Annotated in this window: 395 protein-coding genes, 1 tRNA gene, 2 rRNA genes and 15 pseudogenes (1 of these 413 running past the window's edge); 140 read left to right on the top strand and 273 right to left on the bottom strand. The window is 60.8% G+C overall.

Features of this window, described 5'->3' with window-relative positions; translation table 11 throughout:
• From JZY08_RS24610 to JZY08_RS24560, 12 genes and pseudogenes are all read right to left on the bottom strand, one after another.
• On the bottom strand, window positions 1-1,066 hold the 5' end (the start) of the coding sequence (locus JZY08_RS24610) for an EAL domain-containing protein (protein WP_216332040.1). The gene continues 1,178 nt to the left of window position 1, outside the view; only the first 1,066 of its 2,244 coding nucleotides appear in the window; its start codon is at window positions 1,064-1,066; its stop codon lies beyond the left edge, outside the window.
• Window positions 1,067-1,262: 196 nt separating this feature from the next.
• Window positions 1,263-2,042 carry a MetQ/NlpA family ABC transporter substrate-binding protein gene (locus JZY08_RS24605; RefSeq protein ID WP_142170202.1) on the bottom strand — a complete coding sequence of 260 codons (780 nt, stop codon included), beginning with the start codon at window positions 2,040-2,042 and terminating at the stop codon, window positions 1,263-1,265.
• 68 nt (window positions 2,043-2,110) lie between these two features.
• The gene (locus JZY08_RS24600) at window positions 2,111-2,779 is read right to left on the bottom strand and encodes a methionine ABC transporter permease (protein ID WP_035226075.1); all 669 of its coding nucleotides are present in this window, start codon (window positions 2,777-2,779) and stop codon (window positions 2,111-2,113) included.
• The gene (locus JZY08_RS24595) at window positions 2,769-3,884 is read right to left on the bottom strand and encodes a methionine ABC transporter ATP-binding protein (protein ID WP_216332039.1); all 1,116 of its coding nucleotides are present in this window, start codon (window positions 3,882-3,884) and stop codon (window positions 2,769-2,771) included. The genes JZY08_RS24600 and JZY08_RS24595 overlap by 11 nt, the downstream gene beginning before the upstream one ends.
• Before the next feature lie 309 nt (window positions 3,885-4,193).
• A complete protein-coding gene (locus JZY08_RS24590; protein WP_082184878.1) occupies window positions 4,194-4,823 on the bottom strand; it encodes an NAD(P)H-dependent oxidoreductase in 630 nt (209 codons plus the stop codon).
• Window positions 4,824-5,238: 415 nt separating this feature from the next.
• Window positions 5,239-6,618, bottom strand: coding sequence for a GH1 family beta-glucosidase (locus JZY08_RS24585; RefSeq protein WP_216332038.1), 1,380 nt, complete (start codon window positions 6,616-6,618; stop codon window positions 5,239-5,241).
• A gap of 726 nt (window positions 6,619-7,344) precedes the next feature.
• Window positions 7,345-8,655, bottom strand: coding sequence for a xylose isomerase (xylA, locus tag JZY08_RS24580; protein ID WP_216332037.1), 1,311 nt, complete (start codon window positions 8,653-8,655; stop codon window positions 7,345-7,347).
• 39 nt (window positions 8,656-8,694) lie between these two features.
• Window positions 8,695-8,862 (bottom strand): annotated as a pseudogene (locus JZY08_RS27650) (riboflavin biosynthesis protein RibD); the annotation flags it as partial.
• Between the two features lie 12 nt (window positions 8,863-8,874).
• The gene (gene xylB / locus JZY08_RS24575; RefSeq protein WP_216333515.1) at window positions 8,875-10,329 is read right to left on the bottom strand and encodes a xylulokinase; all 1,455 of its coding nucleotides are present in this window, start codon (window positions 10,327-10,329) and stop codon (window positions 8,875-8,877) included.
• Between the two features lie 48 nt (window positions 10,330-10,377).
• Entirely contained in the window at window positions 10,378-11,400 is a 1,023-nt protein-coding gene (locus JZY08_RS24570; RefSeq protein WP_216332036.1) for a LacI family DNA-binding transcriptional regulator, read from the bottom strand.
• 348 nt (window positions 11,401-11,748) lie between these two features.
• Window positions 11,749-13,332: a DHA2 family efflux MFS transporter permease subunit gene (locus tag JZY08_RS24565; RefSeq protein ID WP_216332035.1), complete on the bottom strand. Its 1,584-nt coding sequence runs from the start codon at window positions 13,330-13,332 to the stop codon at window positions 11,749-11,751.
• Window positions 13,333-13,353: 21 nt separating this feature from the next.
• Window positions 13,354-14,568, bottom strand: a complete 1,215-nt coding sequence (locus JZY08_RS24560; protein ID WP_216332033.1) for an HlyD family secretion protein — start codon at window positions 14,566-14,568, stop codon at window positions 13,354-13,356.
• A gap of 160 nt (window positions 14,569-14,728) precedes the next feature.
• Between JZY08_RS24560 and JZY08_RS24555 the strand changes: the two genes are divergently transcribed.
• The 5 genes from JZY08_RS24555 to lysS all read left to right on the top strand — a co-directional run bounded on the left by JZY08_RS24555 (window position 14,729) and on the right by lysS (window position 21,831).
• Window positions 14,729-15,415, top strand: coding sequence for a TetR/AcrR family transcriptional regulator (locus JZY08_RS24555; RefSeq protein ID WP_003499109.1), 687 nt, complete (start codon window positions 14,729-14,731; stop codon window positions 15,413-15,415).
• 162 nt (window positions 15,416-15,577) lie between these two features.
• Complete coding sequence (locus tag JZY08_RS24550) at window positions 15,578-16,339, top strand: TerC family protein (protein ID WP_216332031.1); 762 nt, start codon at window positions 15,578-15,580, stop codon at window positions 16,337-16,339.
• 330 nt (window positions 16,340-16,669) lie between these two features.
• Window positions 16,670-18,442 carry an SLC13 family permease gene (locus tag JZY08_RS24545; RefSeq protein ID WP_137039628.1) on the top strand — a complete coding sequence of 591 codons (1,773 nt, stop codon included), beginning with the start codon at window positions 16,670-16,672 and terminating at the stop codon, window positions 18,440-18,442.
• A 226-nt stretch (window positions 18,443-18,668) separates the two neighbouring features.
• Window positions 18,669-20,126 carry a glutamate--tRNA ligase gene (gltX, locus tag JZY08_RS24540; protein ID WP_216332030.1) on the top strand — a complete coding sequence of 486 codons (1,458 nt, stop codon included), beginning with the start codon at window positions 18,669-18,671 and terminating at the stop codon, window positions 20,124-20,126.
• Window positions 20,127-20,331: 205 nt separating this feature from the next.
• Window positions 20,332-21,831, top strand: coding sequence for a lysine--tRNA ligase (gene lysS, locus JZY08_RS24535; RefSeq protein WP_216332029.1), 1,500 nt, complete (start codon window positions 20,332-20,334; stop codon window positions 21,829-21,831).
• Between the two features lie 230 nt (window positions 21,832-22,061).
• Here the strand turns inward: lysS and JZY08_RS24530 are convergent, their stop codons facing one another.
• Entirely contained in the window at window positions 22,062-22,964 is a 903-nt protein-coding gene (locus JZY08_RS24530; protein ID WP_216333514.1) for a hypothetical protein, read from the bottom strand.
• A gap of 316 nt (window positions 22,965-23,280) precedes the next feature.
• Here JZY08_RS24530 and JZY08_RS24525 point away from each other — a divergent pair, with 316 nt between their 5' ends.
• From JZY08_RS24525 to JZY08_RS24505, 5 genes are all read left to right on the top strand, one after another.
• On the top strand, window positions 23,281-24,171 hold the full coding sequence (locus JZY08_RS24525; RefSeq protein ID WP_216332028.1) for a metal ABC transporter substrate-binding protein: 891 nt from the start codon (window positions 23,281-23,283) through the stop codon (window positions 24,169-24,171).
• Window positions 24,168-25,076, top strand: a complete 909-nt coding sequence (locus tag JZY08_RS24520) for a manganese/iron ABC transporter ATP-binding protein (protein ID WP_216332027.1) — start codon at window positions 24,168-24,170, stop codon at window positions 25,074-25,076. Before JZY08_RS24525 ends, JZY08_RS24520 begins: the two co-directional genes overlap by 4 nt.
• A complete protein-coding gene (locus JZY08_RS24515) occupies window positions 25,057-25,917 on the top strand; it encodes a metal ABC transporter permease (RefSeq protein ID WP_003499091.1) in 861 nt (286 codons plus the stop codon). Before JZY08_RS24520 ends, JZY08_RS24515 begins: the two co-directional genes overlap by 20 nt.
• Complete coding sequence (locus tag JZY08_RS24510; RefSeq protein ID WP_003499088.1) at window positions 25,914-26,768, top strand: metal ABC transporter permease; 855 nt, start codon at window positions 25,914-25,916, stop codon at window positions 26,766-26,768. The genes JZY08_RS24515 and JZY08_RS24510 overlap by 4 nt, the downstream gene beginning before the upstream one ends.
• A 109-nt stretch (window positions 26,769-26,877) precedes the next feature.
• Window positions 26,878-27,051 carry a DUF1328 domain-containing protein gene (locus JZY08_RS24505; RefSeq protein ID WP_003499086.1) on the top strand — a complete coding sequence of 58 codons (174 nt, stop codon included), beginning with the start codon at window positions 26,878-26,880 and terminating at the stop codon, window positions 27,049-27,051.
• A gap of 57 nt (window positions 27,052-27,108) precedes the next feature.
• On the opposite strand, the gene JZY08_RS24500 is transcribed toward JZY08_RS24505, so the two are convergent.
• On the bottom strand, window positions 27,109-27,840 hold the full coding sequence (locus JZY08_RS24500) for an SDR family oxidoreductase (RefSeq protein ID WP_003499083.1): 732 nt from the start codon (window positions 27,838-27,840) through the stop codon (window positions 27,109-27,111).
• A gap of 204 nt (window positions 27,841-28,044) precedes the next feature.
• Between JZY08_RS24500 and JZY08_RS24495 the strand changes: the two genes are divergently transcribed.
• Window positions 28,045-28,818, top strand: a complete 774-nt coding sequence (locus JZY08_RS24495) for an IclR family transcriptional regulator (protein ID WP_082184893.1) — start codon at window positions 28,045-28,047, stop codon at window positions 28,816-28,818.
• Between the two features lie 316 nt (window positions 28,819-29,134).
• Here JZY08_RS24495 and tal read toward each other — a convergent pair whose 3' ends face one another.
• Complete coding sequence (gene tal, locus JZY08_RS24490; RefSeq protein WP_003499079.1) at window positions 29,135-30,100, bottom strand: transaldolase; 966 nt, start codon at window positions 30,098-30,100, stop codon at window positions 29,135-29,137.
• Between the two features lie 207 nt (window positions 30,101-30,307).
• On the opposite strand from tal, the gene JZY08_RS24485 reads away from it, so the two are divergent.
• Window positions 30,308-31,294: a sugar-binding transcriptional regulator gene (locus tag JZY08_RS24485; protein ID WP_253204106.1), complete on the top strand. Its 987-nt coding sequence runs from the start codon at window positions 30,308-30,310 to the stop codon at window positions 31,292-31,294.
• A gap of 152 nt (window positions 31,295-31,446) precedes the next feature.
• On the opposite strand, the gene JZY08_RS24480 is transcribed toward JZY08_RS24485, so the two are convergent.
• Together JZY08_RS24480 and JZY08_RS24475 are read right to left on the bottom strand one after the other, a co-directional pair.
• Window positions 31,447-32,319, bottom strand: a complete 873-nt coding sequence (locus JZY08_RS24480) for a bifunctional helix-turn-helix domain-containing protein/methylated-DNA--[protein]-cysteine S-methyltransferase (protein WP_216332026.1) — start codon at window positions 32,317-32,319, stop codon at window positions 31,447-31,449.
• Window positions 32,320-32,584: 265 nt separating this feature from the next.
• On the bottom strand, window positions 32,585-33,067 hold the full coding sequence (locus tag JZY08_RS24475) for a DUF2244 domain-containing protein (RefSeq protein WP_216332025.1): 483 nt from the start codon (window positions 33,065-33,067) through the stop codon (window positions 32,585-32,587).
• A gap of 37 nt (window positions 33,068-33,104) precedes the next feature.
• Between JZY08_RS24475 and nth the strand changes: the two genes are divergently transcribed.
• Entirely contained in the window at window positions 33,105-33,887 is a 783-nt protein-coding gene (gene nth / locus JZY08_RS24470) for an endonuclease III (protein WP_216332023.1), read from the top strand.
• On the opposite strand, the gene JZY08_RS24465 is transcribed toward nth, so the two are convergent.
• Window positions 33,849-34,586, bottom strand: a complete 738-nt coding sequence (locus JZY08_RS24465) for a sulfate transporter family protein (protein WP_216333513.1) — start codon at window positions 34,584-34,586, stop codon at window positions 33,849-33,851. The genes nth and JZY08_RS24465 overlap by 39 nt on opposite strands.
• Window positions 34,587-34,881: 295 nt before the next feature.
• On the opposite strand from JZY08_RS24465, the gene JZY08_RS24460 reads away from it, so the two are divergent.
• Window positions 34,882-35,712 carry a MurR/RpiR family transcriptional regulator gene (locus tag JZY08_RS24460; RefSeq protein ID WP_051032462.1) on the top strand — a complete coding sequence of 277 codons (831 nt, stop codon included), beginning with the start codon at window positions 34,882-34,884 and terminating at the stop codon, window positions 35,710-35,712.
• A 61-nt stretch (window positions 35,713-35,773) separates the two neighbouring features.
• On the opposite strand, the gene JZY08_RS24455 is transcribed toward JZY08_RS24460, so the two are convergent.
• The 11 genes from JZY08_RS24455 to JZY08_RS24405 form a co-directional block, all read right to left on the bottom strand.
• On the bottom strand, window positions 35,774-37,348 hold the full coding sequence (locus JZY08_RS24455; protein ID WP_216332021.1) for an FGGY-family carbohydrate kinase: 1,575 nt from the start codon (window positions 37,346-37,348) through the stop codon (window positions 35,774-35,776).
• Between the two features lie 60 nt (window positions 37,349-37,408).
• Window positions 37,409-38,128 (bottom strand): HAD family hydrolase, encoded by a 720-nt coding sequence (locus tag JZY08_RS24450; protein WP_216332019.1) that lies wholly within the window; start codon window positions 38,126-38,128, stop codon window positions 37,409-37,411.
• A gap of 7 nt (window positions 38,129-38,135) precedes the next feature.
• The gene (locus JZY08_RS24445) at window positions 38,136-39,620 is read right to left on the bottom strand and encodes a mannitol dehydrogenase family protein (RefSeq protein ID WP_216332017.1); all 1,485 of its coding nucleotides are present in this window, start codon (window positions 39,618-39,620) and stop codon (window positions 38,136-38,138) included.
• A 61-nt stretch (window positions 39,621-39,681) separates the two neighbouring features.
• Window positions 39,682-40,458, bottom strand: coding sequence for an L-iditol 2-dehydrogenase (locus tag JZY08_RS24440; protein WP_216332016.1), 777 nt, complete (start codon window positions 40,456-40,458; stop codon window positions 39,682-39,684).
• Window positions 40,455-41,453 carry an ABC transporter ATP-binding protein gene (locus JZY08_RS24435; RefSeq protein WP_216332013.1) on the bottom strand — a complete coding sequence of 333 codons (999 nt, stop codon included), beginning with the start codon at window positions 41,451-41,453 and terminating at the stop codon, window positions 40,455-40,457. Before JZY08_RS24435 ends, JZY08_RS24440 begins: the two co-directional genes overlap by 4 nt.
• A 12-nt stretch (window positions 41,454-41,465) precedes the next feature.
• The gene (locus JZY08_RS24430; protein ID WP_003525171.1) at window positions 41,466-42,290 is read right to left on the bottom strand and encodes a carbohydrate ABC transporter permease; all 825 of its coding nucleotides are present in this window, start codon (window positions 42,288-42,290) and stop codon (window positions 41,466-41,468) included.
• A 12-nt stretch (window positions 42,291-42,302) separates the two neighbouring features.
• A complete protein-coding gene (locus JZY08_RS24425; RefSeq protein ID WP_216332011.1) occupies window positions 42,303-43,175 on the bottom strand; it encodes a carbohydrate ABC transporter permease in 873 nt (290 codons plus the stop codon).
• 166 nt (window positions 43,176-43,341) lie between these two features.
• Window positions 43,342-44,655: a sugar ABC transporter substrate-binding protein gene (locus tag JZY08_RS24420; RefSeq protein ID WP_003499050.1), complete on the bottom strand. Its 1,314-nt coding sequence runs from the start codon at window positions 44,653-44,655 to the stop codon at window positions 43,342-43,344.
• Window positions 44,656-44,799: 144 nt separating this feature from the next.
• A complete protein-coding gene (locus JZY08_RS24415; RefSeq protein WP_080857879.1) occupies window positions 44,800-45,753 on the bottom strand; it encodes a sugar-binding transcriptional regulator in 954 nt (317 codons plus the stop codon).
• Between the two features lie 292 nt (window positions 45,754-46,045).
• A complete protein-coding gene (locus tag JZY08_RS24410; RefSeq protein ID WP_216332008.1) occupies window positions 46,046-47,896 on the bottom strand; it encodes an ABC transporter ATP-binding protein in 1,851 nt (616 codons plus the stop codon).
• 48 nt (window positions 47,897-47,944) lie between these two features.
• Window positions 47,945-49,108 carry a M20 aminoacylase family protein gene (locus JZY08_RS24405; protein WP_216332006.1) on the bottom strand — a complete coding sequence of 388 codons (1,164 nt, stop codon included), beginning with the start codon at window positions 49,106-49,108 and terminating at the stop codon, window positions 47,945-47,947.
• A 305-nt stretch (window positions 49,109-49,413) separates the two neighbouring features.
• Between JZY08_RS24405 and JZY08_RS24400 the strand changes: the two genes are divergently transcribed.
• From JZY08_RS24400 to JZY08_RS24390, 3 genes are all read left to right on the top strand, one after another.
• Window positions 49,414-51,123: a peptide ABC transporter substrate-binding protein gene (locus JZY08_RS24400; RefSeq protein WP_216332005.1), complete on the top strand. Its 1,710-nt coding sequence runs from the start codon at window positions 49,414-49,416 to the stop codon at window positions 51,121-51,123.
• 144 nt (window positions 51,124-51,267) lie between these two features.
• Window positions 51,268-52,278, top strand: a complete 1,011-nt coding sequence (locus JZY08_RS24395; RefSeq protein WP_216332003.1) for an ABC transporter permease — start codon at window positions 51,268-51,270, stop codon at window positions 52,276-52,278.
• A complete protein-coding gene (locus JZY08_RS24390; protein WP_082184910.1) occupies window positions 52,271-53,191 on the top strand; it encodes an ABC transporter permease in 921 nt (306 codons plus the stop codon). The genes JZY08_RS24395 and JZY08_RS24390 overlap by 8 nt, the downstream gene beginning before the upstream one ends.
• A gap of 167 nt (window positions 53,192-53,358) precedes the next feature.
• Here the strand turns inward: JZY08_RS24390 and JZY08_RS24385 are convergent, their stop codons facing one another.
• From JZY08_RS24385 to JZY08_RS24315, 15 genes are all read right to left on the bottom strand, one after another.
• The gene (locus JZY08_RS24385; RefSeq protein WP_035243147.1) at window positions 53,359-53,709 is read right to left on the bottom strand and encodes a ribbon-helix-helix domain-containing protein; all 351 of its coding nucleotides are present in this window, start codon (window positions 53,707-53,709) and stop codon (window positions 53,359-53,361) included.
• Window positions 53,710-53,780: 71 nt separating this feature from the next.
• On the bottom strand, window positions 53,781-54,347 hold the full coding sequence (locus tag JZY08_RS24380; RefSeq protein WP_216332002.1) for a DJ-1/PfpI family protein: 567 nt from the start codon (window positions 54,345-54,347) through the stop codon (window positions 53,781-53,783).
• Window positions 54,348-54,444: 97 nt separating this feature from the next.
• Window positions 54,445-55,842, bottom strand: coding sequence for an amidase (locus tag JZY08_RS24375; RefSeq protein WP_216332001.1), 1,398 nt, complete (start codon window positions 55,840-55,842; stop codon window positions 54,445-54,447).
• A gap of 53 nt (window positions 55,843-55,895) precedes the next feature.
• Window positions 55,896-56,717: an ABC transporter permease gene (locus JZY08_RS24370; RefSeq protein WP_216332000.1), complete on the bottom strand. Its 822-nt coding sequence runs from the start codon at window positions 56,715-56,717 to the stop codon at window positions 55,896-55,898.
• Entirely contained in the window at window positions 56,714-57,664 is a 951-nt protein-coding gene (locus tag JZY08_RS24365) for an ABC transporter permease (RefSeq protein WP_216331999.1), read from the bottom strand. The genes JZY08_RS24370 and JZY08_RS24365 overlap by 4 nt, the downstream gene beginning before the upstream one ends.
• Window positions 57,665-57,839: 175 nt before the next feature.
• Window positions 57,840-58,769: an IS110 family transposase gene (locus JZY08_RS24360; RefSeq protein ID WP_216330675.1), complete on the bottom strand. Its 930-nt coding sequence runs from the start codon at window positions 58,767-58,769 to the stop codon at window positions 57,840-57,842.
• Window positions 58,770-58,996: 227 nt separating this feature from the next.
• Window positions 58,997-60,532, bottom strand: coding sequence for an ABC transporter substrate-binding protein (locus JZY08_RS24355; RefSeq protein WP_216331998.1), 1,536 nt, complete (start codon window positions 60,530-60,532; stop codon window positions 58,997-58,999).
• Between the two features lie 181 nt (window positions 60,533-60,713).
• Window positions 60,714-61,616, bottom strand: a complete 903-nt coding sequence (locus JZY08_RS24350; protein WP_216331997.1) for a LysR family transcriptional regulator — start codon at window positions 61,614-61,616, stop codon at window positions 60,714-60,716.
• Window positions 61,617-61,775: 159 nt separating this feature from the next.
• Complete coding sequence (locus JZY08_RS24345; protein ID WP_216331996.1) at window positions 61,776-62,525, bottom strand: ABC transporter ATP-binding protein; 750 nt, start codon at window positions 62,523-62,525, stop codon at window positions 61,776-61,778.
• A complete protein-coding gene (locus tag JZY08_RS24340) occupies window positions 62,522-63,358 on the bottom strand; it encodes an ABC transporter ATP-binding protein (RefSeq protein WP_216331994.1) in 837 nt (278 codons plus the stop codon). The genes JZY08_RS24345 and JZY08_RS24340 overlap by 4 nt, the downstream gene beginning before the upstream one ends.
• The gene (locus tag JZY08_RS24335) at window positions 63,355-64,287 is read right to left on the bottom strand and encodes an ABC transporter permease (RefSeq protein ID WP_003499027.1); all 933 of its coding nucleotides are present in this window, start codon (window positions 64,285-64,287) and stop codon (window positions 63,355-63,357) included. Before JZY08_RS24335 ends, JZY08_RS24340 begins: the two co-directional genes overlap by 4 nt.
• Window positions 64,284-65,351 carry an ABC transporter permease gene (locus tag JZY08_RS24330; RefSeq protein ID WP_216331992.1) on the bottom strand — a complete coding sequence of 356 codons (1,068 nt, stop codon included), beginning with the start codon at window positions 65,349-65,351 and terminating at the stop codon, window positions 64,284-64,286. The genes JZY08_RS24335 and JZY08_RS24330 overlap by 4 nt, the downstream gene beginning before the upstream one ends.
• Window positions 65,352-65,369: 18 nt before the next feature.
• Window positions 65,370-67,010: an ABC transporter substrate-binding protein gene (locus JZY08_RS24325; protein ID WP_082184915.1), complete on the bottom strand. Its 1,641-nt coding sequence runs from the start codon at window positions 67,008-67,010 to the stop codon at window positions 65,370-65,372.
• A 50-nt stretch (window positions 67,011-67,060) separates the two neighbouring features.
• Window positions 67,061-68,116, bottom strand: coding sequence for a dipeptidase (locus tag JZY08_RS24320; protein WP_082184916.1), 1,056 nt, complete (start codon window positions 68,114-68,116; stop codon window positions 67,061-67,063).
• A 205-nt stretch (window positions 68,117-68,321) separates the two neighbouring features.
• A complete protein-coding gene (locus tag JZY08_RS24315) occupies window positions 68,322-69,029 on the bottom strand; it encodes a phosphoribosyltransferase (protein ID WP_082184917.1) in 708 nt (235 codons plus the stop codon).
• Between the two features lie 206 nt (window positions 69,030-69,235).
• Here JZY08_RS24315 and JZY08_RS24310 point away from each other — a divergent pair, with 206 nt between their 5' ends.
• Window positions 69,236-70,408: a M20 aminoacylase family protein gene (locus tag JZY08_RS24310; RefSeq protein ID WP_216331990.1), complete on the top strand. Its 1,173-nt coding sequence runs from the start codon at window positions 69,236-69,238 to the stop codon at window positions 70,406-70,408.
• A gap of 74 nt (window positions 70,409-70,482) precedes the next feature.
• Here the strand turns inward: JZY08_RS24310 and cml are convergent, their stop codons facing one another.
• The 9 genes from cml to JZY08_RS24265 form a co-directional block, all read right to left on the bottom strand.
• Complete coding sequence (gene cml, locus JZY08_RS24305) at window positions 70,483-71,673, bottom strand: CmlA/FloR family chloramphenicol efflux MFS transporter (RefSeq protein WP_216331988.1); 1,191 nt, start codon at window positions 71,671-71,673, stop codon at window positions 70,483-70,485.
• A gap of 213 nt (window positions 71,674-71,886) precedes the next feature.
• Window positions 71,887-73,680 carry an adenine deaminase gene (locus JZY08_RS24300; RefSeq protein WP_216331987.1) on the bottom strand — a complete coding sequence of 598 codons (1,794 nt, stop codon included), beginning with the start codon at window positions 73,678-73,680 and terminating at the stop codon, window positions 71,887-71,889.
• Window positions 73,677-74,597 (bottom strand): nucleoside hydrolase, encoded by a 921-nt coding sequence (locus JZY08_RS24295; RefSeq protein ID WP_216331985.1) that lies wholly within the window; start codon window positions 74,595-74,597, stop codon window positions 73,677-73,679. Before JZY08_RS24295 ends, JZY08_RS24300 begins: the two co-directional genes overlap by 4 nt.
• 2 nt (window positions 74,598-74,599) lie before the next feature.
• Entirely contained in the window at window positions 74,600-75,625 is a 1,026-nt protein-coding gene (locus tag JZY08_RS24290) for an ABC transporter ATP-binding protein (RefSeq protein ID WP_216331983.1), read from the bottom strand.
• Complete coding sequence (locus JZY08_RS24285) at window positions 75,618-76,397, bottom strand: ABC transporter permease (RefSeq protein ID WP_003499009.1); 780 nt, start codon at window positions 76,395-76,397, stop codon at window positions 75,618-75,620. Before JZY08_RS24285 ends, JZY08_RS24290 begins: the two co-directional genes overlap by 8 nt.
• Window positions 76,394-77,221 carry an ABC transporter permease gene (locus JZY08_RS24280; protein ID WP_216331981.1) on the bottom strand — a complete coding sequence of 276 codons (828 nt, stop codon included), beginning with the start codon at window positions 77,219-77,221 and terminating at the stop codon, window positions 76,394-76,396. The genes JZY08_RS24285 and JZY08_RS24280 overlap by 4 nt, the downstream gene beginning before the upstream one ends.
• Before the next feature lie 174 nt (window positions 77,222-77,395).
• Entirely contained in the window at window positions 77,396-78,418 is a 1,023-nt protein-coding gene (locus JZY08_RS24275) for an ABC transporter substrate-binding protein (RefSeq protein ID WP_216331980.1), read from the bottom strand.
• On the bottom strand, window positions 78,415-79,482 hold the full coding sequence (locus tag JZY08_RS24270) for a LacI family DNA-binding transcriptional regulator (protein ID WP_035227019.1): 1,068 nt from the start codon (window positions 79,480-79,482) through the stop codon (window positions 78,415-78,417). The genes JZY08_RS24275 and JZY08_RS24270 overlap by 4 nt, the downstream gene beginning before the upstream one ends.
• Window positions 79,483-79,617: 135 nt before the next feature.
• A complete protein-coding gene (locus JZY08_RS24265; RefSeq protein ID WP_003499002.1) occupies window positions 79,618-80,538 on the bottom strand; it encodes a LysR family transcriptional regulator in 921 nt (306 codons plus the stop codon).
• A 96-nt stretch (window positions 80,539-80,634) separates the two neighbouring features.
• On the opposite strand from JZY08_RS24265, the gene JZY08_RS24260 reads away from it, so the two are divergent.
• Window positions 80,635-81,822, top strand: a complete 1,188-nt coding sequence (locus JZY08_RS24260; protein WP_216331979.1) for an acyl-CoA dehydrogenase — start codon at window positions 80,635-80,637, stop codon at window positions 81,820-81,822.
• A 319-nt stretch (window positions 81,823-82,141) separates the two neighbouring features.
• On the opposite strand, the gene JZY08_RS24255 is transcribed toward JZY08_RS24260, so the two are convergent.
• Window positions 82,142-84,235, bottom strand: a complete 2,094-nt coding sequence (locus tag JZY08_RS24255; protein ID WP_216331978.1) for a TonB-dependent receptor — start codon at window positions 84,233-84,235, stop codon at window positions 82,142-82,144.
• Between the two features lie 271 nt (window positions 84,236-84,506).
• Here JZY08_RS24255 and JZY08_RS24250 point away from each other — a divergent pair, with 271 nt between their 5' ends.
• Window positions 84,507-85,283, top strand: a complete 777-nt coding sequence (locus JZY08_RS24250) for an IclR family transcriptional regulator (RefSeq protein ID WP_216333512.1) — start codon at window positions 84,507-84,509, stop codon at window positions 85,281-85,283.
• Window positions 85,284-85,285: 2 nt separating this feature from the next.
• Here the strand turns inward: JZY08_RS24250 and JZY08_RS24245 are convergent, their stop codons facing one another.
• Window positions 85,286-86,587: an NtaA/DmoA family FMN-dependent monooxygenase gene (locus JZY08_RS24245; RefSeq protein WP_216331977.1), complete on the bottom strand. Its 1,302-nt coding sequence runs from the start codon at window positions 86,585-86,587 to the stop codon at window positions 85,286-85,288.
• Between the two features lie 200 nt (window positions 86,588-86,787).
• Between JZY08_RS24245 and JZY08_RS24240 the strand changes: the two genes are divergently transcribed.
• From JZY08_RS24240 to JZY08_RS24210, 7 genes are all read left to right on the top strand, one after another.
• Window positions 86,788-87,603, top strand: coding sequence for an ABC transporter ATP-binding protein (locus tag JZY08_RS24240; protein WP_216331976.1), 816 nt, complete (start codon window positions 86,788-86,790; stop codon window positions 87,601-87,603).
• Window positions 87,600-88,613 (top strand): iron ABC transporter permease, encoded by a 1,014-nt coding sequence (locus tag JZY08_RS24235; protein WP_216331975.1) that lies wholly within the window; start codon window positions 87,600-87,602, stop codon window positions 88,611-88,613. Before JZY08_RS24240 ends, JZY08_RS24235 begins: the two co-directional genes overlap by 4 nt.
• Window positions 88,610-89,674 (top strand): iron ABC transporter permease, encoded by a 1,065-nt coding sequence (locus JZY08_RS24230; protein WP_216331974.1) that lies wholly within the window; start codon window positions 88,610-88,612, stop codon window positions 89,672-89,674. The genes JZY08_RS24235 and JZY08_RS24230 overlap by 4 nt, the downstream gene beginning before the upstream one ends.
• A gap of 23 nt (window positions 89,675-89,697) precedes the next feature.
• Window positions 89,698-90,651 carry an ABC transporter substrate-binding protein gene (locus JZY08_RS24225; RefSeq protein WP_216331972.1) on the top strand — a complete coding sequence of 318 codons (954 nt, stop codon included), beginning with the start codon at window positions 89,698-89,700 and terminating at the stop codon, window positions 90,649-90,651.
• 232 nt (window positions 90,652-90,883) lie between these two features.
• The gene (locus tag JZY08_RS24220; RefSeq protein WP_216331970.1) at window positions 90,884-91,717 is read left to right on the top strand and encodes a siderophore-interacting protein; all 834 of its coding nucleotides are present in this window, start codon (window positions 90,884-90,886) and stop codon (window positions 91,715-91,717) included.
• A complete protein-coding gene (locus JZY08_RS24215; RefSeq protein WP_216331969.1) occupies window positions 91,710-91,988 on the top strand; it encodes a phosphopantetheine-binding protein in 279 nt (92 codons plus the stop codon). Before JZY08_RS24220 ends, JZY08_RS24215 begins: the two co-directional genes overlap by 8 nt.
• A 78-nt stretch (window positions 91,989-92,066) precedes the next feature.
• Complete coding sequence (locus JZY08_RS24210; protein WP_216331968.1) at window positions 92,067-94,934, top strand: condensation domain-containing protein; 2,868 nt, start codon at window positions 92,067-92,069, stop codon at window positions 94,932-94,934.
• Between the two features lie 267 nt (window positions 94,935-95,201).
• Here JZY08_RS24210 and JZY08_RS24205 read toward each other — a convergent pair whose 3' ends face one another.
• On the bottom strand, window positions 95,202-96,548 hold the full coding sequence (locus JZY08_RS24205; RefSeq protein ID WP_216331967.1) for a condensation domain-containing protein: 1,347 nt from the start codon (window positions 96,546-96,548) through the stop codon (window positions 95,202-95,204).
• 50 nt (window positions 96,549-96,598) lie between these two features.
• Window positions 96,599-101,038, bottom strand: coding sequence for an amino acid adenylation domain-containing protein (locus tag JZY08_RS24200; protein ID WP_216331966.1), 4,440 nt, complete (start codon window positions 101,036-101,038; stop codon window positions 96,599-96,601).
• Window positions 101,039-101,119: 81 nt separating this feature from the next.
• Between JZY08_RS24200 and JZY08_RS24195 the strand changes: the two genes are divergently transcribed.
• The 6 genes from JZY08_RS24195 to JZY08_RS24170 all read left to right on the top strand — a co-directional run bounded on the left by JZY08_RS24195 (window position 101,120) and on the right by JZY08_RS24170 (window position 108,503).
• The gene (locus JZY08_RS24195) at window positions 101,120-102,295 is read left to right on the top strand and encodes an isochorismate synthase MenF (RefSeq protein WP_216331965.1); all 1,176 of its coding nucleotides are present in this window, start codon (window positions 101,120-101,122) and stop codon (window positions 102,293-102,295) included.
• Between the two features lie 18 nt (window positions 102,296-102,313).
• Entirely contained in the window at window positions 102,314-103,933 is a 1,620-nt protein-coding gene (locus JZY08_RS24190; protein ID WP_216331964.1) for a (2,3-dihydroxybenzoyl)adenylate synthase, read from the top strand.
• Window positions 103,934-104,027: 94 nt separating this feature from the next.
• A complete protein-coding gene (locus JZY08_RS24185) occupies window positions 104,028-104,897 on the top strand; it encodes an isochorismatase (RefSeq protein ID WP_216331963.1) in 870 nt (289 codons plus the stop codon).
• Between the two features lie 13 nt (window positions 104,898-104,910).
• Complete coding sequence (dhbA, locus tag JZY08_RS24180) at window positions 104,911-105,666, top strand: 2,3-dihydro-2,3-dihydroxybenzoate dehydrogenase (RefSeq protein WP_216331962.1); 756 nt, start codon at window positions 104,911-104,913, stop codon at window positions 105,664-105,666.
• A gap of 82 nt (window positions 105,667-105,748) precedes the next feature.
• Entirely contained in the window at window positions 105,749-106,462 is a 714-nt protein-coding gene (locus tag JZY08_RS24175; protein ID WP_216333511.1) for a 4'-phosphopantetheinyl transferase, read from the top strand.
• 127 nt (window positions 106,463-106,589) lie between these two features.
• Entirely contained in the window at window positions 106,590-108,503 is a 1,914-nt protein-coding gene (locus JZY08_RS24170; protein ID WP_216331961.1) for a PhoX family phosphatase, read from the top strand.
• 367 nt (window positions 108,504-108,870) lie between these two features.
• Here the strand turns inward: JZY08_RS24170 and JZY08_RS24165 are convergent, their stop codons facing one another.
• The 3 genes from JZY08_RS24165 to JZY08_RS24155 all read right to left on the bottom strand — a co-directional run bounded on the left by JZY08_RS24165 (window position 108,871) and on the right by JZY08_RS24155 (window position 117,976).
• The gene (locus JZY08_RS24165) at window positions 108,871-110,175 is read right to left on the bottom strand and encodes an HlyD family type I secretion periplasmic adaptor subunit (RefSeq protein ID WP_216331960.1); all 1,305 of its coding nucleotides are present in this window, start codon (window positions 110,173-110,175) and stop codon (window positions 108,871-108,873) included.
• A gap of 3 nt (window positions 110,176-110,178) precedes the next feature.
• Window positions 110,179-111,930 carry a type I secretion system permease/ATPase gene (locus JZY08_RS24160; protein WP_216331959.1) on the bottom strand — a complete coding sequence of 584 codons (1,752 nt, stop codon included), beginning with the start codon at window positions 111,928-111,930 and terminating at the stop codon, window positions 110,179-110,181.
• Between the two features lie 109 nt (window positions 111,931-112,039).
• The gene (locus tag JZY08_RS24155) at window positions 112,040-117,976 is read right to left on the bottom strand and encodes an Ig-like domain-containing protein (RefSeq protein ID WP_216331958.1); all 5,937 of its coding nucleotides are present in this window, start codon (window positions 117,974-117,976) and stop codon (window positions 112,040-112,042) included.
• 253 nt (window positions 117,977-118,229) lie between these two features.
• On the opposite strand from JZY08_RS24155, the gene JZY08_RS24150 reads away from it, so the two are divergent.
• Together JZY08_RS24150 and JZY08_RS24145 are read left to right on the top strand one after the other, a co-directional pair.
• Complete coding sequence (locus JZY08_RS24150; protein ID WP_003498958.1) at window positions 118,230-119,090, top strand: LysR substrate-binding domain-containing protein; 861 nt, start codon at window positions 118,230-118,232, stop codon at window positions 119,088-119,090.
• Between the two features lie 215 nt (window positions 119,091-119,305).
• Window positions 119,306-119,656 carry a DUF488 domain-containing protein gene (locus JZY08_RS24145; RefSeq protein WP_216331957.1) on the top strand — a complete coding sequence of 117 codons (351 nt, stop codon included), beginning with the start codon at window positions 119,306-119,308 and terminating at the stop codon, window positions 119,654-119,656.
• Window positions 119,657-119,711: 55 nt separating this feature from the next.
• Here JZY08_RS24145 and JZY08_RS24140 read toward each other — a convergent pair whose 3' ends face one another.
• From JZY08_RS24140 to JZY08_RS24090, 11 genes are all read right to left on the bottom strand, one after another.
• A complete protein-coding gene (locus JZY08_RS24140; RefSeq protein WP_216331955.1) occupies window positions 119,712-120,107 on the bottom strand; it encodes a cytochrome c family protein in 396 nt (131 codons plus the stop codon).
• Window positions 120,108-120,176: 69 nt separating this feature from the next.
• On the bottom strand, window positions 120,177-120,737 hold the full coding sequence (locus JZY08_RS24135) for a gluconate 2-dehydrogenase subunit 3 family protein (RefSeq protein WP_137039580.1): 561 nt from the start codon (window positions 120,735-120,737) through the stop codon (window positions 120,177-120,179).
• Window positions 120,737-122,422, bottom strand: coding sequence for a GMC oxidoreductase (locus tag JZY08_RS24130; protein WP_216331953.1), 1,686 nt, complete (start codon window positions 122,420-122,422; stop codon window positions 120,737-120,739). The genes JZY08_RS24135 and JZY08_RS24130 overlap by 1 nt, the downstream gene beginning before the upstream one ends.
• A 152-nt stretch (window positions 122,423-122,574) precedes the next feature.
• Window positions 122,575-123,429 (bottom strand): sugar phosphate isomerase/epimerase, encoded by an 855-nt coding sequence (locus JZY08_RS24125; protein WP_216331951.1) that lies wholly within the window; start codon window positions 123,427-123,429, stop codon window positions 122,575-122,577.
• A 128-nt stretch (window positions 123,430-123,557) separates the two neighbouring features.
• Complete coding sequence (locus tag JZY08_RS24120; protein ID WP_137039578.1) at window positions 123,558-124,727, bottom strand: Gfo/Idh/MocA family protein; 1,170 nt, start codon at window positions 124,725-124,727, stop codon at window positions 123,558-123,560.
• Window positions 124,728-124,738: 11 nt separating this feature from the next.
• Complete coding sequence (locus tag JZY08_RS24115) at window positions 124,739-125,788, bottom strand: sugar phosphate isomerase/epimerase (protein WP_216331949.1); 1,050 nt, start codon at window positions 125,786-125,788, stop codon at window positions 124,739-124,741.
• A 33-nt stretch (window positions 125,789-125,821) separates the two neighbouring features.
• Window positions 125,822-126,844, bottom strand: a complete 1,023-nt coding sequence (locus tag JZY08_RS24110) for a LacI family DNA-binding transcriptional regulator (RefSeq protein WP_216331947.1) — start codon at window positions 126,842-126,844, stop codon at window positions 125,822-125,824.
• Between the two features lie 3 nt (window positions 126,845-126,847).
• Window positions 126,848-127,816, bottom strand: coding sequence for an ABC transporter permease (locus tag JZY08_RS24105; protein WP_003498940.1), 969 nt, complete (start codon window positions 127,814-127,816; stop codon window positions 126,848-126,850).
• A 1-nt stretch (window position 127,817) separates the two neighbouring features.
• Window positions 127,818-128,762 carry an ABC transporter permease gene (locus tag JZY08_RS24100; RefSeq protein WP_216331944.1) on the bottom strand — a complete coding sequence of 315 codons (945 nt, stop codon included), beginning with the start codon at window positions 128,760-128,762 and terminating at the stop codon, window positions 127,818-127,820.
• The gene (locus tag JZY08_RS24095; protein WP_216331942.1) at window positions 128,759-130,252 is read right to left on the bottom strand and encodes a sugar ABC transporter ATP-binding protein; all 1,494 of its coding nucleotides are present in this window, start codon (window positions 130,250-130,252) and stop codon (window positions 128,759-128,761) included. Before JZY08_RS24095 ends, JZY08_RS24100 begins: the two co-directional genes overlap by 4 nt.
• Window positions 130,253-130,370: 118 nt before the next feature.
• The gene (locus JZY08_RS24090; RefSeq protein ID WP_216331940.1) at window positions 130,371-131,393 is read right to left on the bottom strand and encodes a substrate-binding domain-containing protein; all 1,023 of its coding nucleotides are present in this window, start codon (window positions 131,391-131,393) and stop codon (window positions 130,371-130,373) included.
• A 308-nt stretch (window positions 131,394-131,701) separates the two neighbouring features.
• On the opposite strand from JZY08_RS24090, the gene JZY08_RS24085 reads away from it, so the two are divergent.
• The 4 genes from JZY08_RS24085 to JZY08_RS24070 all read left to right on the top strand — a co-directional run bounded on the left by JZY08_RS24085 (window position 131,702) and on the right by JZY08_RS24070 (window position 136,634).
• Window positions 131,702-132,097: a cupin domain-containing protein gene (locus JZY08_RS24085; protein WP_216331938.1), complete on the top strand. Its 396-nt coding sequence runs from the start codon at window positions 131,702-131,704 to the stop codon at window positions 132,095-132,097.
• A 214-nt stretch (window positions 132,098-132,311) separates the two neighbouring features.
• Entirely contained in the window at window positions 132,312-133,943 is a 1,632-nt protein-coding gene (locus JZY08_RS24080) for a SulP family inorganic anion transporter (protein WP_216331936.1), read from the top strand.
• Window positions 133,927-134,544, top strand: coding sequence for a ParB-like protein (locus JZY08_RS24075; protein ID WP_137039572.1), 618 nt, complete (start codon window positions 133,927-133,929; stop codon window positions 134,542-134,544). The genes JZY08_RS24080 and JZY08_RS24075 overlap by 17 nt, the downstream gene beginning before the upstream one ends.
• Window positions 134,541-136,634 carry a mechanosensitive ion channel family protein gene (locus JZY08_RS24070; protein ID WP_216331934.1) on the top strand — a complete coding sequence of 698 codons (2,094 nt, stop codon included), beginning with the start codon at window positions 134,541-134,543 and terminating at the stop codon, window positions 136,632-136,634. The genes JZY08_RS24075 and JZY08_RS24070 overlap by 4 nt, the downstream gene beginning before the upstream one ends.
• A 23-nt stretch (window positions 136,635-136,657) precedes the next feature.
• Here the strand turns inward: JZY08_RS24070 and JZY08_RS24065 are convergent, their stop codons facing one another.
• Window positions 136,658-137,422, bottom strand: a complete 765-nt coding sequence (locus tag JZY08_RS24065; RefSeq protein WP_246231422.1) for a UTRA domain-containing protein — start codon at window positions 137,420-137,422, stop codon at window positions 136,658-136,660.
• A 126-nt stretch (window positions 137,423-137,548) separates the two neighbouring features.
• Here JZY08_RS24065 and JZY08_RS24060 point away from each other — a divergent pair, with 126 nt between their 5' ends.
• From JZY08_RS24060 to JZY08_RS24020, 9 genes are all read left to right on the top strand, one after another.
• Window positions 137,549-138,592 (top strand): ABC transporter substrate-binding protein, encoded by a 1,044-nt coding sequence (locus tag JZY08_RS24060; protein ID WP_216331932.1) that lies wholly within the window; start codon window positions 137,549-137,551, stop codon window positions 138,590-138,592.
• A gap of 112 nt (window positions 138,593-138,704) precedes the next feature.
• On the top strand, window positions 138,705-139,511 hold the full coding sequence (locus JZY08_RS24055; RefSeq protein ID WP_216331931.1) for an alkaline phosphatase family protein: 807 nt from the start codon (window positions 138,705-138,707) through the stop codon (window positions 139,509-139,511).
• Window positions 139,508-140,332 carry an ABC transporter permease subunit gene (locus tag JZY08_RS24050; RefSeq protein ID WP_216331930.1) on the top strand — a complete coding sequence of 275 codons (825 nt, stop codon included), beginning with the start codon at window positions 139,508-139,510 and terminating at the stop codon, window positions 140,330-140,332. Before JZY08_RS24055 ends, JZY08_RS24050 begins: the two co-directional genes overlap by 4 nt.
• Entirely contained in the window at window positions 140,329-141,123 is a 795-nt protein-coding gene (locus tag JZY08_RS24045) for an ABC transporter permease (RefSeq protein ID WP_216331929.1), read from the top strand. The genes JZY08_RS24050 and JZY08_RS24045 overlap by 4 nt, the downstream gene beginning before the upstream one ends.
• On the top strand, window positions 141,120-142,121 hold the full coding sequence (locus JZY08_RS24040; protein ID WP_216331928.1) for an ABC transporter ATP-binding protein: 1,002 nt from the start codon (window positions 141,120-141,122) through the stop codon (window positions 142,119-142,121). Before JZY08_RS24045 ends, JZY08_RS24040 begins: the two co-directional genes overlap by 4 nt.
• 120 nt (window positions 142,122-142,241) lie before the next feature.
• Window positions 142,242-143,120 (top strand): hypothetical protein, encoded by an 879-nt coding sequence (locus tag JZY08_RS24035; RefSeq protein WP_216331927.1) that lies wholly within the window; start codon window positions 142,242-142,244, stop codon window positions 143,118-143,120.
• Between the two features lie 131 nt (window positions 143,121-143,251).
• The gene (locus JZY08_RS24030; protein ID WP_216331926.1) at window positions 143,252-144,268 is read left to right on the top strand and encodes a DUF1402 family protein; all 1,017 of its coding nucleotides are present in this window, start codon (window positions 143,252-143,254) and stop codon (window positions 144,266-144,268) included.
• A gap of 17 nt (window positions 144,269-144,285) precedes the next feature.
• The gene (locus JZY08_RS24025) at window positions 144,286-144,483 is read left to right on the top strand and encodes a hypothetical protein (protein ID WP_216331924.1); all 198 of its coding nucleotides are present in this window, start codon (window positions 144,286-144,288) and stop codon (window positions 144,481-144,483) included.
• A 165-nt stretch (window positions 144,484-144,648) separates the two neighbouring features.
• Window positions 144,649-146,205: a TerC family protein gene (locus tag JZY08_RS24020; protein ID WP_216331922.1), complete on the top strand. Its 1,557-nt coding sequence runs from the start codon at window positions 144,649-144,651 to the stop codon at window positions 146,203-146,205.
• Between the two features lie 218 nt (window positions 146,206-146,423).
• Here the strand turns inward: JZY08_RS24020 and JZY08_RS24015 are convergent, their stop codons facing one another.
• The 7 genes and pseudogenes from JZY08_RS24015 to JZY08_RS23985 all read right to left on the bottom strand — a co-directional run bounded on the left by JZY08_RS24015 (window position 146,424) and on the right by JZY08_RS23985 (window position 154,562).
• A complete protein-coding gene (locus JZY08_RS24015; protein ID WP_216331919.1) occupies window positions 146,424-147,050 on the bottom strand; it encodes a dual specificity protein phosphatase in 627 nt (208 codons plus the stop codon).
• 49 nt (window positions 147,051-147,099) lie between these two features.
• Window positions 147,100-148,017: an inositol monophosphatase gene (locus tag JZY08_RS24010; protein ID WP_216331918.1), complete on the bottom strand. Its 918-nt coding sequence runs from the start codon at window positions 148,015-148,017 to the stop codon at window positions 147,100-147,102.
• A gap of 59 nt (window positions 148,018-148,076) precedes the next feature.
• Window positions 148,077-149,189, bottom strand: a complete 1,113-nt coding sequence (locus tag JZY08_RS24005; RefSeq protein ID WP_216331917.1) for an ABC transporter substrate-binding protein — start codon at window positions 149,187-149,189, stop codon at window positions 148,077-148,079.
• A 49-nt stretch (window positions 149,190-149,238) separates the two neighbouring features.
• Window positions 149,239-150,375, bottom strand: coding sequence for an ABC transporter substrate-binding protein (locus JZY08_RS24000; protein WP_216331916.1), 1,137 nt, complete (start codon window positions 150,373-150,375; stop codon window positions 149,239-149,241).
• 24 nt (window positions 150,376-150,399) lie between these two features.
• Window positions 150,400-151,531 (bottom strand): annotated as a pseudogene (locus JZY08_RS23995) (ABC transporter substrate-binding protein).
• 44 nt (window positions 151,532-151,575) lie between these two features.
• A complete protein-coding gene (locus JZY08_RS23990; RefSeq protein ID WP_216331915.1) occupies window positions 151,576-152,709 on the bottom strand; it encodes an ABC transporter ATP-binding protein in 1,134 nt (377 codons plus the stop codon).
• The gene (locus JZY08_RS23985) at window positions 152,709-154,562 is read right to left on the bottom strand and encodes an iron ABC transporter permease (RefSeq protein WP_216331914.1); all 1,854 of its coding nucleotides are present in this window, start codon (window positions 154,560-154,562) and stop codon (window positions 152,709-152,711) included. Before JZY08_RS23985 ends, JZY08_RS23990 begins: the two co-directional genes overlap by 1 nt.
• 518 nt (window positions 154,563-155,080) lie before the next feature.
• Here JZY08_RS23985 and JZY08_RS23980 point away from each other — a divergent pair.
• Window positions 155,081-156,067: a LacI family DNA-binding transcriptional regulator gene (locus tag JZY08_RS23980; protein ID WP_216331913.1), complete on the top strand. Its 987-nt coding sequence runs from the start codon at window positions 155,081-155,083 to the stop codon at window positions 156,065-156,067.
• A gap of 41 nt (window positions 156,068-156,108) precedes the next feature.
• Here the strand turns inward: JZY08_RS23980 and JZY08_RS23975 are convergent, their stop codons facing one another.
• The 4 genes from JZY08_RS23975 to JZY08_RS23960 form a co-directional block, all read right to left on the bottom strand.
• Window positions 156,109-157,752 (bottom strand): Na/Pi cotransporter family protein, encoded by a 1,644-nt coding sequence (locus tag JZY08_RS23975; protein ID WP_216331912.1) that lies wholly within the window; start codon window positions 157,750-157,752, stop codon window positions 156,109-156,111.
• Window positions 157,753-157,849: 97 nt separating this feature from the next.
• Window positions 157,850-159,532, bottom strand: a complete 1,683-nt coding sequence (locus JZY08_RS23970) for a metallophosphoesterase (protein WP_216331910.1) — start codon at window positions 159,530-159,532, stop codon at window positions 157,850-157,852.
• Entirely contained in the window at window positions 159,526-160,134 is a 609-nt protein-coding gene (locus JZY08_RS23965; RefSeq protein ID WP_003498887.1) for a dual specificity protein phosphatase, read from the bottom strand. Before JZY08_RS23965 ends, JZY08_RS23970 begins: the two co-directional genes overlap by 7 nt.
• Before the next feature lie 53 nt (window positions 160,135-160,187).
• Window positions 160,188-161,027 carry an inositol monophosphatase gene (locus tag JZY08_RS23960; RefSeq protein WP_216331908.1) on the bottom strand — a complete coding sequence of 280 codons (840 nt, stop codon included), beginning with the start codon at window positions 161,025-161,027 and terminating at the stop codon, window positions 160,188-160,190.
• A 216-nt stretch (window positions 161,028-161,243) separates the two neighbouring features.
• Here JZY08_RS23960 and JZY08_RS23955 point away from each other — a divergent pair, with 216 nt between their 5' ends.
• Complete coding sequence (locus JZY08_RS23955; protein WP_078052845.1) at window positions 161,244-161,540, top strand: PRC-barrel domain-containing protein; 297 nt, start codon at window positions 161,244-161,246, stop codon at window positions 161,538-161,540.
• A gap of 181 nt (window positions 161,541-161,721) precedes the next feature.
• Window positions 161,722-163,242: a glycine betaine/L-proline transporter ProP gene (gene proP, locus JZY08_RS23950; protein ID WP_216331905.1), complete on the top strand. Its 1,521-nt coding sequence runs from the start codon at window positions 161,722-161,724 to the stop codon at window positions 163,240-163,242.
• A gap of 66 nt (window positions 163,243-163,308) precedes the next feature.
• Here proP and JZY08_RS23945 read toward each other — a convergent pair whose 3' ends face one another.
• The 16 genes from JZY08_RS23945 to JZY08_RS23870 all read right to left on the bottom strand — a co-directional run bounded on the left by JZY08_RS23945 (window position 163,309) and on the right by JZY08_RS23870 (window position 181,344).
• Window positions 163,309-164,034: an SDR family oxidoreductase gene (locus JZY08_RS23945; RefSeq protein WP_216331903.1), complete on the bottom strand. Its 726-nt coding sequence runs from the start codon at window positions 164,032-164,034 to the stop codon at window positions 163,309-163,311.
• A 57-nt stretch (window positions 164,035-164,091) separates the two neighbouring features.
• A complete protein-coding gene (locus tag JZY08_RS23940; RefSeq protein WP_216331901.1) occupies window positions 164,092-165,702 on the bottom strand; it encodes an FGGY-family carbohydrate kinase in 1,611 nt (536 codons plus the stop codon).
• Between the two features lie 25 nt (window positions 165,703-165,727).
• Complete coding sequence (locus JZY08_RS23935) at window positions 165,728-166,459, bottom strand: SDR family oxidoreductase (protein ID WP_082184971.1); 732 nt, start codon at window positions 166,457-166,459, stop codon at window positions 165,728-165,730.
• Between the two features lie 38 nt (window positions 166,460-166,497).
• On the bottom strand, window positions 166,498-167,475 hold the full coding sequence (locus JZY08_RS23930; protein WP_003498875.1) for an ABC transporter permease: 978 nt from the start codon (window positions 167,473-167,475) through the stop codon (window positions 166,498-166,500).
• The gene (locus JZY08_RS23925; protein ID WP_003498873.1) at window positions 167,465-168,967 is read right to left on the bottom strand and encodes a sugar ABC transporter ATP-binding protein; all 1,503 of its coding nucleotides are present in this window, start codon (window positions 168,965-168,967) and stop codon (window positions 167,465-167,467) included. Before JZY08_RS23925 ends, JZY08_RS23930 begins: the two co-directional genes overlap by 11 nt.
• A 70-nt stretch (window positions 168,968-169,037) precedes the next feature.
• Window positions 169,038-169,949 (bottom strand): ABC transporter substrate-binding protein, encoded by a 912-nt coding sequence (locus JZY08_RS23920; protein WP_080600415.1) that lies wholly within the window; start codon window positions 169,947-169,949, stop codon window positions 169,038-169,040.
• A gap of 97 nt (window positions 169,950-170,046) precedes the next feature.
• Window positions 170,047-170,931 (bottom strand): helix-turn-helix domain-containing protein, encoded by an 885-nt coding sequence (locus JZY08_RS23915; protein WP_137039551.1) that lies wholly within the window; start codon window positions 170,929-170,931, stop codon window positions 170,047-170,049.
• A gap of 375 nt (window positions 170,932-171,306) precedes the next feature.
• On the bottom strand, window positions 171,307-172,344 hold the full coding sequence (locus JZY08_RS23910; RefSeq protein ID WP_216331899.1) for an NAD(P)-dependent alcohol dehydrogenase: 1,038 nt from the start codon (window positions 172,342-172,344) through the stop codon (window positions 171,307-171,309).
• A gap of 258 nt (window positions 172,345-172,602) precedes the next feature.
• A complete protein-coding gene (locus tag JZY08_RS23905) occupies window positions 172,603-173,061 on the bottom strand; it encodes a DUF1801 domain-containing protein (protein ID WP_216333510.1) in 459 nt (152 codons plus the stop codon).
• 118 nt (window positions 173,062-173,179) lie between these two features.
• Complete coding sequence (locus tag JZY08_RS23900) at window positions 173,180-174,985, bottom strand: ABC transporter ATP-binding protein (RefSeq protein ID WP_216333509.1); 1,806 nt, start codon at window positions 174,983-174,985, stop codon at window positions 173,180-173,182.
• Between the two features lie 16 nt (window positions 174,986-175,001).
• Entirely contained in the window at window positions 175,002-175,940 is a 939-nt protein-coding gene (locus JZY08_RS23895; protein ID WP_216331898.1) for an ABC transporter permease, read from the bottom strand.
• A complete protein-coding gene (locus tag JZY08_RS23890; RefSeq protein ID WP_035225794.1) occupies window positions 175,940-176,914 on the bottom strand; it encodes an ABC transporter permease in 975 nt (324 codons plus the stop codon). Before JZY08_RS23890 ends, JZY08_RS23895 begins: the two co-directional genes overlap by 1 nt.
• Window positions 176,911-177,891: a nucleoside hydrolase gene (locus JZY08_RS23885; protein ID WP_216331897.1), complete on the bottom strand. Its 981-nt coding sequence runs from the start codon at window positions 177,889-177,891 to the stop codon at window positions 176,911-176,913. Before JZY08_RS23885 ends, JZY08_RS23890 begins: the two co-directional genes overlap by 4 nt.
• Window positions 177,888-178,847, bottom strand: coding sequence for a nucleoside hydrolase (locus JZY08_RS23880; protein WP_216331896.1), 960 nt, complete (start codon window positions 178,845-178,847; stop codon window positions 177,888-177,890). The genes JZY08_RS23885 and JZY08_RS23880 overlap by 4 nt, the downstream gene beginning before the upstream one ends.
• 41 nt (window positions 178,848-178,888) lie before the next feature.
• Window positions 178,889-179,770, bottom strand: coding sequence for a dihydrodipicolinate synthase family protein (locus JZY08_RS23875; RefSeq protein ID WP_216331895.1), 882 nt, complete (start codon window positions 179,768-179,770; stop codon window positions 178,889-178,891).
• 23 nt (window positions 179,771-179,793) lie between these two features.
• Window positions 179,794-181,344 (bottom strand): ABC transporter substrate-binding protein, encoded by a 1,551-nt coding sequence (locus JZY08_RS23870; protein ID WP_216331894.1) that lies wholly within the window; start codon window positions 181,342-181,344, stop codon window positions 179,794-179,796.
• 133 nt (window positions 181,345-181,477) lie between these two features.
• Between JZY08_RS23870 and JZY08_RS23865 the strand changes: the two genes are divergently transcribed.
• Window positions 181,478-182,362: a LysR substrate-binding domain-containing protein gene (locus JZY08_RS23865; protein ID WP_035243114.1), complete on the top strand. Its 885-nt coding sequence runs from the start codon at window positions 181,478-181,480 to the stop codon at window positions 182,360-182,362.
• A gap of 74 nt (window positions 182,363-182,436) precedes the next feature.
• Here the strand turns inward: JZY08_RS23865 and JZY08_RS23860 are convergent, their stop codons facing one another.
• Window positions 182,437-183,030 carry a TetR/AcrR family transcriptional regulator gene (locus JZY08_RS23860; RefSeq protein WP_216331893.1) on the bottom strand — a complete coding sequence of 198 codons (594 nt, stop codon included), beginning with the start codon at window positions 183,028-183,030 and terminating at the stop codon, window positions 182,437-182,439.
• 121 nt (window positions 183,031-183,151) lie between these two features.
• Between JZY08_RS23860 and JZY08_RS23855 the strand changes: the two genes are divergently transcribed.
• Window positions 183,152-184,378, top strand: coding sequence for an MFS transporter (locus JZY08_RS23855; RefSeq protein ID WP_216331892.1), 1,227 nt, complete (start codon window positions 183,152-183,154; stop codon window positions 184,376-184,378).
• Between the two features lie 66 nt (window positions 184,379-184,444).
• Here JZY08_RS23855 and dhaL read toward each other — a convergent pair whose 3' ends face one another.
• The 13 genes from dhaL to JZY08_RS23790 form a co-directional block, all read right to left on the bottom strand.
• Complete coding sequence (dhaL, locus tag JZY08_RS23850) at window positions 184,445-186,133, bottom strand: dihydroxyacetone kinase subunit DhaL (protein ID WP_216331890.1); 1,689 nt, start codon at window positions 186,131-186,133, stop codon at window positions 184,445-184,447.
• 106 nt (window positions 186,134-186,239) lie between these two features.
• Window positions 186,240-188,339 carry an FAD-binding protein gene (locus tag JZY08_RS23845; protein WP_216331888.1) on the bottom strand — a complete coding sequence of 700 codons (2,100 nt, stop codon included), beginning with the start codon at window positions 188,337-188,339 and terminating at the stop codon, window positions 186,240-186,242.
• 66 nt (window positions 188,340-188,405) lie between these two features.
• On the bottom strand, window positions 188,406-190,061 hold the full coding sequence (locus JZY08_RS23840; RefSeq protein ID WP_216331887.1) for a GMC family oxidoreductase: 1,656 nt from the start codon (window positions 190,059-190,061) through the stop codon (window positions 188,406-188,408).
• 92 nt (window positions 190,062-190,153) lie between these two features.
• The gene (locus JZY08_RS23835) at window positions 190,154-191,659 is read right to left on the bottom strand and encodes a GMC oxidoreductase (protein ID WP_216331885.1); all 1,506 of its coding nucleotides are present in this window, start codon (window positions 191,657-191,659) and stop codon (window positions 190,154-190,156) included.
• 16 nt (window positions 191,660-191,675) lie between these two features.
• Window positions 191,676-192,791: an ABC transporter ATP-binding protein gene (locus JZY08_RS23830; protein WP_216331883.1), complete on the bottom strand. Its 1,116-nt coding sequence runs from the start codon at window positions 192,789-192,791 to the stop codon at window positions 191,676-191,678.
• Window positions 192,792-192,794: 3 nt separating this feature from the next.
• Window positions 192,795-193,679 (bottom strand): carbohydrate ABC transporter permease, encoded by an 885-nt coding sequence (locus JZY08_RS23825; RefSeq protein WP_216331881.1) that lies wholly within the window; start codon window positions 193,677-193,679, stop codon window positions 192,795-192,797.
• On the bottom strand, window positions 193,679-194,557 hold the full coding sequence (locus JZY08_RS23820; protein WP_003504335.1) for a carbohydrate ABC transporter permease: 879 nt from the start codon (window positions 194,555-194,557) through the stop codon (window positions 193,679-193,681). Before JZY08_RS23820 ends, JZY08_RS23825 begins: the two co-directional genes overlap by 1 nt.
• Window positions 194,558-194,786: 229 nt before the next feature.
• Window positions 194,787-195,989: an ABC transporter substrate-binding protein gene (locus tag JZY08_RS23815; protein ID WP_253204177.1), complete on the bottom strand. Its 1,203-nt coding sequence runs from the start codon at window positions 195,987-195,989 to the stop codon at window positions 194,787-194,789.
• Between the two features lie 122 nt (window positions 195,990-196,111).
• Entirely contained in the window at window positions 196,112-197,632 is a 1,521-nt protein-coding gene (locus JZY08_RS23810; RefSeq protein WP_216331877.1) for an aldehyde dehydrogenase family protein, read from the bottom strand.
• Window positions 197,632-198,411: an enoyl-CoA hydratase/isomerase family protein gene (locus tag JZY08_RS23805; RefSeq protein ID WP_137039535.1), complete on the bottom strand. Its 780-nt coding sequence runs from the start codon at window positions 198,409-198,411 to the stop codon at window positions 197,632-197,634. Before JZY08_RS23805 ends, JZY08_RS23810 begins: the two co-directional genes overlap by 1 nt.
• Window positions 198,404-200,017, bottom strand: a complete 1,614-nt coding sequence (locus JZY08_RS23800) for an acyl CoA:acetate/3-ketoacid CoA transferase (RefSeq protein WP_216331876.1) — start codon at window positions 200,015-200,017, stop codon at window positions 198,404-198,406. The genes JZY08_RS23805 and JZY08_RS23800 overlap by 8 nt, the downstream gene beginning before the upstream one ends.
• A complete protein-coding gene (locus JZY08_RS23795) occupies window positions 200,014-201,027 on the bottom strand; it encodes a Gfo/Idh/MocA family protein (protein WP_216331875.1) in 1,014 nt (337 codons plus the stop codon). The genes JZY08_RS23800 and JZY08_RS23795 overlap by 4 nt, the downstream gene beginning before the upstream one ends.
• Window positions 201,024-202,070 (bottom strand): LacI family DNA-binding transcriptional regulator, encoded by a 1,047-nt coding sequence (locus tag JZY08_RS23790; RefSeq protein ID WP_216331874.1) that lies wholly within the window; start codon window positions 202,068-202,070, stop codon window positions 201,024-201,026. The genes JZY08_RS23795 and JZY08_RS23790 overlap by 4 nt, the downstream gene beginning before the upstream one ends.
• 411 nt (window positions 202,071-202,481) lie before the next feature.
• On the opposite strand from JZY08_RS23790, the gene JZY08_RS23785 reads away from it, so the two are divergent.
• From JZY08_RS23785 to JZY08_RS23765, 5 genes are all read left to right on the top strand, one after another.
• Window positions 202,482-202,952: a heme-degrading domain-containing protein gene (locus JZY08_RS23785; protein WP_216331873.1), complete on the top strand. Its 471-nt coding sequence runs from the start codon at window positions 202,482-202,484 to the stop codon at window positions 202,950-202,952.
• 317 nt (window positions 202,953-203,269) lie between these two features.
• The gene (locus tag JZY08_RS23780) at window positions 203,270-203,770 is read left to right on the top strand and encodes a spore coat U domain-containing protein (protein ID WP_035243105.1); all 501 of its coding nucleotides are present in this window, start codon (window positions 203,270-203,272) and stop codon (window positions 203,768-203,770) included.
• Between the two features lie 21 nt (window positions 203,771-203,791).
• Entirely contained in the window at window positions 203,792-204,511 is a 720-nt protein-coding gene (locus JZY08_RS23775) for a molecular chaperone (protein WP_035243103.1), read from the top strand.
• Between the two features lie 55 nt (window positions 204,512-204,566).
• On the top strand, window positions 204,567-206,921 hold the full coding sequence (locus tag JZY08_RS23770; protein ID WP_253204104.1) for a fimbria/pilus outer membrane usher protein: 2,355 nt from the start codon (window positions 204,567-204,569) through the stop codon (window positions 206,919-206,921).
• Window positions 206,918-207,871, top strand: a complete 954-nt coding sequence (locus JZY08_RS23765) for a spore coat U domain-containing protein (protein WP_216331871.1) — start codon at window positions 206,918-206,920, stop codon at window positions 207,869-207,871. Before JZY08_RS23770 ends, JZY08_RS23765 begins: the two co-directional genes overlap by 4 nt.
• A 35-nt stretch (window positions 207,872-207,906) precedes the next feature.
• Here the strand turns inward: JZY08_RS23765 and nadE are convergent, their stop codons facing one another.
• The 9 genes from nadE to JZY08_RS23720 all read right to left on the bottom strand — a co-directional run bounded on the left by nadE (window position 207,907) and on the right by JZY08_RS23720 (window position 220,878).
• Window positions 207,907-208,905 carry an NAD(+) synthase gene (gene nadE, locus JZY08_RS23760; RefSeq protein ID WP_137039528.1) on the bottom strand — a complete coding sequence of 333 codons (999 nt, stop codon included), beginning with the start codon at window positions 208,903-208,905 and terminating at the stop codon, window positions 207,907-207,909.
• Window positions 208,902-210,434 (bottom strand): class I adenylate-forming enzyme family protein, encoded by a 1,533-nt coding sequence (locus JZY08_RS23755; protein WP_216331869.1) that lies wholly within the window; start codon window positions 210,432-210,434, stop codon window positions 208,902-208,904. Before JZY08_RS23755 ends, nadE begins: the two co-directional genes overlap by 4 nt.
• Before the next feature lie 19 nt (window positions 210,435-210,453).
• Window positions 210,454-210,717 carry an acyl carrier protein gene (locus tag JZY08_RS23750; protein ID WP_216331866.1) on the bottom strand — a complete coding sequence of 88 codons (264 nt, stop codon included), beginning with the start codon at window positions 210,715-210,717 and terminating at the stop codon, window positions 210,454-210,456.
• Complete coding sequence (gene asnB, locus JZY08_RS23745; protein ID WP_216331864.1) at window positions 210,714-212,666, bottom strand: asparagine synthase (glutamine-hydrolyzing); 1,953 nt, start codon at window positions 212,664-212,666, stop codon at window positions 210,714-210,716. Before asnB ends, JZY08_RS23750 begins: the two co-directional genes overlap by 4 nt.
• A complete protein-coding gene (locus JZY08_RS23740) occupies window positions 212,667-213,791 on the bottom strand; it encodes a hypothetical protein (protein ID WP_216331862.1) in 1,125 nt (374 codons plus the stop codon).
• A 241-nt stretch (window positions 213,792-214,032) separates the two neighbouring features.
• Window positions 214,033-216,822, bottom strand: a complete 2,790-nt coding sequence (locus JZY08_RS23735; RefSeq protein WP_216331860.1) for a bifunctional aconitate hydratase 2/2-methylisocitrate dehydratase — start codon at window positions 216,820-216,822, stop codon at window positions 214,033-214,035.
• Window positions 216,823-217,059: 237 nt separating this feature from the next.
• Window positions 217,060-217,797 carry a siderophore-iron reductase FhuF gene (gene fhuF / locus JZY08_RS23730; protein ID WP_216331858.1) on the bottom strand — a complete coding sequence of 246 codons (738 nt, stop codon included), beginning with the start codon at window positions 217,795-217,797 and terminating at the stop codon, window positions 217,060-217,062.
• 16 nt (window positions 217,798-217,813) lie between these two features.
• Window positions 217,814-218,689, bottom strand: a complete 876-nt coding sequence (locus JZY08_RS23725; protein ID WP_253204103.1) for an ABC transporter substrate-binding protein — start codon at window positions 218,687-218,689, stop codon at window positions 217,814-217,816.
• A complete protein-coding gene (locus tag JZY08_RS23720; RefSeq protein ID WP_216331856.1) occupies window positions 218,683-220,878 on the bottom strand; it encodes a TonB-dependent siderophore receptor in 2,196 nt (731 codons plus the stop codon). The genes JZY08_RS23725 and JZY08_RS23720 overlap by 7 nt, the downstream gene beginning before the upstream one ends.
• 291 nt (window positions 220,879-221,169) lie before the next feature.
• Here JZY08_RS23720 and JZY08_RS23715 point away from each other — a divergent pair, with 291 nt between their 5' ends.
• The 3 genes from JZY08_RS23715 to JZY08_RS23705 are packed head-to-tail and all read left to right on the top strand — an operon-like array spanning window position 221,170 to window position 224,743.
• On the top strand, window positions 221,170-221,916 hold the full coding sequence (locus JZY08_RS23715; protein ID WP_003498755.1) for a helix-turn-helix domain-containing protein: 747 nt from the start codon (window positions 221,170-221,172) through the stop codon (window positions 221,914-221,916).
• Window positions 221,913-222,755, top strand: a complete 843-nt coding sequence (locus JZY08_RS23710) for an ABC transporter ATP-binding protein (protein ID WP_367303912.1) — start codon at window positions 221,913-221,915, stop codon at window positions 222,753-222,755. Before JZY08_RS23715 ends, JZY08_RS23710 begins: the two co-directional genes overlap by 4 nt.
• Window positions 222,752-224,743 carry an iron ABC transporter permease gene (locus JZY08_RS23705; protein ID WP_216331854.1) on the top strand — a complete coding sequence of 664 codons (1,992 nt, stop codon included), beginning with the start codon at window positions 222,752-222,754 and terminating at the stop codon, window positions 224,741-224,743. The genes JZY08_RS23710 and JZY08_RS23705 overlap by 4 nt, the downstream gene beginning before the upstream one ends.
• A 177-nt stretch (window positions 224,744-224,920) precedes the next feature.
• Here JZY08_RS23705 and JZY08_RS23700 read toward each other — a convergent pair whose 3' ends face one another.
• On the bottom strand, window positions 224,921-225,364 hold the full coding sequence (locus JZY08_RS23700) for a MarR family transcriptional regulator (protein ID WP_216331852.1): 444 nt from the start codon (window positions 225,362-225,364) through the stop codon (window positions 224,921-224,923).
• A gap of 85 nt (window positions 225,365-225,449) precedes the next feature.
• Between JZY08_RS23700 and JZY08_RS23695 the strand changes: the two genes are divergently transcribed.
• Window positions 225,450-226,586 carry an NAD(P)/FAD-dependent oxidoreductase gene (locus tag JZY08_RS23695; RefSeq protein ID WP_216331850.1) on the top strand — a complete coding sequence of 379 codons (1,137 nt, stop codon included), beginning with the start codon at window positions 225,450-225,452 and terminating at the stop codon, window positions 226,584-226,586.
• Window positions 226,587-226,648: 62 nt separating this feature from the next.
• On the opposite strand, the gene JZY08_RS23690 is transcribed toward JZY08_RS23695, so the two are convergent.
• The 3 genes from JZY08_RS23690 to JZY08_RS23680 form a co-directional block, all read right to left on the bottom strand.
• Window positions 226,649-227,482, bottom strand: a complete 834-nt coding sequence (locus JZY08_RS23690; protein ID WP_216331848.1) for an aldo/keto reductase — start codon at window positions 227,480-227,482, stop codon at window positions 226,649-226,651.
• Between the two features lie 16 nt (window positions 227,483-227,498).
• Window positions 227,499-228,539 carry an LLM class oxidoreductase gene (locus JZY08_RS23685; protein WP_216331846.1) on the bottom strand — a complete coding sequence of 347 codons (1,041 nt, stop codon included), beginning with the start codon at window positions 228,537-228,539 and terminating at the stop codon, window positions 227,499-227,501.
• Between the two features lie 65 nt (window positions 228,540-228,604).
• Complete coding sequence (locus tag JZY08_RS23680) at window positions 228,605-229,786, bottom strand: MFS transporter (RefSeq protein WP_216331844.1); 1,182 nt, start codon at window positions 229,784-229,786, stop codon at window positions 228,605-228,607.
• A 158-nt stretch (window positions 229,787-229,944) separates the two neighbouring features.
• Between JZY08_RS23680 and JZY08_RS23675 the strand changes: the two genes are divergently transcribed.
• Window positions 229,945-230,868 carry a LysR substrate-binding domain-containing protein gene (locus JZY08_RS23675; RefSeq protein WP_216331842.1) on the top strand — a complete coding sequence of 308 codons (924 nt, stop codon included), beginning with the start codon at window positions 229,945-229,947 and terminating at the stop codon, window positions 230,866-230,868.
• A 97-nt stretch (window positions 230,869-230,965) separates the two neighbouring features.
• Window positions 230,966-232,090 (top strand): zinc-dependent alcohol dehydrogenase family protein, encoded by a 1,125-nt coding sequence (locus tag JZY08_RS23670; RefSeq protein ID WP_216331839.1) that lies wholly within the window; start codon window positions 230,966-230,968, stop codon window positions 232,088-232,090.
• 82 nt (window positions 232,091-232,172) lie between these two features.
• Here JZY08_RS23670 and JZY08_RS23665 read toward each other — a convergent pair whose 3' ends face one another.
• Window positions 232,173-232,613: an Rrf2 family transcriptional regulator gene (locus tag JZY08_RS23665; RefSeq protein ID WP_216333505.1), complete on the bottom strand. Its 441-nt coding sequence runs from the start codon at window positions 232,611-232,613 to the stop codon at window positions 232,173-232,175.
• Window positions 232,614-232,800: 187 nt separating this feature from the next.
• On the opposite strand from JZY08_RS23665, the gene JZY08_RS23660 reads away from it, so the two are divergent.
• Together JZY08_RS23660 and JZY08_RS23655 are read left to right on the top strand one after the other, a co-directional pair.
• The gene (locus JZY08_RS23660; protein WP_216331837.1) at window positions 232,801-233,781 is read left to right on the top strand and encodes an alpha/beta hydrolase; all 981 of its coding nucleotides are present in this window, start codon (window positions 232,801-232,803) and stop codon (window positions 233,779-233,781) included.
• Window positions 233,782-233,877: 96 nt separating this feature from the next.
• The gene (locus JZY08_RS23655; RefSeq protein WP_216333504.1) at window positions 233,878-234,483 is read left to right on the top strand and encodes a class I SAM-dependent methyltransferase; all 606 of its coding nucleotides are present in this window, start codon (window positions 233,878-233,880) and stop codon (window positions 234,481-234,483) included.
• 115 nt (window positions 234,484-234,598) lie between these two features.
• On the opposite strand, the gene JZY08_RS23650 is transcribed toward JZY08_RS23655, so the two are convergent.
• From JZY08_RS23650 to JZY08_RS23570, 17 genes are all read right to left on the bottom strand, one after another.
• Window positions 234,599-236,542, bottom strand: a complete 1,944-nt coding sequence (locus JZY08_RS23650; protein WP_216331835.1) for a methyl-accepting chemotaxis protein — start codon at window positions 236,540-236,542, stop codon at window positions 234,599-234,601.
• A 560-nt stretch (window positions 236,543-237,102) separates the two neighbouring features.
• Window positions 237,103-237,828 carry an alpha/beta fold hydrolase gene (locus JZY08_RS23645; protein ID WP_216331833.1) on the bottom strand — a complete coding sequence of 242 codons (726 nt, stop codon included), beginning with the start codon at window positions 237,826-237,828 and terminating at the stop codon, window positions 237,103-237,105.
• Window positions 237,829-237,854: 26 nt separating this feature from the next.
• Complete coding sequence (locus tag JZY08_RS23640; protein WP_080839458.1) at window positions 237,855-238,550, bottom strand: RraA family protein; 696 nt, start codon at window positions 238,548-238,550, stop codon at window positions 237,855-237,857.
• A gap of 101 nt (window positions 238,551-238,651) precedes the next feature.
• Window positions 238,652-239,623: a cupin domain-containing protein gene (locus JZY08_RS23635; protein WP_216331831.1), complete on the bottom strand. Its 972-nt coding sequence runs from the start codon at window positions 239,621-239,623 to the stop codon at window positions 238,652-238,654.
• A gap of 72 nt (window positions 239,624-239,695) precedes the next feature.
• Window positions 239,696-240,724: a LacI family DNA-binding transcriptional regulator gene (locus JZY08_RS23630; protein ID WP_080839453.1), complete on the bottom strand. Its 1,029-nt coding sequence runs from the start codon at window positions 240,722-240,724 to the stop codon at window positions 239,696-239,698.
• Window positions 240,724-241,488: an SDR family NAD(P)-dependent oxidoreductase gene (locus tag JZY08_RS23625; RefSeq protein ID WP_216331829.1), complete on the bottom strand. Its 765-nt coding sequence runs from the start codon at window positions 241,486-241,488 to the stop codon at window positions 240,724-240,726. The genes JZY08_RS23630 and JZY08_RS23625 overlap by 1 nt, the downstream gene beginning before the upstream one ends.
• Window positions 241,488-242,798: a histidinol dehydrogenase gene (hisD, locus tag JZY08_RS23620; RefSeq protein WP_216331827.1), complete on the bottom strand. Its 1,311-nt coding sequence runs from the start codon at window positions 242,796-242,798 to the stop codon at window positions 241,488-241,490. Before hisD ends, JZY08_RS23625 begins: the two co-directional genes overlap by 1 nt.
• 156 nt (window positions 242,799-242,954) lie before the next feature.
• On the bottom strand, window positions 242,955-244,064 hold the full coding sequence (locus tag JZY08_RS23615; RefSeq protein ID WP_216331825.1) for an ABC transporter ATP-binding protein: 1,110 nt from the start codon (window positions 244,062-244,064) through the stop codon (window positions 242,955-242,957).
• Window positions 244,065-244,067: 3 nt separating this feature from the next.
• Window positions 244,068-245,168: an ester cyclase gene (locus JZY08_RS23610; RefSeq protein WP_142171627.1), complete on the bottom strand. Its 1,101-nt coding sequence runs from the start codon at window positions 245,166-245,168 to the stop codon at window positions 244,068-244,070.
• A 10-nt stretch (window positions 245,169-245,178) separates the two neighbouring features.
• On the bottom strand, window positions 245,179-246,006 hold the full coding sequence (locus JZY08_RS23605; protein ID WP_216331823.1) for a carbohydrate ABC transporter permease: 828 nt from the start codon (window positions 246,004-246,006) through the stop codon (window positions 245,179-245,181).
• Between the two features lies 1 nt (window position 246,007).
• Window positions 246,008-246,880, bottom strand: coding sequence for a carbohydrate ABC transporter permease (locus JZY08_RS23600; RefSeq protein ID WP_216331822.1), 873 nt, complete (start codon window positions 246,878-246,880; stop codon window positions 246,008-246,010).
• Between the two features lie 89 nt (window positions 246,881-246,969).
• On the bottom strand, window positions 246,970-248,304 hold the full coding sequence (locus tag JZY08_RS23595; RefSeq protein WP_208612413.1) for a sugar ABC transporter substrate-binding protein: 1,335 nt from the start codon (window positions 248,302-248,304) through the stop codon (window positions 246,970-246,972).
• A 423-nt stretch (window positions 248,305-248,727) separates the two neighbouring features.
• Window positions 248,728-250,128: a CehA/McbA family metallohydrolase gene (locus JZY08_RS23590; RefSeq protein WP_216331821.1), complete on the bottom strand. Its 1,401-nt coding sequence runs from the start codon at window positions 250,126-250,128 to the stop codon at window positions 248,728-248,730.
• Between the two features lie 13 nt (window positions 250,129-250,141).
• On the bottom strand, window positions 250,142-251,242 hold the full coding sequence (locus JZY08_RS23585; protein ID WP_080839439.1) for an ABC transporter ATP-binding protein: 1,101 nt from the start codon (window positions 251,240-251,242) through the stop codon (window positions 250,142-250,144).
• 15 nt (window positions 251,243-251,257) lie between these two features.
• Entirely contained in the window at window positions 251,258-252,088 is an 831-nt protein-coding gene (locus JZY08_RS23580; protein ID WP_142171635.1) for a carbohydrate ABC transporter permease, read from the bottom strand.
• The gene (locus tag JZY08_RS23575) at window positions 252,088-252,996 is read right to left on the bottom strand and encodes a carbohydrate ABC transporter permease (RefSeq protein WP_080839436.1); all 909 of its coding nucleotides are present in this window, start codon (window positions 252,994-252,996) and stop codon (window positions 252,088-252,090) included. The genes JZY08_RS23580 and JZY08_RS23575 overlap by 1 nt, the downstream gene beginning before the upstream one ends.
• An 83-nt stretch (window positions 252,997-253,079) precedes the next feature.
• Window positions 253,080-254,444 carry an extracellular solute-binding protein gene (locus JZY08_RS23570; RefSeq protein ID WP_216331820.1) on the bottom strand — a complete coding sequence of 455 codons (1,365 nt, stop codon included), beginning with the start codon at window positions 254,442-254,444 and terminating at the stop codon, window positions 253,080-253,082.
• 286 nt (window positions 254,445-254,730) lie between these two features.
• Between JZY08_RS23570 and JZY08_RS23565 the strand changes: the two genes are divergently transcribed.
• A complete protein-coding gene (locus JZY08_RS23565; protein ID WP_035227443.1) occupies window positions 254,731-255,771 on the top strand; it encodes a LacI family DNA-binding transcriptional regulator in 1,041 nt (346 codons plus the stop codon).
• Between the two features lie 11 nt (window positions 255,772-255,782).
• A complete protein-coding gene (locus JZY08_RS23560; protein ID WP_216331819.1) occupies window positions 255,783-257,714 on the top strand; it encodes a DUF5054 domain-containing protein in 1,932 nt (643 codons plus the stop codon).
• A 165-nt stretch (window positions 257,715-257,879) separates the two neighbouring features.
• Here JZY08_RS23560 and JZY08_RS23555 read toward each other — a convergent pair whose 3' ends face one another.
• Window positions 257,880-258,539 carry a hydrolase gene (locus JZY08_RS23555; protein ID WP_216331818.1) on the bottom strand — a complete coding sequence of 220 codons (660 nt, stop codon included), beginning with the start codon at window positions 258,537-258,539 and terminating at the stop codon, window positions 257,880-257,882.
• A 153-nt stretch (window positions 258,540-258,692) separates the two neighbouring features.
• On the opposite strand from JZY08_RS23555, the gene JZY08_RS23550 reads away from it, so the two are divergent.
• Together JZY08_RS23550 and JZY08_RS23545 are read left to right on the top strand one after the other, a co-directional pair.
• Window positions 258,693-259,577 (top strand): LysR family transcriptional regulator, encoded by an 885-nt coding sequence (locus tag JZY08_RS23550; protein WP_216331817.1) that lies wholly within the window; start codon window positions 258,693-258,695, stop codon window positions 259,575-259,577.
• Between the two features lie 319 nt (window positions 259,578-259,896).
• On the top strand, window positions 259,897-260,247 hold the full coding sequence (locus JZY08_RS23545; protein ID WP_216331816.1) for an ethanolamine utilization protein: 351 nt from the start codon (window positions 259,897-259,899) through the stop codon (window positions 260,245-260,247).
• A 69-nt stretch (window positions 260,248-260,316) separates the two neighbouring features.
• On the opposite strand, the gene JZY08_RS23540 is transcribed toward JZY08_RS23545, so the two are convergent.
• A complete protein-coding gene (locus tag JZY08_RS23540) occupies window positions 260,317-261,087 on the bottom strand; it encodes an alpha/beta fold hydrolase (RefSeq protein WP_253204102.1) in 771 nt (256 codons plus the stop codon).
• A 153-nt stretch (window positions 261,088-261,240) separates the two neighbouring features.
• Here JZY08_RS23540 and JZY08_RS23535 point away from each other — a divergent pair, with 153 nt between their 5' ends.
• Window positions 261,241-261,693 (top strand): MarR family winged helix-turn-helix transcriptional regulator, encoded by a 453-nt coding sequence (locus JZY08_RS23535; RefSeq protein ID WP_003498154.1) that lies wholly within the window; start codon window positions 261,241-261,243, stop codon window positions 261,691-261,693.
• A gap of 72 nt (window positions 261,694-261,765) precedes the next feature.
• Here JZY08_RS23535 and JZY08_RS23530 read toward each other — a convergent pair whose 3' ends face one another.
• The 7 genes from JZY08_RS23530 to paaN all read right to left on the bottom strand — a co-directional run bounded on the left by JZY08_RS23530 (window position 261,766) and on the right by paaN (window position 270,049).
• The gene (locus tag JZY08_RS23530) at window positions 261,766-263,811 is read right to left on the bottom strand and encodes a 3-hydroxyacyl-CoA dehydrogenase NAD-binding domain-containing protein (protein ID WP_216331815.1); all 2,046 of its coding nucleotides are present in this window, start codon (window positions 263,809-263,811) and stop codon (window positions 261,766-261,768) included.
• Between the two features lie 4 nt (window positions 263,812-263,815).
• A complete protein-coding gene (locus JZY08_RS23525) occupies window positions 263,816-264,517 on the bottom strand; it encodes an ABC transporter ATP-binding protein (RefSeq protein ID WP_216331814.1) in 702 nt (233 codons plus the stop codon).
• Window positions 264,504-265,289 carry an ABC transporter ATP-binding protein gene (locus JZY08_RS23520; protein WP_216331812.1) on the bottom strand — a complete coding sequence of 262 codons (786 nt, stop codon included), beginning with the start codon at window positions 265,287-265,289 and terminating at the stop codon, window positions 264,504-264,506. The genes JZY08_RS23525 and JZY08_RS23520 overlap by 14 nt, the downstream gene beginning before the upstream one ends.
• Window positions 265,286-266,242, bottom strand: a complete 957-nt coding sequence (locus JZY08_RS23515; protein WP_216331811.1) for a branched-chain amino acid ABC transporter permease — start codon at window positions 266,240-266,242, stop codon at window positions 265,286-265,288. Before JZY08_RS23515 ends, JZY08_RS23520 begins: the two co-directional genes overlap by 4 nt.
• 2 nt (window positions 266,243-266,244) lie before the next feature.
• Window positions 266,245-267,117 carry a branched-chain amino acid ABC transporter permease gene (locus tag JZY08_RS23510; RefSeq protein WP_003498144.1) on the bottom strand — a complete coding sequence of 291 codons (873 nt, stop codon included), beginning with the start codon at window positions 267,115-267,117 and terminating at the stop codon, window positions 266,245-266,247.
• A 73-nt stretch (window positions 267,118-267,190) separates the two neighbouring features.
• Entirely contained in the window at window positions 267,191-268,339 is a 1,149-nt protein-coding gene (locus JZY08_RS23505; RefSeq protein ID WP_216331810.1) for an ABC transporter substrate-binding protein, read from the bottom strand.
• A 45-nt stretch (window positions 268,340-268,384) separates the two neighbouring features.
• Complete coding sequence (gene paaN, locus JZY08_RS23500) at window positions 268,385-270,049, bottom strand: phenylacetic acid degradation protein PaaN (RefSeq protein ID WP_216331809.1); 1,665 nt, start codon at window positions 270,047-270,049, stop codon at window positions 268,385-268,387.
• Between the two features lie 101 nt (window positions 270,050-270,150).
• Between paaN and paaG the strand changes: the two genes are divergently transcribed.
• From paaG to JZY08_RS23480, 4 genes are all read left to right on the top strand, one after another.
• Window positions 270,151-270,939: a 2-(1,2-epoxy-1,2-dihydrophenyl)acetyl-CoA isomerase PaaG gene (paaG, locus tag JZY08_RS23495; RefSeq protein ID WP_216331808.1), complete on the top strand. Its 789-nt coding sequence runs from the start codon at window positions 270,151-270,153 to the stop codon at window positions 270,937-270,939.
• Window positions 270,936-271,376: a hydroxyphenylacetyl-CoA thioesterase PaaI gene (gene paaI, locus JZY08_RS23490; protein ID WP_216331807.1), complete on the top strand. Its 441-nt coding sequence runs from the start codon at window positions 270,936-270,938 to the stop codon at window positions 271,374-271,376. The genes paaG and paaI overlap by 4 nt, the downstream gene beginning before the upstream one ends.
• Before the next feature lie 40 nt (window positions 271,377-271,416).
• Complete coding sequence (paaK, locus tag JZY08_RS23485) at window positions 271,417-272,727, top strand: phenylacetate--CoA ligase PaaK (protein WP_003498138.1); 1,311 nt, start codon at window positions 271,417-271,419, stop codon at window positions 272,725-272,727.
• A 105-nt stretch (window positions 272,728-272,832) separates the two neighbouring features.
• Entirely contained in the window at window positions 272,833-273,429 is a 597-nt protein-coding gene (locus JZY08_RS23480) for a TetR/AcrR family transcriptional regulator (protein WP_142171668.1), read from the top strand.
• 118 nt (window positions 273,430-273,547) lie between these two features.
• Here the strand turns inward: JZY08_RS23480 and paaZ are convergent, their stop codons facing one another.
• From paaZ to JZY08_RS23425, 11 genes are all read right to left on the bottom strand, one after another.
• Window positions 273,548-275,605, bottom strand: coding sequence for a phenylacetic acid degradation bifunctional protein PaaZ (paaZ, locus tag JZY08_RS23475; protein WP_216331806.1), 2,058 nt, complete (start codon window positions 275,603-275,605; stop codon window positions 273,548-273,550).
• A gap of 16 nt (window positions 275,606-275,621) precedes the next feature.
• On the bottom strand, window positions 275,622-276,383 hold the full coding sequence (locus JZY08_RS23470) for a Phenylacetic acid catabolic protein (RefSeq protein WP_216331805.1): 762 nt from the start codon (window positions 276,381-276,383) through the stop codon (window positions 275,622-275,624).
• Window positions 276,384-276,400: 17 nt separating this feature from the next.
• Window positions 276,401-277,477 carry a 1,2-phenylacetyl-CoA epoxidase subunit PaaE gene (gene paaE / locus JZY08_RS23465; RefSeq protein ID WP_142171674.1) on the bottom strand — a complete coding sequence of 359 codons (1,077 nt, stop codon included), beginning with the start codon at window positions 277,475-277,477 and terminating at the stop codon, window positions 276,401-276,403.
• Window positions 277,478-277,503: 26 nt separating this feature from the next.
• Window positions 277,504-278,028 carry a 1,2-phenylacetyl-CoA epoxidase subunit PaaD gene (gene paaD, locus JZY08_RS23460; RefSeq protein ID WP_035243276.1) on the bottom strand — a complete coding sequence of 175 codons (525 nt, stop codon included), beginning with the start codon at window positions 278,026-278,028 and terminating at the stop codon, window positions 277,504-277,506.
• A gap of 12 nt (window positions 278,029-278,040) precedes the next feature.
• Window positions 278,041-278,823, bottom strand: coding sequence for a 1,2-phenylacetyl-CoA epoxidase subunit PaaC (gene paaC, locus JZY08_RS23455; protein WP_216331803.1), 783 nt, complete (start codon window positions 278,821-278,823; stop codon window positions 278,041-278,043).
• A complete protein-coding gene (paaB, locus tag JZY08_RS23450; protein ID WP_003498121.1) occupies window positions 278,823-279,107 on the bottom strand; it encodes a 1,2-phenylacetyl-CoA epoxidase subunit PaaB in 285 nt (94 codons plus the stop codon). Before paaB ends, paaC begins: the two co-directional genes overlap by 1 nt.
• Before the next feature lie 100 nt (window positions 279,108-279,207).
• Window positions 279,208-280,212, bottom strand: coding sequence for a 1,2-phenylacetyl-CoA epoxidase subunit PaaA (paaA, locus tag JZY08_RS23445; protein WP_216331802.1), 1,005 nt, complete (start codon window positions 280,210-280,212; stop codon window positions 279,208-279,210).
• A gap of 24 nt (window positions 280,213-280,236) precedes the next feature.
• Window positions 280,237-281,442, bottom strand: coding sequence for a 3-oxoadipyl-CoA thiolase (gene pcaF, locus JZY08_RS23440; protein WP_216331800.1), 1,206 nt, complete (start codon window positions 281,440-281,442; stop codon window positions 280,237-280,239).
• Between the two features lie 161 nt (window positions 281,443-281,603).
• Window positions 281,604-282,458: a PaaX family transcriptional regulator C-terminal domain-containing protein gene (locus tag JZY08_RS23435; protein ID WP_139009086.1), complete on the bottom strand. Its 855-nt coding sequence runs from the start codon at window positions 282,456-282,458 to the stop codon at window positions 281,604-281,606.
• 171 nt (window positions 282,459-282,629) lie between these two features.
• Entirely contained in the window at window positions 282,630-283,013 is a 384-nt protein-coding gene (locus tag JZY08_RS23430) for a hypothetical protein (RefSeq protein ID WP_216331799.1), read from the bottom strand.
• A 71-nt stretch (window positions 283,014-283,084) separates the two neighbouring features.
• Window positions 283,085-284,008, bottom strand: coding sequence for a helix-turn-helix domain-containing protein (locus tag JZY08_RS23425; protein ID WP_216331798.1), 924 nt, complete (start codon window positions 284,006-284,008; stop codon window positions 283,085-283,087).
• Between the two features lie 375 nt (window positions 284,009-284,383).
• Here JZY08_RS23425 and JZY08_RS23420 point away from each other — a divergent pair, with 375 nt between their 5' ends.
• Window positions 284,384-285,313, top strand: a complete 930-nt coding sequence (locus JZY08_RS23420; RefSeq protein ID WP_216331797.1) for an MYG1 family protein — start codon at window positions 284,384-284,386, stop codon at window positions 285,311-285,313.
• 386 nt (window positions 285,314-285,699) lie between these two features.
• Here the strand turns inward: JZY08_RS23420 and JZY08_RS23415 are convergent, their stop codons facing one another.
• The 7 genes from JZY08_RS23415 to JZY08_RS23385 all read right to left on the bottom strand — a co-directional run bounded on the left by JZY08_RS23415 (window position 285,700) and on the right by JZY08_RS23385 (window position 293,825).
• Entirely contained in the window at window positions 285,700-286,140 is a 441-nt protein-coding gene (locus tag JZY08_RS23415) for a DUF6527 family protein (RefSeq protein WP_051795968.1), read from the bottom strand.
• Complete coding sequence (locus tag JZY08_RS23410) at window positions 286,140-287,315, bottom strand: ThiF family adenylyltransferase (RefSeq protein ID WP_035219753.1); 1,176 nt, start codon at window positions 287,313-287,315, stop codon at window positions 286,140-286,142. Before JZY08_RS23410 ends, JZY08_RS23415 begins: the two co-directional genes overlap by 1 nt.
• Window positions 287,290-288,051, bottom strand: coding sequence for a multiubiquitin domain-containing protein (locus tag JZY08_RS23405; protein WP_035219755.1), 762 nt, complete (start codon window positions 288,049-288,051; stop codon window positions 287,290-287,292). The genes JZY08_RS23410 and JZY08_RS23405 overlap by 26 nt, the downstream gene beginning before the upstream one ends.
• 95 nt (window positions 288,052-288,146) lie before the next feature.
• Complete coding sequence (locus tag JZY08_RS23400) at window positions 288,147-291,527, bottom strand: UvrD-helicase domain-containing protein (RefSeq protein WP_253204101.1); 3,381 nt, start codon at window positions 291,525-291,527, stop codon at window positions 288,147-288,149.
• Between the two features lie 3 nt (window positions 291,528-291,530).
• Entirely contained in the window at window positions 291,531-292,121 is a 591-nt protein-coding gene (locus JZY08_RS23395) for a hypothetical protein (RefSeq protein WP_035219756.1), read from the bottom strand.
• Window positions 292,118-292,891 (bottom strand): hypothetical protein, encoded by a 774-nt coding sequence (locus JZY08_RS23390; RefSeq protein ID WP_035219759.1) that lies wholly within the window; start codon window positions 292,889-292,891, stop codon window positions 292,118-292,120. The genes JZY08_RS23395 and JZY08_RS23390 overlap by 4 nt, the downstream gene beginning before the upstream one ends.
• A gap of 316 nt (window positions 292,892-293,207) precedes the next feature.
• Window positions 293,208-293,825, bottom strand: a complete 618-nt coding sequence (locus JZY08_RS23385; RefSeq protein WP_051795976.1) for a hypothetical protein — start codon at window positions 293,823-293,825, stop codon at window positions 293,208-293,210.
• Between the two features lie 100 nt (window positions 293,826-293,925).
• On the opposite strand from JZY08_RS23385, the gene JZY08_RS23380 reads away from it, so the two are divergent.
• The 3 genes from JZY08_RS23380 to JZY08_RS23370 are packed head-to-tail and all read left to right on the top strand — an operon-like array spanning window position 293,926 to window position 297,298.
• A complete protein-coding gene (locus tag JZY08_RS23380; RefSeq protein WP_051795980.1) occupies window positions 293,926-295,491 on the top strand; it encodes a recombinase family protein in 1,566 nt (521 codons plus the stop codon).
• Entirely contained in the window at window positions 295,491-296,399 is a 909-nt protein-coding gene (locus JZY08_RS23375; protein ID WP_035219761.1) for a plasmid partitioning protein RepB C-terminal domain-containing protein, read from the top strand. Before JZY08_RS23380 ends, JZY08_RS23375 begins: the two co-directional genes overlap by 1 nt.
• A complete protein-coding gene (locus JZY08_RS23370) occupies window positions 296,399-297,298 on the top strand; it encodes a plasmid partitioning protein RepB C-terminal domain-containing protein (RefSeq protein WP_035219763.1) in 900 nt (299 codons plus the stop codon). The genes JZY08_RS23375 and JZY08_RS23370 overlap by 1 nt, the downstream gene beginning before the upstream one ends.
• A 459-nt stretch (window positions 297,299-297,757) precedes the next feature.
• Here JZY08_RS23370 and JZY08_RS23365 read toward each other — a convergent pair whose 3' ends face one another.
• Window positions 297,758-297,982, bottom strand: coding sequence for a hypothetical protein (locus JZY08_RS23365; RefSeq protein ID WP_035219765.1), 225 nt, complete (start codon window positions 297,980-297,982; stop codon window positions 297,758-297,760).
• A gap of 759 nt (window positions 297,983-298,741) precedes the next feature.
• Here JZY08_RS23365 and JZY08_RS23360 point away from each other — a divergent pair.
• The 9 genes from JZY08_RS23360 (at window position 298,742) to JZY08_RS23320 (ending at window position 305,524) form a co-directional block, all read left to right on the top strand.
• Window positions 298,742-299,095 (top strand): helix-turn-helix transcriptional regulator, encoded by a 354-nt coding sequence (locus JZY08_RS23360; RefSeq protein WP_035219769.1) that lies wholly within the window; start codon window positions 298,742-298,744, stop codon window positions 299,093-299,095.
• Window positions 299,092-299,532, top strand: a complete 441-nt coding sequence (gene arsN2, locus JZY08_RS23355) for an arsenic resistance N-acetyltransferase ArsN2 (protein ID WP_035219771.1) — start codon at window positions 299,092-299,094, stop codon at window positions 299,530-299,532. The genes JZY08_RS23360 and arsN2 overlap by 4 nt, the downstream gene beginning before the upstream one ends.
• Before the next feature lie 15 nt (window positions 299,533-299,547).
• On the top strand, window positions 299,548-300,075 hold the full coding sequence (locus tag JZY08_RS23350) for an arsenate reductase ArsC (RefSeq protein ID WP_035219774.1): 528 nt from the start codon (window positions 299,548-299,550) through the stop codon (window positions 300,073-300,075).
• A complete protein-coding gene (gene arsB / locus JZY08_RS23345) occupies window positions 300,075-301,133 on the top strand; it encodes an ACR3 family arsenite efflux transporter (RefSeq protein WP_216331796.1) in 1,059 nt (352 codons plus the stop codon). The genes JZY08_RS23350 and arsB overlap by 1 nt, the downstream gene beginning before the upstream one ends.
• 2 nt (window positions 301,134-301,135) lie before the next feature.
• Entirely contained in the window at window positions 301,136-301,558 is a 423-nt protein-coding gene (gene arsC, locus JZY08_RS23340) for an arsenate reductase (glutaredoxin) (protein WP_035219779.1), read from the top strand.
• On the top strand, window positions 301,533-302,261 hold the full coding sequence (gene arsH / locus JZY08_RS23335) for an arsenical resistance protein ArsH (RefSeq protein ID WP_035219897.1): 729 nt from the start codon (window positions 301,533-301,535) through the stop codon (window positions 302,259-302,261). Before arsC ends, arsH begins: the two co-directional genes overlap by 26 nt.
• A 386-nt stretch (window positions 302,262-302,647) precedes the next feature.
• Complete coding sequence (locus JZY08_RS23330) at window positions 302,648-303,577, top strand: bifunctional enoyl-CoA hydratase/phosphate acetyltransferase (RefSeq protein WP_035219781.1); 930 nt, start codon at window positions 302,648-302,650, stop codon at window positions 303,575-303,577.
• A complete protein-coding gene (locus JZY08_RS23325) occupies window positions 303,574-304,689 on the top strand; it encodes an acetate/propionate family kinase (protein WP_035219783.1) in 1,116 nt (371 codons plus the stop codon). The genes JZY08_RS23330 and JZY08_RS23325 overlap by 4 nt, the downstream gene beginning before the upstream one ends.
• 109 nt (window positions 304,690-304,798) lie before the next feature.
• A complete protein-coding gene (locus JZY08_RS23320; RefSeq protein WP_035219786.1) occupies window positions 304,799-305,524 on the top strand; it encodes a universal stress protein in 726 nt (241 codons plus the stop codon).
• Between the two features lie 21 nt (window positions 305,525-305,545).
• Here the strand turns inward: JZY08_RS23320 and JZY08_RS23315 are convergent.
• The 4 genes and pseudogenes from JZY08_RS23315 to JZY08_RS23300 all read right to left on the bottom strand — a co-directional run bounded on the left by JZY08_RS23315 (window position 305,546) and on the right by JZY08_RS23300 (window position 308,357).
• Window positions 305,546-307,301 (bottom strand): annotated as a pseudogene (locus JZY08_RS23315) (heavy metal translocating P-type ATPase).
• Window positions 307,241-307,432: pseudogene (locus tag JZY08_RS23310) on the bottom strand (VIT1/CCC1 transporter family protein); the annotation flags it as partial. The pseudogenes JZY08_RS23310 and JZY08_RS23315, both read right to left, overlap by 61 nt.
• Window positions 307,433-307,527: 95 nt before the next feature.
• Entirely contained in the window at window positions 307,528-308,079 is a 552-nt protein-coding gene (locus tag JZY08_RS23305) for a cytochrome b/b6 domain-containing protein (protein ID WP_035219899.1), read from the bottom strand.
• Window positions 308,079-308,357 (bottom strand): PepSY domain-containing protein, encoded by a 279-nt coding sequence (locus JZY08_RS23300; RefSeq protein WP_035219788.1) that lies wholly within the window; start codon window positions 308,355-308,357, stop codon window positions 308,079-308,081. Before JZY08_RS23300 ends, JZY08_RS23305 begins: the two co-directional genes overlap by 1 nt.
• A 129-nt stretch (window positions 308,358-308,486) precedes the next feature.
• On the opposite strand from JZY08_RS23300, the gene JZY08_RS23295 reads away from it, so the two are divergent.
• The 4 genes from JZY08_RS23295 (at window position 308,487) to JZY08_RS23280 (ending at window position 311,646) form a co-directional block, all read left to right on the top strand.
• Window positions 308,487-308,819: a PepSY domain-containing protein gene (locus JZY08_RS23295; RefSeq protein ID WP_035219790.1), complete on the top strand. Its 333-nt coding sequence runs from the start codon at window positions 308,487-308,489 to the stop codon at window positions 308,817-308,819.
• The gene (locus tag JZY08_RS23290; protein WP_117371557.1) at window positions 308,819-309,478 is read left to right on the top strand and encodes a response regulator transcription factor; all 660 of its coding nucleotides are present in this window, start codon (window positions 308,819-308,821) and stop codon (window positions 309,476-309,478) included. The genes JZY08_RS23295 and JZY08_RS23290 overlap by 1 nt, the downstream gene beginning before the upstream one ends.
• A complete protein-coding gene (locus tag JZY08_RS23285) occupies window positions 309,475-310,839 on the top strand; it encodes a HAMP domain-containing sensor histidine kinase (RefSeq protein ID WP_035219791.1) in 1,365 nt (454 codons plus the stop codon). The genes JZY08_RS23290 and JZY08_RS23285 overlap by 4 nt, the downstream gene beginning before the upstream one ends.
• A gap of 165 nt (window positions 310,840-311,004) precedes the next feature.
• The gene (locus tag JZY08_RS23280) at window positions 311,005-311,646 is read left to right on the top strand and encodes a YoaK family protein (RefSeq protein ID WP_216331795.1); all 642 of its coding nucleotides are present in this window, start codon (window positions 311,005-311,007) and stop codon (window positions 311,644-311,646) included.
• Window positions 311,647-311,857: 211 nt separating this feature from the next.
• On the opposite strand, the gene JZY08_RS23275 is transcribed toward JZY08_RS23280, so the two are convergent.
• The 6 genes and pseudogenes from JZY08_RS23275 to JZY08_RS23250 all read right to left on the bottom strand — a co-directional run bounded on the left by JZY08_RS23275 (window position 311,858) and on the right by JZY08_RS23250 (window position 317,565).
• A complete protein-coding gene (locus JZY08_RS23275) occupies window positions 311,858-312,241 on the bottom strand; it encodes a hypothetical protein (protein WP_301183738.1) in 384 nt (127 codons plus the stop codon).
• A gap of 397 nt (window positions 312,242-312,638) precedes the next feature.
• Window positions 312,639-313,661, bottom strand: a complete 1,023-nt coding sequence (locus tag JZY08_RS23270) for an FAD:protein FMN transferase (RefSeq protein WP_080722942.1) — start codon at window positions 313,659-313,661, stop codon at window positions 312,639-312,641.
• Window positions 313,642-315,851 (bottom strand): annotated as a pseudogene (locus tag JZY08_RS23265) (PepSY domain-containing protein). Before JZY08_RS23265 ends, JZY08_RS23270 begins: the two are co-directional and overlap by 20 nt.
• Before the next feature lie 12 nt (window positions 315,852-315,863).
• On the bottom strand, window positions 315,864-316,331 hold the full coding sequence (locus JZY08_RS23260; RefSeq protein WP_023513012.1) for a DUF2271 domain-containing protein: 468 nt from the start codon (window positions 316,329-316,331) through the stop codon (window positions 315,864-315,866).
• A gap of 268 nt (window positions 316,332-316,599) precedes the next feature.
• Window positions 316,600-317,115 (bottom strand): cytochrome b, encoded by a 516-nt coding sequence (locus JZY08_RS23255; protein ID WP_023513013.1) that lies wholly within the window; start codon window positions 317,113-317,115, stop codon window positions 316,600-316,602.
• Between the two features lie 54 nt (window positions 317,116-317,169).
• Window positions 317,170-317,565, bottom strand: a complete 396-nt coding sequence (locus JZY08_RS23250; protein ID WP_088016575.1) for a PepSY domain-containing protein — start codon at window positions 317,563-317,565, stop codon at window positions 317,170-317,172.
• Window positions 317,566-317,711: 146 nt separating this feature from the next.
• Here JZY08_RS23250 and JZY08_RS23245 point away from each other — a divergent pair, with 146 nt between their 5' ends.
• The 3 genes from JZY08_RS23245 to JZY08_RS23235 are packed head-to-tail and all read left to right on the top strand — an operon-like array spanning window position 317,712 to window position 321,006.
• The gene (locus JZY08_RS23245; RefSeq protein ID WP_024271189.1) at window positions 317,712-318,371 is read left to right on the top strand and encodes a response regulator transcription factor; all 660 of its coding nucleotides are present in this window, start codon (window positions 317,712-317,714) and stop codon (window positions 318,369-318,371) included.
• Complete coding sequence (locus JZY08_RS23240) at window positions 318,368-319,696, top strand: ATP-binding protein (protein WP_216331793.1); 1,329 nt, start codon at window positions 318,368-318,370, stop codon at window positions 319,694-319,696. The genes JZY08_RS23245 and JZY08_RS23240 overlap by 4 nt, the downstream gene beginning before the upstream one ends.
• 44 nt (window positions 319,697-319,740) lie before the next feature.
• Complete coding sequence (locus JZY08_RS23235) at window positions 319,741-321,006, top strand: MgtC/SapB family protein (protein WP_023513017.1); 1,266 nt, start codon at window positions 319,741-319,743, stop codon at window positions 321,004-321,006.
• A gap of 158 nt (window positions 321,007-321,164) precedes the next feature.
• Here JZY08_RS23235 and JZY08_RS23230 read toward each other — a convergent pair whose 3' ends face one another.
• From JZY08_RS23230 to JZY08_RS23215, 4 genes are all read right to left on the bottom strand, one after another.
• Window positions 321,165-321,404, bottom strand: coding sequence for a YdcH family protein (locus JZY08_RS23230; RefSeq protein ID WP_023513018.1), 240 nt, complete (start codon window positions 321,402-321,404; stop codon window positions 321,165-321,167).
• A gap of 35 nt (window positions 321,405-321,439) precedes the next feature.
• On the bottom strand, window positions 321,440-321,841 hold the full coding sequence (locus JZY08_RS23225) for a hypothetical protein (RefSeq protein ID WP_023513019.1): 402 nt from the start codon (window positions 321,839-321,841) through the stop codon (window positions 321,440-321,442).
• A 316-nt stretch (window positions 321,842-322,157) separates the two neighbouring features.
• Window positions 322,158-324,137 carry a cation-translocating P-type ATPase gene (locus JZY08_RS23220; RefSeq protein WP_035219802.1) on the bottom strand — a complete coding sequence of 660 codons (1,980 nt, stop codon included), beginning with the start codon at window positions 324,135-324,137 and terminating at the stop codon, window positions 322,158-322,160.
• Between the two features lie 2 nt (window positions 324,138-324,139).
• On the bottom strand, window positions 324,140-324,835 hold the full coding sequence (locus tag JZY08_RS23215; RefSeq protein ID WP_216331792.1) for a VIT family protein: 696 nt from the start codon (window positions 324,833-324,835) through the stop codon (window positions 324,140-324,142).
• Between the two features lie 348 nt (window positions 324,836-325,183).
• Here JZY08_RS23215 and JZY08_RS23210 point away from each other — a divergent pair.
• Window positions 325,184-325,765: pseudogene (locus JZY08_RS23210) on the top strand (LysR substrate-binding domain-containing protein); the annotation flags it as partial.
• A gap of 217 nt (window positions 325,766-325,982) precedes the next feature.
• Here the strand turns inward: JZY08_RS23210 and JZY08_RS23205 are convergent.
• The 3 genes from JZY08_RS23205 to JZY08_RS23195 are packed head-to-tail and all read right to left on the bottom strand — an operon-like array spanning window position 325,983 to window position 329,067.
• Entirely contained in the window at window positions 325,983-327,356 is a 1,374-nt protein-coding gene (locus tag JZY08_RS23205; protein WP_035219806.1) for a Dyp-type peroxidase, read from the bottom strand.
• Window positions 327,357-327,359: 3 nt separating this feature from the next.
• Window positions 327,360-327,971 (bottom strand): hypothetical protein, encoded by a 612-nt coding sequence (locus JZY08_RS23200; RefSeq protein WP_035219808.1) that lies wholly within the window; start codon window positions 327,969-327,971, stop codon window positions 327,360-327,362.
• A 40-nt stretch (window positions 327,972-328,011) separates the two neighbouring features.
• The gene (locus JZY08_RS23195; protein WP_046407435.1) at window positions 328,012-329,067 is read right to left on the bottom strand and encodes a catalase family protein; all 1,056 of its coding nucleotides are present in this window, start codon (window positions 329,065-329,067) and stop codon (window positions 328,012-328,014) included.
• 188 nt (window positions 329,068-329,255) lie between these two features.
• On the opposite strand from JZY08_RS23195, the gene JZY08_RS23190 reads away from it, so the two are divergent.
• The 7 genes from JZY08_RS23190 to JZY08_RS23160 all read left to right on the top strand — a co-directional run bounded on the left by JZY08_RS23190 (window position 329,256) and on the right by JZY08_RS23160 (window position 337,251).
• On the top strand, window positions 329,256-329,879 hold the full coding sequence (locus JZY08_RS23190) for a TetR/AcrR family transcriptional regulator (RefSeq protein WP_035219811.1): 624 nt from the start codon (window positions 329,256-329,258) through the stop codon (window positions 329,877-329,879).
• Window positions 329,876-330,373, top strand: a complete 498-nt coding sequence (locus JZY08_RS23185) for a thioesterase family protein (protein ID WP_202903057.1) — start codon at window positions 329,876-329,878, stop codon at window positions 330,371-330,373. The genes JZY08_RS23190 and JZY08_RS23185 overlap by 4 nt, the downstream gene beginning before the upstream one ends.
• Complete coding sequence (locus JZY08_RS23180; RefSeq protein ID WP_035219813.1) at window positions 330,370-331,236, top strand: 3-hydroxyacyl-CoA dehydrogenase; 867 nt, start codon at window positions 330,370-330,372, stop codon at window positions 331,234-331,236. The genes JZY08_RS23185 and JZY08_RS23180 overlap by 4 nt, the downstream gene beginning before the upstream one ends.
• Before the next feature lie 27 nt (window positions 331,237-331,263).
• Entirely contained in the window at window positions 331,264-333,030 is a 1,767-nt protein-coding gene (locus JZY08_RS23175; RefSeq protein ID WP_035219816.1) for an oleate hydratase, read from the top strand.
• A 41-nt stretch (window positions 333,031-333,071) separates the two neighbouring features.
• On the top strand, window positions 333,072-335,561 hold the full coding sequence (locus JZY08_RS23170) for a heavy metal translocating P-type ATPase (protein ID WP_216331791.1): 2,490 nt from the start codon (window positions 333,072-333,074) through the stop codon (window positions 335,559-335,561).
• Between the two features lie 108 nt (window positions 335,562-335,669).
• Window positions 335,670-336,236, top strand: a complete 567-nt coding sequence (locus tag JZY08_RS23165; RefSeq protein ID WP_035219820.1) for a TetR/AcrR family transcriptional regulator — start codon at window positions 335,670-335,672, stop codon at window positions 336,234-336,236.
• A 49-nt stretch (window positions 336,237-336,285) separates the two neighbouring features.
• Window positions 336,286-337,251: a quinone oxidoreductase gene (locus JZY08_RS23160; protein ID WP_216331790.1), complete on the top strand. Its 966-nt coding sequence runs from the start codon at window positions 336,286-336,288 to the stop codon at window positions 337,249-337,251.
• Here the strand turns inward: JZY08_RS23160 and hsdR are convergent.
• The 9 genes and pseudogenes from hsdR to JZY08_RS23115 form a co-directional block, all read right to left on the bottom strand.
• Window positions 337,215-339,645 (bottom strand): annotated as a pseudogene (gene hsdR / locus JZY08_RS23155) (EcoAI/FtnUII family type I restriction enzme subunit R). The gene JZY08_RS23160 and the pseudogene hsdR sit on opposite strands and share 37 nt — an antisense overlap.
• A pseudogene (locus tag JZY08_RS23150) lies at window positions 339,642-340,909 on the bottom strand (IS256 family transposase). The pseudogenes hsdR and JZY08_RS23150 overlap by 4 nt, the downstream one beginning before the upstream one ends.
• Before the next feature lie 621 nt (window positions 340,910-341,530).
• Window positions 341,531-342,280 carry an ATP-dependent Zn protease gene (locus tag JZY08_RS23145; RefSeq protein ID WP_051795991.1) on the bottom strand — a complete coding sequence of 250 codons (750 nt, stop codon included), beginning with the start codon at window positions 342,278-342,280 and terminating at the stop codon, window positions 341,531-341,533.
• Window positions 342,277-344,238 (bottom strand): ATP-binding protein, encoded by a 1,962-nt coding sequence (locus JZY08_RS23140; RefSeq protein WP_051795996.1) that lies wholly within the window; start codon window positions 344,236-344,238, stop codon window positions 342,277-342,279. Before JZY08_RS23140 ends, JZY08_RS23145 begins: the two co-directional genes overlap by 4 nt.
• Window positions 344,231-344,737, bottom strand: a complete 507-nt coding sequence (locus tag JZY08_RS23135) for a hypothetical protein (protein ID WP_051795999.1) — start codon at window positions 344,735-344,737, stop codon at window positions 344,231-344,233. The genes JZY08_RS23140 and JZY08_RS23135 overlap by 8 nt, the downstream gene beginning before the upstream one ends.
• A gap of 185 nt (window positions 344,738-344,922) precedes the next feature.
• Entirely contained in the window at window positions 344,923-346,038 is a 1,116-nt protein-coding gene (locus JZY08_RS23130) for a hypothetical protein (protein ID WP_035219827.1), read from the bottom strand.
• 403 nt (window positions 346,039-346,441) lie between these two features.
• Complete coding sequence (gene istB / locus JZY08_RS23125; protein WP_027677343.1) at window positions 346,442-347,194, bottom strand: IS21-like element helper ATPase IstB; 753 nt, start codon at window positions 347,192-347,194, stop codon at window positions 346,442-346,444.
• 18 nt (window positions 347,195-347,212) lie between these two features.
• Window positions 347,213-348,766: an IS21 family transposase gene (gene istA / locus JZY08_RS23120; protein WP_111794918.1), complete on the bottom strand. Its 1,554-nt coding sequence runs from the start codon at window positions 348,764-348,766 to the stop codon at window positions 347,213-347,215.
• A gap of 268 nt (window positions 348,767-349,034) precedes the next feature.
• On the bottom strand, window positions 349,035-350,228 hold the full coding sequence (locus JZY08_RS23115) for a hypothetical protein (RefSeq protein WP_216331789.1): 1,194 nt from the start codon (window positions 350,226-350,228) through the stop codon (window positions 349,035-349,037).
• A 681-nt stretch (window positions 350,229-350,909) separates the two neighbouring features.
• On the opposite strand from JZY08_RS23115, the gene JZY08_RS23110 reads away from it, so the two are divergent.
• The 5 genes from JZY08_RS23110 to JZY08_RS23090 all read left to right on the top strand — a co-directional run bounded on the left by JZY08_RS23110 (window position 350,910) and on the right by JZY08_RS23090 (window position 355,759).
• Window positions 350,910-351,245: a hypothetical protein gene (locus JZY08_RS23110; RefSeq protein WP_216331788.1), complete on the top strand. Its 336-nt coding sequence runs from the start codon at window positions 350,910-350,912 to the stop codon at window positions 351,243-351,245.
• A 551-nt stretch (window positions 351,246-351,796) separates the two neighbouring features.
• Complete coding sequence (locus tag JZY08_RS23105; RefSeq protein WP_253204098.1) at window positions 351,797-352,789, top strand: hypothetical protein; 993 nt, start codon at window positions 351,797-351,799, stop codon at window positions 352,787-352,789.
• A 223-nt stretch (window positions 352,790-353,012) separates the two neighbouring features.
• Window positions 353,013-353,852, top strand: a complete 840-nt coding sequence (locus tag JZY08_RS23100; RefSeq protein ID WP_216331787.1) for a recombinase family protein — start codon at window positions 353,013-353,015, stop codon at window positions 353,850-353,852.
• Between the two features lie 79 nt (window positions 353,853-353,931).
• A complete protein-coding gene (locus tag JZY08_RS23095; RefSeq protein ID WP_253204097.1) occupies window positions 353,932-354,384 on the top strand; it encodes a recombinase family protein in 453 nt (150 codons plus the stop codon).
• Between the two features lie 208 nt (window positions 354,385-354,592).
• Window positions 354,593-355,759 carry an IS110 family transposase gene (locus JZY08_RS23090; protein ID WP_072495381.1) on the top strand — a complete coding sequence of 389 codons (1,167 nt, stop codon included), beginning with the start codon at window positions 354,593-354,595 and terminating at the stop codon, window positions 355,757-355,759.
• 132 nt (window positions 355,760-355,891) lie between these two features.
• On the opposite strand, the gene istB (JZY08_RS23085) is transcribed toward JZY08_RS23090, so the two are convergent.
• Window positions 355,892-356,797 carry an IS21-like element helper ATPase IstB gene (gene istB, locus JZY08_RS23085; RefSeq protein WP_246669768.1) on the bottom strand — a complete coding sequence of 302 codons (906 nt, stop codon included), beginning with the start codon at window positions 356,795-356,797 and terminating at the stop codon, window positions 355,892-355,894.
• Window positions 356,739-358,298: pseudogene (istA, locus tag JZY08_RS23080) on the bottom strand (IS21 family transposase). The gene istB (JZY08_RS23085) and the pseudogene istA (JZY08_RS23080) overlap by 59 nt, the downstream one beginning before the upstream one ends.
• A gap of 118 nt (window positions 358,299-358,416) precedes the next feature.
• Here istA (JZY08_RS23080) and JZY08_RS23075 point away from each other — a divergent pair.
• Complete coding sequence (locus JZY08_RS23075; RefSeq protein WP_253204096.1) at window positions 358,417-359,757, top strand: recombinase family protein; 1,341 nt, start codon at window positions 358,417-358,419, stop codon at window positions 359,755-359,757.
• 441 nt (window positions 359,758-360,198) lie between these two features.
• On the opposite strand, the gene JZY08_RS23070 is transcribed toward JZY08_RS23075, so the two are convergent.
• From JZY08_RS23070 to cehI, 14 genes and pseudogenes are all read right to left on the bottom strand, one after another.
• The gene (locus tag JZY08_RS23070; protein WP_210205684.1) at window positions 360,199-361,101 is read right to left on the bottom strand and encodes a LysR family transcriptional regulator; all 903 of its coding nucleotides are present in this window, start codon (window positions 361,099-361,101) and stop codon (window positions 360,199-360,201) included.
• A 247-nt stretch (window positions 361,102-361,348) separates the two neighbouring features.
• Window positions 361,349-361,966, bottom strand: coding sequence for an isochorismatase family protein (locus tag JZY08_RS23065; RefSeq protein ID WP_216331786.1), 618 nt, complete (start codon window positions 361,964-361,966; stop codon window positions 361,349-361,351).
• A gap of 160 nt (window positions 361,967-362,126) precedes the next feature.
• Complete coding sequence (locus JZY08_RS23060) at window positions 362,127-362,858, bottom strand: SDR family NAD(P)-dependent oxidoreductase (protein WP_216331785.1); 732 nt, start codon at window positions 362,856-362,858, stop codon at window positions 362,127-362,129.
• 99 nt (window positions 362,859-362,957) lie between these two features.
• Window positions 362,958-363,725, bottom strand: a complete 768-nt coding sequence (locus tag JZY08_RS23055) for a pirin family protein (RefSeq protein ID WP_253204095.1) — start codon at window positions 363,723-363,725, stop codon at window positions 362,958-362,960.
• Window positions 363,722-364,285, bottom strand: a pseudogene (locus tag JZY08_RS23050) (alkene reductase); the annotation flags it as partial. The gene JZY08_RS23055 and the pseudogene JZY08_RS23050, both read right to left, overlap by 4 nt.
• Window positions 364,286-364,375: 90 nt before the next feature.
• Window positions 364,376-365,155: an IS21-like element ISRsp3 family helper ATPase IstB gene (gene istB, locus JZY08_RS23045; protein ID WP_006955904.1), complete on the bottom strand. Its 780-nt coding sequence runs from the start codon at window positions 365,153-365,155 to the stop codon at window positions 364,376-364,378.
• A complete protein-coding gene (istA, locus tag JZY08_RS23040; RefSeq protein ID WP_032490240.1) occupies window positions 365,145-366,665 on the bottom strand; it encodes an IS21-like element ISRsp3 family transposase in 1,521 nt (506 codons plus the stop codon). The genes istB (JZY08_RS23045) and istA (JZY08_RS23040) overlap by 11 nt, the downstream gene beginning before the upstream one ends.
• 104 nt (window positions 366,666-366,769) lie before the next feature.
• Window positions 366,770-368,761 (bottom strand): TonB-dependent receptor, encoded by a 1,992-nt coding sequence (locus JZY08_RS23035; protein WP_032490242.1) that lies wholly within the window; start codon window positions 368,759-368,761, stop codon window positions 366,770-366,772.
• 308 nt (window positions 368,762-369,069) lie between these two features.
• Window positions 369,070-369,525, bottom strand: a complete 456-nt coding sequence (locus tag JZY08_RS23030; RefSeq protein WP_054944279.1) for a hypothetical protein — start codon at window positions 369,523-369,525, stop codon at window positions 369,070-369,072.
• Window positions 369,522-371,906, bottom strand: coding sequence for a carbaryl hydrolase CehA (gene cehA / locus JZY08_RS23025; RefSeq protein ID WP_032490241.1), 2,385 nt, complete (start codon window positions 371,904-371,906; stop codon window positions 369,522-369,524). The genes JZY08_RS23030 and cehA overlap by 4 nt, the downstream gene beginning before the upstream one ends.
• A 102-nt stretch (window positions 371,907-372,008) precedes the next feature.
• Window positions 372,009-372,788, bottom strand: a complete 780-nt coding sequence (gene istB, locus JZY08_RS23020; protein WP_006955904.1) for an IS21-like element ISRsp3 family helper ATPase IstB — start codon at window positions 372,786-372,788, stop codon at window positions 372,009-372,011.
• Complete coding sequence (gene istA, locus JZY08_RS23015) at window positions 372,778-374,298, bottom strand: IS21-like element ISRsp3 family transposase (protein WP_032490240.1); 1,521 nt, start codon at window positions 374,296-374,298, stop codon at window positions 372,778-372,780. The genes istB (JZY08_RS23020) and istA (JZY08_RS23015) overlap by 11 nt, the downstream gene beginning before the upstream one ends.
• A 451-nt stretch (window positions 374,299-374,749) precedes the next feature.
• The gene (locus JZY08_RS23010) at window positions 374,750-375,535 is read right to left on the bottom strand and encodes an IclR family transcriptional regulator (RefSeq protein WP_216331784.1); all 786 of its coding nucleotides are present in this window, start codon (window positions 375,533-375,535) and stop codon (window positions 374,750-374,752) included.
• Window positions 375,532-375,936, bottom strand: a complete 405-nt coding sequence (cehI, locus tag JZY08_RS23005) for a gentisyl-CoA thioesterase (protein ID WP_216331783.1) — start codon at window positions 375,934-375,936, stop codon at window positions 375,532-375,534. Before cehI ends, JZY08_RS23010 begins: the two co-directional genes overlap by 4 nt.
• Before the next feature lie 86 nt (window positions 375,937-376,022).
• Between cehI and cehH the strand changes: the two genes are divergently transcribed.
• The 8 genes from cehH to JZY08_RS22965 all read left to right on the top strand — a co-directional run bounded on the left by cehH (window position 376,023) and on the right by JZY08_RS22965 (window position 384,131).
• Window positions 376,023-377,165, top strand: a complete 1,143-nt coding sequence (gene cehH / locus JZY08_RS23000) for a salicylyl-CoA hydroxylase (RefSeq protein WP_109614505.1) — start codon at window positions 376,023-376,025, stop codon at window positions 377,163-377,165.
• Window positions 377,166-377,281: 116 nt separating this feature from the next.
• Complete coding sequence (gene cehG / locus JZY08_RS22995) at window positions 377,282-378,931, top strand: salicylyl--CoA ligase (RefSeq protein ID WP_216331782.1); 1,650 nt, start codon at window positions 377,282-377,284, stop codon at window positions 378,929-378,931.
• Between the two features lie 51 nt (window positions 378,932-378,982).
• A complete protein-coding gene (locus tag JZY08_RS22990; RefSeq protein WP_109614504.1) occupies window positions 378,983-379,681 on the top strand; it encodes a fumarylacetoacetate hydrolase family protein in 699 nt (232 codons plus the stop codon).
• Between the two features lie 3 nt (window positions 379,682-379,684).
• Window positions 379,685-380,332 (top strand): maleylacetoacetate isomerase, encoded by a 648-nt coding sequence (gene maiA, locus JZY08_RS22985; protein WP_216331781.1) that lies wholly within the window; start codon window positions 379,685-379,687, stop codon window positions 380,330-380,332.
• Window positions 380,333-380,363: 31 nt separating this feature from the next.
• A complete protein-coding gene (locus tag JZY08_RS22980) occupies window positions 380,364-381,470 on the top strand; it encodes a cupin domain-containing protein (protein WP_253204094.1) in 1,107 nt (368 codons plus the stop codon).
• Entirely contained in the window at window positions 381,470-382,078 is a 609-nt protein-coding gene (locus tag JZY08_RS22975; RefSeq protein ID WP_216331780.1) for a maleylpyruvate isomerase N-terminal domain-containing protein, read from the top strand. The genes JZY08_RS22980 and JZY08_RS22975 overlap by 1 nt, the downstream gene beginning before the upstream one ends.
• Window positions 382,079-382,252: 174 nt before the next feature.
• Window positions 382,253-383,122 (top strand): transporter, encoded by an 870-nt coding sequence (locus tag JZY08_RS22970; RefSeq protein ID WP_216331779.1) that lies wholly within the window; start codon window positions 382,253-382,255, stop codon window positions 383,120-383,122.
• A 121-nt stretch (window positions 383,123-383,243) separates the two neighbouring features.
• A complete protein-coding gene (locus tag JZY08_RS22965) occupies window positions 383,244-384,131 on the top strand; it encodes a LysR substrate-binding domain-containing protein (protein WP_216331778.1) in 888 nt (295 codons plus the stop codon).
• Between the two features lie 220 nt (window positions 384,132-384,351).
• Here the strand turns inward: JZY08_RS22965 and JZY08_RS22960 are convergent, their stop codons facing one another.
• On the bottom strand, window positions 384,352-385,098 hold the full coding sequence (locus JZY08_RS22960; protein WP_145206853.1) for an IclR family transcriptional regulator: 747 nt from the start codon (window positions 385,096-385,098) through the stop codon (window positions 384,352-384,354).
• Between the two features lie 175 nt (window positions 385,099-385,273).
• Here JZY08_RS22960 and JZY08_RS22955 point away from each other — a divergent pair, with 175 nt between their 5' ends.
• From JZY08_RS22955 to JZY08_RS22920, 8 genes are all read left to right on the top strand, one after another.
• Window positions 385,274-386,842, top strand: coding sequence for a 4-hydroxyphenylacetate 3-hydroxylase N-terminal domain-containing protein (locus JZY08_RS22955; RefSeq protein ID WP_216331777.1), 1,569 nt, complete (start codon window positions 385,274-385,276; stop codon window positions 386,840-386,842).
• A 97-nt stretch (window positions 386,843-386,939) separates the two neighbouring features.
• Window positions 386,940-387,533, top strand: coding sequence for an FAD synthetase family protein (locus JZY08_RS22950; protein ID WP_145206864.1), 594 nt, complete (start codon window positions 386,940-386,942; stop codon window positions 387,531-387,533).
• Window positions 387,520-388,002: a flavin reductase family protein gene (locus JZY08_RS22945; RefSeq protein ID WP_145206855.1), complete on the top strand. Its 483-nt coding sequence runs from the start codon at window positions 387,520-387,522 to the stop codon at window positions 388,000-388,002. The genes JZY08_RS22950 and JZY08_RS22945 overlap by 14 nt, the downstream gene beginning before the upstream one ends.
• A 42-nt stretch (window positions 388,003-388,044) precedes the next feature.
• The gene (locus JZY08_RS22940; protein ID WP_216331776.1) at window positions 388,045-389,499 is read left to right on the top strand and encodes an aldehyde dehydrogenase; all 1,455 of its coding nucleotides are present in this window, start codon (window positions 388,045-388,047) and stop codon (window positions 389,497-389,499) included.
• A gap of 90 nt (window positions 389,500-389,589) precedes the next feature.
• Entirely contained in the window at window positions 389,590-390,585 is a 996-nt protein-coding gene (locus tag JZY08_RS22935) for a dihydrodipicolinate synthase family protein (protein ID WP_216331775.1), read from the top strand.
• The gene (locus JZY08_RS22930; RefSeq protein WP_216331774.1) at window positions 390,582-391,184 is read left to right on the top strand and encodes a 2-hydroxychromene-2-carboxylate isomerase; all 603 of its coding nucleotides are present in this window, start codon (window positions 390,582-390,584) and stop codon (window positions 391,182-391,184) included. The genes JZY08_RS22935 and JZY08_RS22930 overlap by 4 nt, the downstream gene beginning before the upstream one ends.
• Before the next feature lie 35 nt (window positions 391,185-391,219).
• Window positions 391,220-392,125: a VOC family protein gene (locus JZY08_RS22925; protein ID WP_216331773.1), complete on the top strand. Its 906-nt coding sequence runs from the start codon at window positions 391,220-391,222 to the stop codon at window positions 392,123-392,125.
• Between the two features lie 125 nt (window positions 392,126-392,250).
• Window positions 392,251-393,204, top strand: a complete 954-nt coding sequence (locus tag JZY08_RS22920) for a LysR family transcriptional regulator (protein ID WP_109614526.1) — start codon at window positions 392,251-392,253, stop codon at window positions 393,202-393,204.
• Here the strand turns inward: JZY08_RS22920 and JZY08_RS22915 are convergent.
• The 11 genes from JZY08_RS22915 to trbB are packed head-to-tail and all read right to left on the bottom strand — an operon-like array spanning window position 393,149 to window position 402,779.
• Entirely contained in the window at window positions 393,149-393,382 is a 234-nt protein-coding gene (locus JZY08_RS22915) for a DUF2274 domain-containing protein (RefSeq protein ID WP_109614488.1), read from the bottom strand. The two genes, JZY08_RS22920 and JZY08_RS22915, sit on opposite strands and share 56 nt — an antisense overlap.
• A gap of 2 nt (window positions 393,383-393,384) precedes the next feature.
• Window positions 393,385-394,515: a TrbI/VirB10 family protein gene (locus JZY08_RS22910; protein WP_109614487.1), complete on the bottom strand. Its 1,131-nt coding sequence runs from the start codon at window positions 394,513-394,515 to the stop codon at window positions 393,385-393,387.
• The gene (gene trbG / locus JZY08_RS22905; RefSeq protein WP_109614486.1) at window positions 394,512-395,540 is read right to left on the bottom strand and encodes a P-type conjugative transfer protein TrbG; all 1,029 of its coding nucleotides are present in this window, start codon (window positions 395,538-395,540) and stop codon (window positions 394,512-394,514) included. The genes JZY08_RS22910 and trbG overlap by 4 nt, the downstream gene beginning before the upstream one ends.
• The gene (trbF, locus tag JZY08_RS22900; protein WP_109614485.1) at window positions 395,537-396,226 is read right to left on the bottom strand and encodes a conjugal transfer protein TrbF; all 690 of its coding nucleotides are present in this window, start codon (window positions 396,224-396,226) and stop codon (window positions 395,537-395,539) included. The genes trbG and trbF overlap by 4 nt, the downstream gene beginning before the upstream one ends.
• On the bottom strand, window positions 396,223-397,581 hold the full coding sequence (gene trbL / locus JZY08_RS22895) for a P-type conjugative transfer protein TrbL (RefSeq protein ID WP_216331772.1): 1,359 nt from the start codon (window positions 397,579-397,581) through the stop codon (window positions 396,223-396,225). The genes trbF and trbL overlap by 4 nt, the downstream gene beginning before the upstream one ends.
• Before the next feature lie 3 nt (window positions 397,582-397,584).
• Entirely contained in the window at window positions 397,585-397,872 is a 288-nt protein-coding gene (gene trbK-alt, locus JZY08_RS22890; RefSeq protein WP_109614483.1) for a putative entry exclusion protein TrbK-alt, read from the bottom strand.
• Window positions 397,873-397,888: 16 nt separating this feature from the next.
• Complete coding sequence (gene trbJ / locus JZY08_RS22885) at window positions 397,889-398,644, bottom strand: P-type conjugative transfer protein TrbJ (protein ID WP_109614525.1); 756 nt, start codon at window positions 398,642-398,644, stop codon at window positions 397,889-397,891.
• 8 nt (window positions 398,645-398,652) lie between these two features.
• Window positions 398,653-401,163 carry a conjugal transfer protein TrbE gene (gene trbE, locus JZY08_RS22880; protein ID WP_109614482.1) on the bottom strand — a complete coding sequence of 837 codons (2,511 nt, stop codon included), beginning with the start codon at window positions 401,161-401,163 and terminating at the stop codon, window positions 398,653-398,655.
• A gap of 10 nt (window positions 401,164-401,173) precedes the next feature.
• A complete protein-coding gene (locus JZY08_RS22875) occupies window positions 401,174-401,455 on the bottom strand; it encodes a VirB3 family type IV secretion system protein (protein WP_109614481.1) in 282 nt (93 codons plus the stop codon).
• The gene (locus tag JZY08_RS22870) at window positions 401,455-401,784 is read right to left on the bottom strand and encodes a TrbC/VirB2 family protein (protein ID WP_109614480.1); all 330 of its coding nucleotides are present in this window, start codon (window positions 401,782-401,784) and stop codon (window positions 401,455-401,457) included. The genes JZY08_RS22875 and JZY08_RS22870 overlap by 1 nt, the downstream gene beginning before the upstream one ends.
• Window positions 401,781-402,779: a P-type conjugative transfer ATPase TrbB gene (gene trbB, locus JZY08_RS22865; RefSeq protein WP_216331771.1), complete on the bottom strand. Its 999-nt coding sequence runs from the start codon at window positions 402,777-402,779 to the stop codon at window positions 401,781-401,783. Before trbB ends, JZY08_RS22870 begins: the two co-directional genes overlap by 4 nt.
• A 444-nt stretch (window positions 402,780-403,223) precedes the next feature.
• On the opposite strand from trbB, the gene JZY08_RS22860 reads away from it, so the two are divergent.
• Window positions 403,224-404,510 carry a PHB depolymerase family esterase gene (locus JZY08_RS22860; RefSeq protein ID WP_216331770.1) on the top strand — a complete coding sequence of 429 codons (1,287 nt, stop codon included), beginning with the start codon at window positions 403,224-403,226 and terminating at the stop codon, window positions 404,508-404,510.
• Window positions 404,511-404,566: 56 nt separating this feature from the next.
• On the opposite strand, the gene JZY08_RS22855 is transcribed toward JZY08_RS22860, so the two are convergent.
• The 17 genes from JZY08_RS22855 to JZY08_RS22775 form a co-directional block, all read right to left on the bottom strand.
• On the bottom strand, window positions 404,567-405,019 hold the full coding sequence (locus JZY08_RS22855) for a CopG family transcriptional regulator (protein WP_109614477.1): 453 nt from the start codon (window positions 405,017-405,019) through the stop codon (window positions 404,567-404,569).
• Between the two features lie 4 nt (window positions 405,020-405,023).
• On the bottom strand, window positions 405,024-407,009 hold the full coding sequence (locus JZY08_RS22850) for a conjugal transfer protein TraG (protein ID WP_109614476.1): 1,986 nt from the start codon (window positions 407,007-407,009) through the stop codon (window positions 405,024-405,026).
• Window positions 407,010-407,033: 24 nt separating this feature from the next.
• Window positions 407,034-408,773 carry a VirD2 family relaxase/mobilization nuclease gene (locus JZY08_RS22845; RefSeq protein ID WP_216331769.1) on the bottom strand — a complete coding sequence of 580 codons (1,740 nt, stop codon included), beginning with the start codon at window positions 408,771-408,773 and terminating at the stop codon, window positions 407,034-407,036.
• Between the two features lie 243 nt (window positions 408,774-409,016).
• On the bottom strand, window positions 409,017-409,784 hold the full coding sequence (locus tag JZY08_RS22840; RefSeq protein WP_109614474.1) for a lytic transglycosylase domain-containing protein: 768 nt from the start codon (window positions 409,782-409,784) through the stop codon (window positions 409,017-409,019).
• Window positions 409,785-410,120 carry a DUF736 domain-containing protein gene (locus JZY08_RS22835; RefSeq protein WP_109614473.1) on the bottom strand — a complete coding sequence of 112 codons (336 nt, stop codon included), beginning with the start codon at window positions 410,118-410,120 and terminating at the stop codon, window positions 409,785-409,787.
• A 45-nt stretch (window positions 410,121-410,165) separates the two neighbouring features.
• Complete coding sequence (locus JZY08_RS22830) at window positions 410,166-410,711, bottom strand: S26 family signal peptidase (protein ID WP_109614472.1); 546 nt, start codon at window positions 410,709-410,711, stop codon at window positions 410,166-410,168.
• Window positions 410,708-411,193 carry a DUF2840 domain-containing protein gene (locus JZY08_RS22825; RefSeq protein WP_109614471.1) on the bottom strand — a complete coding sequence of 162 codons (486 nt, stop codon included), beginning with the start codon at window positions 411,191-411,193 and terminating at the stop codon, window positions 410,708-410,710. Before JZY08_RS22825 ends, JZY08_RS22830 begins: the two co-directional genes overlap by 4 nt.
• On the bottom strand, window positions 411,190-411,444 hold the full coding sequence (locus JZY08_RS22820; RefSeq protein WP_109614470.1) for a hypothetical protein: 255 nt from the start codon (window positions 411,442-411,444) through the stop codon (window positions 411,190-411,192). Before JZY08_RS22820 ends, JZY08_RS22825 begins: the two co-directional genes overlap by 4 nt.
• The gene (locus tag JZY08_RS22815) at window positions 411,441-412,184 is read right to left on the bottom strand and encodes a site-specific DNA-methyltransferase (protein ID WP_109614469.1); all 744 of its coding nucleotides are present in this window, start codon (window positions 412,182-412,184) and stop codon (window positions 411,441-411,443) included. Before JZY08_RS22815 ends, JZY08_RS22820 begins: the two co-directional genes overlap by 4 nt.
• Window positions 412,181-412,834, bottom strand: coding sequence for a ParA family partition ATPase (gene parA, locus JZY08_RS22810; RefSeq protein ID WP_109614468.1), 654 nt, complete (start codon window positions 412,832-412,834; stop codon window positions 412,181-412,183). Before parA ends, JZY08_RS22815 begins: the two co-directional genes overlap by 4 nt.
• Window positions 412,831-414,006: a replication initiator protein A gene (locus tag JZY08_RS22805; RefSeq protein WP_109614467.1), complete on the bottom strand. Its 1,176-nt coding sequence runs from the start codon at window positions 414,004-414,006 to the stop codon at window positions 412,831-412,833. The genes parA and JZY08_RS22805 overlap by 4 nt, the downstream gene beginning before the upstream one ends.
• 18 nt (window positions 414,007-414,024) lie before the next feature.
• Window positions 414,025-414,306, bottom strand: coding sequence for a helix-turn-helix domain-containing protein (locus tag JZY08_RS22800; RefSeq protein WP_109614466.1), 282 nt, complete (start codon window positions 414,304-414,306; stop codon window positions 414,025-414,027).
• 140 nt (window positions 414,307-414,446) lie between these two features.
• On the bottom strand, window positions 414,447-414,953 hold the full coding sequence (locus tag JZY08_RS22795; RefSeq protein ID WP_244916211.1) for a DUF2285 domain-containing protein: 507 nt from the start codon (window positions 414,951-414,953) through the stop codon (window positions 414,447-414,449).
• A gap of 43 nt (window positions 414,954-414,996) precedes the next feature.
• Window positions 414,997-415,224: a DUF6499 domain-containing protein gene (locus JZY08_RS22790; protein WP_109614464.1), complete on the bottom strand. Its 228-nt coding sequence runs from the start codon at window positions 415,222-415,224 to the stop codon at window positions 414,997-414,999.
• Window positions 415,225-415,336: 112 nt separating this feature from the next.
• The gene (locus tag JZY08_RS22785; RefSeq protein ID WP_109614463.1) at window positions 415,337-415,615 is read right to left on the bottom strand and encodes a DUF2285 domain-containing protein; all 279 of its coding nucleotides are present in this window, start codon (window positions 415,613-415,615) and stop codon (window positions 415,337-415,339) included.
• 95 nt (window positions 415,616-415,710) lie between these two features.
• Window positions 415,711-415,959, bottom strand: coding sequence for a helix-turn-helix transcriptional regulator (locus JZY08_RS22780; RefSeq protein ID WP_109614462.1), 249 nt, complete (start codon window positions 415,957-415,959; stop codon window positions 415,711-415,713).
• Between the two features lie 458 nt (window positions 415,960-416,417).
• Entirely contained in the window at window positions 416,418-416,960 is a 543-nt protein-coding gene (locus JZY08_RS22775) for a hypothetical protein (protein WP_109614461.1), read from the bottom strand.
• A gap of 339 nt (window positions 416,961-417,299) precedes the next feature.
• On the opposite strand from JZY08_RS22775, the gene JZY08_RS22770 reads away from it, so the two are divergent.
• A protein-coding gene (locus JZY08_RS22770; protein ID WP_109614979.1) for an IS3 family transposase occupies window positions 417,300-418,405 on the top strand; the annotation gives its coding sequence in 2 pieces (ribosomal slippage) (window positions 417,300-417,561 and window positions 417,561-418,405; 1,107 coding nt in all).
• A gap of 240 nt (window positions 418,406-418,645) precedes the next feature.
• Here JZY08_RS22770 and JZY08_RS22765 read toward each other — a convergent pair.
• From JZY08_RS22765 to JZY08_RS22675, 19 genes and pseudogenes are all read right to left on the bottom strand, one after another.
• Window positions 418,646-419,194: a hypothetical protein gene (locus JZY08_RS22765; protein ID WP_216331768.1), complete on the bottom strand. Its 549-nt coding sequence runs from the start codon at window positions 419,192-419,194 to the stop codon at window positions 418,646-418,648.
• Between the two features lie 560 nt (window positions 419,195-419,754).
• Window positions 419,755-420,156 (bottom strand): single-stranded DNA-binding protein, encoded by a 402-nt coding sequence (locus JZY08_RS22760; protein WP_109614960.1) that lies wholly within the window; start codon window positions 420,154-420,156, stop codon window positions 419,755-419,757.
• Window positions 420,157-420,873: 717 nt separating this feature from the next.
• Window positions 420,874-421,290: a hypothetical protein gene (locus tag JZY08_RS22755; protein ID WP_109614959.1), complete on the bottom strand. Its 417-nt coding sequence runs from the start codon at window positions 421,288-421,290 to the stop codon at window positions 420,874-420,876.
• Between the two features lie 162 nt (window positions 421,291-421,452).
• Window positions 421,453-422,388 (bottom strand): DUF2493 domain-containing protein, encoded by a 936-nt coding sequence (locus tag JZY08_RS22750; RefSeq protein ID WP_109614958.1) that lies wholly within the window; start codon window positions 422,386-422,388, stop codon window positions 421,453-421,455.
• A 337-nt stretch (window positions 422,389-422,725) separates the two neighbouring features.
• Window positions 422,726-423,769 (bottom strand): toprim domain-containing protein, encoded by a 1,044-nt coding sequence (locus tag JZY08_RS22745; protein ID WP_109614957.1) that lies wholly within the window; start codon window positions 423,767-423,769, stop codon window positions 422,726-422,728.
• Window positions 423,769-428,118: a strawberry notch family protein gene (locus tag JZY08_RS22740; protein WP_109614956.1), complete on the bottom strand. Its 4,350-nt coding sequence runs from the start codon at window positions 428,116-428,118 to the stop codon at window positions 423,769-423,771. The genes JZY08_RS22745 and JZY08_RS22740 overlap by 1 nt, the downstream gene beginning before the upstream one ends.
• Before the next feature lie 158 nt (window positions 428,119-428,276).
• On the bottom strand, window positions 428,277-428,921 hold the full coding sequence (locus tag JZY08_RS22735) for an antitoxin of toxin-antitoxin stability system (RefSeq protein WP_216331767.1): 645 nt from the start codon (window positions 428,919-428,921) through the stop codon (window positions 428,277-428,279).
• On the bottom strand, window positions 428,914-429,330 hold the full coding sequence (locus tag JZY08_RS22730; RefSeq protein ID WP_109614952.1) for a hypothetical protein: 417 nt from the start codon (window positions 429,328-429,330) through the stop codon (window positions 428,914-428,916). The genes JZY08_RS22735 and JZY08_RS22730 overlap by 8 nt, the downstream gene beginning before the upstream one ends.
• 70 nt (window positions 429,331-429,400) lie before the next feature.
• Window positions 429,401-429,595, bottom strand: coding sequence for a hypothetical protein (locus JZY08_RS22725; protein WP_109614951.1), 195 nt, complete (start codon window positions 429,593-429,595; stop codon window positions 429,401-429,403).
• 9 nt (window positions 429,596-429,604) lie between these two features.
• Entirely contained in the window at window positions 429,605-430,006 is a 402-nt protein-coding gene (locus JZY08_RS22720) for a hypothetical protein (protein WP_109614950.1), read from the bottom strand.
• Window positions 430,007-430,069: 63 nt separating this feature from the next.
• Window positions 430,070-430,627 (bottom strand): hypothetical protein, encoded by a 558-nt coding sequence (locus JZY08_RS22715; RefSeq protein WP_109614949.1) that lies wholly within the window; start codon window positions 430,625-430,627, stop codon window positions 430,070-430,072.
• Window positions 430,628-430,725: 98 nt separating this feature from the next.
• Window positions 430,726-431,094 carry a thermonuclease family protein gene (locus tag JZY08_RS22710; protein ID WP_109614948.1) on the bottom strand — a complete coding sequence of 123 codons (369 nt, stop codon included), beginning with the start codon at window positions 431,092-431,094 and terminating at the stop codon, window positions 430,726-430,728.
• 175 nt (window positions 431,095-431,269) lie between these two features.
• A complete protein-coding gene (locus JZY08_RS22705) occupies window positions 431,270-431,434 on the bottom strand; it encodes a hypothetical protein (protein ID WP_170125248.1) in 165 nt (54 codons plus the stop codon).
• Window positions 431,435-431,859: 425 nt separating this feature from the next.
• Window positions 431,860-432,156: a hypothetical protein gene (locus JZY08_RS22700; protein WP_109614963.1), complete on the bottom strand. Its 297-nt coding sequence runs from the start codon at window positions 432,154-432,156 to the stop codon at window positions 431,860-431,862.
• Window positions 432,153-432,419: a DUF6117 family protein gene (locus tag JZY08_RS22695; protein WP_109614964.1), complete on the bottom strand. Its 267-nt coding sequence runs from the start codon at window positions 432,417-432,419 to the stop codon at window positions 432,153-432,155. Before JZY08_RS22695 ends, JZY08_RS22700 begins: the two co-directional genes overlap by 4 nt.
• 69 nt (window positions 432,420-432,488) lie before the next feature.
• Window positions 432,489-432,965, bottom strand: coding sequence for a hypothetical protein (locus tag JZY08_RS22690; protein ID WP_109614965.1), 477 nt, complete (start codon window positions 432,963-432,965; stop codon window positions 432,489-432,491).
• A 101-nt stretch (window positions 432,966-433,066) separates the two neighbouring features.
• The gene (locus JZY08_RS22685) at window positions 433,067-435,217 is read right to left on the bottom strand and encodes a chromosome partitioning protein ParB (RefSeq protein ID WP_109614966.1); all 2,151 of its coding nucleotides are present in this window, start codon (window positions 435,215-435,217) and stop codon (window positions 433,067-433,069) included.
• Window positions 435,218-435,359: 142 nt separating this feature from the next.
• A complete protein-coding gene (locus tag JZY08_RS22680; RefSeq protein ID WP_109614967.1) occupies window positions 435,360-435,749 on the bottom strand; it encodes a hypothetical protein in 390 nt (129 codons plus the stop codon).
• A 159-nt stretch (window positions 435,750-435,908) separates the two neighbouring features.
• Window positions 435,909-436,403 (bottom strand): annotated as a pseudogene (locus tag JZY08_RS22675) (hypothetical protein); the annotation flags it as partial.
• Window positions 436,404-436,549: 146 nt separating this feature from the next.
• Here JZY08_RS22675 and JZY08_RS22670 point away from each other — a divergent pair.
• From JZY08_RS22670 to JZY08_RS22655, 4 genes are read left to right on the top strand one after another with little or no spacing between them, the layout of a single operon-like run.
• A complete protein-coding gene (locus JZY08_RS22670; RefSeq protein WP_216331766.1) occupies window positions 436,550-437,806 on the top strand; it encodes a tyrosine-type recombinase/integrase in 1,257 nt (418 codons plus the stop codon).
• Entirely contained in the window at window positions 437,803-439,341 is a 1,539-nt protein-coding gene (locus JZY08_RS22665; protein ID WP_183901340.1) for a site-specific integrase, read from the top strand. Before JZY08_RS22670 ends, JZY08_RS22665 begins: the two co-directional genes overlap by 4 nt.
• Window positions 439,338-441,401 carry a hypothetical protein gene (locus JZY08_RS22660; RefSeq protein WP_216331765.1) on the top strand — a complete coding sequence of 688 codons (2,064 nt, stop codon included), beginning with the start codon at window positions 439,338-439,340 and terminating at the stop codon, window positions 441,399-441,401. Before JZY08_RS22665 ends, JZY08_RS22660 begins: the two co-directional genes overlap by 4 nt.
• The gene (locus JZY08_RS22655; RefSeq protein ID WP_183901338.1) at window positions 441,398-441,856 is read left to right on the top strand and encodes a hypothetical protein; all 459 of its coding nucleotides are present in this window, start codon (window positions 441,398-441,400) and stop codon (window positions 441,854-441,856) included. Before JZY08_RS22660 ends, JZY08_RS22655 begins: the two co-directional genes overlap by 4 nt.
• A gap of 265 nt (window positions 441,857-442,121) precedes the next feature.
• Here the strand turns inward: JZY08_RS22655 and JZY08_RS22650 are convergent.
• Window positions 442,122-442,580: pseudogene (locus JZY08_RS22650) on the bottom strand (hypothetical protein); the annotation flags it as partial.
• Window positions 442,580-442,717, bottom strand: a pseudogene (locus JZY08_RS22645) (antirestriction protein ArdC); the annotation flags it as partial. The pseudogenes JZY08_RS22645 and JZY08_RS22650, both read right to left, overlap by 1 nt.
• Window positions 442,718-442,859: 142 nt before the next feature.
• Here JZY08_RS22645 and JZY08_RS22640 point away from each other — a divergent pair.
• From JZY08_RS22640 to JZY08_RS22630, 3 genes are read left to right on the top strand one after another with little or no spacing between them, the layout of a single operon-like run.
• On the top strand, window positions 442,860-444,092 hold the full coding sequence (locus tag JZY08_RS22640; RefSeq protein WP_125302982.1) for a site-specific integrase: 1,233 nt from the start codon (window positions 442,860-442,862) through the stop codon (window positions 444,090-444,092).
• A complete protein-coding gene (locus tag JZY08_RS22635) occupies window positions 444,089-445,453 on the top strand; it encodes a tyrosine-type recombinase/integrase (RefSeq protein WP_125302979.1) in 1,365 nt (454 codons plus the stop codon). The genes JZY08_RS22640 and JZY08_RS22635 overlap by 4 nt, the downstream gene beginning before the upstream one ends.
• Window positions 445,450-446,454 (top strand): site-specific integrase, encoded by a 1,005-nt coding sequence (locus JZY08_RS22630; protein ID WP_125302977.1) that lies wholly within the window; start codon window positions 445,450-445,452, stop codon window positions 446,452-446,454. The genes JZY08_RS22635 and JZY08_RS22630 overlap by 4 nt, the downstream gene beginning before the upstream one ends.
• A gap of 107 nt (window positions 446,455-446,561) precedes the next feature.
• Here the strand turns inward: JZY08_RS22630 and JZY08_RS22625 are convergent.
• A pseudogene (locus JZY08_RS22625) lies at window positions 446,562-446,744 on the bottom strand (zincin-like metallopeptidase domain-containing protein); the annotation flags it as partial.
• Window positions 446,745-447,375: 631 nt separating this feature from the next.
• The gene (locus JZY08_RS22620) at window positions 447,376-448,095 is read right to left on the bottom strand and encodes a hypothetical protein (RefSeq protein WP_253204093.1); all 720 of its coding nucleotides are present in this window, start codon (window positions 448,093-448,095) and stop codon (window positions 447,376-447,378) included.
• A 160-nt stretch (window positions 448,096-448,255) separates the two neighbouring features.
• Between JZY08_RS22620 and JZY08_RS22615 the strand changes: the two genes are divergently transcribed.
• The 4 genes and pseudogenes from JZY08_RS22615 to JZY08_RS22600 all read left to right on the top strand — a co-directional run.
• Window positions 448,256-449,128: a LysR family transcriptional regulator gene (locus tag JZY08_RS22615; RefSeq protein WP_216331764.1), complete on the top strand. Its 873-nt coding sequence runs from the start codon at window positions 448,256-448,258 to the stop codon at window positions 449,126-449,128.
• Window positions 449,129-449,625: 497 nt separating this feature from the next.
• Window positions 449,626-450,846 carry a site-specific integrase gene (locus JZY08_RS22610; protein WP_024897184.1) on the top strand — a complete coding sequence of 407 codons (1,221 nt, stop codon included), beginning with the start codon at window positions 449,626-449,628 and terminating at the stop codon, window positions 450,844-450,846.
• Complete coding sequence (locus tag JZY08_RS22605; RefSeq protein ID WP_149145806.1) at window positions 450,843-451,787, top strand: tyrosine-type recombinase/integrase; 945 nt, start codon at window positions 450,843-450,845, stop codon at window positions 451,785-451,787. Before JZY08_RS22610 ends, JZY08_RS22605 begins: the two co-directional genes overlap by 4 nt.
• Window positions 451,670-452,614: pseudogene (locus JZY08_RS22600) on the top strand (tyrosine-type recombinase/integrase); the annotation flags it as partial. The gene JZY08_RS22605 and the pseudogene JZY08_RS22600, both read left to right, overlap by 118 nt.
• Here JZY08_RS22600 and JZY08_RS22595 read toward each other — a convergent pair.
• From JZY08_RS22595 to JZY08_RS22580, 4 genes are all read right to left on the bottom strand, one after another.
• Window positions 452,544-453,512, bottom strand: a complete 969-nt coding sequence (locus JZY08_RS22595; RefSeq protein WP_367303911.1) for an ArdC family protein — start codon at window positions 453,510-453,512, stop codon at window positions 452,544-452,546. The pseudogene JZY08_RS22600 and the gene JZY08_RS22595 overlap by 71 nt on opposite strands.
• A 160-nt stretch (window positions 453,513-453,672) precedes the next feature.
• Window positions 453,673-454,848: a hypothetical protein gene (locus JZY08_RS22590; RefSeq protein ID WP_146201560.1), complete on the bottom strand. Its 1,176-nt coding sequence runs from the start codon at window positions 454,846-454,848 to the stop codon at window positions 453,673-453,675.
• A gap of 10 nt (window positions 454,849-454,858) precedes the next feature.
• Window positions 454,859-455,368 (bottom strand): GNAT family N-acetyltransferase, encoded by a 510-nt coding sequence (locus tag JZY08_RS22585; protein ID WP_109614970.1) that lies wholly within the window; start codon window positions 455,366-455,368, stop codon window positions 454,859-454,861.
• A 3-nt stretch (window positions 455,369-455,371) separates the two neighbouring features.
• Window positions 455,372-455,671 carry a DUF1778 domain-containing protein gene (locus JZY08_RS22580; protein WP_109614971.1) on the bottom strand — a complete coding sequence of 100 codons (300 nt, stop codon included), beginning with the start codon at window positions 455,669-455,671 and terminating at the stop codon, window positions 455,372-455,374.
• Between the two features lie 295 nt (window positions 455,672-455,966).
• Here JZY08_RS22580 and JZY08_RS22575 point away from each other — a divergent pair, with 295 nt between their 5' ends.
• Window positions 455,967-456,182 (top strand): hypothetical protein, encoded by a 216-nt coding sequence (locus JZY08_RS22575; protein WP_109614972.1) that lies wholly within the window; start codon window positions 455,967-455,969, stop codon window positions 456,180-456,182.
• Window positions 456,183-456,195: 13 nt separating this feature from the next.
• The gene (locus JZY08_RS22570; RefSeq protein ID WP_216333496.1) at window positions 456,196-457,854 is read left to right on the top strand and encodes a recombinase family protein; all 1,659 of its coding nucleotides are present in this window, start codon (window positions 456,196-456,198) and stop codon (window positions 457,852-457,854) included.
• Here the strand turns inward: JZY08_RS22570 and JZY08_RS22565 are convergent.
• From JZY08_RS22565 to JZY08_RS22555, 3 genes are all read right to left on the bottom strand, one after another.
• Window positions 457,811-457,887, bottom strand: a tRNA-Met gene (locus JZY08_RS22565). The genes JZY08_RS22570 and JZY08_RS22565 overlap by 44 nt on opposite strands.
• A gap of 100 nt (window positions 457,888-457,987) precedes the next feature.
• A 5S ribosomal RNA gene (gene rrf / locus JZY08_RS22560) occupies window positions 457,988-458,102 on the bottom strand.
• Between the two features lie 253 nt (window positions 458,103-458,355).
• A 23S ribosomal RNA gene (locus JZY08_RS22555) occupies window positions 458,356-461,151 on the bottom strand.
• Window positions 461,152-461,373 lie beyond the last annotated feature (222 nt).

Here is a 461,373-nt window from a genome sequence, read left to right as displayed (position 1 = left end):
CGAGATCGAGGTAAAGCAGCTTGATGTCCGTCTTGTCCTGCCGGGCCTTGCCCACCATGCGGTTCAGCTTGGAAAACAGGCCGGCGCGGTTGCTGAGCCCGCTCAGGCGATCGCGCAGGGCCTCCTCCCGCGCCGCCGCTTCATCGGCCTTCAGCCGGTCAAGCGTGGCAGAGCCGATGATGAGAAGGACGAGAAAGAACGTTCCCGCAATGCCGAGCGCGGTAAAGACGACCGGGCGCGCATCATGAAAGCTGACATCCCCCGGCAGATGCGAGCGCCAGACGAGCCGCGCCAGCACATCGCCCAGCGGGTTGACGATATCCACATGGTTTTCGGCAGGCCCGTCGCCATATTCCAGTTGCAGCCCGTCGATGACGTAATTGCGGGCGAGCTTGTCCACTGTCGCCTGCGTGAGATGGCGCGCAAAAATCAGATAACGCCGCTCGGAACCGACCGGCGGCAATGCTCCCGATTTCAACCGTACCAGCGCCACGCCTGCGGCGGCGATGCCATCGCGCGTTTTGACGAAACCGGTCACCTGAGAGGTAATGCCTGGCCGCATGGACTGAACGCGCTCGATCATTTCCCTGACGCCGCCAGAGAAATAACTCTGCGACTTCCAGGAGGCTGGCTTGCCGTTCTGATAGGCCATGCGGACCTTGCCGTCCTCGTCGAGCACGACGGCGGTATCGAAAAGCTCGTTGTTGACCGTCATGTCGCCATAATTGCTGGCCACCCAGTCGAAGCGGTCAGGGGCATACACATATTCCGCCGCGTCGTCCCAGGCGGCATAGTCGTTCAGGGTCGCGCCTAGCTGGTCGCGGAAGGTGACGAGGGCGCCGGCCGTCGTCTCGCGCGAACGGGCGTTGTCGAGCAAATTCGCCTTTTCCCTGACCTGGCTCAAGGCGGACAGGACGAGCGCGGTGACGATGAGAAGCACGAGCGCGAATGTGGACAATACGACGCCCACGGCCGTTCTACGCCCGACCGGCAGGTATTCCCCAATGTTTCGCGGCGCAATCCGCATAAAATCCCCTTCGAAAGCATCATCTTGCGAAGGAAACATTCAGAAGCCGTTAAACCGGATTGTGACGCGGCCCCAAAAAACAACGGGTATAAAACGACAGTCAGGGTAAAAACCTGAAAAATCCTTCCCCGAAATCATGGGGGGTTTTCAGAAAACGTGGTTGCACGCGGGCCCAAAAACAAAAAACCTCCCCCGTAACCGGGAGAGGTCGTCATTTTTGCCGTAACCGACAGGATTACCAGGACGGGATGACCGTGCCGTTGTACTTCTCCAGAATGAAGGCCTTCACTTCCGGGCTGTGGTAGGATTCGACCAGCGTCTTCACCCAGGGCTTGTCCTTGTCCTGCGCGCGGACGGCGATGATGTTGGCGTAAGGGGACTTTTCGCTTTCGATGGCGATGGCGTCCTTCTTCGGGTTCAGGCCGGCAGCCGTCGCATAGTTGGTGTTGATGACAGAGGCATCGGTGTCGTCAAGCGAGCGCGGCAGCTGGGCAGCATCAAGCTCGACGATCTGGATGTTCTTCGGGTTTTCGGTGATGTCGGCAGGCGTTACCTTCAGGCCGGCTTCTTCCTTGACCTTGATCACGCCCTTGGAAGCGAGAACCAGCAGCGCGCGGCCGCCATTGGTCGGGTCGTTCGGAATGCCGACGGTCGCGCCGTCCTTCAGTTCGTCAAGGTTCTTCACCTTCTTCGAATAAACGCCCATCGGGGTGGTGATGGTGGTGCCGACGCTGACGAGATCGAACTTGCGGTCGGCGATCTGGTTGTCGAGGTAAGGCTGGTGCTGGAAGGAGTTGGCCTGAAGTTCGCCATCGTTCAGCGCCTGGTTCGGCACGACATAGTCGGAGAATTCGACGATGTCGATGTCCAGACCCTTGGTCGCCGCGATCTTCTTGACCTGCTCCATGATCTGCGCGTGCTCGGCGGGGGTTACGCCGATCTTGATGGTCTCGGCCAGCGCCTGACCGGCGGTGAAGAGAGCGGCGAGCGAAGCCGCGAGGATGATTTTCTTCATGGGTGTCTCCTTGGGTTTGTTATTCTTGGGATTGTTATTCTTGGGATTGTTGTTCTTGAACGGCTTTATCAGTTTTTGCGGGTCCGCTTGTCGAAGCTGCGGGCAAGGCGGTCACCGGCGCTCTGCACCAGCTGCACCAGCACGATGAGCACCAGAACCACAGCCAGCATCACGTCAGGCATGAATCGCTGGTAACCGTAGCGAATGCCGAGGTCTCCCAGCCCGCCGCCGCCGACAGCGCCGACCATCGCCGAATAACCGATAAGGCTGACGAGCGTGAGTGTCAGCGCCAGCGTGATGCCGGGCTTGGCTTCGGCCAGCAGGACTTTCGTGACGATCTGCAACGGTGTCGCGCCCATGGCGCGGGCGGCCTCGATCAGGCCCTTGTCCACCTCGCGGATCGCCGCCTCCACCAGCCTTGCAATGAAAGGCACGGTGGCGACCGTGAGCGGCACGATGGCGGCGCTGGTGCCGATCGATGTGCCGGCCACCAGCCGGGTGAAAGGAATGATCGCCACCACCAGAATGATGAAGGGTGTGGAGCGCGCCGCGTTGACGACGAGGCCGAGAATGCGGTTCGTCATCGGCGCGGGGAACAGTTCGCCCTTGCCGCTGGTGGCGAGGAAAACGCCCATCGGCACACCGATGATCGAACCGACGATGCCGGCGACCGCGACCATGTGCAGCGTTTGCAGAAGGCCCTTCAATAGAAGGTTGAAAATCATATCAGGCGACATAACCGAGCACCTCCGTGTGAAGACCGGTCTCAGTATAAAAGCGGCTGGCGCGGGCGGTGATTTCCGCTGTGGCCGGATAGGAGACAACCAGCGAACCGAAGGGTTCGCCGGAAATTTCCTCGATGGTGCCGGCAAGGATGTTCACATCGGGGCCGATCTCGGCCACAAGCCGGGCGGTCAGCGGCTGGAAAGCCGTTTCGCCGAAGAACACCAGCCGCACGAGAACGCGGTCACCTTCCGCAGCTTCCGGCTTCAAGCCCGAAGTCACCCAATGCGGCAGCTTCACGCCGACCGAGGACGACAGCAGGCTGCGGGTCGTCTCGTGTTTCGGTGCGGTGAAGATATCGAAGGTACGGCCTTGCTCGACGATCAGGCCCCTGTCGATGACCGCCACCTGCGAGGCAATGGTCTTCACCACCTCCATCTCATGGGTAATGAGCAGAACGGTGAGCCCCAGTTCGGCATTGATGCGCTTCAGAAGCTCGAGGATGGACTGGGTCGTCTCCGGGTCGAGCGCCGACGTCGCCTCGTCGGACAACAGCAGCTTGGGTTGCGTGGCAAGCGCGCGGGCGATGCCGACACGCTGCTTCTGACCACCGGAAAGTTCCGCCGGATAACGCTTCGCCTTGTCGGAAAGGCCGACCAGATCGAGCAGCGGTGCAACCCTGGTTTCGATCTCCCTCTTGCCGAGACCGGCGATTTCGAGCGGCAGCGCCACATTGTCGAAAGCGGTGCGCGACGACAGGAGATTAAAATGCTGGAAGATCATGCCGACGGAACGGCGCAGCGTCCGCAGGCTCTTCTCATCAAGGGCTGCAACATCGACGCCATCGACGATGACGCGGCCGGAGGAGGGTTTTTCAAGACCGTTGGCAAGGCGGATAAGGGTGGATTTGCCCGCACCGGAACGGCCGATGATGCCGGTGATGGAGCCCTTCGGCACGGTGTAATCGATGCCGGCAAGGGCTGCGAAGCCCGGCTTGCCATCGGCACCGCCGAATGTCTTGGTCACGCCTTCGAACGTGACCATCGGGTCCTTGACCGCCAGTTCTGAAACCGCCTTCGGCGGGGTCGCGGGCGATGCCGCGCTGGATTGAAAACTCATTGAAAACTCTGGGAAAACGCGTGACGGATCGGGTCTCAAAAAATCCTGTTGCGGCAGACAGCCGCTCTCTTCATGCGGCCGGATGGCACATTCGATGACAGCTGATTTTCCGGGTGACTGTCCGGGTCATTTCGTCAGGCTTTCACTCAAGAGATGCCGGGGATCGGCATTTCGATGGCGCATACTTGCCCGCAGGCGCCATCTTTTAACAGGGATGATTTTTCAATTATCTGAAATCAGAGGAAAAATCTACCGCAAAGCCGTCATTGCGACCTTGCGGCGGTCAAGACTTTGCGAGTGCCCTGGAAATCAGACGCGGCTCGCAAATTCCTCGATCGGGCGGCGGACCTTCTTCAGGTTCACCAGCCAGTCGCCTTCCGACTGACGATATCCGAGCGGCAGGATGGTGACGGAGCGCAGGCCCTTTGCACGAAGGCCAAGGATTTCATCCAGCTTTGCCGGATCGAAACCTTCCATCGGGGTGGAATCGACACCCTCGAAAGCGGCCTGCGCCACGGCCATGCCGAAACCAATATAGGCCTGACGGGCAGCATGTTCGAAATTCACCTGCTCGTCACGCTGCGGATAGGAAGAGAGCAGCATCTGGCGATAGGATTCCCATCCCTCATTCCGGATACCGCGTTCCTCATTGACCAGATCGAACATGTGGTTGATCCGCTCTTCAGTGTAGTTATCCCACGCCGCAAACACCAGAAGATGCGAACCCTCGGTAACCTGCGCCTGGTTCCAGGCGATTTCGCGGATCTTTGCGCGCACTTCCGGATCGGTGACGACGATCACTTCGAACGGCTGCAGACCGCTGGACGTGGGCGCAAGCCGCGCCGCCTCGACGATGCGCTCGACCTTGTCTTCCGCAACAGTCTTGGAAGGGTCCATTTTCTTGGTGGCGTAACGCCAGTTGAGTTTTTCGATAAGCATGTTCGTTTTCCCTGGGAGGACCAACCCGCCCTGCCCCTTGGATGCCAGAACGGGTGCTACGCCTTCGTAGCCCGTCTGACATAGGAGGCGGGATGGCGGACGCAAGCAGGCACCGCGGGGTAACCGATAAAAAAGTTTGGAAAACTGATAATAAGGGGAAAGAACTTTATGGCGGCGGGCGCTGGCACGTCGCCTGCTACCGGATGCGGGGCGTAAAGTTCATGCACGGCCGCCCCCCCAACCCTCATTCCTGTGCTCGTCACAGGAATCCAGCCGACACGCGTCTGCGTGGCGGAAAGACTCCTCTCAGCCCAAGGACTTGGGCTGACTGGATCCCTGTGACGAGCACAGGGATGAGGAGGCGCATTGTTCGAATGCTGACCATGGCGAGAGACCGGTGCCCTAGGGCGTCGCCTCACCCCTTCGCCAAACCGTGATTGCCCTTGGGGAAATTGGACGCCAAGGCGCTGTACCATTTGCCGCTGTTCTTCAGCGTCCGCACCTGCGTGTCATAATCCACATGCACGAGGCCGAAGCGCATGCGATATCCCTCGGCCCATTCGAAATTATCCATCAGGCTCCAGGCGAAATAACCGCGCATCGGGTAGCCGTCCTTCAGCAGATCGGCGACGATGCCGAGGTGTTCGGCATAATAATCCAGCCGCGGCTGGTCATCCACCACGCCATTTTCGACACCCATATTATAGCAGGCGCCGTTTTCGGTGATGTAGCAATCCGGCAGTTCATAGCGCTTGTAGAGGTCTTCCACCAGCGACTTGAGCGCCGGGGCATAGACCTCCCATCCGATATCGGTCTTCACGTCGCTGATAGCGGGGGCCGGTGTGGTGGCAGGGAATTCCGCACCTTCGGTAGCGTCGTCGGCGACGCGCATCGGCGTATAATAATTCAGGCCCCACCAGTCGAGCTTCTGGCTGATGATGGAAAGGTCTTCCGCCTCCACCACCGGCATGCGGCCACCCAGCGCTTCCATCATCTCGGCCGGATATTCACCCTTGAAGACCGGATCGAAGAAGGCGCCATTGTGGAATTGGAATGCCCGCTCAGCGGCCTTGAGATCGGCCTCGCTGTCGGAGGCGGGAATGACTGAATGGGCGTTGAGCACCAGCCCCACAGGCACTTTCGGCGCCACATGGCGAGATGCCTCGACACCGAAACCATGGGCGAGATTGATGTGATGCATGGCGGCAAGGGCGGCCTCCATGTTGCGCTCGCCCGGCGCGTGAATGCCATAGAGATGGCTGAGCCATACCGCACACCACGGCTCGTTGAAGGTCGCCACCGCATCCAGCCGGTCGCCGAGCCTTGCCATGACCGTCTTGGCATAACGCTGGAAAGCATGGGCCGTGGAACGCGAGGCCCAGCCGCCATCACCCATCAGCGTCAGCGGCAGGTCCCAATGGTAAAGTGTCGCATAGGTCTTGATACCGCGCGCCTTGCAGCCATCGACGAGGCGGTCGTAAAAATCCAGCCCCTTCTCGTTGATCGGCCCGAAACCATCCGGAATGATGCGCGGCCAGGCGATGGAAAAACGATAGGCCTCGACGCCCATGTCCTTGATGAGATCGAGATCCTGCTCCCAGCGATTATAGTGATCGCAGGCAATATCGCCATTGTGACGCTCGAAGACGTGACCCGGCATGTTGCAGAAGGCATCCCAGATCGAGGGCTTGCGGCCATCTGCCCTGGTCGAGCCTTCGATCTGAAAGGAGGCAGTTGCGACTCCAAACAGGAAATCCCCGGGGAAACGGGCTGCTAGCGCTTTGGGATCGGTCATCGGAGAGGCCCTTTCATCATCCATCGAGCGGGAAAAGATCAGCAGCGGTTTAGACCATGTGGGGAAATAGGTACAGAAGCGAATGAGCAAAATCTGCAACGTTTCAGCAGCGCGTCGCCGTCAATCCAAAGCGCTTTAGATGCACGGGCGCCACAACAGCGCTGCCGTGGCGGCAGGAGGGAATGGCCCGGCAAATGCGGGTGCAAATCAGTGTGGTGAAAGTTTTGCAATTGCCGGGCCGCATCTTCGGACCGTCGCCGGCCCTTTGGTTTCAGCCTTTTCACGGCACCTACCGGTTCAGCCCCTCCCGCCTCTGGCCCGGCGGGATGCCTTTCCGGAACATGGTCTGCCAGAACCATGCTTGTCGATGCCGGCCGCCGGTCCGCAAAAGGCGCCGCGCGTATCGCCCTTCCGTTCCGGTTGCAGGGGAATGATGCGACGGAATGGGCGGGTGGGAATGGAAGGGGAGATATTTTGCGGCAAGTGATTGGCGAGGAAGGATGTGCGGAGCGAGACTGTCCGCGCCTGACAAAGATGAGGCTCAACTTGGCCCGCGACCTCGACGTCATCCTCGGGCTTGACCCGAGGATCCACAACTCGGCACACCATGGATCCTCGGGTCGAGCCCGAGGATGACGTCGCGTGTGCCGTGACGAGGATCGTCAAACCGAAACGACGAAAGCGGGAGATGTTCCCCCGCCTTCTTTTTTGGAAACAAGGATCCGGTCAAACGTAACGGTTGACCACGTTCTCCAGATATTCCTGACGACCGGATTTCGGCTCGGGATTGATATCCTCGCGCTCCACCAGTGCCGCGATCTCGTCGAGCTTCAGCTCGCCGCGCAGCATCTTCTGGGCCTGAGGGGCGTCCCACCCGGCGTAACGTTCCGCAAGCGGCTTGGACAGCGCGCCGTCCTCGACCATTTTCGCCGCCGCCTTCAGGCCGCGGGCGCAGCAATCCATGCCGCCGATATGGCCGATCAGCAAATCCTGCGGATCGAGCGACTGGCGGCGCAGCTTGGCATCGAAATTGGTGCCGCCATTCTTGAAGCCGCCACCGGCCAGCACGTGGTAATAGGCAAGCGCCATTTCCGGCACATTGTTGGGGAACTGGTCGGTATCCCAGCCGGACTGGTAATCGTTGCGGTTCATGTCGATGGAGCCGAAAATGCCGAAGGCATTGGCGAGAGCCAGTTCATGCTCGAAGGAGTGGCCGGCGAGGATGGCGTGGCCCTGCTCGATATTGACCTTCACTTCCTTTTCCAGACCGTTCTTCTGCAGGAAGGCATAAACGGTGGCGACATCGTAGTCATACTGGTGCTTGGTCGGCTCCTGCGGCTTCGGCTCGATCAGGATCGTGCCTTCGAAACCGATCTTGTATTTATATTCCACCACCAGATTGAGGAAACGGCCCATCTGGTCCAGCTCGCGGGAAAGATCGGTGTTGAGCAGGGTTTCGTAACCCTCACGGCCGCCCCACAGAACATAGTTCGCGCCGCCGAGCTTCTTGGTGGCGTCGAGGCAGGTTTTCACCGTGGCGGCGGAGAAAGCGAAGACATCCGGGTCCGGATTGGTGGCCGCGCCCGACATGAAGCGGCGGTTGGAGAAGAGGTTTGCCGTGCCCCAGAGAAGCTTGACGCCGGTCTGAGCCTGCTTTTCAGCAAAATAATCGACGATCTCGTTGAGATTCTTCGTGTTTTCAGCAAAATTCCGGCCTTCCGGGCGCACATCCGCATCATGGAAGCAATAGAAGGGCGAACCGAGCAGCGAGAAGAATTCGAAGGCGACATCGGCCTTCAGCTTGGCGGCCTGCATGGTGTCTTCGAACCAGGGACGCTGAAACGTCTGGCCACCGAAGGGGTCGCCACCCGGCCAGGTGAAGGTGTGCCAATAGGCAACCGAGAAACGCAGATGATCCTCCATGCGCTTGCCGGCGACGATCTCGTCGGGATTGTAATGGCGGAAGGCGAGTGGGTTGGTGCTGTCGGGGCCTTCATATTTGATCTTGCCGATATCGCCGAAAAAACCTGTGCTCATGGGGATCCTCCTTGGTTGGTTGAAATGATGGAGGGCGTGGTTACCCCCCTCTGTCCTGCCGGACATCTCCCCCTCAAGGGGGGAGATCGAATTGTTGGGCCGTCCCGCCCACCTCTATCGTTGCATCTGAAGTGATGAGCGTAGCGCCTTGCCGATCTCCCCCCTTGAGGGGGAGATGCCCGGCAGGGCAGAGGGGGGGTAAGCGGCGAACGCGAAGCCTCAATGCGAAAGCGCCCTGATCGCCGGGTAAAGCCCGTGATACCGCCGGTAAGCCTCCTCATAGGCGCCGCCAAGCGCCGCCACCGGCTCGATCGTCCGCGCCGTCTCCGGCTGGGAGCAGACCGCCACCGGATTGGCACCGGTTGCGGCGATAAGGCCGAGACGAGCTGCGCCGAAAGCCGCGCCGAAATCACCTTCCGCCGGAATATCCACGGGCACGCCGAGCGAAGTCGCAATCGAGGCCAGCCAATAGGCCGAGCGTGAGCCGCCGCCGATGGCGGTGACGCGGGAAATGGAGGTGCCGGCTGATTTCAGCGCTTCCAGATTGTCGCGGATGGCGAAGGTAACCCCTTCCAGCACCGCCTGCGTCAGCGCCTTGCGGTCGCTTTCATGGGAAAGGCCTATGAAGGAACCACGAATGGCGGCGTCATTATGCGGCGTGCGCTCACCGGAAAGATAGGGCGCGAAGGTCACGCCGGTCGGGGCCAGAAGTTCGTCGCCCAGTTCGCCTGTCAGGTCGGCTGCGGACTTGCCGGTGAGGCGCGAATACCAGTTGAGCGCATCGGTGGCGGACAGAATGACGCCCATCTGGTGCCAGGTGTTGGGCAGCGCATGGCAGAAGGCGTGAACGGCGCTTTCCGGCTTCGGCAAATAGGAGGCGTTGGCGGCAAACAGCACACCGGAGGTGCCAAGCGACACGAAGGCGTGGCCTTCCTTCACCGTGCCCATGCCGCAGGCGGAAGCCGCATTGTCGCCGGCACCGCCGGCAACCACGACCCGGCCAGAAATACCCCATTCGGAGGCGAGTTCGGACCGCAGCACACCCGCCTCATCGGTGCCTTCCACCAGCGACGGCATGTGTTTTTCATCCAGCCCGGTGGCGGAGAGAAGCGCGGCAGACCACTTGCGCGCGCCGGTGTCAAGCCAGGAGGTGCCGGCGGAGTCGGACATTTCGGAGATATATTCGCCGGTCAGCCACAGCCGCAGATAATCCTTCGGCAACAGCACCTTGGCCACTTTCGCGAAGATTTCAGGTTCGTTCTTCGCCACCCAGGCAAGTTTCGGCGCGGTGAAGCCGGGGAAGACGATATTGCCGGTGATCTTGCGGAAGCGCGGATCGGCGTCGAGTTCGGCAGCCTCGGCATAGGAGCGCGTATCGTTCCACAGAATGCACGGGCGCAGCACCTTGCCGGCAGCGTCGATCAGCGTCGCGCCATGCATCTGGCCGGAAAGGCCGATGCCTTTGACGGCGGCCAGCTCCTTCGGAAACTTCTGCTTCAGCCCGGTGATCGCGGTCTGGGCGGCAGCGATCCAGTCGGCCGGGTTCTGTTCCGACCAGCCGTGATGCGGGCGCGAAACGTCCAGCGATCCGTTGGCCGAGCCGATGATCTTCTGATCGCCGTCCATCAGCAGGGCTTTGATGCCGGATGTTCCAAGATCGAGACCGAGATACATGTATTTCTCCATTCCGGCGCTCCATGCGCCAAAGTTCATGCGGTTTTCTCAGGGCAGATTGTCCCTGAGGAATATGTCGATACGGATACGTTCCTGCGCGGCGATGACAGGCTGGCCATCGGCGCGGGCCTTCAGCACCCGGATGGCGCTGCGCACCTCATGACCGGCATCCTGGTTGAGCACGGCGTCGAGCACCCCTTCCCGCAGCGCATTGGCGGTGTTTTCCGTAAGCTCATGTGCAATGACCGAGAGTGGCCTCTCGTCGCCCGAAGCCCTGAGTGCCCGGATGAGACCGCGATTACCCGCGCCAAGGCTGTAGATGCCGGAAAGCGCACCATTGCCCATCGCCTCGGTGACCAGCGCCTCGACGGCTGCGGGATCGTCCCTGCCCTCCAGCACCGGCAGAAGCTGCAATTCCGGAAATTCACTTTCGATGACGGTGCGAAAACCTTCAAGGCGCTCCCGATGGTCGCGCACCAGCATGGAGCCGGCGACCACCGCAATATCGCCGCCGCGCCCGGAGAGGAAACGCCCCATGAGGCTTGCCGCCGTGCGCCCCGCCGCGACGTTGTCAACGCCGGCATAATGGTCGCGCCGCGAGCCGGAGAGATCGGAAACCAGCGTGACGCTGGCGATGCCGTCATCCGCCAGCCGGTCTGCCGCTTCGGCCACATCTTCTGAATCGGTGGCGACGAAAGCGACGCCCGAGGGTTTTTCCCGCCGCGCAACCTCCAGCGCTTCGGTCAGCGCCGCAGCATTGAAGGGCGGCACCTCGATGATGCGGATTGCCGTGCGTTCCAGATGGGCGCGGCTGGCTGCGGCCCGTACCTCGGCCCGCAACGTCGCCATGAAAGAATTGTCGTTGCCGGGCAGGATGAAGACCAGCGAATAGTTGCGGCCCTTGGCCAGATTGGCGGCGGCGATATCGCGCACATAACCAAGCTCGGCAATCGCCGCCTCCACCCGCGCGCGGGTGGCCGCATGCACGCCGGGGCGCATGTTCAGCACACGGTCTATGGTGGCGAGGCTGACGCCCGCCCTCTCGGCGATGTCGTGAACTGTCGGCTTCATGGTTCCTCCCCTCGCCTTTGAATATCCAGCTTTGAGGGCGAGGTAAACCGAAAAATGATGTACGTACCTCATATTTTGCCGAAAGCCGGGATCATGAATTGGGCGTGGTTCCTGTGACGACATTGCGACTGGCTTCTTCTCCCCGCCGGGGAGAAGGTGGCCCGAAGGGTCGAATGAGGGGGCAAGCTCTCGGTCTATCTCTACCGTCGCCCCCTCATACCGCTGCCGCGGACTTCTCCCCGGCGGGGAGAAGAAACAAGCAGCAACCGCTCGCTCCATATTCGAAACAAAAAAAGGGGCCGTCATTTCCGACGGCCCCAGCTCTGCGGTGGATGGGAGGGGATTGTTTTAGTGCGCCGCGTCTGGCGGCGGCGCTGCCTTGGGTCTCTGGATCAGGATCGTCATGAAGATCAGGCTGCCGAACAAAAGCGTCAGCGCGAAAAACACATCCGCGAAGGCCAATATCCATGCCTGCTGCGACACCATGCCGACCAGTTTCTTGATCGCGACGGAAGCGCCATCCAGCCCGTAGGAATCATAGTTGGCGCCGACATTGTTCAGCCATTCCAGCGCCTGCGGGTTGGAATAGCTGACATGTTCCGCCAGCCGCACATAATGGTCGTCAGTGCGCTGCGACAGCATGGTGTTGATGACGGCAAGCCCAACCGCGCCGCCGAGGTTGCGGGTGAGGTTGAACAGGCCGGATGCATTGCGGATGCGGGCGGGCGGCAAGGTGCCAAGCGCAATGTTGTTGATCGGCACCATGCACATCATCAGCCCGAAGCCGCGCAGGATCTGCGGGATCAGAAGTTCATAGAAATCCCAGTCGGTGGTCACATAGGTCATGATCCATGTGCCGCAGCCGAAGCTGATGAAGCCGATGGCCATCATCACCCGAGGATCGAGCTTGGTGGAGACCTTGCCGGCGATCGGCGCGGTGAAGAACATGGCAAGACCGGAAACGAACATGGTCTCGCCGATCATCAGCGCATCATAGCCACGCACCCGGCCAAGATAGAGCGGGTAAAGATAGGTCAGCCCGTAAAGCCCGATGCCCATGACGAAGGAAAACAGCGAGCCGATGGAGAAATTGCGGTCCGCGAAGGCGCGGATATCGACGACAGGGAATTCCACCTTGAAGGCGCGCCAGAAGAACACCACGGCACCGATGACCATGGCGACCGTTCCCAAGACGATATGCTCGTCGTTGAACCAGTCCTTGTTATTGCCCTCTTCCAGCACATATTCCAGCGAGCCGAGGAAGACCGCCATGGAGATCAGCCCCCACCAGTCGAACTTCTTCCAGAGCGACTTTTCCGGCTTGTCGAAATCGATCAGGCTCCAGGTCAGGATGGTGACGATGATGCCGGGGATGATGTTGACGAGGAACAGCCAGTGCCAGGAAAAGGCATTGGAAAGATAACCGCCGACCGTTGGGCCGATGGTGGGCGCAAGCGTGGCGACGAGACCGATGATCGGCGAGACGACCGAGCGCTTCGAAGGCGGGAAGATCGTGAAGGCGGCGGCGAACACGGAGGGGATCATGCCGCCGCCGATAAAGCCCTGGATCGCGCGGTAGACGATCATCTGGTCAATATTGGTGGCAGTGGCGCAGAGCGCGCTCGATATAGTGAAGCCGGCCGCACAGGTGGCGAAGAGCACACGCGTGGACAGGATGCGCGCCAGCGTGCCCGACAGCGGGATCATGATGACTTCGGCGATCAGATAGGAGGTCTGCACCCAGGCGATCTCGTCCGAGCCGGCACCGAGGCCGGCCTGGATTTCCGCTAGCGAAGCGGAGACGATCTGAATGTCGAGAATGGACATGAACATGCCGAAGACCATCGCGAAGAACGCGATGAGCCTGCGCCTGTCCATCGGAGGATCGGCGGGGATGGACGCCCCGCCCGTACCGACAACCGTAGCCGCCATGATCTTGCCCTCAACGAAGCCTTATTTGGCCTGCGGGTTAACTTGCGCTGTTTTCGTGTTTTCCGGCGCCGTACGGGTGTCGACATCGACAACGACGCTCAGGCCCGCACGCAGATTGTGCTTGGCGAGGTCTTCCTTCGAAAAGACGATGCGCACCGGCACGCGCTGGATGACCTTGGTGAAGTTGCCCGTCGCATTTTCCGGCGGCAGCATGGAGAAGACCGAACCCGAGCCGGGCGAAATCGACTGCACCGTGCCTTCAATGGTCGCATCGTCAAAGGCGTCCACATGCACGCGAACCTTCGAACCCGGAACCACGCGCGCAAGCTGCGTTTCCTTGAAATTGGCGTCGATATAAAGCTCGTTCATCGGCACCAGCGATGCCAGACGCTTGCCGACCGAAACCAGATCGCCGTTCTGAACCGCCAGATTACCGATGACGCCGTCATAGGGCGCCTTCAGAACCGTGAAGGACAGGTCACGGGCGGCCTTGTCACGGGAAAGCTGCAGCGAACGGACGGTGCTTTCGGCCTCCTCGCGCTGGGCGCGCAGGAGTTCGATATTGGCCTTTGCCGAAGAAATCGCCGCCTCGCCTGCGACAACATTCGCCTTGGCCTGATCGAGCGCAACCTGGGCGCTATCGGAAGCGGCAACCGTGCCGACATCCTTCGCCTGCAATTCGCTGGCGCGCTTCTGGGTGATTTCCGCGCCGCGAAGGGCGGCATCCAGTGCGCCCTTCTGGGCAACGGCCTGCTCAAGCGATGCTTCGCCGCCGACGATCTGCGCATCAATGCGCTTCAGAGATAGTTCCTCGGTGCGGATCTGCGCTTCGGCCTGCTCAAGCGCGATGCGATAATCGCCGTCGTCCAGCGTCACCAGCGGATCGCCGGCCTTGACTTCCTGGTTTTCGACCACGTTGACCTTGGCGATATAACCGGAAACCTTGGGAGCAATGACCGCAATGTCACCTTCTATATAGGCGTCATCCGTCGAGACCATGAAGCGACCGTCGACCCACCAGTTGTAACCATACCAGCCGGCACCGGCGAGAAGGGCAATGGCGATGACAGGCAGAAGCTTCGAACGCTTCTTCTGCTTCGGTGCGGCGACGGTCTGTGCCGGGGTCTGAGGCGGGGCCTCGACCGGCTTTGCCGGAGAGGTCTCGGCCTTGGCGGAAACATCCGCCTCTTCCGCATCGTTGACGGCGCGAACCGCGCTATTCTTCTGGGCCGACATGAGAGCTTACCGTGATAGATTGAAGAAAGTTTTTCGAACTGAACCGTTCGGTTCGATTGACATAATCTCTTTCCTGACACATATCAAGCGTTATCGAACCGATTGGTTCGACGTCTGGTTAATTTTTTTTACGCCATTGCCGTGCTAGGAGGCGATAACGATGGCAGGGGAAGACATGGATATTGAAACGGACATGGAAACGGGCTGTCCCGGAAGTCCCGCCGGGCGTTTTGCGGCAGGCGAGGACCCGGCAAAGCGCGAACAGATACTTGCGGGTGCCTGGCGCGTGTTCAAGCGCAAGGGCTTCGATGCGGCCAGCATGAACGATATCACCCGAGAAGCGGGCGTTTCCAAGGGCACGATCTATGTCTATTTCTCCAACAAGGAAGATCTGTTCGCCGCCCTCGTCGACCATCACCGGCAGGAATTCGCCACCTCCATGCGCAATATCCTGGCCGGCACCGAAGAGGTGCGCGAGGGGCTGAAGCAATTCGGCAAGGCCTTTGCCAACAAGATGATCTGTTCCGAGATGATCCCCGCCATGCGCTCGGTCATCGGCGTCATCGACCGCATGCCGAAGCTGGCGCAGCGTTTCTTCATCGCGGCACCCAACAATGTCCGCACCGTGCTTCAGGATTTCATCGAGCACCATGTCGCGCTCGGCCACCTGAAAGTGGATGACGTCGAGCTGGCCGCCCGGCAATATATAGAGCTTTCCACCGGCACCTTCTTCAAGCTGCGGCTGTTTGGAGAAATCGACGGTCCGGTGCCCGAAGAGGAGCTGGACCGGGTGATTACCAGCGCCATCAAGGTATTCATGGCCGCCTACGGAACCGACAAGGCCTGAGATCATTCAGCAACGGCGCCAGCGCCGATACGCGGCTTGCGCGAAATTTCGATGAAATCTTGCCTGAAAGGCACTTCATCTCCTTGTTTCTCGCGTATTGCGCTATAAATCTCGTTGACCGAATTCTCGGCCGTCCTTGTTGCTGAAAGGAAATATTCCCTGATGGAGTCCGTTCTCCCTCTCCTGTCCGACCCCGCTGCGTGGGTGGCGCTCGTCACGCTTATCGTCATGGAGGTCGTGCTCGGCATCGACAACCTGATCTTCATCTCGATCCTCACCAACAAGCTGCCGCCCGAACAGCGCGAAAAAGCCCGCAAGATCGGTATCGGCCTTGCGCTTGTCATGCGTCTCGGCCTTCTCGGCACCGTCGCCTGGATAGTGCAGCTAACCACGCCGGTCTTTGAAATCTTCGACCATGCCTTCTCCTGGAAGGACATGATCCTGATCGCCGGCGGTCTCTTCCTGATGTGGAAGGCCACCAAGGAAATCCACCACAATGTCGATCCTGAAGATCACAAGGAAGACATGGTGGGCGGTCCCGTCGCGATGAATTTCGGCGCGGCCATCGGCCAGATCCTGCTGCTCGACCTGGTCTTCTCGGTGGACAGCATCATCACCGCCGTCGGCATGACGCCGCATCTGCCGATCATGATCGTCGCCGTCGTCTTCGCCGTTGCGGTCATGCTTCTGGCCGCAACCCCGCTCGCCAACTTCATCGAGCGCAACCCCACCATCGTCATGCTGGCGCTCGCCTTCCTGATGATGATCGGCACGACGCTGATCGCCGAAGGCATGGGCCTCCATGTTCCCAAGGGCTACGTCTATGCCGCCATGGCGTTTTCGGCGCTGGTGGAACTGCTCAACATGCTCGCCCGCAACGCGCGGCGTCGGAAGAAGGCGGAGGCCGCCGGCGACGTGCATTGATGTTGCCGTGACGTGTCCCTGATTTTCCGAGGCCCGTTTACAGACGGGTCTCGGATTGAGGAAAGACTATTCCTCATACTCCACGTCATCCTCGGCCTTGAGCCGAGGATCCATCATTTCAACGGGTTCGGATCCTCGGCTCAAGACCGAGGATGACGGAGAGCTTTAAGCAGATAAGTGGTTCGCCAAAGCCTTTTGCGCGAAGCACGCCTCCACCAATCGGCATCTTTATTTCCGCCCGGAACCTCAAAGCCGCACCTTGCGTTTCAATGCATCCTCGCCGTACACCCGGCGACGGCGCATTTCTCTCCTTCGAAAGCATAAGCCAGCATGACAACCGACCAGATCCTCGCCTTCACCGTGATCGCCGGCATGATGGTCGCGTTCATCTGGGACAGGTTCCGTTATGATGTTGTCGCCTGCAGCGCCTTGCTGGTGGCCGTCGCGGTGGGGGTTGTGCCTTTCGAGAAGGCTTTCTCCGGTTTTTCGGATGATATCGTCATCATCGTCGGCAGTGCGCTGGTGGTCAGTTCGGCCGTGGCGCGTTCCGGCATCGTCGACATGACCATCAAGAAATATTTCCCCGAAATGCATTCCAAGGGCCTGCAGCTGGCCTTTCTGATGATCGTCGTCGCCATCATGTCGGCCTTCATCAAGAATATCGGTGCGCTTGCCATCATGATGCCGGTCGCTTTCCAGTTCGCCCGCAAATCCGGCAGCCCGGTCTCCTATTATCTGATGCCCATGGCCTTTGCCGCTCTTCTGGGCGGGTTGATGACGCAGATCGGCACCTCGCCCAACATCGTCGTTTCCAGGCTGCGTGAGGAAATGACCGGGCAGAGCTTCTCGATGTTCGATTTCACCCCCGTCGGCCTCGGGCTGACAGTGATCGGCATCGTCTTCCTGACCTTCGGTTACCGGCTGCTGCCGGTGCGCAACCGCCAGCAGGCGTCGGTGGAGGATATTCTCGACCAGTCGGCCTATACCGCCGAAGCGACGCTGCCCGCAGACAGCACCTTTGCCGACAGACCGCTGCGCGAGCTTTTGAAACAGGCGGATGGCGATGTGATTGCCAGCACCATCCTGCGCGGGCCGCGGCGCATCTCCCCCTTCCCCGATGTCAATCTGAAGCCCGGCGATACCATTCTTCTCGAAGGCAACCCGGAAGGCCTCGATCGCATCGTCTCGCAGGCCAAGCTGCTGCTATCAGGCAAGCCGCTCACCGAAAACGGCCAGAAGACCGCCGACCTCATCTCAATGGAAGCCGTGATCAGCAACGAATCCGTTCTCAACGGAATTTCGGCGCGCGAACTGGCGCTGTCCTATACACGCGGCGTCAATCTGATCGCGGTCAGCCGGCGCGGGCACCGGGTCAGCCAGAGGCTCTCCGACCTGACATTGCAGGCGGGCGACGTCATTCTCTTGCAGGGAAGCCGCAAGAACCTGCCGCAGGTGCTGCAGGAATTTTCCCTGTTGCCCCTGGCGCAGCGGGAAATCCTGCTTGGCGTGCAGCGCCGCGCGCTTTTGCCCGTCATCGTGCTTGCCGCCGCCATGATTGCTGCCGGCAGCGGGCTCGTGCCGGTCTCGGTGGCCTTTTTCGCCGCCGCCTTCCTGATGATCGTCGTCGGCGCGATCCCGCTGACCGAGGTCTATAAATCCATCGACGGGCCGATCCTCGTCATGCTCGCCGCCCTCATTCCCGTCAGCGACAGCCTGCGCACCAGCGGGGCGAGCGAGTTGATCGCCGCCTGGCTTGGCCACGCCGCGCAGGGATTACCGCCTTTTGCGGCGCTCGGCATGATCCTGCTTACCGCCATGGCGGTGACGCCCTTTCTCAACAATGCCGCCACCGTGCTGGTCATGGCCCCCATCGCCGCCGGTTTCGCCACCACGCTCGGGTTCCGGCCGGAGGCCTTCCTGATGGCGGTGGCGATCGGCGCGGGCTGCGATTTCCTCACCCCCATCGGCCACCAGTGCAATACGCTGGTCATGGGCCCCGGCGGTTATCGTTTCGGTGATTATCCACGCCTCGGACTGCCGCTGTCGATCATGATCGTCATCGCCAGCATTCCCATGCTGCTTTACGTCTGGCCGGTGAATTGAGGGTGGTTTGGTCCGGGCGGTGCACCGAGGCAAAGACAGCCCAACGTCCTTATTTCCTTGACGCCTGCGGCATAATATGGCCTAAGCCGATGCCGAACGGGAATGTGCAAAAGCGCGCGTGACACGCGCCTTTCGGCATGATTTCCTACCGCATTCAAACGAAAACTTCGTGATGTCAGGGTGAAAAAGCCCTGATCTCACTGCCCCGTCACGACGAGTGAATTTCATGACCACTTCCGGCGTTCGCGTCCGCATCGCACCTTCCCCCACCGGCGAGCCGCATGTCGGCACCGCCTATATCGCGCTGTTCAACTATCTCTTCGCCAAGAAACATGGCGGCGAGTTCATCCTGCGCATCGAGGATACCGACGCCACCCGCTCGACCCTCGAATATGAGCAGAAGGTGCTGGAGGCGCTGCGCTGGACCGGCCTCACCTGGTCGGAAGGCCCCGATGTCGGTGGCCCCTACGGCCCCTATCGCCAGTCCGAGCGCAAGCCGATGTACTGGCCCTATGCTGAAGAGCTGCTGGAAAAGGGCCATGCCTTTCGCTGTTTCTGCACGCCCGAGCGGCTTGAGCAGATGCGCGAGGCGCAGCGCGCCGCCGGCAAGCCGCCGAAATATGACGGTCACTGCCTCAACCTGAAGGCAGAAGAAGTCACCGCCCGCGTTGCCGCCGGCGAGCCCAATGTCGTGCGCATGAAGATCCCGACCGAAGGTTCGTGCGATTTCCATGACGGCGTTTATGGCGATGTCTCGATCCCGTGGGATTCGGTCGACATGCAGGTGCTGATCAAGGCCGACGGCATGCCGACTTACCACATGGCAAACGTCATCGACGACCATCTGATGAAGATCACCCATGTGGCGCGCGGCGAGGAATGGCTGGCCTCCGTGCCCAAGCACATCCTGCTTTACCGTTATTTCGGCTGGGAGCAGCCCACGTTCATGCATCTTTCGCTGATGCGCAACGCCGACAAGTCGAAGCTCTCCAAGCGCAAGAACCCGACCTCGATCTCCTATTACTCCGCGCTCGGCTACCTGCCGGAAGCGCTGATGAACTTCCTCGGCCTGTTCTTCATCCAGATCGCCGAAGGCGAAGAGCTTTTGACCATGGAAGAGCTGGCGGCGAAGTTCGACCCCGAAGCGCTTTCCAAGGCCGGCGCCATCTTCGATATCCAGAAGCTGGACTGGCTGAACGGCCGCTGGCTGCGCGAAAAGCTCACACCGGAAGACTTCATTGCCCGCACGCTGGAATGGGCGATGGAAAATGCCCGCCTGACCGAAGGCCTGAAACTCGCCCAGAGCCGCATTTCCAAGCTCGGCGAATTGCCGAACCTTGCCGGTTTCCTGCTTTCGAGCGATGTCGGCCTGACGCCTGCTTCCTTTGCGGGTCTCAAAAGCAAGCCGGAGGAAATCCACGAAATCCTCACCACCGTTGCCGCCGATCTGGAAAAGATGCCGGATTGGAATGTGGAAGCGATCGAGGCCGAGCTGCGCGATGTTGCCGAACGCACGGGCAAGAAGCTGCGCATCGTAACCCCGCCGCTCTTCGTCGCCGTCTCAGGCTCGTCGCGCTCGCTGCCGCTGTTTGACTCGATGGCGCTGCTTGGCCGCTCCGTGGTGCGCCAGCGGCTGAAGATGGCGATTACCGTTGTGGCCACGATGGTGGGCAGCGGTGTTTGATGCCTGCCGGGGCGGGTTTTAAATCCACCCCTCATTCCTGTGCTTGTCACAGGAATCCAGCCACGGCGCGTCTGCGCCGTGAAAGAATGAATTGAGGTCTCCCGCGCCCAAGGACTTGGGCGCACTGGATTCCTGTGACAAGCACAGGAATGAGGGATACGGGAGGCGATGGTCGCCGCGGCAACGCCGCAACAGGAATTGAACGATGAACGACAAGACAACCGAAACCACCGCCCTCTCCTCCGACGCGACAGAAGTGCGCCGCCAGAAACTTGCGCTGCTGCGCGAGCAGATCGGCGATGTCTATCCGGCGCATTTCCACCGCAGCATGAGCAATGCGGAGCTCGCGGAAAAATATGCCGATATCGAAGCCGACGTCGAAACCGGCGATACGGTGACGGTGGCCGGTCGCGTTTATTCCTCGCGCAATTCCGGCATGTTCATGGATATCCATGATGCCTCGGGCAAGGTGCAGATCTTCTCCCACAAGGATACGACGCCGGAAGCGGCGCGCAACCTTTTGCCGATGATCGATATCGGCGACATCATTGGCGTGACCGGCAAGGTGCGCCGCACCAAGCGCGGCGAGCTGACGATCAACGCCGAAGAAATCACCATGCTGACGAAGTCGCTGCTGCCGATGCCGGAAAAGTGGCACGGCGTCTCCGACATCGAGCTGCGTTACCGCAAGCGCCATCTCGACATTCTCTCCAACGAGGAATCCAAGCTGCGCTTCCTGCAGCGTTCGAAGATTCTCTCCGGCATTCGCCGTTTCATGGAGGCCGAAGGCTTCCTTGAAGTGGAAACGCCGATGCTGCAGACCATCTATGGCGGTGCGACGGCCGATCCGTTCAAGACCTTCCACAATACGCTGAAGATGGACATGTATCTGCGCATCGCGCCGGAACTGTTCCTGAAGCGCACGCTGGTTTCGGGCCTCACCGACAAGGTCTTCGAAATCAACCGCAACTTCCGCAACGAAGGCGTCTCCACTAGGCACAATCCAGAATTCACCATGATGGAGTGCTACTGGGCCTATGCCGACTACGAGGACATCATGGCTCTCGTGGAGCGGCTGTTCGAGACGCTGGCGATTGCGCTGCACGGCACGACCGAAGTTGAATTCCAGGGCCAGACGATCTCCTTCAAGGGCCCGTTCAAGCGCGTGCCTATGCCTGATGCCGTGAAGGAAGCGACCGGTATCGACTTCCTCGCCATCAAGACCGACGAAGAAGCCCGCGCTGCCGCCAAGGCTGCCGGCTTCGCCGTCGAAAAGGACTGGACATGGGGCGAATGCCTTGCCTTCATCTTCGAAGAGAAGGTGGAAGGCACGCTGATCCAGCCGAGCCACGTCACGCATTTCCCGAAGGACATCTCCCCCTTCGCCAAGGAAGTGCCGGGCGAACCGCGCCTCGTCGAGCGTTTCGAAAGCTATTGCAACGCCTGGGAAGTTGGCAACGCCTTCTCCGAACTCAACGATCCGGAAGAACAGCGCCGCCGCATGGTGGAGCAGCTGGAGCAGGCGCATGCCCGCGGCGAAAAGGACAAGCAGCTGGACGAGGAATTCCTCGACGCCATCGACCAGGGCATGCCGCCCGCCGGTGGTCTCGGCATCGGCGTCGATCGTCTGATCATGCTTCTGACCAACGCCCCGTCGATCCGCGACGTCATCCTTTTCCCGGCCCGCCGCAATAAGGCGGATTAAGCAAAGAACGACACGGGAGCTTCATGTGACGAAGTTCCCGATAGTCTCCCTCAGCCAGCCCATCCGTTATCCCTCATTCCTGTGCTTGTCACAGGAATCCAGTCAGCCCAAGTCTTTGGGCCGATAAGGCTTTTTTCGCCGCGCAGACGCGCGTCGGCTGGATTCCTGTGACAAGCACAGGAATGAGAGATGATGGGTAGGCTCGTGCGAAAAATCTTCGCCGCCGTACCCTAATGCCCCGACTTCCCCGCAACCGGCTCTTTCGCCGGTGCACTTTCAGCTGGCTTCCCCTCCGCCGCCTGCGCAGTCGTCGAGCCTTTTCCGAAGATCAGTGATTTCAGATAGGTCAGGCTGAAGATGCTGCCGCCATCGGCTTCCGGTGTGGAGGTGAGAAGCTCATCGGCGCCAGGTTCGCCGTGGGCTTCGGGAGACGAAGCCTCCGGAGAAGGGGTTTCGCCATGGGCGGCTCCGCCGTCATTCGTTGGCTCCGGCGCGGCGTCATGTGCGCCCTCGCCCTTGGTTTCGCCGTGGCCCGATGCCGCTTTTGCGGCCTTGCCATCGTGGCCTTCGGCAGCGGCATCCGAAGCGGGTGTCGCGCAATCGGTCGCATCCGTCAGGCTTGCCGCCATCGCTTCGCTGTCTTCCAGCGGCAGATCGATGCGAAGCCCGTAAAACTGGCCGCTGCCATTGGCGGCGCCATCATAATAAAACGCTGAGTAATGCTGGGCATCGGCGCCCTCGGGCATTTTTGCCGGGTCGGGAATGAAGACCACCTGCGCCGCAATGGCGCGGCCGCGCATTTCCGAGCGCAATTGCGGTCCGTTTTTGTCGAGCACGGAAACCTGCACCAGATCCGGCTTCTGCTTGTCGTAAACCGCTTTGGCGACGCGTAGCGCGGTCTTCAGGCGATCCGTGCCGTCGCCGCCATCGGTGCGGATGAATTTGCGCACCCAAAGGGAGCCGTTCTTGCGGATGTTGACTGTCTGGACTGCGTCGCACGAAAGTCCGTTGGCGGAGGCGTAGGATGGGCCAAGTAGCCGCTCGCTGCCGATGAACACGGCAGCAGAACCGGTCGCACCCGCCAAAAGCAGGATCCCGCCTCCGATCATAACGAGTTTGCGCGAAAACCGCATTCGTCCGAATACAGCCTTCACCCGCAACATCCTGACATCCAGTACCCCGCCTATCGCCTTCACCCCAAAACGTGGCTCGAAGGATGAGGAACACACGCGGGATAAAGCCCAGGACCACGCTGTCCCAAGCCTTGCGATAGTGCCGCTTTCTCATTGAAAAAAGTTTAACCCGCGCGGCATGGCACCGGCAAAAACGCACCATTTTCGGACATTTGCGAATTCCACTAAATTGCGAATGATTTGCAATAGCGTTGACAAGTGTGATTTTATAACAGATGGTATTGAGAATTAATCGCAACAACATTCGGTGACAGACGTGAATTTCCTTAAAATCCGGCATGCCGTTTTCGCTTTCTCCCTTTTCCTGCCCGCCGCCGCCATTGCCCAGGAAAAACCGACGGTGGTTACCACCTTCACCATCATCGCCGACATGGCGCGCAATGTGGCGGGCGACGCGGCCGAGGTGGAGAGCATCACCAAGCCGGGCGCGGAAATTCACAACTACCAGCCGACACCGCGCGACATTCTCAAAGCCCGCAAGGCCGATCTGGTTTTACGCAACGGTCTCAATCTGGAATTGTGGTTTGAGAAGTTCCTGGCCAACCTCTCCGGCGTGCCGAGCGTGACGGTGAGCGACGGCGTGAAACCGATGGCGATCAGCGGCGGCGCCTACCAGGGAAAACCCAATCCGCACGCCTGGATGTCACCCGATAACGCCTTGATCTACGTGGAAAATATCCGTAAGGGCCTGGCCGAGATAGACCCTGCCCATGCCGATGTCTATGCCGCCAATGCCAAGGCCTATTCGGACAAGATCAGAGCCACCATCCAGCCCATCCGCGACGAGCTTTCCGCTCTCCCACAAGACAAGCGCTGGTTGGTCACCAGTGAAGGCGCATTTTCCTATCTCGCCCGCGATTTCGGACTGAAGGAACTGTTCCTGTGGCCGGTCAACGCCGACAGCCAGGGAACGCCGCAGCAGGTGCGCGGCGTGATCGATGCCATGCGCGAACATAATATACAGGTCATCTTCAGCGAAAGCACGGTTTCCGCCGATCCGGCCGAACAGGTGGCAAAGGAAACGGGTGCGGCTTACGGTGGCATACTCTACGTGGATTCGCTGAGCGAGGCCGACGGGCCGGTGCCGACCTATCTCGATCTGCTGCGGGTAACCAGCAGCACGATTGCGAAAGGACTGTCCTCATGAGGATGGGCGGTAAAAAAACCGCAGGCGGCCTGACGGTTCAAAATGCGACAGTGACCTATCGAAACGGCCACACCGCATTAAGAAATGCCAGCTTTTCCATTCCACGCGGTACGATCACTGCACTTGTCGGCGTCAACGGTGCCGGCAAGTCCACGATTTTCAAGGCGATCATGGGTTTCGTGCCGCTGGCCGCCGGTTCCGTCTCGATTTTCGACCTGCCGGTGAAGGACGCTCTGCGCAAAAACCTCGTGGCCTATGTGCCGCAGGCCGAAGAGGTGGACTGGAGCTTTCCGGTGCTGGTGGAGGATGTGGTGATGATGGGCCGCTACGGCCACATGAACTTCCTGCGCATCCCTTCAAAACGCGATCAACAGATGGTGGAGGAGGCGCTGAGACGCGTCAACATGCTCGACTATCGCAAGCGGCAGATCGGCGAACTCTCAGGCGGTCAGAAGAAGCGGGTGTTTCTCGCCCGTGCGCTGGCGCAGGCGGGCCAGGTCATTCTGCTGGACGAACCCTTCACCGGCGTCGATGTGACGACGGAGGAACAGATCGTCGCCCTTTTGAAAGCGCTGCGCGACGAGGGCCGCGTCATGCTGGTTTCCACTCATAATCTCGGCAGCGTGCCGGAATTCTGCGATCGCGCCGTTTTCGTCAAGGGAACTGTGCTGGCCTCCGGCAAGACGGCGGATACCTTCAACGAGGAGAACCTGCAAAAGGCCTTTGGCGGCAGCCTGCGCCACTTCATCCTTGGCGGAGCCGACCTGCATGACGACGCCGATCCGCGCCGCGTGAAGGTCATCACCGATGACGAGCGGCCCTTCGTGATCTACGGAAAGAACGGCCAGAACGGGCACGACCCTGACGCTCCGAAGGAAAAAGTCGATGATAAACAGCCTTCTTGAGCCCTTTACCTATGGCTACATGCTGAACGCCATCTGGGTCAGCGCGCTTGTCGGCGGTGTCTGCGGTTTTCTGTCGGCCTATCTGATGTTGAAGGGTTGGTCGCTGATAGGCGACGCGCTCTCGCACGCCATCGTCCCCGGTGTGGCGGGCGCCTATATGCTGGGCCTGCCGTTTTCGCTTGGGGCATTCCTCTCCGGCGGGCTTGCGGCCGGCTCCATGCTATTCCTGAACCAGAAGACGAGGCTCAAGGAAGACGCGATCATCGGGCTGATCTTCACCTCGTTCTTCGGGCTCGGACTGTTCATGGTCTCGCTCTCGCCCACCTCGATCAATATCCAGACCATCGTGCTTGGCAATATTCTGGCGATCACCACCGAAGACACGATCCAGCTCGCGCTGATCGGCGGCATCAGCCTCCTCGTACTGGCGCTGAAATGGCGCGACTTCATGGTGGTGTTCTTTGATGAAAACCACGCCCGCACCGTGGGTCTGAAGCCGGAAGTGCTGAAGGTGATCTTCTTCACCCTGCTCGCCGCCTCCACTGTCGCGGCCCTGCAGACGGTCGGCGCCTTCCTCGTCGTCGCCATGGTGGTGACGCCGGGTGCAACCGCCTATCTCTTGACCGACCGTTTCGAGCGGCTGATCCTGATGAGCCTCGTGATCGGTGCGGCCACCAGCTTCGTCGGCGCCTATCTCAGCTATTTCCTCGATGGCGCAACCGGCGGCGTCATCGTCGTGCTGCAAACTGCGATCTTCCTTGCCGCTTTCGTCTTTGCCCCGAAACACGGGCTTCTCGCTTCCAGAGCCAAAGCCCGCAAGGCGCTCGGAGAAACGCCATGAGCGAATATCTCGAACTCGCCATCCTGCCGTTCCAACTGCCATTCATGCAATATGCCTTCGTGATCACGCTGATGATCGCGGTGCCGATGGCGATGCTGTCGTGTCTTCTGGTATTGAAAGGCTGGTCGCTGATGGGCGACGCGGTTTCGCATGCCGTTCTTCCGGGCGTCGTCATCGCCTATATTGCCGGAATTCCGCTTTCCATCGGCGCTTTCATCGCCGGAATGATCTGCGCGCTCGGCACCGGTTTCATCAAGGAAAACAGCCGCATCAAGGAAGATACGGTGCTTGGCATCGTCTTTTCGGGCATGTTCGGGCTGGGGCTGGTGCTTTATGTGAAGGTCCAGAGCGACGTACATCTGGATCACATCCTCTTCGGCGACATGCTTGGCATTGCCCCGTCAGACATGCTGGAAACTGGCCTGATTGCGCTTTGCGCAACGCTGTTCCTGACGCTTCTGCGCAAGGACCTGCTGGTCAACGCCTTCGATCCGCAGCATGCCAAGGCGATCGGCCTGCCGGTGCGTGTGCTGCATTACGGGCTGCTGATGGTTCTGTCGCTCGCTGTCGTCGGCGCGCTGAAGGCGGTGGGCATCATCCTGTCTGTCGCCATGCTGGTGGCGCCGGGCGCAATCGCTTTCCTGCTGACGCGGCGCTTTTCCACCATGCTCGTCGTGGCGATTGCGGTGGCGGTCATCTCATCCCTATCTGGCATATGGCTAAGCTTCCTGATCGACAGCGCGCCTGCCCCCACAATCGTGCTCTTCATGAGCCTCGCCTTCGTTGCCACCTTCATCCGCACCACCTGGAAAGCCCATCGCATCAATGCGGCGCATGAAACGGCGATTTAAAACAACGATTTTTGCGGGCGCATGGAACATTTTCGCCTTTTGCGCGTCATTTTCGAGAGTCCGCTGCAAGACGGCAGACTCTTGAAAATTAAGCGAAAGGGGAAGCTCCATGCTGAAATGGGCTCTTATTTTCTTTGTTATTTCTTTGATCGCGGGCGTATTCGGCTTTACCGGCATTTCGGCGGCGGCAGCGGGCGTGGCCCGAATATTGTTCTTCATCGCCGTGGTGATCTTCCTGGTCTTCCTCGTGCTTGCACTGATGGCCGGAAGCGCGGTCGTCTGAATGAAAAAAGGCGACCGGCTTTTACGCCGGTCGCCTCTCGCATTTCCCTTAAAAAAATCAGCCCGTCCAACCGCCATCGATCACATGGATCTGGCCAGTGGTGAAGCCCGCCTCATCAGAAGCGAGATACGTCACAAGAGCTGCGATTTCTTCCGGCGTCGCGATGCGGCCCATCGGCTGGCGGGCGATGAAATCCGCCAGAGCCTGTTCGTAATTGCCGGTGGCGCGCAGCCGGTCATGCAGGGACGGGCTGTCCACCGTGCCGGGGCAGATGGCGTTGCAGCGAATGCCCTTGGTGACGAAATCGGCAGCAATGGCCTTGGTCAATCCCACGACGGCCGCCTTTGATGCGGTATAGGCGAAGCGGTTCGGCACGCCTTTTACACTTGATGCAACCGAGGACATGTTGACGATCGCGCCCTTGCCCTTTTCCAGCATGCCGGGCAGGAAGGCGCGGCAGGTGCGGTACATGGCCTTGGCATTGAGATCGAAGGAGAAATCCCAGTCCTTTTCCTCGCAGTCGAGAATGGTGCCGGAATGAACGAAACCGGCGCAGTTGAACAGCACATCCGCATGGCCGATATCGGCGGCGAAATCCTTGACGCCGTCGCCATCCAGCACGTTCAGAACCCGCGTTTCCGCACCTTTCAGGGTGGAAAGCGCCTGTTCGTTGATATCGGTGGCAATCACGCGCGCGCCGAGCGATATGAACCGCTCCGCCGTCGCCCGGCCGATACCCTGGCCGGCGGCGGTGATCACCACTGTCCGGCCGTTAAAATCCTGCACCATGAATAGCCTCCCGCTATGGCGCGCCCGCCCATCGGGGACCGGACCGCTGAATTTCGATGATCTCAAATATGGATCGACAATTCATATGTAAACGCGGTATTCATATGGCGTCAAGCAAACTTGCGCGGATGGCGGGCATCGGGCAACCATATTTTTAGGTTGCCATATCCGCCCGGCAACCATGCAAAACACCATCGAGGCCAGATGACCGACGACGACAGCGAAAGATACCGCGCTCCTGCCCTCGACAAGGGGCTTGATATTCTCGAGCTTCTGGCCCGCACCGATGGCGGGCTGACGCAGATCGAGATCGCCAAGGCGATCGGCAAAAGCCCGAACGAACTTTACCGCATGCTGGACCGGCTGGTGCGCCGCGGTTACGTGCAGCGGCTGGAGGGCGACCGGTTTTCGCTGACGCTGAAGATGTTCGGGCTGGCGCATTTCCACGCACCGATCCGCCGCCTCGTTTCTTTTGCCGCACCGGTGATGCGCGATTTTTCCGCAAGCGCCGCGCAGGCCTGCCACCTGGCGGTCTATGACCGCGGCAGCGTGGTCGTTATCGCCCAGCAGGAATCCTCCACCTACTGGGCCATGTCCCTGCGGGTGGGGGCGCAGATGAGCCTGTTCCACACCGGTTCCGGCCACGTGCTTCTGGCCTTCCAGACAGACGCCCAACGCGAGATCATGATCACCGAGCAGGTGCGGGGCGGTGGCGAAACAGTGCCTGAAGGCCTTGCCGAGCGGCTGGCGGAGGTGCGCCGACAGGGTTTCGAATCCATGGACAGCCTTCAGACCGCTGGCGTGCGCAATATTTCCGCCCCGGTGCTGACGCTCGACGGCACAGCACTTGCCGTCATCACCTGCCCCTACATCACCCCGCTTGGCGGCAAGGCGCCCACGCGCGAGGCCTGCGAGGCGCTGATCCGCGATGCGGCAAAGCGCATTTCCGAAGTGGCGACGGGAAACGGAAGCGACTGAAACACACAAAAAAACGCGACCGGCAGGGGCCCGATCGCGTTTTGAGTGACTGGAGATTTATGTGGTGTAAACGCGGTGAGAGCGTTGATGGTTCCCGTCGCGGTTGATAACAAAGTCCGAGCAACTCTCCTCCGTCATTCCGGCCTTGAGCCGGAATCCAGCCACGGCGCGTCTGCGCCGTGAGGAATGAGTCTTTTGCGATCAATGACTTGATCGCACTGGACCCCGGATCAAGTCCGGGGTGACGCGGTGGGGATGCTACGCTTTCGCCAAACACCCGAATTATCCAAGGGGAACACAATGTTCCCCTTTTTTATTAGGCAGCAGCCAGCGTCAGTTCCTTGCGGACCATTTCGCGCAGCGTCACCAGATCCTTTGCGAACAGGCGGATGCCTTCCGAAAGCTTCTCGGTTGCCATCGCGTCTTCGTTCATCGCCCAGCGGAACGCCTTTTCGTCAAGCGACTGCAGCGCCTCCGGCTTGGCGTTGTCGGGCGAAAGCTTGCGCTCGAGCGTACCGGTGTCCTTGTCCAGCTCTTCCAGGAGAGCCGGGCTGATCGTCAGGCGATCGCAACCGGCAAGCGCCTCGATCTCGCCGACATTGCGGAAAGATGCGCCCATGACGACGGTGCTGATGCCATTGGCCTTGTAGTAATTGTAGATGCTGCGCACCGACACAACGCCCGGATCGGTTTCGGCGGTGTAGGTCTCGCCGGTCGACTTCTTGTACCAGTCGAGGATACGGCCGACGAAAGGCGAGATGAGGAAGACCTTGGCTTCGGCGCAGGCGATGGCCTGTGCCTGCGAGAACAGGAGCGTCAGGTTGCAGTCGATGCCCTCGGACTGGAGAACCTCGGCAGCCTTGATGCCTTCCCAGGTGGAAGCGAGCTTGATGAGGATGCGTTCACGCTCGATGCCGCGCTCCTTGTAGGCGGCGATGATGTGGCGCGCCTTGGTGATGGAGGCCTGCGTATCGAAGGAAAGGTCCGCATCGACTTCGGTCGACACACGGCCCGGAACGAGGCCGGCGAGAGCCGCACCCACGGAAATGGCGAGACGATCGGCAACGGCAGCGACGACGGCGTCGGACTGGCCGCCCTGCTTCTTGCCCCAGGCGACGGCTTCCTTCACCGCATCCGCAAAAGCGGGCGTGCCGAGAGCTTTCAGAACGATGGTGGGGTTGGTGGTGCAATCCACCGGCTTCAGGCGCGCAACCGCCTCGATATCGCCGGTATCGGCAACGACCGTTGTGATGGCGCGAAGTTGTTCGAGTTTAGACGTCATACCGAATGATCCTTCATGATCTCTTCAAAACTTGCCAAGCCGTCTTTTCGTTCCCGCACCATGGGTGCGCCCAAGGCCGAAATCGCGGTTCTGTCCGGCTCCGACTATCGCAAGCGACAGGGCCAAAAGTCAAGACATTTGCGCATCGCAATTGACATAAGTTTCACGCCTGCGATACTCGGCCGTCCATAAAGAATGGCGGAAACCGTGGCGAAACTGAGAAGAGAAACCCATACGGCCTATTCGGAAGCGGCTTCGCTGAGGCTGCGCGCCGCGTGGCTCTATTATAATCAGGGCATGACGCAGAAAGATGTCGCCGAGAAACTCGGTATCAGCCGCTCCACCGTCATCCGTCTTCTCGACGAGGCGATGAAGCGCTCCGAGGTGCAGATCTGGATCAATGAAGGCATCGAGGATTTCGTCGAGCTCGCCGGCCGGCTGGAGGCGGCTTATGGGCTGGATGAGGCGGTGATCATTCCCTCCCCCGGCTCATCCCCCGGCAAGGCAAGTGCTGAAGGCACCGCCAAGGCCGTGGGCCTGGCGCTCGGGCAATTTCTCTCTGAAGCGGTACCGAATGGCGCCACCATCGGCGTCGGCTGGGGCCGCACCATGACCGCATCGCTATCGAGCTTTCGTCCGCCGCGCCGGGAAAACTGCAAGGTCGTCTCACTGCTCGGCGGCATCGTCGCCGTGCACCAGACCAACCCGCTCGATTACACCTGGCGGCTGGCGAGCGCGCTCGGCGCGGAATGTTACATGTTCCTCGCGCCGCTACTGGTGGATTCCGTCGAGACCAAACGGGCGCTGATCGAAAAATGCGGACTTGCGACGCTTTACGATCTGGCCGAAACGCTTGATCTCGCCATTGTCTCCTGCGGCGATATCGGCCCGCATTCGACATCGCTGTCGGAAGGCTTCATTTCGAAGGCGACGCTTCAGGAACTCATAGACGCTGGCTGTGTCTGCGACACGATGTTCAACTTCATCGACGCGGAAGGCCGTTCCGTCGATCACCCGATCAATCAGCGCGCCATGGCGATCGATCTCGACACGCTGCGCAAGGCCAAGCATATCGTCCTTGCCTCCGGCGGCGCCCACCGCGCCGTCGCCATCCGCGCCACCATCAAACGTATCGGATGTAATACGCTGATTACAGACGAGGCGGCGGCAAGGGCGTTGATGGAGCTGGTTTAGGCCTCGTCAGGCGATTCAGTCTCTTCCTCATTCCTGTGCTTGTCACAGGAATCCAGCCGGCGCGCGTCGGCGCGACGGGAAGAGTCTTTTCGGCCCAAGGACTTGGGCTGGCTGGATCCCTGTGACAAGCACAGGGATGAGGGAGACCAGCCTCACACCTTCCCCGTTTCCCAGCCGAGCATCGCCCGCTTGCGGGTCAGGCCCCAGTGATAGCCGGTCAGCGCCCCGCTTTTACCGACTGCGCGGTGGCAGGGAACGACGAAGGAAACGGGGTTGGCGCCGACGGCCGCACCGACTGCGCGGGAAGCCGTGGGCTGACCGATATCGCATGCGATATGCGAATAGGTGACGGCGCGGCCCATCGGGATTTTCAATAGGCTTTCCCAGACCCGCACCTGAAAATCCGTGCCGAGTAGCACGACGCGCAGCGGCCTGTCCGCCGACCACATGGACGGATCGAAAATGCGCGCGGCATAGGGTGCCGTCGCTTCGCGATCCTCTACATAGCCCGCATTCGGCCAACGGCCGGCCATGTCCTCGAAACAGGCCCGTTCCTCACCGGGATCGGCAAAGGCGCAGCCGGCAAGGCCGCGATCTGTCACCATGACCAGCGCAAGCCCGAAGGGCGAGGTGTGGAAACCGTAACGGATCGTCAGCCCGCCGCCTTTGGCCTTCCACTCGCCCGGCGACATGGCCTCATGGGTGACGAACAGATCGTGCAGGCGGCCCGGCCCCGACATGCCGACCTCGATCGAGGTTTCCAGTAGCGGCAAGTCCTCTTCGCGCAACAACCTCTTGGCATGATCGAGCGTCACGGCCTGCAGGAAAGCCTTGGGCGAAAGACCGGCCCAGCGGGTGAAGGTCTTCTGCAATTGCGTCGGCGACTGGCCGAGCTCTGCGGCGATGGCTTCAAGGGAGGGCTGCTCGCGATAATCCAGCGTCAAAAGCTCGATAACCCCGCGCACCGTATCGTAATCCGATCCGATGGGGGTGATGTCTTCATTCAGCATGATATTGGCGTTCATCGCATTTCTCCTAACGCTTCACAGAAAACCACCAAAGCGCGTCGGTCTCCACCCGTTTCTTGCGTTGCATCACAATACGCAACCTAAATGTTTTATCTGCCGGAATATCCCCACCCCCTCATTCCTGTGCTCGTCACAGGAATCCAGCCGACGCGCGTCCGCGTGGCGGAAAGAGTCCTTTCATCTTAAGGACTTGAGCTGGCTGGATCCCTGTGACGAGCACAGGGATGAGGGCGGCAGAGCGCGTCGACACTTCCTGATCCCCTCACATCCGCCGCCTGGCAGTCGCCAGCGCACCGCCAAACGCCTTGGCGAAACTTTCCCGGTCATCCGGATTGAGAAACGAGCCGACATCGGTCGCCTTGCCTTCGCCCGTGACATGCATGGAGACAATGCCGATTTCGTCGTGCCGCTGAACCCTGAAGCGCGCCCAGAAGGGATTGAAACGGTGCTCCACCATGCGCCCTGCCGGCGAGAACTTGCGGATCGACAGGCTGGTGCGCGAGACGCTGACCTCCTCGCGCGCCTTTGCGGCCCGGTAATTGGCGCGGAAGGCGACATAAAGCAGCAGAAAATCCAGCCCGAAAAACAGGCCGACGGGCCATGCGCCGCTGGCGAGGAAAAAACCGCCATAAAGGAGGCAGGCGAGCCCGGACAAGGCAAGAAGCAGCCGGAAACCTCTTCTGCCAAGCGAACGGTGCGGAACGAGTTCCGCCGCGAAAATCGGCTGGTCGTTGAGCGTATCCACGTTGATTTCCTCAAGGCGGGCTGGCTATAGATAGGTCATGACAGTCGCCAAAAAACGATCCAGCACCCAAACCTTGAAAAAGTCAAATGCGACATCCGCCCGCAAACCGGTTCGGGTGAAGACGGCCTATTCCAAGGACGAGCTGACCGAAATATTCCGACGTTTCTCCATCCAGCGGCCGGAGCCGAAAGGCGAGCTGGAACATACCAATCCCTTCACCCTGCTGGTGGCCGTGGCGCTTTCCGCGCAGGCGACCGATGTGGGCGTGAACCGGGCGACGCGGGCGCTGTTCAAGGTGGCCGACACGCCGGAAAAAATGCTGGCGCTCGGCGAAGAACAGCTGATCGGCCACATCAAGACCATCGGGCTTTACCGCAACAAGGCGAAAAACGTCATTGCCCTGTCGCAGATGCTGATCGACAATTTCGGCGGCGAGGTGCCGAGGACCCGCGAGGAGCTGGTCACCCTGCCGGGCGTCGGCCGCAAGACGGCCAATGTGGTGATGTCCATGGCCTTCGGCGTGCCCACGCTTGCCGTGGATACGCATGTGTTCCGCATCGCCAACCGGCTCTGTCTTGCGCCGGGGAAAACCCCGGACGAGGTGGAAGACCGGCTCGTCCGCATCATTCCCGAAGAATATCTGTTCCATGCCCATCACTGGCTGATCCTGCACGGGCGTTATTGCTGCAAGGCGCGCAAGCCGGAATGCGAACGCTGCGTGATTGCCGATATCTGCAAGTCGCCGGAAAAGACCTTCGATATTCCGGCGCCGCTAGTGGAATTACCCGCGCAGCTGTTCGGTGCGGCCAGCGGCCAATGAAGGATCACGCCGGCTGACGGCCTTGTGCAGATGCACCATCATCGAGGCGGCGAAAAGCGGTGTCAGAAGGTTCAGGAACGGGACGGCAAGAAATGCGGCGATCACCAGCCCGGCCATAAACACGGTGGTGCGATGTTTTGAGCGGAACAGCCTCGCTTCTGCCGGCGAGCGGAAACGCATCGCCGCAAATTCGAAGAACTCCCGTCCCAGCAGATAGCCGTTGACCAGAAAAAACGCGATGAGGTTCACACCCGGCACCAGCAGCAGCAAAAGCGCAATGAGGTTGCCGGCAATAACGACGCCGAAGAACTTGATCGAGGAAAGCACCGCTTCGCCGATCGGCATCGCCTGGCCTGGCGGATCATCGGGATAGGTCTTTTTTTCCACCACTTCGGCGACATCGTCGAGAAACAGGCCGGCAATGACGGCGGTGACCGGCGAAATCAGCAGCGCCAATGCCAGCGCCAGTCCTATGCCGGCGAAAATGGCGAAAACGAACGTCAGCCATCCCGCCCAATCTGGCACGCCGGGGATCAGCGTATCCACCCACGGCAGGGCGAAATAGATGAAGATAGAGCGGATGGCGAACCACAGCGCCGCCAGCACCAGAAGCGTCAGCCCCAGAACCTTCCAGAAAACAGACCGGGTCTCGGCGGCGAAGAGATTTTGAAACGCCAGCCTTGCCGCATCGAATATCATTCGGAACTCCCTTGACGCTTCCGCGTTGAAACTTTCTGACTGAGCGAGAGATAAGAGCTTGCCGCCGGCTCTACAAGAAGCACGGCAAGACGCCAACCGCTTGGAATTAAACCGCAGATGGAATTTCCCTTGAATAAAAGATATCTCTAAAATATAATAAAACATCTATTATAATTCGCATTCCGGTCCGGTGGAGGACATGGCCGGAAAAGCTTCCCCCACCGTCAAAACGCGGTTCGCACGCTGTTTTGCGCGCGCGCATGCATCATCGTTCAATAATCATAAGAATGAGGCGTTGGTGGAAAAGCTGCTGTTGAACCTCACGCGTGCCATGAAGGCTGGCACACCCTCCGAGCGCAAGATCGCCAAATATCTGATCGAGCATCTGGACGAGCTGCCATTCGAAACGGCGCAGACACTGGCTGCAAAGCTCGGCCTCAGCCCGATGACGGTCGGCCGCTTCCTGCGTTCGCTCGGATACCGGCAATTCAGCGATATCCGTGCCGATCTGCGCCATGCGGAGGAAGTGGTTGGTGAGGAACAGCCCGCATCGTCTGGAAGCAGCGAACAGTCCAATCCGTTTTCGCAGCTTCTGTCGCAGCAGATACAGGCCATTCAGACCGCTTTCGACATGACCTCACAGCCGATCTGGCGTCTGGCGATGAACGAGATTGCCTCGACGCCCGACGTTTTTCTGGCCACATCTCCCGAAGGCATGGGGACAGGACGCCACTTTCACGGGCGATTGCTGGAATACCGCAAGCAGGTCCATTATCTCGGCAGCGACAGCGCCGCTTATGTGACGTTATGGGATTTTGAGCCGGCAAAAGCCCTTCTCATCCTCATGGACTGCGGCGGCAGCCTGTCGCCGCTGCAGAACCTCTCATCCACGGCGCGCAAGAGCGGCTACAGAACCCTTTTGATCACCACCCGTTTCTATGAGTGGGGACCTGAAAGTGCCGATATCTGTCTTGCCATGCCGCACGCCCAGAATGGCGGCCAGGGCCTGCTGCAACTCGTCGCACTGATGGAATTCACGCTCTGCAGCCTGATTGCCGGCGCGGACGAGACGCGCAGGGCACGCATGAAAAACCTCACCGGCCTGAAGCGCTCGCTGGGCATCTGATCTGCGTCCTACGGGCATATGGATCGAGCGGGTGCCCCATCGCCAAACATTCTTGCCAAAATCAGAGGCTTTCCAGCTCCTGGCGATGGCGGTACATGGCAAGAAACCGGCGATAATCTCGCTCATAGCGGGACGCAAGCGCCGGATTTCCGGAAATTTCCGCATTGCCCGGATACATGGCGGCCCCCGCCGCCGCAATATCCGCATGGACGCCGCCGGCGGCGGCCGCCGTCATTGCCGTGCCGAGAAGAACGGCGTCAGCGGTGGCGGGAACCACGATGCGTTTGCCGGTCACATCAGCGTAAAGTTCCATCAGGAGCCGGTTTTTCACATGGCCTCCGGTGACATGCAGACTTTCCACCGCATAACCGAAGCGCTCCATGGCATCGAGAACATGGCGTGCGCCAAGCGCGATTGCCACTGCGGTGCGCCAGTAAAGCCGGCAGAGACTGTCGAAAGACGTATCCAGCGTCAGCCCGCTGATGACGCCGACGGCGTGCGGATCAGCCAGCGGCGAGCGGTTGCCGTGGAAATCCGGCAGCACATGCAGCCGATCGGCGAAGGCCTCGCCCTCGAGTGCGCGCAACTCAGCCACCCGTGCAACGATCCGGGCATGCAGCCCCGTATCCGGCTCACCACCCGCCGCATGCATGCGCACGATATGATCGAGCAGCGCGCCGGTGGCCGATTGCCCGCCCTCCACCAGCCAGTGGCCGGGCAGGATCGCCTGCCAGTAGGGACCCCAGAGGCTGTGGCCCGGCATCTGCCGCTCGGACATGGCGACAAGGCAGCTTGAGGTGCCGGCAATCAGCGCCACATGCCGGCCCACATCCCCCGAAAGGCATCCGCCAAGCGCGCCGAGCGCACCCGCATAGGCATCGATCATGCCCGCCGCCACCTGGCAACCCGTATCGAGACCAAGTTCTGCCGCCGCTTCAGGCGACAGAGGACCGATGCTTTCCCCCGGCATCACCGTGGTGTCGGGCAGCCCGGCCCGCTCTTTCAGATCGCCAAGCCCGGCCAGTTCGAGATAATCCGCCTGCCAGCCGGGATTTTCCTGCGCCAGGAAATTCCACTTCGCCGTCTGCGTGCAATTTGAACGCTTCGCCGAGCCGGTCGCTTTCCAGGTGAGGAAATCCGCCAGATCGAAGGCGAAAGACATGCGGGCCCAGCTTGCCGGCAAATTCTTCTTCAGCCACATCAGCTTCGGCATCTGCATTTCCGGCGACACGCTGTTACCGGCAAAATCCAAAACCCGGTGGCCGGATGCCGTCAGCCGGTCGGCCTCGGCGATCGCGCGGTGGTCAAGCCAGACGATCGTGTCGAACTTGTCTTTGCCAGTGACGGAGACCGAAACCGGCTCTCCCTTTTCGTCGCGGATAACCAGCGAGCAGGTGGCGTCGAACCCGATGGCGGCAATGCTTTCGCGGGGAACAGCCGCCTCGGCAAGCGCTGCCCTGACCGCTATGCAGACCGCGTTCCATATGTCGCTGGAATCATGTTCGGCGTGGTTTTCCTGCGGCCGCTGCATCAGGATGGGATGGGTGGAGCGGGCGAGAAGCCGGCCGGCCGGATCGAAAATCCCGGCGCGCGCGCTCGCCGTACCGACATCGACAGCCACGAGATTCTGACGCATCAAGACTTCAATTCCATCCCTTGCGCAACGACTTCCGGGCGGCGGCAGGCATGGTTTCCTTCAGCCCGCGTCACGTGCCACCTGGCTGTCAAAACCGCCCTTCCCCACATAACCGTCGACAAGTTGGACCAAATCCGGCATCGCGTCAAACGTGGCATCGGCCCCAAGTCCTGCGATCTTTTCGCGGAATGCGGGAAACCGCGCATGCGAGCCGCCCGTGAAGGCAAAAACCGCCATGCCGGCTGCCTTCGCCGCCGCAATGCCCGCCGGGCTGTCCTCGATCACGATGCAGTGACGCGGATCAGCGCCCATTTCACGCGCGGCATGCAGGAAAAGATCGGGTGCCGGCTTGCCGTTCTTCACCATGGTGGCGCTGAAGACGTGCGGCTCGAATTTGTCGATCAGGCCGGTCAGCCCCAGCGAATAACGGATGCGCTCCGGCTGGCTGGAAGAGGCAACGCAACGTTTCAGGGCCACAAGCCTGTCCAGCGTTTCGGCAATGCCGTCAATGGGCCTGAGCTCTGTGCGGAAACGCTCGAACAATGTTGCGCGCATATGATCGAGAAAATCGATATCGGTCTCGACACCGTAATCCTCAAACAGCGTCGCCGTCATGCTGGCGACGCTGCGGCCGAGGAAGCGCTCATAGGCTTCCTCCTCTCCCATCGTTACACCGAGATGGGAGAGCATGTCGAGAAGCACTGAAATCGAGACCGGCTCGCTGTCGACGAGAACGCCGTCGCAGTCGAAAATCAGAAGAGGTCCGGTCCCGTCTTGCATCTCTTGGTCACTTTTCAGCCAGCTTGTCATCCAGATAAAGCTGCAAGGTCTTCGCCGTGCCTTCTTGCCACAGCGTTTTCAATGCATGGGCGAAGCGTTTACGGAAAAGCTCCGATTCGGCAACCTCCCCGAAAATATCGCTAAGCGCGAGGAAGGCCATCGGATCGTCCTTGGCCTTGATCGCCGCCGCCTGAAGCCGCTCGGCGCTCGCATCGTTGAAGGCGATTTCCTTGCCGCTGTCGGAGGTGCCCTGGAAATAACGGCACCAGAGCGCCGAAACCAGCGACAGGCCGACAATATCTTCGCCGCGCGCCAGACGGTCGGCGGTGGAGGGCAGAATGAACTTCGGCTGGCGGTTGGAGCCATCCTGCGCCAGACGCGGAATGGTGTCACCGATTTTCGGATTGAGGAAACGCCGTTCGATCAGCCCGAAATAGTCGGCGAGATTCGTATCGGGAACCGGCGGAATGACCGGAATGATCTCTTCCTTTTCGAGCTTTGCCAGAAACGCCCGGATCAGCGGGTGTTCCATGGCCTCATGCACGAAATGAATATCGAGCAGAGCAGCCGGATAGGCGATTGCCGCATGGCCGCCATTGAGGATGCGGATTTTCATATGCTCATAGGGCGCGACATCCTTCACGAACTGCACGCCCGCCTTTTCCAGCGCCGGGCGACCGGCGGGGAAATTATCCTCCATCACCCATTGCTTGAACTCTTCGCAGAAGACCGGCCAGTTGTCTTCGATGCCGAAATCGTCGCGGGCAATATTGCGTTCGCGCTCGCCTGTCGCGGGCGTAATGCGGTCGACCATGGAATTCGGAAAAGCGACGTTTTCGCCGATCCAGTTGGCGAAAGCCGGATCCGAGAGAGCCGCCAGGCCGACCACGGCATTTTTCGTGACCTTGCCATTATGCGGAATGTTATCGCAGGACATGACGGTGAAGGGTTGCAGCCCTTTGTCCCGTCGTGCCTTCAGCCCGGCGACGATGAGGCCGAACACGGTTTTCGGCGAAGCCGGGTTTCTGCCGTCCTCGGCTATGGCCGGATGCTGCGGGTTGAAGGAACCGGAAGCATCGATGAAATACCCGCCTTCAGTGATCGTCATGGAAACGATGCGGATTTTCGGGTCTGCCAGCTTATCGATGATGGCGTTGGTGTCGCCGACCTTCAGAATGTCGATCATCGGGCCGGTGACGCGTGCGCCGGTGCGGTTATTGTCCTGCTCCACCACCGTCGTCAGGAAATCCTGCGCGGCTAGCTTTTCCCGCATCACCGCATCCGACGGCAGAACGCCCGCGCCGATGATGGCGAAGTCATGGTCCGTTCCGGTGTTGAAGAGGTCATCCAGATAGACCGCCTGATGGGCGCGGTGGAAATTGCCGACGCCGAAATGCACGATGCCGGCGGAAAGATCGGTCCGGGAATAGGCTGGAACCGCCGCGGTTTTTCCGGCGTCGTCAAGCGTTGCGAGGGAGAGTTTGCATGTCATGTCACGATCCTCGAAGGGGAAACGTTGTTCGTGCCAAGGCCGGGCGGCAGACGCCCGATACTCAGCTCATCCAGTTGCCGCCGTCGACATTATAGGTCTGGGCGACGATGTATTCGGCCTCATCGGAGGCAAGGAAGATCGCCATGCCGGTCAGGTCTTCGGCACGGCCCATGCGGCCAAAGGGTACGGCCTCCCCGACCAGCCGCTTCTTTTCACCGGCGGGGCGGTTTTCATATTTCGCAAACAGCGCATCCACGCCGTCCCAGTGCTCGCCATCGACCACGCCCGGCGCAATCGCATTGACGTTGATGCCGTGCCTGATGAGATCGAGCCCCGCCGACTGGGTGAGGCTGATGACGGCGGCCTTGGTGGCGCAATAAACCGCCACCAAGGCCTCGCCGCGCCGGCCCGCCTGGCTTGCCATGTTGATGATCTTGCCGCCTTTTCCCCGAGCAATCATTGTTTTTGCGGCGGCCTGCATCATGAACAGCGTGCCGGACACGTTGATCGAAAACAGTCTTTCGTAGCTCTCTCGTTTGATCTCGACAATCGGTGCAAGATCGAACAGCGCGGCATTGTTGATGAGGATATCGAGCCCACCCGCCTGGCCTTCCACCGTGCGGATGGCGGTGTCGATGGAATGCTGTTTGGTCACGTCGAGTTCGACGGCATAGGCATTCTCGCCGATCTCGCGGGCGGTCTTGCTGGCGCGTTCGAAATCGATGTCGGCAATGGCGACGGTTGCCCCCTCACGTATATAGGCTTCGGCAAAAGCACGGCCGATGCCGCGCGCCGAACCTGTTATCAGCGCGGATTTGCCTTCCAGTCTCCCCGTCATATCGCCTTGCCCTTTTCATCGAACCTGTGGATCTTTGTCTCGTCCGGGGTGATGAACACGGTATCGCCGTGTTTGCATTCGAACTCGCCATCGGTCCTTGCGGTAATCGGCCCGATGCCATCGACCTCGAGATGCAGGAAGGTATCCGATCCGAGATGTTCGGCGACGGTGACCTTGCCCTGCCACAGTCCGCTTTCCTTCGACAGCACCAGATGCTCGGGCCGCACGCCGGCGGTGGTCGCACCCTTTTGGCGGGCGTAATCGCCGGTAATGAGGTTCATGCGCGGCGAGCCGATAAAGCCGGCGACGAAGAGGTTGGCGGGGGAGCGGTAAAGCTCCATCGGCGAGCCGACCTGCTCGATATTGCCGCGGTTGAGCACCACGATCTTGTCGGCCATGGTCATGGCTTCCACCTGGTCGTGGGTGACGTAGATCATCGTCGTCTTCAGCGTGTTGTGCAGTTCTGAGATTTCCAGCCGCATGGTGCCGCGCAGCGCCGCATCGAGGTTGGAGAGCGGTTCGTCGAACAGGAAGGCTTTCGGTTCGCGCACGATGGCGCGGCCGATGGCGACGCGCTGGCGCTGGCCGCCCGACAGCTGCGAGGGCCGGCGTTCGAGATAATCGGTGAGGTTCAGCACCCGGGCGGCGTCCTCGACCTTTTTATCGATGATCGCCTTGTCGAGCTTGGCCATCTTCAGCGGGAAGGCGATGTTATTCCTGACACTCATATGCGGATAAAGCGCATAGGACTGGAACACCATGGCAAGGCCGCGCTCGGCCGGGGCCTTTTCGGTGACATCCTTGCCGTCGATGACGATCTTGCCGCCGGAGACGTCTTCCAGCCCGGCGATCAGCCGCAAAAGCGTGGACTTGCCGCAGCCCGACGGGCCGACGAAGACGACGAATTCGCCGTCGTTGATATCGAGATCGATCGACGGGATGACTTTCGCCTCACCGAAGAGCTTGGACACGTTCTGAAGGGAAATGCTGCCCATGTTTGTCGTTCCTTATTTCACGGCGCCGAAGGTCAGGCCACGCACGAGTTGTTTCTGCGAGAACCAGCCGATGACGAGAATGGGGGCGATCGCCATCATCGAGGCGGCCGAGAGTTTTGCCCAGAACAGCCCCTGCGGTGAGGAGAAGGAGGCGATGAAGGCCGTCAGCGGGGCTGCATTGGTGGTCGTCAGCCGGATCGTCCAGAAGGATTCGTTCCAGGCGAGGATGACGTTGAGGAGCAGCGTCGAGGCAATGCCCGGAACCGCCATCGGCGTCAGCACATGCACGATCTCGTTCCACAAGGATGCGCCATCCATGCGGGCCGCTTCGAGGATCTCGCCGGGGATTTCCCGGAAGTAGGTGTAGAGCATCCAGATGACGATCGGCAGGTTGATGAAGGTGAGCATGATGGTGAGCCCGATGCGGGTATCGAGCAGGCCGGCATTGCGGAAGATCAGGTAGATCGGCACCAGCACGGCGACGGCCGGCATCATCTTGGTGGAGAGCATCCACATCAAAATGTCCTTGGTGCGTTTGGTCGGCGAGAACGCCATGGCCCAGGCGGCGGGAATGGCGATGATCAGCGCGATGATCGTCGAGCCGAGCGACAGCACCACCGAGTTCATGAAGGGCTTGAAGTAATCGCGCTGGGTCTGGACCGTCACGTAATTCTCAAGCGTGCCCGAGGGAATGAGGCTGAAGCCGGCGATTGCCTCCGGCTCGGTCTTGATCGAGGTGAGGAAGGCATAGAGGATCGGGAAGAACAGCAACAGCGCCACGGCCCAGGCCGCGATGGAAAAGCCGATCTTCGCACGTGTGGTTGTCTTGCGGGCCATGATGTTTCCCCCTTACCGGTCGAGGTTCTTGCCGACGGCGCGCATCAGGAAGATGGCGACGATATTGGCGAGGATGACGGCGATGATGCCGCCGGCCGAAGCGCCGCCGACGTCGTAACCGAGAAGCGCGGTGCGATAGATGAGGAAGGCGAGGTTGGTGGAGGCATAACCCGGGCCGCCATTGGTGGTGACGAGGATTTCCGCGTAGACGCCGAGCAGGAAGATCGTCTGGATCAGAATGACGACGGTGATGGCGCGCGACAGATGCGGCAGGGTCAGGTAGACGAAGCGGTTGGCGAAGTTGGCGCCATCCATCTCGGCGGCTTCCTTCTGCTCGCCATCGAGCGACTGCAGGGCGGTGAGCAGGATCAGCGTCGCAAACGGCAGCCATTGCCAGGCGACGATGATGATGATGGACAGCAGCGGAAACTGCGCGAACCAGTCGACCGGCTGGAAACCGAAGAAGCGCGAGAGATCGGCAAGCACGCCATAACCGGGATGCATGATCATGTTCTTCCACACCAATGCGGCGACCGGCGGCATGACGAAGAAGGGCGAGATGATCATGATGCGGACGATGCCCTGGCCGAAAATGTCATTGTCGAGCAGAAGCGCAATGGCGATGCCGCCGATGACGGTGATCGCAAGCACGCCGCCGACGATCAAAAGCGTGTTCCAGATCGACTGGAAGAAGGCCGGGTCGGTGTAGAAATACTGGTAATTGAAGAGGCCCGCGAAGCTGACATTGGCCGGGTTGAGGAGATTGTAGTTCTGGAACGAGAACCACAGGGTCATCGCCAGAGGCACGATCATCCACACCAGCAACAGCAGCACCGATGGCGCAAGCATCACCCGCGCAAGACCGCTCGTGTTTCGGGTTGCCATTACACTAACCTCCCCTTGGGCCTGCGCGCCATGACATGCGCCCGGCATATCCGGAAGAACCGGCTCATTCTTGTTTTGATTTGAAAGGCATTAAAGCCGCATCGCGGCTTCCGGCCCGGAGAGTTCGCTGTCCGGCATTGGCGCCGGACAGCGATCTTCGGGAGGATTACTTGATGTAACCGGCGCGGGTCATTTCACGCGTTGCTGTCGACTGGGCACCCGCAAGCGCATCGTCAACGCTGGACTGACCGGCAACGACTGCCGAGAACAGCTGACCGACCGTGGTGCCGAGCGCCTGGAATTCAGGGATCGCCACGAACTGGCCACCCGTATAAGGCACGGGCTTTACGGTCGGCTTGGTGATATCGGCGGCATCCATCGCGGCAAGCGTCGGCTTGGCGAAGGCGGCGGCCTTTTCATAATCGGCGTTCTTGTAAAGCGAGGTGCGGGTGCCCGGAGGCACGTTTGCCCAGCCTTCCTTGGAAGCGACGAGCGTAGTGTAATCCTTGCTGGTTGCCCAGGAGATGAACTTTTCAGCCGCATCGGCCTTCTTCGAGCTCTTCGGGATGGCAAGGTTCCACGACCACAGCCAGTTGCCGTGGTTCTTCAGCTCGCCATGCGTCGGGAACAGCGCATAACCAACCTTGTCGGCAACGGTCGAATCCTTCGGGTTTGATACGAAGGAGGCAGCCACCGTGGCGTCGATCCACATGCCGCATTTGCCCTGCTGGAACAGCGTCAGGTTTTCGTTGAAGCCGTTGGAGGACGCGCCCGACGGACCGGCATCCTTCATCAGATCCACGTAAAACTGCAGCGAGCTCTTCCATTCCGGCTGATCGAACTGCGGCTTCCAGTTCTCATCGAACCAGCGGCCACCGAAGGAGTTGGTGAGCGCGCTGATGAAGGCCATGTTTTCGCCCCAGCCGGCCTTGCCACGCAGGCAGATGCCGTTGATATCGGCCTTGCGGTCGGTAATCTTGCGGGCGGCGTCGCCGATGAATTCCCAGGTCGGGTTTTCAGGCATCTTCAGGCCTGCTTTTTCAAACAGATCCTTGCGATACATGATCATGGCGGATTCGCCATAGAAGGGTGCCGCATAAAGCTTGCCTTCGGCGGAGAGACCACCACGGATCGCCGGCAGGATGTCATCCACGTCGTATTTGTCGCCGAGCTTTTCGAGCGGCAGCAGCCAGCCCTGCTTGGCCCAGATCGGCACTTCATAGTTGCCGATGGTCATGATGTCGTATTGGCCGCCATTGGTGGCAATATCGGTCGTCACACGCTCGCGCAGGACGTTTTCTTCAAGCGTGACCCATTCGACCTTGATGTCGGGGTTCTTTGCCGTGAAGTCGGAGGTCAGCCCCTGCATGCGGATCATGTCGCCGTTGTTCACGGTGGCGATGGTCAGCGTCTCAGCGGAAGCAAGGGTCGAAAAGGCGAGGGCCGAGCATGCGCCCAGCAAAATGGTCTTCAGTGTCATATCTTCCTCCCAGAAGAAAAATGATGAGCATTCGCTTTGCTCTGGGGCATTTACTCACCCGCAGCCAAAAAAAGTCAAGCGACTTCCTGTGCTGCGACGCACATGGAAAAATCAAGCCATTGATTTTATGATATTAATTTTTGCTCAATGCGTGAGCAAATATTCACTTGTCACTTCATCAGTGATGAGGCCGTTCAGAAGTCCACCCCTCAGCGCCGCCAGAATCGAGGCATTCTTGCGCGCGCCCTGCGCCATGCCGATGACGGTGCAGGTCTCTCTTGAAGGGATGGGTACGGAGGCGACGCGCTCGTTGACGGAATGCTCGAGAATGCGGCCATTGGCATCATACATCCAGCCGCAGATCTCGCCGACGGCACCGCTTGCCATCAGCGCCTTCATCTCGTCGACACCGAGAAAACCATCGACGCAGAGCGGCGCGTTCTCGCCGAGTTCGCCGACACCGACGAAGGTGACATTGGCCGCGGAACCCAGCGCCAGCGTGGAGCGCACCATGGACTGGTCGTGCAGCAGTTCCCGCTCTTCCGCAGAGGAGCAGAGGACAGGCAGCGGCATCGGAAAATGCCGCGCCTTGATGGCATCGGCCATGCTGAAGATGACGTTGTAATAAGCGGCGGAGCCATCCGGCCCGATATTGCCCGTCAGTGAGACGATGCGATGCTGCGGGCATTCCATTGGCGGCAACTGGTCGACGGCGGCCTTCAATGTACGGCCAGTACCGATGGCGAGCACGATGGGATCGGCATTCTTCAGCCAGCGTTCGATCTCCGCCGCCCCGGCCTCGGCAATGCCGACAGTGGAGGAGACGCCGGCCGGATCGCTCGGCACCACCTCGATATATCTAAGGTCGAATTTTTCCTTGAGCCGCTCGGCTTTTTCGAGACAGGCGGCGATGGGGTGATCGAGCCGGACCTTGATCAGCCGTTCGGCGACGGCCAACGACACCAGCCGCTGCGCCGACTGCCGGGAAATGCCCATGGCGGCGGCGATCTCATCCTGCGTGCGCCCAGCGACATAATAAAGCCAGCCGGCACGGGCCGCATCGTCCAGCCGTCCATGTGCGTCGTTTCGTCTGGCCATGCCGCTGCCCTCTAGGAATTATGCTTGCGCATTTGCTGGCATTTTTTTGCGTCGGCTGTCAAACGGGGGATGGGCGGAAAGACTATACGGCGCGAAAATCGGCGGATGAGGAACGGTGACTGACGACTTATACGTCCGTGTCGTTATTTTTCCGTCATTCCGGCCTTGAGCCGGAATCCAGCCACGGCGCGTCTGCGCCGTGAGAAGAGTCTCTTGCGATCAAGGACTTGATCGCGCTGGACCCCGGATCAAGTCCGGGGTGACGATGCTGGGTTTATGCCCGTACCCTCAATCACGCCGCTTCCTGCACCAGATGCCCTGCGGAAACCTCGCGATAATGCCGCTGCGGCGGCACATAATCCACCGGCCGGATCGGGCTTTTGATCTCATCCGTCGCCATGTTGCGCCTGATCTGCCGCCGCGCCGGGTCCGGCACCGGAACCGCCGACATCAGCTTTTTCGTATAGGGGTGCTGCGGATTGTCGAAAACCGCCGCACGCGGCCCGATTTCGACGATTTCGCCGAGATACATCACCGCCACACGATGGCTGACGCGCTCCACCACTGCCATATCGTGCGAGATGAACAGGAAGGCCAGATTGAGGCTTTGTTGCAGGTCGAGCAGCAGGTTGCAGACCTGCGCCTTGATGGACACATCGAGCGCAGACACCGCCTCATCGGCGACGATGACCTTCGGGTCGAGCATCAGCGAGCGGGCAATGGCGATACGCTGACGCTGGCCGCCGGAAAACTCATGCGGGAAACGCCGCATCATATCCGGGCTCAAACCCACCTTTTCCATCAGATCCGCGGCCTTTTCACGCGCCTGCGGCTTCGTTCCCAGCCGGTGCTCGATGAAAGGTTCCATGATCGCCGTACCGATGCTCATGCGCGGATCGAGCGAGGCGAAGGGATCCTGGAAGATCATCTGCACGCTGCGGCGCATGGTGCGCAGCGTCGTCTTGTCGAGCTTCAGGACCTCGTAGCCGTCGAGCGTCACATTGCCCGAGGTAGGCTCGATCAGCCGGGTGATCGACCGCCCCGTCGTGGATTTGCCACAACCGGATTCGCCGACCAGCGACAGCGTCTCGCCCTCGGCCAGATCGAAGGAAACCTTTTCCACCGCATGCACGGCGCCGGATTTGCGGCCGAAAAGACCGGAACGGATATCGAAACGCGTGGTCAGGTCCTTCACGGAGAGAATGGGCGTGCGCGAACCGGATACCGTGTCCTTCACCTCCACCACGGGCTGGCTCTCGCCGGTCTTGATATCGATGATCGGGAAACGGGCCGGCAGCACGCGCTCCTTCATCGAGCCGAGCTTCGGCACCGCCGAAAGAAGAGCGCGCGTATAGGGGTGGCGACCGCGGTGGAAGATATCGTCGGTGGTGCCGGTTTCCACCACATCGCCGCGGAACATGACGATGGTGCGATCCGAGACTTCAGCCACCACGCCCATATCATGGGTGATGAAGAGCACGGACATGCCCTCCTCTTCCTGCAATTGCTTGATCAGGTCGAGGATCTGGCCCTGAATGGTCACGTCGAGCGCGGTTGTCGGCTCGTCGGCAATCAGGAGTTTAGGCTTTGAGGCGAGCGCCATGGCGATCATCACGCGCTGGCGCATGCCGCCGGAAAACTGGTGCGGATAATCGTCGAAACGGTTCTTCGCATTGGGAATACGGACCTTTTCGAGCAGGCGAATGACCTCCGCCTTCGCAGCGGATGAGGAAATATTCTGATGTACCGTCAACGCTTCGGCGATCTGCTTGCCGATCGGGAAGATCGGGTTGAGGCTGGTCATCGGCTCCTGGAAGATCATCGAAATGTCCTTGCCGCGAACCTTGCGCATCTCCTCTTCCGGAAGGGCCAGCAGATCGCGCCCGCCAAGCATGACCTTGCCCTCGATCCGGCTGGTCTTCTTATCCAGAAGCCGCATGATCGACAGCGACGTCACGCTTTTGCCAGAGCCGCTTTCCCCGACGATCGCCACCGTCTCACGCGGCGCGATCTCGAAACTCATGTTGCGGACCACGGATTTCCAGCCGCCATCGACGCGGAAGGATGTGGTCAGATTTTCAACCGAAAGAACCGGGCTTACCGAACCGCCGGTCTGTTCCATGGACGTTGCCGCCAAAAGCATGCCGATCTCCTGAAAAGCGAAAGGCGGCCATGAAGGCCGCCGGATGTCTTACGCAGCAAGCGCGGTTTCGGCCATCGAGACCCAGTAGCTGATGCCATAGGGCAAGGCGTCGTCGTTGAAGTCATAGGCGGCATTGTGAAGTCCGGCGGTATCGCCGTTGCCGATGAAGATGAACGCACCGGGGCGCGATTCCAGCATGTAGGAGAAATCCTCCGCGCCCATATGCGGGTTGGGATTGGTGTTGACGGCATTTGCACCGGCCACGCCCATCGCCACGCCGGTCGCGAATTCGGTCTCGTCATTATGGTTGAAAGTGACGGGATAACCGCGATCATATTTCACCTCGGCGGTCGCGCCATGCGCCATGGCGGTGGCGGTGGCCACTTCCTTCAGGCGCTTTTCGGCAAAATCGCGGGTTTCCGGCAGCAGGGTGCGTACCGTGCCCGTCAGCGTTACCGAACCGGGAATGACATTGCCCGCGGTGCCGCCATGGGTGGTGGCGACGGTGACGACCAGCGATTTCAACGGGTCAGTCTCACGCGAGACGATGGATTGCAGGGCGATGATGATATAGGCCGAGGTCAGCACCGGATCGATGGAAAGATGCGGCGCGGCCGCATGGCTGCCCTTGCCGGTAATCGTGATCTCGAAGGCATCCGCCGCCGCCATGGTCGAGCCCTTGCGAATGGCGAATTGCCCGACGGGAATGCCCGGCTCATTATGCATGCCATAGACCTGTGAAATGCCGAATTTCTCCATCATGCCGTCGTTCAGCATGGCGAGAGCCCCTGCCCCGCCTTCTTCGGCCGGCTGGAAGATGACCGCGACGGACCCTTTGAAATTGCGGGTCTCGGCGAGATATTGCGCTGCACCCAGAAGCATTGCCGTGTGCCCGTCATGGCCGCAGGAATGGGCTTTGCCCGGCACCTTGGAAGCCCATGGTTTGCCGCTGGTTTCAAGGATTGGCAAAGCGTCCATGTCGGAGCGGAAACCGATGGTCGGGCCGTCCCCGTGCCGCCCCTTGATGATGCCCACCACGCCGGTCTTGCCAATGCCGGTTTCGACGATGTCGCAGCCGAAGGCTTTGAGTTTCTCGGCCACGAATTTCGATGTTTCGAAGACGTCGTAGAGCAGCTCCGGCGTCTCGTGCAGATGGCGCCTCCAGCCGGCAACTTCTTCCTGCATCTCGGCCACACGGTTCAATATCGGCATTCTCATTTTTCCTTTTTTTGTTCCCCGCCGGGTTGTCGGGAGCCATATTGCGTTTGGAATTTCTGCTTTTGCAAGTATGAATTTTGCTCCATGAGCGAAAAATAGGCCCAAAGTCGAATGGCACAAATTTTGTTCATCAATAAAAGTTTGGGGCTTGCTTTTCAAAAAAACTGACAATAGCATCATCGGGAATGGAGGATTATTCCTCAGCAAAGTCAAATACTTAGAACAAAAGACCTTGCTCATGGCGACAGGAAAAGCGTCAAACATTCAAATAGATAAAATCCAAAAAGGGGAAAACCACAATGAAGAAGCGCAGCGTTCTCTTTGCCAGCACGGTGGCGGCGATGGCTTTGGCAGGCTCTGCCGCCCATGCCGAGCGTGGCAGTGACGGCGAACTGAAAATCCTGTTCTGGCAGGCTGTATCGACACTCAATCCCTATCTTTCCGGTGGCACCAAGGAAATCTACAGCTCGTCCATGGTAATCGAGCCGCTGGCGCGCTACGATGAAAAGGGCGAGCTGGTGCCGATGCTGGTGAGCGAAATCCCGACGGTCGACAATGGCGGCGTCGCGAAGGATCTGCTCAGCATGACGTGGAAGTTGAAGAGCGACGTCAAATGGTCCGACGGCACGCCGCTTACCGCTGACGACGTCATCTTCACCTGGAAATATTGCACCGCACCGGATGGCGGCTGCGCGCAGGCGGCGCAATATGAAGGCGTGAAAAACGTCGAGGCCATCGACGCCCACACCGTCAAGGTCAGCTTCGCCGAACCGAAGCCCTACCCCTATTCCGCATTTGTCGGCGCGCAATCGCCGGTCATCCAGAAGAAGCAGTTTGAAAAATGCATCGGCGCTGCCGCACCCGGCTGCACATCCGCCAATTTCGGCCCCATCGGCACCGGCCCCTTCGTGGTCAAGGATTTCAAGCCGAACGACGTCATCAGCTACGTCGCCAACCCCAATTATCGTGATCCGGCCAAGCCGGCTTTCGCCACCGTGACCCTGAAGGGCGGCGGTGACGCGGCTTCCGCTGCGCGCGCCGTGCTGGAAACCGGTGAATTCGACTACGCCTGGAACATGCAGGTGGAGCCGGAAATTCTGGCCACCATGGTGGCCGCCGGCAAGGGCAAGCTGGAAACCGCCTTCGGCACGCAGGTCGAACGTATCAATCTCAACTGGTACAATGCCGATCCCGCCCTGGGTGACAAGCGCTCCACCAAGGAGGGCGGTCCGCATCCGGCCCTTTCAGACCCGGCCGTGCGCCGCGCACTCTCGCTCGCCATCGATCGCGATATCATCGATGAGACAGGTTATGGCGAGGCGGGCAAGCCGACCTGCAACATCGTGCCAGCCCCGGAGGCTGTCGCTTCGACGAAAAACGACAGCTGGTGCCTGAAGCAGGATGTGGAAGGTGCAAACAAGCTGCTTGATGATGCAGGCTGGGTGAAGGGCGCCGATGGCATCCGTGCCAAGAACGGTGTGAAACTGTCGTTCCTCTACCAGACCTCCACAAACTCCGTTCGCCAGGCGGCGCAGGAACTGGTGAAGGACATGTGGTCGCAGATTGGCGTCGCCTCCGAGCTGCGTAATGTCAGCGCCTCCGTCTTCTTCGGCGGCGACCCGGCAAGCCCGGATACCTTCCAGAAATTTTATGCCGACGTTGAAATGTACACCAACAATTTCGACGGCACCGACCCGGAAAAATATCTGGCTGAATGGCTGTGCGACAAGATCCCCGCCCCCGCAAACGGCTGGCAGGGCCAGAATATTCCCCGTTATTGCAACCCGGAATTCGACAAGCTGGTGGGCGTCCTTTCCAAGACGACAGATTTCGCCAAGCGTGGGGAAATTGCCAAGCAGCTGAACGACATGCTGACGGAAGAAGGCGCGCATATTCCGCTGATCCACCGTGGTAACGTTTCCTCGCATTCGCTGACGCTGGAAGGCGTTCGCATGAATGCCTGGGATTCGGAACTCTGGAACGTCGCGGACTGGTCCCGCAAGAAGTAACACGCAGATGCGCCGGCCTCTTCGAACGTGGAGGCCGGCCTTTTGCATGCCCCTGGACCATGATCTGAAGACACATTTGCAGCGCCTTGGCGAAGGGGCTCCCGGTTTTCGCCATACCGCGCTCAAGGGTCTGGAGACTTCCCGATGTTTACCTTTACGCTCCGGCGGCTTGCCTTTGCCGTACCGACGTTGCTCGTCATCAGCTTCGTCATCTTCGCCCTGCTCGATCTTGCGCCGAACGATCCGACCGGCGACCTGCCGCTCACCATTCCGCCCGAAGTTCGCGAGCAGATCCGCGCCTCGCTTGGCCTCGACCAGCCTTTCTTCATCCGTTATCTGATGTGGCTGCAGCAATTCTTCATCAACGAGCCGCTGAACCTTTTCGAAAAACTCACCGGCTGGCAGATCGGCGATGGCAATCGCATGCGTGTGCTGTCCTGGGCAACGCGCAGCCCGGTGGTTGATCTCGTCATCCAGCGCATGCCGCAAACGCTCTGGGTGGTCGGCCTCGCCTATCTTTTCGGCGCACTTCTGGCGATCCCGATCGGCGTCATTTCCGCCCACAAGCAATATTCGATCTTCGACCAGATCGGCACCTTCGTCTCGATGGTCGGTTATTCGGTTCCCACCTTCTTCACCGGCGTGCTGCTGGTCGTCATCTTCAGCTCTTATCTGCAATGGTTCCCTTCCGTCTATGACACCAACCTGCAGGTGACGGACTGGGGAAGCTTCGTCGCGCAGATCAAACAGATGTTCCTGCCGGTTCTGGTGCTGACCCTCTACAATGTCTCGCAGATCAGCCGCTTCGTGCGGGCCTCCATGCTGGACAATCTGCATCAGGATTATGTGCGCACCGCACGGGCAAAGGGCGTGAAGGAAAAATCCGTTCTGCTCGTTCACGTGCTGCGCAACAGCCTCATCCCGGTCGTGACCGTGATTGCGCTCGGCGTGCCGACGATCTTTTCCGGCGCGATCATTACCGAGCAGATCTTCCGCGTGAACGGGCTTGGCCAGTTGCTGATCACCGCCGTACAGGGCGCGGATATTCCGCTGGTGCAGACACTGACCTTCATTTTCGCGGTGCTTATCGTGCTCTTCAACCTGATTGCCGACGTTCTGTACGGCATTCTCGACCCGAGGATCCGCTATGACTGACGCCACCATCGCAGCGCCGGCCGTCGCCGCCACGCCCGTGCAATCGGCACTTGCCGATATCTGGAAACAGTTTCGCGCCCACAAGGGCGGCGTGGCGGGCCTGTTCGTTTTCATCTTCATTCTGCTTGCGGTCTTTGTCGGCCCCTATATCCACACCGTCGCGCCAAACGCCATCAATGTGAGGGAGCGCAACCAGTGGCCGTCGCTGGCACATCCCTTTGGCACCGACAATCTGGGCAAGGACATGCTGGCGCAGGTTCTGGCCGGCGGGCGCATCTCGCTTGCCGTCGGCATCACCGCCATGCTGCTGGCGCTGTTTCTCGGAACGCTGGTGGGCGTGCTGTCTGGCTATTTTCGCAGGCTCGACGGGCCACTGATGCGGCTGACCGACCTGTTCCTGGCGCTGCCGCTTTTGCCGCTGCTGCTCGTCATCCTGATGCTGTTTCGCGATACGCTGCGCGCGGCCTTCGGGCCGGAAACCGGCATCTTCATCCTGATCGTCTTCGTGATCGGGATAACGAGCTGGATGCATACGGCCCGTATCGTGCGCGGCGATGTGCTCACGATCAAAAGCCAGGAATTCATCATGGCGGCGAAATCGAGCGGCATGCGCGAATACCGCATCATCCTCAGGCATATATTGCCGAATGTGCTGAGTTCGATCATGGTCTCGGCCACGCTCGGCATCGCCTCGGCCATCATCACGGAATCGGCGCTGTCCTTCCTCGGCCTCGGATTTCCGTCGGACTTTCCGACCTGGGGACGGCTGCTGTTCGACGGCGCCAACTTCCTGCAGCTGACACCTTCGCGCGTCCTGTGGCCGGGACTGGCAATCTCGCTGACGGTTCTGAGCGTCAACTATATCGGCGATGCCGTGCGCGATGCGCTTGATCCAAGGGCGCTGAAGAGCTGAGCACGCCCTCCCTCATCTCTGTGCTTGTCACAGAGATCCAGCCAGCCCAAGTCCTTGGGCTGAAACGACTCCCTCCGCCGCGCAGACGCGCGTCGGCTGGATTCCTGTGACAAGCACAGGAATGAGGTGGCGGGGATGCATCGGCATGTAAAAAGCGGCACGCACTGCTAGTGGTAATTCACCTTCTCCGCATCGAGTATGCTGTCGGCATCCAGCGCGGCAATCGGAACGTCGCTGCGCGCCGGAATATCGCCGGAAAGCTGCAGGGCCAGATAGCGTCCGCAGCAGACCCGCAAAAATGAGGTGAAGTTGCCGAGATCGTGCCCGGCATCGATCGATTCATTATAAAGCTTGGCGATGAGCTGCACGCTGTTCATGCCATCGCGGCGTGCAATCTCGTCCAGCGTGGTCCAGAAGAAGTTTTCAAGCCGCACACTCGTGACCATGCCGTCGATCCGCAAAGACCGGGTGTGGCTTTCCCAAAGTGCCGGGTCCGCCTTGATGAAAAGCTTGCACATGGTTTCCTCCCTCACCACGCTCCAAAAGATAGACGGGAAACAGGGCCGGTAAAAGCCCCGTTCCGCGCAGCTTATTTGCCAAGCACCGCCATGAACTGCGAAAGCCATGCCGGATGGGCGGGCCATGCGGGCGCCGTCACCAGCTTGCCGTCGGTCACCGCCGCGTCGATGGCGATATCGGCATAGGTGCCGCCCGCCAGTTCCACCTCGGGGCGGCAGGCCGGATAGGCCGAGCAGGTGCGGCCCTTGAGCACGCCCGCAGCCGCCAGCAATTGCGCGCCGTGGCAGACGGCGGCCACCGGCTTGTCAGCCTCGAAGAAATGTTTCACCGCCGCCAGCACATCGGCATTAAGGCGCAGATATTCCGGCGCGCGGCCGCCCGGAATGACCAGCGCATCGTAATCCGCAACCTTGATATCGGCAAAGGTGGCGTTGAGCGCGAAATTATGGCCGCGTTTTTCCGAATAGGTCTGGTCGCCCTCGAAATCATGGATGGCGGTGGCGATGGTCTGGCCCGCCTTCTTGCCGGGGCAGACGGCGTGCACCGTGTGGCCGACCGCAGCCAAGGTCTGGAACGGTACCATGGTCTCATAATCCTCGGCGAAATCGCCGGTGATCATCAAAATCTTCTTCGGCATGTCTGCTCCTCCCGTTTTCGAATGCCTTTGGGCACCCTAACAGGCAGGATCGAGATGCGGGTATTATGGCAATACTACAGGGCCGATAAAGCTCGGATCAGCGGGCCTGCGGCGGCTGCGGCCAGCGTCTCACACCGCCGCCCCAATCCTCGAAGACCTTGGAGAGCTTGAGCACGAACAAATCCTCATAACGCGGGCCGACGATCTGCAAGCCGATGGGCATTCCGGATTTCGAGAAGCCGCAATTGATCGAGGATGCCGGCTGTTCGGACATGTTCCACGGGACGGTGAAGGCGATATGCTCGAAAGGCCGCTCAGGATCGTTGGTGGGCGAGGCCCAGTCAGCCGGATAGGAGACGATGGGATTGACGGGTGAAATCACCACATCAACCGACTGCATCAACCGCCCGCAACTCCTACGCATTTCCATGGTCTGATTGAAACCGAAAACGGCGCGCGCGCCGGAGACATCAGCGCCCTTTTCCGCCCATTCGTGAATATAGGGAAGGATCGCGGCACGTCGATCCGCGCTCAGCGCCACCATATCGCCCCAGAATTTCGCCCGCCAGAAATCATCCAGCCCATCAAGCATTTCTCGCGTCAGCACCGGCTCGACGGGGATGACGATGGCGCCTGCCTCTTCGAACAGTTTGGCGGCAGAGAGCACGGCATCGCGCACCTCGTTCTCCAAAGGCAGTCCGCAGCCGGCATCCAGCATCAGACCTATCTTCAGGCCCTTCACATTAATGTCGAGGTCCATCCAGTTGATATTGTTGGGCGGCAGCGCGGTGCCATCACGCCAGTCCGGGCGGGAAAGTGTGGCCATCGCATAGGCGGCATCGACAACCGTGCGGGTCATCGGCCCGGCGCAGCGGCCGGTATAATAGGGATCGACGGGTATGCGGCCCTGGCTGGGCTTGAAGCCGAACAGGCCCGTCCATCCGGCCGGCAGGCGCACCGAGCCGCCAATATCCGTGCCGATATGCAGCGTGCCGTAACCCGCAGCACCGGCAGAGGCCGCACCGGCGCTGGAGCCACCGGGGTTCTGCGTCGGGTCCCACGGGTTGCGGCTGAGCTTGTGGAAACTGGAAAGGCCTGATGACAACATGCCGTAATCCGGGCAGGTCGTCTTGGCGTAAAGGATCGCGCCGTCCTCGCGGCAGCGCGCGGCAACCGGCGCGTCTTCCAGAGCCGGCACCAGTTCCACCGCTTTGGTGCCGAGCGGAACCGGCTGGCCTTTGGTGGCGATCAGTTCCTTCAGCGAGACCGGAATCCCATCGAGCGCCCCGAGCGTTTCCCCTTTTTGCCAGCGCTCCGTCGAGGCCAGCGCCTGTTTGCGGGCATCCTCGGGATCATAGGCGTAAAGCGCGTTCACCGTGGGCTCGAATGTGTCGATGCGGGCCTCTACCGCCTGCCAATATTCCGATGGCGATAGCTTCTTTTGCCGGTAAAGCGCCAGGATTTCGAGCGTGTTGAGGTCTATGAGATCGGTCATCAGCGTCGTCTCGTCAGAAAAACAGATAATAGGGCGATATCGGCTAGAAGCGATCAGCTGGTATCGCGCGGGTCCAGCAGGTCGCGCAGGCCATCGCCGAGAAGATTGAGGCCGAAGACGGCAAGCGCAATGGCAAGGCCGGGCATGATGGCGAGCCATGGCGCTGTCCCAAGATAGGTCTGCGCATCGGCAAGCATCCGACCCCAGGTGGCGGCAGGCGGCGGCATGCCGAGACCGAGGAAGGAAAGCCCCGCTTCGGTAAGGATGGCAAGACCGAGCTGGATCGTCACCTGCACGATGATCTGGTTGGAAATATTCGGCAGGATATGAAACAGCGTGATCTTGGCGCGGTTCTGGCCGATGCTGGTGGCGGCGGTGACATATTCCCGCGACCATATCTGCAAGGCCGCACCCAGCGTCAGCCGCGCAAAGACCGGCACCATGAAGGTGGCGATGGCGATGATGGCGGTGAACCGGCCCGTGCCGATGAAAGCGCCGAGCATCGTGGCCGACAGGATCGGCGGCAGGGCGAAAATGATATCGCAGATGCGCATCACCACGGTTTCGGTGAAACCCCGCAGGGCCGCGACCGATACGCCGACGGCGGTGCCTATGAGAGCGCCGATGGCAACGGCGGCGATGGAGGTGGAAAGCGAGTTCCACGCCCCGGCCATCAGCATGGAGAGAACATCCCGGCCGAAATGATCCGTGCCAAGACCGCCATAGGCAAAGGGCGATTTCAGTTTCTGGGCGATCTGCATCTTGGTCGGCAAAACCGGCGTCCAGACCAGCGAGAGCAGCGCAACCGCGACAAGAAAGGTGGTGACGGCGATGCCGACAACGAAAGCGGGGCGGCGGCGGATCAGTCGCATCATCGCGCACCTGCCCGCAGTCTCGGATCGATAAAGAGATAGGCGATATCGACCAGAAAATTCATGACGATGACCAGCGCCGAGAAGAACAGCACGACGGACTGCATGACGACGATATCCCGCTGGGTCAGCGCCTGATAGGCAAGGCGCCCGAGGCCCGGCAGATTGAAGACATTTTCCACCAGCACCGCGCCGGCGATGAGGAAGGTGAATTGCAGGCCGATCATGGTGACCACAGGGATCATCGCGTTCGGCACCGCATGCCGCCACAGCGCCACCCGCTCGCTCAGGCCCTTGGCGCGGGCGGTGCGCACAAAATCCTCGTTCATCACCTCCAGCACCGCCGAGCGGCAGACGCGGGTGAGAACACCCGCCTGCGACAGCGCAAGGGCAATGGCCGGAAGCACCAGCGCGATAAGCCCCGCCGAAAAACTCGGCTGCCAGCCGGGAAACCCGCCTGATGGCATCCAGCCGAGCGTCGTGGAAAAGATGATGATGAGCAGCAGCCCGACCCAGAAACCGGGCACGGCAATGCCCACGTGGGAAAACAGCCCGGCTGCCAAATCCACCGGCCCGTTGCGGCTTCTCGCCGCCGCAACGCCGAGCGGAATGGCGATGGCGACCGAAAGGCAGACCGCCAGAAGCGCAAGCGGCAGGGTGACGGCAAGCCGCTCGACAATCAGCCCCGCCACAGGCACGCCATAGGTATAGGATTGCCCGAGATCGCCCCGAAACACGCCAGCGAGCCACTGGAGATAACGCAACGGCAGCGGCTGATCGAGGCCCATCTGCTTCTGCAGCGCAGCCAGCGTATCGGGGCTCGCCGAGGTTCCAAGCATGATGGCCGCCGGATCGCCCGGCAGCAGGCCCATGACGACATAGATGATGAGGGAAACGGCAAACAGCGTGATGACGAGGCTTAAAAGACGCCGGATGAGGACGGCTAACATCTGGCATTCTTTCCTTGCTTTGTTTCGCTACGGGATGTGGCGGATGGAGTTGCCGTCTTCCTGCGCAAATCTCTCCTCATTCCCGTGCCTGTAACGGGAATCCAGTCGACGCGCGTCTGCGCGGCGGAAAGATTCCTTTCAGCCCAAGGACTTGGGCTGGCTGGCAACTGTATTGTCAGGTTTTAGCAAAGACGGTTTTATCCCTGAGGATTGCGTTTGCGGCGACGAGGATTTTGCGGGCGATGGCAATGATCATGACCTTGAACGGTTTGCCCTTGGTCTGCATGGTTTGCGCCGTGCGGGCGAAGGCGGTCTTCAGCCTGTAAGCCACCAACGCCGCCATGTAGAGGGCATCGCGCACGCGCTTTCGTCCGCCGCGAATATGGCGCTGGCCGCGTTTGATGCCGCTGTCGGCATTGAAGGGAGCAAGTCCCGCCAATGCGGCCATGGCTTTGGAAGAGCTGCCGCCCAGTTCCGGCATATGCGCCATCAGCGTGAATGCGGTGACTGGCCCGACGCCCGGAATGGAACGGAGCCTGGTGCTTTGTTCGTTCAGTTCCGCGTTTTCCCGGACATGGGCGTGACAGGCTTTTTCGATCGCCTCGATCTCGCCGTCCAGCCAGATGAGATGGCGCTCCAGACTATCGTGCTCCATGGGCTCTGCGCTGGAAAGGCGAAGCCGCTCCTGCTGGCGCATGGCAACGAGCTGATCGCGCCTTGTATGGAAGCTGGCAAGCGCCTGCCGGGCCGGATCGGGTGGTGTGCTGGTTGCGGGGCCAAGCGTTTCGCCCATGTGTGCCAGCAGGCGGGCATCGATGGCGTCGGTCTTGGCCAGGCGGCCGGTGGCTCTTGCGAAGTCGCGCGCCCGGGCGGGGTTGACCCGGCAATACGGACGCTGTTGCCGATCGAGAGCCGCGCACAGCTGCCTGTCATAACGCCCGGTCGCCTCCAGAATGACCGTCGCCTCCTGCCCCTCCAGGCCTTGCAGCCATGCATGAATGGCGGCAGCGGTGTTGTCGATGCGGATATGCCGGGATGTCCGGCCGTCGAAAAGATCAAGATGCGCCTTGGCGACGTCGCATCCAATGAAAACAGGGTGTATCATGGCAAGCCTCATCCTGTGCTTCGAGGTCCGCGCTCACGGCCTCAATCAACTGTTCAGGTTGGGATATCAAAGGCGGACGGAGGACCAGAGCCAGCAAGCGGTCTCAAACGACCAGGATCCCGACGGCCTTCCGTCCGCTACCATTCTAGCACAGACGCAATACACAGGATTCCTGTGACAAGCACAGGAATGAGGGGAAGAATGCGCCTCGCCATTCACAACAAACGTCACTCTTCCCAGTGCACATCCGTCAGCACATTCGAAGGAATGGGCTCGTTTTCCCACAGCCCCTTCACCTTCCTGTCCCACACGCCAAGCTTTGGCATGACGAAAAGGTAAAGGGCCGGCACGTCGTCGGCGAGGATTTTCTGGGCCTCGCCATAGAGCTTTTCCTGCTCGGCCACATCCGCCGTCTTTTCGACGTTACCGACGATCTCGTTGAAGGCCGGGTTCTTGTAATTGAAGTAATAGGGATCGCGCGCGTAGATATCGATATCCATCGGCTCGGCATGGGCAACGATGGTCATGTCGAAGTCAGCGCCCTTCAAGACATCCGCCACCCATTTCGCCGGAAACTCGGTGGTCTCGATGGTCATCGTGACGCCGATTTCGGCAAACATCGCCTGCAGGATCTGCGAGGTGCGCTGGGCATAGGCCATTTGCGGCGCCTTGATGGTGAAGCTGAACCCATCCGGATATCCCGCCTCGGCAAGCAGCGCCTTCGACTTGTCAATATCGAAGGGATGAACGCCGGTCGTGTCGATGTAACCGCGATCGTTCGGGGTGTAGTGGCTGCCGATGGCCGTACCATAACCCGACCACGCGCCTTCGATCACCGTGCCGCGATCCACCGCCATCATCAGCGCCTGACGCACGCGCCTGTCGTCGAAAGGCTTGCGGGCACTGTTCATGCCGGCCACGACCTTGAGTTCCGTATTGCCGACGAAGGTGCCGAGGCGCGCATCGCCGTCGAAGGACGTCATCAGTTCCGGCGCGCCGAATTCCGGGAAGGCATCGATGTCACCGGATTTCAACGCGGCGGCCTGTGCCTGCGGATCGGAGACGAAACGGAAGGTTGCCTTGTCAAGCTTTACCGCCACCGCCTTGTCCCAATAGGCCGCGTTTTTCTCCAATTCCACCTTGTCGCCCTTGGCCCAGCTCGCAAATTTGAACGGGCCTGTCCCGACCGGCGTGGTGCGGTTGTTTTCCGCGCTTTTCGGCGCGACCATGACGGAGGCTGGCCAGCCGAGCCAGTAGATCAGGCTGCCGGCCGGCTGCTTCAGTTTCAGCACCAGCGTCGCGGCATCGGGTGTCTCGATGCTGTTGATGGCGGCGAAGAAGCGTTTCTGTGGATTGACGGAGCTTTCGCCACGCGCCCGATCCAGCGAAAATTTCGCAACGGAGGAGTCGAAGGCCTCACCATCATGGAAGGTGACGCCCTGGCGCAGCTTGAATGTGTATGTCTTGCCATCGGGTGAAATTTCCCAGCGTTCCGCCAGCTGCGGCTTGACCTTGCCGTCTCTGTCGATGGTGACCAGACCTTCGAAGACGTTCTGCCAGGTGACCTGGCCGATGGCGACGGGGGCGGCGATGGTCGGATCGAGACCGGCCGGCTCGACGGCCATGCCAAGCGTCAGCGCGGTTTTCGGCGCGGCCTCGGCAACCGTTGCCGAAAGCGGCAGCCAGAGCGCCGTGCCCAATGCGAGGCCCAGCGTGGCGCGGCGCGAAAGCGTTGCCGCCTGCGAAAGATAAGTGCGTGGCATCATTGTCCCCTGTCTGGCGGCCGGGGCATTTTTGCCCTCGGAAAGACCGCCCGTTGCAAAAAGAGTGTCATGTTGCAGGCGCACACACAATCTCGATTTTTGTGTGCTCCGTGTAGCTGAAATGGCTACACGGAAATGCGGATGGAAATCAACCTTCCGCTCGGATAGTCAGCCGCCTTGCTTACCCCGCCGTCGCCTCACGCATGAAGCGCTCGATAAAATCGGCAAGCTTGGAGGCGGCGAAGGACAATTGCCTGTCTGGCGCAACGCAGAGATCGATCTGGGTGTGAATGCCCTTTTTCCCGGCCAGCGGAACGGCGACCATCTGGCCGCTGCGGATTTCCCGCGCCACCGAAAGCGCCGGCAGCAACGTGGCGGCGGCGTGGCCCAGCACCAGCTCCTTCAGCATTTCCAGCGAGCTTGTGATGAAGACGGGATCAAGCTCGACGCCCGCATCCGCAAACAGCGTATCGAAGGCCTGACGCGCAGCAAAACTCTTGTCCGGCAGGGCGAGCGGCAGGCTGGCCAGCTCTTTGAGTGAGACTTCCGGCTGGGCGGCAAGCGCATGACCGGCGGGAAAGATCGCGTCATAGCTGATACGGGTGCGCGAGCGCACTTTCACCCCGGAGACCTTTGGTGCAAAAAGGCTGACGACCAGATCGGCCTCCGCCGCCCCCAGGGCTTCCATCGCCTGGCGGGCGCTGGTGATATGGACCTCGAAGCGCAGTTTAGGATATTTGAGGCTGAACTGTGCCAAGACCGGCGCCAGAAGGTTCGCCACCGTCGCGCCATTGGCATAGACCGTGACCCGGCCGCGCTGCAGGCCTTTCAGATCGTCGATCAGCTGGTGCACATGGTCGAGTTCCCGCAACGTCTTGCCGGCGCGGGCGGCAAGCAGTTCCCCCGCAGCCGTCAACTTCACGCCCCGGCTGGAACGCTCAACCAGCGGCGAGCCGAAATAATATTCGAGGTTCTCGATCTGGCGGCTGACCGCCGTCGGTGCGACATTCAGATTTTCCGCCGCGGCGCGCATGGAATTGGTGCGGACCAGTTCGTCGAAATACATCAATGCGCGGAGTTGCATAGTCTGAATACCTTGTTTTGGCCGACACCGTCCGTCATGCCGGGCTTGACCCGGCATCCAGCGCCATCAAGTCTCTGACCGCGCAGACGCGCGGTCGCTGGATTCCGGCTCAAGGCCGGAATGACGGAAGATGTCATTTGGCCCAACTGTAGCGGCAGCTCAAACGCGCTTGAAGCCCTCGCTCGCCACCAGCAGCTGCCTCGTATAATCCGCGCTGAATTCCCGGCTTTCCAGCGCCTCGGCTTCCAGCATTTCCACCACCTTGCCGCTTTTCATCACCGCAAGGCGATCGCACATGTGGCTGATGACACCGAGATCGTGGCTGACCATGACGAAGGTCAGGTTACGATCCTTGCGGGCCTGTTCAAGCAGGTTGAGGATTTCCGCCTGAATGGAGGCGTCGAGCGCCGAGGTCGGCTCATCGAGCAGCAGGATTTTCGGCTCGACGATCAGCGCACGCGCAATAGCGATACGCTGCCGCTGGCCACCGGAAAGCTGGTGCGAATAGCGGAAACGGAAGCCGGTGCCGAGGCCCACCTCGTCCAATGCCCGGGCAATGCGCTGCTCGCGATTATCCAGACCGTGGATGACCAGCGGCTCAAGCAGCAGCGCATCCACCGTCTGGCGGGGGTGCAGGGAACCGTAAGGGTCCTGAAACACCATCTGCACATCGCGGTAGAAGCTCTTGTCGCGGTGCTTGCCCGAATAGGAGCGACCGGCCACCATCAACGAGCCTTCATCGAAATGGTTGAGGCCGGCAATGGCGCGCAGCAGCGTCGACTTGCCGGAACCGGACTCACCGACGATGCCGAAGGATTCACCCTCGTCCACATCGATGCTGACGCTGTCGAGCGCGATATAGCCGTCGAAATCGACCACCATGTCTCTGGTGGAAAGAACCGTGCTCATGCGCGCCACTCCGGCTTGCGTTCCAGAACCGGCAACGGATGCCGGTGGCCGCCGATTTCCGGCAGGCAGTTCAGGAGGCCCTGCGTATAGGGATGCTTCGCCTCCTTCAGATTGGCAGAGGACAGTTCCTCAACGACCTTGCCCGCATACATGACCAAAACGCGGTCGCAGAAGGACGAGACCAGCCGCAGATCGTGGCTGACGAAAATCAGCCCCATGCCGCGATCGCGCACCAGCTTGTCGAGAATGTCGAGCACTTCGAGCTGAACGGTTACGTCGAGCGCCGAAGTCGGCTCGTCGGCGATCAGCAGTTCCGGGCCGCAGACCAGCATCATGGCGATCATGACACGCTGGCCCATGCCGCCTGAAACCTCGTGCGGGTAAAGATCGAAGACGCGCTCGGGATCACGGATCTGCACCGCTTCCAGCATGGCGAGCGTGCGCTGGCGCGCCTCGCTGGAGCCGATATTTTCATGGGTGCGCAGCGTTTCCATGATCTGGCGGCCGATCGGCATGACCGGGTTCAGCGAATATTTCGGGTCCTGCAGGATCATGGCCATGCGCTTGCCGCGCATGAGCCGCCTTTCCTTTGCCGAAGCTTTGAGAAGATCGATATCCCCGAAGCGCAGGGCATCGGCCTCGATGCGCGCGCTTTTCGGGGTCAGCCCCATGATGGCGCGGCCGGTCTGCGATTTGCCGGAGCCGGATTCGCCAACAATGCCGAGGCGTTCACGCCCCAGCGTGAAGGACACGCCGCGCACCGCCTCCACCAGCCCGGTGCGGGTGGGAAAGGAAACGCGCAGGTTCTCGACAGTCAGAAGCGGCGCGCTCATTGGTTCGCCTCCTTGGGGTCCAGCGCATCGCGCAGGCCATCACCCAGAAGGTTGAAACCGAGGCTGACGATCAGGATCGCAATACCCGGCATGGCGGCAACCCACCATTGATCGAGAATGAAACGGCGTCCGGAAGCGATCATCGCGCCCCATTCCGGCAGAGGCGGCTGCGCACCAAGGCCGAGAAAACCGAGACCGGCGGCGGTGAGGATGATGCCCGCCATGTCGAGCGTAACACGCACGATGAGCGACGACATGCAAAGCGGCATGACGTGTTTCAGGACGATGCGGAAAGGCGAGGCCCCCATGAGCTTAACCGCCGCGATGAAATCAGAATTGCGGAAGGTCATGGTTTCGGCGCGTGCGATGCGCGCATAGGGCGGCCATGAGGTGACCGCGATGGCGAGCACGGCGTTTTCGATGCCCGGCCCAAGTGCGGCCACCAGCGCCAGCGCCAGAACCAGCTTCGGAAAGGCGAGGAAGATATCGGTGATGCGCATCAGAACGGCATCCACCCAGCCGCCGGCATAACCCGAGACAGTGCCAACGATGAGCCCGATGGGGGCCGCAATGATGGCCACCAGCAGCACGACAAAGAGGGTCAGCCGGGAACCGTGGATGAGGCGCGAGAGAATATCACGCCCCTGATCATCCGTGCCGAGCAGGTAACCTTCCGTTCCCGGAGGCAGAAGCCGGGCATTGCGCAGATCGCCCTGCACCGGATTATGCGGCGCCAGCACATTGGCAAACAGCGCAACGAACAGCAGCGCAACAATGATGCCGAGGCCGAGCAGCGCCAGCCGGTTTTCCGAAAAGCGCCGCCAGATGACATAGGCCCGGCCGAGACGCGCCTGTCTGCGCGAGGCCGGCCGGTCGGAGAGCAGCCATTCGCGGCTGTAAGGTTTCAATGTATCGGTCGAAATCGTCATCGGCTGCGCGTCCTTGGGTCGAGCGTCCGGTAAAGCAGATCGGAAAAGAGATTGATGCCGACGAAGATGGCGCCAATCACGATCGTGCCGCCAAGAACGGCATTCATATCCGCATTCTGCAGGGAATTGGTGATGTAGAGGCCAAGCCCCGGCCACGCGAAGATGGTTTCGGTCAGCACCGAACCTTCGAGCAGACCGGCATAGGACAGCGCAATCACCGTTACCAGCGGCACGGCGGCGTTGCGCAGCGCGTGGAACCAGATGATGCGGGTTTCCGAAAGCCCCTTGGCGCGCGCCGCAACGATATATTCCTGGCTAAGCTCGTTCAGCATGAAGGAGCGCGTCATGCGGCTGATATAGGCCAGCGAAAAATAACCGAGCAGAGAGGCCGGCAGGATGATGTGGCGGAACAGGTCCCACAAGACCTCCCACTGCCGCTGCCAGATCGCGTCGATCAGGAAAAAGCCCGTGACCGGCGTGAAGGTGAATTCATAGACGATATCCATGCGGCCGGGATAGGCGACCCATTGCAGCCGGGCGTAAAACACCAGCAGCGCCAGGAGGCCGAGCCAGAAGATCGGCACGGAATAACCGATGAGGCCGATGACGCGCACCACCTGGTCGGCAAAACTGCCGCGCTTGACGGCGGCAAGCACGCCGAGCGGTATGCCGAAAACGGCGCCGATGATGGTGCCGATCGTCGCAAGCTCGATCGTCGCCGGGAACACCCGCTTGATATCCTCCATCACCGGATTGGTGGTGAGGACGGAGATGCCGAAATCGCCCGAAAGCGCCTGCTTCAGATAAAGAAAGAACTGCTGCCAGAGCGGCAGGTTGAGTCCGAGCTGCTCACGCACCCGCTCGACCACATGGGCAGGCGCGCGGTCGCCGACGATCGCCAATGCGGGATCGATCGGCACCACACGGCCAATGAAAAATGTGACCGCCATCAACCCCAGAAAGGTGGTGATGACGGTGACGGCGAAGCCGAGAACGGCCTTCACACGGGCGTTGGCACGGCGTTTGCCCTGCCTCGCCCGGCTGTTCGTTTCAACGATGCTCAAGAGACCGATCCTTCCGGATCATTCCTTGGAGATCGTATAGACGTAGTTGGTGTCGAAGCTCGGTCCGAGCTTCAGGCCCTTGAGCTTGGCGGAATAACCGGCCACTTCCGTCTGCTGGAAGATGATGACGAAAGGACCCTTCGCCAGAACTTCCTTTTGCAGGTTCTCATAGATTGCGGCGCGCTTGGCGCTGTCCTTCTCCAGCAGAGCCGACTGGGTTTCCTTGGTCAGGTCAGGAACGTCCCAGGCATTGCGCCATGCGAGCGTCTTGTTCTTGCCCTCATCGGAATTGTCGTAGTTGATGGTGAAGGTTTCCGCATTCGAGTTCGGATCGAAATAGTCCGAGCCCCACTGGCCAATGTAGATATCATGGGTGCGGGCGCGGTACTTGGTCAGCGTCTGCTTGCCGTCGCCCGGAATGATTTCCAGCTTGATGCCGGCCTGCGCCAGCGTCTGCTGCACGCTTTCGGCAATACCGGTTACCGGCTGCGTATTGCGCACATCCATGGACACGGTGAAGCCGTCCTTCAGGCCGGCCTTGGCCAGAAGTTCCTTCGCCTTGGCGACGTCGAGCTTGTAGGGGTTCTCGTTGAGCGCGCCGAGCTGGCCCTTCGGCAGGAACGTCTGGTGGACTTCGCCGATGCCCTTGATGATCGTCTCACCGATCGCGTCGTAATCGACGAGATATTTGAACGCCTCGATGACCTCGGGCTTCTTCAGGTTCTCGTTCTTCTGGTTGAGGCTGAAATAATAGACGGTGCCCTTCGGCGCAGAGGTGACGGCAAGGCCTTCCTTCTTGGAAACGGCTTCCATGTCGCCCGGCTCGAGGTTGCGGGCCACATCGATATCGCCGTTTTCAAGCGCCAGGCGCTGGCCGGAGCTTTCCTTCATGTGGCGATAGACAACGCGCTTCAGCTTCGGCTTTTCACCGTAATAATTCGGATTGGCCTCGAGGATGACCGCTTCATTGGCCTTCCAGCCAAGGATCTTGTAAGGGCCGGAACCGGCATAACCGGTCTTCAGGAATTCATTGCCGAAATCGGTGTCATATTTGTAATCGGCGCTCGGGGTAACGGACTTCGCCTTTTCGGTGATGAGCTTCTTGTCGACCACCGAAGCGACAGTTGCGGTGAGCACGTTCAGCACGAAGCTCGGCGCATAGGGCTTGTCGACGGTCAGTACGAAGGTGTTCGCATCCGCAGCCTTCGCCTTTTCATTGACGTTGTCGCCCTTGAGGCCGAACTGCGTCAGCAGGAATGCCGGCGACTTGTCGAGCTTGACGGCGCGTTCAAACGAGAATGCCACATCGTCAGCCGTGATCGGATTGCCGGAGGCGAATTTCAGGCCAGATTTCAGCTTGAAGGTATAGGTCAGGCCGTCTTCGGAGGTCGTCCAGCTTTCGGCGAGATCGCCGATCACCTTGGAGGTGTCGTTGAGATCGATGGAAACCAGCTTGCTGTAGGTGTTGCCGGTGACTTCAGCTGCGGACAGCTCGAATGCCTCGCCCGGATCGAGCGTGATGATGTCATCGATGGCGAAACCTTCGACCAGCGTATCGGCCGGTGTGGCAGCGAAAGCATGCGGCGCAGACAGCATCATCAGCGACAAAGCGGCGCTGGTGCTGAGAATACGCATGGATTTGTTGAGCGATTTGATCATAGGATCTCCCCTTTTGTTATAAGATTGATTTCGTTCGCTTTTATGTGCTCTCAGGCGGCCTCATGCCAGGCCTGGGATAAGACGCGCAGCCAGTTCTCCCGGCAGATTTTGGCCAGTTCTCCGTCACCGTAGCCCGCCGATTTCAGCGCCGCAACCAGATTGTGATTGCCGCTCGCGTCAGCAACGCCAACGGGTACCGTCGCACCGTCGAAATCGGATCCGAGCGCCACGCAGTCGATGCCCATGCGCTCCACCATGTAGTCTATGTGGCGCACCATGTCGGAAAGCGGGGTGTCGGCAATGTCGCGCGCATCCGCCCGCAGCATGGTCACGGCATAGTTGAGGCCGACCAGACCGCCACTTTCCTTGATAGCATCCATCTGCCTGTCGGTGAGATTGCGGGCGACGGGGGTGAGCGCATGCGCGTTGGAATGGCTGGCGATCAAAGGCTGATTCGTGGTCTTCGCCACATCCCAGAAGCCCTTTTCGGTGATATGCGCAAGATCGATGAGAATACCGAGCCGGTTGCATTCCTTCACCAGCGCAAAACCGGCATCGGTGAGACCGGGCGCGGTATCGGGCGACATCGGATAGGAGAAGGGAACCCCGTGGCCGAAAATATTGTGCCGGCTCCACACCGGACCAAGCGAGCGCAGACCGGCAGCATAAAACACCTCGAGCGCATCGAGATCGGCTCCGATCGCCTCGCAGCCTTCCATGTGCAGCACGGCCGCGAAGATATCCTCGGCAAAGGCCTTGCGGATATCGGCTGTCGAGCGGCATAGCCGCCAGGCCCCGGCGCGATCGAGTCTGAGCGCGATCGCAGCTTTTTCCATGGCGATATCAAGCGAAGGCTGGCGTTCGAGCGGCGCCGCGAGCGGTGTATTATAGTGGCCCTGCGCGTCCGGCTCCTGCAGGATGAGATCGCCGGAGGGGATGTAGATGGCGCAGATGCCGCCGCCAAGACCGCCTGCCCGTGCACGCGGACCATCGATATGGCCTTCGCGTGTGCCATTCCTGAATTCCGCAACCGGATCGGCGCCGGCCTTGCTGTTGCGCCACAACCGAAGCAGCACATCATTATGACCGTCGAACACTGCATGCATTTGAAGAAATTCCAGTAAGCGGCAAAAACAAAGGGGGCGGGCAGACGCCGGAATGACACCGCGCAAAAGCAAACCGGCGCATTTTTTGCCGGCCGCTATAATCTGTCGGAGACGATCTTAGGACGATCTCTCGCGGCTCCGCAAGACGCAAATTAGGCAACGATGAAATTATCACCACTTGCCTTTTGCCGGGAATTGCGCAACGTCAAGCCCGCCAGCCGCCTTCCGCCTTTGTCAGCAGCGGCGTGGCGAAAACACCCCTCACCCGCTCCGGCCATTCCGGCCCGAAAGCAGCGATTTTTTGCTCCCAGCGGTCCGATTGCAGCATGGCTGCACCGATCACCACCGGCCGGATGCCGGACGAGGCGAGAAGCGAAAGACCTGAAATGATGGAACTGCCGCTGGAGATGACATCATCCACCAGCGCCACCCGCCTGCCCTCGATGAGCGGCAACATGCGCGGATCGATGTAGAGCCGTTTTTCCTGCTTGGTGGTGATGGAGGACATCGGTACCGACAGTTCCTCCAGATACCAGAATTTGCGCGAAGTGCCGAGCGGCACGTATCGGGAATGACCGAGATGACGGGCGACGGCGGCGGCAAGTGTCAGCCCGAGCGTCGGCAGGCCGATCACCACCTCTGGCTTGAGGGGGAGAAGCTTCTGAGCAAGATCGGCGGCCAGCGCTTCCAGCACCTCAAAGGAAGCCTGATTAACGATGAGCGAGGCCAGCGCATGCTCGCCATCCGCCAGAGGCCGGATCGGCAGGCAGATCTGTCGCCCGTCATCCAGTTCCGCCGGAAAGAAGGCGGAATGCGGACCTGCGGTTTCAAATGTGCGGGGGGCGCGGATATCCTGCCAGAACTCATGCGGAGCAGCAGGGGATAGGGCGGCAGGCGATGCGGATTGCGGCATCGTTCTTTTCCTTTCAGGAGCGGGTGGCGAAAGGCAATCGCGTTGTTCGACCACGCCAGCCCGGTTCTTCACATCAGGCATTTCAACAACCGCAAGCATGCGGCGGGTTCTTTTCATTGGCTTTTTCAGCTAGAACAAAACAAAGCAACAGGCATTCGGACAAGCTCACCTATGGCGTGGGTTTTTCCCATATTCAAGGACAAGCTATGAGACTGCTGGACCGCATCGGCGAGGACCTGCCATTCCTGACGGAGCTTCGCCACGATCTCCACGCCCATCCGGAACTGGGCTTTGAAGAGGAGAGGACGAGCGCCATCGTCGCCGACCTGCTCGAAAGGGCGGGATTGAAGGTCCATCGCGGTCTTGGCGGCACCGGCGTGGTCGGCACTCTACAGGTGGGCAACGGCACCCGCAGCATCGGTCTTCGCGCCGACATGGATGCACTCGCCATGCCGGAAGTTCCAGATCGGCCGTATAAATCGAAATTCCCCGGCAAGATGCATGCCTGCGGCCATGACGGCCACACCGCCATGCTGCTGGGTGCCGCGCGTTATCTCGCCAGAACCCGCGATTTTTCCGGCACCGTGCATTTCATCTTCCAGCCGGCCGAGGAAGGCCGCGGCGGCGCGAAAAAAATGGTGGAGGACGGGCTTTTCGAGTTGTTCCCCTGCGATGCGGTCTATGGACTGCACAATATGCCGGGGCTGGGCATTGACGAGATGGCCGTGGTGGAAGGCCCGCAGCTCGCCTCGTCCGATAGCTGGCGCGTCACCTTCAGGGGCATCGGCACCCACGGCGCCAAGCCGCATCTCGGCCGCGATCCGGTAACGGCGGCGGGCACCTTCCTCTCTTCGCTGCAAAGCATCGTCGGCCGCGTCGTCGATCCGCTGCAACCTGCCGTGGTCAGCGCCTGCTCGGTGCAGGCGGGTGACCCGAAGGCGCTCAACGTCATTCCCGATCTGGTCGAAATCGGCGGCACGGCGCGCGCCTATGCGCCGGATGTGCGCAGCCAGCTTGAAACGGAAATCGGCAGGCTCGCCAAGGGTACGGCCGCGATGTTCGGCATCGAGGCAAACTATGAATTCATTCGCCGCATTCCACCCGTCATCAACGAGGCCGATGCGACGAAACGGGCGCTCCGAGCCGCCAAGACCGTCTTCGGCAACAAGGCCCGCACCGCCTTCCCGCCCTCGACCGCAGGCGACGACTTCGCCTTTTTCGCGGGCGAAGCCCCCGGCTGCTACGTCTGGCTCGGCAACGGCCCGGCGGTGGATGGCGCGTTGCACCACAACACCTCCTATGACTTCAACGACGCGGCAATCGTTCCCGGGGTCGCTTTCTGGGCAACACTGGTGGAGCAGGAACTGGCGGCAGAATAAGGCGGCAAACCGCATTGCGCATTCCCAAAACTGAAAAGCCGGGCAACACCAATGGTGCTGCCCGGCTTTCTCTCTCAGATGTCCCGGCGGTTCAGCCAATACAGCGCGATCAGAACGATGCAGGCCATGATCGATGAATAGGCGACCACGGGCCATGCCGTATCACCCGGCAGGATGACGACCGCCAGGGTGCCCACTATTCCCACATACAGACTTTGAATGCAGAAGTAGAAGGCGACGGCCGTGCCCGCCATATGCCCGAACTCCTCCAGCGCGCCATTGGCGGTGACCGAGACCGTAAAAACGATACCGACCGCCATGACCCACATCGGCACGATGAATGTCAGGAGTGACGGGACCGCCCCGATTTCACCTGCCGCAAACAGAAAGGCCCCCACCAGCAACAGGGCCATGCCCCTGACGAGGCTGCCCTGCACACCCCATCTGGCGACGAAGAACTTCGCAAAACGGGTGGTAACGATCATGGCGATCGCCACCGTTGCAAAAGCCAGGCTGAACTCCACCTCGGAGAGACCTGCCCTGCCGATCATGACGCGCGGAGCGGTGGAGAAGAATACGAAAAACGTCCCCATGGCAGCGCTGAACCCAAGCGTATAGGTCCAGAAACGGCCACTGCCCAACATGCGCAAGGGCGATGGGCGCGACATCCCTGCCGTCACCGGCCGGGTTTCGCTCCAGTTCATCAACGCGGCAACCGTGGCGATGAGAGCGGCCGTCCCCAGAGTGACGAAGATGGCACGCCAGCCGTATCCTTCGGCGATGACCGCCCCGACAATCGGGCCGAGGGCCGGGACGAATGCGAGAATGGAGCTGAACGTTCCGTATATCGTCGTTGCTTCCGGGCGGTCCGCATAGACGTCGCGAACGGTGGCGAAAGTGGCGACCAATGCCGCCGCCGCACCCGCCGCCTGAAGGAACCGGAACACGATGAAGGCACTCGCAGTCGTCACGGCTGCAAGGCAGAACGAGGCCACGACGAATAGCACGGCGCCGCCGAGCAAAACCGGTCGGCGGCCAATGCGGTCCGAGATGGGGCCGAACACGATTTGCCCAAGGCCGAGCATCACCATGTAAACGGTGAGCGTCAGCTGGATGACGACCGGCGTAGTGCCGAGAGCTTCCGGCATCACGGGAACGACCGGCAGGTAAATATCCATGGCCAGCGAGGCGAGAATATCAAAGGGAGCCATGAGCAGCATTGCTGCAAACAGCGATCTCCCCCAAACGGGAGTTTGAATAGACATGAGAATTGATCCGCTCAAATGAGGACATTTGGCGGCGTCTGCCCGATGGAACAGGGATTGCTCGACAGAACGCCGCAACAACGAAATATCGTCGTTGCGGCTTACTTATCTGCTGACTTCGAGGCACCCATGTTCAACATTCCTATAAAGCGACGGGTAAACGAGGGTTGGATTTAGCAATATACCGGCTTTTTGGCAACGCTTGGCCCCGGCCTACCCCACCACCGCAATCACCGGGCTCTCCATCACCCGTCCCGTCAACACATCGGCAATGCCCATATCCGTCTGGTGCGGGCCAATATTGCAGGCAAGCGTGGCGCCGAAGCAGGCCTTGAAGACCAGATAGGGCGGCTGCCATTCGACGACATCGCCGACAGCGGCGCGCAATGCCTCGAAGGCCTTTGCGACGTCCTCAAGCGGCGCATCGGAAACGAGGCCGGAGAGCGGCAGCGGTAGAAGTGCCGTCACCTTGCCCTCAGAGGCGACAGCCATACCGCCGCCTGCCGTTATCACCGCATTGGCGGCCAGCGCCATGTCCTCGGCATTGCCGCCGAAGACGGTGAGGTTGTGGCTGTCATGCGAGACGGTGGTGGCGAAGGCGCCGTTCCAGCTTCCCCAGCCGGTAAGGAAGCCGGTTTTCGTGACAGGCTCGGCCTTGCCGTGGCGATGGGTGACGGAAATCATCGTCGCACCCTCAGGCGGTACGACGAAACCGTCCTTCACTTCGGCCTCCACCTCACCCCATTGCGTGAAACGCGGGCGGTCGATGGTGGCGAGGCGGACCTTCGAGCCTTCGGAGGCAACCCGGAAATCATCGGCCTTGCGCTGCGGCAGCTTCATCGAGCCTTCGAGCGTTGTCGCATCGCAGGCCGGAACCTCGACGCGCATACGCCCGCCTTCCGCGACTGCTTTGCCACCGGCGAGCACATGGCATGCCGAAAAGCCGCTCAAATCCTCGAAGACGACAATATCGGCACGGCGACCGGCGGCGATGAGGCCGAGATCGGACCGGCCGAGCCGTTGCGCGGCATTGAGAGTGGCGGCGCGTAGCGCCCATTCAGGCCTCAGCCCATAACCGACAAGGCGGCGCACCACATCATCCAGCCCGCCACCCCGCAACAGATCATCCGGGAAAACATCGTCGGTGCAGAGCGTCACCGTCTGCGGTAGATGGCCGAGCGCATTCAGCGCTTCCACGAATTCCGGCAGCAGATGATCGTGCGAGCCGCGCAGCTCGATGGTCAGCCCCGCCCGAAGCTTTGCCATCAGGTCTTCAGCCGAGACCAGCTCGTGATCGGAAGAAACGCCCGCCGCCATGAAGGCGTTGAGATCGGCATCCTTCAGGCCGCGCGCATGGCCACAGAGCAGCTTTTCCGAGATGAGACCGGCCTGCACGATGCCGCTCATGCGCGGATCGCGCTCGATGACGCCGCGCATGTTCATGATTTCCGCAACGCCGCCGACCTGCGGCCACGACAGGATATCGGCGAGAATTCCGGCATCGAAATCCGCACCGCTGCATTCCAGCCCCGGTGCTGACGGTACTGAGGACGGCGCAAGCAGAATGGCGCGCAGCGGCAGGTTTTCTATTGCTTTCGCCGCCCAGCGCACCCCTTCGACACCATGCACATTGCCGAATTCATGCGGGTCCCAGACGATGGTGGTGACGCCACGGGCGACCACTGCCGCCGCATAGGCGGCCGGTGTAACCATCGAGCTTTCGATATGCATATGTGTGTCGATCAGGCCCGGCGATACATAGGCACTGGTCGCATCGATAATCTGTGCAGCATCGCTACGGCTTGCCGGTTCGTGAACGCTGGCGATCAGCGGGCCGACAATGCCGATATCGGCGGCGCGAAGTTCTCCCGTCACCACATCCACCAGCGTTCCGCCAGCAATGAGGACATCAAAAGGCGCATCGCCGCGCGCGGCGGCAACCGCGCGGGTGCGCAGCGCATCGTCGTTGAGATCGGTTGGCTCGCGCATCGGGAGTTGCGCACTCATAGGGCAGCCTCCCGGCGCAGCGCCTCGAGAACCGCCAACTTTGCGGCTTCGGCATTCACCGTCTCGGCGAAATGCGCGTTGAAACCCGTCACCTTCTCGGCCCGTGCCTCAACCACCGTTCGTCCGCGCGTCAGCGAGGCGTGAAGTTCGACATCGATCCGCGCATGGCGCCATCCAAGAAGCTCGGAGGTGAAAGCGACAGCGGCAACGGGATCATAAAGCGCCATGGCGGGTCTGCCGCGTCTTGTGGCGATGCCGATGAAACCTTCCAGCAGGTCGGCAATCAGACCGGCGTTTTTACCGCCGGCATAGCGGATCGGCAGCACATCGGCCGGCGAGGCGGTGACCTTGCGGCAGGCGTCCAGATCGACCATGCGCAGCGGCAGGCCATGGGAAAGCACGATGGCCAGCGCTTCCGGATCGGCAAAGGCGTTGAATTCGGCAGATGCCGTGTGGTTGCCGCTCGTTACGCCGCCACCCATCCAGGTGAGGTCGGAAATTCTGGCCGCAAGATCGGGCCGGGCAAGGCAAAGGGCGGCGATATTGGTGAGCGGGCCGAGCGCGAGGATGCGCTTCTCGCCTGCCCCCTCAAGCCAGCCGCACAGGACGGCAAAAGCATCGCTTTTCGGCAGAGCCGCCGCATCCGGCAGGCTTTGACCGACAGTCGGAATGCCGTTATCGCCGAGGATAGACTGGGCGGTTTCGAGTGCGCCCAGCACCGGCATGGCGCGGCCCTGATGGATCGGCATCGACCAGCCGAAGGCGGCAACGGCGCCGGCGGCATTGCGGCAGACCGCCTGAAGCGTCGCATTGCCGAAGACCAGCGAAATGCCGTCAATGGCAAGGCCCGACGATTGCACCACCATGATGGCGGCAATATCGTCAAAGCCCATATCGGTATCGATCCATACACCCATGGTCAGTTGAACACCTTGAGGCTCGCCGCCTTTTCGACCGGCAGATCGAAAGCGAGCGTATCGCCGATTGCGTGGGAGGTCAGGGCGGCATCGGTTTCCGCCTTGATGGGACCAAGCGGCGTATCCAGCAGATATTCGCGGCTGTTGCCGGCAAAGGAGGTGCCGCGCACGGTTCCCTGGAAAGGACCTGAACCGAGGGTGACCATGCGCGGCCGCCAGGCCAGTCCGGATGCTGAAAGGACTGGTCCGGGAAGCGGTGTCGTGCCGTTTGCGGTTTTGAGCGCGCCGCCTTCCAGCGCGAAGATGTTTTCGAAACCGACGAAATCCGCCACGAAGGACGAAACCGGTGCGTTATAAATCTCTTCCGGCGTACCGATCTGTTCGATCTTACCGCCCTTCATGACGACGATGCGATCAGCCAGCGCCAGGGCCTCGATCTGGTCATGGGTGACGAAGATCATCGTCACGCCGGTCTCCTTCTGCACGCGCTGCAGTTCCGTGCGCATTTCAAGGCGCAGGCGGGCATCGAGATTGGAAAGCGGCTCATCGAGCAGGAGCACCTTCGGTTCCATGACCATGGAGCGCGCCAGCGCCACGCGCTGCTGCTGGCCGCCTGATAGTTCAGCCGGCTTGCGCGAGGCGAAATTGGACAAGCCCACCGATTTCAGGCCGGAGGCGACCTTGTCCTCCAGCGTCTTGCCGCTCATGCCCTTGAGCTTCAGGCCGAAGGCTACGTTTTCATAGACCGTCAGATGCGGGAAAAGCGCATAGGACTGGAACACCAGACCCACGGCGCGCTTGTTGGCGGCAACGCGGGTGATATCGGCCCCATCGAGATCGATACGTCCGCCCGCCACCGGCATCAGCCCGGCAATGGCGCGCATCGTCGTGGTCTTGCCGCAGCCGGAAGGCCCCAGAAGCGCGAGCAGCTCGCCCTTGCGGATATCGAGATCGAGATCCTTGACGGCAATGCTGTTGCCATAAGCGAGCGAGACTTTTTGGAGCGAAAGGTAATTTGCGTCAGACATAACGGGAGAACCCCAGAAAACGTTCGGCCATGAAGACGATGCCGATGGAAAGGAAGGCGAGCAGCGAGGAGAGTGCGGCCACGGAAGGATCGAAGACGATTTCCATGTAACCCAGCATGTCGATGGGCAGCGTGCGCACGCCGGGGCCCGACAGGAACAGAGATACCGGCACCTGGTTGAAGCTCGTCACGAAACCGAGAATGAAGGCGGAGAGAATGCCGCCACGAATATTCGGCAGCACCACGCGGAAAAACGCACCGAGCCGCGACGAGCCGAGCAGCACCGCCGCCTCCTCAATATCCGAGCGCAGATTGTTGAGGCTGGCCGATACCACCCGCACCGCATAGGGCAGGATAAGCGCGGTGTGGGCGAGGAACAAAGCAAGCGTGATGCCGATGCCGAAGGGCACGACGAAATAACGAAGCAGCGCGAGACCGACGATGATGCCGGGCACGATGATCGGCGCGGAAACGATGGTGCGCACCGTCTCGGCAAAAGGCAGCTTGTAGCGCGACATGGCGTAGGAGGCGGGAATGCCGAGGATGAGCGCTGCAAAGGTGCCGCCAATGGCGAGGAACATCGACATCGCAAAGCTTTCCCGGAAGCTCTCAACCGTAAAGACCTTGGCGATCCATTTCAGCGAAAAGCCCTGCGGCGGGAAGGCAAGCGTATCGCCGGCCGAAAACGAGGCGGCAACAATGATAAGGAACGGCCCGATGAGGAAACCGACGACAAGAAGGAGCGTGAGCGGAATGAAGAGCTGCCGGGTCATTTCTTGTTCCTTGCGGTGGCGATGCGCTTCAGCAGGATATTGGCGGCAAAGCTCATGACGATCAGGATGAAGGCGATGACGCTGGCGGCGACGAAATTGTTGGAAACCGTCACCTGCTGGTAAAGCAGGGTTTCCAGCATCAGCACCTTGGAGCCGCCGAGAATGGCGGGCGTGATATAGGCCGTCAGCGAACCGGTGAAGACCAGCGTGCCGCCGACAACCAGCCCTTCCTTGGTGAGCGGCAGGATGACCTTCCAGAACACCTGCAGCCAGTTTGCGCCGAGAACGCGCGCGGCGGCGATGGTGTCCTTCGGCATATTCTCCAGCGCGCTGATGAGGGAGATGATCATCAGCGGCAGAAACAATTGCAGAAGGCCGATGAAAACGGCCGTTTCGGAAAACAGGATGCGGATCGGCGCGTCACTCAAGCCGACCGCCTGCAGCGCCTGGTTGACGATGCCGGTTCTGCCCAGAATGACGATCCAGGCATAGGTGCGGGCAACCGGCGAAATCATCAGCGGCAGCACGACCAGATTGACCACATGGCCTTTTGCCCCCGGCGAAAGGTTGACGATGGCGAAAGCCGCCGCATACCCCACCACCGCCGAGACGACGGTGACGAGCGCGCCAAGCTTCAGGGTGCGCAGGAAAACCGTCTGGTTCAGCGGATCGGAAAAGAAATCGGCGTAAGCGGACAATGTCCAGCCATCGGCGCTGTGGAAGCCCTCCGACAGAAGCATGAAGACTGGCACAAGAAAGACCGCCGCCGCAAAAATAGCGGCGGGCAAGGCAAGCGCCAGCGCTTCGGCCCGGTTCTGAAACATGGGTTTATTCCCTGAACGGCCACGCGGCCGGTTACGGTTGAAGCCGGCGTGCCGGCTTGCGGTCTGAAAAGGTTGGAAAAGCGGTCAGGGGACGACCAAACCGCTTTTCCTGAAACGGGGCGAGCCCTTGCGGACGCTGAAAATCACCCCGTTCCTGACTGAAACTGTCCCGGCTTATTGCCCGACCTTGGAGTTCCACTCCGACAGCCACTTGTCGCGGTTATCCAGCGTCACGTCGGAAGGGATGAGCTGCAGGCTTTTTGCGGTTTCGTCGCCATAGGTGATGTTGTTCGCAACCTCGTCGGAAACCTTGACTTCCCTGTTGGTCGGGCTGTCCACCAGCTTTTCGGCCAGCGCCTTCTGAACGTCGGTCGAGAGCCAGAAATCCATGAACTGCAATGCCAGATCTTCGTTCTTCGTGCCCTTCGGCACCACGAGCACATTCATGCCGCCGGTCTGGCCTTCCTTGGGCGTTGCCCAGGCGAGCGGCAGATCAAGCTTGGTGAAAGGCGCCCAGGAGAAGCGGCCGATCGGGGCGGCCCAGATTTCTTCCTGCTGCATCAACTGCACCAGCTGCGAGGACTTGACGTAGAAAGTGACGATATCGTCCTTCTTTTCGCCCACGGCCTCGATCGCGCCGGAAAGATCAGGCGTATCCTTGCCGATAGCCTTGCCGAGCATGTAAAGCGCCGGCGGGCCCTGATTGGTGGTGACGTTCGGGAAGGCGACATGGTCGACGATACCGTCCTTGAGGAGATCGGCCCAGCTATCGACCTTCATCTTGTCGGTGCGGTAAACGATTGAGGTGGCGTAGAAATTGACGCCGACGCTCATGCCGTCGCCATTCGGGTCCTTGGCGATATCATAGAGCTTGTCGATATTCGGGACCTTGGAAGCGTCGATCTTCTGGATCAGGTCCTTGCGGGTGGCGGAAAGCGCATCCGCCATGGAAACGATGGCGAGATCGACCACCGGATTGGCCTTGTTGGCCTCCATCTTGGCCAGACGTTCGACACTGTTGCCGGTCTCGACAACCAGCTTGCAGCCGCATTGCTTTTCGAACGGCGTATAGACCAGTTCCTTGAATTCGTCCTGCGCGAAGGCATAGACCGAGATCGTCAGCGTCTTGTCCTGCGCCTGCGCGGCACCCATCGTCAGCATCAGGGCGGCGCCCGATGCAAGAATGATTTTTTTCATGGTGTGAGTTCTCCTGCTGTCGTGTTTTTGGCTTCAATCGCATCATGCTTTTTTCTGCCGGTGGAGCCGCGCATGATCAGCGCCATCGGTATGTTCGATATTTCAGCCTTCACCTCGGCGGCGATGCCGTTTTCGAAGCCGGCTTCGCCATCGATTGCGCGCAGCAGCGCCTCGACCGCCAGATCGGCGATGCGGCCCATATCCATGCGCATCGTCGTCAGCGGCGGCGTCACGACGGCCGAAAAGATCAGATCGTCGAAGCCCGTCACGCTGGCCTCTTCCGGCACCTCGATACCCTCGCGCTGCAATTCGGTAAGCGCGCGCAGCGCATGCAGGTCCGATACGCAGGCAAAGGCGGTAAAACCATCCGCAACCCGGTCAGCGAGGCCAAGACGGCAACCCGCGCCATCAGCCTTTTCAATGGCATCTATCCATAGCGTCTGCGTGGTGCAGGCCTTGCCGAGCCCATCGCGAATGCCGCCAAGGCGGTCGTTCTGCACGTTGGAATCGCGGTTCTTGCCCACCAGCACCACCCTGTCGTGGCCAAGCCCCGCCAGATATTCGCCGACCTGCCTGCCGCCATCCCAATGGTCGGCGGCAACTGTGTTTCCAGGTGTCGATGGACTGTCGATCACCGCCACCGGACAGTCGACATCGGCGATGCGCGTGCCCCGGCGGGGAACGACCACCATGCCATCCACCCCGCGCTCGATCAGCCGGTTGATGGCATCCGTCTGCATGGCGATCTCACCGCGCGAGTCGGCGATCAGCACGCCATAACCCGCATTGACGGCCGCCTTTTCGATGGCCTGTGCGATCTGCGGGAAAAGAGGATTGGCGATATCGGGAAGAACCAGCCCCAGAACGCCGCTCTTGCCGGTGCGAAGCGCCCTGCCCGCCGAACTCGGCACATAACCAAGCTCGCTTGCGGTCTTGCGGATGCGCTCCACCAGCTCCGGCGAAACCCGACCCTTGCCAGACAGCGCATTGGACACGGTTGCAACCGACACGCCGAGTGCCGCTGCTATCGCGCTCAGATTGGTGGCAGGCCGTGAAGACGCCATGATGGTCCGAAGGGGCTGATTAAACGTTTAATCACGATAGTCGAGCAAAACCGCCCTGTCGAGTCCGGACCGGGGCAAAACCGGGCGAAAACCGAGGCATAAAGTCTAAATGCCCGAAAAAAGTGCTATTATTTTTTAGAGCTGTGGATTGCTGGCGGCACGATAGGCCTCCACCTGCCGCACCAGCCAGTCGCGAAACAGCACGACCGGAACATGGTTGGCGCGCGAAAGCGGCGCCACGGCATAATAGGAGCTGGGGCTTTTGGCCTGATGATCGAAAGCTTTCACCAGCTGCCGCGATTTCAGCTCATTATCGATCAGGAAAAGCGGCATCAGCGCCACGCCAAGCCCGGCGATGCAGGCCTGCGCCACGCTGGAAAACTGCTCGAAACGCATGCCCTGCGGCAGGGCAAGCGACAGGCCGAGGCTTTCGAACCAGTGGCTCCATGCGCCCGGCCGCGAAGCCATGTGCAGAAGCGGAAGCGCTGCAATATGTTCGCCCTTTTCGATGGGATGCGCCTTCAGGAACTCGGGACTGCACACCGGGGCGACCATTTCATGCATCAGAAAGGTGCTTTCCGCCCCCGGCCAGTCTGCCTGACCGATATGGATCGCCATATCCAGCTGCTCGCGCTCAAAATCGAATTGCCCGATACGGGTGGCGAAATTGATGGTGATTTCGGGATGGTTCGCCACGAAATCCGGGATACGCGGCAGAAGCCAGCGGGTGCCGAATGTCGGCAGCATGGCAAGGTTCAGCGTATTGCCATGCGTTTTGGTCATGATCTGGAGGGAGGCGGAGCGTATCTCGCCAAGGGCTGCGGCAATCGATTTCGCATAGGCGCTGCCCTCGGTCGTCAGCGCCACCCCGCGTGCGCCGCGCTCGAACAGGCGCACGCCAAGCTGTTCTTCCAGTGACATAACCTGCCGGCTGATCGCCCCCTGCGTTAATGCAAGCTCGTCCGCGGCGGCGGAAAAACTGCCGAGCCGGGCAACGGAATCGAAGGCGGCGAGCGCACTGGTGGAGGGCAGAAGTTTGCGGCTGAGAGACGTCATGAGCCATTACTATATGTAATGCAAAAATGAGTAAACATGGCTTGTGCCAACTGGCTCGAATACCAATAATCCGGCCAGCAAATCCGGAGGCATCACGTGAGCGAACACGCAGCATTCAATTGGCAGGACCCTTTTCTGCTCGAAGACCAACTGACCGACGACGAGCGGATGATCCGCGACGCCGCCGCCGCCTTTGGCAAATCGGAACTTCTGCCGCGTGTCTCCGAAGCCTATCTTTCCGAGACTACCGAGCCGGAACTGTTCCGCCTGATGGGCCGCACCGGCCTTCTCGGCGTCACCCTGCCGGAAGAATATGGCGCAGCCAATGCAAGTTACGTGGCCTATGGTCTCGTCGCCCGCGAAGTGGAACGGATCGACAGCGGTTACCGCTCGATGATGAGCGTGCAGTCCTCGCTCGTCATCCACCCGATCTTCGCCTATGGCTCGGACGAGCAGAAGAAGAAATATCTGCCCGGCCTCGTCTCCGGTGAACTGATCGGCTGTTTCGGCCTGACCGAGCCGGATGCCGGTTCCGACCCCGGCGGCATGAAGACCCGCGCTGAAAAGATCGCGGGCGGATATCGCCTGCGCGGCTCGAAGATGTGGATTTCCAACGCGCCAATCGCCGATGTCTTCGTCGTCTGGGCGAAATCGGAAGCCCATGACAACCAGATCCGCGGTTTCGTGCTGGAAAAGGGCATGAAGGGACTTTCGGCCCCCAAGATCGGCGGCAAGCTGTCGCTGCGCGCCTCGATTACGGGCGAGATCGTTCTGGACGGCGTGGAAGTGGGCGAAGACGCGCTGCTGCCCAATGTCTCCGGCCTGAAAGGCCCGTTCGGCTGCCTCAACCGCGCCCGTTACGGCATTTCCTGGGGGGTCATGGGTGCGGCGGAAGATTGCTGGTTCCGCGCCCTGCAATATGGTCTCGACCGCAAGCAGTTTGGCAAGCCGCTGGCCGGCATGCAGCTTTACCAGAAGAAGCTCGCCGACATGCAGACCGAGATCGCTCTCGGCCTCCAGGCATCGCTGCGCGTCGGCCGTCTGATGGACGAGCATAAAATGGCGCCGGAAATGATCTCGATCATCAAGCGCAACAATTGCGGCAAGGCGCTGGATATCGCCCGCCAGGCCCGCGACATGCATGGCGGCAACGGTATCCAGATCGAATACCACGTCATGCGCCACGCCCAGAACCTCGAGACGGTCAACACCTATGAGGGCACGCACGACGTCCACGCGCTGATCCTCGGCCGGGCGCAGACGGGCATTCAAGCGTTTTTCTGAGGCTTGTGGACTGGAGGCGGGATCAGCACCGGCATAGTACACCCGCGAAGATTCCCCCACCGTCATTCCGGCCTTGAGCCGGAATCCAGCCGACGTGCGTCTGCACGGCGGGAAGACTCCTTTCAGCCCAAGGACTTGGGCTGGCTGGATTCCGGCTCAAGGCCGGAATGACGGAGGGAGAGTGCATGACGCCCCGGCAAATGTGAGCCTGCCCTCTGAGCCAAGCTCAAATCGTATCATCGGGAGTAATCCCCCTGAAACAGAAAGGCCTTCGAAGATCACTTCGAAGGCCTTTTTGCTTTTCAACTCAGGTGGCGGCTCAGAACGTGCCGCGCACGCCGATGCCGAACATGCGCGGTTCGGTCATGCTGGCCTCAATGCCGCCAATGCCGCGGTTTTCCTTCATGAGCGTCGGTGCGCGCTCGTCGAAGACGTTCTTGACGTAGGCGTAGAACTCAAGCTCCTCCTGGAACTTGTAGCTCGCCCGCACATCCGCGATCGTATAGGGGTCGATCGCATAAACGGCCTTGTTATCCGTGTCGGAATAATAACCGTCGAGATGACGGACCTGGCCCGAGACGGTGAACTTGTCCGTCACATCCCAGCTTGCGCCGATGGTGAAGCTGTAACCCGGCGATTTGGCGAATTCCTTGCCGACGTAGGCGGCGTTGCTGGAAATCTCGTCGATTTTCGTCTTCAGCAGACCTGCGCTGGCCTTCAGTGTCAGATTGTCGAGAACCTGATAATCCACGCCGATTTCCAGACCGTAGGCATGGGCTTCCTCGGCATTGACGGTGTAGGATTCGCTGATGCCCGTGGAGACAACCACCGGCACGTTAAACTGGGCATTGTTCATGTCCATGTAGAACAGGTTGCCGTTTACCGTCAGCGTATCGTCGAGCAGGTTGGCACGCGTGAACAGCTCGTAGTTCCAGATGGTTTCCTTGTCGAAGGTTCGCCATTTGCTGGTCGTCAGGTCGAATGCGACACCGCCGGGATTGTAACCACGGCTGATCAGGCCACCGACTGTCCAGTCGTCATTGATGGCATAGGCGAGCGAGGCCTTGGGCAGGATTTCCGAGAAGGTTTCGTCATAATTCACCGAACTTCTGGAGGTCGCGCTCAATGTGCGATAACCGCTGCGCTGAATCTGGTCCCGCTGGTAGCGCAGGCCGCCCGTCAGGGTCCATTGGTCGGTCAGGCGATAGCTCAACTCGCTGAAAAGACCGAGATTGTCCTTGGTATCGTCAAACTTGGACGTCCCGCGCAGATAAAGAACTTCGTCAGCCTGTGAGTGGGCGTAATAAATACCCGCAACGCCGCTCAGCACATCTTCCTGATCGCCGAAGGTCACGCGCGTTTCGTGGGAGGTGTTCTTGAGATCGACATCCGCATCGCCGTTATTGGCAATGCCAACCCGGCGCTTGGCGATGGAAGAGGAAAACTGCGTCTGGTTGAACAGTTTCACGCCGTTTTCGAAATCATAATTGACGTCCAGAATCCCGGTATTGGTATACTGGCTGAAGCTCGGCATCGTCGTGGTAATGTGGTTGAGATCCTCGAAGGGGCGCGACGCAGCCTCCTGGCTTGGCCGGTTCGAGGCGTTGTAGGAATAGGTCAGCTTGGTCGAAAGGCCGGGAATTTCAGCCGGTTCCCACAGAAGCTTGAAGCGCCCATTGAACTCCTTGAAGTTCTGGTCCGTGCCGTCATGGGCAAAAGCCGAGCTGATGTAATCGATGAAGGTGTCGCGGCCGGAGTAGTCGATGGCCATACGAGCGGCCAGCTCATCTTCGATCAGAGGACCGGAAAGTGCGAAAGAACCCCGCTTCTGGTGATAGTTGCCGATTTCAGCCTGATAGGATGCCTCGGGCGTAAAGGTCGGGTCCTTTGTATTGACGAGGATCGCACCGGCAATGGCATTGGCGCCCTGCGAGGTGGTCTGCGGGCCGCGGAAGACTTCGATGCTGTCGACATCCCAGATAGAGGAGGCGCCATAGATGAATTCATTGTAGCCGAGATAGTGGCCGTCGACATTGATCGTGGCGCGCGGCACCGTGCCGGTGAAGAAGGCGATCGAACCCGTATTCGGTCCCTGCGTATCCTGTCCGCGAATGATGGGGGCGCTGACATTGTCGGTATAGACGATGTTCGGAATATCCTTGATCGCTTCCGATACGGTCGGGTCGCCAGTCTTTTCCTTTTTGATTTTTTCACTGGAAATGACCGAGACGGATGACGCCGTGTTCTTCATGTCGCGCGCGACTTTTTCACCGGTCACCACAATCGGCTTGAGAACGGTCGTTCCCGAGGCCTCAGCCTGCTGATCCTGACCGAAAACCGGCGTCACAAACAAAGCCGTCAGCGTCAACACGCTGACCCCGCTCATCAAACGGCCGCTAGAACGAAACCCCATCACACACCCCTAAATAAACATGAGTATTAAAGTCATATTCAAGTAACGGAAGCGTTATCCGTTTCGCAATAGAGAATGCGTTCTGTATTGCGGACACACAGGGTTCCGCAGCGGCATGTGCCATATTTACAACAAAGTTTATCGAGTTTCCTTTGTCGCCTCCTTCCGCACCGCAAGGGGAAGACGTTGAAACGGCTCAGAAATCGATTCCGATTTCCGCTCCGATGCGCTAGGCATGGTCACGCGACAAGGGGGAACGGGCTTGAACACCATGGATGACGAGCTGGGCAATCTGCCGGAAAACGAGGGAGAGAAGCGCTCTGCACTCATTCAGTCGGTGTCGATTGCTGCGCGTTTTCTCGATCTTCTGGCAAAATCGGACAGGGCGCTTGCACTCGGCGAACTCGCCAAACGCGCCGGCACCGGCCGCTCCACCGCCCATCGTTACCTGCAAAGCCTGGTGCGCGAAGGGCTGGTGGCGCAGGATCCCGCAACCGGCAGCTACGATCTCGGCCCGACCGCACTCGCGATAGGCATCAGTGCGCTCAGGCGAATCAATCCGGTCGAGACCGCCGGTCGCCAGATGAAAACGCTGGCCTCGCAGATCGGCGCAAGTTGCGGCGTGGCGATCTGGACGGATCGCGGCCCGACCGTGGTGCAGTGGCACAGGAGCGCCAGCTTCTCCATCAGCACCGTGGCGCTGGGTGATGTTCTGCCGCTGGATAACAGCGCCTGCGGGCTGGTTTTCCAGGCTTATCTGCCGGCTGACAGGATAGCCGCGGTGCGCAAGTTGCAGCCGGTCGCCTTCCGCGGCTCCCGCCCGGACGCCAAAGTCCTGCACGCCATTCGTGAGACAGGCGGCGCGGAACTCAACGAACATCTGTTTTCCGCCCTGACGGGCAAGGCGGGGCCAGTTTTCGACGCCCAGGGCGAAATCTGTTGCGTCGTCACCACCGTATCATTTCTGGCCACCGCCGAGACCGAAGGGCATTTTCCGCAGCTTCTCGAAGCGGCCAGAAAGGCAACGGCAGAATCCGGCGGGTTATAAACCTATCCGGCCAGATGCTCTGCGAAGGTGCGGCCGGAATAGGCCGTGCGGAAAAGCCCGGCATCACCAAGCCTCGGAAGCAGCCGCTCCAGCACCAGCCGCATCGACGCAACGGAACCGCCTGGCACCGCGACAAAGCCGTCGATAGCACCGGCTTTTGCCCATTCGCGGATATTCTCGAAGGCATCGTCAACCGTGCCGATGATCTGCCAGTGGCCAGACCCCATCACCTCCGGACGCCGCAACAACTCCGCAACGCTCAGCATCTCCCGCTCGATCAGCCGCAGCAGCAGGCTGGCATGGGTGCGGCTTCTGGGTGTCTCGGGCGGCGGCGGCAAATCCGAAGCGGTGACAATCCGCGTGAGCGGCCAGTCGGAGAGATCAAGGCCCGTCAAATTATGAATGGAGGCAAAGATGCGGGCGCGATTGGCCCGTGCATTGGTCTCGGCAAAGAGTTCCTGCGCCTCGTTTTTCGTGTCTGCGAGATAAAGGCTGAGACCCGGCATCAGCTTCACCACATCCGGTGAGCGACCATGCCGCTCCGCTCTTTGTCGCAAATCTGCCCGCAGTTCGATTGCCGCCTGAATATCCGGCGTCGAGGCAAAGACCGCGTCCGCAACGGAAGCCGCAAAATCGCGCCCCTCGGGAGAAGCACCCGCCTGCACCAGCGGAATGCGGCTGGCATGGGCCGGCAGGTTGAGCGGGCCTTTGACGCTGAAGTGCCTGCCCGCATGGGCGACCGGCTGCACCAGCGATGAATCGGCAAAACGTCCGCTCTCTTTGTCGAGCTTCAGCGCCTCGCTCGGAAAGCTTGCCCAGAGCTGCTGCACCACCTGCGTGAACTCGGCGGCCCGCTCATAACGCTCCTGCGGCGACGGCATTTCCGTCAGGCCGAAATTTTCGTGACCGTCCAGCGCCGTGACGATGTTCCAGCCCGCCCGGCCGTTGCTCAGCCAGTTCAGGGACTGGAGCTGGCGGGCAACCACATAGGGCGGCAGAAATGTCGTCGAAATGGTGGATAACAGGCCGACATGGCTGGTCTCCCGTGCGATGGCCGCCAGAAGCATGGTCGGGTCCATGCTCGCAAATCCACCGCCGCTCTCCAGCCCCTCGGTGCGCAGAAAAAGCGTATCGGGCCGGAACACGAAATCCACATGTGCAGCCTCGGCGCGCTTTGCAAGATCGACGAAATAATCGCTGGAGAACACCCCGTCTATGCCGCTGTCGGCACGCCGCCATGCCTCGCCGCTGAGCCAGGTTGGCGCCAGCGACATGCCGATGTGGAGCTTGCGCGCGACTGACATGAAACACCTCGAATGAAAAAATCCTTCCGAAATCCCCGATGTGAATCGGCAAATTTCGATTTGTGGAGAATTTTACTATAGTTTAGTGTTGCTTCAAGACCACCCTGTCGCGCTTGCCGGTATGAAACCCGATTTCCGCAAGTTCGATGTGTGAATTCAAAAACTTAGATAATCCGTGCGTCGTGTCGACGCACGGCCCTATGAATAACAGGAGTTGTAATCCGGTGCTTGATGCCACGGACCTTCATGCGAGTTACGGACACATCCCCGTATTGCAGGGCCTGTCTGCCCGCTTTCAAAACGGCCGCGTCACCGCGCTGGTCGGCCCCAACGGTTGTGGCAAGTCGACGCTGTTGAAGACCATCATGGGGTTCGTGCCTTTGTCATCCGGCAAGATAAGCCTTGATGACCGCCTGATCGGCGAGATCGGACGCCGGGAACTCGCCCGCCGCATCGCCTATCTGCCGCAGGAATGTCATTGCCCTGACTATATGACGCTTGGCGAATTGATCGAGCTTGCGGGTTATGCGCGTTACGGGATTGGCGGCGGCCCATCCGAGCGCGACCGGGCGCTGTTTGCCGAGGCGCTGAAGACCGTCGGGCTGGAAGACAAGGCGAGAGCGCAGGTCAACACGCTCTCCGGCGGCCAGCGCCAGCGCGCCTTCATCGCCATGGTGCTGGCGCAGGACACGGAGGTGATCCTGATGGACGAGCCGGTCAACCACCTCGACATGAAATATCAATATGCCGTTCTCAACCTCGTGCGCGAACTGACGGACATGCACGGCAAGACGGTCATCGTCGTGTTGCACGATCTCAATCTCGCCTCCACTTTCGCCGATGACGTCATCATGCTGAAGGCCGGGCGGGTTCTCGCCTCCGGGCCGGTGGCGAATACGGTCACATCAGCCAATGTTGCCGACGTCTTTGATCTCGAGGCCGACATATTCTCCCGGCAGGGGCGGCTCATCTGCGTGCCCCGCCTCGAGCGGCAGGAACAGGCCATTCCGGCATGACGTCGAAAATAACGCTGATCTTCGCTGCGGCCCTGCTGCTGGTCATTATTCTCGTCATCAACCTCGTGCTGATGGCTGCCGACATGCCACTTGCCGAAATCGTGGCGACACTTCTGCGTGGCGATGCCGAAACCTATGAACAGTCGGTTCTCCTCTATCAACAGATCCCGCGCTTGCTGATTGCGATCTATGTCGGCGCCACCACCGCCGTCAGCCGCTGTGTGCTGCAGGGTCTCGCCCGCAATCCCCTCGCCTCGCCCTCCACCCTGGGCCTGAATGCAGGTGCGACGCTTTTTGTGGTCTCCGGCGCGCTGGTGTTCGATCTCTCTCCGGAGGTGCAGGGGCTTGCGGCGTTGGCAGGCGCCGGTTTCGGCTTTGGCGCCTGCTTTCTCGTCGCCCGGCTGGCAGGGCGGGCAAACGATCCGCGCGGCCTGTCGCTCATCCTTTCCGGTGCGCTTGTCTCCATGCTGCTGATCGGCATCACCAACGCCCTCCTTTTGTCAAACCCCACACGCCGCGCCGAATTCCTGAGCTGGGTTGGCGGCAACATCAACCACGTTTATGCTGGACGCCTCAGCGATTTCTGGTGGATTGGCGCCATTGCGCTGGTAATGCTCTGGTCAGTCGCCCGTCCGCTGACGCTCGTTCTGCTGGGTGCGGAAAAAGCCGCCTCCGCAGGCGTCAACGTCACACGCGTTTCCCGCATCGCACTGTTCGCCACCATGCTGGCCTCCGGGTCAGCCGTGGCGATCTGCGGCCCGATCGGCTTCGTCGGCCTCATCGTTCCGCATATGGTCCGGCCGCTGGTTGGGGTGAATTTCACGCTCGCTTTACCCGCTTCCGCCCTTGTCGGCGCAAGTCTCTGCGTGCTGGCAGATCTTGGCGCGCAGACCCTTTTCAGGCCCTATGTGGTCAATACCGGACTGTTCATGGACCTGCTCGGCGGGCTCGTCTTCATCGTTATCGTCAAGCGCTTTTACCTCTCGCCTTCGGCAAGGGGGCTGTCATGAAGCGGCAATTCGCCACCGACGGCAAAGCGGTCCTGCGGTTGCCGAGCGGTCTGCAGATCGGCATCGGCAACCTGAAGGCCGGCCTTGCGCTGATCCTGCTGGCGCTGGCGCTGGTCGCCATTTCCGTCAGCCTAGGCAATACGCAGACGGGTCTCATCGACCTCCTGCGCGGCCTTGCCGGCGGGCATCTGGGCGAGGATCAGGCCTATGCGCTGTGGACGGTGCGGCTGCCGCGCATCCTGCTTGGTTTCATGGCCGGCTGGAGCGTTGCGCTGGCCGGCGCCATGCTGCAATCGGTCGCCCGCAATCCGCTTGCCGATCCCGGCCTGTTTGGTCTGAGCCAGGGATCGATGACCACCATCATGCTGCTTCTTGTGCTGGTGCCAGCGGCACCCAAGACCATGGTGGCGCTTGCAGCCGTCGGCGGCGGCCTTTCGGTGGCCTTCCTGCTCATCGCACTTGTCGGGCGCGAACGTTCGAGCGGTCTCGCCATCCTGCTGATGGGCATCGCAATCGAATCCGCCCTCTCCTCCGTCTCATCAGTGCTGCTGCTCTACACTCCGACGGAAACCTCGCTTTCGCTTGCCGACTGGATGGCGGGTTCGCTGTTTCAGGCGAGCTGGCCGATCATTTTCGTATTCGCGCCTCTCTTCGCGGCCAGCCTTGCCGGCATTTTTCTCATCGGTCGGGCGCTTGCTGTTTTCGATCTCGGCAACGAGATGGCCATGGCGCTTGGCGAGACCGTCAAACATTCGCGCCCGCTCGTCATCGTTTTCGCCGTTATCCTCAGTTCCGCTTCCGTCACTGCTGTCGGCCCCTTGACCTTTCTCGGCGTCATTGCCCCACATCTCGCCACCTTCGTGTCGCCCGCCGTCGGCCGCGCCCGGCTTTTCCTGTCGGGGCTCACCGGCGGCATTCTGGTCGTGACCGCCGATACGCTCTCGCGTGGGCTGGTGGCCGATACACCGATGCCTATCGGCCTTGCGCTGACGCTGATCGGCGTGCCGCTTTTCATCCTCACGCTGCGCCTGCAGGCGCTGCGCCGAACCAACCGCCACTGAATACATTGAACAAAGGGAATGCCATGCGATTTGCCCTCCTCGTTGCAGCACTTCTGACCGCCGGAAGCAGCCTTGCGGCTGAGCGAACCGTCACCGATGCCGCCGGCCGCACAGTCTCCGTTCCGGAGCAGCCGCAGCGCATCGTCGTCATGCACGAGCCTCTTTTGGGCGTGCCCTTGATGGATCTCGGCGCCAACGTCGTCGGCGCCTATGGCCGCAACAGCGACGGCAAATTCGCCACCGCCGTCGATTTCATCGACACGGTTCTCGGTGAAGGCCGCACGAAACCGAAGGGTTTTGGCGCGGTCGGCCAGATCGATCTCGAAAAGCTGAGGGCGCTGCAACCCGACCTGATCGTCGCAACGGAAATGGATAGCGGCAAGGCCGAGCAACTTTCCACCGTCGCGCCCGTCTATCTGCAAAAGGTAAGCACCGGCCACACCTATGGCTTCAGCGTGGAGGAAGATCTTTCGCGTCTGGTGGGCAGAGGTGACGCGTTCGCGGAGCGCCGCAAGACCTATGACGCGAAACTCGCCACCGTCAAAAAAGCGCTCGGCGAAGACGTAAAAGGCAAGACCTATCTCGCAATTCTGCTGACAGACCAGATCAACGCGGTCGGCGACATGTCCGGCGCGGTGCAGGCGCTGGAGGATCTGGGATATGCCCGGCTGAAGATCGACAACGCCACCTCCTCGGGCGGGCTCGGCTCAACCCTGACGATGCCGCTCAGTGCCGAGGCTTTCGGCAAGCTCAACCCGGATCTGCTGGTCGTGATGAACAGCTATAACAGCCCCGCCCGTGGTGAAGCCGGAACGCGCGCCGCACTTGAAAAGATCATTCCGGGCTGGGAGCGCTTCGTCAAACCGGCACGCGAGGGCAGGATTGTTTTCCTCGATTCCACCCGGGTGACGACGCCGTCGATTCCCAGCGCCCTGCACACGCTGGACGCGGTGGAGAGCTGGGCAGGCCGCCGTTAACCTCCCCTGCCGCACGCCCAATTCCGGCGCAAACCATGCGCCGGATATAAACTTGAGTTTTTGAAGAAACTTATATTGCGAGCGCCGGAACCGCCTGTTATGGTTCGCGCATCTTGACGCAACGACGTCGGATCTCCCGCCGGAAACTCCGGTGCGCGATTATCCGGCATGCCGATCCGGGACAGCGAAACTGCCGACCCCCCATCGGCGATATCCCAGGGAACTTAGCAACATGAGCACTGCACAAAGCATTGAAACCGGCGTTCCGGATCGTACTCCCAAACGCCATCGTTACGCCGTCAAGCTGCGCTGCCTTGACGTGGCCCGCGTGGAAAAACTCAGCCGCTCCATGGTGCGCATCGTATTGACCGGGCCTGAACTGGAGGGCTTTGAGAGCCTTGGTTTTGACGACCACGTCAAGATGTTCTTCCCGCTCCCCGGTAAAACCGAGCCCAACCTTCCGGTGATCGGCCCGAACGGCCTTGAATTTCCCGAAGGTTCACCCCGCCCGCTGGCGCGCGATTACACGCCGCGCAGCTTCGATGCGGAAAAGGGTGAAATCGCCATCGATTTCGCCACGCATCATGAAGGCCCCGCTAGCAACTGGGCAAAATCCGTAAAGGTGGGTGACAAGGCATGGATTGCCGGCCCGCGCGGTTCCTTCACCGTTCCGTTCACCTTCGACTGGCATCTGCTTGTCGCCGACGATACCGGCCTTCCCGCACTGGCGCGGCGACTGGAAGAAATGCCTGAGGGCACCCGCGTCGTGGCCCTGATCGAGGTCGAGACGGAGGCTGACCGCCTGAACATCGCCACGAAAGCTGACGCTTCGATCATCTGGGTAACGCCGAAGGCCGCAGGCGGCGCCGACGCCCTGACGGATGCGCTGCGCGCACTCGACCTGCCGAAGGGCGATTTCTTCAGCTGGGTCGCCTGCGAATCGAAAACCGCTAAAGACCTGCGCACCCTTCTCGTCGGCGAATTCGGTGCAAATCCCAAATGGACCCGCGCTTCCGGCTACTGGCGGCGCGGCGCAAGCGGCGTTCACGATCATTTCGATGAGTGAGCCGGTAGTCGCGGCGGGGGCGAGGCTGGAGGCGAAAATGATGACGACGGAACTCAAGGCTCATCTCGCCAAGGTTCTCGACGATGAGGTGGGGGATATCGGACCGAATGCCAACCTGTTCGGCTGCGGGCTTCATTCGCTTGCCCTCATGCGCCTGATCCCGCCGCTTTCGCAACTCGCCGGCACGCGCCTTGACTATGATGATCTGGCCGGCCAGCCGACGCTTGTCGCCTGGCAGGCGCTGATCGAACGGTCGCGCGCGGAACATTGATCCCAACAAAAGACGGGACTTGCCCCAGCGGGCGCGACGCCCCCGGACATGTCCCCAGGCACTTCCAAGGAGAGGACCATGGCAGCAGACAATTCGCGCGTGCTTGCGCGTCGCATCGAAGAAACCTTCGATGGTGCGGACACGTTCCCGCGGGACGGATCGCAGCCAAGCCAATATGAGGAGCGGGTCTGGTTCTCGCAATTTCAGGACCCCGATCAGGTCTTCCGGCATATTCTCACCTACCGCATCGGCGGCGAGAGCGACCTCCTGCGCCTCACATCGGCCCTGGAGACGGTTTGCGCTGCATGGCCCGAACTTCGCGTGCGGTTTTCCTTCGGGGAAGACGGCACCCTTGCCAAGAGTGTCGAAGCGCCATCGGCCTCTCTCGTGCAGCTGTTTCAGGCGCCTTCGACAGACGAGGCGATAGCACTGCTGCACGACCTTCAGGCAAGCCCCTACGACGCGGAAATCGATCCGCCGTTTCAGGCGATCGTGCTTTTGAGCGAAGGAGAGGTGCTGCTGGCGCTTCTGGTGCATGGCCTGCTTGGCGAGACCCTGTCGCCGCAGATTCTTCTGGAAGCTATTGCCGCCGCCTATGCCGGCGAGGCACCAAAGCCGCTTTTACCGCGCATCGCCGAAACCGGCATCGTCAATCCACTTCCGCTGCCCTGGTTGCAGGGGTCGCCCTCCGGCACGCATGTGATCTCTTTACGGGACGGCGGGGCGAAACCAGCGAGCCATAGCCACGGCGTCGATCTTCCGGCCGCCCTGTTTGACCTCGACGGCTCAGCCACGACCGAAGCGCTTCTGGCACGCGCAGGCGCCCGTTTCGCACATTTTATCGCAATCAAGGGCAACCTTGATACGGTTACCCTACGCCTGCCGTTGCAATCGGGCGGCGAGACCGGCTTGCCGCTTCTTGCGGATGTGGTCGCCCGCGTGTCGATCCCTCGTGGCCAGTCGCTGCCGGAGGCCGAAAAGGCCGTGCTGGCGGGCCTGAAACGGCAAACCGGAAACAGCAGCAAACACAACGACGAAGCGGCCACCTTCACCTTGCAGGCGCTGGCAACGTCAGCTGAAACCTCATCCGTCGACCGCCTCCGGTTCGAGCGCCTGCCGCTCCCCTCGCTCCAGTCCGGCCTCGGCCTGACGCTTGCCGCCGGCAGCACGGTTGACGGCCATATCCGTCTGGAGCTGACGGGTGGCAAGGAGACCTCCCCACATGGGACGGCGTTCCTGCTGGAACGCTTCGTCACCCATCTCGAAGGCGGTGCGGATTTTTCCGCCATCACGCATTCGATCCCTTCCGCAGGACTGGCGGCGACAGCATCCCCGCCCGCCACCTCTTACTCGAGCGACGACGAGATTGCCGCAACGATCCTTGCCGAATTCCGCGAGGCGCTTGTATCTCCCGACATGGGGCCGGATGACGATTTCTTCGACTTTGGCGGTCATTCGCTGATCGCGACTCGCATCATCGGACGCCTTCTCAGCAATCACGGCATCGAGGTGCGGTTCAACGACCTGTTCAGCTATCCGACCGCCGCATCGCTTGCAAAACAGGCGACGCGTCTCGAAACCGCAGCGCCTGCACAGTTGGAGTCCACGGAGACCGGCTCGCTCACGGCACCGCTTTCGCTGGCGCAGATGTCGCTCTGGAAAGCCTATGCCGCTTTCGGTTTCGGCGAGATATTCAACATACCCTTCGCGCTCGACTTCCTCGACCCTGTCGATGAGAGCGCCTTCGAATGCGCATTCCTCGATATTATCGAGCGCCATCCCGGTCTGCGGACCCATTTCTACGTCGAGAACGACACGGTTCTACAGAAGATCGTGCCCATGCACGACCTGCCTGGCTACAAATGGTTCTGGACCAGCGAAGAAAGCGAAGGTGTGGACCGGCACGCGGAGGCTTCCTGGCGGTTCGATCTTTCCCGCGAATTGCCGATGCGGCTGCGTTTCCTGCGCAATCCGCAAACCGGCGGCCAGGTGCTCTCCTTCCTCTTCCACCATATCGTCCTGGACGAATGGTCGGTGAACCTGATGATGGACGAGCTGACGGAAGCCTATAGGGCAAGGGTGGCGGGCAAGGCCCCTGTCTTTGCGAGCAAGCCCGCACCATTCCATGAATTCGCCAGAAAACAGGTAGCATCGGGCGTCAACGGCGGCCACCTTGCCTACTGGACCGATATGCTGCGGGATGCACAGAAGGGCCTGGTCCTCAACGGACAAAACAGCACGCCGACAGATGCTTCGCATGACGAGGCGCCGGCGGGCGGCTGGATCGAATTCAAGCTGGAAAAACACGTCAGCGATGGACTTTACGCCATCGCCAAGCAGAACAGCGCTTCCCTGTTCAACGTCGTTTATGCCGCCATCGCCGCGTCGCTGCGGCATCTCGGCGGGCTGAGCGATCTGGTGGTCGGCACGTCGGCGTCCGGCCGCACCGACAGCGGTTACTTCGATACGATCGGTTATTTCACCACGGTCGTTGCCCATCGTGTGCGTTTCCGCGCGGAGATGACGGTCGGCGAACTGATCTCCTCGGTGAAGAACACGATCAACGGCTCCCTGGAACACAGCGAAATTCCGATCGATCTCGTCGAAGAGGCGCTCGGCATGACACCGGGTCGCGACCATCTGTTCGAGGTATTCATCCAGATCCACGCCAAGAACAAACTGAACGGCACTCTTACAGGGCCGGAAGGCAAACCCGTCGAGTTCCGGCAAATCGATCCCGATAAGCATGAATCCATGCTGGGGCTGCAATTCGAGGTGATGGAAGAAACGATCGGCGGCGAACGCTCCATCCGCGTGCTGATGAGCTACCGCTCCGACCGTTACGGCCCCGAGGATGTCGACCGGCTGCGCAGCACCACCAGCGGCGTCTTCAGCCGTTTCGCCGAGGCAGGGGCTTCGAGCCGGGTGCTGACGACACTGGCCTGAGTGCGGGCAAGCGAACACAGAAAAACCCGGCTTCGCATGGCGGAGCCGGGTTTGTTTTGTTGGCAATTCCTTTGCGTAGATCTGTTTGACGAAGCCGCAGCATTTGCGTCCCGTCACCCCGGACTAGATCCGGGGTCCAGTGCGATCAAGTCATTGACCGCGAAAGACTCTTCTCGCCGCGCAGACGCGCGGCGGCTGGATACCGGGTCAAGCCCGGTATGACGGGGAGAGATTTTCCGTCCTTTTTTGTGCAGAGGAGCCGGCCACTCATACCGCCAGGCGGAACCTCGCGGAAACCTCTTCAGCCGCAACAGCCAGCGCTTCGCTGCGCAGCATGGCATCCAGAAACAGCGGCAGCTCCTCACGATAGCGCGCGAAATCGTCCGCTTCCGTCAGCGCCGAATCCGCGTCGATATGCAGGTTGAGATCGCTGCCGTCATCCTCGCCACGGAAGGTCAGGTTGAAGCCATCGCCCGGGCCGTTGGCGAGAATGTGCCGGGAAACTTCAAGCTCCGCAAAGACCGGTGCGCTGAAAGGCAGGACGTTGATGAGCGGAGAGAAAAAGAACCGCCGGCCCTTCGATATCTCCTGATCGGCGGCGATCTGTTCGATGCGGTAGCGGCCATGCAGGCGCTGTTTGCGCAGATTGGCGGCATTGCGCGCAAGGAAGCCGCCAAGGGTTTCCTGCGGTTCGATTGTCAGATGGAACGGCAATATATTGACGAGCATGGCGGGCATATGTGCGCCGACGCTGCCCCAGCGGCTCATGAAGGGCAGCCACAGCGTCAGCACGTCGCGATCCGGGCGCGGCAAGTTGCGGTGAAGATAGAGGCCGGAAAGCAGCACCAGCAGGTCTGGCCAGCCGATCTCCAGTGCGCGGGATATATGTTGCAGCCTTGTGCTGAACCCTTCCGGCAAACCCGCATCGGCATGCAGGCCGCCACCGCCATAATCCTCACAATCCTTGTCCAGCACGGGCAAATCCACCGGCGGAGCAAGATAGGCCGTCCAGAAATCGCGGTCCTTTTCGAAACGGCGGCTCTGCCGGTAGGCATCCTCCTCCGCGAGAAAACTGTCGAAGGGATGAAAATCGGGACCGGCCTCGCCCTTGCCGCAATAGTGCCCGTAAAGCTGCCCGCAGCGTTGCTCCACCAGCGTCAGGCCATAACCATCAACAACGATATGATGGGCGCGGATATACCAGAGGTAACGGTCGTCAGTGATGCGGTAAAGCACCTGCGCAGAGAGCCTGTCGGTTCGAAGATCAAGCCTTGCCTCGACATCGGCATTCATCCGCAGCATCGCTTCTTCGAAGGGGGCGGAAACGGTGCGCAGATCCACAAGCTCGACAACCGGGGCCTGGAGCGGATCGCAGCATTGCTGCGGCGTCTCGCCATCCTCACCCATGCGGAAACGGATCGACAGTACCTGCGATTCGCGCACGGTGCGTTTGATCGCTTCAAGAAGGGCACCTTCATTCACGGCGCCGGAAAGATCGATGTAATGGGCGACGGTGGAGACCGGCTCGTCGGGGTGGAAGGAGAACTCCTCCCAGAAATCGAGTTGCGGCTGGGTCAGGGGAAGCCAGCCGCCGGCAGGATCAATATGCGCCATCTGTTTTTCCTTGGGTTATTTCTATGATGTTCTGGCCGCGATGATGGAGCTCATGCCGCGGAAGCCGGTAAAAGCGAGCTGACCTGCCTGGCGCTGCGGCACCGTAAAAGCTGCTGCGGCGTCAGTTCCACGCCGAAGGCGCTGCGGATTTCAGCCGAGACGGTTTTCAGATGCGACGGCAAGAGGCCAAGCGCCAGCAGATCGCTGTTCATGTCCACATTCGCGGGTCTTTTGCCCAGCACGCCAAGATAGATATCCAGCACGCGGCGATCGCCCTGATCGGCCACCTTGACTGCCACAGCCGCCGGCGTTTTCGCCGGTTCTGCAACCGTCAGCAATTCGCGGGCGCGGCGGCGATCCGGTTTGCCATTGGCCGAGAGCGGCAGGTCGGCGACATTGAGAAAACGGCCGGGCACGTGGGATTCCGGCAGGTGTCTGCGGGCGAAACTGCGCAGATCGGCAGCCGAGAGGTCGATACCGGGCATCGGAACGTAAAGCACGCCGATGGCGGCCTCGCCTTTCTGCTCGGCACCGTAATCCACCACCAGCACCCGCTGGATGGAAGGGTGGCGGATAAGTTCGTTTTCCACATCCGGCAGCGAGACGCGCACCCCGCGTATCTTGACGTAGCCGTTGACCCGGCTTGCAAACATGATCTTGCCATCCGGCCGGTAACGGCCCCGGTCGCCGGTCCGAAACGCGCGGACCGCATTTGCGTCGGGATCGTTGACCGTCACGAAATCCGTCTGGGTAATGGCGCCATCCTCCAGATAACCGATCGCCACATTCACGCCCACCGTGTGGATGCGGCCGACAACGCCCGCCGGGCAATGGCCGCCCTGATCGTTGAGGATGAAATATCGATTGCCGGGTAAAGGGTGTCCGTAGGGTATCGCCGTGGTGTCCTCTGCCACGATCTCATGCCAGATGCTCCAGATGGTCGTTTCCGTCGGCCCGCCAAGCGATATCAGCCGCATGTCGGGCTTCAGCCGGCGCATCTCCTCGATGACGGAAGGCTTGATGTAGTCACCGCCCTGCGCGACGAGCCGGAGCGAACCGAGCTGATCGCCGCGGCGGCAGGACAGGAGCATTTCAAGGATGGCCGGCACCGAGCACCACAGCGTCACGCCATGTTCGGCCACCAGTTCGTTCCAGCGAACCGCATCCTTTTCCTCGCCGGGTTCCGGCAGCACCAGCGTCGCACCGGCGGCAAGCGCGCCGAAAACATCGAAAACAGACATGTCGTGATGCAAAGGCGTGACTGAAATGAACACATCGCTCGCCGTCACGCCCCATTCCGAGAGCGTGCTGCCGACGACATTGGCCGTGGCGCGATTGGAAAGCACAACGCATTTCGGTTTGCCGGTCGTGCCTGACGTGTAGAGATAATAGGCCGGATCCTCGCTCGCCGAAAGCGCGGCCAGTTCCGCCATGACAATGGGCACATCGAAAGTGGCCGGCGTCGACAGAAGCTCCTCGGGATCGATAGCCTCAAAGCCTTGCGGAACATTGCGGGCAACGATGATGGCCGGGCGGCAATTGGTCAGCAGGTAGCGCAGGCGGTCTTCCGGCGAACCGGCATCCACCGGCACCCAGATCGCACCCGTGAGCGCAGCGGCCAGCGTGACGGCCGTATGCTCCGGACTGCGCGGCAGGCACACCGCCACGACATCCCCGCGACCGACGCCACGCGCCTTCAGGCCTGCCACGGCCCGTGCCACCAAATCTGCAAGTTCGCCATAGGCGATACGCCGTTTGCCGCTTATCAGCGCCGTGCGCGACCGGTCACCCTCAAAAAGATGGGCGGCGATCCGTTCCAGAAATGGCGGGCAGACGAAATTCCGCTCGTAGCCGTTCAACCGGTAATGGGACAGATCGACAACCTGTCGGGGATTGAACGAGAAAGTCCCGCTGGCCATGATCGCGGCAATGGCGCGTTCGATGGCACCGAGAATATCCGCCACCATTGCGCCATCGATCGCCTGTTCCGCATAATCGATATCGAGGACGAGATCGCCATCCGGATTTTGCGAAAAGCGGAAATCCAGCGCCACCTGCGGTGTCTGGGTCAGCCCGTCCGTCCAGCGCAGCGTGGATGCTTGCGAAAGCGTGGGCCAGGAGAGGCCATTGGTGATGACCACAGGCAGCGCAAGCCCACCTGGATTGGCGTTGAGAAGGATGCGATTGAGATCGATCCCCGAAAATGCGAGGTGGTTGAGGCCCTCAAGCACATCCGTTTGCAAAGCTGCGGCCCGCTCCGCAAAATCGCCCCTGGCCGCATCCCATTTGACTGCGATGAAGCTCGAGCGATTGGCAAACGCGCCTTCCACCTGCGGGGCGACGGGAATGCCGACAACGAGGGCGCCTTCGTTCAGCCAAAGCGACAGCACATCGAGAATCACCGCCGTCAGCGCCGAATTCTTGAACAGCCGCTCTTTCGCGCCGATCCGTGAAAAGGTGGTAAAGCGTTGTTTTTCCACGGTCAGGCTCTGGCGGCTGTAACGCGAAACGGCAATGGTTTCGAGCGCGGCTTTCCATGGCAATTGAGAAGGTACTTCCGCACCCTCAAGTTTCCCGGCCCAATAGGCGGCATCTTCGGCGCGGGCCGCTGCGATATCCTGCTGCGCGGCGGTGGTTGTGACAGTTGATGCGGGCGGCACGACATCATCGAAGAGTTCCGCTGCAAGGCTGGCTATTCCCCGTCCGTCGAGAATGAGGGCGTCGAAACGCAGGAAGACCACCACCCCATCCCCTGCCGCAATTTCCGGCAAGCGAAAGATCGTTACCTGCCAGGGAGAGGCGGCAAGATCGAAATGGGCATGCGAGAAATCCCGCCGCACGGCGTCCATCCGCGCTTCGGCTTCGGCAGCGGACAGGTTTGAAAGATCAACAATATCAAGGTTGAGCTTCGGCTCTTCTGAGACCACCTGCACCAGACGCCGCTCATCGATGCGGGTGCGCAGGCTTTCATGCCGCCCGACCATTGCTGTCAGACGCGAGCGAAGCAATGTCGGATCGATATTGCCGCGATATTCGCGAAACTCCTGCATCGCCACACCGCTGAGCGGCAGGTGGGTGCCACGACCGAGCAGATAGGCCTTTTGCAAGGCTGAGAGAGGCCGTTCCATGGGATTTCCTTTTGTCTGCGCTGTCGCTTCCGGCGCTTGCAAGCCGAATCGCTCCACAGTCTCTGAAACAAGATCGGGGCTTTCAGCGAGACGACGAAGAAGCGCGGTGTAGGTCTCAAAAAGTGGGCGCAGCCAACTTTCCGGCAGGGCGTCGAGCCGCACGTCCCAGTTGATCAGAAGCCCGCCATCCAGCGCCGCAACCTGCGCATCCAGCGCAACTCCCGGCCCTTGCGAGACGGTGTGGATCATCGGGCCGAACACCCGCCCGACACGCTCTGAAAACAGTTCGCCGCCCGGAATATCTACCCCGGCGGTAAAGACCACCGGCGAGGTTTGCAAACCGCCGCGCAGGCGGGAAAGATCACGCATGACGCTGACACCGGGATATGACTGGTGCGCCAATAGCCCGTTCATATCCCCGAACAGCCGCGCAAGCAGCCTTTCGAGGCTTTCCGCGGGCCGGATATCGACGCCGAGAACCAGCACATTGGAGAATTCGCCGACGATGCCGTCGACGCCTTGTACTAGCGGCGCACGCCAGAAACCCGGCACGGAAAGCCGGAACTTTTCCGCATCCGTCGCCTGCGAAAGCACGACTGCAAAAACACCGAGCAGCAGGGTCGACGTGGTCACGCAGCAGCGCCGCGCCACCTGTTCCAGACGGTTGCGTTCCGCCGGCGAAAGTGTCGCGGCAAGGTGATCGGTGTGAACGGCACGCGACGCGTCATCGGGCAAAAGCGGCAATGGCGGGGCCTCTGGAATATCGGCAATATGTTGCCGCCACCACAGCCGGTCCCTTTCACGCTGAGCCCTAAGTTCCGGATCGAACGCAAGACGGTCCGCCCAGCTGAAAAAAGACGGCGGCGACTCAGCCGAAAGCTCGCCTTCATCTGCACCGCCTTCATAAAACCGGGCGAGGTCCTCCATCACGATTCGCACGCTGGCCGGATCGATCGCCAGCATATCGGTATCCACATGCAGCCGGGCGCGGCCCTCGGGCAGCAGGCTGAGCGAAACCGCAGCCGGCGGGGCGACGCGCAGATCGGTCCGGCGATGGCTCCACTCCTCACGTTTGGTGGCAAGACGATGCGCAAGCGCCTCCGCATTGAGCGCCGTCATATCCTCCACATCGAGGCGGAGCGGCCGGCCGACAGGGTCCACCGTCTGGTGCCCTTCCGCATCGATCCTGAGGCTGAGCATGGGATGACGCCGGCACAGTTTCTCGACCGCGACAGCCAGTCTTTCCGCCTCCAGCCCTTGGCCCTCGAACTCGAGATAAAGATGCGGCGTAACTTTTCCGAGTATCCCGTCTGCCTCTCGGCCGACCCAGTAGGCAACCTGCATGGGGGTTAAATTTAGCATGTGAATTTGCACCGATTGACAAAACATGATTATCATAATCAAGTATAAGCCATCGTCAACCACTCGCACAGGAGGCATCCCATGAAAACGGGAGCACTCAGGACGAATGACGTCGAATCCGACGAAATTACTGATTTTGATAGAGAATTTCTGTTTACTTCCGGCACCGGACAATTGCGGGCCAAAGGTATTCGCGAAAAGATAACGCTTCCCGCCCGGGGCGGCGAAGATGTTGCAAGCCCTTTGCAGCAGGCAATAAAGGGCGCTTTCGAGCGGGCACGCAGGGCGGGACAAGACAATCCCATCGCCATCGGCGCCATCCCCTTCGATGTCAGCGAACCGTCATGCCTATATATCCCGGACAACTATGAGTGGAGCCCGAAGAGTACGGCTCCGGTCTCGACTGATTCGGCCATGCCGGCGCTTGTGGGCCAGAACAGCCTGCCCGACGAGACCGGTTTCAAGCACGCCGTCGAGCATGCCATCGTCAATTTCCGCCATTCCGAGGTCCGCAAGGCAGTGCTTTCCGTCATGCGCGAATTGACCTTCGCCTCCGAGGTCAATGTCGAAAGATTGCTGGCCAGCCTCGCCAAACAGAACCGCGAGGGTTACCAGTTCCGCATTCCGCTGCCCGATGGCGGCGATCTGATCGGCGTGAGCCCCGAGCTTCTCATTCGCAAGCAGGGCGAAAAAGTCATCTCGAATCCGCTCGCGGGATCGGCAAAACGCATGGTCGACCCGGTGGCCGACAAGGCCAATGCCGACCGGCTTTCGGCATCGGAAAAGGACCATTACGAGCATAGCCTGGTGATCGAGGATATAAGCTCGCTGCTGTCTCCCTGCTGCGCGGAAATCGACGTTCCCGAAAAACCTTCCCTCATCAACACCGCCGCTCTCTGGCATCTTTCGACGCGCATCGAGGGCCGCCTTGCCGATCCTCTGACCAACGCGTTGCAACTGGCGTGCCTGCTGCATCCCACACCCGCCGTTTGCGGTTTCCCGACCGAGCGCGCCCATCGCCTCATCCGCTTCGTCGAGCCTTTCGAGCGCGGGCTGTTCACCGGCATGGTCGGCTGGACAGATGCCGAGGGTAACGGCGAATGGGTGGTGACAATCCGTTGCGGCACCGTGCAGCGGGAAACCGTGCGGCTCTTTGCGGGTGCCGGCATCGTTGAGGCCTCGGAGCCGGAATCCGAATGGGCCGAAGTGCAGACCAAGCTCAAGACCATGCTGAACGCCTGCGGTCTTTCTGCCTAATTTTCCCAGGGACGAACCATGACAATCGAATTTGAACGCTGGCCAGAGGATTTGGCGCGCCGATACCGCGAGCGCGGCTACTGGATCAACAGGCCGCTTAGCGGCATCCTCACCGAACAGGTGGAGCGCCGGCCGGATGCGACAGCGCTGATCTGCGGCGAACGCCGCTTCACCTATGCCGACCTCGACCGGCAATCCTCCAATCTCGCCGGGCATCTCGCTGCGGCGGGCATCGGCAAGGGCGACACGGCGCTGGTGCAATTGCCCAACATCGCCGAGTTCTATCTCGTCTTTTTCGCGCTGATTAAAATCGGCGCAGCCCCCGTCAATGCGCTTTTCAGCCATCGCCGGCTGGAAATGACCTCCTATGCCGAGCAGATCGCGCCGAAGCTGGTGATCGGCTCGCGCGGCCACGAGCTTTTCGCCAATGACACGTTTCTGGAGGCGCTGAAGGTCGCCTCCCCGCAGCTTGCCGTTACCCTGTTGCTGGGCGACACAGATCCGCAGCGCAGCCTTGAACAGCGGCTCTCGTCGCCTGCCGAAAATGCACCGTCCTACGGCCCTTCTGCGGCCGACGAGGTGGCGCTGTTCCAGCTTTCCGGTGGTAGCACCGGAACGCCGAAACTGATCCCCCGGACGCATAATGACTATGATTACAGCGCCCGGGCCAGCGCGGAGATTTGCGAACTGACACCGCAGACCCGTTTCCTCTGCGCCATTCCGGTTGCGCATAATTACCCGATGAGTTCGCCCGGCGCGCTTGGCGTGTTCCACGCCGGCGGCACGGTGGTCATGGCAGCCAATCCGGAGCCGCTTGCCTGCTTCGATCTGATCGAAAAACACGGCGTCGATATCGTGCCCCTGGTGCCGCCGGCGGTGGCGCTGTGGCTGCAGGTTGCCCCCGCCCATCGCGAACGGCTGAAATCCCTCAAGCTGCTGCAGGTCGGCGGCGCGAGCTTCGCTGAAGCTCTCGCCCGCCAGGTGCCGGAGGTGCTGGGCTGCGCGCTGCAACAGGTCTTCGGCATGGCGGAAGGTCTGGTGAACTATACCCGGGCGGGTGATCCGGACCACATCGTCTTCACCACGCAAGGGCGGCCGATCAGCCCGGATGACGAGATCCGCATCGTTGACGAGGACGGCAACGACGTGCCCGAGGGCGAAGCCGGCATGCTGGCGACCCGCGGTCCCTATACATTCCGGGGCTATTACCGAGCCCCCGAACATAGCGCCCGGGTCTTCGACAAGGATGGCTTCTATTATTCCGGCGACGTCGTGCAGCGCACGCCCGAAGGTTACCTGCGCGTGGTTGGCCGGGTGAAGGACCAGATCAATCGCGGCGGCGAAAAGGTGGCGTCGGAGGAGGTGGAAAACCTGATACTGCGGCATCCGGATGTGACCCATGCCGCACTGGTGGCGATGCAGGACGACCTTCTCGGTGAGAAAAGCTGTGTTTTCCTCGTCTCCCGCAACCCCGCCCTGAAGGCTCCGGCCATCCGCCAGCATCTCGCCGGTCTCGGCGTCGCGGATTACAAGCTGCCGGACCGCGTTCGCTTCATCGAGACCATGCCGCTTACCGCCGTCGGCAAGATCGACAAGAAAAAGCTGCGCGACCTGCTGGCAGTTCCCGTCCCAGCGTAAGGCGGCACCTTAAAGGCGTGCGGCAAGCGCACGCCTCAACCATTTTGAAAATTCCGCGTCGCCCATGCCGGTGCGCCAAACCATCGAGGTCAACATGACGATCCCCACAATTTCCGATTATCCGATGCCGGTCGCCGCGAGCTTTCCGGCCAACAAGACAAAATGGCAGCCCGATGCGAAACGCGCCGTGCTTCTCATCCACGACATGCAGCGTTATTTCCTGCGGTTCTACGAGGCCGACGGCAAGCTGATGACCGCCCTCATCGACAATCTCGCCAAGGTGAAGGCATGGGCCGTTCAGAATGGCGTGCCGGTCATCTATACCGCCCAGCCGCATAACCAGCCGCCCGGCGATCGTGCGCTGCTGAACGACATGTGGGGACCGGGGCTTACCGTCGTCGATCCCGAATTGCAGAAGGTGGTCGACAAGCTCGCGCCGACGCCCGACGACGTGGTGCTGACCAAATGGCGCTACAGCGCCTTCCAGCGTTCAGACCTTGCCGAGCGCATGAAAGGCTGGGGCCGCGACCAGATCATCGTCGGCGGCGTTTACGCCCATATCGGCTGCATGATGACGGCGGTGGAAGCCTTCATGAAGGATATCCAGCCTTTCATGATCGGTGACGGCGTCGCCGATTTTTCGGAAGGCGAACACCGCATGGCGCTGCAATATGTGGCGACGCGCTGCGGCGTGGTGATCGATACTGCAAGCCTTACCGGTTCGGGCGAAGCCACCGATATCAGCGAATGGCTGAAAGCCCGCGTCCTGCAACTGGTGGAGGACGACAGCGACATCGACCCCGATGAGAACCTGATCTTCTACGGCCTGGATTCGCTGCAGGTGATGAAGCTTGCCGGAGAACTGAAGGAACGCGGCGTCACCGTGGGCTTCGATGAGCTTGCCCGTGTGCCGACGCTTTCGGCCTGGTGGGCGCTGATCGAAGAAAAGCGGCTCGCAGCCTGAGCGGACGGACCAGATGACGCAGAGAAGATTTACCGAACGGCGCGTGCTGGTGACGGGCACGGCCCAAGGCATCGGCCGCCGCATCGCCGAGCGTTTCACCGAGGAAGGGGCCGAGGTCATCGGCCTCGACCTTATCGCCAATGCAACGGATGCGCCCTTCCGCCAGATCGCACTCGACATCACCGACGCAGCGGCGGTGGAGGCGGTCAGCAAGGCAATAGAGAAGGAGTGGGGCGGGCTCGATATTCTGGTCAATGCCGCCGGCATATTGCGGCTCGGCGACAGCGAAAGCCTGACGCCAGAAGACTGGAGAGCCTGCATGGACGTCAATGCCGCAGGACCCTTCTACCTGCTGCGGCAATGGAGCGGTGTGTTCAAACGGCAGCGGCATGGCGCCATCGTCAATGTCGGCTCCAACGCCGCCGTCGTGCCGCGCATCGGCATGATGGCCTATTGCGCTTCCAAGGCCGCACTCGTCAGCCTCAGCCATTGTGCAGCGCTTGAACTCGCGCCCTATGGCGTGCGCTGCAACGTCGTGTCCCCCGGCTCCACCGATACGCCAATGCTTGCGGGTATGCTGAGCGATCCCGCCGTCAAGGACCGGTTGGTCGCCGGCCTGCCCGAGCAGTTCAAGCTCGGCATCCCGCTCGGCAAGATCGCGAGGCCGGACGATATCGCCGATACGGTTCTGTTCCTCGCCTCCGATCAGGCCGGCCATGTGACGATGCAGCAGATCGTGGTCGACGGCGGCGCGACGCTTGCGGCCTGAACGGGAGCGGATGGCGAAAAGCGTGAGCGGTTTCGCCATCCGCTCACATCATGATCTAGGCCGCTGGATGAAGGTGACGGACATGGCCATTGCAACGGCGTTTCATCGCGAAGCCGTCTCCGGCGATCCACCGGAGGCCATCTGGCCTTGGCCGGACGACAGCTGCGATTGCCATTGCCTCACCCTTCGTTACAGCGCCGATGGGGGTTGCGGCGGCGAGGTCCCTCCCTTGCCGCCGCAGCTTTTACACGCCCTGCCCAGACGCAAGGCAGAATTCATCGCCGGGCGCAGATGCGCGGCTGAAGCCATCCGCCGCCTCACCGGCCGTTCCACCTTTCCAGGCATGGGAGAGGACCGCGCGCCGATCTGGCCAGAAGGCGTGATCGGCGCGATTTCCCACAGCCATGAACGGGCGATTGCCATTGTCGGCTCTTCCGAGCGGTTCTGTGGCATCGGTATCGATATTGAAAGGCTCCTGACCGAGGAGGAGGCCGGCGATATCGCCGCGCAGGCCCTGACGGCAAACGAACGCCACAGCCTCGGGAATGACATCGATCCCTTCATGACCGGCTTGATCTTTTCGGCCAAGGAAAGCCTGTTCAAGGCGCTTTATCCGACAGTGAAACGTTTTTTCTTTTTCGACGCGGCCGAACTGTCCGGCTTAGACGACAACGGCTCGGCCTCTCTGCGGCTGACCGTCGACATAGGCGGTGAATGGCGCAGGGGAACGGAGATTCCCTTTCGTTTCTGCCGCTTCGACGGCTTTCTCGTCACCCGCATCATGATCGGGCGCTAACGAAGAAAGCGGCCTCGTTGAAGGGAAAATGACCAGTTCCACTGCCCTTCCCGTCATTCGCATGAAATATTGAGACGGTAGGCACCTTGCTGGAATGATTCCAAACAAGCAACGGTGGAGACAGACTATGACCGACATCGATACAAGCAAATTGTCCTGGGACGAATGGGACGAACTGCAAAACCCGCCGCCGGCCGAAACCGATTTCGACCGCGTTGTCGAAACCGCGATTTCCCGCCGCGGCTTTCTCGGCGGCGTGCTTGCCTTCGGCTCGGCCGCAGCCGCCATGGGCACGCTCGGCAACCTGATGACCAGCACTTCGGCCGAAGCGCAGGAGGCAGCCGCCGGCCGCTTCCCCTTCAAGCCGGTTGCTGCCGCGACGGACCACACCATCCATGTGCCCGAAGGCTACAGCTGGAAGCCGGTTGCCAAATGGGGTCAGCCGCTGTTTTCCAACGTTCCCGATGTCGATCCGGCCAAGGGCGTCAGCGTTGAGAATTCCGACAAGGTCTTCGGCGAAAACACCGACGGCATGGAACTGTTCATGGTCGGCGCTCATCAGCTGATCGCCGTCAACCATGAATATGTGAACCCGGAAACCAACCTGCCGCACGCTGAGAAAGGCAACCCGAAGACGGCCGACGACGTGAAAATCCTGCAGAACATGCAGGGCGTCACCGTCATGGAAGTCGCGGAAGGCACCGAAGGCTGGGAAATCGTTCTCGACAGCCCGTTCAACCGCCGTATCCACCACAACACGCCGATGAAGCTTTCCGGCCCGGCCGCCGGCTCCGACCTCGTCAAGACAGCCGCCGATCCGAACGGCATCGACTGTCTCGGGACCTTCAATAATTGCGGCGCCGGCCGCACGCCCTGGGGCACCTACCTCACCTGCGAAGAAAACTTCAACGGCTATTTCGGCACCGCGGACGCCGCCTTCAAGCTGCCTGACGATTACAAGCGTTACGGCATCGTCGCCGAGACCCGTTATGCCTATGAGAAGTTCGACGCGCGTTTCGACGTTGCCAAGAACCCGAACGAGCCGCGCCGCGCCGGCTACGTGGTCGAGATCGATCCTTCGGACGCCTCCTCCACCCCGATCAAGCGCACCGCGCTTGGCCGCATCAAGCACGAGAACGCCGCTGTGGTGATTGCCCGTGACGGCCGTGTCGTCGTTTACATGGGTGACGACGAGCGTGGCGAATTCCTCTACAAATTCGTCTCCAACGGCATCTATGTTCCGGGTGGCGACACCTCGAAACTGCTCGACGAAGGCACGCTCCACGTCGCCAAGTTCGCCGATGACGGCGCCGGCGAATGGGTGGCTCTGACGCCAGAGACCACCGGTATGAAGATCGATGAAATCTGCGTCTTCACCCGTCAGGCCGCTTCCAAGGTGGGCGCAACCACCATGGACCGTCCGGAATGGGTCGCCATCAACCCGGTCGCCATCGAAGCCTATTGCGCCTTGACGAACAACAGCCGTCGCGGCGAAGTCAAGGACGGCAAGCTGCGCGCCAATGCCGGCGGTGACGCCATGGCGATCAATGCCGCCAACCCGCGCGAGAAGAACGAATACGGCCAGATCGTGCGCTGGTATCCGGAAAATGACGACCATGCGGACGGCAAGTTCAAGTGGGACCTGTTCTGCATGGCCGGCAACCCTTCCGTTCACAAGGACGCCTTTGCCGGCTCCTCGAACATCAACGAAGGCAACATGTTCAACTCGCCTGATGGCATGATGTTCGACTCGACTGGTCTCCTCTGGATCCAGACCGATGGCGAAGACAGCAATGAAGGCAACTTCGCCGGCCAGGGCAACAACCAGATGCTGGCGGGCGATCCGGCCACTGGCCGTATCGAGCGCTTCCTGACCGCGCCGAAGGGTTCCGAAGTCACCGGCCAGACATGGTCCGGCGACAAGCGCACCCACTTCGTCGGCATCCAGCACCCGGACGCCCCCTTCCCGGATGGCGAAGGCAAGCTGCCACGCTCGACCGTGATCGCCATCAAGCGTGACGACAACGCACAGATCGGTTGATGCTGTGAAATAGACGGAACCGGGTCCCGGGATAACGGAGAGCCGGTTCCATTAATGAGAGCGCCGTGCGCCCCGAAGGATGCACGGCGTTTTGTTTTGCGAGCAAATCCCGAAGGCTCTGTTTTCCCGTAACAGGTTGTGTCACCGACCCCTTCTCCACAAGCGGGGTCATTTTTCAGCCCCAGTAGATAACGACGATTTCAAGCACGCAGACAATGAGCTGTGAGGGCGTCCCGGTGACTGCGGGAACGGAGTTTGGGTCTATTTAACGACCCCCTAGCACTGCTGCGGGAAGAAAGGGCACGACGTTCCCGTCAACCCTCCCTTCCCGCAACACGCTTTTGCCCGCCCCGAACTCTGGAAGGCGTCAGGCCTCACGAAACGTGCGATTGGCCTGATCGAGCAGGGGTTTGAGAAAATAAGACAAAACGCTTCGCTCACCGGTGGTGATAAAGGCTTCCACCGGCATGCCGGGCATCAGGGTAAATTCCCCGAGCCGCTTTATCTGCTCCTGCGAGGTGGCAACACGCACGATATAATAACTCGTCCCTGTCCGCGTATCGACCGTCACATCGGCCGAAATGCGTTCCACCGTTCCGGTGATTTCCGGTGTCGTTTTCTGGTTGAATGCGGAAAAACGCAGGTTCGTCGCCTGACCATAGTAGATCTGGTCGATATCCTGCGGCGCGACTTTCGCCTCGACCACGAGTTTATCGACCTCCGGCACGATCATCATGATCTGCTCACCGGGTGCGACGACGCCGCCGACCGTGTGGACCGCCAGCTGATGTACGACACCATCCTGCGGCGCGATGATATCGACGCGCTTCAACTGATCTTCGGCCGCCACCCGGCGCTCGACATATTCGCCGATGCGGGCGTCCATCTCGCGCAGATCCGACCCGACTTCTTCTGACCATTGCTCATCGATCTGGATGATCTGCAGAGACGTCTCGCTGATTTTCGCTTCAACCCCGGCAATGCCGGCCATCAACCGGCCGATATCGCCTTCGATATCCGTGGCCTGCCGTTCCAGCGTACTGAGCCGGCTTTTTTCCATCAGTCCCCTGTCATGCAGGGAACGAAACCGAGTCAACTCGTCATCGACCATGCCCTGCTCGCGGAAATTCGCCGCACGCTCGGCGTCCATGCCCGCTATTTCATCGCGAAGCTGCCGAACCCGCTGTTCGAGCTGACGTTTCTTGCTTTCACGAACGGCCCTGCGGTCCTCGTAAAGACGCTGCTCGGCGCTCATCATCGTGGCGATCTCAGCATCGCCTATTTTGTTGAGAAGCACCTGCGGGAAAACCACCTTGCCGGCCCGGTCGCGCTCGCTTTCAAGCCTCGCCCTGCGGGCGATGAATTGATCGAGGCTTTTGACGATGATGGCGAGGTTTGCCCTGGTCATCGTCGCATCGATGCGCATCACCACGTCACCGGCCTTCACCCGGTCGCCGTCTCGCACCATCAGCTCGCTGACAACGCCGCCCACCGGATGCTGTACTTTTTTAAGGCTTGTTTCCACCACCAGCGAGCCCTGAGCGATGACCGCGCCGACGATTTCTGTGCCGACGGCCCAACCGCCGAACAGGCCGATCAAAGTTAGAAATCCGAGCGCACCGACAAGAAGATGGCTGCGGATCGAGCGTTTGAGTGACTGCCATTCGTCCATCTCTTATGCCTTTCCTGTTTCTGCGCCCTGCACGACCTTGAGAGCACCGGCCATGCCACCGACAGGGCGAAGCACCTTGGCCAGCACCTCCTCCTTGGGTCCGAAAGCCTGCTGCCGGCCATCGGTGATCATCAGCACCTTGTCCACGGCATAGAGCGCGCTCGGCCGGTGGGCGATGATGACGGCGACGCCACCGCGCTCGCGAACCCCGAGAATGGCCGCGGTCAGCGCATCCTCACCCTCGGAATCGAGATTGGAATTCGGCTCGTCGAGCACAACGAGGAAGGGATCGCCGTAAAGCGCCCTCGCAAGCGCGATCCGCTGCTTTTGCCCCGCGGACAATTGCCGTCCGGTTTCACCAACTTCGGTGGAATAGCCATCCGGCAGGCTGACGACCAGATCGTGGATCCGCGCGCTGCGCGCCGCCGCGATGATCTTGTCCGATGTCGCTTCCGGATCGAAGGAGGCGATGTTTTCGGCGATCGTGCCGTCCAGCAGTTCTATCGATTGTGGCATATAACCGATGTGGCGCGCCAAGGCGGCGGCCGGCCATTGGTCGAGTGTCGCGCCGTCCAGCCGGATCGCACCTTTGAACGGCCGCCAGAGGCCGACAAGCAACCGCGCCAGCGAACTCTTGCCCGAGCCGCTCGCCCCGATCACGCCGAGGCCGCTGCCGGCCGCAAGCGTAAAGGCGATGTCCTGCAACACCGGCTCATCCGCTTCCGGCGGGATGGCGCCGACACGCTCGACCGACAAAAGGGCATGCGGTGCGGGCAGGTCCATGCGGGCAGCGGTATCCGGCAGCAGCGCCAGCGTTTTTTCAAGACGTCGGCGGCTTTGACGGGCCGCGATGAAACCCTTCCAGTTGGCGATGGCGAGATCGACCGGCGCAAGCGCCCGTGCCGAGAGGATCGAACCGGCGATGATGATGCCGGGCGTCGCCTGCTCGTTGATGACGAGCCAGGCACCGACAGCCAGAATGCCGGATTGCAGCAGCATGCGCAGCACCTTGCTGGCCACCCCGAAACCGGAGGAGACATCGCTTGCCGACCGCTGCTCGCGAACAAATGCGCGGTTATCCGCCTGCCAGCGTTCCCGCAGGAAAGGCGCCATTCCCATGACGGCGATGATATCGGCGTTCCGGCGGCTGGTTTCAGCCAGCCGGTTACGTTTGGAGGAGTGCCGCGCCGCTTCTTCCACGGGATGCCGCGACACCAGTTCCGTCATCAATGTGAAGACCGTGAGAATGGCGGCGCCGGCAAGTGCGGTGACGCCGAGCCAGAAATGGAAGGCGAAACAAATGGCGATGTAAAAAGGCAGCCAGGGCAGGTCAAAAAGCGCGGTCGGCCCGCTTCCCGACAGGAACGAGCGGATCGTATCGAGATCGCGAAGCGGCTGGGCCTGACGGCCGCTGACAGGCAGGCGCAGCTGAAGGCCGATCATCGCATCGTAAACCTTGGAGGACAGCACCTGATCCAGACGGTCGGAAATGCGCACCAGCAAACGCCCGCGCAAACCGTCGAACAGACCCTGAAACGCATAAAGCACGACGACGATGCCAAACAGCGCCACCAGCGTCGGCAGGCTTCGGCTCGGCAACACCCGATCATAGACCTCCATCATGAACAACGAACCGGTGAGATAGAGAATATTGACCAGAGCGCTCAGCAGGCCGATGCCAATGAAGGCGCCTGTGCAGCCGGCGAACACGCCCCTGATCTGGCGGACATTATTGTTGGCGGAATTATAACGCATTTTTACTAATCCGTTGAGATCGGGGCGGTAACGGCCGGCGGTAACATGCCGGTGTCAGGTGCCCGCGAACGTGAAAAAGGCGCATCCCGAAGGATGCGCCCTTTGTGGGTCAGGCGAAGCGGAAATCGTCGATCGCGAACTGCTCGGTCTTCACTCCATCAAAGGTGATGGACGATCCGTCCTTGAAGGCGATCTGCGCACCGTTTTCTCCGTCGGTGAAGGAGCCGGAGGCGATGAGCGCCTGATAATCGGCGAAGACATCCTTGGAGAGCTGTACGACATCCGTGCCCTCGGCACCGGCCTGGAAGTCCGTCACCACATCACGGCCGCTGCCGGCTGCGAAGACAAAGGTGTCCCCGCCGCTACCACCGGTCAAGACATCATTGCCCGCGCCGCCATTCAGCGTGTCGTTGCCGGAACCGCCGTTCAGCGTGTCGTTACCAGCACCGCCGTGAAGTGCGTCATTGCCTGCGCCGCCCATCAGCACGTCGTTGCCGGAACCGCCCTCGACGATGTCATTGCCATCACCGGCAACCACACGGTCATTGCCAGCACCGGCATCCACCATGTCGTTGCCACCGCCGGCAAGCAGGGTGTCGTCGCCGGCATCGCCGTCGAGCATGTCCTTGCCGTCGCCCGCCACCAGCACATCATTGCCGCCAGTGCCTTCCACGATGGTATACTCGGTATATCCGTCCACCTTCACAGTCGTGGTACCCTTGGCTTCGCCGCCATTTGCATCACGAACCGTATAGCTGAGCGTCACGGTTGCCTGCTGGTCGTCCTGCAACGCCGCAAAAGCGGATGAGGGATCGACGACCAGCTTGCCATCCACGACCGAGAAGGCCGCAGCAGCCTGTGCGTTGGTCACGGCAATTCCGGCAACCGCCATCACGGTTACACTGACGAGCGTCAGGCGGTCGCCTTCCACGTCGGTGTCGTTGGCGACGAGATCGAACGCGGCGTTATCCTTTTCACCCACGGTGATCTGGTCGTCCACGGCGACAGGCGCATCGTTGACGGGAGCGATCGTCACGGTGACCACGCTCTCAACGCTGCCGCCCTTGTTATCGGAAACGATGACTGTGAAGCTGTCGGTTCCGTTGACATTCGCGTTCGGCGTATAGACCCATTCGCCGGTCGCCACGTCGATCTTGACATCACCCTTGGCCGCTGCGGCTCCCGTCTTGATGGCGTAGGAAAGCGTGTCGCCATCGATATCCGAAGCGACGATCTTGCCCTTGAGAACAACATCCTCATCCGTTTTCGCGGCAATGGCAGCGGCAACCGGTGCATCGTTGACCGGCTTGACGGTGAAGTTCGCCGTTGCCTCGCTCGAACCGCCGCGGCCGTCGGAGATCTTGTAACTGAAGGATGCCTTGCCGTTGAAATCCACCGCCGCAGTGAAGCGTATGCCATTTTCTTCCAGAACCGCCGTTCCACCGGCAGCCAGGGAAACTTCAGTCACCGTCAACCGGTCGAGATCGGCGTCCATGTCATTGCCGAGCAGAGCGCCAAAGGAGATGAGGAAGGATGCGGCATCCTCATCGATCGTGGCAAGCGTATCAGCTACCGCGACCGGACCACGATTGACGAGACCCTTGACGATCCCATCGCGGTTCAGCTGCGTTCCATCTGCAAAAGACACCAGTTCGATGCCGCCGCCAGAAAGCTGGTTGCGCAGCGACAGTTTTTCGCCATTGGCAAACTCGATTTCGACGGTATCGCCGAACTTGCGCAGAACAGCTTCGTTTCTGGCGATATCGTCCAGCACGAGCACATCCTTGTCGCCTGCCACACTCGTGGTCTCGATGATGTCGTCGGAACCGTCGCCACGGCCGTAGATGTAGGTATCGGAACCATCACCGCCCAAAAGCAGGTCGTTGCCCGCGCCCCCTTCAATGACGTCATCACCAAGACCGCCGGAGACGATATCGTTGCCATCGTCGCCAAACAGCGTGTCGTCGCCGTTGCCGCCCGACAAGGCATCGCGTCCTGCGCCACCCTTCAGCACATCATCGCCATCGTCACCGCTCAGGCGATCATTGCCGCCGTTGCCGAGCAGCCTGTCGTTACCGCCTTGGCCAAGGATCATCTCGTCCGCATCGTTTCCGGTCAGTACGTCGTTTGCCCCGCTGCCATTGAGGGTCTTGCCCGCATCGAGACCGGATTTAAGGTCAACCACCGTCAGATTGTCGAAGGTCAGACCCGCATTGCCCCAGGAGTAAAGGCCGAAAGTGCCGGCATCGAGTTCGCGGTCACCGATCGGATAGGCAAACAGCGCCTCATCGTTGAGGAAGGCAGTGATCTTGTCGCCGTAGACTTCGGCGCGAAGCTTCATTGCCTGACCCGGCTCGTATTTGCCCGGCACCTGGGCCAGAATTTCCTCAACGCCGTTCCTCATGCGCACGAGGTTGAAGATGCTGCCGGCACCGTTTCTCGGACTGCGGTCGAGAATGCCGTCGGCATCCAGTTCGAGCTTGTAGTAGTTCTTGCTGTCCTTGTAGCGGAACAGGAAGCCGAGGCCGTCCTTATCAGGCGTCTGGATCGTCGCTTCGATGGCGTAGTCGGTCCAGGCGAGCGCCGCCGGATCGTTGAACAGTGCATAGGTACCAAGACGCAGAACGTTGACACCATCGCCAAGCGGACTCCAGCCGCGCTGCCAGTAGTCAGCCGCAGTTGCACCGGTCCAGATCAGTTCGCGGCTCGCAAGCCCGGTCGTCTGAAGAAGCTTGCCATCGGAGACCAGCCATTCGGACGTCTTGCCGTCCGGTCCGATACCGCCAAGTTCGCCCTCGTCGACGATCTTGAAGCGAGCCATTGCCTCTGCCGAAGAGAAATCCTCGGCGACAAGGATTTTCGTCCTGTCCACGATCGTGACGTCGATACGGTCCGTCGAAACGGAACCATTTGCCGCTGTAACCTTCAGGAGCAGCTTGTTGACGCCCGTATCGAGGGCGACATCAACCGTCTTGCCGGTTGCGACGACATTGCCCTTGAGGTCCGTCCAGACGAAGCCGGTCAGTTGCTCAGGCCCGAAAGAACCCGACGCGTCGAGCGTGACGGACGCCTTGCCGTCGCCGTCGATGTCGTAGGCTCTTTGATCAATGCCGGCCTTGGCGGTCGTGCCTGCCTTGGTGACGACGATGTCATCGAAAACCGAAGCGCGCTGACCGCTGGAATAGACACCAACGGTGCCGCCGGAAAGCGGAGCGGTCGCATCCATGACAGGGCCGCCGAAGACGTTCTTGTCGCCAATGAAGACGTTGATGGAGCCACCGACCACGGCAACAGTCAGCGGGATATCCATATTATAGGGCGTGCCTGCATTGACCTCGGCAAGCAGGACTGCCTTTCCGTCGGCGACCTTTACAAGCTGGCGGCGGTTTGTTTCGCCGTCCATGGCGAAGCGGTAGTAGTTGTTTGCGTCCTTATAGTAGAAGTAGACGCCCATCGCATCGTTATCGAGTTGTGTCAGCGTCGCCTCGAACACGTAGTCGCTCCAGGCGGCCGACTGAGCGCCGATATAGACGAGCTTGTTGCCCGCAGCATCGCTCTGGTCGAAAAGTGCCGCCTCAGGTGCCGCAAGATTGGCGCTTGCGGTCGGGCGGGAAAACACCGTGCCCTTGAGCAGGAACCGGCCGGTATTGCCGTCAGCTGCGCCAAAATCGGTGGCCCAGCCCTCGGCTTTGCCGTCGTTGAAGTTTTCAACAAGCAGTGTGCGGTCGCCGCGCACCAGAACATCGATCTTATCGCTGGTCTTGACGCCGTTCACATCCGTTGCTGTGAGCGTCAATTTATGCTTGCCGAGAGCGAGATCGGCCACAGCCTCCTTGCCTTCAGCGACGATATCGCCGTTCTTGTCGGTCCAGACGAAGCTCTGTATTTCACCGACAAGCAGCGACTTCGCACCGGACAGGGAGACAGCGGCTGTGGATGCCCCGGCAGCGGCATTGGCGGCGATATCGTCTCCGGCCTCGGCCATGGCGCGGGCCTTGCCTGCACCGACATAGACATTCTCGAACACTTCCTGATGTCCGCGATAATAACCAGTCAGGCCATCGCGATCGAGCTCAGGCTTCGTGCGGTAACCGTCAAGATAGTCATCGAAGGCGGTGAAATAGGTCTCTGTGGTGATGCGGTTATTGTCAGGATCAACGGTGATCAGGCGCATCGCGCCGTTGCCGCCATTATTGCCGCGGGATTCGACGCCGTTGCCGGTGATTTCACGCGATACACCGTTCTGGTAATTGACCAGGAACTGGAAGACGGGCTCGCCATACTGGTTGTAAGTGATGTCGGTTTCCGCGCCGTCGCCGAAAATATGACCGGAGAAGGTCATGACGATGTTGGGGTAACGTGCAAGCAGCGCGCGGGCGACATATTCGCCGTCGTTTGCACCACGCTGGTCGGTGCGCATGCCGTAGTCGTAGCCGGCACCTTCGTCATAAAGCGGCAGGGCCAGGTTGTCCTGACGCGTCGCATAGCTGGTCAGCGAATGCGTTGCGAGCATGACGCGGTGGTCGGGAAACTTCTCGATGACGTCGCCCGCCCAGCGGATCACGTCGTCGCGCGGACCGAATTCGAGTGAGATGGACAGCCACTTGGTGCCATCCGGCGCGGTGAAGGTGCTGTAGGTATTGCGCGCGGCAGCCTGTTCCTGATCGTAGGCACCGCCGAAGACGCCGGGATTGGTTGCCGCCTGCTTTTCAGCAGAAAAGCGCCTGTCCAGTTCGACTGAGGTGTGGTCGGCAGCACTTCCGCCATTCGCCTGATCGTGATTGCCAGGCAGCAGCGCGTAAGGCACCTTGCCGTCGAGCTTGCGAAGCGCCGGCTCGGCGACATCCCACTCGGCGGGGCGGTTGTTCTGGGTGATATCGCCGACATGGCTCATGAAGACGATTTTATGACTGTCGCGATTGTCGACCAGCCATTGCGTCATCTCGCCGAACAGGTGCTTGATGCCGGCATTGGACGTGTAGTCCTGCGTGTCTGGGAAGACGGCGATGGTATAGGCGTTCGGACCGGCCACGCGCACGCGGAAGTCGTCCGTGGCGCTCTTGCCGGCACCGTCGGTGGCCGTCACGCGGATATCGGAATGGCCGAGAGCCGCAAAGTCGAGCGTCAACTTGTTGCCGTCCGTCAGGACCGCGGTAACGGTCTCGTTCTTGCTGTTCTGAACGGTGAAGGTGAGCTTCTCACCGGAGAAATGCTTCGACAGATCGATCGTCACATTCGCCGCATCAGGCGTCACCATCATATCCTTGATGGCCGACGTTTTAGCGACGGCAACCGGATCGACCGCAGGCTTCTGGCCGATGGCGAGAATGCCGGCCTGGGCCGGAGTCTTGAATTCGAGGGTTGTGCCGTTACCGGTGACTGTACCCTTTCCAATCGCGGGCGTGGCCGAACCCTGGGCAAAGCGGGTTTCGAGGACGCCGACCTTTTCAGCCTCCTGCTTCATCGCATCCGGCAAGATGCCGGAGGCCTTAGGGCCTCCGAGATACGACATTTCGTCGGCTGTCAGAACCTGTTTGAGGAAAAGAAGAGTGCTGAGGTAGCCGGGCGAGGTTTCGCCATCCTCGTCGGAAAAGATCAGGAAGCCCTTGGACATGTCGATGCCGAAGCGACCGGCGCCGGACGCAGCAATCTTCTGGTCGGCGACGAATTCACCGTTGATGTATTTTTTCATCGAAACCGCGCCGCCCGCATCTGTTTCGATCGTCAAGCCGATGCGGTTCCAGGCGTCCAGCTTGGCCGTGCCGCGATAATCGCTGCTGATGCCAAGGCCATAGCTATCACCGCTTGCCTTGCCGAAAATATCGCCATCGCTGCGGTTGGTAAGGTCAGTCTGCAGGAAAGGCATCCAGCCGGTGGAGCCGTTCTTCGGGAAATAGACGTCGTAGACCAGGCTGTAGGAGGTTGCCGTGCCGGCACCGTTCGGCGAGACGAGAATGCTCTGCTGTTGCGACAGGCGCGGAATGGTCAGGAGCCAGTCAGAGGAGGATTCGATGGGATTGGCGATCGAGTTTTCAGAAGTCGTCATCTCTTTGACCCTTTACGTGAAACGGATTGGCCCTGTGGCCATGCCGGCACGATTAAGGACGACGACTAACGCGCCGATGACGAATTCCTAACAAAACGTAAACGCGCCATAGTGTTTTCCCATGCCCGCCATCGGTTTCCCCAACAGGGTAAACGAAACCATCCGGCAGGCGTCATGGTCTTGTCAGCGTTTTCGCCGATGATCCACATCGCATCGACGCTTGTCGTGTCGACCGGCGGCAGAACAGGAACCCATGTCGATCACACAGCTGAAAGCCTTCCACATCGTTGCGCAATCGGGCGGCTTTTCCCAGGCTGCACGGGACATGGCAATCAGCCAGTCCACCCTCTCGACCCATGTGCGGGAGCTGGAAGCCATCAGCGGGGTCAATCTTCTGGAAAGAAAAGCGCGCGGGGTGAGCCTCAGCCCACAGGGTGAGCGCCTCTTCGAAATCACCGCCCGCCTGTTCCAGGCGGAAAACGAGGCTAAGGCGTTGCTACGGGGTGAAGTTGACGCCGCCGGCGGACATTTGCGCGTGGCGGCGGATGGCCCCATCCTGCCGCTGCCGATCCTTTCACGGCTGAAGGCCGAGCGACCGCAACTGACCTTTTCCCTTTCCGTCGACAATTCGGCACGGGTGGTGGAGCAGATCATCGATTACCGGGCCGATGTGGCCATCACCGCCCGTGCGCCGGACGATCCACGTCTTTACGGGATCAAATTTCTGAGCATGCGGATTGGTCTGTGCGTATCCGTCTCACACCCGTTTGCGCAGCGGGACGGTGTCTTCATGGCCGAACTGGAGGGGATATCCTTCGTCATGCGTGAAAGGGGATCGCGCACGCGTGAAATCTTCGAAAAGAACCTAGCCGATCACGGCATTTCCATTCAGCGTGTGGTCGAGATTTCGTCCCGCGAAGGCGTGCGGGAGGCCATCGCCAACGGCGTGGGATGCGGCGTGGTGGCCGATCTCGAATTCGGCCACGATGCGCGCCTCTGCTTCGTACCATTGCGCGACGCCAGCGAACTGATCGACGAATATGCGATCTGCCTTGCCGAACGCCGGCATCTGCCGCTGGTGCGAAGCTTCATCGAGCTATCCGCCCGGGTCTGATCGCGCGTCAGCAAGGCCAGACAAATCCGGATGCCGTTTTACGATCTTTGCCACATCACGGGAAAGAGCAGAAAAATCATTGGTCGGGTGATGGCGGTGGGAGATATCTCATAAGGGCGCCGTCGGAGGCCGTTGCGGGCGGCAGAGCAATTTTCAGGTGCGACTTCACAAAAGCCGCTATAAATCATTCACCTGGCAAGCGAAGGAGGCCGCCCATGTCAGACGTAAGGGTGAAACGGATTTACGATGCCGTCAGCGACGATGACGGCGCGCGCATCCTGGTGGACCGGCTCTGGCCCCGTGGCGTGCGCAAGGAAACTGCACGGCTTTCCATCTGGATGAAGGAGATCGCGCCGAGCAACGAATTGCGCAAGAATTTCTCCCATATGCCGTCACGCTTTGCGGAATTCACCCGCCACTATGACGCGGAACTGTCAGCCAATCCAGACGCTGTGGCGCGCATGAAGGCATTTATGGCCGAGGGGCGCGTGACGCTGCTTTATGCCGCCCATGACACCGAACATAATCACGCCCTCGTTCTCGCCGACTATCTCCGTTCGCACTGAAGCTTGCCGTCTCGCCCGCAGGCCGGGCGCTGTCTGCCTGGCAAGGTGTGCAGCCTTATTCAGCCGGTTTGGAGGCCGCGCTTTCGATATAGGCGATGAGATTGTCCAGATCTTCCGGCTTGCTGATGCCGGCCAGCGCCATCTTGTTGCCGGGTATTTTCTTCTTGGGCGCGCTCAGGAAATCCCGCAATTCTTCCGGTGTCCAGACAAGGCCGTCCTCGCCCGCTTTTTTCATCGCAGCCGAATAAGTATAGTCAGGCACGCCGCCTGCCGCACGGCCGATGATGCCGTTAAGCTGTGGGCCGACCCTGTTTTTCGCGCCCTCGCCTATGGCGTGACAGGCGGAACAGCGCTTGAAGGCCGCCTCCCCCTTGGCAACATCGCCCTCCGAAAGAGCGGGAACGGTGCTTGCGGCAAACATTGCCGCCGCGATGATTGTTATATTGCGCATCGTATTATCCTTGTCTTGCCGCTTGAGTGCGGCCCGTCCACAAATGCGGACGGGCCGACAGTTATTTCTTCAGGTCGTGCCCCAGGCGGGCGTGCCCTTCTTGTAGGGAACGCGGTCTTCGAAACCGCCGGGAATCTCGTCGTAGACGAGAACTTCCGTGGCGCCGATTTTCGAGGTGAAGAAACCGAGCAGCGTCAGCTGCTTGACCAGCGTGAAGGCGTGCGGCTTTGCCGGCGTCTGTTCCGCCTTGGCCTGCTTGTCGAGAGCGGCTAGCAGCACCTGCCGCTGTTCCGGCGTCAGCTCCAGAAAGGCCTTTTTGTGTTCGGCCTGACTGCGCTTTTCGATGTCGGAAATCGCCGAAAGGAAAAGTGTCCGCTGTTCCTCGGTGTAGCAATCGGCCGCATAGACGGCCATGAATGCACCCACTTCAGCATCCTTCGCCCCCGGCGTGGAGGTGCGCGGAATGATGGTTTCCGCCACCTCGTCCAGAAAGCGGATCTCCTCCGGGGTGAAGACGTGGGCAGCGCCGGCTGGTTTGGCGGCGTTTTCCGTGGCTGTGAGGACATCCGCGCCGATCAGCGGAAGGCCCGAGGCAATGGCTATCAGTTTCAGCAGTTCGCGTCTGTTCATCACAGGTTCCCCTTCTTGCGTTCGGAAACGGCGAATTCAGCGGCACGCGCCGTCAGCGCCATGTAGGTCAAAGACGGGTTGACGCAGGAAGCCGAGGTCATGCAGGCACCATCAGTCACGAAGACGTTCTGTGCATCCCAGACCTGGTTGTTGCCGTTGAGGACGGAGGTTTTCGGGTCGCGCCCCATGCGGGCCGTTCCCATTTCGTGAATGCCCATGCCCGGCGCATAGGTGCCCCTGGAGGGTTTGACATTCTTGATGCCGACCGCCTCGAACATCTCGACGGCGTCATTGACCATGTCTTCGCGCATATCGAGTTCGTTCTGCTTCATCTCGACATTCATGGAGAGGACTGGCAAGCCCCATTTGTCCTTCTTGTCATGATCCAGCTTCACGCGGTTGTCGTGATAGGGAAGCATTTCGCCGAAGGCAGTCATGCCGATGGTCCATCCGCCCGGCTCGGTCAGCGCCTCCTTATAATCGGCACCGATATTGAGCTCGGCGATTTCCCGTTCCCAGCGCGAACGACTGGCCGAGCCCTGATAACCGAAACCACGCAGATATTTGCGCTTGTCGTCGCCGGTATTGCGGAAACGCGGAATGTAAAAGCCCGCCGGACGACGGCCCTTGAAGTAGAAATCCTCGAAACCTTCCACCTGGCCGGTGGCGCCCATGCGGAAATGGTGGTCCATCACATTATGGCCAAGTTCGCCCGAGCTGCTGCCGAGACCGCCTTCCCATACATCGGTAGCGGAATTCATCAGCACCCAGGTCGAGTTCAGCGTCGAAGCGTTCAGGAAGATGACGTCGGCGGTATATTCATAGGTCAGGTTGGTTTCTGCATCGATGATCTCGACGCCGCGCGCCTTTTTCTTGTCCTTGTCATAGAGGATTTCCTTGACGATAGAGAAAGGCCGAAGGGTGAGATTGCCGGTGGCGAGTGCCGCAGGCAGGGTGGATGCCTGCGTGCTGAAATAGCCGCCGAAGGGACAGCCCAGCCGACACTTGTTGCGGAACTGACAGCGTGTTCGCTCCTGATCGGGAAGCTCCTGGGTGATATTGGCGCAGCGCGAATTGATGAGGTGACGCGTGCCCTTGAACTCTTTCTTCAGCCTGCTGGCCACATCCTGTTCAACGAAATTGAGCGGGATCGGCGGCAGGAATTCACCATCGGGGAGAATATCCAGCCCCTCGCGGCTGCCGGAAATGCCGGCAAAACGCTCGACATAATCGTACCAGGGAGAGACGTCTTCATAACGGATCGGCCAGTCGACGGCGATGCCTTCTTTCGCATTGGCCTCGAAATCGGTCTGCGACCAGCGATAGGTCTGGCGTCCCCAGAGCAGCGAGCGGCCGCCGACGTGATAACCACGAAACCAGTCGAAGCGCTTTTCCTCGACATAGGGGGTTTCCTGCTCATCCGCCCACATGCCAAGCGTGGCCTCTTCCAGCAGATAATCGCGGCTGAGAACGGGGTATTTCGCCTTCATTTCCTGCGTGGCGCGGTTGCGATGGGGATAATCCCAGGCTTCCTTGTCGGCATTCTGATAATCGGTGATGTGCTCGATGTTGCGGCCGCGCTCCAGCATCAGGACCTTCAGGCCCTTTTGCGTGAGTTCCTTTGCCGCCCAGCCTCCACTGATGCCTGAGCCGACAACAATCGCATCATAATGATTGTCTGCCATGATAACTCCTCCGATTGGTACTTGGGTAAAAAGTCGACGAGACGAAGCGCTTCCCGTCGCAGCGCGGCGGAAACTGGATAGACGTCTGTCGAACCTCATGCGCCCCGGCGAAACCGGCCGCCGGGGAGCGGTTCTGGTTTTACTGGCAGTGTTTACTGAAGGGTCGGCAGGCGTTCGCTCAGGAACGCGTTGCCCTTGGTCACGACCGCTTCGGCATCGAGCGGAAGGTCATGTTCAAGGATGAACCACTGTGCGCCGGCATGTTTGGCCGCCGGCAGGATCGTTTTCCAGTCGAGAACGCCGGTTCCAAGCGTTGCAAAGCCACGCTCGTTTTCGGCCGTGCCGGCCGGCGCATTGTCCTTGGCGTGGATTGCAAAAACCCGGCCATTCAGGGTGCCGAGGAACTCAGCCGGATCATTGCCGCTGCGCGCCACCCAGGCGACGTCGAGTTCGCTCTGCAGTTTCGGGCCTGCGGCATCGAGCAGCAGTTCAAGCGCCGTCTTGCCGTCGAACTTGACCATTTCAAAATCATGGTTGTGGTAGGCCATGGAGAGACCGGCTGCAGACAGCTTGTCGGCATATCCACCAAGCTCCTTGCCGAAGGCGGTCCAGCCGGCAGCGTCCTTCGGGCGGTCTTCCGGCTTCAGGAACGGCACGGTCACGACCGGATTGCCGACAGCCTTCTGCTCGGTGATGACCTCATCGAGATTGCCGCGAAGCTTGTCGATCGGCACATGCGAGGAAATGACCTTGATCCTGTGCTTTTCCAGAAGCGCGTTCAGCTCGCTGGCGCTGACCTTCTGCATATCCACCGTTTCAACGGCCGAAACACCGGCACGGTTGAGGATGGCAAGCTGCTCTTCCAGCGTTCCGGCGTTGCGCAGGGTGTACATCTGCGCGGCAATCGGCAGCGTCTTGCTGTCTTCGGCCAGAACCGGATTTGCGATACCGGCCGCCAATCCGACGACGAATGCCATGCTGGCTAATTTTGACTTGAACGTTTTCAAACGCGTAACTCCCTTTCCGTTTGATCAATATGACGACACGCCTGCCCGCATCTTCCCCGAACGATTAGCCGGACAATGCGGGCACAACCTCCAGTGCCCTGCGTCGTCAGTCCCCGATATCCAGTGGTCTAGATGTCGATCTTCACCCAGGACGAGGTCAGGCTGGACCGAACGGCCGCATCGATGAATGCGAGACCCGCAAGGCCGTCCTCTATGCCGGGATAAATCACATCCCCGGCGGCTGCTTTTCCCTCCCTTTTTGCGATGATTGCGTCTGCGGCTTCGCGGTAGATCGTCGCAAAACCTTCGAGATATCCCTCCGGGTGCCCCGATGGTACGCGGCTGACGCGGTTTGCGGCGGCACCGGCACCCGCGCCATTGCGGGTAATCAGCCGTTTCGGCTCCCCATACGGCGTGAACCAAAGCTCGTCCGGCACGCGGTGGTGCCATTCAAGTCCGCCCTTGTCGCCATAGACCCTGAGCGACAGGGCGTTTTCATTGCCGACCGCGATCTGGCTTGCCCAGAGCATACCCTTGGCGCCGCTTTGATAACGCAGCAGGATATTGGCGCTGTCATCCAGCTGCCTGCCCGGAACGAACGACGTGAGATCGGCGTAGAGGCTGGCGGGGATCTCACCCGTCACGAAGGCGGCGGCATTGAAGGCATGGGTGCCGATGTCGCCGATTGCCCCGCCTGCGCCCGAGCGGCTCGGGTCGGTGCGCCATTCCGCACCCTTTGCCCCTGTCTTTTCAACCGCTTCGGTCAGCCAGTCCTGCGCGTATTCGGCCTGGACATGGCGCAGCTTGCCAATGTCGCCGTTCGCCACCATCTCCCGCATCTGCCGCAACATGGCATAGCCGGTGTAATTATGGGTGAGGATGAACAGCCTGTCGGATGCCCTGACGATCTTCGCCAGCTCCTTGGCCTCCTCCAGCGTCGCGGTAACGGGCTTGTCGCAGATGACGTGGATGCCGGATTCGAGAAAGACCTTGGATGGGGCGAAATGCAGGTGGTTGGGGGTGACGATGGCCACTGCCTCGATGCCGTCTTCGCGGCCGGCCTCGGCCAATGCCATTTCCTCAAACGAGGCGTAGGAGCGCTCGGGCGTTATGCCGAGCAGGGTTGCCGAGGCGCTGGCGCGTTCCGGGTCCGAGGAAAGCGCGCCTGCCACCAGTTCGTAACGGTCGTCGAGCCGGGCCGCGATGCGATGCACGGCACCGATAAAGGCGCCCTGACCGCCGCCGACCATGCCAAGACGGATACGGCGGCTATTAAATTTTGCTGTTGTGGAGGACATGGCTATCCCTTTCAGAGACCGAGAAGGCGACGGTTGGCGGCATCATCGACACCGCTTTTGGCAAAATCGTCGAAAGCCCGCTCGGTCACGCGGATGATGTGGTTTTCAATGAAGCCGGCACCTTCACGCGCCCCGTCTTCCGGATGTTTCAGCGCGCATTCCCATTCCAGCACCGCCCATCCGTCGAAGTCATATTGGGTGAGCTTGGAAAACACCGCGCCGAAATCGACATGCCCGTCACCCAGCGAGCGGAAACGCCCCGGCCGGTCGACCCAGCTTTGATAACCGCCATAGACGCCCGAGCGGCCGGTCGGATTGAACTCGGCATCCTTGACGTGAAAGGCCCGGATGCGCTCGTGGTAGATATCGATGAAATCAAGATAATCCATCGCCTGCAGGACGAAGTGGGAGGGATCGTAGAGAATGCTGGCACGCGCATGATTGCCGGTGGCTTCGAGAAAACGCTCGAAGGTGATGCCGTCATGCAGGTCTTCGCCCGGATGCAGTTCGTAGCAGAGATCGATACCGTTCTCCTCGAATGTATCGAGAATGGGCGTCCAGCGCTTGCCGAGTTCGGCAAAGGCCATTTCGACAAGACCCGCCGGGCGCTGCGGCCACGGATAAACGAAGGGCCAGGCCAGCGCACCGGAGAAGGTGGCGTGGCTCTTGAGGCCGAGATGCTGCGAGGCTTTCGCCGCGCACTTCAGCTGGTTGACCGCCCATTCCTGCCGCGCCTGCGGTTTGCCGCGCAGTTCAGCGGGCGCAAAACCATCGAACATCTCGTCATAGGCAGGATGAACGGCGACGAGCTGACCCTGAATATGGGTTGAAAGCTCGGTGATCTCGACGCCTGTCTCGGCCAGACGGCCCTTGATATCATCGCAATAGGCCTTGGAGGCGGCGGCTTTCTCGAGATCGAAGAGCTTGGGATCGGTCGGCACCTGAATGCCCTTGTAACCAAGGGAAGCCGCCCATTGTCCGAGATTGTCGAGCGTGTCGAAGGGGGCTTTGTCCCCGACAAATTGTGCGAGGAAAATCGCCGGGCCTTTGATCGTCTTCATGTCCTTACACTCCTTGCATTCACAATCTGGCCGCTACCGGTGCGGCGGGCGGCAGGGCGCGACCGAGCCGCGCACCACCAGTTCCGTCTCCAGCACGATGGTTTCGGCCGTGCGTTTGCCGTTCAGCCGGTCGACCATCAGCGCCATGGCCTTGCGGCCCATTTCCTGTCGCGGCTGGCGCACCGTCGTCAGCGGCGGTTCGAAGGCATTGGCGAAAATGATATCGTCGAAGCCGATGACCGAGACATCGGCCGGAACCGAAAGCCCGCGCCCGCGCAACTCGCTGATCGCGCCAATCGCCATCTGGTCGCTCGATGCGAAGATGGCGGTGAAGGAAATGTCGCCTTCGAGAAGGCTGGCAATTGCCTGACGGCCGGCCTCGATGCTGTAATCGCCCGTCACGACAAGTTCGTCGGCATAAGCGATGCCGGCTTCGGCAAGTGCCGCGCGATAACCATCGAAACGCTCCTGCGCCAGACTTTCCGGGACGGGACCGGCCAGATGTACGATCCTTTGATGTCCCGCCTCGATGAGGTAGCGCATGGCGTTGATGGAAGCGGCGCGGTTGTCGACCTTGACGGTGGGCAGCGCGAGGCCGGGCACGGTTTCTGACGCGATGACGATCGGCGGCAGCGCGTCGCCCTGATCGAGAAGCTCGGACGGGAACTGTCCGGTCATCAGGATGAGGCCATCGGCATGTTTCTGCCGGACCATGTCGATATGGGTTGCCACGCGGTGTTCGTCATTGCGGGCATCGCCCATCAACACCTTGAAGCCCGCTTCGCCTGCCGCTTCCTCCACACCCTTGTAGATTTCGAGATAAAACGGGTTGCCGATATCGCGAACGAGGAGAATGACGGTGTTGTTGGACTGACGCCGGAAGCTCGCGGCCTGGGCGTTGGGGACGAAGTTCGCCTGCCGGACGGCGTCGAAAACCTTCTTCCGGGTTTCCGGGCGAACCTTGTCGGGTTGCTGCAGCGCCCGCGATACGGTCGCGATCGAAACGCCCGCAAGAGCTGCAACTTCCCTGATATTCGAACCTTGGTCTTTGCTCATCTGTCACACACGCAGCTGCTTTTGGCGGCCATAAAGCAGCATCAGCGCAAGTAACGTGACACCGAATATGATCTGCCGGGCCCATACATCGAGGTTGAGCGTTATCAGTACGCTTTGCAGAATGGTGAGTGCAACTGCCCCGGCCATCGTTCCGATATATCCGCCCGCACCGCCGGCAAGCGAGGTGCCGCCGATGACGACCGCGATGATCGACGGAAGGACATATTGGTCGCCGACGGAAATGAAGGAGGTGCCGGTATAACCGATCACGCAGACCCCGGTCAGCCCGGCAAACAGGCCGGACAGGCCGTAGAGCAACGTGCGGATCAAAGACACGGGCAATCCGACCAGCGTTGCCGCCCGCTCATTGGAGCCGATGGCGTAAATGGAGAAACCGAAGGCCGTACGGCGCAGCACGAACAGCATGATCGCGGCGATGCCAAGCCAGACGAAGAGGACGCCCGGAATGCCGAAGACGAGCGGCCGGTTGATGAAGCCTGCCAGAAGAGGTGCGGCCGCACCGGAGGGAACGCCCTGCGAATAAACCACCAGCCCGCCCTGAATGACCGCCGTCATGCCGAGTGTCATGACCAGCGGCGGAATGCGCACGAAGGTGATGCCGAGGCCGTTGATGAGGCCGATCAGGAAGGGAACACCGCCTGCAACAAGAATGGCAAGCGGGATTCCCGCATTCTGGCCGTTCATCATGTTGCCGGCAAGGACCGCGCCAAGCGAGATCATCGCGCCGACGGACAGATCGATGCCTTCGCGCCCGCCGAGGATGACGAGGTTCTGCCCCGCCGCGACAATGCCGAGAATGGCGGCGATCGTCAGCAGCCGCACGATCTGCGACCCCTGCGCGAAGCCGGGCGACAATAATTCGCCGACCAGCAGCAAGAAGACTGACGCGCCAATGGCAATGGTCAGGGGATCGGTAAGGAGGGATTTGATTTGCAAGCCGGGATTGGTCATGTCAACGCCTCGTCACCAGAACACCGCCGGCAAGCGCCGTCAGCACGATCAAACCCTGCACCAGCGTCTGGTACTCGAAAGGTAGCCCCGCAAAGAAGATCACATTGCCGATCATGCCGAGCACCAGAGCGCCCGCTATCGACCCCGTGGAACTGCCAAACCCGCCGGAAAGTGCTGTGCCGCCGAGAACCACCGCCGAGATGGAGGAGAGCGCAAGGCTTGCGCCGAGAAGCGGATCGCCAGAGGCGGTCTCACCCGTCAGGCACAGCGCTGCGAGCGCCGAAAACAGACCGGAAATCATGTAGGCGCCGATGCGGATACCCGAGAGGCGCAGACCCGTCTGGAAAGCGCCGGTGCGATTGCCGCCGACGGCCAGCAAATGAACGTGGAACGGAATGCGCGATACGATCAGCGTAAAGGCAATGCCTCCCAGCAGTACCCACAGCACGAAGGGCAGGCCGATGAAGCTGCCGGAATAGGTCTGCCAATAGGCTTCCGGCACCGGAAGGCCGGCCTGCGGCAAAACCCAGATGGCAAGCCCGGCGAAGATGATGCCTGTCGCGAAGGTGGTGACGATGGGCTGGAAGCGCAGGCCGGATATGAACAGGCCATTGACCAGTCCGCAGATCAGTCCGACCGCAATTCCCGCTCCCATGCCGGCGACGACGGCACCCGTCGTTCCGCCAAGCGCGGCAATGACGCTGACCGTGACGACATTGGCGAGCGCCACTATGCTGCCAACCGAGAGATCGATGTCTCCCGCCAGAATGACATAGGTCTGCCCGATGGCGACCAGGATCAGCGGAAGAAACGTCGTCAGGTTTGACTGCAATACGGCCGGCTGCACGAAAGATGGCTGCAGAAACGTGTTCACGCCGATGAGAACGGCCAGAACGACGAGGGTTATGATCCAGGGTTGCTTGCGCAGAAAACCGGAAGAGCTCATGCGGCGTCTCCATAGGCGGCGCGGGTCATGTTTACGGATGTCATGTCGGCTCCGGTCAGCTCCGCAGAAATGCGCCCGCCATTGAACACGAGAATACGGTCGGCATATTCGAGGATTTCCGCATCTTCCGAGGAGTAGAGAAGAATGGTCGCGCCCGCGTCAGCCTGCTGCCGCATCAGCGCAAAGAGATCGGCCTTGGCGCCAAGATCGATGCCCTTGGTCGGATCGTCGAGCAGAAGCAGTTTCGGCGCGGTAGCAAGCCAGCGGGAAATGAAAATCTTCTGCTGGTTTCCGCCCGAAAGCGTGCCGATCGGCATGTCCATGCCGGCAAATTTCGTCTTCATGTCGTCCGCAACCTTCAGCACACGCGGCTTCAGCGTCGCGGGCCGGACTAGCCGTATCTTTTCACGCACCATGAGAGCCGCGACGAGATTTTCGAAGATCGACCGGCCCTGAAGCGAGGCATCGCGACCGCGATCACCCGACACATAGGCAAAACCGTTGTGAACCGCCTGCGACGGCTTGCCGATAACGACGTCCCGGCCCTCGAACTGGATTTGCCCTGCGGCAAAGGGGCTGGCGCCGAAAAGGCCTTTCAGCAAGGCCGACTGGCCCTGCCCCTGCAGGCCGGCCAGACCGACGATTTCACCCGGATAGGCTTCCAGAGTGACACCGCGAACGCCCTCGCCCGCAACATCCGTCACTTTCAGGCTGGGCGCTGCATCTGCACGTCCCTGCTGGCGTGCGGGTGCGGCGCGGACATCGCCGACCATATCATGCACGACGGCTTCGCGGGTGGTGGCGGCGGTATCGAGTTCAGAAATGGTCGCGCCGTTACGCATGACGGTGATGCGGTCGCAGACCGCGAAAACCTCATCGAGACGGTGGGAAATCATGATGGTGGAGACACCGTCGGCCTTCTTGGCCCTGAGGATCTCGAAAAAGCGCTCGGACTGGCGGCCATCGAGCGCCGCCGTCGCCTCATCCATGATCATCAGGCTGGCATTCTGGGCGAAGACCTTGAGGATTTCGACGAGCTGGCGCTGATCGGGCGGCAGATTGCCAACGATCGCATCCGGCTCCAGTCCTGCCCCGGCAACCCCGTCAAAAAGCGCGATCAGCTTTTGCGCCCCGGCTTTCAAGGCCTTGCTGTCTACGAAAACGCCGCGCTTCGGCTCGCGACCGAGAAAAATATTGTCAGCGACGGAAAGCTGCGGAATGAGGCTGAGTTCCTGGTAGAACAGTGCGATGCCGGCATTTTCAGCGTCACGCGGGCTTTTAAAGCGCACGTCCTCGCCGTTGAACCTGATCGTGCCGCTGGTCGGCGCGACCGCACCCGCAACGATCTTGCAGAGCGTGCTCTTGCCGCAACCATTCGCACCCAGCAGCGCATGGATTTCGCCACGGCCGACGGTCAGCCTGCCGTCGGAAAGCGCGCGCACGGCGCCAAAATTCTTCGTTATGCCGGCCGCCTCCAGAGCGTTCGCCATCGCATGTCCCCGAATTGTACTTGTCATTGTGCTTCGTCACCGACGGACACGTGAAAGACGCGATCCGCACTCGAGTTTCAGGTTCGGGCTGGCCTTCGCCGCCAGCCCGAGACTGATCTTACTTGAAGAACTCGCCAGCCTGTTCCGGCGTCACGGTTGCCGTGACGGACCAGTAGCCCGGCTTGCCTTCGGCGGACTTGATGTTGTCCGCGAGGTTGTCGTTGCTGACGAAGGGGATCGGAATATAGATGGCGTTGCCGTAAGTGCCGCCGAATACGCCGTCCTTGAATTCCTTGCCCTGCAGCTTCAGAACCGCAACGTTGAGCGCGCTGGCCATGACACCGGGAGGATTGACCGAAGCGCCGGAATTGAACTTTTCCTTTTCCCAGCGCGTCATGAAGTCCTTGCGGATTTCACCTGTCGCGGCGATGTCCTTGGTCTTGCCGGCGGCTTCGATTGCGCGCCATGCGCCATCGGCCATGCCGTCCTGCACCCACACACCGCTGATATCGGGATAGGTGGCGAGAAGGTTCTGCATGGCCTGCTGGCCCTGCGCCTGGTCCCAGCTCGCATTGGCTTCGTTCAGCACCTTGATGTCGGGATATTTCTTGAACACTTCGCGGTAGCCGGCGACGCGGGCTTCGTTGGCGGGGTTGCCGGCGATGCCGTTGATGGCGACGACGCTTCCCTTGCCCTTCAGCGAATCCGCAAGCCATTGTGCGGACTGCGCCGCCCAGGCCTTCTGGTCGATGCCGACATAGATCGCGTCCTTCGAAGACACTTCAGCGTCGGTTGCGATGACGAGAATGTTGCGCGCCTTCGCCTGAGCAAAGATCGGATCGAAGGCCGTCGGGCTGCCGGGATTGATGAGAATTGCATCAACGCCCTGGTTCATGAAATTGCGGATGTGGCCGATCTGCCCCTGCACATCGACATTGCCGCTCTGAACGACGACTTCGACCTTGACGCCCTTTTCGCCCCAAGCTTTTGCGGCAGCCTGGGCTTCCTCTATCATCTGCGTGCGCCATTCGCTGCCGACGAAAGAATTGGAAAGACCGATCTTGAAGCTATGCTCCTGGGCGTGCACGGACGTGCCGGCCGCAAGCACCATGGCGGCGGCAGCCATCAAATGTTTAAACATGAAAATTTGCTCCTCCAAGCACGGTTTTTAACTAATGAAACCGTTTACATCGATGAATGTAACCGGTTTCATAAATGAGTCAATCCCGAGAATGATTTTTGTTGCCGGGTCTGGACGGAGGAAAACATGTGCTGCAAGCGCCAAAAAATGCTCCCGAAAACAGCGGGATAATCCTCACAACCGATCGGAGCGCCGGCCTTTGCAAAAGCACCTTAGGCCTGTCCGCCTGATCAGTTTTTCACTCCCCTGTGGACAAGGAGAGAATTCCCGCATCAAATCACCCCACGATCCAAATCAGGAGAATGACCATGGAAATATTGCGCGCTGGAGCACGGGCATCCGCCAAAGGCCCCGAGGCCTGGTTCACCGGTACGGTCCGCATCGATCCGCTGTTCAACCCGTTCGATGCCGAGCGGGTGCAGGGCGCGCAGGTCACCTTCGAACCCGGCGCCCGCACCGCCTGGCACACCCACCCGCTCGGCCAGACCCTGATCGTGGTGTCAGGCCTTGGCCGGGTGCAGCGCGAGGGTGGCCCGGTGGAGGAAATCCGCCCCGGTGACACCGTCTGGTTCGCGCCGGGCGAAAGACACTGGCACGGCGCCGCGCCCAATGTCGCCATGACCCATATTGCGCTTCAGGAAGTCAAGGACGGCAAGGTCGTGGACTGGATGGACCACGTCACCGACGACCAGTACGGCGGCTGACGGGGCTAAATCGGGAGGGCGCCACCGCCGGCCGCACGATTACCAGCACCAGGCCGCCCCGGAACGAGCGAAATATCTCGGAAGCACGATTTAAACTTTGACTTGCATCCGCAATGGGTGAAACCTCTATCCCATTGGGAACATGGTGGAGAATCGTGATCTTACCGGGTGAAAGTTTCCTTGCCTTTGTCACCGTCAATGCGGTCGCCACTCCATGCCCATAACAGTAAACCGGCGCGATGTGATTGCGGGATTGTCGATTGCCGGCCTGATGTTGCCGGAAGCCATCGCCTATTCGGGCATTGCCGGCGTTCCGGCCCAGCACGCCATCCTCGCCGCCATCATGGGCTGCATCGTTTACGCTTTCTTTGGCCAGAGCCGTTTTGCGGTTGTCTCGCCCACATCCTCTTCCGCGGCAATTCTGGCGGCCATGCTGGCAACGCTTTCCGTCACGCCCGCGCAGAAGATGCTGCTCGTTGCCATTACGGTTGCTCTGGTGGGCGTGCTGTTTCTTCTTGCGGCCGTCACCCGGCTCGGCGCGCTGTCGAGTGTGATCTCGCGTCCGGTGCTGCGCGGTTTTGCTTTCGGCCTCGCCATTCTGATCACGATCAAGCAATTGCCGAGCCTGTTCGGAATAAAGGAAACGACCGGAGAACCGCTGGCCATCCTCCTGCAAATCCTGTCTCATCCTCAGGACTGGAACCCTGACAGCATCGCCGTCGGCGTAATTGCCCTTGCCGTGCTGCTTCTCCTGCGCAGACGTCCGGCCATTCCAGGCAGCCTCGTCGTCATCGTGGCCGGCATCGCCGTGTCGATATTGCTCAATCTTCAAAGCCGGGGGGTCGCCGTCGTCGGCGCGATTGACCTTGCCGGCATATGGGCCGGACCATTCTCCGTCTCGCTCGACGACGTCGCCCATGTCGCCCGCTTCGCGCCGCCGCTCGTCCTCATTCTCTTTGCAGAATCCTGGGGCACGGTGCGCAGCTTTTCGCTGCGTCACGGCGAGAGCGTCGATTCCAATCGTGAACTAAGAGCGTTCGGGCTTGCCAATATTGCCAGCGCCGCCGTGCAGGGCATGCCGGTCGGTGCGGGTTTTTCCGCTGGAGCTGCAAGCGAGGCGGTCGGCCCGCAGAGCCGGCTCGCCTCGGCCATCGCTGCAATCGGCCTTGCCACCTTCAGCCTCGTCGCGTCCGGGTGGTTCGCTTTCATTCCGCAAGCGGTTCTCGCCGCCGTCATTGCCGTGGCGCTTCTGCACGCGCTCGATCCCACACCGATCATCCGTCTCTGGAGACTCGGCAACGATGCCTATCTGGCGCTTGCGGCTGCGGCCAGCGTGCTTGCATTCGGCGTTCTCAACGGCATGCTGGTCGCGGTCGCCCTGTCCTTCGCCGTCTTCGTTCGCCGGCTGTCGCTGCCGCACGTCATGCATCTCGGCCGGCTGGGCGACAGCCACGACTTTGTCGACATGGAACGCCACCCGGATGCGAAGGATGTGTCCGGCATGATCATCCTCAGGCCCGCGCAGCCGCTTTTCTTTGGCAATGCGGAACCGATCCTCGCCGCCGTCACAAAACGGATCGCCGCCCGGCCGGAGCTGCGGGTCGCGATCTTGAGCCTTGAGGAAACATTCGAACTGGATTCCACCGCGCTCGATGCGCTTCTGGAGTTCGATGCCTCGATGCAGCATAGCGGCATCGTGGTTTATTATGCGCGGGTGCATGACCACGTGCGGGATCTGCTGCTCGCCGGCGGCGGAAACGACATGGTTGCCCGCAGCAATTTCAGCGTCGATGATGCCGTAACGGCGGCCATGCGCCGGGAGGAGAGCCATGCCCAACAACCTTGAACCGCATCTCAGCCCGGTTGAAATCCTCTCGCTCAGGCCAACGCAGATGACAGTTGGCCTGCGGGAGGTTGAAACCAAGCGCCGGCAATGGGCCGCCATCCAGTCGGAAAAGGGGGCCGAATTCCTCGGCCACCACATGGTGCCGGTCGTTGTCGGCTACAAGCAGCGCCTTTACCTTGTCGATCATCACCACCTCGCTCTGGCCTTGCACAACGAGGGGGTGAAGCATGTGCTGACAAGCATCGTTGCCGATCTTTCCCATCTCGGCAAAGAGGAATTCTGGTCGGTCATGGACCACCGCAACTTCGTCTATCCTTTCGACGCGGACGGTGTGCGCCGCCCCACCGCCGATCTTCCGAAACAGATCGTGGACCTCGAAGATGATCCTTTCCGCTCACTTGCAGGTGCCGTTCGTGACGCCGGCGGTTTTGCCAAGATCGAGGCGCCTTTCAGCGAATTTCTCTGGGCCGACTTCCTGCGTCGCCGGGTGGGCAAAAAAGAGCTGCGGCATTCCTTCGAGGACGCCGTGGCGGAAGCACTGGTGTTGGCGCGCTCGCACGATGCGCGGCATCTGCCTGGATGGTGCGGAGCGGACCGATGATCACCCTCACCTCACTCCTCAGAGCAATTGCGGCCGCAGCCGTCGCACTTTTCCTGCTGGGGATAGCCAGCCTTGGCGCACAGGAACTGCCGCCCCCCGCCAAACCGCCCGCCCCGCAACAGACGACGGAGCAGAAGGTCGATCAATTGCTGCAGCTTCTCGGGCAGGATGACGTTCGCGCACTGCTCACGCAAAAGCTTGCGGCAACGGGTGCCGAGCCGCCGCCGCAACTGACGCCGCAGAGCCAGTTGAGCGACCTCGACCAATGGGCGAGCAAACGGCGCGAACATCTGGCCCGTATTGCAGCCGACCTGCCCGTCATGTCGGCGCAGGTGACCTCCGCGCTGGGAAGACTTGGCGACGAGATCGGCGCCTATGGTTCCCCCATCTTTCTGCTGCATGTGCTGATCCTGTTCGGCGCAGGCATTGCCGGCGGCATCGCCACGAACCGGATCATCGTGATGCAGGCATCCCGCAAAAACGGCGTGGATATCGGCAAGGAAGCCTCGGCCGTCGTGTCCCGAAAGCTCCTGCCCGTCTTCGGTTACGGGCTTGCCATCACGACCATGTTCCTCGCCATCCAGTGGCCGCCCCTGCTGAGCGCCATTCTGTTGCCCTGGCTTGCGATGAGCGTCATTCTGCCCCTGCTTTTTGCCTTTGCCGGCCTGTTGCGCCAGATCATTGGCCGGGAGGCCCATACACGGCGCGATTTCTGGATCGTGCGCTGGACATGGCTCCTGACGCTTGCCGGAATTTTCTGGGCTCTGCTGAGGACGTTGGAAAATCTCGGCGTTCCCCGCGACACGCTCGGGCTTCTATCCGCCGCCATGGTCGGTTTCCTGTTCCTGCTCGCCGGCATCTGGATCTGGCGACGCCCCGGCGGCGAGCCGGGTTCGGAACGCACAAGGGCAATCGATGTCGCGCTGATCTTCGGCCTCATCATCCTCTTCGGGCTGCGGCTCGCCGGTGCCGGCGTCCTGTTCTGGATCGGGCTTTATGCGCTTGTTCTGCCCGGCCTTGCCTCCACACTCGGCGTCGCGGCGCGAAAGCTCGCAACGGATATGGGCGGCTACGGGGAAAGCGATCTGCGCCCGGTTCTGGCCGAGCGCGGCGTGCGGCTTGTCGTCGTCGGAACCGCCATAGTGTGGCTGATCTTCCTCGTTCGCGCCCATCCGGATTCCCTGCCCGACGGCGCTTTGCTGACATCGATCGTCGTTGGCGTCCTGCACGGGGCACTGATCCTGCTTCTAGCCGATCTCGTCTGGATCGCCATCAAGTCGATGATCGCGCGTCGGCTGGAGCTGAGCGCACCCGCCGTTGATCCAGTGAGTGGCCATCCGGGCAGCCAGCCGCAGGACGACCGGCTTTTGACCATTCTGCCGATCCTTCGCAACATGCTCGGCATCATCATCGCGGCTGTCGCGGTCATGACGGCGCTATCGGAACTCGGCGTCAATATCGGGCCTCTACTGGCAAGCGCTGGCATCTTCGGCATCGCCATCGGTTTCGGTTCGCAAACGCTTGTCAAGGACATCATCAGTGGCGTGTTCTACATGATCGACGACGCCTTCCGCGTCGGTGAATATATTCAGAGCGGCTCCTATCGCGGCACTGTCGAATCCTTCAGCATCCGCTCGGTCAAGCTGCGGCACCATCGCGGGCCGATCTTCACCGTGCCGTTCGGATCGCTCGGCGCCGTCGAAAACATGAGCCGCGACTGGTCGATCGACAAATTCATGGTCACCGTCGCCTTCGATACAGACATCGCCAAGGTCAAGGCCATCACCAAGGAAATCGGCAGGGCGCTCAAGGAAGACCCGGAATTCGGACCGTTCCTGATCGAGACCGTCAAGCTGAAAGGCGTCGAGCACTTCGGCGAATATGGCATGACACTCGGCTTCGGCATGATGCTGCGCGCCGGCGGGCAATCCTCGGTAGTGCGCCGCAAGGCCTATTCGATGCTGAAGGACGCCTTTGCGCAAAACGACATCCAGTTTGCCAGCATGACGGGCGCTTACCCGGCCGCGTCACGGTCGGCACGACCATCGGAGCCTGAACCGGGCGGCGAGACGGGACCGGTGGAAGAATAGAGCCCCGCATCCCGCCCCGTGTGTCAGCCCGCAAGCGAACCCTGCTGATCGGTTTCAACGCGCACCGATATGGCGTCATGGCGCCAATATTCGAGATCGCAATCGATGATGCGGCCGTGCTGGTCCTGATTGACGCGCGTGATTTTCAGGCCGTAGGCCCCTTCGCTGCAGCCGAGATGCTGGGCCGGATATCCGCGCAAGGCGACGGGGTTGATTTCAAAATAGGCCGGGCCGTAGGTGATCGCATAGCTGTCCTGATAAATCGTCGTCAGGGACCGGGTAAGATCATGCTGCAGGATGTCCGGGAAAATCTCAGCCGAAAGATAATGCTCAACGAAAAGCACCAGCCGGCCGTCGATCCTGCGCTTTCTGCGGATACGCCAGAACCGCGTCCCCGGCTCGCACCGCATGAGGGCGGCGAGCTCTTCCGGCAACGCGGCGGCTTCGGCCTCAACCAGTATCGTTTCGGCAGACCGTCCCTGCTCAGTGGCCATGCGGTGGAAGTGCGACCGGTGCAGCGGGCTGTAGACCAGGCGCGGCCCGGAAACAAACCAGCCGCGCCGGCTTTCCCGAAAGATCAGCCCGTCGATTTCAAGATGAAAGAGGGCCTCGCGCAGCGTGATGCGCGTGGTGGAATATCGTGCAATCAATTGCCGCTCGGAGAGAAGGCGACCATCCTTCACCACATCGCCTGCGACAATGGCCTGCCGCAATTGCTGCTCCAGTCCACCTCGCCGGCCGCCGTCGATATCCACTCGGTCGCTGTTCGCTTCTTTGCCCAACATCATCGCCCTTCGTTCCGTGGCCGTCAAAAAATGGCGGGCGCGTTTTACATCTGCGCTGAAAACGTCATTGGCCTGTCATAGCCAACGGATAATGAGCATGCAACTGGTCTAGACCAAGGAGCAAAGCCCATGAGAAATTCGATACTCTCCCTTTCCCTTCTCACCGTTTTCACCCTTCCCCTTTCGGCTCAGGCACAGGACCTTCCGGCCCTCGAAGCCGCCGCCCGCAAGGAAGGTGCCATCTACAGCGTCGGCATGCCGGATGGCTGGGCGAACTGGAAGGACACCTGGATCCAACTGACCGAGAAATACGGCCTGAAACACGCCGATACAGACATGAGCAGCGGCGAGGAAATCGCGAAATTCGCCAATGAAGGCGCCAATGCGACGGCGGATATCGGCGATGTCGGCCTCGAATTCGGCCCGATCGCGGTGGCCCGCGGCGTTACCCAGCCTTACAAGACGACAACCTGGGACCAGGTGCCCGATTGGGCCAAGGACAAGGACGGTCATTGGGTCATCGGTTATACCGGCACGATCGCCTTCCTGATCTCCGCAGACGTCAAGAACCCGCCCGCGTCCTGGGCCGATCTGCTCAAGGGCGACTACAAGGTTTCGCTCGCCAATGTCGGTTCGGGCGCGCAGGACAATGCCGCCGTGCTGGCGGCCGCCATCGCCATGGGCGGCGGCGAAGAAAACCTCCAGCCGGGCGTCGATCTCTTCGCCAAGCTGGCTGAAAAAGGCCGTCTGCTGGCCAATGGTGCAAATCCGGCTACCATGGAAAAGGGCGAAATCCAGGTCGCACCGATGTGGGACTTCAACGCCCTCAACTATCGCGACGTCGTCGGCCGCGAGAAGTTCAAGGTCGTCATTCCTTCGGACGGCTCTGTCACCAGCGGTTATGCGACCATCATCAACAAATTCGCCAAGCAGCCAAATGCCGCCAAGCTGGCGCGCGAATATATCCTGAGCGATGCCGGCCAGAATAATCTGGCGGTTGGTTACGCCCGTCCGATCCGCATCGACCGCATCACCCTGACGCCGCAGGCCAAGGAACGCCTGCTGCCATCGGAACAATATGCCAAGGCACGCCCGATCAATGCCGCCGTCTGGACCCAGGCCGCCGGCAAGCTGGTCAACCTCTGGCGCGCCAGCGTCGCCCCGAAGATGTAACCCGGTGCGAACCGCTTAAAAACCGAACGAATGTTCCGCGGGCATCGACCCCGCGGAACATGCTAAAAATACCCCGGTGCAACCCGACCGGCCGAAAGACGAGACGAAAGCGATGCAAAAGACGATCTTCATCCTGCTGGATGGCCTGCGATATGCGACGGCCCGTGACTGCCTCGGCTATATGGAGGGACTGGTCGCAGCCGGAAAGGCCGCAGCCTATGCGGTGCGCAGCGAATTGCCATCAATTTCCCGACCGCTTTACGAAACGCTGATGACGGGATTGCCGCCGGTCGCCCATGGCGTCACAAGCAATGGTGTGGTTCGCCGGTCCCGTTTTCCCAATGTTTTCTCGCTGGCAAGCGCTGCCGGGCGCTCCACCGCCGCATCCGCCTATCACTGGTATTTCGAGCTTTACAATCAGGCGCCGTTTTCTCCGGAATTCCGCCATATCGAGAATTTCGACGGCGGCATTCGCCACGGCTCGTTTTATTGGGCCGATCACTATCCGGATGACCATGTCTTTGCCGATGCGGATGGTCTGCTGCGCCGGCACAGCCCCGATTTCCTTCTTATCCACCCGATGAATATCGACAATGAAGGCCACAGGCACGGCGGCGGCACGCGGGAATATCGCAACGCCGCCCGCGCTGCCGGAGACCTTTTGGCGCGTTATCTGCCGGCCTGGCAGGCGGCGGGATACAGCATCATCGTCACCAGCGATCACGGCATGAGTGACGACGGCAACCACGGCGGACCGCATGAAACCGAGGCCTTGGTGCCCTTCTATACTTTCGGCGACGGCTTCACGCTCGATCCGGACGCAACGCTCTCGCAGACGGAGATTGCCGGGCTGATCTGCACGCTCCTCGCCATTCCCGACCACGGTCTGTCCGTGCCGCAGGGATTATTGACTGTATGAGCACGCAAAATCGCCAGATGCGGCTACTGGCAGCACCCTTTCTGGTGGTGCTCGCCATTCTCGTCGTCTGGCCGCTTGCGAGTGTCGTCAGCGACAGTTTTATCGCCGGCGGCGCGGTGTCGCTCGCCAATTATCGCACCATCCTCACCGATGCCTTTTACCTGCAGTCCTTCTTGACTACGACGATCATTTCGCTCGCAAGCACGGCGGCGGGCCTCGTCCTCGGCTTTCTGGTGGCGGTGGCGTTGAGAGCAAGATCGGGCGGCACCCGCCGCACCGTCATGGCCTTTGCCAATATCGGCGCCAACTTCGCCGGCGTGCCGCTCGCCATGGCGCTCATCTTCCTCTTCGGGCTGAACGGCATGTTCACGCTTCTCCTGAAGGAATTGGGACTGATCAACGATTTCAACGTCTATTCCCTTACCGGGCTCATCATCGCCTATTGTTATTTCCAGGTGGCGCTGGCGACGCTCCTGATCACGCCGGCACTTACCGCCGTCGGTCAGGACATCGAAGAGGCGGCGGCGCTGATCGGTGTCGGAAAGCTGCGGTTCTGGCTGAAAATTGGCATGCCGACCGTCGCGCGGCAGCTCGTGGCAATCGCCATTCTGCTCTTCGCCAACGCCATGGGCACCTTCGCGACGACCTTCGCGCTCACCGGCACCAGCATCAATGTCGTCACCATCCGCATCAGCGAACTGGTATCGGGCGATATCTTCTCAGACCCCAATCTCGCCAACGCGATTGCCATATGTCTGCTGCTCGCGCTCCTCGCCCCCATCACGGCAAGCCAGATACTGGCGGGAGAAAAGCGCCGATGACGCAGCGCCATTCAAAAGGATCGAGCCTGTTTCTGTGGGTCATGGCGCTGGTAATGATATCGCCGCTTCTGGCGACCATGATGAATGCGGTTGCGACCGACTGGTCCGGAACCCTGCTGCCGGCGGGTCTGACCGCCAGCAATTTCGTCACCATCCTGTCGGACCCACGTTTCCATGCGGCCCTCCTGCGTTCCACCCTGGTTGCAGCTGCCGCCCTGACGATTGCAACAATCATCATCGTCCCGGCGGTCGTCTCCGCCCATATCTACTGGCCGGCGCTCGACCGCTGGTTCGCACGGCTGGTGATCTTGCCCTACGCAGCCCCCGGCATCATTCTCGTGGTCGGTTATCTCAGGATATTTTCCGCACCGCCGCTGCAGATCGGCGGCTCACCGCTGGTGCTGGTGCTGACCTATGTGCCCCTTTGCTTTTCGATGTTTTATATCGCGGTGAAGAACGGTTTACGCAATCTCGACATCACCGAACTTCTGGATGCCGGCCGGCTGATTGGCGCGAGCGACCTTGCCATCCTGCGGCGCGTCGTCCTGCCCAGCATCCTGCCATCCATCGCGGTTGCGATCGTGCTCAATTTCGCGACGCTGTTCAGCGAATTCGTCTATGCCAAGATGCTGGTCGGCGGCAATTTCGAAACCCTGCAGATGTACATGTTCGCGCAGCGCAGCCTCAGCGGCCGCATCACCAGCGTCATCGTCATTCTCTATTTCCTGCTCATCCTTGCCTTTACCCTGATCGCCTTTCTGATGGTCCGGGACACGGAGCGTGCATCATGACCTATCTTGCGATCGACAATGTCAGCGCCACCTATGGCAATGCCACCGTTCTCGACACCATCGAGCTTGCCATCGACAAGGGCGAGATGCATGTGCTGCTCGGACCATCCGGTTGCGGCAAGACGACCTTGCTGCGCTCCATCGCCGGTCTCGTCTCGCCTTCGTCCGGTTCCATCGCGCTTGATGGCCGGCGGATCGACACATTGGCGCCGAAGGATCGCGGCATCGGCATGGTGTTTCAGCATTATGCGCTGTTTCCGAACATGACGGTGCGACAGAACCTCGCCTTTGGCCTGGAACAGCGCCGGCTGGCGAAAAAAACAATCGACGACAAGGTCTTCGCAGCACTGGAAACCGTTGCTCTCAGCGACCACGCCGACCGGCGGCCACACCAATTGTCCGGCGGCCAGAAACAACGCGTGGCGCTCGCCCGCGCCCTGGTGCTGGAACCCAAGCTGCTTCTGCTGGACGAACCGCTTTCGGCACTCGATGCGCAAATCCGCAAGCGTCTGCGCGACGAGCTGAAACGCATCCAGCGTGAAAGCGGTCTCACCAGCATCCTCGTCACCCATGATCAGGACGAGGCACTGTCACTCGGCGATCGCATATCGGTGATGAACGCAGGCCAGATCGCCCAGACCGCATCGCCGCAGGAGCTCTATTACCGGCCGGCCAATCTGTTCGTGGCCGGTTTCATCGGCGATGCCAACATCATTTCCGCCGATGACATGTCACGCATCACCGGCAGCCGCTTCGAGCGGACCGCTGTCATCCCGCCACATGCCCTGGCGATCAGAGGCACGGCGGAAGGGGCGACCGTATCTTTTATCGCAGAGGTGAAGGACATCAGTATTGTCGGCCCGACGGTGCGTTATCAGATGGATGCCTCAGGCGTTGCGCTGAAGGTCGAACATCCGAGCGCGCAGGATGCCCGATATGCGCCACCCGGCCAGCGGGTCACACTCACCGTTGCCGACCGTCAGGTTCATTACATCTGAGCGGTCGAGGCCAGCCAACACCGGAATATCTTCGAAAATCATGAAAAACGATATGGCCTGAAATACACGCGCCGGTATAAATATCCTTATCCTGTTTGACGGAAACCATGGGGACATCGGATGAATTCAGGGCGTCGCGGCGTTCTCGCATTTCTGGGCGGTCTTGTGCTGACAAGGCCTTCTCTTGGCAGGGCGGCGGGCAAGCCGCCGGCATTTGCCGAGCCCCGCTCCGAGTACAAACCGCGCCATGTCCTTTGTTTTCTCGGTGCGGAAAATGGTCTTTCCGCACTTCAGCAGAGCGCTCGCGCCGCCGTCGACACCTTTGCCGCCGATTTCAGTCTCGACGAGGACTATTCGCAGGATGAGCCGGACGACCGGATGGAGCGGTCCTTCAATGTCTGCTGGGATCGTGTCGACCCGGAGGCTTACCAGGAGGCCGATGAGGACGCCGTTGCCCGGCACGGTTCGGTTCTTTATGTGCTTGGTCCGTCCATGGATGCGAACACCGCCGTGGCGACCTCCGCGAAAGCGCTGATGTTCGTGCAGCACATGCTCGATCACGGCGCAGTCGCGGTAAAGGGTGAAAGCGCCGGCGTTGCCCATGGCGCGCGGCGGTGGAAGGAACTCTTCGAGCAGTCGCGCCGTGAAGCGGCCTCCGATGATCTAATGGCGCTTGCGAGAACATGCCGTCTGGCTTTTGCGCGCCGTCCCATCGGCGGCGATGCGGACGGAATGGGGAGCGTCGGATTTCATCTGGTCGGATTGCCCGACGTGCGGGTGCACTTCACCCGAAAAGACGAGCAGCAGCCCTCAACCAATGCCGAGCAGCTGAAGATCGCCGCGCTGATTGACGAGATCGCCGATCAGATGACGCGCGACGGCGTTGAAGCCACCCTGAAGGGTCGTCTCACCGAACTGTCCGATGACACGCGATATGAGGAAGACGAGTATAAATTCAATCCGTTCGGTGTCGCCACCGTTCAAAACTACAAGCTTTGACGCGAGGGCGATCAGGCACCCCCGCGCGGCCAGCAACGGGAAAGTGAGCGGCAAAAACTTGCCATGTGCGGACCGCCTGCCTATGAAGGAATTGCCACCGCAAGGATAATTCATACCATAGAGAATGCTGCATGAGCCTGTTTGCGAAGACCACCCGCGCGGTCGCCGTCATCCTGACACTGGCCTCGTTTCCTTCCCATGTGGTGGCGCAGCAGATGACCGTCGTGCCTCCCGGAAACCGTTCGGTCGAGCAGCCGGAAATACCTCGAACGTCGGCAATCAGGACGAAAGCGTTCTACACGACCTATGAGGAAAAATTCCGCAAGACGATCGATCTTCTGAACAGCGAACCTGCTCTTCTCGGCAAAATCAGGAAGGCTGCTACCGCCTACGGCATCGACCCTGTCCACATCGTTGGCGCGATTGTCGGCGAACATACCTTCAATGTTTCGGCCGTGGATCGCCTGCAGACCTATTATATCAAGGCCATTTCCTATGCGGCGCTTGATATAAGATTCAGCTATCAGGGCGTTTCCTTAAAGGCGTTTCTCGAAAGGCCGGAATTCCGCTCCTGCGAAGCGCTTGCCAGCGCGTCCGAGCAATGGAGCTGCCGGGACGGTGTGTGGGACGAAGATTTCCGGGGTAAGGTGGTCGACGGCGTCAGCTACGAGGCAATATCGTTCCAGCGGGCCTTCTTCCAGCCTTTCTATGCCGGGCAGACTTTTGGCCTGGGTCAGATCAGCCCCTTGACGGCCCTGCAGGTGACCGACCTGGTGAACAGGACCAGCGGCCTGCCGAGGCTTTCTGCGGAAAACCCGGGCGATATTTACCGCGATGTCATGGATCCCGACCGGAGCATCATCTACATCGCCGCCATTTTGCGGGACGCGATCGACGCCTATCGGGAAAAAGGCTTCGACATTTCCGGCAATCCGGGCATCACCGCCACCCTCTACAATGTCGGCCAGCCCCGGCGTCGCGCTGAACGCCTGCGCACCGCTGTGGATGCGGGCGAAAAGAACCGCCTGCCTGTCGAAAACTATTATGGATGGCTGATCAACGACCGCCTCGACATTTTGAAGAATATTCTCGATGGCAAGGCGATTGACCGACGGACGACCTCGGATATCGGCGAAAAAACCCGCTAACCACCTGGTTTTCCTTGATGATCGGCAATCGCACAGAGAGCGCCGTGCATGGCATCTTTGCGCCGGATATCACCTTATTTTTGCACGCAAAGATTGCCATTCCCTGCCGGCACACGGCTAAAGCAGGCAAAAATACTTTTCCATCCACTGAAAACCTGCTAGTTCCGGCTGCACAAGAATTGACTGATAGTGGGATAATTCCGCGATATGCCTGACGAAGGCGACAGTAGCGACGATAGTCGACACCGAACGAGGCTGGCTTGCGTAAAGCGAAGCCAGCCTCGTCCTTTCTTGTTTTCCTCAACGAAACGGGTTTCAACCTCGGATGTTCAGTCCGGGGCTTTGCGCGTTCGCGCCCGTTCCCATAAAGGCCCCTGACCATGGAATTCCTCGCAGATCCGAACATCTGGATCGGCCTCGTTACCCTTATCGTCCTCGAAGTTGTCCTCGGCATCGACAACCTCGTTTTCATCGCGATCCTCGCCGACAAGCTGCCTCCGCACCAGCGCCACAGGGCGCGGCTCATCGGCCTGTCCTTGGCGCTCATCATGCGCGTCCTGCTGCTGTTTTCGATTTCCTGGATCGTCACGTTGACAAGGCCGCTCTTCACCATCGCGGAATTCTCCTTCTCCGGACGCGATCTCATCCTCATTCTCGGTGGCGCTTTCCTTCTCGCCAAGGGAACGATGGAACTGCACGAACGGCTGGAGGGTGACCACAAACCCAAGCAGGGCAAGGTGGTCCATGCGGTCTTCTGGCAGGTCATCGTGCAGATCGTCGTGCTCGATGCGGTCTTCTCGCTGGACAGCGTCATCACCGCCGTCGGCATGGTCAATAATCTCTGGGTGATGATCACCGCCGTCTGCGTGGCCATGGCCGTAATGATGGCGGCATCGAAACCGCTGATGACCTTCGTGTCGAAACATCCAACCGTGGTCATTCTCTGCCTTGGTTTTCTCCTGATGATCGGCTTCAGCCTGATCGTCGAAGGCTTCGGTTTCCACCTGCCCAAGGGTTATCTCTATGCGGCCATCGGCTTTTCCGTGCTGATCGAGGCGGCAAACCAGCTCGGCAGGCGCAACCGCGAAAGGCGCATCACCGCCGGCGACATGCGTGAGCGGACCTCCGACGCCATCCTGCGGCTTCTGGGCGGCCGGGTCGGTGAACAGCCCCTCGGCGAGACCGCCGACCTTATCGCGGAACAGGCGGCGCGAAGCGATCTGTTCAAATCCGAGGAAAAAGACATGATCCGCGGCGTGCTGACGCTTGCCGAACGCCCTGTCGTTTCGATCATGACGCCACGGACGGAAATAGACTGGCTGGATGTCGACGCCGATCCCGACACGCTGAGAAACCGCCTGCTCGAACTCGACCATTCCCGTCTGATGCTTGCCCAGGGCAAACTGGACTCCTTCCTCGGCGTCGCTGCCACGAAGGACCTGCTGCGCGATCTTCTGCGGGACGGAAGACTGAACCTCGAAAGCTCTCTTCGGCAGCCGCTTGTCGTACACGAGAGCGCCACCGCCTTGCAGGTCATGGAACAGCTGCGCAAATCGCCGCTGCAGATGGCCGTCATCATCGACGAATATGGCACGCTTCAGGGGATCACCACCCCGACGGATATTCTCGAGGCGATCGCCGGTGAATTCCCGGACGAAGGCGAGGAACTGCTGATTTCGGAACAGGCCGAAGACGGGTCCTGGCTTATCGACGGCGCCGTCGATGTCAGAAGGGCATCCTACCTTCTCGACATTGACCTTGTGGACGATGCCGATCGCTACTCAACCGTCGCGGGCTACATCCTGTGGCGTCTCAATCGCCTTCCGGAGGTCGGCGAGCGTGTTGCCGGAGATGGGTTCGAATTCGAGATCGTTTCCCGTTCCGACAGGAATATCGAAAAGGTCCGGGCGTGGAACAATGCGCTTCATGAGGCGTGAGCCGGGGGAACTCAGATCGAGGAGAATCTCTCTTCCGTCATGCCGGGCTTGACCCGGCATCCAGTCACGGCGCGTCTGCGCCGTGAGAAACAAGTCTTTTGCGATCAAGGGCTTGATCGCACTGGACCCCGGATCTAGTCCGGGGTGACGGGGGCGGATGCTACGGCTTTGCCAAAAGCATGAGTCCTGCAGAACCAAATCAGCAGTCGCCGCCATCTTCAATGCGCGGCATCGATCATGGTAATCCACCCGGCGGCACGGCGGGCGGAATCCGCAAGCACGGGCTTCGGCGCCTTGTACCATTCGTTTTCCGGCAATTCGCGCTTCACGCGAACAAAGCTGATGGCATCGTCGAGCGTCGGGAATTCCACCGGCAACGTCAGGTGCAGAAAGAGCGCAACGACGGCGACGGAGCGCGAACGGCCGCCGCGGCAATTGATCAGCACGTTGCCACGTTCCCGCCGGGGATAAGACGGCTTGTCCGGCAGGATCTGCTCCAGCGCCGCCCGCAGGATGTAGTGGGCAGCAACCATCTGGGTATCGGGATTTCCATCGCCGTCGATCAGGCCGATCTTGTAATAGCGGATTTCACCCGGCCCATAGACACTGCCTTCATGATCGGAAACGATCTGCGGCTGTTCCACGAAATTGAAATCCAGATTGACGGCGCAATTGACGACGGTGGTGATGCCGTTATCGCGCAGAAGCTTGAGATCACTGGCGCCTTCCTTGCCCGAAATGAAGAGATCGACGCCATAAAGCGGATGCCGCTCATAGATGCGACTGAGCTTCGGCAACTCGCCGGTTTCCTGTTCTCGGGATAGGGTCTTTTCCGGTTGCGGCATGTCATGTCTCCATCGGCGCCGATATGGCCGCCGTCATGTCTTTGCTTGTTCAGGCGTTGGCATCCGCCTGGTCTTGTGGGATCGCTGCTTTAGCGATGCGGCTTGCGGATATGGACCGCGCCACCCGCTGCAATGTCGGGTAATTCGCCCCCTCGCCCGTGGCGATATAACCGGGGCAGAGAAAATCGGCCGATCCCTCCGCCACCTTGCCGAGCGTCAGCGCTTCATAGGTTCCGCCGGCATTCTTCAGAATGAGAATGGCTGCGGCCACATCCCAGGCATTGACGCCGAAACCGGTAGCCGCATCCGTCCAGCCCGCCGCAACATGGGCGATGCTGAGCGCGGCGCTGCCAGGCCGGCGCAATGTCGAGAAGGTCTCGACAAGAGCGCCGAAATTGGCAAGCGCCGCGTCCCGCCCATCCAGCCGGAAATCTCGCGAGACAGGATAACCGGTGATCAAGGTCGCCCGGGTCTCGTCTGCAACACTGCGGGAGCGCAGCTTGTCTCCGTCCAGATAGGAAGCCTCAAGATTGGCGGAAAACATCTGGTCCGCCACGGGATCATAGACCACGCCGGCAACGGCCTCGCCGTTAATCACGGCGGCAATCGATACGCACCAGAAGGCAAGGCCGCGTGCGAAATTCGCCGTGCCGTCGATGGGATCGACATACCATTGCACCTCGCCGCTGCCGCTCTGGCCGCCCTCTTCGCCCATGATCGCCGAATTGGGCTCCCGTTCGAGAATGACGGCGCGGATCGCGGCTTCGGCGCGTTTGTCGTGAATGGTGACGATGTCGTGGAGATCGACCTTGTAGTCCACCGCCATGTCCGATCGGAATGCCGCCAGCAGCGGATCGCGCACGGCACGCGCCGCCGCCTCGGCTATTTTCATCAGCCGCACCGAGCGGGAAAGCGCCTCCTCGTTTTCAGGTTTATGTACGGTTGAAGAAGGGCTTTGCATCGGCATATCCAGTCTGTTCGTTCTCAAAGGAGGGACCGGCGCGGCAGGGGCCGCGCCAGCCGGGATCATTTCCTGTAATTGACGCGCCAGACATCCTGCCATTCCTCGCGACGATCGAAATCGTTGAGGCCCGTGGCGGAATCATACCCCATCAGCCTGTCGGCAACCTTCATCAGTCCCGAAGGCTCGTCAGCCGGCATCTTGATGTCGATGTTGGTCGGCAGCTTGCCGTCCTTCATCTGCGGGGCGATGCCCTCTTCCGTCAGGACGTAATGGATGAAGAGCTTCGCCATATTCGGACTTTTGGTCTTCGACGCGATCAGCCCAAGCTTGATGTAAGTCCAGCCGACCCATGGATCGAGACCGGTGCAGAGGCCAAGCTTGTAGCCCTTGTCGGCATTGTCGCGGAACTTGGCGGAGCTGAGTAGGCCGAAAAAGGGCTGTTTCTGGCCGGGCGCGCCAACGGCCTCCGCCACGGGGTCGTCACCATCGGTGGCAAGCGGGCCGTTCTGCGCCAGCGCCTTGATCCAGGCTACGGCCGCATCCTTTTCGATATCCTTGCCGAAATGCGCCTTGTAGGCGGCCGCCACCTTTTCATTGCCATGGGCTTCGAGCTGGTTGAACCAGTCCGTATAGGTGCTCTTGCTCAAGGGATCGACCATGGCGACCTTGCCTTTCCATTTCGGCTCGGTCAGTTCCCAGATGTTGCTCACCGGGCATTTGTCATAGGCTTCCGTATTATAGGCCCAGACATTGGCGTTGGTGGAGATTGCCAGCGGGTTCTGGAACTGCGCCGGGATTTTCGAGGCCATGTCGCCCGGCAGATAATTCTCGACAAAACCCGCTGGCAGAAGCTGCGCGAGCGCCGATGGCGCATCGGTAATCAGCACCACATCGCCCTGCACATTGCCGGACTGGCTTTCGCGGATGATCATTTCCAGCTGGCTGTTGGCGGAAACCTTCACGCCTGTCGCCTTCAGCCCGTATTTGGCGCTGAACTTGTCGGCCATCTCCACGATCTTGCCGGTGCTGTCGTAGATATTGATCGGCTTTTCCTGCTTCGCGGCCGCCAAAATCGCATCGAGATCGAAGGTTTCTTCGGCCGTGGCACTCATTGCGGATAAGCCTGCAACGACAGTCGCTATCGCCGTCATCGGTAAAAATATGCTTCTTCTCATCGTTCCCCTCCCAAGGAAAAGGCGAGGCAGGCTCGCGCCCGCCCCGCCGTTATTTTTTGTAGTTCACGCGCCAGAAATCCTGCCAGCCTTCGCGCTTGTCGAGATCGTCGGCCGCCGTTGCGGCATCGAAAGCCATCAGCTCGTCGAGATGATCGGCGACCTTCGAGGGTTCATCCGCCGGCAGGGCGATTTTCGTGTTGCCGGAAATTTTGCCGTCCACCGTCTGTGGCGCGATGCCCTCTTCGGTCATTAGGTAATGCAGGAAAAGCTTCGCCGCATTCGGGCTTTTGGTCTGCCCGGCAATCAGGCCGAAACCGGGATAAAGGAAGCCGGAAAAAGGCTTGACCCCGCTGCAAAGACCGAGCTTCAGCCCCTTGGCCTCATTGTCACGATATTTCGCCGCCGAGGTGATGACGAAGAAGGGATCGGTCTGCCCCGGAGCGCCCGCCGCATCGGCAACCGTGCTCGAATCCGTCAACAGGGGAGCGTTTTCGGCAAAGGCCTTAACCCAGGCGGCCGTCGCGCTTTTTTCGCCCGTTTCCAGCTTCTTGCCGTAAAGGTCCTCATAAGCCTTGGCGACATCGGCATCGTGATGGGTTTCGATCTGGTTGAACCAGTCGGCATAAAGCGGCTTGTCGAACAGATCGAGCATGGCAAGCTTGCCCTTCCAACGCGGCTCCGTCAGTTGCCAGATGTTGGTGACCGGGCATTTGTCATATTTCTCGGTATTGTAGGTCCACACATGCGGATCCGAGACGACCACCAGCGGATCGCGCAGCTTTTGCGGAATATCACCTTCCATATCCGGCGGTGACCAGCTGGTGGCAATGCCTTCCGGCAGAAGTTCCCCCATGGCGGAGGCGACATCCGTTGCGACGCTGACATCGCCGACGACATTGCCGGCGCGATGTTCGCGGATCATCAGCTCGACCTGCGTTGCCTCGTTCACTTTCTTGCCGCTCGCCTGCACGCCATATCTGGCGGTGAAGGCCTGCGCGGTATCGACGATCTTGCCGGTCACCGCGTAAACGGTAATCGGTTTTTCCTTCTTCGCAGCGTCGATAAGCGCATCGAGATTGAAGGCGTCCTGCGCATGGACAGCGCCGCCAAGCGAAAGCGAGAAGATGAGGCTGAGTGCGGAGGCGGCCATCCGCCGCCGCCCGCCACGATATCGGTTCTTGGTCATGATAGTCACTGCGTCGTTCCCCCGTTATTTTTTGTAGTTCACGCGCCAGAAGTCCTGCCAGGTTTCGCGCGCATCCCAGTCCTCAAGGCTCGTGGCCATGCTGTAGGGCAGAACGCGATCAAGCACGGCACCGATGCCGGAAGGCTCGTCGGCGGGCAGTTTCACGTCTTTGTTGGTGGACATCTTGCCGTCGATCGCCTGTGGCGCGATGCCTTCGGCGGTCATGACGTAGTGAATGAAGAGCTTTGCCGCATTCGGGCTATTGGTGGGTGCCCTTGGTGATCAGGCCGACGCCCGGGTAAAGCCAGCCGATCCAAGGCTTCAGCTCCTTGCAGAGGCCGAGTTTCATGCCTTTATCGGCATTGTCGCGGAACTTCGCCGAGCTGATGAGGCCCATGAATGGCTCCTTCTGGCCGGGCGTACCAACGGCCTCGGCCGCCGCCGCATCGGCATCGGTCAGAAGCGGCGCGTTGGCGGCCAGCGCCTTCACCCAGGCTGCCGTCGCGCTTGTCTCTGCGGTCTCCAGCTCCTTGCCGTAAAGTGCCTTATAGGCGGCCTTCACCTCGCCATCGCCATGCGCTGCCATCTGGTTGAACCAGTCGACATAGGAGGCCTTGCCGAGCGGATCCTGCATCGCCACCTTGCCCTTCCACTTCGGATCGGTCAGTTCCCAGATGTTGGAAACGGGGCATTTGTCGAAAAGCTCGGTATTGTAAGCCCAGACATTGGCGCTGGTGACGACGGTGAGCGGATCCTGATATTCCGGCGGAATATTGCCGGCGAGATCCGGCGGCAACCAGCTCTCGACAAAACCCATTGGAATAAGCTGCGCCATCGCCGCCGGCGCATCGCTGATGATCGAGACGTCACCCTGAATATTGTTGGCCCGCGCCTCGCGAATGACCATTTCCAGCTGCGCGGACGCCTTTACCTTCGCGCCCTCTGCGCCCACGCCATATTTTGCGGCGAAGTTCTTCGCCATTTCCACGATCTTGCCCGTGCTGTCATAGACGGTGATCGGCTTTTCCTTTTTGGCAGCCTCGATAAGGGCATTGAGGTCGAAAGGCTCCTCCGCCTTCGCCACGCCGCCAAGCGTTGCGGCAATTGCCGTTGCACACAGGAGACGGCAAAGGCCGCCCGTCATTTTCCGCTTCATACTGCTCCTCCTTCAGCAAGCGATTGTCAGTCTTTTCGTCGTTTTCAGTTGTAGGAACTGCTCCTCAGCACCGTGTCCGCCTCGGTAATCCGCTGCCCCTTGGCGTCGAAGGCATGCAGGGCCTCCGGCGGCACGTGGAAAAACACGCGGTCGCCACTGTCGACGCGCGGCAGGGCATGGGTGGTCAGGAACAGCGTGTGGTTCTCGCTCCTCAATTCGAGAATCCAGCTGCCACCTGTGGGAAGCACGCCCGTCACCGTCATTTCTCCGGAGAAGCTGCCCTGCGGCACATCCTCCCGGCTTGCCGCATAACCCATCGCCTCCGGCCGCATGCCGACCGAGGCAATGCCGCGCAATTGCGGATAACGCGTTGTGAAATAGGCCTCCGCATTGTCGGCGATATCGGACACACCGGGCTGGCCGAAGGTCAGGATATTGATCGGCGGACTGCCGACAAATTCGGCGACGAAGCGGTTGGCCGGGCGGTCGTAAATATCGTTGGGCGTGCCCATCTGCTGCAGCGTGCCCTCGTTCATCACCGCAATGGTCGTGGCAAGCGTCATGGCTTCCCACTGGTCATGCGTCACGAAGACGATGGTGGTCTTGAACTCCTTGTGCAGCCGCTTCAGCTCGGCGCGCATTTCCAGCCGCAGCCGGGCATCGAGATTGGAGAGCGGCTCATCCAGAAGCAGCACACCCGGATTGACGGCAAGCATGCGGGCAAGCGCCACACGCTGCTGCTGCCCCCCGGAAAGCTGCGACGGATAACGGTCACGGTACTTGGCAATGTCGAGCGCCTGCATGACGCGCTCGACACGCTCCTCCCGCTCGGCTTTCGGCAGCTTGCGCAGGCGCAGGCCGAAATCCGTGTTGCGCTCGATGGTCAGATGCGGCCAGAGCGCGTAGCTCTGAAAAACAAGGCCCATTTCGCGCTTTTCCGGCGGCACGAAGATGCCGTCGTTGACAGAATCTATCACCCTGTCGCCGACACGGATTTCACCGCCGGAAAGATTTTCAAGGCCCGCGATCATGCGCAGTGTCGTGGTCTTGCCGCAGCCGGAAGGGCCGAGCAGGCACATGAATTCGCCGTCGCGGATTTCGAGATCGAGATCGGAAACCGCATTTGCGGAATTCACACCGTAGTTTTTCTGCGCCCCGCGCAGGTTGATGGTAGGCATCAGCTTCCAAGTCCTTCTGCAAGATTTGTGCGGGTCAGTTTCTGGGCCAGCAGGGTACCGAAATAGGCAATGCCAGCGATGATCAGCACCACGGCGTTGGCGGCCTGCGTATAGTGGTAATCGACCAGCCGCAGCGAATAGGTGGTCAGGACATCCGTGCTTGGCACGGCGAGGATCACGAACAGGCTGAGGCCCTTGATGCCCGAGATGAAAGGCAGCAGAACCCCCGTCACCAGCGATCCCTTCTGGATCGGAATGACGATCGAGATCATGCGGCGGAACCAGCCGGCACCGGCAATCTGCGCCGCCTCTTCCGGGTCCTTTCCAAGCTGTGTCATGGCCGAGATACCCGCACGTGAAGCATAGGGCATCTGGTCGGCGATCAACGCCAGGATAAGGATTGTCACCGTGCCATAGAGTGCCGGCATCGGCCCGCGTGGCACCGCAAACAGCGAGAGATAGGCGGCGGCAAAGGCGATGCCCGGCACCAGATAGGGCAGGAACGTGACCTGACGCAGATAGACCGACAGCGCCCGCACCGGCGTGCGGATGACGACGTAACCGACCAGCAGGCCGAGAACGCCTGATGTGAGCGAGGCAAGACCGACGATCATCATCGTGTTTTTCGCAGCCGCCCAGAGATCGGGGCTCAGAAGAACGCCGGTCTGCAAGGCCACCGTGTTGAGATTGCTGCCAATCCAGTAGTCGAGCGTGAAATTGTCGAACGTGAATTTGGCCGGCATCTTCATGACGGTCGAGAGAGCGAGTGTAAGCAAAGGCAGGCCGACGCTGAGAATGAAGACAGCGGCCGCAAAGCCCGTTGCCGGAAGACGCATCCTGCCGAGACGGCTTTGCCGGTTCATGGAACCCTTGGAGCCGATCGTCACGAAACGCCGGGCTTCGCGAACGAGGCGGGCATCGATCATCAGCGTGATGATGCCGATGAGCATGATCGAGGCAGCAACGACACCGGCAACACCGGTCTGGCGCGAGGCGATGCTGCGGAACAGCGATGTCGACAGCACCTCGAACTTCACGGGAAGGCCGAGAACATAGGGTACGCCGAATTCACCGAGGCACTTTGCAAAGATCAGCACCATGGAAGAGAGCAGCGCCGGACGCATCAGCGGCAGGATGACCTGCAGAGCCACCTGGTAACGATGGGCGCCAAGAATGCGGGCCGAATCCTCCAGCTGCGAGTCGAAACGGCGCAGCGCCGAACCGAACAGCAGGATGACGAAAGGTGTGTAATGCAGGGCAAGGATGATGGTGATCGGGAAGCGCCCATAGGCCACCCAGTCCGGCGGTGTCAGGCCCATCGCCTCGAACCAGCCCGGCTGGCCACCGACGGTGCGGTTCTTGAACAGCGTCGTCCAGGCAAGAGCGAAGGTCCAGGCGGGCAGCATATAGGGCACGATCAGCGCAGTCGCGAACCAGCGGCGACCGAACATATCCGTGCGGCTGATAAGCCAGGCAAGCACCGTGCCGATAACCAGCGAAAGCGCAATCGCCCCCAAAGCAACGGTGAGTGTGTTGAAGAGCGGATACCAGAAAAGATCCGTTGCGACGGGCGAGAAGAACGCCCTGTCGAGATAATAAAGCGTGAGATCACCGACATCCTTGCCGAGACGCCGTTCGTGACCGAACTGGACGCGGACGGCATCGAGCACAATCGAGATGATCGGAACCACGATCAGATAGGTGAAAAGCAACGCCGTCAGCACGCCGATGAGTGTCGTCGGCTCCCTGAGCGCGACCTTGAGGCGATATCGCCAGGCCTGCCATGCCGAAGGCGCGGTCGTCGGGGGACGCCCCAGTGCCTCCGCCTTCGTTGATTCGCTTAAAAGAGCCATTATTCCTCCCCATATGGCCGCAACATTGCTCCGACACGCGGGCAAGCATCTGCCTGCGCGCAACCTGCGATACAGGCGGCGCGTGCGTCGAACATGAGCAATGTGTCAATGCTTCAGCAGCGGGCATATCAGGCCCGCAAGCAACGATGATCCAGCTCCTCCTGGGAACATCGCCGGCAAGCAAAATATAGAATGAAAATTCCATAAAATGCCTGACCTTGGAATGCATGATCGATCCTAAACGGCATTTTGTCAACGAAAAAATGCACACGCGATCATTAGTTTATCATATTGTTTTTAAATGATTTTATTGATTCATTTTTGCGAATTTTCACGCCGGCCCGTGCACAAGCGTCTTTTCCGGCAAAATGATGATGAAAAGGACGATATATTTGCTGGCGGAAGCAGGGATCGCCTTTCCTGCACAGGAGCGCCTGGCATCAGAAATATTACGATTGGAATAGTCGATCCCCTATGGCCTGTGATATCAGACATGAGGTTTCACAAGGGGGAGTTGAATGACGAGAGGGTTCGTGACGGCCGAAGAAGTGGCGAAAAAGGCCGGGGTTTCGCGCTCCGCCGTCTCGCGCACTTTCACCCCCGGCGGCAGCGTATCGAAGGCTGTCCGGCGCAAGGTGTTGAAGGCCGCACACGAACTTGGCTACCGCGTCAACCGTCTGGCCCAGGGTCTTAACAATGACCGTTCCAATCTCATCGGGGTGGTCGGGGCCAATCTTAGCTCGCCATTCATTTCAAAGCAGCTCGATCTGCTCAGCATCGGCCTTTTACGTCGCGGCCTGCAATGCCTGCTGTTGAACGCGGCGGATGCGCGCAAGGATATCGCGCCGCTGATCGAGCTGCTCTTCGAGTTTCGCGCTCAGGCCATTATCGTCCTGTCCGGCGAGCCGCCGGCCTCGATCGTCGACGAGTGCATCGCCAACGGCGTACGTCTCATTCTCATCAACAGGCTCCTCGACCGGACCGATACGAACATGGTGCTGAGCGACGATTCCCACGGTGCCGATCTCGCCGCCACGCGGCTTGTGGAGGCAAAATGCAGGAAGGTCGCGGTCGTTTCCAGCGGCAGCCAGACGCCGGCACAGTTGCGCCGCGCCGGCGCTTTCACCCAGCGCATGAGCATCGAAGGCATCGAGGTTGTCCCCTGGTCGGGCGGCTCGACGAGTTATGACAGCGGTTATCAGGCCGGCTGCGAATTGCTGGTCGACAAGACGATAGACGGGGCCTTCTGCGTGAACGACCTGCTCGCGCTCGGTTTCATGGATGCGGCGCGGCTGGAAATGGGCCGCCGGGTGCCGGAAGACGTGTCGATCGTCGGTTTCGACGATATTCCTCAGGCCGGCTGGAAAAGCTATCAGCTGACCACCGTCGCCCAATCCTTCGACGCGCTGACCGAGAAGGTCCTGACCGCGCTTGACAGCGACGAGCCGGAAACGCGGCTTCAGGTCGTGCCCGTTGCGATGGTCGAGCGCATTACCGCGCGTTAGAAAGATGCACACAGGGCATAAAATTGCTGCGCGATTTTGCTCTAACCCGCCTGCTTGATCCGGCTTTCGATCAGAAGACCGCTTTCATCGAGAATTGGATGGGCGACGGCGGCGATATGGGCGTTGATGCGTTTCAGATCGCGCAGCATGTCGAGATGCACGGAGCTTGTCTGGATGCTGTCGGCCCGGCCATCGCGCAGACGCTGGAGATGACGGTCCGATGACTGCTTTTCCAGCCGCCGCACATCTTCCTTCACCTCCACCAGCCGGCGGGCAAGATCGGCATTGCGGGTTGCGAAAACCGATTGCGCCATGCGGATATTGTCGAGCGTGATGGAGAAAAGACGCTCCAGTTCGCTTTTGCCGTCATCGGAGAAGCTAAGACCGAGGTCGATCTTCTTGGCGATTTCCGGGCGGATGCCCTTCTCGATGATGTCGCCGATATGCTCCAGATTGATGGCATATTCGACGATATCCATCGCGCGCCGCTGGTCCTTCTGGCACAGTCCATCCCGGCCAACCTTGAGGACATAGACCTTGATGGCGTGCTGGATACGATCGACCCGGCCTTCCAGCGCGCTGATATCATTGAGTTTCGAAAGATCGCTGTCGCGCATGGCGTCGCTCGCCTGACGCAGCATGCGCTCGATCAGGTCACCGACCAGCATCACTTCGCGGCTCGCCCCGGCAAGAGCCGCAACCGGCTGGTTCAGATCGTGCGTGTCGAGATAGCTGCGGCTGCTTTCGGCTCCCTCTTTTTCCGGCAGCAGCGCGGTCGTCACCCGCAGCAGCAGGGGCGATAGCGGCCATGCGATGACGGCAACCGCAAGGTTGAAGATGAGATGCGCATCAACAGCAAGATTGGCGTGCGAGAAAGGCGACATGTCGAGCAGTGCTGCGCCATATCCCGCAAGCGGCAGGGCTGCGACACAGCCGGTCGTGCGGACGATGAGGTTGCCGAGCGCCACCCGGCGCGCCGCAACCGGCGCCTTCAGCGTTGCCAGCACCGGCGGAACCGCGCCGCCGAGATTGGCGCCGAGCACCAGCACGATGACAAGGCTCGTTTCGATGCCGCCGCTTGCCGCAAGTGACAGGATGAGAACGACGATGGCGAGGCTGGAGGACGCCAGCACGGCCAGTACCGCCGAAAAGATCAGTGCAACCGGCCAGGCATTGCCAAGCATGGAAATGAAGAGGTTAAGCGACTGCGACTGCCGGATGGGATCCGTGGCCGCCGAGAGAAGATGCAGGGAAAGCAGCATCAGACCGACGCCGGCAAGGGCCGCACCTGCGCCCTGTCGCTGCACCGATTTTCCACGCAGCAAAATGACACCGGCAAGGATCAGCATGGGCGACAACCAGCCAAGCCCGAGTGCGACAATCCACGCCGTTGTGGCGGTTCCGACATTGGCGCCGAGCAGCACGATCTGCGCCATCGCCGGTGCGATGAGGTCTTTTTCGACGAAGGAGGCGACCATCAGCGCCGTGGCAGTCGAACTCTGCAGGGCGATCGTCGCCACGAGGCCGGCGATGAAGGAGCGAAACCCGCCACGGGTACCGGCCGCCAGCCCGATGCGAAGCCTGGCGCCGAAAGCACGGGACATCCCGTCCTTGATCTGGCCAAGGCCAAAAAGCAGCAGGGCCACCGCACCGAACAGATTGATGCTGACAACGACCGATTCCACTAGATCACCTCGCCTGTCCTGCCTGCCGCCACTCTTCCCGGAGGGGCCGCTGAGATGCCCCGTTCACATCGCCGATTGCGGCGAAAAAATCTTCGTATCACACCGCAATGGATTGACGTTGCGGTATGAGACGCAGTTCCAGATGTCGCGAACCGCCTTCGGCACGCTCTAGAAACAGCCCGAGGGCGCCGAAGAAGATTTCGATAAAACTCTTAACCGAACCGTCGTGATGATCGGGCTCACGGCCAAAACGCGCCGCCAGCGCCCGGTAAAGGGAAAGCCGTTGAGGCTCGATATGCGCAAGCGCCAGGCCCGCGCCCTGACGCAGACAATACCAGTCGGCAATCAGCTCGAACATCGGCAGCACGGAGGACAGGACGGCATCATGCGGGGCAATATTCTGCTCTCCCAGCAGGCCGATAACCTCCGATACGGTTTTATCCGCAATCGCCGCCACGATCCCGGCTGGCCACTCCTTTGTGAAATAACGATGCCTGATCAGCGCGCGTTTATGGCCAAGCAGGAAATCACCGTAATCGCCCGCCGCAAACGCCGGATCGTCGTCCTCGCCCGCAAGTGCGGTTTCCTGCGCATAACCCCGGCAAATGCGATCGTTGATCGGCAGGGCGGCCATTTCCACCGTTTCGACGGAAACTTCGTGCTGCGAAGGATGCACAATCTTGAAGGCGGGCGGAAAGGCGACCAGGGACGGCACGGCGATATTGGTGAGCGAGGTTTCGCCCTCCCCGCGCCGGGTCACGCCTTCCACATGCAGATGCCCGCTGAAATGAAGTTTAAGCCCGGCCTTGATCAACGCATCCTCAACTGCCTTGCGGGGCGTGCGGCGGACGACATTGGTTTCGCCGAACAGCGCGCTTTCGGCACCGCTTGCGCCATCGAAGGGATCGAGCGCCGGATAGTGGGAAAAACCGAGCAAGGTCTTGCCGAGCGCCTCCGCCCTCTCACGCACATCGGCAATCCAGTCGATGATGAAGGGTTTGCTGCGCAAGAGCGCATTCCAGCCGCCGGAGGTGCTGTCGGTGAAGGCTGCTTCTTCACCCCTCTCGAAAACGCCGTCGAGCGGTTCGAAAATATTGGCGTCGATCATCAGCAGCCAGAGGCCGGGTTCCGGCTCCACCAGATAGGAAGCGTCCATCAGCTGGTAGACATTGCGGCCATCGGGCGAGCGCACCTCGTAGAGCCGGTCTTCCGCCGCATCGGAAAGCCCGAACGGTGTTTCCCAGTGCAGGTAGTCCGGCTGGCGGAAATAACCGAAGGCCGCCATTGGCTCCAGGCCCGCAGGATAACCTTCGCAATACATCCGGTCGCTGATCACGACCCGGTCGCCGGCCCGTCGCGCATCGCTCGAAACGGAAAGGCATTTGCCGTTCTCCGTCAGGAATTCCTTGGTATGGTGCCGGCCACGCGGACCGAAAATATCGTGATTTCCGGGCAATGCATAAAAGGCGGTGCCATGGGCATCGCGATGGTGCTCCAGAATGCCCTTCAGTGTCTCGGAGGTCGCCCGCTGGCCGTCGTCGGTATAGTCGCCAAGCAGCACCACGTGGCGAATGCCGCGCTGCCGCACCTCTTCGAGCGCGGCATGCAACGCATCGGCGCTTTCGTTGAAAACACGGGTGGATTCGCGTGTATCCGACCAGCTGCGCATGGTGATGCGCTCACCACCGATCTCTATGCCGGGGAAACCGAAATCGGCCGCCGTGTCATGAAAATGGGCATCGGCAATAACGGCGACGGAGGGAAGCGTGCGTTTCAGCATGATTGAACAGTCTTTCTGCCCTCGACCATGTCAATCCAGTCGGAAGCACGGCGGGCTGCGGCATAGAGCATCGGTTTCGGCGTCTCGAACCATTCATCCGGGCGCAATTCCCGCTTCGTGCGGATCACGGCCAGTGCATCGTCAAGTGTGGGATAGAGATGCGGCTGCTGCTTGTGCAGGAAGAGCGCGACCAATGATACGGACCGGCTGCGGCCGCTGCGGCAATTGACGAGCACATTGCCACCATCGGGGAAGGGATAGGTTTCCCGCTTCGGCATGGTCTGGCGAAGCGCACCGTCGAGGATGTAGTAGGCCCCCAGCATCATGGTGTCGGGGCTGCCTTCGCCATCGATGAGACCGAGCTTGTAATAGCGGATATCGCCATAACCCACGGCACGCCTGTCGCCCTCTTCGGCCGTCGCCTGCACGAGATTGATATCCAGATTGACGGCGCAATTAACGACGGTGGTAATGCCGTGCCGGCGCAGGAGCCCAAGATCGCTCGCACCATCGCTGCCGCCGATATAAAGCGCAGCGTTATGCGGGCCGAGCCCTTCCGCAATCAGGCTGATCGCAGGCCGGGCATAAACGGGTCCATCCATGTCATTCCTCCACATACACCAAGCACCCGTCACGGACGGGTGCCCGTCTAAATTCAGGCCGATAGGGCCTGCTGCCGATCCGAAGGCTGCCGCTCTGCCAATGGTATCTTCGATGCCTGGCTGACGCCGCTCGCAACGCCGCCAGCTGCGGCCAGCACCGGCCCACCATCTTCAAGACTACCAATCTCCAGGAAAGGGCAGACATCGCCGCCAGCTTCGCTGACGAGTAACAGTCCCGCAAGACAATCCCATGAATTCATGTGCAATTCGAGATAGGCATCGGAACGGCCATCGGCCACATAGGCAAGCGCCAGCGCGCCGGAACCGGCGCGGCGCACATTGGCGCCCATATCAAGCAGGTTCTTGACGACATCGAGATAGGTGGCATTCGCGATACGGGTCGACCAGCCCATTTCGATAGAGGCCGCATCGAAACGCTCCGTTTCAGCAACCCGGATGGGCTGTCCGTTGCGCGTTGCCCCCTCTCCGCGCCGGGCGAAATAGAGCTCATCGAGAGCCGGATTGTAGATCGCGCCGAATTCGGTTTGCCCGTTTTCGACATAGGCGATGGAGATGCAGAAATGGGGAATGCCGCGGGCGAAATTCGCGGTGCCGTCCACGGGATCAACGACCCAGACGCGGTCACCGATCACACCGCCGCCCTCTTCACCGAAAAAACTGTCCTCGGGGAAGCAGGCAGCGATCGCTCCGCGAATATGCGCTTCGGATGCCGCATCCGTCACCGTCAGAAAGTCCTGCGGACCCTTCATCGAGAAGCTGCGTGTCGCCTCGCCCTCAAAGCCTTTCAGCACCAGCTCCCCGGCGGAAAGAATAACGCTGCGGCACAGTTCGGCACGGGCTGCCAACGTATCCGGATAGGGCATCGAGTCCATGCGAAATAACCATCTCTATAAAGGTTGAACACGCGTTCATATTGCACACGTGTTCATTCTTTTCAAGCGCGATTTTTAGACGGGCCGCCTATAGGGTTTCATAGCAGCCAGCCGTGCGTCCCGACAATCGGTTTGCCACAACATCCACCATGCGCGATGGAACGGTTTCGCCTTGCGGGAGTTCATCTCTGGCAACCCCAAGCAGGAGGAAGAAAAGTGGATCACACCAATCACGTACGCCTCGTTGAAACGGAACTGACCCCGTCCGTTCTGGAAGGTGCCACAGTTTATGGCGCAGATGACCACAAGGTCGGCAAGGTCGATCATGTCCATGGCGTTGGCGCTGGCAGCACCGCAATCATCGACGTTGGCGGCTTTCTCGGCATCGGCGCAAAGCCCGTCGCAGTCCCGCTCAGCGACCTGGATTTCATGCGCGACGAGGATGGCGATGTCCACGCGGTCACCTCATGGACCAAGGACCAGCTCAAGGAGATGCCTGAGCACCGCCATTAATCTTTAAAAAACGCCCGGCTGCCAGCCGGGCGTTTTTCTTTGTCTTACCGGGCTACCCCGTTGTCACCCCCAATATAGCCGAAGGCCCGATTGTTCTGCCGAGAGATGGAACGCTTCAGCGAATCGAGCATTTTCATGACGTTTAAAAAATCGCGCGCAATGCAGTTCAAGGGGACAGTGATTGAACAACCAGATACAGGCCACTCCGCTGAGCATCGACGACGTCACCGTCATCGATGATGAGAAGGTCAAAAAGGCGGTCACGGCAGCCGCTCTCGGCAACGCGATGGAGTGGTTCGACTTCGGCGTCTACGGTTTCGTCGCCTACGCCGTCGGCAAGGTCTTTTTCCCGGATGCTGCCCCCGCCGTTCAAACCGTGGCGGCGCTCGCAACTTTCTCCGTTCCCTTCCTTATCCGCCCATTGGGGGGCGTATTTTTTGGCGCCATGGGTGACAAATTCGGGCGTCAAAAAGTCCTCTCCCTGACAATCATCATCATGGCCGCGAGCACCTTCTGCATCGGCCTTATCCCCGGTTATGCCACCATCGGTATATGGGCACCCATTCTGTTGCTGTTATGCAAGCTCACCCAGGGGTTTTCCGTCGGCGGCGAATATACCGGTGCGGCCATTTTCGTGGCGGAATACGCGCCTGACCGGAAACGCGGTTACCTTGGCAGCTGGCTCGACTTCGGCTCAATCGCCGGCTTCGTGCTTGGCGCGGGGCTCGTCGTGCTCCTCAGCACCGCAATGGGCGAAGCCAAGTTCCTCGACTGGGGCTGGCGCATTCCGTTCTTTCTGGCAGCACCCCTCGGGTTGATCGGGCTTTATCTCCGCCACGCGGCGGAAGAGACGCCCGCCTTCACCGAACGCCTGCACCGGGCCGAAGAAGAAGACCGGCAGTCGCTGAAAGAGCGGCCCATGGTTCCCATCGCCGAGATTGTCAGCCAACATTCCCGGTCGCTGGCAATATGCATCGGCATGGTCCTCGTGACCAACGTGACCTATTACATGCTGCTCACCTACATGCCGACATATCTGTCAAAAACGCTGAATTACAGCGAGGACCATGGCGTCCTCATCATCATCGCGGTGATGGTCGGCATGCTGTTCGTCCAGCCCGCCATCGGGCTTTTGAGCGACCGCATCGGGCGCAGGCCGTTTCTGGCGGTTGGCAGCACGGCGATCCTGTTTCTCTCGCTGCCGGCATTTCATCTCATTGCCAGCGGGCAGGTTGTTCAGATTTTCTTCGGACTGCTCATCCTCGCGGTCGCGCTCAATTGCCTGATCGGGATCATGGCATCCACCCTGCCAGCGCTCTTTCCAGCCCGCATCCGCTACAGCGCTCTGGCTATCGCATTCAATATCTCGATCATCGTGGCCGGGCTGACGCCGACACTCACCGCATGGCTGGTGGAGGTCACGGAAAATATCTATATGCCGGCCTATTATCTCATGGTGGCGGCCGTCTTCGGCATCGCAACAACGTTTTTCCTCAAGGAAACAGCCAACCGGCCGCTTTATGGTGACACACCGAATGCGTCGAGCCGAAAGGAAGCCAAATCGCTTCTGGCAGAGCAATATCTGCACATCGAGAAAAGCGTCGAGGAGATAGACGACGAGCTGCTCAAACTTGAAGAACAGAAGGAAATTCTTCAGGCAAAACGCAATCAGCTGGTTGGTAAGCACCCGGATCTGACCTGAGCGGGATATCCAGTCCTGAGACAGGATGCGCGGCAATACATTTGCACCCCGCGCATCCCCTAAACGTCAGACGGCGAGGAACCCGCCATCGATGGGCAACACCGCGCCGGAAATCATGCTGCTATCATCTGACAGAAGCAGTGCGATGCTCTGTGCCACGTCTTCAGCCTCGGCAAAGCGCTGCAGCGGATGGCGAACCATCATCGGTGCGCTCTTGGCCGGATCGTTCCATGCTTCGGCAGCCAGTTCAGTCAGCGTGATGGTGGGTGCGACAGCGTTGACGCGGATGCCATGCGGCCCAAGTTCCTTGGCGAGAACGCGGGTCGCGCCTTCAAGCCCGGCCTTCGACGCGGCGTAGCAGAGATGATCCTGAAAACCGCGATGACCGGCAATCGAGGTGATGTTGACGATTGCGCCGCCGCCACCCTTTGCAACGCGGGCGCGGGCGAATTCCTGGCAGGTGACGAGTGCTGCACGCAGGTTGATGCCGAGCACGGCCTCATACCCTCCGTCGCTCATATCGAGCACGCTTTCGAGCACGTTGATGCCCGCGCTGTTGATGAGAAAATCGCACGGACCCGCCTCGACCATCGCGGCCCGCGTCGCCGCAACATCGGCGAGATCGACACGGATCGAGCGGCCGCCGATTTCGCTTTTCAGGCTGTCGAGATCGGACTGCGTCCGGCTGATTGCCACGACGTCAGCGCCACGCGCAGCCATCAGGATGGCGCAGGCGCGGCCAATGCCCTTGCCTGCGCCGGTGATGATGACGGATTTTCCGGAAAACTGCATGGAATCCTCGTTATTTTGCGGCCAATACGGCCGGATGATCTAAGCTTGTGACGCGGTTCAGGAATGGCTGGCGGAGCGAATGGCACGCGCCGCATCCTGCAAGGCCAGAAATGCGTCGTAACGCGACTGGTGAACCTTTTGAAAAGCAGGGTCAGGCGCCGCACAGCTGGCGATCCGCGACATGGCGGGCATCGCCGCCATCAGGTCCGGATAGGTTCTCGCAGCAACCGCGCCAAGCATCGCAGATCCGAGAAGCACCGGTTCTTCGCATTCGGTCAGTTCGACGGGAAGCCCCGTTGCGTCCGCCAGCAATTGCCGGGCAAGCGGATGAGCGCCTGCCCCGCCGCTGACGCTGACGGTTTCCACCGGCGCGCCGTTGCGGGCCTGCGTCTCGATGATCTGGCGAAGTCCGTAACCAAGGCCGAGAAGGCCCGCCACATAAAGCGCGACGAGGGAGTCCACACCGGTCTCCATGCCATAACCTGCAATGACCGCGCGGGCATGGGGATCGGCGAAGGGAGCACGGTTACCGAGAAACTCCGGCACCACATGAAAATCCTCGGCGATCCCGACTGCGGCGGAAGCGGATGCGGCAAGGGCAAGAGCGCGGTCGGCAAGCCATACCGGCAAGGCTTTGCCTTCCTTCCCGGCAAGCGCTTTTGCCTCGGCAAAGGCCGGGTGCAATTGCACCAGATAATCGATGGCGGCACCGGCGGCGGACTGGCCGCCTTCATTGAGCCATGCGCCGGGAACCATGGCGGAATAATAGGGACCCCAGACACCCGGCACGAAGGCGGGTTCGGCGGTGGTCGTCATGGTGCAGGAAGAGGTGCCGAAGACATAACCGAGGCATCGCGATGCATCACCGCCCGCAGCCACCGTGCCAACGCCACCGGCATGCGCATCGATCAGGCCTGCGGCAACGGCGGTCCCCGCAACCAGCCCCATGGCTTCTGCGGCTTCTTCCGTCAAGCCGTTGCCCAGCGCCGTGCCGGGATGGACGACGCTTTCACCGATACGGCGGAAACCCTGCTCCGCCAGATCGCCAAGCCCGATGCGGGTAAAATATTCCGCGTCCCACCGCTCCTCATGGGCGAGATAAGTCCATTTGCAGGTGACGGTGCAAGCGGAGCGATCGAGCGCGCCTGAGGCTTTCCAGGTGAGGAAGTCCGTCAGGTCGAAGAAGTGCTCGGCGCGAGTATAGATGTCCGGCCTGTTTTCGCGGAGCCACAGCAGCTTGGGCGTCTGCATTTCCGGGGAAATCCGGCCACCGACATATTTCAGAACGGCATGTTCGCCGGCATTGATCCGCTCCGCCTGTTCGACGGCGCGGTGATCCATCCAGACGATGATATCGCGTTCGGGATGATCCGGCGCGCCGACCGGAAGGGTCTCACCATCAGGCCCGCGCACGACGAGTGAGCAGGTGGCATCGAAACCGATGCCAACCACGGATGAAGCATCTATGGCAGCCTGCGAAACGCTTTCCCGCACGCTGTCGCAAACGGCCTTCCAAACCTCACCGCTCGATTGTTCGGCGATGCCGCCGTCCTCACGGTGCATCGTGATCGGGCGCTTGGCGGTGGCCAGAAGCCTGCCCGCCACATCAAAGACACCGGCACGGGCAGAGCCGGTACCGACATCAACGCCAATCAGGTAGGAAGCCATTTGCGATACTCCTTGGGAGTGTAGTTTAAACGCGATCGAAGTTGGTGGGCAGCACCAGCATGTCACGGATGGTGACGGTGCGCTTGCGGGTCAACATATAGACCACCGCATCGGCCACTTCACTCGCATCGATAAGGCTGCCCGATTCCTTGGCCTTGCGGAGGTTTTCTTCCGGCCAGTCTGCCAGAAGTGCGGAAACGACGGGGCCGGGAGAGACCTGCGCGACGCGAACGCCGTGGGGGATCATCTGGCGGCGCATGCCCTGTACGAAGCTGGTGATTGCCCATTTCGAACCCGAATAGACCGGCTCCCAATAGGTCGGGAAATGTCCGGCGATCGAGCAGGTCACGACGATGTCGCCGGTCTTGCGCTCCGACATATGCGGGACGACGGCCTGCACGTTCTTCATGACCGCATTGACGTTGAGGTTCAGCATCTTGTCGATGGCTTCCGGCGTCGTTTCGGTGAGGTCACCACCAATATAGGTGCCGGCATTGCAATAGAGGATGTCGATATGATCGACCTTCTCCAGAATTTCCGGGATCATGGCATTGCAGCTGTCGGCATCGAGAAGGTTCGTCACCTGCGGGATGGCACGTTCGCCGAGCTTGCCGGCGAGTTCATTCAAGGCTTTCTCGTTCCAGTCGACCATGACCACGGTCGCGCCCTGTTCCAACAGGGCTTCAGTGGTGGCCAGCCCGATACCGGATGCGGCGCCGGTTATGACTGCGATCTTGCCTTGCAGCGATTCAGACATTTAATTCTCCTGCGTTTTTAAAGATGTTTCGAGCCGGCTCAGCGCCATTCGCGCCCGATATAGATGGCAAGCAGGATGATGGCGCCCTTGATGACATCCTGCAGATAGGGGTTGATACCCACGAGATTGAGACCGTTATTGAGGATGCCGAGCAGCACCGCACCGATAAGCGTGCCGAGGATCAGGCCCCTGCCGCCTGCAATCGCCGTGCCGCCGAGAACAACCGCCGCAATGGCGTCGAGCTCAAAACCGACACCTGCGTTGGGCTGACCGCTCATCAGGCGGCCGGTGAGGATGAGCGCGGCAAAAGCTGCCGTGACGCCCGAGATGCCATAGACCGCGAGCTTGACGCGCTGGGTCTTCACACCCGAAAGACGGGCCGCCAGTTCATTTCCGCCAAGTGCATAGACATGACGGCCGAAAGCCGTGCGCTGCAACAGCACCCAGGCCACGGCATAAATCACCACCATGATAACGACTGGAACCGGAACGACGCCGATGCGGCCGACGCCGAACCAGGAAATCCAGCTCGGAATGCCGCTGACCGGGTAGCCGCCGGAATAGATGAGGCCGAGACCGCGCGCCATTCCCATGGTGGCGAGCGTCACGATGATGGCGGGCATCTTCCCCCAGGCGACAAGCGCCCCGTTGAAGATACCGATGCCGAGACCGATGAAAAGGCCAGCCGGCAAAGCAACCGCCGGAGACAGGCCGGTATTTACCATCAGGCCGGCTGACAGCGTGCCGACAAGCGCCATGACCGCGCCGACCGAAAGGTCGATGCCACCCGTGAGGATGACGAAGGTCATGCCGACGGCGAGGATGCCAACGACGGAAACCTGCCGCAGCACGTTCATGATGTTGTTCACGCTGAAGAAATTGTCGCTCGCAAGCCCCATCAGGATCGATACGACAATCAGGCCTGCCAAAGGCAGGGCGAGCGGTGAGCGCAAGAGGTTGCCCAAACCAAAACCGCTCGTTTTCGCGGCAACGCCGGTGTTTGCATCAAGCGACATGTTCAACCCTCCCGGTGGTGGCATTTGTCATTATTGTTTCCGAATTGATGTCTTCGCCTTCAACGGTGGCGACGATGCCGCCGGAACGGAACACGCAGACGCGGTCCGACATGCCGATCACTTCCGGCAGCTCCGAAGAGATCATGATGATCGAATGGCCCTTGGCGGCAAATTCGCGCATGAGCGCATAGATTTCCGCTTTCGCGCCGACATCGATACCGCGTGTCGGTTCGTCGAAGATCAGTACCCGCATGTCATGGTTCAGCCAGCGGGCGATGACGATCTTCTGCTGGTTGCCGCCGGAGAGCGTGTCGACGCGGGCAAAGGGGCCCTGCGCCTTGACCTGCACCTGCGCCATGGCCTTCTTGGTGTATTCCAGCTCTTTTTTCAGGTCGATGAACCAGTGAGCCTTCGGATACTTGCGATAGTTGTTGAGCGAAATGTTCTGCAGGATGGAGAAGCTGGTGATCAGCCCTTCTTCCTTGCGGCTTTCCGGAAGCAGGCCGATACCGCGCGCCAGCGCCTCATCCGGTCCGGAAAAACGCGTGTCCACGCCATCCACCTTCACCTTGCGGCGGGAAGCGGAATGCGCACCCAGCATGGCGAGTGCCGTTTCCGTGCGACCGGAACCGACAAGACCGGCAAAGCCGAGTATTTCGCCTTCCCGTAGCGAGAAACGCGAGACCGGGCCGCCTCTTTTCAGCTGAAGCTCTTCCACCTCGATGACGTTGCGCGCGGAAGCGTCGATCTTCGGCTTCGGCGGGAAGCTCGCCTCGATGCGTCGGCCGACCATCATTTCCACCAGCCGGTCATTATCGACCTCGGAGGTGAGGCAGGAACCGATGAGTTCGCCATCGCGAAGGACCGTGATGCGGTCGCAGATCTCGAATATTTCCTCAAGATGATGGGAAATGAAGATGATCGCGACACCCTGACGCCGCAACTCGCGCATGACCTTGAAAAGATGCTCGGTCTCTGAGGGGGTGAGCGTCGCCGTCGGCTCGTCGAGAACGAGAATGCGCGCATCCAGCGACAGCGCCTTGGCGATTTCGACAAATTGCTGCTGGGCAACGGAAAGGCGGTGCACCGGCACATCGAGCGGAACGTCGACAGCCAGACGGCTCATGATTTCGGCGGCCCGCTTGCGCATGGCGCCTTTGTTCAAAAGGCGCAGCGGCCCGCGGATTTCGCGGGCAAGAAACATGTTTTCCACGGCATTGAGATAGGGGATCAGGCTGAATTCCTGAAACACGATGCCGATACCGGCGGCAATCGCCTCGTCATAATTGGCAAAACGGCGATCCGTTCCGTCGATGCGGATCGTTCCCTCCGAAGGCTGCAAAATGCCGCAGAGGATCTTCATCAGCGTCGATTTACCCGCGCCGTTCTCTCCCAGAAGCGCATGCACCTCGCCGGGGCGCGCCTGAAGGTCGACACCGCGCAAGACCTCGATCTTGCCGAAGCTTTTTCTTATTCCATTCAGTTCCAGCATTTCACCCTCCTCGATGGTCGGGACTTGTCCCGCCCCCACACAAGGTGGGGACGGGACCTGGGAGGAATTCTTACCAGCTGAAATCGCCGGCGTTCTTGCTGTCAACGACCATGACGTCGATCGGCACTTCCTTCGGAACGACGCGGGCGCCCCACTTCTGGGCAAGCGCCATGGCAAGACCAACGCGCACCTGGTCACGCGGGAACTGCGCGGTGGTTTCAATGAAAGGGCCACCGTCGGCAATTGCCTTCACAGCTTCCGGAGCACCGTCTACCGAGGTCAGCTTGATGTCCTTGCCGGAACCCTGGATCGCAGCAAGCGCACCCATTGCACCGCCATCGTTGACCGAGAAGATGCCGGCGAGGTTCGGACGGGACTGGATCATGTTTTCGACGACACCCAGGGCAACGGAGCGGTCCTGACGGCCGTTCTGCGTGTCAACAAGCTTGATCTCCGGGAATTCTGCAAGCGCTGCCTTGCAACCTTCGACGCGCTGCAGGATCGGCACGACAGGAATACCGTCGAGGATAGCGACCTCACCCTTGCCGCCAAGGGCATCGCCGAGATACTTGCACGACTGGTAACCCGCGTCGCGGTTCTTCGAGCCGACGAAGGTGTCGACCGGGCCGTTGGCGTTGGCGTCAACCGCAACAACCGTCACGCCGGCAGCCTTGGCCGCATGCACGGCGGCTTCGATGCCGGCGCTGTCGGTCGGGTTCAGAAGCAGGATGTCGATCTTCTGCTGAAGCATGTCTTCAACATCGGAAATCTGCTTTGCCACATCGTGGCCGGCGTCCGTGACGACTACGTCGGCACCGATGCTTGCCGCGGCTTCCTTCAGCGCTTCCTGCATCGACACGAAATAGGGGTTGTTCAGCTCCTGGAACGTCATGCCGATCTTCAGCTTTTCCTGCGCCAGCGCCGGAGCGGCCATCATTGCAACTGCGGCTGTCGCCATCAGGAATTTCGATTTCATTCTCATTGTAACTTCCTCCCGTTTGGAAAGTTTGGGCAATAAGGGCCCGTTTCCGGACAGTCCTCTGTCCGAATTGGTGAAAAATCTGCGATGTATCGGTGGTTTAATCCGCCATGACCGCCGCCTTCTGGGCCGCGAATATGGTCCGGAACCTCGATGGCGACATTCCCTTCAACTTCAGGAAATGCCTGTTGAAATTCGAAAGGTTGGAAAAGCCCACATCATAGCAGACTTCCGCCACCTTCACGTCCTGATCCGCCAGCAGCATCTGGCAGGCGAGATCAATGCGTAACTGATTGCGATACCGCACCAGGGTTGTCCCCGTATGACGCTTGAAGGCGCGGGAAAAGGCGCTCGGGCTCTGGCCCACCATGTCGGCGAGATCGATTTCCTCGACCTGTTCGGTCAGGTGCTGGCGCAGATGCGACAAAGCGCGGTTGATGCCGCTGTCACCAATGCCGGTCAGATCAAGCTCGTAACTCAGGCTCGCCAGCACCTCGGGCGCAGGGGCATTGACCAGAAGGTCGAGAATTTCCCAGAAAAGCGCCAGACGCGTCAGGCCCTGGGCCTCGATCAACCGAAGGATCAGCGGGCGAACACGATCGCTCGTCTCGTCGTCAAACAGAATGCCGCGGCGGCTGCGGTCCAGCAGGGCACGCACCACGTCCATCTCGGACATGGACGCGCAGGCATCCTCGATAAAGGTCTCCGGAAACTGGATCACGAGAGAGCGCGTCGGAACGATCTCGTCCGGCTCGATCTCGCTGATCCAGTTCTGGGGGAGATTGGGACCGGTCATGATGAGCTGACCGGGGCCGAAGCGACCAACGAAATCGCCGATATAAAACGTGCCCGATGTCGCCACGACCAGATGAATTTCATACTCAGGATGGTAATGCCAGCGCACGGTACGGAACGGATAGCCATGCCGCCAGGCGGCGAAGGATTCGCCCTTGCGGATGTGCACCAGTTCCAGATCGGGCTGCATCAATATTCCTCCCTTCAGTCACGTCCGCCGCATTCACGGAGAAAGCCATTCCTCTTTATGGCCCGTCCCTAAGCGTTGGCGGAGAGCATATGGCCTGCCGCGCAGAGTTCCACATCATGCCGGGGAAATTGCTGATACTTTTTTGACTGTTTTTTGTCGAGAATTGAATAGTGCGCCGCGGATGCTGCAAACAAAGCCGGCGGTTGCGCCGATTTTCCTGCGCAATTTTGCGTGATACGCCCATATAATGCGCATGAGGGAAAGGGATGTGATTAATTTTTAGAGCGCGATCCACCGATCACCGGCAGTTCGCGCTCATACTTTTCCGCAGGATATCTGCCGCTCGATCATCAGCGGCCGATTGGCCGGAAGAGCTTATTGCGGCATCAGAATTTGCAGTTTCACGTCCGTTTCCCTTGCCTCCACCGCACGGTCAAAACCGGCGATGCTGTCTTCAAAGGGAATGGTCGCGGAGATCAAAGGCTTCAGATCGACCTTGCCCGAGGCGATGAGGGCAACCGCCCGGTCATAGACATTGGCGTAGCGGAAAACCGTCTCCACCCGAAGCTCCTTGGCCTGCAGGCCGACAATATCGACCGGAACGGGATCGACGGGCATGCCGACGAGGACGATCGCGCCACCGGGACGCGCCAGTTTCGCCATGCCCAGTATGGCAGGTGCGGCACCGGAGCATTCAAAGACGATATCGCAGCCCCAGCCCTCCGTCGCAGCCGCAACCGCTTCGGCGAGGTTGTGCTCGCGGATATTGACGGTTTCGATGCCATCATAGGCGGCGATGATATCCAGCTTCGGCTGGGCAAGATCGGCGACGATCACCTTGGCGCAGCCACCCGCGAGCGCAGCCAGCGCCACCATCATGCCGATCGGGCCGGCGCCGGTGACAACGGCGATATCGCCGGGCTGGATGCGCGCTCTCAGCGCCGCCTGCATGCCGATGGCGAAGGGTTCGACCATGGCGCCCTCGGCAAATGAAACATTGTCAGGCAGCTTGTAGGTAAAGGCTGCGGGATGAATGACTTCCGGCGTCAGGCAACCATGGACAGGAGGGGTCGCCCAGAAGCTGACGGCCGGATCGACATTGTATATGCCAAGCTTGGACGCGCGCGAGGTCGGGTCGGGAATGCCCGGCTCCATGCAGACGCGGTCGCCCGCCTTCAGATGCGTCACCTCGGCACCGGTTTCGATCACCGTTCCCGAAGCTTCATGGCCGAGCACCATGGGTGCGTTGACGACGAAATGGCCGATTTTGCCATGGGTATAATAATGGACGTCCGAACCGCAGATGCCGACCGTGTGCGTGCGGATGCGCACATCCTTCGGCCCGAGCTTGCCGGCAATGTCAAACTCCCTGAGCGAGAGCTTTCCTTTTTCTTCGAGCACCAGTGCTTTCATCTCATCCTCCGTCGTTTGCGATACGCCTGAAAGCGAATTCAAACAGCGTGATGCGGTGCAACTTCGGCAAAAGTAAACAGAAATCGGCCAGATCAGCCGGTTTTTCTTCAAGGAGGAAAAACTGTATCGAGGAGCCCGGAATTTCTCATCATCCGCGATGCTTTGCCGCTTTTTCAGAAATTGAGGGACGACGTGATTCGCTCGCCACACCCCCGATCGCTTTGGCTCACAGCCCACGAAACAGGTTCGCGGAGACACTCACATCCTTTCGCCGGGCAACTGGCTTGCCTGTTTCACCCAGTCGATGAATTGCGCTTCATCGAATGCGCCCTCGTGAATATCGAGGTAACGAACTTTCTGTTGTTTGGAAGTGCCCGGCGGCATCGGCTGCAAAGATGCGCCGTCAAAGAAGGTAACCTTGACGTATTTGGTAAAACAATGGAGGGCGAGGAACCAGACATCATCCTCCCTGCCGTAAAAAGGCGAGTTCCACTTCACCGCTTTGCGCACGCCAGGAACGGTGCTCTCGATCAACGCGTCGATCCGGGCTCCGACAGCACTTTTCCACTCGGGCATGGCCGCGATATAGGCCTGCACCGGCGCATTACCATAACCCTTGGCAATCTGGGGATTGCCGCCCGAAAGAAGCTTCGGCGCCGCATCCGCCGGCTCGGTCTTCGCGATACCGGCAGCTTTGTTCGACTTCCTGTCGACCATCACGTCCACCTCGTAGCGTTCGTGTTCATTGACGATCCCGCTGGCCGGGTGGGCCAGCGTGAACAGCAAATGTACACACGGTCGTCAAGACGAGCCAGTGGAGAATGGAGCCGCGGCCCTATGCGACCAGCACGAAATGTCCTTCGCCGGCTTCTTCGTAAACGCGCTTCGGCGGCACATAGTCGGCGGCGCGGAACGGGCTCTTGATCTCCTCATTGGAAATCCGCCGCGTCTGCCGGCGAGATGGATCGGCAATCGGCACCGCTGCCATCAGGCGTTTGGTATAATCGTGCTGGGGATTTTCAAACACCGACTGGCGCGAACCGATTTCGACGATCTCGCCGAGATACATGACGGCGACGCGGTGGCTGATGCGCTCCACAACGGCCATATCATGGCTGATGAAGAGATAACCGAGGCCGAATTTTTCCTGCAGGTCGAGCATCAGGTTGATGACCTGCGCCTTTACCGAAACGTCGAGCGCGGAAACGGATTCGTCGGCGATCAGGAGCTTCGGTTCCAGTGCCAGAGCACGCGCGATGCAGACGCGCTGGCGTTGGCCACCGGAGAATTCGTGCGGAAAACGATCCGCCATCGAGGCGGAAAGGCCGACCCGTTCCAGGAGATTGCCGACACGCTCGCGCGCTTGCGCAGCGCTCGCCAGCCCATGGGTGACGATGGGTTCGGCGATCGCCTGGCCGATGCGGATGCGCGGGTTGAGGCTTTCGAACGGATCCTGGAAGATCATCTGTGCTTCACGGCGAATATCGGCAAGCTCGCCTTTACCGGCTTTCAGCACATCCTTGCCGCCGATGCTGACCTTACCGGAGACGGGATCCGTCAGCCGGATGATCGAACGGCCGGTGGTGGACTTGCCGCAACCGGATTCGCCGACAAGCGAGAGGGTTTCGCCCTGCCGCAACTCCAGCGAGACGCCCTCGACAGCGTGAATGCGGCCGATCGTCTTGCGCAGGAAACCCTGCTTGATCGGGAAGCGGGTGATCAGATTGTCGACCTTGAGGATTGGCGGCGTATCCCGCCTGACCGTATCTTCCGTCGGCTTGACGGGCTGGATCTCGCCGGTTGCCATGTCCACCAGCGGGAAACGCAACGGGCGGTCCTTGCCCGCCATCGAACCGAGCTGCGGCACGGCCGACAGAAGGGCCCGCGTATAGGGGTGGCTGGCGCCCGCAAAAAGATCGTGCGTCGTGCCGGTTTCCACCTGCTCGCCACGGAACATCACCACCGTGCGGTCGGAGATTTCGGCGACAACACCCATGTCGTGCGTGATGAAGAGGACCGACATGCCCTCCTCTTCCTGCAGCGTCTTGATGAGTTCGAGGATCTGCGCCTGAATGGTGACATCAAGCGCCGTCGTCGGCTCGTCAGCAATCAGCAGCTTTGGGTCGCAGGCAAGTGCGATGGCGATGACGACGCGCTGGCGCATGCCGCCGGAAAAATTCATCGGATATTCGTTGAGACGCGATTTCGCCGAGGGAATGCGCACCTTCTCCAGCAGCCGTACGGCTTCGGCTTCCGCCTGCGCATGCGACATGCCGCGGTGCTGCACCAGAACTTCGGTGATCTGCTGGCCGATCTTCAGGACCGGATTGAGCGATGTCATCGGTTCCTGAAAGATCATGCCAATGCGGTTGCCGCGGATTTTCTGCATGGCCTCGAGCGGGAGAGACAGGAGGTCCTTGCCCTCGAAATCGATCCGGCCGGTCACCCGAGAATTGCCGGGCGACAAAAGCCGCATGATCGACATGGCCGTGACGCTCTTGCCGGAACCCGATTCACCGACGACGGCGACGGTCTCCTTCGCATTGATGTCAAAGCTGACATCGTTGACGACATTGCGCCATTCGCCGCCGACGCGGAATGCTGTGTTGAGGTTTGAAATCGACAGGATCGGATTGGTCATTGGTGCGGTCATGGCATCAGCCCTCCCGTCGCGGATTGAGAATGTCGCGCAGGGCATCGCCGATCAGGTTGATCGCGACGATGAGCAACAGCAGGACAAGGCCCGGAAAGAAGCTGATCCAGTAATCGCCGGAAAGCAGATATTCGAACCCGTTCGAGATCAACAGACCGAGCGAGGGCTCCGTCACCGGCAGGCCGATGCCGAGGAAGGACAGGGTAGCTTCCAGCATGATGGCATAGGCGACGCGCATGGTGGCGACAACGATCAGCGGCGGCAGGCAATTGGGCAGAATATGCCGGAAGAGAATGCTGCGGTCCGGCAGCGCCATGGAGCGGGCCGCGTCCACATAGGCGCGCTTGCGCTCCACCAGCGCGGAGCCGCGGATTGTGCGCGCATAATAGGCCCATTGCGTAACCACCAGCGCCAGAATGATCTTGTCGACGCCCTGGCCGAGAATGGCGAGGAAGATCAGCGCGATCAGAATGGCCGGGAAGCTGAGCTGGATGTCGACGATACGCATCAGGATGGAATCCAGCCGGCCACCGGCATAGGCGCTGATAAGGCCGATGGACGCACCGATGACGAGTGCAATCGCCGCACTCGAAAGGCCGACGAGAATACTGGTGCGCAGGCCGTAAAGAATGGCGCTGAACAGGTCGCGGCCCTGCGTATCCGTGCCGATCAGATAGGTCAGGCCGGACATGCTTTTCGAAAGCGGCGGCAGGCGGCCGTCCATAATGTCGAGCTGGGCGAGATCGTAAGGGTTCTGCGGCGCAATCATCGGCGCGAAGACGGCCGCGAGAATAAAGACCGTCACCAGCACGATGCCGATCAGCGCAAGCTTGTCATGCAGCAGCGCGTAGGCCACTTCCCGGCCAGGCGAACGGGAGGTCGCGCGGGTATCGGTGTTTGCGGCGGCGTGAACCGAAACGGTTGGGGACTTGCTGTCGGTCATCACGAATTCCCCTCAAGACGAACGCGGGGGTCGACCAAGGAATATAGAATGTCGACCAGAAGATTGATGACGCTGAACATCACGACGGTGATCATCAGATAGGCGAGGATGACGGGGCGATCGAGAACGCCGATGGCGTCGATGATCAGCTTGCCCATGCCCGGCCATGCGAAGATCGTTTCAGTGACGACGGCGAAGGCGATCAGCGAGCCGAGTTCTAGGCCGATGACGGTAATCAGCGGGATCAGCGTGTTCTTCATGACATGCACGGTAACGATACGGCGCTCCGTCAGACCCTTGGCCCGGGCGAAACGGACAAAATCCAGCTGCATGGTTTCCATCACGCCGGCGCGGGTGAGACGGATGACGAGCGAAATCTTGAACAGCGCCAGATTGAAGGCCGGCAGCAGGAGATGGGACAGGCCGTCCAGCGTGAAGAGGCTGAGCGGCACGCCGAGCACGGACACGGTGTCGCCGCGGCCGGATGCCGGCAGCCAGCCCAGATAGACGCTGAAGAACATGATCATGACGAGACCGATCCAGAAGGTCGGCAGGCTGAAGCCGAGGATGGAGAAGGTCATGATCGACCTGGAGATGAGGCCCTTCGGCTTCAGGCCGGCATAAACGCCGAGTGGAATGCCGATGACGAGCGCCATGAACAGCGCAACAAAGGCAAGTTCCAGCGTGGCGGGCATGCGGTTCAGGATCAGCGTCAGCGCCGGCTGGTTGAACACGAAGGAATTGCCAAGATCGCCTGAAAGCGCGCGGGTCAGGAACAGCCAGTATTGTTCCCAGACCGGCTTGTCGAGACCGAAGGACTGGATGACCTGCAGCCTTTCAGCCGGCGTCGCGGTCGGGCTCAGCAACACGTCGACCGGATTGCCGACGAGGTAGAGGCCGGCAAAGACCAGAACCGACATGACGAGAAGGGTGAGCACGGTCTGCATCGACCGGCTTAGGATATATCCGCTCATGATCTTGAGCCTCCCGGTGTTTGTCCGCCGAGCGCTTCGCCGCCATGGCGAGCGATGCGCTCGATCAGCAATTCGATGAAACCGGTCTCGTCAATATCGGTGACGACGGTGGCATTGGCCGCCCGGTCCATCTTCCTGTAGAAATCGGCATAGGTATAACCCATTGTCAGGCCTGTGACCTGTACGCCGACAAAAGCTTCACAACTGGTGAAGAGTTCAGGGCGGATCAGCCACGCGATCGTGGTCGCATCGTGGATCGGCCCGCCCGGGCGACCGAAGCGTTTCACGTCGCTGCGGTCGAAGGTGGAGAACAGGTTGAAGAGCGCACCACCCGCTTCGCCGCCGGCGCGGAACCTTTCAAAATGTTCGGCCGTGAACAGCGCCTTGAACGTCATGTCGAGCGGCATCAACACGATCGGCACACCAGACTGGAAGACGATCTCGGCGGCATGTGGGTCGGCGTAGATGTTGAACTCCGCCCATGGCGTGCGGTGGCCGAGCGCGGTAAAGGCACCGCCCATGGCAACGATCCGGCCGATGCCGCGCGCGACATCCGGATGCTGGACGAGCGCCAGCGCAATATTGGTCATCGGCCCGATGGCGCAGATGGTGATCTGTTCGCCGGCATCTACTGCGGCGCGTGCGGTTCGCACGATGAACTGCACCGCATTTTCTTCTTCCGGCACAATCCCGCCGGCCTTGACCAGCGCATCATTGAAAGCGCCGATGCGGGCATATTTGCCAAGCACCTGCTCGCGCACCAGCGGTCCGCTGGCGCCGGCATAAACCGGTACGCTGCGGCTGCCGCTCAGGCCCACCAGCTTGCAGGCATTGACGACGGTGTCGTGCAGCGGCACGTTGCCGGCAACGATGGACAGGCCCAGAACCTCGATCTCCGGCGAGGCGAGCGCCATCAGGATGGCGGCGGCGTCATCGACGCCGGGATCCGCATCGATGATGACCTTATGCGCTTTCATACCACCACCTTTTCGGCGTAACGCGACAGCCGTTCCAGGAAGAAGGCGATGACGCCATCGGCATCAACCCTGGTGACAATGTCGGCATTGGGTTCGAGGCCGCTTTTGCCGTACCAGTCGGCAATCGTCTGCCCCATGCAGAGTTCGCTTTCATATTCGACGAAGACCCGCGCCTTCTGCGTTTCGAACAGATGCGGCGCAAGGATATAGGCCATGACCAGCGGATCATGCAGCGGGCCGCCGCGCGAACCGTAGCGGGGAACGTCATTGCGGTCCCAGAAGGCCATCAGCTCGGCAAGCGTCTGCGAAATGCGACCGCTGACGCGTGAAAACTCGGTGATATGTTCCGGCTTCAGCATCACCTGATGGGTGGCATCAAGCGCCAGCGCGACAATCGGGATGCCGCTTGAAAACACAACATGCACGGCGTGCGGATCGGCCAGAACATTGTATTCCGAGGTCATCGTGCGATTGCCGGGTTCGCGATAGGCGCCGCCCATCATCACGATACGCTCGATGCCCTCGGCGATCTGCGGCTTCATGCGCAACGCGACTGCGACATTGGTCATCGGGCCAAGGCAGCAGAGCGTGATACGCTCGCCCTTTTCCGCCGCCCCGCCCAGCGTTTCGATCAGGAAATCGACGGCGGACATGGTTTCCACCTTTTTGGCAGGCTCCGGCAGAACGGTGTTTCCGAGCCCGGTCTTGCCGTGGAACTGGCCATGGATCGGCTCACGCAGCATCGGGCGGAAACAGCCGGCATAGACCGGAATATCGGTTCGTTCACCAAGCTCGCAGACCTGCAGGGCATTGCGCACCGTCCGCTCCAGCGGCTGGTTGCCGCAGACCGGCGTGATGCCAAGGATCTTGAGTTCCGGCGACACGAATGCGGTGAGGAGCGCAATGGTGTCGTCGATACCGGGATCACAATCGACGATGATCGAAATCGGCTTCATTCTCAAATGCCTTCAATGTGTGGTGTGGGATGGGAAAAAACTCAGAGCGCGCCGACATCGCGCAGCACGTCGGCAATCTCCGCCCGCGCGGCTTCTCCGAGCGGCAGTTGCGGATGGACCGGCGCGCCAACGGCGAAACCCTGCAGTTCGAGCGCCGTCTTGATGCAGGCGGCAATCGAATATTTCGCGAAGATCTCGTTGACCTTCCACATCGGCCGCTGCATCTCCATCGCCAGCATCCAGTTTCCTGCCCTTGCGGCTTCGTAGAGCGCTATGCTCTGCCGGGGCACGATGCAGGCAGGTCCCGCCATCCAGCCCACCCCGCCGATCATCATCACGCAGACCGGAATATGCGCGGAGGCGGCAAAGACCTGCATTCGTCCACGGGTTCGTTCGATGATGGAAAGCAGGCGGCCGGTATTGGTCGAGGCGTCCTTGATGTAGCTGATGTTGTCGATATGGCTCAGCCGCTCGATCACCGGGAGAGAGAGATCGGAACGCTGGAACTGCGGGTTGGTGTAGAGCACCACCGGCCGCCCTTTGGCCGCTTTCGCGATTGCGGTGAAATAAGCTTCCACACCCTCGTCGCTGACAGGGAAATAGGCTTCGAGAATGGCCAGAATACCATCCGCCCCCGCTTCCACCATATATTCGGTCTGGGCCACCGCATCGGCGGTCGAGGTCGACGCCACGCCGGCGACAACGGGGACCCGGCCGCGATTGGCCGAAATCACCGTGTCGACGACGCAGCGTCTCTGCTCCTGGGAGAGATAGGCAAATTCGCCGGTGCTGCCGAGCGGCGCGAGGCCGTGAACGCCCTCGCCGATCAGATGATCCACCAGATCCGTCAGCACACCTTGCATCACCTTGCCGGATGCATCGACCGGCGAGACGAGATAGGGAAATACACCGCTGAAAGACATGGCGGATCGCTCCTTTTTTCGGATCAGTTCGGCTTCACGTAGTAGGGAAGCGTGTAGCCGTCCGAACGGCCGGCATAGCTGATGTCGCTCTTCACCGCCCAGGTGTTCGCCAGATAAAAGACCGGGATGACGCCGAGGTCGCCCATGGCGACTTCGGTTGCCTTGCGCAGCAGTTCCTCGCGCTTGGCATCGTCAAGCGTTGCACGCGCCTCATTCAGATCCTTGTCGAATTCCGGGTTGGAATAACGGCCGCGATTGCCCTGCCCCGCCTTCTCGCCATAGGTTTCGAGGATAGGCCCAAGCACGCCGGAGGCTTCGCCGGTTTCGACAGCGGCGCCACCCATGATGAAGCTGAATTCGAGGTTCGAGGCACGGGTGAAATAAACGCTGCCCGGCAGGGTCGCGACTTCGGTTTTGACGCCGACGCGGCTGAAGAACTGGCCGATTGCCTGTGCAACCTTGCTATCGTTCGGATAACGGTCGTTCGAGGCGTGGAAGGTCAGCTGGAAACCGTCGGGATAACCGGCCTTCGCCAACAGTTCCTTGGCCTTGTTCGGGTCATAAGCGTCAACCTTGATTGCCGGATCGTAACCGAAATAACCTTCGGGAACGACCTGACCGGCCGGAACGCCCTGTCCATCCATGATGCGGTCAACAAGTGCTTCACGGTTGATCGACAGGGACAGGGCACGGCGCACTTCCGGCTTCAGAAGCGGGTTCTTGCCATCCGGCCCCTTGGCGAAAGGCGATTCTTCGCGGGCCTGATCCATGTGCAGATACATGATGCGGTTGCCGGCAATATTGACGACCTTCAGCTTGTCGGATGCCTCAAGCCTGCGGGTATCGGCCGTCGGAATGCTTTCGATCATGTCGACATCACCCGAAAGCATGGCGGCAACGCGCGCGCTCGGGTTCTTGAAGACACGGAAGGTAACCTTGTCCCAGGCAGCCTTTTCGCCCCAATAGGCATCATTCCGGGCAACCACGACGTTGTCGTCCGGCGACCAGGAGACGAATTTGAACGGGCCGGTGCCGATGACGCCCTTGCCGGTATTCATCTCGCCCGTCGTTACCTTTTCCATTTCAGCCGGCAGAATGGCGATACGGCTGAGGTTGTTGAGCAGCAGCGGCGTCGGGCCGGCCGTCGTGATGCGCACGGTCAGCGGGTCGACGGCGGTGACCTCGGTGATCGCCTTCACATAGGCGGCAAACGAGCTTGGGCTGTTGGTCGAGGCCAGCGGAATGCGCTTGATGCTGGCAATCACGTCCTCTGCGGTGAAATCGCTGCCGTCGTGGAACTTCACGCCTTCGCGCAGCTTGAATTCCCAGGTCTTGTCGTCGACCACCTTCCAGGAGGTGGCGAGCGCCGGCTGGATTTGCTGCTTCTCGTCCTGGTTCACAAGACCGTCGAAAATATTGCGCGCCATCGCGCTGTTCGGGCCGACCACATAAAACTGCGGATCCATGGACGTTGTCGAAGCGGACAGACCAACGGTGAGGTCCTTTGCCTGACCTGCGAGCGGCATGGCGAAAACAGACGCTGCCAATGCGGCTGCGACAGCAGAAAACTTCATGGTGAGGACTCCTCCGGGTTGTTCCAGCGCGCACTCTCCCCGCGCGATCAAGAGGAGTTAACGCTTCTTTATGGAAAAGAAAAATTGCATTTGGTACAGAGTTCATGCCTGAATGTTATGGGAGGAGTAAAGGTTGCGGTTAAAACCACGGCAGGTCGAAGCTTTTCGCAGCGTCATGATGACCGGTGGCATCACGGCTGCGGCGGAAGCCATGAACGTGACGCAGCCGGCGGTCAGCCGGTTGATCCGCGATCTCGAAGACATCGTACAGATGACCCTGTTCGAAAGAGCGGGCGCCCGGCTGATGCCGACTGCCGAAGCGACAAAACTCTATCGCGAGGTGGAGCGCCTCTATCTCGGGCTTGACCAGATCGGGCAGGCCGCCGCCGACATCCGCCTGCACAAGAATACAGTTCTGCGCATCGCCAGCGTCACATCGCTGGTGCGGCCATATCTGCATCAGGCGATCATCGACACGATCGGCGACCGGCCGGATATTCCGCTCGTAATCGACGTGGAGAACAGCCGCTACATCTGGGACATGGTCGAGCAGAACCGTTATGATCTCGGCCTCGTCTTCAGTTCTCCACGGATGGTCGAAAAGAATGCCGTCCGCCTCCACAGCGCCGGCGCGGTCGCCGCCATGGCGCCGGGCCATGAACTGGCCGGACGCAGCGTCATAACGCCGGCCGACCTCATGGATGAACGGGTGCTTATTCCGGGCAGAAACTCACCATTGAGGCTTTCCCTCGACAGGGCCTTTTCGCGTGAAGATCACCAGCCTGTCAGCACGATGGAAACATCCATGCTGAACTGCTGCCATTTCGCAGCAGCCGGCATGGGGATCGGCATCGTTGACAATACCAGCCTCCGCTCCGCCGGGGCCGAGGTTGTTGCAATTCCGTTCGAGCCGAGGATCGAAGTCTCCTATTTCGCGATCCGCCCGAGCGGCGGCCAGAGGATTGCCATTCTCGACGAAATCGTCGGGCGAATGCAGGAGATGCTGCGAGCGGAATGAATGAAACCGCAGACCGCACGGTCATCGGCCCATGCCCTCCGGCATTTGCTCCGCTCAAATGATGCCGCGGCTGCTCAGCCTTTCCTGATCCGCAATCCTTCCAGAAAGGCCCGGAAGCTTTGCACGGCTCGTCTGGACGTCGTTTCGGGGTCGTCGGAGTTCGCGATCCACTGGGCGGCACTGCTGCTCGCCGCATTGATGAAACGGGCGCATGCCTCCGGATCGATGTCGCCGATAGTCCCCTCCTGCTTCAACGCATCGAGGCTTCGTGCAACGGCCAAGATACAGCCATTGGCATTTGGCCAGCGGGAGGGGTCACCCAGCACGGCCGGTCCGTCGCGGAACATGATACGCTGGATTTCAGGCTCCAGAGCCATGCAGACATAGCCGACATTCTCCTCGATGAAGCCCTCCCATCGCGTCTCGGCCCTTGACGAGATGTCACAGAGCCTCTTCGTCATTTCGGCATCGATTTCACCCACGACCGCCAGCAACAGGCCTTTTTTATCGCCGAAGTGGTGATAAAGCGCACCGCGGGTCAGTCCCGCTTCGGCCGTGAAGTCGTCCATGGACGCGTCGGCATATCCGATGCTGCCAAATGCCTTGCGGCCGGCGGCCAGAAGCTTCGCCCGCGTCTCGGCAATCATTTCGCTGCGGGGTTTGCGCATTTTTTCTCCTTGCTCGACATACGCCACGTATATTAGTTGACATACGTCGCGTATGCAATTATCTAATTTACATACGCCACGTATGTGTGTGGTGGATACTCCCTAAACAAGGTGCATCCCGATGCCTAATCCATACAGAGAAATTTTCCGGGCTCCCGGCGCCAAAGGCTTTTCCGCCGCAGGTTTCTTCGCCCGCCTTCCGATTGCGATGGCCCCGATCGGCATCGTCGCCATGCTGTCCCAGACCCATGGCGAATACTGGCTTGCCGGTGCCGTTTCGGCGACCTTCGCGCTGACCAATGCGGCTGTCGCGCCGCAGATTTCCCGTCTGGTGGATCGCAGGGGCCAGAGCAGCGTCCTCATCCCGGCCACCATCATATCGGTGATCGCCTTTGCGATCTTGATCATTGCCACGAACCAGAAGTGGCCTGTCTGGACACTGTTTCTTTCGGCCTTCCTCGCCGCCGCCATGCCGAGCATTCCGGCGATGATGCGCGCCCGCTGGACGGAGATTTTCCGTGACCGGCCAGAGCTTAACACGGCCTTCGCCTTTGAATCCGCCGCCGACGAGCTGGTTTACATTTCCGGCGCATCGCTTTCCGTCGGTCTTGCGGTCTCGCTCTTTCCGGAAGCCGGGATGATGATCAGCACCACCTTCCTTGCGCTTGGCACCTTTGCCTTCCTTCTGCAAAGATCAACGGAACCCAAGGTGCGCCCGGTTGAAAGCGGAGGCAGGCAGCGTTCCGCGATCTTCCTGCGTCCCGTCCAGATCATCACACTTGCCCTGATCTTTGTCGGCTCGACCTTTGCCACGGCCGAGGTGAGCGCCGTTGCCATCACCAAGGCACTCGGCCAGCCGGAAGCTGCGAGCCTCGTCATCGGCGTCTATGCCATTGGTTCGTTCGTCGTCGGCCTGCTTCTCGGCGCGATCAACCCCAGGATACCGCTGCATCGCCAGTTGCTGATCGCCGTCAGCGTCCTTACGCTGACGGCTCTACCGCTGCTCTTTGCAACCACGACAGTAGCCCTGCTGGCCTTCGCCGTGTTCCTCAGCGGTGTTGCAATCTCCCCCATCTTCATCACCGCATTCGGCCTGATCGAACGCCGCGTGCCGGAATCGATGCTGACGGAAGGCGTGACCTGGGTGATGACCGGCATCGGTATCGGCATGGCGCTCGGCGCCTTCATCTCCGGCTGGGTGATCGACAATTTCGGCCCGGGCAATGGCTTCTGGGTGTCGGTTGCCGCAAGCCTGTCGACAGTCACCATCATCGCCCTCGGTCAGCGCAGCCTCTCCGCAGAGGGCAGGCACGCCGACACGACAGCCGTGGCGCAGCCTGCCGAGTGATTTCCCTCAATCGTGGACTGCCGCGATCCTCGCGGCAGCTCGTCTCAGGCGGAGCCTGCCGGTGTTTCATTGGACGGTTATCCGCCTCATCCAGACCATGACAGCCACCGCGCCGCCATCTGCATGCCCCTTCGCGCGTTCGCCGAGATAGCTGGCGCGCCCGAGGCGCGGCGTCATATCCTTCGTCGCTTCCGCTCCAGCCTCACCGGCTGCGACCGCTTCGCCCCACGCAACCTCGACGGACTGCCCCTCGGCGAGCCTGTCACGGAAAGTGGTGGCGGCGGGATGAAGGGCATCCACCATCGTTCTGTCACCGGGTTTTGCGCCGCCAAGCTCGGAAACGGCCTCAACCGCAGCGACAAATGCCTCCGCCAGCTCTTTTGCCGTCGGTGCATCTGAGCCCGCAAGATGCCGGGCGGCCCGCATGAGGCCCGTTGCGTAGAATGGGCCTGAGCTACCGCCGATCGCCTTCCTCATGGCATCACCCATCGCCGACAGCCCGCTCGAGACATCCGCGAAGGCCTGAGCCGGAAGCGCGAGGACCGCTTCGGCGCCACGCTTCATGCTGGTGCCGAGATCGCCGTCGCCTGTAACGCTGTCGAGGTCCGTCAGCTGCTGTTCAGCGGCAATCAGGGCCTTTGCGACATCTTCAGCCACCTGCCGAAGACGCGCGCCTGCGGCGGTCATTTCCCGGTCTGGCTGGGCTTCAACCGGCAGCCTGGAAGAGGCAAGCATGCGACGCCTGTTTACAGCACCACCGCGTGGCCAGGCGGTCGCATCCGTTGTTGCGTCGATGAGTTCGAGAGCCCGGTCATCAACCTGCATGATGGAAAGCGAAAAGCCCGGCATGTCCAGCGCCGACAGGAATGTGCCCGCCCACGCACGCTCGACGCTTACCCCTTTCGCCTCGAGAATGCTGAGCGCCGAACGGGCAACAATCGACAGCTCCATTGGCGGCGTCGAGCCCAAACCATTGACGAGGAGCACGACGCGATCTCCGCTCTTCAGCTTTCCGTCGGCCTCGATCGTGTTCAGCACAAGCGACGTCAGATCATCCGCAGAAGCGATCTCCATTCTGCGGACACCCTGTTCGCCGTGAATGCCGAGACCGACCTCGATCTCCCGCTCGCCAAGCGTGAAACCGGGTTTCCCGACAGCCGGCAAGGTGCATGAACCGAGCGAAATTCCCATCGACGAGAGCCCGGCCGCAGCCCCTCGCGCCACCTGCGCAACTTCGCTTAGAGGCAACCCAAGCTCGGCTGCAGCACCGGCCAACTTGTGCACCAGCACCGTTCCGGCAATGCCACGGCGGCGGTCAACGGGCACGGTATCCTTCAAGGCAACATCGTCGGCGACGACAACGATCTCGACGGGAATTCCTTCCGCCCGGGCAAGCTCCGCCGCAAGGCCGAAATTAAGCCGGTCACCGGTGTAGTTCTTGACGATCACGAGCGCACCCGCCGGCCCCGCAGAAGCCCTGATTCCCGCCAGCACGGCATGGGTGCTCGGTGAGGTGAAGACGTCTCCGGCCACGGCAGCCGTCAACATGCCGGCCCCGACGTAACCCGCATGCGCCGGCTCATGGCCGCTGCCGCCACCCGAAAGCACCGCGACCTTTCGCTGATCCGCTTCCGGAAGTCCCGACCTTATCACCACATTCTCGTCGGCAAGAAGGATGCTGGCCGGGCTGAGAGCCACGACGCCCTCCAGCATGTGGCGGACGACGGCGGACGGATCGTTGATCAGCTTCTTCATTCTTCTCTCCCGAAAGACGCTTCAGTTTGCGAGCGCAAGGATAGAGTGCTGATCGGCCGTGTCAAAGGCGTGAATGGGTCTCGCCCGGACATAATTCAAAACGAATTCAGTCCCTGGTGCACCCTTCTCTTTCGCCGAGGTCATAGATGCGTCCGGTGAGCCAGGCGGGCCAGTCCCGTTCAAAGAAGGATTTCCGGCTTTCATCAAAGACGCGGTTGGGGCGCGTCGATATCACCATGCCCTCATCTTTGAGCCTGACGATGATCTGCTCGTTACGATGGTCGTCTTTCTCCCTGCGAAAGCGGAATTCCTGCAGCGGGCCTGCGGCAACGTTCGGAACCAGCTCACCGTCAGCATCGCAGATCGCGCGTGCGCCCCGGCTGCCGCCGCCGTTGCGAATGAAGTGATCCAACGCCGCAAGCACTGCCTCGGAAGCAACCGCCATTTGTTGCCACTGAACGGCGCGAACGGCCTCTGCTGCCCGTCCGTAAGCGATCCCGTTCGAACGGATCGTCACATTGAGCGAACGCGCCTCGGCAAGCGCCTGCGAAACGCTTTCGGCATCGCATATCATCCCCGCTCTATCGCTCATGCGGGACTGAATTTCGGTGCGGATGTCCCTGGCGGACAGGCGACTATCCTCCTTCAGAATGGCAAGCAGGCCGTTGATCCCCACTGACGCCACCGCTTCAATATGTGCCGATGACGAGGATTTCGCACGACCACTTGCGCCGATATGTTCGGCCACGCGTGTGCCGAACACCTGCCCGGCATTCAGCGCCGCTCCGCCCGGTCGTGTCACACCATGCGTACCGGCCGCCTCCCCAACGGAATAACATCCTGCCAGATTGGTCCGCCCCCAGGTATCGACCGTGATGCCGCCGTTCATGTGCTGGTTGTTCACCGCAAACTCCAGCGGTTCGCTGGCGATGTCGATTTTGTAGCGCCGGTAGAGCTCGATCGCGAGCGGGTTCATATGCCGCAACCGGTCGATCGGCAGTTCCTTCATCGCGCCGGCGTTTTCGATGTAGCTGCGGACATCGGTGTCGAGACGATCAAGGCTGAACGGAAGATCACCGGGCACCGCCAGCGGATTGCGATTGAAGTCCATGAAGACCCGCCGCCCGGCCGCAGACTCACGAAAGATCGCAAGGTCGACCAGGCTCGAGCCGAAATCGAGCATGCGCGTCGAATGGAAGGGCCATTGATAGCCCTTTCGGAAAATGTTGGACGCCATTTCCTGCGTATTGCGATAGTAGCCCGCCAGAAAATGATGCTCTTTGCCCCCGGCATCCAGCGAATAAATATGCGGGACGGCCTGCACGTATGTTCCCGACAGGTTCCAGGGAAACCCCTCTCGCCGCGTGCCAATGCCGAACTGGCTTTCCGTCAAATTGACGAGGTCTATCCCCGCCTCCAGCGCCAGCCCCAGAGAACCGAAACAACCATTGGGATAGACGCTGTCGCGATAAAGTTCGCCCGGCCCTCCGGCTGCAAGCACAATCACCGGACACACGAAGAGAGCGATCCCGAACGGGTTGGTATCGCTGCGTTCATGGGGCTGCATGGCGAGAACGCCGACGACCCGCCTTTCCTCGCTCAGACCTTCGGTCAATATTTTAACGACGGTGGTGTGATTGTGAAACGGGATATCCAGACGGATTGCTTCATCCGCGAGAACCTTGACCATCAGCCGCGATGTGCGGGGGCCGCAACTGGTCGCGCGGCCGACTTCGTCGTGATCGGTCTGATATCTCAGCGTCCCGCCCAGCGGGTCCTGTGGCAGGGGCAGTCCGAGGAATTGCAGGGAGGCCATCATGCGCGCCGATCCCACCGCCTCGACATAGGCGGTATCCTCGTCCATCGCACCGCCGCTGCGGATGGCGCGCGCCATTGCCTTGAAGTTGTCGCCCTGATCGGCGGTGTTCGCGGTGTGGAGCGTTTGTTTGTCCGATCCGGAACAGGCGGATGTCCCGCCCCACGCGCTCTGGCTGAGGATAACGACATCATCGCCGCGTCGCTTCATTTCCACTGCGGCCCTTAATCCGGCCGCACCGGAACCGACCACGGCGCAACCGGCCCGATGAACCGGGATATCGATGCCGCCAAGCACGATCATCTCCCTGGGGCCGGGCACATTCGGCAAACGCGGCATGTTCACATCCGTGAGCGCGTCAAGAATATGCTGCGGGACGGTTACGTCCATGAGCGTTGTACTCCTCGTAAATTGCCTTGCAGGCTTCGTCGCGAATTCGCCTGATCCGCGAAATGACTATCGAACCTGAGCACGCGCCCTTGGACGCGTTTCATTGCGTTCGTGCGAGAAAATTGCAGGTGCCAGGGGGCCAAGTCCTCTTATCAGGTCAGCACCCTTCTCTCCGACCATGATCGTCGGCGCATTGGTGTTGCACGAGGGGACGCGTGGCATGACGGAGGAATCGCAGACGCGCAGCCCTTCGAGACCATGCACCTTGAGATCGAGGCCAACGACGGATTCCGGCCCGTTGCCCATCTTGCAAGTGCCGACAGGATGGTGATCGGTCTTGGCATTCGCGCAGCCATAGTCGAAAAGCTCATCATCCGTCATGACCTTCGGTCCCGGAAGACGTTCCGCCATGATGTATGGCTTCAACGCCGCCTGCTGGAATATTTCACGGGCGATCTTGAGGCCTTCCAGCGACATCTTCCGGTCATGCGGATCGGACCAGTAATTGGGATCGATCAGCGGCGCGGCGGCCGGATCAGAGGATGACAGCCGCACGGTTCCGCGCGATCTGGGGTGAAGATAGGCGGAATTCAGCGTGACCCCGGCGTTTTTCAACCGCTCCACGCCCGCCTCGATACCCGACCCCAATCCCAGATGGAACTGGATATCCGGCGAGCGCGCATCCGGGTCCGCATACCAGAAACCGCCCGTTTCAAACAGTGAGGAGGCAACCGGGCCGGTGCGGAACAGAATATATTCAAGCCCCGCCCATATCGTCCGATGAAGCTTGGCGACGCCGTCATAGGTATGGTCGCCGGTGCATTCGGCAATCACGAAAAGGTCGAGATGATCCTGCAGGTTGGAACCGACGCCGGGCAGGTCATGGAGCACCTTTACGCCCACGGATTTCAGGTGATCCGCCGGGCCGATACCTGATTGCAGCAGAAGCTTGGGCGAGCCGATGGCGCCGGAAGAGACGAGGACCTCCCGTTCGGCGCGGATGATTTCCGTGCCGGACTTTCCGACCACTTCAACCCCTATCGCACGCCTACCTTCCAGAACGATGCGGGAGACGCGTGCACCGAGTTTGATCGTCAGGTTCTTGCGATGGCGGATCGGGTTGAGATAGGCAAGCGATGCCGATGACCGGCGGCGGTTGCGCTGGGTGAGCTGATAGAAGCCGACGCCGGCCTGCTGCCGGCCGTTGAAATCGTGATTATAGGGTATGCCGAGTTCCTGGCCGGCCCTGATATAGGCATCGCAGATGGGCAGGGCCGAAACCGGCATCGAGACTCCCAGCGGTCCGCCATAGGAATGATAGTCGTCGGCAAAACGCTGATTGTCTTCGGCGCGTTTGTAATAGGGCAGGACGTCGCGATAGCTCCAGCCATCGCAGCCATCCTCGGAGACCCATGTATCGTAATCGGCTGCATTGCCGCGCGTATAAAGCTGGGCATTGATCGATGAGCCGCCGCCCAGCACCTTGGCCTGGGTGTAACGCAACACCCTGCCCTTCATGTGCTTTTGCGGCACGGTCTCCCAGCCCCAGCTCGCCACGCCTTTGGTCATTTTGGCAAAACCGGCCGGCATGTGGAAAAGCGGGTTCCAGTCTCCCCCACCGGCTTCCAGCAGCAGGACGTTGACATCGGGGTCTTCGCTCAAACGGTTGGCAAGCACACATCCTGCGGGGCCTGCACCGGTGATAATATAGTCGAAACGCATCGAACTATCCTGTTACACTTGAGTAATCTGATGGCCGCCGTCGGCAGAAAGCGACATCGCGGTCATGAAATGGGGTGTCGGGGTCGTCAGCCTCATGGGGCGAAATCCTCCGTCGAGATATGATGGGCGACCCTCAGCGCCTGGCTCGCAATGGTGAGCGCCGGATTGACGGCGGCCGACGTCGGCAGAAAGCCGGCATCGACGACGAATAGGTTGCGGTGGTCATAGGAACGGCAGAAGGGGTCGAGCGGTGCAGCCGCCGGGTCGTTGCCCATGCGGATTGTGCCGCACTGGTGCGACGGCGTGCGTTTGTCGAAGGGTTTCGACAGGACAATCGGGAAGCCGATCGACTTGAGGATGCCTTTCAGTTTTGCGACCAGCGACAGATGAGCGTCCCAGTTGGTTCGCCGCCAGTGGAGAACGATGCGGTTTCCGTCAATCATGATCCGGCTGTCGGGATGAGGAATGTCCTCGCTCATCGCGTAGAAATCGATCGCATGTGCGGTCAGCCGCTGAAGCAGCCATTCCGGCACGCGGGGCATTGCCCCTTTCAAGATCGCCGGCGAAATCTTGCCGAGCAGCTGAACATTTCCAAGAGGCGGCCCACCCTCGCCATCCGACAGATAGAAGTCATTGAAGCCGAATGTCTTTTGATAAACGGCCGTGTTACGGAAACTCGGCGATACGGCGATCACCGCCGACGAATTATGGTTCATGAAGTTTCGCCCGACCTGGTCGGAGGAATTTGCCAGACCCCTCGGGTATCGTTCATCCGCTGAGCGGAGCAGCAGAGCGGCAGACTGCACGGCTCCCGCAGACAGGATCACCAGTTTTGGCGTGACCGAGCGGGCCTCGCCGTGCTGCTCATAATGAATGCGCTCAATGCGGCCGCTCGCTCCAGCCTCAAGTCTGGTCACTCTGGCGGATGTTTCGATTTTGACGTTCGGATATTCAAGGGCCTTGAGAAGTGCCGCAGTCTCCGCATCCATCTTGCCATCGCGAGAATTCGGATGGGCATCCCATGGGGTCCGGCCTTTCGAGAGCCATTTCTCGATATCGATGGCCAAGGGCAGGGAGAAGGGATGCAGGCCTTTCGCCTTCAGGCGCGCCCGGACATCGGCCACCGGTGGCTCGTCCGCAACGGGGGAAAATGAATATGCGGCGGAATGTTCGGGTTCGGTCGGGTCCGCGCCCAGCGCGCCGCGAACCTGATACATCGCCTCCGCCTTGCTGTACCAGGGCTCCAGTTCCTCGTAAGCGAACGGCCAGGCTGGCGAAACGCCTTCCCTGTGCCTGATCTCGCTGAAGTCTTCCCGGCGATAGCGCGACAGCACCGCGCCGTAAAATTTCGAATTTCCGCCGACATTGTAATAATTGCCGGGATTGAACGCAGCGCCATTGGCCTCGTACCAGCTTTCCTTGGGGCGAAAATGGCCCTTTTGAAAGATGGCGCGCTGGTCGCGATTGACCGGGCTGTCGGCGATGTAATCGCCGGCCTCAAGGATCAGGATATCAGCGCCTGTCGCTGCAAGCCCGGCGGCAATCGTCGCGCCGCCGATACCGGAGCCGATAATGACAATGTCTGGACTGTTCATCATGCTGTTACCAGGGACTTCAGGCGATACGCGCCTGGCTTGCCGGATCGAAGAACACGGCCTTGTCGAGGTTGAAGGCAAGACGGGCGTTCTGGCCGGCGTGAATGCGGGCATCGGCACGCAGGCGGGCAACGACCTCCTTACCGCCAAGCTTGGTGACGGCGAATGTGTCCGATCCGGCCGGCTCCACTACCTCGATGTGGCATTCTCCCTCGGCAAGCGTGCGGGCGTTCCGGTCAGCCCCTTCCGGGTCTGTCAGAGCTTCTGGACGAATGCCGAAAATGACCTGCCGGCCCGCATGGGACGCCAGCGCCTCCTTGCCGGCGGCGACTGGAAGACGCATCGGCGCGCCATCGGGTCTGGCAAGGGAAACGGAAAGACCGGCCGCGTCCTGTTCGATGGTGCCGGTCAGAAGGTTCATGGCCGGCGAGCCCATGAAATCGGCGACGAACATGTTTGCCGGATTATTGTAAATCTCGGCGGGCGAGCCGAACTGTTGCAGAACGCCGTCCTTCAGGACCGCGATTTTCGTCGCCAGCGTCATCGCCTCAATCTGGTCATGGGTCACGTAGACAATCGTCGTCTTCATCCGCTGGTGAAGCCGCTTGATCTCGGTGCGCATATCCACACGCAGCTTGGCGTCGAGGTTGGACAGCGGCTCGTCGAAAAGAAAGACCTGCGGATTGCGCACCAGCGCCCGCCCCATCGCGACGCGCTGCCGCTGGCCGCCCGACAACTGGCTCGGTTTGCGGTCAAGGAGATGGCCGATCTGGAGAATATCGGCAACCTGCTTGATCGCCTTTTCGCGCTCTTCCTTCGGAACCTTGCGGATCTCCATTCCAAAGGCGATGTTCCCGGCAACGGTCATGTTGGGATAAAGCGCATAGGACTGAAACACCATGGCGATATCGCGCTGCGACGGCGGCAGACCGGCGACGTTGCGGCCATTGATCGAGATCGTGCCTGACGTGATGGGCTCCAGACCGGCAATGGTGTTTAGCAGGGTGGACTTGCCGCAGCCGGAAGGCCCGACGAGCACCAGAAAGCCGCCCTCCTCGATTTCAATATTGATGTCCTTTAGAATTTCCAGCGCGCCGTAGGATTTGCGCAGATGAGAGATTTCGAGAAACGACATGGTTTATCCTTTCACAGCGCCGGACATGAGCCCCCGTACGAAGTAACGGCCGGAGACGATGTAAACGATGAGGGTTGGCAGGGCGGCGAGGATCGCGCCCGCGAAATGGACGTTGTATTCCTTGACCCCTGTCGATGAGGACACGAGATTGTTGAGCGCCACCGTCATCGGGGTCGAAGACGCCCCCGAAAATGATGCCCCGAACAGGAAGTCGTTCCAGATATTGGTGAACTGCCAGATGACCGAAACCACGATGATCGGTCCCGATGACGGCAGCAGGATGCGGCGGAAAATCTGGAAGAAACTCGCACCGTCGATCTGGGCCGCCCGGACGAGTTCCGTTGGGAAAGCTTCATAGTAGTTGCGGAAATAGAGCGTGGTGAAGCCGAGGCCATAGATCACATGCACCATGATCAGGCCCCAGATCGAACCGGCGAGACCCAGCGTACCGAGGATGCGCGCCATGGGGATCAGCACGATCTGGAACGGGATGAAGCATGAAAGCAGCAGCAGCCCGAAAAAGACGTTCGAACCGCGAAAGCTCCACTTGGTCAAAACGTAACCGTTCAGCGCGCCAACGATGGTGGAGATCGCGACAGCCGGAACGACCATCAGGATCGAATTGATAAAGAAGGGCTTGAGACCCGTCGGCTGAACGCCGATCTGCGCCGTGGACCAGGCGGAGAGCCACGGCTCGACGGTCCACACCTGAGGCAGGTTCAACATGCCCCCCTGCCGGATTTCGTCCAGCGGTTTCAGCGAATTGACCACCATCACGTAGAGCGGCAGCATGTAGTAGATGGCGAAGAATATCAGCGCCAGATAGATCAGTGCGCGCGTCAGATGGCCGTGGCTGATTGCGTTTTGTTGGTTTGGAGCGCCGCTCATCAGCGTTTCCCTCCGCGAATTTCCGAATAGAGATAAGGCACGATGATCGAGAAGATCATGATGAGCATGATGATCGCCGACGATGCACCGATGCCCATGGAATTGCGCGTGAACGTGTAGGAATACATGAATGTCGCCGGCAGCTCGGTCGCCTGCCCCGGCCCGCCGCCGGTCAACGCAACCACAAGGTCGTAGGCCTTGATGGCGAGGTGCGCGAGAACGACGAATGCTGACAGGAAGACCGGCCGCATCAGTGGAATGATGATGCGGCGATAGGTCATGACGGTCGAGGCGCCATCGATCTGCGCCGCCTTGATGATCTCATTATCGACGCCGCGAAGGCCGGCCAGAAACATCGCCATGACAAAGCCCGATGATTGCCAGACGGCGGCGATCACCACGCAGTAGATGGCGTAGTTGCGGTCCTTGATCCACGCAAACTGGAAGCTTTCCCATCCCCACAGATGCATGGTGTTCTGCAGGCCGATGCCGGGGTCCAGAAACCACTTCCACGCTGTACCCGTGACGATGAAAGACAGTGCCATGGGGTAAAGATAGATCGGCCGTAGGAAGCCTTCACCCCGGATTTTCTGGTCGAGCAGGATCGCCAGAAACAGGCCGAGAACCGAGCAGATGATGATGTAAAGCGACGCGAAGATCGCCAGGTTGCTGATCGCCCGCCACCAGTGTGGAAGCGCCCAGAGCCGCTGGTAATTCAGAAGCCCGACGAAATTGTAGGAGGGCAGCATCTTACTGTCCGTCAACGACAGGAAACCCGTATAGGCGATGAAGCCGTATACAAAAATGATAATGACGACGAAGCTTGGAGCCAGAACAAGCTTCGGTAACAGCTCCTGAAGTCGACTACGACCAGTCATCGCGCAGATATCCTTGATCCTTGAAACAGCGCCCGATGCTTGCCGTTTCCGTCAATGAGAGCATTTCCAGGAAAAGTGGACCCCGGTTTTCCGTTCGGAAATGCGACAAAACAAAGAGTTTAGGTAGCCGAAGGCGACAGGCTGCCTGCGAGGCGCCCGGACCGGTTCGACTGCGATTTCATGCGAGTGTTGGTGTGGTGGGGGAAAACCCCCACCGCACTTTCCGCGTTTACTTTGCGGCTGCGACGGCAGCCGGCAGTTCGACGATTGCTTCATCCGCCGTCAGTTCACCGTTGAACTCACGGGTAACGACGTCATAGATCGCGTTCTTGACGGCGGCCGGGTTGGCGTGACCGTGGGCCATCGAGCCGAAGAGCTTGCCGCTCTTGTCGGCCTCGGCAAGGTCGGCGATCGCCTTCTTGCCGCAGGCGTCAAAGGCCTCGTTCGACACATCGGAGCGGGCCGGAGCCGAACCCTTCACGACATTGAACGCCGACTGGAAGGTCGGGCTTTCAATTGCGGCGGCCATTTCCATCTGCGCCGGCACCTTGTCGGCAGCGACCTTGAACATGGCGAACTGGTCGGAGTTGAACGTCACCGCCCCTTGCGTTTCAGGATAACGGACGCAGACAAAGTCCGTGCCCGGCACCTTCTTCGCCTTGACGAATTCACCCTTCGCCCAGTCGCCCATGAACTGAACACCGGCCTTGCCTTCGATGACCATGGCGGAAGCAAGGTTCCAGTCGCGACCGGAGAAGTTGTCATCCACGTAAGTACGAAGTTTCGTCATGCGCTCGAAAGCGGTTTTCATTTTCTCGCCGCCAAGTGCTGCCGGGTCGAGGTCGATGAATGCCTGCTTGTAGAAATCCGTGCCGAGCGACAGCACGACCGCGTCGAAAATCGTCGCGTCCTGCCATGGCTGCCCACCAGCGGCGATGGGCGTGATGCCCTGCGCCTTGAAATTGTCGAGCATGGCGACCAGCTCGTCCCAGTTCTTCGGCTCCTTGCCGCCAGCCTTGTCGAGCGCCGCCTTGTTGATCCACATCCAGTTGGTGGAATGCACATTCACCGGAGCTGCAATCCAGTGGCCGTCATATTTCGAGAAGCGCTGCAGGGCTTTCGGAATGACCTTGTCCCAGCCATCCTTGGCCGCCAGCTCATCGAGGTTGCCGAGCGCGCCCTCTTTCGCCCAGTCCTGAATGTCGAAACCGAGCATCTGAACGGCGGTCGGCGCATTGCCGGCGGTAACGCGGGCGCGCAGCACCGTCATGGCTTCCGTGCCGCCACCACCGGCGACGGGCATATCCGTCCAGGTAATATTCTTCGCCTCAAGGTCCTTCTTGAGGACGTCGAGTGCGGCAGCTTCGCCGCCGGACGTCCACCAATGCAGGACTTCGACATTTTCCGCCGCCTGTGCAGCGCCGGCCATCATGGACACTGCCAATGCAGTGCTTGTCAGAAATTTGCGCATATGTTCCTCCCATTGTCGCAAATTAAAGCGAGGAGATCCCCGCCCCGTCACCCGTCCTCCTCAGACGCAGTCAGTCTAACCGGCTAGGCCGGTTTTTCAGTCTGCGGCATCCACCAGTTGGTTCGGCCGCCGATATGCATGTTCAGGGTCTTGGTTTCCGTATAGTCCTCGACCGCATGGCGGCCGAGTTCCCGGCCGAGACCGGACTGCTTGTAACCTCCGAACGGCAGCTCGCTCGCGCCATCCATGAAAGTATTCATCCACACCGTACCGGCCCGCACACGACGTCCGATTGTCAGGCACGTATCGAAATCACGGCTCCAGACGCCTGCGGACAGGCCGTAATCAACAGAATTCGCAATCTCGATGGCTTCTGCAGTTGTCTCAAATGCCAGAACCGAAAGGACCGGGCCGAAAACTTCTTCACGCGCAACGGCCATGGCCGGTGTGACGTCGGAAAGAATGGTCGGCGCCATGAACTGGCCCATTCCCAAGTCCAGCTTTTCTCCCCCATGAGCGATCTGTGCGCCGCTGTTTTTCGCATCTGAAACGTAACCGGAGATTTTTTCAAGATGCTGAGGCGTAATGATCGCGCCGACCTGTGTCGTCGGATCCAGAGGATCGCCCACCTTTACCTTGCTGGTAAGCTCGCCGACGCGTTTGACAACGTCCGCCGCGATGCTTTTGTGAAGAATGAGGCGCGATCCGGCGTTGCAGCACTCGCCGGCATTGAAATACGCCCCGAAGACCGCCGCATCGATGAATGCATCAAGGTCGGCGTCCGGAAATACGATTTGCGGGTTCTTGCCGCCCAATTCGAGCGAGACCTTTTTCAGGCTCTGCGCGGCATTGACCATGGTCAGCTTGCCGACGCCCGTTGAACCCGTGAAAGAGACCATGTCGACTGACGGATGCGAGGTCATGATCGAACCGACCTCAGCGCCGGTTCCGGTCACGATGTTGACGACACCTTTCGGCACACCCGCTTCCTGCAGGATTTCGCCGAGAACGAGGGTCGAGCCGGAACTAAGTTCCGAGGGTTTTACAACCGTGGTGCAGCCGGCCGCCAGCGCAAAAGGCAATTTCTGGCCGACGATCAGGAAAGGGAAGTTCCAGGGTGTGATGATCGAAACGACACCGATGGCTTCGCGCAGCACAACACCGAGCGTGCCGTCACCGAGCGTATTATAGCTTTCGCCATGTAGATCTCTAGCGAGTGCGGCGGCATAACGCCAGATATCGACGGAACCGGCTATTTCACCACGCACCTGCGTAATCGGCTTTCCGGCCTCGACCGCATCGAGATAGGCAAGTTCTTCGGATCGTGCGGCAATGAGGTCGGCAGCCTTCAACAGAATTGCCGAGCGTTCGGAGGCAGTCATGCGCGGCCATGGCCCGGTATCAAAAGCCGTCCGTGCCGCCGCTATCGCCCGTTCCGCATCAGCCTTGGTTCCGGATTGAAAACGACTGACGACGGAGCCATGGCCGGGTGCTATGCGCTCGATCGCATCGACATTGCCTTCGACCCAGTTGCCGTCAATGAGCATCTTGAAATCTCTGGCCGTCCGGTCACTCAGCATTTTCGGATTGATCAGAACCGTCATCACCATTCTCCGTTAAATATTGCCGGGCGCTTTGCGCCAAATGCCGCCACGCCTTCTTTCAGGTCGCCGGTCTTGGCAGCCAGTATGGAACCCAATGCTTCGACCGCCGTGCCATTGTCTTCACCGCTTGCCGAAGCGATCATCAGTTTGACGATCTCGGACGCGGCCGGACCACGCGCGGCGACGCGCTCCGCATAATCTTTCGCAGCGGTCAGAGCATTGCCGGTTGTCGTAACAGCATCGACAATCCCAAGCGCGAGCGCTTCCTGCGCGCTGAATGTCTCACCGCCGAGCGCCATCCGGCGCACGGGCTGCGCGCCGAACCGCCTGACCAGCCGCTGCGTGCCCGACCAGCCCGGCACCATTCCGAGGCTGGTTTCCGGCAGACCGATCTTGATCTGCTCCTCGGCAATGCGAATGTCCGCGATGCCCGCCAGTTCGAGGCCGCCGCCAAGCGCATGGCCGTTCAGCGCGGCGATCAACGGCACCCGCAAGGTCGCAAGCCGTTCGAAGACCCGGTGACCATGGCGAACCCAAGCGTGGCCAAATTCCTGAGGCTGCATGCCGCCCCATGCCTTGATATCGCCACCGGCCGAGAAGCCCTGCCCCTCGCCCGTCAGGATCGCCACACGGACCGCATTGTCTGCCTCGACCTCGTCGGCGGACGCCATCAGAGAGCCGAGCATGTCCAGATCGAGCGCATTGCGTTTTTCCGGCCGCGACACCGTCATGACCGCGATATGGCCGTCGACCTCGACGCGAACCGTGCCGTTAGCCATGGAAGGTTCCCTCCAGCACACGAGCGCTTTTTTTAGGCAACGCAAGCCGGATATTGGCTTCGGCAAAAAGCGAGGCGTCCATCACCTTGAGATTGTCGGCGACGATAAGCTCGAACTCCGACTGGTCGAGAATCTGGGTCTGCAAATCGATGCCCGGCGCGATCTCCGTCAACACGATGCCTTGCGGCGTCAGTTTCATGACGCAGCGCTCGGTGACATAGGTGATGTCCTGACCCTGTTCGATTGCCCTGCGGCCGGAGAAGGTAACGTGCTCGACCTCATTGACGAGCTTCTTCAGCTTTCCTTCCTTTTCGACAATCAACCTGCCGTCATTGATCGACAGCTTTGCCCCCGCATTGAACATGCCGGAAAAGACGATTTTTCTCGCCCTCGCCGTGATGTCTACAAAGCCTCCGGCCCCGGCGGTCACATGCGGACGGAAGGAAAGCTTCGAAACATTGACGGAACCGTCCCTGCCGATTTCGAGGAAGGACAGCAGCGATGCATCGAAGCCCGCCCCCTGAAAATAGGTGAACTGATAGGGTGACGGCATATAGGCGTCGGCGTTGGAGGCACAGCCGAAGGCGAAATCCAGCAGCGGAACCCCGCCGACCGCCCCCTGCTCGATCACCCAGGTCACCGCGCCATGCAGCCCTTCTTCCAGCAGAATTCTCGGCACATTCGCAGAGATGCCGAAACCAAGATTGACGCAACTGCCAGCCTCAAGTTCCTGCGCCACACGACGGGCAATCACCTTCTGGATATTGAACTCCGGCACCTCGAATGAATCGAGCGGATGGAAGACCTCTCCCGATATCGCCGGATCATAGGCCGTCTGGGTCGTCTGCTTCTGATCGGGATCGACCACCACATAATCCACCAGCATGCCGGGCACCCGCACATCGTGCGGCTTGAGCGAGCCTTCCTTGGTGAAGCGCTTCACCTGCGCAATGATGATGCCGCCATTGTTGCGGGCGGCAAGCGCCTGATCGAGACCTCCGAGATACGCGCCCTCATGTTCGTAGGAGAGATTGCCGCGCTCATCGGCAGTCGTCGCGCGGATGAGCGTCACCTGCGGAATGATCGACGGAAAATAGAGCCAGTCCTCGCCCTCGAAAGTCACCCGTTTGACGACAGGCTCGGCCGCAGCCGATGCATTCATCGCACAGCCCTGACGGGCCGGATCGACAAAGGTATCGAGGCCGATTTTGGTGAGCACACCCGGGCGCTTCGCAGCCGCCTCGCGATGCATGTCGAACATGATGCCGGATGGAATGTTATAGGCCGGGATTTCATCTCCGGTGACCATCTGCCAGATCAGCGGCGGCTCGGCGCTGGAAGGGCCGGACGGGTATGAACCGCCGATGATCCGCTTCAGCAGGCCCTTTTTTGCGATGTGATCGACACCCTTGATGCCGCTCATGTCACCGGCGGCAATCGGATGAAGTGTCGTGATGTTTTTCGGATGTCCGGTCGCATCGAAGCGGTCACCGATCGCCTTCAACATCAGATCGGGGCAACCCAGACCGCTGGACGACGAGACGGAAACAATCGCGCCGTCTGGAATGAGATCCGCTGCCTGCGCTGGAGTGATGTGTTTTTTCATGACCGGCTCTCGATTCCCGTTTTGACCCGAACAGCGGCTCCGCTTTTTGACGCTTCGACGACGGCAAGCCCGGTCGCCAGCGACCAGATGCCGTCCTCAGCAGTCGCGGCAGGCTTGCCGCCCGTGATGGCCGAGTGAAAGGCTTTGAGCGCGACCTCATAGAGATTGTCGGAACCCGCCTCGATTTCCTCCTCGCCAGCCTCGGTGCGCAGCACCACGGTGCCGATCGACTTCTGGGTCATCACATTTCTGGCGATCAGGGAGCCTTCGGTGCCATGAACCTCAAAACCGGTCTCGGCATATCTGGTTGTGAAGCCATCGTGGAACTGCGCGATAACGCCGTTTTCGAAACGGATGACACCCATCACAGCGTCTTCCAGCCCCTCCCGGCTCATGCCGCCGGCCTGAGAAAACGCGATGACCTCGACCGGATCGACACCGAGCACAAAGCGAAGCGTGTCGACGTCATGCACGGTGATGTCGAGGATGACACCGCCGCCCGCAGACGGCTTGTCCAGCCGCCAGCCCTGTAAGTGCGGCGGCAGGTAAACCGCATGAAAGACGCGCGCGCTCAGCGGCGTTCCGATCCTGCCGGCAGCGATTGCATCGCGCATCGCACGGTGAGTGGGCGCATTCCGGAGGTGGTGATTTGTCGCCAGAACGACGTTTGCCTTACGGGCCGCGTTTGCCATCGCGTGGGCCTCTTCGAGCGACAGGGCCAGAGGTTTTTCGCAAAGAATGTGTTTTCCCGCCCGGGCAGCAGCAAGCGCCTGCTCGCAATGCAGATCATTCGTCGTGGAAATGTAGACCGCGCCGATGGCCGGATCGGCAAGCAGCGATGCCAGATCGGCAGCGACATTCGGGATGCCGTTTTCCGCCGCATATTCCGCCCCGCGAACAGGGTTGGAACTCAGAACGGAAACAACCTCGCCGCCTGTTTTTCTAATCGCGTCGATCACCCATTCGCGCGCGATCGTGCTTGCCCCTATCAATCCCCAACCTACTGTCATATCGATGCCCTCCCGACTTCATTCCGCCCTGCCCCGCAACTCTCCCGCACAACGAGCCGAACCGCCGTTGTCACGGCCTCCGCATCGGCCTTCTCCGAATTGATCTGCTTGAGAAGCAGCTGCGCTGCACGCCTGCCAATCCCCTGGGGATCGACGGCGATGGTTGTCAGGGCCGGCACCGTCGTCTTGGCTTCGATGACATCGTCAAAGCCGACAACCGCGAAATCCCGCCCCGCCTCCATCTGCCGGGCGCGCAGCCCGTCGCAGACACCAAAAGCCACGGCATCGTTAAAGCAGACGGCGGCCGTGATCGGATCGCCTGCTTCGAGCACGCGTCCGATCGCCTCGACTCCGCCGGCACGCGAGGGCGCGCAGGGAACAACAGCCGCCTCCTGAAAAGGCAGACCGGCGACAGCCAGGGCATCCCGAAAGCCGCTGACCCGCTCGTGAAAAACCGCCGTATCGGGAAAACCGCCCATGAAGGCGATGCGGGTGTGGCCAAGCGAGGCAAGATGGGCGACAGCCTGCGCCATTCCCGACTGATTGTCGGATGCGACCGACGATACTTTCGCACCGGGCAGACTGCGAACAACGACCACGACAGGAATGCCGGCGGCAATCAGCGGCTTGAAGTCGAGCGGATCGGTCGCACGGGCCGGCGATACGATCAGCCCCGAGATGCCATGCTCCCGCATAGAGGCAATCACCTCGCGCTGCCGGTCGATGCTTTCACTGGTATTGGCGAGAAATTGCACATAGCCGGCCGATTGCACGACCGTGTCAACGCCGACGGCAAGTTCCGCAAAAAAGCTGTTCGTCAGATCATTGACGACGACCCCGATGATTTTCGATTTCGCGCTGGTCTGGCGCAGGTTCGCAGCACCGCGATTATAGACATAACCAAGTTCGCGCATTGCCGCATTGACCTTGGCCCGTGTTCCCTCATTGACGAGCGGAGACCCCCGCAGGACCAGCGAGACGGTCGATTTCGACACGCCCGCAGCCTGCGCGATATCTATAACGGTTACCCGTCCGCCAGTCATTGAACCCCTCCCATGCCTTTCCTTGAAATTGAGGCTAATTAATTGGAACGTTCCAATTTTGTCAAGCGACATTGCCGAACCAAAAATGAAAACAGCGGGAAAGAGAATACAAAACCTCCAATAATTTATTTATTTCAATGTATTATTGGATATTTTTGATTCTTGTAATTTCCGTAAATTCTTCGAGATTTGCGGCGGTACGCGCTTGAAAAATGGAACGTTCCAAAATACGCTAATGTTTCTTCCCAACAGGAGCCATGTTTATCAGGCGTGCAATGCCGGACGAATGCGACGTTCAGCAGCGCACAACCGGGCCCGAGCGGCAACGCTTGCCCTTCAGTCACTATGGACAGTAGTTTACCGTCAAACGCTCAGCCTGATGAGCGATCGACCCTCATTCCGGAGCAATGAATGACAATAGAAACGCCTTCACTTGACGCCCTGCGAGCAGAGCTCGCAACACTTCAGCTAGACACGTTCAATTACGATTTCGCATGGAGACTGGGCAGTCTGATAAGACAGCGAGCGGCATCACAGGAGCTCCCTGTAGCAATTGAGATACGGCATGGTATCGACGTGGTCTTCGCCACTCTCCTGCCCGGCGCAACCATAGACAATTTCGGCTGGACACGCCGCAAATGTGCCGTCGTTCATCGCTTTCATCGCAGCTCGCTTCAGGTCCGGCTCGAATCCGAACTGAAGGGGTATGACTTCAACACCCGGTTTGGCCTGCCGACGAGCGATTACGTCGCGAGCGGCGGCGCGTTTCCGCTCACCATCCGTGGAGGCACGCTGATCGGGGCGGTGGGCGTCAGCGGACTGCCTGACGTCGAAGACCACAAGCTAGTTACACTCTGCCTGAAGGAGATGCTCGCAGGCTGATTGCAAGACTCTTGCTCTCGGATATGCGTTTTCACTCATCGTCTATCCGAGAGTTCCGCACGCTACTGATCACATCGTTAGTCCATAACCAAGCGATTGATTATAAGGAATTTTTCAAAACAAATGAACTATGAAGCAAACCACATATGGTTGTGCTTCCTACTGCATTTCGCCCGGTAGTTTTTCAGGTCCCGACGTTAAGGATTTGTTAACTCAATCGAAGAGAATATTAGCATATTCTTATTACCCGCTATTCGGGTGATGATTTGCTGCGGATCGCCAGGAAAATCGGCGGTGCGAAGGCATGGGGAGAGAGCATGAGGTTCGTGAAATCACGCCACATCGCATTGCTTGCAGCATTGATCTCTGCGCCCGCATCAAGCGTCGCGCAGACGTCCACCACGTCAGACTTTACAGTGCAGATCACCATTCAGGCGGCATGCCAGATCAATTCCACGACTTTGCTGAATTTCGGCAATAGTGGCTTCATCGCGGCTGAAGTGGATGCGACCAGCCAGATTGTCGTGCAATGCACCTCAAGCACACCATACTCGCTGGGGCTGAGCGCCGGAGCAGGGACTGGCGCCACGGTTGCAAACCGCTTGATGACCGGCCCCAGCGGCGCGACCGTTTCCTATTCCCTGTACCGGGATTCCGGCCACACGCAGCTGTGGGGAAATACCATCGGCACGGACAGGCAGACGGGAACGGGAACGGGCGCGGCACAGACATTTACCGTTTATGGGCGGGTGCCAGCCCAGACGACACCCGTACCGGGCGTTTATACGGACACAGTAAGGGCCACGCTTACCTATTGATCGCCAGAGGGAGGATCGCGCATGCGTCTTTTTACCTTAGCGGCTGCGTTTATTGCCGGTTTGTCTGTTTCACCTTCATACGCCACATCTTTGCGGGTCTCGCCCGTTATTCTTGATCTCAAGGCACCGGCAGCGGCATCCAGTCTTCGAATATGGAATGATGCAAAAACGCCCATCAACGTTCAGGTCAGAATTTTCCGCTGGACCCAGCAAAACGGAGAGGATGTCTTAACGGCAGCAGAGGACGTCGTTGCCAGCCCGCCCATGACGCAGCTGAAGCCGGGAGCGGAAAACCTTATCCGCATCGTCCGGCTCTCCAAAAAGCCCATCAGGGCCGAGGAAAGTTACCGCGTCATCGTCGACGAATTGCCATCAAGGAGCAAATCCCCGTCCGGCACGATCACTCTGGTCGTTCGTCACTCCATACCCGTTTTCTTCTCGAATGCGGCCGCCGGTGATGCGGAGGCAACGTGGTCGGTGACGCCGCAGGCCAATGGTTATCGCGTGACGGTTTCCAACAAGGGTCTGAAGCGGTTGCGGATCGCCAACCTCAAACTGCTCGGTGGTAACGGGCAGGCTGTCGCCCAGCAGCAGGGGCTGGTGGGCTATGTGCTCGGCCAGTCCGGCACAAGCTGGGTGGTGCCGGCATCGGGTGGAAAACGAGCCGGCGGCACAATGAAGATTTCGGCGGACAGCGAAGGCGGCCCTGTCAATGCGACGGCGCGCGTCACCGGCGGATAGCCTTGCCGTTTTGGCGATTGCAGGTTTGACGATCATTTCATCGAGCAGTTTTTCCATGGCGCAGGATTTACCCCCTGCGGCATCACCGGCCCTTTTTGCCGCAGAAGAGCCGAGACAATTGCAGCTCGAAGTCTACATCAACGATGTTTCGACAGAACTGATCGCTACATTTCGTCAAGACGACACCGGCGCGCTTTTCATAGAGCCGGTCCAGCTGAGAAATGTCGGAATTACGCCCGTTGACAGTGCCGTTCGCGGCGACGGCTGGGTCGATATTTCCAGACTGCCGGATGTGACGGCACGTTACGACGAGAGCAGCCAGTCCGTCTATTTCACGCTGCCGATGGCGGCACGGGCCAGCAAGCTCATCGACGCATCCGGTAAAACTGACCGGGATGAGGACGAAGAGGCGGAGACCAAGGCCACAAGCGATCTGGGAGGTCTGGTGAATTACACGATTTACGGATCATCCGGTGGCGAAAGATGGTCGGATATTGCCGAGTTCAACGGCGTTTCCGCCTTGCTGGAAGGTCGCGTCTTTGGTCCACTCGGCGTATTGTCCTCGTCTCAGGTGCTGAGCACTTCGCAGCTCGACCAGTTCGATACAAGACGGCTCGACACCACCTGGAGCTATTCCGATGAAGATACGCTGACGACCTATCGCGCCGGTGATCTGATCACGGGCGGGCTTGCATGGACACGCCCGACGCGGCTGGGTGGACTGCAAATACGAAGAAATTTCGATCTGAGGCCAGATATCGTGACGATGCCGATGCCGGCCTTTGCCGGTTCCGCAGCCGTACCATCCACTGTCGATGTCTATGTGGATAATATTCGCCGCATCTCGCAGGATGTTCCGGAAGGTCCGTTTTCCATCACCAATCTCCCCGTCGTCAGCGGTGCGGGCAATGCGCGGCTGGTGGTGCGTGATGCGCTTGGCCGCGAGACCGTGTCGGAAACACCGTTTTTTGCCTCGGCGGATTTGCTTGCAAAAGGGCTGGTCGATTTTTCCGCCGAGCTTGGCTTTGCCCGACGCGACTACGGCACCTCGTCCTTTGATTACGATGAAAGACTGTTGGGATCGGCCACGGTCCGCTACGGCTTTTCAGACAAGCTGACACTGGAAGGCCACGCGGAAGGCGGCGCAGACTTCTACAATGTCGGGTTTGGCGGGGTCTTCACACTCGGCAATTTCGGACTGGGTACGGTCTCCGGCGCAACCAGCCATTTCAAGGATGAAAGCGGTTATCAATTGTCGGCAAGCGTCGAGGCGGAATTGCTCGGCATTCAGTTCGTCGCCCGCTCACAACGCACCTTCGGCGACTACCACGATATCGCATCCGTCTCCGCAAACACTTCAGAAAACAGGAGGATATCGGGTCTTCTCAGCGCGCGTGCCCCGCGTTCCCTCGATCAGATTTCCGCTTCCACCCAGCTAGCTTTCGACGAGACGAGCCTGAATTTCTCCTACACGCAGCTTGAAACCTTCGATGAGAGGAAATCCCGGCTGCTCGGTCTTTCCGCAACACGACGGTTTGGCGAAAACGGCAATATCTTCATCACTGCCTACAAGGACCTTGAAGACGATGGTTCCTATGGCGTCTACGCCGGTCTTTCCTGGACCTTCGGGGGCGGTATTTCCAGCTCCGTCGGTTTGTCATCCAATGCCGATGGCTATTCCGTGACGGCGGATATCGCAAAATCCGAGCAGCAGACCGAGGGAAGTTATGGCTGGCGTTTGCGTGGCTCCATGGGCAACAGCGATATCGTCTCCGCTTCGGGCAGCTATCGCGGCAGCGTGGCGCGCGTGGCGGCGGGTGTCGATCAATTCAATGGAACCACACAGGCCTATGCGCAGGTGGACGGATCGATCGCGATTGCAGGGGGAGATGTTTTCCTTGGCAACCGGATCGATGATGCCTTTGCCGTTGTGGATGCGGGTGCCCCCGGCGTCGAAATCTTGCTGGAAAACCGCCCCATCGGACAGACCAACCGCCGTGGCAAGATATTGCTGCCAAATCTGCATTCTTACGATGTCAACACGATCACGCTCGACCCCGGCAATCTTCCCGTCGATGCGCGTATCGACCGGACGAAGCAGACCGTCATTCCTTCGGAGGGAAGCGGGGCGGTTGTCGATTTCAAGGTGGAAACCGGGGGGCGCGTGGCGCTCATAACGCTGAAGAACGAAAGCGGCGACTTCATCGAAGCGGGATCGACAGGCACGATCGATGACAGCCGCGATTTCGTGGTTGGCTATGACGGACAGGCCTATCTCGACAATGTCTCTGAAAAACACCGGCTTCTCATCACGCAGCCGACCGGTGGCGATTGCGAGGCGCAGATCGTTCTTGGCGATGCCGCCGAAACCCGCACGACCCTCGAAGCCATATGCAGGAGCGTTCAATGACGAAGCTGACCCGTGCCGGCCTTGCCCTCTCCGCTTTTCTTTTTGCCTCTCCCGTGCTGGCGCAGAGCTGTAGTTTCGGTATGTCGGATATGAATTTCGGCTTCGTCAACCTTACAGGCGGGAGTGCGGTGGACAGTACCGCGACACTGAACATAACCTGTTCCAACCCATTGTTGACGCTGGGCCTTTCCATTCGAATCTGCCCGAACATCAATGCGGGAAGTGGAGGCCAGTTGGGCGGGATTCGGAGGATGCTACAGGGCAGCAACGTGCTCAATTATCAATTATATCAAAATTCCGGGCGAACGACGTCCTGGGGCTCCCTCGCTCAACCTGCGCTCGGATCGCCGCCGCCGATCGATCTGGCGCTACCCCTCCTGGTGAATAATACAAGCCGTACCGTTTATGGCAGGATTGCCGCCAATCAGGCATCTGCGGCGCGGGGCCCATATCTCTCCAGCTTTGCTGGCGCCGAGACCAGCTTCACCTATACATCGTATCTTCTACTTGCGCCGAGTTGCTCCACTGTAACCCAAAACCCCACTCAGGTACCGTTCAACGTCACGGCTGTGGTGGAGCCGACCTGTCTTGTCACAGCTCAACCCATCAATTTCGGCAATCACGGCGTTCTCAGTACCGCAGTCGATGCGACCGGTGCGATTTCGCTGACCTGCACGGCAAATCTCGCCTATAGCGTTGCTCTCAACGGCGGGCTGAGCAACAGCCCGCCGGCTTCGCGGCAAATGGTGCTTGGGGGAGCCTCGATCACCTACGGCCTTTACCGTGACACAGGCCGCACCAATGTCTGGGGAAGTGCGGCCGGGCAGATAGTCACCGGTACCGGAACGGGCAACCCGCAGACGCTGACCGTCTATGGACGCGTGCCGGCGCAGAATACGCCGGCGCCGGGAACTTACTCGGATACCGTTGTTGTGACGGTGAGTTATTGAGGACGCACGCTCAGCGCCCGGCCAGATGAAGCGTCTCAGGGTTTCCCCTGAACACCCTCATGCAGATGGATGGGCGCATGGTGCAGATAATGCGCCACCTTTCGCTTGGCGGCGATATCGGTCCAGACGAACCGGACATTGTCCTCGCTGAGGCCGGCAGCTTTGGCGATCTCGGCCGGCGGCCTGTCGTTTTCCAGGCCATAGAGGCAGATATCCATCTTGTCGTATGGCAGAGCGAAATAGAACTCTTCCTGCGTCTGCGGCATGGAATAGGTATCGGTGGTCGGCGGGCGGGAGCGGATTTCCTGCGGAATGCCGAGGTGGGCCGCGAGCTGGTAGACCTGCGATTTGTAAAGATGGGCGATCGGCTTGATATCGGCTGCGCCGTCGCCGTTCTTCACGAAGAAGCCCTGATCGTATTCAAGCCGGTTCGGGGTGCCGAGCACCGCGAAGTTCAGGCGGTCGGCGTGATAATATTCGAACTGCTTGCGGGTACGCTGTTTCATGTTCGTTGCCGCCACAATGCCCAGATAGGCTTTCGCCGTGAGACGAATCTTGCGTGTTTCGCCCGAGGGCGAACGCACGACCAGCGAAGATATATTATAAGCGCCGGTGCTCATGGCGTTGTCGAAGACGATCTTGGACGTCCAGCCCGGACCATATTCTGGAACGACCTCGCGGATGAAACCGTCGCGCCTTTCATAACAACCCATGGCGGCGAGCGAAGGGCCGATATCTTCCAGCACACAATCCATGCCGAGCATGGTCGCTACCGCCTGCCCCAGCCGCAGGCTTTCCGGGTCGGAATCGTTTTCCGGCATGAACAGGCCAAAAACATTTGCGGCTCCAAGCGCATGAACCGCGAGTGCTGCGCTGACGCTGGAATCGATGCCGCCGGAAAGGCCGAGCACCAGCCCGCGCTTGCGCAGGTCGAAACGAAGCGATCGGCGGATTTTTTCGGCGATGCGTTCGACCTCCGCCGCCGCATCGAGTTCAAGCGGCGAGAAAGGCATGCTGTGTGCGTTGTTCGTCATCGATTGTTCTCCGTATCTTGAGCAGCAAGGCGACGGCTGACCTTGCCGGTATCCGTCGTCGGCAGGAAATCGCGAAATTCAACTATTGTCGGCACCATATGGACTTCCAGATGCCGGGCACAATGACGCATGACGTCTTTTTCGGTGATCGCCGCGCCAGGAGCGATGACGATTGCCTTGATCGCCTGGCCGAAAACCTCATGCGCAACGCCGATGACCAGAGCGTCGGATACGCCCGGCATGGTTTGCAGCACGGCTTCGACCGCCTGCGGCGCAACCTTTTCACCGCGTGACTTGATGATATCGTCCTTGCGGGCAACGAAGGTCAGATAGCCCTCGGCATCGCAGGTAAAGAGATCGCCCGTATGAAGACGCATCCTGCCCGTTGCCGCGTCAGTGCGAAGCGCACGGGCCGTTGCCGCCTCGTTTCTCCAATAGCCGCGCATCACATGCGGTCCGCTGACGACGAGTTCTCCGGTGGTGCCGGGCGCTACGCTGTCGCCCATATCGTCCACCACCTCGGTCGAAGTACCGGGTATGGCGATGCCGACCGAGTCACGTTTCCTGTCGAGGTCTTCTGGTGGCAGAAAACTGATGCGCGTGCACTCGGTCTGACCATACATGCGGAACAGCCCGACATGCGGCAGGAACGTCCGCAGCCAGTCACCATGGACGGTCGGCAGGGGTGCGGCGGCGGCGGTGACGTAGCGCAGGCTCTCAAACAGATTTGGCGACAGATCCCGCGTCTGCATCATGATGGAGAGCATGGTCGGCACCAGCGCGAAACCGGTAATCCGTTCTTCGCGGATACGCTCGAAAATCAGATGCGGATAGGCGAAGGATTTTTCGATCACCAGCGTACCGCCAACAAAGACGCTGGAAAGCAACTGGTTGAGGCCATATCCGAATGAAAGAGGCAAGACGCCAAGAAGGATATCGTCCGAGGTATTGCCGAGATAGGAGGTGATCGAACCGACGGCCGCGTCGAGATTGTCATGCGCCAGCATCACACCCTTCGGCTCGCCGGTGGAACCCGATGTGTAGATGATCACCGCCAGATCGGTTTCGGGCAAATTCTGCGGCAGCGCGACGTGAGCTTGTTCCAGCAACGCGTCAAAATCGACACCATCGCCAGAAGGGTTCGAAACGCCGGACACGATGCGCAACAGTTCGGATGAACCGGCGGTATCCGAAACCATCTTCTCAAGACGTGCCTCCGCAACCACGGCAAAGGGCGTGGAGCTGTCCAGAATTTGAGAAAGACGGGCTTCCTTTGTCGACGGATTGACCGGGCAGACGACGGCGCCCGCCATCCAGCAACCGAAAATCGCCACCGCCATGCGCCAGCCATTGTCCATCAAAAGGACGACACGGTCACCCGGAGTTGCACCGCGGACGATCAGAGCGGCGGCGAAAGCCTCGCTCATCGTCTTCAACTCAGCGTAATTCAGGCGCGTCTCACCAGCCACCAGCGCCGTCTTGCCGGCATGGCGCTCCGCACTTCGATGCAGATAGTGGTCGATACGCAATTGGCGCTTCCCGAAATTGTCAGGCGGTCTTCATGCGGCCGATGAAGGCCGCGATGTTGTCGATCGTATCGAGATTGGCCGGCACGATATCGGCATCGGCAACGCGGACGCCGTAGCGTTCCTCGATGAAGCTTACCAATTCGAGAATTCCGGTGGAATCGACCATGTCATTGTCGATCAACGAAAGATCGTCACCAAACGGCCGGCTTTCGTCGCCGAACAGAAAGTTTTCGACAATGAAACCGCGAATTTCGGCTTTCGTTCCGGTACTTTCAGTCGTCATATGGAGCTTCCTTCAATGTTTTGCGATGGTGTTGAGGCATTCGAAGTCGTGGCGGCATGTATAAGCTGCGTCGACAATATTCCGACGAAGGCGGCGTTGTCGCGAAAGCCGGTCGCCTGTTTTTGACGCACCTTGGTTTTCAGCTTTTCGACCGCCTGGGCGTTGAACAGGCCGGCGGTCTTGAGTTTATCGGCAGAAAGCACGGTGTCGAGATAGCCGGCATCCGCAAAAGCTTCCGCATCCGGCGCGCGATAGGGCTGTTTGGGCCGGTTGAGGATAACATCCGGCACCAGCTCGGTTGCTGCCTGCTTGAGGATATATTTTTCCTTGAGACCGCGCAGTTTCGCCTCCGGCGGGAGCGCGGCGGCAAAGTCCACAACGCGGGGATCAAGGAACGGAAATCGGCCTTCCACCCCGTTGGCCATCATCACCCGGTCGCCCTGGCTGGAAAGAATATAGCCGGGCAAAAGGAATGCGGTTTCGAGATATTGGGCCTGATGCAGCGGGTGCCAGCGACGGAAATCCTCCGGCAGCTGCGCCGCGAGATCGGCCGCCGCGTCATAGTCACCCAGCTCATCCCTCAAACCGGCGGAAAAGAAGATTTTCGCCGCCGCCGTTGAGCGCAGGCGAGGCCGGTGGGAAAACAGCGGCTCGTCGGTCGCTTCCGCGCCGAAGGAGAAAAACCGGGCCAGATAATCCGGTGTCTGCTGTTTCAGCCCAGGCAGATAGGGGTAAAGCCGCTGGAACAGTTTGGGACGGCGAGAAGATTGCGGCTGGCGGCTGCAAAACCGCCTTACCCGCGCCTCGCGAAAAATGTCATAGCCGGCAAACAGCTCGTCAGCACCCTCGCCGGTCAGCACCACCTTCATGCCCCTGTCGCGTACGTGCCGGGAAAGCAGATAAAGCGGAACGGGCGCGGTGCGAAGGATGGGCGTCTGCACATGCTCCATGACCTGAGGCAGGTATTGCGCAATGTCCTCAGTCGAGCACTCGGTGGTTTCGGATGCGACGCCAAGATACTCGCTCATCGCCTTCTGCCAGATACGTTCGTCGTGCTCAGCACTTTCGAACGCCAGCGAGAAGGTGCGCAGACCCTGGCGGACGTTTTGGGCAGCAAGGGCGGAAACGAGTGAGGAGTCCAGCCCACCCGACAGATAGGAGCCGACCGGCACGTCGGCGCGAAGCCGGATGCGCGTTGCGTCGGCCAGAAGCGCCGTCAGTTCCTCCACTTGGTCATCGAAGCCTGCCGACGGTGCAGCGTCCTTGCCGTCTGGATAGGAAAGCTGCCACCAGCGCCGCACGGTGGATGCGCCGTCGCACAGGATCATCATATGGCCGGGCGGCAACTCGTGGATGCCGCGAAAGGCGGTGCGCGGCGGCAGCGGGAACCAGAATGTGAAAATCTGATCCAGCGCAACCGGATCGATTTCGGCGGTCATTCCCGGCAAGGCCAGAAGCGCCGCCATCTCGGATGCGAAATAAAACGTGCCTTCATGCCAGGTATAATAAAGCGGCCGGACACCCATCCGGTCGCGGGCCAGCAGCAATGTGTCGTTTCGGGCATCGTGCAGGGCGAAGGCGAAATCGCCGTTGAACTCGCTGAGGCAATCCAGCCCCTTGTCGCGATAGAGATGCAGGATGACTTCGGTGTCCGAATGCGTACGGAACTTGTGACCACGCGCGGACAGTGTTTCGCGCAGTTCGACGTGATTGAAGATTTCGCCGTTAAATGAAACGGCGAGATCGTCCTCCACCGTGCGCATCGGTTGCGCGCCATCGGCAATGCCGACAATGGCCAACCGGGCATGGGCAAGCCCGACATCACCGCGCAGCAGGCTGCCATGCGCATCCGGACCACGATGCTTAAGGCACGAAGCCATCAGCGCGAGGCGCTCATTTGCGCGATCGGCAGGCATGTCATGTCTGTAAAATCCGGCAATTCCGCACATTTACTCGCCCGCCTGATCGAAACTGTCGCCGATGAGGCGCGTCCAGCTTTCGCCGGAGAAACCGTTGAAGAATGCTTTTCCATCCGTCGCGGATTTGATGAGCTCCGCGTCGCGGGAATGCACGATGGTGGACGCCGCATGGAGAAACGAACATTTCTTGCCGATCATCGCCTGAAGAATCGCCGGCTGGGTGCGGCCCCTTATAGCAACGAGACCGCGCTCATAGGCGTTACGGATCAAGCGGTCGATGACGATCTGCTCCTGCCCCGGCAGAGCCATGACCTGCAACGTGCGACCTATGCCCTTCGGATTGCCGTGATAGAGAAACAGCCCCACCGCCCTGCCGCCGCGGGCTCTCACGATACGCTGCACCGGCTCACCATGCAGACGCTTGCGTCTGGCATGCTGGAGCATGGTCATCAGGCTTTCCTCGCTCCACACCGGGCGGAGCGAAAACTGCCCGACAAGTTCACGCGCCAGATGCGCGAATTCGGCATCGCTTGCCTCGTCGTCGGTAAAGCTGTCCACCTTGTCTGGATGCGATGCATAATAGGACAAGGCCCGCCCGTGGCCTCTTGCCGAAATGGCCCGGTCGATCATCATACTCAACGGCGTCAGCGCGCGGAAAGCGCTGGAAAAGCGCGTAGCGGCGAGCTCGGCTCCCAAGGACGCCGGGCGCAAAATCCGCAGCCAGTCCAGACTGTAGGCGGACAGCAGATGGCCGCGCATCGTCTTCCACATTTCGGTGGAAACATCGTTGATCGTCTCACCGAATGTCAGGTCCTGGGGACCCGCAAGAACCTCGCGCAAGAGACGGGCTCCGGCAAACGGATCGGTTTCGCGGTCTTCAGCGACAAAGGAAGAGCACACCGCGGCGTTTATGATCCTGCCATTGAGCTCCATCGCCATGGGCAATACGCCCATAAAACCGGATACGCGCCCGTCGTCGAGCACATAGACCTTGGAGCAAATATCCGGGTTTGTGTTTGAAGTATCGAGGAAAAGCGCGCGCAAATATGAAGTCAGGTCATCCGTCGCGGCGCCATCTTTCTTCCGCAGGACACGGTGAAACATGTCGGCCACGGACACAAGATCGTCCGCAATAAATGAACGTATCTGAGGCATAATCGCCGCTTCTTGCCGCACAGGCGTTTAATCGAGAATAGTAATATCACTGCTATTCTGCCGCAGGCGTATTAATCAGAAGTTATGTGTCGGCGCAATTTCTCGTTGATAAGTGCGTTTCGCAACTATTTGACAGTAACCCGAACCCTTCAAGGCAATCGAGTCTGAAGGATTCAGATGACTTTACAGTGCACCGCGAAGGCGGCGTCTTCGCGATGCACAATATTCGAGGATCTGGCCCTTAGTAGTGGACAGACAGGGAATCGATCGGAGTAGTTTTCGGCGGAGCGAACTTTGTCAGGTCTATTCCGTCGACGGCGTTCAAGTACTCGTCCATGCTGGGGGTGCGGCCAAGGATCGCCGAAAGCACCACGACCGGGGTCGACGCCAGCAGCGATTCACCCTTCTTCTCGGCGGTGTCTTCAACGACGCGGCCCTGGAACAGGCGGGTTGAGGTGGCGAGAACCGTGTCGCCCTTCTCCGCCTTTTCCTGGTTGCCCATGCACAGGTTGCAGCCCGGACGCTCGAGATAGAGGATATTCTCATACTCGGTGCGGTTGGTGGTCTTCGGCTTCAGATCATCGAACTCGAAGCCCGAATATTTCTGCAGGATTTCCCAATCGCCTTCGGCCTTCAGCTCATCGATGATGTTGTAGGTCGGCGCGGCGACGACCAGCGGCGCCTTGAACTCGACCTTGCCTTCGGTTTTTTCGATGTTCTTGAGCATTTGCGCGACAATCTTCATGTCGCCCTTATGCACCATGCACGAGCCCACGAAACCGAGGTCCACCTTCTTGGTGCCGCCATAATAGGAAACCGGGCGGATCGTGTCGTGAGTATAGCGCCGGGAGACATCGGCATTGTTCACATCGGGGTCCGCGATCATCGGCTCATTGATCACGTCCAGATCCACGACGACCTCGGCGAAATATTTCGCGTTGGCATCGGGGGTCAGTGCGGGCTTTTCGCCCGAGCGGATTTCGGCGATGCGGGCATCCGCCTTGGCAATCAGGCCCTTCAGCGTGCCGACGGCATTGTCCATGCCCTTGTCGATCATGATCTGGATGCGCGACTTGGCGATTTCCAGCGATTCGATCAGCGTATCGTCCTGCGAAATACAGATCGAGGCCTTGGCCTTCATCTCGGCTGTCCAGTCGGTGAAGGTGAAGGCCTGATCGGCGAGCAGCGTGCCGATATGGACTTCGATGATGCGTCCCTGGAAGACGTTGTCGCCACATTGCTGGAGCATCTGCGCCTGGGTCGCATGGACCACGTCGCGGAAATCCATGTGAGGACGCATCGTGCCCTTGAAGGTCACCTTGACCGATTGCGGGATCGGCATCGTTGCCTCGCCGGTGGCGAGCGCCAGGGCCACAGTGCCGGAGTCTGCACCGAAGGCCACACCCTTGGACATGCGGGTATGGCTGTCTCCGCCGATGATGATTGCCCAGTCATCCACGGTGATGTCGTTCAGCACCTTATGGATCACGTCGGTCATCGAATGATAGACGCCCTTCGGGTCGCGGGCGGTGATAACGCCGAAATTGTTCATGAAAGACATGAGTTTCGGAATGTTCACCTGGGCCTTCTTGTCCCAGACGGATGCCGTGTGGCAACCCGACTGGTAGGCGCCGTCCACGAGCGGCGAGATGACGGTGGCCGCCATCGCCTCAAGTTCCTGCGCGGTCATCAGGCCGGTGGTGTCCTGCGAACCGACGATGTTGACCGTCACGCGCACGTCGGAGCCCGCATGCAGTACCTTGCCCGGGGTCACGCCGACGGCGTTGCGGTTGAAGATCTTCTCCACAGCGGTCAGGCCCTGACCTTCGATCGAAATTTCCTTGTTCGGAGCAAAGACCGGGGTCGGCTCGACGCCGAGCGTCTGGGCGGCAAATGTCTGGAGCTTCTTGCCGAAGACGATGGCGTAGGAGCTGCCGGCCTTCATGAACTCCATCTTCTGGGGCGTGAAGGCGGCAGCGACATCGACCAGTTCCTTGCCGTTCTCGTCGCACAGCTTCTTGTTCTTGGCGTCGATCTTCAGGACAGTGCCGGTCTCGACCGAATATTTCTGCTCGAGGATCGGGTTGCCGTCATTGTTGAGGATCGGCTTGCCGTCTTCACCGGTCTTCTTCACCCAGTTCTTCAGATTGATGCCGATGCCGCCGGTAACGTCGACGGTGGTCGCGAAGATCGGCGAGATGCCGTTGGTGCCAGCAACAACAGGGGCGAAGTTGACGAAAGGCACGTAAGGGCTGGCCTGCTTGCCGGTCCACAGCGCCACGTTGTTCACGCCCGACATGCGCGACGAGCCCACGCCCATCGTGCCCTTTTCGGCGATCATCATCACCCGCTTGTCCGGATGCTGCTTTTGCAGCGCGACGATTTCCGCCTGCGCTTCCGGCGTGATCATACACTGGCCGTGCAATTCGCGGTCCGAACGCGAATGCGCCTGGTTGCCGGGGGACAGAAGGTCGGTCGAGATATCGCCTTCGGCGGCGATGAAGGTCACGACCTTGATTTCATCTTCGACATCCGGAAGCTTGGTGAAGAACTCGGCCTTGGCATAGCTCTCCAGAACGCCCCTGGCGACGGCATTGCCGGCCTTGAAGGCATCGCGCAGCCGGAACATGTCGGCGTCATAAAGGAAGACCTGCGTCTTCAGCACGTCACCCGCCTGCGCGGCCAGTGTCGCGTCATTGCCAAGCGCTACATCGAGCAGCACTTCGACGGACGGGCCGCCCTTCATATGCGACAGCAGTTCGAGTGCGAAAGTCGGCGTGATCTCCGGGACCACCGTTTCGCCCAGAATAATCTGCTTCAGGAAGGCAGCCTTCACACCCGCAGCGCTCGTGGTGCCGGGCAAGGTGTTATAAATGAAGAACTTGAGGGCATCTGCCCGGTGCTCGCTGCCGGCATCCTTGATCAGTGTAATGATTTCGCCGGTCAGTCCGCCATCGTCAATCGGTTTGGGAGCGAGCCCTTGATTTTCTCTGCTTTTGATCTCAGCCAGGTAATCCAAGTAAAGGTTCATCGCAATCCCAATGTCATGAGGTGTATGGCGCCGAAACGCAGCGCCACCAAACCGTATTGTTGATAGGCCCAGGGTCTTTTATGGGTTTTCGAGTACGCCAACCGAGGCCGGATGACAAGATACCGCATTTCAGTAAAAAAGTGGTAGATCGGATTGAGCATCGATCGGTTAAAAAATGAGCGCCGCGTATCTTACCGCCATCCCTCGAAAAGCAAGCGGTCGCACACGCTTTAAGCGTCAGTTGAAATTGGATTTACATTTCTCTGGAACAGGACATGTAGCGCAATAATCCAGCGCGTCCAGAATATAACGCACACAACATACCCGCCGCCTGCGTTTGGGCTGGCCGCCTTCTACGGGATAGACAACCGGCCGACAAAGCGGGTTTCGCGCGCCGTCAGACAAAAGGTCTGTCTCAAGAAGCCCGAACGCATGGTCCAGACCGCTTGTTCTGGATTGCAGAAGCGCTTCGCATCTGCGCGCAGTTCCCTCGAACATGTTGCCGGCATTGCTCCACAGGACGTTGCGTGAAAGGCCGCTCGCATCCGCAATCGCGCTCACGACCACGGCCAGATTGTCCCTGACCAGAAAGTCGAAGCGCTCTTCCGGTGAAGCTGCAGCAACAGGACCACCAAAGGACGAGAGGCGCACCGAAACGATGTCACCATCATCATTCACCTCAAGGCTTATCTTCTCGGGCGCGAGCGGAACACGCCAATCGGCAAGGATCGCCGCAGCAACCGCTGGCTTCACAATGGAGGCAAAATACCGTTTGGACCATTCACTCGCGACTGCTTCGTAAACGGGGTCGCGCCCATGTCGGCGACCATAGTTCCTGAGTAGCCTCTCGAAGCGACGCGGCTCCAGAAGCTCGGCAAGGAGAAGATCGCCACGTCGTTTTCGCTGAAACAGCGAACGGGAACCGACAGGGGTCGATTGTTCAAAAAGGCAGCTCAGTCTTTCCGTCCGCAGCATCAGCCGTCCAGCAACTTCAATCAAACTGACTGGTAATCTCGCCGACCAGCTTCTGCAATGACGCCGTCGAGCCGAATGGCCAGGTCGTGGCGCCTGCCACCATGACATTGCCTTGCGCGACGATCGGGAGTACCGGCCAAAGTGCGGCGTTGCGGAGGTCGTCCGGTATCGACTCCGACAGTATGAACAGGGTGCACTGACCATCCAGTGCGGCGAGCCCTTCGAGGTCGATCGTCGTAAAACCGAATGGTTGCGGCGGCAGGTCCGTGGCGGCCGTAAACCCTATCCTCTGCAACAATCCGGCGATGGCCGAGTTGGGAGCGAATATCCGCAGACGCGGCACACCCGGCAGGGGCTGGGCCACGATCAGCTCCCGCCCCGAAACCGTGCTGCCGAGCCGGGTCTTCAAAATCTCCATGCTCTCATCAAACCGGGCCAGCAGTGCGGCGGCTTCATCCGCCCGGGCAAGTGCCGCCCCGGCCTGAGTGACGCTGCGATAGACGGCCGCCAGCATGTCGCCGTCGGCAGCCTGATCGTCAATCAGATGGGTCGGCGCGATATCGCCGAGCGCTGAAGCGAGTGATGCATGGCGGAAACGGGAAGACAGGATGAGATCTGGCTGCAGCCTGCGAATGGCTTCAAGGCTCGGCTGCTGCCGCCGCCCGACATCGACAACATCACCAAGCCGGTCGTTCTCGACATTCACCCAGGCGCGGTAACCGGAAGGCTCCGCACATCCAACCGGCGGAATTCCAAGGGAGAGCGCAATTTCAGTGGCGGTCCATTCGAGGGTAACGATACGCCTCGGCACAGGCGCCGCAAACGATTTCGGCGTGCTGGCCAGAGCCACCACGCCGGTTATGAACGATCGTCTGCGAATTGCTGTTACCATTTGACGCTCACCGTGCCGACCACGGTCAATCCCTGACCGTAATAGCACTGTGTGGTCGTGTTGCAGCCGGCGACATAGGTCTTGTCGCCAAGATTATAACCATTGAGCTGGAAAGAGTAGCGATCATGTTCATAACGCGCGAAGGCATCCACCAATGTGTAACCCGGCACGAAGAATGAATTCGCCGTATCCCCCGCCGTCTTGCCGACGTGACGCGCACCGACGCCCAGGGTCAACTTCCCATCCCAGGCATCCGGCATCGGAACGTCATAGCTGACGAAGAGCGACTGCTGCTGCTTTGGAACCGTATAGGGCATCTTGCCGACCTGCGTTGCCGTTTCGCTCCGCGTAACTTCCGGGTCCTGCCAGCTGGCCGCAGCCGTCAGATTGACGCGATCCCAGAGCGTCGCGTTCGCCTCGAGTTCAATACCGCGGACACGCACTTCGTCGGTCTGATAATAGATGCCCGCAATGCGGTTTACCACGTTTTGCTGGGTCGCCTCGAAACCGGAAAGCGTGAGGCTGAAGTCCTCTCCCTCAGGCGCGTATTTGACGCCCACTTCCTTCAATTCGCCCGTCGTGGGCTTCAGCGGATCTGCCGCAAGCGTCAGGACCGGGGCAAACGAGGTGGAATAGACGGCGTAAGGAATGATGCCGTTGTCGAAGACATAGGCGGCCCCTACCCTGCCGGTGAAGGCACTGTGATTTCGCCTGTATTGTGTGGTGATGCCGCTGGACAGGGCCGTGCTGTCGGAATCGTTGTCCACATAATCCTGACGTCCGCCGGCTGTCAGTCTGAAGCCGCCGATCTCGATCTGATCCTGAAGGTAGATGCCCACCTGACGCTGCGTCTGGTCGAGACGTGTCGTCAATGTCGCCGGGGTCACGCCGATGTTGTAGACCGGGTTGAAAAGATCCAGTGTCGGGCCAGCACGCGAGCCGGTATCGTTGACGAGGTTCTGCCATTGCAGGTCGACACCGCCAAGCAGGGTGTGACTGACCGGACCCGTATCGAACTTATATTCGAGATTGGTATCGAGTGCGGCAGCGTTGAGTGTCGGCTGCGCATTATAGACCAGACGGGAAAGCGTGCGCTGATTGGCGGCAAGGCCGTTGCCGAACAGGTTCTGGTAGTTCACGTCGAGATAGGAATAGCGGAAATTCTGCCGCAGCACGAGATCGTCGCTGAAGGCGTGCTCGAAACGATATCCGACATAGGCCGTTTCCTTGTCGTAGATCGCAAGCGACGGATCGCCATCGGAGAAATTGCGGGGGATCGTCAGTCCAAGTCTGTTCGCATAGACACTGCCTGCGGCCGGAATGAGCGACGGCACCTGGCCCGCATCATCCTTCATATAGGCGCCATATACCGTCAGGCTGGTATCCTCGTCCGGCGACCACTTTACCGTGGGGCTGATGGCGACACGGTCGTTCTTGCCGAAATCGTTCATCGCGTCGCTGTCACGAAGAACACCTTCCAGCCGGTAGCTCAGGCCAGAATCGGTACCGATGGGACCGGTCGCATCGAAACCGATCTCCTTCTGATTATAGCTGCCGAAACGCGTATAGAGTTCGCCGCCGGCAACATCTTTCGGGTCCTTGCTGATCATGTTGACGACACCGCCGACATTCGTCTGGCCGAACAGTGCCGAACTCGGTCCGCGCAGGACCTCCACGCGGTTCAGGAAATACGGCTCCACACGAAAGCCCGCATAACCGCCGGTCTGGTTGGCGATCTGCGGCACCCTCAGCCCATCAAGATAAAGGTCTGCGGCAAAGCCGCGAATGGTAAAATAGTCCGAGCGCGGGTCGTTGCCATAACGCTGGCCGTTGACGTTCGAGCTATAGAGCAGACTGTCCGCTACCGTCTGCACGGCACGATCGGTCATGGCACCACGCGTAATGACGGAAACCGACTGCGGCGTTTCCGCAACGGGCGTGGATGTTTTCGTTGCGGAAGCGGAATCCCGCGCCATGTAGCCGCGCTGTTCAACGCGCGCGCCCTTGGCCGCAGCCTTTCCCTGTACCACGATAGGCTCGAGCTGCGTGGAGCCGTTGGCATCCTGCGCAAACGCCACTGCCTGTCCGGCAATCACGCCCAATGCGACGCCGGACGTCAGAATGAAAAGCCGCGCGCGTCTGGAGGAAAAAGCAGATGGCTTGCGAGTTGTGAGGCCGGTGTGTTGCATTATGCGGAACCTGTGATGTGATTGCTGCCGGAGCGGGTAAAGACCTCGGAGTTTTCCGCCACAAAGCCATATCCCGCCGCATTCGGCCGCTTAAGTAGACTTTTTTTATCATCATTGTCAGGTCAAACTTGATCGCAGACGGGCCATTAAATGGCCTGAATGAACCAAAATAGCGAAATAACCAATAATCGGGTCATCTTTTCCTTTTGAAAAAACAAATGCGTCCGTCTATTGCTCCATTCATGACAATGCACACCAAGTTTTTCTGGTCCGGTTGCATTGGGAGATACGATGAAACAGCCACAAAAGGCCGTTGACCTTCAAAACGTGCCAAGGCCCGTGGCCGCGATGGCGCGCATATATGAAAAGAGCGTCGATTTCGGCTGGCACAGCCATCGACGCGGCCAGCTGCTGCAGATTGTCGACGGTTTCATGACCGCTCGCACACCCGATACCTCATTCATCATTCCGAGCGGATACGGTCTGCTGATTACCCCGGATATTCCCCATGCGGTGAGGTCCCATGGGCGTGTTTCCATGCAGTCGCTTTATATCGAGCCCGAACCCGGTCTGGCATTGCGCTGGGAGCCGACGCGCGTCATCTCCACATCCGTGCTCCTGTCGGCGGCAGTTGGATCCTTTCTAGAGCAGCCGACGCTTTATGATGAAGATGGCCGCGGTGGACATCTGGCAGCCCTGATCCTTGAAGAGATCGCCAATGCGCAGGAGGGTCCTTTCGCGCTTCCAATGCCAAGCGACAAACGCCTGCAGCGCTTGTGCCGGGACCTGTCCGAAACGCCGGCGATCGACCTTGATATCGACCACTGGGCCGACAATCTCGGCATGAGCCGCAGGACCATGACGCGAAAGTTCCGCACTCAGACCGGCATGAGTTTTGCCGAGTGGCGACGCCGCCTGCGCATGGCGCATGTGATGCGCAGGCAGGCGGAAGGAGCGCGCCTTGAAGAGGCGGCAGCGGATGTCGGTTATCGCAGCCTGTCATCGCTGCGAAAGGCGATGCGCGAGGTTGCAGTTTGAACAGCACCCAGATTGATATGCCCGCTGCGCAGGCGAGCGGTTTGAGCGTCGCCTACGATCAGGCCCATGCTTTACGCAACGTCGACATTCAGGCGCAGATGGGGCGCGTTACCGTCATCTGCGGGGCGAACGGGTCTGGAAAGAGCACGCTTCTCAAATGCCTGGCAGGGCTGGAAATACCGACGGCCGGCAAGGTGCAGCTCCTGGGGCGAGAGCTATCGGAATTGCGCCGCCGCGATATTGCCCGACAGGTTGCCGTCATGGCGCAGTCGCCTGAAATTCCGGTCGGTCTTACGGTCGAAGAGCTGGTCGAACAGGGTCGTTACCCACACCGTCCCTGGCTTGGACGCCTTTCAGCCACTGACCGCGACATCATCGACCGCGCCATCCGGAGGGTCGATCTGCAACACCTGCGCGCGCGCCAGCTTGCAACACTGTCCGGGGGCGAAAGACAGCGTGCCTGGGTCGCCATGGCACTGGCGCAGCAACCGAGCGTACTTTTTCTGGACGAGCCGACCAGTTTTCTCGATATCCGCCATCAGGCTGAACTGCTGACATTGCTGAGACAGCTCAACCGGACGGAAGGCCTCACGATCATCGCCGTGCTTCACGATCTCAATCAGGTCATGGATATCGCCGATGATGTAATATTGATGCGCAAGGGGGAAGTGCTCACCACCGGTCCCGCAAGGCAGGTGCTGACAGCCGACCTGCTGCAACTGGCGTTTGGCTGCAAGGTTGAACTGGTTGCGCATCCTGGCGGTGCCGACCGTGCCTATTGCCTGATCGACTGGATCGGCGCTGCCGGCAGCCCGCGCGATCATCAGGCATCCGAATGAAAATGTCGCTACCGTCTGCCGGCTCGCACCGTCTCACCTCGGCGCTTCTCTTGCCCGCTGGCATATTGCTTCTGTTCGTCCTGGCAGCACTCGACATGCGTCTGGGAAGCAAGCTGGTCGGCTGGCACGACATATTTGCCTTCACGACACGCCCCGCCACGCTGGCCCAGGCCATTCTGGAAACGAGCCGTGCTCCACGCGTGGTTGCGGCGATCCTGACCGGAGCCGCCCTGGCCCTGGCAGGCTCGGTTTTCCAAAGCGTGCTCAGAAATCCCCTGGCTGCGCCGGATATTCTGTCCGTCACCAGCGGCGCACAGCTCGTTTTGGTCATATCCACATTGTTGCTGCCGATAGCCATGCCGCCGATCATGGCAACGACATTGGGCGGCCTGGCAGGAGCCGCGGCCTGCATCGCGCTGGCCGGCGGGTTCCGCGCTCCGCCGGGACGGCTGGCTCTCGCGGGCGTTGCGATTTCCCTCTGCTTTGCCGCAATCTCTTCCGCAATCGTCCTTCTCGCCGACGACAGGGCTTCCGGTCTGGTGCACTGGTCTTCCGGTATTCTTGACCAGACCGGATGGTCGAAAGTCATGGTTGCCGGCCCGGCCATTCTTTTGTCTTTTCTGGTGCTGATGGCGCTTGCGCGGCCGCTCGACCTGCTCGGCCTCGGCGATCAGGCATCGGCGAGCCTCGGGCTGACGCGAAGCGTTACGTTATCGGGCATCTTTGCCGGCGTTGTACTGTCCGGCGCTGCGGTTACGCTTGCAGGCCCAATTGGTTTCATAGGGCTCGCAATCCCGAACATTCTTCGGGCGCTGGGCATCATCAGGCACCGCTTTCATTTGCCTCTCTCACTGATCTGGGGAGCAAATACGCTGCTTCTTGCCGATGTCATCGCACAGCTTTTCGGCACCAACGGTACCATTGTCCCCACCGGCATCATCGTCGCCTGCTTTGGAGCGCCGGTCATGCTGCTTCTGCTGCGGACCTCGAGATTGGGGGCAGAGCGGCGCATCGGCTCGCCTTCGGCGCTTCGGCTCCCTTCCCTTCCCCTGCTGATCACGATTTTGACGGCAACTTCGCTGGCAGGTATCGGCGCAGCGCTGGCGATTGGCGATGGTGTCTCCCTGTCAATGACGGACATTTCGGCGAACCTCGACATCCGGGCTCCGCGCCTACTTGTAGCACTTGGCTGCGGCGCCCTGCTGGCGGCAGCCGGCACTGTCTTGCAGGCCGTGACGCGCAATCCGCTTTGCAGCCCTGAAACGCTCGGTCTCACGCAGGGAGCCGCATTATTCAGCTTGGTCGGCCTTTTATCCGGCTTGGTGCCCGGAACGTTGATTTTCCAGATGGCGACGCTCATCGGCGCCCTTTCCGCCGTTCTCCTCCTGCGGTTTTTCGGGCCTAAAAATGCACCGGAAAGACTTATTCTGGCAGGCGTTGCCATCGCGGCAAGTTTTGGCGCAGCCGGAACCATCGTCGTTGTCGAAGCGCGATTGCAGACGGCACAGGCACTTTCCTGGCTGACGGGCTCAACACATGGACGCGGTTACGCAGATGTTCTCGTCCTTTTGCCGTGGGCCGTCATTTTGGTAACAATCGGCATCCTGTGTACCCGCCACCTGGACACGCTTTCGCTGGGAGACGAAAAAGCGCGATCGCTCGGCCTGGTAACGGACAGGGCCCGAACATGGGCCATCCTCTATTCCGCCTGCGCCGTCGCCGTTGCCGTCTCGTCCATCGGAGCCGTCAGTTTTGTCGGCCTCCTCTCCCCGCACGCCGCACGGCTTCTGGTCGGATCACGACACGCACGCAGCCTGCCGGTGGCAATGGTGATCGGTGCCTTGCTGATGGTCTTCGCAGATCTTGCAGGACGCAGCGTCATCGCCCCTCTCGAACTACCCGCAGGCATTGTTACCGCGGTCATCGGCGCGCCGATTTTCCTGCTTTTGTTGCGCCCCAGGATGGGACTAGGTGCGCAAAGCGCTTAAGCTCCACGCTACGTTTGCGATTAGTGCTGCGGTGACGGCTGGAATGTTTGCAACTAGGTCGAATAGACTTTGTTCTCGATTAATCAACGAGTCTCCTGAAAGTGAGCGTTGTGCAGAGAGCCTTCCGATTTCAAAGAGCCAAGGTGAACACGACACCATTTGGCTTAAACAGCTACTTTAATCGCCCGCCAGATTCGCGTGAATGCGATGGAGCAGCTCCGTCAGCACTCGCACCTCGTCAGGCGTAAGCCCGGCGAGTGCATGCCCATTGGTACCGCGCAGTACATCGCGTCCCGGCTCCAGCCTGCGATACGCCTCTGGCTCCAGGCATATCAGGCTGCTGCGTTTGTCGTTTGGATCCGGGCTGCGCCGGATCAGGCCATCCCGTTCCATTCTGGCCAGCAGCTGCGCCATACTGGGTTGCTCCACCCCTGCAATGACGGCCAGTTCCTTCTGCGTTAGCATTTCCCCGTTTTTCAGCGCGACCAGGACCGGGAGCTGGGCGACACTGATACCGATTTCCCGCAGCCCCTCATCGTCGAGCCGCGCCAGCATCCGCGCGATTCTGCTGATTATCAGCGCCGGCATTTCCTGTGGCCGCCATTCGACTTCTTTATTCATGGTCCAGTCACCCCCCTGGCTTGCATTTAAATAGGCTCCTATATAAATAACATAGGAACCTATCTTCATTATGCGAGATCATTTCATGTTACAACGCCCCACCATCGCCATTATCGGAGCAGGTCCTGCGGGACTTACGGCGGCATCGATCCTTCAACGGCACAACTGGAAAACCGTCATCTTTGAAGCGGAGAGCTCTGCGCTGGCCCGCGATCAGGGCGGCACGTTGGATTTGCACGCCGATACAGGTCAGCTCGCACTTGAAAAAGCGGGCCTCCTACCCTGCTTTAACCGCATCGCCCGACACGAGGATCAGGATACCCGTGTGCTCGATTATCGGTCGGCAATGGTCCTTGCAGAAGATCTGCCGGCACCGGGCGAAGGACAAAGACCCGAGATTGATCGTCACGCCCTGCGCGAACTTCTTCTGTCCTCGATTGTCCCTGAAACGGTACAATGGGATCACCGCCTGAAGACGATAACGACCGACGCAAATGGCAGACATTCTCTGAATTTTGAAAACGGCAAAACAGAGTGCTTCGACCTTGTCATCGGCGCAGATGGTGCATGGTCTCGTGTACGACCGGCCCTTATGGACGTGCAGCCTGTTTACACCGGCACCACTTTCGTTGAACTGCGGATCGATGCGATTGATGAGCGTCATCCAGCCATCGCAGGGATGATCGGCCGCGGGACAATATTTGCCCTGCACGCAGGAATGGGCCTGATTGCCCAGCGAAATGGCAACGGGCATGTTCGGGTCTATGCCGCTATCCCGGTCGTACCGGCAAAAGGCCAGCGACCTGATGTGGCGCTGGCAGGCATCAACAGGAACGAGCTCCTGAAGCGGTTCGAAGGCTGGTCTGAAAAGCTCCTGAAACTGATTTCCGATGCCGACGCCATAGCGGCAATCCGCCCGATCATTGCACTTCCTGCCGGGCTGCGCTGGGTTCACCGTCGGGGCATCACGCTCGTGGGTGATGCCGCTCACCTTATGCCGCCCGTCGGTGTCGGCGTAAATCTCGCCATGCTCGATGCGGCCGATCTGGCCGAGGCTCTGGTTTCGGCGTCCGATTGGCCTCTGGCTGTCGAGCAATTTGAAACGATGATGCAGAACCGTGCGGCCAGCATTGCCGAGGATGCCGCCTCGGGCTTTGCAGATATGTTTTCGCAAGATGCGCCCGCCGGCGTAGTGGAGCACATGAACAGCCGGCGAGCGTAAGAAACCCATTCCTGGTTTTGCCTTGCGGCCTCAGGAGGGGTTTGCACCCCTCCCTTTGCGTATCAGGCAGCCTTGTCCCAGAGGGGAGCGAGGCCGTCGGGCGAGACGATCCGGCCAGCAGGGCTGGAAAGGCCATGGATGGCAGCCATTTCATCAGTTGAAAGGGCAAAGTCGAAGATGGCCAGGTTCTCGGCCGCACGTGCCTCGCCGACGGTCTTCGACAGGGCGATGATACCATCCTGCTGCACCAGCCAGCGCAGAACCACCTGCGCCACCGACTTGCTGTGGCTTGCAGCAATCTCCTTCAGGACCGGATCAGTGAATACCTTGCCATCGGCCATGCCATAATAGCCGGTCACGGCCATGCCCGCCTTCCTGGCAGCCTCGATCACCACCGTCTGATCGATATAGGGATGGTACTCGATCTGGTTGGTAACGATCGGCGCCTTGGAAAGACTGACCGCCTCGGCCATCAGCGCCGTATTGAAATTCGAAACACCGATATGGCGAACCTTGCCGGCCTGCTTGACCTCGTTCAGCGCATCGATCTGCTCGGCGAGCGAAACCGCTTCATTCGGCCAGTGCAGCAGCAGCAGATCGACATAGTCGGTCTTCAGCTTCTTCAGGCTCTCCTCGACGGAAGCGACGAAGGCATCATGCCTGTAGTTATCGACCCAGACTTTTGTGGTCAGGAATATGTCACCGCGGACCACGCCGGAACCGGCGATCGCCTCGCCGACTTCCGCCTCGTTGCCATAGATCTGCGCGGTATCCACATGGCGAAAGCCGAGCTTCAGGGCATGCGGGACGATCCGCAAAACATCCGGGCCGGGGATACGGAAGGTGCCGAAGCCGAGAGCGGGAATGGTGGAGCCGTTGGCGGTTACAGTATGCATTGGTCTTTCTCCTTGGTTATTCCGCGGCATTTCTGGCTGCGGGAGAGATATTGCCGATTACGGGCAGAACATCGCGCGACAATTCATCGATCACTTCGCTGAGGGGCCGTCGCGAAGGCCGCAACAGAAGCGCGAGATGATCGACCCCAGCATCCTCCAGGGCATGCAGATGGTCGATGAAGGCATTGCGTCCGACGCGAGCACCAAAGCGGCGCGGCGTCGGCTGTTCATCCGGATCGTCGGCCAGATCGAGATGGAAGGCGCTTATGAAGACGCCGCGATCCAACCCGAGAGCGGTGCGCGCGGCGGCCCAGCCTCTTGCCTGGGAGGTGAGCCGCTCAAGCCCGTTTGGATAAACGAAGCGGCCTTCCATGTTGGCGGCGATCCAGTCTGGCGACTGCCGGCCTTGCCCGGCAATAACCATAGGCACCTGCGCCCGCATTGGCTTTGGCAGCAGGTCGAGGCTCGCTTCGATGCGCCCGTCGCCAAGCGGCAGGCCTTCGGTCTTCCAGGCATCGCGCAGATAACCGACAGCATCCCGGAAGGCTTCACCGCGCTGTTCAAAATCAAGGCCAAGCAGCGGATATTCGACAGGACGGTCGCCAGAAGCGACGCCGAGAATGAGGCGGCCGCCAGACAGCTGATCAACGGAAGCCGCGGCCTTCGCCACCATCATTGGATGACGCAGCGGCAGCACGATCGCCGCGGTGCCGAGCGCCACATTCTTTGTCATGCCGGCAAGGAAACCGAGATTGACGAAGGGGTCGTAGACGGAGCCGGCATCGCCGAAATTATTGGGATCGTAGACCGGAACGTCGCGCGTCCAGACGGCGGCGAAACCGGAGCGGTCGACCTGGCGGACGAGGTCGGGATAATGGGTGAGGTCCGGCACACCGAAAGGACGGCCTTGCGCGATACGTTCGGCTTCGCGCGCCGGTGCCCAGTCGTTGTCGAGCGGCAGTTCTATGCCAATGGTGAGGCCGCCCTGGGGCTTGCGGATAAGATCGAGCGCATCCGATTTGATCTTGGACGTCGTGGATTGCAATGCCGAGGACATGGGAGTTCTCCGGAATGAGTTTGATCAGGCAGGCCCGGCGCTTGATGCGCCGGGCCTCTCGGGCGTTATGCAGTTTTCAGGGACAGTGCGGCACGACGGTCGAGCGCGCTACTCCACAGGGTGAGGATGAGGGCGACGGCAACGAGGATGGCGCCGACCCATGGGGTTGCAGCAAGGCCCATCGGCGATTCCACCACCAGACCACCAAGCCATGCGCCAATGGCGATGCCGAGGTTGAAGGCGGCGATGTTGAGCGCGGAGGCGACATCAACGGCGCCGGGACGATGTTCCTTGGCCAGCTGCACGACATAGAGCTGCAGGCCGGGAACATTGGCGAAGGACAGGAAACCGAGCGCCACCAGCGTAATCAGGGTCAGGACCGGCGAGACTGCGGTGAACGAAAACACCAGAAGGACGATGGCCTGTGCCAGGAAGAGGCCGATCAACGCCCTGACCGGGTTGCTGTTGGCGATCTTGCCGCCACCGATGTTACCGGCAGCGATGGCGATGCCGTAGAGCACGAGGATCAGGCTGACGCTCTTTTCGGAGAAGCCGGTGACGTCCTGAAGGATCGGCGCCAGGAAGGTGAAGGCGACGAAGGTGCCGCCGTAACCGAGCGCGGTCATGGCGAAGACGATGAGCAGGCGACCGGAACCGAGCACGCGGACCTGATCGAGAATGCTTGCCGGCGGTGCCTTCTTGAGCGTGTTCGGCAGCAGGGCGGCAATGGCGACAAAGGCAACGACACCGAGAGCGCCAACGGCCCAGAAGGTTGCACGCCAGCCAAAGACCTGACCGATATAGGTGCCGATAGGAACGCCGGAGACGATGGCGACGGTCAACCCCATGAACATCATGGCAATCGCCGAGCCACGGCGGTTTTCCGGCACGACGTCGGCAGCGATCGTCGCACCGACGGAGAAGAACACACCGTGAGCGAAGGCGGCAATCACGCGGGCGACGAGCAGAATCTCGTAGCTCGGCGACAGCGCTGCGGCGGTGTTCCCGACGATAAACAGGGCCATGAGGCCGAGCAACAGCGGCTTTCGCTCTATCTTGCCGGTAAGCGCGGTCAGGATCGGTGCGCCAAAAGTAACGCCGAGCGCATAAACGCTGACGATGAGGCCGGCAAGCGGCAGGGTGATATGAAGATCGTTGGCGACCGTCGGCAAAAGGCCGACGATGACGAACTCCGTGGTTCCGATCGCGTAAGCCGCGATCGTCAAGGCAAATATGGCCAAGGGCATGACGAGTTCCTTTCCGCCCCACGATGCGAGTGAGGGGTGCTGAGACAGCAGAGTTGCTGGTTGAACGATTGCTGTGATGCAATATGAGCGGAGAGGGCTTGAATGATAATCGGGAGTATTGGATAAATACCTGTGAATTCTATTCATAGGTGGAAGTGATGGACAACCGCACGGGCGAAATGGAAGTCTTCGTCTTGGCGGCGGAGTTGCAGAGTTTTTCCGCCGCTGGACGGCGGCTGAAAATGTCTCCATCGGCCGTCAGCAAGCTGGTGACGCGCATCGAGGATCGTCTCGGGACACGCCTTCTGGTGCGCTCGACCCGGTCGATGATCTTGACACCTGAGGGCGAGGTGTATCTCTCCCGTGCCCGGCGTATTCTGGCCGATATAACCGAGACCGAGCAGATCGTGGCTGGCGGAGGCAAAATGGTCCCCCGCGGACTGCTTCGCATCAACGCGTCCGTGGGCTTTGGGGAACGGCATCTGCTTCCACTGATCCCGGCTTTCCTCGAGCTCTATCCTGAAGTTCAGCTCGACATCTCGCTAACCGACGGCATCATCGGTCTGATCGAGGAGCGAACCGACATAGCCATTCGATCTGGAACCATGGACGATTCGTCCTTGAAGGCGCGCAAGCTTCTCGAAAGCCGGCGAGTTATTGTTGCGTCCCCCGCTTACCTGGAAGCAAAGGGAGCCCCGAAAACGCCGCAGGACCTGGCCAACCACAATTGTTTCAGCTTCAACTTCCGCCGTACCCTCAACGAATGGCCGTTCCGGAACCCGGGAGCATCGGACATTTATCGCCTTCCCGTAACGGGAAACACCGCGGTCAACAGCGGCATGATCATGCGTCAGCTTTGCCTCGCCGGCATTGGACTGGGCAGGGTGGGGCAATTCCATGTACAGCCGGATATCGACGCAGGCAGGCTCATTCCGTTGCTCGAAGCATATAATCCCGAGGACCTCGAACAGATTCATGCCGTCTTCGCTGGACATGAGCATCTTGCGGCACGCATTCGCGCGTTTATCGACTTCCTGGCGGAACACCTCAGTGAAAGAGGAAAATCCGAGCCACTCCCGTAAAACCATCATCGAGCGGCGCCGTGCTGCAAATATAGCATTGCCATGCCGGATCGGCCCATTGCCGCGCAGTTGAAGCAAGTCCACGAAGGAGGGAATAATGCAGGTCAAAGCCGCAATATTGCAGGGAACGGGTGCCTCTCATCCTTATGCTGTCAACAAGCCGCTCGTTATCGAGGACATAGAGCTTGCACCACCCGGGGCCGGCGAAGTCCTTATCCGCATTCGTGCAGCCGGCCTGTGTCATTCCGACCTCTCGGTCATCAACGGCGACAGGCCTCGTCCGATGCCGATGGCGCTGGGCCATGAGGCAGCAGGCATTGTCGAGGCGTTGGGAGACGGTGTTCGCGATCTTCAGCCCGGCGACCATGTCGTGATGGTCTTCATGCCAAGCTGCGGGCATTGCCTGCCCTGCGCGGAAGGCAGGCCCGCATTATGCGAGCCGGGTGCGGCGGCAAACGCAGCGGGAACGCTGCTAGGCGGCGCAACCAGGCTGAACTATCGCGGCAAGGCCGTCCATCATCATCTCGGCGTATCGGCATTTGCCGAATATGCCGTCGTGTCCCGCAATTCGCTGGTCAAGATCGACCGGGATCTCCCTTTCGTGGAGGCTGCGCTTTTCGGCTGCGCGGTCCTGACCGGCGTGGGCGCCGTTGTGAATACGGCTGAGGTCAAGGCCGGCTCGACTGCCGTCGTCATCGGGCTTGGTGGTGTTGGCCTTGCCGCCGTCCTTGGTGCGCGGGCTGCGGGCGCCAGCAAGATCGTCGCGGTCGACCTTTCTGCGGAAAAACTGGCCCTTGCCAGCGAGCTTGGCGCAACCGCCGTCGTGAACGGGCGCGATGAAGACGTCGTCGAACAGGTTCGCGACGCGACCTCGGGCGGTGCGGATTATGCCTTCGAGATGGCCGGGTCGGTTCGGGCGCTGGAAAACGCTTTCAGAATGACCAAGCGCGGCGGCACAACCGTGACCGCGGGCCTGCCACCGCCCGGCGCTGCCCTGCCGGTCAATGTCGTGCAGCTCGTTGGCGAAGAAAGAACGCTCAAGGGCAGTTACATCGGAACTTGCGTACCCGTCCGGGATATTCCGCGTTTCATCGACCTTTACCGGGACGGAAGACTGCCGGTCAATCGCCTGCTCAGCGGAAGGCTCAGGCTCGAGGACATCAATGAAGGTTTCGACCGGCTGCACGATGGCAGCGTCGTGCGGCAGGTCATCGAATTCTAAACCCGGCCCGCCGCCGCCGGCCGGAGTTTCGGCCGGTGGTGACCTGCCGTTACAACGGCGACATGCCTGGCTTAAATGGAAGTCACCCGGCCGGAGACGATTTTCGGCTTTCCTGCAATGCCATCCCGGCTATCTGCGCCAGCGTTGTCTCGGCATAACGCGCCACGAGCTCATTTTCGGCCGCGGCATGGGCCGCTGCGATAATCGCGTTGGAGGCTTTCTCCACGGGGCAGGATGGATGGTCATGCGATATGGGGGCAGGCAGGATAAGACCGGCATTCAAGGCGCGCTGAACGTCCAGAACGGTCACCTCTTCCAGCGGCTTGACCAGTTTCCAGCCGCCACCCCGGCCGCCTTCCGATGCGACGATGCCGTGGTCGCGCAACCCGCCAAGCGTACGGCGAACGACCACCGGATTGGTGTTGAGCATCTGTGCGATCCGTTCTGATGTTTCCCTGCCGCCAAGCAGCCCCATATGCACAAGCACATGCAGCATTCGGGCAAGCCTGCCGTCGGTTTTCATCACGACCCTTTCCGCAACAAAAATTGTTACACTATCTTGACGCAAGCGCTTTTCCGCAACATCTATAGTTACACAAACAGGGAAGCGCAATGCGCTGCGTCGCAGGCTTCTCTTGGTCACTTCGGCCCGGGATGTTCCGATCCCTGACTTGCGGTGGCAACTGATTGAGAAAATCCGGGGTGAGAAAATGATTGAAACAATCATCAAGACGCGCACGATCGACATGAGCATCCTTGATCAGGGAACAGGCCCACTGGTTCTGCTCTGCCATGGATTTCCGGAAACCAAACATGCCTGGCGGCACCAGATCCTGTCGCTGGCCGCAGCGGGTTTTCGCGCCGTTGCGCCCGACATGCGCGGCTTTGGCAGGACAGATATTCCCGAACAGGTGGATCAATATACGGTCTTCCACGGAATTGGCGATCTTGTCGCCCTCATGGATGCCCTTGGAGAAAGCGAAGCGGTCATCGTCGGCCACGACTGGGGCGCGACCATCGCCTGGCAGGCCGCGCTCCTTCGTCCCGACAGGTTCAGGGCCGTCGTCGCATTGAGTGTGCCAATGATGGACCAGCCTCCCTTCCCGCCCTCAAGGATATTTCCGCAGGACGGGCAATCGCTGTTCTACACGCTCTATTTCCAGCAGGCAGGCGTCGCGGAAGAGGAATTCAACCGGGATGTCAGCCAGACGCTCAGCAAGATTATCTATGCTGCAAGTGGGGAAGCGGGCGCACGGCGACCGGGCGACGGCACGCCAAACCCTTTTGGCATGGTCAGCCGCAACAAGGGCCTTCTCGCAGAATTGCCCCTCCCCGCGCGCATGCCCGACTGGCTGCCTCCCCGCGACTTCGAAAGGCTCGTCAATGATTTCAAGACATCGGGGTTTACCGGCGGCCTGAATTATTATCGAAACCTCGATCGCAACTGGGAACTGCAGAAGGCAGTGAGCGGTAAACGCGTCAATGTCCCGGCACTGTTTATCATTGGCGAACGTGACACCGGCCTGGCCATTCCCGGCATGGATCAGATCATCGCCTCCATGCCCGACCTGGTGCCGCATCTGCTCGGATCCCACATCATTCCCGGCGCGGGACACTGGCTCCAGCAGGAACGGCCGAGTGAGGTGACAGGCCTCATCCTGTCGTTTCTCAAACAAGTCGCCTCCATCTAGAAAGAAGAAAATCCCATGACTGATTTCAAGGGACGACAGGTTGGCTATATCGAAGGAGCAACGCGCCAGGTCCCCGGCCTTGAAAGCTTGCATCGAATGACATCGATGCTGCTTGGCGAGAAAGCTCCCGACAAAGGCCGGATTCTGGTCGTTGGCGCTGGCGGCGGGCTCGAACTCAAGGCTCTTGCCAAAGCCAATAACGGGTGGATTTTCGACGGGGTCGACCCCTCGCCCGACATGCTGGCCCTCGCTCGCGAAACGACCACAGATTACGCCGCGCGAATTAACCTGCACGAGGGGGATATATCAGCGGCACCGGACGAACCCTTCGATGGCGCGGCGTGCCTTCTCGTGTTTCATCATCTCCGTTTGGAGGAACGCATCAAAACGCTGAATGGCGTGCGGCAACGCCTCAGGCCCGGTGCACCCTTCGTGCTTGTCCATGTCAGTTTCCCCCAGAACGAGCCGGAACGTTCGATCTGGATAGATCGGCACATAAGCTATGGCGCGATGGACGGAACCGATCCTGCGAAACTTCAGGACGGACGGGCCGCGATGCGCGAGAGGCTGTCCATTCTACACCCTGAGAAGGAAGAGGCACTTCTCCGCGATAGCGGTTTCGACGGGATCACCAATTTCTATACGGCATTCAGTTTCAGAGGCTGGGTGGCCTATGCCGGACCAAACAAGCCTGGCGACTAGAATCTGAAGAACGGCTCACCGGCACCGGAGATCGGAGGCGAAAATCTCCGACCTCCGGTGCGGTTCTTATGAAAGTCCTCTCATCCTCACGCGGGGCGTGAAAGAGCGGAGACTATCAAAATTCCTCCCAGTTATCAGCGGATGTGCTCAGTGCGGCATTGCCCGAGAATGCAGCCCTGATCTTTCCGCCAAGCGCGCGAGCGGGTGAAGCCGCAGGCCTGTCGACGGGCGAGGCTGCACGAACCGGCGCAGACGCCGCGCTGTAACCGCCTTCCGACAATTTGAACTGGGCGAGAAGCTGGTTAAGCGACGCTGCCTCGCGGGCCAACCCATGGCTTGCCGCCGTGCTTTCCTCCACCATGGCAGCGTTTTTCTGCGTATCCTGATCCATCTGGTTCACGGCGGTATTGATCTGCTGAAGACCGGAGGATTGCTCCTGTGCCGATTCTGCGATCGCCGCCACGTGCCGGTTGATTTCCTGCACTTCCGTGACGATCAACTCGAGCGCCTTGCCGGTCTGGCCCACCAGTTGCACCCCCTGCTGAACCTGGCTGTTCGATGTCGTGATGAGGTTCTTGATCTCCTTGGCGGCACCGGCGGAACGCTGTGCCAGCTCACGAACTTCCTGAGCGACGACGGCAAACCCCTTGCCCGCCTCGCCGGCACGGGCTGCTTCCACGCCCGCATTCAATGCCAAAAGGTTCGTCTGGAAGGCGATCTCATCGATCACGCCGATGATGTTGGAAATCTCGTTCGCTGATCCCGCAATCTGCTCCATCGCGGCGACAGCTTTCTGGACCACTTCTCCCGACTGTTCCGCACCAATTTTCGCGCGACCGACGAGATGACCCGCTTCCTGCGCCCGTTTCGTCGAGTCCTTCACCGTCGTGGTGATCTCTTCCAGGGCAGCAGCCGTCTCCTCGACAGCCGCAGCCTGCTGCTCGGTGCGCTTCGCCAGATCGTCGGCAGCCGACCGGATCTCATTCGCACCCGCATCAATGCCGCGCGCATTCTGCGCCACCTGGCTCAGCGTCGATTGCAGCTGCTCCGCCGCCCTGTTGAAATCACCACGAATGCCATCAAGGCTGGATACGAAGGGCTGAACGATCCTGTAGGTAACGTCGCCCTGAGAAATCTTCGAAAGGGCAGTCGCAAGGTTGTCGACGGCAAACTGCACGTCGGCAGCCTCATTCGCCTTTTGTCTTTCCCGTTCGATCCGGTCCTTCTCCGAAGATGAACGGTTCGCCTCCGTCTCATTCTCAAGCCGAACGCGCTCGATGGCGTTCTCACGAAACGCCTGAACCGCGGCGGCCATCTGGCCCACTTCATCCTTGCGGTCCATACCGGCAATTTCCGTGGCGGTATCACCTGCCGCCAGCGATCCCATGCGCTCGCGAAGCCGTGCAATCGGGGTTGTTATGCCACGGGAAGAGATGAACAGGCCGAGGGCGATCAATGCCAGCGACACAAGCGCTATGCTGACCAGAGCCGTCCAGATCGTCGTGTTGGTACTGGCCGTGAGGTGTTCTCTGCCATCATTCATCACCTGGATCAGCTGCTCGTTGCCCGCGCTGATCTTCGGCGAAACCTCGGTCATTTTTCGAAGCAGATTGAGCGCCATCTGCTGTGCTTCAGCACGTTGTCCTGCCTGCATCAGGGCAATGACCTGGTTACCCATTTCCTCGACTTCGACAACACCCTTGAGGATATCGCGAGCGGCTTCCGTGCGGGCTGGAACCAGCTCGATGATCTTGTTCTGCCGCTCTTCCAGCTGCTTGCGATCGGCTTTGAAGGTCTTGACTGCGGATTCGAAATCGCTGCTGGCAGGGTCATTGAGAGAGGCGCGCAGCAGCTGCATGCCGAGCGCATTGAGATTTCCGCTGGTTCGCGCGTTCAGCACCGCGGCAAGCGCCTCATTGGCAATGAAATCGCTATAGACATCGTCGGTTTTTTTATATTGCAAGCTGACGTAGCTGATGCCGGAAATCGACATCAAGCTCATCAGCGAAATGACGAAAACGACCTTCGTTTTTATTTTGGTATTCTTCAGGAAAGACATGAATGGCCTCGGGGCAAGCGCTCTCCAGCTGCCCAGCCGGTGCGGGAAGCCAAAGAAACATATAAAGAAACATTGCGGGTAGCTGTGCCCCTCCTCATAGGGTGACAAGCGGATGTCCAGTCCGGGTCGCCGCAGGGCTTTCCGAATGGGTCCACTTGTTCTACCGGCTCCGCCGATGAAACCTTGGAACCTGCGTATTTTAGATTTCACAAAAGCACTAAATGAAGTGTTACCTGGGAGACGTAACCGACGACAATTTGCGGCACCGCAAAATACGTGACGCGTTGATACGGACCAACAGGCTTCGTCTCTGCGGCGTTTTTCGCTCAGGCTTCGACAAACAGCTTTTCGACTGCAAAATCAATGAAGGCGCGCAGCCGCGGCGCCATGAACCGAGCCGACGGCCAAGGAGACAGAAGTGGAGCCGCAAACGGCCGCGCAAAGATAGTGCGAACAGTGCAACGGATCTTTCGTTCTGGGTGGTGTGCATCTCACAGCAATCGGCACTCCTGCGCCAGCAATCAACGCGGTGCCGGGCCTCATCTGGCGAAATATGGCCCCTATGCGCCTTTCAGCCAGCGATCGATATGCAACGCCACCGCCTCGGCATTTTCAAGCGGAGCGAAATGACCGGCATTGGCGATCAATTGCAGATTTGCGCCCGCAATACCGTTCGCTATTTCATACTGCGCCTCGATCGGGCATATCTGCTCATGCTCGCCGGCCAGCACCAGCGTTGGTATGCCGATTGCAGCCAGCCGCGGCCTGCTGTCTGCGCGGTGAATGGCGGCTTCCGCCTGCGTTTCAAGATTGTCCGGCCCACAGTCGCGCGCCATCGCCACAATTTCTTCGCGCAGGCCGACATCGCCGATGTTAACCGGAGCGACGAGCCGTTCCCACCCATCGATGATGAACGTGTCCATGCCCATTGTTCTTGCCCGCTCGACTGCCCGGCGCCGAATTTCCGCGTTTGCGGGTAAGTCTGGTCGCGCCGTGGAATCGATCAGGGCCAGTTTTGCCACGCGATGAGGCATCTGCGCCACCATCTCGAGCGCGCAGATGCCTCCGAGCGAAAATCCAGCGAGCAGGAACACGGGTGGCGCCGCCGCAAGCACGCTTCGGGCAAGATCCGGCATCGTCCGGCCACCCGTCATGTCGCCGACAATAACGGGGTAGTCCCCTAGCCGATCGATCAAAGGTTGGAAGATGCGCCGGTCGCAGGCAGTTCCGGGAAGAAGCAGGAGCGGAGGCCGCCCATCTGCTGCGTGTTTCGGACCTTTCTCCAACGCAATTCCCCCGCCGTTTTGTCCGGTCAAGTGCGCGCGGCCTCGAATGAGGCCCAGGCCTCTTCGAATTTCGCAAGATCGAAATCTTTCCGCCGAGCGGGTTCCAGAATAAGCCGCTCGGTCGCCTGCAGCTTATCAATCGCAGCAGCGAGGACGGGGATGATGTCGGGCGGGATGACGACGGCTCCATGACGATCCGCATGGACGAGATCGCCCGGCGCAACTGTCATTCCGAAGACCGTGACGGGCGTGCCGATTGCCTCGACACGGACGAAAGCATGACTTGGGCCGACCGAACCGGCAATCATCGGAAAATCGTCAGGAACATCGCCGAGGTCACGCATGACGCCATTGGTCAGCACCCCGGATAGACCGAGTCCCCGGTGCACCGTTGCATTGATCTCGCCCCAGAAGGCGCCGACGCAATGGGGGAAGTCCAGGTCCTCGACGACGGCTATGGACGGTGCATCGCCACCTGCCATGTGCCGGTAATAGTCCCGACGCCGGGCCTTGATAGTGGCGGGATCTTCGCTCGAAGGAACAGCCGCAGCGATCTTCGCCGTGCGGGCATAACCGACAGCGGGCGCAGCCGCGGGGGCCGAAGAGATCACCGTACCTCGGGTAAATGCATTGAACCCGCGTTTGCCCTGCGCCACCTCGATCGCATTGCAGACGGTTGGTGTATCGACCTTGCGCAGCAGGGCCAGGAGAGTGTCGTCCAAGTGTCGTCCTCCGATGCGTCAGGTTAAATCAGACGTCTCGTCCGATACCTGCTTTTGTCTGGAACCGCGGCGGCAGGTATGCCGCCGCGTTGCATCCGATTTCAGCCGCGCCAGGTAAGGCCTGCTTTTTCGCCAGTGGCAACGACGCGATAAAGACTGGCCTCGCCGGTCATCGAAGGCACGAGGCTGTGTTTCAGGCCCGGAGGAACGGCGCAGGTATCGCCCGGCGCCAGCACGGCGGTGCCACCGTCCCAGACAAGCTTCCAGTGGCCGCGCATGACCATCAGCACCTCATGACGCTCGTTGGCATAGGCCGCTTCCGGAATGGACCCGCGCGTCAGAAGCTCGACCTCAAAGCCCGGCTTGTCCCGCAGCAGTGCATTTTCACCGATCACCTTGGCCGGAGCCTTTTGGGCCAGCGCCATCAGGTCCCAGTAGCGGGCGACATAGTCACGCACCACATCGGTGACTGGCGTTTCGGGGAAGCCCTTCAGTTCCTCGTCCGTCAGCAGCGGCATCGGCTTGATACCATCGGGCAGCGTGTGGCCCTTCTTGCTGTCATAGAGTTTACCGTTTTCGCCAAGAACCAGCCCGTGGTCCCTGGCGTCCTCGATAACCTGCGGCGCCCAGATCACGCCACCGCCGGCATCGTCGCCGCCGAGGATCGCCATGATCATCCCATAGTCGGTTCCGATATTTTCGAAACCGCGGAAGATGCCGGTCGGGATATTGAAGATATCTCCTTCCTCAAGCACCACTTCACCGGCATTGCCCCAGCGGCCCCAAAAGAAGCGCCAACGCCCCTTGAGGACGAAGAAGACCTCTGCCGTGCGGTGCGAATGCAGCGAGTTGCGGCATTTGGGCGGCTGCCCTGCTGCCCCGATATTGAAGCCGGGCGTGTCCTTGATGTGAACGTGCTGATCAGCACTTTCCGAGACGCCACCACCGATGATCGTGAAGTTCTCCTTGCTATTCGAGCCCGGCGTATGGGCGTCGATGAAGGCAGTGCGGCATGGCTTCAACTCGCCATAACGAACGATCCGTCTTTCCATTTCTTCCTGGGAAATCTGCATTTTTCAGCCTTTCATACGTATGCAAAATGGGTTGCGGTCAGTGCTTCTCCATCCCTTCCGGGATGGGGAGGCTTAGCGTCTCACTTCTGTAGGAGCTGTTTGGAGGGTCGAGCCACGCAGGACCAGGGCACCATCAAGGACGACACGGCGCGCGGCGCCATCGCCCTGCTTGATGCTCTGCATCAGCGTTGCAACCGTCTCGCCGACCATGTCGTCGACATTCTGGCGGATGGTCGTAAGATTGTATGCCGGCCAGCGCGCCGGCGGCACATCATCGAAGCCGACGACCGAAACGTCGCCGGGAATGCTCAACTTCAATTCGAAGCGCAGCACGTCCATGACGGCAAATGCCATGTGGTCGTTGCAGACGAAGACGGCATCGGGGCGATCCGGCCCGGCGAACATCCGCCGCGCCGCCGCCTGCGCCTCTTCATAACGGAAATTACCAACTTCACGGGCAAAGAGCGTGAGCCCCGCCGCTTCCAGCCCTTCCCGAAAACCCTGTTCGCGGTCACGCTGCGTCGAGGCGCCTTCAAAGCCAGCGATATAGCCGCAACGCGTGTGACCAAGCGACACGAACAGATCGGCCAGTTGGCGCCCGCCGGCACGATTATCGGAAGTGACGGCCGAGAGCCGCATATCATCCTGCGACCGGTTGAACAGTACGATCGGCACGCCCGAGGCATGGCAGCGCGCCGCAAGTTCGGACGACATGTTCGCCGATGCCAGAACGATGCCATCCACCTGATAGTCCAGAATTTCCTGGGTGATCTGGTCGACGTTTTCGGAGGCGATCGAGGAGATGAAGACCAGAACATGATAGCCCTGATCCTGAAGCGCTTTCGACAGCCGCTCGACAACCTCCGGGTAGAAGTAGTTTTCCAGATAGGCGACGACGAGACCGATGATGCGGCTGCGCCCGGTAATCAGCGAGCGGGCGAGAACGTTCGGTCGGTAACCGAGCTGTTCGGCTGCATCCCTGATCTTCTCGGATGTCTTCTTGGAAACCGAGGTGCCCGGCGTGAAGTACCGTGAGACTGCCGATTGGCTTACGCCCGCCAGGCGCGCAACATCGTTCGAAGTGATCTTATCGTTTGCCATCAGTCTGCCGTCCAACCCCCATCGACCATCAGCGCCGTTCCTGTCACCATCGCCGCCGCGTCGCCGGCAAGATAGGTGACCGCGGCCATAATGTCTTCAACACGACCGATGCGGCCAAGCTTGATTTTCTCCTTTATCCACTGAACCCGTTCCGGTTGAGAAAAGGTTTGCTCGGTCAGCGGCGTCTCGATGAAAGTCGGGCAGATCGTATTGACCCGGATGCCTTTCGAGCCCCATTCGATCGCCATCGACTTCGTAAACCCCTCGACGGCATGTTTCGTGGCGCTGTAAACCGCCCGGTCGATGCCGCCGACATGGGCCATCTGAGAGGAAATATTGATCAGCGAACCCGGCTGGCCGGCGTCAATCAGCCCTCTGGCCACCGCGCGGGTCAGGAAATAGGCGCCGCGCACGTTCAAAGAGAAGACGGCATCGAAGTCAAAAGGGGTCGTCTCGAGCGCGGGTCTATGCCGGGCGATACCCGCGCTGTTGACGAGCACCTGGAACGGTTCTTGGTCATCGACCAGAGCCTGTGTCGCCTCGACATCGGCAATATCCATCACCATTGCTTCAGCCGAGAAACCTTCGGACCGGATAGCCTCCACCGCCTCATCGAGTTTTTCCGCCGATCTGGCGGCAAGCACCACATGCGCGCCCGCCTCCGCCAACGCGACCGCGCAGCCGAAACCGATGCCGGACGATGCACCCGCGACGAGAGCGCGTTTGCCGGCAAGACGGAAGGAGGGCGTGCGGGGGATCTGCATCAGGCGGCCGCCTCTCCGTAAGGAATATTGCGGCCACCGTAACGGCGAACCCGGACATTGGCCTGCTCGGCATGGCCGACGAAGCCTTCCAGCAGGCAGAGACGCGAGCAATAGGCACCGACTTCGGCCGCGGCCTCGTCAGTCAACACCCTCTGGTAGGAGTGCGTCTTCAGAAACTTGCCGACCCAGAGACCGCCGGTATACCGGCCGGCCTTCCTGGTCGGCAGCGTATGGTTGGTGCCGATCACCTTGTCGCCATTGGCAACATTGGTTCGCGGGCCGAGGAACAGCGCGCCGTAGGAGTGCATGTTCTCCAGGAACCAATCGTCACGGTCGGTCATCACCTGAACATGTTCGGAGGCGATATCGTTGGCAACCGCCAGCATCTCCTCATAGGTGTCGCAGACGATGACCTCGCCATAATCGCGCCAGGAGGCGCTTGCTGTTTCCGTGGTCGGAATGATCGCCAGCAGGCGCTCGACTTCGGCCAGCGTCTGCCTTGCCAGCCTCTCGGAATTGGTCAAGAGGACAGATGGCGAATTATAGCCATGTTCCGCCTGGCCGATCAGGTCGGTGGCGCACATCTCGGCATCCACCGTCTCATCGGCAATCACCATCGTCTCGGTTGGACCCGCAAAGAGATCGATGCCGACGCGGCCATAAAGCTGGCGTTTGGCCTCGGCCACGAAGGCGTTGCCGGGACCGACCAGCATATCGACGGGCTTGATCGTCTCCGTGCCCAGAGCCATTGCGCCAACGGCCTGCATGCCGCCCAGCACGTAAATCTCGTGGGCGCCGGCCTTATGCATGGCCGCAACGATCGCCGGATGCGGCTCGCCCTTTTGCGGCGGAGCGGATGCGACGATGCGCGGAACGCCGGCAACGGACGCCGTCAGCACCGACATATGGGCAGAGGCGACCATCGGAAACTTGCCGCCGGGCACATAGCAGCCAACCGATTGAACCGGAATGTTGCGGTGACCAAGGATCACACCAGGCAGCGTTTCCACCTCGATATCGGTCATCGAGGCGCGTTGGGCCTGTGCGAAACGGCGGATCTGCGCCTGGGCAAAATCGATATCGGCCATATCGCGCGCCGAGACCCTGGACATTGCGGCCTCAATCTCGGACGGGCTGAGCTTGAAGGATGGCGGTGAAAATTTGTCGAATTTCTCCGAAAGCGCGCGCACGGCAGCGTCACCATGCGTCTCGATGTCCTTCAGCGTCGACTCCACGATCGTACGAACCTTCGCATCGTCTTCAGACCGTTGCGCCTCTGGCTTTCCGCGCTTGAGATAGGTGACTGTCATGTGTTTCTTCCCTTGGCGTTTCAGCATGCGAAAACGCAATGCCGCTCGGAAACTTCAATCGCCTTCCCTTCCAGTAGCACCGCTACAAGTAGTTACCGGCAAATGCATACGTATTCAATAGGCTCTGCTATCATCCAGCGCAATTTGAAAAGGTCGTTACCCCTGCAATTGCGGACGGCTGATATTTGCCCCAAGCGAGTGCTCCATGGAGGGCAAGTCAATGCGTTCTCCCGTGGCAGCGTCAAAGAGGTGCAGACGGGACGCGTTCAAGTCGATCGCAACCGTATCCCCCGGTTTTCCGCGCCATGACCGCGGCGCTCTTACGATGATCCGGTCCTTGCCCAGCTGGACGGTGATGTAGTTGGATTCGCCGGTGAGCTCGATGGCATAGATGCTGCCGGTGAAATCGCCGGTCGTACCCTCGGCGACCGACATGTCTTCGGGGCGGATACCGAGAACCATTTTACCCTTTCCAGGCAGCTGCTGCCGGCCAAGCGAAAGGGCGTCCGAACAGAAGACGCCATCGATGGTCTCCCCCGAAATGAGATTCATCGGGGGCGAGCCGATAAAACCGGCGACGAACAGGTTTGCGGGCCGGTCGTATATTTCTTCCGGTGGAGCAAGTTGCTGAATGACGCCCTTGTTCATGACGGCAACCCGATCAGCCAATGTCATGGCTTCGATCTGGTCGTGCGTGACGTAGATGGTTGTTACGCCAAGCTGATGCTGCAGATGCTTGATTTCCGCGCGCATGGTGACCCGCAGTTTTGCATCGAGATTGGAGAGCGGTTCGTCCATCAGGAACACTTTGGGCGTGCGCACGATGGCGCGCGCCAGCGCCACGCGCTGACGCTGGCCGCCCGACAGTTCGCGGGGCTTGCGCCCGAGAAGCGGCCCAAGCTCAACCTTCTCGGCTGCAGCCTGAACCTGACGTTCCCGCTCCGCCTTGGGAACGCCACGCACCTTGAGCGGATAGGCGATGTTGCCTGCCACCGTCATATGCGGATAGAGACCGTAGTTCTGAAAGACCATCGCCACGTCGCGGTCCTTGGGCAACATGTTGTTGACGACCTTGTCTCCGATCCGCAATTCGCCCGCGCTCGCCTCTTCCAGTCCGGCCACAATGCGCATCGTCGTCGTCTTGCCGCAGCCAGATGGTCCCAGCAGCACCAGAAACTCGCCGTCGGCGATGGACAGATTGAGCTTGGGCAGGGCAACGAAGGACCCGAAGCGTTTTTCGATATCGGTGAGGTTTACTGACGCCACGTCTCAATCCTCCTGCCGAACCGGCCCGTGGGCATATATCTGTCGGAGAATGGCAAGTTCGTCATACAGGGTCCACTCTTCGATGATCTTGTCGTCGTTGAAGCGGAAATGCGACATGCCGAGAATATAGACCGGTTTGCCGCTTGGCGCGCCGAACAGACCGTTACCGCGATGATGTCCGCGGATGGACCAGCGTACCGCCGCAATCGTGCCGTCCGCTTCGTCCGCGTGGCAATAATTATCGAAGGAAAACACCGCGTTCGGGAAAGCCGCGACAATCTGGATGAAATGATAGACGAGGCCTTCGATACCGGTAATTTCGCGGCCGCCGGCCATATGGACATTGACGGCAGGATCGTAGAGCTCCCGAAGCGCGTCGAACCGCCGGCGGTTCCATGCCTCGTGCAGCATATGGGCAAGCCTGTCTTCGATCGTCTTCTTCGGCCGGTCGAGGGGCAAAGGCAACGCCTGGCCTGCGGAGCGCTCGGGCTGGCCGATGAACCAGGGTTCACGGCCGGCAGCAGCATCCCGATCCGCGAGGCTGCGCGCAACCTCATGAATGTCAAAACCCAGCTGGCGCACCATCGCGCCGTTGTCCCGCACCAGCCATTCGCGGAAAATCTTGTTATCCCTGGAGACACAGTCGGCCACGGTATGGATGTTCACCCGCCGCCCGGTCGCTTCGCCATAGGCGCTCGGTCCGATATTGGTCATCTGGCTGAAGCCGAGATGGCTTGTGTAATAGCCCTCCTTGTCATCGCCGCTCCAGGCCACGTTGAGGAAACGGCTCTCCCGGTCGGGAAAGGCCTGCATCATCGAGACGGTACCGTTGACGACTTCCTCGACGGAGCGGGTAATATCGAAGGCGGTATAGACCATGCAGGCATGATCGTAATAATCGTAGATCTTGCCGACAGATTTTTCAGCCCAGATCCAGTGCGTTATCTTGAAGATATAGTCGACGATATCGCCGAATGCATCGTCGAAACCCGACAGGGGAAAGCCATTGCGTTCCTTGGGTGCAAGCAGTTCCTCCACGGAGCGCTGCCGCACCGTTGTCACGCCCGCGCGCAAGTCACGCTTTGCGGTTGATACGTCGTTCATTGTCTTCTCCCTATCTTACCGAGCCCGAAACAAGGCCTTTGACGAAATATTTCTGGACGTATCGGGACAGAACAAGCATCGGCAGGATGATCACGAGGCCGATGGCGGCCATGATTTCCCACGCGTCGCCGCGTTCCGTCCTGGCGCTCATCAGCGCTACCTGGATGGTCGTTGCGTTTTCCCGCGTCAGCACCAGCGCATAAAAGAACTCGTTCCATGCGACGACGAAACAGAAGATGCCGGCAGTGGCGATGCCCGGAAGCGCCATCGGCACGACGACATCCCAGATTGCCCTCAGGCGTGAGGCGCCGTCGATCTGCGCTGCTTCCTCCATGTCCACCGGTATGGAGTCGATGAACCCCTTGATCATCCAGATCGCATAGGGAACCACGAAAGACATGTTGGCGATGATGAGCGCGATGCGCGTGTCGAGCAGACCACCCTGGCGAAAGGCGATGAAGAGCGGGATGATGACGATGACGGGCGGGATGAACTGGGTCGCCAGCACGCCGATTGGCCAGATGCTGCCACCGGGGAACCGGAAGCGCGAAAAGGCGTAGGCCGCGGCAGTGGCGATCGGCAACGACAGCAGCAGCGTTCCCATCGTCACGACGATGCTGTTCCAGGTGCGCTCGCCGACGAGAAACGGCGCTTCGAACGCAGTGCGGATGTTTTCAAGCGCGGGCGTGAAGAAGAACCTCAGCGCGTAGACGTCACGCGGGTCCTTGAATGCCGTCGCCACGATCCACATGATCGGGCCGATGAAAACGAGGAGAATGAGCGCGATGGCAAGTCCGCGCGCGAGGCTTGAAATCCGGTTTCTGGTTTTCATCTGCATGTCACTGGCGCTCCATGACGAACCGTGAATAAATTGCTGCAAGCACCGCCATGACAGCCGCGAGCAGATAGGCAACCGCCGCCGCATAACCGAGGTCGTACCAGCGGAAGGCGGTCTGGAACACGAAATGCGCCAGCGTTTCCGTCGCCGTCCCCGGACCGCCATTGGTGAGCGTGACGACCTGATCGAGGACCTTGAGCGAGAAGATCGCCTTGAGCAGAAGGGCGATGGCAAGCACCGGCCGCAGCTGCGGCAGCACGATTTCAAAGAAAACACGCGTTTTGGAAGCCCCATCGACCTGGGCTGCCTCGACCGTTTCCTGCGGAAGGGCGGCAAGCGCGCCAATGAACAGGAGCATGAAATAAGGCGACCAGTGCCAGACGTCCGAGGCTATCAACGTTGCCATCGCAAGCGTCGGATCAGCAAGGATCGGAACGCCTTTCAACGACGGAACGACGGCGCCGACCACGGCGGCAAATGCGCCGAACTCCGGATTGAACAGGAAGCGCCAGGATATGCCGAGCAATGCAGGCGACATGGCGAAAGGTATTACGAGCAGCGTGCGCACACTCACCCGCATCATATCGGCACCGGCCAGAAGCAAAGCCAGCCCCATGGCGAGGATCATCGTGAAGAAAACGGAGAAGACCGTGAAGACCGACGTCACCCGGATGCTGTGCCAGAAATCCGGATCGTCCGTGATGACGCGGTTATAGTTCTCCATGCCGACGAAAGGCCCGAGCGTCGGCTGCTGCGCCAGGTTCCACTCATGGACCGAGTACCAGAGAGCGGCGCCCAAGGGGTAGAGAAGCGTCGCTGCGATGACGACGAAGGCTGGTGTAATCAGCCAGTATTTCAGATGTTTGTCTTTCACGGAAAATCCCTTGACGACAGGGAAGGCCTGCCAGGGGAAGCGCCTGCTCCACCCGGCATATGCCTTCATTCACGGTGAAGGCGGTTCACTCAGCCCTTGCGATAACCTGCGCGCCGCAGGATACGATCGATGTCCTGAGCCGCCTGATCCAGCCCATCCTTTACCGGCCTTGAACCGGTGGCAAGTTCAGAGATGGTGTTTTCGAGTGTGACGGCAATCTGCGGCCATTCCTTGAGCTGCGGCATGATCCGCGAACCCTCAAGGCTCTTCGCAGCGACCTTATGAAGGCCGTGATTTGCCGCATTCACCTTTTCGTCGAGGAAGCTCTTCGTGTTGGTGACCACGATATCAGACGTCTTGGGGTCGGATTTGTCGATCGCGCATTCGATCTCGAGCTCCGGCGTCGAAACCCATTTCATGAATTCCCATGCCGCATCCTTCTTTTTCGAAAGCGCGCTGACCGCGAAGGGCAAAGACAGGGCATAGGATACGGGGGCACCGCTGTCGAACTGCGGCATGGGCGCAAAGCCGACCTGTTCCGGCTTCAGAGAGGATTTTTCGCCTGTCAGCACCGAATAGACCCACCACCAGACCATGACCATGGCCGACTTGCCCTGCGCCACGGAATTGACGGCGTCCCCTTCGACGAACTGCACGGAACCGGGCGCAGCCACCTTGTGCTTCAGCAAAAGGTCCAGATACATCTGCGTGGCTTCGATGGCGGCCGGATCGGTGAAGCGGGTTTCCTTGAAGTCGGGTGAAAAGATGTCGCCGCCCTTGCCCCACAAATGATTGAGCCAGAGGAAGAGGTTCTGCTGGCCATTGCCCTTGCCGTAATACATCGCCACACCCGACACATCGGGATTGGCCGTTTGTATGGCGGCACCCGCAGCAGCAACCTCGTCCCAGGTCGTCGGCGGCTTGAGGCCCGCGGCATCGAAAAGGTCCTTGCGATAAAACAGCATCTGAGGATGGCCGCGCACCGGAAGACCGTAGGTCACGCCGCCGATCTGGCCGCCGAGCTTGTAGGCTTGCGGGTAACGGTTGATGTCAAGCCCATCGCGCTTGAGCAATTCGTCGAGCGGGTGCAGATAAATAGACAGGGACGGACCCCAATTGTCCTGATAACAGACGACATCATATTCAGAGCTGCCCGCCACCGCTTCGGTCGTGATCTTGTCGCGCACCTGACCGTAGGGAACATAGGTATAAACAGCCTTGATGCCCGTCAGTTCTTCGAATTGCGCAAGCCGCTTTTCATGGGCGCGAAACTGGCTCGATTGCGGCAACATGATATTGATAGCCTGGCCGGCGAAAGGCTTGCCCTCAAGAAGAGCAGCCGAGGCCCGGCGCGGCGAAACACCGAAGGTGGCCGCCATCGACGCCGCCAAACCCAGTTGCGTGAAGTTACGCCTCGAAATCATAATTTGGCTCCTCCCAAATTTCTCATAACGACGTCGCGTCAGTTTTTGCATTCGTATGCAAAGTAGCATAAATGCATACGAATGCAATACCGCTTGAAACACTTTTATCGACTGACGCTCACATCGGTAAATCAGGCGATCTGCGCGCCGGAATTGCCCTGAAATCTGGAGATCGCGTTGGAAGCCCGAATGAGCTCAGCGGCATCCATTTGTAGATAAACGTCACTCTAGGACGCATTATAACATCGTTGCCGAAACAGGTGCCATGGCGGGGAAACGACCGGACCACCCGATAGTCTTTAACCAGGATGCCGTATGGCCGGCCGCAACGGCGCGCCGACTTTGCCGTGCCCGTAATATCGCAAGCGCACGAACGAGCGAGCGGAGAAGTCCGCCCACCCCACCTGTCATCTGTCTGGAAAACTAAGACAGGATGTAAACCGGATTGCTCACCGCCCGGCGGATCGGCTGATCCTGCATGTGGACACACTGAAGCTGCCAGGGAAGCGAACGTCCCCCCTGTGCTGCCACGAACTCGGCAACCAGTCTTTCCCGGCTATTTGCAGCGATGATTTCAGCACGAAGGAAGGTCTTTGCCTCGCCGGAGAAAGTGCCCATCCACGCATCTGTTTCAATGGTCTGCGTGGTGAGGATGCCGCTTGCATCGATCCAGACGAGCAGATCGCCATCTGCACCCCTCACATCGGCCTCTGCGACGACCGGTCCGGAAACCGTCGAACCCATCGGCTGGCCGTTCACCGTCAGCGCAAGATGCGGCCCCGTCGGGCTTTCCGTCACATAACCGCGACCCGCCTTCATCGCAGCGAGGATAGCATCTTCCGACAGTTCCTCCAGCCAGAACACCGTCGTCGGGCGGGCAAGCACGAGCGGGCCCTCGGGCATGAGTTGCGCAGGCTGATGAAAATCGCTGCCTCCGATGGCGGAGATCTTCAGACCCGAAGCCAGTCGCTGCTGATAGCGGCCGAGCGACACCCAGTTCCATGCCATCCAGTGTGACTGCCAGACCTCCATGCAGTCGATCTCGGGCAGGTCGTAGTCCCATTGAATCGTGGGCTTGTCGTGATTGATAGACAAAAGCCCGCCGCGCTCATGCACCAGCCGGGAAAGCGTATGGGCATGTTCCGGCTTGGTCATGCGGAAATCGATCCACTCATCGACACCATAGACATTGGCGTGGCCAGTCGCCGTCGTTATCTCCATCGCCCGGATGAAGACAAGGTCCGGCGAGGATTGCGGATGGAAGTAGCGGCGCTGCGTGATGGTGTTGTGATCGGCAATGGCAAGAAAATCGAGACCGGCCTGCAAGGCGGCCTGATGCAGCAGCTCCGGAGAGCCCAATGCATCGGAATGGAAAGTGTGGCAATGCAGGTCGCCCCGATACCAGCCCGCCCCTTCCCGCCGCGGAAAGCGGCGTTCCGGCTGCGGCTCCAGTTTGCGCGGCGCGCTGTCGCAACGGATAGTCACAACGACATCGGCTCCGTTTTCCGGCAATTTATGCAGGCCGAGCATGATTTTCCATGTGCCGGCCGGCATCTCGCCGTGGATATAGCCGGGCGTTGCATCATCGGTCGCAACAAAGAAGCAATCGCGTGCGCCACCGCTCCAGCCACGGAAACCGGCGACTGACGGGTAGTCCGTCGCCGTAGCGTCGAGCACGCCGAGATCGATGACGCAATCCTCGGCCTTCCGATAGGCCATCGTCACATCGATGCGCGTTACACCCTTCTGTACATCGAAGGGAACATAGAAGTAAGGATCGGCCGACTGGTCGGCTCGACTGACGTGAACCCTGATTTCGGTCATCACACTTCCCGTCTTACTCACCGACATCCGGAATGCGTATGCCGGCGCCATCGAACAATGTGACGTGGCGGATATCGAAGGCGAGCGTCACGACGTCGTTCACCCGAATCTCGTCATCCGTGAAAATGCGGGCGGTTACCCGGCCGGCATCCTCGCGCTCCATCGTGACAAGGCTTTCCGGGCCCATGTTCTCATTGGCGAAAAGCTTGCCCGTGATGGTGTTTTCATCACCGGCCTGGGCGATTCGCAAATGTTCGGGCCGCACGCCAAGTGTCATCCGGCCGCTGCCTGCGGCCGCCGCAATGGCGTCGGAGACAGGCAGGCCCGGCAGTGTCAGGCCGTCGGCGCGCAGTTGCAGCTTGCCATCGGCGACCATGGCATCGGCCGACACGAGGTTCATCGGCGGGTTGCCCACGAAATTGGCAACGAAGGTCGTGGCCGGACGCCGGTAAATCTCGATGGGCGGTGCGAACTGAACGATGCGGCCCTTGTCCATGACTGCGATGCGGGTCGCAAGCGCCATGGCCTCCGCCTGATCGTGGGTGACATAGACCGCCGTCATGCCCATGTCGCGCTGAAGGTGGTTGAGGAAGCCGCGCGCTTCAAGACGTAGCTTGGCATCGAGGTTGGAAAGCGGCTCGTCGAACAGATAGACTTGGCTGGGATAAACAAGCGCACGTGCCAGCGATGTACGCTGCTGCTGTCCGCCGGAAATCTGGCTCGGCAGGCGCTTCATCAGATCACCGATCTTAAGCACGTCGGCCACCTGCTTGGCGCGCGCGTGGCGCTTTTCCTCGCTCTCGCCGCGCACTTTGAGCGGATAGGCGATGTTATCGGCAAGGTTCATGTGCGGATAAAGCGCATAGTCCTGAAAGACCATCGATATCTGCCGGTCCTTGGGGTGCAGATAGGTGACGTCCTTACCGCCGATCAGCACCTTGCCCGATGTCGGCGTTTCGAGGCCGGCGATCATGCGCAGGCTCGTCGTCTTGCCGCAGCCGGAGGGGCCGAGCAGGCAGACGAACTCGCCGTCCGATATTTGAAAGCTGATGTCGGGCACCGCATGAAAGTGACCGAAGCTCTTGGAGACATTCTGGAATTCGACAGAGGCCATGAAACTGATTTCCGATTACGACTTGATGCCACCAAAGAACCGGAAACCAAACTTCCAGTTCACGAAGAGGTAAAGCACGATGACGGGGAGCGAATAGATGAGCGAATAGGCGGCAAGCAGCGTGACGATCGGTGTGCCCGCCTCCGAATAGAAGGAATAGATCGCGACCGAGGCCGGCATCAGGCTATCGCTGCGCAGCAGGATGAAGGGGATGAGGAATGAACCCCAGATGTTGACGAATGCCCAGACCACGACGACCACAATGCCCGGCCGGATGACTGGCAATGCCACGTCGAAGAAAGCCTGCAGCGGTGAGGCACCGGCCACCATGGCGCTTTCCTCGTAGGAACGCGGGATGGCATCGATGAAATCGCGGAGAATGAACATTGCCGTCGGCAGCAGCCCGCCCGCAAAAACGAGAATGACGGCGATATGGGTATTGATGAGACCGGCCGCAGAAATGATCAGGAAGATCGGCACCATCGCCGCCGAACCCGACACGACGGAAGAAAACAGCAGAAGCGTATAGGTGACGGCCCCTTTACCGGGAATTGACGAGCGAGACAGCGCATAAGCAGCAAGCGTCGCTGCCGCGCCGATCAGAATGACCCCGCCGAAAGACTGGATCAGGCTGTTCAAAAGGGCCCGCATTGCAAAGGTGTTCTCGAACACCGTCATGAAGTTCGAAAGAGTGAACGCTTCGGGAATTGCAAGTCCGAGTTCGGCGCGGGCGTTGAACGGTGCGAAGATGAACCAGACGAGCGGCAGGGCGAAGGCCACGCCGAGCAGGGATGCTGCCACGGAAAAGAGAATGCGGCGTTTAAAGACGTTTCCGGAGATCTGCATCACTCAGCCTCCGCCGTTTTCTTGCGCGCGATACGCAAATAGACAAGCGCAAAGGCGAGGTTGACGAGCATGATGATGACACCGACCGCCGCACCCTTGCCGAACTCGAAATCCTTGAATGCGATACGATAGGTATAGATTGACAGCAGTTCCGTTCGGTAGGACGGCCCGCCATTGGTGAGCAGGAATGGCGTAAACACGTTGAAAGTCCACATTGTGATGAGGATGAGGTCGGTGACGACATGGCCGCGGATGAGCGGCAACGCGATGTCGCGAAGTTTCTGCCAGGAGGTTGCACCGGCCACGTCCGCTGCCTGGAAATAGCTCGGCGGGATGGACTGAAAGGCGGAATTGAACAGCATCATCGAGAAGGCGGCGCCGCGCCAGGTATTGAAGAACACGATCACCCAGAAAGGCTGCTGCAGAAGCCAGTCGCCGGGTGGCAGACCGAGGCCGCGCATGATCATGTTCAGCGTGCCATTGTCATAGTCGAGAAAGGCGAACCACGCGAAACCGATGACCACTTCCGGCAATATCCACGCGGCAATGACCGCCGTCTGCAGGAAGGACTTCAATGCCGGCGATACGGCCTGGCTGAGCCAGGCGAGCAACAGGCCGATCAGCGCCTGGCCTGCAAGCGCGGAAAGCAGCACGAATTGTAGCGTCAGGATGAAGGAGAAACCGAACTGGCCGCGGGTGAAGAACGTATCCGGATTAAACAGCGTGAAATAATTTTGCAGACCGACGAAATCCGGATCGACTGCCGTGCGCCCGATGAGCGTTCGGTTCGTGAAGGAAACGAAGATCACCCAGAAAAACGGGACCATAACAAAAATGCCGACCAGCGCGGCGGCAGGAGCCAAAAAGACAGCGCCTGCCCGCGTGGAAAGCAGCGAGAAGTTTTTCATGCTTTTTTACCTCATGGCGGACCACACCGATCCGCCGCAAATTGCGTCTGACCGGTAATCGGTCAGACGCAGTCCGTTATGCCTCAGAGGCGGCTAACCGTATTTTCTGCACCGACGATACCGATCACGGCGGTCTTGAACTGAGCCATTGCATCCTCTGGCGAGAGCTCGCCGGAAACCACGCGTTCGGTCATGCGCTGAATTTCAGCGGAAACCTTGTTGTAGTTCGCGTCATTCGGACGCGCGGTGGTGATCGGCAGCAATGTCTTGGCGGTTTCCGTCAAGAAGGGTGAATTCGGGATCGGTACGTCATTTCGGATGCGGATCGCAGGCTGGATCGCCTGAAAGGCATTAAGCTGTTCCTTGCCGTTCATGAAAGAAAGCAGTTCCCAGGCTTCCTGCGGCGTATCCGTATTGGGATTGATGACAAAACCGGTGCCGCCAGACATGGTGACAAAATCCTGACCACGCAGGCCACGGCCGGGCTTTTCGGAAGGCATCTTCTTCCAGGTCATGACATTGTCGCGGTCAGCGACTTCGAATTCGGCACCCGGCTTGGTGACGGAGCGATAGAACCAGTCGCCTTCGACCAGCATGGCGGTTTTGCCATTGCGGAAATTGGCAAAGCTGCGGTTACGGCCATCGGCCAGCAGCTGAGCCCGCTGGTCTCCAAGCTTCTCGTCCAGATAGATTGTCTTGTAGAGTTTCAGCGTATCGAGGATACCCTGGCTGGAAACGATGTATTTGCCGTTTTCATCGGTGACTTGCTCACCGGTGCCGAGCAGCGCCATCCAGTAGCCCTGCATCGTCGTGGCTTCGCCCATGGAAACGCCGGCATTCAGCTGCAGCGGGAAGCTTTCAGGATCGGCAGCCTTGATCTTGCGCGCGGCTTCGAGGAGTTCGTCCCAGGATTTCGGCTGCCAGCCGTCGGCATCGATGCCAGCCTTCTTGAATACGTCCTTGCGCACGAAAATCATGCGCGCATCGGTGCCAAGCGCGATGCCATAGGGCTTGCCCTGATAGCTCATCAGGGCCTGAGAACCTTCCGAGATATGCTTCCAGCCCTCCCAGGATGCCGCCGCGGGGCCGGCAATCTCCTCGAGCGACTTCAATAGGCCGCCCTGCACAAAGCTAGGGATCATGAAGCCGTCGAAATTGGAAATATCCGGGCCTGCACCAGTGGAGAAATCAAGCGCGAGCTGCTGCGTCAGCTGCTCGTCCTCGCCGCCAAACTGGGTCAGCTTGACCGTGACATCCTTGCCATCGGCCTTCATTTTTTCCGTGAAGGCGGGAATAACGGCCTTCTGAATCCATTCCGCCATGCCGGAATTAACACCGCCGATCACGCAGCGGCAGGTAATGTTGAGCTCCGTCGCGGCCAAGACCGGGCCCGACAGCGCGATTGCTGCTGTGGCACCCAACAACAGAGTTTTGATGCTCCTGCGCATTGAAAGTCCTCCCAAAAAATAGTTCGGCGCGACGGCGCGCGCTTTTCGAGGATCCGGCAAGCTAGAACTCCTCCGGTCCCCGCCTCATCCCACCGCCAAGAATGAACACGCTTTCATTTTTGTCAACAGGGCGTTCGTCAGAAAAAATTACAGACCTGAATACGAACCATAAAAACGAAGAATTTGACCAGATTTATCGTAATTTCACCACATCCAGCTTGACGGACATCGTCAAAAAGGCAATTCATCAATGAACACGTTTTCATTTTGGCGCCGAGTGCGATCTATGGATGAACTGAACAGCAAAAAAACAGCCCGTGCGACCGCCGACCTCGTGGCGCGCGAAGCCAATGTTTCCCGGGTCGCTGTATCGCGTGCATTCAACCCGAATGCCTCGCTGAAGCCGGAGAAGCGCGACCGCATCCTGCAGGTGGCGCGCGAATTGAATTACACGCCCGACATGGCCGCGCGGTCGCTGGTCACGCGCCGCTCGCACCTTGTCGGCATGATTGTGCCTGATGTGTGCAGCCCATGGGAAAGCCAGGAAATTGACGCACTGACGACGGCATTGCAGGCAGAGGGCTTTGCCACATTGCTTTTCAAGGCCAAGGCCGATTTCAGCATGGATCAGACCCTGCTGACCTATATGCGCGGCTTCAACCCGGATTCGGTAATCGCGTTCACGGAAAATATCGCGCCTGACGTGCTGACCGGCTTTCTCGACCGCGCGGTGCCGATCTACGTTATCTATGACGATGCCACGGAGTTTTCCGGCAAGCCTACCTCCAGCATCTACGACCGTCTTCTGGTGCGCCAGAGAGAAGGCATCGAGCAGGCGGTTGCATTGTTGCAGGGTTATGGCGCACGCCGTGTTGCCTATCTGGGTGGCAAGCAACAATCGCTCGCAAACAACGAGCGCGAGCGCATGATCACCGAAATTCTCGCCGAACGGGGCATGGAGCCACCGATCGTCGTTGCCGGTGACTATACCTATGATACCGCCTACCGCGCGACACTTGACCTCTTCCGCGTCGGTGACGGTGCGGATGCCATCTTTGCCGCCAATGACGTTGGCGCCTTCGGCGCGATCGATGCGCTGCGCCATGATCTCGGCCTTTCCGTTCCGGGCGACGTGAAGGTGGTCGGCTTCGACGACATCCCGCAAGCCCACTGGAAGAGCTACAACCTCACCACAGTCCGGATCGATCTCGAAGATCGCGTCCGGGCCCTCGTCCGCCTTATCCTGAGGCGGCTCAAAACCCCCGACGCAGACCCCATGGTCGAAACGCTCGGCACGCGTCTCGTCGTGCGCGGTACCGTGGGCTAAACGGAAAAGATATGACAAAAAAGCGCGTGCATCTGGTCTTCAAGACCCATCTCGACATTGGTTTCACCGACCACGCGGAAAAGGTCCGCAGGCAATATCACGAACGTTTCATCCCGCAGGCCATCGAGACCGGGGCGCATTTTTATGCGGAAAATCCCGAGGCGCCAAAGTTCATCTGGACGACTGGCGCGTGGCTGATCTGGGACTATCTCAATACCCGCCCCGCCTCGGATGTCGCAAAGCTTGAAGAAGCGATCGAGCGCGGCCTGATCCGCTGGCACGGCCTGCCCTTCACCACCCATACGGAACTGATGTCGCCCCATCTCTTCCGCGCCGGGCTCTCCTATTCACAAGAGCTCGACCGCCGCTTCTCGATGAGAACAATCTCAGCGAAAATGACCGACGTTCCCGGCCACACGCTCGGCATGGTGCCGCTGCTTGCCGAAGCCGGCATCCGCTTCCTGCATCTCGGCGTCAATACAGCCTCGCCACCGCCGGAGGTTCCCGACATCTTCCGCTGGCGCGCGCCGGGCGGCGAGGAAATCGTCGTCATGTACCAGCGCTCCTATGGTGAAACCTGTTTCCCCGAGGGAATGGCGGATGGCCTCGGCTTTGCCCATACGAGCGACAATATCGGCCCCCAGAGCGTGCCGCAGACGGCCGAAACCTATCGCGAAATGCGCCACCGCGAACCCGATGCGGTGATCCAGGCAGCTACCCTTGAGGATTACGGCGCGCTGATGTGGCAGGAGCGCGAACGCTTCCCTGTCATCGATCTCGAACTGGCGGACAGCTGGATTCATGGCGGCGCCACCGATCCGCAAAAGATATCCCGCTTCCTCGCACTTCAGCGCGTCTATGACCGTTTCGCCGCCGATGGCCTCACCGCTTCGCGCCTCGCCTTCGGCCGCGGCCTTGCCATGGTGGCCGAGCATACCTGCGGTGTCGACATCAAGTCCTATATGCGCGATGACAAGGCCTGGTCTCGCAAGGATTTCGCGGCAGCGCGCACGAACGACCATCGCTTCACCTATTCCGAAGCCTCATGGCAGGAACAGCGGAACTATCTCGACCAGGCGATGTCCACGCTGGAGGAAAACGACCGTGCCGAGGCGAAGGCGGCCATTGCTGCCGTGTCACCGCCTGCAATGCCCAGGCCGCGCGCCATCGAGAGCAACCTGAAGGCCGGCGGCTGGTCGGCCGAGATCGATCCTGCGACCGGTGATATCGTCACCATCATTGCGCCATCAGGCCATCGCATCGAAGGCCGTAACGGGGCGCTTATCAGCTATCGCTATGAAAGCTACGACGCCAAAGACGTCGCGCGTCATATGGGTACCTACCTTACGCACCGGCAGGAATGGGCGGTTCTGGACCATGACAAGCCCGGGCTTGCCGCCTCCGGCGCAGGTCTGTCAAAGATCTTTTTGCCGGAGCTTGTGGCTGCGGAAAGCGATAGCCTGCTCGCCTCCCTGCCGACACTCGCCACGACCGAATATGGCGCACCGCCGACGATCTCGCTGCAAATGGCACAGGATCAGGACGCCCTGCTGCTGACACTCATCCTCAATGAAAAGCCGGCAAACCGCATGCCGGAGGCAAGCTTCCTGTCATTTACCCCAAAGGGCGATGTCGCCTGGAACCTCAAGAAGATGGGTCTCTGGCACAGAGCGGAAAACACCGCCGAAAGCGGCGGCGCTCAGCTCCAGGCGATTACCGCTGCCCGCGCGGCTTTTGCTAACGGATTGCAATATACGATCGAGCCGCTGGACACGCCACTTGTCGCACCCGAAAGCTGGGACTTCATGACATTCTGCAGAACAAGACCTAGCTTCGCCGAGGGCATCCGCTTCAATTTGCACAACAATAAGTGGGGCACCAATTTCCCGATGTGGTGTGAAGGCAATATCCTTGCCCGGTTCAGGTTGCGCGTTTGCGACTGAACTTCATTCAGGGCGGCTGGAGGAAAGCTCTGGGCGTTGCCGTCGCCCAAGTCGGACGCCGAGGCGACTGACAAAATCGGTCTGTCAAAAAAGGGATGACGAGGTTCAACGTACCCTTGGGCTTCGCGATACTTTCATCGAGAACCCCGCCGTCCCTGCTCTGTTTTAGTGCCCGCCCTTTGTGGTCGGTGCCGGCGTGTTGAGCAGCTGCTGCTCCCAAAGATATGCGATGCCGCTGCCGCCGAAGTGCTGGATGAGAATCTCGGTCAGTTCCTCGGCATGTTCGGTGCGAGCCCAATCGCGTTGCCATTCACCAGCGAGTGCCATTACGGTCATAACGTTTGCGCCGGCCGCAATCATTCGCTGGACGGCAACTTCGTGAGACTCCTTCGAAATCCCGCCCGACGCGTCGGTGATCACGGTCACGTCCCAGCCTTCGCCGGCGGCCTGGATGACAGGCATTGCGACGCAGACCTCGGTCCAAAGGCCGGCGATGATAAGTTGCTTTCGGCCGGTCGCCTTGACGACGTTCACCACATTCTCGTCCTGCCAGGTGTTCACCCAGGTACGATCGATGACTTCCTGGCCGGGGAACACGTCGGTGATCTGCTTAAACAGAAGTCCACCGCGTGCCGCGATCACGCTGGTGAGAATGGTCGGAACATTAAAGGCCTTTGCCAGCTTCGCCAGCGCGGTCGTGTTGTTGACCACCATTTGAGGATCATGGCTGTTCAGGTTCGCGAGCTGATAGGGTTGGTGATCGATCAGAACGAGAACGGAATCTTCGGGGCGGAGAAGTGAATCAAGGCCGTTACGAAAGGTCATGGTTTCATCCTATGTTGGCGGTTTATCGAAGCGCATTTGCTCAAAAGACATGCGCCCTCCGGTACGCTTCTACGGGACGAAACTTGTCATTCCTGTTTGTGATGCGGTAGTCCTCGTTCATGCTAAGCTGTGTCGCAGAATGAGGAACACTGAGTGGATACCGACGATCTCCGGACATTCGTGGAAGTTGCCGATGCGGGCGGCGTCACCTCGGCCGCACTGCGCCTTGGCATCTCCAAGTCGATGGTAAGCCGACGGCTTATGCGGCTTGAAGCGGAACTTGGTGTCCAGCTTCTGGCTCGATCCACACGTGGCGCCTCCCTGACAGAGGCAGGCGTAACATTCCGCGACTATGCGGCAAGGATCTCAGCCGAAATCGATGTGGCCACGGAGACAATCCTTCCAGCTGGTGAGCTCCGCGGCCGCCTGCGGATTGCTGCACCGCTTTCTTTCGGTCCCACCCATTTCGCACTGGTGATCGCACAGATGGCGCGCCGCCATCCTCAGCTCCAGATACAAACTTGCTACACTGATCGTTTCGTGGATCTGATTGCAGAAGGATACGATTGTGCGATCCGGGTCGGCACCCTTCCAGACTCCAACCTCGTTGCCAGACGCGTCGGCCCCCTTTACGGAAATTTCGTCGCCAGCCCGGACTACATCAATATCCACGGCGCTCCGGAGACACCGGAAGAACTCGTAACCCATCAGGCTCTCATGCAGGGAACGGAAACCTGGCAGGTGCTGGATGGAGACAAGGTGATAACAGTTCGCCCGCAAGGGCGCTTCAAGGCCGATAACGGGGTGGCTCTGGCTGTCGCAGCCGCCGCCGGGTTGGGGATCGCCGTGCTGCCCGACGATCTTGTCAAAGATTATCTGCACTCAGGCGAGTTGGTGCAGGTCATGAAACGCCATCCGCCACCACCGGCCGGGATATATGTGGTCAGACCGCCGGGCCCGCATCCCGCAAGAAAAGTCCGTGTGCTCACAGAAATGCTGATTGAGTGTTTCAACCACGGCCCGGGATTACCGCGCTAGCATGGCTTATTCAGCGTGAAGACCGATTACCTGCCACCTGCCCCTTAAGAGGGCGCGTTGCGCCGGATGGCGATAGACACTCACCTCTCGAAATCATCAATGTCAGAGGATCACGACGCACCCTGATGGCTCAACTGTCTCTGCATACCCGTGTGCCTTCCGCCCTCAAGAAGGAACACGGCCCCGGCAAGAGGAGTTCAAGTGCAGGGGCCGACGTCGGCCCGTCCCGGAAAGCGCGCAGCAGCCGCCTGTACTGAAAGTCCGGATAGACCGTAACGCGTGGTTTAACATACCGGCCAAACCGTTGAGGAAAAAGTCCATGACCATTCATAAATTCGCCATTACCGATGCCGTGCTCGAACGCTCACCGGGACAAGATGGTGACATCTTTGCCGGCAATCTCCTGGATCAGCGTCACGGCGGGCCGGTCACCATCGGTTTTGGGCGCTATGGACCGAACCAGACCCTGAATGAGACCATGGCCGTGCACGATACGATGGTGATCCTCGAAGGAAAGATCACCGTCTCGGAAGGCGAAAAATCGGTGACGGCGGGTCCGGGAGAAATCATTGCCATGCAGAAAGGCGATAAGGTGACGATCCGCTCCCACGACAATGGTGCCGTTACTGCTTACGTGACCTATCCGCATTGGCAACAGCCCGACGTTTGAAGTGGCAGAAACCTGCATAACCGGGGATCGTCTCCCCGGTTATCGTTCTCGATTTCGATTTCATGCATCTCAATTCCCGGCTTTTGCCGCCTTTTCGATGACATCAGCGACGGCTTGCGGGTTGGAGACATAGACCGCGTGGCTGCCGGGAACCTCGGTGACGGTCGCTCCGGCGCGCTTGGCCATCAGGCGCTGGGCGGGCGGCGGGATCATGTGATCATCGGAGGCGACCAGATAGAAGCTCGGCTTGACCTTCCAGGCCGGTTCGGTCACGGCGCCAGCCAAGGCTTCAACACCCCATGGAACCTGGGAGTCGGCCATGAAGGCGGCAGTTTCGGGATCGACGTCGGCGGCGAAGGACGCTGCGAACTTTGCCTTGTCGAGGAACAGGAAGCCGTCAACCGGGGGCAGGATCGGCGGCACCGAAGCGCCTTCCGGCGGATTGGCGATCAGCGAGGAAACAGATTCGCCCTTGTCGGGTGCAAAAGCGGCGATGTAGACGACCGACTTGACCTTCTCGTTGGTGCCGGCCTCACTGACGACAACACCCCCATAGGAGTGGCCGACGAGCACGACCGGACCATCCAGCTGGTCGATGGCGCGCCTGGTAACGGCAACGTCATCCGCAAGGGAGGTGGTCGGGTTCTGGACGATGCTGACGGTGTAGCCATCCTTCTTCAGGATATTATAAACGCCCTTCCAGCCGGAACCGTCGACGAAGCCGCCGTGGACCAGGACGATGTTCTTGACGGCAGCAGCATTCTGCGCCGATGCGATGGAGGTGCCGGTGGCGGCCACTGCGATGGAGGCGGCGGCGGCAAGCAGGATATTCTTGAGCATGTGCGTAACTCCTTTTTCTATTTCGCGATAACCATTATTGCGATAATCATCTTGTACGCCATCGCGCTTTATCTGTCTACTTTTTTATTATCGCAATAATGGTTTCTGTGATAATTTAATGAAAACATTCGCAGAAAATTTTGGAGATCCGACATGACCGATGCCCCGACCCTGCCGCTCGACAGCCAATTGTGCTTCTCGATCTATTCCGCTGCCATTGCGATTAACCGGGCCTACAAGCCCATGCTTGACGCGCTTGGCGTCACCTATACGCAGTATCTGGCGCTGAGCGCCTTATGGGAGCGCGACGGCCTGAGCATATCCGCCATTGCCGACCGGCTCGGACTTGAGCCGAGCACAATTACGCCTGCTGTCAAACGGCTGGAAGCTGCCGGTTTTCTGTCGCGGCGGCGCAGCACGACGGACGAGCGTCTGGTCGAAGTGTTTCTCACCCCTAAGGGGACTGAACTCCAGCCCAAGACCGGCTGCCTCACCGATGCGCTGCTGCGCCGCTCCGGATTCACCATACCCCAGATGATCGATCTGAACGAGAAGGTTCAATCACTGCGAGATGGTTTGGTCCGCGCCAGCACCGAGCAGCCATAGGCGCAGCGCGCCGATAATGCCATGGCACATCGCGGCCAGCCGTCATCGAGGGCAGCGGCAGGTGTCGAAGCTCTATAGCGCTGGCTGCATGGCAGCTCGGCGCAGGCCATCGCATGGAGGCTCGGCAAGGCCCTCGGCTGACAGGCGGTCGAGGACGGCCACGACCTCACCAAGACCGCGCTCCCCGGCATAATGCATCGGCCCGCCGCGCCATCGCGGGAAGCCATAGCCATGGATCTTGACGAGATCGATATCGGCAGAGCGCAGGGCAATGTGCTCCTCCAGAATGCGCATCGCTTCGTTGACCATCGGCAGAATGATCGCGTCGGCGATCGATGCTTCGTCCCAAACCCGCTGCGTTCGACCGGCCATCTCTTCGGCGATGATCGCCGCCACGGTTTCGGACGGCTTTGGGGCACGGTCGCCCGGCAGGTAATCGTACCAGCCACCACCGGATTTCTGGCCGAAACGCTCAATGGTGCAAAGCCGGTCCGCCACAGGTGCAAAAGGTGTTTCGCCCCGCGCGCGGGCAGCCTTGCGCTGGAAGGCGGCGATGTCGAGACCGCCGAGATCCTGCGCTTCGAAAGGCCCCATCGGCAGGCCGAAAGCGCGCATGGCGGCATCGACGGCCGAAGGTGTTGCGCCGGAAAGCAGCAAACGTTCGGCCTGCGCCCGCGTCACCTTCAGAATGCGGTTGCCGATGAAGCCATCGCAAATACCGGCACGAACCGGGATCTTGCCCAGCAGCCGGGCGAGCGCGAAGCCGGTTGCCAGTACCTCCGGCGACGTCGTCGCCGTCGGCACGATTTCCAGCAGCTTCATGACGTGAGCGGGACTGAAGAAATGCAGGCCGAGGAACCGTTCGGGCTGCCTTACGCCTTCGCTGATCGCGTCGGGATCGAGATAGGAGGTGTTTGTCGCCAGCACCGCATCCGGTCGGCAGATGTCGGAGAGTTTTTCAAAGACAGCGCGCTTCACGGCGAGGTCCTCGAATACGGCTTCGATAACGAGGTCGGTATCGGCAAGCAGGCCATAATCATCGCTGCCGGTGACACCGGCGATGCGCTGGTTCGCAACGTCCTGCGTGATACGGCCGCGTTTCACCGCGCCTTCGAAGATGGCACGGATGTTTGCAAGCCCGCGCTCGACCGCCGCCGTATCGCGCTCGATGAGGGTGACGGGCAGGCCCGCATCAAGCAACGCTGTGGCAATGCCAGCACCCATGGTGCCACCGCCGATGACGGCTGCGGTGCCAATATCATGCGGCGTAATGCCGGATAGTTCAGGCGGACGTGGCGCAGCCCGCTCGGCGAAGAAGACGTGGCGCAGCGCGGCTGCCTGGGGAGAACCGCGCAGTTCTAGGAAAGTCTCCCGCTCGAAGGCCATGGCCTCGGCGAATTCGGCCTCGCTCGCCTTGCGGATGGAGACGAATGCGCGCAGTGGGGCAACCTCGCGTCTGGCCTTGGCGGCCACGGCTTTTTCAGCGCTTTCCCAAAAGCCGGTTTCGACGGCCGGCACGGCACGGCTGGAGATAGGCTGCGGAAGGGGGTCTCCAGCGACACGCTTCGCAAACGCAATTGCACCTGCACGAAGCTCGCCGTCGATCACGGCATCGATGAGGCCCAGGTCTTTTGCCTTCTTCGCCCCGACCGGGTTACCGCTTGTCACCAGATCGACAGCGGCAAGGGCACCGATCAGGCGCGGCAGGCGCACCGTCCCACCCGCGCCGGGAATGATGCCAAGCTTGACTTCCGGCAGACCGAGACTGGCGGTGGAAAGCGCCACCCGATAGGCGCAGCCGAGCGCCACTTCGAGACCGCCGCCAAGCGCGCTGCCGTGAATCGCCGCGACCCAGGGCTTTTTCGCGTTTTCGATGCTCGCAACCACGTCCGGCAGATGCGGCGGAAGCGGCGGCTTGCCGAACTCGCTGACGTCAGCACCGGCGATGAAGGTGCGTCCGGCGCAGAGCAGTACCACGGCCTTCACCCCCGCATCCGCGTCCAGTTCCGCCACCGTGTCGACGAGCGCCTGGCGGAGCGCCTGCGACAGCGCATTGACGGGCGCGTTGTCGACTGTGACGATTGCGATGGTGTCTTCGCGGGCGATAGTGACGGTCATTGTCTCATATTCCCAGGTAAGCGGCGCGGATGCGTTCGTCCGCGATCAGATCTGCGGCAGGGCCGGACATGGTTATGCGCCCCGTCTCCATGACATAACCGCGATCGGCGACGGAGAGCGCGCCGAAGGCGTTCTGCTCGACAAGAAGCACGGTGACACCGAGCGCCTTCATGCTCTTCACCACATCGAATATCTGCGCAACGAGGATGGGGGCGAGGCCCATGCTCGGTTCGTCCAGAAGCAGACAGGAGGGGCGCGCCATCAGCGCCCGGGCGATCGCCAGCATCTGCTGCTGGCCGCCGGAAAGGCCGCCGGCTGCAAGGTTCCGCTTCTCCTTGAGAATCGGAAACATTACGAAGGCATCCTGCATATCGCGCTCCACCTTGTCGTCGGCGAAGAGATAGGCGCCGAGCCGAAGATTTTCCTCCACCGTGAGGTTTGTGAAAATCTGGCGGCCTTCCGGCGATTGGGCGAGACCGCGTTCCACACGGGTATGCGCCGGAACGGTTGTCAGCGCTTCACCGCGAAACAGTATCGAGCCTGCCGAGACCGGCTGGATGCCGGAGAGGCACTTCAAAAGCGTCGTCTTGCCAGCGCCATTAGCACCGACCACGGTGACGATCTCCCCCGAAGCCACGTCGAGATCGATACCGTGCAACACCTCGATGCGGCCATAACGGGAGCGCAGCCCCTCAACCGTCAGCATTCTGGACCTCCGCTGCCTGGGTGCCGAGATAGGCTTCGATGACACGCGGATCGCGTGAAATCGCCGCCGGTTCGCCCTCGGCAATCTTTTCGCCATGGTCGAGCACGACGATGTGGTTAGAAATGCGCATGACCATCTTCATGTCGTGCTCCACCAGCAGGATCGACACGCCCTCGGCCGCGACCTGTGCGATAAGGTGATCGATCTCCTCCGTCTCGACGGCGTTGCAGCCGGCGGCCGGTTCATCGAGCAGCAGCGCGCGGGGTTTCAGCGCCAGCGCGCGGGCGATCTCCAGGCGCTTCAACGCGCCATAGGAGAGCGAGCCCGCCTCCTGTTCGGCGGCCCGGCCGAGACCGACCCGGTCGAGCAGGGCCCGCGCACTTTCCTCCGACGCCCGGCTGCGGCGACGCGTGGCAGGCAGCGAGAAGAGATCGGCGAAGACCGAACCGCGCTCATGCAGATGATGGCCGACAATGGCGTTTTCGAGCACGCTCATCGACTGGAATATCTGCAAATTCTGAAAGGTGCGCGACAGGCCGCGTCGGGCGAGCAGGTGTGGCGGCATGCGGGTTACGTCCTCGCCATCCAGCAGAACCCGGCCGCGCGTTGGGGTATAGACGCCGGATATCATGTTGAAGAGGGTCGTCTTGCCGGCACCGTTCGGGCCTATGACGGAAACGATCTCACCGGGTTTCAAGGAAAAACCGACATTGTGGACGGCACGCAATCCGCCGAAATCAATGCCGAGGCCCTCAATCTGAAGCAGGCTCATTCTCCCCTCCCTCTGATGCGGCGCGCAATGGACGGCAAAAGACCCTCACGCATGAAGATCATCACCAGCATCATCACGAGGCCGAGCATGAGCTGTTCATATTCCTGAAAGATCGTCAGCACCTGCGGCAGCGTGGTGAGGATCGCGGCCCCCAGAATGGCGCCCGGCACCGAACCGGCCCCACCGAGCACCGTCATGGTCACCATTTCGATGGAATGCATGAAACCCGCGACATCCGGCGTGATGAACTTGTTCTGCAGCGCCAGCAGCGAACCCGAAACCGAGGCATAGACCGCCGAGATGACGAAGGCGATCAGCTTATGGTGCGCAACATCGACGCCAACCGTGCGGGCGGCGACTTCCGATCCATGCAATGCACGCAGCGCCCGCCCGGTCGGGCTATGGTAGAGATTGAGCGCGAGCCAGGCGCCGATCACCAGCACGACGCCAGAAAAGGCATACCAGAACTCGGTGTTGGACAGGTCGATGCCGATTGACTTCAGCATGGCGCGCAGGCCCAGTTCCGGCACCGCCATGCCATCCGGTCCGCCGGTCAATTTGGCCTCGTTCGAAAGCACCATCGAGACAAGGATGCCGAAGCCGAGGCTGGCGACGGCAAGATAATATCCCTTGAGGCGCAGGATCGGCCGCCCGACAAGATAGGCGATGACCGCAGAAACAAGCGCGCCGAGGACGGCGGCAAGCGCCGGGTGCAGGCCGAGATGGACGGGCGCAAGCGCGCAGGCATAGGCGCCGATACCCGCAAAGCCCGCATGGCCGAGGCTGATCTGGCCGGCATAACCGATGAGGATGACGAGGCCCGTCACGGCAAGGCCGTTGACGAAAATCAGCGAGCCGACACGGAAATAATAGGAGGACGGAAAAAAGACCGGCGCAATCGCGATGACTGCTGCGAGGATGAGTAGCGTGGTTGCCTTGTTCGATAACCGCATTGTCACACCCGATCCGTCGACTTGTGGCCAAACAGCCCCTGTGGCATGGCGAAAAGCACAGCGAGGATGATGATGAACGCAGCCGCATCCTTATATTGCGAGCTGATATAACCGGCCGTCATTGCTTCCAGAATACCGAGCAGCAGGCCACCGACCAGCGCGCCCTTCGGGTTTCCCATGCCGCCAAGCATGGCTGCGGCAAAACCTTTCAGCGCCAGCGCAAGGCCGACATCATAGCCCGTCAGCGTAATCGGCGTCACCAGCACGCCGGCCAGTGCCCCGATGGCAGCGGACATGGCGAAAGAGAGCGTCATCACATAATTGGTGTTGATGCCGACAAGCTGCGCGGCGACGCGGTTATTGGCGGTTGCCAGCACCGCACGGCCGATAAGCGTGCGGGTGAAGAACAGCCAGAGACAGAAGAAGACAGCCAGCGCACCGGCAATAACCCAGAGGCTCTGCGGCAGAATGGTCGCGCCGCCGATGGCAATCGGCTGGTCGCCGGAAAAGGCCGGAAAGCGGTGAAGCTGCTTGTCGAAGACGAGCTGCGTGGCGCCTCTGATGAAAATCGAAGCGCCGATGGTGATGATGATCAGCGAAACGACCGGTGCGCCGCGTGCCGGCTCTATCGCCAGCTTGTTGAGCGCAACGCCAATCGCCGCCGTCGTCACGATGGCGATGAGCGCGGCCAGCGGCAGCGGCACGCCTGCGGCATGCGCGAAGAACGTGATCATGCCGCCCAGCATGACGAACTCGCCCTGAGCGAAGTTCACAACGTCGGAGGCATTGTAGATGATCGTGAAACCGAGAGCGACCAGCGCATAGACGGCGCCGACCGTTATCCCGGACAGAAGGAATTGCAGCAATTCGGGCATGGGGGGCCTCCGCTTGGCGCGACGGTTCCCGCCGGCCAGCGCCTTGATGGCGCAGACCGGCGGCACGGTCCGGTTATTCGACGATTTTCCAACCGCCGTTTTCGATCTTCAGCATGCGAAAGGCTGAGAGATCGAGGCCAAGGTGATCCGTTGCCGACATCGTCACCGTACCGGTCGTTCCGACAAGACCCGATGTGCCTTCAATGGCATCACGGATTGCCAACGGCTCAGCGCTGCCGGCCCGCTTGATCGCATCAACGAGAATGCGCAGGGCGTCATGAGCATAGCCACCGAAGGTCGAGACCGGCTTTCCGGTCGCCTTCTCATAGGCTTGCTTGTAGGCGACGACCACGGCGCGCTGCGGGTCGCTTTCTGGAAGCAGCCCGGCGACGAGCAGCGCCGTGCCCGGCAGGCGCACACCTTCCGCAGCCTGCGCACCGGCAAGCTCGATAAAACCGTCCGAGGCGACGCCATGCGACTGGTAGAGCGGCAGGCCGACGGCAAGCTGCGCATAATTGCGCGTGACGATCGCCGGGCCCTGGCCGAAGCCCGGATTAAGCACGGCCTGGATACCGTCCTTGCCCTTGATGTTGGTCAGCTGCGGCGTCATGTCGGCATCGGTCGGGCCATAGGTCTCATCGGCCAGAACCTCGATGCCATATTCGCCGATGATCGCCAGGCATTGCTTGCGCATGGAAGCGCCGAAACCGTCCGAGCCGGAGATCAGGCCGATCTTGGCGATGCCGGCCTTCTTCATGTCCTCGAAAATCTTGGCGCAGGCCATGCGATCCGTATGCGGCGTCTTGAAGACGAAGGGCTTGACCGGATCGATGATTTCGATTGCGCCGGCAAGCGAGATGAACGGCACTTCGGCATCAGAAAGGACCGGGATGACGGCCATGGATGTGCCGGTCGTGGTGCCACCGATGACCGCAACGACTTCATCATCCTCGACGAGGCGGGTCGCAAAGGTGCGGGCCTTGTTCGGGTCGCCGCCATCATCATAGATGACAAGCTGCAGCTTCTCGCCATTGACGCCACCTGCCGCATTGATCTCTTCCACGAGCATCTTCAGCGTCTTGGCTTCCGGGTCGCCCAAAAACGATGCGGGGCCGGTTTCGGAAACGGTGGCGCCGATCTTGATGTCAGCCAAAGCGGGCGCGGCAAAGCCGAGGGCAAAGGCCAGCGAAGCTGCAAGCGCAGTCGTCGTCAAAAATTTCATGTTGATTTCTCCTCCCAAAGAAAAAAGTTTAAGTCGAAATTCCTCTCACGCCGCCACAGGGCGGCGCCACATCACCACGCGGAACCGGTTTGCAACAAATGCCGCATCCGTCAGGCTGGCATTGCCCGCAGGGTTGGCACCGGTAACGTGGAAATCGCTGAAAGCGGCGCTCTGGTTGACATAGATGCCGCCGGTCAGATTGACCGAAAGATTGACGCCTGCGGCAGCGAAACGGTCGGCTGCGCCGAGAATTCGTGCCTCGTCTGTTTCGTAGAGTGCGGCCGTAATCGCCCCCTTGCGCTCGGCAAGTTCAGCAGCGCGGTTGACGCCCTCGGTCACGTTGTCGACAGCAACGACGAAGGCAATCGGGCCGAAGCGCTCCTCACCATAAGCATCCGTATCGGCCGCATCGACGGCAAGGATCAGAGGTGTCGCAGTGCGCGCCTCCTCAAGTCCCTCCACCGGCATGGACTCGCGCAACACGCGGCCGACCGACCGGGCCGCCGCAATGCGGGCAAGCGTGGCGGGGTTGGCGATCGCTCCGCAGATACCGGCCGCGCGCGCCGGATCGGCAAGCAGGGCATCGACGGCAGCGGCAATACCGGACGCGACCTCATCGAAGTTCTTGTGACCCTCATCCGTTTCAATGCCGCCGCGCGGCACGAAAATATCCTGTGGCGCCGTGCACATCTGGCCGGAATAAAGCGACAGCGAAAAGGCGATATTGCTGCACATGCCGGCGAAATTGTCGGTGGCGCCGATGACGATGGAATTGACGCCCGCCTCTTCGGTATAGACATCGGCGCTGCCGGCGTTTTCGCGCACCCAGCTGCCGAAACTGTTTGAACCGGTATAGTCGATGATAGCGATGGCGGGATGCCGCACGAGATCCTTCGTAATCTCGGCGTCGGGCGCATCGGCGGCAAGCAGCACGATGTCGGCCGCAAACCCCTCTTCCACCAGCACCTGACGGGCTATCTCGACGGTAAGGGCGAGCGGCAGGATCGCGGCCGGGTGCGGCTTGACGATGACCGTATTGCCGGTGGCAAGGCTGGCGAAAAGGCCGGGATAGCTGTTCCAGGTGGGAAACGTGTTGCAGCCGACGACCAGTGAAATACCGCGCGGAAAAATGCGCCAGTGTTTTTCCATGACGATCGGCTCGCCCCTGCCCTGCGGCTTCGTCCAGATCGCCTGCAAAGGCGTGCGGGTCATCTCGGCATAGGCATAGGCCACCGCCTCAAGGCCACGATCCTGGGCATGCGGGCCGCCGGCCTGAAAGGCCATGGCAAAGGCCTGGCCCGTCGTATGCATAACGGCATTCGCCATCTCGAAGCTTCTGGCATTCAGCCGCGCCAGGATTTCGAGACAGATGCCGGTGCGCACCTCCGGCGATGCGGATGCCCATTGCGGCGCGGCGGCGCGCGACGCCGAGATATGCAGATCGACCGATGCGGCGGGATAGGTGATGCCGAGGGTCGGGCCGAAGGGCGATACTTCCATGCCGACAGGACTTTCATCTGCGGGATGTCCAGGCAGGTCGAACGGCTGCGAAAGGCGCGCCTTATAGGCAGCAAGGCCGTCATCCTTGGCGGTTTCGCCATAGATCTTGCCGCTTGGGACCTCGGGATAGGCCGACCAGTAATCGCGCTTGGCCGCAGCATCAGTCGCCGCTTGCAGCGTCGGTTGATGGCGCTCGAATAGTCCGGTCATATCTGGCTCCTCCCAGTCTGCTGTTTTATAATTGACTGACCGGCCGGTTTATGCAAGAACTTTTTTACGGTCGCCGCTGGGAAGGGCGACAGGGAGGAAACATGTCGGATTCAGACACTATTCTGTCTGCGTTTGCCGATGGCGTTCTTAGCCTGACGCTGAACCGCCCGGACAGGCTCAATGCCTTCAACGAAGAAATGCATCTTGCACTACGCGCCGGTTTCGAGCGCGCCCATGCGGATGCGGATGTCCGCGCCGTCCTGCTGACCGGTGCCGGCCGCGGTTTCTGCGCGGGGCAAGACCTTGGCGATCGCGACCCCAAGAAGGGCGTGCCGGATCTTGGCCACACCATCGAGACCTTCTATAATCCGTTGCTGCGCCTGATCCGCAGCCTGGAAAAGCCGGTCATCTGTGCCGTCAACGGCGTCGCCGCCGGCGCTGGCGCCAATATCGCCTTTGCCTGCGATATCACGCTCGCCGTCCGCTCGGCCCGCTTCATCCAGGCCTTCGCCAAGATCGGCCTCGTGCCGGATTCCGGCGGCACCTGGAGCCTGCCGCGTCTGATCGGCGAGGCCCGTGCCAAGGCGCTCACGCTCACCGCAGAACCGCTTGCAGCAGAAACCGCCGCCGACTGGGGCCTGATCTGGCGCGCCGTCGATGACGACAAGTTGCTGGAAGAGGCATCCGCGCTCGCCACCCGCCTCGCCGCAGGCCCAACGAAAGGGCTTGGCATGACGAAGCGCGCCATACAGGCGGCTGCGACGAACTCGCTGGATCAGCAGCTCGACCTCGAACGCGACTTGCAGCGCGAGGCCGGGCGCAGCGCCGATTATGCCGAAGGCGTTGCCGCCTTCCTCGAAAAGCGCAAACCGGAGTTCAAAGGCAAATGAGCGCCGCCAGCCTTTCCCCGCAGGCGCTGGCCGAAGCCTGCGCCAAAGCCATGTGGGACGATGACAACGCCACCCGCCATCTTGGCATGGAGCTTCTTGCGGTCGCGCCCGGCGAGGCGACGATCACGATGACGATTACCGAGATCATGACGAATGGCCACGGCACCTGCCATGGCGGATATATCTTCACGCTGGCGGATTCCGCATTCGCCTTTGCCTGCAATACCTATAACCAGCGCACCGTCGCCCAGCACTGTTCGGTGACCTATATCGCGCCGGCCTTCAAGGGCGACCGGCTGACGGCGACGGCACGGGAGGTGTCGCGCCGCGGACGGGGCGGAATCTACGATATCCGCATCACCAATCAGGAGGGCGAGCACGTCGCGGAATTCCGCGGCCACTCGCGAACAGTCAAGGGTACCCATCTGCCGGAATAAAGCCGACGCCGGTACCATCGCATTCTCGGAGGAGATTTTAATGGAAGACCTTTCCCCCCGCCCCGGCGACCTCGACACGATCGAGACGGCGTCGCGCGACGAGATTTCCGCGCTGCAGCTTGAGCGCATGAAGTGGTCGCTGACCCACGCCTACGAGAATTCCCCCTTTTACCGCCAGCGCTTCGACGAGGTGGGCGTTCACCCTTCAGACCTGAAGACATTGTCGGATCTCGCTAAATTCCCTTTCACCACCAAGAAGGACCTGCGCGACACCTATCCGTTCGGCATGTTCGCCGTGCCGCGCGAAAAGCTCGCCCGCATCCACGCCTCCTCCGGCACCACCGGCAAGCCGACCGTCGTTGGCTACACCGCAAAGGACATCGATACCTGGGCAACCGTCGTCGCCCGTTCGATCCGCGCCTCGGGCGGCCGCGCCGGCGATATCGTCCATGTTGCCTATGGTTATGGCCTGTTCACCGGCGGCCTCGGCGCGCATTACGGCGCAGAGAAACTCGGCTGCACGGTCGTGCCGATCTCCGGCGGCATGACAGAACGCCAGGTGACCTTGATGCAGGATTTCAAGCCGCGCATCATCATGGTCACGCCTTCCTATATGCTCTCCATCCTCGACGAGTTCCGCCGTCATGGCATCGACCCGCGCGAAAGCTCTCTTGCTGTCGGCATTTTCGGTGCCGAACCATGGACCAATTCGATGCGGCAGGAGATTGAGCAAGCCTTCGACATGCACGCCGTCGATATCTACGGTCTTTCGGAAGTGATGGGGCCGGGTGTCGCCAACGAATGCGTCGAGACGAAGGACGGCCTGCACATCTGGGAGGATCATTTCTACCCCGAAATCATCGATCCGGTGACCGGTGACGTGCTGCCGGATGGCGAACTTGGCGAACTGGTCTTCACGACACTGACCAAGGAAGGCCTACCGATCGTGCGCTACCGCACGCGGGACCTGACACGGCTTCTCCCCGGCACGGCGCGGTCCATGCGCCGCATGGAGAAGATAACCGGACGTTCCGATGACATGATGATCCTGCGCGGCGTCAATGTTTTCCCCACGCAGATCGAGGAACAAATCCTGAAATGTCGCGGCCTTGCCCCTCATTTCCAGATCGAGCTCAGCCGTTCGGGCCGTATGGACAACATGACGGTTCACGTCGAATGTACGCTGGACGCGACCGATGAGGGCGCACGCACCGGATCTGCGAAAGAGCTTGCCCACCACATCAAGAGCGTGGTTGGCGTTTCCACGAAGATTTCGGTGCATGAGCCCGGAGGCGTGGCGCGCTCGGAAGGCAAGGCGAAGCGGGTGGTAGACAACCGCCCGAAAGAATGAATGAAGGAAAAGCCGGAATAGTCCGGCACCGGGTTGACTGTGTAAAGGGAGGAGCGGCACCCCTCCCACGGCAATCGCCCGGGAATGAGCAGAAACAGGAAGACCATGGCACGGACGCGGGCAGTTGATTTCGAGGAAAAACAGCGTGGCATTCTGACGAGTGCCGCGGCGGTGTTTGCCGAGGTGGGCATGGAGAAGGCTTCCATGTCGATGATCGCCTCGCACAGCAATGTCTCCAAGGCCCTGCTCTATCACTATTATCCCGGCAAGGACGCGTTGATCTTCGACATCGTCCGCACGCACCTGACGGAACTCGACGGCGCGATCGAAGCGGCGGATCGCAGCGATGTGGCGCCGCAGGAGCGCCTGCGCCTTCTCGTGAAGGCCGTCATGAAGAACTATGAAGGCCGCGATAACGAACACAAGGTGCAGCTCAACGGCACCAGCGCGCTGTCGCAGGAACAGCTTGCAGAGCTGCAGGCGATCGAAAGACGGATCGTCAAGCGCTTCTCCGGTGTGATACAGCAGGTCAACCCCGAGCTTAACCGGGACCGGCCATTGCTGATGCCAGTGACCATGTCGCTCTTTGGCATGATGAACTGGGTCTATATGTGGTTCAGGCCGAACGGCCCTGTCACGCGCGACGAATATGCGGATATCGCAACCACGCTCATCCTCGAAGGCGTTAAAGCCGTGCGCTGACGCGGACCATCGCTCTTTTCGAGAGCGAGCGACTCAAAACGCCCTTCCCCACATCTCCCGTGATCCGACAGGCCCGATCTCGCACTCAAGATCAGGCCTCCTCGCCGTGCCCGAAGGTTTAGCTTCTCGTTTTCGCCACCATGGTCAGAACGTCATACTGGGCGACGGCAACATCGTTCTGGTTGGTGACCTTGCAGTCCCAGCGCACCTCCCCGTGCTCGGCATCGACGCGCGGATTGATTTCCTTGCAGGTCAGCTGCACCTGCAACGTGTCCCCCGGATTGACCGGCGTGAGGAAGCGCAGATTGTCGACACCGTAATTGGCAAGCACCGGACCCGGTGCCGGATCGACGAACAGGCCTGCCGCGAAGGAAACGATCAGGTAACCGTGGGCAACGCGTCCCTCGAAGAACGGATTGGCCCTGGCCGCTTCCTCGTCCATATGTGCGTAGAATGTATCGCCGGTAAAATTGGCGAAATGTTCGATATCCTCCAGCGTCACCTGACGGGTGGCGGTGACCAGCTGATCGCCGATGTGAAGCTCCGCCAGCGATTTTCGGAAGGGATGCTCGCCGTCCGTTTGGGTCTGAGCACCGGCAACCCAGCGGCCGGTGACCGCGGAAAGAAGTGTCGGCGAGCCCTGTATGGCGGTGCGCTGCATGTAATGTTTGACGCCGCGCATGCCGCCAAGCTCCTCGCCGCCACCGGCGCGGCCGGGACCGCCATGGACGAGGCCGGGCAACGGCGAGCCGTGGCCGGTCGAGGTCCTGGAGCTGACGCGGTTGCCGATCATCACCCGGCCATGGAACGGCGCCATGCCAAGCACGACCTCTTCCGCAAAGGCCGGATCATTGGTGAAGACCGAGGCGACGAGACTGCCCTTGCCACGACGCGCGAGATCAACGGCCTCCTCGGCGCTGTCATAGGGCATGACGGTGCTGACCGGGCCGAAAGCCTCCACGTCATGCACGGCCTTCGCCTCCCATGGCCGATCGCAATAAAGCAGCACCGGATTGAGAAAGGCGCCGGCCTCGGCGTCACCGGAAACGATGCGCGGCATATCAGGATCACCGGCAACGATTTCCGCATCGCCGAGCAGATCGCGGATGCGGGCGCGCACTTCGTCGCGCTGGTCGAGGCTGGCGAGCGGGCCCATGCGGACGTTTTCGTCCGTGGGATTGCCAAGCACCGTCTTGCCCAGCCGGTCGCCCAAAGCCGCGACCAGCGCATCACAATGGGCGCGCGGCGCGATGACACGACGGATGGCCGTGCATTTCTGCCCGGCTTTCGACGTCATTTCACGGGCAACTTCCTTGACGAAGAGATCGAATTCCTCGGTTCCGGGCCCTGCATCGATGCCGAGCACCGATGCGTTCAGGCTATCGGCTTCCATGGTGAAGCGGACGGAATTGCCGATAACGGCAGGATGGCTCTTTAGTTTACGGCCGGTGGAGGCCGAGCCGGTGAAGGTGACGACGTCCTGACCCTCGACATGATCGAGCAGATCGCCGACCGAGCCGGCAATAAGCTGCACCGCACCTTCCGGCAGAAGGCCTGTCTCAATCATCCGGCGCACCATCAGTTCCGTCAGATAGGCCGTCTGGCTAGCGGGTTTGACGATTGCCGGCATGCCGGCAAGCAGCGTGGGAGCAAGCTTTTCCAGCATGCCCCAGCAGGGGAAATTGAAGGCGTTGATGTGCACCGCCACGCCCTGAAGCGGGCTGAGAATATGCTGGGCGGAGAAGGTGCCGTCCTTCGACAAAGCCTCGGCGTCACCATCGAGCAGCACACGGGTATTCGGCAATTCGCGACGGCCCTTGGAGGCGTAGGAAAGCAGCGTGCCGATGCCGCCGTCAATATCGACCCAGCTGTCGGCACGGGTGGCGCCGGTGGCGGCGGAAAGCGCGTAAAACTCTTCCTTGCGGTCCATCAGCGCCAGGCCAAGCGCCTTCAGCATCGCGGCCCGTTCATGGAACGACATGCGGCGCAGCGCCGGACCGGCCTTTTCCCGACCATAGGCAAGGGTGCTGGCAAAATCGATGCCGCTCGAATCGATGAAGGCGACGGGCGCACCGGTCGAGGCGTCAAGAAGCGGAACGCCTTCCCTGGCCCCCGTAGTCCAGCTGCCGCAGACATAGCTTTCGAGCCGGCGAGGCCGGGACGCCAGAACGTTCATAGTCATTTCCTTCCTGTCAGATCAGTTTCAGCGCAGACAATTGCGCTTCGACGTCCGCCTGCCATTCGGCAAGGAGTGTTTCATTGGGAGTATGGCGAAGGCCGAACCGTGCCAGCGTGCCAAAGCGCGCTGAGCCGGAAAGCCCGAAGCTCGCGGCAACCCGCGGGCGCCAATAGGTGATGGAGGCCATGGCCGCATCACGTTCGGCCGGATTTGCCGCGATGCGCTCAAGACCGGCGATGCCAAGTTCGAGATGGCGCGCCTCGCGCGGCAGGATGCGGCGGAAAACCTCGGCCAGCGGCTGGTAGGAGACATGTGAAAGCTCGCGCAGCTGAATAACGCCCGCCTTGCCCATCAGCACATTCATGACGACGGCGTCGACCCAGCCGCCGAGCGGATAATGGAAGACCGAAAGACGCATATCGCCTTTCTGGCGGGCAGCCCCGATATCGGCATCGCGGGGGAGGCGCTCGGCCCAGGGGTGGTGGACGGCGTAGCGTCCGCCATCGGCACCGAAGCTTTCCATCACCTTCAGGATCTGGCCGGCATGATCGGTCTTTTCGAGCACGATGCGGGCGGCAGAGATACGCTCCTGGATACCCGGCGCGTCGTTGATGATATCGGCAAAACCGGCGGAACCCGCCAGCTCGCTATCGACGAAGCTTGCCATCAGGCGCAGCAATTCGCCACGATAGCGCGCCGGCACATTGTCCGGGGAGGTTAGGACACCGCCCTGCGCGAGATAGTCTTCGATCGGCATTGTTTCGGTGTGGGTCATGCGGTCGTCCTCCGCTCTTACTGGTCGTAGCTGACGACGACCTTGTCGCTCAGCGGGTAGCACTGGCAGGTCAACACATAGCCCTGCCGAACCTCGTAGTCCTCAAGCGCATGGTTGACCTCCATCTCCGTCTCGCCCTCGATGACCTTGGCGCGACAGGTGGAGCAGACGCCGGCCTTGCAGGCATAGGGCGCGTCGATATTGTTCTCGAGCGCGGCGTCGAGCAGGCTCTGGCCCTGTTTGGGCATGTTGAAGATGCGGGTGGCGCCATCGAGCGTCACCGTTGCCTGACAGCTGGCATTCGCATCCGTGCCATGGGCATTCTGTGCCCTCGCCCGTGCGCGGCCGGGCTGCGAAGAGGCGAAAAGCTCGAACTTGATCTGGTCGTCGCGCAGTCCGTGCTCGCGCAGCGCGCCGGCAATCGCCAGCATCATCGGCTCGGGACCGCAGATGAAGGCTGTCGTCACCGAGGTCAGGTCGATCCAGCTCTTGAACAGCGCCGCACATTTTTCCGCATTGACGCGGCCGGTGAAGAGGTCGATGTCCTGCGCCTCGCTTTCGAGCACATGCAGAACGGAAAAACGGCCAAGATAGCTGTTCTTCAGGTCCTCCAGTTCCTCACGGAACATGATCGAGGAAATCTGGCGGTTGGCATAAACTAGCGTGAAGCTGGAGCGCGGCTCGCGCTTGAGCGTCGTCTTGATGATCGACAGGACGGGGGTAATGCCGCTGCCGCCGGCAAAGCCGAGATAATGCTTGGACACTTCGGGTTCGATATCGGTGAAGAAGGCCCCCATCGGCGGCATGGCTTCCAGCGTATCGCCGGCTTTCAGCCCCTCATTGGCCCAGCTGGAGAAGCAGCCGCCATCCACCCGCTTGATGCCGACGCGCAACACACCTTCATCGCGGCCCGCGCAGATCGAATAGGAGCGGCGCAGTTCCTCACCATCGAACTTGCGGCGGAAGGTCAGGTACTGGCCCTGGGTGAAATCGAAGGCGGCGCGGTCTTCCTCGGAGGGAACCAGCGTCACGACAACAGCATCGCGGGTTTCGCGGCGCACTTCAGTAACATTCAGGGAATGGAAACGTGCCATGGGTGGCCCTCATCCTTTGCGTCAGGTCAGATGCACTTGAAATAATCGAAGGGTTCCAGGCAGTCGGTACAGCGATAGCTGGCCTTGCATGGCGTCGAGCCGAACTGGCTGATCTTCTCGGTATTGGCCGACCCGCAACGCGGACAGGCGATCGTCAGGTTGGAGCGGCCCGAAAGCCGGTCGATGCGCTTCATCAGCACACCGTCAGCGGCGGTTCCGTCAATCGGCGGCGCGATACCGTAGGCCCTGAGCTTCTCGCGGCCTTCCGCGCTGATCCAGTCGGTCGTCCAGGCGGGCGAAAGCTGGCGCTTCAGCCTGACCTTTTCGATACCCCGCTCGTTCAGCGCACGCTCGATATCGAGGTTGATAATCGTCGTTGCCGGACAGCCGGAATAGGTCGGCGTGACCGTCACGACCAGCCCCTCTTCTTCCCAGGCGACATCGCGGATAATGCCGAGATCGACCAGCGATATGACAGGAATTTCCGGGTCCGGAACGTCCGCAAGCCAGGTCCAGACCTGCCGCGCAGAAGGGTGATGCTCGGCCGCCATCATCGACGCCTCCTACCAGGTCCCGCCAGGATAGGCGCGTTGCAGAAACTGCAGATCAGAAAGAATGAAGCCGAGATGTTCGGTGTGGATGCCGCGCTTGCCACCCTTCTGCATATAACCGTCGGCCGGCGTCTTCAGCGTTGCCTCTTCCAGCGTCTCAGCCACGATTTCATCCCAGGATGCCTTCAGCGATGCGGGTTCCGGCGCCACGCCGGCGGCGGCGATGGCCGTATCCGCGGCGTCGCCGAGGAACAACTCGCCGGTAAAGGGCCAAAGATCGTCGAGTGCCGCCTGCATGCGGCGATGGCTCTCCACCGTGCCGTCGCCGAGTCTGATCACCAGATCGCGGCTGCGATCGAGATGATAGGACACTTCCTTCAAGGATTTTTCGGCGATTTCGGCGATGCGATGGTCGCTGGAGCTTTTGAGCCACTTCAGCAGAACGTAGTGCCACGCATCGAACAGGAACTGCCGCATCAACGTCTTGCCGAAATCGCCGTTCGGGCGCTCGACAAGCAGCACGTTGCGAAAATCCAGACCGTCACGCAGATAGGCGAGATCGTCGGCAGAACGCCCCTTCCCCTCCACTTCGCCGGCAAGGCCAAGCCAGAGCTGCGTCTGGCCGATCAGGTCGAGCGCCGTGTTGGAAAGCGCGATATCCTCTTCGAGCGCCGGCGAGTGACCGCACCATTCCGAGACGCGATGACCGAGAATGAGGGTATTATCGCCCATCCGCAGCAGGAACTCGAAAAGGGCGGCATTGTCGACGACGGCAGTCTCTTGAGCCGCGCCCATCACATATGCCCCACTTCTTCCGGCACGTCGAAGAAAGTCGGATGACGGTAGACCTTGGAATTGGACGGCTCGAACAGCGGTCCCTTTTCCGACGGCGCACTGGCGGTGATGTCGCTGGAGCGCACCACCCAGATGCTGACACCCTCATTGCGGCGGGTATAGACGTCGCGGGCATTGTTGACGGCCATTTCCGCATCCGGCGCATGCAGGCTGCCGACATGGCGATGATTGAGGCCATGCTGGCCGCGGATGAAGACCTCCCAGAGGGGCCATTCGCTGGACATGATTTCTCTCCCTTATTCGCGCTCGTCAGCGGCGGGCCGCGTTGCGAGCGTATTGACTGCGATTGGGACCAAGGGACCGCACGCGCGATCCGGAACACACCTATTCGGCGGCGATACGGGCGGCCTGCTGGCGCGACTGCACCTTTTCGGCATGGGCGACGAGACCGTCACGGAACCACTCGCCATCGTCCCAGGCCTTTTTGCGGGCATTGAGACGCTCGGCATTGCAGGGGCCATTGCCGGCGATCACCGCGAAGAATTCACTCCAGTCCGGCTCACCGAAATCGTAACCACCCTTTTCCTCGTTCCACTTAAGGTCCGGGTCGGGGACAGTCAGGCCGAGATAGGTTGCCTGCGGCACGGTCTGATCGACAAATTTCTGGCGCAGCTCGTCATTCGAATTCTGCTTGATCTTCCAGGCCATCGACTGGGCCGAATGCACGGAGGCGTCGTCGGAAGGACCAAACATCATCAGCGACGGCCACCACCAGCGGTTCAGCGCATCCTGAACCAGTGCCTTCTGTGCCGGGGTGCCCTTCACCATTTTCATCAGAATGTCGAAACCCTGACGCTGATGGAAACTTTCTTCCTTGCAGATGCGGACCATCGCGCGGGCATAAGGCCCGTAGGAACAGCGTTGCAGCGGCACCTGGTTCATGATCGCCGCGCCATCAACCAGCCAGCCGACCGCGCCGATATCGGCCCAGCTCAGCGTCGGGTAATTGAAGATCGAGGAATATTTGGCCTTGCCGGAATGCAGCTGCTCGTACATTTCGTCGCGGCTGATGCCGAGGGTTTCGGCGGCGCAATAGAGATAGAGACCGTGACCCGCTTCGTCCTGCACCTTGGCCAGCAGGATCGCCTTGCGCTCCAGTGTCGGTGCGCGGGTGATCCAGTTGCCTTCCGGCAGCTGGCCGACGATCTCGGAATGGGCATGCTGGCTGATCTGCCGCACCAGCGTCTTGCGGTAACCTTCCGGCATCCATTCCTTCGGCTCGATCTTCTGGCCGGCGTCGATGCGCTCCTGGAAGGCGCGCTCGACCGGGTCCATTTCATCGAGGCTGCGGACGTGGGCGGCGTCGGTTTTCACCATCTGTGCATACATGGCCATTCCTCCTGTTTTATCGCGTCAGACACGTTCGAGAATGAGTGCGATGCCCTGGCCGACACCGATGCACATCGTACACAGCGCATAGCGGCCGCCCTGGCGATGAAGCTGGTAGGCGGCGGTGGTGACGAGGCGGGCGCCGCTCATACCGAGCGGATGGCCCATGGCGATCGCGCCACCATTCGGGTTCACATGCGCCGCATCGTCGGGCAGACCGAGGTCACGCAACGTGGCGAGCGCCTGCGAGGCAAAGGCCTCGTTCAGTTCGATGACATCCATTTGGCCGATGGACAGTTTAGCACGTTCCAGCACGCGGCGCGCGGCAGGCGCAGGGCCAATGCCCATAATGCGGGGCTCGACGCCGGCGGCGGCCATAGCCACGATGCGGGCCTTCGGCGTCAGGCCCTGCGCCCTGGCTGTCATCTCGCTCGCGATCAACAGCGCGGCAGCGCCATCATTGACACCGGAAGCGTTGCCGGCGGTAACCGAAAGATCCGGTCCGTTGACCCCCTTGAGTTTGGCCAGCTGCCCGGCCGTCGTTCCGGGTCGCGGATGCTCGTCACGATCAACGATGATCGGGTCGCCCTTCTTCTGCGGCACGGAAACGGGGGCTATCTCATCGGCAAAGACACCGGCCTCGTATGCTGCGGCCCACCGCGTCTGGCTGCGCGCAGCAAAAGCATCCTGATCCTCGCGGCTAACCCCGTAATCGGCGGCGACATTGTCAGCCGTTTCGGGCATGGAATCGACGCCAAAAGCCTTTTTCATCTTCGGATTGATAAAGCGCCATCCGATTGTCGTGTCGTATACGGCATTGGCCCGCGAAAAGGCGCTCTCGGCCTTGGGCATGACAAATGGAGCGCGGCTCATGCTTTCGGTGCCACCGGCAATGACGAAATCGCAGTCACCGGCGCGAATTGCCCGGGCGGCCATACCAACGGCATCCATGCCGGAACCACAGAGGCGGTTTACGGTAGTGCCGGGAACGGAGACCGGCATGCCCGACAGAAGAGCCGCCATGCGTGCAACATTGCGATTGTCCTCGCCGGCCTGATTGGCGCATCCATAGATCAGGTCATCGACCTTCGACCAGTCAACCTGCAGATTACGCGCCATCAGTGCCGCGAGCGGAACAGCGGCAAGATCGTCGGCACGTACAGAGGCCAACAGACCCGCATATCGTCCAATCGGAGTGCGAACAGCGTCGCAGATAAATGCTTCAGGCACGAATTCCTCCTCGTCCTCCTCAGCCCGGCGGGCCATTAGCCGACCGATCGGTTAGTTAATACCATTCCTTATGTCACAGTTCAATACGATTTTTGCCAATTCTTGTGACATTAGAAATTCTGCGATTTTGTTCGCACGCTTGCGCTCGCAAAAAACAGGACTCACAAGATGGCGAGGAGCCCGTCTATTCGATGCCTGGTGGCAGCCGTTTCGGCCGGAAGAGGCCCGTCCTCCGTCAAAAATCTCCGCGCAATGAAGTCGTCCGCCTTTTTTGACAGGTGGACATAGAGCCGGGCAAAAAGGCGCCGTACTTCGGCATGGGGCCAATCATCGGGTAGCGCAGCGGCGGGAAGCCGCGGGTCATGCAGGACGATCATCCGGTATTGATGGACAAGAAGAAGACGGGCGGCGAGATGCTCTATCGGGCTGAGTGTCGCTCCCCCTTCCAGCGCCTCGGAAAATTTACCGTACCGTTCAAGGAATTCGCGATAAGCCGTGTCGTAGCTCGGCAGATCCCAATGTTCAGCTGCCAGTTCCTTGAGACCGGAGGCGGCACCGGCAACCTCGGCATTGAAGGTGACGGCTCCGGCGGACAGGGGCGGAAGCGGCCGTGCTCCAATTGACAGGCGGGAACCAAGCCTTGTGTATCCAGCCTGTTCCAAAGCCCGCGCATCGGCCTCGAAGGAAGGTCCCCCGAGGTACACGAAACGCCAGACGGGGTGATCGGCAGTGCCGAAAAGCAGACGCGCGGCTGCCGCAAAATCAGTCTGGGCTGCTTCGGTAAGACGGTAATAGCTGCGACGCCCCTGCCGCTCGCCGATCAACTGACCGGCGGAAACCAGCCTTGACACTGCCGTGCGCACCAAAGTCTCGCTGATGCCGACTTCCGCGCAGGTTTCGATCAGGTTACCGACCCAGATCGCGCCGCCCCTCGGCTCGACGACATCGCCGTAAATCGTGACGATGAAGCTCGCAGCTCTGAGCGAAGCATTACCCAGGAGAAGGCTTAGCGACATGTCCTAGTGATCCACCTTTTATGCGGGCTCTCCCTGTCGTGGATGAATCAGGACGAAAAGCTGCGCGGTCGCTCACCTGCATGCATGACATCGATGGATAAGGCAACTCACATGCTGGCGGCAATCTTTCCAGCTGCTTGTCGTTGCGCAATAACCCCAGCGTTTTACCCGTCACGCATTGCGCCTTGCCAACGCATCTTTTCCGACTGCCGCAGCGGTCTCTTCGTCCTTGACGAAATGGAAATCCACTCCCAAAGCCTTGCCTAACCCTTGGAACGCCAGCCGAATGGGCGTTGGTGTCGTTGTCGTTCCTTCTATCAGGATTGCTGCCGCACATAACTCGCGGAGACGTCCCTTGTTTTCTTTGAAAAACTGCGCGCGCGCCCTCCTCACCTCGAGTGAATCATGCATTTCGTCATGGTCGTGTTGTTCAGAGATCAAAACAAACTGGCGACCTTCACTGAGGAGTTCTGTGAGCTCGGCTTGCGCATTCACTCCTGGAGTGTCTGTTTCACGGATAAAAACCAGCGGAAACCTGTTTCTATCAATCTTCATGGGAAGCTCCTTGAATGAAAGGAATAATGACCCTTTGCGCCGAAGAAAGCGCCCGTATCCGGCTGGCCCGGTTATTGCGATTTGTTTTGTCGTCTGGCAGCCGTTTGAAAATCAACGATGCCCGCTTTTGCGGACGTATCGGCATGCGCGGATCTGCCCGCCTCGCCGCCGCGCTGCGGTATCCTCTGGGCCTCTCCATCGATATCGACCACTGCTGCCTCCGAGAAGTAACGCGCAGGTGTCCTGCCAAGCATCCGCCGGAACATCGCGATGAAAGCACTCGGACTTTCGTAACCCAGGTCGAAAGCGATGTTGGTGACAGATTGCCCGGATGCAAGGCGCTGCAGTGCCAGGCCAATATGCAGCTGTTGCCGCCAGCGGACGAACGACATGCCCGTCTCCTTCAGGAACAGCCGCGTCAGCGTGCGGTTGCTGGCACCAACGCGCGCGCCCCACTCCTCTATCGTGAACCGCACGGCGGGGTCATCGACCAAGGTCTCAGCGAGACGCCGCAAACGGCGGTCTGTGGGCATAGGCAGATGCAGCGGCTCGAGCGGCGCTCCCTGCAGCTCATCGAGCAGCACCGAAACAAGCCGCACCTCGCGCGTATCGCCTTGTGGATAGAGCAGCGGCGCAGAAAGGAACCGGAGCAGAAGCTCGCGCAGCAAAGGCTGCACGAACAGGATACCGCATCCATAACGAATAGGATCGGCAAGCGACGGTTCTAGGTAGAGGCTGCCGATGACGATCCGTCCCGGCGCTCGGGCAACATGCGCGACGCCGCTCGGGATCCAGATCGCGCAATGAGGCGGTACGGTCCACACGCCGCCCAAAGCCTCCACTATGATGACGCCGCTGATGACGTAAAGCAATTGTGCCTTGCGGTGCCGGTGCGGTTCCGTTTCGTGGATCGACTCAAGCTCGATGGTCAGTCCAACGACGGATCGCGGCACCTCATCGGGATCTTCCAGGTCCGGTATACTGGAAATACTCACTGATCTGCCTCCAAAACACGCCACTCAATCGAAGTGTATTGGTGGAAGCTTAGCCCATCTGCTGTGGAATGTGTTCGTGCTAGCATGCCATAAAGTATCGAGATGCAGCCATTTCTCGTTGGGACCATTGAGGGTTGTTTACTCGTGTTTCGCCGAGGCCCTTCCAAGCAGCGGAATCGCTCCTTGTGCCGAATCAATTTACCGCCCCCTCCCCCGAGAGAGCCGGTCTGGTAGACCTTATCGCCACTCGATTTTTCACCAGAGATCGTTGTGAAGGCTGCCGCCAGATTGACGGGTTGAGATGGCGTCGAGCAAAGGGTATCAGGTGCCCCAGTCTCAAGCGGAACTTCCGCAAGCAACAAGGCGTATCCTGACATGATCCCGGACTTCCTCGTCACTCACTCCGGTGGCTTCCATGCCGACGAACTTCTCTCCAGCGTTGTGCTAACCCGGGTTTTCCCACAGGCCCGCCTCATCCGCAGCAGGGCACCTGAATGGATCACGCCCGGTGCTGACCGCATCATCTACGATGTCGGCGGCGCTTATGATGAGGCACGAGGCGTCTTTGATCACCACCAGCGCGGCGCGCCCTTGCGGGATGACGATCAGCCTTATAGTTCGTTCGGCCTGATCTGGAAGCACTTTGGCCGCGACTATCTTGTCGCATTAGGCGTTCCTGAAGAGCATATCGGAAACGTCCATGCCTCTTTCGATACCAGCTTTGTGTTGCCGGTCGACTTGGTCGACAATGGTGCGTTCAGTCCTTCCAGCGCCGGGCCGCTTGTTGAGCTTACGCTGCCTGTCCTGCTGGAAACTCTGAAACCTGTTTTTGACGAGACAGATCCCGACGCGGACGATCGCAGTTTCCACGTAGCACTGGCCATCGCCCGCAGCTTTGTCGAGGCAAGAATAGCCAAAAGCGCCGCGAAATTGCGGGCAGAGGCGCTTGTGAGCCGGGCTATCGTTGACGCCGGTAAAGGGCATATTCTGGAGCTACCGATGGGAATGCCGTTTCGGCCCGCCATCGTTAAAGCGAGCGCCGACCATCTGCTGTTTGTCGTTCACCCACGTGACAGCGACTGGTGTCTGACCGGTATCCGTCGCGCCGATGAAGGCTTTGAGCTGCGGGCAGATCTCCCGGCGACCTGGGCTGGTCTCACCGATAAGGATCTTGAAACCGCTTGCGGCGTCGAAGGCGCAACCTTCTGCCACAATGGCCGGTTTATCGCTGCAGCTAAAACCCGTGACGCAGCCTTAGTCATGGCAGAGCTGGCGGTACGGGAGGCAATGGCGGTAAAGCAGTGAAATCGTAGCCGGTTCCGCTCTGGCCGCTTCGTGCAAGGGGAAAGCCTGACACTCGTTCCCTTCCCCCCTAGAGAGCGACTGGAAAAGAGCAACCGGTATCCGGGCAGCGGCCCTTGGAACCATCACCCCCATTCTAGAACACCGCCGTTCCAACAATTTATGATTTCTTAAACACAAAAGCCGCCCTTGGGGGCGGCTTTTAATGGATGCTGTACTATTTGGTTGCGGGGGCCTGACTGCACGGAGACTTGTAAATTCACCTAGATAGCTCCCGCATTGGCGACAACTATTTCCGCCCATATAACATACCCAGCAGCAAGTGGGCAGCCGCACCGTCGATGCCGGATGATGCGGCTGAGTTGGAGATGCACTCTGCATCACACCGCTCAAAGACCGAGCCAGTCCTTAAAGCGATCAATGAAGCCCTTCCTCTTTCCTGGAACCTTGGGTGGCGCAGAAGAAGTGGCGGGCGGCGCGGTATTGACCTGACCGTAGTATCTCTGCTTCGAGCCACGGTCACGACGACGTTCTGCCTCGATTTGTTCATCGCTCCACGCGCCGGCTTCGATGACGTTACCGCGCCTTATGATGTAGTGTGATCGACACCGCAAGGTCCAGCTACCAACGGAAGGGCTGAGCGAAATAGTTTCTCCGTCGAAGTCCATGTGCCAGTCAGTCGGAGTGAACGGCGTGACAACCTCTTCGCCGCACCCGCAGCAGCAGCTATGGGCCGCCGTCGCGTATTCCATCGAAATGTAGAGTATTCCGGGCTCCAACTTGTCCGGAATGAGAGAGTTGAAGCGGTGCTTGAGACGTCTATGGAACATTACGACCGGTCCTCGTTGAGCAGCATGTTGCCATCCGTCGTAAACGTGCTGTGGTGTTCATTCTCTAGGTCGCGGTAAAAGCCGCGCAGTTTCTTCCACTTCATGACAGCTAAGGCTGCATTGAGCATGTTGAGGTCGGCGACCTGAATGTTAGTGGCATAGACGGCATCGGCCGGCGCGCTATGGAAGGAGATACGCCCATTGTGAACGTGATCGCGCTTGGCAGGCGTGCTGGCGGTGACGCGGAGAATGCCACCGAGCGAGCCATCAACCAGTTCGAGGCCCATCCCGACGTCGATGAACGAGACGCCCATCGCCTCGAGCTTAGCCACCACTGCTCGCTTTGCATCGCCTGCATCCATCGAGAGAAAGGCGAAGGTGATGCCATCCAGCAAATACACGTTGCTTGCGCCGAGGTCGACGACATGAGGGACGATCCCCCTATGCATATGTGAGTAGATCGAGGCGAAATATTCCACCTTCGGCGCTGCCGCCCGCAATTGGTCTATCGAAGGTGCTCCAGGCGCACGGAATGCGTTATGCTGCAGGAAGGTGTCGCCATCGAACAGGTGAATCTGATCAACGGGCGTCTTTGCCGTTTGATCCAGGATGTAGCCCCCGGTTCCGCCGAGCCCAATGATGCCTATCTTTTCGCCTTCCAGGCGTTCGGTGAGGGCACCGATACCGGCACGATCTGAGGCGGTCTCGGTATAGTGGAATGGCGAGACCGCCTGATCTTCGGGAACCTGGAAAACCCGCGGGCTCAGGCCCGGCTGCAGAACCGCTGCAGGGCCGGCGAGGATGTTCGCGTACGCGGTCATCTTCTTATGGTAGTCCGAGTACCCTTCGGCCGGCTTGCTGGAAAAGGCGTGACGTGATGTTAGACCGTGCCCCAATTCCGACGTCACACTCTGATGCATGATCGCGGAAATGGGGCGGCCATCGGCGTGGCACGGATACTCACCATCGAAAAACATCACGTGCGTGTCGGGGCGATGGGTCCGGTCCCCAGCCATGGTAAGGCTGGAGATCAACTTGCCCATTTTCACCTGGCGGGAAGCGTTGACGTAGGGCACCTGGTGCATGACCAGGTAACCCCCGCGCTGCTCCACGACATAGCCTTCGTCGCGAAGCTGCTTGAGATCGGGGTTAAGACTGAACGGTGCGGGTGACATTGAATATTGTCCCTTTCTTGACCGTTACGACACCGCCGATGCCCAGCTCACCTTGATGGGGCTTGGACTTCGCATGGCGATAAGTCATGGAGAACACTACGTTGGCTTCCGGGGCACCCGGAAAGGCCAGTTGCACGATCTGCTCGAAAGTCACGTCCGGCCCGTCGACAATGCGTGGGCGGGCATTGACGATGATCTCAATCTGAGAACGCGGCTTGGGAGCAGTAATGAAGTGCTCGATGCCAAGCTCGTCGAGGTCGACGAGATCTTCGGGCTCGATCAACCGGTCGGTGCCACCCGGTACCTCAAGGAAAACAGCTTCGTCAGCACCGGGTTCCGCGAGGGCGTAGAGGACAGCGCCGCTGATAATGCGCTTGCCCCATTCGATTTGGGCACCGTTAACGGTAGCCTTGTAGTCGCGGTCGGTGGCGAAAGCGATAAAGCGTTCCGCGCCGTGTCCGCGAAGATCGAAGGGCTCGTCCAGACGGACGTCCTCGAAATCACCCGAGGCGAGGATCGCGAAAAGGCTCACCCCGGCCTTCGGCTTAACGCCACCGGCAGCCAGAATCTGACGGCCCAGCGGGATGGGATCGGGCACCGTGACCGGTTTGAATTCAAGATCGCCATTGGCGAACTGAATGCGATAGTTGTTGGCGGGGTTGAGGGGGCGTCCCTCACGGATGGCGATGCCGACATCCTCAATTTCCTGCGTGGCAGGACCGGACTTGACGCTCATTGTCATTCTCCAGTGCCCCCGGACTACCCGAGGGCTTCTGAAGGGCTAATCGGAGCGTGCCGAGAAATCCGGTAGGGTCGTGTTCACTTTTTTTGTCAGAATGCCGTCGGGAACCGGACCGCAGAAGAAAAATGCTGGGCAGCTAGGGCAACGCCTGGGGTTGGATCCGTCTCGAACGCACCAGCAGCAATGCTTTGGAGCGCGCCGGTAATCTTCACTCTCCTGCCTTCAAGCTTTCTAGGTGTGAGTTCCACCGGGTCGAATGTGCCGTCACCGAGGAAAACCAGATCGGCACGCGGTCGATCAGGATGCTGTCTCGCAGCCAATACGAACGCGGCAGCAGACCAATCCTCCATGCTCTTGGAGTTCGCATGACCCGTCCGGATCGTACGAACGATGCTCACCCCATCCCGCAAGAACGCTTCGTCCGGCAACACCTCGATCACACCATAGCCCGTATCGAATTGGAGACGGGGAACGGGTTTCCTTATCTGGCCGATCCGGTTTTCGTGGAGCGATCGCGTAAGCGAGCGTGCTATCTCCGCATACTCGACGCGATCGGCAGCATCGAACCCCTCCGTATCGAAAGCGAGTTGCAGGCGGCGTTCGATTTCCGCCAATTCGACAATGTCGGGATCTTGCGCAACCATCCAATCGGTTACGTGTCTTATGGCCTTGTGCATACGCATGAAGGCAGTTTCGGTCTGCCTTCCGCCGACTTTAAGCAGGTAACTGTAGAAAAAGCGCCGAGGACATTTCTCGTATTGCAGGATCTGCTGTCCGGTAAACGAAGGCTTGCCCTCGAAGACGATACTGATTGGCATGTCTTCCGGTGCCGGAGGCACCTTCAAGGTAGGCGTTACCATACGCGGCGCAGGAACTATACGGTCGATGAACGGCGAGTGGTTCATCGTCTTATCATCCACGGAACGCGACTGCGAATAGCAAATCAGACGATCCCGTGCGCGAGAGGTCGCCACATAGAACAGGCATTCCTGCTCGTCCTCGTGGGCCTTAGCACGAACTTCAATGCCGCTTTGTCCGTGACTTTCGACGAGCCCATCCGGGGGCGCAATTCCTTGGATCTGGCTGGCCGACCTGGGCAGACTAGCTGCAGTCAAGCCAGGTAGGTGCACAACCGGGAACTCGAGGCCTTTGCTACCGTGAACCGTCATAAGCCGTACAGCATTCAGACCTTGGGACGATGGCGGCAACTGCCTGAGATCGCGATCATCCGCGATGGAGACTAGGCGACGAATGCGATCGAGCATGTCCAGGATCGGGGACGCTGTCCCAGGTGCGCTCCGGATGAAATTCATGAACTGCCAGATGGCAATGCCGGCGGCGCGATGCGAGATCTCCTTCGAGCGGCCGATTTCGCCTGCTATGACGGTCCGATCGAGAAGTACTTGAGCAAGGACGTCCCATGGGCGCGACTGCCTGTCGAAACCTTCCAGTACTGTCCGCAAATGTACAAGCGCTTGCTGGCCTTCTGGTGAAAGATCGGGGATCGGAAGGTTCAGCGTTTTCCAGTCGTTTTCCTTGTCTCTACGCAACTCTGCGACGATGGAAGCGAGGTCAGCCATCGACATGGTGAACGGCTTCATGGTCGCAACACGTGCCAACCCTAGAGCCTTACTGTCAGTGACCATGGCCAGCATGGACAGCAGGTCCTTGATCTCGGGGCGCTCGAACACGCTGCCGAGATATAGCACCGGCACACCTAGACTTTCGAGCCCAGCGCCAAACCGCGCCAGCTTGTCATTGCCCGTACAGAGAACCGCTTGATCACGAAAATCGTGGCCAAGTGATCTCATCTCGTGGATAGCCTCCACCAATACCGCTATCTCGTCCTTATCTGTACCGGTCTTCCGGAACTCGGGACGGTGACCACACGCCCCGCGATCCGCGGTAAGCCTAGACGGTCTACCGGCGGCGGCCTTCATTCCACCCGCAAAATCGGAGAAAGCCTCGACGATCTCTTCACGGGAACGATAGTTCACGGTCAGTCGTCCCACCTTGGCGGTAGGGAAGTCCACCTTGTCAAACAGATCCACGTTAACCGACGAGGCGCCACGGAAACGGTAGATCGACTGCTTGATGTCACCCACGACCCAGAGATTTTGACCCGTTCCGACGATGGCCTTGAGGAGGCGGACGCTGCTGCGGTTAACGTCCTGGTATTCATCCACAAGCACATGCTTGTATTTGGATGCTAGAGCTTCCCTGATCCCGGGATAGCGCTCGAGCACTGTGACAGGAAGCGACACCAAGTCGCCGAAGTCGAGCAATTTCCTCGGGGCCTTGAGTTCCTCATAACGCTTGTAGACCTTGGCGACCTCGAGCACCTTCTCAGCGGTCTCTACCGCTGTGCGATCATGGAAGCCCTCGGCCGTCGCCTTCATGACCTCACCAAGCCGACGGCAATCGTCCGGCGAGGCTACCTCGTCTTTCGCACGCGAAATCGCCTGGAGGATGTCGTTGATGTCCCGAGTCGGATCCCACAAGTTACGGTAGTGAACCAGCCTAAGACCGGGTAATTCTTTTTCGATCATCGCTATGCCGTCTGCCCGGTCGATCATTGTCGGCACCGGCGGCATGTCTATCTCATCGGCAAACCGCTTGATGATGTCGAGACCAAAGGCATGGAAAGTGCCGCACCACATCGCGGTAGCCGCATCCGGATTCGTTGCGCTGATGCGCTCCACCAATTCTCCGGCAGCTTTGTTGGAAAAGGTGAGGACCAATATCTCGCGCGGATCGGCTCCCTGCTCCAGCAACCAGTTGATCCGACCGACCAAGGTCTGCGTCTTTCCAGTTCCCGGACCCGCCTCGAGAAGATACGGACTTCCGGAGTGGTGGGCGGCGGCACGCTGTTCTTTAGTGAGGGCGCGGATGGTAACCTCCGCTATTGGTCGCTCTTCAAATTCGGGCAACAGCAGAGCATCGAGCATCTGCTGGGCGACAACGCCGAAAGAAGCACCCAGCTTGCCGGCGATCTGTGTCGCTGTCAGGTTCCCCTCGATATGGAGAGATTTCGCGCGAGACCTGGGCAGCAGCAGCTCGCGGGCAAACAGATCCATCTGGATTTCGCGGCGCTGATTTCGACCATAATCCTGAATGCGGTCCACGCCCACCGGAGCCGCGTCAGTGGAGCGCTCCTCGTCAACGGTCAGCGCGCTATCGGCAACCTTGTCGTCGCCAAGGAGCACGTGGCCCAACTCGTGCCCGATCAGGAATGCGTCTGAAAACGGTGAACCAGTGTCTTCGTGCAGGATGAATCGGAAATCCGGATCATAGGTCGCTCGAGCGCCGGCCAGCGACGGATGCCCCTTCGCTACCTTCTCAACCGTGACACCCTCGGCCTTCGCAGCGAAGATGGCCACTAGGTAAGGCTGCCACGGGTCAACACCGGCGCTCTCCGCTTTCTGGAATAGCGCCGCTGCCCGGCGCCGTCCGATCTCGACGCCATCCATCCGTCAGTCCTCCCGCAATATCTTGGCCTTCTCGGCTTCAGTGAGCGTGGAATTCTCGATCAGAGATCGAAAAGTTACCTTTCCGCCTACCTGCGGCTTGACCTCGCTCTTGAAACTCCTCGCCGACGAAAGGGATGGAGGCATAGTGAGATAGGAACGCAGCATTTCCGTAGCATACCCACCGGTAGCCGCGATCTTCGTTATCCATCGTCCGGGAAAGCCTTCAAGCTCCACAAGGCCCGACTTGATAGCACTCAGCACCGATAAGGGTAGCCCGATCTCCCGCATCTGTGTTGAGACAAGAGAAGCTTCGACTTGCTTGACCTGCCCTGCGGTGAGCTCCGGTCGTTCGGCGGAAATCATCCTGTTGAATTGGCCCCAAGCCCGCTGAATCTCCGACGAATCAAGATCTTGCAACGTCACGGGCTCTTCCTCTGAAGGCATTCGCAAATCCAAGGCCAAGTTGAGCAATTCGCTCGCGAGATGGGGATAATTCTCGAGGTAGCGCTGGATAGTATCGGGGCCATGGTCGGGCTCGACCGAAAAGGCCAACATGACTTCCTCGTCATTCGGTGTTGCGTTGGAATTATTCATTGATCATCTCCCTCCAGCGCGATCCTCACAGCCTTGTGGGCCCGGTCACGCTTCTGCCGCGCGGCCTGCTCCCCGCAACCGACAATGCTGCCTATCGTGGTGACGGCCGGGTCGTTCGACGTGAACGGCACCCCCGCCCAATCAAGGATCAGCACCTGACGCTGGTCGTCCGGCAGAGCATTAATCGCAGTCCGCATGCGAATTCGGTACATTGGGTCTGAATATTTTTCGGAGTTGAGCGGGTTAAAGCCAGGTTCCGACGTCTGAATCTTGTCGATAGCGTCGGGATCGTCGGGGAGTGTCGTTTCGCGCCCGCTCTCCTTGGATTCTTTGGACAACGCCGTTCGGCGGAGAGCCGCCAGCGCGGCCGCGAACTTCACCTCAAAGAAGTCGAGGCGCCCGTCGTAGCCGTTGTAGTCTTGCGCCAGTATCTCTACGAACCTGCCAAGCGCTGCGGACGCCGCCCGTTCTTCCATCGCCACGAGGGGGCCAGTCTCGCGTCGCCAACCGCCGGGCAGTGCCTGCTTGACACGCAGGATCAGGATCTTCCAAATTCTCTCGTAGTTCCGAGGCGAATTTCCCTTACGCTTGCGAAGAAAATGCAGCAGGCACTCCGAGCGAACATAGTCTTGATCTTTTTTATCTAGGATCGAGATACGCCGGATGCGCTCTTCTTCGACGAGGGCCGACAGCTCATCGATCTGACTTTCGATCTCGGGGGGACGCGTATAACCGACACCTCCCGTCTTCTTCCGCAATGGTTCCGCCATCTATCCCTACCATGGCTCCAACTTCTGAGCTTAAGACAGTTTGCTTCGATTCTTCGAACAATATCAACTAGAGGTCATCATACCCCATCCAACCTCAGTCAGCGATGGCAGCGTCGAGAAGCTCTGATGGAGGCGTTTTACTACAATCGGCAGCCTCGAAACAAAAACTGCCTGGGCAAAAACGGAAAATTATTTCCGCCCCAGACGGCTTCTGACGGAGGTCTTGGGCATCGATTTGCGAGAACTAGAGGCCGTGGCGACGCCAGCGGACAGGGCGGCAAAGGGAGCCTTCAGAAGTCTACCTAATCCGCGCCATTCACGTTAAAAGCGTATAGCGACCTCGCCGTTTATTCCCGCGATAGATAATAGCCCCGCGCTCCCTCAGGGCGGCGATATCACGCTTGCCGGTCTTTAAAGATACCCCGAAAAACTCGGCGATGTGCACGGCACGGGCGTTCTTCTGAGCCTCAAGCTGGCGAAGAAACCATCGCTGCCGCATTCCCTGCTCGGAATATGGATCAGGGACACTATGAGGGTCATTGGGGTCACGATTAGGGACATCCTGCACAGAATGCGTAGCTGACACCGGTCGAGCAGAAACATCATCTTTCGCCCTGTCCGCGGCCTGCAGCTTCTCCTGATCATAATATGCCGATAGTATTTCCTGTCTTTGCGCAAGCGCCAGCACGGTTTTCAAAACTTCGTCGGACCGACGCAAAAGCTGGATGAGGTAGGCTCCATTTGGGCCAGTCAAGCCATTCAACCAGTTCAGCACCGTTCTGTCCGACGCGCCCGTCCAATTCCCCACAGCGATCGCAAAGTCCGGCCTTCCCATACTTTCCTGCTTCAACGCAACACTGATGACTTCAGGATAGTTGAAGCGTGTCCGGCGACCTTTTCCATCCCGGATATTATTTCCGTTTTTCTGCAACATCCTTCCAAACGGCTCCCATAAGTTGAAGACGTCGAAAGATTAGGTGACCGGTAGTTACAAACATCCGCATGGACCTGATCGTGTTGCTTCAGGGGCGTGCATGATTGGACTGATCGATAATACATCCGCCGTTTCGGCAAGCGCTCCGATACGCGCAGCCCAGTATCTTCGGATGTCGACCGAGCATCAGCGCTATTCCACTGAGAATCAGGCAGGCGCGATTCAGGACTATGCTGCGAAAAACAATATCGAGATCGTGCGCACATATTCCGACGAGGGCATCAGTGGCCTTACATTTGAAGGTAGGCCGGGCATCAGGAAGATGATTTCCGATGTGGAAAGCGGCAACGCCGATTACGAACTGATCCTCGTCTACGACGTGAGCCGCTGGGGTCGCTTCCAGGACCTCGATGAAGGCATCTATTATATGCACCATTGCAAGAAAGCCGGCGTCCGCGTGGAGTTCTGCGGAGAGCGGTTTCAGAACGGTGGCGACATCGGTTCGAAAATCCAGCTTCTCGTATCGAACAGTTCTGCGAGCGACTATAGCCGGGTACTTTCAACGAAAGTGCATATGGGGCAAACGACCCTTATCAAAAAAGGTTTCCGGCAAGGGGGACCGGCAGGATTTGGTTTGCGCCGGCTTCTCGTGGATGACTCCGGCAATGCGAAGTTCCAGCTTCGTCGCCTCGAACACAAGAGTATCCAGACGGACCGAGTGGTTCTCGTACCAGGACCACCTGAAGAGATCACCGTTGTCAGGCGCATCTATGCGGACTTCATCGAACGCGGCTTGACCGAACAGCAGATCGCAAACCGCCTGAACTGGGAAGGAATTCACACCGACCTCGAACGCCCCTGGACGCGCAGTACCGTTCGCCAGGTTCTCACCAACGAAAAATACATTGGCAACAACGTCTGGAACCGGCGATCTTTCAAGCTCAAGACCAAGCGCGTGCAAAACGATCCTGCACTTTGGGTCAGGGCCGATGGCGTGTTCGAATCAATCATTGATCCGAAGCTTTTCAATGCGGCGCAGAAAATTATCGCTACCAGGTCGCACCGGCCCGACAACGAGGAGATGTTGAACGCGCTGCAACGCGTACTGCAGCGCCACGGCTACCTCTCCGGGCTGATCATCGATGAGGCGGATAGTTGTCCCTCCGCCGGCGCCTATCAAAGCCGTTTCGGCAGCCTGCTACGGACGTATAAACTCATCGGATATCAGCCGGATCGCGACTATCGCTATGTCGATATCAATCGCCGTCTCCGCCAACAGTATCCCGACATAATAACGAGCGTCATCTCGCGAGTGCACGAAACAGGCGCGAGGGTCAGAAATGATGGCGCCAGCTCCATGTTCATCGTGAACGAGGAAATCCGCGCGTCGCTGGTCTTGAGCCGCTGCCACATTAGCACAGCCGGCCGAAAGCGGTGGTTCATTCGCTTCGATACCAGCCTCTGTGCGGACATTACCATCGCCGCAAGAATGGAACCGGAGGAAGCCTGTATCAAGGATTTCTACATCCTGCCTACGCTCGACTGTTCCGGCGAGAAGCTACGCCTCTTCGAAAACAACGCCAGCGAACTTGACGTTTACCGGTTCGACACCCTCGACGCCCTGTACCACCTCGTCAAGCGCACCAGGATCAAGGATATCATCTGATGGCAACACGTCCGACAGAGCATCATGCTGGCCACGCGCAGCAGATCGTTTCCATTCCCATTGATAGAATACGCATTCTCAATCCCCGGGCGAGAAGCAAGAAAACCTTCGCCGGCGTCGTCGAAAGTATCGCCACTGTGGGACTGAAACGCCCGATCACGGTTGCGGAAGCCGGCATGGATGAACAGGGGCAGCGATACGAGCTCATATGCGGCCAAGGCCGGATAGAGGCCTTCAAGGCGCTCGGCGAGACCCATATTCCAGCGATGATTATAGCTGCTCCTGAAACGGACCGCTATCTGATGAGTCTCGTCGAAAACCTGGCCCGCCGGCAGCACTCCAGCCAGGATCTCCTGAACGCCGTTCAGGTGCTTTCAGACCGGGGATACACCAATGTGCAGATAGGCCAGAAAACCGGGCTGGATCCGAGCTACATCCAGGGAATCCTCCAGTTGCTGCGAGCAGGAGAAGAGCGCCTCATAACCGCCGTTGAAAAAGGATGGCTGCCGCTTTCCCTGGCCGTCGAAATCGCTCGATCCAGCGAGGCCGACGTCCAGATCGCTATGATGGAAGCCTACGAAACTGGAACTCTAAAGGGGGACCAGCTTCTGAAAGTCCGGCGGCTGATCGATAAACGCAAGGCGTTCGGTCAAAAATACCAAAAGGTGATTCAGCGCAACGAGAAGCCCATGACGGCAGCAAGACTCGCGCAGACCTTCCAGGAGGAAGTTCGGCGCCAGCGCCTCGCCATCCAGAAAGCGGATGTAGCGGAGCAGCGGTTGCTCTTTGTCGTCTCCGCCATGCGCAAGCTGCATTCGGAGGAGCATTTTCGGACGCTGTTGCGAGCGGAGGGGATCGTCGATATGCCCAAGCCGCTCGCCGATCGTCTTTCCGGAGGGAAAAACTGATGAGCCGCTCCACCTTCGAACAGCATACCATTACGGTGCTTGTAAACGACATTCTGCCGACGCGCACATTGTCACCCAGTCTGCGGTACTCCTCAAAGTTCAAGACGATTCTCGCGTCGATACAGGAAGTTGGCATCATAGAGCCGCTGGCGGTGTTTCCCGAAAAGGGCGGGAAAGATGGGGGCAGAAAATACATTCTTCTCGACGGCCATGTGCGGCTCGAATGCCTGAAGGTTCTTGGCGCCACGCATGCCGTTTGTCTTCTTTCGAAAGACGACGAAGGCTTCACGTTCAACCGGCAGGTCAATCGGCTGAGTGCTGTGCAGGAGCACCGCATGATCATGCAGGCAATAGCCAAAAAGGTTCCTGCGGAACGCATAGCCAAAGCCCTGAGCGTCAATGTGGAGCGTATCCGCGAACGCCAGCGCATGCTGGACGGTATCGCGCCCGAGGTGGTGGAATTGCTAAAGGACAGGCTGGCGGCGCGCGGCGTGTTCCCTATCCTGCGCAAGATGAAGCCAATGAGGCAGATCGAAGCCGCCGAAATGATGATCGCGGCAAATCGCTTTACAATCACCTATGCCACTATGATCCTCTCGGCGACACGCCCTGATCTTCTTCTGGAGCCGAAGAAGCCTAAGCCGATAGAGGCCTCTGCGGAAGACATTGCCCGCATGGAGCGGGAGATGGAAAGGCTCTATCACGACTATCGAACCGTTCAGGATACGCTTGGCGACACGATGCTCGTCCTCGTCGTTGCCAAAGGTTACGTTTCCCGCCTGCTAAGAAATGACGCCGTTGTGGACTATCTCCTGCGATACCATGCCGATTTGGCGGGAGAGCTCGAAAAGGTCATGGAAGCGATCAAGGCGGACGCCATGTCCTTCGAAAGAGAATGACTGCTTGAAAACATCTTCTTTCGCGGGGTTTGCTGAACTGTTTCAGATCAAAGACGGCACAACTATCAGGCACCCTGGATGGCGAGGGCATGCACGCTAGTCGGACAAACACTCATGCCCTCGCCAGCGCCCTGCCTCGACGATGACGAAATCGCCATCCGTGAAAGGTGTGCGTGGAGCTGCTCCTGAACGGCGCGGCAAGCCAGTCATGACTGCGGTTCTCCTTAGGGGCAGCAATGATCGGCCACCATTGTTTTGGCCGGAGAGTGTCGACGCGCCGCCCACAGAAACAGTGAACGATGATATCGGCGATGCCTTCGTATCGGTCGGCTGTGTCTCAGGCCCTCTGCTCTTTCGTGCAGGAAATGCTCTCGGTTTTTTCATGGCACCCCCTACCGACACACCGGCCGTAGTACACGTAGTACAATAGACACCGTTGAGCACGCCCGCTTAGCGCGCCTAGCTGCGCTTTCTCAGCGGCATCCTGACGATTTCTGCAGACAGAATATCCGGTTTCATCTTGTCACCGGGTGCGCCGTCGATCTCCTCACAGGTGATCGCTTTCCTCATTTGCTCGACCCCAGACCAAGTCGGTGGCGGCGTGAATATCCCGAGCAATTCCGCACGCAGGCCGTCACCGCGTTGCGTGGTGATGGAATGCAGGCTTTGCAGTAAGGTTACCATGGTTCTTCCCTCCGTTGCCATTCGACGTCCGCCTCTTCAGACTGCGTTGATGTGTCTCAGCGCTGTAGAGTGCCCCCAGATGCGATAGCGCGACGGGTCGCCCTTTGGATCGTCGAGGGGATCAACGTCCGGAAACAGCTCGCGCTCCAGCAAGGTCTGCTCGATCCTCTCTGGGTTCAGAATGCGCTCGAGATCATCTAGCTGCGACGCGGCCCACTCGACCATTCGCCTCAACGCGGGACGCGACTTTTCATCCGCTGGGCTGTTGTAGGCGCTGATCCAGCGCTTCAGTTCGTCTGATCCGCGTTATGCATCGACGAGTTGCCCGAGCAGCGCCAACCGCTGACTCTCTCGCTGGCGGCGTGCCGCCGCCAATTGCTGCCGGCGGCCGAGACCCTGCGGATCGAAGATGTCTGGATCGGCCATTTGCAACTCCATCGGCACTATTGCCGACAACAATACGACTGCCGAACAGACGTGCGCCCTCCGAATATTGCTTTCAAATCGAAAACAGCCAGATGGCAAAACCGATGGCTTTTATTTCGATTTGAAAGCAAGGACCGGAGAGAGACGCACCGCATCGACTTCTATGTTCGACCGACGCCGAACCTGGAAGGAAAAGACGATGCGTGAGACTATTCGCTTTGCATGGGGGATCAGCTCCCTTGGCGACTTTGTGGTCGCCATGTCCGAGAAGGGTACACGACGTTAATCTCCGCCCGCGATTGACAATCTCAATATATCCGATAATCTGGATATATGGATAACAACACAGCAATTGCGGCGCTCGGCGCCTTGGCACAGACCACGCGACTGGAGACCTTCCGCCTTCTTGTCCGGCACGAACCCGACGGCATCCCGGCCGGTGAGCTCGCCCGCCTCATCGACGTACCGCAAAACACCATGTCGGCGCATCTCGCAACGCTTTCGCGGGCAGGCTTGGTGACGAGCGAGCGGCAGAGCCGGTCGATCATCTACCGGGCGGACCTTAACGGCCTGAGGGAATTGACCCTATTCCTCCTGAAGGACTGCTGCGGCGGATCGACGGAGCTTTGCGCTCCGCTCATCGCCGAGCTGACGCCCTGCTGCGCCCCGGAGGCGAAGCTGTCATGAGCGCGATCAGGTTGGAGCAAATTGAAGGCAACGACGCTGGCCTCAAGGCAGCCTTGACGGAAGCACATCTGCCAACTGACGACATCGAGGATCACGGCCGCACCTTCTACAGGGCGCTGTCATCGGATGGCCGGGCTATCGGTTTCCTCGGTGTCGAGCGCTGCGGCGACGATTTTCTCCTCCGTTCGGTCGTCGTGCTTCCCGATCATCGGGGGCAAGGACTGGGGAGCGTTTTGGTCGAGCGGGCGGTGGCGGGTCTCGATCAAGCCGGCGACGTCTTCCTTGCCACGACGAGCGCAGCACCGTTCTTCACGCGCGTCGGATTTTCTGAAGTCCTGCGAGACAGCGTTCCCGCAGCCGTGCTGGCGACCCGCCAGCTTTCCTCCATCTGCCCATCGTCAGCGACCATCATGAGGCTTACCCGGCCGCCGACCTAACCACGGACCACGACCATGACCGACAAGACCTACAACGTGCTGTTCCTCTGCACGGGCAATTCCGCTCGTTCTATTCTCGCCGAATCCATCCTCAACAAGGAGGGCGGCGGACGGTTCAAAGCCTTCTCCGCCGGCAGCCAGCCCAAGGGCGAAGTCAATCCGCATGCCCTGAAGGAGCTGGAAGCGTTGGGCTATCCAACGACGGGTTTCTCGTCGAAGAGCTGGGACGTGTTCGCAGAACCCGGCGCACCGCGGATGGATTTCATCTTCACCGTCTGCGACAGCGCTGCCGGCGAGGCCTGTCCCGTCTGGATCGGCCATCCGATGACCGCCCATTGGGGTGTCGAAGACCCTGCCGCCGTCACGGGATCGGACGTCGAGATCCAGCGTGGCTTCGCACAGGCCGCGCGTTTCCTCAAGAACCGGATTGCCGCGTTCGTCAGCCTGCCGCTGGCATCCATCGATCACATGGCGCTTGAGACCAAGCTTCGCCAGATCGGTGCGATGGAAGGTTCGACGTCGCCGCAGGGAAAGTCCGCCTGATGTCCACGTTCGAGCGATATCTGACCATCTGGGTGTTTCTGTGCATCATCGCCGGTGTCGCCCTCGGCCATCTCATGCCCGGTCTCTTTCAGATCATCGGCGCGGCCGAGGTCGCCAAGGTGAACATTCCCGTCGCGATCCTGATCTGGCTGATGATCATTCCGATGCTGCTCAAGATCGATTTCCGGTCTCTGGCGCAGGTCGGCACCTACTGGCGCGGTATCGGCGTGACCTTGTTCATCAACTGGGCCGTCAAGCCGTTCTCCATGGCACTGCTCGGCTGGCTTTTCATCGGTTGGCTGTTCCGCCTATACCTGCCTGCCGACCAGATCGACTCCTATATTGCCGGCCTGATCATCCTGGCCGCGGCGCCCTGCACGGCCATGGTGTTCGTCTGGAGCAACCTGACGCGCGGTGAGCCGCTGTTCACGCTGTCGCAGGTGGCGTTGAACGATGCCATCATGGTCGTCGCCTTCGCGCCGACTGTCGGCCTGCTGCTCGGCCTCTCCGCCATCACCGTGCCGTGGGATACGCTCGTTCTTTCCGTCGCCCTCTATATCGTCGTGCCCGTTATTATCGCGCAGATCATCCGCCGCCGGCTCACGGTTGACGGTACGACGCGGGCACTGGACGGCGTGCTTGCAAGATTGCAGCCGGTCTCGCTGGTGGCGCTGCTCGCGACGCTGGTTCTGCTCTTCGCCTTCCAGGGCGAGCAGATCATCGCCCAGCCCGCCGTCATCGGCTTGCTCGCCGTGCCGATCCTGATCCAAGTCTATTTGAACTCCGGGCTCGCTTATCTGCTCAATCGGATGACCGGCGAGCGGCATTGCGTTGCCGGGCCATCGGCTCTGATCGGCGCCAGCAATTTCTTCGAACTCGCGGTTGCCGCCGCCATCAGCCTGTTCGGCTTCCAGTCCGGCGCGGCACTCGCCACCGTCGTCGGCGTTCTCATCGAGGTTCCGGTCATGCTCTCGGTCGTCTGGATCGTGAACCGTTCGAAGGACTGGTACGAGGCCGCCCCCGCTGTTTCCAGAACCACCGCCACCGAAAAGCACTGACCATGGACGCGACCATCTATCACAACCCCGCCTGCGGGACGTCCCGCAACACGCTGGCGCTGATCCGCGCTGCCGGCATCGAACCTGTTGTCATCGAGTATTTGCAGCAGCCGCCGACGCGCGAGCAGCTTGCGACGATGATCGCGGACGCTGGCTTGAACGTTCGGGAAGCTATTCGCGAGAAAGGCACGCCTTATGCCGAACTCGGTCTGGACAACCCAGACCTGACTGACGAGCAGTTGCTCGACGCGATGATCGCAACGCCGATCCTGATCAATCGCCCCTTCGTCGTGACACCGCTCGGCACCCGGCTCGCCCGCCCGTCTGAAGCGGTACTCGACATTCTGCCCGACACCTTCAAGGAGCCGTTCTTCAAGGAGGACGGTGAACAGGTTCTCGATCAGGAAGGAAAGCGCATTGCCTGACACATTTCCCGCATTGCAGGGCGATCACCTGCACTCGACCGATCTCGACGCCCTGCGTCCGGCATTCTCGACGCACAGGCCGCGCATCCTGATCCTCTACGGTTCGTTGCGCGAGATATCCTATAGCCGCCTGCTCGCATTCGAGGCCCGCCGGCTGCTCGAACGGCTCGGATGTGAGGTTCGCATGTTTGACCCAAGAGGTCTGCCGCTGCCTGACGAAGCGCCGGTAAGTCATCCGAAAGTGCAAGAATTGCGCGATCTTTCGCAATGGTCGGAAGGGCAGGTCTGGGTGAGCCCGGAACGCCATGGCGCGATGACCGGCATCATGAAGTCCCAGATCGACTGGATTCCACTCTCGGTCGGATCGGTCCGGCCGACGCAGGGCAAAACCCTCGCCGTCATGGAGGTCTCGGGCGGCAGCCAGTCCTTCAATGCCGTGAACCAGATGCGCATTCTCGGCCGCTGGATGCGGATGGTCACCATCCCGAACCAATCCTCGGTCGCCAAAGCCTATCAGGAGTTCGACGCCGATGGCCGGATGAAGCCCTCGTCCTACTACGACCGGGTGGTGGATGTCTGTGAGGAGCTGGTGAAGTTCACCGTCCTCACGCGCGACGCCTCCGCCTACCTCACCGACCGCTACAGTGAGCGCAAGGAACAGGCGGCCGAGCTTGAGAAGCGTGTATCGTTGCGGTCGATTTGAAGGGCTTCGCTCATGTCGGATGCGCGAACGTCATGCCTCGTGCCACAGCCAGAATGCTGACCGAAGCCTGCGCTTGCAAAACTTGACGTTGGAATCCGTCGATCGGGAGACGCAAGTGCCATCACATACATGCCGGTGTGCCCGCCGACCAACAGCCGTTGCGGTCAATACGGCCCGTTAGCCCCCACCAACGGAACCATCAAAATCCAAGCGCCCATGGTTGCAATCGCTTCTTATCCAGAGCCCGGGCACGGTTCATCCGCCAAATACCAGAATGGCGCGGCGCGACAGGGGTAGAACACCTCTTGCCTCCATTGGGACCATCGTGAAGATTACCGTTCCTACGCAGGGTTTGCTCTTTCCATAGAGTTCCAGGGAAACATTCCATGAGCCGACAGACAGATGCGATCCTCACCCTTTGCCGTGCGCTGCCGCCCACCCGTATCGCGATCGTGCATCCGGTAAAGGCCAATGTCATTGCCGCCAGCTTCGAGGCGGTGCAGGAAGATCTGGTAACGCCGGTGCTCATCGGCCCGGCGGCGCGGATAACCGACGCGGCCAGAGAGGCCGGGGTCGATATCGCGGGGTGGGAGATCGTCGATACCGAGCACAGCCATGCGGCGGCGGCCAAGGCGGCGGAACTGGCCGCGAGCGGCCATGTGGGTGCCATCATGAAGGGTTCGCTGCATACGAACGAGCTTCTGGGCGAGATCGTGAAGGCCGGCGCGGGGCTGCGCACGGAGCGGCGCATCTCGCACTGCTACCTCATGAGCATCGCATCCTATCCGAAACCGTTCATGATCACCGATGCCGCCGTCAACATCCTGCCCGATCTCGCGGTGAAGGCGGATATCGTCCAGAACGCGGTCGATCTCTGGCGCGTGGTGTTCGGCGAGGCGCGCGCGCCGAAGGTCGCCGCTCTCGCGGCGGTGGAAACGGTCAATCCCAAGATGCAGGCGACCCTCGACGCCGCAGCACTCTGCAAGATGGCGGACCGCCGGCAGATCACCGGCTGCCTGATCGACGGGCCGCTTGCCTTCGACAATGCGATCAGCCCGCAGGCAGCACGGGAGAAGGGCATAGAATCGGCCGTCGCCGGCGATGCTGACATCCTTCTCGTTCCCGATATCGAGGCCGGCAACATGCTGGCGAAGCAGCTCACGTTTCTTGGCAGCGCTGAGGCGGCCGGCATCGTGCTGGGCGCCCGCGTCCCCATCGTTCTGACAAGCCGGGCCGACGACCAGCGCACGCGCCTCCTGTCCTGCGCGCTTGCCTGCCTCCTCGCGGATGCCCGCGCCAAGGGCCGCATCAAATGAATGACGTCCTGCTCGTTCTCAATACCGGTTCGTCGAGCCTGAAATTCGAAGTTTTCGGCTATGAGGCACTCGACAAGCTCGCCAAGGGCAAGGTCACCGGCATCGGCACCGAGGCCAGGCTGAGCGCGACGGTCGTGGCAAGCGATGTCCATGTCGACAGGGCGCTTGCAGCGAACGACCACGAGACCGCCATGGCCGCGGTGATCGACCTCATCGACCGATACGACGACGCATGGCGCATGGTGGCGACGGTACACCGGATCGTACATGGCGGCGCCGATTTCGTCGCGCCTGTCGTCGTCACGCCCGGGATTCTCGATCGGCTTGCGGCGCTGGCGCCCCTCGCGCCATTGCACCAGCCCTACAATCTCGCGGGCATCGCGGCGTCGGACCGCCTGTCGGACGCCCCGGACATCGCCTGTTTCGATACCGCCTTCCACGCCGGCCATGCACCGCTCTTCCAGGTCTTCGCCGTCGATGCGACGCTGCGGGATCGGGGCATCCGCCGCTACGGATTCCACGGCCTGTCCTACGAGTGGATTGCCCGCGTGCTCGCAAGTGAACACCCCGATCTTGCGCGCGGCCGGGTCGTGGTCGGGCATCTCGGCAATGGCGCAAGCCTGTGTGCCCTGAAGGACGGCGCAAGCGTCGACACGACCATGGGCATGACCGCGCTCGACGGTCTGCCGATGGGGAGCCGCACCGGTGCGATCGATCCCGGCGCGGTCACCTACATGCTGCGCAATCTCGGCATGGGCATCGACGATGTGGAACATGCGCTCTACGAGCGCTCCGGCCTGAAGGGCCTGTCCGGCCTCAGCAACGACGTGAAGGCCCTGCTCGAAAGCGCGGATCCGCGCGCCGGCTTCGCCCTCGACTATTTTGCCCTGAAGGTAGCGCAGTTCGCGGCCATGATGGCAGTGTCCATGGGTGGACTCGACGCCGTCGTCTTCACGGGGGGCGTCGGGGAAAATGCGGGACCGGTTCGCGATGCGATCCTCGCCCGGCTGGAATTCCTGCGGCCGTTCCGGACCTTGATCGTCCCGGCGAACGAGGAACGCATGCTTGCGATCCACGGCAAGGCATTGCTGGAGGCAGGACGGGGCGGCTGATCCGGTCCTCGATGGCGAGGCCCCGCGCAACACTTGACCAGGATCAATATATGCCGCGTTATCGGCGCTATGCTTCCGACCGCTTGCCTGGAACGGAAGGAATGTACGCGTGTTTTATCAATCCATTCTCGTCAACCTCGATATCGAGCGGCCGGTCGAGCCGATCACGGAGGCCGCGGTCGATCTGGCGTCTCGCTCGGGTGCTCGGCTCATAGGGCTTTGCGCCGCCGGAACGCTCGCAGAGCGCATGGAGGAGGCTCGCGCCACGTTCCTCCATCTGGCGGCAAACAGGATCGAGGCGGAATGGCGCGGCGAAACGATGGCGCCGACCGACGCGGTCGTGGCGGCCGCCCGTGTCGCCGATCTGGTGCTGATGGCGGCCGGAGACCGCGCGGACCCGGCGACCGTCGTCCTGCGTGCCGGCCGGCCTCTTCTGGTGGTCGGGAGCGACTGCGACACGATTGCGACACGAAAGATCGTCATCGGCTGGAAGGACACCCGCGAGGCCCGCCGCGCGATTGCGGATGCGCTTCCCCTGCTCTCGGTCGCCTATGACGTCGCCGTCGTCTCCGTTTCCCCGGAGCCCGCGCCGGCCGAGAGGCAGAGCCTCTCCGATATCGTTTCCTATCTCGCCCGGCACAATGTGAAGGCCAGGCCGCAGATGATCAAAAGCGCCGACGAAACGATCGGCTTTCTGCAATTCGTCGACGAAAGCGACGCCGATATCGTCGTCACCGGCGCCTATGGTCATAGCCGCCTGCGGGAATGGGTGTTCGGCGGAATCACGGGCCTGCTTCTCGAAGAGAACACGCGCACCCGCTTTCTTTCCTGTTGATCCGCGGAACGCGACCGGCGCCTACACCGGCGTGTCGGCCGACGACGTGGCCGCAACCGGTGGCGACGTCTCCAACCCATCCTCCGGCGCACGGACGGATGTGGCCCTGTCCACTGGCCGCCGGATCGGATCCGACAACAGCGGAAGCCGTTGAGGACCACGAGCACGGTCCCGCCTTCATGTCCGACCACCGCCAGCGGCAGAGGCAGAGGCAGAGGCAGAGGCAGATCGAAGAACAACCCGCCCGTTACCAGCACCAGCATGGCGCCGATCGCGACGACGAGGTTCTGCCGGATGATCGCGGCGGTCCGGCGCGCCAGATGCTGCGCATCGGCCAGCTTCTTCATGTCTTCCGACAAGAGGGCGACATCGGCGGCCTGAAGGGCGACCTCCGAGCCGGCCGCGCCCATGGCGATGCCGACATCGGCGCGGGCAAGAGCGGCCGCGTCATTGACACCGTCGCCGACGAAGGCCACGGTGCCGCCACCCGCCAGTTCCCCCACATGACGCACCTTGTCTTGCGGCAGCATTTCGGCATGAATCTCGTCGGGAGCAAGGCCGAGCAGCGCGCCGATCCGCAAGGCCACCGGCCGGCGGTCCCCGGTCATCATGACGATGCGGCACACGCCGCCGGCCCGCAGCGCGGCGAGCGCCGGGGCCGAGCTCGCCCTCGCCTCGTCCGCCACGCCGACGGCGCCGAGAACGGTCGGTCCACGTCCCAGATAGACGACGGTCTCGGCGCTGTCGGTCAGTTCCCGAAGCCGGGCGTGGTCGACGGACGCCCCCATGTCCCGAACGAGATGAAGATTGCCGGCCCAGAGGACACCAAGCGCATCCGACCCGACGATCCCTGCGCTTGGGCGCGCGCTGACATCCACGACATGCGCCGGCGCGATGCCACGTGCAGCCGCCTCCCGGCGTATGGCCGCCGCGACATGATGCTCGGAATGGGCTTCGAGCCCGGCGAGCAACGACAGGAAGCCGCATTCGTCCGCGTCCAGCGCGACGATCCGCGTCACGGCCGCCCGGCCGTTGGTGAGGGTGCCGGTCTTGTCGAAGGCGAAGATATCGACGGCGGCCAGTGTTTCGAGCGCGCCGCCGAGAGCGCAGACAGGATCGCTGCAGGCACCGATATGACGATCGCACAGGGGCTGGCCGCGACCAGCAGCGTCGCGGCCCGATAGAGCGCCTGCTCCCAATCGCGCTCCACCCCGTAGAAAAGGGCGAAGGCTAGAGCGGCGCCGAGGAGCACCGCGACGATATAGCGCTGTCCGAACCAGGCGCTGAAACGCTCGGAGGGAGCCTTGGCCTCCTGGGCTTCCGTGACCAGCCGGATCATGCGGGCGATCGTGCTGTCGCCGATCGTTCTTGCGACCGCCACTTCCAGAATGCCGTCCAGATTGACGGTGGCCTCGAACACCTGCTGGCCCGGCTCTTTGGAAACGGGCATGGATTCACCGGTGATATTGGCCTCGTCGATACCGCCGCGTCCCTGCAGGATGACGCCATCGGCCGGCACGCGGGCGCCGGGCCGCAGGATCACGACATCCCCGACGACAAGCTCCGCTGCGGGAACCTCCAGCACCGAGCCATCGGCCTGCCAGCGGAACGCCGTTTCGGGACGAAGCGCCATCAGCGCCTCGACGGCGCGGCGCGCACGGCCGAGCGCCTGGTGCTCAAGCGTCGTCGACACGCTGAACAGCGTCAACAGCACCGCGCCATCGACATCGCGCCGGCCACCAGCCCGGCGACACCGGCGACGAGGATTTCCTGCGATGCAGCGGTCGCCGCCGCGACACCGACGATGAGGCTCGACGTCGAGATCAGCCCGTCATTGGCACCCAGCACCGCCGCGCGGAGCCAGCCGATACGTTCGATGAGTTGGCTTTCCCTGTGGACGGCGCGCATGGCATCTCCGATTTCAGCAGATCGGCTGTGGTTACACGACTTCAGGCAATGGATTTAGAATTATTCTAAATGTATGCCATAGAGACGGCAGCACATCAATCTTCGCGGCGCTTTCTTCCCGTCACCATGGCGCGAACGAGGTTTTCCCGGTGCTCGACGCTGGCTAGAACAACGCCGGCGATATGCAGGGCGACCAGCCCGATGGTCGAATAGACAAGGGCCTTATGGACATCCTCCACCCAGCCGACACCCCAATAGGCATCCGTGGTCATCATATAGCCGGTGGTCACGATGCCGGACACCGCCGCGAGCAACAGAACGACCATGGCGCCCCCCGCCGGATTGTGGCCGAGATACCGCTTGGCGCGGAAGGCGAGGCTGTCACGGAGGAACGCGAGAATCGTCGTAGGGGCATAGAGGAAATTGGCGAAGCGGGCGTGATGCGGCCCCAGCAGCCCCCAGACCAGGCGCAAGGCGATCAGCCCGGCGATGGCATAGCCGGAGAGGATATGGGCCTTCTTCCATTCGTCGCCGGTGACGAAGGAGAAAACGAAGAGGCAGACCAGCGACCAGTGAAAGACCCGCACGAGCGGGTCCCACACCTTGACGCTTTCCCCCGCCCCGCTGGTTCGGGAGAGTGGCGCCATCATTCCGCTCCTTCCGAGCCGACCGGCTCGCCGGTCTGCGGATTGAAGATCGTCTCGACCTTGGCGCCCTTCGCATCGATCGCATAGACTTCGTAGCAGCCGTTCTCGACCTTTATCCGCCGGACGTCGAGGCCCATCGCCTTGGCCTTGTCCTTCATGGCATCCTCGGTCATCCATTTGTCCTTCGGCACGTCGCAGCTCTTGCCCTCATCTTCGGCACGGGCCGCACCGGCGGCAAAAAGGCCGAGAAGGGCGGTTGCGAGAAGGATTGTCTTCATGGAATTTCTCCTTGTGGCCGGCCGGAGCACCCTGCCCCGACGCTGGACGCACCATAGGCAGCCGTGGCTGAGCGATGGCTGACGGGAAATGTCAGCAAAATTTCAGCCTCGCCGTGCTAGGCTTCGAACATGCGTGTGCTCTTCATGTCCGTCATCACCCTTTCCCTTGCCGGGCTCCTTTCGGCCGGCGCAATCGCTCACGCAGACGATGAGGGGGACGACGCGGACGGACGCACCCTCGACGCCGTTCAGGAGGCGGTCGAGAAGGGCGCGATCAAACCGTTTTCCGAGTTGCGCGACATCGTCAGCCGGCGTTTCCGGGGCGATATCGTCCGCGTGGAACCACGCCGGAAGCACGGGATCTTCCTCTACAAATTCAAGGTTCTGTCGCCCGAAGGGCAGCTCGTCGAAATAGAGATCGACGCAGCGAGCGGCACGATCCTCGAAGTCGAGAACGAATGATGCGCATCCTGCTCGTTGAAGACGACCGGCTGATCGCCCGCGATCTCATCGCCCATCTGGAGCGGGCGGGCTATGTCGTGGACCATGCCCGCGACGGCGAAGACGGCTGGTATCGCGGCGACAGCGAGGATTTCGCCGCCGCCATCCTCGATCTCGGCCTCCCCTCCATGGATGGCATGACGATCCTGAAACGCTGGCGCAAGGACGGGCGCCGCTTCCCCGTCCTCATCCTGACGGCGCGCGGCAATTGGGAAGAGCGCGTGGAAGGCATCGATGCCGGGGCGGACGACTATCTCGCCAAGCCCTTCCAGATCGCGGAAGTCCTCGCCCGCCTGCGCGCTATCCTGCGCCGCTATGCCGGCGAGCCGAGCCCCGTCCTCAGCGCCGGCGGCCTACACCTGGACCCGCGCGTCAAATCGGTGACGCTTGGGGACCGGCCGGTCGACCTGACGCCGCTCGAATATCGCTGCCTGCACCATCTGCTCCAGAACCGCGAGCGCCATGTCAGCCAGCAGGAACTGACCGAGCAGCTCTACGCCCAGGATTTCGACCGCGACAGCAATTCGGTGGAGGTGCTGATCGGCCGGCTGCGGCGCAAGCTGGGCAAGGCTTTCATCGAGACGCGCCGCGGCTACGGCTACCGGATCGCCGCCGCATGAGATGGCCAACCTCCATTCGCAGCCGCCTCCTGCTGATTTCCGCGTTGACCGTGAGCCTCGCGCTGACACTGACCGTCACCTTGCTGGTCTCGCTCTTCTCCAGCAACATCCGCAACCGCATCGATGCGGAGCTGACCAGCCATATCAACACGCTGGCCGGCGCGCTGTCCTTTGCCGCCGACGGCACGCTCCAGCGCCCGGAAAGCCCGCTCGACCAGCGCTTCGCCACGCCCTATGGCGGGCTTTACTGGCAGATCGTCGACGATGCGCGGGGGCAGACCGTCCGCTCGCTGTCGCTGTTCGACACGGCCCTTGCCCTGCCCATGGACAGGCACGCCGAGGGCGCGGTTCATCGCTACCTGCTGCCCGGCCCGGCCGGAAGTTCATTGATCGTCCTCGAGCGGCTCGTGCAGGTCGCTGCACCGGAGGGGAAACGCGCGCTGCGCATCGCGGTCGCCATCGACGCGCAAACGCTGGAGGAGGCCAGAGCCGCCTTCATCCGCGACATCCTGCCGGCCGTCGCCGGGCTCGGCGTCTTCCTCGTCGTCGCGTCGATCCTGCAGCTCACCCTCGGGCTGCGGCCGCTGGCGGCGCTGAACGAAGGGATCGTGCGCATCCGCGAGCGGCGTGCCAACCAGTTGACCGGCGCCTATCCCAGTGAATTCCAGAGCACCGTGGCGGCAGTCAATGCGCTTCTGGATACGCAGGAAGCGATGATGGGCAAGGCGAGGAAGCGCGCGGCCGACCTCGCCCACGGCCTGCGCACGCCGCTGACGGTGCTCTCGAACGATGTCCTCACTCTGCGCGACAAGGGTGAGGCGGCCATGGCGGACGAACTGGAGCACCTGGCGTCCGTCATGCGTAATCATGTGGAACGGGAACTGGCGCTTGCCCGCATCGCCGCCAGCGCGGACCTGCGCCGCTCGGACGCCGACGTAGCCATGATCGTCGGCGAACTTGTGCGCATCCTCAAGCGCTCCCCTTCCGGCGAGCGGCTGCGGTTCGAGATCGACGGCCCAAACACCGAGACCGTGCCCATGGACCCAGCCGACTTTCGCGAACTCATCGGCAACCTGCTCGAAAATGCCGTCAAATGGGCGACGGCCGAAATTCGCGTGCGCTGGAAGCGCAACGAAGACGGCCTGCGTCTGACGATCTCGGACGACGGTCCGGGCGTGCCGGAGCAAGAACTCGGCAATCTCACCCGCCGCGGCTGGCGTCTTGACATGGCATCCCCCGGCTCTGGCCTCGGTCTCTCCATCGTTCGTGAAATCGTCGATGTCTATCGCATCGGTTTTATGCTGCGGAACAGAAAGGCCGATAGCGGGCTGGAAGCCGAGCTTCTGTTCGCTCATACATGATGCAAACCGTCACGCAGATGGACGCCCCCCATCGACTCTCGCGCTTCGGCGTTGCATCCTGCCCTACAGAAACGACACGCGGTTCGTTCCCCACCGCATCCATAGCAATGTAAAATCGAAATGCTCATCCAAGAAGGCGACAAGAGGACTCCGGCAACAGACCTGATGCTGGCTTCAATTCTGGCGTTCGTCGCAGGCGGCGTGAACAGTGCCGGTTACCTTGGCTACCGCTATTTCTCAGCCAACATGACCGGCAATGTCTCGATGGCCTCCGATTTCCTCGCAGTCTCCCGGTCCGACCTGGCACTGGGATTCCTGACGATCGTCGTGATGTTCATCCTTGGTGCCTTCATCGCCTCGTGTCTCATCGAAGTCGGCAAGCGGCAGCTACGTCGTAACATCTACGCCCTCACATTGATCGTCGAAGCCGCGCTTCTGATGCTTGTCGGGCTTTTCATCACCCTGAGCGCACGCTCCCCGAATGGTGTGCTGGTGGTGGGCCTGTTGAGCCTGACCATGGGATTGCAGAATGCGGCATCGACGCGGATTTCCGGCAGTCGCGTAAGAACGACCCACGTTTCGGGTGTAGCAACCGATATCGGGGTGGGCATCGCCATGCTTCTGGGAAACAATTCCAGCTCCGACAGGCTGGCCATCGTGCTGCGCTTGAAACTCCACCTCGTCACGATTGTCTTCTTCGCACTCGGTGGCGTATTTGGCGTTCTTGGATACCAGCACCTCGGGGGATTATCCTTCTGCGCTTTGGCGATGCCTCTACTCCTGCTAAGCATCAGATATCTCCGGTAATGCAGATGGAGAAATGCTGCCCGCTCTGCCGGACGGCGCGCACTTGCAAATTGAGCAGACTGTCGGCTTTGAAGTGTCACAACTTTAGACTGAAGGACCATAATAAAGGCGCAAATATACCTCTACCCCAGCCGGATACCGGCCAGCACCGACACATCGCCATAGCAACCGTCGACTATTCCAAGAACACAATTCAAATCCGAATCTACTGTTATTCTGGCCCACGATCACCGTATTTGAGCAGCCCCTTCACCGCCTCGCCATCCAAAGCCTGCGCATCGAACAGCGCCGTGGTGAGCGCGTCGAGCTTGTCGCGGTTCTCACTGATGATTTCGACCGCCCTCGCAAATGCCCTTTCCAATCCCGCATGGATGCGGGCTGCGAGATCTCGATTACCGTCGAGCACGGCGGTCGGGTCCTTGTCATCGCGGTAGAGCAGCGGCTGAATCGCACCGAAGCCGAGGGAACGCTCCATGGCGAGCGCCATCTTCGTTGCCCTGGCGAGACCGCTTTCGTCCGAACCAGCGGACCCGGCGGACACCTTGCCGACCACGATCTGCTGGGCGGCGCGCCCCGCCATGAGCATGGCAAGCATGTCCTTACGGTACCCCAGCGTATCAGCATTTGCCTAAACCCGCAATCTTCCAACCTATCGGTCCCACCAATTGCGGGTTGCTATGATCCGGGCCGACTTCATGGCCTAGTAAAGTCGTAGGAGCTACGGCGGTTAAGAAATTCCTACATTAAGCAACCTGTGATGAAATAAACAGCAGAGAGATCAGAAATTAAACTTGATAAATTTCAAAAGGTTAAGCGTGCAAATCCGCGCCTCTCACGTTCTGGCGCATTCTCCACATCAACTGTCGCGATATGAAATCTTGGGTTGAATGGAATTTGGAAGCCGATACGGGGTCCCGTTACAACGTCGATTGACAAGAATAGCTGGCCAAAGTCCAGCCACCACCAGGAGGCACGGCCATTTTCCGGTCCTGTCAGTCCGAATTGTGCGATTGCTTCAAACTTTGCCCATAAACCTCAGGAACCCTTCGACAGGTCTCCCGGCCTGCCGAAAAAAGAGGTCCTGTCGCTATCGGCCGGACCCCGCCCGAGGCGTCTCGCAGAAGAAACAGCACGTCTAGGCCAAGGTGCTGGGCAAGCTCGGTCCCGGACGTCGGACCGAGAACCGTCAACGCGGTCGCCCAGGCATCGGCTTCAGCGCAGGTTCGCGCGACGACCGTGACCGAAGCGGGCGACGACAGTAGCGGCGCACCGCGGCGCGGATTCATGGTGTGCGAGAGACGGCGACCGTTCACGACAGTCCAATGCCGGTAATCGCCAGAGGTGGCGACCGCAGCCTCCTGCAAGGCGAGGACGGAGTGCGGCGCTCGACGGGCCGCGTCGGGACCTTCTACGGCAATGTTCCACGGTTCACCATCGGGGCGCAGACCGAGCGCCCTCATCTCGCCGTCAATTCCCACGAGGCCGGAAGTTATGCCGAAGCGCCCGAGGATCGCGACCAGCCGGTCGACGCCATATCCCTTGGCAATGCCGTTGAGGTCGATCGTGATCGGCGCGCGCTTGCGCACCGCCGCGCGAACAGGATCGAGCTCGAGCGCCACATGGGCGGGTTGGCGCGATGTCGCGAGTGCCCTCCGGATCAGGGCCCGGTCGGCCGCTTGCGGGCCAAAACCCCAGGCAACGACCGCATCGCCCACGCCGATATCGAAAGCTCCGCCCGACGCACGGCCGATTTCGAGCGCAAGATGCAGAACGTCTGCCAGACGCGCCGGCACATCGATCCAGTCGCCGACGGGACCGGCGTTCAACCTCATCAGAGCGCTGTCGGGCTTCCAGGTGGACATCTGCGCGTCCACCTCGTCCATTTCCGCCTGAAGAGCGTGTCGAACCGGCTCCGGATCGAACCCTGCCTCCGTGTAGAACAGCGCGGACCAGCGCGTTCCCATGGTCGGTCCGTTGAGCGCGTGCCTCATCGGATCAGTAGACGTCTTCGACATAGCATCCCTCCGCCTTGAGCAGGGCCGGCGTCAACCCTACCGGCGCGAGAATCTCGGCAAGCGCCGCCGAAACGCCGACGGCCATATCCCGCCCACCACAGACCATGATGCGCGCGCCGCTGCGGATCAGGGCTGCGATCTGGGCGGCATCCTCAAGAAGAGCGTGCTGGACATAGCGCGGCATCCGCCCGCGCGAGCAGGCCCCGACGAGCCGGTGAAGGCGCCCTTCGCGATGCCAGCGCGTCAGTTCGTCCTTGTAGAGGAAATCGCTGGCAGGATGACGCATTCCGAAGAACAGGTGGATTGGACGGCGACGCGCATTGGCGCGCACGAAGCCCGCCAGCGGCCCTATCCCTGTTCCAGCTCCGATCAGGATCAACGGTATCCTGCTCCTGCCGGCATGGAAGCCGGGATTGGTTCGGATGAATGCGCGAACGGCACATCCTGGCTCCAGATTGAAGAGCTGCCCGGAACAGAGCCCCGCCGGATGCTTCTTCACGACGATCTCGATGAAGCCATCGCGCCGTCCCGAAGCCAGCGAGTAGAACCGTGGAACGGACGAACCCTCGGGCAGCACGCCGAGAAGATCGCCTGCCGAATATCGACCGAAGCCACGCCCGGCCAACCGATGCCAGAACGGGACTTTGGGCAGCACGAACCGCACAGGATCACTGTCGGAGCTTGCACCTCCGCGCCGTATTCGCGTCGCGAAACGAGGGTCAATGGGGAGGCCGCCAGCAAGGCTGGCCGATGGACAAGCTCCAGCCCGATCCCTATTGCCTCGCCCAGCGATCGTCCCCAACGGGCAAAATCCTGCGGCGACTGCCGGTCGACGGTTTCGTATGGGATGAGCGTGCTCCACCCTCGCGCCTCGGCGGCCCTCGCAACGACCTGGGCAAAAGCGCAGTAGGCCGGGAAGCTGCGGTCACCGAAGCCGAGCACGGCGATCGGAATGGTTGGCTCTACCGGCAGGGTTTGCAGGCGATCGAGAAACCCCCGCGCCGAAGCGGGCGCATCGCCATCGCCATAGGTTGCCGCAAGAATGAGAACGCGCCGGGCATGCCGGTAGCGTTCAGGATCGAATGACGACATCGGCGCGGTGTGAACCGCCTGCCCGAGCTTCGTCAGCGCGGCGTGCAGTGTCGCAGCGAAGCTCCATGTGCTGCCGCTCTCGCTGCCGACAAGCAGGATCGTTTCCGCACGTCCAGCCGTTACATTGCCGTGAATCCGTGGCCGCCCGCGCCGACCCGCCAGCCACAGGATGAGGCCGGTGCCCGCCATCGCCGGCACGCCGAGCGCCATCATGCCGAGCACGAGGCCCAAGGTGGCCGCGCCTCGACCGGTATGCAGCATATAGATAGTCTCCGAGAGACGCTGCCATCCGGTCAGGTCGCTCCAGGCCAGCAGCACGCCGGTGCCCTGATCCAGATAGCCCGTGCCGCGATCCGTCTTCAGCGTGAAGACATCCGTCGCATCGGCCGGATCGGGAAACGCCAGGCTGCGCAGTTCGGTGACCGGTGTCCGTTTCAGCAGATCCATATGCGATGCGGCCATGCCGGTCCGGCCGCTCGCCTCGATGTGGGCGACGGGAGATGTGGCCGCGTCGGGAAGGAGATCGAATGTCGACGCCGTCATCCACAATGCGGTGGCCGAGGACAAGACGAGGCCTGCGACGGCGACGCGCGCGATCTCGACATGCAATCTTCCGGCGAGCGGCCCGCGTATCGGCGCGAACCATCGCCGCCAGCCGCCGGCCCTGCGGGCGACGAGCATAGTGCCGGACACAGCCAAGACCAGCATGGCGGCAGCGCCCACTGCCGCTGCGATACGCCCGCCGTCACCGAGAAAGAGCGACCGGTGCAGACCGGTAAGCCACTGCTCGACGGCATTCGGATCGCTGGAGGCGACACCCAGCCCTGTTGCGGGATCGATGATGGCGGCCTGAGGCGCCCCACCCTCAAACCAGTAGGCGGTGATCTTGCCGGAGGGCGCGCGACGTATCTGTTCTATTTGAGGGTGGATGGCGAGGATACGTCCGGCCAGCGTCCCGACGGAAAGCCCTGCCTCGGCCTGCGGGGCGGACAACCGTTCGGCGGCGGGAAACAGCGAGAGTGCTGCACCGCTAAGGCTCAAGACCAGCAGAAAAAGAGCGGCCAGAAGGCCTGGCCAGCGATGGATGACACGGATCATGTCGTCTACCGCCTAGAAGGAGTAGGCAACGGTCGAGACGTAGCGTCGACCGCGAACGGTCGTCTTCGTGCCCGCAGTGGTCAGGGGAACGGCGACCTCGTTGGGGCTGTCACGCATGTCCTCCACGGCTGCGTCGACATGCAGCGTGTAACCTGCGTCGAAAAGCGCATCGGCAAGGTCGAGCGAGATCTCCAGCGTGCGCCCCGCACCGACGCTAGCGCCGGTAATGCCGTCGATACCGGCGCGGCCGCCAGTGGCGCGATACCAGCCCGATAGATGCTCGTAATATTTGGACTTGCCGCCAGCGACCCAGAGCGTGCCGGCATATTTGCCCTGGGGATCGGTGACGTAGAGCGCGAGATAGGCGCCGTCGCCGCCATAGTTGGTCAGCGTTGTGGTCAATGTCACCGGCCGGGCCATGGCGAGGCCAGGGAACGTGAGGGCGGTTGTCATGGCGAGAGCTGCGAGAAGCGATTTCATGTCGGCTTGCCTTCTGCGAGGAAACGGTGTCCGGGTCGTCGCAGAGCGCCGACCCGTCCTCGTCACTGTGGCGAAGCCGCCTGAGGGCTGCCTGACGGCCATCGGGATTTTCCGTCAGCACTTCGTCAGGAAACATCGGACACGGTCAGGTCCGCAGCAGATGCAGGAGCGACCGGCCTGTCGGCAGGCCAGCCGCGAAAGCTCCGGGGACTGAACAAGACGGCAGCCAGCCACGCTCCGCTCAGGCGCGTGGCTGGCTGCCGCTGCGTTAGCGCGGAGACATCCGCTGCAACGTCCCGTCGCGCAGGACGTACTGGTGCCAGACCGCCATCGCGGCATGCAGTCCGGCAAGGTAGAGGATGATCGTGCCGGCATTCTCATGAATGTCCGCGATCAGGCCCGGTGCGCCCTGCACCCGCTCGGTGATCGCCGGAAGCTGGAAGCCGAAGAAAGAAACGGGAACACCGAGGCGCGACGCCGCGTACCAACCGCTCAACGGCAGGGCAATGAGGAACAGATACAACAGCACATGTCCGGCTTTGACGGCAAGGGCGAGACGGCCATTGGACTGCGGCGCGTCCGGGGTTCCGCCCGCAAGGCGCAGGATCAAGCGCGGAAGCACCAGGACGAGCACGGCCAACCCGAACGAGAAATGCAGCAAGGGCGGGTTTTCGGCCATATGACGGCCTCCCGTCGAGGTCAGCCAGGCCCCGAGGATCAGCAGGGCTGTCAGCCAGTGGATGACGATCATGCTTCTGGAATAACGGGCCGGATCATGAGGCATGGCGGGATCTCCTTGCGACGGTCGCAGCGCTTGAGCGATAGCGAGATGGGATTGCTACTTGATGGTGGTCTTGGGCCGCACGGTCGTCCCGAGCAGGGTGTTGGAGGATGTTCCGCCTACGGTGTCGTTCTGCGAGGCTGGCGGCCGCTGACGCCTCGATCCGTGACGGTCGTCATCGCGATCCCTGTGCCGGAACTTGACGATTTCGAGGGTTTCCGGATCGACCTTGGCCTTGAAAGCCAGGCCATTCCGGTCGGTTCCCCGGATTTCGTAACAGCCGTCATCGATCTTGATCCTGGCAACGGTCCAGCCTTGACTGGCGGCCATTGTTTCGACCGCTTCCCGCGGCTTCCATCGATCCATCGAGACATGGCAATCGTCGTCGTCAGCCTTGGCGATACCGGGACCGGAAAACGCCAGAACGAGGATCGCGGCCAGCAAATGTTTCATCGTTTCATTGTTCCTGATCAACGCGCTTTCGGGGGGAACCATGGCACGCTCTCCTGACGAACGCCTGAAGCAGCGATGGGGCGGTCTTCAGCAAACCGACAGCATCGGACGCTAGGCAGGAGGATGGCGAGACGGGTGACCCTGGGATGAGAGTTCTACTGATCGAAGACGATGCTATCCTCGGAAAGGCCGTGCGCGAGCAGGTTGCCGCCCTCCACTCGGTGGACTGGGTGACACGGCTCGATGCGGCGCGCGAACATCTCCAAAGCGCGGCATACGATCTCATCCTGCTCGATCTGATGCTCCCGGACGGATTGGGCATCGCCTTTCTCAAAAAGCTTCGAGCCGAGGGCAGCGTGACGCCGGTCATCATCCTGACGGCGCTCGACCAGATCTCCGACCGCATCGCGGGCCTCGATGCCGGCGCCGACGACTACATGATCAAGCCGTTCGATCTGTCGGAACTCTCCTCGCGGCTGAATGCGGTGGCGCGGCGATACAGCGGCAACCCGAATCCTCTCATCGAGATCGGCGACCTGCGCATCGATCTCGCCGCCCGGACCGTGATGCACGGCGCGCGCCCTGTTGAGCTTACCGGTCGCGAATGGGCGCTGTTCGAAGCATTTCTGCAGCGGCCCGGCATCGCGATGACCAAGGCGCAGCTCGAAGATCGGCTCTATGCATTCGGCGCAGAGGTCGAGAGCAATACGATCGAGGTTCACGTCAGCAGACTGCGCAAGAAGCTCGGCCACGGCGCGATCGATACGGTGCGGGGCATCGGGTATCGTCTTGGAACGGCAAGATGAAGCGGCCCAGGAGCCTGCAATGGCGGCTCTCGCTATGGCTGGGGCTAGGGCTAACGGTGTTATGGGCACTTGCCGCGGTCGTGACCGCGCAGATGCTGCGCCACGAAATGGACGAGGTGTTCGACAGCGCCCTCGAAGAGACGGCGCAACGCATCCTGCCGCTTGCGGCGATCGAGATCATCGGCCGCGATGCCGACGACACCGAACAGCGCGTTGCCACGCTCCGCCAGCACGACGAGTATTTCACCTATGTCGTGCGCGATGCCGCGGGCAAGGTTCTGCTGCGATCGCACAGCGCCGATCTCGCGGCATTCCCGCCGTTTTCCGGAATGGGCTTTGCCACGACGCCGACGCACCGCCTCTACTCCGACGCGACCCTCCAGCAGAATCTGACCATCACCATCGCGGAGCCCCTGTCGCATCGCCGGATGACCGCCGGGCGACTGTTGCTCGGGCTGAGCCTGCCGCTGGCCGTCATTGTCCCGCTCGGCTTGATCGGCATCTGGGTCATTGTCCGGCTGTCCATGACCCCGGTTCGGACCTTCCGCTCGCAGATCGAGGCGCGCGGCGGCGGTGATTTGACACCCATCGACGCGGAGGACCTGCCCTCGGAGATCGGCCCCGTCGCCAAAGCGGTCAACCACCTCCTGGACCGATTGACGCGTACCTTGCAGGCCGAGCGCAGCCTGGCGGCCAAATCGGCCCATGAGCTGCGGACACCGGTGGCTGCTGCACTGGCGCAGGCGCAGCGCATGATCGCGCAAGCGCCGGACGACGCCACGCGCGAGCGCGCCGAGGATATGCAGACCGCCTTGCGGCGCCTTTCCCGCCTCACCGAGAAACTCATGCAACTGGCGAGAGTCGAGGGCGGACGCCTTCTCGCCGAGGCGCCGGTCGAGATCGGCGCCATCCTGCGGATGGTTGTGAGCGAATTCGACGGGCAGGCCGAGACTGCAGGGCGCATCGACCTGACACTGCCAGACGCGCCGGTATTCGCAAGCATCGACGCCGACGCCTTCGCCATCCTGGCCCGGAACCTGATCGAAAACGCCCTCAAGCATGGCGTGCGGGACGAACCGGTCGCCGTCACCTTGTCGGCAGACGGCTGTCTGCGCGTCACGAACGCCGGCCCGGTCGTGCCTTCCGCAGTGCTTGCGCGGCTGAGCGAGCCCTTCGAGCGCGGTCAGGCTCTGGTGCGGGGGGCCGGCCTGGGGCTCGCCATCGCCCGGACCATTGCTGCCGGAACAAATGGACGGATAGAACTCCAATCTCCCGCAAGCGGCAGGATTGACGGGTTTGAGGCAAGGTTCTTCATAGACAAATGATCATCGACATCGACGCCAGATGCTGAAAGGCAACTCGGGAGACCATGGACACTGACGCCCTGCTCAGCCGCCTTGCGGTATCGCTTTCGATCGGTCTGCTGATCGGCCTGGAGCGTGGATGGCGTACCCGCAACGAGGAAGACCATCTGCGCGCGGCAGGTCTACGAACGTTCGCGCTGACCGGTCTCACCGGCGGCATTACCGGCGCCCTGGCCCGGCAGTTCGACTCTGGCCTCGTGATCGGTCTTGTTTTCCTCGGGTTCACCGCGGCATTCGCCTCCTACCACTGGCTCGAAGCGCGGGCCGAGCGAAATTACAGCGCGACATCCGTCGTCGCCGGCATAGCCACGTTCCTGCTGGGAACGCTTGCCGTCGTCGGCGACCTTGCAGCCGCCATCGCCGGGGCTGTTGCCACGGCTGTGCTGCTTGCCCTGCGCGAGCCGTTGCATCGTTGGGTCGCGTCGCTGAGCTGGAATGAGATCCGGTCGGGCCTGACGCTTCTGGCAATGACCTTTCTCATGCTGCCGATCCTGCCGAACAGGCCGGTCGATCCCTGGGGCACCGTCAATCCATATGAGATCTGGTTGCTGACCATCCTGATCGCCGCGGTCTCCTTCGCCGGCTACGTCGCCGTCCGCGTGTTCGGGGACCGGCTTGGCGTCCTGATGACGGCGATCGCGGGCGGGCTCGCCTCTTCGACAGCGACGACCTTGACGCTGGCAAGGCTTGCCCGCCGGCACCCCGAGTCCAGCACGCTGCTTTCCTGTGGCGTGCTTCTTTCCGGCTTGACCATGATCATCCGCGTTGCAGTCGTGGCGACGGCCTTGAACCCAAGCTTGCTTCCGCATCTCAAATGGCCATTGCTCATCGGCGGTGGCGTGCTCGCCATCGGCGCCGGGCTCCTGCTGCTACAAAGTCGCGGCTCCTCCGAACAGCCGGAACTTACGATCACCAACCCGCTGGAATTGGCGCCTGCCCTGAAAATGGGGACACTCATCACCGTGGTCATGGTGGTGTCGCATCTGCTTCAGCAGTCGTTCGGGAATGCGGGCGTTCTGGTGACCGCCGCCGCTTCGGGCATCGCCGATGTGGATGCGATTTCGATCTCCATGGCCCGCCTGGCGTCGCATTCGATCGAGCCCGGTCTTGCGGCAGATGCGATCCTGATCGCCGTGGCCATGAATACACTTGTCAAAGCCGTGATGGCGGCATGGGTCGGAGGCTCAAGGATCGGCGGGCCCGTCAGCGCCCTTAGCGTGCTCGGCCTTGCGGCCGGCATGGCAGCGTCTCTGTATCTTGGCCGTTCGTGAATTGAGGGGGAGATTGCGGCCGGGCATGCGGCCACACTCGGGCCTTGATGGGTCGGTCTGGTCGGCTGTAAGCGATGGTTTCGGGGAGAGTGGTGTCGCTGATCTCCCCGAAATCGGGTAATGCAAGCGGGGCAGCAAAACGCGGCCTCGCAGTCCCCTCACGCGTTGCGGAGCGATGCCACGATCTTGTCTTTTAACATCAGCCGCTGGCGGCGCAGATCGGCCTCGGCTGCTTCGGAAATGGCGTCGAGACGTGTCTCGGACCGATGAATCTTGTCGTTCACCGCGTCATATTCCGTCAAAACATGCGCAAACTCCGGGCTTTTCGCCTTCAGGGCATGAATGGCGTCCATCTGGTCTGGGAATTCGTCGCCAAGAGTGTGAGGTGTATTCGACAAGGTTCTTTCTCCTTTTCTGCAATTTCGCCCCGGCGTCAGGGCTTTTCGACGCGCGCGACCTGATAGGTGACAAACGCGCCTTCCCGCCCGACCGAGATGTATTCGCCAAGACGGAAGCACTCCTCGCCCAGGCGGAAACCGATCTCGTCGTCCCGATCACCCGGCTCGTAATCGAAATACCACTGCCCGCCGGGCTTGCGCCGCAACAGCCCGATGCGGGCCGTCTTACCGTCCCGAAAATATCGGACGCGACAGGCGTCGCGAGATTTCTTCCATTCCAGCGGATCAAGGAATCCTTCGTGGTTGAGCGGAACCAGAAGATCATAGCCTTCTTCCCGATCTCCCTCCGGATGGTCTTTGCCGCGAGCGAGAACCAACCGCACGTGGTGGAAACTTGAGGGTAGTTCTTGTGCCTTGACCACGATCCGATCCTTCATTTCCCCCCCTGATACACCATTGGCAAAGGAACGTTCTTGATCTGGCGCAAGTGAGACGAGGCATGTGTTATCCGATGCCGGCGACTATCCGGAACGGTCGAGATGGGCCTGCGTCAGGATGACCGCGCCGATCGCCGCAGGCTGAACCGGAAGCTTCTCCCAGTTAAGCTCGCGCAGGTTCTTGAGCCCCTGGAACAGCCCGCAGTCGATAAGGATGCGGTGGCGCGCCGAGCGATGTCAAAGTCAGCATCGGTGTCCCTTTGCGGTTTTTAGGACAGGGAAGGTCCGGCTGCCGCCCAATCAGCACTGGGTCCAATCATGGTGTGGTGGGCGAGGTCGCCCGCGATCCGGACGTGCTGCCCGTTTGATCCTGGAACTCAATTTGACGAGAATGGTGGAGATAGCCGTCGGTGGCGCGGATTCGGTCCGACAGGAGGCGTAGGCCATTCAGCACGACCAGAACGGTGCCGCCTTCGTGTCCGATCACCGCGAGCGGAAGCGGCAGGTCGAAGAACAGGCCGCCGGTCACAAGTACCAGCATGGCGCCGATCGCGAGGACGAGATTCTGTCGGATGATGACGGCCGTCCGCCGTGCAAGCCGGTGCGCATCGGCCAGCTTCTTCATGTCTTCCGACAGCAGGGCGACGTCGGCGGCCTGCAGTGCGACGTCCGACCCCGCCGCGCCCATGGCGATGCCGACGTCGGCGCGAGCCAATGCGGCGGCATCGTTGACGCCATCGCCGACGAAAGCGACCTTGCCATCACGCGCGAGGTCGCCGACCTGGAGCACCTTGTCCTGCGGCAGCATCTCGGCATGAACCTCGCCGGGCGCAAGGCCAAGTTCCGTACCGATGCGCAAGGCCACCGGCCTGCGGTCGCCGGTCATCATCACGATGCGGTTGACGCCACCGGCGCGAAGCGCGGCCAGCGCCGGGGCTGAGCTGGCTCTTGCTTCGTCCGCAACACTGACCGCCCCCAGAACGGTCGCACCGCGCCCAAGATAGACCACGGTCTGAGAACTGTCGGCGAGTTCACGGAACGCCGGATCATCGACGGAGGCGCCCATGTCCTCGACGAGGTGAGCGTTGCCGGCCCATATCGGGCCGAAGGAATCGTAGCCGACGATGCCGGCGCTCGGATGCGACGTAACGTCCACGACCGCCACCGGCTCAACGCCATGAACCAGGGCCTCACGACGGATGGCGGCAGCGATGTGATGCTCGGAATGCGCTTCCAGCCCGGCAAGGAGCGAAAGGAAACGGCGATCCTCACCATCCAGGGCGACAATGCGCGTAACCTCTGCACGTCCATTGGTCAGGGTCCCGGTCTTGTCGAACGCGAAGGTATCGACAGCGGCGAGCGTTTCGAGCGCACCGCCCCCCTTGAACAGCACGCCGCCTCGCGCCGCGGCGGAGAGCGCCGACAGGATCGCTGCCGGGACTGAGATGACGATCGCGCAGGGACTGGCGGCGACCAGGAGTGTCGCGGCCTTGTAGAGGGCCTGTTCCCAGTCGCGGCCAAGCCAATAGAAGACCGCAAGGGCCAGAGCGGAGCCCAGCAGGACACCGACCGTATAACGCTGGCCGAACCACGCGCTGAAGCGCTCGGACGGCGCCTTCGCTTCCTGCGCCTCGGTGACGAGCTGGATCATGCGCGCGATCGTGCTGTCGCCGACCGTCCTGGTGACCGTCACGTCAAGGACCCCGTCAAGATTGACGGTCGCCTCGAAAACCTGCTCGCCCGGTTCCTTGGAGACCGGCATCGACTCACCGGTGATATTGGCTTCGTCGATTCCGCCACGGCCATGCAGGATCACACCGTCGGTCGGCACGCGTGCGCCCGGACGCAGCACCACCACATCGCCGACGGCAAGCTCCGCAGCAGGAACCTCCACCGTGGTCCCGTCCTCTCCTTTGCGGAAAGCCGTCTCCGGCCGGAGCGCCATGAGCGCCTCAACAGCCCTGCGCGCGCGTCCCAATGCCTGGTGCTCAAGCGTGGTCGACACGCTGAACAACGTCAGCAACACCGCGCCTTCGAACGGCGCCCCGACGATCGCCGCCGCCACGGCCGCGACGACCATCAGAAGATCGATGTCGAGGATATGATCGCGCCACAACGCCGTCAGGGCGCTCCAGGTGGCGGGAAGCCCTCCGGCCAAATAGACCATCGCCAGACCGGGAGATCTTAGAATGGAAAGGCCTTCCGCCGGCGGCCAGGTCCCGGCGACGGCCAGCATCATCCCGAGGACCGCAATTGCCGACATGACGGTCTGGAAATCGAGCGACAGACGTTTCATCGTCACACCGCCCGGCCGATCACGGAGCCGATCAATGCGGTCGAGGCCATCGCGACAGCGCCCCAGAACACCACCCGGATAGTCGGTTTCCAGATGCTGGCGCCGCCCGCCCGTGCCCCGATTGCGCCGAGGATGGCAAGACCGATGAGGCAAGCAAGGGACACGGTCCATGCAGCCGTTCCGGCCGGCGCAAGCAGGGCGACGATCAACGGCAAAGCCGCACCCGCCGCAAACGTGACCGCCGAGGTCAGCGCAGCTTGAACCGGTCTTGCCATCACATGGCTCGCCAATCCGAGTTCATCCCGCGCATGGGCTTCGAAGGCATCCTTCGCCATCATCTGTTCGGCGACCTGCCGGGCCAGCTCTGGGGCCACGCCGCGCTGCTCGTAGATTGCCGCGAGTTCGGCCAACTCGGCCTCCGGCTGCGTCGCCAGCTCGTGCCGTTCCCGCGCCATGTCGGCTTCCTCGGTATCGGCCTGCGAACTGACCGACACATATTCGCCCGCCGCCATCGACATCGCCCCGGCCACCAGACCGGCAACACCGGCAACAAGGATCTCATGCGAGGCGTTTGTCGCCGCGGCGACACCGACGATCAGGCTCGACGTCGAGATCAACCCGTCATTGGCACCCAGTACAGCCGCCCGAAGCCAGCCTATCCGTTCGATGAGATGAGTTTCGTTGTGAAGGGCGCGCATGAATGGTGCTCCGAGCAGTGATTGTGTGTGCAGCGGGATGATGCTGCGTCGACGCAACCTCATTCCGTGATGGAAGGAAAACGCAGAAAAATGTTCAGTTTAGAATTATTCTAACTAAAGGACTAATTCAAGATACAACCGGCCTTTGGAACCTCACTAGCCAACCACACGGTCTACGCCCATTGGGCGATCACCGGATCCCGGCAGGTCTGCGATCAAGACCAAGATCGCTCGCCCGCCGGACGACCCGGTGTCACCCACAGATAGACAGCTTCGAGGCTAAGCCTACTCGCAAGGCAACCATCGCTAGTCCAATTCCGTCTCCGGCGACGTACCGATGGTACTGCCATCGCGCCGGCTTTGCCTGGCTTCCTCGACAAATTTCCCGAGATCGACATCGACCTCGGCGTCACCGACCGCTCGGTGAACCTGGTCGAAGACAGCATCGACTGTGTGCTGCGTGTGGGGCCGCTCAACGACTCAGGCCTGATCGCGCGGCCTATTGGAAAGTTGCTACTGATCAACGTCGTCAGCCCAGCCTATGTGACGCGGCATGGCACGCCAGGCTCTCCTGAAGATCTGGGAGATCACTGGGCGGTCAATTATGCTTCTCCGACCAGCGGCCGTGTTGAGGATTGGGAGTGGCTGGAGCAAGGGAAGCTGCATCGGGTTCCGTTGCGCGGGCGGGTCACTGTCAACAGCGCCGAGGCCTACATCGCCTGTTGCCTCGCAGGCCTCGGCATGATCCAGATCCCAGCCTATGACGTGAAACAGCATCTTGAGGCGGGAGAATTGGTCGAGGTGATGCCCGGCCATCGAGCCGAGCTGATGCCTATGACGTTACTCTATCCCCACCGCCAGCACCTTTCACACCGGCTGCAGGTATTTGCCGATTGGCTTGAGACGCTGCTGAAGGACAAGCTCTTATGAAGAGCAAAAGCCACCCGGGATCCGAAACGCCTGCGCTCAAGCGATGCGGATGACCGAAGCGTCCTCGCCGATCATGCGTTAGAGGCAGTTTTTGCAGACGTCAGGATTACCGATCGGGCCAGACGCGACTGGCAAAGATCATGGTGAGGCCGAACGCAGCGATCCTGATGAATTGCACGTTCATCTTCACAAAGGCCAACGACTGACCGGCGGGTTCCTAACCCCAGCTCCCGGCCGCCAGCCATTTGAGCGCGGACAGGCTTGGCATGAACAGATATTCGCCGCCCTTCATGACATTGAAAGTCTGCACACCGTCGATGCGCTTGCGCGCCGGCGCCTGCGGGATCGTGAACCGGCCATCATCCTCATGCAGGCCAACGATCGGATCGCGCTCTTCGCCAAGGTCGACGAAATTGCCTCGGTTGATCCACTCCTGCTGCATGAACTCGATCGTGTCGTAGGCACGCGCGCTGATGAAGATGAAGAACAGGCCGCGATCGCCGTTGGCATCGTCCTCAGGCCCCACATCCTCGGAATAAACCGGCCCGAAGGTCGAGGAACGGCGAATGATGCGGTGGATGTTGACGTCGGTGAGCAGCGTCAACTCGGAATCGCGGGGATTCAGCCGTCGCATATGGCAGCCGAGCGGCACGACGCGGCCTTTGGGATCGTCCTTGAAGGTGAAGTCGTTGTTGCGCTGCGGATCGGCGCCGAGGTCGGGATCGTCGTGATCGTGCGCCAGCGTCAAGGGTGCGCCGGAGCGCCAGCGCCCGAACATCTTGGCGGCAAGGCGCTCGCGTTCCTCCGGCGTGTCGCCATGTGCCTTGAGGAAGGCGTTGAAGCAACCGACCCGGCTGTTATACTTGCGCATTACGACGAAGGTGCCGTTCCTTCCGAGAACCGCAGGCTCGGGCATGCCGAGCGGCTGGCCGTTCTCGCTCTCATAGCCGAGGATGAATTCGCCGGCCTTGATTGGCCGCTCCTCGCCTGGCAGCGGATCAACGCCGCTGCCCTCCACTGCGGGCTGGGAGATCGAATCCCGGAAACCGAACGGGTTTTTCGCGCCGTCCGGCGCGCCGAAGCGATGCTCGCCGAGCAAGGTGACGCCGCTGCTCCGGTCGAGTTCGGTGCGCGCCGTCGCCAGCGCCTTGTCGAGCGCATCATCGTCGACCGCGTAGATGGTCAGCGCGAGATGGCAGTTGCCCGGCTTGAACACCTCTTCCCAGTTTTCCGGCGCGTTGGGTCCGAAGTCGCGAAGCTGCTCCGCGCGTGCGGCCATGCCCTGCTGGAACGGGAGCGGAAAGGTCTTGAGCTGGGCGTCGGGAACGCCGAGCGCCTTCAGACCCTCGAAGCTGAGCGCAGCGCCGATCCAGAAATCGAGATCCTCGCTCCAATTGTCGGCCGAAGCGATATGCGGTGCCAGCCGGCCGAGAAGATTGCGGGCTCCCGCTGCCTCGTCGAAATGGAGCATGGCGTGAACGCCGACATAGGGTTCCGGCCGGCTTCTGAGGATCAGCGCCTGGATGTCCTGCAGGTCGAGCGTGACGCTATCCCGCGAGAAGTGCTCTTTTAGTTTCTGAAGGATCGCCATGGCTCAGCCCACCTTGTCCAGGAATTCGTTGACGGCATGTTCGAGCCGTTGGAGCCGGCGCACATCGACGACGGTGACCTGCGGATTGGCGACGAACCAGCCGGCGGCGGTGATCTGATGCTCGGCGATGAAGTCCTTGACCTCGGGGCTGGCGATGCCCGGCCAGCCCTCGACCGAGGCGAAGATCAGGTCCATCAGATCGGGGATCTTGGTGGCGAAGTCGTTGATATAGGTGTCCCAGTCGCCGTCATAGGCGGTGGCGAACAGGATGCGGGTGTCGTTGTCGAAGAACACGAACCGCATGTTGTGCAGCGTGCCGACCTTCTGCGCCCCGTCGAAATTGCCGTTCACCAGCCCGAATATGCGTTTCAGCCGATCCGCGCCGCCGGGCTTGAGGTTGGCGATGGCGGTGAGCTCGGAGACATTGCCGGACTGCGCGCCGACGCGACCGGCCGAGCCGGCTGTGCCCTTGAGGTCGGGATTATGCTTCGTCACCATCTGCTCGAGGGCGAGCTTGGCGAGCTGTGGCGCATCGCCAACCACTTCCTCGATGCGGCGGCGGATGGCCTGCAAGCGGGTTTCATCGATCTGCGGGGTTTCTTCGGTCTCGGCCATGGCTGGCCTCCTTTCGTGATTGCGTGTGACGATCGGATCGTCAGTCCGGAATGACGTCGATGCTCGCCGGCTCGACGCGCGGTTGCGCGTTCATTTCGTGGCGGTAGCGGGTGGATCGTTCATAGGCGGCGATGCGCACGCGCATGATCGAGCCGAGTGGCTGATGATCGCGGATACCATGCCAGGGATTGAACGACAGCACATCATCGCCGTAGACGCGCCGCGCCGGCGAATAGGCCTCCTGTGGCGGGATGCGCAGGGTCGCGATCGGCTGGTGCGGCGAAAGGTCTTCCGGCCAGAGCACGGCGGCGTCCTCGACCGGCATCCTGTCGAGATCGGCACAGAGCTGAGCACGGAGCTGATACTCTGCGCCTTGCTCGCGGAAATGTTCAACCACCAGATCGCGCATGGTGGAATCCTCAACCGCGCCGACATCCTTGCCGGTCAGTGCACGGACGTTGTCGGAGAACGGCGCGGCACTGATCTTGGCGATATGGTCGCCGAAGCGGATCGCCGCCATCGAATGATAGGTTTCGCCCAGCAGATGGTTATTGTCGCGAGCGAGCCCGCGCAGCGTGGCGCCGGGCTCGACGCCGACCGCTTCGACTGCCGCCTCCACGCCGCGCGCGACCCCAGCCATCGCTCGCTGGAGAAAGGCCGGGTTCTGGGCATTCTTCTCCAGAAGGCTGATGAGCTGGCGATATTTACCGATCGTGCCGAAGCTCAAGGTCGGGATGTTGACGAGCAGGAAATCCTGGTTGTGGCCCTGGTCTTCGGGGAGAAGCCGCTCGCCATCGACACCGATCACCTTGATCGCCATGCCACGCGGCGCGGGAATGGTATCGGAGTGGATGTCGCCCGGCGCCGAAGAGAGGCGGATCACCACCGGATAGTTGGCGGGTCGGGCGAACAAGCCCTGGCGCAGATGCGAGGGCAGTTCGTGAACGATCAGTTCGCCCTTCAGGAACCCATGGCTTTTGGCATGGGCGTCGCGCACGGCGTGGCGATGACGCTCGAAGGCCCGCCGGTTGGTGGTGGCCATGATCTCGAGGATCTCGGCGGTCAGCCGCTCCTCGTCCTCGCCGAGAACCTCCACGTCCGGGGAATAGCCAATGTAGGTTTGAGCCAAGAGCGCTCCTTCACACTGAGATTTCGTTGCCCAGGAACGATTTCGAGTCGAAATCGCCGTTGATATAGGATATCAGTTGATATCTGGTTTCACTGAGAACGCGGAACCTCCGAAAAGGTTTCGCACGTCTCGCCCGTTGGTTGGAGAACGAACCCATGCCGCTTACGCGCAAGGCCACGCAGCGCCAGACGCGGGACCGGCTGATCGCGGCCGCGCATTCCTCGATTATCGAGGAGGGGGTCGCTGCCATGTCGATTCGCAACATCTGCAGCGCCGCAGGGCATTCGCAGGGCGCCTTCTACTCGAACTTCGCCAGCAAGGATGATCTGCTGGTCGAGATCCTGCAAAGCCATATCCAGGACGAGGTCACACTGCTTCGCGACCTGGTCGCGCACTGCTCCGGCGACGATATCGAGGCGACGCTGCAGGTGCTGGCCGCGCGGCTCGCGAAGTTGGCCGACGAGGCACAATGGTCACTGCTCTCGATCGAATTGCAGCTCCATGCCCGGCGCGATCCGGCTTTCGCCGAGCGGCACCGGGAGGGCAAGGCGGCCTGCTATCGGATGTTCGGTGAGCTCGTCGCCGATCTGACGCAACGCTTCGCACTTCGTCCGGCCTTGCCGCCGATGCAAACCGGTATCGGTCTTTACGCGCTCTGGATGGGACTGGCGGTGCAGGGCGATGTCGAAGGCGCCATGCCGCGCGACGAGATGCTCGTCGGCTTCTTCCGCGCCATGGCAGGACTGGGTTCGTCGCATGAGGAGCAGGCGTATTCGTGAGCGGGATCGTGTCAGATCGTCGACGCATCGGCTGCGATGAGCACGGACACCCACTCGTCGGCGAGGGGGATGAGCATCGGCGCTTCCATATCCGCTTCCGCGCCCGGGACGCCGACATCGACGAACTCGGCCATGTCAACAATGCGGTCTGGGTGACCTGGATTCAGGATGCGTCGGTGGCGCATTGGCTGACGGCCGCGCGGCCGCAGGATCGCGACCGGTTCGTCGCGGTCGTGCTGCGCCATGAGGTCGACTATCGCGGCAATGTCCGGGCGGGAGACGAGGTCAGTGCGATCACCTGGGTCGTCCGAGCGCCGCGGGGTGCCCGCTATGCACGATGTGTCGAATTCCATGCCGAAGACGGCCGGACGATCGTCGCCTCGCTGACCCAATGGGCCCTGGTCGATCGGGAAACCGGCAAGCTGGCCCGCGTCCCGGTGGAGGTGGCGGCTCCGTTTCTAAGTGACGATACCGCGCAGAAGGAAATTGGATGAGCGATATCAGGAAAGTGGCGGTTCTCGGCACGGGAGTCCTCGGGAGCCAGATCGCCTTCCAGACGGCCTATAGCGGCTTCGATGTTGTCGCCTGCGACATCAGCGAGGAAGCGCTCGAACAGGCGCGCGCACGGCTGGCGGCGCTCGTCGAAACCTACACGAACGAGGTGTCGGGCGCGGCTGGCGGCAAGGCGGCCGGGGCGCTCAAGCGGATCGCTCTGCTGAGCGATCTCGGCGCGGCCGTCGCGGACGCGGACCTCGTGATCGAGGCGGTTCCGGAGGTTCTTTCGATCAAGCAGGCGCTCTACGAGAAACTGGCGGGGCTCGCGCCGGACAGGACGATCTTCGCCACCAATAGCTCGACCCTGCTGCCGAGCGACCTGAAGGCTTACACCGGCCGACCGGACCGGTTTCTGGCGCTGCACTTCGCCAACAGCATCTGGAAGTTCAACACCGCCGAGGTGATGGGCACGGACGACACCGATCCGGCCGTGTTCGATGCCCTGATCGCCTTCGCCTCCGCCATCGGCATGGTGCCGATCCCGGTGCGCAAGGAGAAAGCGGGTTACGTCCTCAATTCGCTTTTGGTGCCGCTCCTGAACGCGGCCGCCGATCTGGCGGCCGGCGGCTATGCCGAGCCGGAAGATGTCGACAAGGTCTGGCGGATCGCCACCGGCGCGCCGATGGGGCCGTTCCAGATCTACGACATCATCGGATTGAACACCCCCTACAACATCCTCTCGCATGGCGACGAGCATGCTCAGTCGCTCGCCGCCTGGCTGAAGGAAAACTACATCGACAAGGGCAGGCTCGGCATCGCCTCGGGCGAAGGCTTCTACAGCTACAAGCCCTCCGCAGACTGATCCCAACAAGAAGAACAGGAGTTCGCCATGCACTATAGCAGCGGAAACTATGAAGCCTTCGTGCGTCCCCGCAAGCCCGAGGGCGCCGACAAGAAGACGGCCTGGTTTGTCGGTTCGGGGCTGGCGGGGCTTGCCGGCGCGGCCTTCCTGATCCGCGACGGCGGCGTTTCCGGCGACCGCATCACCATCCTTGAAGAGCTGGAAATCCCTGGTGGCGCGCTCGATGGTCTGGACGTGCCCGAAAAGGGCTTCGTCATTCGCGGCGGCCGCGAAATGGAAGAACATTTCGAGTGCCTGTGGGACCTTTATCGCTCGATCCCCTCGCTGGAGATCGAGGACGCCAGCGTGCTCGACGAGTTCTACCGGCTCAACAAGGACGATCCCAACTTTTCGCTCCAGCGCACGACGCAGAACCAGGGCCAGGACGTGCCCGACAAAGCGCTGTTGACGCTAAACGACAAGGCCCAGAAGGACCTGCTCTCGGTCTTCCTCGCGACGCGCGAGGAGATGGAGAACAAGCGTATCAACGAGGTCTTCGGCGAAGACTTCCTCAAAAGCAATTTCTGGCTCTACTGGCGCACCATGTTCGCCTTCGAGGAATGGCATTCCGCGCTGGAGATGAAGCTCTACCTGCACCGCTTCATCCATCATATCGGCAGTCTCGCCGACTTCTCCTCGCTCAAGTTCAACCGCTATAACCAGTATGAATCGATGGTCCTGCCGCTGGTGAAGTGGCTGACCGATCACGGCGTCACGTTCCGCTACGGCGTCGAGGTCACCGATGTCGATTTCGACATCCAGCCCGGCCGCAAGCAAGCGACCCGCATTCACTGGAAAGAGCGCGGCGTCGAAGGCGGCGTCGATCTCGGGCCAGACGATCTCGTCTTCATCACGATCGGCTCGCTGACCGAGAATTCCGACAATGGCGACCACAGGACGCCGGCGAAGCTCAATGAAGGACCGGCGCCGGCCTGGGACCTGTGGCGCCGCATCGCCGCGAAGGATCCGGCCTTCGGCCGCCCCGACGTGTTCGGCGCCCATATCCCGGAGACGAAATGGGCCTCCGCCTCCATCACTGCCCTCGACGCCCGCATTCCGGCCTATGTCGAGAAGATCACCAAGCGGAACCCCTTTACCGGCAAGATCGTCTCCGCCGGTATCGTCACGGTGAAGGACTCGGCGTGGCTGCTGAGCTGGACGGTTCATCGCCAGCCGCATTTCAAGAAGCAGCCCAAAGATCAGATGATCGCCTGGTTCTACGCGCTCTTTGTCGATTGCCCCGGCGACTTCGTGAAGAAGCCGATGCAGGAATGCACCGGTGAGGAGATCACCCAGGAATGGCTCTATCACCTCGGCGTGCCGGTCGAGGACATTCCCGAACTCGCGGCATCCGGCGCCAGCACCGTTCCCACGATGATGCCCTATATTACCGCCTTCTTCATGCCGCGCCAGGCGGGTGACCGGCCGGACGTGGTGCCGGAGGGCGCGGTCAACTTCGCCTTCATCGGCCAGTTCGCGGAATCGAAGCAGCGGGACTGCATCTTCACCACGGAATATTCGGTGAGAACCCCGATGGAGGCCGTCTACACGCTGATGAATGTCGAGCGCGGCGTGCCGGAGGTCTTCAACTCGACCTATGATATTCGTACACTTCTTGCTGCGATCGGTCCGCTGCGGGACGGCAAGGGCATCGATCTTCCCGGACCGGCCTTCCTGCGCAAGCTGCTGATGAAGAAGCTCGAAGGCACGGAGATCGCCAAGCTGCTCGAAGAGTTCCATCTGATCGAGGAGTGAACAAAGACCGGAAGGCACGCGCGGCGTGTGAAAGGTGATGAATGGCCGACGACGATCAGAAGAGCGAACGCGCCGCCGAGGTGACTGGGGCGCACGGCCATCATCACCATCATGAGCCGGACGGCGAAACGCCGTCCGGTCACGTCGACCATGATCCGGTCTGTGGCATGGTGGTCGATCCCGCCAGGACCGCTCACAAGGCTGAGTATGAAGGCGAGCGTTACGCCTTCTGCTCGGCCGGCTGTAAGGCGAAGTTCGACGCCGACCCCGTGCATTATGCAGCACGGGTAGCGCATGCCGAGCCGCACCATGAGGGTGCTGCTACCCATGGCGATCATTCCCACCCTAGCCACACCCATAGACTTGATCGCCATGAGCATCACCCCGTTGCGGCGTTAACGGCAGCCGTAACGGAGGGCACGATCTGGACCTGCCCGATGCATCCGGAAATCCGCCGGGACGCGCCGGGCAGTTGTCCGATCTGCGGCATGGCGCTGGAGCCGCTGATCGCGGCGGCGGATGCCGGACCCAGTCCCGAACTTGCCGATATGACCCGGCGCTTCTGGATCGGCCTCGCGCTCGCCTTGCCCGTGTTCCTGCTGGAGATGGGCGGCCACCTGATCCCGGCGCTGCATCATCTGGTGCCGATGCACATCTCGATCTGGATCCAGTTCGCCCTGGCGACGCCGGTGGTGCTGTGGGCCGGATGGCCGTTCTTCGCGCGTGGCTGGGCGTCGATCGTCAACCGCAGCCTCAACATGTTCACGCTGATCGCGATGGGGACCGGCGTCGCCTGGGGATACAGCATCGTCGCGACATTCGCGCCGCAGCTCTTCCCGCAGGCTTTCCGTGACGCTGATGGCGCGGTCGCGGTCTATTATGAGGCGGCCGCCGTCATCACCGTGCTGGTGCTGCTTGGTCAGGTTATGGAGTTGCGCGCCCGGGAACAGACGTCCGGCGCGATCGGCGCGCTTCTCAATCTCGCGCCGAAGACCGCACGACGCATCGGGGCAGACGGTGTGGAAGAAGATGTGCCGGTCGAGGCGATTGCGATCGGCGAGCGGCTCAGGGTCCGGCCCGGGGAAACCGTGCCGGTGGATGGCGTGGTCGAGCAGGGGCGCTCATCGATCGATGAATCGATGGTGACCGGCGAATCCATGCCGGTGACGCGCGTAGTCGGCGAAGCGGTCGTAGGAGGGACGCTGAATCAGACCGGCGCGCTCGTCATCCGGGCGGAAAAAGTCGGGCGCGACACGATGCTGGCTCGCATCGTCCAGATGGTCGCGGATGCCCAGCGCTCGCGTGCGCCGATCCAGCGCATGGCTGATCAGGTGTCGGGCTGGTTCGTGCCGGTCGTCATCGCCGTAGCGCTGCTCGGCTTCGCGGCCTGGGGTGTATGGGGGCTAGAGCCGCGTCTGGCGCATGGCCTGATCGCGGCCGTTTCCGTGCTGATCATTGCCTGCCCCTGCGCGCTCGGGCTTGCGACGCCGATGTCGATCATGGTCGGTATCGGCAAGGGGGCGGCCGCCGGCGTTCTGATCAAGAACGCGGAGGCGCTCGAGCGGATGGAGAAGATCGATACTCTGGTGATCGACAAGACCGGGACGCTTACCGAAGGCAAACCGGCGGTGACCCGGATCGTCGCGGCGCCGGGATTTGTCGAGGAGATCATCCTGCGGCTGGCGGCAGGTGTTGAAAAAGCCTCGGAGCATCCGCTTGCGCGCGCGATCGTGGCGGCTGCCGAGGAACGAAAGATCGCCATCCCCGATGTCGCCGATTTCGACTCGCCGACCGGTAAGGGCGCGGTCGGCGTGATCGAGGGACGGCAAGTGGTGCTCGGCAGCACCGCCTTTCTCGCCGAGCATGGGATCGATACGGCGTCGCTCGCCGGGCAGGCGGATGAGTTGCGCCGCGACGGTGCGACGGCGATCTATATCGGGATAGGCAATGCCATCGGCGGCATCTTCGCCATCGCCGACCCGATCAAGGCGACCACGCCTGAGGCACTGAAGGCCCTGCATGCCGAAGGCATCCGCATCGTCATGCTGACCGGCGACAATCGCACCACGGCCGAAGCCGTCGCCAGAAAGCTCGGCATTGATGAGGTCGAGGCCGATGTGCTGCCGGACCAGAAGGCGGCGGTGGTAGAGCGCCTGAAGGCGCAGGGCAAGGTGGTGGCCATGGCGGGTGACGGCGTAAATGACGCGCCGGCGCTCGCCGCCGCTGATGTCGGCATAGCCATGGGATCAGGGACCGACGTTGCCATCGAGAGCGCGGGGGTAACGCTGCTCAAGGGCGATCTCACCGGCATTGTCCGCGCGCGACGCCTGTCGCAGGCGACGATGGCCAACATCCGCCAGAACCTCGCCTTCGCTTTCATCTACAATGCGGCAGGCGTGCCGATCGCGGCGGGGGCGCTCTATCCCACGTTTGGACTGCTGCTGTCGCCGATCATCGCTGCGGCGGCGATGGCGCTGTCGTCCGTCAGCGTCATTGGCAATTCGCTGCGATTGCGCGCCTTGAAGATCTGACGATCGGGCGATCCTCACCTAACGGCCACTGCCACCCGCAAATTGTGCTGAAAGCAAAACCGAGCCGCCATACTTGAATGATCGTTCCAGAATCGCTATACATGGCTTATGGCAAGACCTCGAGAATTCGATACGGATGCTGCCCTGGACGGTGCGATCGCCGTGTTCAGCGAGCATGGGTATGAGGGCAGTTCGGCGCAGATGCTCGTGGACGCCATGGGCATCGGGCGGCAGAGCCTCTACGCGGCCTTCGGCGACAAGTGGCAGCTCTATTGCGCGGCGGTGCGGCGCTACGGCATGGGCGAATGCGCGGCGCATTTCGAGGCGCTTCGCAGCGGCGCGCGCGCCATCGACGGAATTGCCGCCATGCTGCGCCATGTCGTGGAGACAGCGTACACGCCCTGTCTCGGCGTCGGCTCGACCTGCGAGTTCGGTGCCTCGCGGCCGGACCTGGTCGATATCCATGCGGCACTGGGCAGGACATTGCACATGGCCATCGTCGCCCGCATGTGCGACGCGCAGCGTGAGGGCGATGTTGCAGCCAGCCTCGATCCCGAGGCTCTCGCGCAATTCCTGATCGCCAATATCGCCGGGATCCGCGTCGCCGGGCGTGGCGGCGCCGACCGATCAACCCTGGCTGCCCTGCAGGAGATGGTCATGCGCGCGCTGCGCTGACCCCTTTTTTGACCGATTGCGGAACGATCATTCAAGATAGGAGAAAGACATGCGAGCAGTAGTGATGACCGCGACCGGTGGCCGCGAGGTGCTGGAGCAGATCGAGCGACCGGAGCCTGTCGCCGGGCCGGGCGAGGCGCTGGTCGAGATCGCTGTTGCCGGGGTCAACTTCATGGATATCGGCGTGCGTCAGGGGATTGCCTGGACTGACATGCCCAATCCCAAGATCCTGGGCGTCGAAGGCGTCGGTCGAGTTCTGGCAGTCGGCGAAGGCGTCGAGGCTGTTCAGCCCGGCCAGCGTGTCGCCTGGGTCTATGCGCCCGGCAGTTATGCTGAGCGGATCGCGATCCCGGCAACGTCGCTGGTGCCGGTTCCCGATGCGGTCGACGATCGAACGGCGGCCTCGATCATGATGCAGGGGCTGACCGCCAGCCATTTCGCGACCGACTTCTATCCGGTGCAGCCCGGTGATGTTGCCTTCGTTCACGCTGCGGCAGGAGGTGTCGGCCTGCTCCTGACCCAGATCATCAAGTTGCGCGGTGGCCGGGTGATCGGTCGGGTTTCATCTGAGGACAAGGTCGCCGTCGCCCGGGAAGTGGGCGCAGACCATGTCATTGTCGACACGGAGGGGCGATTTGCCGAAGAGGCGCTGCGCCTGACCGATGGAGAGGGCGTCCATGTCGTCTATGACGGATCGGGACCGACGACGTTTCAGGGGTCGCTCGACGTTCTACGCCGCTCTGGCACCTTTTGCTGGTATGGCCCGGTGCTGGGCGGTCCGGGGCCACTCGATATCATGAGCCTGCCCAGGAGCATCAAGATCGGCTACGCGGTCTTCTTCGATCACGTGCATACCCCGGTCCTGCTTCGCAAGCATGCGGCGCAGCTCTTTCAGTGGGTCGCGGACGGCAAGCTCAAGGTCCGGATCGGCGGCGAACGAATCCTACACAATCGTTTTCGAAAACGAGCTCTCGAGTCTCAAATAGCGTCATTAATAGCCTCCTGCATTTCGTAGACAGCTTTCTGAAAACCGGTTTTCCCTCCGAAGGCGCGGACTATTTCAATCGGCGTTCCGATGGTGTTCGCTGGCGGTATCCGAAGGACGTTTGTGTCGTCGAGGTTCAAGACGCCCTCATCGGCATATTTGGACAAGAGTATGTCCAACACGGCCCGCGCCTTGCCTTCATAGCGGGCAAAGACATCACGCTTCTTCACGTTGTCGGCGCGCTCCTGCCGCGTCAGCGGCTTGCGATCAAAGGCGATATGGCAGACGAGATCAAAGGGATCAAGGTCGATGCCGAGTTCCTTGGCGATCATATCCAGTGGCAGGCCCTCGGCCGCCAGTTCCTTGACCAAGGCGTCCTTGCGCTCCTCCGATTTCCAACGCTTCAGGAAATCATCGAGACTGGCGAAATGGCGCAGCAGCGCTGCCTTGGTGAAGTCGCGCAGGCTTTCGGTGACAAGTTTTCCATTGGCATCAAGGTATTCGACACGCTCGGCGATGACCTTTGCGCTAATGCCATCGACATAGACCTTCTTCTGGCGTTCGCCGCCGCCGGGCGGAAAGGTCACCTCCTCGCCACCGGTGGTCGGCGGCTCGGTGGTGTAGTCGTCCTGGCCATTGTCTTCGAAGCCCGGAGGCTGCGCATCTGGCGGCGTGATGGGATCGTCCTCACCCGCCACGTAAATCTGCACCGGATCACCATCGGATTCTGGGTCGGCAAAGTGGTTCGTCGCGCCGCGGAAATCCATGAGGGTGAAATAGAATTTCTGCGTATCCTCATGCACGCGCGTGCCGCGGCCAACGATCTGCTTGAACTCGGTCATGGAGCCGACGGGGCGATCCAACACGATGAGGCGGCAGGTCTGTGCATCGACGCCGGTGGAGAGCAGCCTCGACGTGGTGACGATCACCGGATAGCGCGATTCCGGATCGATGAAGTTTCCGATCTGCGCCTGGCCTAGCGTATCACTGCCGGTGATGCGCATGACATAGCGGGCGTTTTCGTCGCTCAGGTCCTTGTTGTCATTGATGAGCGCCTGGCGCATGCGGGCTGCATGCTCTTCATCGACGCAGAAGACGATGGTCTTCTGGTAACGGTCACCGCTCTCCTTCAGAAATTCGGTCACCTTGGCGGACACCAGCTTGGTGCGGTCATCCAGCACCAGGGTACGGTCGAAATCCTTGGCGTTGTAGATGCGGTCTTCGACTTCCTCGCCGTCGCGATCCAATTGGCCTTTTTCCGGCCGATAGCCTTCCACGTCACGATCGATATGGACCTTGATCACCTTGTAGGGTGCAAGGAAACCATCGCTGATGCCCTGTTTCAGGGAATAGGTGAACACTGGCTCGCCGAAATAGGCGGTATTGGAGACATACTCCGTTTCCTTCGGCGTCGCCGTCAAACCGATCTGGCTGGCAGCAGAGAAATATTCGAGGATTTCCCGCCAGGCGGAATCCTCAGCCGCACTACCGCGATGGCACTCGTCGATGACAATCAGGTCGAAGAAATCAGGTGAGAACTCGCGGAAGAGTTTCTGTCGTTCCTCGGGGCCGGTGATAGCCTGATAGAGTCCCAGATAGATTTCGACCGAGGTGTCGATGCGGCGTTTGCGATCCAACGCCAGTGGCACGGCCTCTTCCGTTCCGTCCGGGCGCTCGATCGTCTTCGACTTGGTGGACAGCTTGGCCATTGCGCCGCCGAAGGGGCGGAAATCGTTGACCATGGTCTGGTCGATCAGCACGTTGCGATCAGCGAGGAACAGGATGCGCTTTTTGCGCTTCGCCTTCCATAGACGCCAGATGATCTGGAAGGCGGTGTAGGTCTTGCCCGTACCGGTCGCCATGACAAGAAGGACGCGATCCTGCCCCTTGGCAATGGCCTCGATGGCCGCGTTGACGGCGTTTCACCTGATAATAACGCGGGGCCTTGCCGCTGCCGTCATCATAATAGTCCTGGAGCACAAGCTCTTCGGCAGAGGTGTCCAGACCTTTCCATCGACTGTAGAGCCGCCAAAGCTCATCTGGGGACGGAAACTGGTCGAGGTGGAGGTTTTCCTCTTTCACCTCCCGCAGGCCGGTACGATCGTGGAATACGAAACCGTCGCCGTTCGAGGCAAAGACGAAGGGTATCGCCAGCGTCTCGGCATAGTCCAACCCCTGTTGCAGTCCATCACCGACCGCATGAGTGTTGTCCTTCGCCTCGATGAGCGCGATCGGGATATTGGGCTTGTAATAGAGGACGACGTCGGCCTTCTTGGCGTTGCCGCGGGCGACGAGCTTCCCACGAACAGTGATGCGGCCCTTGGTGACGAAGACCTCTTCCCGGACCTGCAGCATCATGTCCCAACCCGCCTGCTTGACGGCCGGCAGAGCTATGGATAAATTTGGGTGACGCGACTTGATCAGGCGGCGCGGCTTTGGTTGGCATCGTCAGCGACGACCCCGTCGGTAAATCTGACGCCTTCGATGACGTGTGGCAACTGGTTTGTGCCGTTGAGCTTGCGCCACTTCTTCGATGCGGCCCGGGCCAGGGTGAAGACCATCAGCTTTGCGGTTTTCTGCGACAGTGCGCCCTTGGTGCGGAGGTTCGGTGTCGGACGGTGGCAAAGACACTTTCAATGGGGTTCGAGGTGCGCAGATGCTCCCAGTGTTCGGCCGGGAAGTCGTAAAATGCTAGCAAGGCCTCGTTGTCCTTGGTCAGGCAGGAGACGCCACGCTGGTATTTGGCGGCGTATTTTTCCTTGAAGATCTCGATGGCCGCCAATGCCGAGGCGCGGGTTGCGGCATGGGAGATCTCGCGCAGATCGGCGGTGACAGCGGGCAGCATGGATTTGGGGAAGCAATTGAGCACATTAGCCATCTTGTGAAACCAACACCGTTGATGGCGGGTGCCAGGAAAGACCTCATCCATGACCTTCCAGAAGCCCAAGGCGCCATCGCCGACAGCCAGTTCCGGCGGCACGGCAAGGCCGCGGGCCTTGAGATCGACCAGCAGCTCGCGCCAGCTTTGCGCGCTCTCGCGCACCCCGACCTGGAAACCGACGAGTTCCTTCTTTCCTTCGGGTGTAGCCCCGAGGACCACCAGCGTGCACTCGGCTTGCGGCTCCATACGGGCCTGAAGGTAGACGCCGTCGGCCCAGATGTAGACATAGCGGCGCGCTGAAAGGTCGCGGCGCTGCCAGCGGTCGTAATCCTGCTGCCAACCTGCCGTCAGCCGCGAGATCACACCAGGTGACAGGTTCGGGGCATCCGGTCCCAGCAGCGCCGTCAGCGCCTCCTGGAAGTCGCCCATCGACACGCCGCGCAGGTAAAGCACCGGCAGCAGCGCATCGAGACTGCGGGAGCGCCGCGCCCACCTCGGCAGGATGTTCGAGGTGAAGCGGATCCTCTTCTCCGCTCCCACGGCAGCGCGGTCACGGACCTTGTGCCGTTTCACGGCGAGCGGCCCGATCCCCGTCTGGATCGTCCGCTCCGGCCCGGTCCCGTGATGAACAACGCGCTGACGGCCATCGCACAGCCGCTCGTCCGCAAAGCGGGCAACAAAGCTGGCCGCCTCGGCCTTCAGTGCGGCGGCCAGCATCTGGCGTGCGCCCTCACGGGCAATCTCGGTTAGCGGGTCAAGGATCGAACCAGGCTGGTGAAGCGGGCTGATCATGGTATCGTCGTTCATGGCGTATCGCTCCTTCGGGAGGTTCTGGCAGGCTTCAGCACCCGCCACGATACGCCGCCTTCTCAGGCCCCATCACCCATTTTCAGCCATAGCCCCGGCCGGCAAGATGAACTTCGTGCAGATATCGCGTTCCGTAAAAGAGCGCTTGTCCATCCCGATGTCGTTCCCCCACAATCCCATTGAATACACAATATGAATAGTGTTCGCAGCGTCAATGCAACCCTGAGAGCAGGTGATAAGTGCCGCGCTGAATTTCTTGAGTCCTTGAGCTTGGCGCCCCATGGCCCTGCTCGCTAATCTCATCTCGTCACTGGATAGCGGGCGCGAGCCGTACGGCAGGGGAACGGGCAGATAGAGCAGTACCATCCACACCAACTGACTATCGCACCGGCTCAACCTTGTTCGATGTGATCAGGCATAGCCTCCCCATTTCCACCGAATGACGCCGTGGCCCACTTCCGGCCGCGTAGCGATGCGAGGCCGGGTCTCAAGAGTGACGAAGCCAAGGGGCGGCGACGCGGCATCGGGTTTTCACGACATTTCAGGCAATGATGGTGGGTGCGTGCATAGAGGCGCGCTTGAGAAAGCCCCTCAAGGGGAAACAGTTCGTTGCCTCACAGATCAACCATCCCTTAAAATCTCACACACACGCGCTCCATCCAGCACCTGGGCATCAAACAGGGCCTTGATGAGGGCGTCGAGCCTGTCCCTGTTCTTGCTCAGAACGTCGACTGCCCGCGCCAGAGCCTTTTCCAGCCGTGCATGAATGCGGGCCGCGAGGTCCGGATTGCCATCGAGCACAGCGGTCGGGTCATGGTCTTCGCGATAAAGCAGTGGCTGGACGGCGCCGAAGCCGAGGGAGCGCTCCATGGCAAGCGCCAGCCTGGTTGCCCGGGCGAGATCGCTATCCTCGGTGCCGCCGGATCCTGCCGAGACCGCACCGACCACAATCTGTTCGGCTGCCCGTCCGGCCATCAACATCGCAAGCATATCCTCGCGATAGCCGAGCGTATCGCTCCCCGATGCCGTGAATCCGAGCTGGCTATAGCCACCGCCTCCGGATGTGTCGATGTTCAGGCCGTGGATCGTGCCGAGCCGCAGCGCATGATGGACGACCGCATGTCCGGCTTCGTGGATCGCGAAGCGCCAGCGCAGATCATACGGCACCTGCGGCCGATCCATCCGGATGCCCTCCTCCAGATCTTCATAGCGGATCGGCCGCTTTTCCCGTCGGGCTTTCAGGCGCGCCTGGCGAACGATCCGCTCGATGTCGGCGCCAGTCAGGCCCATCGCCCTCGTTGCCAGCCGCTTTAGCACCAAAGCGGCAGCGTCAGGAGTGCCCGGTTCGATATGCTTCGATGTCGTTGTCATGTCGTCCTTCCTTTCCGGGTTTCACCTGAGCCGTGTGCATCGCTGGCTGTGTCAGCATCATTTTCTGGTGGCGGCGGGCCTTCATGCGTTCCCGCGGCGTCCGCCTCCACCTCGTCGTGAGCCTCGCCGTTCAGTTTTCCAGCATCGCCAACCAGCACCGCCAGATCGTCACCGAGATGATGCATGAAGATGGCCGCAAGCGCTGCGACATCGGGCATGGGGATCTCGATATGCGTCTCCAGCCGCCCGGAGCGCTTGATCGCGTCATCAATCTGGTCCGGCCGATTGGTGGCCCCCACGATGATCAGCCCTTCGCTCTTCACGGCGCCGTCCAGCAGTTCGAGCGCCTTGTTGACCACCGTATTCCAATAGTCCGCATATTCACGCTCTGCCGGCTGCCGCTTGCCGATGCCATCGATCTCGTCGATGAACAGAATGGACGGGGCGATCGCGCGGGCCTCGGCAAATGTCTTGGTCATCTTGGCGATGACATCGTTGAGATGGCCGCCCTGCAGCCAGGTCGAGACCGATGTGACGACCAGCGGCACCTGCAGGCTGTTGCACAGCGCCCGCGCAAACGTCGTCTTGCCGGTCCCGGGTGGACCGTGCAGCAATAGTTTGGTGCTCATGTCCGACCAGGCGAGAGCCCCTGCCCTGTGATCGGCCAGATCAGCCTTGAGATCCAGCGCCCAGGTCTTGGCCTTGCCGTATCCGGAGAGCGTCTCGACCATCAGCGACGGGTGGTCGTCTTCCCCCGGCCCCCAGAGCTCCGGCTGGATGATCTCGGCACCCGACGGCTTGTCACGTTTCCATCCGCCGCCACTGTCTTTTCCGGAGGAAGATTTCTCCGGCGACGTCCTATCCTGTTTCGACTTCGAGGATTTTCCGGTGGCCTTGGATGCTGGCTCGTCGTCGTCATCATCACCATCGCGAGCGGCCACACGATTGCGCTCGGTCAGTGAAGCCAGCACGTCGAGCACCTCGGACGCGCCGCGACCCGGCCGGAACGCCAGCACAACGTCATCGATGGTCAGATAATGCGCGTCATAGGCATTGGTCCATCGCGTGAGCGCCGCCAGACCGGTGTCACCATACATGGCTTCGAACATCATGCTGATGAAGGGGTAGTCGAGGAACCCGCCGACCAGGGCGACATCGGCAGCGATGCTGATTTCGGATGGGATGTGCTGCGCCGTCTCCGAGATGGCCACGACCGGATAATCCCGCGTCAGCGCATTGACCAGTCGCCGCTGCAGCGTGGCGCCTGTCAGGCGATGGACCGACTCGCCGATGAACTGAATGTACGGACGCCCCGTGCCTTCGGCGACCGCGAAGCTGCCATCGTCATAGACATAGTCACCGTCGATGCCGTTCGGAACAGCCCCGGGAAGAAAGCCCGGCAATTCGATCAACCGCCGCATGGCACGCTCGAAGCCGGGCACGGGTGCGTGCAGGCTGACCACGGGCGCCGCCATGGCAATCGTCTGGACGATCCTGGCAAGCGGCATGCGCGTATTCTCGATCGCGCGGGCCAGCACCAGAGCCGCCACGACGTTACTGACCAGCGGTGCCCGGCCCGCCCGGCCAACAAGACCGACGGCATAGGCACGGCGTCTGTGATCGGCTGCTGCGGCATGATCATCGGCTGTGGCTTGACCTGGCCGGTAGAGCGACGGCAGCAACGCTGTCGACGCCTTCCCCTCAGTCACCACAATGTCGGACTGCTGAGCCGGCGGCAAAAGATAGGCCGCGAAGGTGCGGCGGATCCAGGCGAGGTCACGATCCCGATCACCGCTCATGCGATCGGTATCGAATGCGGGACTGTAGCGGCGGAGAACATGACCATCGACCTCGACGATCTTCATGGCGAGAAGCCCATTGGCATGGGCGTTGCGCTGGGCTTCCCGGCGGGCAACATGGTCGAGACGGCGCAGCAGAAGACGGGCGAGTTTATTCATCGATTCGGCCCTCCGTCATCGCGGCAATAATTGCCGTTTTGGGATCGGACGCCCCCGCATTCTTTGATGTGTGTTTCTTCAAGCTCCCCGGCGCGGCTTGGCGACGCTCCCGGATCCGGCGACGAAGGGGACGGGGCTCGGCTGGACTCGGATCGTCTGTATCCGACTGAAGCGGAGCCACGAGATCGCGGTTGCGGTTACCGAGCCAGTCGACCATCAGGCGGCAGGCGGGATTGCCACGCTCGGCCTGCGCCTGCAGTCGGCTGATGACCGTGTCCGGCACGATGCCGGTCAGACCATCGCCCTGCCTGACATGACCAAGCGCCAGTCCGATCAGGAAGGCCGGATCGTCAGCGGGCGGATCATGACGAGCAGGTCCGGGATAGCGGAGGACAGTGCCATGCGAACGATGGCAGGTAGGGTTCGGTGACGTCGAGGACAATGCGATCGGCTCGCAGCGGATGCGCGGCGGCACATCCGGGGTGATGTCGGAAGACATGGAAACTCCTTCGCCGAACCGCGCTCGGGTCCAGCGTCATTGGGAGATGGAAAGGGAAAGCCGCAGCCTTGAGGACTGATGGGCACGCATGGCGGTCGACATCCGGCGCCTGACGACAAGCGTCAGGGCGCGGCGGTCAGGCCATCAGGCAATAGGCATCAACGGCAGTCGGATGACGTGCTCGATCAGTGCCGAGGGCGCCGGGCAAAGCCCACCCGCACAAACATGGGGACCGGTTCATCATCCTCGGCTTCATCGGCGTCCCTGAAGCCGTCATCATCGAGGCGATCGCGCAGATCGTCATCGTCGCAAGACCGGGCAGCCAGATCTTCTTCGTAACTCCGGCTTGGTCCATTGAGATTGATCCGCGGATGGAGCGCCGCGGTCACAGCCGAGGACATCGCTGCCGGACCCATGACAGGCACCCTGTCCAAACCAAGAGCCTTGCGCGCTTCGGCTTCGAGAAGCTGCTGCACCCGGATGCCGAAGCGCAGGCGCAATTCGGCCATGCAGTCGGCCACACCATCGATCTCCAGCAGGTCGTCGATCTCGGAGAGCGCCCAGATGCCAGTGGCATGATCGCTCGGTCGGCTGGCGCCGTCGACGATCGCCACCTCGACCGCATCGACCATCAGCCGCTTCTGGTTCTTGTAAAGCCAGTCCGGCAGGACCATGGCCGACGCCATCATCTTCAGCTTCAGCTCTTCGAGCCGGCTGGTGTCGCCATAGGATGCGAGCGACCGTTTGACGTCGAGGATATAGGCCGTGTGCCGGGCTCGGTTCACGATGATGAGGTCGGGCGTGTAGCTGCCCTTGGCCGGCGCCTCGCAATCGAGCTTCACGCCGTCGAGGCTCGACCAGTCGTTTCCGGCAACTGCTTCCATGGCGGCCTTGACCAGCGGCAGTTTCAGGGACTGGGTCAAGACGAGGATGTCGGGATTGGCTTTCGCCAGACGTTCGACCGCCTGCTCCAGCAGCTTGCCTTCCCGGAACGAGACGGCCCGCACCAGCGAGGCGATGTGGACATAGTGGCCGAGGATCGCGTCCTCGATCGGTTCGCCGTCGGCAATGGCGGCAATGGCGCGATCGATCAGCAAATCGAGATCGGCTTCGACATCGGCGAAGCGCACCAGATGCGGATGGCGGCGCAGCACCGCCGGTTCGCGAACCGCAGTCGGAGCCGCGTTGCGGCCAAGGCCGAACGGGCGCGGGCGGGATCCGGACGCCGCGGCGGCATCAGCCGCGTTGATCATGGAACGGAGAACTTCCCCATAGGGAACAGAAACGGTATTCGTGCTCATAGCCCGATTCCTTCTTAGACAAGGTTGACGGTCAGGCCCTTGTCGATGTTACCAGCATCGGCAGGGGCCGCTTTGTTCCGGCCATTCGGAACGTCCCCAACCTGGCAGGACCGGCGCTCGGGCTCAAGGACCCCTGGGCCCAAAAATGAGAACAGGACCGGAACAAGGTTAACGTCGGGCTCACGGTCGCTTCGGTCTGGCTATCCGCCGAGGTTCGAACGCCCGCCCGCGGCCCCAAAAAAAACTCAAGGCCGAAGCCGGGCAAAGCAAAGGTGCGGATTTCGGATTAACGGGACATCGATTCCGGTAAATCCCGGACAGTCGTTTCACTAAATCGCGGACAGTCTCGCGGGATCGACTTTCGTTCGCCTGGTTGATGTCATTGGTTATTGATTTCGGCGTTTTACGCTTCGGTCAAGAGCGGTCTTGGTTTTTGCTTCCTCATGCTGTCTCCTTCGAGCGCAATTCGATGGGCGTTATGGACGATACGATCGAGGATGGCGTCAGCGATCGTTGGTTCGCCGATCATCTCGTGCCACTGCGCGACGGGAAGCTGGGCGGTGATCAGAGTGGATTTCCGGCGGTAGCGCTCTTCGAAGATTTCCAGGAGATCGAGCCGCTGCTGATCGCTGAGCGCGTGGGTTCCCCAGTCATCAAGGATGAGTAATTGAACACGCGCGAGCTTGTCGACCAATCGGGGAAACCGCCCGTCGAGGCGCGCTAGCGCCAAATCCTCGAAGAGACGGGGCATGCGGACATAGAGAACGGAATAATCGAGGCGGGCCGCTTGCCGTCCGATGGCGCAGGCGAGCCATGTTTTGCCCGTTCCCGTTTGTCCGGTCAGGATCAAGTGCTCATGGGCCTTGAGCCATTCGCCTTGGGCAAGCGAGAGGAGCTGTCGGCGGTCGAGGCCGCGAGGGGCGGCGAAGTCGATGTTCTCGATGCAAGCATCGGGGAAACGCAGTTTGGCGATTGCAAGCCGGTTGGTCAGTCGCTTGTCGCCGCGCACGGCCATCTCCCGATCAAGCATCAGGCCGAGCCATTCATCGCGGTTGAGATCGCTGCCCTCAGGTTGATTGGCCAGGTCGCGATATGCTGCCGCCATGCCGGATAGGCCGAGCGCATGCATCTGGTCGAGGGTTGGATGTGTGAGCATGTGAGTATCTTCCTTTCTTCACTGGTAATAGGAGCTGCCGCGGATGTTGCCATGCACCGGGGTGGGCTTGACTGGCTCAGCACCAGGCGGGGCCTGATCGAGACCGGATTTGAGGATGGTGCTGACGGAGGAATAGCTGAGCGCATTGATCGTCAGTGCCCGATCGCACGCCGCTTCCAGACGCTCGGGGCCGTACCGGCGCGCGAGCGATAGAACGCCTTGAGCGGCGCGGTATCCCTGCTGAGGATGAGGTCTATCGCGCATCAGCCGCTCGATCAGGATTGCAGCGTTGCGGCCAATCTTTGCAGCTTGCTTGATGAGGCTCGCAGGCGTCGTGTTGGCATAATGCTGATGTGTCTTCGGCATATGCTCGTTGACGGTGACATGACCGCCCCGCTGCGACGTCCGGCGGTGGCTGGCGACACGTTGGTGATCATGGAGGATCTCGACGATCCGGCTTGTAAGCCGGACATCGACCTGGCGGCCGATCAGGCGGTGCGGCACGGAATAGAAGGCCTTGTCGACCTCGACATGGTAGTCGGGATGAACCTTTGCCGACTTCCATTCGGAATATTCGAATGGCGTTGCCGGCAAGGGCGCAAGCGCGTCTTGCTCGATCTCCTCGAAGAGCTGCCGGCGGGATTTGCCAACCCGGCGCATCGGCCGGCTATTGAGATCGTCGAGAAGCTGGCTGATCCGCACGTTGAGATCGACAAGGCTGAAGAAACGGTCGTTTCTCAGCCGCGCCAGGATCCAGCGCTCGACGATGAGAACGCTGCCTTCGACCTTGGCCTTGTCCTTCGGCCGTTTCGGACGGGTCGGCAGGATCGTCGTGTCGTAATGCTCGGCGAATGCCGCAAAAGTGGCGTTGATGGTCGGCTCGAACCACAAGGGCTTGGCAACGCCGGCCTTGAGGTTGTCGCAGACGATGGCTTTCGTCACGCCACCGAAGAAACCCAGCGCCCGCTGCTGACCCTCGATCCAGTCCGGCAACCGTTGAGTGAAGCTTGCATAGGCGAAGGTGTACAAGGAGGCTGGCAGAACCGCGACGAAGATCTGCGCCAGCCGGATTTCGCCTGTCGCCGGATCGATCACCGGGACGGTTTGGCCGGCGTAGTCGGTCTGCATCGCCGCGCCGGCAGTGTGGCGATTGCGGAAGGTGGCGCTGGCGCGCTGCTCGAAAGCGGCAAACCGCTCGCAGAACCACGTGTATCCGTAACCGTTGGGGTGCCGTTCGCGATATTCCTGCCACAACAGCGTCAGTGTCACGCCCTTCCGCTTCAATTCACTGGCGATCTTGCCCCAGTCGGGTTCGTGCATGTCCTGGGGCGGACGGCCGCGACGATGGAACAGGCGGCGCTGCAGAATGCCATCATCGTCCAGCCCAGGCGGTAACGGCCAGCCCGTCAGCCCGGCCTCACGCGCCCGCAGCAGGTAGGTCGAAATGGTCGTTTTGCTGATCTTCAGCCGTTCCGATATCGCACGAACCGAAAGCCCCTGTTCGTGCGTCAGTCGCAATATCGATCGAATGTCCTTCACGTCAGTAAGTCTCACCTGCTTCCGTCTCGCCATTCATCAGCCCCTCGTTCAAATCGAGGTCCAGAATGGCAAAACGGCGCGTGCGAAAGTCGATCTTTATGCCGAAAGACTGTCCGGGATTTACCGGAATCGCTGTCCGGGAATTAGCGGAAATGCTGTCCCGGATTTAGTGAAATCGCTGTCCGGGATTTAATGGAATCCCTGTCCGCGAATTACCGAAACCCGCACAAAGGGCCGACAAGTGGCCCTTGAAGGTTTGGCTGGAAGGCCGATCAATCGGCCTTCCAGCATCTCGGACGCTTTATGCGGTCACCGCCGGTGCGGATGCAACTTCATCCTGGAGGGTTTCGTTCAAACCGTCTGCCGCATCGTCCGCTGCCAGCGGCGGAACCGCCACGACCTGCTTGCGGAGCTTGGGTGTTTCGCGGCTGACGACCATCAGCCCGCCTGTCGCCCGCTCAAGCGTTTCGCCGAATCGCTCCGTGAGGCGATCCAGATTGGTCTCGACCGAGGTTTCGGCCTGATCCGTGGCCCGTTCTTCTGCTGCTTCAGGAGTCAGCTCGACCATATCGTCGACGAAGACCATCTTCTCTACCGACTGCGCGAGCGGCCATTTCGGCTTGCGCTCCTTCGAGATCGACCACTCAAGGACCGGCAAGACCTCATCGCGAAGCCAACCGGGCAATTCCTTGGATTTCGGCCAGGTGTCGAAGAGCCCAAGCTTCTGCAGCGTTTCGTTCACCACCGCCCACTCGGTCTCCTTCGGGAACTGGGTCGAGCGCGGATGGCGACGCAGGTCGCTGTCCGGTTCCACGAACTGCGCCAGGCTCTCCAGTTCCATGCGCGCGACACGAGCGAGATCTTCAACCTCCCTGGCCAGCGCCTCCTTGATCACCCGCTTCTGTTCCAGCGCCACCTTGATGGCCTGCACAATGACCTCGATATGCACCACGAACATCTTCAGACCATCACGGGTCTTGACCGCGATCAGCGCCTTCAGGCCGGTCACACCCCCTGCTCCATGGAGGTTACCGCGGGCAGTCTTGACCTTGCCCTCCTCTCCACCCCCCAGGATGGTTTTCACATCGAGCACGCGGAGACGGCCATGCTCCTCGCAATGGGCGATCACCTCGCGGATCTTGTCGTGCGGCGCGTGCGCCAGATGGAACATGACCGTAGGGCTGGCCGACAGGTCGACCAGATCATCCCGGTAATCGCCGAGGTTGCGCGCGACGGACATGTAGGCCCTCGCAGTGCGGGCGGCCAAGCTGCACCGCCTCTTGACCCACTTGTCAAAGAGGCCGTCGGGGAGCAGTCCAGAAGCGGCAACAAGATGCTCCCCGAGAAGGTAGCTCTGCTCGGTCGTGCGGCGGCCGAGATCAGAGATATTCCCGGCAGCGATTTCGAGCTGGTCACGAAGAGCCGGATCTGCGATCCCAAGCTTTTCATAGTGATGGGCGAAGGCGGCAGGCAGGACAAACTTGGATGCACTCACGATAAACCTCACTGGTTACTCATACTATACGTTCGACACAAACATCGAACACACATATGGTCACCGCATCACCAGTAATTGTCAAATCGGACACCAAGTGACACTCAAGTAAAGCCTCATTATTTGCTTTCATATATACAATTAATATTTCAATTATTGCTCAAATTAACCATATTCCAGCATCACAAAATTATTTTCTACTTTTATTGATACTTAATCACCGCTTCCCCCGGATTCAGACCGCAATCAGTCGCTTCAGGCCTCGGACAAACACTCCCGGTAACAGGGCGTGGCAGGAACCGCCGCCTGGAGCGGAAAGCACGATACGGCGCGCAGATGAGCGATATCCGGCGAAGCAGACAATCTGGCAGGCATCGTCTCAATGTGCCGGTATGTCATCTCAACGTGCCCGCACATCGAGACAAATTGCGCATTTTTGATTCCGGTTTCCGGATTTCCGATTCAGAGCTGTGAAGCCTTGATTCCGCAAACGCCGTTTCGTCCCCGCACGTCGTCTCGATCTACCTCAACGTCCCCGCAGGTCATCTCAAGTTGCGCATCCGCGATTCCGAACCGTGGATTTCCGATTCACGAGCCGGGATTTCTGATTCCAGCACAAGCGGCGTTGCCGATAAGACGCTGGTCTGGCAAGGAGGCCGCAGGGCGTATGGGAGTGGCATCATGGCCAGAAAGTCAGAAGAGGACCGCAATCGCGAGCAGCGCGAGCGTCAACAAAAGTTGCGTGACGCCGATCGCAAGGCAAGGCGTCCGAATCGGGACGATATTGCCCGCACGGCGCTCTTCATGACGATTTCCAGCATGGCGGCCAGGGACGCGAAAGAGGTGCTGGAGGATTTTCAGGACCGGGTGGTCAGGATGCTTGTAGAGCAGGGATTTGACGAGCGGGAGTCTGACCTCGTCTTCGAGGAACTCGTCGCCAAGTACCACACAGGCGATTGGCCGTTTCGTCGCAAGGTCCACCTTCTCCATCCCGAGGATCCCGATCGGGACGCTTGAGGCGGCGTCGGCCTGCTCTGCGTCGATCTCGACCTTTCCATCAATAGGTGCCGGTCAACGCCTGACGGCGTTTGCAAGTTCTGACACGTTTCCCCCCGTTACTTCATAAAACGCCGTTCGATTCTGAATCGGATTTCCAGAGGGTTCACGCGCTGGGCCTGATGCTGATCAGCTTGTGCGATCGGTGCCTCACTTCAGATGCCGGCTCTAAACCGTTGCATTTGCGCAACACCAAACCGAATCGAGTGGTTACCAGTGCGTAAGTGCCGATCGCCGCTCAGGAGCAAGTCTCGTTTTTTCAACGAGATGGCGTGTCCCATTTTGAGAATGTCCCTTAATTCACTCAAATTACCTCAACGATTACAGATACTTGCTAAAACATAACGCCTGTGATTAGTGGCAGGCAGCGATGTTCAACCCAGGCCAGTCCAAGGAACGGAAGGAGGCGCCCATGTTCGATTACCGTCATGTTGATGGCACCATTATGCCACCGTCAGGAGACCTTGTGTGCCGGACACCCGCCTCGGGGTTCTGCACCGGCCGCATGCGCGATGACGCCCTGCGCGCGGATCTTCGTCGACGACGACGAAGATCTGCTCACGAAAGGAGCCATCATGTCGCATACCCCTACCCCTCCCTCGCAGGAAGAGACCTCCAAGCGCGCGCGCTCTGAAGGCGATCGCCAGAGTAATGTTCTGGCGTTCCCTTTCGGCAAGACGAGCGCTGCGCGCAGCATTCAGGCGGAACTCGCACGGCGCGCAAGTGCTCCGGCCAAACCGGCGGCGACCGAACCGCGACCTGATGTCGGAGCAATCAAACCCCGCTACCTCAACGACGCCATCAAGGATACCAGGTCTCGCCTCTATCCCGGGACCGTCGTCATCGCCTCCCTCACCGGCGTGACCGTGTCTCAGGCTGCCGATGCCGTCCGCCAGGTGCGTTACGGCGCAGGCTGGCTCGACTTCTCCTACACCCCGCCGATCAGACACACGCAGGGTAACGAGATCGAGCAGGCTTTACGTTTGCTTGGATATGTCGGCCAGTGGCGCTGGTTTTCTGATCAGCCGACGCTCGCCGCCTATCTGAAGAGCCGCACCGGCGTGGAGCGCGACCATCCCAGCGTCGTGTTTCTCAGCACGCACGCCGTCGCCGTGAGCGGCTGCGTCTTCTGCGATGTTCTCAGCCGCGGTGTCGTCATCGATATCGACGACGCAAAAGGCCGCCGCAAGAAGGTCAGTCGTGTTCTTGTTCTGACCAAGCGCATCGCGCCCTCGAAGATTGCCTCCAGAACGCCGGCGCCCAAGAAGGGTGCGAGTTCCAAGCTCGACCGGCTCTTCCACGAGGCTATCAAGGCCGAGACCAATGCGGCGCGGGTGAAGATCACGCCGCACGAGGTGTTTGTAATTCGGCCCAATGAGACGGGTTGGTATTGGCTGGGCAGCCGCGAGAACGTCGAGGATCAGATCCTGATGCCTCGTTCGGACAACCGTATTGCCGGCAACACCGACGCGGCCGCCGCCTATCGCGCGGCGATGGGGCACTAGCGACGTCAGCGCGACGAGCGTGATCGCGGCAATAATTGCCGCGCAAGATCATCTCGCCCCCAGTCCCCGATACGCTTCGACACGCAAGGGCAGCTCGCTCGACGCTGCCCCCATCACGCACCACCGCCGGACCATGATGGACCGGCGGGTGGCGCGGGCTCCCAAGCGATCCGCGCCAGGCTAACATGTCCCCCAAGTCATTTTTGAAGGCCTAGGAGCCCCCATGACCAAGAAAGTCCTGCTCTACCTCCGCAACTCGGCCGATACGCTGCGCACCGCCTGCGCCGATTCGCAGCGCCATTTCGCCGAGATCTTCATGCGGAAGAACGGTTGGAAACTGGAACTGATCTGCCGTGACGAAGACATCGGCGAAGTTGTGTTCACCGCACAGCCCGGTGTTCATAAGCTTCTGAACGAGATTGAGTTCGGATCGAGCGATATCGTCCTATGCCATACGCTAGATCGTCTCTGCTCGCGTCTTCCCGATGCAGCACGCCTGCTTCATGATCTCACAGTGAACGGCATGGAGCTATGGGCGGCAGATCCCGGTATCCGGATCCAGACCAAGGATCTGATTGGCTATTATTGCAACGATCCGGGAAAGCCGCTTGCAGGTTTTCAGTATTTCGAGGAGATGCCTGATGGCCTCTATGACGTTAACGATCTTGTTCCGCTTCCCTACGGCTACCGCTACACCGGCGCCTATGATTCCAATGGAACGTATGTGTTCGGGTTTAAGGCCGGCGATAAGGAATGTGCCAAGGTCGTCCGTCGGATTTTCCGGATGTATGCGGACGGAATGTCGCCGGCAAAGATCGCGGAAGCCCTGAACGCTGAAGGCATCCCGGGCCCTCGTGGCGGCAAGTGGCGTGACACCACCATCCGCGGTGACCGCAATCGGCGAACCGGCATTCTCAATAACGAGATCTATATCGGCCGGTCCTGGGTACCGGGTCGTAATTACGACAGCGCCTATGCGACGCGAATCGTCAGCGATGAACTCTGGAGGCGCGTGAAGCTACGCCAGGGTTTGGCGGCGCGGGGCCCTGTGGGAACGCCGTAAGCTTTTTGCCCAGACATCACACTGGCCGGCGCTCCCGGCCAGTGTTCCCCATGATATTGTTTGAGACGGAATTCAGACCATGACCAAGACCGTTCTGTTCTATGCCCGCTACTCCACCGACCGCCAGAACGAGGTATCGATCGAGACACAGGTCGAACTCGGCAAGGCCTTCGTCGCCAACAAAGGCTGGAAGCTGGTGGAGACCTATGCGGATTCTGCTATCAGCGGGACCTCCTTCACATCGCGTCCGGGCATCCAGCAGGTCCTGGCTCATGTGAAGCGCGAGCGGATCGACGTGGTCCTCTGCGTCACGGCTGATCGCTTGTCGCGCGACGTGGAGCATAGCTCGAAGATCCTCAAGGAACTCAACTACCACGACACGGCGATCTGGACCGTGCAGGCTGGTCAGGAGATCAGCCATATGGAGCTGCATATGCGCTCCACGCTCAGCCATGAACTGGTCGAGCAGATCCGCTACCGCACCCGTGAGGGCATGAAGACGGCGGTGAAGAAGTGTCAATCGGCGTCGTAACGGGACCCCTTATCGGCTCCCAAAAGGGACCCCTGCCTCTAGTTGCATCGGGTCAGCGCGCGTAGGCCCGGGGCTCTCCATTTAGCGCAAGGGCCTGCGGGCGCGGGTTGTTTGTCTTTTCGGCTTTAGATCCCATGAGGAGTGAACAGCGGCCGCCGCTCTGGCAGAGTGAGGTTGCATCTAAACACTCGCTCAGGAGGAGCAGTTTATGGAACCTGCATCCATTCAACCGACCGCTGTCCGCATCGATCTTGGCGCAATTTTTGTGTCATTGGAACTGAGCCGATCGACCTGGTTGATCACTTCGTTGTCGCCAGGCAGCGGCGAGAAGATGTCGAAGCATGTAGTGGCCGGTGGCAATGTAGCCGAGTTGCTGGAACGATTTGAGCAGCTACAGCAGAAGGCGCGATTGAGAACAGGGAAATTATTTCCCATCGTAACGATCCAGGAGGCAGGATTGGACGGCTTCTGGATACACCGCGTGCTGGAGGCTCACGGCATCGAGAGTTACGTCGTCGACGCAGCTTCGATCGCGACTTCCCGTCGACGTCGGCGTGCTAAGACCGACAAGATCGATGGAGAGGCTCTGACGCGCACATTGCTCGCGTTCAAGCGCGGCGAGCCACGCGTATGTGCGATGGTCAGAGCGCCAGATCCGAGTGACGAAGATCGGCGTCGGATTTGCCGGGAACGCAAAGTTTTGATTGCTGAGCGGGTCAGGCATGTCAATCGCGTGAAGGGGCTACTCTTTACTCAAGGCGTCAGCGGCTATCAGCCGCTCCGTAAAGATCGCCGTCAGCGGCTGGAGGAGCTTCAGACTGGAGATGGGCGTGAGTTACCGAAACACTTGAAGGCTCAAATCAATCGGGAACTCGACCGTCTCGAGTTGCTGCTAGAGCAGATCGCTGCAGTGGAGAGCGAGCGTAATTCTCTTCTATCGATGGAGGACCAGCCAGCGGTTGAGGCAACCTCGCCCGCAGCGATGCTGCTGTCCTTGAAGGGTGTTGGCGCTGAATTTGCCGCCGTTCTTTGGACCGAAGCCCTGTCCCGGCATTTTGATAATAGGCGGCAGATTGCCGCCTATGCCGGTTTGACACCAACCCCATGGATGAGCGGGACCATCGACCACGAGCAGGGTGTCTCAAAGGCAGGGAACCCTCGGCTGCGCACTACGATGATCCAACTATCGTGGCTGTGGCTACGCAATCAGCCAGCATCAGCGCTCAGCCGTTGGTTTGTGGATCGGGTTCAGTCGAATGGTGGACGCTTAAAGAAAGCCGCGATAGTTGCCTTGGCGCGCAAACTCCTTATCGCACTGTGGAAATTTGTCACTGCGGGTGTTCTCATCGAGGGGGCTGTCATGAAGACCGCCTGACAACCAAAAAATTGCCGAACACACAATCTTCCAGGACTGATCACTCCTGGCGGATCCAGGTGAGCGAACCGCCTCGAAGTCGGGCTTCAAATGCCGCGCTTTAGATTGGTCCCGTTCTCCTGAGCCTTGCCGCTACGCAAGCGGGATAATGGTGCTGCCGGACAAAACGGCGACCGTATGTGAGTTTGAACCGGTGAAGGAAACGTGCCGCGTCAAGCAAGGTGGCTCAGACCATGGGTTCGATACGAAATCGAAGGGGCACGCTATGAAACGATGATTGATCTTGACGACGAAATCCTCATGTGAGCTTTGAGAGCGGTTTTTAAAGCGCCAGGATTCGTTCCCGGTTTCCACGATCTCGCAATGGTGGGTGAGCCTGTCGAGCAGAGCGGCGGTCATCTTGGCGTCGCCGAATACGGCCGGCCACTCGCCGAAGGCCAGGTTCGTCGTGACGATGATGGACGTCCGCTCGTAGAGCCTGCTGATGAGGTGGAAGAGGAGCTGGCCGCCCGCCTGGGCAAATGGGAGATAGCCCAGTTCGTCCATGATGACGAAGTCGAGCCTGGTGATGAAGTCGGCCAGCCGTCCCTGTTTGCCGCTACGTGCCTCCGTCTCGAGCCGATTGACGAGGTCGACGACGTTGAAGAAGCGGCCGCGTGCGCCATTGCGGATCAGAGCACGAGCAAGGGCGATGGACAGGTGAGACTTTCCCGTGCCGGTTCCGCCGACCAGAACGATATTGTGCTGCTCGGCGAGGAAGGCCCCGGTTGCGAGTTGGCGCACCAGGCCTTCGTTGACCGGCGTGTCGGTGAAGTCGAAGTCGTCGATGTCCTTGGCCAGCGGCAGTTTGGCGACGGTGATTTGGTATTTGATGGAGCGCGCTTGCTTCTCGGCGATCTCCGACTGAAGCAGGTCACCGACGATGCGCGGCGGTTCGTGCTGTCGCTTGATGCCGGAGGCCATGATCTCGTCATAGGCGCTACGCATGCCGAACAGCTTCAGCGTGCCCATCATGTCGAGGATTTGGGATCGTTCCATATCAGCTTGCCCTCCTCAGGCTGTCGTAACGGGCGCAGTCGGCCAGAGGCTCATGGGTCAGGCGAAGCGCATCGGGGATGGAAAGGATGGCGGCCGGCTGCGGATCACGCTTGCGGGCCAGAATGTTGATGATGACGGCGGCCGAGAACACGCCCTGATCGATCGCCTCCTGGCAGGCCGCTTCGACGGCGGGGAGCCCGTCCAGGCCCACGCATTCGAGGATCGACACCATCTGCCGGTCGCCGTCATGCATTGCCTTCAGCCGGCGGCGCACCTTCTCCATGGCGGCGGGCAAAACCCAGTCGTGGAACGGCGCACCGTTGCGCAGTGCTCCCGGTTTGCGGGTCAGGACCGGCACGTAATGCCAGGGATTATAGATCGTCTCGCCACGGCCGAAGCAGCGATCGTGTTGGCCGATTTCCACGCCATCCTGCCGGATGACGATGCGATCTGCATAGGCATGTATCTCGGCAGGGCGGCCGACTGCCGTAGACAGTACCGAGTATTTGTTGTTGTCGAAACGCACGAGGCAGGTCTTGCCGATCGAGGCCTGCACAGCGTGGAAGCCGTCGAATTTGCCGGGATAGCCGACCAGGTGCGGCCGCTCCGCATCGAACACCTCCCAGATCGTGCGCTCCGTCTGATCGACGTGCTTATGAGCGCGGGCGTAACTGATGCACTTGTCCAGCAACCAGCCATTCAGTTCATCGTAGGATTTGAAGCGCAGTCGCGGCGTGAAGAAGCGTTCGCGCACCAGATTGACCTGGTTCTCGACCTGGCCTTTCTCCCACCCCGACGCCGGCGTGCAGGCCACCGGTTCGATCAGGTAATGGCTGCACATCTGTAGGAAGCGGCGATTGTATTGCCGTTCCTTGCCGACGAAGACCGTCTCCACCGCGGTCTTCATATTATCATAGATGCCGCGCGTGCAGGCCCCGCCGAAGAAAGCGAACGCCCTGTCATGGGCGTCGAAGACCATCTCTTGCGTCTCGCGCGGATAGGCTCTCACATACATCATCCGGCTGTGGCAGAGCCGGATATGCGCAACCTTCACCGTCGTCGTCACGCCGTTCAGCACGACAATCTCGTGGCTCCAGTCGAACTGGTAGGCCTCGCCCGGCGCGTAATAGAGCGGCACATAGGCTTGCGCCGTCACGGACCCGCGCTCCTTCGCCCATGTTCGGGCGTAACGCCGGACTGTGTCGTAACCGCCCTCGTAGCCGAGGTCGCGCAAGTCCTCGAATATCCGGATCAGTGTCAGCCGTTCGCGAGAAGATTTGGCCTCATTGGCGAGGAGCATTCCATCGAGCTGACCGCGCCAGGGGCCGAGCTTCGGCTGAGGTTGACGGGTCCGTTCGTATTTGAACTCCGTCTCATCGGTGCGCAAAACCTTCCGCACCACTTTCCGCGATATGCCCAACTCCCGGCAGATCGCCTTGATCGACTTGCCCTGAACATGGGCTAGCCGCCGTATCTTCAGAATTGTTTCCACAATAAGCATCCGAACAAAAAGCCTCCGATGAAACCGGAGGCTGTTGTAACCCCATTGCAGATGGGGGTCCCGTTTGGACGCCGATCACCCCATGTGCGGGGTCCTTATTCCATGCCTAATCACAGGCATGTCACCGCGTGACATTGCACAACTCCTCAACAGAGAAGGCATCCCCGGTCCGCGCGGACGCAAATGGCGCGATACCGCGATCCGTGGCCATGTCGGCCGTGGTACCGGCATCCTGAACAACGAGAGCTATATCGGACGGATGGTCTGGAACCGGCGCCAGTACCGCAAGAACCCGCAGACCGAACGCCGAACTGCACGCGCGAACGATAGCTCGGATTGGGTCGTGACGGACGTTCCCGAGATGCGCATCGTTTCGGACGACTTGTGGAGCCGCGTCAAGGACCGGCAAAAGGAGATCGGCGACCTGTTCGACTTCGGACAGAGCAACCGGCTCAATGCCACGCACCGGCCGGAATATCTTCTGAGCCATCTCCTCGAATGCGAGGAGTGCGGTGGACCCTACGCGATTTCCGGCAAGGATCGCTATAGCTGCACCAACCGCAAGAAGCGCTTGCCGATCGACGAACTTGGCGGCGCATGTTGCAGCAATAGCAAGACGATCATTCGCCAGGAACTGGAGAGCCGTGTACTGGACTGCCTGCCGGCAGCCTTCTTTGCCGAAGGCATCTTCGACACGCTATCCGAGCGGAGCATCGCCTACGAGACGGCAAAACTCAAACGTCCGCTTGCCGAGCGCGACCAGATGAAGCGCAAGCTCTCGGAACTCGAGGGCAAGCAGCAAAACATCATCCAGCAGATCAGCGACCGTGCGGCGGAAGGCCGCCCTCGCCTGCCGGCCCTCGACGATACGCTCGACCGGCTGGAGGCAGAACGACAAATCCTTGAGATGGAGATCGCCAGTTTCACGGAAAGCGGCCCGGACATGATCGCCAAGATCGAGGAACTGCGCCGCCGGCATAATCCGGAAGAGACGGAGATGGCCATGCGCCAGTTCATGATGGTGGCCCGCAAGGGCAAGAACGAGGAAGCCAAGCGCATGCTGATGCCAATTGTGCGACAGCTCGTCCAGAAAGTCGTGATCGGCAAGACGCCGGGCCATCAGCCGGCAAGCCTGCAGGTGCACGGCCTGATCGCCTCGATCCTCGCGCAGATGGACGTGCTCGACTACATGAAGAGCCGCTTCATCTCGGAGATCCACGAGGACTTCGTGGAGCGGCTGGAAGCCGGTGAACTCGACAGCGAGGAGAAGAGAGAGATTATGCTCGACATTTACCGCGAGGAACTGCTTGAGCGGTTCCCCGAGTGGGAGAATTTGCAAGTTTCAGTGGTTGCGGGGGCAGGATTTAATCTTTACTTGCGCTCGGCCTGTCCCCTCCACTCCATCCTACTATATTTGAAAAGGGTAGAGACTGGAGAATTACTTCGTGCAGCAGCGTAGGATCGGCGAAACACAACTAGGTTGTGAATGGGCGGCGTTTGGAAGACATGCTGACTGTTGCACTCAATAAAATTCTCACGAAGATATCCTACGCTAGCGCGAGCGCGATTGAAATCCCTTACCGCGGCAATCTCATCCCGACCTTCGACGGGGACCCGCAAGGCAAGATCACCCTCCCCCATGCCTCGACCCAATGGCGCAGCCGTTCCGGCCGTCGTGTCAAATGCCGCACCACGGGCCAAACAGCCAAAGTAATCAGGGCCAACGGGACCAGTGGAATCCGCCGCGGCTGGAAGGGTGGTGCAAAACGCACATTGAGGATGCCGCCTTGCGGCAGGGGAACCACCTTGTCGCAGTTGGCGCTGCAGCGGCGTGATGCGCAATGTTCCTGCCTGCGGCGTCGCGCAAGGTCAACTCACGCCCTACCCCGTGGTCTCAAAGTTATGAGGTAGGCTGAGCTATAGGCTGATTTTGCTTCGTACACTCACGCAGGAGTTCGATAAAGCGTTGGGTTTTGGCCGGCAGCAAGCGTGTCTCGGTAACCGCATAGACGGGAACCGGCGTAGCTTGCCACTCTGGTAGAACGCGGCGTAGCTGTCCGCTGGCCAAGTCCTCGGCGACGATTTCTTCCACCAGCATGACGATGCCCAGATCCAGCGCAGCGAGGCGACGCATCATTCCGATGCTGTTGAGCTGGAACCGACCCCCGACCGTGACGTCGACTGTCTCTGTTGCGTTATGCAGCGTCCAGATATTAGCGGACGGCCGCATGCGCAGGCATTCGTGGCCAGACAGATCGGCTGGCCTGCTGGGTTCGCCGTAAAGTTCCAAATAACGGGGCGATGCGTAAAGATAGCGCTGAAGAACGGCGATCTGGCGGGCGATGAGATTAGAATCCGGCTGCTCTCCTATGCGGATTGCCACATCGATGGGCTCGGTCACCAGATCTACACGGCGCGGCGTCAGGTCGAACTCGAAGCTTATGCCTGGATAGCGCCGGGAGAATTCGGCGATTTGGGGAGCGAGGAACGTCACCGCCAAATCCACCGGCAGGGAGACACGCAGCAAACCGCTCGGCTGAGCCAGCATTTCACCGAGATGCTCGTGGGCAAGCCTCGCTTCGTCAACGATCCGCTTGCATCGCTCGAAATAAATCTGGCCGGCTTCCGTCAGTTCGATCCGGCGCGTCGTGCGATGCAGCAGACGCAGACCGATCGCCTTCTCAAGCATGCCGATCCGGCGGGACAGGGTGGAGTTGGGCATTCCCATCGTTTCGGCCGCCCTGCGAAAACTGCGCGCCTTCACGACCTCGACGAAGAGAGCCATGTCATTCAGAAATGCCACATACATTGCTCCGTCAGCGGGTTAATTTGTGGACAGATGTCATTTTTATACCAGTTCCCACCTGATGAACAGCGCAACACCCCCCACGCCTGAGATGCAAGCGCGATTTAGCCATGCCGCTGCCCTCGCGATGCCGTTGCTGACCATCCTGTCCAAGCCATCGGACAGGATGGTTTCTGCTTTGTCACGATCAGCAAGCGTGTAAGGGATTCCCGAACACCGTACTGACGTGTTCGGATCTGGAGCCTCAGCCTTTTGCAGCGAAGAAGCTGGCAGCGAGATTGCCGTAGAAGGGCAGATGCTCGCCCATGATCTGTGCGAGATCCTGACCGGTAGCGTTACGCCAGTCGCCTTGCAGCTCGGCACCGACAGCGACCCAGGTGATCGGTTTGATGCCGGCCTGCACCATACGCGCCACTGCGACCTCCTGAACAAGCTTGTTCCAGGTGCCAGAAGCGTCGATCACCGCATAGACGTCATAGCCGGCCTTGATCGCCGACAGCGCGACAAAGGCGACGCAGACCTCGGTGGATACACCGGCCACAATCAGTTTCTTGCGGCCAGTCTTTTCGACGGCGGCGACGAACTCGGCATTGTCCCAGGCATTGATCTCGCCGGGACGAGAGATGACCGGAGCGTCAGGAAGCGTTTGGGTGATCACCGGCAGAACAGGGCCGTTCGGTCCATCGCTGGCGCTTGTCGTAATGATGGCGGGGAGCTTGAAAGCCTTGGCGAACTTCACCAGTCCGGCAACGGCAGTCAGGTATTCAGGGAGGCTCTGGTCCTGAACACCGTTCGACAGGCCGGTCTGATGGTCGACAAAAAGGACAGCGGCATTTTCCGGTGTAAGGCGGTCGTAGCTCATAATGATTTCTCCTTTGGTGATCCGGCGCCCTGGCCGGGTTTCGTTCGCTTGAATGCGAAGAGTAAGATGGAGAGGCTTTCAACAGGCGGCAGTCGCAAACTCCAAGATCGCGGCCCGAACGATCAGAAAGAGCCACCAACATAAGGGCCTAGATTTTAGCTCAGATTCTGACTTGTCCCCCGTCCGTCGCAATGGTCTGGCCCGTGACGAAACCGGAGTCCTTCGAGCAGAGGAAGGAGACGACACCCACCAGATCCTCGGGCTCGATTACGCGGGGAATGGCCTGCTGCTTGGGGAGGTATTCGAAGATATCCTCGTTTACACCCCGCATCGTTGCTGTGTTCGTCAGGCCGGGTGCGATAACGTTGGCCGTGACACCGTCGGCGCCGATCTCGCTGGCCAGCGCGCGGGTGAAGCCGATGACGCCGCCCTTGCTGGCGATATAGGCCGTCATCTGCGGCGCGTTCAGCCAGAAGGTCGTGCTGGCGACATTGACGATGCGGCCGTATTTGCGCGCCCTCATGCCCGGCAGGAAGGCCTTGCTCATCAGGAAGGGGCCGTCGAGATTGACGCCCAGCACCTTCTTCCATGTGGCGAAATCCGTGTCCTCGAACGATTTCCAGGGGTAGATTCCGGCATTGTTGACCAGCGCCGTCACCGGCGGCAGCGCCGCCTCGACGGCAGCGGCGAACTGAAGCGTCGAGTCCGGCGAGGTCACGTCGACGACGGCCGAGTAGAACTTCCTCCCCTCGGCTTCCACGATGGCGCGGGTGGCATTGGCTTCGGCGACATCGGCAACGGCGATGTCGAATCCGTCGGCGGCAAGCCGTTTTGCATAGAACTGGCCGATGCCGTTTGCGGCCCCTGTAATGACGGCGGTTCCTTGGGTCATTGTACGTCTCCTTCGAAAATCGGGTTGAGAGGAAGACGTGTCGAGGGCTGGATGGCAGGCGGGCCAAGCCTCGCGATCGGCACGTGTAGTTTTGTCGGTTCAGCGGGAAAGGACATTCCCGCTGAACATGCCGCCCTTGAAGACCGGCGCGGCGGTGTCGGTGGTGAACAGCACGAGATCGGTGTCGACCTCAGCCTCGATCACCTGGGCCTTGTCGTCCAGCACCAGGCTTTCGCCCTCGACCAGAGTGGTTGTCCCGACCGATGCGCGGCCCGCGAAGACATACAGCAGCCGTGTCGCGCCGGAGACCGGCGCGTCGGGCAACGCCAATGAGCCGCCGGCGGACAGATGGCTGTCGTGTACCCAGGCGGCGGCTCGCAGTTCCAGCGGCGCCTCGCCCTTTGGACCAGCGATCAACCGCCACTCATCAAGGCTGACCTCCTCGGGGAAGTCATGGAACTGCACCATTGGTTCCAGATCCGGATCACGTGGGCGGATGAAGATCTGGAGGCATTCGATGTCCTCGGTTCCCGTCATCTTTTCTTCGTGCTGGAACGTGTGTCCAGCATTCATCAGCATCAGCCGGGTCTTCGTCAGCGCTTCCTCGTTACCGACCGTGTCGCGGTGCAGCATGGTGCCGGCCCGCATATAGGTCAAAATCTCATCATCGCGGTGCGGATGCATCGCGATGAATCCTCCCGGCCCGATCCGCGCGTGATCGATCCGACCGATCGCACCGATGCCGCTGTCGCCCTGACCAAGCGTCACACCGGGAAAGAGGATCTCGATCCCGAATGCCCCTGCCCGGTGCCCACGCTTCATGCTGCGATCGAGTTTGACGGGTAAGATTTCCTTGACGAGGGTCATTTCGCACCCGCCATTTCGGATAACGTCGGGTAATCGATATAGCCCGCGCCGTCGGGGCTGCCGCCGTAGAAGCTGCCGCGGTCGGGCACGTTCATCGCAGCACCGATCTTGAGCCGCTCGACGAAATCGGGCGTCGACAGGACAAACTGGCCGTAGGCTTCCAGATCGGCGAGCCCAGACTTCACGTCCGAACCGACGTTTTCGAGCGCACGATCAGGGCGATTGAGAATCAGCGCCTGATCCCACAACCTGCGGATATCCGCGAGCAGCGCCTCGTTTCCGAAGTGCATGATGTGGACAAAGGCCAATCCCAGCTTATTCAGTTCGCGCACGAGATAGCGGTAGAGGTCCGGCCCTTCCGCACCCTCGTCGAGGCCACCGAGCGTCGCGCCGGGCGAAAGGCGGATGCCGGTGCGCTCCGCGCCGATCTCTTCCGCCACGGCCCGGGCCACCTCTATGGCGAAACGGGCACGATTCTCAATGCCGCCGCCATAGGCATCGGTGCGAAGGTTGGCATTGGGAGCGAAGAACTGCTGGATCAGATAGCCGCTGGCCCCATGGTGTTGAGTTGCACTGAGAAGTGACCCGGGATTTTCATTGAGAAGTGACCCGGGAGGGCGTGGATGATGTACTGCCTGCGACGAGCAGGGTCAAGCGGGTGATTTGTCCTTTCTGGATTTTGGGGCGGCGGAACTGGCTCTGAAGCGGAAGCTGTCATTGCCGGTTTCAAGGATATGGCAATGATGCGTGAGGCGATCCAGCAGGGCGGTGGTCATTTTGGCATCGCCAAAGATACTGGACCACTCGCTGAAGCTCAGGTTGGTGGTGATAACAACGCTGGTCCGCTCATAGAGTTTGCTGAGCAGATGGAACAGCATGGCCCCGCCTGAAGGGCTGAAGGGTAGATATCCCAGCTCATCAAGGATGACGAGGTCGAGGCGCAACAGACGCTCGGCCAACTGGCCCGCTCTGTTTGCGGCCTTTTCCTGCTCCAACGCATTGACCAGATCGACGGTGGAGAAGAAGCGGATCTTTTTGCGGTGATGCTCAACCGCCTGGACGCCCAAAGCCGTCGCGATGTGGCTTTTGCCGGTGCCTGGTCCGCCGATCAGTACGACGTTGTCGGCGCTATCCATAAAGTCACCACGGTGAAGTTGACGCACGAGCGCCTCGTTGACCTCACTGACGGCAAAGTCGAAGCCTGCCAGATCCTTGTAGGCCGGGAACCGGGCTGCCTTGATCTGGTAAGCAATGGACCTGACCTCCCGCTCGGACATCTCCGCCTTGAGAAGCTGTGAGAGGATCGGAACGGCAGCATCAAAGGCTGGCGCGCCCTGCTCGATCAGATCACCAGCGGCTTGCGCCATGCCATACATTTTGAGGCCACGTAGCATGACAACCACAGCGGCGCTGGCCGGATCATGACGCATGGCGTAACGCCCTCAGCGTGTCGTAGCGTTCGACATCGGCAACAGGCTCCTGGGCGAGGCGCAGGGCCTGCGGGGCATCGATTGGGGATGCCGGTGGAGCCTTGCCATCGATCAGGCGGTGCAGAACATTGAGGATGTGGGTTTTGGTCGGCACCCCAGCTTCGAGGGCCAGTTCGACGGCGCTGAGCACAGCCTGTTCGTTATGCTGTAGAACAAGGGCGAGGATTTCGACCATCTCCCTGTCACCACCGAGCCGCTTGAGCAGATGCCCCTGCAGTTGCCGGAAGGCTTCGGGCATTTCGAGGAATGGCGCCCCATTGCGCAAAGCGCCAGGCTTGCGCTGAACAACTGCCAGATAGTGCCGCCAGTCATAGATCGTCTGCCCCGGCTTCTGGTGAGAACGGTCGATAATCCGGTTGTGCTCGCACAAGATTTGCCCCTCGGCCGCGATGACCAACCGATCAGGATAGACCCGCAGGCTCACTGGCCGGTTCGCAAAGGATGCAGGAACGCTATAGCGATTGCGCTCGAACGCGATCAGGCAGGTCGGCGACACGCGCTTGGTATGTTCGACAAAGCCATCGAAGGCCCGCCCCATCGGCATCAGGCTGATAATCTCAACGGCGTGCACATCGGCAACTGTGCCGGGGAGGACGCCATGCTGGATTTCTCCCCATTGTGCGATGCACCGCTCTTCCAACCAGGCATTGAGGGCATCAAGATCTGGGAAGTTGGGCATTGGCTGCCATAACCGTCGACGCGCATCCTGAACGTTTTTCTCGACCTGACCTTTCTCCCAGCCTGAGGCCGGATTGCAAAAATCCGTTTCGAACAGGTAGTGGCTGGCCATGGCAGCGAACCGCGCATTGACCTGTCGGACTTTGCCCTGGCCGATCCGGTCTACAGCCGTCTTCATATTGTCGAATATTCCACGCTGAGGCACGCCGCCCAGCACCCGGAAGGCCTGCGTCAGTGCGTCGAACAACATCTCGTGCGTTTGCAGCAGATAGGCTCGCGTGATGAACGCCCGACTGTGGGAGAGCTTGGTATGGGCCACCTGCAGCTTGGTAGGCCGGCCATTCAGAAGGGCGTAATCTTCACTCCAATCGAACTGAAAGGCCTCACCGGGCTGGAAGATCAGCGGTACGAATGTGCCGCGCCCACTGGTTTGCTTTTCATATTGGCGTTCGGTCTTCCACGAGCGGGCGAAGGCGGCAACACGGCTGTATGATCCCTCGTAGCCCAGCTTAACCAGATCTGCATGTAGCTGCTTGGCTGTTCGCTTCTGTTTGCGCGACTTGCCAGATTCCACCCGCAGCCACGTCGTCAGTTTTTCTGCAAACTGATCAAGCTTGCTCGGCCGTTTGGGAACCTTGAACGTCGGCTCCACCGCGTCATCGCGCAGATATTTGCGGATCGTGTTGCGCGATAATCCAGTCCGCCGCCGGATCTCGCGAATGGGGATGCCTTGCCGAAAATGCCAGCGGCGGATCACACTGAGTAGGTCCATGTCGATCACTCCGATGCCTCCTGACTGTCAGCCAGGGGCGAGGAAAACATGGGTCAATTCTCAGTGAAAACTTATAACCCTCCCGGGTCACTTCTCAGTGCAACTCAACAACGTGACTTCCAATCATAGCGCCCGCCCACAGTAACAAGGCCAGAATCTATCGATATGTCGTAATAGGCACCAGCACTGACGGCATATTTAGGTGCGGTAGGAAGCCTGTTATCTTCAAGATCTATTCCTTGCACTGGGATACCGTTGATGATCTTAGTGTCTGGCAAGAAAGTAGGGCGCGAGTCATCGCGTGAGAAAAAATCGTCAAACCTAGCATCCAACCAAGAAGCATTCAGATCGACACGAAAAGCTTGGACCGGGCGAATTTTCAGCTCCGCTTCAAAACCATTTATCGTCGCACGGGCCGCATTTGTGACTAGAACGACGGCGCCCACGGCCTGATTTACCTGTAAATTCTTATACTTCATGTGGAAGCCCGCCAGATTCGCCTGCAGGGCGCCCCCGAGATAGTTCCCCTTGAGGCCTATCTCCATATTTGTATTGGTCTCGGGGTTGAACGCAATCGCATTAGCAGCGGCAGAATACCCTCCGCCCTTATAACCCGTGCCGTATTTTGCGTAACCAGTGACGTTCGCATTCACCTTCAGCGAAGCACCTAACTCATATGTCGTACGGCTCCAGCTTTCGCGACCTGCGGCCGGAGACACGCCAAAATTGCTATAATTCTCGATTGCTTTCCGATCGCGAGAATAGCGCAGGCCCGCGAAAACGCGAAACGCATCAGAGATCTTGTATTGCGCCTGTCCGAAGGCGGCATAGGACGTAGACTTGAGCGAGGATGCACCAGCATCATAAACGACCGGACCCAGGACATCGAGAGGCGGCGGCAGGGTGCTGATCGGTATTGAGAAGGCCTGCGACGAGCGCTCATGGAAATAGTTCGCGCCGAGAATCAGGCCCAACGGCCGTGCTGGATCCGATGCGTAAATGAGCTCTCCAAACGTTTGCTTGGCGTTATTCAGCGCGTAGGTCGACGTGTGGTCGACAGCGGTACCGTCTCCATCCGTCAGGGTCTCAATGCGCGTCTCTCCATATGAGGCAGTCGCCTTGATCTGCCCCTGCCCTATGTCGAGCGTCGATATGAGCGTGGCAAATTTTGCCTCATTATTCTTGTAACCGTAATTGTTATAAACCTGACGCTTATCGAGATTGCCCAACGGCGTGTTCGCAACGACCGGAGGCAACACGCCGCTTGGTGTGCCCGTCAGCCATATAGAGGGACCGGCCCCCTTATCCTTCATATATTCGAGCGACAGCCTCGTGACGAACGCTCCCGTTCCAGCTTCGAGCTGGGCGCGAATGGAAGCGCTGTCCGCATCGTCCAGCCTGGACGGCACCGCACTGGAGCCCGAGGACGCAACGAGATTCTTGGTATAACCCTTGTTATAATTTTGGCTGAGCGACAGGCGTCCGCGCAGCCCCTCGACGACGGAGCCGCTGACATAGGCCGAACTGCGCACCATCGCGGGATCGAGGCCGAACGATGCTTCGACGCCATAATGAAGATCTTCCGTCGGACGTTTGGGGATGATGTTGATCGCGCCGCCGGTCGCGTTGCGACCGAACAGAGTTCCTTGGGGACCGCGCAAAATTTCCACACGTTCGACATCGTTCATTGTTGCCAGCGCCAACACCGATTGGCCGAGATAGACACCATCGGAGTGGACAGCCACGCCGGCATCCGAACCCGCCGCGAATTGGCTGTTGCCAACACCTCGGATCGCGATGTTGGCGTTGTTGAACGAGGTGCTGATCTGGATGTTCGGAGTGGAAGAAGCTAGATCTGCCAGGTTGGCGATTTGATTTTCCCTCAGCGCATCTCCGCCGATAGCCGTGACAGCGATCGGCGTGTTTTTAACACTGTCACTGCGGCGCGAGGCTGTCACGACGATTTCGGCGCTGTCTCCATCTGCATCAGAAATTGAAGATGCCGTTTCAGCATTACCCGATAGGGCCTGAGCAACTGACGGGCTTGCGAGACCCGGCAATATGATCGAAGCACTTATCAATAAATAGCTGCGCATGTCGGTCTTCCCCCGCTTAATTTCGCCTGTGTTGGATCGACAGGTCGTTCGGCCGAGGCAGGGCGGACCGCCCCCACCGTATCGGTCGGCAGTGCGCGTGATGAACCTATTCTCGAACTTCCATCGATCGATACAGGTATTATCCGGCCAGCACCTTTATGGCTTGTGCGCGAGCGACGTTTCAGTTGTGCTGAAGGGAACGTTAGCTTGAGCTGGGTCAAGGCGCGTCGTCTCTTGCCAGACTGCGGATCCTGACTCCTCCGCCATGGGCCGGAAGGGATCAGGCATGGACAAAAATCGGGTTGAAGCTAAGGCCTACACCGCATCAGGATATGTACGCGATCACGCTTACCTTGATCACCAACATTGTGATCGAGGCTGAACGCAACTGTCACGTCGGAAGCGCGCTGATCAAGAGGGGTAAGGTGCAGCCGTCGGAGATCCCTCGCCCTGCCACTGAGCTTCTGCACATCCATATGAAGCGCGACACGGTCGCCTGCTCCATCAATGATGGCGGCACGCAACGGCGCTGTTACGAAGCCCTGATTGATGATCTCGACGCTGAAGTCTCTCGCATCGCCGCATTTCGGTTGGAGCGGTAAGGGCTGGTGTAGGGCCGCGCTTACGCGCGCCTCCGGATTGATGGTCACGACGATATGAGCATCCTGCCCGAGCGCTTCGGACTTGTCATTGTGATGCTGGTGATGGTCCTGCGCGCCGGCAACCGAGGCCATGAGCAGGAGCGGCCAGGCGATCCACTTCACGTTAAGTCGCTTTCGGCGATGATCCGATCATAAGTCTGGCGCGCATGATCATATGCCGCGGCCGCGTCGGCCAGTTCCGTATCGCGGATCAAACTGTGCTTCTCATTCCAGAGCGCATCCACGCAGGTGCGTAGCCATTCGGCGCTACGCCGCGAAGCACGGATCGGTTTGTTTCCGATGGTGACGAATACGGGATAGGTATGGCCGGACCCAAGCACCCGCATTGCGATCCAGGAACTGCGGTCGATCTTCTCCTTGAAGGAGATCTGCTGGAGCGAGCCATCGGCAAGCATTTCCTGGCGTTTCACCGCCACGCCATTGACGATAAGCTCGACCGCTACCTTACGGCTGTTGCCGATCCGCGCATGTTCGATGTGCCACGGCTCTTCCGAGGCGTTCTGCACCGTCTCAGGCGATGGAGTCAGTTCGAGCATCGCGGCTATCGTGGCGCTCACCCTGACGTTACTAGCGCGGACAAATGCGAGGGGCTGCTTGCCACTCTCCCGCCCGTTCACCGTGAAATGTAGAAAATGCGTTCTGCCGTCACCCCAGTAGAGGTGGCCATTCTCAAGACCGTCCACCCAGGCGCTGTAACCCGCATCGTCCACTGGCCTTTGTGGCAACTTCACGTAGGTGCGTCCGATCCCCGGCCGAGAGTCGACCGAAGGCACGATACACGGATAATCCGTCTCGCCTGCCATCATCAGCGTGTAACCGCAGTTGAGCAGATGATACCACGCATTGAGCTCAGCAGCAGGGGGACCATTGCAACCTGCCAAGAAATCGACCGCGCCGTGGGTCACGCCAACAATCGCTTCGTTCGTGCCGACGCTGTTGAAAGTTGGAATTTCGTAATTTGGTAGAGCGTTGGTGCCGACTATCATACCAAATGAACAATGGGTGTATCCTACCAGTGCTCCTTGGGCTTTCGCCCATTTCGCCACCGGGAGATTCCAAGATGGCCAGTCCTCCACCGCGTGCGTACCAGGGTAGCTAAGCTCCTTAAGTCTCATCAGGATCAAATGCCCGGAAAGACTTGACGGAAAACCCGAGATCTCGAGATCGTAGCGGAGCATGCTCTCTCGATCTTTCGGCGTGGGCATGGGCTTCCAGTCTGCGTTGTTAGCAGCCTGCAGTTGAGGATGTTCGAGCCGCGCCTCGGGACTGATCGCAGCACCGGAAAAGAACTGCTTCTGGTAGGAATAACCTCCAGCCCAGGTTAAGACCTCGCCAACGGAGAGAGCTTCGCCTCTTATGTGACGGATCATCGTTTCAGGTGCTACCCCTTCGGTAGGCAACATATAATGAGCACAACCTGCGGCGTGGAGATGCGTGTCGCCAGAGTACCAGCCCCATTTCGCCGGATCGATCCATCGTTTGAGCCGCACCGCTATTCGTGCGTCGCTCGCCGAAACGCGAACGGTGGCGCGCTGCACCAGATACTCAGGCCCCCTACGGACCATTATATGATACTCGCCGTCTGGCAGGCGGACGGTCTCGCCATCGGCTCGATATATGTGGGGTTGAAACGCAAGGTCGGGTGCTAGGCGCATCACCTGGGGCGGATAGATATGCTTATTGGCGTCATGGATCATCAGCGATGCCATGCAGCCGACACCATCATCATCGAGGATCTGCAGCTGAATATCGCGAGATGGTTGAGAGACAAAATCGGTTACGAGCGGGTTAGCTACCGATGCGCGACTTACGGCCCCCCAGGTAGGATTGTCCTGCAAAATTCCTGCCCCAAAGCCCAACCTGCCCGTCTTTCTTCCCCGGTCCCTGCTGTAAATCGTGGCGATCTTGTACTCCACGACATTGCCGCTCAGCACTGGCGAAGCTTCGATTTGCGACATCAGCCACATTCGTTCGATGAGGGCTTCCTTTCGAACGGTATCGGCAAGATAGGCCTTCTGCTCAGCGGCGAACTTCGAGGCCTGTGGGAACATCCGCGCAGGCATCGCACTGCCGCTGTAAATTTCGAATGCCTGCGTTAGCGATGATGGGTTAGAGACCCTCACCAAGAACGCGGTCCATCCCTGCTCGACCAAATGGCGCTTCGCTCCGCCTAACGCAGCGGCGCCCATGCCGCCTTTGTCGAGCGTGACCCTAGCGAGTGTATAGCGCTCGAGAAGCGCCTCGGCGGCAATAACTGCCTCAGCATCTTCCCTCGAGAACAGACTCGCCAGCCTGGCCATATCCGCATCGGCAATCGGCTGCCCCATTGCGGCCAGTTGCTCGACCGCGCGTTTCACGCTCGCGAAGTACGGCTGCGGCTCAATTGCGTCAGTCGAGGCGAAGACAGGCCAATGGCTGGCGCCCAGCAGCAATGTTGCGCCTGCCAGAAGTTGGCGACGATCTGGTTTGAATGGTTGGTCCAACGTTTCGCCTTCCTGTTGAGTTGCACTGAGAAGTGACCCGGGATTTTCATTGAGAAGTGACCCGGGTGGGCGTGGATGATGTACTGCCTGCGACGAGCAGAGTCAAGCGGGTGATTTGTCCTTTCTGGATTTTGGGGCGGCGGAACTGGCTCTGAAGCGGAAGCTGTCATTGCCGGTTTCAAGGATATGGCAATGATGCGTGAGGCGATCCAGCAGGGCGGTGGTCATTTTGGCATCGCCAAAGATACTGGACCACTCGCTGAAGCTCAGGTTGGTGGTGATAACAACGCTGGTCCGCTCATAGAGTTTGCTGAGCAGATGGAACAGCATGGCCCCGCCTGAAGGGCTGAAGGGTAGATATCCCAGCTCATCAAGGATGACGAGGTCGAGGCGCAACAGACGCTCGGCCAACTGGCCCGCTCTGTTTGCGGCCTTTTCCTGCTCCAACGCATTGACCAGATCGACGGTGGAGAAGAAGCGGATCTTTTTGCGGTGATGCTCAACCGCCTGGACGCCCAAAGCCGTCGCGATGTGGCTTTTGCCGGTGCCTGGTCCGCCGATCAGTACGACGTTGTCGGCGCTATCCATAAAGTCACCACGGTGAAGTTGACGCACGAGCGCCTCGTTGACCTCACTGACGGCAAAGTCGAAGCCTGCCAGATCCTTGTAGGCCGGGAACCGGGCTGCCTTGATCTGGTAAGCAATGGACCTGACCTCCCGCTCGGACATCTCCGCCTTGAGAAGCTGTGAGAGGATCGGAACGGCAGCATCAAAGGCTGGCGCGCCCTGCTCGATCAGATCACCAGCGGCTTGCGCCATGCCATACATTTTGAGGCCACGTAGCATGACAACCACAGCGGCGCTGGCCGGATCATGACGCATGGCGTAACGCCCTCAGCGTGTCGTAGCGTTCGACATCGGCAACAGGCTCCTGGGCGAGGCGCAGGGCCTGCGGGGCATCGATTGGGGATGCCGGTGGAGCCTTGCCATCGATCAGGCGGTGCAGAACATTGAGGATGTGGGTTTTGGTCGGCACCCCAGCTTCGAGGGCCAGTTCGACGGCGCTGAGCACAGCCTGTTCGTTATGCTGTAGAACAAGGGCGAGGATTTCGACCATCTCCCTGTCACCACCGAGCCGCTTGAGCAGATGCCCCTGCAGTTGCCGGAAGGCTTCGGGCATTTCGAGGAATGGCGCCCCATTGCGCAAAGCGCCAGGCTTGCGCTGAACAACTGCCAGATAGTGCCGCCAGTCATAGATCGTCTGCCCCGGCTTCTGGTGAGAACGGTCGATAATCCGGTTGTGCTCGCACAAGATTTGCCCCTCGGCCGCGATGACCAACCGATCAGGATAGACCCGCAGGCTCACTGGCCGGTTCGCAAAGGATGCAGGAACGCTATAGCGATTGCGCTCGAACGCGATCAGGCAGGTCGGCGACACGCGCTTGGTATGTTCGACAAAGCCATCGAAGGCCCGCCCCATCGGCATCAGGCTGATAATCTCAACGGCGTGCACATCGGCAACTGTGCCGGGGAGGACGCCATGCTGGATTTCTCCCCATTGTGCGATGCACCGCTCTTCCAACCAGGCATTGAGGGCATCAAGATCTGGGAAGTTGGGCATTGGCTGCCATAACCGTCGACGCGCATCCTGAACGTTTTTCTCGACCTGACCTTTCTCCCAGCCTGAGGCCGGATTGCAAAAATCCGTTTCGAACAGGTAGTGGCTGGCCATGGCAGCGAACCGCGCATTGACCTGTCGGACTTTGCCCTGGCCGATCCGGTCTACAGCCGTCTTCATATTGTCGAATATTCCACGCTGAGGCACGCCGCCCAGCACCCGGAAGGCCTGCGTCAGTGCGTCGAACAACATCTCGTGCGTTTGCAGCAGATAGGCTCGCGTGATGAACGCCCGACTGTGGGAGAGCTTGGTATGGGCCACCTGCAGCTTGGTAGGCCGGCCATTCAGAAGGGCGTAATCTTCACTCCAATCGAACTGAAAGGCCTCACCGGGCTGGAAGATCAGCGGTACGAATGTGCCGCGCCCACTGGTTTGCTTTTCATATTGGCGTTCGGTCTTCCACGAGCGGGCGAAGGCGGCAACACGGCTGTATGATCCCTCGTAGCCCAGCTTAACCAGATCTGCATGTAGCTGCTTGGCTGTTCGCTTCTGTTTGCGCGACTTGCCAGATTCCACCCGCAGCCACGTCGTCAGTTTTTCTGCAAACTGATCAAGCTTGCTCGGCCGTTTGGGAACCTTGAACGTCGGCTCCACCGCGTCATCGCGCAGATATTTGCGGATCGTGTTGCGCGATAATCCAGTCCGCCGCCGGATCTCGCGAATGGGGATGCCTTGCCGAAAATGCCAGCGGCGGATCACACTGAGTAGGTCCATGTCGATCACTCCGATGCCTCCTGACTGTCAGCCAGGGGCGAGGAAAACATGGGTCAATTCTCAGTGAAAACTTATAACCCTCCCGGGTCACTTCTCAGTGCAACTCAACAGCCCGTGCTCCATTCTTCATCTTGGGATCGGAAAGCCGCCGTCCGCTTGTTCGCGGTGCGTGCCGGCCCCTGTCCCACGATCAGCAGTAGCTTGGATCAGGAATTAAATCAATCATACGATTTAGTTTGTGCTTGATGAATGAGCCAGACCGGTGGGCTGGCCGGTATCCGGTTTTAGCGCTGCCAGCATTTCGTTCAGCTCGGCGCATCAAGCCGCGCGATGGCGGGCAGCGCTGCGATACCTGAAGCCTCCGCGCTGCCTGCCCATCGGTCACGCCCGATCCTGCTTGGGCTGTGACTGGTTCGCGTCGGCCGCTGACAGGTCTGGAGCGGTTGACGGATCAGTTCGGTTTCGGATTGTGAACTGAATGCTCGTCGCAGAATCTGAGAAGTGCTGCAACCTGTTGCGAACCGGCTTCGATGCCGGTCGGATCGACGCCGACAAGAGTCACGACGACCTGGGCCTCTCCTTGCCAGTCGAGGATCGGAGCGGCAGCGGCGACCAATCCGGGAATGAAACCTCCGTTCACCGAGGCAAATCCCTGTTCGCGGATGGCAGCCCGCAGCATTTCCAGCCCCTCTGCCGTCGAAGGGGTGTCGGGTAGCAGGGAGGGGTTCCGCGCGGCGCGGCGCAACTCGGTCTCGCGGGCCTTATGTATCGCGCCCCTGGGCGCATAGGTGAGAAAGATGCGCCCCGTGGCCGAAGTCAGAAGCGGCAATGTGGTGCCAAGTCCGATAGAAGTCACCGTTGGCGACAGGCCGCGCTGCCAGCGGACTACCGTTGCGCCTTCATTGGCCCAGACCGCCAGTAGCACGGTCATGCCGGTCTGAAGCGCAAGCTCGGGCAGGCCGTCCGCTGAATCGTTTACGAAATCGTGCCGGGCAATGGCGGCCAACCCCAACTGCATGGCCTCCGGTCCAAGGTCATACCGCCCCGAGCGTCCCTGCTGCCTGACCAGCCCCGCAATGACGAAAGAGGCGAGGTAGCGATGTGCCTTGCTTGGCGGCATGTCGCAGCCACGGGCGATATCGGAGAGTGTCATCGGGCCTTGCTGCCTCGCCATGAAGGCGAGGACGCCAAGCGCGATATCCAGCGATTTCAACCCGTGACCAAAGTCCTCCGTCATTTCGTCTTCTCCAGCTTGTCGCGCAGTGCACTGATGTCTCCCGCGACAATACCGCCATTCTCCCGAATGAAAAGGCAACGGACCTCCCGGGCCTCGAAGGCCAGACGCGTGCCGACGCGGCCTTCGTAGACGAGGGTGACGCTCCGGCGTGACCATTCCGCGATGGAGACGCTGACGTCCAGCACGTCGCCGTCTCGAATTGCGCTGCGGAAGTGGGCCTGCGCATCGACGAGGCCAAGACCGGCGCTGCCAAGTTCTTTGCAAATCCCGTGGTGCCCGCCGAGCGGCCGCAGAAGTTTGTGAAAGGCGGCGTCCAACCAGCGAAAAACGTTTGGATAGAAGACGATACCAGCCGGATCGCAGTCTCCGAAGGTGACGTCGGTGGTCAGAACAACCGTCATGATGATTTCCTTTATATAAAACTCATTGCACAATATAGAAAAATAGCTTAGAGAACGAAGAACGTCTAGCGAATTTGGGGGGAGCCATGTCGGCACTGGGCAAGATCGAAATCCTCGGTGGTGGGCCGGGGGGGCTTTACACGGCCATTCTCATCCGCAGGCTGTTGCCGCACGTGAAGGTGCGGGTAACGGAGCAGAACCCGGAAGGTGCAACCTTCGGTTTCGGCGTGGTTTTTTCCGATCGCGCGCTCGATTTCCTGAAGGCCGACGACCCGGATACTCATGACCTCATCCTGCCGCATATGGAGCGTTGGCAGGACATGACACTCAACCTTCCCGACGGCCGGGTGACGCTGGACGGTGTGGGCTTTACCGCCATAGGGCGCCTTGAGCTGATCGAAATCCTGAAGGATCGCGTGCGCGACCTCGGAGTTGAGATCCGCTTCGACACGGTGGTGGAATCGCTCGATGCATTCGATGCGGATCTGGTGATCGGGGCAGACGGGCTGAACTCGCTGACCCGCCGCTCGCTGGAGGCTCAGTTCAGGCCGACCATCGAATATTTCGACAATCATTTCGCCTGGTTCGGCGCATCAATTCCCTTCGATACGCTGACCCAGACCTTCATCAGGACCGAAAAGGGGCCGTTGAGCGCGCACCATTACCGCTTCGCGCCGGATCGCTCGACGTTCATCGTCGAATGCGAGGATGCAACCTTCAAAGCCTTTGGCTTCGACAGGATGGACGAAGGGCAGAGCGCGAAGCTGTGCAGCGATCTGTTCAGCGAGACTCTCGGGGGCACGCAACTGATCACCAACAAATCCATGTGGCGCCAGTTCCCTCGGCTGTGGTGCGAAAGCTGGATCGCCGGGCGAAATGTCCTGCTTGGCGATGCGGTGCACACCGCGCATTTTTCTATCGGATCGGGCACACGTCTGGCGATGGAAGATGCCATCGCGCTTGTTCATGCGCTCAAGGATTTCGGCGACGTGGACGAGGCGCTTGCCCATTATCAGGCCACCCGTCCGCCGATTGCCCGCAAGATCGTGGACGCCGCCAATACCTCGGCAAGCTGGTATGAGAATTTCGGCGAAAAGATGCGCCTCGCACCGATGGATTTCGCGCATGACTACCTGATGCGCTCGGGGCGGATGACCGAAGAGCGTCTGCAAAAAATCGCGCCGAAATTCGCAGCGGATTACGCCAGATACAGCGCCGTAGCCGGCTGATCGCCTGACGGGGCGCTCAGGCGCCTGGCGTTCTCGGAACAATAAACCGGACGGGGAAGCGCGTATCGCACCCGTGCCGGATTCCACCGCAATATCTGGGAGGATATATGACCGACATGACCACCGCATACGCGATCCTCGATCCCGTGGCCGATACGACGCCGGGGTCCAGGGAAATTGGTTACGTCAAAGCCGATCACGGAAACTGCTCGGAACTGCTCTGGCAAAACCTGACACGGAATCCCGACAAGCTGGCGGTGATCGGCCCACTCGGGAACCTGACCTATGCGGAGTTGATCGCCGAAGCCGCACGGTGGGGCAATGCCTTCATCGCCGCCGGCCTGACGCGGGGGGAAAGGATCGCATTTTTCCTCGATGACACCCCTGTCTTTCCGGCGGCCTTCTATGGCGCGGTTCGGGCGGGCTTCGTGCCGGTGCTGCTGAACATCCAGACGAAACCCGATGTGGTCAGCTATTTTCTCAAGGACAGCGGCGCGCGGTTCGCGATCGTCGATGCCGCGCTTGCCACGATCTTCTCCGGCGAAATGCTCGACGGCACCTGTCTCGAAACCACGATTGTCGCCAATGGCTGTGCCGCCGGTGCAGGGCAGATCGATGCCAGTGTATTTTTGTCCGGCCATGCCGATGAGATGGACGCGGCCGCCACTGGCCCGGACGACATGGCTTTCTGGATGTATTCCTCGGGATCGACCGGGCGCCCAAAGGGCATCGTCCACCTGCATCACGATATGGCCTATGTGCAACAAAGTTTTGGGGCACATGTACTGAAGCTTGACGGGGATGACATCTGCTATTCCGTGCCCAAGGCCTACTTTGCCTACGGGTTCGGAAACTCACTGATTTTCCCCGTTTCCGTTGGCGCGACGGCGCTGTGGATGCCGGGGCAACCGCGCCCAGAGGTGGTGCTTGGCGCGATCGAGAAGTATCGCCCGACCGTTCTTTTCGGCCTGCCGACACTTTATACCGCGCTCGCGCGGGCCGACGCGGTCACGCATCACGATCTGTCGTCGCTGCGCAAGTCGATGTCGGCGGCTGAGATCCTCTCGGAAGATATCTACAAGACCTGGAAATCGCTTGTCGGACATGGGCCGACCGAGGGGCTGGGCTCAACCGAGCTGCTGCATATCTACTTGTCGAACGCGCTTGACGATCATCGTATCGGTGCCGCCGGTGCACCGGTGCCCGGCTATGAAGTGCGGCTTGAAACCCCCGAGGGCAAGCCCGCAAGGCCCGGGGAAGAAGGCGTGATGTTCGTCCGTGGTCACTCCTCGACGCCGACCTACTGGAACCGACCCGACAAGACTGCCGAAACCGTGCGCGGAGACTGGATCTATACCGGCGACCGCTTCATCGAGCGAGATGGATACTACTATTTCCAGGGGCGCGCGGACGACCTGATCAAAGTTTCCGGGCAATGGATCTGGCCGATGGAGGTGGAGCGTTGCCTGAACGAACACCCTGACGTTCATGAATGCGCGGTTCTGGCGATTCAGCTTGAGGACAAACGCATGGCGTTGCGGGCTGTCGTCCGTCTTGCCGCAGGCGTCGAGGCCCGGGATGAGCAAACGCTCAAACTGCGGGATTACGTCAAGTCGCAACTCGCGCCGTTCAAATCGCCGCGCCTGTTCGACTACGTGGACGACCTGCCGAAAACCGGCACGGGAAAGATCGACAGGCAGGCCCTCGTGGCGGACCACGCAAAGCATGGCACGTCCGCCGCGCCCCAGACTGAAATGAAGGATTAACTCTCACCCCCGGTTCGAGGGGATGGGACATAATGAAAGAAAGTGCCGCCCATGTCTTACGTTTTTCCCCCAGCCGCACAGGCAAGCGTTGCCGTCGATGGTACGGATGATCGCTTCCCGGTCCGACGCATTTTCTGTGTTGGTCGCAACTATGCCGCCCATGCCCGCGAGATGGGTAAAGATCCCGAGCGCGATCCGCCCTTCTTCTTCACCAAGCCGGCCGACGCCGTGGTGGAGAGCGGCGAAACCGTCGCCTATCCGCCAGAGACCGGGAATTTTCACTACGAGGCGGAACTCGTCGTTGCTATCGGCAAAGGTGGCAGGAACATCGCGGAAAAGGACAGCCTTTCCCATGTCTGGGGTTACGCCGTCGGCAATGACCTGACCCGCCGCGACCTCCAGCTCAAGGCCCGCGAACAGGGCCGTCCGTGGGACTGGGGCAAGGCGTTCGACAGCTCTGCCGTCATCGGGTCCGTGTTTCCGGTCGAAAAGGTCGGGCATCCGTGCAAGGGGTCGATCCGGCTGACCGTCAACGGAGAGATCCGGCAGGACGCCGATCTGGCGGAGCTGATCTGGTCCGTGCCGGAGATCATCTCGATCCTGTCGCATTCCATGACCCTCGCCCCGGGCGATCTGATCATGACTGGCACCCCTGCCGGTGTTGGCCCTCTGGTGCCGGGCGATATCTGCGTCGTCGAGATCGAGGGGCTCGGCACGATCGAGACCCCAATCGGACCGCGTGAGGCATAAGCCATGACGCTGAGGCTGCACAACTTCTTCCGCTCCTCCACGTCAACGCGCCTGCGAGCCGCGCTGAACCTCAAGGGACTGGACTATGACTATGTTCCCTATGTCCTTCGCAACGGGGAAACGCGGACGCCCAATTATCTGGCGAAGAACCCGCAGGGACTGGTCCCTACCCTTGAAAAAGGGGACGGCACCTTCCTGACGCAATCCCTCGCCATCATGGAATGGCTGGAGGAAACCTACCCTCACCCCCCGCTTTTGCCTTCCGAACCGGATGCCCGCGCCAGGGTGCGCGCGCTTTCCTACATGATCGCGCTGGAAATCCACCCGCTGAACAATCTGCGTGTGCTTGCCCGTCTGCACGATCAGTTCGGCGCCGACGACGACGCCCAAAAAGCGTGGTTCACCCATTGGGTTACGCTTACCTTCGACGCGCTGGAAGAGGAACTTTCGCGCGCGAAGGAGACTGGCACCTGCTGCCACGGCGACACGCCCACCATGGCCGATTGCTGTCTCTATGCGCAGGTCTGGAACAACCGTCGTTTCGACATTCCGCTAGCCGGCTGGCCCACGATTTCCCGAATCTTCGGAAACCTCGACGGGCTTCCTGCCTTCACGCGGGCCGCCCCGCCCAATCAGCCGGACGCGGCCTGACCCGCGCCCCCATTCCGTCAAGGAGGTCCCTATGCAGAACGAACAACTCGATCACGAGAGCGTCACACAGGCGATGCAGCCGAAGGACACACCGGAACTGCGCGCGCTTTACAAGAGCTTTGAGGAAGAAAGTATCATTCCCCTCTGGACCCAGCTCGGGGATCTGATGCCGATCCACCCGAAGTCCAAGGCCGTGCCCCACGTGTGGAAATGGTCCACTCTTCTGCGGCTGGCCCGGAAATCCGGTGAACTCGTCCCGGTGGGCCGTGGAGGCGAGCGCCGAGCACTTGGCCTTGCGAACCCCGGCCTTGGCGGCAATGCCTATATCTCCCCGACGATGTGGGCGGCAATCCAGTATCTCGGTCCGCGTGAGACCGCGCCCGAACACCGCCATTCCCAGAACGCCTTCCGTTTCGTCGTGGAGGGCGAAGGCGTCTGGACCGTGGTGAACGGCGATCCGGTGCGCATGTCTCGTGGCGATCTTCTGCTGACGCCCGGCTGGTGCTTCCATGGCCACCACAACGACACCGATCAGCCGATGGCCTGGATCGACGGTCTCGACATTCCCTTTTCTCAACAGATGGATGTCGGCTTCTTCGAGTTCGGCTCCGACCGCGTGACCGACTACGCGACGCCGAACTTCTCTCGTGGCGAGCGTCTCTGGTGCCACCCCGGCCTGCGCCCGCTGTCGGGTCTGCAAAACACCGTGGCCTCGCCCATTGGAGCCTATCGCTGGGAATTCACCGACCGCGCCCTGACCGAGCAACTGCTTCTGGAGGATGAAGGCCAGCCCGCCACCGTCGCCCCGGGCCATGCTGCAATCCGATACGTCAACCCGACCACTGGGGGCGACGTAATGCCAACACTTCGTTGCGAATTTCATCGGCTACGTGCGGGCACCGAAACGGCGACGCGCAACGAGGTCGGCTCCACCGTGTTTCAAGTCTTCGAGGGGGCGGGCGCGGTCGTGATGAACGGCGAGACGACGAAGCTTGAGAAAGGCGACATGTTCGTAGTGCCGAGCTGGGTGCCGTGGTCGCTTCAGGCCGAGACGCAGTTCGATCTGTTCCGCTTCTCGGATGCCCCGATCATGGAGGCCCTGTCCTTCATGCGCACCAAGATCGAGGGGCAGAAGTGATGTCTCTTGCCGAGACGGATCTGGCCGCCCGTGAGGCCCTGAAGGCCCGCCAGGGCAAAGGGGCGCGTTACGACGCCCCCAATGCCCCGGCAGAAGATCTTCTGCTTGCGCGTCGCGGCACAGCCCATTTTGCGCGCAAGTTGATGGAATTGCCGGATGCGGAGCTGTATGCCCCCTCGGCCGTCGAGGGCCTGACCCGCGCCCATGTCGTCGCTCGGATCGGCTATGACGCCCGTCATCAGGCACTTGCGCTCGAAGCATTCGGCAAGGGCGAAATCTACACCCTGCCCGTGCTGGAAGAGCAACAACTGCCGTCGCTCGACCTTGCCGCAACTTTGCCGGCACGAGCTTTGCGGCACCTGTTCCAGCATTCGGAGGTGCATCTGAACGTCTGCTGGCGTGATCTGACGGAAGAGCAGTGGGACATGGAGGTGGTGTTGGTGGACGGCACGACAGTCCCGACCCGCGCACTCCCCGGTATCCGCGCCGCAGCCGTCTGGCAAGGAGCGCTGGATCTGGGCAATGGCATGCGCGACGCGGAATTGCCCGCCGTCGCTCTGCTCGCAGCAGTCCGATCACGGCCCATCGGCAAGATCGGCGGGTCCTGATCCCGGCGTTTTGCCCTCGACACTCCGGCAATGCCGGAAAAATGCGCATCCGACCCGAGGCAGGAATTGCCAAAGGGTGTCGCCCCAGGCTTCGGCTCTCGGCGCAAAAACAGATGCGGAACGGCAGGGACGGTTAGAGGAGACCGTTTCTATTTAACCAAGGGAGGAGAAAGAATGAAAGCCGAACTTATTGCGCTTCTCGCAGGCGCAACCCTGACACTTGCCGCCGCCCCGGCACGTGCTATCGACGTGGCACCGGGCGACTATGTAATTGCACCGTCGGGTACGAATATCGCTCTGCTTTATCTACAGCATCAGAGCGCCGACAGCTTCGAGCTGAACGGCAGCGACATTCCCGGCTCCGAACTCGGAGCCAACGTCATGGTGTTGCGCGGGCTGCATTATTCCGAGGCTTTCGGAATGCCCGCGCTCTATCACGCTATTCTGCCTGTCGTGGGATTCGACACCGCGAGAATCGGCGGGGCGGACCAGGGCACATCCGAAGGTGTCGGAGACCTCACTCTGGGCTTTACAGTGTGGCCGGTGCAACCTGACAATCCCGATACCGGGACCACCTTGGGCGTGAGCATGTTCGTGACTGCACCGACAGGCAACTACGACGTGACCGAAATCGGCGCGGGGTCCGGCGCCTGGACGCTGACACCACAGATCGGCCTGGTTCAGGGGCTGGGAAACGGCTTCTTCCTCGACGGGGTCGTGGATGCTGCATTTTCCTTCGACCATGACGAGAATGGCGTGACGGTCTCACGTGAGACCGCCTATCAGGCGCAGATCGCGCTGCGCAAACAATTCTCGCCGACGACCTCGGTTTCGCTGGGCCTGTCCTCGCAAACGGGAGGCAAGGTCGAGATCGGTGGTGTCGATACTGGGTTGCGCACCCGGCGCGATCAGGTTCGGCTTTATGCGAACACATTCTTGACGCCGACAGTGCAACTGCAAGGAATGCTGGCCAAAGATATCGAGGTCGACGGCGGTTTCAAGAGCAGCTCGGTGATCGAACTTCGGCTTCTGAAGCTGTTTTGAGCAAAGCCGGATAGAGCCGCCTTTACTGTGCGGCTCTTCAACTTGCGCGATGCGGACCAGGGAGGCATGCTGAATCCGCTCGCGCTCGGCTCTGCCAAGCAGGACGGGGGGAGGAAGGCGCATGTATCTCAAGAGGTTGAAGTATTTTATCGCAGTTGCCGAAGAACTGAATATTGGCCGCGCGGCTACGAGGCTCGATATTGCACAGCCCCCCCTTTCACGCCAAATTGCCCTGCTTGAGGAGGAATTGGGGGTTCATCTTTTTGACCGCTCGCGCAGCCAGATCCAGCTTACCCAGGCCGGCTGCGTGCTGCGCGACCGGGCCCGCGAGATTATTGAGCGGCTTGAACTGGCCCTGAGCGAAACAAAACGCATCGGCTCGGGCTTGGCGGGACGGCTCAGCATCGGTTTTGTCGGATCGGCCTCTTACAGCGTGTTGCCGGCGTTGATCCGAATCTATCGGCGCGAGTACCCGGATGTGCATCTCAGCCTGCGGGAGATGAACAACGCCAATCTGCAACGTTCGCTGGTTCAACGCGAGATCGACGTTGCCGTGGCTCGGCCCGGGCTTGAGGACGATGAATTCCGCAAAGAACCACTGTGTGTCGAGAAATTCATTCTGGCGTTACCAGAAGGATCCGATTTAAGCAGCCGGGATACGATACGGCTTGCCGATCTGACCGATCAAACAATCATTCTATCTGTCACCCAGTCGCGCCCGAGCTATGGCGCCGTGGTCCTGGACATTCTTTCGCATGAGGGTGTTACGCCGGGCAGCACCGAACTGGCCCCAGATTTTCAGTCCCTGATCAGCCTCGTCTCTGTCGGAGTGGGGATCGCCTTGGTGCCCCAATCCCTAGGTCTCGGGGCGCGGCCGGGCCTGATCTTGCGCCCCTATGAAGGATATAATCCCGGCATAGGGCTGATGGTTCATACCCGTCTCGACAATCGGGCGCCGCAGGTCATGCAGTTTATGGACCTGACGCGGAGATTCGCACGCAAACTTTGAACCGCCCCTAAGCTGGCCAGTTCACGTCTGACGACTGCCTGCCGTTGTTCCATGATGGATCGGGCGGCTTTCGACAGGAACGCACGCGACCCTGGCTGGCGCGCTCGCAAGTCCGGTCTGCCAGGAAGCACTTTCAGAATGTTCCCCGACAGGCTCGACGCCTAGGCCCGAGGCTTTTCCGGCCGAACCAGCCTGACCCGGCGCCAGCGCAAGCCGCTTATTAGTTGGGATCGTGATGGCGCTGCAGACGCAGCGAGACACGCCGCGCGGCTTCCACGACGATGTTGCGAAAGGCCCGAGGCTGAATCTCGTGACGACTGCGCGGAACAACTAGAACCAGCGCCGCAACAGGCTGGGAAATGTGGTTTTGGATCATTGCGCTTACGCAGATGACATCTGGCTCGTTCGCGGGTGGACCGGCGAGAAACCCCTCGCTTGCTATGTCGGCGAGGCGGTTGCGGAAGCTCTCCCGATTGTGGAGTGCGTTTTCGGGCTGGGCGTAGTGATCGAGATATTCGTCTATCTGCTGGTGCGAGTATTGCGCCAGATGCAACAATCCCGGCGGGCTATCATGAAGCGTGACTCCGGTCCCAAGCATCTCGCGCGAGACGCGCAGGGCTTGCGTGCCTTCCAAGGCCTCCAGAATCAGCAGCCGCCCGTGGTCCTCCATCGTCAAATATACGGTCTCGCCATAGCCACGCAAAAGTTCGGCGAGGACCGGGCGGGCGGCCCCCATCAGGGGCGAACTATCCTCAAACGCGCGATGGAGCGTGGCCACTAGCGGCCCGAGGCGATACCGCCCCCGTTCGACCTTTCTGAGCAGGCCAATTCGCCCGAGCCCGTTCACAAGGTCATGCGTTCCGCTGACCGAATTGTTGATCGCACGCGCGAGATCCGTCACGGAATGCTCCGGCTGCTCTGCTGTGAACTGCCGCAACAGACTTCCGACCTTATGAAGCGTTTTCATGGGTACTCCCCTCCCTCCCCGCACCAGCTTTCCGGTATTACCGGAAAAGTATGCGGTATTTCAACATACCTTTCGACAGCCATGCAAATTTTGCAAGGTAGGGTGCTCATTACAGCAAGACGATACGGAATGAGACTTCGGCGCTTCGGTGGCCGGATCTTTGGGAGGAGGAAAAATGAAAGACGATGTCAAGCCCAACGCGGGGGTCAGTGCGACCCAGCCGTACACGGGGAGCGAATATCTCGACAGCCTGGACGACGGTCGCACGATCTTCATCCATGGGGAACGGGTCAAGAAGGTTGCTGACCATCCAGCCTTTCGTAACTCGGCACGCATGGTCGCGCGCTGGTACAACAGGCTGCACGAGAAGAAGGACCAGATCGGTCGGCCGACCGACACCGGCTCGGGCGGCTGGACGCACCCCTATTTCAAGGCAGCCAAGACGGCCGAGGAACTCATCGCGGGGCGAGACGCTATCGCCGAGACGCAGCGCGTGGCGCAGGGCTGGATGGGCCGCGCGCCGGACTACAAGGCCGCCTTCATGGGCACGCTGGGCGCCAATTCGTCTTTCTACGGGGAATATGCCGGCAACGCGAAGGCCTGGTATGCCCGCACGCAGGAACGGCTCGACTACTGGAACCACGCGATCGTCAACCCGCCGATCGACCGCCACCTGCCCGTCGAACAGGCCAGCGACGTCTATATGCAGGTCGAGAAGGAAACCGATGCCGGGGTGGTCGTCTCGGGCGCCAAGGTCGTCGCCACCGGCTCGGTGCTGACGCATTACAACTTCGTCGCCCATTACGGCGTTCCGATCAAGGACAAGAAGTTCGCCCTGATCTTCACCGCCCCGATGGACAGCCCCGGCGTGAAGTTGATCAGCCGCGCCAGCTATGAGCTGAATGCCGCGGTGATGGGAACGCCCTTCGACTATCCGTTGTCCAGCCGGCTGGACGAGAACGACGCGATCCTGGTGTTCGACAAGGTGCTGGTGCCCTGGGAAAACCTGTTCGTCTATGGCGACATCGAGAAGATCAACGCCTTCCTGCCCGCCTCGGGCTTCGGCGCGCGCTTCACCATGCACGGCAGCACGCGCCTCGCGGTCAAGCTCGACTTCATCGCCGGCCTGTTGTCCATGGCGCTTGACGCGACCGGGGTGTCGGCCTTCCGCGGCCCGCAGACCGCCGTGGGCGAGGTCGTGGCCTGGCGCAACATGATGTGGGCGCTGAACGACGCACTGGTGAAAAGCCCGGTGCCGTGGGTCGGGACCGACGGCTACGTCCATCCCAACCTGAATGCCGGCACCGCCTATCGTGTGCTTGCGCCGATGGCCTACATCCGGATCAAGGAACTGATCGAACGCCATGTCGCCTCGGGGCTGATCTATCTGCCCTCCTCGTCGCTGGACTTCGAATCCGAGGAGGTACGGCCCTATCTCGACCGCTACGTCCGCGGCTCGAACGGGATGGTCGCGCTGGACCGGGTGAAGCTGCTGAAACTGCTGTGGGATGCGATCGGATCGGAATTCGGCGGCCGGCACGAGCTTTACGAAACCAACTACGCCGGCAGCTACGAGGCGATCCGCGTCGAGACCATGATGGCGGCCCAAGCCTCGGGCGAGTTGGCGCAGATGCAGCAGACGGTCCGCGACTTCATGTCGGAATACGACCTGAACGGCTGGACAGCGCCCGACCTGATCAATCCCTGGGATGTCAACCGCCTGCGAGCCGGCTTCCAGAAATGAGAGCCGCGATGCGGCCGGTCCGGCCGGCCGCATCGCCGAACACTTGAAGGGGGGGTGGCCGTTGTCTCTGGATTATTCCGGGTGCCAAACGAATGTGATGCGTGACGATCAGTTGGCCCTGCCGGCCAGCATCGTGACGATCGGTGCCTTCGATGGCGTGCATCGCGGCCATCAGGAGCTGATCACCCGCGTCGTCGCCGAGGCGCGGGCGACCGGGCTGCCAGCGGTGGTCTGGACCTTCGATCCGCCGCCCAAGGTGTTCTTCGGCAAGGCGCGGCAATTGACGCCGGTGTCGGAAAAGCTGGCCCGGATCGCCCGGCTCGGTCCCGATTACATCGTACTTTCAAATTTCGGCCACAGCTATGCGGCGCGCAGTCCTGCGGATTTCCTGGCTGATCTATCCCGTATCGGGCCGAAGCGCATCCATGTCGGGGCCGATTTCCGCTTCGGCGCGCGGCAGGCTGGCGACACCGATCTTCTGGCGCGCCACTTCAAAGTCGTCCTTGCGCCCCCGGTGCTTTGCGAACGGGGCGTGACGATCTCGTCCAGCCGCATCCGCGCGCTGCACGAGAGCTGCCTGCTCAGCGAGGCGGCCTCGCTCCAAGGCGAGACTGCGCCTTCCGCCCTGCTCTGTGGGGCGCTGTTAACCAATGACATGAGGTATGAGGAGAGTTTCGATGTCTGGTTTTGACCCGCGCGAGTTGCGCGATGCCTGCGGCCGTTTCGCCACCGGCGTGACGGTAATCAGCACCCGCACCGAGGACGGCGATCACGGAATGACGGCCAATGCCTTCATGTCGGTCTCGCTCGACCCGCCCCTGATCACCATCTCGCTCGACCGCAAGAGCCGGATGCTGGAAAAGGTGCGCTCCTCCGGGCGCTATGCCGTGAATGTCCTGGCCCAGGACATGAAGCCGCTGGCGATGCATTTCGCCGGCAAGCACGACCCGGAGTTGGTCGGGGTCTTTTCCGAGCGTGACGGACTGCCGGTGATCCCGGATGCCCTGGCCGTGTTCCTGACCGATGTCGAGCAGGAAATCGAGGCCGGGGACCACACGCTCTTCATCGGCCGGGTGACGGACATCGGCCGTGAAAACGGAAACCAGCCGCTTGTCTTCAGCGGCGGAAAGTTTGCGACGCTCGCCACGGCCGACGAATAGGACCCGGCAGGCGGACTTATTACTAAAACAGGGAGGATACTCATGGAAACGACTCTGCATATCGACAACGAAGCCCGGCCGGCCAGCACGCAGGCCCGGTTCGAGCGCCGCTCGCCCGCATCGGGCGAGGTGGTGACGATCAGTGCCGCCGCCAATGCGCGCGACGCCAGCGCCGCCATCGAGGCGGCGGAGCGGGCATTCGCCTCGTGGTCGCAGACCGGCCCCGGCCTGCGCCGGGCCCTGCTGATGAAGGCGGCCGACGAGATCGAGGCACGCACCGAACAGTTCGTTGCCGCAATGAAGGCCGAGGTCGGCGCCGGCGAGCTGTGGTCGCGCTTCAACGTCATGCTGGCGGCGAACCTGTTCCGCGAGGCGGCCTCGCTGGCCACCCAGATCCAGGGCGAGACCATCCCCTCGGACAAGCCCGGCACGCTCTCGATGACTGTCCGCCAGCCGGTCGGCGTCATCCTCAGCATGGTGCCCTGGAACGGTCCGGTGGTGCTGGCGGCGCGGGCGATCGCCTATCCGCTGGTCTGCGGCAATACGGTGGTGTTCCGCGCCTCGGAAACCTCGCCCCGGACCCACGAGTTGATCGCCGAGGCGGTCTATGCCGCCGGCTTCCCGCCCAGCACGCTGAACTTCATCACCAACGACCCCAAGGACGCTCCCGAGCTGGTCGAAGCGATGATCGCCCATCCCGCCGTGCGCCGCGTGAACTTCACCGGCTCGACCCATGTCGGCCGGATCATCGCCGAAAAATGCGGCCGCTACCTCAAGCGCTGCATCCTGGAACTGGGCGACAAGTCGCCGATGGTCGTTCTGGGCGATGCCGACATCGAAGGCGCGGTGAACGCCACCATCTTCGGGGCCTTCCTCTATCAGGGCCAGATCTGCATGACGACCGAGCGGGTGATCGTCGAGGAGAGCATCGCCGACCGTTTCGTCGATCTTCTGGCCGAACGCGCCGCGACGCTTCAGGCTGGCGACCCGCGGGTCCAGGCCGCCTGCGCCCTGGGGCCGGTCATCAACCAGAATGCCGCCGACCGGCTGAACGCGCTGCTGAAGGACGCCACCGACAAGGGCGCCCGGCTGCGCGCCGGGGGCCATGCACAGAACACGCTGATGTCCGCCACCGTCCTGGACGGCGTCACCTCGGGGATGCGCATCTACAGCGAAGAGGCCTTCGGTCCGATCCTGCAGGTGATCCGCGTCAAGGACAGCGACGAGGCCGTCCGCGTCGCCAACGATACGGAATACGGCCTGTCTGCCGCCGTCTTCGCCACCGACATCAACAAGGCGGTGTCGGTCGCAATGCGGATTCAGACCGGGTCTGTTCACATCAACGGCTCGACCGTCGCAAACGACGCCCAGGCGCCCTATGGCGGAACCAAGGCCAGCGGCTGGGGCCGTTTTGACGGCGGCCGCGCGGTGATCGAGGAGTTCACCGAACTGAAATGGCTGACGATCGAGTCGCCCTCGCAACAGTATCCGCTCTGACGGCACGACCGGCACGGAGCAGTGTGACCGACGAGAAGATACGGATCAGGCCGGGTATCTGGCGCGATCCCAGAACCGAAAGTGGTAATTATGAAGAAAACTCTACTTACCGTCGATGACGTTACCGGGTGCTGGGCAATCATGCCCACACCTTCGAAACCCAACGCATCAGACATCAATGCAACCGATACCGTTGATCTGGATGAAACCGCCCGCGCCGCCGAGGCTCTGGTCGCGGCAGGCGTAAACGGCATCCTGACGCAGGGCACGCTTGGAGAAGCCGCGACAACGACCTGGGAAGAAAAGCAGGCGTTTCTGCGCACGGTGGTTGAAACGGTCGGAGGGCGGGTTCCAGTCTTCGGCGGCACGACCAGCCTGAACACCCGCGATACGATCCGCATGACCAGGGCCGTGCGTGAGATCGGTGTCGATGGTGTCATGCTCGGCCTTCCGATGTGGTGCACGCCTGACGTGCCGACGGCGGTTCAGTTCTACCGGGATGTCGCCTCTTCCTGCCCTGACGTGGCGATTTGCGCCTACGCCAATCCCGAAGCGTTCAAGTTTGAATTCCCACGGGCTTTCTGGGCACAGATCGCTGAAATCCCGCAGATCGTTTCCGCCAAATACATGAGCACGGCGGCTCTCTATACGGATATCAACCTGACGAAACGCCGGATTCGCCTGATGCCGCTCGATGTGGACTACTATGCGGCTGCGCGGATTGATCCGGAAGCCTGCACGGCGTTCTGGACCAGCGGTGCGGTCTGTGGTCCGTCGCCCGTGATCCAGTTGCGCGATCTCGTCTCGAACGCGCACAGGACGGGAGACTGGAGCAAGGCAAAAGCGCTGACGGACCGGATCGCTTTTACCTATCGCACCCTTTTCCCGAACGGGTCGTTCAGGGAATTCTCGGTCTACAACATCGGAATCGAGAAAGCGCGCATGGACGCTGCGGGCTGGATGACGGCCGGGCCATGCCGGCCGCCGTATCATGTCGTCCCCGAGCAGATTCTTGCCGGCGGCCGTGAATCGGGCCTTCAATGGGCAAAGCTCGCGGCCGAACTTGACGGCGGGAAACCGGCATGAGCAATCGTGCCCTTGATTTCTATTTCGATTTCATGAGCCCGTTTGCATATCTGGCGTTTCAAAAGCTGCCCGGGATATGTGAACGATACGGGCTGGAACTCCGGCCCCATGTCGTCGATCTGCCAAAACTGAAGCTGCTGGCTGGGAATACCGGGCCTGCGAATGTGGCCATTCCGACGAAGATTCGCTACCTCAAGACCGATCTTGATCGTTGGGCAGGCCGCTACGGGGTGCCTCTGAAATTTCCGAAGTCACTGGATACCGGCGCGCTCAACCGCAGTTTTTTGCATGCGCATGACGCGGGAAAAGGACCTGACTTCATCCGGCTCGCCTGGGATGGGGTGTGGGGGAAAGGTGGGGATCCGACAGATCCGGCCCTGCTGGACGATCTGGCCTCGACCTGCGGCCTGAACCCGGAAGAGCTTGCTGCCTGGACGGCCTCGGAGGAAGCCTTCGCACGTCTGAAAACTGCGACCCAGGCGGCGCATGAGGCCGGCGTTTTTGGTGTTCCGACCATGATCGTCGGCGATCAAATGTGGTGGGGCAACGACCGCCTTGCCTTCATGGAGGATGCCCTGAGCCAGGGCATCCGTATCTAACTTTCAATAAACTTCAAACGGAGGAGGAGCCTCTCATGTCCCTGCAAAAACTATCTCATGCGACGCTAAGGGTGAAAAACCTTGAGGAATCGCTGGAATTCCACACCAAGGTTCTCGGGCTGGAAGAGATCGCGCGTCAGGACGGACGTGTGTATCTGACCTGCGGCACGGACGGAACCTATGACCTCGCCGTGACCGAAGGAGGCACCGGCGTCATCAGCTTTGCGATCGCCGCGGATGATGAGGAAGATCTGGCGCACTATCGCCGCCGCGTGGAGGAGGCGGGTGTCGGAGTGCGCGAAATGACGGACCCGGACCCCGGCGTTGCGAAGGTGATCGAATTCGATCTTCCGCCGCAGAAGCAGAAGATGCAGATCGCCCTGCGCAAACCCGAGGTGCGTCAGCACTATTACAATCCGGCCCGGCGTGGGGCCAACCATCTCGGCGGTCTCGCGCCGGTGGATCTGGACCATATCACGTTGCGCGTGGGGCCTGACGCAACGCAAACGATCGAATTCCTCTCGAAGTACGTCGATTTTCATGCGTCCGACATCGTGGACTTTCCCGGCGGTAACGGTCGCCTGGCATCCTGGATGCATGTCGGCGACTACCACCATGATGTCGCGATGTTCGCCGGCGCGCCGCATGAAACCCTCGATCACCTCGCCTGGACCATCCCGAACCTCGAATACATGAAGATGATGCTCGACCAGGTCGCTCGCGGGGGCGTCATGACCGAAGCTGGTCCCGGACGTCATGGGGTCGGTTCCAACATCTACTCGTATTTCTGGACCCCCTGCGGTAACCGCTACGAACTGTCGGGCGAGATGCCGCGCTGCGTGGATCGTAAAGCCGGGCCGAAGATGTGGACTGCCGATCAGCCCACCATCTTCAGCTCGTGGGGGGCACCCTTCCCTGAAAGTTTCAAGACTGGCTCCTGAGCAAGAACTGGTCCGCGCCTCTATGGCGCGGACCAGCGCGATTTGAGCGTCTTTAGTTTTCTTAGGCTCCACTCCGCGCTAGCCGGCCGATGTTGGGGATATTAATGGATTGTGCCGAAACCGAAATGCCGAGGCATTCAGATTGGATTGAGCTTCGCCATCTCCGTTATTTTGTAGCTGCAGCCGAGCATGGAAGCTTTCGCAAAGCCGGCGCCGCACTCGGGCTTTCACAGTCGACAATAAGCCGGTGTATCGCCGACCTCGAAGACCAGATCGGCGCGTCTTTGTTTCACCGGCACACATGGGGCGTGTCGCAGACTTATGCCGGACAGCGTTTCCTTGTGCGAGCCAGGCAGGCCATCAGAACTGTCGGGATAGGAGCGCAAGATGTCGCCTCTGTCGGGCGATCCGAGCAAGGTCGTGTCAAGATCGGCATCTATTCCTCGATCGCTTCCGGCTTTCTTACTGAATTGCTGGTAAGCTTTGGCAAGCGCTACCGCAATGTTAGCATAGAGATGGTAGATGGGAACCCTGCCGAACATGTGGCGGCAATCCGGCAACTCAGCCTCGACGTCGCGTTCATTACCGGAACTCGGGAATGGCCAGACTGTGAACGCGCACCCTTGTGGTCGGAACGTGTGTTCGTTGTCCTGCCCGACAGTCACGCCCTGACCAAGAGGGAAGAACTGGTGTGGCGCGATCTCGCCGACGAAACCTTCATTGTGAGCGAAACCGCCCCAGGGCAGGAGATTCACGATCATTTGGTTCGCTGTTTGGCAGACCTCGGCCGGCATCCCGATATTCAGGTACAGCATATCAGCCGGGACAATCTCGTGCCATTGGTTGCGTTCGGCCGGGGGCTAACGCTGGTAAGCGAGGCCATGACCGTTGCACAGTTTCCTGGTGTTGTTTACCGGCCAATCCTCGGTGAGGTTCTGCCCTTCTCGGCCGTCTGGTCTGCAAGCAACGACAATCCCGCTTTCCGTCGGTTCCTTAGTCTGGCAAAGGCAATGGCCGTCAGACCTACACCTTTGGAGACCGGGCGGAGCGCCGTGCCTTCGCAAACCCCCGATCCGTAGCGATGAAGCGCTCCAGCATCGGCACTATCAGCCTGACGGGATCGGCGGCGGGCTGGCCGCTCTCGCGGGCGAGCACCTCGGCATAGGCGACCAGATCGCGGTGAAGCGGCGCGGGCAGCTCCACCATCACCTTGACGGGCTTGTCGTCGGGCAGCGGGCCGAGTTTCAGCTTGGTCATGGTCAACCTCCGGCGGGCTCGAATACAAGGTCGCGGGTGACGATGATCCTGACCGGGAAGCCCGGTCGGATGGTGAGCGTCGGCGCAACCTGCAACTGGCGCTGGACGATCTGCTGGCCGGCCTGATTGACGGTATCCTGCGCCCCGTCGCGGATGGCGCGGATCAGCCGATCTTCGTCGCTGGTCGCCAGCTCCGTGCCGACTGCGAGCAGCGTGGAGAGGCCAGCCGCCTTCATTAGATCCCACCAATGATAGTCGACGCCATCCTCAAGTCCGGCGTAGCCCGAAGCATCCGCGCCCGGCAGGCGCTCCAGAACGATGGAGCGGCCGCCCGGCAGGATCAGGCGATTCCACACCAAGAGCACCCTGCGCTGGCCGAAGGTCACGCCGTCATCGTATTGGCCGATGATGCGGGTGCCTTGCGGGATCAGCAACAGCGCGCCGGTCGGGCTGTCGTAAACGTTCTCGGTGACTTGCGCGGTGATCTGTCCGGGCAGATCGGAACGGATGCCGGTGATGAGCGCGGCCGGGATCACGGCCCCGGCCTGAAGGATATAGGGCGATGCCGGCGGCGCGACACGATCCGGGGCGACGGTTTGTCGATCCACCGGCCCGTTGAGGAAGGCGGCATGTCGGTTCTGCCCGGACCCATCGGGTTGTTGTCCGCCAATCCCGGCGATACCGGGCATGGCCGTTCCCGCTGTCCCGCCGGAACGCGGCCCCGACTGGAAGAACACGTTGCTGAGGCGGGCCGCTTCTTCCTCGGCAAGACGGCGCTGTTCCTCTGGATCAACGGCGGGCGTCGTGATCGCTGCCGGCATCACTGGCTGCCCTCTGTTCTGTGCCTCAAGGATCGGTCGGCCGAGATCGCCAGGCAGCGCCGGCCCCAGAACGGGGCCGGTGTAGTCGCGCGGCAGACCGGCTAGGCCGTCCGCTGTGGAACGATTTTCCGTTGAATACAGTTCTTCACCTCCAGGCCCTGCATCACGGATCTGGAGCGCATAGATCAGTGCGCCCGAGATGCCGAGAAGCGCGATCCCGCCAACGCCCGCCAGCACTCTCCTGGAAAGGCGAGTGACGCGGGGCGGTTCCGCACGAAGCCGCATGGGTGCGACGGTTTCGGTCTCACTCATGAGGACGATCCTCCTGTGGTCGTGCGGACCGGCGGGATCGCGGCCTGCGTTTGTTCCATACGAACGATCCTGACCACCTGCTGACGGTCGCCGCTGCCAAGGCGCAGCTCGGCCGCGCCGAAGAGGCGATCCACGATCAAAACGTTCTGGTGCACGCGGCTGTTGACGATCTGCGTTTCTCCGTTCGACCCGATGACGAACAGAGGCGGCATTTCGCCCTGCACGATACCGCGCGGGAAAACGACATAAACACGGCGGCCATCGTCGAAGACGGAAACAGGTCGCCATGGCGGGCTGTCGCCCCGCACCTGCAATCCGTAGCGATAATTACGGGCTGCCTCGGCGGGGATGGCGGGCGTGGTCGGCGTGGTCACTCGGCTCCCTGCCGGCGGCGCGGGATAAGCCCATGCCACGGAAGGCATGTAGAGCGCTTCCCGCGCACGCAACTCGATCATGTAGGTGCGCCGGTCGGTGGTCACGACAAGGTTAGTGGAAATGTCCGGGCGCGTCGGTTTCACCAGGATATGGACACGACGGTTCGAGCCTGAGCCGCTTTCGGTGTCGCCGATGATCCAGCGCGTCGTGTCGCCTGCCGCAATCGGTCCCGCCCCGGTCAGGCTCTCGCCCGGCTCCAGCGCGATATTGGTGATCTGGCCGGGCGCTGCATAGACCTGATAGAGCGCACCTTCCGACCACGGATAGATCTGGATCGCGTTGTAGTAGCCTTCTCGGCGCGGCTCGACGCGGGCGGCGGCATTGGCGTTCTCGACGCGGCCGGTCGGCGTGCCGGCTGTGGTGCCGCCGCGCGCCACGGTCCATGCCGGGGGAACGTGCAGGGGCCGGGGCCGGTTGTCCGTGGCGGCGGCCTGCACGGTGGGCAGCGGCAACACGTCGGCGTCGTAGCTGAATTGCGGCGGCTTGTTGGTCGCGCAGCCCGTCAGCATGGTGGCGGAAAGCAGCAAAGCCGCGAAGGCGGGTTTAAGGAAAGCCGGAAACGCGGCTTCGCGGAAAGGCGTGCGGGTCATTGGCTCATCTCCCGCGACCAGTTGATCGCGTTGACGTAGATTCCAAGGGGATTGGCGCGCAGGCGCTCGGCGTTGCGCGGGGTCTGGATCACGATGGTGAGGATCGCGGTCCACCTCTCCGTGGTGGAGAGCTGCCCGTTCTCATAGTGGCGTTCGGTCCAGGCAACCCGAAAGCTATCCGGCGAAGCCCGGATGACGGATGACACCTCGACGGCGACCTGCTGGCGGCCGACGCGGGTAAAGGGATCGTTGTTGCGGGCGTAGTCGTTCAAGGCGGCCGCGCCGCGATCGGTAGTCCACTCATAGGCACGGAGCCAGTTCTGCCGGACAATGATCGCATCTGCCGGGATCGCGCGGACTTGCTCGATGAAGCGGCCGAGATGGAAGGCGATCTGTGGATCGGTGGGGCGATAGTCGGCAACAGCAGGCGCGACGGTTTGCGCTTGGCCGAGACTATCTACTTGTACGACCCAGGGCACGACCGTCCCGCGCGCCGATTGCCAGACAAGAGCGCTGGCAAAGCCTGCGGACAGGATCAGGCAGCCGAAGGCCATGTAGCGCCAGTTCCGTGCCTGCAAACGGGCTGAGCCGATCCGCTCATCCCAGACCTGTGCGGCCTTCTGGTAAGGTGTCTCCGGTTCTGGCGTCTTGCCGTAATGGGTTGCTGGTCGTTTGAAGATGTTCATGTGCGGTCACTTTCGGAAAGACTGACGGAGGAACCGCCGCCGTGGCTGTCGCCGGAACGGACGGCATGGGCGACGGTGGAAGCGCCATGGCTCATGGCCCGGCCGCGCTGCATGCGCTGTGCCCAGGCTGGCGGACTATCGGTGGTCGCAGGAGATGCCGGCTCGCGGGATGTGGTGCCGCCGACCGTGCCCATCGAGGAGCTGCCACCGGAGGCTCCGAACCCGCCCTTGACGCCATCCGAATAACTGGATTTCAGGCTGTCGGTGGCGCGGGCGGCGGCATGCTTCAGGGGCGAGACGGTCGCTGACGCACCCGCGCGCGCTACACCGCCAAGCCCGGATGCGATACCGGCTGCGCCGGACCCGCCCATGGAGCCAAGGGTATAGGCTGATGAGGCAGCGCCGGCGGCGGAGGCGCCGCCGCGCGCGAATGCAGCACCACCGGAGAGTGCGGCGCCACCACCCTTCGCGGCGAGCATGGTCGCACCACCGGCAGCGATTGCCGCGCCACCAACGGCGAGACCCGTGCCGACAGCGGCACCGGCGCTGAGTTGCGGGCCACCAGACACGAGGCCCGTGGCGATGCCGGGTCCGAAAATGCCGAGGCCGAGAAGGGAAAGGGCCGCCAGCACGATGGCCATGGCATCATCGATAGTCGGCGTCGCGCCGCCGAAGCCGGCAGTAAATTGGCCGAAGAGCGTCGAACCGATACCGATTATGACGGCGAGGACCAGAACCTTGATACCACTGGAGATCACATTGCCGAGCACCCGTTCGGCCATGAAGGCGGTCTTGCCGAAGAGGCCGAAGGGAATCAGCACGAAGCCGGCGAGCGTGGTCAGCTTGAACTCGATCAGCGTCACGAAGAGCTGGATCGCCAGGATGAAGAAGGCGAGGATGACCAGCGCCCAGGCGAAGAACAGGCAGAGGATCTGCACGAGGTTTTCGAATACCGCGACCCAGCCCATCAGATCGGAGATGGATTCGAGCAGTGGCCGCCCGGCCTCGAGACCGGTCTGAGCGACGCGACCGGGTCGCAGAAGATCGGCGGCCGAAAACCCGGTGCCCGACGCCATCAGGCCAAGACCGGCAAAGCTCTCAAAGACGATCCGGGCGAGGTTGTTCCAGTTGGAAATGATGTAGGCGAAGACGCCGACGAACAGCGTCTTTTTCACCAGCCGGGCGACCACATCATCGTCAGCGCCCCATGCCCAAAACAGGGCGGCGAGTGTCACGTCGATGACAATGAGCGTCGTCGCGATAAAGGCAACCTCACCGCCAAGCAGGCCGAAGCCGGAGTCGATGTAGCTCGTGAAGATGCCAAGGAAGTTGTCGATGACCCCCGTTCCGCCCATGGTTTAACGCTCCCCGTTCGGGCCGGGAGCCGCCTGCGCGGGCGTCCGACCCAAGAAACGGTCACGGGTCTCGGACCAGGTGCGGAGGCAGTCGGGGTCACTAGCCGCGGCCTCACCCATTTGCTGGCAACGCCTCTGGTCGAGGCGCAGGGGATCGGGCGGAGTCTGACGCGCTGAAGCAGAAGGTGCTGGCGCGGGCGCTTCCTCGCGCGTCGTCTCGATGATCGCCGTGGTGATCGCAACAGCAACGAAAACGATGGCCGCGATCCGGGCCAGCACCTTTCTTTCCATGATCTTCTCCCCCGCCTCAGTTGAACATCTGTGCGTTGCCGGGCTGGTAGCCCGACCCCGGCGTCAGGAAGCGTTCGCGTTGGATGCGCCCCTGTTCGGCGGCGGTCGCCCGCTCCGCTTCCGACAAGGCATCGGCCCGGCCATTGGCCGAGATGACCGCGATCAGGTCGGAGAGCTGCTGCGATTGCAGGGCGAGGAGCTGGTTGCCGGCCTGGGTCGCCTGAAGCGCGCCGGTCGCTCCCTGGCTTTCGCCGACGAGCGTTGCCATCTCGGCACGGTTGGCGTCGATGTTGCCGACAACACCAGCCTGCACACGCATGGCGTCCTGCAAGCCGCCGACGGTGTTCTCCCAGCGAGAGCGGGCATCCGCGACCATTTGGGCGTCGGTCGCGGAGAGCGAGACATTGCCATATTGGCTCTGAAATGCCTGGTCGATCTGGCCGACCTCGAAGGCGAGATTCTGCGCCTGGCCCAGAAGCTGCTGGGTGCGCTGAACGTTCTGCTGGAGCGCCTGAAGCGAACTGTGCGGCAGGCTCGCGAGGTTGCGGGCCTGGTTGATCAGCATCTGCGCCTCGTTCTGAAGCGAGGTGATCTGGTTGTTGATCTGCTCCAGGGTGCGAGCCGCCGTCAGCACGTTTTGCGCGTAGTTGGACGGATCATAGACAATGCGCCAGGCATGGGCCGGGCTCGTCAGCACGGGCGTGAGCGTGACGGGAAAGGCCAGCGTCAGCGCAAACATGGAGGCGCTGGCCATGCGAGAAATCCGGGGCATCGTGCGCGTCATGGGGTAATCTCCTCTTCTTCCAGGGTGAACTCGAACTCGTCCTCATCGAGAATGAGGGACGACAGATCGTCGCTTTCGGTGGCCAGATTGCTGAGGTCCGGGATCAGATCGGCGGCCCAGTCGACGCCGCGCGCTTTGAGCCATGCGGCGAGGAAGCCATCGCGGCCGTGTTCGGCGAAGATCTCGTCGATCAGCGCCTGATCGGATTTTGATGAAACCGCGCAGAGCGCGAGGCCGACCTCGGACAGGCCCAGCTCGAACAGCCGGTTGCCGCGCCGGGACTGGCAGTAATAGTCCCGCTTCGGTGTAGCCCGTGCGAGGATCTCGATCTGTCGGTCATTGAGGCCGAAGCGGCGATAGATCGTGGTGATCTGTGGCTCGATGGCCCGCTCGTTCGGCAGCAGAAGCCGCGTCGGGCAGCTTTCGATGATGGCCGGGGCAATCTTGCTACCATCTATGTCGGACAGGCTCTGCGTAGCGAAGATGACGCTGGCGTTCTTTTTGCGCAGGGTTTTCAGCCATTCGCGGAGCTGTTCCGCGAAGGCGTCGTCATCCAGCGCCAGCCAACCCTCGTCGATGATCAGCAGCGTCGGCCGCCCGTCCAATTTGCCGCCGATGCGATGAAACAGGTAGGACAGGACGGCAGGCGCCGCGCCGGTCCCGACAAGGCCCTCGATCTCGAACGCCTGCACATCGGCGGAGCCGAGATGTTCTGCCTCGGCATCGAGCAGTCGGCCATAGGGACCACCTACGCAATAGGCGCGCAGCGCCTGCTTCAGATCGTTGGACTGAAGCAGCACAGCAAGGCCGGTGATCGTCCGTTCCCCAACGGGCGCAGAGGCAAGCGAGGTCAGCGCCGTCCAGATGTGTTCCTTCACCTCCGGCGTGATCTGGATATTCTCGCGCATCAGGATCGCGACGATCCAATCAGCGGCCCAGGCACGTTCGGCCGTCTCGTGGATGCGCGCCAGCGGTTGCAGCGAAACAGAAGTCTCGGAAGCGTCGGTCAGCTCGCCGCCGAGATCATGCCAGTCCCCACCCATCGCGAGCGATACGGCGCGGATGCTGCCGCCAAAATCGAATGCGAAGACCTGCGATCGCGCGTAGCGGCGGAACTGCAGCGCCATCAGTGCCAGCAACACCGACTTGCCCGCGCCGGTCGGCCCAACGACAAGCGTATGGCCGACATCCCCGACATGCAGGGAAAACCGGAACGGGGTCGATCCTTCGGTTCTGCCGTAGAGCAGCGGGGGTGCGCCGAAGTGGTCGTCCCGTTCCGGCCCCGCCCACACGGCAGACGAAGGGACCATGTGGGCAAGGTTGAGCGTCGAGACTGGCGGTTGCCGGACATTGGCATAGGCGTGTCCGGGCAGGCTGCCGAGCCAGGCGTCGACGGCATTGACCGTCTCAACCATGACGCTGAAATCGCGGGACTGGATGATCTTCTCGACCAGCCGCAGCTTTTCGTCTGCGCGGCGGGCGTCCTCGTCCCAGACGGTGACGGTCGCCGTGACATAGGCCATGCCGGCGATGTCCGCGCCGAGTTCCTGCAAGGCCATGTCCGCATCGGCGGCCTTGTTCGCTGCATCAGTATCGACCAGCGCGGATTGCTCGTTGGTCATCACCTCTTTCAGGATGGCGGCGATGGACTTACGCTTGGCGAACCATTGCCGCCGGATCTTCGTCAGCAGCCGGGTCGCGTCAGTCTTGTCCATAAGGATGGCGCGGGTGGACCAGCGATAGGGAAACGCCAGCCGGTTCATCTCGTCGAGCAGGCCGGGTGTGGTCGTGCCCGGAAAGCCGGTGATGGTCAGTACCCGAAGGTGCTGATTGCCCAGGCGCGGCTCCAGCCCGCCGGTCAACGGCTGGTCAGCCAACAGCGCATCGAGATAGATCGGCGTCTCCGGCACGCAGACACGATGCCGATTGGTCGAGATCGTCGAATGGAGATAAGTCAGCGTCTCGGGATCATCGAGCCAGCGGCATTCGGGCATGAAGCCGTCGAGCAGCGCCAGCACGCGGTCGGTACGATCGGCAAAGCTGCGCGCCAATTCCCATGGATTTACACCCGAGGTCTCGCGCCCCTCATAAAGCCAGGATTCCGAACGCGCGGCGTCTTCGGCTGGAGGAAGCCACAGGAAGGTGAGAAAGTAGCCCGAGACGAAATGGCTGCCTTCCTCCTCGAAATCAGCTTTCCGCTCGGCATCGACCAGCGCCGAGGCCGGATCGGGGAAACGGCTCGCCGGGTAGATTGCAGCTTCCGACCGCTGTGCCTCGACGAAGATGGCCCAGCCCGAGCCAAGCCGGCGGAAGGCATTGTTCAGCCGTCCGGCCACCGCGACCAGCTCGGCCGCGACGGCGGAATCCAGGTCCGGCCCACGAAACTTTGCCGTGCGCTGGAACGAGCCGTCCTTGTTGAGGACAACACCCTCCCCCACAAGCGCCACCCAGGGCAGATAATCGGCAAGGCGGTATGCGGTGCGGCGGTATTCTGCAAGATTCATCATGGCACGTGCCTCACACCGAGAGATGGCCGGGAATACGGAGATGACGGCGCGCAACCTCGACGAAGAGCGGATCGCGTTTTGCCGCCCAGACGGCTGCAATGTGGCCGACCGCCCAGATCAGGATGCCGGCGAACCAGAGCTGGAGGCCGAGGCCCACGGCCCCGGCCAGCGTGCCATTCAGGATGGCGACGCTTCGCGGTGCGCCGCCGAGCAGGATCGGCTCGGTCAGGGCGCGGTGGACCGTCACGCTGAAGCCCGGCACTGCATCGAGCGCCTCGAAACTCGCCGCCATCACACCAGCGCTCCGCCGCCGAAGCTGAAGAACGAAAGGAAGAAGCTGGACGCGGCGAAGGCGATCGAGATGCCGAAGACGATCTGGATCAGGCGCCGGAAGCCGCCGCCGGTATCGCCGAATGCCAGCGTCAGGCCCGTGACGATGATGATGATCACCGCGACGATTTTGGCCACCGGCCCTTCAACGGATTCGAGGATGGACTGCAGCGGGGCCTCCCAGGGCATGGAGGAGCCCGAGGCAAAGGCCGGTGTCGTCATCAGGCTCACCCAAGCAAAGGTGGCGGCAGTTGCGACATGGTGACGGATAGGGAAGGCGCAACGGATCATGCAGGTTCTCCAGTGGTGTGAGTGGTGTCGGGTTCTGAAAAAGCGGGGGAAATCCGGTAGTCGCCGTCCGGCCCGAGCCCATTGACGCGGGCAAGTTCGGACAGCCGGCGCGCGGAGCCGCGACCGGAGAGGACAGCAACAAGATCGATGGTCTCCGCGATCATGGCGCGCGGCACGGTGACGACGGCTTCCTGGATAAGCTGTTCGAGGCGGCGCAGGGCACCGATGCCGGAACCGGCATGGATGGTGCCGATGCCGCCCGGATGGCCGGTGCCCCAGGCTTTGAGGAGATCGAGCGCCTCGGCGCCGCGCACCTCGCCGATGGGAATGCGGTCCGGGCGCAGGCGCAGCGACGACCGCACCAGATCAGACAAGCTGGCGACGCCATCCTTGGTCCGCATGGCGACGAGGTTGGGCGCGGCGCATTGCAGCTCTCTGGTATCTTCGATGATGACGACGCGATCATGCGTCTTCGCCACCTCGGCGAGCAGCGCATTGGTAAGGGTCGTCTTCCCGGTGGACGTGCCGCCCGCGACGAGAATGTTGGCGCGGGATGTGACAGCCGTGCGTAGCGTTTCCGCCTGGCCTGCGGTCATGATGGCGGCGGCCACATAATCTTCGAGCGTGAACACCGCGACTGCGGGTTTACGGATCGCGAAGGCGGGTGCAGCTACGACGGGCGGCAACAAACCCTCAAACCGCTCACCTGTTTCCGGCAATTCTGCCGAGACGCGCGGGCTCCGGGCATGCACTTCCACACCGACATGATGGGCGACCAGCCGCACGATGCGTTCCCCATCGGCAGCGGACAGCATCGCGCCGGTGTCGGCCAGCCCGGCGGACAGGCGGTCCACCCAGATCCGGCCATCGGGGTTCAGCATGACCTCGACAACGGACGGATCTTGCAACAAGGTTGAGATGGCAGGCCCGAGCGCCGTCCGGAGCATACGTGCGCCGCGGTCCACCGTTGCTTGTTTGTGTTTGATGCCTGCCATCTCGTCCCCGTTCCACCGGGGAGGCGAGAGACGATCCCCGGATGGGGATGACTAAAAGAGACCCAAAACGGGTTGGTTCAACAAGTATCTAGCGTCGTAGTAGTGTGGGTTAAAAATACAGGAGAACGGCGGTGTAGTCTGTCCCGCCTTGAACACTGCAAGCGACTCATAGCGATCTCCAGCCCAGCCAATTGATTCGATGAAAATGGCTGTTCGCGAGAGTTGTCCGTCTTCCGCCGCAGGAGCGGAGCGTGATTGGCAAGCGCAGGACAAAACGGAAATCCTGTGCTTCCTTGCGACGGGACTACCTGACGCAGACGTGTAGGCGGATAAGGTTGCAATGCGGGCCGTATGGGTGATGGTCGCTCAGGTCGCCTCCGTCCCACAGATGCGCATGATCGACATCAATCCGGCCCGTGAGCCGGCAAGCCGAGGATCCGGGCCATGAAGTTCGCTTACCTTTTCACCCTTCTGGTCCTTTCCATCCCGCCTGCAGCCATAGCACAGGAGCCGGGCGGCGGCGGGCCGGCGGTGAACCGCAGTGTCTTTGTCACCGACACTATCGCGAGCGTCACAGCCGTGACGCAGGTGTTCGGGCGCAGCCAGAACGTGACCGCGGCCATCGTCGAATTCGCGGCCCCGCTGTCGGCCGCCGCCCTGTCGCCCGACAGCTTTGCCGTGGACGGCCGCCGCATCCTGTCGGTCCGGGTGACGACCGTGCCGGACCTCGACGCGCCCGCCGCGGATGGCCGCTTCGCAATCCTCGAACTCGATCCGGCGGACGAGGCCGCAGTCGTCTTCGCCCCCGGTGTGGACGAAGCGCCGCAGTTGATCGTGCATCTGGCAGCCCCGTTAACGCTGGCCGATGGCGGGGTGCTGGCAGCCACGGACAAGGGCGTCATCAACACCCGCGTTACCAACCTGATCGTCGACGATTTCCGCCAGTTCCGCTTCACCGATCCCGAAACCGGCCTGCTGCTGGACTACAACCTGTATATCCCCGCGGGCGCCGAGGCCGGGCAGGACTATCCGCTGGTGATGTTCCTGCACGATGCCGGCGTGACCGGATCGAACCCGCGCCGCACCCTGCAACAGGGGCTGGGCGCCGTGTCCTTCGCCAGCCCCGAGGATCAGGCGCGGCACCCGGCCTTTGTGCTGGCGCCGCAGTTCCCGGTGCCGCTGGCCAACGATGCCTCGCAGACCTCGGTCTATGTCGCGATGCTGCCGCGACTGCTGGAGGCGCTGGCCGCCGAGCATGCCATCGACCGCGACCGCATCTATACCACCGGCCAGTCGGGCGGCTGCATGACCAGCATCGCGCTGGGGGTGGCGCATCCCGACCTGTTCGCCGGCACCCTGTGCGTCGCCGGGCAATGGGACCCCGCCGTCACCGCGCCCTTGGCCCACGACAACCTCTGGGTCATCGTGTCCGAGGACGACACCAAGGCGTTCCCCGGCATGACCGCCATCATGGAGGTGCTAAAGGCCAACGGGGCCAAGGTCGCGCGCGGCAGCCTGGATGCCAGGGCCGCACCCAAGGCGCAGGCCGAGGCGGTGGCCGCCATCCGGGCGGCGGGGGCGGACAGCAACGTGTTCTTCACCACCTTTACCCCCGGCTCTGTGCTGCCCGAAGGCGGCGCAAACACGGGCGGCGCGGGCCATGTCAACACATGGATCTACGCCTACGACATCCCCGCCGTCCGCGACTGGCTGTTCGAGCAGCGTAGGTGAAACGGCCTCGCCCACATCTGATTCATTCTGACCGAACGCCGGAACCGGGTTCAAAGCTAAGGTCCGTTCAACTCTTCTGTTGACGGGTTTGCTCCGGCCATGTCCTCGGAAATCTCCTGCCGCAGCTTCGGCCCCTGTGCGAGACGGCGCCCGAGCGCGGTGATGAACGCCTCGTACCGCTCGCCAACCTTGGCCTTCGCCGCCTGCGCGGCAGGTTCCGGCAGGGCTGGCGTGGTCGTTAGCCAGAAGCGGATAAAGACGGCCAGGGTCTCGACGGCGATGCCTATGTCGCGCTCCGTTCGGCTCATGCGGCGGTCGAGTTGGTCGAGACGTCGGGCGATGATCGCTTCCCGGCGCTCTGCATCGTCCGGCGACAGGAACGAGGCGATGGCGGCTTCCGCGATCATGGATTGCGACTGATCCCGGCGCGCGGCGAAATCCGCCAGGATCTTCTCGATGTTCGGGTCCAGATAAACTGAGACCTTTTTCTTCTTCCGAGGGTTGGTCATAGCACTACAGATCCATGCCATCATTGGGGTCCATCGCCACTTGGCGCGCGATGCCTTGCACATGACGAATCATGCGTTGGTTCTGGACAACCTCCTCATCGAGGTCATCCGACAACCCAGCCTCAAACTCGTTCTCGATAGGCTTTTTCTTCTCCACCGGCTTCGCACGGCTAAGTTCCGGTTGCAGCCGGCGTTCGGATTCGGTGGGATCTTCATCATCGACCGATAGATCGGAAGAAGCCTCAGCGCTCTCCGGCCGCGCCGGGATCGGCAGCGAGGTCCAGTCGTCGGGACGGGCTTCGTCGGGCTGCTTCAATTCCGGTGGCGCCAGGAGGCGCTCCCGAAGCCGGGCATCTTCGTAATAGCGTGCTTTCGTCGCCCGGATCGGTGGGATGCCCGCCACCATGACGATCTCTTCGGTGGGCGGAAGCTGCATGATCTCGCCCGGTGTGAGCAACTGGCGGGCTGTCTCCGAGCGCGAGACCATGAGATGCCCGAGCCAGGGCGACAATCTGTGGCCAGCGTAGTTCTTCATGGCCTTCATCTCGGTGGCGGTGCCGAGGGCATCGGATACACGCTTGGCGGTGCGTTCGTCATTCGTCGCAAAGCTCACGCGGACATGGCAGTTGTCGAGGATCGAATTGTTCGGTCCATAGGCTTTCTCGATCTGGTTCAGCGACTGCGCGATCAGAAACGATTTCAGCCCGTAGCCCGCCATGAAGGCCAGGGCCGTCTCGAAGAAATCCAGCCGCCCCAAGGCCGGAAACTCGTCCAGCATCAGCAGCAGCCGGTGTCGCCCGACGTTCGCCTGCAGATCCTCGGTCAGGCGGCGGCCAACCTGATTCAGCAGCAACCGCATCAGCGGCTTGGTGCGGTTGATGTCGGACGGCGGCACGACAAGGTAGAGTGTGGTCGGTTGCTCGCCGCCGACTATATCGCTGATCCGCCAGTCGCACCGGCGCGTAACCTCGGCGACGACGGGGTCGCGATAAAGCCCCAGGAAAGACATGGCCGTCGACAAGACTCCCGAGCGTTCGTTGTCGGATTTGTTGAGCAGTTCGCGTGCTGCGCTGGCAACAACCGGGTGCGGCCCGGCCTCACCGAGATGCCGGGTTTCCATCATGGCGCGCAGTGTAGATTCGACCGGACGCTTCGGATCGGAAAGGAACCTGGCAACACCGGCCATGGTTTTGTTGGGCTCCGCATACAAAACATGCAGGATCGCGCCGACGAGAAGCGAATGGCTGGTCTTTTCCCAATGGTTCCGTTTGTCGAGGCTGCCTTCGGGATCGACGAGGATGTCGGCGATGTTCTGAACGTCCCGCACTTCCCACTCGCCGCGTCGCACCTCGAGCAGCGGATTGTAGGCCGAGGATTTGGAGTTGGTCGGGTCGAAGAGCAGGACACGGCCATGGCGCGACCGAAAGCCGGAGGTGAGCTGCCAGTTCTCACCCTTGATGTCATGGACGATGGCAGAGCCCGGCCAAGTCAGCAGCGACGGGACGACGAGGCCGACGCCTTTGCCGGATCGGGTCGGCGCGAAGCAGAGCACATGCTCCGGCCCGTCATGGCGCAGGTATTCCTTTTCGTAGCGGCCGAGAACCACGCCATCGGGATCGAGGAGGCCAGCGTCCTTGATCTCGTTCTTCTCGGCCCATCGTGCCGAGCCGTAGGTGGCAACGTTCTTGGCCTCGCGCGCCCGCCAGACCGACATGCCGATGGCGACGGCGATGGCGATGAAGCCGCCTGACGCTGCGATGATCCCGCCCTTGGCGAAGATCGGCGGCGCATAGGCTTCGTAGAAATACCACCACCAGAAGAGCGTGGGCGGATAATAGACCGGCACACCGAACAGCACGAACCAGGGCGGCCCGAGCTGCGGCTGATAGCCGAGGCTCCAGGCAACATACTGTGTCGCGCCCCAGGTGGTGACGAGGATGATGAGAAAGACAACGGTGATCTGTCCCCAGAGGATCTTGGTCGCGGACATTGCATTGGTCCTTTCCGGTTGAGGCTAGAGGCCGAGGCCGCGCTTGCGCCCGAAATCCCAATCGACGCCGCCATCGTCGCGGGCGACGCCGGAGACATGGCGGCCGATCTGCTTTTCGAGGGAGGGCGACCAAGGCACGAGCTGGAAGCCGAGGCCGTCATCGAGCATGGCGAAGCGCCCGGAAGCGAGGGCAAGGCGCTGGCGATAGGTGCCGGCGACATATTCGCCGCTTCCGGTGCGGTTGAACGGCATGCCGGTCTCGGAGGCGAGTTGCTCTCCGACTGCCCGCAGTTCCCGATTGCGGAGCGTGTTGAGCAGCCGGCGCGCGAAGACGACGCGGCCGCCCTGCCGCTCGGCGAGGTTTTCACCGATGAGATGCTCGGCACGCGCGTCCATCGCCTGACGGACTTCCGCGCCGAAACCGCTGTCCGACAGGGCAATAGGCTCGCGGGCGATGGCCTGCCGGTCGAGCCAGGTCGCGCCGGTGGCGCCGACCTGTGCGGCGAGATCGAGATCAGAGCGGACGGCCAGTGCGACCCGGCGCTGCCCGTTCGCATCCTCGTAGGCGCGCAACTCAACGATCGAACCGGGCGGGCTATCGCCGGCAGCGTCGATATGCGGCAGCTTGATGTGATGGCTGCGCCCATCGACGCCATCGACGACGGCATAGGCCGTGCCCTTCAGCTCGTCATCAAGTCCGCGCTCGACCAGGCGGCCGATGACGGGAACGTCGAGGCTCTCGCCTGCGAGGACATAGCTGGCCGAGCCCCGCTCGATGCCGCGCTCGGTCAGGGCACGGTGCATGCGCTTGATGATGTCGCCACGCTCGCCGAGTTCGCGCAGCACCTTTTCAGCCTCGGGCTTGATGAACCATTGCGAATGCCCGACCTGACCAGCCACGCCGAGGATTTCGAGGGTGCGCAGCCGACCGACCTTCAGCGTGTGAAGCGCATCTGGCTGCCGGTCGGCAAGCGGGGCGAGATCGAGTATGCCCGACTTCCCGGCATCGCGAACAAGCTGCCGGTCAAGTACCGTCCAGCGTTCCGCCTCGACCTGCCGCTCCAGATTGCGATGGATCTCCAGATCGGTACGCTGGCCGAGTTCCTGCGTGACGAGATCCTGCGCGCGGGCGCGCATGCCTTCCTTGATGTAGTCGCGGGAGATCACGAGGTCCTGACCGTCATCCGCGCGGCCGCGCAGGATGATATGAATATGGGGATTGTCGGTGTTCCAGTGATCGACGGCGACCCAATCGAGGCGCGTGCCGAGATCCTTCTCCATCTGGCCCATCAGCTCTCGGGCATGGGCCTTGAGGTCGGTCATGTCCGCCGCGTCCTCCGGGGAGACGATGAAGCGGAAATGATGCCGGTCATCCCCGCATCGCTCGGCGAAAGCGCGGGCATCCATGTCGTCGTTCTCCGGGCCGAACATCCGCGCCCTTCCCCCATCGCGGGTCACACCGTCGCGGCGCAGGTAATTGAGGTGCGCGCCGAGCGGGGCGGAACGTGCGGTATGACGCACCACGCGGGTCTTGATCACGACGATGCGCGAGCGCCCGGTGAGGAGACGATTGGCTTGGATACTGGCGCGCTGGCCGCGCCCGAAGCGGGATCGCTTGCCGGAGGTGATCTTGCCGGAGCGCGAGACCCGCCCGCCGGCCTTCTGCGCGGCGGCGAGCGCCTGGGCGATGAAAGGCCGGACCTGCTGCGCACGGGTCGAGCGGATGCGCCCCGGACGGATGCGGAACTCGCGCTCATCGGACATGGCGCTGGCCCGCACGGTGCAGAACAGGATGTAAATTCAAGAAGATGGGTGCGCAGCGCACGGTGCGCGCCAGCGCCGCACGGTGCGGAACGCACCGGAAAACCCCGCAAAAACAACCGCCCAACCGAAGCGCACCGTGCGCCTTTTTATCTCGCCATCTTCCGGTCGTGGTGCCTGCCGCCACCCCCAGCGCCGTCCATGATGCGCCAGAGCCCGATGCAGCGCGAAAAACTGCGGAGCCGCTCATGGTCGGTCCTCACCGGCATTGCGGGCGACGAAGAGCCCCTCGGGCTGCAAGTCGGTGAGCGCCTCGGGTGCCGCCGGAACGAGGGAATTGGTATCGTCCTGCGCGCGGTCGAGCGTAGCCGGATCGGCGGAGGAAGCGTCACCGCCGCGCGAAACGAAGAGCCCCGCCTCGCGCCAGTCGAGCGGCCTAGCGACAGCGGATGCGTCGCCCGAAGGCTGCTCGCCGAACAGCATGGGCGCAAGCGTAGCGACATAGGCGCGCGTTTCAGTGGGTAGCGGACGATCCGCCATCCGGTATTCGTCATAGCGGGCGGGACCGGCATTGTAGGCCGCGAGCATCGCGGCCACATTGCCGTAGCGGTCCCACATCTCACGCAGATAGGCGGTGCCTGCGAGGATATTGTCGCGCGGGTCATAAGGATCGCGGCCGAGACCATAGCGGATGCGCAGTTCGGCCCAGGTGTCGGGCATGACCTGCATCAGCCCCATCGCGCCTGCCGAAGACACGGCGCGCACATGGCCCGCACTTTCGGCCCGCATCACAGCGACAATCCATGCCGCCGGGATGCCGAAACGCTGCGATGCTTCGGTGATGTGCGCCGCGTGCGGATGCGCTGCTGAAGCGCGCGATAGTGGCAAGACCTGTGCAAGCACAGCGGGCGACGCGGCTGAGGTGAAGATAAGGCCGGAAAGAAGAAAGAGGAGCGCTGAGCGCCGGACGGTGGAATCGCGTCCGGCGCGTGCGCGGTGTCGGACCGCCGCCATTCAGTCCTCCTGCCGCTTTTTGGAAGGCAGGTTGGTGTGCAGCACCCAAGCGGAATCGTCGTCACCAGCCCGGAAGAGATTTGCGCGGAAAGTGCCGCCAAGGAGCGGGCTGTAGATCGTGATTGAGACGAACTCACCAGCGCGTTCACCGACATGTTTCCAGCCCGCTCCGATATCGAGGCCTTCGTCGCCGCCGAGCAGGACGCGATATTTCGGCGCGTTCTCGACCTCCGACGGCTCGGCGGGAACGAGCGCGATGTTTTCGCGGATGCCGAGCGTCCGAAACTCGCCTTCGAAGCCGGATTGAGTGCGTGTGAAATGTCCAATCTGGGCCATGATCGTGGTCTCCTGTTGTGCGGTGAGGTTGCGAATGACACGCCGTCACCGCATCGGCGCGCGCCAGACGAAGCGGCCATCGCCGTCTTCGTCGGTGAAAAGCGGGGTGGCCCGGCCGATCACGGTCGAGGCAGGCAGAGGGCCGAAATAGCGGCCGTCGAGACTGTCGCGGACATCCAGATTCATGAGGAAGAGTTGGCCCTCGGCGATGACGCGGCAGCCCTGCCAGACCGGCAGGTCGCGGCCGAATCTGTCGCGCTCCAACGCCTCGCCCATCTCGATCCCGTCCACGGTGATCGTGTGGCCGTTGCGGCATACGCGCTGTCCCGGCAAGCCGAGGACGCGCTTCAGGAGCGGCACGTCGCGGGCGACGTAGCCGCGCTCCATCATGAAGGCGGAGAGCGGTTCGGGCGGCATGACTGCGACCAGATCGGACACGTCGAGCCCATCCGCCGGAGCGATGGTGTAGAAGCCGATCGGCACGCTGGCCGATGCGTTCCAGACCAGTCTGGGCGCGATCTGGATACCGCTGGCGAGGGCGACAGTGAACACGGCCGCGACCGTCACGACGAGATAACGGGCGCGGGTCATAGCCCCATCCCCCGGCGGCGTAGCCATGCGGAATGGCGCTCCATCGTGTAGGGACGCGGCGCTTCGCCCGCGTTCATCCAGTGGGCGACATGGCGCCAGTGATCGGGATCGGCCTCGGCAGGATCGACTCCGAAGGCCTCGATCGCCTGGACATGGCGAAGAACGGACTCGACCTTGGGCCAGCCCTCGATCTTCAGCAGGATCTCGCCGCCCGGCCGCACGAAGGGCAGCGTCTGATAGGCGCTGCCGGGCGTTATCGCGCGCAGGATGTCGATACGCGAGATGACGGTGCCGTAGTCATTCGACGCCCAACGCACGAAAGCAAAGACTGCACCGGGAGAGAACGAGACGACGCGGCGGCTGCGGTCGAGAATCTGCTCACCAGTCGCGTGGCCGAACCTTATCCAGTATTCGATCTTCTTCTCCACCCACGTCAGTTCGACACGGGTGAGATCATCGTCATGGGAACCGATGCCAATCATGGGCGATCTCCTGACGTGTCGGGAAATTCGCGCGCGAGCAGTTCGCGCAGCATGTCGGCGACCGTGATGCCGCGATTGAACGCCGCAACCTTGATGCGGCCACGCATTGCGGGCGTGACGTCGATGGTCAGCCGGGCGGTGTTGGCCGGCGCAGTGCATTCGCGCGCTGTGGATGCGTCACCGGCCTTGATCCAGCCGTCCGGATCGGTCGGGCGCGCTGCAAAGCCGCGCCTGTCGCTGCGCACCGTCATGACGCGCCTCCGTCATGGAACGGCAGCACCGTGGCGATGCGCGCCCGCGCACGTTCGGCCATGTCAGGGTCGATCTCGCAGCCGATGTAGCGCCGGCCGGAGAGCCGGCAGGCTTCTCCGGCAGCGCCCGAACCGGCGAACCAGTCGCCGACCAGGCCGCCTTCCGGGCAACTGGTGCGGATAAGGATTTCCAGGAGTGCCGACGGCTTTTCGGTCGGATGGATTGCCCGGCCGTGGCAATTGCGTAAATAGATGACCGAACGCATCAGGCGCGGCCCGCCATCGTGGCTAACGTAATGCCCGGCGTCGATCTGGCCTGTATGGGGCGGGCGACGCTTGCGGCGAACCGTCCGCGCCGTTGCATCGGGCGTGGTCTGGACGTCGTTGTAGATGTCCCGCCAGGCCGTCTCGGCCGGGTAGAACTGCACGGCCAGCTCATGCACACGCTTGAAGCGGTCGGCATGAAACCCGGTGCCGTTCTGCTTTTCCCAGACGATCTCCTGCGCGATCCGCAAGCCGGCATCGGCGAAGCGGTCGGCGGTCGCCATGAAGCAGCGCAGCGAGCCGAAGACCCAGAGCGAGCCGGTCGGCCGGAGGGCGGCGCGCGCCAGCGCAATCCAGCCCTCGACGCGCCGATCCCAGGCGAGCGAGGTGTCGCCATAGGGCGGATCGGCAAGGATCATGTCATAGGGGGCGTGCCAGGGCATTTCTTCGCGGCAATCGCCGGTGAGGATGGTCATCGCGCGGCCCTCCCGATGCCCAGCCCTTCGATTTCGGTGGTGAGCGCCGCGATCTCGCGGGCGGCGGGAGACTGGCGGTCGATCTCGCGAACCAGCCGCCCGGCCTGCGCCGCGTCGGCGAAGACGACGCGCTGGCCGATGGCGGTGGCGAGCATCGGCGGATCGTGGTCGGCGAGTGTTTCGGCCGTCTCGCGGGCGATGACGGTGCGGGCGCCGCAGCGATTGAGCGCGAAGCGGGCGACGAGCTGGGGCCGGTAGATGCGGGCCTCTGCCAGGAGGGCCAGCATCTCGGCCGAGGCCCAGCCATCGAGAGGCGACGGTTGCACCGGGATCAGCACCAGGTCGGCGGCGAGAAGCGCGGAGCGCATGAGGCCGGCGACGCGGGGCGGGCCGTCGATGACGACGTGATCGGCATCGCGGGCCAGCTCCGGTGCTTCCCGGTGCAGCGTGTCGCGCGCGAGGCCGATGGTGCCGAAAAGCCGGGGCAGACCCTCGCGGGCACGCTGCTGCGACCAGTCGAGCGACGATCCCTGCGGATCGGCGTCGACCAAGGTGACGCGATTGCCTCGGCCGGCCAGTTCACCGGCGATGTGCAGCGCCAGTGTCGTCTTGCCGACGCCGCCTTTCTGGTTGAGGAGCGCGATGATCATTTGCCACCTCCCGGAAGATCGAGAGGAAGGCGTGGTGCTCCGGCGTCGTCGAGGCCTGTCGCCGCCTCCTGATCGGAGGCGGATCGAGATGCCGGAGGGGCGGCGGATGCCTTCTTCTTTGCCTCTACGCGGAGGCTTCGGGCGGTGTCGCGGATGAGGTTTTCCACATCGCGCGCGCGCTCTTCAAGGTTAGAGTCTATGTTAGACTCTAAGTTAAGGGCGCTATTTCGTGATTGTTTTCCGTGCATTAGGGCCGGTTTCGGTTCCCGATAGCACGATGGTCCGGTTCCCGATAGCACGATAGCCTGGGTTCCCGATAGCACGAGGCCATTCACAGGTTTTCCACAGGGCGGAACGGGCTCGAATGCGAGCAGCATCCGCCCGCCGATCTCGGCCTCCAGGAACAGCGTGTAGCCCGGCAGCGGCTGGCGGCGGATGATGTCGCGCAACTCGAAGGCGAAGCGCTTGAAGGGCGACAGGCTGCCGGATTTTTGGTGGAGGTGGTGGAAGTCGAAGCGCCAGCCACCCTGCTGACGGCCGCCGTGCTTGCGCACCAGGCGGTAGAGCCAGCGGTCGAGGCCGCCGGTCAGGTCGAAATAGGTCCGGTCAATGGTCAGCACGAGGGCATCGTCGAGGACGGCCTGGTAGAACCAGTCTGGCACGATCATCTCGATGCCGTCCGGGCGGCCGTTGCGATCGGTGCGCTCCTGCCACTCGTTGATCCAAGAGAAGCGGTGGCGGCGGCCTTCGGCCGGTTGCCGGATCGAGGTGGAAATCGTTGTCGATTGCAGCCGGTCGAGTGCGGCCTTCAGGCGCTGGTAGTCCCGAAGCGACGTGCCGCGACCGACATAGGTGAGGATTTCATAGGGCGTGGCGGCCATCAGCCGGGAAGTTCGGAGCCCGTTGTCGCGGGCTTCGACGATCTGGCTGGCGGCCCAGATCAGGATGTCGGCATCCCAGATGGTGGCCATGCCATGATCGGGGACCGCCTCGACCCTGATCGTGACGTTGCCGGCGGCGAAGTCGATGGGCGCAACGCGCTTCGACTTGGCGAGGGAGAAGAAGGGATAGGCCATGAGATCCTGCGCGTCTCGTGGAGCGAAGTCGCCCGGGAGCGCCCTGAACAGGTCGAGCTGCCCACGTTCGGCAAGGGAACGACGTCGCACCGTCATGAAGGGAACTGCGAGCGGTCAGCGCGCGTAGCGGCCGGCCCGGGGGCCGGAGCCGACCGATTGGCGTCTCGGCGGCGACACCCTCCCGCGCGGGTCGGAGGTGGACGTCACCGCGCCGCGATCGGCCCAGGTCTCCAGATCGTCGATCGCATAGACGACACGCCCGCCGAGCTTGCGATAGGCCGGGCCGGTGCCGTAGGTGCGGTGTTTTTCGAGGGTGCGGGCGGAGAGACTGAGGAATTCGGCGGCTTCCTTGGTGCGAAGAAAGCGCGGCGGCAAAACGACAGGTTCGTGCGGCATGGAACGGGCCTCCGTGGTGTTGAGACGGCCGCTGCGGATCAGCGGCGGGCAACGACCACGGTGGCGAAGAAGAACCGGCGAGTTGCAGGGCGAAATTGGGGGGTATCGAAATCGCCCACCATCGGGAGCGCGGAATCGCGTTAGCGGGGGCGGCGATGACGCAGGAGTTTCCGATAGCCGCCCGCGACCATGGATCGGGCATCGCGCAGGAGCGCCTTGATGGTATGACGGGCCGAGGATGCCTGCCATTCGTCACGGCTGAGTCTAGGAATGTTGAGGAGTTCTTCCGCGATCTCCTGCTGCGTTGCCCCGGCTTTATGGCCGTCGAAAGCGCGTAGCATCCGTCGCAGGCGTGCACGTTGCTGCCGGGTCAATCGTGTGTCCGGTGGGATCGCGCGGCCATGCAAAGCTGAGAGGAGCCGGCGAACGGCTTCAATACGGTCGAATCCGTCGAGATCAAGCGGGATGACGGCGACGGCGATTGTGCCGCCATCGATATTGCGGTCGAGGATCTGAAGATATTGCCCGTTGCCGAGAGCGAAGCGGAATTCTGCATCGGCGTCGCCCATCCGGAGATCGTGCCGCAAGTCTGCCGCAGGAGCATAATCAATATCGCCACCGATATCCGCAGGGGCTTCGGTCAGCACGACAACGCTTGTATCCTCCTGTGGAAGCCAGAAGACGGGGGCATCAGGAGGTGGCGTCTGGGGATCGACAGGGAAATCGCAGTCCCCACCGCTGACGGATATGGTCCCTCAGCGCGGTGGGGTCTCCACGGCCAGAGGCCGAAGCTTCAAAATCTGCGTCATAGCTGTCGTTTCGGCGGAGCCATTCCCAAGCCAGATCGGATGCCGTCATCACATCCAGATGCTCGTATTCCGCCGAGGAACGCCAGATCGATGCGTTGGGTGTCGTCATCGCAGCCTCCAGAGATTCGGTACAGGAATCTGGTAGGATTTACGATTCACCTTCGGGTTGAGTTAAGGAAGCCAGCCGCCGATCAACAGGTGATGCATGCCCCGCATCACGATCATGACTTCCGCTGGCTTTCGCGAACCAGCTCGCGATAGCCGCCCTCAGTCATCCAATGGGCGCGCGCAAGATGTGAGTCATGAATGAGACGACATCGTTCAGGATCGCGTTCGGGATCGAGTCCGAAGAGGATTCGCACCGCTTCACGCCAATCAGCACCGTCCCGCTCGGCGTCGAGAAGGCGCATATAAAGCTTCATATGCTCGCGATCATAAGAGGTGAGCGTATCACCGGAGGGTGGTTCGTCGACAAACGTCTGCGTGCCCTGTCCCATCATTCTCCTATACTCGCAGGTTACATGTTCGTTAACCGTCTCCCGTAGGAGGTAGCCATTTTCTCTAACAAGAATTGGTCATCACGCGATCCGCGACACTATCTTTGAACGTCGGTCCTGTCATGCAGGAGCAATACGCCTTCGCCCTTGTCTGTTGACAAGAGAACGATCCCGGCTGTTTCGAGGGCGCGGCGTACCTGATCGCGCGTCGACTCGAACACCTCAAGCCGGTTCTCGGATTCGAGGCGTTTGAGCGCAGTCAGCGATATGCGAGCCCTGTCAGCGAGCGTCTCCTGTGTCCATCCCAGCAGCGCGCGTGCGGCCCGTGATTGTCGGGCGGTGATCATACATGATCACCTCCCATTCGGACCTGCACACACTCCAGAACTACGACTAAAATAGTCGCTCCCAGATCAAACGTCATTCGGAATCTGAGAGGAACCCCCTTTTTCAGCGAAGTTTCTCGACATCGCCCGTTATCTGATTCGGTCGTCGGAAAGCACAGCCTCCAACGCTGTGAGAGGCCGATCTCACCGAATCATCTTTGGGGAGAGGAGGATGGGTTTGGGAAGGAGGGCGAGGGAACCGTCGCCTCCTTCCCATGGGAGGGTTCAAGGGAGGGGCTTCAGCCCTTCCCTTGGGGAGGATGTTTGAAGGAGGGGGCTTGCCCCTTCCTTCATGGGGAGAGTGTTGAGAGGGGGCTTGCCCCTCTTTCATCAGTCGAGGTGGCCGGTCGATCCGGCTGCCTCGGCTCATCGTTCAACGCAAGGAAGAGAGGCGGCGACAGCCGCCTCTCTTCCACGCACTATGAGCCATCGTTTCGATCGCAGCCGTGCAGGAGGGCGTAGATTGCCGAGATGTTGCCGTCGTCGTCGAAGCCATGCAGGTCTTCATAGCATTCCGGGTCAATGTCTTCGGGGTCGATTTCATGTGATGGAAATCTCATTGGTGGCAACTCCTTCGGGAGGGCCAAGCCGCTGGAGGAGAGAAAGACCCGTAGATCCCGATGGATTTGACCGAGGATGCGCCTGAACCCGACCATTCCCGACGGCACGACGTCCCAGAGATCGTAGTCGCCTTCCTCACACCAAAAGTCCTCGTAGTTCGCTCGGAAGTAGTAGAGTTCTTCGTCAAGGTCCGCGTCCTGCGACGGATCCGTATTGGTGAGGACGCGCCGCTCCGCCGCCAGCGCGCCCCGCGTGAAGGTGATGAACCGGCTGAGGAACTGCTCCACCCAGTCGTGAAGCACGCGCTCTGTTTCGGTCTCGCAACCAAGCCTGTTCGCCAGCACCATGATCCGCAAGCCGGTCGCGCTGGCGTAGAGTTTCAGAAAGTCGATATCACGCATAAGAAGCCTCCTTTTCGTTCTGACGAAAAGGTGTCCGCACCGTAGGCGCGAGGGGTCAGGGACCGCGGCACGCGGCCGCCAGCGGCGGCGAGTGGGGGAGCCGAATTTCTGGCGCGGCCCGCAGGGACGGGTCGGAAATTTGGGGGAATCACTCGTCCTTGACGCCGGAGTGGCGGGTGCACAATAGGATGTCAGAGAGAGAGGAGCCCGCGGCCCCGATCAGGGGCCGCGACCGCATGGGCCGGGGAAGTTTGGAGGGTGATCTGCCTCCGGTAAACGCCCTCGAATCGGCTTAGAGTTTTCCGCGCCATTTTCCTGGCTGGGAGAGGAGCGGAAGCGATGAAGGCATCGCAATTTTCGGACGCGCAGAAGGCGTTCATCATCAAGCAGGGCGAAGACGGCATGTCGGTGGCGGAGATCTGCCGGAAGGCTGGGATCAGCCAAGCGACCTACTTCAACTGGAAGAAGAAGTATTCCGGCATGATGCCGTCGGACATGAAGCGGCTGCGCGAGCTGGAGCAAGAGAACACGCGGCTGAAGAAGATCGTGGCGGACCTCAGCCTCGACAAGGAGATGCTGCAGGACATCGTCCGGCGAAAAATCTGAGGCCTGGCCGGAAGAGAACGCTGGTCGATGTGATGCGATCGGACTGGGCAATCTCGATCCGCCGTGCCTGTGCGGCGATCCTGTTCGACCCGAAGACCTACCGATACAAGTCACGTCGGCCCGACCAGGCCGCTCTGGAGCAGCGGATGAGGGAGATTTGTCAGGCCCGCGTGCGTTTCGGCTATCGGCGCGTGCATGTCCTGCTCAAGCGGGAGGGGTGGCCGATCAACCAGAAGAAGACATATCGGATTTACAGGGAGTTGGGCATGCAGCTCAGGAACAAGACGCCCAAGCGACGTGTGAAGGCAAAGCTGCGCGAGGATCGCGCCGAAGCCGTCGGCCCGAATGACGTGTGGGCCATGGACTTCGTGCACGACCAGTTGGCGACCGGCCGCAAGATGCGGGTTCTGACCGTGGTCGACACGTTCTCGCGCTACTCGCCCGTGCTCGATCCACGGTTCAGCTATCGGGGCGAAGATGTGGTTGCCACGCTGGAGCGTGTCTGCTCACGCACTGGATATCCGAAGACGATCCGAGTGGATCAGGGATCGGAGTTCATCTCCCGTGACCTCGATCTGTGGGCCTATCAGCGTGGCGTGACGCTCGACTTCTCAAGGCCGGGCAAGCCGACCGACAATGCCTTCATCGAGGCATTCAACGGCCGGCTGCGGGCGGAATGCCTAAGCGCCCACTGGTTCCTGAGCCTTGCGGACGCGGCGGAAAAGTTGGAGGCTTGGCGTAGAGACTACAATGAGCAGCGGCCACACGGCGCGATCGGGAACAAGGTCCCGGCCGCGCTCATGAAATCGGCACACGCAACCAGCCCGTGTTGCCAATGAAGGCCGGAAAACTCTAGCCCTTGCCGAGGGCGCATCGGGGAGCAGCCCAAGGGGGTGGACCACCCCCTCCATGGGTGGGGGAGTTTGAGGGGGCGGGGCTCTGCCCTGACCCTTCATGGGGAGAGCTTGAGAGGGGCGGCTTGCCCCCCTTTCATCAGACATGCCGAGCGGTCGATCCGGTCGGCATGTCTTCATAGACGTGGGAGAGGTGGCGGGCGGCTTCGGCCGCCCGCCACCTCGTTATCGGTATCGGAAATTGTTGATCGGGCGCTCGTAGATTTCGGGATCGAGATGCCCTGCGCCTTCGGGGCCGATGCTGGCATCGCAGAGATAGGTGGTGAAGCGAATTCCTGTCTGCGCGACTATCTTCTGGAGGATCGGGCCAAGACCGCACAGATGCTCGTCGCCAACGGTCATCCGTTCCGGGATCGGGCCGTGGCACCACATCGCCGCAACGGGATGGCGGTATCCGCCAAAGTCCGGGTCACGATCCACTGCATCCAGCAGATGCCAAGGATAGAAGCCTCGCCCGCCGGATTCGAGATCGCCCACGCAGTCGCCGAGGGTTTGTTCAAGAACCTCGCGCGCGGCGGGATCGGTCTCGGTCCGCAGCCGCCGCTGGACCCTCGCACCCTCGCGGCAGGTCTTGAGATGGCCATTGAGGGCAACAAGCAGCTTTTCATGGAGGGACTGCGCAAAGCGGGTGTCGCACCTGACGAGGTTCTTGCGAACCGCAGTCCTCAAGGCGCCAAGCTGCCGGGAAAGATCGAGGAAATCGAGATCAGACATTTGTTTCTCCTTTCGTTCTGACGGAAGGAGCCTGCACTGTTGCCGCGAGGGGTCAGGGATCGCGTAGCGACCGCCTGCGGCGGTGAGCGGGGGTTCCGATTTTCTGGCGCTGCCCGTCTCGGGCGGCGACTGAAAATTGGGGGGAACCGTGAAGTCCTTGACGCCGGAGTGGCTGGTGCATGATCCGAGGTCAGAGAGAGAGGAGCACCGCGGCCCCGACCAGGGGCCGCGACAATATTCGGCACAACGGCAAAGGGGAGGTTTGGAGGGGAAGCCCCTCCATGGGTGGGGGAGTTTGAGGGGGCGGGGCTTTGCCCTGGCCCTTCATGGGGAGAGTTTGAGAGGGGCGGCTTGCCCCCCTTTCATTCGGGGAGCATCGGACCAAAAAGTGGTTCCCGGTTTTTGGAACCGATCCGATGCTCCGACAAAGAAATCGGAACGCCAGCGCCCATGAGCGCGCAGCGGCTCCGGCCGGAAATATTGCACTGAAACAGCCGGGCGATCCGACGTGAACACGGGAAAACCCGGCGGCTTGCGCCGCCGGGTTCCGGGCGTTCCGCTCAGAACGGGATGTCATCTTCGTCGATGAACTTGCCGTCGTCGTTCTCGGTCTGCTTCGCCCGGCTCAGGAAATCGACCGTCTCGGCGATGATCTCGCAGCCGTAGCGCTCAACCCCCGCCGCGTCCATCCACTTGGTGTAGTGGATGCGGCCGCGAACCAGCACCTTCATGCCCTTGTCGCAATGCTGCTGGACCGTCTTGCCGAGGCCGTTGAAGCAGGTGATGCGGTGCCATTCGGTGTCCTGGACCCGATAGCCGTTCTCGTCGCGGAGGACGCGGCCTTCCGAGTAGCGGGGGCGCGAGGTGGCCAGAGTGAAGTGGGTGATCCCGGTGCCGCCCTGGGTGGTGCGGGTTTCGGGGGCCTGACCGATGTTGCCGGCGAGGATGACGATGTTCTGCATTGTAAGTCTCCGTTGCTCCTCGGAGGGACCATCCCTCCGACGAGACCCGGCCAAGGCCGTCGGGAGACTCCCGCAACTGCCGCCTTGGCGGCAGCTTGCCCCTAAGGCCCCAGGTGGGGCGGGCAGCCGCGCTTGCGCGGCAACACGGCTGGGAGCCGCGGGGGTTGCTGGTGGAAACCGAACGGACTTAGGGGATCAGTCAGTCGGAGGGATTGGTGCTTTCGAGAGCAGATCGGAGACGCACAGCACGTTCATCGTCAGTGCCGGCAACAGCGAACAGACAGGCCCTTGAACCCGGACTATCCGGTGCCGCCGCCGCTCATCCACCCTTCTTACCGGCCGCCCTTGCGCTCGCCGCCGGAAGGCCGTGTCCTCCGCGTCGAGAAGGAAACGGCCATCGGGTCCGGAAAGAACCAATGGCACGGCGTTGCCTTGCTTCGACTGAGGAGGGTCCGGTCCAGTGTCATTGCGCAAGGCGACAATGAAGGTGCTGGTTCGCGGCTGCACTCACGGAAAGGAGTGGATGGACGCGGCGGGGGTTGAGCGCTACGGCTGCGGGAATCATACCGATGACAGATTTCCAAGGCGGGCGAAGCAAACCCAGAGCGATTGGGGCAAGGCAGCGATGACATGACCGCCCAGCACTTGTACGGGACACCCGGAACCCGGCGGCGCAAGCCGCCGGGTTTTGCCTTGGAAGAGGATCGTCCCGCCGTTTCAGCGCGAGAACACGGACTCCCCGAGGGCGTTCAGATTGATGATGGCCGAGACGCCGATGACAAGGCCACCGATGCCGCCGAGCAGGTTGAGGGCGAGGCTCGAGTCGATGGCGTTCTTGGTGATGCCATAGACCAGCGCATAGCCTGCGATGACGGCGGGCACTGCGAAGAGAGCCAGCGCGATGAAACGCAGAACGGGATTCCGGGCGAAGCCGAGAACCAGAATCACCATTGCGACCGACAGCAGGGCGGCTCCTGCGGCACTAAGGCCGGACAACAGGACGCCAGCTCCGGCACCCCAGGCAAATTGAGCGGCGGTAATGGCGGTCATGACCGGGAGAGCATAGATCGCGAGATTCCAGGCGATCACGCAGGCGGTGAGGGTCAGAGAAATGGCGAGTAGGATCAGCGTCATGGAAACCTCCAGCGGAACGGTTGAGTTGCGCGACAGGCTGCCGGAAGATGCGCTCCGCCTGCGACTATGCTGCTTCGCCGGTTCTTCAGGGATGCTCCATCAAAGGCGGATGCGGGCCGACTGTCAAGGTCTGGCGGCCTTTCAGCCGCCAGAGGGCGGCGCTTACGCGCCGCCGTCGAACTTCATGACCGGGATGCCGAGCTTGCGGGCCTTGTCCGCGAGGTTCTCCTGAATCCCCGTGCCGGGGAAGACGAGGACGCCGACCGGCAGCACGTCCAGCATGGCATCGTTGCGCTTGAAGGGCGCGGCCTTGCCGTGCTTCGTCCAGTCGGGCCGGAAGGCGACCTGCGGCACCTTGCGGTGATCGGCCCAGCGGGAGGCGATCAGTTCCGCCCCCTTCGGCGAGCCGCCGTGCAGCAGCACCATCTCGGCGTGCTTGGCATGGACCTGATCGAGCTTCGCCCAGATCAGGTGGTGGTCGTTGAAGTCGGCGCCGCCGGTCACGGCCACCTTCGGGCCGGCGGGCAGCAGCACCTCGGTCTCAGCCCGGCGTTTCGCGGCAAGGAAGTCGCGGCTGTCGATCATCGCGGCGGTCAGGTTGCGATGGTTGACCATCGAGCCGGTGCGCGGCCGCCAGGCGCTGCCGGTGTGATGCTCGAAAGCCTCGGCGGCGAGGTCGCGGAAGAGTTCCATGCTGTTGCGCCGTTCGATCAGGGTTTGCCCCTCGGCCGTGAGGCGTTCGAGTTCGACCGACTTCACCTCGCTGCCATCCTGTTCCCGCTGCATCCGGCGCTGCGCCTGCTCGTTGTCGTCGAGATCGCGTTCGACCCGGCTGGTGGCGCGGTGGAATATATTGACGGCTCCCCAGAGCAGATCTTCGAGGTCGGGTTCGAGGCGGGTATCGCCGAGCGTCGCGACGAGGGCGTCGAAGATGTCGGCGATGGCGGCGGCGACGGTATTGCCCTCGGGCAGCGGCCGGGGATCGGGTTCGTCCTGGAACGGGCGCCAGCCGTAGAGCTGGAGTTCGGTGAGGGCGTGATCGGTCTGGGAGGAGGTGTGGAAAGGCTCGTCGCCTGCGTATTCGGTTTCGTTCGTCATCGGGAGCGTCCTTCGTCTGGAGACCGCGCCCATCGCGGCCTTCGCAGGCGTCGAAGCGCACGGACGGGACGGGTTGGCAGCCCTCGCCCGCTCCGCGAGGGCCTTGATGGCCGGGTGCGGGCTATTTTGACTTTCGCGATGCAAAGGCGGGGCTCGTCCCCGCCGGCGGAAAATAGTCCGCTCCCGGCCATTGCCTGCCCGGCCCGTTTGTGCGCCGATCGCCCTCTCAGAAGGCCGTGGGCGCGGGACTCTCCGACGAAGGATGCACCTGCCGATGACAGATGAGCGAAACCGGCAGGCGCCGAGCCGGGCCGTGCCTCCGGGGCCGATTACACCCTCACCCCTCCATGAACCGGCGGGCGTCTTCAGGACGAAGCTGATCCTTCAGGGCCGCCCCGAGGGCATCGGCGCCGTGGCGTCGCAGATCATCGTTGAAATCGCCCTCGCGCGGCGTGAGCGATATCGCCTCGATCCCGAAGCTCGCTGCTCTGGTGAGTAGGCTGTCTCTGGCACCGTCCCCGGCCGGGTCGCGATCGCACAAGACATAGAGCCGGCGCAGGGACGGCGGGAACAGGATGGCAGCGAGGTGAGCGGCCGAAAGCGCCGCCAGCATCGGCATGCGGGGCAGAACCTGACGGGGCGACAGCACGGACTCGATGCCTTCGCCGACGGCGAGCACCTCATCGGCGGCGCCGAAGCGGACCCCGTGCCCGAGAAGGTCGCCCATCGCCCGCCGCGGTGTCTCGACAGCCGCCTTGCCGGAACCGTCCGGGGCGAGCCAGGTGCGATGCGCGCCGGTCTGATGGCCGGCCAGATCGGTGACGGCTGCAACGAGCGCCGGCCTGATCTCGGTGGGCGAACGCTCGTCAGGTCTATAGTAGCACCGGGGATGGAAGCGCAGTGCGGCGGTGCCGGAGAGGGAGGTGATCGCTCGCCCGCTGAGGTAGATCTCCGCAAGCGTGCCGCGGATCGGCTGCGCCATGGCGAAGAGACGACGCGACGCTTCAGGCGAACCGGATGCCACGCTGGACGTGTTGCCGGTCGGCGTCCTCGTCTTTTCCGGCTCGGGATGCGGGAGAGCGAGGAAACGGCGCGCTTCCTCGGCCACGTCCCTGAAGTCGACAAGGCCAAGCGTCTCGCGGATGACGTCCAGCAGATCGCCATGTTCCCCCGTGGCCATATCGGTCCATTTTCCTGCCGCACCCTTGCCGCCCTCCGGGCCGATCAGGCGCACGAACATCGAGCGGCCGGGATTGTTCTGCACATCGCCGACCAGCCAGTATCGTCCGGCGCGATGGCCGGACGACAGGTAGTGACGGCAAACCGCCTCGGCCTCGCGGCCCAGACGGATCGCCAGCTCGGATGCGTCGTGCCGGGGCATCAGGCCGCCTCCCGCTCGCCGATACGCTCGACCGGCCAGCGGTCGAGGACTTTGGCGAGAACGGCAGAGCCAGCCGCATCGACGGGTACGAACATGCGCAGCTTCCAGGAGATGATCTCGTGAAAGAGGCCATAGGCCCGAAGCCGGTCGCGCATCGTGTCGGTGAAGCCTGACAGCTCGATCCGGTTGGCACCCATGACCCGGACCCGGCGGAGCTGGAGCCCCTCGGCAAGATCGAGGATCGTCCGGCCTTCCATCAGCGCGGCGAAGGCATCCTCCGGTGTGACCTTGGCGATGCCGGTCGTGGTCGCATTCGCGGCCCAGGCCGGCGAGACCTTGCGGCCGATGATGCGCTCGCCCGCATCGGTCTGGAGCCGATAGACGCGGGTGGAGTCGTTGGGCAGACGCTTCCAGATCGGCAGCAGCAGGCCCGTCACCATATGCAGCGTGCTATCCGCGAATTCCGGCACCTCTGCAACTTCGGCCTCCCAAGCCGATGCGAAGGCGTCCCGCTCGGCCTCGATCCAATGGGTCTCGCCCATCATCCGGACCGGCACATTATGGGCTTCCATCGGCCGGATGAGGCGGACGCGGCGTTCGATCTCGCCATCGTCCAGCATGACGCTGGTGGTGGGGATCTGCACCGCCGCGCGGCCCGAACGCTCGTTGATCAAGAGCTTCGCGCGCGGGTCATCGAGTTCGGCCAAGGCGCTATCCAGCGTCACCGGCCGGTTGCGCTTGCGCTCGGTGATCGTCAGCAGGCTGGTCTCGGCCCCGGTGCGGGGGTGGGTGTAGATGACCTGCCGGTCGGTGACGATGAAGCTCTCGGCGCGCAGGGTCTCCAGCCCGGCGTCATAGGTGCCGGAAGCGATGGCGCCCTCGATCCGCGCCGTCAGCAGCCCTTCAAAGGCGGTGAACAGCACGCCCTGAAGCTCGATGGTCAGCGCCAGCAGCCGGTTCAGGAAGGTCGTGATGCCGGGCAGATCGTCCTTGATGCCGTTGCTGTCCATCAGCTTCAGGCCGGTGGCGGCCTCGAACCGCTGAAGGCTGCAACCCTCGACCTTGCCGCGCACCAACAGCAGGTAGAGTTGGCGGAGCGCGTCGCGCGCATAGTGCGATTCCAGATTGTCCTCGGGCCGGAACAGACCCTGGCCGCCGGTCTGGCGCTGGCCGCGCGTGATCGCGCCCAGCGTGTCGAGGCGACGCGCGATGGTCGAGAGGAAGCGTTTCTCGGCCTTCACATTGGTCGAGATCGGCCGGAACAGCGGCGGCTGCTTCTGGTTCGTCCGATGCGTGCGGCCGAGGCCCTGAATGGCAGTATCCGCTTTCCAACCGGCTTCGAGCAGGTAATGGACCCGCAGCCGGGTGTTCCTGGCCGAAAGCTCGGCGTGATAGGATCGGCCGGTGCCACCGGCGTCCGAAAAGACCAGCACCCGCTTGGCGTCGTCCATGAACGCCTGGGTCTCGGCCAGATTGGCCGAACCCGCGCGGTTCTCCACCACCAGGCGGTCGATGGTGATGCCGCGCTTGCGGACGATACGTCGCGAGCGTCCCGTCACCTCGGCCACCGTGTCGGTGCCGAAATGCTGGATGAGCTGGTCCAGCGCGCCGGGAACCGGCGGCAGGCTGGCAAGGCTGGCAATCATCTCGTCGCGACGCGCCACGGCCTCGCGGCTCTCGACCGGCTGGCCATCGCGATAGACCGGGCGCGAAGACAGATTGCCTTCTGAATCCGTGAACGGCTCGTAGAGCTGCACCGGGAAAGAATGGGCGAGGTAGTCCAGGACATATTCGCGCGGCGACAGGTCCATTTTCAGGTCGCCCCATTCCTCGGTGGGGATCTCCGCCAGCCGCCGTTCCATCAGCGCCTCGCCGGTCGAGACGATCTGGATGACGGCCGAATGGCCCGCTTCCAGATCGGCGGTGATGGACCGGAGCAGCGTCGGGGTCTTCATGCTCGTCAGCAGGTGGCCAAAGAACCGCTGCTTGGCAGACTCGAAGGCCGAGCGCGCGGCGGATTTTGCCTGCCGGTTCAGCGTGCCGGAGCCGCCATCGCCGCCGGTTATATTGGCGGCCTGCATCGCCGCATCCAGGTTGTTGTGGATGATCGCGAAGGCATCGGCATAGCTGTCGTAGATGCGGACCTGTTCCGGCGTCAGCTCGTGATCGAGAAGTTCATATTCGACGCCTTTAAACGACAACGACCTCGCCGTGTAGAGACCGAGCGCCCGCAGGTCGCGGGCCAGCACCTCCATCGCCGCCACGCCCCCGGCTTCGATGGCCTCGATGAACTCGGCACGGGTCGAGAACGGGAAATCCTCGCCACCCCACAAGCCCAACCGTTGCGCATAGGCGAGATTATGGACGGTGGTAGCGCCGGTGGCCGAGACATAGACGACGCGGGCCTGCGGCAGGGCGTGCTGAAGGCGCAGCCCGGCGCGGCCCTGCTGGCTGGCGGCAACGTCGCCGCGTTCTCCCTTGCCTCCGGCAGCGTTGGCCATGGCATGCGCCTCGTCGAAAATCACCACTCCATCGAAGTCTGAACCCAACCATTCGACGATCTGCCTGACCCTGGAAACCCTTTCTCCGCGATCATCGGAGCGCAGCGTGGCATAGGTTAAAAATAGGATGCCCTCGCCCAGCATGATGGGCTTGCCTTGCGGGAATCGCGACAGCGGCGTGACCAGAAGCCGCTCCATGCCGAGCGCCGACCAGTCGCGCTGTGCATCTTCCAGCAACTTGTCCGACTTCGAGATCCAGACCGCCTTGCGCCGGCCCTGCATCCAGTTGTCGAGGATGATGGCGGCGGATTCCCGGCCCTTGCCGACGCCCGTGCCGTCGCCGATCATGAAGCCCTGCCGGAAACGGATGGCGCTCGTGGCACCCTCCGACGCGGCCGACAGGGTGTCGAAGGTATCGTCCACCGTCCAGGCCCCGGCGAGGAACCCGGCATGGGCCTCGCCGGCATAGATTACGGTCTCCAACTGCGCCTCGGACAGCTTGCCGAGAATGTCGCCGGGCAGCGTCGGCCGGTAGCTCGGCTTCGGCGGCGCGATGCTCGCCATCGAGGCGGATTGCACGAGCTGGGTCGGATGCGCCTGTGCCCCGGCGATGCAGATCGTCTGAAGGCCGTAGTCCTCATAGATCGCATCGGAGAGGCGGTCTGCCTCGGCCGGTTCCCAATCCACCGTCTCATAGGCGAGCGGCACCCCCTCCGGCTCGGCAAGCGGCGCAGCGGGTGCGGTCTTCGCTGCCCAGTTGACATAGCCTCGCACGGTGCGCGGCGCGGCCAGTCGTGCCACCGGCACGGCCAGGCCGGGATCGACCGGCAGCCGGGCCGGAAGTTGGTCCGCAAACCAGCCCATCAGCGTGGCGACATCCGGGGCGACGCCGGGCGCTGCCGGAAACACCGCCGGATCTTCGGCGGGCAGCTTGTCGATGATGGTGAGTCGTGTCGGGACGGTCGTGCCGTGTTTGGCATAAACCGAACCATCGACGGCGGCGGAGAAACTGACGCGGCCACGCTCCTGCAGCCGGGTCCAAGAGGCGGTCCAGGCCGGATTGTCGGGCGCGAAGCTTGCCCCGGTGATGGTCACGAGCCGCCCGCCGGGCGCCAGGCGCGCCAGCGCCGAGGCGACATGGCGGAAGGCGGCATCGGCCATGCGGCCCTCGACGTTGGCCATGACCGAGAACGGCGGGTTCATCAGCACCACGGTCGGGATCAGGCCGGGATCGAGGTGGTCATCGAGCTGGGCGGCGTCGAAGCGGGTGACAGAAAGGGCCGGGAAGAGGGAAGACAAGAGACCGGCGCGGGCCTCGGCGAGTTCGTTGACGAGCAGCGTGCCGCCGGCGATCTCGGCCAGGATGGCGAGGAGCCCGGTTCCGGCCGAGGGTTCCAGCACGCGATCGGCCGGCGTGATCGCCGCAGCCGTCGCCGCCGCGAAGCCGAGGGGGATCGGGGTCGAGAACTGCTGGAAGGTCTGCGCTTCCTCCGACCGGCGCGTATGCGTCGGCAGAAGCCCGGCGATCTTTCCGAGCTGGGACAGGATCGCAGCCGGGGAATCGGCTTTGCGGAAAAGCGGCTTTCCGTATTTGCGCAGGAAGAGGACGGTTGCGGCCTCGCAGGCGTCGTAGGCCACTTTCCAGGTCCAGGCGCCGGTGGCGTCGGAAGCGCCGAAGGCCGCTTCCATGGCACCGCGCAGCGTGGCGGCATCGATGCGCTGGCCACGTTCGAGATGCGGCAGCAGAAGCCCGGCCGCGGCGAAAACGCGCTCCGCGGTGTCGGCGTCATGGTCGAGCGCCAGCGGCGCGGTTGCGGATACCGCCGCGGATGCGGGGATCATGTTCATCGGAGATTCCTCGGGAGAGCGGAAAGGGATCGAGCCGCACAGCGCTCTCTCTCGACCGCACCGGCTCGGATCCCCTCCAGCCGCCCTCTCCCTCTCAAGCCGTAGCGATGGCAGACATGAAACAAGCGCCCGGCCGTCAGGCGGGGCGCTTGTCGAAATCAGCCGAACCGGCGGCCAGAGCCGGTGAAGGTGTAGTCATTGGCGATGATGCTCTCATCGACCGCCTCGTCCGAGGTCAGGTATTCGTATTCGCGTTCAAGCTGGCGATAGAGCCAGCGGGCGAGATCGCGCAGCGCCTCGGTGATGACGTCCTCGGCATCGGCGGTCATATCCTGCCAGGTCGGACTGTCGCGGGTGACGGAAATCGCCATGCAATATTCGTGGTGGTAGCGCCCCCGATGCGTTGCTTCGGCGCGAAGCTGGTAGAAATTCCGCCGCTGCACGGCCTGGAGGGCGTCAGCGATGCCGTGCAGCGTGGTATCCTGCGGTGCATAGGCCCGGATCGCGGCCGAGGCGTTCTTCCGGTAGGAATAGGAACCTTCGAAGCAGGCACCATCGCCTTGCGACCAGAAGCCCGAGAAGAAGATGCGCGGTTCCTGGCGCGACCCGCCACCCATGAGGCGGACGGTGCGGGTCTTGAAGTCGATGCCGAGGATCTCCGCGATCTGCCGGAAATCCTCATAAATGGCATCATACCACTCATAGTCGAAGCCGCCCTCGCGATACCAGGCACGGGCCTTGTCCTTCGCCTCGTCGGAAAGCTCGTTGAGCCGATAGACGGTGGTTTCGATGACTTCAGGCATAGGGGTCGCCTCCGTCCAGGACGATCTCCAACCAACTGCCACTGTAGATCCAATCCACCGTCTTGCCGGTGGCGAGATCGAGGACATGCGCGCCACCGCCAAAGGCGTTAACCCTGGCCTGCGAGCAGGTGGTTGCGTACTGGAAGCCCCATAAGCCGGTCAGGCCGAACGCGGCCGCGCAGCGCTTGACGAACTGGATCACATGCTCGGGATCGCCGGTCCCATCGTCGCGCATCCAGAGCTGGGTGCCGCCATGCTCGGGCTGGATCGACAGAAGAAATCCTTCCGAAGGAGGATCTTCGGCGGCGTTTTCCTCCGACAGCGCGTTGTAGAGGTCGAGCGCATGGGCGGCGTTTGCCGGGGTGCCTACGTCAAGCAGGCAGGAGAAATGCGTGAAATAGTTTGCCATCTCAGACTCCTGAAACGAGAAAGCCCGGCGCGAGGCCGGGCGAGGATGAAGGACGGTGACGCGGCTGGCCTCAGAGGCGGAATTGCATCACGCGCCATTGCGCTTCGGCATGGTGGCGCAGCATCTCGCGGTAGAAGTTTTTGCGCGCATCCCGCCTGCCCGGATCGTGCAGAGCGGTTCGAGCCAGCTTCCGACGCGCGGCGCGGATGACGGAGCGGTTGCCGTCCCAGACCCGGATGCCGAGGCGCAAATAGGTCGAATACATCGCGGCCTCCTAGACGTTGATGCGTTCGCAGAGGGCGTCGATCCGGTTGAGATCGAGGCCGGCATGCGCACCGTCATTGGTGAGGATGTCCCCGAGTGAGGGGTCGATGTCGCTGCGCGCAAGGGCAAGCTGAAGCAGCCGCAAGCCCGTCAACAAGGCATCGCGCTCCTGGGCGGTGACACCGATGGTCGAAAACGTCTCGATGGCCTCTCCGTCTGCCAGCAGGCGAACGCCACTGTGCTCGTCGATCTCGAAGTCGTCGAACTCTTGCGTATAGCCGGTGGCATGCCATTCGCCCTCGTAGTGGACACTTTGGGCGAGATCGCGAGCCGCATCGGGCGTCTCGGCCTCAAGGATGGTTTCATAATAGACGAAGGCGTCATGGCTTTTGCTGACGACAAATTTTGGCATGGGAAAACTCCATAGGACCGTGCCCGGCGAACCGCCGGGTCAAGGGGTGGAAATGGGAAAGGGTCACGCGGCCTGCGGCAGCCGCAGAAGCTCGGCGGCGGTCACGCGCCAGCAGGGATCGACCAGCCGCGCCTCGATCAGGCTGGCGCGAAAACGATGATCGCGGGCTGCCGCGTGATCGCCCCGGCCGGAGGCGGCGAAGGCCAGCCCGCGCAAGCGGCTGGCTTCGATGATGATGCGGCGGGCCTCCGCGTCGGAGGCGACGGGCTGTTGCCAGAGGACGATTCCGGCCCGGATCTCGCCGCCGAGAACCAGGCCGAGATCGCCGTCCTGAATGACGATGACACGTGGGCGAAAGCGCAACGTCTCGTCCGTGCCGACGTTGATATCGCCATGCGCGACGCGCTGGCTGGCGAGGATCATGGCTTCTTCGGCGGATGCGGATTGGCCGATGACGACCGTGCGGTCGAATTCATCGGCCTCGTCGAGGCCTTCGTAACCGGCGGTGCCGATGCAGGAGAGGCGCAGCGGCACCTTCTGCGCATGGCGCAGCCGAGGCAGCACCTCGCGCGTGATGATGTCGCCGATTGAGGTAAATCCGGGGTGGCGGGAAAGGGTCATGGGGCTTACTCCACGACGGGCGGCGGAAGCCTCTCTCCCGCCTGCAACCCGTCACGGCCAACCGGCCCGCCCTCTCACTCTCTTGTTGTCGGGGTGGATCAGCACCACGGTTCACGGCGTCCCGCCCAGGTTCGGGCGAGTCCCTCGCTGACGAGAATGTCTCCGACATCTCGGCCCTCGACGCGGATCACCGCCAGAGTCCGGCCATAGCGGTCAGTGCCTTGGCGCAAGATTTCCACCCGCCGGCCGTTCAGAAGCTCTGCCAGTCTGACCTTCGATTGCAGCGCGAGGCCGGATTCATACGCGCACGGCCCCTCGATCTCGGGGGCGTCGATGTTGAAGATCCGGACGGTCTCAGCTTGCCGCGTCGTGCTCAAGCGGATGGAATCGCCATCCCAGACCCGGATTTCGGCCGGTTCGCAGGATGCCGTGCAGAGCAGGACGGAAACGACAATATGGCTGAACATGGCGAATGGCTTTCATCTTGAAGGAGCGAAATCGGCATGATCACCGACGGTTCTTTCCTATGCGGGTCGAGATCGCAATGCAGATTGGCACGGAAGCGGCAATCGGCGGCAATTGACGGGAGAAGGCCCGACGGTGCCTGGGTGCCGGGCCGTCGGGTTGAGGCGCGTTCGCGCCTCAACTCCATGGATCGAGTTCCAGCTTCACCATCTCCTCGTCGCCGTCGAACTCGTCGGCGGGCATGGCGGCATGGGTTCCGTCCCCGGCCTGAAACACGACAATCGAGACCATCAGCGTGGAAGCGAGGCTGGCGGCGAAGGCGATGGCATCTGCATAGGACATGGGTTCCGGCTCCTGTCTTTGGAGGCGGGGGACCATCCCCCGCGCGACAGGCGCCCGAAGTGTCCGGCCGGATCTGCAATCACCCTCGCGCGTTCGGGCATGTGCCCCGAATCCGCGAGGGCGGCACGCTCGCGTAAGCCGACCCCTTGCGGGTTGATTGACGAAGAGACGACCGGACCAAGGTTCGCGAATGGAAGCGGGGGATGGTGCCTTGCCTCTGACGGGATGCCGGGAAACCATCGCAGTTGCCTTTCCGCGCCAGCCTCGTTTCCACGCTGATTTCCCCGATGTGTTTCAGGCCGGGGATGGAATCCGCTGTTCCGCAGCGAGAAGCTGACAGCACAATAGTGAAGCTGGACCTCGATCCATCGCTGCCTGTGCAGCGATACCCGACGGCCCGGTGACAAGTGCAAGGTGCGCGCCGTTCAGTTCCAGAGCCCATCCGCGATCTCGCGGACGATCATCGCGCGGGCATTCATCATCACATCGTCGCCGGAGGTGTCGATATGACCGTAGAATCGCGCCCGCGCGCCATGTGCGGTCCAGTCGGTATAACGGCAGTATTCGCGGGCATCGAGCCGGAAGGCGCGCATGTCCTCGGCCCAATGCGGCTTCGGCTCCACGACGACGGTGAGGCCACCGCGCGTTTCCTCCCAGGGAAGCGACCGCTCCGAGGGTGGATTGCGGCGGTCGTCGGCGAAGATTTCATCGACGGTGATCATGATGCGCCTCCTGTCTCGGGTTGCGAGAGGAAGCCGGTCGGGTTGCCTGGGTCCGGCGGCAGATATGCGTCATAGGGGTTGCCATCGGCGAGATGGCCGAACGGGGTGAAGACGTAATCCCCGGCCTCGCGGCCCACGGCGCACAGGACGTAGCGCACCTCGCGGGTTTCGGCGTCGAGGCACTCCATCAGCGCCAGATTGCCGTCACCGGCAGCGCGGAGCAGAGTGTTGAAATTCGTTCGGACGGGATCGGGAATAGCCATGATGTTCTCCTGAAACGAAAATGGCCCGCCGTCGAAGGACAGCGGGCCATGTGGATGGGGTTGCGATGATCACGCGGCGGCGCGACCCTCGATCGCATCGGCGCCAACCTCGTCGGCCGTGATCTCCTCAAGACGGGCGCGGCTGTATCCTTTTCTGGCCAGCCAGAGTTCGGCCGCCTCGCGGTCCTCGGCGAGGTGCAGCAGCTCGACGTTCTCCCCGACATCCTGCACGACGCGGACCTGACCGATCTTTGGGCGCTCGATCACCCGGAAGCTCAGATCGCTGTCGATGCCGTAGCTGCGCATGACGGTGATGAGGATGATGCCGCCTTCGCCGAAATCGCCCTCATGCACGGTGAAGGACGGCGGGGTCGTGTAGGTCAGGCGCTCGCGTCCCGGCTCCTTGCGCACGAGGCGACCGACCCCGTTGCGGGATTTCCAAGCGGCGAGTTTCTTCGTGAAGCGCGCGGGCGGCTTCGGTTGACCGTCGCTGTAGGCCACGAGCGAGCCGAGCGGCGCGATGTCGAAGATGAGGGAAGCAGACATGAATCTGGTCTCCTGAAACGAAAACGGCCCGGCGAGATGCCGGGCCTTGGGGTGGAAAGGGATGGAACACGGGGCGACGGAGGCCGCCCCGCAGATGGGTGTCACTCGGCGGCGACGAGAGCCACCGGACCGTCGGCGGCCTCTACCTCGTCCTCATCGTCACCGGCGAGGAAGTCCGGCAGCGCCACGCCGCCGTCGTCCTGATCTGTCGCACCATCCACGGCCTGCGCCTCCATGGCGGGGCGCAGCGGCTCCGGCAGCCAGCCGGTGTCGGCCAGGAGCCGTTCTGCCTCCTTTGCCATGTCGCCCTTCTTGAGATGCCCGATGAGATCGGCGGCACGATCGCCGGCGCCCTCGCGCACCGCTTCGAGGATGCGGGTCTTGGTTACGCGGCCCAGGTAGTTCTCGACCGTCGGCCTCCAGCCCGCTTCGACCAGATCGAGGCCGGTGGCCTGAGCCAACCGTTCGGCCTCGGCCATACGCCGGTCGAGACCGTGCTGCGAGATGCCGTTCCCCGAATAGGGGTTGGGCCGCTCGTAGAGCGCGTTGACGCCGAAGCTGACGCAATGTGCGAGCAGCGCCTGGCGGCTGGCATCGTCGAGGCCGTCGATCCAGTCCCAGAGCCGGTCGTCATCGCCGGAGGGAATGTCCCCCCGCCAGGCGTCCGCGCGTTCGTCGATCATCTTCGCGGCGGCGCTGTCCGCAAGCCCGGTCGCATCGGCCGGGAGGTAGATGTAACGCACCGCGGCGTAGAGGCTCGTCCCCGAGGTGGAGGTGCGCTCGAAGGTGTCGAGAACGAGCTTGTGCAGCAGGGCCGTCATGGCGACGTGCGGATTCTCGGCGAGCGCATTGCGCAGGGCGAGCGTTCGCCAGGCCGTCAGGTCGGTCACCAGCCGCTCGGGCAGCGGCTTGACGGCATCGTCCTCATCATCGTCGCCATCCGGGACCGGCTCGCCGCCGACGGTGATGACGGCACGCTGCACCGCATCGGGATCGGACGGGTCCGCAGACTCTCCGACATCCTCGCCGTCGACGGTCTCTGGTTGCTCGTCCTCGGGGCGGACATAGCCGCTGCTGACGATCGGCTCACCGTCGCGGCCGATGCTGACGAACACGCCGGCCCGCGCGATATCCTCCGGGGCGAAGGTGATGGGCCGGTTCTCGAAGGCTTCCAGTTCGGCCTCGATCTCCCCGAGCCGCTGATCGACCTCATCGGGAAGTTCCTCGGCTTCGGCATACTGCGCTTCAAGTTCGTCATATTCGTCGCGCAGCGCCTCGCGGGCGGCGCGCTCCCCGTCGGTCAGTTCCTGGGTCACGCCGACCAGCCTGCGGAGCCCGTTGGTGTAGCCGTAGGGAAGTTCAACTGCAGCGTCGATCCACTTCCAGCCCTGACCGGCGATCTCGTCGGCCACGACCCGCAGCTTCTCGTCGACCAGCCGGTCGAGGAGCGTGACGTCCTGCAACCAGCCGCCGTTCTCATCGGAGAAGAGATCGCGCAGCACCGGGCCGCCCGCTGCCTCATAGGCTTCGACACCGACGAAGAGGGCGCGCTTGTCGGCAGCGGGAACCGTGGTCTCGGTCAGCATGTTGCGGATCTGCCAGGGCTCCTTCTGCCACGACGTGCTGATGCGCTCCCAGACCTGCTGCTGGCGCTCGTGGTCGGGGTTGACGGTGAAGGCTTCCAGCATCGCCAGCGTCATCTCGTTCCGCGCATAGGCATCGTGCAGGGACGGCGCGACGGTCGCGAGGCGAAGACGCTGCATGATGTAGCGCGGCGTGGTCCGCCAGGCGTCGGCGATCTCCTCCTTGGACATGCCCATGTCGAACATGCGCTTGAACGCCTTGAACTGGTCGAGCGGATGCAGGGCGAGGCGCAGCAGGTTCTCGGCCAGCGAGTCGTCGACGGCCGAGGTCTTGGCCTCGGCCTTCTTGACGATGCAGGGGACGAGCCCGTCGCCCGGGAAGCGACCAGCCTCGACGAGGCGCGCGATGGACCTGTATCGGCGGCCGCCGGCCGGGGTCTCGAAATCGCCGGTCTCGTTGCCGTCGTCGTCGAGGATCGCGCGGACATTGAGGCCCTGCACGAGGTCTTCGCGCCGGTCGATGTCGTGGGTGAGTTCGTCCAGACCTGCCTCGACGTCGATCTCGCGGACATTGCTGTCCGACAGCCTGATCCGGTCGAACGGAATGTCGCGCGCCCGCGAGAAGACGATCATCGGGACAGTGGGCTTCTTCTTGGCAGCTTTTGCCATCGTGGTATCTCCGCGACGGGCGCCGAGAGCCTCTCTCTCGACCCTAAACCCGTCACGAAGCGAAGCGCCGCCCTCTCACTCTAGGAGGGCAGCGCCATCAAACCGGCACCGGACTATCGCGGAACCGCAAACCCGCTTCCGATCAGTCGGCCTCGGCGACCTCCTGCGCGGACGGGTAGTCCCGCCTGTCGAAGACAATTGCCGGGCCGTGATCCGCATGTTGAAGGGCGCCTTCCACGAACGAATGCTGCGGGTCGAACTGCTCGTAGAAGGCATCGACCGCAGCCTCTTCGTCTTCGGCTTCGACCTCCTGGACGAAGCAGACCCACATCGCCCGGCGCTGGCGGACGAAATAGCGGCTCAAGGCGGGGACGCACTCGAACACCTCGTTGATGTCGCCGTCCATCTCCGCGCTGTTGAACTGCTCGACGGCGTGATCGCGGTCCTCGGCATCGCAAAGCCAGGACTCGTTTTCGGAACCGTAACAGACGAGGTAGATTTTCAGGGGGTTCCGCGATTGCGTGGTGGTCATTAACCTTTCTCCATGACGGGCGGCCGCGAGCCTCTCTCGCAGCCTGCAACCCGTCACGAGGCGAAGCGCCGCCCTCTGACTCCAGAGGCACGGCGTCGCAGAACCGGAAAGCCGCAAAGCCGGAAATCCGGCTTTGCGATTGCGCGGGTTTCAGGCAGGTCACACTCCGCACATTCCCTCGCATTCGTTCGGCCAGAGGTCGAGCTGGCCGTGATCGGCCTCGGTCGACAGATCGGCCAGGTCGAGAGGGACAGCGGAGCGGTGAAGATAGATCTCGCCGCGAATGCCACGGAACCCGGTGCGAATGGCGGCATCGACTGACACGGCGTCGGTCCATGCCTCGGGATCATGGTCGCGCATGTGCCGCCAACGATCGTCGGAATGGAACGGGCAGCCGATGCAGGCGCTCTTGGGCGGCAGGGGATAGTCGTGCCGCTCCAGCCAGCGCAGGCAGTCGTTGCGGGTCATGCCCCGCTCGATCAGGGGCCAGCGATTGACCTGCCAGCTCTCGAACGAGGGCTTCATGCGCAGCGCCTCGTCGAGCGAAATGCCGATCCATTGCTCGACGACCGGAAATTTTGGGGAGCGCCGCCCGGCAATGCCGAGCAGTTCGCGCACCTTTCGCCGGATCGGCACGATCTTGTAGTCGCCGGTGTTAAGGTGACCTCCGATTGAATTGACAACAAAGTGGCTTAACTTCCTGTTCAAAAGCCATTTTTGTCCTGTTGACGATCTCTCACTGGCGCTCACCATCCGGCTTTATGGGATACCTCGCCCAACTGTTAACTTTTGAGGATCCTATGTTGATGCGCCAAATCGGCTCTGTCCCGAGCAAGTATGTTTCACCACCTCACCGCATTCGAACCATTGTCTTTGGAAGCGGCGAACGCATGCCGATGCTCGTCCGAGTGGATACGGGCATGCCTGAGTTCGACGCGTGTGTTTACGCCACGACGGTAGTGCGCCCCGGAAGCGGGTCCGCTGCCACCATCGAACAGGCGCTTCGCGGGGTTCAGTTCCTTCTGGCATTTACCGAGCTTCGTTCGATCGCACTTCAGGAAAGATTTATCGACGGCAGATTCCTTGATGCGCACGAGCTCGATGAACTGGTTGCAATGTCGCGTCGAACACTTCGCGGCGAACAAGGTAGGCAGGGAGCGCTATCAGCAAAGCCAATGCGAGACAGTGTGTCAGCCACCACGGCAAGTATCCGTCTTCATTACGCCAGAACCTACCTTGGCTGGCTGGGCGAGGTGACCTCCTCCCGGATAACCTCAACGCTCCAGCAGCGCATCCGTTACATGGAATTGCTTCAAGGCTTCCTTGATCGACTGAGCGCTCGCATACCTTCCGGTCGGGTGATGCTGGCGAGAATGAGCCTGGGCAGGGACGCCAAGGCTGAGTTGCTTCGTGTCATCGATCCTCAGTCGATCGACAATCCGTGGTCGAGTGAATTCCATCGCGATCGGAACCGTCTGCTTATTCTATGGGGTATTGGCACTGGTCTGCGTCGAGGTGAGCTGCTGGGTCTAAGGATCAAGGCGCTCAACTTTCGTAGCAACATGGCTGACATTGTGCGTCGGCAAGACGATGCCAGTGACCCTCGGAGACTCCAGCCCAACACCAAGACACGGGAACGAAGCATCGGCATAAGCGATGAACTTGCCTATATGACCCATGAACACATCGTCAGGCACCGCTCGAAACTTCGGGCGGCAAGAAAACACGACTTTCTGTTCGTGGCAGATGACGGGGCACCCCTGTCGTTGTCGTCCGTCACCAAGATCTTCCGCGGGCTTCGACTACACCATCCCCAGCTTGGGGACGATCTGTCATGCCATGTCCTGCGCCACAGTTGGAACGAAGACTTCTCGGAAATCGCGGACCGGGCGAAACTTTCAACCGAAGATGAGCGCCGCGCACGCAATCATGCGATGGGTTGGTCGGAAACATCGAGGAGCGCAGACGTCTATCTGACACGTCGAACCCGCCGTCTTGCCGCCGATGCTTCTATGAAAATCCAACGCCATGTGATCGGTGAAGGAGAAAAGGAATGAAGCTCGCGCCGTTACATGCGGCGAAAGCTGCCATCGAATCTATGTCCGGGGATCAGGTTCTCCACACGGTCGACGGACATGCTTTCATTCCGATGGATGATGTGTGGGTGGTAGCGACACCGTCAGGACCCGCTTCATTCAACTTCAACAATCTCCCCGGCGCTTCACCTGAGCTACGTCAGCAAATCAAAGACGTCTGCCGTGCGTTGCTGGTGTCGGCGGCACCATCCCGCGCGTCTCAGGCGCTGACCGCCTACCGGGTGCTGATCCGCTTCCTGGCCGAGGAAATGCCTGGGAGAGCCGTGGAGATGATCAGTCTCAGGGATGTCTTACGGTATGGGGCATCGTTGAAAGCCAAAGAGCTTTACAAATTGCGACGCCTGAAGGAGCACCTGTTGCTCTGGGTCGATCTCGGCATTGGCGGCCTCGATGATGATTTGCTCATCAGATTGCCCGACCTCGAGACCAAACACCACGAGGTCGGCGCCGCTGTCAGGACGCTGGATCCGGAAACCGGTCCTCTCACGGATATGGAATATGAAAACCTCCTCTCCGCCATCCGCAACGCCTTCACCGAAGGCAAACTTACTACCTCCAATTACACGCTGTTGATGCTGGCGATCACGCTTGGCGCGAGACCATTACAGCTCGCCATGCTGAAATGTGGTGACTTCACGGTCAGCGCTCGGCAGGATAACAGCAAGATCTTTATCTTGCAGGTTACCCGGATCAAGCAGGGCAAGGGCATTCGCCCGCGAACGATCTTCCGCCCGCGTGAACTTGCGCCTGCGCTCGGCACGCTCATTCAACAGCAGTGCGATGAGGCCCGAGAATGGGCAGTCGCGCATGATGTTGCTCCCGAAGTAGCTCCGATCTTCCTGTCGGACCGCAGCTCGATCAATATGGGCGACATCGGACTGCGCGGTCATCATTCGGGTAAGTCCATGGCTGAGAAGCTACGCAGACTGCTGAAGGACCTGGCCGTTACATCCCATAGAACCGGACGAAAGCTTCACTTGTTCCAGAGCCGGATCAGGCGCACCCTCGGCACGCGGGCTGCGGCCGAGGGACATTCCGCTTCCGTTATCGCCGATTTGCTAGACCATAGCTGGATCGACTCTAGCTTGATCTACGTCGAAACCCGTCCAGCGATGATGGAACGCATCGACAAGGCGCTTGCACTTCAACTGGCGCCTGTCGCCCAAGCATTCGCAGGGACGCTCGTAATGCGTCAGGATACCGACCGCGGAAGGATCATCCATACCGCCACGCGCTCACAACTCGAATCCGTCGGCACTTGTGGCAAACACGATTATTGCCGGCTTGCAGCACCACTAGCCTGCTACACGTGCACCTTCTTCAATCCATGGCTGGATGCGCCACACGAAAGCTTGTTGGATAGCTTGCTGCAAGAGAGGGAAATACTTGCAAACACGGCCGACCTGCGTATCGCGGCCGTCAACGATCTCACGATCCTCGCAGTGGCCGACCTGGTTAGGAAATGCGGTGAGATGGTCGGGAGGGCAACCAAATGACTATGCCCACTCCGTTAATCTCTCGATCACGTGTCGATGCGCAGGCCAACATTGCCGCCTTCATTACCCATTCAAGGGACGAGGTCGCGGCGTTCGACCCACACCTCGATTTTGATTCCGATTGCTGGGATATCACCGCCCATAGCTTCGCCAAAGGCGATCGACGCGTCCGACTGGGTCGCATTCATCTGTTCTTCGACAGGATTCCCGACGGCGGGGGAACAGACCCGATATCCAACGTACGAATGTTTGCGAAAGCGTATGTGCGGAGCCAGACCGCGCATCTTAGCAGCACTGTGGTGGTACGCGCGGTCAAAGCCTTCGAGGCCATTGGAACGGCGATGGAGAAGGCCGGGATAGATTCGCTCGCCGATTGTGACAGAGCCTGCTTCGATGCGGCCGTGAGCGAACTCATTGCCAACGGAGCTGTTGCGACCACAGACGCGGTCGGCCCTCGCCTCGGCCAGATTGCCCGGTTCCTAGACCGGAACCTGATGTGCGTCCATCCCATCGCTCGCTGGAGATATCCCAAACAGAGGGCCAGCACGAATGGCCGTGTCGGCGACGCTTTCGAAGCGCGAAAGCGCAGATCTCTACCGGATCCGGAGGCAATCGACGCGCTTGCACAAGCGTTCCAATTGGCATCGGACCCGCGCGACGTACTGACCACGTCGGTCGCAGCGATCCTTTGCTCTGCACCGGAACGGATCAACGAAGTTCTCGCCTTGCCTGTCAACTGCGAAGTCGACCAGACCGGCGACGATGGACGCGGGTATCTCGGATTGCGGTGGGCGGGCTCCAAAGGCTATGCCGATCATGTGAAGCTCATCCTGCCGGCCATGGCGGATGTCGTCCGTGAAGCCCTACGGAAAATCCATGCAATCACCGATCAGGCGCGGAGTGTCGCCCGATGGTACGAGAATAACCCAACGCGACTGTATCTGCCGGAAGGCCACGAACACCTGCGCGGCAAGGAGTTTGTTGAACTTGAGGAAATCGCCCCTTTGCTTGGATTGGCAAAGCCCACACGACCGGTCATACGATATTGGGTCAAGACCGCAGGTCTTCAGGTAACCAAGGTCCGACGGCAATCAGGCCAATTCGCCCAGGTCATCAGGTTCGCGGATCTGGAGAAACATCTCATTGGTCTATTGCCGACAGGCTTTCCGATAGCCGATAGCAAAACAGGTCTGAAATATGCTGATGCGCTGACGGCGATTCCATACGGACTGTTCCGGAATGGAGAACCGAGCCTCTGCATGATAGAGCCGCTCCGCTACCACCATATCGCCTACGCCCTCGGTCAAAACAACGAGGCCGGAAGCGTGACTGTCTTCCAGCGTGTGGGTCTAGATCCTGAACGCCGGCTTTCCATTCGAAGCCATCAGTTCCGGCACTGGTTGAATACTCTGGCGCAGGGGGCAAACCTGTCGCAGATAGACATCGCCAAATGGAGCGGCCGGCGCAGTCCCGATCAAAATGCGTTCTACGATCATGTGACAAGTGAGGAAATCGTCGAACAAATCCGCGCGAAAGTGGGCAATCACGCAAAAGCCATCGGGCCGCTCGCTGAAATCCCGAAACATCTGCCGGTCTCCCGAGAGGAATACGTCACAATGGCGGTTCCAACGGCACATACGACTCTCTATGGGTTTTGCATTCACGACTTTGCTGCTTCACCTTGCGAGATGTTCCGCAATTGCCTGGACTGCCGCGAGCATGTCTGCATCAAAGGTCTGCCGGACAGGATGGAGAGGATCGAACGCTCTCTGACGCTGGCGACTGCACATCTGGAGCAGGCCCAAGCCGCAGTCACAGATGGAGTCTATGGCGCTGAGGAATGGGTTGAGGTTCATGGCGCCACCGTCAAACGCCTCGCGCAACTCATTGCCATCCTGAAAGACCCCGGTGTCGAGGACGGCGCTGTAATCCAGTTGGGCAAGCAGGAAACCTATTCGCTCTCCGAGGGCGCCGCACATGATTATCTCAAGAGCATCGAGACGTCTGAATCTCGGGCTGATCCGTGCGCCTTGCAAACTGCCATGGAGTCCTTCGCATGAAACGCAGATCCCCAAACCTGGTCCCCGAACGTGTGGATGCAATCATTGAGATGATCCGCGCATGGGAAGGCCGCCTCACATGGCCGGCGTTGATTGCGTCAATCGCCGCGAAGTTCCACGCCAGTTATACCCGGCAAGCCCTGTTCAAGCATGATCGCATTCGTATTGCCTATGAAACGCATCGCAGCAGCCCGGATAGACACGCCGGAAATGGCAATCTTCGACCGGCCTCAGCAACCCTGAAAGCCGCGCTCGAACGGCTTCAACGGCTGGAGCGCGAGAACGCCGAACTGAAAAAACGCGAGCATGCTCTGCTCGAACAGTTCCATCGATGGGCGTATCATGCCAGCACTCGGGGCTTAACCGAAGAGTTTCTTGATCGTCCGCTTCCACCGCTTAACAGGCGAGGCAATTTAGCACGTTCCCGGAAATTGCCGGCAGCACGATCAATGTGAACGCTACAGCGTCCGGCGCTTCAAAGCAAACTGTGTGCTCCAGGTGCCCCTCATCCGCACCCGCCCGACCCTCTGCAACCCCGGCCAGCGCCGGGCCGGTCGGGTGCTACCGTTGGCGCGTGTCGAAACGTAAATAAACTTCAGAAGAAGGAAGCTTCGAAGCAGATGTTATTTACACTTCAATGGCCGAATCCAGCATAGCCGTTGTCCAAAGCATTGTTGACAAGCCAAAACCGTCGTTGTTTACATACCGTGTATCCCCATAAGACGTGCATTGGCGTCGGATCATACCGATCCCGACGCGATCGGTCTTCACGGTGCGGGAGCCGACGACGACGAGGTCGCCGTTCTCGTCCTCGTCATAGACGGGTAGCTCGGTCCCGGCGGGTGTGACGGTGCGCGTGAAGGCGGGAATCGAGGCCCATCGCTCGCCGCGTGCGCCGGCGATGAGGTCGGCGCGCAGATCCCCGGCCGAGACGATATGGACGGGGAACGGCAGGACATTGGGCGACCGCAGCCAGTCGAGATACTCATAGACCGCCTTCGGCTCCCAGCCGGTATCGGCGAAGACCGCGCAATCAGGCATGGGGCCGATCTCGCCATGCGCGGCCATCAGCGCCAGCGTGGTGGACTGGACGCCGGCGCCGAGGCTGAGGACGCGCAGCCGGATGTCGGCCGCCTGCGCGGGATCGGGAGCGAAGCCTGGAAAGGCGAGCGCACTCATCACGCCGCCTCCCGCTCGTCGTCGGCCGTGCCGATCCCGTCCACATCGGGCAGGAAGGACAGAATCCAGTCGGCGGCTTTGCTGGCCTGCGAGGCGGCGCGGACGATGGCGCGGTTGTCCTCACGCAGCACCTCCAGTTATCCGCAGCAGCCCATAATGCGAAGGAAGGCGGCCGCACCGCTGGAAATCCGCGGGGTTCCAGCTTCCGCGAGCGGGATTTGCTCAGCATTATTTTGTGCCGGACCTTTGCTGTCGTTTTGACAAGCAGAGGAATCAATAATGTTGAATGCTGATTACGAGCTCATCGCCGAGCTCAGAATTGTACTGACCAACCAACGATACAGCCCGGTGGTGATCGGCAACTACTGCGCCTATGCGCGCGGGTTCGTCGAATACCTTGCACAGCAGAACATCGATGTTGTGGAGGTGACCGAGACGCAGGTGGTTCATTACCTGCATCATGCGGTAGCGCTGTTCCGGAAGCGCCATGGTCGATCTCCGGGGCCATACTGGCACTCTATCCCGCGCTCCGGAATCCATGCCTTGCTGCGGCTTGCACAGGGCCAATGGCCGTCCCCGCCGAAAGCGACCTGCGCGGCCGACGCACTGCGCTTTGCCATCTGCGACGAGTACGAGACCTGGCTGCGCGAAGAACGAGGCCTTGCTACGGCCAGCATCGACGCGCTGATGTGGGAGGGCCGTAACTTTCTGGTCTGGCAGCTCGATCGGCACGGTCCCGACAGCCTGATGGCAATGACCGTCAGCGACATCGACCGTTACATGGACACGCGCAGCCCTCATCAGACGCGCCGGTCTGTGAAGGATGTGGCGGAGCGCCTTCGCTCGATGCTGCGCTATCTCCATCGAACAGGGCGCGTCGCCATCGATTTATCGCCGCATGTCATCGCCCCCTTGCTCTATGCGTATGAAGGGGTGCCATCGATCCTTACGCCCGATCAGGTCACGGCGGTTTTGCAGTCCTCGGGGGAGGATAAGACGCCGACGGGCCTGCGGGATCATGCCATCCTGCAATTGCTGGCGACCTATGGCTTGAGATCGGGCGAAATCTGCAACCTGCGGATCGAGGATATCGACTGGCGGGCGGAAGTGATCCGCATCAGGCACACCAAGACCCGGGCCAACTCATTCCTGCCATTGATGGCGCCGGTGGGTGAGGCCGTGCTCGCCTATCTGCAGACGGGGCGGCCTGTCACAAATGCTCGCGAGATCTTTGTCCGAACACGCGCGCCTTATCGTAAGCTCGGCATGCTGGCCAATATGGTGCGGCGGCGGCTTACGACTGCCGGGATCACGCCGGCTGGTAAAAGCGGCTCCCATATCTTCCGCCATGCACGCGCCGTCGAAATGCTGCGCGCCGCCGTGCCGCAGAAGGTGATCGGCGATCTGCTCGGGCATCGCTCTACGGAGTCCACAGCTCCCTATCTGAAGCTCGCCACCGAGGACCTTCGGGCCATCGCGCTCGACGTGCCGGGACGGGAGGTGCGGTCATGACGAACTGGCCCGACCCTGATCGCAAGCTGATCGCGCGGTACATTGCAGGCCTCAACCTGCGCACCACGCAGAGCCCCATCTACTACAAGCAGGCGCTCAACATCTTCCAGGATGTCGCCGAACGCCACGGCAAGCTCGACAAGGACATGCTGGTGGCATGGTTGCATGTGTCGCCTGGCCGGTGGGCCTCGACGACACGGCTGCACCGCACCCGGATTATCGACCGTTTCCTCGATCACCTTGAAGAAACCGGAGCGATCGAACGCAATCCCGTCGCCAGTCTGCGTGAGGCTTGCAATATCAAACAGTGCAAGCCGGTGTGGCGCGCGCTGGCCTCCAGCGATCCGGATCGCGCGCTTGCCGAACTATACCGACCCAGGCCATTCGGCAGTGTGCTGGGCAACATGATGGCTGAGCACGTCACATTGATGCGCAACCGGGGTTACAAATACACTGCGCAAGCGATGCGGCTATGGCGGCTCGACCGCTTTCTTCAGCTAAACCCGGAGCTTCAGGACCAGCCGCTCGAGGTGATGCTTGAACACTGGTCCGCGGCGAAAACGACGCGCAATCATCCCAACGAGTGCGAAAAGCTCCGACGGGTCCTCACGAAAATCCTGCGCCATCAGGACCCATCGATCCCGCCCCGCCGACCTGATCCGCGCCCAGAAAAGGAAGTGGCCAGACATTGGCGAAAACCGCATATTTACACACCGTCCGATGTGCTGCGTATGCTCGACATCGCCCGCTCTTACCCTTCACCTCGATCGCCGCTTCGTCCGTCGAGCATCTACACCATGCTGCTGCTCGCCTATTGCGCCGGTCTGCGGCGAAGCGAACTGGCTCGCCTCGATCTTGGTGACGTGGACTTCCAAGGCGGCACGATCACGATCCGCCAAACCAAGTTCTACAAGACCAGGATACTGCCGCTGCCCGACAGTGTGATGGTAGAACTTCGATCATATACGGAAGCGCGACGCCGCGCCGGTGGGTTCCTTGATCCGCGCTCCGGCCTGTTCTGGCACGAACAGCGTGGTGACCGCTATACGAAGCAGGCCGTCGCCTGGCTGCTGGTTGACGTCATACGCCGCGCCGGGCTGAAGCCGCCTCGGGGGCGAACTGGACCTCGCCTGCACGATCTGCGGCATTCGATGGTCGTGAACCGGATCCTCGAATGGTACGAGGCAGGCATCAATCCGCAGGATCGTCTGCCGTTCCTTGCGACCTATCTCGGCCATCGGGACATCAACTCGACCCTGGTCTACATCACCGTCACGCAGGACTTGCTGCATCACGCCAATGAGCGGTTCCGCGTGCTGGGCGCGCCATGCCTCAATATCGGGCAGGAGGTGCGGGCATGAGCAAGAACAATCAGTTCCCGTGGCTGATGCGCGCGTTCTTCTACGAGTGGCTGGTCGAGCAGCGCAATGCCTCCATCCATACGGTCCGGTCGTATCGCGATGCCTGGCGACTCTTCCTCCGGTTCGTCGCAAAGCGCTCAGGCAAGAAGGTGGCGATGATCACGCTGGCGGATCTAACCGCCGGAGAGGTCATTGCGTTCCTCGGTCACGCCGAACACGAACGCGGCGGCAAGATCGGCACGCGAAACTGCCGGCTTGCAGCGATACGCAGCTTCTTCAACTTCGTTGCAACCAAGGATCCCGGATCGATCGCCCAGTGCGTCGAAATCCTCAACATCCCGATTAAGCGCGGTCCGGTGTCGGAACCCTGCTATCTGGACCCGGCGGAAGTGACGGCTATCCTGGCTCAGCCTGATCGTTCGACACTCGAAGGTATGCGCGACCACGCCTTGCTCTCGTTCCTCTACAACAGCGGCGCGCGAATACAGGAAGCGCTCGATCTGTGCCCCGATGCGGTCCGGTTCGACAGTCCGAGCTGCGTGCGCCTCACCGGAAAGGGTCGAAAAGAACGCATCTGCCCGCTCTGGCCGGAAACCGTGATATTGTTGCAGAAGCTGCTCGAACGGCAACCACGGGCGCCAAACCAGAGGCTGTTCGTTAACCGCTATGGCGAACCGCTCAGCGCATCGGGGGTCCGGTTCAAGCTTGCCGCCTATGTGAAGGCAGCGGCCGAAACCTCACCAACCCTGCGCGACAAGCATGTGACGCCCCACGCCTTCCGGCATGCAACCGCCGTGCATCTCATATCGGCGGGCGTCGACGTCACGGTCATCCGTAGCTGGCTCGGTCATGTGAGCCTCGACACAACCAACCACTACGCCAGAGCCAACCTCGAAACAAAGCGCAAGGCATTGGAAAAGGTCGGTGCTCCCGAAACACCCACCCGCCAGCCCTCGTGGAAACGCGATACGAGCGTTCTCGCCTGGCTCGACACGCTCTGAAATAATGCGGAGGAAGGTGGCCCGAAACCCCGAACTTTAGGCAATCTGGCCGCCTTCCTTCGCATTATGGGTTGCTGCGGATAACTCGACTTATGACGAGGTGAGCATAACTCCAGCCAGGAACCGATGTAATCGGCATGGCGGACAGTCGGCACGATGCCGAGCGACGCGCAGCAGAAGGCGGCGTTGATCTCGGCCACCAACTCCTCGAAGGCGTATTTCTTCGTGCCGAAGGAGCCGGAGAAATCGCGGTCGAGGCGGGAGGGGTGTCCGGTGGCGTGAATTTTATGCCGATATCGGCATAACGGTCATTATGCCGTAAGCTGGATTATGCCGCATGGCCGAGTTCGGCGGCTGCTGCGTCTGCTGTCGGCCATGCGGCAGTTCGGCATAATCAGAGCGCTTTGAAGAAGGCGAGTATGGGGTGGCAAGCTGCCCGACCGCTTCTGGGCGCCCAAGCCGGGAAAGCGGCCGTTCAGCAGGCTACTGTACTTTGACCGCAATGCGCCCCCTTTCCGGCCGTTCGACTGCCGCTTGCGGCGTCCCGAAAGCCGACATTGCTCACGGCGTAGCCAAGCGCAAGCCGATTACTTCGGCGTATATGTTCGAATCCCACCCGGTCCGCCACTTTGGTAAAAACCGGGAACGCCGATTCCCGCCGACTTTCCTCCTTTGGTGGCTACCGGCGTCCTCAATAGGGTGTTTTTTGCTGCCCTCGATGTAGATCGCGTCGTCCGCGATCTCGGCGTGTTGGGCGAAGGCGCGGACATGTTCCCGCCGATAGCCGCCCTTTCCAAGCCGGAGGCGAGTGCGAGCTTCGCTTGCCAGTTCCGGCACGGCCGCTTTGGCGTGAATCTAAATTCAAACAGCAAAGCGCCCGATGGATTGCACCGGGCACTTCTTTCTCAAGTCACCTCCAGATTACTTGGTAGCGAGGATTTCGAAATTGTGGACGTTCGCCACCACACCGTCGTCCCATCCACCTGAGATCAATTCTGAAGCCTTTTCATTCAGGAGTCCGGCGACTTGTCCGGCAAAGTGCGCTTCGCGGCCAGAGTTGTCGGCAAAGATGTCGAAGATGGCGAAGTTGTTCCCGTCAATCTGCAGCGCCGCCCAGAACAATGTCTTGGGTTCAGTTTCTGCGACGATGGGGCCGGCGGCGGTCAGCAAGGCTGCCAATTCGGGGCCTTTACCTGGAGCAGCTTCGAGCTTGATGTAAGTTGCGGTCGTTGCCGTGTAGAGATCAACCGGCGCCTTTACCGACAGGACATCGGAGTTGTTGATATTCGCGACAACACCGTCGTCCCATCCTCCGTCGACCAGCGCGTCGGCGTTTTGCTTCAAAGCCGCAGCAACCGCTCCTGAGAAGTGAGCGTCGCGTGCTTCTTCATCTGCGAAGATGTCAAAGATTGCGAGCATATCGTCGGCTTGCAGAGCAAACCAAAGTACAGTTCCCGTCTCTGTTTCCCGCACGATAGGTGCGGCACCTGCCAGAAACTCCGCGAAGGCTCCGGTCTGGCCTTCGGCGGCGGGCATGGCGATGTAGCTGGCAGTATGATTTTCCATTGGGTTGTCCTGTGCAGTTGCAGAAGTTGTGAACAGAGCCAGTGCGGCGAATGTCTGAAGGATTTGCGCTTTCATGGTCGTCTCCTGATTTGAAGTGCATCGTGTTTGGCTTCGATGTACTCTTGTCCCATGCTGGGTGCGCCGGGCTCCAATTCCGAAATTCTATTCTTTGATAGACGTGGACTATCGAACTTGTTTTGATGGCCTGAAATGAGATGTGACGGAGAATGTGGCGATGGAAATGAACCAGATCAGGTATTTTCTTGCCGTCTGCGAGCACCGAAACTTCACCCACGCAGCCAGTGCCTCCAATGTCTCCCAACCTTCCTTGACGACTGCGATCAAGAAACTTGAAGACGAGCTTGGAGGTGACCTGTTTGTCAGAGACCGTGCGGGCTGCAGGCTGACGGCCCTCGGAAAACTCATGCGGCCGAGGTTGCAGAAGGTTCACGATGAGACGCGACAGGCTAAGGCAGAGGCGGTCCGTCATATGCGCTTGGAGCGGGTTCCAATCTCTGTCGGTGTCGGCGAAACGATTGGCCACAACAGGATTTCGGCAGCTATGGAGCGTACTCGTACGCGATTGCCGCAAGCCGAAATCGAATTGATCGTTGCGTCAACCTCCGAGCTTCTTGCCGGGTTACGAGATGGTGAATTTGACGTTGTAGTCACCGCAGAGAAGGTCAGTGAAGACCTCTATCGTATAGACCATCTCTATGAAGAGGACTACAAGGTCGTGGTGTCAAAGTCGCATCCGTTGTCTGAACTAAATGCGATCTCTCTTTCGGCTCTTGCTAAAACTGACATGCTTGACCGCCTAAATTGCGAAATGCGGGATGTTTTGCATGGGGCCTGCGCGGATCATGGTCACGAACTCTACGCGGCCTATCGGTCAAATCGCGTGGATTGGTTAGTTGAACTTGCTCGGCAAGGGTCAGGTGCGGTGATCCTGCCAGCCACCGCTATTCCTTCGGACATGGGCCTGGTGTCGAAACCCATCGATGGCCTTGAAATATCAAGAACTGTTTTGGCCCTTCGATATCGGCACCAAACGACGAGACCAGAGACAAATGATCTGATCCGTGAGATGACGCGCACGCTGGCGTAGTGAGGTCGGTAATCGACATTCGCCCATCGTGCAGCATTCGTCACTTTGGGCTCAGACCAGACTTTCGCGGCATCACGCTCGAACGTCCGTTCTACTTTTCTTCGAGATCTCGCCCGCAATCCGCCACTTAGCGCTGGAGAAATTGCGCCAGATTGCGGTGAAGGTCACAGCGAACCACACCCATTGTGTGCGGTGATAGTCGTCGGTGACGAGGCCGTACTCTTCAAGAAGCCACCGCGCCGCGTGAGGCGACCTTCGGCGCGGGTAACAGTGGGTGGGTTCTTTTCAATCTTGAAGAGCCGCTTGATTTCCCTGATGACCTCTTCAGCAGACGGCCCCGACTTTGCCGTCGGGTGGAAGTGAATGAACGGCAGGTTTCGGGCGCCGAACGCGGCGCTCCGAACGGCGACAATGGGGTCGGAAGCTGTCGCAAAATATGGTCGAAAGATATGTCTTTGTCGTGAAGGTTGTCGCTCCAACAACATGGAGCGCAAGAAATGGAAATATCAGATCAGACTACCTCCCTTGATCCCTACTTCGCGTCGTTCGAGGACAGTCTTTCTGCAAAGAACTACAAACCCGATACCCTGGCGAATTACCGATACCTGCTTCGCCGCTTCGGGCGATTGCTCGAAACCGAGGGCATTGCACCCTCGGCGTTGACGCCAGAACTTGCCGTCGAACTAGGGCGACGGTTGCCGGTCACACCAAAAAGCCAGATCAAGGTTCCCAATCTTGCCAGGCTGTTTGTCGCGCATCTGATTGAGATCGGGGTGGCGACACGGCCACCGTTGACACCTGCGCAGGCCGAACGTGCAGAGTTGCTGAGCAATTTTGAAACCTATCTTCTGCAGCAGCGCGGCCTCAGCCCGCGAACGATTTATCATGTGCTGCGGTTCGCGGATCGCTTCCTCGATCATCGCTTTGGTGACAATATGCTCGATCTTCCGGCGATGAACATCCGGGATGTCGTGGCGTTCATGGAGCACCTGCTCGCGCGCAAGCACCCGTTCCGCGACAAGACGCCGGCCACGCATCTGCGCAGCTTCTTCCAGTATCTGTTCGCACAGGGCCTGACGACGACCAACCTGTCGCTCAGCGTGCCTAGGACGCATAAGCCCTGGGGCGCCAGGCTTCCGCGTCATCTGTCTCCCGATGAGGTGGAGGCAGTTCTGGCCTCGGTACGGGTCAATCCGCGGCGCGGCGCCCGCGACTACGCAATGCTGATGCTGATGGCCCGCCTCGGCTTGCGCGCACCGGAGGTCATCGCGATGCAGCTTGATGACGTGGACTGGCGGGCCGGCGAGTTGCTGGTCCGTGGAAAAGGCCAGCGTCATGATCGGTTGCCAATCCCGCCCGACGTCGGCGAAGCCATCATCGGCTATTTGCAGCAGGAGCGAACGTCAACGACCACGCGCACGCTGTTCGTGACGCACCGAGCGCCAAACCGCCCATTCAAGGACAGCCAGGTCATAAACGACATCTTGAAGGAAGCGTTCGCGGCGACGGGCGTGAAGCCGCCGACGCCCTATGTGGGCTCGCATGTTCTGCGCCACAGCCTAGCGACGAATATGGTGCGCTCCGGCGCATCGCTTGAGGAAATCGGCGATCTGCTACGGCATCGGTCGCGGGCGACGACGATGATCTACGCGAAACTCGACACGGATGGCCTACGCTCCATCGCCCAATCTTGGCCCGTCGCGGAGGAGGCACGATGAGCTTCCTTGCCGAACTTGACCGCTACGTGACTCTCAGAAGAGTCCTCGGCGCCGATCTGAGTACCGATGCACGGATACTCCGTCGCTTCGCCACCTTCGCCGACCGCGATGGCGCGCAGCACGTGAACACCAATCTGGTCATGCGCTGGCTCGAGAGCCTGCCATCCGCCAGTCCCGGAACCCGGGCAACACGCTTCAGGGTGGCCCGTCAATTTGCGGAATGGTTGCATGGCATTGATCCGAGGCACGAGGCTCCACCCCGAGGATTGGTGCCTGGCCGCCTTCAACGCGTGCATCCATATATTTATAGCGAAGCTGAAATCGTTGCGATCATCGATCAGGCGCGGACGTTACCATCGGTCTACGGCCTGCGTGGCCTGACCTGCTCGACGCTCTTCGGGCTGATCGCCGTGACCGGACTTCGGATCAGCGAAGCTCTCGGTCTCGATCCTGCTGACCTGGAGGTTGAATCCGGCATTCTTCACGTCCGGCAGGGCAAACTCGGCAAGGAGCGATTGCTGCCGCTGGATCATAGCGTCGTGCAACGGCTCGAAAGCTACGGCCGCGAGCGGGACCGGCTGCTCGGGCGCAGGCCGGGAGCATTCTTCGTGACCTGCGAGGGGCATCGTCTTGGCGATTGCAGCGCCCGCTACAACTTCGCGCATGTGTGCCAGCAGATTGGGCTACGAGAGCCGCAGCTTTATCTTCGACATGGCCGTGGGCCGCGCATTCACGATCTTCGCCACACCTTCGCGGTGCGGACCATGCTGAACTGGTACCGGTCGGGCAAAGATGTCAGCCGCGAGATGATCAAGCTCACGACATGGCTGGGTCATGCAAGCCCTGCCAATACCTATTGGTATCTGGAAGCGGTCCCGGAACTGCTGGAACTGGCTTCGTCCCGAATGACTGGCGTGGCGGCGGAGGCGGGAATCCGATGAAGGCGACCAACTTCCCCGCGCTGATCCAACGCTTCTTCACCGACCGGCTCTCTACGCAAATGGAGGCGAGCCGCCACACCGTCGCTGGCTACCGGGACACATTCCGGTTGCTGATCCGGTATGCGAGTTCCAGGTGCGGGAAGCCGCCGACGAAGCTCACGATCGAGGATCTCGACGCCGATCTCGTTGCCGACTTCCTGACCCATGTGGAAACGGCGCGCGGCAACACGGCGCGCACCCGCAATACACGCCTTGCCGCGATCCGATCATTCTTCCGCTACGTCGCAATGACCGATCCGAGCTGGCTTCTTCATTGCCAGCGTATTCTCTCGATGCCGAACAAGCGGTATGTGAAGCGAAGCGTGACGTTCCTTGACGCTCAAGAGATCGCGGCGCTGCTCGCAGCACCAAATCGAACGATATGGGTGGGACGCCGTGATCACGCTCTGTTGCTGCTTGCGCTTCAGACCGGATTGCGAGCGTCAGAACTGATCAATCTGCGCTGCAAGGACGTGGTTCTTGGGACTGGCGCCTACATCCGCTGCATCGGAAAGGGGCGGAAAGAACGCAGCACTCCTCTTCGTCGCGATACAGCTAAGCTGATTCAGGGCTGGATAGGCGAACGCCGTAACAGCGATGGGCCATTGTTCCCGTCGATCCGGGGCGAGCGGCTCAGTCGCGATGCGTTGGAACACCTGGTGCGCAAGCATTGCCTAGCAGCATCACGAGTTTGCCCGAGCCTCGCAGGCAAGCGCGTCACGCCGCACACGTTGCGGCACAGCACGGCGATGGAATTGCTGCATCATGGTGTCGACCAATCCGTGATCGCTCTATGGCTTGGGCACGAATCCGTGGAAACAACCCAGATCTATATCCACGCCGACATGCGGCTGAAGGAAAAGGCGCTCGCGCAGGTTGCCAGCCCAGAAACGCATACCGGGCGTTATCGCCCAAGCGATGAGCTGCTCGCTTTCCTCGAAACGCTCTGATTATGCCGAACTGCCGCATGGCCGACAGCAGACGCAACGGCCGCCGAACTCGGCCATGCGGCATAATCCAGCTTACGGCATAATGACCGAGTTCATGCAGCGCCGTCCGATGCCAGTTGATAGGCTCGAAATACGCCTGCGGAGGCGGCACCTGCACGAAGTCCTGCGAGGGCATATAAAAGGCGCGGTCGCCGCCGATGCGGAAGTCGATGCTGGTGGCCCGAATCAACGCCTCGGCACGCGGCTCGATCAGGCCGGGCGCGGGCGGCGGCGCGGCAACGGCGATCTCCTCGGGCAGCCCGTCGCATTGGGCGGCGTTGAAGACGGTGAACCGCTTGAGGAACGGGATGCGGTCCGGCTCGTCTCCGGTCTCGCGGGCGCGTCGCTTCTCGTCCTCGGGAGTGAAGCGGTCGGCATAGACGACGGTGGTGCCGCGTTCGCCCTTGCGGACATTGCCGCCGAGCGAGAGCGCCTGGCGGAAGGTGAGCCAGCTCTGGCCGGGGAAGCCATGCTCGATGACGGCGCCCCAGAGGATCAGGACATTGATCCCCGAATAGCGCCGGCCGGTTGCGGCGTTCTGCGGCATGGCGAGCGGCGCCTTGACGGCCGCCGCGCCCCAGGGCTGGACCCAGGGCAGACGCCCGGCCTCCAGCTCGCCGATGATCTTGTCGGTGATTTCGTCGTAAAGGCTCGCCCGGTCGGGGCCGGGGCGCGTGCGGCGATCCTGTCTGGTCATCGCGGTTCTCCGCGACGGGCGCCGGAAGCCTCTCTCCCAGCCCTCAACCCGTCACGGAAAACCCGTCCGCACTCTCACTCTATAGGGGGCGTTGCGGGGTCTCCCCGCAGATGGGGGTGCGCTGGCAACGAAGTGCCGGCCAGGGGGAAGGCTTTCCCCGCTAGATTGGCGACGCCCCATTTTCGATATTCCCAGTCCAAGCGCCATCCTTCAGCCTGATCCCAAGATGGAAAGGCACACGTGGGGAAACTGGTGGAAGGGTAGCGCCAAGTGGTTTCAGATATCTGGCTACGACACGCTTGAATTCCATGGTTGCGAACGAAGCATTTTCCATAGACTTGCCAGGCACGAGATTGGCCGAGCCACTGAATATCTCGCATGTGTCTCCCACGCCGATATAGACCTTGGCATGGAAGTCCTGCTTCTTGGCACCGACGCCGATGATCCTACTCTCCAGGCCAAAGGTGGCGAGCATGTCGTGGTCGAGCCCTGACTCCAGCAGCGCTGTCTTATAGTCCTTGTAGCTACTTGATCGGGTAATGAAGAGGGTGCGTTGGGGGGCGAGGATGCCGAGGAGCCACTCCCAGACCTTCAGCTTCTCTTCCTTCGACATATACTGATGGGCGATGAAGGGGCTGGCGATGACAATCTGGTCGAATTTGAGCTGCCAGCGGGCAATCAATTTTTCCAGCGTGTTCATCAGAAACGATTTCGAGTGAATGCCAGTCAGTTCGATGTCCAGCGACGCGCCCTGGACATCGGCGAGCAGCATTTCCGAAGCCTTGGGCGCAGGCGTATCATTGAGGAGGAGACGGAAATAGAAGACGGCGTTGTGGTGAGTACCGCATTGGCACGGCACGGGGACCGTGACCACGACATGATCGATATCTGGAACCTTGTTCGCGAGCATGTAATTCCGAGCAATGTAAAATTGGTCATGAACCGCGGAAAGATGGGCCTCAAGCTGCCCTAGCGCTGCTTTTTCGAGATCGGTTCCAGACTGCGTACAACGGTAGATTGGGCTGCTGCTGTAATCAAAACGCAGCCTACTCTCATTTAGATCAAGCGAGTGCTCGACCACCTCTGTCGCGGGCGGTGCGGAACCGTGATAGCCACCACGTTCATCATCGAACCGCTGCGAAATGCTGAAGTCGCGCTGGCTCGATTCCTCCGGATTTCGCAGGCGAATGATGAAGGGACTGCCGCATTCCAAGCATGCGACCTCCCAGCCGCCGCGATCGTTCTCGACCGGAAATTTTACCTCGACATAGTGATGCGGTTTTCCGCATGCGGGGCACTTCGCAACGTGCTGGCTTTGCCTCACACCAAAACTCATACGGGCTCCGTTAGGGCTGGACATCCGCCACCATCACGGCGATGTCAGAAATCGCCCGCAGCAGGACCAGCGGATCATCCTTGGAGGGCATGAAGCCATGTCTCTGCCAGAACCGTGCAGCCTCGTCATCGACGGCATTGACCATCAAGGCCCGTCCGCCGATCAGGCGGGCAGCCTGAACGCAACGCTGAAGCGCGTGTTTCATCAAGCCGGTGCCGATGCCCTGCCCTGCCCATTCTGTGTCCGTGGCGAGTTGTCCAAGAAGCAGGCAGGGAACCGGGTTGGGCGGCTGCCCGGTGCGGATCGCGCGCGGCAGGATCGAGGGCACCACCGCCGTCGGTGCGAGGCCATAGTATCCGACAACGCGCCCTGCGTCGTGAACGACGACGACTGCCGTGAAGCCCTTTTCCTGATTGGCAAGGGCGCGGGTCTTCAGCCAGTGATCGAGCGTGGGCTTGCCGCATGAAAACGCTGAAACGTCATGGGCCGCAGTCAGCGGCTCGGGCGCAGATAAAGCCACGGCTCACCGCTTCGGCTCAAAGCCGGGCTCCCACGGCGCGGGCCGCTTCAGCACTTCCATCATCTCAGGGACGATGGTGGGCGGGCGGGACAGGATTTCCATGAAATCCGCAAATCCCTCCGGGCTCATGCGGATCAACCCCTGCTCCATGACGACTTCCTCGGCCGCGCGCACGGCGGCATCCCGCACGAAATCCGTGCGGGAGCGGCCGCGCAGACTCGCCGCGCGATCAATCATCGCAACGTCCGCCTCGGGCAGACGCATCGAGATCGGGTATTCCTTACGTTCTACGGTGCTGGCCATGTGATCGTCTCCTTGAGGGGAATATAGAGACTTGTAGCGCCAAACGCAATACGCTAAAGTCTGTTCACTTGCGCCTCGGTTAACTTCTTATCAGGACAAACGATGGGCGCCCGCCGAGGAGATCACATGCGCCAGCAGCGGATTTCGCAAAGAACCCATAGGTTATTTTACTCCGACAGGGCACGCTCCTCTACGCTGTTCTGCGCCGCGACACGCGGGAACGCGCCAGATGCCGCCGCCAATTCTCCCTTGGATTCAGTTGCTTATTCGGGATTTGCCGTGATTTTCTTATGGCATGACCCAGGATGCACGCAAATCGACGAAGGCATTGCAGAGCGAGCGCGAGGCGCTGCTCGATGCGATGCCGGTCGACGCATCCGAACTCACCTTCACCCCGCGCGGCGACCCGGACCCGCGCCTCGTGCGGCTCGCCCGTCTGCTCGGCGAGCAACTGGCGCGAGAGAATTTCCTGTCGCAGATGGACGGACGGCCCTCGCGCGACTCCCGATAAGGAGGGATGCCCGATGAGGATCGCACTCTACGCCCGCTACAGCTCCGACAACCAGCGCGAGGCCTCCATCGCCGATCAGTTCCGCATGTGCCGTCTGCGCGCAGAGAAGGAAGGCTGGACTGTGGTCGAGGAATATTCCGACCACGCCATCTCCGGCTCCAGCATGATTCAGCGTTCTGGCATCCAGGCGCTGATCATGGATTCCGCCCGTGGGCGCTTCGACCTGATCATGGCCGAAGCGCTGGATCGGATCAGCCGCGATCAGGAGGACATCGCCGGCATCTACAAGCGCATGCGCTATGCCGACGTAAAGATGTTCACCTTGTCGGAGGGCGAGATCAGCGAGTTGCATGTCGGGCTCAAGGGCACGATGAACGCCCTGTTCCTGAAGGATCTGGCCGACAAGACCAGGCGCGGGCAACGCGGCCGGGTCGAGGCCGGCAAGTCAGGCGGCGGAAATGCCTACGGCTACGATGTGGTCAAGAAGTTTGACAGCAACGGCGAGCCCGTCCGCGGCGACCGGACGATCAACGAGGCGCAGGCCGAGGTCGTCCGGCGTATCTTCCGCGACTATGCCGCCGGCAAGTCGGCCAAGATGATCGCCGTCTCCCTGAACAGGGACAGCATTCCGGCGCCGACCGGCGGAGATTGGGGCTTCAGCACGATCAACGGCAATCCCCGGCGCGGGAACGGCATCCTCAACAACGAGATGTATGTCGGCAAGATCGTCTGGAACCGCCAGCGCTTCGTCAAAGACCCCGATACCGGCAAGCGCCAGGCGCGTCCCAACCCGGAATCCGAATGGGTCACTCAGGACACGCCGGAACTGCGTATCCTCGATGACGAGCTTTGGAATGCGGTGAAGGCACGGCAGGGCGAGAACCGGACGGAGCGGGACCAGAGCGGTGTCGCCGACGTCCGGAAGATGAACTATCGCCGTCGGCCGAGGTATCTGTTTTCCGGGCTGACGAAGTGCGCGTGCTGCGGCGGGGGCTATTCGGCGATCTCGGCGTCGCATATCGGCTGCTCGACGGCGCGCAACAAGGGCACCTGCGAGAACCGGGTCAACATCCGTCGTGACGAGTTGGAATCGCGTGTCCTGAACGCACTGCGCACCCGGATGCTCGACCCGAAGATCTTCGCCGAGTTCTGCGACGCCTATACGCGCGAGACCAATCGCCTGCGAATGGAAAGCAGCGGCCACATCGACCGGGCGAAGGCAGAGATCGAGAAGATCGACCGTGAAGTCCAGAAGCTGATGGACCTGTATCTCAAGGACGCCCTGTCCGTCGATGACGTCAAGGAGCGTGGTGACAAGCTTCGGGCGCGCAAGGCCGAACTCAGCGACTTCCTGGTAACGGCCGACGAGCCGCCTCCCCTGCTGCACCCGAACATGGCGCTGCAATACCGCAAGCGGGTCCAACAGCTCTACGAGACGCTGCAAAGCGACGACGAGGAAAGCAGGACGGCGGCGGCCGAGGTGATCCGCACGCTGGTTCAGGACATTGTGCTGACGCCTGTGGATGGCAAGGTCGAGATCGACGTTCGCGGCGATCTTGCTGGAATCCTTACACTTTCCGCGCAAAGCAAAAACCCCGCTGCGGGTGCGGCGGGGTTGCAAGTAAAGATGGTTGCGGGGGCAGGATTTGAACCTGCGGCCTTCAGGTTATGAGCCTGACGAGCTACCGGGCTGCTCCACCCCGCGGAATGCGTTATCATAGCATAAAGGCCGCTTTATGCGGCCTTTTGATCGGGGCTTGAAGCCCTTTATTTGTGATTGAGAAGATGTTTGTTGCGTTTTGCAGACCTGGCAGCGACCTACTCTCCCGCGTCTTGAGACGAAGTACCATTGGCGCTGGGGCGTTTCACGGCCGTGTTCGGAAAGGGAACGGGTGCAGCCGCCCCGCGATAACCACCAGGTCGGCAAAACGCAACATTGAACATGTTTTCACATGCGTGTTGTTTCGAGAAGCTGGGAAGCTTGCGCTTCGTTTTAATTTACACGTCTTTCTGTGACTGGTCCGCTTGCCTGCCTTGCTCGATGTTGAGTTTGGCAGCCATACAGGACGCTAGTCCGTCGCCAATCGTTTGGCGCGCCGTCCGCAGGGCCTTTGGCCCGTGAGGACAGAAGATGATGTCATCAAGCTTTGCTTGATGAACATGAACAATGGGAACGAAGAAGTCGATCGAGCTATTAGTAACGGTAAGCTTCACATGTTGCCATGCTTCCACACCCGTCCTATCAACGTGGTCGTCTTCCACGGCTCTGATAGGGAACACTCGTTTTCAGGTTGGTTTCCCGCTTAGATGCCTTCAGCGGTTATCCATTCCGTATATAGCTACTCTGCTATGCCCTTGGCAGGACAACAGATCCACCAGAGATACGTCCATCCCGGTCCTCTCGTACTAGGGACAGATCCTGTCAATATTCCTACACCCACGGCAGATAGGGACCGAACTGTCTCACGACGTTCTGAACCCAACTCACGTACCGCTTTAAATGGCGAACAGCCATACCCTTGGGACCTGCTCCAGCCCCAGGATGCGATGAGTCGACATCGAGGTGCCAAACAACCCCGTCGATATGGACTCTTGGGGGTCATCAGCCTGTTATCCCCGGCGTACCTTTTATCCGTTGAGCGATGGCCCTTCCACACGGGACCACCGGATCACTATGACCGACTTTCGTCTCTGCTCGACTTGTCAGTCTCGCAGTCAGGCGGGCTTATGCCATTGCACTCGACGACCGATTTCCGACCGGTCTGAGCCCACCATCGCGCGCCTCCGTTACTCTTTCGGAGGCGACCGCCCCAGTCAAACTACCCACCATACACTGTCCCGGATCCGGATAACGGACCGCGGTTAGACATCCACGAAGATAAGGGTGGTATTTCAAGGATGGCTCCACAAAGACTGGCGTCCCTGCTTCAAAGCCTACCACCTATCCTACACATGCCTTGGCGAATGCCAGTGTAAAGCTATAGTAAAGGTGCACGGGGTCTTTCCGTCTGACCGCAGGAACCCCGCATCTTCACGGGGAATTCAATTTCACTGAGTCTATGTTGGAGACAGCGGGGAAGTCGTTACGCCATTCGTGCAGGTCGGAACTTACCCGACAAGGAATTTCGCTACCTTAGGACCGTTATAGTTACGGCCGCCGTTTACTGGGGCTTCAGTTCAGAGCTTGCACCCCTCCCTTTAACCTTCCAGCACCGGGCAGGCGTCAGACCCTATACGTCGTATTGCTACTTCGCAGAGCCCTGTGTTTTTGATAAACAGTCGCTACCCCCTGGTCTGTGCCACCCCATCATAGTTGCCTAAAATGGGGTCACGCTTCTTCCGAAGTTACGCGTGCAATTTGCCGAGTTCCTTCAACATAGTTCTCTCAAGCGCCTTGGTATACTCTACCTGACCACCTGTGTCGGTTTCGGGTACGGTCTATACGGTGGAGCTATTTCCTGGAACCTCTTCGCCGCACATTCAATCCAATAAGAATGTACAACACACGAGATCCGTCACTACCACCAGGCCCACGAATATTAACGTGGTTCCCATCGACTACGCGTGTCCGCCTCGTCTTAGGGGCCGGCTAACCCTGCTCAGATTAACTTTAAGCAGGAACCCTTGGTCTTTCGGCGAGGGAGTCTCTCACTCCCTTTATCGTTACTCATGTCAACATTCGCACTTCCGATATCTCCAGCAGCCCTCACGGGTCCGCCTTCACAGACTTACGGAACGCTCCGCTACCACATGCCTTACGGCATATCCTCAGCTTCGGTGCATGGCTTTAGCCCCGTTACATTTTCGGCGCAAAGACCCTTATTTAGACCAGTGAGCTGTTACGCTTTCTTTAAATGATGGCTGCTTCTAAGCCAACATCCTGGTTGTTTTGGGATCCTCACATCCTTTCCCACTTAGCCATGACTTGGGGACCTTAGCTGGAGGTCAGGGTTGTTGCCCTTTTCACGACGGACGTTAGCACCCGCCGTGTGTCTGCCGACTAGTACTCCTCGGTATTCGGAGTTTGGTTAGGATCAGTAAGACGGTGAGTCCCCATAGCCCATCCAGTGCTCTACCCCCGAGGGTATTCGGTCGACGCTCTACCTAAATAGATTTCGCGGAGAACCAGCTATTTCCGAGTTTGATTGGCCTTTCACCCCTAGCCACAAGTCATCCCAATCTATTGCAACAGATACGGGTTCGGCCCTCCAGTTGGTGTTACCCAACCTTCAGCCTGCTCATGGCTAGATCACTCGGTTTCGGGTCTAATGCAACTAACTCAATCGCCCTGTTCAGACTCGCTTTCGCTGCGCCTACACCTACCGGCTTAAGCTTGCTAGTTACACTAAGTCGTTGACCCATTATACAAAAGGTACGCCGTCACCCTTGCGGGCTCCGACTGTTTGTAGGCATCCGGTTTCAGGTTCTATTTCACTCCCCTCGTCGGGGTGCTTTTCACCTTTCCCTCACGGTACTTGTTCGCTATCGGTCATGCACGAGTACTTAGGCTTGGAGAGTGGTCTCCCCATGTTCAGACAGGATTTCACGTGTCCCGCCCTACTCAAGGACAATGACTGTTCTACGCGTAAGGGGCTATCACCCTCTATGGCCGACTTTTCCAAATCGTTCCGCTTTATTCATCATTGCCACTGGCCTGGTCCGCGTTCGCTCGCCACTACTTGCGGAGTCTCGGTTGATGTCCTTTCCTGCAGGTACTTAGATGTTTCAGTTCCCTGCGTTCGCTTCTTACCCCTATGTATTCGAAAGTAAGATACCTTATCACAATGCTTGGAAACCCAAGCCGTCGAAGACGGTTTGGATTTTCCAAGCATTTAAGGTGGGTTGCCCCATTCGGAGATCCATGGATCAAAGCTTATTCGCAGCTCCCCACGGCTTTTCGCAGCGTATCACGTCCTTCTTCGCCTGTGCATGCCAAGGCATCCACCAAATGCCCTTAATTCACTTCTTCGTTCTCATTGTCTATGCTCATCCATAGCCGTTCAATTCAGAACGGCAACCTGATTACCTTTTACAATCAAGCCATTTCATGATGACATCGACGTGTCGGTACGGTCTTCTTTGAGGGCACGCCGGTGCACCTCGAAGCCATACCATTAAGACCAGCTTCTCGAGATATCATCCGGTGATGCGCGGTCAGGCAACATCAATCCAGCATGTCCATCAGATGAAG

This window comes from Rhizobium sp. X9 (genome assembly GCF_018873185.1).
Lineage (GTDB): Bacteria > Pseudomonadota > Alphaproteobacteria > Rhizobiales > Rhizobiaceae > Agrobacterium > Agrobacterium oryzihabitans.
The sequence above is the reverse complement of the archived record's forward strand: the minus strand, read 5'-3'. Positions and strand labels throughout refer to the sequence as shown.

Bases quoted from the DNA above. Each gene is read 5' to 3' on its own strand.
- JZY08_RS24605 (WP_142170202.1), bottom strand. From the start codon at position 2,042: ATGAAGAAAATCATCCTCGCGGCTTCGCTCGCCGCTCTCTTCACCGCC.
- JZY08_RS24600 (WP_035226075.1), bottom strand. From the start codon at position 2,779: ATGTCGCCTGATATGATTTTCAACCTTCTATTGAAGGGCCTTCTGCAA.
- JZY08_RS24595 (WP_216332039.1), bottom strand. From the start codon at position 3,884: ATGAGTTTTCAATCCAGCGCGGCATCGCCCGCGACCCCGCCGAAGGCG.
- JZY08_RS24590 (WP_082184878.1), bottom strand. From the start codon at position 4,823: ATGCTTATCGAAAAACTCAACTGGCGTTACGCCACCAAGAAAATGGAC.
- JZY08_RS24585 (WP_216332038.1), bottom strand. From the start codon at position 6,618: ATGACCGATCCCAAAGCGCTAGCAGCCCGTTTCCCCGGGGATTTCCTG.
- xylA (WP_216332037.1), bottom strand. From the start codon at position 8,655: ATGAGCACAGGTTTTTTCGGCGATATCGGCAAGATCAAATATGAAGGC.
- xylB (WP_216333515.1), bottom strand. From the start codon at position 10,329: ATGTATCTCGGTCTCGATCTTGGAACATCCGGCATCAAAGCCCTGCTG.
- JZY08_RS24570 (WP_216332036.1), bottom strand. From the start codon at position 11,400: ATGAAGCCGACAGTTCACGACATCGCCGAGAGGGCGGGCGTCAGCCTC.
- JZY08_RS24565 (WP_216332035.1), bottom strand. From the start codon at position 13,332: ATGGCGGCTACGGTTGTCGGTACGGGCGGGGCGTCCATCCCCGCCGAT.
- JZY08_RS24560 (WP_216332033.1), bottom strand. From the start codon at position 14,568: ATGTCGGCCCAGAAGAATAGCGCGGTTCGCGCCGTCAACGATGCGGAA.
- JZY08_RS24555 (WP_003499109.1), top strand. From the start codon at position 14,729: ATGGCAGGGGAAGACATGGATATTGAAACGGACATGGAAACGGGCTGT.
- JZY08_RS24550 (WP_216332031.1), top strand. From the start codon at position 15,578: ATGGAGTCCGTTCTCCCTCTCCTGTCCGACCCCGCTGCGTGGGTGGCG.
- JZY08_RS24545 (WP_137039628.1), top strand. From the start codon at position 16,670: ATGACAACCGACCAGATCCTCGCCTTCACCGTGATCGCCGGCATGATG.
- gltX (WP_216332030.1), top strand. From the start codon at position 18,669: ATGACCACTTCCGGCGTTCGCGTCCGCATCGCACCTTCCCCCACCGGC.
- lysS (WP_216332029.1), top strand. From the start codon at position 20,332: ATGAACGACAAGACAACCGAAACCACCGCCCTCTCCTCCGACGCGACA.
- JZY08_RS24530 (WP_216333514.1), bottom strand. From the start codon at position 22,964: ATGCGGTTTTCGCGCAAACTCGTTATGATCGGAGGCGGGATCCTGCTT.
- JZY08_RS24520 (WP_216332027.1), top strand. From the start codon at position 24,168: ATGAGGATGGGCGGTAAAAAAACCGCAGGCGGCCTGACGGTTCAAAAT.
- JZY08_RS24515 (WP_003499091.1), top strand. From the start codon at position 25,057: ATGATAAACAGCCTTCTTGAGCCCTTTACCTATGGCTACATGCTGAAC.
- JZY08_RS24510 (WP_003499088.1), top strand. From the start codon at position 25,914: ATGAGCGAATATCTCGAACTCGCCATCCTGCCGTTCCAACTGCCATTC.
- JZY08_RS24505 (WP_003499086.1), top strand. From the start codon at position 26,878: ATGCTGAAATGGGCTCTTATTTTCTTTGTTATTTCTTTGATCGCGGGC.
- JZY08_RS24500 (WP_003499083.1), bottom strand. From the start codon at position 27,840: ATGGTGCAGGATTTTAACGGCCGGACAGTGGTGATCACCGCCGCCGGC.
- JZY08_RS24495 (WP_082184893.1), top strand. From the start codon at position 28,045: ATGACCGACGACGACAGCGAAAGATACCGCGCTCCTGCCCTCGACAAG.
- tal (WP_003499079.1), bottom strand. From the start codon at position 30,100: ATGACGTCTAAACTCGAACAACTTCGCGCCATCACAACGGTCGTTGCC.
- JZY08_RS24480 (WP_216332026.1), bottom strand. From the start codon at position 32,319: ATGAACGCCAATATCATGCTGAATGAAGACATCACCCCCATCGGATCG.
- nth (WP_216332023.1), top strand. From the start codon at position 33,105: ATGACAGTCGCCAAAAAACGATCCAGCACCCAAACCTTGAAAAAGTCA.
- JZY08_RS24465 (WP_216333513.1), bottom strand. From the start codon at position 34,586: ATGATATTCGATGCGGCAAGGCTGGCGTTTCAAAATCTCTTCGCCGCC.
- JZY08_RS24455 (WP_216332021.1), bottom strand. From the start codon at position 37,348: ATGCGTCAGAATCTCGTGGCTGTCGATGTCGGTACGGCGAGCGCGCGC.
- JZY08_RS24450 (WP_216332019.1), bottom strand. From the start codon at position 38,128: ATGCAAGACGGGACCGGACCTCTTCTGATTTTCGACTGCGACGGCGTT.
- JZY08_RS24445 (WP_216332017.1), bottom strand. From the start codon at position 39,620: ATGACATGCAAACTCTCCCTCGCAACGCTTGACGACGCCGGAAAAACC.
- JZY08_RS24440 (WP_216332016.1), bottom strand. From the start codon at position 40,458: ATGACGGGGAGACTGGAAGGCAAATCCGCGCTGATAACAGGTTCGGCG.
- JZY08_RS24435 (WP_216332013.1), bottom strand. From the start codon at position 41,453: ATGGGCAGCATTTCCCTTCAGAACGTGTCCAAGCTCTTCGGTGAGGCG.
- JZY08_RS24430 (WP_003525171.1), bottom strand. From the start codon at position 42,290: ATGGCCCGCAAGACAACCACACGTGCGAAGATCGGCTTTTCCATCGCG.
- JZY08_RS24425 (WP_216332011.1), bottom strand. From the start codon at position 43,175: ATGGCAACCCGAAACACGAGCGGTCTTGCGCGGGTGATGCTTGCGCCA.
- JZY08_RS24420 (WP_003499050.1), bottom strand. From the start codon at position 44,655: ATGACACTGAAGACCATTTTGCTGGGCGCATGCTCGGCCCTCGCCTTT.
- JZY08_RS24415 (WP_080857879.1), bottom strand. From the start codon at position 45,753: ATGGCCAGACGAAACGACGCACATGGACGGCTGGACGATGCGGCCCGT.
- JZY08_RS24410 (WP_216332008.1), bottom strand. From the start codon at position 47,896: ATGCTTTTGGCGGCAACGTCCATGGAACAGACCGGCGGTTCGGTAAGC.
- JZY08_RS24405 (WP_216332006.1), bottom strand. From the start codon at position 49,108: ATGCCGATATTGAACCGTGTGGCCGAGATGCAGGAAGAAGTTGCCGGC.
- JZY08_RS24400 (WP_216332005.1), top strand. From the start codon at position 49,414: ATGAAGAAGCGCAGCGTTCTCTTTGCCAGCACGGTGGCGGCGATGGCT.
- JZY08_RS24395 (WP_216332003.1), top strand. From the start codon at position 51,268: ATGTTTACCTTTACGCTCCGGCGGCTTGCCTTTGCCGTACCGACGTTG.
- JZY08_RS24390 (WP_082184910.1), top strand. From the start codon at position 52,271: ATGACTGACGCCACCATCGCAGCGCCGGCCGTCGCCGCCACGCCCGTG.
- JZY08_RS24385 (WP_035243147.1), bottom strand. From the start codon at position 53,709: ATGTGCAAGCTTTTCATCAAGGCGGACCCGGCACTTTGGGAAAGCCAC.
- JZY08_RS24380 (WP_216332002.1), bottom strand. From the start codon at position 54,347: ATGCCGAAGAAGATTTTGATGATCACCGGCGATTTCGCCGAGGATTAT.
- JZY08_RS24375 (WP_216332001.1), bottom strand. From the start codon at position 55,842: ATGACCGATCTCATAGACCTCAACACGCTCGAAATCCTGGCGCTTTAC.
- JZY08_RS24370 (WP_216332000.1), bottom strand. From the start codon at position 56,717: ATGATGCGACTGATCCGCCGCCGCCCCGCTTTCGTTGTCGGCATCGCC.
- JZY08_RS24365 (WP_216331999.1), bottom strand. From the start codon at position 57,664: ATGTTAGCCGTCCTCATCCGGCGTCTTTTAAGCCTCGTCATCACGCTG.
- JZY08_RS24360 (WP_216330675.1), bottom strand. From the start codon at position 58,769: ATGATACACCCTGTTTTCATTGGATGCGACGTCGCCAAGGCGCATCTT.
- JZY08_RS24355 (WP_216331998.1), bottom strand. From the start codon at position 60,532: ATGCCACGCACTTATCTTTCGCAGGCGGCAACGCTTTCGCGCCGCGCC.
- JZY08_RS24350 (WP_216331997.1), bottom strand. From the start codon at position 61,616: ATGCAACTCCGCGCATTGATGTATTTCGACGAACTGGTCCGCACCAAT.
- JZY08_RS24345 (WP_216331996.1), bottom strand. From the start codon at position 62,525: ATGAGCACGGTTCTTTCCACCAGAGACATGGTGGTCGATTTCGACGGC.
- JZY08_RS24340 (WP_216331994.1), bottom strand. From the start codon at position 63,358: ATGAGCGCGCCGCTTCTGACTGTCGAGAACCTGCGCGTTTCCTTTCCC.
- JZY08_RS24335 (WP_003499027.1), bottom strand. From the start codon at position 64,287: ATGACGATTTCGACCGATACATTGAAACCTTACAGCCGCGAATGGCTG.
- JZY08_RS24325 (WP_082184915.1), bottom strand. From the start codon at position 67,010: ATGATCAAATCGCTCAACAAATCCATGCGTATTCTCAGCACCAGCGCC.
- JZY08_RS24320 (WP_082184916.1), bottom strand. From the start codon at position 68,116: ATGCATGCAGTGTTCGACGGTCATAATGATGTGCTGCTTCGGTTGTGG.
- JZY08_RS24315 (WP_082184917.1), bottom strand. From the start codon at position 69,029: ATGCCGCAATCCGCATCGCCTGCCGCCCTATCCCCTGCTGCTCCGCAT.
- JZY08_RS24310 (WP_216331990.1), top strand. From the start codon at position 69,236: ATGAGACTGCTGGACCGCATCGGCGAGGACCTGCCATTCCTGACGGAG.
- cml (WP_216331988.1), bottom strand. From the start codon at position 71,673: ATGTCTATTCAAACTCCCGTTTGGGGGAGATCGCTGTTTGCAGCAATG.
- JZY08_RS24300 (WP_216331987.1), bottom strand. From the start codon at position 73,680: ATGAGTGCGCAACTCCCGATGCGCGAGCCAACCGATCTCAACGACGAT.
- JZY08_RS24295 (WP_216331985.1), bottom strand. From the start codon at position 74,597: ATGGGTGTATGGATCGATACCGATATGGGCTTTGACGATATTGCCGCC.
- JZY08_RS24290 (WP_216331983.1), bottom strand. From the start codon at position 75,625: ATGTCTGACGCAAATTACCTTTCGCTCCAAAAAGTCTCGCTCGCTTAT.
- JZY08_RS24285 (WP_003499009.1), bottom strand. From the start codon at position 76,397: ATGACCCGGCAGCTCTTCATTCCGCTCACGCTCCTTCTTGTCGTCGGT.
- JZY08_RS24280 (WP_216331981.1), bottom strand. From the start codon at position 77,221: ATGTTTCAGAACCGGGCCGAAGCGCTGGCGCTTGCCTTGCCCGCCGCT.
- JZY08_RS24275 (WP_216331980.1), bottom strand. From the start codon at position 78,418: ATGAAAAAAATCATTCTTGCATCGGGCGCCGCCCTGATGCTGACGATG.
- JZY08_RS24270 (WP_035227019.1), bottom strand. From the start codon at position 79,482: ATGGCGTCTTCACGGCCTGCCACCAATCTGAGCGCGATAGCAGCGGCA.
- JZY08_RS24265 (WP_003499002.1), bottom strand. From the start codon at position 80,538: ATGACGTCTCTCAGCCGCAAACTTCTGCCCTCCACCAGTGCGCTCGCC.
- JZY08_RS24255 (WP_216331978.1), bottom strand. From the start codon at position 84,235: ATGGGGTTTCGTTCTAGCGGCCGTTTGATGAGCGGGGTCAGCGTGTTG.
- JZY08_RS24250 (WP_216333512.1), top strand. From the start codon at position 84,507: ATGGATGACGAGCTGGGCAATCTGCCGGAAAACGAGGGAGAGAAGCGC.
- JZY08_RS24245 (WP_216331977.1), bottom strand. From the start codon at position 86,587: ATGTCAGTCGCGCGCAAGCTCCACATCGGCATGTCGCTGGCGCCAACC.
- JZY08_RS24240 (WP_216331976.1), top strand. From the start codon at position 86,788: ATGAATAACAGGAGTTGTAATCCGGTGCTTGATGCCACGGACCTTCAT.
- JZY08_RS24235 (WP_216331975.1), top strand. From the start codon at position 87,600: ATGACGTCGAAAATAACGCTGATCTTCGCTGCGGCCCTGCTGCTGGTC.
- JZY08_RS24230 (WP_216331974.1), top strand. From the start codon at position 88,610: ATGAAGCGGCAATTCGCCACCGACGGCAAAGCGGTCCTGCGGTTGCCG.
- JZY08_RS24225 (WP_216331972.1), top strand. From the start codon at position 89,698: ATGCGATTTGCCCTCCTCGTTGCAGCACTTCTGACCGCCGGAAGCAGC.
- JZY08_RS24220 (WP_216331970.1), top strand. From the start codon at position 90,884: ATGAGCACTGCACAAAGCATTGAAACCGGCGTTCCGGATCGTACTCCC.
- JZY08_RS24215 (WP_216331969.1), top strand. From the start codon at position 91,710: ATGAGTGAGCCGGTAGTCGCGGCGGGGGCGAGGCTGGAGGCGAAAATG.
- JZY08_RS24210 (WP_216331968.1), top strand. From the start codon at position 92,067: ATGGCAGCAGACAATTCGCGCGTGCTTGCGCGTCGCATCGAAGAAACC.
- JZY08_RS24205 (WP_216331967.1), bottom strand. From the start codon at position 96,548: ATGGCGCATATTGATCCTGCCGGCGGCTGGCTTCCCCTGACCCAGCCG.
- JZY08_RS24200 (WP_216331966.1), bottom strand. From the start codon at position 101,038: ATGCTAAATTTAACCCCCATGCAGGTTGCCTACTGGGTCGGCCGAGAG.
- JZY08_RS24195 (WP_216331965.1), top strand. From the start codon at position 101,120: ATGAAAACGGGAGCACTCAGGACGAATGACGTCGAATCCGACGAAATT.
- JZY08_RS24190 (WP_216331964.1), top strand. From the start codon at position 102,314: ATGACAATCGAATTTGAACGCTGGCCAGAGGATTTGGCGCGCCGATAC.
- JZY08_RS24185 (WP_216331963.1), top strand. From the start codon at position 104,028: ATGACGATCCCCACAATTTCCGATTATCCGATGCCGGTCGCCGCGAGC.
- dhbA (WP_216331962.1), top strand. From the start codon at position 104,911: ATGACGCAGAGAAGATTTACCGAACGGCGCGTGCTGGTGACGGGCACG.
- JZY08_RS24175 (WP_216333511.1), top strand. From the start codon at position 105,749: ATGGCCATTGCAACGGCGTTTCATCGCGAAGCCGTCTCCGGCGATCCA.
- JZY08_RS24170 (WP_216331961.1), top strand. From the start codon at position 106,590: ATGACCGACATCGATACAAGCAAATTGTCCTGGGACGAATGGGACGAA.
- JZY08_RS24165 (WP_216331960.1), bottom strand. From the start codon at position 110,175: ATGGACGAATGGCAGTCACTCAAACGCTCGATCCGCAGCCATCTTCTT.
- JZY08_RS24160 (WP_216331959.1), bottom strand. From the start codon at position 111,930: ATGCGTTATAATTCCGCCAACAATAATGTCCGCCAGATCAGGGGCGTG.
- JZY08_RS24155 (WP_216331958.1), bottom strand. From the start codon at position 117,976: ATGACGACTTCTGAAAACTCGATCGCCAATCCCATCGAATCCTCCTCT.
- JZY08_RS24150 (WP_003498958.1), top strand. From the start codon at position 118,230: ATGTCGATCACACAGCTGAAAGCCTTCCACATCGTTGCGCAATCGGGC.
- JZY08_RS24145 (WP_216331957.1), top strand. From the start codon at position 119,306: ATGTCAGACGTAAGGGTGAAACGGATTTACGATGCCGTCAGCGACGAT.
- JZY08_RS24140 (WP_216331955.1), bottom strand. From the start codon at position 120,107: ATGCGCAATATAACAATCATCGCGGCGGCAATGTTTGCCGCAAGCACC.
- JZY08_RS24135 (WP_137039580.1), bottom strand. From the start codon at position 120,737: ATGAACAGACGCGAACTGCTGAAACTGATAGCCATTGCCTCGGGCCTT.
- JZY08_RS24130 (WP_216331953.1), bottom strand. From the start codon at position 122,422: ATGGCAGACAATCATTATGATGCGATTGTTGTCGGCTCAGGCATCAGT.
- JZY08_RS24120 (WP_137039578.1), bottom strand. From the start codon at position 124,727: ATGTCCTCCACAACAGCAAAATTTAATAGCCGCCGTATCCGTCTTGGC.
- JZY08_RS24115 (WP_216331949.1), bottom strand. From the start codon at position 125,788: ATGAAGACGATCAAAGGCCCGGCGATTTTCCTCGCACAATTTGTCGGG.
- JZY08_RS24110 (WP_216331947.1), bottom strand. From the start codon at position 126,844: ATGAGCAAAGACCAAGGTTCGAATATCAGGGAAGTTGCAGCTCTTGCG.
- JZY08_RS24105 (WP_003498940.1), bottom strand. From the start codon at position 127,816: ATGACCAATCCCGGCTTGCAAATCAAATCCCTCCTTACCGATCCCCTG.
- JZY08_RS24100 (WP_216331944.1), bottom strand. From the start codon at position 128,762: ATGAGCTCTTCCGGTTTTCTGCGCAAGCAACCCTGGATCATAACCCTC.
- JZY08_RS24095 (WP_216331942.1), bottom strand. From the start codon at position 130,252: ATGGCGAACGCTCTGGAGGCGGCCGGCATAACGAAGAATTTTGGCGCC.
- JZY08_RS24090 (WP_216331940.1), bottom strand. From the start codon at position 131,393: ATGTTTAAACATTTGATGGCTGCCGCCGCCATGGTGCTTGCGGCCGGC.
- JZY08_RS24085 (WP_216331938.1), top strand. From the start codon at position 131,702: ATGGAAATATTGCGCGCTGGAGCACGGGCATCCGCCAAAGGCCCCGAG.
- JZY08_RS24080 (WP_216331936.1), top strand. From the start codon at position 132,312: ATGCCCATAACAGTAAACCGGCGCGATGTGATTGCGGGATTGTCGATT.
- JZY08_RS24075 (WP_137039572.1), top strand. From the start codon at position 133,927: ATGCCCAACAACCTTGAACCGCATCTCAGCCCGGTTGAAATCCTCTCG.
- JZY08_RS24070 (WP_216331934.1), top strand. From the start codon at position 134,541: ATGATCACCCTCACCTCACTCCTCAGAGCAATTGCGGCCGCAGCCGTC.
- JZY08_RS24065 (WP_246231422.1), bottom strand. From the start codon at position 137,422: ATGATGTTGGGCAAAGAAGCGAACAGCGACCGAGTGGATATCGACGGC.
- JZY08_RS24060 (WP_216331932.1), top strand. From the start codon at position 137,549: ATGAGAAATTCGATACTCTCCCTTTCCCTTCTCACCGTTTTCACCCTT.
- JZY08_RS24055 (WP_216331931.1), top strand. From the start codon at position 138,705: ATGCAAAAGACGATCTTCATCCTGCTGGATGGCCTGCGATATGCGACG.
- JZY08_RS24050 (WP_216331930.1), top strand. From the start codon at position 139,508: ATGAGCACGCAAAATCGCCAGATGCGGCTACTGGCAGCACCCTTTCTG.
- JZY08_RS24045 (WP_216331929.1), top strand. From the start codon at position 140,329: ATGACGCAGCGCCATTCAAAAGGATCGAGCCTGTTTCTGTGGGTCATG.
- JZY08_RS24040 (WP_216331928.1), top strand. From the start codon at position 141,120: ATGACCTATCTTGCGATCGACAATGTCAGCGCCACCTATGGCAATGCC.
- JZY08_RS24035 (WP_216331927.1), top strand. From the start codon at position 142,242: ATGAATTCAGGGCGTCGCGGCGTTCTCGCATTTCTGGGCGGTCTTGTG.
- JZY08_RS24030 (WP_216331926.1), top strand. From the start codon at position 143,252: ATGAGCCTGTTTGCGAAGACCACCCGCGCGGTCGCCGTCATCCTGACA.
- JZY08_RS24025 (WP_216331924.1), top strand. From the start codon at position 144,286: ATGATCGGCAATCGCACAGAGAGCGCCGTGCATGGCATCTTTGCGCCG.
- JZY08_RS24020 (WP_216331922.1), top strand. From the start codon at position 144,649: ATGGAATTCCTCGCAGATCCGAACATCTGGATCGGCCTCGTTACCCTT.
- JZY08_RS24015 (WP_216331919.1), bottom strand. From the start codon at position 147,050: ATGCCGCAACCGGAAAAGACCCTATCCCGAGAACAGGAAACCGGCGAG.
- JZY08_RS24010 (WP_216331918.1), bottom strand. From the start codon at position 148,017: ATGCCGATGCAAAGCCCTTCTTCAACCGTACATAAACCTGAAAACGAG.
- JZY08_RS24005 (WP_216331917.1), bottom strand. From the start codon at position 149,189: ATGAGAAGAAGCATATTTTTACCGATGACGGCGATAGCGACTGTCGTT.
- JZY08_RS24000 (WP_216331916.1), bottom strand. From the start codon at position 150,375: ATGACCAAGAACCGATATCGTGGCGGGCGGCGGCGGATGGCCGCCTCC.
- JZY08_RS23990 (WP_216331915.1), bottom strand. From the start codon at position 152,709: ATGCCTACCATCAACCTGCGCGGGGCGCAGAAAAACTACGGTGTGAAT.
- JZY08_RS23985 (WP_216331914.1), bottom strand. From the start codon at position 154,562: ATGGCTCTTTTAAGCGAATCAACGAAGGCGGAGGCACTGGGGCGTCCC.
- JZY08_RS23980 (WP_216331913.1), top strand. From the start codon at position 155,081: ATGACGAGAGGGTTCGTGACGGCCGAAGAAGTGGCGAAAAAGGCCGGG.
- JZY08_RS23970 (WP_216331910.1), bottom strand. From the start codon at position 159,532: ATGCTGAAACGCACGCTTCCCTCCGTCGCCGTTATTGCCGATGCCCAT.
- JZY08_RS23965 (WP_003498887.1), bottom strand. From the start codon at position 160,134: ATGGATGGACCCGTTTATGCCCGGCCTGCGATCAGCCTGATTGCGGAA.
- JZY08_RS23960 (WP_216331908.1), bottom strand. From the start codon at position 161,027: ATGGACTCGATGCCCTATCCGGATACGTTGGCAGCCCGTGCCGAACTG.
- JZY08_RS23945 (WP_216331903.1), bottom strand. From the start codon at position 164,034: ATGCAGTTTTCCGGAAAATCCGTCATCATCACCGGCGCAGGCAAGGGC.
- JZY08_RS23940 (WP_216331901.1), bottom strand. From the start codon at position 165,702: ATGGCTTCCTACCTGATTGGCGTTGATGTCGGTACCGGCTCTGCCCGT.
- JZY08_RS23935 (WP_082184971.1), bottom strand. From the start codon at position 166,459: ATGTCTGAATCGCTGCAAGGCAAGATCGCAGTCATAACCGGCGCCGCA.
- JZY08_RS23930 (WP_003498875.1), bottom strand. From the start codon at position 167,475: ATGTCGCTTGATGCAAACACCGGCGTTGCCGCGAAAACGAGCGGTTTT.
- JZY08_RS23925 (WP_003498873.1), bottom strand. From the start codon at position 168,967: ATGCTGGAACTGAATGGAATAAGAAAAAGCTTCGGCAAGATCGAGGTC.
- JZY08_RS23920 (WP_080600415.1), bottom strand. From the start codon at position 169,949: ATGAGAATGAAATCGAAATTCCTGATGGCGACAGCCGCAGTTGCAATG.
- JZY08_RS23915 (WP_137039551.1), bottom strand. From the start codon at position 170,931: ATGCAGCCCGATCTGGAACTGGTGCACATCCGCAAGGGCGAATCCTTC.
- JZY08_RS23910 (WP_216331899.1), bottom strand. From the start codon at position 172,344: ATGAAAGCACTGGTGCTCGAAGAAAAAGGAAAGCTCTCGCTCAGGGAG.
- JZY08_RS23905 (WP_216333510.1), bottom strand. From the start codon at position 173,061: ATGGTCGACAGGAAGTCGAACAAAGCTGCCGGTATCGCGAAGACCGAG.
- JZY08_RS23900 (WP_216333509.1), bottom strand. From the start codon at position 174,985: ATGACCAATCCGATCCTGTCGATTTCAAACCTCAACACAGCATTCCGC.
- JZY08_RS23895 (WP_216331898.1), bottom strand. From the start codon at position 175,940: ATGACCGACAGCAAGTCCCCAACCGTTTCGGTTCACGCCGCCGCAAAC.
- JZY08_RS23890 (WP_035225794.1), bottom strand. From the start codon at position 176,914: ATGAGCGGATATATCCTAAGCCGGTCGATGCAGACCGTGCTCACCCTT.
- JZY08_RS23885 (WP_216331897.1), bottom strand. From the start codon at position 177,891: ATGAAAGCGCATAAGGTCATCATCGATGCGGATCCCGGCGTCGATGAC.
- JZY08_RS23880 (WP_216331896.1), bottom strand. From the start codon at position 178,847: ATGAAGCCGATTTCGATCATCGTCGATTGTGATCCCGGTATCGACGAC.
- JZY08_RS23875 (WP_216331895.1), bottom strand. From the start codon at position 179,770: ATGTCTTTCAGCGGTGTATTTCCCTATCTCGTCTCGCCGGTCGATGCA.
- JZY08_RS23870 (WP_216331894.1), bottom strand. From the start codon at position 181,344: ATGAAGTTTTCTGCTGTCGCAGCCGCATTGGCAGCGTCTGTTTTCGCC.
- JZY08_RS23860 (WP_216331893.1), bottom strand. From the start codon at position 183,030: ATGCGCAAACCCCGCAGCGAAATGATTGCCGAGACGCGGGCGAAGCTT.
- JZY08_RS23855 (WP_216331892.1), top strand. From the start codon at position 183,152: ATGCCTAATCCATACAGAGAAATTTTCCGGGCTCCCGGCGCCAAAGGC.
- dhaL (WP_216331890.1), bottom strand. From the start codon at position 186,133: ATGAAGAAGCTGATCAACGATCCGTCCGCCGTCGTCCGCCACATGCTG.
- JZY08_RS23845 (WP_216331888.1), bottom strand. From the start codon at position 188,339: ATGGACGTAACCGTCCCGCAGCATATTCTTGACGCGCTCACGGATGTG.
- JZY08_RS23840 (WP_216331887.1), bottom strand. From the start codon at position 190,061: ATGCGTTTCGACTATATTATCACCGGTGCAGGCCCCGCAGGATGTGTG.
- JZY08_RS23835 (WP_216331885.1), bottom strand. From the start codon at position 191,659: ATGATGAACAGTCCAGACATTGTCATTATCGGCTCCGGTATCGGCGGC.
- JZY08_RS23830 (WP_216331883.1), bottom strand. From the start codon at position 192,791: ATGTCGTTTCTCGAAATCTCTCATCTGCGCAAATCCTACGGCGCGCTG.
- JZY08_RS23825 (WP_216331881.1), bottom strand. From the start codon at position 193,679: ATGAGCGGCGCTCCAAACCAACAAAACGCAATCAGCCACGGCCATCTG.
- JZY08_RS23820 (WP_003504335.1), bottom strand. From the start codon at position 194,557: ATGACTGGTCGTAGTCGACTTCAGGAGCTGTTACCGAAGCTTGTTCTG.
- JZY08_RS23815 (WP_253204177.1), bottom strand. From the start codon at position 195,989: ATGATGGCCGGCGCTGCACAGGCGGCGGAAAATGTCGAAGTCCTGCAT.
- JZY08_RS23810 (WP_216331877.1), bottom strand. From the start codon at position 197,632: ATGACGGTTCTGATCAATCCGAAAATGCTGAGTGACCGGACGGCCAGA.
- JZY08_RS23805 (WP_137039535.1), bottom strand. From the start codon at position 198,411: ATGGCTAACGGCACGGTTCGCGTCGAGGTCGACGGCCATATCGCGGTC.
- JZY08_RS23800 (WP_216331876.1), bottom strand. From the start codon at position 200,017: ATGAAAAAACACATCACTCCAGCGCAGGCAGCGGATCTCATTCCAGAC.
- JZY08_RS23795 (WP_216331875.1), bottom strand. From the start codon at position 201,027: ATGACAGTAGGTTGGGGATTGATAGGGGCAAGCACGATCGCGCGCGAA.
- JZY08_RS23790 (WP_216331874.1), bottom strand. From the start codon at position 202,070: ATGACTGGCGGACGGGTAACCGTTATAGATATCGCGCAGGCTGCGGGC.
- JZY08_RS23785 (WP_216331873.1), top strand. From the start codon at position 202,482: ATGACAATAGAAACGCCTTCACTTGACGCCCTGCGAGCAGAGCTCGCA.
- JZY08_RS23780 (WP_035243105.1), top strand. From the start codon at position 203,270: ATGAGGTTCGTGAAATCACGCCACATCGCATTGCTTGCAGCATTGATC.
- JZY08_RS23775 (WP_035243103.1), top strand. From the start codon at position 203,792: ATGCGTCTTTTTACCTTAGCGGCTGCGTTTATTGCCGGTTTGTCTGTT.
- JZY08_RS23770 (WP_253204104.1), top strand. From the start codon at position 204,567: ATGGCGCAGGATTTACCCCCTGCGGCATCACCGGCCCTTTTTGCCGCA.
- JZY08_RS23765 (WP_216331871.1), top strand. From the start codon at position 206,918: ATGACGAAGCTGACCCGTGCCGGCCTTGCCCTCTCCGCTTTTCTTTTT.
- nadE (WP_137039528.1), bottom strand. From the start codon at position 208,905: ATGACGAACAACGCACACAGCATGCCTTTCTCGCCGCTTGAACTCGAT.
- JZY08_RS23750 (WP_216331866.1), bottom strand. From the start codon at position 210,717: ATGACGACTGAAAGTACCGGAACGAAAGCCGAAATTCGCGGTTTCATT.
- asnB (WP_216331864.1), bottom strand. From the start codon at position 212,666: ATGTGCGGAATTGCCGGATTTTACAGACATGACATGCCTGCCGATCGC.
- JZY08_RS23740 (WP_216331862.1), bottom strand. From the start codon at position 213,791: ATGCCTCAGATACGTTCATTTATTGCGGACGATCTTGTGTCCGTGGCC.
- JZY08_RS23735 (WP_216331860.1), bottom strand. From the start codon at position 216,822: ATGAACCTTTACTTGGATTACCTGGCTGAGATCAAAAGCAGAGAAAAT.
- fhuF (WP_216331858.1), bottom strand. From the start codon at position 217,797: ATGCTGCGGACGGAAAGACTGAGCTGCCTTTTTGAACAATCGACCCCT.
- JZY08_RS23725 (WP_253204103.1), bottom strand. From the start codon at position 218,689: ATGGTAACAGCAATTCGCAGACGATCGTTCATAACCGGCGTGGTGGCT.
- JZY08_RS23720 (WP_216331856.1), bottom strand. From the start codon at position 220,878: ATGCAACACACCGGCCTCACAACTCGCAAGCCATCTGCTTTTTCCTCC.
- JZY08_RS23715 (WP_003498755.1), top strand. From the start codon at position 221,170: ATGAAACAGCCACAAAAGGCCGTTGACCTTCAAAACGTGCCAAGGCCC.
- JZY08_RS23705 (WP_216331854.1), top strand. From the start codon at position 222,752: ATGAAAATGTCGCTACCGTCTGCCGGCTCGCACCGTCTCACCTCGGCG.
- JZY08_RS23700 (WP_216331852.1), bottom strand. From the start codon at position 225,364: ATGAATAAAGAAGTCGAATGGCGGCCACAGGAAATGCCGGCGCTGATA.
- JZY08_RS23695 (WP_216331850.1), top strand. From the start codon at position 225,450: ATGTTACAACGCCCCACCATCGCCATTATCGGAGCAGGTCCTGCGGGA.
- JZY08_RS23690 (WP_216331848.1), bottom strand. From the start codon at position 227,482: ATGCATACTGTAACCGCCAACGGCTCCACCATTCCCGCTCTCGGCTTC.
- JZY08_RS23685 (WP_216331846.1), bottom strand. From the start codon at position 228,539: ATGTCCTCGGCATTGCAATCCACGACGTCCAAGATCAAATCGGATGCG.
- JZY08_RS23680 (WP_216331844.1), bottom strand. From the start codon at position 229,786: ATGCCCTTGGCCATATTTGCCTTGACGATCGCGGCTTACGCGATCGGA.
- JZY08_RS23675 (WP_216331842.1), top strand. From the start codon at position 229,945: ATGGACAACCGCACGGGCGAAATGGAAGTCTTCGTCTTGGCGGCGGAG.
- JZY08_RS23670 (WP_216331839.1), top strand. From the start codon at position 230,966: ATGCAGGTCAAAGCCGCAATATTGCAGGGAACGGGTGCCTCTCATCCT.
- JZY08_RS23665 (WP_216333505.1), bottom strand. From the start codon at position 232,613: ATGAAAACCGACGGCAGGCTTGCCCGAATGCTGCATGTGCTTGTGCAT.
- JZY08_RS23660 (WP_216331837.1), top strand. From the start codon at position 232,801: ATGATTGAAACAATCATCAAGACGCGCACGATCGACATGAGCATCCTT.
- JZY08_RS23655 (WP_216333504.1), top strand. From the start codon at position 233,878: ATGACATCGATGCTGCTTGGCGAGAAAGCTCCCGACAAAGGCCGGATT.
- JZY08_RS23650 (WP_216331835.1), bottom strand. From the start codon at position 236,542: ATGTCTTTCCTGAAGAATACCAAAATAAAAACGAAGGTCGTTTTCGTC.
- JZY08_RS23635 (WP_216331831.1), bottom strand. From the start codon at position 239,623: ATGCAGATTTCCCAGGAAGAAATGGAAAGACGGATCGTTCGTTATGGC.
- JZY08_RS23630 (WP_080839453.1), bottom strand. From the start codon at position 240,724: ATGGCAAACGATAAGATCACTTCGAACGATGTTGCGCGCCTGGCGGGC.
- JZY08_RS23625 (WP_216331829.1), bottom strand. From the start codon at position 241,488: ATGCAGATCCCCCGCACGCCCTCCTTCCGTCTTGCCGGCAAACGCGCT.
- hisD (WP_216331827.1), bottom strand. From the start codon at position 242,798: ATGACAGTCACCTATCTCAAGCGCGGAAAGCCAGAGGCGCAACGGTCT.
- JZY08_RS23610 (WP_142171627.1), bottom strand. From the start codon at position 245,168: ATGAACGACGTATCAACCGCAAAGCGTGACTTGCGCGCGGGCGTGACA.
- JZY08_RS23605 (WP_216331823.1), bottom strand. From the start codon at position 246,006: ATGCAGATGAAAACCAGAAACCGGATTTCAAGCCTCGCGCGCGGACTT.
- JZY08_RS23595 (WP_208612413.1), bottom strand. From the start codon at position 248,304: ATGATTTCGAGGCGTAACTTCACGCAACTGGGTTTGGCGGCGTCGATG.
- JZY08_RS23590 (WP_216331821.1), bottom strand. From the start codon at position 250,128: ATGACCGAAATCAGGGTTCACGTCAGTCGAGCCGACCAGTCGGCCGAT.
- JZY08_RS23585 (WP_080839439.1), bottom strand. From the start codon at position 251,242: ATGGCCTCTGTCGAATTCCAGAATGTCTCCAAGAGCTTCGGTCACTTT.
- JZY08_RS23580 (WP_142171635.1), bottom strand. From the start codon at position 252,088: ATGCAGATCTCCGGAAACGTCTTTAAACGCCGCATTCTCTTTTCCGTG.
- JZY08_RS23575 (WP_080839436.1), bottom strand. From the start codon at position 252,996: ATGAAAAACTTCTCGCTGCTTTCCACGCGGGCAGGCGCTGTCTTTTTG.
- JZY08_RS23570 (WP_216331820.1), bottom strand. From the start codon at position 254,444: ATGCGCAGGAGCATCAAAACTCTGTTGTTGGGTGCCACAGCAGCAATC.
- JZY08_RS23565 (WP_035227443.1), top strand. From the start codon at position 254,731: ATGGATGAACTGAACAGCAAAAAAACAGCCCGTGCGACCGCCGACCTC.
- JZY08_RS23560 (WP_216331819.1), top strand. From the start codon at position 255,783: ATGACAAAAAAGCGCGTGCATCTGGTCTTCAAGACCCATCTCGACATT.
- JZY08_RS23555 (WP_216331818.1), bottom strand. From the start codon at position 258,539: ATGACCTTTCGTAACGGCCTTGATTCACTTCTCCGCCCCGAAGATTCC.
- JZY08_RS23545 (WP_216331816.1), top strand. From the start codon at position 259,897: ATGACCATTCATAAATTCGCCATTACCGATGCCGTGCTCGAACGCTCA.
- JZY08_RS23540 (WP_253204102.1), bottom strand. From the start codon at position 261,087: ATGCTCAAGAATATCCTGCTTGCCGCCGCCGCCTCCATCGCAGTGGCC.
- JZY08_RS23535 (WP_003498154.1), top strand. From the start codon at position 261,241: ATGACCGATGCCCCGACCCTGCCGCTCGACAGCCAATTGTGCTTCTCG.
- JZY08_RS23530 (WP_216331815.1), bottom strand. From the start codon at position 263,811: ATGACCGTCACTATCGCCCGCGAAGACACCATCGCAATCGTCACAGTC.
- JZY08_RS23525 (WP_216331814.1), bottom strand. From the start codon at position 264,517: ATGCTGACGGTTGAGGGGCTGCGCTCCCGTTATGGCCGCATCGAGGTG.
- JZY08_RS23520 (WP_216331812.1), bottom strand. From the start codon at position 265,289: ATGAGCCTGCTTCAGATTGAGGGCCTCGGCATTGATTTCGGCGGATTG.
- JZY08_RS23515 (WP_216331811.1), bottom strand. From the start codon at position 266,242: ATGCGGTTATCGAACAAGGCAACCACGCTACTCATCCTCGCAGCAGTC.
- JZY08_RS23510 (WP_003498144.1), bottom strand. From the start codon at position 267,117: ATGCCCGAATTGCTGCAATTCCTTCTGTCCGGGATAACGGTCGGCGCC.
- JZY08_RS23505 (WP_216331810.1), bottom strand. From the start codon at position 268,339: ATGAAATTTTTGACGACGACTGCGCTTGCAGCTTCGCTGGCCTTTGCC.
- paaN (WP_216331809.1), bottom strand. From the start codon at position 270,049: ATGACCGGACTATTCGAGCGCCATCAACCGACGCTGCAAGCGGCGACT.
- paaG (WP_216331808.1), top strand. From the start codon at position 270,151: ATGTCGGATTCAGACACTATTCTGTCTGCGTTTGCCGATGGCGTTCTT.
- paaI (WP_216331807.1), top strand. From the start codon at position 270,936: ATGAGCGCCGCCAGCCTTTCCCCGCAGGCGCTGGCCGAAGCCTGCGCC.
- paaK (WP_003498138.1), top strand. From the start codon at position 271,417: ATGGAAGACCTTTCCCCCCGCCCCGGCGACCTCGACACGATCGAGACG.
- JZY08_RS23480 (WP_142171668.1), top strand. From the start codon at position 272,833: ATGGCACGGACGCGGGCAGTTGATTTCGAGGAAAAACAGCGTGGCATT.
- paaZ (WP_216331806.1), bottom strand. From the start codon at position 275,605: ATGAACGTTCTGGCGTCCCGGCCTCGCCGGCTCGAAAGCTATGTCTGC.
- JZY08_RS23470 (WP_216331805.1), bottom strand. From the start codon at position 276,383: ATGACCCACACCGAAACAATGCCGATCGAAGACTATCTCGCGCAGGGC.
- paaE (WP_142171674.1), bottom strand. From the start codon at position 277,477: ATGGCACGTTTCCATTCCCTGAATGTTACTGAAGTGCGCCGCGAAACC.
- paaD (WP_035243276.1), bottom strand. From the start codon at position 278,028: ATGGCGGCCGAGCATCACCCTTCTGCGCGGCAGGTCTGGACCTGGCTT.
- paaC (WP_216331803.1), bottom strand. From the start codon at position 278,823: ATGGGCGCGGCTCAAGAGACTGCCGTCGTCGACAATGCCGCCCTTTTC.
- paaB (WP_003498121.1), bottom strand. From the start codon at position 279,107: ATGTCCAGCGAATGGCCCCTCTGGGAGGTCTTCATCCGCGGCCAGCAT.
- paaA (WP_216331802.1), bottom strand. From the start codon at position 280,212: ATGTATGCACAGATGGTGAAAACCGACGCCGCCCACGTCCGCAGCCTC.
- JZY08_RS23435 (WP_139009086.1), bottom strand. From the start codon at position 282,458: ATGTCGCTAAGCCTTCTCCTGGGTAATGCTTCGCTCAGAGCTGCGAGC.
- JZY08_RS23430 (WP_216331799.1), bottom strand. From the start codon at position 283,013: ATGAAGATTGATAGAAACAGGTTTCCGCTGGTTTTTATCCGTGAAACA.
- JZY08_RS23420 (WP_216331797.1), top strand. From the start codon at position 284,384: ATGATCCCGGACTTCCTCGTCACTCACTCCGGTGGCTTCCATGCCGAC.
- JZY08_RS23415 (WP_051795968.1), bottom strand. From the start codon at position 286,140: ATGTTCCATAGACGTCTCAAGCACCGCTTCAACTCTCTCATTCCGGAC.
- JZY08_RS23410 (WP_035219753.1), bottom strand. From the start codon at position 287,315: ATGTCACCCGCACCGTTCAGTCTTAACCCCGATCTCAAGCAGCTTCGC.
- JZY08_RS23405 (WP_035219755.1), bottom strand. From the start codon at position 288,051: ATGAGCGTCAAGTCCGGTCCTGCCACGCAGGAAATTGAGGATGTCGGC.
- JZY08_RS23400 (WP_253204101.1), bottom strand. From the start codon at position 291,527: ATGGATGGCGTCGAGATCGGACGGCGCCGGGCAGCGGCGCTATTCCAG.
- JZY08_RS23395 (WP_035219756.1), bottom strand. From the start codon at position 292,121: ATGAATAATTCCAACGCAACACCGAATGACGAGGAAGTCATGTTGGCC.
- JZY08_RS23390 (WP_035219759.1), bottom strand. From the start codon at position 292,891: ATGGCGGAACCATTGCGGAAGAAGACGGGAGGTGTCGGTTATACGCGT.
- JZY08_RS23385 (WP_051795976.1), bottom strand. From the start codon at position 293,825: ATGTTGCAGAAAAACGGAAATAATATCCGGGATGGAAAAGGTCGCCGG.
- JZY08_RS23380 (WP_051795980.1), top strand. From the start codon at position 293,926: ATGATTGGACTGATCGATAATACATCCGCCGTTTCGGCAAGCGCTCCG.
- JZY08_RS23375 (WP_035219761.1), top strand. From the start codon at position 295,491: ATGGCAACACGTCCGACAGAGCATCATGCTGGCCACGCGCAGCAGATC.
- JZY08_RS23370 (WP_035219763.1), top strand. From the start codon at position 296,399: ATGAGCCGCTCCACCTTCGAACAGCATACCATTACGGTGCTTGTAAAC.
- JZY08_RS23365 (WP_035219765.1), bottom strand. From the start codon at position 297,982: ATGGTAACCTTACTGCAAAGCCTGCATTCCATCACCACGCAACGCGGT.
- JZY08_RS23360 (WP_035219769.1), top strand. From the start codon at position 298,742: ATGGATAACAACACAGCAATTGCGGCGCTCGGCGCCTTGGCACAGACC.
- arsN2 (WP_035219771.1), top strand. From the start codon at position 299,092: ATGAGCGCGATCAGGTTGGAGCAAATTGAAGGCAACGACGCTGGCCTC.
- JZY08_RS23350 (WP_035219774.1), top strand. From the start codon at position 299,548: ATGACCGACAAGACCTACAACGTGCTGTTCCTCTGCACGGGCAATTCC.
- arsB (WP_216331796.1), top strand. From the start codon at position 300,075: ATGTCCACGTTCGAGCGATATCTGACCATCTGGGTGTTTCTGTGCATC.
- arsC (WP_035219779.1), top strand. From the start codon at position 301,136: ATGGACGCGACCATCTATCACAACCCCGCCTGCGGGACGTCCCGCAAC.
- JZY08_RS23330 (WP_035219781.1), top strand. From the start codon at position 302,648: ATGAGCCGACAGACAGATGCGATCCTCACCCTTTGCCGTGCGCTGCCG.
- JZY08_RS23325 (WP_035219783.1), top strand. From the start codon at position 303,574: ATGAATGACGTCCTGCTCGTTCTCAATACCGGTTCGTCGAGCCTGAAA.
- JZY08_RS23305 (WP_035219899.1), bottom strand. From the start codon at position 308,079: ATGGCGCCACTCTCCCGAACCAGCGGGGCGGGGGAAAGCGTCAAGGTG.
- JZY08_RS23300 (WP_035219788.1), bottom strand. From the start codon at position 308,357: ATGAAGACAATCCTTCTCGCAACCGCCCTTCTCGGCCTTTTTGCCGCC.
- JZY08_RS23295 (WP_035219790.1), top strand. From the start codon at position 308,487: ATGCGTGTGCTCTTCATGTCCGTCATCACCCTTTCCCTTGCCGGGCTC.
- JZY08_RS23290 (WP_117371557.1), top strand. From the start codon at position 308,819: ATGCGCATCCTGCTCGTTGAAGACGACCGGCTGATCGCCCGCGATCTC.
- JZY08_RS23285 (WP_035219791.1), top strand. From the start codon at position 309,475: ATGAGATGGCCAACCTCCATTCGCAGCCGCCTCCTGCTGATTTCCGCG.
- JZY08_RS23280 (WP_216331795.1), top strand. From the start codon at position 311,005: ATGCTGGCTTCAATTCTGGCGTTCGTCGCAGGCGGCGTGAACAGTGCC.
- JZY08_RS23275 (WP_301183738.1), bottom strand. From the start codon at position 312,241: ATGCTTGCCATGCTCATGGCGGGGCGCGCCGCCCAGCAGATCGTGGTC.
- JZY08_RS23270 (WP_080722942.1), bottom strand. From the start codon at position 313,661: ATGTCGAAGACGTCTACTGATCCGATGAGGCACGCGCTCAACGGACCG.
- JZY08_RS23260 (WP_023513012.1), bottom strand. From the start codon at position 316,331: ATGAAATCGCTTCTCGCAGCTCTCGCCATGACAACCGCCCTCACGTTC.
- JZY08_RS23255 (WP_023513013.1), bottom strand. From the start codon at position 317,115: ATGCCTCATGATCCGGCCCGTTATTCCAGAAGCATGATCGTCATCCAC.
- JZY08_RS23250 (WP_088016575.1), bottom strand. From the start codon at position 317,565: ATGAAACATTTGCTGGCCGCGATCCTCGTTCTGGCGTTTTCCGGTCCC.
- JZY08_RS23245 (WP_024271189.1), top strand. From the start codon at position 317,712: ATGAGAGTTCTACTGATCGAAGACGATGCTATCCTCGGAAAGGCCGTG.
- JZY08_RS23240 (WP_216331793.1), top strand. From the start codon at position 318,368: ATGAAGCGGCCCAGGAGCCTGCAATGGCGGCTCTCGCTATGGCTGGGG.
- JZY08_RS23235 (WP_023513017.1), top strand. From the start codon at position 319,741: ATGGACACTGACGCCCTGCTCAGCCGCCTTGCGGTATCGCTTTCGATC.
- JZY08_RS23225 (WP_023513019.1), bottom strand. From the start codon at position 321,841: ATGAAGGATCGGATCGTGGTCAAGGCACAAGAACTACCCTCAAGTTTC.
- JZY08_RS23220 (WP_035219802.1), bottom strand. From the start codon at position 324,137: ATGAAACGTCTGTCGCTCGATTTCCAGACCGTCATGTCGGCAATTGCG.
- JZY08_RS23215 (WP_216331792.1), bottom strand. From the start codon at position 324,835: ATGCGCGCCCTTCACAACGAAACTCATCTCATCGAACGGATAGGCTGG.
- JZY08_RS23205 (WP_035219806.1), bottom strand. From the start codon at position 327,356: ATGGCGATCCTTCAGAAACTAAAAGAGCACTTCTCGCGGGATAGCGTC.
- JZY08_RS23200 (WP_035219808.1), bottom strand. From the start codon at position 327,971: ATGGCCGAGACCGAAGAAACCCCGCAGATCGATGAAACCCGCTTGCAG.
- JZY08_RS23190 (WP_035219811.1), top strand. From the start codon at position 329,256: ATGCCGCTTACGCGCAAGGCCACGCAGCGCCAGACGCGGGACCGGCTG.
- JZY08_RS23180 (WP_035219813.1), top strand. From the start codon at position 330,370: ATGAGCGATATCAGGAAAGTGGCGGTTCTCGGCACGGGAGTCCTCGGG.
- JZY08_RS23175 (WP_035219816.1), top strand. From the start codon at position 331,264: ATGCACTATAGCAGCGGAAACTATGAAGCCTTCGTGCGTCCCCGCAAG.
- JZY08_RS23170 (WP_216331791.1), top strand. From the start codon at position 333,072: ATGGCCGACGACGATCAGAAGAGCGAACGCGCCGCCGAGGTGACTGGG.
- JZY08_RS23165 (WP_035219820.1), top strand. From the start codon at position 335,670: ATGGCAAGACCTCGAGAATTCGATACGGATGCTGCCCTGGACGGTGCG.
- JZY08_RS23160 (WP_216331790.1), top strand. From the start codon at position 336,286: ATGCGAGCAGTAGTGATGACCGCGACCGGTGGCCGCGAGGTGCTGGAG.
- JZY08_RS23145 (WP_051795991.1), bottom strand. From the start codon at position 342,280: ATGACAACGACATCGAAGCATATCGAACCGGGCACTCCTGACGCTGCC.
- JZY08_RS23140 (WP_051795996.1), bottom strand. From the start codon at position 344,238: ATGAATAAACTCGCCCGTCTTCTGCTGCGCCGTCTCGACCATGTTGCC.
- JZY08_RS23135 (WP_051795999.1), bottom strand. From the start codon at position 344,737: ATGTCTTCCGACATCACCCCGGATGTGCCGCCGCGCATCCGCTGCGAG.
- JZY08_RS23130 (WP_035219827.1), bottom strand. From the start codon at position 346,038: ATGAGCACGAATACCGTTTCTGTTCCCTATGGGGAAGTTCTCCGTTCC.
- istB (WP_027677343.1), bottom strand. From the start codon at position 347,194: ATGCTCACACATCCAACCCTCGACCAGATGCATGCGCTCGGCCTATCC.
- istA (WP_111794918.1), bottom strand. From the start codon at position 348,766: ATGGCGAGACGGAAGCAGGTGAGACTTACTGACGTGAAGGACATTCGA.
- JZY08_RS23110 (WP_216331788.1), top strand. From the start codon at position 350,910: ATGGCCAGAAAGTCAGAAGAGGACCGCAATCGCGAGCAGCGCGAGCGT.
- JZY08_RS23105 (WP_253204098.1), top strand. From the start codon at position 351,797: ATGACGCCCTGCGCGCGGATCTTCGTCGACGACGACGAAGATCTGCTC.
- JZY08_RS23100 (WP_216331787.1), top strand. From the start codon at position 353,013: ATGACCAAGAAAGTCCTGCTCTACCTCCGCAACTCGGCCGATACGCTG.
- JZY08_RS23095 (WP_253204097.1), top strand. From the start codon at position 353,932: ATGACCAAGACCGTTCTGTTCTATGCCCGCTACTCCACCGACCGCCAG.
- JZY08_RS23090 (WP_072495381.1), top strand. From the start codon at position 354,593: ATGGAACCTGCATCCATTCAACCGACCGCTGTCCGCATCGATCTTGGC.
- istB (WP_246669768.1), bottom strand. From the start codon at position 356,797: ATGGAACGATCCCAAATCCTCGACATGATGGGCACGCTGAAGCTGTTC.
- JZY08_RS23075 (WP_253204096.1), top strand. From the start codon at position 358,417: ATGTCACCGCGTGACATTGCACAACTCCTCAACAGAGAAGGCATCCCC.
- JZY08_RS23065 (WP_216331786.1), bottom strand. From the start codon at position 361,966: ATGAGCTACGACCGCCTTACACCGGAAAATGCCGCTGTCCTTTTTGTC.
- JZY08_RS23060 (WP_216331785.1), bottom strand. From the start codon at position 362,858: ATGACCCAAGGAACCGCCGTCATTACAGGGGCCGCAAACGGCATCGGC.
- JZY08_RS23055 (WP_253204095.1), bottom strand. From the start codon at position 363,725: ATGACCCTCGTCAAGGAAATCTTACCCGTCAAACTCGATCGCAGCATG.
- istB (WP_006955904.1), bottom strand. From the start codon at position 365,155: ATGCGTCATGATCCGGCCAGCGCCGCTGTGGTTGTCATGCTACGTGGC.
- istA (WP_032490240.1), bottom strand. From the start codon at position 366,665: ATGGACCTACTCAGTGTGATCCGCCGCTGGCATTTTCGGCAAGGCATC.
- JZY08_RS23035 (WP_032490242.1), bottom strand. From the start codon at position 368,761: ATGCGCAGCTATTTATTGATAAGTGCTTCGATCATATTGCCGGGTCTC.
- istB (WP_006955904.1), bottom strand. From the start codon at position 372,788: ATGCGTCATGATCCGGCCAGCGCCGCTGTGGTTGTCATGCTACGTGGC.
- istA (WP_032490240.1), bottom strand. From the start codon at position 374,298: ATGGACCTACTCAGTGTGATCCGCCGCTGGCATTTTCGGCAAGGCATC.
- JZY08_RS23010 (WP_216331784.1), bottom strand. From the start codon at position 375,535: ATGACGGAGGACTTTGGTCACGGGTTGAAATCGCTGGATATCGCGCTT.
- cehI (WP_216331783.1), bottom strand. From the start codon at position 375,936: ATGACGGTTGTTCTGACCACCGACGTCACCTTCGGAGACTGCGATCCG.
- cehH (WP_109614505.1), top strand. From the start codon at position 376,023: ATGTCGGCACTGGGCAAGATCGAAATCCTCGGTGGTGGGCCGGGGGGG.
- cehG (WP_216331782.1), top strand. From the start codon at position 377,282: ATGACCACCGCATACGCGATCCTCGATCCCGTGGCCGATACGACGCCG.
- JZY08_RS22990 (WP_109614504.1), top strand. From the start codon at position 378,983: ATGTCTTACGTTTTTCCCCCAGCCGCACAGGCAAGCGTTGCCGTCGAT.
- maiA (WP_216331781.1), top strand. From the start codon at position 379,685: ATGACGCTGAGGCTGCACAACTTCTTCCGCTCCTCCACGTCAACGCGC.
- JZY08_RS22980 (WP_253204094.1), top strand. From the start codon at position 380,364: ATGCAGAACGAACAACTCGATCACGAGAGCGTCACACAGGCGATGCAG.
- JZY08_RS22975 (WP_216331780.1), top strand. From the start codon at position 381,470: ATGTCTCTTGCCGAGACGGATCTGGCCGCCCGTGAGGCCCTGAAGGCC.
- JZY08_RS22970 (WP_216331779.1), top strand. From the start codon at position 382,253: ATGAAAGCCGAACTTATTGCGCTTCTCGCAGGCGCAACCCTGACACTT.
- JZY08_RS22965 (WP_216331778.1), top strand. From the start codon at position 383,244: ATGTATCTCAAGAGGTTGAAGTATTTTATCGCAGTTGCCGAAGAACTG.
- JZY08_RS22960 (WP_145206853.1), bottom strand. From the start codon at position 385,098: ATGAAAACGCTTCATAAGGTCGGAAGTCTGTTGCGGCAGTTCACAGCA.
- JZY08_RS22955 (WP_216331777.1), top strand. From the start codon at position 385,274: ATGAAAGACGATGTCAAGCCCAACGCGGGGGTCAGTGCGACCCAGCCG.
- JZY08_RS22950 (WP_145206864.1), top strand. From the start codon at position 386,940: ATGCGTGACGATCAGTTGGCCCTGCCGGCCAGCATCGTGACGATCGGT.
- JZY08_RS22945 (WP_145206855.1), top strand. From the start codon at position 387,520: ATGTCTGGTTTTGACCCGCGCGAGTTGCGCGATGCCTGCGGCCGTTTC.
- JZY08_RS22940 (WP_216331776.1), top strand. From the start codon at position 388,045: ATGGAAACGACTCTGCATATCGACAACGAAGCCCGGCCGGCCAGCACG.
- JZY08_RS22935 (WP_216331775.1), top strand. From the start codon at position 389,590: ATGAAGAAAACTCTACTTACCGTCGATGACGTTACCGGGTGCTGGGCA.
- JZY08_RS22930 (WP_216331774.1), top strand. From the start codon at position 390,582: ATGAGCAATCGTGCCCTTGATTTCTATTTCGATTTCATGAGCCCGTTT.
- JZY08_RS22925 (WP_216331773.1), top strand. From the start codon at position 391,220: ATGTCCCTGCAAAAACTATCTCATGCGACGCTAAGGGTGAAAAACCTT.
- JZY08_RS22920 (WP_109614526.1), top strand. From the start codon at position 392,251: ATGCCGAGGCATTCAGATTGGATTGAGCTTCGCCATCTCCGTTATTTT.
- JZY08_RS22915 (WP_109614488.1), bottom strand. From the start codon at position 393,382: ATGACCAAGCTGAAACTCGGCCCGCTGCCCGACGACAAGCCCGTCAAG.
- JZY08_RS22910 (WP_109614487.1), bottom strand. From the start codon at position 394,515: ATGAGTGAGACCGAAACCGTCGCACCCATGCGGCTTCGTGCGGAACCG.
- trbG (WP_109614486.1), bottom strand. From the start codon at position 395,540: ATGACCCGCACGCCTTTCCGCGAAGCCGCGTTTCCGGCTTTCCTTAAA.
- trbF (WP_109614485.1), bottom strand. From the start codon at position 396,226: ATGAACATCTTCAAACGACCAGCAACCCATTACGGCAAGACGCCAGAA.
- trbL (WP_216331772.1), bottom strand. From the start codon at position 397,581: ATGGGCGGAACGGGGGTCATCGACAACTTCCTTGGCATCTTCACGAGC.
- trbK-alt (WP_109614483.1), bottom strand. From the start codon at position 397,872: ATGGAAAGAAAGGTGCTGGCCCGGATCGCGGCCATCGTTTTCGTTGCT.
- trbJ (WP_109614525.1), bottom strand. From the start codon at position 398,644: ATGCCCCGGATTTCTCGCATGGCCAGCGCCTCCATGTTTGCGCTGACG.
- trbE (WP_109614482.1), bottom strand. From the start codon at position 401,163: ATGATGAATCTTGCAGAATACCGCCGCACCGCATACCGCCTTGCCGAT.
- JZY08_RS22875 (WP_109614481.1), bottom strand. From the start codon at position 401,455: ATGGCGGCGAGTTTCGAGGCGCTCGATGCAGTGCCGGGCTTCAGCGTG.
- JZY08_RS22870 (WP_109614480.1), bottom strand. From the start codon at position 401,784: ATGATCCGTTGCGCCTTCCCTATCCGTCACCATGTCGCAACTGCCGCC.
- trbB (WP_216331771.1), bottom strand. From the start codon at position 402,779: ATGGCAGGCATCAAACACAAACAAGCAACGGTGGACCGCGGCGCACGT.
- JZY08_RS22860 (WP_216331770.1), top strand. From the start codon at position 403,224: ATGAAGTTCGCTTACCTTTTCACCCTTCTGGTCCTTTCCATCCCGCCT.
- JZY08_RS22855 (WP_109614477.1), bottom strand. From the start codon at position 405,019: ATGACCAACCCTCGGAAGAAGAAAAAGGTCTCAGTTTATCTGGACCCG.
- JZY08_RS22850 (WP_109614476.1), bottom strand. From the start codon at position 407,009: ATGTCCGCGACCAAGATCCTCTGGGGACAGATCACCGTTGTCTTTCTC.
- JZY08_RS22845 (WP_216331769.1), bottom strand. From the start codon at position 408,773: ATGTCCGATGAGCGCGAGTTCCGCATCCGTCCGGGGCGCATCCGCTCG.
- JZY08_RS22840 (WP_109614474.1), bottom strand. From the start codon at position 409,784: ATGGCGGCGGTCCGACACCGCGCACGCGCCGGACGCGATTCCACCGTC.
- JZY08_RS22835 (WP_109614473.1), bottom strand. From the start codon at position 410,120: ATGGCCCAGATTGGACATTTCACACGCACTCAATCCGGCTTCGAAGGC.
- JZY08_RS22830 (WP_109614472.1), bottom strand. From the start codon at position 410,711: ATGACCCGCGCCCGTTATCTCGTCGTGACGGTCGCGGCCGTGTTCACT.
- JZY08_RS22825 (WP_109614471.1), bottom strand. From the start codon at position 411,193: ATGATTGGCATCGGTTCCCATGACGATGATCTCACCCGTGTCGAACTG.
- JZY08_RS22820 (WP_109614470.1), bottom strand. From the start codon at position 411,444: ATGACGGTGCGCAGCGACAGGCGCGGCTTTGCAGCGCGCCCGACCGAT.
- JZY08_RS22815 (WP_109614469.1), bottom strand. From the start codon at position 412,184: ATGACCATCCTCACCGGCGATTGCCGCGAAGAAATGCCCTGGCACGCC.
- parA (WP_109614468.1), bottom strand. From the start codon at position 412,834: ATGATCATCGCGCTCCTCAACCAGAAAGGCGGCGTCGGCAAGACGACA.
- JZY08_RS22805 (WP_109614467.1), bottom strand. From the start codon at position 414,006: ATGACGGTGCGACGTCGTTCCCTTGCCGAACGTGGGCAGCTCGACCTG.
- JZY08_RS22800 (WP_109614466.1), bottom strand. From the start codon at position 414,306: ATGCCGCACGAACCTGTCGTTTTGCCGCCGCGCTTTCTTCGCACCAAG.
- JZY08_RS22790 (WP_109614464.1), bottom strand. From the start codon at position 415,224: ATGACGACACCCAACGCATCGATCTGGCGTTCCTCGGCGGAATACGAG.
- JZY08_RS22785 (WP_109614463.1), bottom strand. From the start codon at position 415,615: ATGATGGGACAGGGCACGCAGACGTTTGTCGACGAACCACCCTCCGGT.
- JZY08_RS22780 (WP_109614462.1), bottom strand. From the start codon at position 415,959: ATGATCACCGCCCGACAATCACGGGCCGCACGCGCGCTGCTGGGATGG.
- JZY08_RS22775 (WP_109614461.1), bottom strand. From the start codon at position 416,960: ATGCGTGATATCGACTTTCTGAAACTCTACGCCAGCGCGACCGGCTTG.
- JZY08_RS22765 (WP_216331768.1), bottom strand. From the start codon at position 419,194: ATGTCTGATCTCGATTTCCTCGATCTTTCCCGGCAGCTTGGCGCCTTG.
- JZY08_RS22760 (WP_109614960.1), bottom strand. From the start codon at position 420,156: ATGCAGAACATCGTCATCCTCGCCGGCAACATCGGTCAGGCCCCCGAA.
- JZY08_RS22755 (WP_109614959.1), bottom strand. From the start codon at position 421,290: ATGACGCTGATCCTACTCGCCATTTCTCTGACCCTCACCGCCTGCGTG.
- JZY08_RS22750 (WP_109614958.1), bottom strand. From the start codon at position 422,388: ATGACGAACGAAACCGAATACGCAGGCGACGAGCCTTTCCACACCTCC.
- JZY08_RS22745 (WP_109614957.1), bottom strand. From the start codon at position 423,769: ATGCCCCGGCACGACGCATCCGAGCTGGCGATCCGTCTGGGCCGCGAG.
- JZY08_RS22740 (WP_109614956.1), bottom strand. From the start codon at position 428,118: ATGAACATGATCCCCGCATCCGCGGCGGTATCCGCAACCGCGCCGCTG.
- JZY08_RS22735 (WP_216331767.1), bottom strand. From the start codon at position 428,921: ATGCCTGAAGTCATCGAAACCACCGTCTATCGGCTCAACGAGCTTTCC.
- JZY08_RS22730 (WP_109614952.1), bottom strand. From the start codon at position 429,330: ATGGCAAACTATTTCACGCATTTCTCCTGCCTGCTTGACGTAGGCACC.
- JZY08_RS22725 (WP_109614951.1), bottom strand. From the start codon at position 429,595: ATGTATTCGACCTATTTGCGCCTCGGCATCCGGGTCTGGGACGGCAAC.
- JZY08_RS22720 (WP_109614950.1), bottom strand. From the start codon at position 430,006: ATGCCAAAATTTGTCGTCAGCAAAAGCCATGACGCCTTCGTCTATTAT.
- JZY08_RS22715 (WP_109614949.1), bottom strand. From the start codon at position 430,627: ATGACCCTTTCCCGCCACCCCGGATTTACCTCAATCGGCGACATCATC.
- JZY08_RS22710 (WP_109614948.1), bottom strand. From the start codon at position 431,094: ATGTTCAGCCATATTGTCGTTTCCGTCCTGCTCTGCACGGCATCCTGC.
- JZY08_RS22705 (WP_170125248.1), bottom strand. From the start codon at position 431,434: ATGTCCTATGCAGATGCCATCGCCTTCGCCGCCAGCCTCGCTTCCACG.
- JZY08_RS22700 (WP_109614963.1), bottom strand. From the start codon at position 432,156: ATGATCACCGTCGATGAAATCTTCGCCGACGACCGCCGCAATCCACCC.
- JZY08_RS22695 (WP_109614964.1), bottom strand. From the start codon at position 432,419: ATGGCTATTCCCGATCCCGTCCGAACGAATTTCAACACTCTGCTCCGC.
- JZY08_RS22690 (WP_109614965.1), bottom strand. From the start codon at position 432,965: ATGTCTGCTTCCCTCATCTTCGACATCGCGCCGCTCGGCTCGCTCGTG.
- JZY08_RS22685 (WP_109614966.1), bottom strand. From the start codon at position 435,217: ATGGCAAAAGCTGCCAAGAAGAAGCCCACTGTCCCGATGATCGTCTTC.
- JZY08_RS22680 (WP_109614967.1), bottom strand. From the start codon at position 435,749: ATGACCACCACGCAATCGCGGAACCCCCTGAAAATCTACCTCGTCTGT.
- JZY08_RS22670 (WP_216331766.1), top strand. From the start codon at position 436,550: ATGTTGATGCGCCAAATCGGCTCTGTCCCGAGCAAGTATGTTTCACCA.
- JZY08_RS22665 (WP_183901340.1), top strand. From the start codon at position 437,803: ATGAAGCTCGCGCCGTTACATGCGGCGAAAGCTGCCATCGAATCTATG.
- JZY08_RS22660 (WP_216331765.1), top strand. From the start codon at position 439,338: ATGACTATGCCCACTCCGTTAATCTCTCGATCACGTGTCGATGCGCAG.
- JZY08_RS22655 (WP_183901338.1), top strand. From the start codon at position 441,398: ATGAAACGCAGATCCCCAAACCTGGTCCCCGAACGTGTGGATGCAATC.
- JZY08_RS22640 (WP_125302982.1), top strand. From the start codon at position 442,860: ATGTTGAATGCTGATTACGAGCTCATCGCCGAGCTCAGAATTGTACTG.
- JZY08_RS22635 (WP_125302979.1), top strand. From the start codon at position 444,089: ATGACGAACTGGCCCGACCCTGATCGCAAGCTGATCGCGCGGTACATT.
- JZY08_RS22630 (WP_125302977.1), top strand. From the start codon at position 445,450: ATGAGCAAGAACAATCAGTTCCCGTGGCTGATGCGCGCGTTCTTCTAC.
- JZY08_RS22620 (WP_253204093.1), bottom strand. From the start codon at position 448,095: ATGAAAGCGCAAATCCTTCAGACATTCGCCGCACTGGCTCTGTTCACA.
- JZY08_RS22615 (WP_216331764.1), top strand. From the start codon at position 448,256: ATGGAAATGAACCAGATCAGGTATTTTCTTGCCGTCTGCGAGCACCGA.
- JZY08_RS22610 (WP_024897184.1), top strand. From the start codon at position 449,626: ATGGAAATATCAGATCAGACTACCTCCCTTGATCCCTACTTCGCGTCG.
- JZY08_RS22605 (WP_149145806.1), top strand. From the start codon at position 450,843: ATGAGCTTCCTTGCCGAACTTGACCGCTACGTGACTCTCAGAAGAGTC.
- JZY08_RS22595 (WP_367303911.1), bottom strand. From the start codon at position 453,512: ATGACCAGACAGGATCGCCGCACGCGCCCCGGCCCCGACCGGGCGAGC.
- JZY08_RS22590 (WP_146201560.1), bottom strand. From the start codon at position 454,848: ATGAGTTTTGGTGTGAGGCAAAGCCAGCACGTTGCGAAGTGCCCCGCA.
- JZY08_RS22580 (WP_109614971.1), bottom strand. From the start codon at position 455,671: ATGGCCAGCACCGTAGAACGTAAGGAATACCCGATCTCGATGCGTCTG.
- JZY08_RS22575 (WP_109614972.1), top strand. From the start codon at position 455,967: ATGACCCAGGATGCACGCAAATCGACGAAGGCATTGCAGAGCGAGCGC.
- JZY08_RS22570 (WP_216333496.1), top strand. From the start codon at position 456,196: ATGAGGATCGCACTCTACGCCCGCTACAGCTCCGACAACCAGCGCGAG.